A 461,373-nucleotide genomic window follows, 5' to 3' on the forward strand; every position below is an offset into this window, starting at 1 on the left:
GGGAGTTAGTAAATGAGCCAAAAACTGTGAAACCTTCTAGCACTGTAAAAGAAGATGAACAGACTAGCTCGCAAGGCAAAGCGTCTAGCCCTGCCTCAAAAGAAGAAAGCCAAGTAAAACCAAATACTCCTTCTGTGCATGAAGATACTTTAGCTCCTACAATCCCAAAACCCGTAGAGATGCCAACTCATAGCGTAGGCGAAGAACCAGCACCGACAGTAACCTTGCCAACTTTGGAAGTTCCAACAGAACCCCATTCAAGTGTGGGCGAAGCTCCAGCGCCAACGGTAGCTTTGCCGACTTTGGAAGTTCCGTCAGAACCTCACTCTAGCGTAGGAACGGAATCGGCACCAACGGTAGCCTTGCCAACCTTGGAAGTTCCGTCAGAACCTCATTCAAGTGTGGGAAGTGAACCTGTGCCGACGGTAGCTTTGCCGACTTTGGAAGTTCCGTCAGAACCCCATTCAAGTGTAGGAAGTGAACCAGCACCGACAGTAGATTTGCCAACTTTGGAAGTTCCAACCGAACCCCATTCAAGTGTGGGCGAATCTCCAGCGCCAACGGTAGCTTTGCCGACTTTGGAAGTTCCGTCAGAACCCCATTTAAGTGTAGGAAGTGAACCAGCACCGACAGTAGATTTGCCAACTTTGGAAGTTCCGTCCGACCCCCATTCAAGTGTGGGAAGTGAGCCAGTTCCGACAGTAGCTTTGCCAGCCATGGAATTCCCAGAAGAACCTCACTCAAGTGTAGGAAGTAAACCAGCACCGACAGTAGCTTTGCCAATTTTGGAAGTCCCAGAAGAACCTCATTCAAGTGTAGGCGAAGAAGCAGCCCCAACGGTAGACTTACCGACTTTGGAAGTCCCTGTGGAACCACATTCAAGTGTGGGAAGTGAACCAACACCGACAGTAGCTTTGCCAATTTTGGAAGTTCCGTCAGAACCTCACTCAAATGTAGGTAGCGAGCCCGCCCCAACGGTGGATTTACCAACTTTGGAAGTTCCAACCGAACCCCATTCAAGTGTGGGAAGTGAACCAGTACCGACAGTAACCTTGCCAATTTTGGAAGTTCCGTCAGAACCTCACTCCAGTGTAGGTAGCGAATCAGCCCCAACTGTGGACTTACCAACCTTGGAAGTTCCGTCCGACCCCCATTCAAGTGTGGGAAGTGATCCAGCTCCAACGGTATCTTTGCCAACTTTTGAAGTTTCCGAAGAACCTCACTCCAGTGTAGGTGACTCCCCAGCTCCAACGGTGGCTTTGCCAGCCTTGGAAGTCCCAGAAGAACCTCATACCAGTGTGGGTGACTCCCCAGCCCCAACGGTGGACTTGCCAACCTTAGAAGTTCATTCGAGTGTTGGTTCAGATCCAGCCCCAACAGTAGCTTTATCAAGCCTAGATCCAGCTACCATTCCAAACTATAGTGTTGGAGATGTTCCTCCACTAGTGGTTGAAAAGCCAGCGTTAAATCCGGATACTCTACCTCCAGTAGTGGATAAGTCAGCCTTGGAAATGGCTCAGAATCTCTTAGAAACTACCTTATCAAGTGAGCTAGATACAAAAGGCTATACCGCTGATAGCATCGAGAAATATGAGGAGGCAAAGACCCAAGCTATCAGCCTCAATCAAGAAGCAAAAGAAATTCTCTTGAATGAAGAAGTCGTTCAATCTCAGATTGATAAAGCCAAGGTACAAGTGGATTTGGCGTTCAAGCAGCTAGAGGATTCCAAGGAAGCTCTAGTAGTGGACAAATCGTCTCTTAGAAAAGCCAAAGAAGAGTTAGAGCATGCGATTACAGCAGTAGTCGATACAAAGACGAAAACAAAAGCCTCTGTACTTCGCTATGAAGAAGCTTTAGATGCAGCAAAAGCGGAGCAAGAAGTAGCAGATGGAGTCTTATCTAATCCTTACGCGACTGTCGCAGAAGTAACTCAAGAAACACCAAAGGTAAGCTTAGCACTCGCTAATCTTTTGGCTGCAAAAGCCGCTTTGGAAGATAAGCAAGTCTTGCCTGTGCCTGAGATTTCGATTAGCAGTGTCGTAGGTCATGCTGCTGAAAAAACGGTGACAGTGCAACCAATGATTGAGCAGGCAGTAGCTTACCAATCTGGAAAAGTTCAGCTCTATCATGGTGAAACCTTGATTGCTGAGAAAGCTCTCTCAGACTTAGATAATCCAGTTACGTTTGACCAACTTTCCCTCAATACTCCTTATCAGGTCATATTGACGATTCAGTATGATACTAAAGATGAAGAAGGAGTCAAGACACTTTCTTATGATTATAGAGAGCTTGTGACGTTGAAAGACGAGACTCCGATGAGTCTGGAGTTGCGTGACATCACCTCTGCTGAATTGTATGGTCGCAGGGAGAATGAGACAGCCTTTAGAAGTGCAGGACGTTTGGGAACACGTCGTTATGTGACCTTATCCGAAAGACCGAGTGATTTAAGTCAGTATTTTGTCAAGTTAAAATCTCAAAAACAACTCGAATGGTTATTGCCGATAGCCTCCATCACTGAAGAAACAAAAGATGGCAAAGCTGTCTATAAGATTACAGCTGATTTATCGGAATTAAAACAAGATACAGCAAATCATGGAAATCTTGAAGACGGATATAGTTTTTATGTACCAAAAGTAAATACCAGTCAGGCAAATGTTTACACTTCGTTTGCAGCTCTTAGAAAAGCTATACTGGCAAATCCATCTGGTCTCTTCACACTTGGAGCTGATATGACAGCTGATGAGATTGCTTTAGAAAATGGCGCTTCTAGCTATTTTACTGGTGAATTTTCAGGAACCTTGCAAGGAAAAGATGGTCATACCTATACGATCTATGACTTAAAAGCACCTTTATTTGAAACATTAAAAGGGGCGACGATTGACCATGTAGCACTCAAAGATGTAGCGATTCGCTCAAGTGCAGATATTGGCGCGCTAGCAAAAGAGGCAGTGAATGCAAGGGTTCAGCATGTGGCTGTAAAAGGAAATCTTGAAGCCAAGGAAAACGTCGGTGGCTTAGTATCAAAGGCTAGTCAGACAAACTTTACCCATGTTTCTTTTGTGGGTGGTATCACAGGAAAAGACAGTATTCGACAATCTCATAGCGGAGGGATTGTTGGTCAAATGACAGGGGGTCAGATTGATAGAGCTGTTGTGCATGCGGATATGACAGTCCACTCAGCCTTTCCAACGCTGAATAATAATGGCTTAGTTGTTGGTAAGACTGAAAATGCTGTTTCTCTCAAACATCTTTATGCCAAAGGTAGTTTGCTTGAGTTAAATCCTTTGACCAATAATCCTTTCATAGCTGGAGGCATTGTTGGATATTTGGACGGTAGCTTGAGTGATGCGATTAGCGCTGTTAAGGTTGATCGGGGAAATCCTGTCCATGGAGCGCAGTATTACAATGAAGCGACGATGACCAATATCTATCTCGTTGAAGGACAAACCAGTATTGCAGCCGATCGTGAAAAAGAGCAAACAGGAACACTTCTTGCCGAGGCAGATTTAGAAAAGAAATTATCTGATTTTGGCTTAGAGGTACCAGCTGAAAAGCAAACAATTGAAGCAGTGACGAATTTCTCTGTCCTACCACATGCACGAAAAGACCATAAGATAGCTTATGAAAATCTTGAAAAATTGCTTCCATTCTACAATAAAGAAGAGATTGTTCGCTATGGAAATCTAGTAGATGAAAAGGATAAGCTAGCAACAACAGAATTACTCAGTGTGACGCCTTTCAAAGTAAATGAGTTTCTAACGGAAAATCTCTCTCAACCAAGTGATGTCATAAAAATCTTGCTGATTTATAAGGACAAGACGAGTGAATACCGCAATGTGACCTTCCAAAAGACTGTGTCGAATGGCAATATTTTTGAGTATCAAGTAGAAGGAACAAATCTCGCCTACACCCCACGCTCTTATAAGATGGATGTGCAAGCGATTTTAGAGAAGGTTCTTCCAGAATTTAAGAAGGTGAGCGTATCAAGTGTGAAAGACTTGTATGAGATTTCAACCTTTGATACTCTGGGCTTAAATGAGACGATTCAAAAAGTTGTTGAGACGATTGAACCTGAGCTCAAGAAACTCTTAGCAACGAGTCTCCATGTAGGAGGCACTCAAGAATTGATTCACCAGCATATTGCCAATTATTTGTTAGAAAACAAGGAGAGAATTGTCCTTGGATTGGCTTATTTGAATCGTTGGTATCATATCCAGATCGATCAGACAAATGCGAAAGATTTGATGGTCTTCCACCGTGATTTCCTTAGTGGTGCTACGATTAGTAGCTTGGATAAGGTACTTGCGGTGACAGACAAGATTGGCTATCTGATGGGATTCCAAGTGGAAGAGACATATCAGAAAGTGTTGGCAGAAAAAGAAGAACCTAAGGATATTGTCTCTTATCTCAAAGCCTATCGCCAGATTCTTGCACCAAGTTTGAGTAATAACGATTGGCTCAGACAAACTTCAAAAGCCTATATTGTTGAAGAAAAATCACTCGCACAACCAGATGCGTCAGTTGATTTGTTTGATCGGTTGGATAAATTAGGCAATCAAGGCAAGCTCATTTTAGGGCTTTTGACCTTGCCGAATAAGGGAGTCTTTGTCATCTCCACATTGTCTTCTATTGCTCTTGGAATGTATGATCGTTACATGGATATGGGGCTTGAAAAGACGAATCCAGAGATGTTTAAAACAGAGATAGAGCGAGTGGAGCGAGACATTCAAGCGACAGCTGTGCGCCATCGTTCTTATTCTGACTTCTGGAGCCGTATGCTAGGTGCGGACAAAGAGCGTGTTCGCAAAGACATCTTTGTCTGGGACCAATATATGAAGCGTGGAAAGACATCGACTAATGAATGGTATGCGAGCTATGGTCCGAATTCGACTGACGCTATTCGAAACTTCTTTGGCTTACTTGGCTATTGGAAGTCTGGTTCAGGAGAAATTGACAATGCAGGAGCCTATACGATTGGTAGTGTGCCAACGATTTACAATGTTCAAGCTCGTATGCTAAGCGTTGATGGTGCAGCTACCTATACTCATGAGATGACCCATGCTCTGGATAGAAATAGCTATTTCTTAGGCTATGGTCGTAGAGAGCATTTAGCAGCAGAAGCCTATGCCTTAGGACTCTTACAGTCTGTTCACCATTCGGCAGATGCGGTGATTGGTTTTAACAACATGGGTCATCTGGACTACGGTCTTCACAATACCGAATCAGACCGCTTTAAGTCTGATAAAGATTTGCAAGACTATCTCCATCGCCAGCTCGATGTGGTTTATACCTTGAACTATCTGGAGGGTCAATCTGTCTTGAAATTGAGAAAAGATCAGCAGAAGATGATTCTTCATCAGCTAACGACGGACCAAAGTGATGATCGCTATGGACGTATCTATGCAGGAGCAATTTCCGATGAAGAGTGGCAGAAGATTCACTTAAAGACATTTACAGATTTGATTGATCATAATCTGCTTTCCAATCGTTTTGAGGATAGTTATGATGTCAATCTGATTAACAAGCAGTTGAGCAGAAATGGATACTTTGTCTTACCGCTCTTTAAGCCGATTTATGCAGCATCTGAAAATTTTGCCGGTGCTCCAAATCCAGTGCTCTTTAGAGAAATGGCATTCAACCTTTTAGCTGAAAAAGGCTACCGAGAAGGCTTCTTGCCGTATGTGACCAATCAGCTAAAAGCAGCATCTGAAGCAGCAGGTCACAAGGTCTTGACAGACCAATTTATCATCAACAAGATTTATCCAGATGGGCAATACCCTACAATCACAGATTTCAAGAAAGCGATGTATCAACAACGGATTGATCAATTAGGCAACTTGAAGTCGATCAGCTTTAGATATGATGGTAAATTCTATAAAGATGTGGATGTTGCTCGTTTGCAGCGGATGATGGATCAAGCCATGCAGGATGATCTTCAAAACTACAATTTCTATAATTCTTGGCAATCCTCTGTCAACAAGTTGAAAGATGCGATTTATAGAGCATATTTTGCAGATACACAAGAGTTTATGACATCCGTTTATAAGGATAATGCCTAGATAAGAAAACTACCTAGACTTGCAGGTCTAGGTAGTTTTTGTGTTAGATTGATGATTTATAAGACGTGATTCCGATAATCACATCGACTGCTTTTTCCATGGTTTCTAGGCTGACATACTCAAAACGTCCGTGCATATTTTCTCCTCCAGCAAAGATATTCGGAGTTGGAATTCCCATAAAGGAAATCTTAGAACCATCTGTCCCACCACGGATCGGCTCGATAATTGCTTGAATGTCAAGATTCTCCATGACTTCTTTAGCAATAGTAACAGGAGTCATGTCTTTTTCAATGACCTGTTTCATGTTGTAGTATTGGTCAGCAAGTGTCAGAATTACGCGCTCGGTGTCGAATGTCTGGTTCATATCTCGTGCGATTTTCTCCATAAGCGATTTGCGGTTTTCAAAGGCTTCTGTTTCAAAGTCACGGATGATGTAGCTAGCATGGGCTTCCTCCACAGAGCCATCTACTTTCATGAGATGGTAAAAGCCTTGATAGCCGTCTGTTTTTTCTGGACGGTCTTCTCTTGGCAGTTGAGCATGGAAATCCATGGCTAGCTGCAAGGCGTTAATCATTTGATTTTTAGCGGTTCCTGGGTGAACATTACGTCCTTTAAAGGTAATCTCAGCACTAGCAGCACTAAAGGTTTCGTATTGAAGCTCACCAAGAGGACCTCCGTCCACGGTATAGGCGAAATCCACAGCAAAATCTTCGGCGTTAAACTTATCTGCTCCGACCCCAATCTCTTCGTCTGGACCAAAGCCTACACGAATCTCGCAGTGCTTGATTTCTGGATGGGTATGGAGGTACTCGATAGCTGTCATAATTTCAGCGATTCCTGACTTATCATCTGCACCGAGCAGGGTCGTACCATCCGTTGTGATGAGGGTTTGACCTTTGTAGTTTGAGAGATTTGGAAAGTCTTTTGGACTCAAGTGATAACCAGATTCACCAAGAGGAATGTCTTTTCCATCATAGTTTTCGATGATTTGTGGATGAACGCCTTCTGCATTAAAATCAGCAGTGTCCATATGGGAGATGAAGCCGATTTTTCGGGTCAAGCTTGGATCATTGGCAGGGAGTGTCCCAATCGCAAAGCCGTTGGGGAGGTAATAGACATTTTCAAGCCCCACTCGTTTCATCTCAGGGATGAGGACGTTTTGGGCAAAATCCACTTGACTTTGCGTACTTGGAGTGGTAGTAGAGGTTTCATCAGAGCGAGTATTGACTTTTACATAAGTCAAAAAACGCTCGAGTAGGTTGGGATATTTCATGCGTTCTCCTTTAAAATATATTGTTTAATAGCAGTTGCAACACCATTTTCTTCGTTGCTGTCAGTCACAGCGTCAGCGATGGATTTAATCGTATCGCTGGCATTTCCCATAGCAACGCCGAGACCTGCAAATTCGAGCATTTCGATGTCATTATTGGCATCACCAATAGCCATGATATTTGCAGGATCAATGCCTAATGTAGCAGCGAGTCGAGCAAGAGCCGATGCTTTACTTGTACCTTTTGGCAGGGTTTCATAGATGACTGGCTGCGAACGCACGCCATTGAAACGCTGGCAGAGCTCTTCTGCGTAGTTTTCTTCAAACTGATCAAGGATGTCTTTTTCTGCTAAAAACATCCCTTGAAACATGGTGTGTTGGTGAGATATAGCCTCATCAAGGCTGATCTCTGTTGGTATCGTAAAGACAAGACTAGCGTCGTGGGTGACAATGTCGCTTGCAGGCTCATCCACAACAAAGTAATGCTCTTCATCAAATAAGGTAAACTGGACAGGGCTATCTTTAGCAATACCAGCTAGATAGCGAATGTCATCTTCATTGAGAGCTTGGTAATCCACGAGCCTCCAATCACTCGTCTCATGAGTCGAGCAGCCGTTGTTGACAATGACGTATTCATGCTTCGCATCAAGTCCTAGTTTCTCAAAATAAGGCTTGACCCCAATCAAGGGGCGACCGGTGCAGAGAACCAGCTTGACACCTTTGGCTAGGGCTTGGTGGATAGCGTCGATATTTTCTTGGGGAATTTCCTTAGCTTCGTTGAGCAAAGTCCCATCCATATCTAAGGCAATCAGTTGAATCATAGCGACCTCTTTTCTAAAAAGCAATTCTGCCCTCATTATAGCATAAATTGGGCTAAAATAGGGAAAAATCCTAACGTCATAACTAGAGGACGAAAATGCTTTTTTCAACCTAGCACAATCAGTGCTAGTTATGATATAATAAATAGAATACCCTAAAAGGATGAGAAAGATGAACGTAGAAGAATTAAAACAGCGTCAGGAGAAGATTCGCAACTTCTCGATTATTGCCCATATTGACCACGGGAAGTCCACCTTGGCAGACCGGATTTTGGAAAAGACAGAGACGGTGTCAAGTCGTGAAATGCAGGCTCAGTTGCTAGACAGCATGGACTTGGAGCGCGAGCGTGGGATTACCATTAAGCTCAACGCTATTGAATTGAACTATACGGCAAAAGATGGAGAAACCTATATTTTCCACCTGATTGACACGCCGGGGCACGTCGATTTTACCTATGAGGTATCACGGTCGCTTGCAGCCTGTGAAGGGGCGATTTTGGTTGTAGATGCTGCGCAGGGAATCGAAGCGCAGACCCTTGCCAATGTCTACCTTGCCCTCGATAATGATTTGGAAATCCTGCCGATTATCAATAAGATTGACCTGCCAGCAGCAGATCCAGAGCGGGTGCGTCAAGAAATCGAAGATGTGATTGGACTGGATGCTAGTGAAGCGGTGCCAACTTCTGCTAAGGCTGGAATCGGGATTGAAGAGATTTTAGAGCAAATCGTTGAAAAAGTTCCTGCCCCAGCAGGAGATGTGACAGCGCCGCTCAAGGCCTTGATTTTTGATTCGGTCTATGATTCCTATCGAGGGGTTATCTTGCAGGTGCGTGTCATGGATGGTATTGTGAGACCTGGCGATACGATTCAGATGATGAGTAATGGTAAGACATTTGACGTAACAGAAGTGGGAATTTTCACTCCGAAAGCTGTTGGTCGTGACTACCTAGCAACAGGTGACGTTGGCTACATTGCAGCCTCTATCAAGACCGTCCAAGATACCCGTGTCGGAGATACTGTAACCCTTGCGAATAACCCAGCAGATGCACCTCTATCTGGCTATAAACAAATGAATCCGATGGTCTTTGCAGGTCTTTATCCAATCGAGTCAAATAAGTACAACGACCTGCGTGAAGCTCTTGAAAAACTCCAGCTCAATGATGCCAGTCTTCAATTTGAGCCAGAAACCTCTCAGGCACTCGGTTTTGGTTTCCGTTGTGGATTTTTGGGACTCTTACACATGGATGTTATCCAAGAGCGTTTGGAGCGAGAGTTTAACATTGATCTGATCATGACAGCGCCTAGCGTTATCTATCAGGTCAATATGACAGACGGTGATGTCCTTGATGTGTCTAACCCATCTGAATTCCCCGACCCAACCAAGATTGATTCGATTGAAGAGCCTTATGTTAAGGCGCAAATAATGGTGCCGCAGGAGTTTGTTGGAGCCGTGATGGAATTGGCGCAACGCAAGCGTGGGGATTTTGTGACCATGGATTATATTGATGACAATCGCGTCAATGTCATTTATCAAATTCCGCTTGCCGAAATTGTCTTTGATTTCTTTGATAAGCTCAAATCCTCTACTCGTGGCTATGCTAGCTTTGACTATGAAATTTCTGAATACCGCAAGTCAAATCTTGTTAAGATGGATATTCTCTTGAATGGCGACAAGGTTGATGCTCTCAGCTTTATCGTTCATAAGGAATTCGCCTATGAACGTGGAAAATTGATTGTCGATAAACTGAAGAAAATTATCCCTCGTCAGCAATTTGAAGTGCCGATTCAAGCAGCAATTGGGCATAAGATTGTGGCGCGGACAGACATCAAAGCCCTTCGTAAAAACGTTCTAGCCAAATGTTACGGAGGAGACGTCTCACGGAAACGCAAACTCCTTGAAAAACAAAAAGCTGGTAAAAAACGCATGAAAGCAATCGGAAGCGTCGAAGTCCCACAAGAAGCTTTCCTTAGCGTCTTGAGCATGGACGAGGAATAGAACAGTCCGGGGGCCTGTTCTATCCCCAAGCGTCAGCGCCGGGTTTTGAGCGGTGTGCTATTTTATCCCGAGCTTGAAAACAAGATAGCGAGGTAAGTCTAGTGGACTGTTCTATCCCCAAGCGCCAGCGCAGGGTGTCCAAATGGTGTGCTATTTTATCCCCAAGCGCTAGCGCCGGGTGTTCAGATAATGGACTATTTTATCTCTGAACCAAGAAATAAGAGTGGGAAGATAGATTTAAGTGGATTTAAAGTCTGAGCCTAGAAGAAGGCAGAGAGCTGATTGTCCAACGATTTTTATTGAACTTGGCTTTGATTTGGACAACAATCCTTTCGGATTTGGGATCAGTTCTGAAATAGAGTTTGAAGAGAAAGAAGTGCGAAAAAGAGGTCTAGTTGCGATTAACGTCTGGCAAGACCTCTATTTGCGCTTGTGGATTTCACATCTTATCTTTAAAAGAGGGCTATAAGCGCCAAAGAAAGGCACGCAACAATCTGAAGTTTGTGATAGTAGTAAAAGGTCAATCATGGAAGAGCGATTTATAAGAACAAAGATTGGAGAAGTCTATACAACTTTTCGACAAGGAAATCCAACAATTCTTTTTTTGAGCGGTATGGGCTTTTTTTCGACAGCGGACAATTTTCGGCTAGTCATAGAGAAATTACCAGAAGAGATAGGAATTCTCACGATTGATTTACCGAATACTGGAAAAAGTAAGGTGCGAAATCAAGCAAATGACTCGATAAAAGATGTGATGACTAGCCTCTCTCAACTCATAAAAGACTATTCGATTGAAAATTATGGGATTTGTGCCCATAGTATCAGTGGAATTTTGGCCTTAAAATTATTTGAAAACGATTCTTCTTGTCGATTTTTTGTGGGGATTGAGCCAACAACAAGAGAGATTTTATATGGGAACTTATCCAAAAATCCTTATCCAGAATTTCAAGCTTTAGAGGAGCAGTTGAGTGCTTCTGAAAAAACGTTTGAAGATTATTTAAGGGAGCTTTCAGAGCTCTACTTCTCGCCACAGGATGCTCACCAACTCTGGCAAACCTATCATGAGGCACAGGACAAGCTTGCTTTAGCAGATCAAGCTCCTATTCAAGCCTTTATTTCTATTGAAGAGAAAGAGATTTCTACACAAATGCCATCAGATATTGCAGTTATTCTTTTTTGTCAAGAATTTCGTGTGGCTGAGTATGAGCGTTCTGAGTATGTTCATCCTGATTCAGACGTGACCATTGTAGCTGGTGGGGATTTTCATTATCTTCATTGGTCAGAAAGTGAAAAAATAGCAAACTACATCAAGAACTATATGGAGAAAAGTCATGATTCGACAAGCAAAAGAAAGTGATATTCCAGCGATTTTGGATTTGCTGGAGCAAGTTTTACAGGTTCATCATGCGGTGCGACCAGATTTATTTCAAGATTCTGGGCGTAAGTTTAATGAGCAGGATTTACAAGAGATGTTAGAAGATGAAGTGCGTCCGATTTTTGTCTATGAAGATGAAAATGGTCAGGTTTTAGGGCATTTATTTTGCCAATTAAAAAGAGTGGAATCGCCTGTTTTAGTGCCGATTAAAACACTTTTCATTGATGACTTATGTGTGTCTGAAGCTGCGCGTGGACAAAAAATTGGGCAACAACTTTATCAATTTGCAGAAAGATTTGCACGCAAGGAAAATTGCTACAATGTAACCCTAAGTGTTTGGAATGATAATGCTAGCGCCCTTCGTTTTTATGAGCATCTCGGTTTAAAGCCCCAAGACACGATTATGGAGAAGATTTTGTAAAAAGGAGGTCGTGTGATGAGTGATCAGGAACGGATTTTACAGCTATTTTTGAAATTACAGTCAGGCGCTGCTTTGTCAAAAAAGCAAGTGGCAGCGGAATTTGGCGTTAGTGAAAAGACGATTCAGCGGGATTTTTCCTTTCTCAGTGAGTTTTTACAAACCCAAGCTCTCGTAGCCGCAGAGCTAGTCTATAATCCCAAGGATCACACACGATATTTAAAAGGGCACTCTCGCTTTAATAAAAAAGATATTTTAATCATTTCAAAGATTTTACTTGAAAATCGAGCCTTGAATACAGCTGAAAATAAGGAATTATTACAGCGATTGCTCGATATGCTTCCGCGAGAGGAGAAGTCGGAAATTTCTGTGATTATCGGCAGTGAGTGGCTGAACTATGCACCCTTGACAGATCAACAAGACAGGATTGATAAGGTCTGGGAATTGTCAGAAATGATTCGCACGGAGCAAATGCTTGAGATTACCTACCGAGCACCTAATCGCACGGAGGATAAGTTGCATACGATTTTTCCACTCTCACTCTACTATGATTCTCACTATTTTTATATGGTAGCCTTTCACCTCAAGCACGAAAATTATGTGACCTTTAAGCTGGATCGGATCAAGACTTGGCAGGTGTCAACTGCTAAAAAGCCTTCCCTGTCTTATGGTAAGAAGTTTCGAGATGGAGACGTACGCAATCAGCGTGTGGACGCCTTTTTGGGAGATCCCATGAAGATTGAAATCCTGTTCTCCTATGATCCTGCGATTGTTTTAGACCAATTTCCGACAGCAAAGCTTCTTTCGATGGAAAATGGCAAAGCCAAGCTCTCCTTTACCAGTCAAGATACACCAGGCTTGAAGCGCTGGTTATTGAGCTGGGGATCGGCTTTGAGGGTTCTTTCACCTCATCGTTTGGTGGAAGACATTAAAGAATCCTTAGATGAGATGAAAAAATGTTACCAAAAAGACTAGCGTGGACAAATATTGTCCATGCTTTTTGCTATACTAATCTTATCAAAAAGAAAAGAGGTACTTATATGTCATATACGTTTGATACGTTTGTAGTTGGAGCTGAAAATATCTAGGCCCATGCCGCAGCTATTGCTGTTGTAGAAAATCTAGGTAGTGGTAGTCCTTATAATCCGCTCTACATTCATGGAGAGGCAGGAAGTAGGAAAACGCATTTGCTTTATGCGATAAAAGCTAAGATGGAGGAGTTGTATCCTCATCTTCATGTCTACTTAGTAGATGGGCAAGAATTTGTCAAGAAATCGCAATTAAGTGAATGGGAAGCACTAAGAGAATCTATTGACGTCCTGTTACTAGATGATGTGGAGGAAGCGTTGCAAGATGAGAAATCTTCGGTAGATTTGCTTCATCTTGTTCATTATTTATATAACAAAGAGAAACAAATGATTTTGACAAGCCAGTATGCCGCAAAGGAGCTAGATGCAGACGAGCGCTTGATGTCGCGATTTCAGTGGGGCTTGGAGCAGAGCATGGAGAGATTACAATTTTCACTTCTAACGAAGAAAGAAGAGAGAACAAAGGAAGAGAGACGAATGTTCCGCCCGAAAAAACTGTGAAAAATCGGAAAAGTTCGGTATAATAGGGTGAAAAAACAAATCAGAAGGTAAGGCTATGCCCCAAGCACAGATTGACATTGAACACTACAAACAACTAGCCCAGCAAAAGCAGGGAGAACACCGAAAATTTTTAGCAACACTTAAGAAAAAAGCTCCGAAGGACTTGGACAAGATTGTTCAGCAGGTGCATCAAGAAGTCTTTGAAGAGATTGACTGTACCGCCTGCGCTAATTGCTGCAAGACTCTGGGACCTCTATTTACCGAGGCAGATATTACCCGCATCGCCAAGCATTTTCGGATGAAATTGCCTGTTTTTGAAGACCTCTATCTCAAGGTCGATGAGGACGGCGATAAGGTCTTTCAAGCCATGCCCTGTCCCTTTCTAGGAGAGGATAATCTTTGCAGTATTTACGATGTCCGCCCCAAAGCCTGTCGTGAATTTCCCCACACCGACCGCAAGAAGATTTACCAAATCAACCACCTAACCATCAAAAATACCCTCACCTGCCCTGCCGCCTATCTCTTTGTCGAAAAGTTGAAGGAGCGGTTGGGATGATTATAGAGACGAAAAAGCGGATTCAGGCTGCCTTTATCAAGCTCTATCAAGAAGGCTACGCCCGCATGAGCATTACTAAGCTCTGTCAGCAAGTACCGATTGCACGGACAACTTTCTATGATTATTACGAGCATTTGGACCAAGTCTTAGAGGAGATTGAAAACGAGTTAATAGCTAGTATTTTAGCGTTAGGAGTAGTAAGACGAGAAGTTGATGAACCTTTTTCTGACCTATTTGATGCGGTTTTAGATTATATGAAAGAGCATGAAAGTGCCTTTACTGCTTTGATGATTGCAGAGCCAGATAGTCGCTTTCTTGCTAAATGGAAAACGGCCTTGAAAGTCCATTTAGATATGGAATTTCCACAAGGAAAGAAAGATGATAACAGGGAGCTTCGACTAGAAATGGTAGCTAGTGCGATTTTGGGTGGCTATCAGTATTTTTTAGAACAAAAATGTGTTGTCAATCATATAGAGTTACGTGCGAGTATGGTACAAGCGGTATCATTGCTTGATGATTTTCTCTAAGAGCCGACACTTTTTGAAAAATTGTAGTGGGTATGTTTCTGATTTTTTTCTATACTAGTTTCATCAAATTGATGAGGTGAAACAGATGTCAACAATAACTATCCATGTCATGCACACAGGTCAAGTCAGTGTCGCTCCAGATCTACCATTTGGAGGTAGTGAGACCAATATTCTTAAGGCTTCTGGTCTATTTACAAAAAAAGAAGATCGCTTATGGTTGCCCGTATCAACTTATTTGATTGAACATCCAAAGGGATTGGTCTTGGTAGATACAGGCTGGCACCGAGAGATGAGTCCAAATGGTGTATTTGATAAGGCAGCACAGGTGAAATCTTTAGGCTCCTCACTATTGTATCGTATTAACCAAGGAGTTCTTCCTCATGGACAAGCAGTAGATGAGCAGTTAGCTAGAATGGGAATTAAACCATCTGATTTAGACTATGTGTTGTTGACTCATTTGGATTGTGACCATGCTAATGGCTTATCCCAAGTAGCCGATGCCAAGAAGATTCTCGCGTCAAAGACGGAGCTAGAGTTCACGAAAAAAGGACTAATGAACCATATTCGCTACCAAGAGAAATGGTGGAAAGATGTGCCAGTGACTTTCTTTAATTGGAATGGAAGTGAAGGTCCTGTCGGTAAATCCTATGATGTATTTGGAGACGGAAGTTTGGTTTGTGTCAACATTCTAGGACATGCAGAAGGCATGTTTGCCGTAAAGGTTAGGAATGCAGAAGGAAAATTCGTCCTCTTATATGCAGACGGAGGTTATGCTAGCAAGTCTTGGCAGGAGATGATTTTGCCAGGGGTCGTTGATGATAAGACAGCTTTGATTCACTCTCTCGAGTGGATCCGTGAGCAAAGTCTTGACCCAAACTGCCTAATCTCCCTTGCCAATCACGATATAAATATTGAGCCACAGATGATTACCCTATAAGAAAAAGTCAGTCGTACTAAAGAAGTACGGCTGTTTTTTTGTATCTTCTCTTTTCCTCCAATATGCTATAATAAGCCTAGTACTTATTTAAGAAGATTATCGAGTGAACTACAAATTTCTATTATTCGAAATAAGTAGAAGTTAAGTGATAAAATTTAACGTATAAAAAGCCTTAAGTATAGTTGATAGGATATTGAAGAGGGGGAAGTGATTCAATAAGTTGTCATTTATAGTAGTGTATACAGAAAATTTGAGTTTCAGAAGGTGCTGAAATAGCTCAGTTTCTAAAAATGTTTATAGACTGTAGTGTCACTTTTTTAATAAATATACACTAAAGAAGTATATATGAGATAAAACTAACCAATAAATAAGATTTCTAAAATAGAAAATACTATCATTCAGGGAAGAGAAGGTAATCCAATCATTATACATTTGATTTGATAAGTAAGTGATACTATATTTATGAGTAGAGTGACAGGTAAAACTAATTTAGATTTCTTAGGAATAATGATGGTATAAAAGATTAAACTGTGTAATTGTAAGGCATAAGCTAGCCCAAATGGTAATAAAATTGATGTTGGTATCCACTGAAGAAAAATAAGTATTAAAGTGTTTAATATAAAATTCCCTAAAAATAGTTTAAGATATAAATTTTTATGTTGCATTGTTACCCCATTATGTATTGATAGTATTCAAGTAAGTAACCCATATAAATTATACCATAAAGTCGGTAGTAATGGAAAAGTTAGTTGTTTTCTATAGGCACAAAACTTCCTATAATTTTTCCCATAACAGTGGATATCATTATACTTTGCCAACCACAAAATGGAAATGGTTTTGGAAATATTCAATCCTTTATTTCTGTAATCAAAGAATTAGAAGAAGCTTATCGTAAATATGCCTTGAGTAGTCTTCTTAATAATGCGATTAAAGCAACAGAAGTAGCAGTGCTGTCATATTTATCTAAGCGATATTATGTAAATAGTGGTTGGAAGCAACGATTGGGATGTATTAGTCACTAATTCAGGATTTGACTTAAGTTTTGGGAATTATTTGCATACTCATTATAAAGAGTGGGTTAAGAAAGTATCTCCTTATATGGCTGGATCAGAAATTACTGATCAAGATGGAGGTATCATTGACCTCCCCCATTTAGCGGTAACTACATTGAGTTACTATAATTTCACGATTAACCTAGGTTCATGGAATGGTTGGGCAGGTGATTTAGCGAGTTCGATGGGGTCAGTTCAAAAAGTGTATAATGTGAATAAAAATAGTAACTTAGATGCAATTGCAAGGGCATTTGTTGGAGGTTCATTACCGACTAGTGATGTCCTCAAGGGAGTTACAATTCCAAATGGTATTGGGAATCCGTTTGGATATGCAGATATGTGTAGTGATGCTGATGCGATTGGATTGGCCATCATGATGAAGAAAGAAAAAGCTGGAAATAGCCGCTTGTCTACGACTATGTCTAAGTATTATAATGGACAAAGTAATAGTCGTTACAACAATTATCTATCAGATTTAGGTGTTAGCCGAAACTTGACTGCAATCGAAAATGCTATTGACAAAGTATTTAAGTCATTTCCTGTTAAGTTATACAATTTAACAAAACTAGAATCAGGTCAAGATGTTGATTCAGGAGTAAAAAAGGTAACTCAAAAAGCATTAGCTAATTATATTTATCAGACGACAAGATAAATGTATCTTCCAAAATGAGAGTAAGAAGAGTATTTTCACTTCAAATTTCTTACTGAAAATCTGTAATCATTAAGATTACTAACAAAAAAAGAATAATGATAGGTAGTTAAGTTTTAAAATCCTGTCATTGTTCTTTTTTTGTTTTCTTTTGATGCTATTTAAATGCTATTTTTATAGTTTTAGATAATAACAAAATGGTTAAATAATGGAATAGATAAAGGAGAGGGGAAATAACTAATAATAGGAGTTCTGCGTTGGATTGAAATATAAAATAGACCGATACCAGTAAGTTAACGAAATGAAGCGGTATAAAAACTCCTACCATAGCTACTAGAGAAAGTAAATCATTAATTTTTAATACCAATATAATCCATAGGATAAATGAACTCATGATAGAAGGAAGGATACTTAATGATACTTCCTTCATGATTGGCAATAAGATTAGACTAAATAATAGTATATTTGTCACAGTCAGGTATATGATATTTCGATTTTTTAGTGGTTCATATTTAATGACAATATAGTAACCGAAAAGACTAATCAGATTTATGAAATACTGAAAAAAGTAGAATACACTAAAAGGTTCTGTTTCAGATGTTGAAATATCCCATAGCCAATTTAGTAACGGCAGCGATAGGGCGGCTATAATAGTGACTATGCTAGTTTTAACAAATAATTTCATAAAAGTTCCTCAACGTTTGAGTAATTATTGTTAGCATTTTTGAAACTTGTTATTAATCTCATAATACCATAAATGAATTTACATATCAAAAATAAGTAACAGCTCAGTCAAAAAATATGACTAAGATTTTAGTGTATATTGGTGTCCGATGTATTTGTAGCTGTGCGTGATCTTAACCATTTTCACTTCAAATAAAAAGTAGTGATCACGCTTATATTGATACAATAGTAATTGGTGTCATTTTAAATAGAAAAAATAATATTAGAGTGTTTTTTCATTTGTTGATACCTCACTTTTATACTAGCATTATTCTTTCAAATATTTTTTATTTTAAGTATCAGTCAAAACTTGTCTGTAATTGAAAAAGCAGCTAATAGGGTATTTTCAGATTGATTTGGTTTTGCAAATCATCTTGCAAAGTCTGAAACAGATATAAAAACTGCTTCTGTAGTTCAAACAGCTACTAAAACAGCATTTACTACTTTGAAGAAATGTAAGATAGAAAATGGATAATTTATCTATACTTAGAGTCAATAAGCCAGTTAAACAGTTGTGTGTTTTCTTTGGTTAATGTGGTATAATGATAGGTAAATTAAATCATTACTCGTGGTGCTAGTTAATCTCGAAGTATCTCAGATTGTAAGCCAGTATAATTTGCTCCAGCCTTAACTGCAGACCTGCTAAACTTCTAGTCAGTGTGTGTTCTATATCAAAAAGACCGCAAAGCTCTGAGAAGCGAGTCTCAATGGTTCGTCTCATAGCCATCAATTTCCAATGATTATGTTGTTTAGCTCCTGCCATATTTTGGCGTAAGGGAGTCCATAGATGATAGCCTTTTTGGGTCAAATGATCTTTAAGTTCCTTACTAAGATAGCCTAAATCTGCCAAAATATAAGGTTGTCGGCAATTTTCTAGTAAGTCATCAACTGCCCTAATATCATGGACTGATGCAGGTGTCACAACATAATTCAGAATATAGCCTGATAAAGTTACCAGCATGTGTACTTTGAATCCATAGAACCACAGATGTTTGGAAGCATTGTAGCCAATATCTGCTAAGTCGTTAAAAATACGTGTTCTATAGTTACGGATAGGTTGGCAAAGTGGCAAGGGAAAGCTATCTATAATAACAATGGAACCAGGTGAGATTTGAGTATTCATTGCTTGTCTAATGACTTGAACTAACCAAATCAACTGTCTTGCTCGTCTATTAAAACGGCTTCGTTCAAGAAGATGACCACAAGGAAATAAGTAACAGAGACGGTAGAAATGACGTTGTGACTTAATCCCTAGTTCAGCTTGCAAGAGAAGTAAGACTAATAGAGATTGATCTGAAACCTTAGATAGACTGACATTATGACGATGTTTGAAAGATTTAGGACAATAATCCCTATACAGTTGATGGCAAATTTTTGATAATTGCTTCAAATTCCATTGTAAGTGATGAGATTTAGCGGTATACTGTAAGTGGCTCATTTGGACTACCTCCTGTTTGTTTCGGCACTTACAGTATAGTCCTTTTGGGCTTTTTATTGTAGTTTGAAATTAACTAGCACCACGAGTAATCATTATATTGTGCACATTCTTTGGAACTCTTGCCCCCTAGAAAGGAAAAATCATACATTGTATTACAAATTTCTATTATTCGACCTTGACCATACTTTGCTGGATTTTGCGGCGGGAGAAGAAGTGGCTCTGACACAGCTTTTGGAGGCCATGGGGGTTGAGGACAAGGCAGCCTTTAAGGACTATTACAAGCCCATGAATCAGACCATGTGGAAGGACTTGGAGCAGGGGAAAATCAGTAAGCTTGACCTCATCAATACGCGTTTTGCGCGTGCTTTTGCCCATTTTGGTCGCGAGGTGGACGGGAGTGAAATGGCGCTGCTTTACCAAGAGCACATCAGCCAGCAGGGGCAGGCATTTGATGGGGCTGTTGAGCTCTTGCAGCAATTAGTGAATCTAGGCTATGAGCTCTACGGTGCGACCAATGGTGTCACCTACATCCAGGAAAATCGGCTTGCGCATTCCCCTATTCAGCACTTTTTCAAGGAAATTTTCGTCTCTGAGCAAATGGAAACTCAAAAGCCCGAAGCTCTCTTTTATGAAAAAATAGCAGAGCAGATTCCAGGCTTTACCAAGGAAAGAGCGTTGATGATTGGGGACAGTTTGACGGCGGATGTAAAAGGGGGCAACAATGCAGGAATTGATACCGTCTGGTACAATCCATCTTTACTTGAAAATCACACCGATGCCCTGCCAACTTATGAAATAGAGAATTACCAAGACTTGCTCGATTTATTGCAGAAAAAAGAATTCTAGGAGAGAAAATATGGAAGATAAATCCCTACATGAAATTCGCGTCTTTGAAAATTTTGAAATGGTCTCATCTGAAAAAGGCCATGTAGTAGTGACGACCGAAGTGGTAGAAAAGTCCTTGAATTACTACGGCTTTGCCCACGGTGGTTACCTCTTTACCCTCTGTGACCAAATCAGTGGTTTAGTTGCGATTTCGACAGGGGCTGACGCCGTGACCCTTCAGTCCAGTATCAATTATCTCAAGTCAGGTAAGCTGGGGGATACCCTTGTCATTGATGGAAGATGTGTCCATGACGGCAGGACTACCAAGGTGGTTGATGTGACGGTGACCAACCAAAATCAGGAAGAAATTGTCAAAGCGACCTTCACCATGTTTGTCACAGGCGAGCACCAAGCATGAGAATGAAAGAATCCTTTTCTTATAGTTTTAAACTAAGTGCGAGATAGAAAAAGCCTATTACCCAAGCCTCTTCATTTATGATATGATAAAGATATTGCTGTTTATCCAATCGGACGGCTAAAGAGTATTGAAAGAGGAGATTTTATGGAAAATCATCATTTTGAAGAAGAAGGTCAATTTCAGCGGAAAATGACCAGTCGGCACCTGTTTATGCTTTCTTTGGGTGGCGTGATTGGGACGGGACTCTTTTTGAGTTCGGGTTATACGATTGCGCAGGCAGGTCCTTTGGGGGCAGTTATTTCTTATTTGATAGGGGCAGTGGTCGTCTATCTAGTCATGCTGTCTCTGGGAGAGCTGGCAGTAGCCATGCCAGTGACGGGTTCTTTTCATACTTACGCAACCAAGTTTATCAGCCCTGGAACAGGTTTTACCGTGGCTTGGCTCTATTGGATTTGCTGGGCTGTGGCCTTGGGGTCGGAGTTTTTAGGGGCTGGATTGTTAATGGGGCGATGGTTTCCAGATGTGCCGACTTGGGTCTTTTCGACGATTTTTGCGGTGATTATTTTTGGAATCAATGCCTTGAGTGTGCGTTCCTTTGCTGAGGCTGAGTCCTTTTTCTCAAGTATCAAGGTGATTGCCATTATTATTTTTATTCTGCTTGGATTTGGTGCAATGTTTGGCTTGGTTTCTTTTGAAGGGAAGCACGAGGCGATTTTCTTTCGACATTTATTTAGTAATGGTGCTTTTCCAAAGGGCATATCAGCCCTCCTTTCAGTGATGCTCGCGGTCAATTATGCCTTTTCAGGGACAGAATTGATTGGGATTGCAGCAGGAGAGACGGACAATCCCAAGGAAGCCGTACCGCAAGCTATTAAAACAACGATTGGGCGTTTGGTCGTCTTTTTCGTCTTGACCATTGTCGTCTTGGCTTCACTTCTTCCTATGGAGGAAGCGGGAGTATCGACTGCGCCTTTTGTCGATGTTTTTGATAAAATGGGTGTGCCTTTTGCAGCAGACATCATGAATTTTGTCATCTTAACGGCCATATTATCTGCTGGAAATTCAGGTCTCTATGCCTCTAGTCGAATGCTTTGGTCCTTGGCAAATGAAGGCATGCTATCTAAAAAAGTGGTTAAAATTAACGAACATGGTGTACCAATGCGGGCTTTGCTTTTGTCTATGTTAGGAGCAGTTTTGTCGCTATTTTCAAGCATTTATGCAGCAGATACGGTCTATCTCGCTCTTGTTTCTATCGCAGGTTTTGCTGTGGTAGTTGTCTGGCTCTCCATTCCTCTTGCCCAAATCAATTTCCGTAAAGTATGGCTTAAAGAGCATACGGTAGAGGAGCTATCCTACCGTACCCCTTGGACGCCTGTCCTACCTTGGGTGACGATTGTCTTGCTTGTCATTTCCATTATTGGAATTGCTTGGGATGAATCTCAGCGACCGGGTCTCTACTTTGGAATTCCCTTTATTTTAGTTTGCTACGGCTATCACTATCTTCGCTTTAAAAAATGGTAGGAGGACGTTATGGGAAAATTGAAAACTGCCCTTGAGGCGCGTGATTATCTGATTTTAGATGGAGCTTTAGGTACGGAGTTGGAAAGTCGGGGCTATGATGTGACAGGCAAGCTTTGGTCTGCCAAGTATTTGCTAAAGAATCCGCAGGTCATTAAGGATTTGCACGATACTTATCTGAAAGCAGGAGCGGATATTCTGACGACCTCGAGCTATCAAGCAACGGTACCTGGGTTAGTAGAAGTGGGACTTAGTGAACAAGAAGCACTAGCTACTATTGCATCTACGGTAGAATTGGCACGAGAAAGCCGGGAGAATTTTTGGAGAGGATTAAGTAAGGAGGAACAAGAGAATCGTCTTTATCCCTTGATTAGTGGCGATGTTGGACCTTACGCAGCTTATTTGGCAGACGGCTCAGAATATACAGGGGATTATCATCTAACAGTTGAAGAATACAAGAATTTTCACCGCCCGAGAATTCAACAATTGGTGGAAGCTGGGAGTGATTTCTTGGGGATTGAAACCATTCCGAATATGGGTGAAACCAAGGCCTTGTTGGATTTGTTGGCGACAGAGTTTCCAGACGTGGAAAGTTATATTTCCTTTGTGGCAACAGATGACAGTCATTTGGCAGACGGGACACCGATTGAAGAAGTAGGAAGTTTGTGCCAAGCGTGCCCACAAGTTGTAGCTGTGGGGATTAATTGTAGTGCCCCAGAGCTTTTTCCTAGCTTATTAGAGAAGCTAGCAACTACAACGAACAAACCGTTGATTGCCTATCCAAACTCGGGTGAGGTTTATGATGGAGTGACTCAAACCTGGCACCAAGCACCAGATCACTCACGAACACTTGCAGAAAATGCCAAAATTTGGCAGAATTTAGGTGCTAAAATCCTTGGCGGTTGCTGCCGAACCAGACCACGAGATATTGCGTATCTTGCAAAGGAATTGAAAAAATAAGAGCGTTTGTAGCGCTCTTTTTTGATAGGAAAGAAGGAGGGGCTATGTAACTATTTCATGTAAAAATTTATCAGAACATTCAGAAACTACTAGCATAGAAAAAGATCAATATGGTATAATAAATGAAAAAAGCGTGTGGTAGGATTATGGGAAATTTTTTTGATGATTTAGGAAAAGGCATTGGGGATTTAGGGAAAGGTATTGGAGACATTGCAAACAATGTGACTAAAGAAGCAGGTAAAGTCATAGATAATTCAGGAAAAGCTCTATCAGACATGACCCAACAAGCAGGAAAAGTAGTAGGAGATGTTGTATCTGAAGCAGGAAAAGTAGTAGGTGAAACGGTTGATGCAGCTACTAAAATAGTAGAGGATACTGGAAATCAGATTGGTAGAATGACAGGGGATCTTTTAGGTGGATCGCAACCTGCTATATCGGATAAAGATCAATGTAGCAAGGAAAAAGAAATTCAAGAAGAATTAGAAGGTCAAAATGTTGATATTTTAGAAGTTGATAAATCGGATTGGCCAATAGACTTGATAACGTTAGAAAAAGATGTGGATGAAAACGATGATTCAAAATATAAACGAAGATTTTCTTTTTCTTCTTTATCGAATATCAGTTTTTTAGCATTCTTTTATTTAATTACTTTTAGATTTGAAAATTTTCTTTCCTTATTTCAATATTATTTTTGGATGAAAAAACATCCAATTTCGAAGAATTATACAGGTGAGACAGTTGCCACTATTTTGAAGAAAATGGGAAATGATGTTTTTGATAGAAGTGGTTCTCAACTGCCTTATGGACGAATGAAGTGGTTTCTTCTATCTAATGAAAAATATGCTAATTTTATTGATGAGACCGATTTAGAATATTATGGTTAATTATAGAAGAGGAGGAATTTGTAGAATATGGTTGTCTTCTCAGTCAATATGGGATATATGAGAAATATCAGGATAAGAATTTAAAAGATGCAAAAGGGAAAGCAAAAGTATATTCTGTCTATCATTCCTTTAATGGTCTTTGGAAAGTAGCTTATAAAGAAGATAAAACTATAAAATTCTTTTACCCCAATGGTCGCATCTCTACTTTTATGGGTTTGAAAGATAAAGAAGAGTGGAAAAGTAGACAATTGATTTCATATCTGAATGATTTAATCTCGACAGGATTTACACAGAATCTTGAGGTTGAAGATTTGGCGACTATTTCAGATAAAAAATTTGAAATGTACATAGCAAAAAATAACTTTATTAAAGGATTAATTTATGGTACAACAACTGTCAATATTTCTAATGTAGAGCAACATGTTAAGTATATACAAATAAATCAAATGGCTACGGGAAGTATGGGACATGGACATGCAGCTGAATATGCTAATCATGTAAAAGATAAAATGTGTCATCCCTTTAAAAAGGTAGAGCTGGTGGGGCAAAATAATGCTAAAAATGGAGCAGACCGGATAGTTGGGAATCAATTAATCCAGACCAAGTATCACAATACAGCTTCTAGTACAGTCAATTCTGCTTTTGAACCTGCAAGTAAAGGTGGAATGTACCGCTATAAGGGGATGCAGCTAGAAGTTCCTCGAGATTAGTATCATGAAGCAATTTCAATCATGCGGAGAAGAATTAGTCAAGGAAAAGTAGAGGGAATTACCAATCCGAATGATGCGAAAAAAATCATCAGAAAAGGGAGTGTTACTTATAAGCAAGCTCACTTGATTGCTAGAGGAGGAAATCTTACTTCTATATCTTATGATGTATTAGATGGTAGCATTCAGTCATTGCCCGGTGCTGGAATTAGTTTTGTGATTGTTCTGGCACAGGCTAAATGGGCTGGTGCTAGTACAGAAGAAGCGGTAGGAGCGGCGTTTGAAGCCGGTTTTAAAACATTAGCTATTTCAACCATTGCTTATGCCTCTTCTCAACAAATAGCTAAGATTATGACAGCGCGTTTACGAACGCAGCTGGGCTCACAGACTCTTAATGCGACAACGGTAGCAGGAAAGGTTGCCCCTGTGATTTCATTGGGGGTCATGATTGGGCCAGATTTATTTGATGCAGTTAGTGGGCGAATTTCTAGTCAGCAATTGTTGAAAAATGTAGCAGTAGCAGGTGCTGGCGTAGCGGCAAGTGCGGCAGCAGGAGCGGCCGTCGGAACCATACTTGGCCCTGTGGGAAGTATTGCAGGGGCTGTTATTGGAGGCATTGGTGGAAGTGCTCTAGCAAAAGGTATTTTAGATCAGTTTATCATAGATGATCGTATTGAGATGTTTGCACAGTTAAAAGAAGAATATATCGAATTGGTTATGATTGTTGGTTTATCTTCTGACGAATTTTCAAAACTACAAGAAAAGATTTTTAATAAAGATTTGGAATCTCTTTTGAAAACTATGTTTAGTAGAAAAGAAAATAGCCGAGAATATGCTCGTCAATTTATAGAAGAGAGGCTACACGAAATGATGCAGAATCGTGCACAAATTTCTAATTCTGATGTCTTGGAAGCTGTAAAAATTTCAGAGTCTTTATTTGATGCGAGCCTCCAATCAGCCTAATCATTATAAAAACAGCTTAGAACCTCGATAGTTCTGGCACTTTGTCAACTGTAGTGGGTGAAGTATTACCCCATACGAGAGAGAATCAGGTTGGTTCTCTCTTTTTGTATGTTTAAAGCGATGAGAATTTTAGCTTTGAAGTTTTTAAAGTTTTTAAAACCAAAAGCTTGTCGTTTGATGTCTTTGATAAGTTTGTTAGTAGCTTCTAGCTTAGCGTTTGAATAAGGTAATTCAAGTGCATTGGTAATGTATTGTCTGTATTTGAGAAATGTTGTAAAGACTGTTTTGAAAGTAGGATTCACAGTAGGTAAAGAATCTTCTATCAGTCCGAAGAAAGCCTCGCTGTTCTTCTCTTGGAAATGGAACAACAAGAGCTGATACAGGTCATAATAGTATCTTAGTTCCTCTGATAAGTCTAAGGTCTTTCGAACTACTTCTCTAGGGGTTACTGTTTGTCTAAAGGTTCGAGAATAAAAGAGTTTGTCAGAGAGTTTTCGGCTGTCTTTTTGGAGGATTCTCCAATGATGTTTCATAGCTCGATAAGGAAGGGAGCCCTTGTCATAGTTCTTCATAATGGCAATCCGAGTGGACATCATAGCTCGGCTCAGGTGCTGCATAATATGGAAACGATCCAGGACAATCTTTGCTTTAGGGAATAAGAGGTTAATGATAGGAATGTAGTTTCCAGACATATCTACAGTTACGACTTTGACGTTTTCTCTGACCTCTCTCGTGTATTTGAAGAAGTAGTTTTTAATGGTTGTTTGACGATTATTCTCAAGAATAGTGATAATCTTTTTGGTTTGAAAATCCTGAGCGATAAAGGCAAGCTTTCCCTTATTTCGTGAGAATTCATCCCAAGAGAGGATTTTAGGTAATTGCGAGAACTGTGAAAAGGCAACAGTTTTCTGTACAAATTTTATGAAGTGTTTTTTTGCTTAATCGATGACTCGCTTAGTCATAGGCGTTTGGTAGTTGAGACTGCCATGAATGCGGTGGTGGTTCCACCAGTGAACGTAGTCTTTGGTTTTTAGAGTTAATTCTTCCAAGGAATGGAAGGTTTCTTGGTTAATAAACTCAAGTTTGAAAGAATGATAGGTACTCTCGGCTACGGCATTGTCATAGGGACAACCGGCTTGACTGAGTGAACGTGTGATACCAAAGGCTTCTAATATCTCATCAATCAGCTGATTATCAAACTCCTTCCCTCGATCAGAATGGAAGAGCTTGACCTTAGTCAGCGCATAAGGGATACTTTGAATAGCCTCTTTGACCAGCTCTGCAGTCTTGTTCCAACCAGCTGACAGTCCGATGATTTCGCGATTAAAGAGGTCAATGACCAAGCAGATATAAGCCCAACGCTTACCAACACGGACATAAGTTAAGTCCGTCACAAGAGCTTCCAGGGGCTTCTCTTGGTGAAACTGTCTGGCTAGGAGGTTTGGAATGGATGCCTCATTTTTCCCTTTAGCATGTGGTTTATAGGCAGCCTTCTGGTAAACAGAAACCAAATTCAGTCTCTTCATGATGCGAGAAATCCGACGACGAGACAAGTTGATACCTTGTACTTCTAGACATTTCTTGATTTTCCTAGCACCATATCTGGACTTGCTTTCGAGAAAAATGCGTTTGATTTTTTCTTCGAGACCAGCTCGGATATAGACTCCACAGCTTTGTAGTAATAGCTAGAACGCGGAATGTTCAAGCACCGACACATTGCTGAAATGCTGTAATTCTTCTTGTTCGCAGTGATTATTTGCCTTTTCGTGCCATAATCACTGCCGCTTGCTTTAAGATATCGACCTGCATTTCAAGCTCTTTATTTCGTTTTCTGAGTTCAATCAGCTCACGTTGCTCATCAGTTAGGTTATCAACAGTTTTGAAGGAACCGGTTGTTCTTGCCTGTTTAACCCATTTATCGAAGGTTGAGGGAGTTAGCTCATACTCTTTGATAAGCTCGCTTCGTTTCATACCTGCCTTGTGAAGATTAACGATTTGTTGTTTGAATTCATCTGTGAAGTAGCGACGTGTTTTTCTAGACATATTTTCCTCCTGGTTTTCTTTAGTATAGAACACTTTATAATTTCTGTCTAGTTTAGTGTAACCTATTCATGGGATTTAACTTTGTAAGCAGAAGTGATGGTGATATTTTTATCTTTTATTCCGATAAGATTTGTGGTATTATTAAGTCGTTCCATATGATTCTTTCTAATGAGTAGTTTGGTCGCTTTTCATTATAGATTATATGGGACTTTTTTTCTACACTGAAAAAGCTCTATAATCTCTTCAGTGGAAGTTACCCACTACAGAAATTATAGAGCCATAGTTCTAAGCTATTTTCTTATCTAAATGTCACACACACACCCTCTGGGACGGTAAAGTCATGAGAGAGTTCTGTGAGGCGCCCTGTTTCTTGATTGCGAGAAAAGACAGTCGCATTGTCCGAATCTTGATGGACAGCGATGAGGTGGTTTTGGTCTGGGCTAAGGTTGAAATCACGAGGATTTTTTCCATTGGTTGGAACGATTTCAAGTAAGGAAAGACTGCCATCTGCTAAAATCTCATAAACAGCAATGGAGTCATGACCGCGGTTGGAGCCGTAGAGGAATTTTCCGTCGTTGGACAGACGAATGGCTGCGGTGCCGTTAAAGTCTGTGTAGTCACTTGGAAGAGTAGAGATGGTTTGTATGTGCTCAAATTCTCCCAAGCCATCGTAAGCCAAGACCTCAATGGTTGAATTCAATTCACAGATCAAGTAGGCTACTTTATAGTGAGGATGAAAGACGAGATGTCGTGGTCCTGCCCCACTTTGGGAGGTATAGCGGGCTAATTCTGTCAGTTTCCCATTTTCGCTGACATCGTAGGTGATGACTTGGTCGCAACCCAAATCACAAGTGACAAGGTATTGATCCGGAGTGAGGTCGGTAAAGTGAACATGAGGGCTTGCTTGATTTTCATGAGGACCTGAGCCTGTGTGAGTTACAGAGTCTGCTAAGCTAAGAGAGCCATCCTCTGTGCGACGATAAACCAGTGCTTGTCCTTTGTGGTAATTCGCTCCATAGACGAGATTGCGTTTTTCATCCACTGCTACATAGCAAAGAGGAGCGCCTTCTGAGACGACATGATTGATGAGCTGTCCTGTTTGATCAAAGGCTGCAATGCCACCTTCTCCATCTTTTGCTCCGACACTATATAAGTGACCATCTTTATCAAAGGCGAGATAAGTTGGACTTGGCTCTTGGGCAAAGAGCTTTAGATTGGATAAGTTTCCTGTTTTGGGATCAAAATCAGCTTGGTAAATACCATCTGACGAGCGGCGAGTGTAGGTTCCGAAATAAATAGTTTGCATGTTCATTCACCTCAAAAATTAATTACTTTCATTATACCATAAAATAGGCTGATGATTTTGATTTAAAAAATACAAAAAACACAGATGAGAGATAGGGGGTATGTAGATGGCTTTGGTACAATAAACATAGAATATCATACCAAAGGAGTATATGCACATGAACATCAAACAATCATTACACGTTGTAACAATCTCAGCTTTGGCAGTTTGCCTCTTAGCAGGATGCGGGAGTAAGCAAAATTCCAATAAAAAAACAGACTTAGAAAATAAGGAGCTTAATCTGAAAGAGGAAGCTATCGACAAAAAAGTCAAGGAAGTAGATGGCAAGGAAGTAACGGAATACACCTTGTCAAACGGAGCAGTGGTTCAGGTGGATGGTGACCAAGATATCGAATCGAGCAATGATGAGGGAAACTAGAGCGAGGTTGCGAGCATGGTAAGAAATAAGCGATTGATGCGCAGAATTTTGCTAGCAGGAACTGCTGTTATTTTGGCAGGGGGTGGGGCAGCTTATCTATGGTTGCCTAGCCCAGATACGGAAATTATAGAAAATAGAATCCAGACTTTATCGGTCAAAGATGCGATTGACAAAAGTCGTAAAAGTCTTTTGACCCTATCAGGAGAAGTAGCTGCAAATAATAGCAGCAAGGTCAAAATTGACACCTCAAAAGGTGAAGTCAAAGAAGTATTTGTCAAAAATGGCGATACTGTGGAAGTAGGTCAGGCTCTCTTTTCCTATGCGACGTCTCAAGCTATTACAGCTCAATCTGCCCAGTATGATGTAGCTTCCAAACAGGCGAGTGTTTCTGCAGCTGAAAATACACTAGCTCTGAAATGGGAAAGCTATAACCGTAAGCTGGCACGTTTAAATGAGCTTCGTGCAAAGTCAGGAGAGGAAGCTGAAGGTTTGGCAGATCAAATTAAGTCTGCTGAAGATGAGGTAGGTCAAGCCCTTACCGATGCCAGAACAGCGGAAAATGAAGTACGTCTTGCACAAATCGAGGCAGAAAAGGCAGAAAATCTCGCTCAGGCTGAAGAGGAGCGTACCAAGTACGATACCGTCACAGCAGATACAGCTGGGGTTATTCAATCGATGAAAGAAGACTTGCCTAATCAATCTAAGGCAAAAAAAGATGAAGAAACTTTCTTTGAAATCATTGACCAATCTAAGATTTTGGTCAAGGGAAGTGTGAGCGAGTTTGATCGAGATAAGGTTCAAGTAGGTCAAAAAGTTGAAGTGGTTGATCGAAAAGACAGTAAGAAACGTTGGACAGGCACCATTACGCAAATTGGGAATTTGGCGCAAGAGGCAACCAATGGCAAGCAAGAAGAAAATCCGAATCAAGGAAAGTTCCCTTATCAAGTCGAATTAGATGCTAATAACGAGCCTCCCCTTATCGGCAGCCATGCTTATCTTCATATCCTAGGTGCTGGACAAGAGCCTGGGAAATTAACGCTGAAATCGAACTACTTATTTAAAAAAGATGGTAAAACTTACGTTTGGAAAGTAGAAGATAAAAAGATTAAGCAGCAAGAAGTAGGAGTTAAGGAAATCTCTAAAAATCTCTATGAAGTAGTATCTGGTCTAGTTCTTGATGACAGCCTTGCTATTCCAAAAGATGGCATGAAAGATGGAATGGAGGTGGGAGCGCGTGTTACACCTTAAAGACATTCGTAAATCTTATCAGCAAGGACAGCAGGAAGTTCCCATCCTAAAAGGCATTGACCTTCATGTAAAAGAAGGGGATTTTTTAGCCATCATGGGACCGTCAGGTTCTGGAAAATCCACTTTGATGAATATCATTGGCTGCCTTGATTTGGCGACAAGTGGTCGCTATGAAATTGAAGGTGTAGAGGTCGGTGACTTATCTGATGATGAATTATCTGATTTGCGCAATCAAAAGATTGGTTTTGTGTTTCAAAACTTTAATCTTTTGCCTAAGTTAACTGCCTGCCAAAATGTTGAATTACCCTTGACCTATCTAGGGGTGACTAAGAAAGAACGACGTAAGCGAGCTCTCGAAATGCTCGCTTTGGTAGGCTTAGAAGAGCGAAGTGAATTTAAACCAGCAGAATTGTCTGGTGGACAAAAGCAACGGGTGGCTATTGCTAGGGCTTTGGTCACCAATCCTAGCTTTATCTTAGGAGATGAGCCGACAGGGGCGCTAGATACCAAGACCAGTATTCAGATTATGGAGCTATTTCAGCGTTTTAATCAAGAAGGTAAGACGATTGTCATCATTACCCATGAACCTGAGGTAGCTGCGATGTGCCAACAGACCTTGGTCTTGCGTGATGGCTGTTTTAAAGGATAAGGAGGGAAGATGGAAGATATGATTGTCGCCCTTCAGTCTATTTTGGCGCATAAAATGCGTTCAATCTTGACCATGCTGGGCATTATTATCGGCATTAGTGCGATTATTGCCATTTTTTCCATTATTGAGGGCAATACAGAAAATACCAAACGTCAGCTGATTGGTGGCAGTAACAACACCATGACGGTTGTCTACAATAAAAAGAATGTCATCAATCCCGACCTTCCTGCTAAAAGTAAGGCACAGAAAGCTAGTTACCTGCCTTTTTTGGGTGAGGATGTATTAAAAGAGATTCAAGGTATCAAGGGCGTGAAGGACGCCATGGTGTCTTATCAGACTGAGGATAAACTCTACCATCTCAAACAGTCTTCAACCACTAAGATTGCTGCAGTATCAGAAAATGTTTTGCAGCTAAAGCAGTTAAAACTGATTCATCAAGAAAGTGACGCAAAAGAAGCTTTTAAAGAGGGGGAACAGATTGCTTTTTTAGAGAAAAGTCTTTATGAGAGCCTATTTCCAAAAGGAGATGGTTTAGGAGAGTATGTAGAAATCAAAGGCTATCCGTTTCGGGTTGCGGGGGTCTTTGAAGCAAGAGATCGCAAAAGTTTAAATGAAGGGGCAGAAAAGATTGCCTATCTCCCTTTGGGACAATGGCATCGCTTATCAGAAACCATCAATGCTGAGCCAGAAATTTTAGTTCAGACTGAAAAGGCAGATGCACTAAAGACCGTGGCGAATCGTGTGGCAGACTTTTTAAATGAGCAAGTACCTGCATCTGATTATATGTTTGGCGTTCTCAATCTCCGAGAATTTGAACGGCAGCTAGATGATCTCAATCGGTCTAATTTTGTCCTCTTAGCAGGGATTGCCAGTATTTCGCTTTTGGTGGGAGGAATCGGTGTGATGAACATCATGCTTGTGTCTGTTACCGAGCGGACTCGAGAAATTGGGGTCAAAAAGGCGCTAGGTGCGAGACGCCGATTGATTTTGAAACAATTTTTAATGGAATCCGTGATTTTGACCCTCTTGGGTGGATTGATTGGTGTCATCGTAGGTATTGTCGCGGGCTACGTTATTACCCAATCTTTAGAGTATCCTTATATCTTATCTCTGTTATCTGTTTGTATTAGTCTGGTATTTTGTTGTATAATAGGGATAGTATTTGGGTTGTTACCAGCCGTTAAGGCCTCAAAACTAAATCCGATTGAGGCACTACGTTTTGAATAGGAGTGAGTTATGTATAAGATTTTAGTGGTAGAAGATGATGCTACCATTAACCAAGTGATTTGCGAATTTTTAAAAGAACAAAACTATGATGTTGTGTCCGTATTAGACGGATCTGATGCGCTGAAATCCTTCCAAAAAGAAGTCTTTGATTTGATTATCTTGGATATCATGTTGCCGTCTGTGAGTGGTTTAGAGGTTTTAAAAGAGATTCGAAAGACGTCTCAAGTACCTGTCATGATGCTAACAGCCTTAGACGACGAATATACGCAGCTGATTAGTTTTAATCATTTGATTAGTGATTATGTGACAAAACCCTTTTCTCCTCTTATCTTGATGAAGCGGATTGAAAATATTCTCCGTAGAACGGTCACTTATTCAGAGATTGTCATTGGTGAGTTGCGAGTGTCAGTGGATGATTGTACTGTTTACTGGCGTGGTGAGAAGATGAGCCCAACCAAGAAAGAGTATGAAATTATTCAGGCTCTTGCTAAGCGAAAAGGGCATCTGGTGACGAGAGATCAGCTCATGAATGTCATTTGGGGATATAGCGAGCTAGATACACGAGTTTTGGATAATCATATCAAGAATATCCGCAAAAAAATCCCAGGAATTCCTTTAATCACCATTACAGGAATGGGATACCAACTTGGGGGCGATCAAGGTTGAAAATCGTAAGAAAGCATTTCCTTCTGACCAGTGGTCTGGTCTTTCTAGTCGTGACTGCTGTGCTATCCACTCTCTACTTCACCATGCCTTTGTATTACCAATCGGTGAAAAAAGATGAGGTCAGACGGGAGTTTAATCATGTGGAAAAGCACATCGAGGGCAAGACTCTTTCAGAGATGAAAAAGCTCCTCCAGTCCTATGACCAAAAGAACAGCCGCATGTGGTTTAGTTTGACAGATAATATCGGTCAGCTTCATTATCCACTACTAACACCTTCAAGTGATCAAGTGTCAGTAGAAGTGAGCACCTTTATTGATAATGGAACCGCTGAAAAAGAGCATCTCAAAAACACGGTACGAGATAAGGATGGAAATGCCTATACGCTTGAGGGAGAATACTCCCTACAACCTGTCTCTGACGCTAGTGAGGTCTTGCTAGATTTGTACCCTTATATGGTGTTCTTATCGCTTCTTTTAGGTATGCTCTTGTCTTATATTTATAGCCTTATCTCTACTAAGCGGATCAAGCAAATATCGAAAACCACACGGAAAATGGTCAGCCTCTCTCCAGATGTGGTGTGCGAGGTTAAGGGAAATGATGAGATTGCTGATTTAGCACAGGATGTCAATATTCTCTACGAGAGCCTTTTGACCAATATGGAGGCTTTGCGCTTAGAGAATGAAAAGGTGGCAGAAAGTGAGCGCAATAAGGTTGAATTTCTCCGTATGACCTCCCACGAACTAAAAACACCCATCGCAGGTATGATGGGTATGGTTGATGGCATGATTTACGGAGTGGGAGATTATAAGGATAGGGAAAAATACCTAAAGAAATGCCGTGAAATTTTAGAAGAACAATCTCAGCTTGTCCAGTCTATTCTAGCCATTTCTAAACTTGATATGGAAACTTTGGACGATATGAATCAGATCTTTTCTTTAAAAGACTTGCTGGAAGAGCAAATTCCTTTTTACCAAACGATGGCTGATCTGAAAGGATATAAGCTGACTGTCCATTTAGAAGAAGTGAGATTGAAAGGAAATCCTATGTATTTCTTAAAAGCTATGAAAAACTTGCTGGATAATGCCTTTCATTACACTAGGGAAAATGGAGAGATTCGCCTCATTTTGACCAAAAAAGAATGTTGCATTGAAAATGAAGCCGAAAGGGTTTTAACCAAGGAGCAGTTATCAAAGATTTTCCAACCTTTCTATCGACCAGATTATAGTCGTAATCGGAAAGACGGTGGTACAGGACTTGGTCTGTTTATCGTGCAACAAATCTTTGATAAGCACCAGCTGACCTATCATTTTAACGCCAAGGACGAGAAGTGGATGAGTTTTCGAATTTTTCTATAAGCCCCTTTGAATGAGGTTGGGACGAGAGTCTCTGACCTCTTTTTTAGTTTTATAGTCATTTAGTTTTTATTTATTACGTCGTTAGCTCGTCTTACTTCAAACAGTCTAGGAGACTATTGGAGGTTGGCAATAGGGATTACGTCATAATCTTCAGCTAACCTAAGTTCTGTCTGCGACTCGTTTCTTCGTACGAAATCAAAACTAAATAACTATAAGTGAGTAGCTGTTCATACCTAGGCTTAAAAATCTGAAATTGAAGACGATAAAATCGGATTTTTTCTAAATCACGATGTTATTCCACTTCCGTTTTTTAGAGCAATTTTTCCTAAAATATGATACAATAAAAAGAATGAACAGAAAGGAATATGCTATGGAACAGCAGAAAAAAGATTTTAGTTTATCCTGGTTTTTTCGGTGGTTTTTAGACAATAAAGCCATTACTATTTTTCTTGTAACCCTCTTGTTGGGATTGAATATCTATCTCCTCAGTAAGATTAGTTTCATTTTTGTGCCAGTGTTGGAATTTTTGGGTGTGATTATGTTACCCGTTATTCTATCAGGGCTTTTGTATTATTTGTTAAATCCGATTGTCGATTGGCTAGAATCGCATAAAATCAAGCGTCTATATGCAATTACCTTGGTCTTTATTATGATTGCTTTGCTCTTGGTTTGGGGTTTGGCTGTTGCGATTCCGAGTCTTCAGCAGCAGGTGGTGAGCTTTTCTAAAAATGTTCCCACTTATGTCAAACAGATTGATACCATGGTGAATGATTTGTTGGCAAATCGCATCTCAGATGATTTAAAACCGCAGCTAGAAGAGTTGACTTACAATCTCTCCTCACAAGTGACCAGCTGGGCTAGTAATTTTTCTGCTAAGGCTGTTAACTGGGCAAGTAGCTTTATCAGTGCAGCTTCTCAAATCATCGTAGCTCTCATCATTATGCCCTTCTTGCTCTTTTATCTCTTGCGTGATGGTAAGGGATTGAAAGGCTATGTGACTCAGTTTTTGCCGACTAAGTTTCGTGAGCCAGTAGGGCAAGTCCTCTCTGAGGTCAATACCCAGCTATCCAACTACGTCCGCGGGCAAGTGACTGTCGCGATTATCGTTGCAGCTATGTTTATCCTGTTCTTTAAAATCATCGGTCTGCGTTATGCTGTGACCTTAGGCGTGACAGCTGGGGTGTTAAATCTCGTGCCCTATTTAGGAAGTTTTCTTGCCATGCTTCCAGCTCTTGTTTTGGGCTTGATTGCAGGACCTGTCATGTTGATTAAGGTCATTGTTGTCTTTATTGTTGAGCAGACGATTGAAGGACGGTTCGTCTCACCACTTGTCCTAGGAAGCCAGCTCAATATCCATCCGATTAACATCCTTTTTGTCCTTTTAACAGCGGGTTCTATGTTTGGGATTTGGGGAGTGCTTTTGGGAATTCCGACGTATGCCTGTGCCAAGGTTGTGATTGCAGCTCTGTTCCATTGGTATAAGGAAGTCAGCGGGCTTTATGAAGAGGAGCAAGGAGAAGTCCATGAATAATAGTGAAAAAATGCTTGCTTCGCTCCACCAGCAGGATATGGAGCATGCGAGGAAATATTTTGAAAAAGCTTTGGTGTCAGATGATGTAGATGTCTTATTTGACCTCGCCCAGTATTTAGAAAGCATTGGCTTTTTCCCTCAGGCAAAACGTGCCTATGAAAAGGTTGTGGATGAATTTCCCCAAGCTTTTCTTGGGCTTTCGAACATTGCCAGTGAAGATGGTCAAATCGAAGAAGCCTTTGCCTATTTAGAGGAAATTCTGCCAGAGAGCAATTGGTATCCTACTAGCCTAGTAATGAAAGCTGATCTTTATCAAATGGAAGGCTTGCCAGATGTCGCACGTGAAAAGTTAGAAGAAGCCTACCAGTTAAGCGAAGATCCCTTGGTCTTATTTGGTCTTGCTGAAGTGGATATGGAGTTAGGAGAGTTTACGAAAGCTATCAAGGAATATGCGAGCTTGGATAACCGCGCCATCTATGAGCAAACAGGGATTTCAACCTATCAACGGATTGGCTTTTGTTATGCCCAGTTAGGAAAGCTAGAAGTAGCGATTGAATTTTTAGAAAAGGCGTTGGAGCTGGAATACGATGATCAGACAACCTTGGAATTGGCAATGATTTTGCTGGATCAAGGAGAAAGTCAGCGAGCCTTAATGTACTTTAAGCAATTAGACGCTCTTTCTCATGACTATGAAGGCTATGAGTACGGCTACGCATTGGCTCTTCATGCTGAGCATCAAACGAAAGAGGCGCTTGCCATTGCTAAACAAGGCTTGTCAAAAAATCCATTTGAAACCCGCTTGGCTCTCCTTGCTTCTCAGTATGCCTACGAATTGCACGACCAAGCAGGGGCAGAGAAGTATTTGCTAGAGGCATTGGAGGATGCGCTAGATCAAGAAGATTTGATCTTGAGACTGACCAATCTTTATCTGGAACAAGAGCGGTTTGAGGATGTCCTAGCCTTTGAGGGAGAAGAAGTAGATAGTCTTTTTACCAAGTGGAATCTTGCCCGTGCCTATAAAGCTTTAGAAAAAGAGGAAAAGGCGCTTGAACTTTACCGAGAGATTGCCCCAGATTTGCAAGAAAATCCTGAGTTTTTAGAAAGCTATGCATATCTGCTCAGAGAGTTAGGCTATCTAGCAGAAGCCAAGGAGCAGGCGCATCGCTATCTTACATTGGTGCCAGATGATTCAGCAATGGCAGATTTGTATCATTCCTTAGAAGATTAGAATACTTCGAGGATTCTCGGAGCAGTTTGCAGAAAAAGTCTTTTTAATGCCACCCTTTTTATGAGTTTTCGGACATCAGCGACTTCTCCGTTGGGCTAAAAACAAAGGAGCGAGGATAATCGATTTCTTCGCAATGACGACTTCTGTCTCACTCCCACTTTTAGCACGGCGGTGGGGTATTGTGCTCGCTAGGCTCGCAAATTTTCTAACCTTGAAACCACAGGAAATTAAACATACATGTAATATTTTTTCTGAATTTGAAGTTTGTCTTCAGTCTGAACTCCGAGGATTATCGGAGTTTTTTTATAGTTGTTTAGTTTTTATTTATTACGTCGTTACCTCGTCTTGCTCCAACAGTCTGGGAGACTGTTGGAGGTTGGAAATAGGGATTATGCCATAATTCTCAGTTCCCCCAGTTATGCTTGCGACTCGTTGCCTCGTATAAAATCAAAACTAAACAACTATATCAACTAAAAATATGATATACTAAAGAAAGATTAGATAGAAAAGAGTGGGGATATGGTGGAGCCAGTAAAATTATTTCAGTACAATACATTAGGAGCTCTAATGGCAGGGTTGTATGGAGGAACTTTGACCATTGGCGAATTGTTGCAGCATGGTGATTTGGGCTTGGGAACTTTGGACTCTATTGATGGTGAATTGATTGTCCTAGATGGTAAAGCCTATCAAGCCAAGGGTTCTGGCAATACGCCAGAAGTGATTGAGCTAGGGGATGATGTGATGGTGCCGTATGCAGCTGTGGTCCCTCATCAGGCAGAAGTGATTTTCCGTCAACGATTTGAGATGACCAGTCAGGAATTGCAAGAGCGTATCGAATCCTACTATGATGGTGAAAATCTATTTCGCTCGATTAAGATTCATGGAACATTTAAGCACATGCACGTTCGGATGATTCCTAAATCAACTACGGAACGCAAATTTGCCGAAGTTGCTATTCATCAGCCAGAATATCAAGTAGAGGATATTGTGGGAACCATTGTAGGCATTTGGACACCGGAAATCTTTCATGGGGTGAGCTTAGCAGGTTATCATTTGCACTTTATCTCTGATGATTTGACCTTTGGCGGTCATGTCATGAACTATATCATCGAAGAAGGGATTGTGGAGCTGGGAGCAGTGGATCAGCTGGATCAACGCTTTCCTGTCCAAGATCGCAAGTATCTCTTTGCAAAATTTAATGTCAATGAAGTCAAGGAAGACATGGAAAAATCAGAATAACACAAAATCCGAGGGTTATAGTCCTCGGATTTTAAAATTTTTAAAAAGAGTCATACTTAAAAGAGCTTGTCACTACTCTCCTTGCCAATTTTTTGACAAGTACCTAGCATAGCTAGAAATAGCAAAGTTAATCAAGAAATAAAGCCCTGCAATGAGAAAGTAGAGAGCAAAAACTTGCTCGGTCTCATAATAGCGCCCCATGAGAATCTGACCAGAGCCAAACAGCTCTTGAAGAGCGATGACTGAGTACAGCAAGCTCGTATCTTTAATCACTGTCACAAATTGGGAAATGATTGCAGGTAGCATTTTCTTGATAGCTTGGGGAAGGATGATGTAGATGAGGATTTGAAAAGAGGTAAATCCTTGAGACAAGCCAGCTTCTGTCTGTCCGTAAGGCACAGCATTTAAGCCGCCACGGATAATCTCTGCCAAGGCAGCACTGGTAAACACTGTAAAGCTGATGATACCTGCAGGCGTTGATTTGACTTGAAAGACTAGAAAAATCGTGAAAATCCAGAGAAGATTCGGCACATTTCTGACGAATTCGATGTAGATGGTTGCTAACCATGTTAGAAGGGGAAACTTGCTATTTCGCATGACTGCAAGAATAGTTCCAAACATGGTCGATAAAAGAATGGCAATCAAGGAGATGAACAAGGTCAGTTTAAGCCCTCCTAAGATAAATAGGAGATTATTGGGGGTAAAAATTGATAAAATCGTATCCATAAAGCCTCCTTATAAGCTGTACGTTGCCTTGTTTTTCTCTTCCATGTAACGACCAAAGCTCGCAACAGGAAAGCAAAGAGCAAAGTAGAGAATAGCAGCACCTATAAAGGCAGGAATATAATTGCCATTTAAAGCTGACCAAGACTTGGTTGTAAACATCAAATCTGCTCCTGAGATAATCGCAATGGTCGAAGTGTTTTTAATCAGATTCACCACCTGATTGGTCAATGGTGGCAAGATAATCCGAAAGGCTTGGGGGAGGATGATGTAGTACATGGTTTCTAGTCTGGTAAATCCCTGCGAGAGAGCTGCCTCGCTCTGACCAGTCGGAATGGACTCAATCCCTGCGCGAATCACTTCTGCAATGTAAGCTCCGTGATACAAGCCAACACAGATCACAGCTGTCCAGTAGGTATTTGGCATGAGTGTGTAATGGCTGATGAGTGGAAAGCCGTAAAAGATAATGACAAATTGTACTAAAAGTGGTGTATTTTGGTAATACTCCACATAGACTCGTGCTAAAATCTTCAACGCTTTATGTTTACTCGTGCTCCAAGTGGCAAAGAGGATGCCAACTAGCATGGCAAGGAGAAAGGCGCCAATCGAAATCAAGAGTGTAAATAGAAATCCGTTGAAAAATAGTGGAAATTCCTTCCAGTATTGTAGCCAGTTTGCGGTATCAAACATAGCAGCTCCTTTCTAATCTTTCGTTGCCTTTGATGGCTCGAGATGGTAGGTCTTGTATATCTTTTTGAGAGTTCCGTCCTTGCTCCATTTTTTGATAAGACTATCGACATAGTGGTTTAAATCTTCTTTTGATTTTTTACTCACGACTCCGTAATCGGCACTTTTAAATCCGTCTTGCAAGAGGGTATTGCTCCGATTGAGATAGCCAGAGAGGATGGATTTATCGACTGAAAAAGCATCAATTCGGTGGGCACGCAGAGCAAGTGATAACTCAGGATAGCTCCCCAATTCGACAAAGCGGAAATTCCAGCCGTGCTTTTTAGCAATCTCTGTCAATACCTTTCCTTGAATAGCGCCTTGGGCGACCCCGATGGTCTTTCCATTCAAATCGTGGATAGATGCGATTTGACTATCTTTGTTGACCAAAAAGCCAGAAGCATCCGTGTAGTAAGGGGTGGTAAAGTTAAAGAGTTTCTTGCGTTCGTCTGTAATGGTAAAGGTGGCAAGCACCAAATCAACTTGTTCATTATCAAGGAGAGGACCGCGTGTTTGGGCAGAAACGGGGACAAAGTTTACCTTGACCTTGAGATCGTCAGCGATTTTTCTCGCTAAATCCACTTCCAGGCCAGTATAGGTCTTGGTCTCAGGATCCAAAAAACCAAAGTTTGGCACATCTTGCTTGACACCGACATTTAGAACCCCACGTTTTTGGATTTCCTTTACGTGTTTGCCAAGTTCTTCTGCACCAGCTGTGGGAGTGAGAAGGGATATGAGCGTAAGCAAGATAGCGAGACATACTAAAGTAATTTTTTTCATAGCATTCTCCTATCCTTTGATGTGATCACTTTTGTGATGGATAATCTTGCTGAGGAATTGCTTGGCACGCTCATCCTTAGGATTGGCAAAGAAACCAGCTACATCGCGTGTGTCCTCTAAGACCTCGCCATCAGCCATGAAGATGATACGGTCAGCTACTTCTTGGGCAAAGCCCATTTCATGGGTGACGACAATCATGTTCATACCGTCCTTAGCCAGCTTTTGCATAACAGCTAAGACATCTCCGATGGTTTCAGGGTCAAGCGCTGAGGTCGGCTCATCAAAGAGCAGAAGATCAGGATGCATGGCAAGTCCACGAGCAATGGCAATCCGTTGTTTTTGCCCCCCAGAAAGCATGCTAGGGTAGGAGTCTTTCTTATCCCACATATTAACGAATTCCAGATATTTTTTGGCAGTAGCCTTGGCTTCCTCTGGAGAAATACCGAGAACTTTTGTAGGAGCTAAAGTAACATTTTCTAACACGGTTTTGTGGGGATAGAGGTTGAAATGCTGGAAAACCATCCCAACTTTCTTTCGAAGTTCTACCAAATCTTTACCAGAAGCCTTGGCAAGATCAGCTCCATTGACGATTAGACTGCCTTTGTCAATCCCTTCTAAGCCATTGATAGTCCGAATCAGTGTTGATTTTCCAGAGCCAGAAGGTCCTAGTAAAACAACGACTTCACCGCTTTCAAAGCTGAGATTGATATTGCGGAGTGCATGGTAGTCTCCATAGTATTTCTCGACATGGTTGAATTCAATTAAGCTCATAGCACCGCTCCTTTTATGTTATAAAATATAACATAAATATATCAGATTTTCTGACATCTGTCAATCTTTTTTTAAAAATTGATGACGATAGGGCTTGATTAGCGATTTTTTCAGATTTTTTGGTATAATAGGGAAGAAAAGAAGGTGAAAAAATGAAAAAAATATTAGTAGTAGATGATGAAAAGCCAATCTCAGATATTATCAAGTTCAACATGGTCAAGGAAGGCTATGAGGTCATTACGGCTTTTAATGGTCGTGAGGCTTTGGAGCTCTTTGAGGCAGAGCGTCCTGATATTTTGATTTTGGACTTGATGTTGCCAGAGATTGATGGTTTAGAAGTAGCAAAGACTATTCGCAAGACCAGCAATGTCCCGATTATCGTCTTATCTGCCAAAGATAGCGAGTTTGACAAGGTCATCGGTCTTGAGATTGGGGCAGATGATTATGTGACCAAGCCCTTTTCCAATCGTGAATTGCAGGCTCGTGTCAAGGCGATTTTGCGCCGTGCAGAACTAGCACCAGAAAATCAAGAAACCCAAGCGGAGCAGACAGAGATTAACATCGGCAAGCTCCAGATTTTAAAGGATGCCTTTGTGGCGAAAAAGCTAGGCAAGGAATTAGAATTGACCCATCGGGAGTTTGAACTCTTGCTTCACTTAGCAACCCACGTGGGACAAGTTATGACACGAGAGCACTTGCTTGAAACAGTGTGGGGGTATGATTACTTTGGCGATGTGCGGACGGTGGATGTGACCATCCGTCGCTTACGAGAAAAGATTGAGGATGTCCCAAGCCGACCAGAATACATTTTGACGCGTCGTGGTGTGGGCTATTACATGAGAAACAATGATTGAGACGATTAGAAGTTTTATCGTATCCAAGGACTTTATCTTTGTCCTTCTGATTATTGGCTTTATCTTGGTGATTGCACTATTGTCCTTGGAAAACCGTAGGGATAACCTACGCATTCGCGAACTCAACCAAAAGGTCAAGGATTTGATAGCGGGTGATTATTCCGAGGTGCTTGACATGCAGGGCGGTCCTGAGATTACCGATATCACAAATAGCTTAAATGACCTCTCTGAGGTCATTCGTTTGACGCAGGAAAATCTCGAGCAGGAAACCAAGCGTCTCCATAGTATCTTGGCCTACATGACAGACGGAGTGCTTGCGACCAATCGTCGTGGCAAGGTCATCATGATCAACGACATGGCGACTCGTCAGCTCGGTGTTAAAAGGGAAGATGCTGAAAGTCTTGATATTTTAGAGCTTTTGGGCATTGCTGAGGAGTATGAGCTCAGAGACTTGGTTTCCAAGGTTCCAGATGTTACCATTGACTCGCAGGATGAAAATGGGGAATACCTTAGCCTGCGTGTCCGTTTTGCTTTGATTCGCAGGGAGTCTGGCTTTATCTCAGGGTTAGTCGCGGTCTTGCATGATACCACAGAGCAAGAGAAAGAAGAGCGCGAGAGACGGCTCTTTGTTTCTAACGTCAGCCATGAGCTTAGAACTCCCTTGACCAGTGTTAAGTCCTATCTGGAGGCCTTAGACGAAGGAGCTTTGATGGAGCCCATAGCGCCTGATTTTATCAGAGTATCGCTTGATGAGACCAATCGCATGATGCGGATGATCTCAGATTTGCTCAATCTCTCTCGGATTGACAATGCGAAGACCCAGCTTGATATCGAGTTGACCAACTTTACCGCCTTTATCACCTTTATCCTCAATCGTTTTGACAAGATGAAGGGACAAGAGGAGCATAAAAAGTATGAATTGGTCCGCAATTATCCCATCAATTCTGTCTGGGTCGAGATTGATACGGACAAGATGACGCAGGTGATTGACAATCTCTTAAACAACGCCATCAAGTACTCGCCAGACGGTGGGAAAATCACCGTCAGCATGAAAACAACAGAAACCCAGATGATTGTGTCGATTTCGGATGAGGGTCTAGGGATTCCAAAGGCTGATTTGCCTAAGATTTTTGACCGTTTTTATCGAGTGGATAAGGCGAGAAGCCGTGAGCAAGGCGGGACTGGTCTTGGACTTGCCATTGCAAAGGAAATCATCAAGCAACACAATGGCTTTATCTGGGCCAAGAGCCAGTATGGGGAAGGTTCGACCTTTACCATTGTTTTGCCGTATGACAAGGATGCTGTGAAAGAAGATGTTTGGGATGAGGAAGAGATAGACGAATAGATGAGTAGTAAGGGATTTAAGTATAGTATTTTAGCGTCTGGCTCTAGTGGAAATTGCTTTTACTTAGAGACGGATCAGAAAAAGATTTTAGTCGATGCAGGGCTTTCAGGGAAGAAAATCACCAGTCTCTTGGGAGAGATTGGTCGTAAGCCAGAAGAACTGGATGCGATCTTGGTGACCCATGAGCATAAGGATCATATCCACGGAGTAGGAGTCTTAGCTCGCAAGTACAATCTTGACATCTACGCCAATGAAGAGACCTGGAAAGCTATGGACACAGCTCTAGGCAAGATCGATGTCAGTCAAAAGCATATCTTTGAGATGGGTGTGACCAAGACCTTTGGGGATTTGGATATTGAAAGTTTTGGGGTCAGCCATGATGCAGTGGCGCCCCAGTTTTATCGCTTTATGAAGGATGACAAGAGCTTTGTCATGCTGACGGATACGGGCTATGTGAGTGACCGCATGGCAGGGATTATCGAAAATGCAGATGGATACCTGATAGAGTCCAACCACGATATCGAGATTTTGCGCAGTGGTGCCTATCCATGGAGTTTGAAGCAGCGAATCCTGTCTGACAAGGGGCACTTGTCCAATGAAGACGGTGCCGAGACCATGATTCGAACGCTTGGTCACCGCACCAAGAAAATCTACCTCGGGCATCTCAGTAAGGAAAATAACATCAAGGAACTTGCCCACATGACCATGGTCAATCAGCTAGCACAGGCGGACTTGGGCGTTGGCGTGGACTTTCAGGTCTATGATACCTCGCCAGATACGGCGACACCACTAACGGATATCTGAGATGAGAAAAGATGAGATTTTAAAGGCTGCAGAAAGCTATGTCCAACTAGAAATGGGACAGGATAGGAGTGGTCATGATGATTGGCATGCCATGCGTGTCAGAAATACTGCGAAAAAACTAGCGGAGTTGGAAGGGGCAGATTCCTTTATTTGCGAATTAGCAGCCCTTCTTCATGATGTGGCGGATGAAAAATTCAACCCCTCTCAAGAGATGGGGCTGGAGAAAATTTCTCAGTGGATGATGGGGCAGGGAGTGACTGACAGTGATCGTTTGCATATTCTAGAGATTGTTGCAACCATGTCCTTTAAAGGTGGAAAAGGTGTTATTCCTGTCAGTTTAGAGGGAAAAATTGTTCAGGATGCTGATCGATTAGATGCTATTGGAGCGATTGGAATTGCACGTGTGATGTGTTATTCCGCTTATAGCGAGCGTCCAATTCATGATCCTTATCTCCTACCGCGCGATTCTATGACTGTGGAAGAATACCGAAATGGTCAATCTAGCGCCATTATGCATTTCTATGAAAAGCTTCTGCTATTAAAAGATCGTATGAATACAAAAGTAGCAAAAGAGCTGGCGCAAAGTCGTCATGAGTTTATGGAAATGTATTTGGAGCAGTTTTACCAAGAATGGGATGGAAAAGCTTGAAGGTCGGTGTCATAGGCAGAGTTATAGATAGAAAATCGGCTGTTTAGTCGATTTTTCAATCTAACGTTAGTCTAACATTGAAGTTTTTTCAAATATGTGTCATAATAGTAGTGACGGATTGTGAAAACGTTCTATCAAGACGCACAATCATCACTGAAAGGAGCCAATATGGAAAATTTAAAGCAGATGGCAGGCGTGAAAGCTGCTGAATATGTGACAGATGGCATGGTGGTTGGTCTGGGCACAGGTTCGACTGCTTATTATTTTGTAGAGGAAATTGGGCGTCGTGTGCGTGAGGAGGGCTTGTCAATCACGGCTGTAACAACGTCTAGTGTCACGACCCAGCAGGCAGAAAAACTGGGCATTCCTCTGAAGTCTATTGACCAGGTCGATACGGTCGATGTGACAGTAGATGGTGCAGATGAGGTTGATAAAGACTTTAACGGCATTAAAGGTGGGGGTGGTGCCCTTTTGATGGAAAAGGTCGTTGCAGTGCCTACCAAGCATTATATTTGGGTGGTAGATGAAAGCAAGTTAGTAGAGCACTTGGGGGCTTTTAAACTTCCAGTCGAAGTGGTGCAATACGGTGCAGAGCAAGTTTTTCGTCGCTTTGAAAAGGCAGGCTACCAGCCAAGTTTCCGTGAGACAGATGGCAAACGTTTTGTCACGGATATGCAAAATTTCATCATTGATCTTGATTTGAAAAAGATTGACAATCCTCTCGCCTTCGCAGAAACGCTTGATCGCACTGTTGGTGTGGTGGAGCATGGGCTCTTTAATGGCATGGTGCAGACTGTGATTGTAGCAGGGCAAAAAGGCTTAGAGATTTTAGAGAAATAGATTGGAGAAAAAATGGCAAAATTTAAACGCATGCACGTTGTTGTATTAGATTCAGTAGGGATTGGAGCTGCGCCTGATGCAGATCAGTTTTTCAATGCAGGTGAGCCAGATACGACGTCTGATACTTTGGGACATATCTCAGAAACAGCGGGCTTGACTGTGCCAAATATGGCGAAAATCGGTCTTGGAAATATCGAGCGCGATACACCGCTTAAAACCGTTGCTCTTGAAGAAAATCCAACAGGTTATGTGACAAAATTAGAAGAAGTATCACGTGGAAAAGACACCATGACTGGTCACTGGGAAATCATGGGACTCAACATCACAGACCCATTTGATACATTCTGGGACGGATTCCCAGAAGAGCTTCTCCAAAAAATCGAAGAATTTTCAGGACGCAAAATTATTCGTGAGGCCAACAAACCTTATTCAGGAACAGCAGTCATTGATGACTTTGGCCCACGCCAAATGGAAACAGGTGAGTTGATTGTCTATACTTCAGCCGACCCTGTTCTGCAAATTGCAGCCCACGAAGAGATTATCCCATTGGACGAACTCTACAAGATTTGTGAATACGCACGTTCGATTACCCTTGAGCGTCCATCTCTATTGGGTCGCATCATTGCGCGTCCTTATGTCGGAACACCGGGCAACTTCACGCGGACTGCCAATCGTCATGACTATGCTGTATCTCCATTTGCCCCAACCGTGCTGGATAACTTGAAAGCAGCAGGAATCGATACCTATGGTGTTGGAAAAATCAACGATATCTTCAACGGTGCAGGCATTTCTCACGATATGGGACACAACAAGTCCAACAATCACGGGGTTGACAATTTCATCAAGGTCTTGCAAAATGAGGACTTTACCGAAGGCTTGTCATTTACGAACCTCGTTGACTTTGATGCAGTCTATGGACACCGCCGTGATACAGAAGGCTACCGCGATTGCTTGGAAGAATTTGATGCACGTTTACCAGAAATCATCGAAAATCTTCGTGAAGATGACCTGCTCATGATTACAGCTGACCACGGAAACGACCCGACTTATGTCGGAACTGACCACACGCGTGAATATGTGCCATTGCTCATCTTTGGAAAATCACTCAAGGCAGCTGGTAATATTCCAGTTGGACACTTTGCGGACATCTCAGCAACCATTGCGGATAACTTTGGTGTTGAAAAGAGCCAGATTGGGGAAAGCTTCCTAGAACACTTGGTGTAAGATGAAAGAATATGAATCCAAATCAGCCCTCATAGTTGAAATAAAAAAGCGAGCAGCACTCTTTATCGGGGAATTTGCGACCATTTCTGAAGCGGACAAAGATTTGCTTCTTGACGGAGTGGATCGTAGTCCTGCCCAGATGATTGCCTATCAATTAGGCTGGCTGCAGTTGCTACAAAGCTGGGAAAGAGATGAGAAGGCAGGACTTCCTGTCGTAACCCCGCATAGAGACTTTAAGTGGAATCAGCTCAGCGGACTCTATCAGACCTTTTATGCAGCCTATGCAAGCAATTCTTTACAGGACTTGATTACGCAGTTTGAGAAAGAGCTTAGCTCTGTCTTAGAGCAGGTGGCTAGCTACACGGATGAGGAGCTATTTCAGCCGGAGAGTCGCAAATGGGCTAGTTCAACACCTAGTAAGTGGCCTGTTTGGAAATGGATTCATATCAATACTGTTGCACCATTTACCAACTTTCGAACGAAGATTCGCAAGTGGAAGAAAGTATATCTTACGCTTGAACAAGAAAAATAGGGTGGTTGTATGATTGAAAAAGTAGAACGCTTGATTGCGGAAATCAATCACATTCATCACCTGTACTCAAAGGATTATTTTGAAACAGGAAAGGTAGCAAAAGTCAATCTTTCTCATACTTTTGCTAAGGTACCGACCGAACACATCTTATCTTATCGCCTCAATTTGCATGAATCAATCAATGATTACTTGTACCGTGCCGATGTAAAGGATATTCATTATTACTACCGTGTAAAGACGGCAGAAAGCATTCTGTACAAGATTGATTCCTATAAAAAAAGAGATACCAAGTATCCCGTTAATAACATTTTAAATGATATTTTCGGCGCGCGAGTGATTCTTCAGTCTGAAGATATTTTTGATATTTTCGAGCGCTTGGATGATTGGAAAGCGACCTATGGACTGAAAAATTGGTATATCAGAGATAGGGATGGCTATGTCGGTATTCATATCTATTTTAAAAATCAGAGCAATTTTTACTATCCGTGGGAATTGCAGATTTGGGATGAGAAGGATGCAGAAACAAATATCGAAAGTCATAGGCTATATAAGCGTAGCTTTGTACACTAAAAGGAGAAAATTTAAATGTCACTAATGGAAAAAATCCAAGAAACAAAAGGTTTTTTGGAAGCAAAAGGTCTTACAGCTCCAGAATTTGGGTTGATTTTGGGGTCAGGTTTGGGTGAGTTAGCCGATGAGGTGGAAAATGCCATTGTCATCGACTATGCAGACATTCCAAACTGGGGTCAATCAACGGTTGTAGGTCATGCAGGAAAATTGGTCTACGGAGACTTGGCAGGCAAGAAAGTCTTGGCCCTTCAAGGACGTTTCCACTTTTATGAAGGAAATCCAATGGACGTGGTAACCTTCCCAGTTCGCGTCATGAAAGCACTTGGTTGCCATAGCATGATCGTAACCAATGCAGCAGGCGGAATTGGCTTTGGTCCAGGAACACTCATGATGATCAATGACCATATCAACATGATTGGCACCAATCCACTCATCGGTGAAAACTTGGACGAATTTGGCCCACGTTTCCCAGATATGTCAGATGCTTATAGCAAGGACTATCGTGCCAAAGCCAAAGAAATTGCAGACAGCATAGGTGTCAAGGTAGAAGAAGGGGTCTATCTTGGCGTGTCTGGTCCAACCTACGAAACACCGGCAGAAATCCGTGCCTACCAAACCATGGGAGCATCTGCAGTCGGTATGTCAACTGTGCCAGAAGTGATTGTAGCCGTACATTCAGGTATTAAGGTGCTAGGAATTTCAGCTATTACCAACTATGCAGCTGGTTTCCAAAGCTCACTCAACCATGAAGAAGTGGTCGAAGTGACAACACGGATTAAAGAAGATTTCAAAGGCTTGGTAAAAGCTATCTTAGCAGGATTATAAGAGGAGAAAAAAATGTCTATTCATATTGGAGCAAAGGTCGGCGAGATTGCTGACAAGATTTTATTGCCAGGAGATCCCTTGCGGGCAAAATTCATCGCAGAAAACTTTTTAGAAGATGCGGTCTTGTTCAACGAAATCCGTGGCATGTATGGCTACACTGGAACTTACAAAGGTGAGCGTGTCAGCGTTATGGGAACAGGTATGGGAATGCCGTCTATTTCGATTTATGCGCGTGAGTTAATTGTGGACTACGGTGTAAAACGCTTGATTCGTGTGGGGACAGCAGGTTCTCTGAATCCAGATGTCCATGTCCGTGAATTGGTCCTTGCGCAAGCGGCTGCGACCAACTCAAACATGATCCGCAACGATTTTCCAATGTATGATTTCCCACAAATCGCAAGCTTTAACTTGTTAGATAAGGCCTATCACATTGCGAAAGACTTAGGCATGACAACGCATGTCGGTTCTGTCTTGTCATCTGATGTCTTTTACTCAAACTTCTACGAGCAAAACCTAAAATTAGGAACTATGGGTGTTCACGCTGTTGAAATGGAAGCAGCGGCCCTTTACTATCTTGCTGCTCAGCACGGTGTAGAGGCGCTTGGAATCATGACGATTTCTGATAGCTTGGTCAACCCAGATGAAGATACGACAGCAGAAGAACGTCAAACAACCTTTACAGATATGATGAAAGTCGGTTTGGAAACTTTGATTGCAAAATAAAAGAATGATACTTCTCTCAGAGGGTGATAGCTCTCTGAGCTTTTTTTATGCAAGATAATATTGCTATCAAGCTTTTTTCTTGTATAAATGATAAAAAAGTGAAATTTTTATTCAAAATAAGCTTGACAATCTTTCAAAAAAATTGTAAGATTTTATGTATAAAAAAACAAGGGAAGGAATTTTTATAACAATAGATTAGTCGTAAGTTGTCAAAATGAAAATGCAAAACTTGACATTTTCAGAAAACAAGTGTATGATTATACAGGTAAAGAAAACAAAGGAGTATATTTATGAAGTTTAAAAAATTATTACTAACAGCAATGACGGCTGTAACAGCTTTTAGCATGGCTGCTTGTGGGTCTTCTACGAATGCAGGTGTAGATGCGATAAAATCCAAAGGAAAATTGGTCGTTGCGACCAGTCCAGACTATGCACCTTTTGAATTTCAAACCTTGGTGGATGGAAAAAATAAGGTTGTAGGGGCAGATATGGATTTGGCACAGGCCATCGCGGACGAACTTGGTGTGAAACTAGAGATTTCAACCATGAGTTTTGACAATGTCTTGACGAGTTTGCAAGCTGGAAAAGCAGATCTTGCTATTTCAGGTTTGGCTGTGACCGATGAGCGTAAAGCCGTTTTTGATTTTTCAGAATCTTATTATGATACAAAAATCAGCCTCTTGGTGCGCAAGGCAGATTTGGATAAGTATGCAAGTTTGGAAGCTTTTGACGGAGTCAGTGTAGCTGCTCAAAAAGGTTCTATTCCTGAGAGTATGGTGAAGGAGCAGTTGCCAAAAGCCAATCTCATTTCTCTCACCAATATGGGGGAAGCCATCAATGAATTGCAGGCAGGAAAAGTGGAAGCGGTGAATTTGGATGAGCCAGTAGCTCTCAGCTATGCAGCTCAAAACAAGGACTTGGCTGTGGCTAAGGTAGCGCTTAAAACAACAGGAGGTGACGCCAATGCTGTTGCCATGCCAAAAGGGAGCGATGAGCTAAAAGAGGTCGTCGATAAGGTTGTCAAGAAAGTGAAAGCAGAAGGCACTTACAAAACCTATCTTGAAAATGCTTCAAAACTCAGTGTTGCGGAGTAAACGATGATTACAGAGGACTGGAACTTAATTTCCAGTCCTCTTTTTTATGGTATAATAAAAGGAAAAGGAGGTCTTTTCATGCCAATTCCTAGTATTTCTCAGCCAGAGATGCTCTTTGTCTCAGATGGACTTCGTTTACGTGCCTATGATGGTCAATTGGATCTAGCCTATCCTTGGTACCAAGATACCGATATGGTGTATTTGCTAGATGCGGTTGGAAAACCTTATTCTCACAAGACGATTCAACAGATGTATGAGTTTCTCAGTCATCGAGGGGAAGTCTATTTCATTGAGGTGGATGAAGCTAAGAGTTGGAAAGCGATTGGTGATGTCGCTTTTTGGCAAGAGGATCTGCCGATTGTCATTGGTGAGAAGAGCTATCGTGGCTGTGGGATTGGACGAGCTGTGGTTAAGACTTTGATAGAGCGGGCTAGAGAGCTTGGGTTTGACTATTTGCGGGTGCAGGAGATTTATGAGTTTAATGTGGCTTCTAAAGCTCTATTTACTTCGTTAGGATTTCAGCAGCTATGTCAGACGGATAAAGGCTACTCTTACGAATTGCCCTTGATGATGGATATTAGATAACTACGTCCAAGTCAAGCAGTGGTTTAAAAAGGAGAATTTTTCTCCGTTGCCTATTCAGAAAAAGGATGAGGAGTATCTTTTGACTGATGGGGATAGGAGAGCTTCTGTGGTTTATCAAGCAGATTTTACTAAAATCCCTGTTTATCTGGATCAAGATAATCTACCTTGGGTTTTATACGACGCTTGTTTGGCAGAATGTATAGTTATTTAGTTTTGATTTATGACATCGTTAACTCGTCGTATCTAACCTAAGTTATGCCTGCGACTCGTTGCCTCGTACTAAATCAAAAATAAGCAACTATATAAATCAAAGAATTTGTTATATCTGTGATTTAGAGGAGCGAATCTTATCAAAAGAAGACTATGCTGTGAAATGGTTAGGACACTGTGAAAAATTATCAGAAATATTGGAGGGAGTAAGGAATGATATTTGAATTTTGTGCAGAAAATGGGACCTTGGTAGAGCGAGCTTTTCAGGCAGGAGCTCAGCGTGTAGAACTATGTGATAATTTAGCTGTGGGCGGTACAACACCGAGCATGGGGGTGATGAAAGAAACGCTTGCCTTAGCGAAAGACTATGAGGCAGCGGTTATGGTCATGATTCGTCCTAGAGGTGGAGATTTTGTCTATACCAAGGCTGAGCTAGCGATGATGCTGGAGGATATTCGCTGGGCTAAGGAAAGTGGGGCGCAGGGAGTTGTTTTCGGTGCATTGACAGAAGAAAATAAGCTTGATAAGTCCGCTCTTACAGAATTGATTGCAGCTTCTGCCGGCATGGAAATCGTCTTTCACATGGCTTTTGATTGTCTGTCAAAAGACCAGCAGCTCGTAGCTATGGATTGGTTAGAAAAGCAAGGAGTGACACGGATTTTGACTCATGGTGGTGCAGCAGGAACAGATATTTTGGACAATCTGGATTGGCTAAAAACGCTAATGATGTATAGCGATGGTCGGATTGAAATCTTACCTGGTGGTGGGATTTCGACAGAAAATCGTGAAAGGATTGCCGCAGCCTTGGGAGTTGATCAATTACATGGAACGAGGATTGTATGGTAGAGATGTTGGAGATTTTTAAAGGATATGAAGTTGATGAAAATCAGCTTGAGTTGTATGGCTTTCATAAGGAAAAAGACAGCTATACCTACGCACAAACTATCTTAGAAGGTGAGTTTTTAGTGAGGATTGGGATTAGTGGGAGAGACATTTCTCTTCAAGTGCTGGATAGCGAGACTCAGGAAATCTATGCCCCTTTTTGGGTAGAAAATGTCACAGGGACATTTGTAGGACAGGTACGGCAGGAAGTTGCGGAACTTTTGCTAGAGATTCGTGAAAGCTGCTTTCAGGCGAATCGTTTTCTGCATGCACAGACAGAGCGGATTTTAGAGAGGATTGCGGCAAGCTATCATGGTAAAATCGACTATCTATGGGAACGCTTGGGTCCACATACTGCCTATCCTGCGGGAGCTCTTCGTCATCAAAAGACCAAGAAATGGTATGGCATTGTGATGACGCTGGATTGGAAGAAATTCTATGCCAATAAGGAAGGAAAGATTGAAATCTTGACCCTCAAGCATGATGAGGTGGCGACACTTCTAAAAACAGAGGGGTATTATCCTGCTTACCACATGAATAAAAAATATTGGCTCAGTATTCCTTTAAATGATTCCATTTCGGACCAAGCTATTTTTGAGCTGATAGAGCGAAGCTATTCTTTAACACAATAAACGAGGCTGGAATCTAGTATCCAACCTCGTTTTTTCTATTTAAAATACTCTTGTAGATGCGGTAAAACCTGCCTTAAGTTTTCATAGCGAATCTTAGCATAGCGATAAGGACAATCCTGCAAATAGGCTTTTTCAAAGAAATCAAGTGCCAGTCCGCTGTGTTTAAGAGCGCTGATTGAGCGAGCGTTTGTAATCTCTAAAATCAATCCATCCCGAGTTTGGGTGTATAAGCAAGGCAGTGGAGTATTTGCGAGTAATTGCTTGGTCTGTTCTTGTGCTTTTTCCTGCTGGTTGAGGAGCGCGAGCCGATTTTTTTCAAACATGAGATTGTCAATGTAGAGTGCCAAAGCTTTTTGCATGATCAGATTGCTGTCATAGTCCACAGCACTTTTATAGGCTAAGAAAGTCTCTTTGAGCGCTGCAGGAAGCAGCAGGGCTGTAATCCGCAAGGCAGGAAACAGACTGGTCGAGAAAGACTTGATATAAATCACCTGCTCCTGCTCATCTAGGTAATGAAAGGTGAGTTCTCTTTTTGCATCAAAATCCGCCAAATAATCATCCTCTACGATATAGACATGATAGGTCTTTGCCAGCGCTAAAATAGCTTCTTTTTCCTTACGGCTGTAAGAATGCCCCAGAGGATAGTGAAAGCGAGGAATCGTGTAGAAAAACTTGATATGACCAGACTTGAAAATCTCTTCTAGTTCATCAAGGTCAATGCCAGCAGTTGTCCGCTCAATCGTGCGATAGGGTAAATGCTGGGATTTAATCAAGCTATTCATCCGATGATAGGTCGGTTGTTCCACAAGGATTTGGCTTTGCTGATTGGGGAAGTCTATTTGGGACAGGATATAGAGGGCTTGCTGGGTGCCAGAGGTGATGACGAATTCCTCTAAGCGTCCATAGATGGCAGAATCTAGCAAGAGTTGCTGGATAGACTCTCGGAGTTCTAGGAGCCCTTCTTGTTGAGGATAGTCGTTAAATAGATAGTGTTCTCGTCCAATCAAGGTTTCATTGACACAGAGTCTGAAATCTTCATAAGCCTGATTGTGGTCTTCTGTTACTTTTAGAGGGAGGTCATTCTTTTCTTCATCACGCTCAAGCACATAATAGCCACTATTTGGAATGGCATAGATCATGTGTAGATGCCGCAATTCAAGAAGAGCTCGCTGGGCGGTGTCCTTGCTACATTGAAAGAGCTGACTCAGCTTGCGGATAGAGGGCAATTTATCGCCTGTTTTAAGCTTGCCGTTTTCGACTTCTTGCTGGATGTAGTGAAGGATTGTTTTGTATTTACTTTCTTTCATAAAATCCGCCTATCCTTTTTTGTTCCTCCTCATTGTACTGTATGTTTCAAGATTTCTCAACTCTTGAAATAAGATTGCTGGGTAAGGCTTTTAAAGATTGGACGGCTCATCAAGCTAATCAGGAGGAGTTTTGCCAAATCTGGTAGGATAAAGGGCACAACACCTACGAGCCACGCTTTTTCAAAGGGCATACTAGCAAGGAAATGAAGTCCTAGAATACCTCCGAGAAAGACGAGGGTATCCCCAAGCAGATTTGCCATGAAAATAGAAAAAATAGAGCTTTTGGGCTGAGTGAGAGCGGAGGTGAGACTGACATAGGCAATATAGCCCCACAAGTAACCAGCACTCGGTCCGATGAGGGCTGAAAAACCGCCATGCCCTCCAGCAAATACAGGCAAACCGATCGCCCCGAGGAGCAGATAGAGCAGGACTGACAGGATGGCTTCTTTAGGCCAAAAAATCGTAGCAATCAAGCCAATCGCCATATTTTGTAAGGAAAAGGGAACGGGGCCAATGGCTAGCGTGATTTGGGCTAGGACAGAGATAAAGGCAGCGCCAAGTGCTGGTAAGGTCAGATAGGCATATTTTTTCAAATTGTAAACCAACTTTCTTTTTTATGGTAACTATTTTATCTCAAAAAGGAAAAAAGTCAAGTCTTATCTGTCTCATCGGAAAAAGAGGCCTGTTTCTTACAAAAATGTAAGAAATCCTCGTAAAATGAAAGCCAATGTTATGGCAAGTAAGACCTAACTCTTTTATACTAAAAGAAGCTGAAACGTTAGTCTCAGCTTCTTAGTAGAATTTTAGTTCTTCTTTTTATCGCATGGTGACGAATTCTTCTGAGCCTGTCGGGTGAATGGCTACGGTATTGTCAAAGTCCGCCTTCGTCGCACCCATTTTAATAGCCACAGCAAAACCTTGAATCATCTCATCCACTCCGTAGCCCAAGCCGTGAAGTCCGATAACCTTTTCATCAGGTCCTTGGGTAACGAGCTTAAAGCGTGCTTGTTGGCGATGGCTCGTTACGGCTGAGTACATGGAGGCAAAGCTAGAAGTATAGATACGGATATTTTCCTTGCCGTATTGGGTAATCGCTTCTTTTTCGGTCAGTCCTACGGTCCCAATAGCAGGGTGAGAAAAGACTACCGTTGGAATGTTGGTGTAATCCATTTTGGCATGGGGCTGGTGGTTAAAGAGGCGTTCAGCCAGTGTTCTGCCTGCCTTGATGGCAACAGGGGTCAATTCTTTTTCGCCTGTGACGTCTCCAAGAGCGTAAATTCCTTTGGTTGTCGTATTTTGATACTCATCGACCGCGATAAAGCCACGCTCGTTGAGACTAACACCAACGGCTGTTAAGTTGAGGTCAGCCACATTTGGTTTGCGTCCAGTTGCCCAGACGACTTTTTCAGCACTTGCATGACTTCCATCTTCGAAATGAATACGAATCTTTCCATCATCCATTTTCTCGAGCCGTTTGGGGACTTTATGGGTGTGGAGTTGGAGTCCGACTTTCGCCATTTCTTCGACCAAGCCATCTACGATGTAGTCATCAAAATTCCGAAGTGGCTTGTCACCACGGACAAATAAATCTGTTTTTACTCCAAGAGCATGGAGCACCCCTGCCAACTCAACAGCAATATAGCCTGCTCCTAAGATGGCAACGGATTGGGGAAGATTTTCCCATTCAAAGACGTGGTCAGATACCAAGCCTAAATCAGCTCCTTCAATGGCTGGAACAAAGGCGTGCCCACCTGTGGCAATGACGATATGTTTCGCAGAAATCAGCTCCCCACCCACTTCAACGGTGTGTGGATAGACAAAACGTGCTCGTCCACGGATCACTTCGACACCATTTTTATCAAAGGTATTTGTATAAGAATTGCGGGAGCGATCAATATAGGCTTCACGATTTTTGCGAAGAGTTGCAAAATCAAAGGATTGCTCGCTACTTGTAAATCCGTAGTCAGCTCCATATTTCTGAATGCTTTCAGCGATTTGAGCGCCGTACCACATGATTTTTTTAGGGACACAGCCGCGATTGACACAGGTACCCCCGAGCAGATCATCTTCAATTACAGCCACTTTTGCACCATAAAGACTGGCACGGTTAGCGGTCGCGATACCGCCGCTCCCTCCGCCAATGGTGATTAAATCATATTCTCTCATGGTTTTCTCCTTTAGTATCGTTGCTATCATTGTATCGCTTTTCTTGCATGAATGCAAAAATCCGCTACGTTGGAGTCATGTTCACAAGAAAAATGAGGAAAAGGCTTGATTTTTAAAATGTATTATTGTATTATATAGATAGTACAGATAAAGGAGTTGAGAAACCTAAAATTTTGTCGTTGAAAACGTTTATTTTATGATAAAATAAAACTAACTATTTTTCAGGAGGAAAAAGAATGAAAAAATTAAAGAAATGGCAGTTGTATAGCTTGATTGGAACTGCTTCAGCCATCGTGTTAGCAGCAGGAGGATTTCTCCTCTTTGGCGGAGGCGCAGGAGGTGGAGATGCGGTTGAAAATGCAACACCGATGGTTCAAAAGCCAAAGGAAGGCTCTGTTGCTTCATCTGTCCTTCTAGCAGGATCGGTCGCTGCTGAGCGTGAGCAATACGTTTATTTCGATGCGACCAAAGGAGATTTAGAGAGTATTTATGTGAGTGTGGGTGAGCAGGTAGGCGAAGGTCAAGCCTTGGTTCAGTACACCAGTGTGGATGCCCAAACAGCCTACGATGCCGCTGCTCGTGCGGTTAATAAAATCGACCGTCAAATCAATGACCTAAATACCTATGGAGTGACCGTTGATAAGACAGGGGATACTGAAGCTGATACAAATAGTGTCGCAACCGCTCAACGCTCTGTGGATTCTCAGTTGCGTGAACTCCAAGACAATCGCGCAGATGCCGTTGATAATCTCAATAAAGCCTTAACGGCTCTTAACAATACCACGGTTTTGAGTACTGGTGAAGGAACGGTTGTCGAGGTGAACCACGATGTATCCAAATCCAACACAGGCAGCAATCAAACTCTTGTGCATATTGTCAGCAACGGCAATCTTCAAGTCAAGGGTGAGTTGTCAGAGTTTAACCTTGCCAATATTAAAGTTGGTCAAGAAGTGACCATCACCTCAAAAGTTTACCCAGACAAGACTTGGACAGGAAAGATTAACTTTATCTCTGATTATCCAAAAGATAGCCAAGGAGCAGCTACTAACACAGGCGCTCAATCGGGTGCCAAATATCCATTTACCGTAGAAATCACAAGTGAAATCGGTGACTTGAAACAAGGATTCTCGGTCAATATGGAAGTGAAAAATGATAGCAAGGGCTTGCTCATTCCAGTAACGGCGATTTTAGCGGACGGGGATAAGAGCTATGTCTGGACGATTGATGACAAGGGTCTTGCAAAGAAAGTAAAAGTTACCCTTGGAAATGCTGATGCTGAAAATCAAGAAATCACATCTGGATTGACCAAAGAAAGCAAAGTCATCACCAACCCATCCGCGGATTTAGAAGAGGGTAAAGAGGTGAAACCTTATGACGAAGTTGATTAGTATTCAAAATATCAATAAAACCTATCGCAATGGGGACCAGGAATTAAGAGTTCTAAAAGACATCAATTTAGAAGTAGAAGAAGGCGAGTTTGTCGCGATTATGGGACCATCTGGATCGGGGAAATCTACGTTGATGAATATCATTGGGATGTTGGATAGACCGACTAGCGGTGAATACCACTTATCAGGAGATGAGGTCGCAAGTCTTGGTGAAAAAAGATTAGCCAAGGTCCGTAACCAGCAGATTGGCTTTGTCTTTCAGCAGTTTTTCCTCCTTTCAAAACTAAATGCTTTTCAAAATGTGGAATTGCCCTTGATTTATGCAGGGGTAGCTCCTTCAAAGCGTAAGAAATTGGCAGAGCGTTTTTTGGAGAAGGTCGAGTTGGCGGAGCGTATGCATCATTTGCCATCTGAGCTTTCCGGGGGGCAAAAGCAGAGGGTTGCCATTGCACGTGCCTTGGTGAATAATCCTTCTATTATCCTTGCAGATGAGCCCACAGGAGCCTTGGATACCAAGACAGGTGAGCAGATCATGGAGTTGTTGCTTGATCTAAATGCCGAAGGCAAAACCATTATCATGGTCACGCACGAGCCTGAAATCGCAGCCTATGCCAAACGACAAATCGTCATTCGAGATGGGGTAATCTCATCTGATAGTCGCGTGAAAGGAGGCACTTGATGCAAAATTTTAGATTTGCCCTTAGCTCGATTTTAGGGCACAAAATGCGCTCCTTTCTAACCATGCTTGGGATTATCATCGGGGTCATGTCCGTTGTGGTTATCGTGGCATTAGGAAGTGGGGTTGAGCGTGCCTTTACAGATATTGTCGGAGCTAACCGTCAAGATGTCAATCTTTTCTACTCTTTTACAAAAAGTAAGGATGGAAGTGGAATTCAAACAGTCGAGGAACTCCAATCTCAAATAGATGAAGGTTCTGGAGTTTATACTGAGCCTCCAAAAATTCAGGAAGTTTGGTTGGAGCAGCTGGTTCGAGAATTAGATGGCATTGATAAATATTATGCTACTAACAATTCAACGACAGCTGTCTCTTATGGCAGTAAAAAAGCTGAAAATATTCCGATTACCGGTGTCAATCGCTCTTATTTTCAAGCCAAGAACTATGAAGTTGTTGCAGGTCGTCTTTTGACCAATGCAGACTATCGCAGTTTTTCTCGAGCGATTTTGATTGATGGGAAACTAGCTGAAATCCTCTTCAATAGTCCAAAAGAAGCCTTGAATAAAATTGTCCGCTTGGGAGACAATGATTATCGAGTTATTGGAGTTTACCGTGATCCAGAGCTTGAAAAAATCAAGGCGGTAGCCCCATCAAATGGAAATATCGTCATGGCAAATACCCAGCTCGCAGCAGAGTTTGGGGGAGATGAGATTCAAAATGTGACGGTTCATACGAAAAATCTTGAGAATTCCTTGGAAGATGGGGCAGCAGCGGCTCGGCTATTGACCAAGCTATCAGGAGCAACAGATGGCGAATACCAGGTGCTCGATGTGGAAAGCCAGCTTGCGCAAGTCAAGGGACAAGTCGTGGTATTCCAATTGGTCTTTGGAGCTATTGCAGGGATTTCCCTTCTTGTCGGTGGTATTGGAGTCATGAATATCATGCTGGTATCGGTGACAGAGCGGACGCGCGAGATTGGTCTTCGAAAAGCGCTTGGAGCTACACGGAGCAACATCTTGACGCAGTTTGTCATTGAATCCATTGTCTTGACCTTGATTGGCGGCATGATTGGATTAGGTCTTGCCTATCTTATCGTTTTATCTATTGGGCATTCCTTAGATGCGCTATTTGCAGGACCACCAGTGATTACGATTTCATCAGCCGTGGGTAGTCTTTTATTCTCAGCGGTTGTGGGGATTGTATTTGGGATTTTACCGGCTAATAAAGCCTCAAAACTTGACCCAATCGAAGCACTGCGTTACGAATAACTTATACAATAAGAAAACCTTTGACGGATGTTAAGTCAAAGGTTTTTTCACTATTTGAGTCCCATGAGTTTTTTAACTTCTGGGATTTTTTGTAATTGTGGAACGAGAATCATCGTGACAACGACACGAAATGGAATCTCAAAGATTTTAAAAATCCGCCCTTGGGCAAAGAACTGCACCGAGATAGGAATGTTCTGATAGATTTGATTGAGAATGGGGGTGAGAAAGAAAGTTCCAATCCCCATGATGACTGTGGTTGCTAGAATGACATAGAGCCAATCTTTTTTATTTTTGCTATCAAGCTTTTTCCCATAATAGAAAGCCCCATATAAAAATCCTTGAATAGCTTCTAACACAGTGAACCAAATAATAAACGGATAGCCTGAGTTGAGAGCTGTCACCACATCATTGACCACAAAGACGATGAGGGAAATGATAGGACCAGCAATCGTACCAATCAAGGTATTAGCGATAAAAGAAAGGCTAACCTTGAGGACATTTGGAATAATCCAAAAAGAAAAGTATTGCCCCAAGATATAACGAATAGCGATTAACATCGCAAGGACAACAATGAGTTGAACCCCAAACTTAGGGGATTTTTTAGAAAGCATATCGTGCTCCTTTACAAATCGTGGAGCTGTCCTAAGACAGCGGATGCAATGGTTTACCGCGCTTTCGCTTCGTTGTATGGCAACATCCCATCCATACACACTTAACGCAAACCACCTACTCTGTTGCAGGATTTCCTGCTACTTTAGTGTACTAGAATTTTCTGAAAATGTAAATAGAAAAACCAGAGAAAATTCTCTGGTTTTGAGGCTTATTTCATAGTAGGGAAGAGAAGCACATCACGGATAGTTGTGGTGTCCGTGAGAAGCATGCAGAGGCGGTCGATTCCGATACCGAGTCCACCTGTTGGCGGCATACCGTATTCAAGTGCTTCTACGTAGTCGTAGTCGATACCAGTCGCTTCATCATCTCCCAATTCTTTAGCCTTGGCTTGCGCCTTGAAGCGTTCCAATTGGTCGATTGGGTCGTTCAACTCGGTGAAGGCATTTCCGTACTCTTTGGTCATGATAAAGAGCTCAAAGCGATCTGTAAAGCGAGGGTCTGTATCATTTTTCTTAGCAAGTGGGGATACAGCAACAGGATGACCGTAAACAAAGGTTGGTTGGATTAACGTATCTTCGACAAATTCTTCAAAGAAGGCGTTGATGATTTGACCAACTTCTGTATAGTGCTTTTCAACAGGGACTTTATGCTCGCTCGCAACAGCTTTTGCTTCTTCAAAGCTCATCTCTTGCCAGAAATCAACACCTGTTTGTTCCTTAATGGCATCAACCATGTGAACCCGTTTGAATGGCAGGTGGATATTGATTTCCGTTCCTTGATAAGTGACAGGTCCGTCTCCGACAACAGCTTTTGCGGTGTGTTGGATAATGCCTTCGGTCAAGTCCATGATGTCAAGGTAGTCTGCGTAGGCTTGGTAGACCTCAATCGATGTAAATTCTGGATTGTGAGTAGCATCCATTCCTTCATTACGGAAGATGCGTCCGATTTCATAAACACGTTCCATACCACCGACGATGAGGCGTTTCAAGTGCAATTCCGTTGCAATCCGCAAGACCATGTCGATGTTTTGGGCATTGTGGTGGGTGATAAATGGACGGGCAGCAGCACCACCCGCTTCATTGTGAAGGACAGGTGTTTCCACTTCCAAGAATCCAAGTCCGTCCAAGTAACGGCGGATTTCTGAGATGATTTTGCTGCGAGTGACAAAGCGCTCAAAGCTCTCACGGTTAGAAATCAAGTCCAAGTAGCGTTTACGGTAAATGGTTTCAGTATCTGTCAAGCCATGGAATTTTTCAGGGAGTGGACGAAGGGCTTTTGACAAGTGAGTCAATTTGCGGGCATGGATGGATAATTCTCCCATGTTGGTCCGCATGACATCTCCCTCAACCCCGATAAAGTCTCCGAGGTCAGCCTTGTTGAATAGTTCGTAGTTTTCTTCACCGACATCATCCTTGCGGACGTAGATTTGAATCTGACCTTCGCGGTCCTGGATGTGGGCAAAGCCAGCCTTTCCTTTTCCGCGCTTAGTCATCATCCGTCCTGCGATGACAGCAGTAGCGCCTAATTCAGCCAAGTCTTCCTTAGTCTTATCTTCGTATTGTGCTTTTAATTCTGCGGAATTTGCCGTGCGCTCAAAGCGTTTTCCGAATGGGTCAATCCCTTTTTCGCTAAGGGCAACCATTTTCTCACGGCGCACTAATTGCTGGTCATTTAATTCTTCAAAATGTTCATTTGACATAGTCGTTTCATTCCTCCAAAGGTTTTCCTTTCTATTTTACCATAAAAAATGAAGAAGTACAGCTAGAAAGCGATAAAAAATCTGGCTTGTGGTATAATAAGGATAGAAAAATGAGGTGATGTGATGAATCAAACGATTGATTATTTAAAAGAATTAACAGCAATTCCATCTCCGACTGGGTTTACCAAAGAGGTGGCGGATTATCTGATGAAGACCTTACAGGATTTGGGCTATGAGCCTACAAAGACCAATAAAGGTAGCGTGATAGTGACCCTCAAAGGGAAAAATGATGACAAGCAGCGTTTTGTGACCGCACATGTGGATACCTTGGGAGCTATTGTGCGTGCGATTAAGCCAGACGGGCGCTTGAAAATGGACAAAATCGGAGGCTTTCCTTGGAATATGATCGAGGGAGAAAACTGCCTTGTCCACGTAGCCAGTACAGGGAAGACCATCTCAGGGACGATTCTAGTCCATCAGACGAGCTGTCATGTCTATCGTGATGCGGGGACTGTGGAGCGAACGCAGGATAATATGGAAGTACGACTGGATGAGAAAGTCACATCAGCTGACGAAACACGAGCTTTAGGCATTGAGGTAGGGGATTTTATCTCTTTTGACCCTAGAACGACTGTGACAGAGACAGGCTTTATCAAATCTCGTTTCTTGGATGATAAGGTATCGGCGGCTATTTTGCTGAATCTTCTACGACGTTATCAAAAAGAGGAAGTGGAGCTTCCAGTGACGACCCATTTTGCCTTTAGCGTCTTTGAAGAAGTGGGACATGGAGCGAACTCCAGCATTAACGAGCAGGTAGTGGAGTATTTGGCAGTTGACATGGGCGCGATGGGAGATGACCAAGCGACAGATGAGTACACGGTGTCTATCTGTGTGAAGGATGCGTCTGGTCCCTATCATTATGAATTTCGTAAGCATTTGGTAGCTTTGGCAAAAGAGCAAGGAATTCCCTATAAATTAGACATTTATCCTTACTATGGAAGTGACGCGTCAGCAGCCATGCGAGCAGGAGCAGAGGTCAAGCACGCCCTTTTAGGCGCTGGTATTGAGTCTAGTCACTCGTATGAGCGGACCCATTTGGATTCTGTTATGGCGACTGAGAAAATGGTGGATAGCTACCTCCAAAGCGATTTGGTAGAGTAGATTGTAAAGGAAAATAAAAAAGGAATAAATAAGAATCATATTTTCTTACTTATTCCTTTTTATGGTTGTTTCGTTTTGATTTAGTACGAGTGAACAACGTATTACATTAAAACGAAATGACGATATTAGTCAATTTCATAGCCCATGAGCAGTCCGCCTTCTTCGGCATAAAAACTACATAAGCCAGATGTTGGGAGAATAGCGATTTGCGCTTGCGGGAATTTCTCTTTTATAGAATCTGAAAATTGCTGGCAGAATTTAAGATTATTGCGATGGGCAATGGTAATCTTGCCCCCTTTGTAGCCCGCTTTTAGGACCTCATCAACCGCAGCAGAGAGCGCTTTTTTACCGCCTCTTGCTTTTTGGAGGAGCTCAAGCTTCCCTTCCTTGCTGGCTTCTCCAACCATACGAATGTTGAGAAGACCTACGACGGTTCCGATGAGTTTACTCAATCGTCCATTTTTGACGAGATTATCTACCTTAGCAAGGACGAAAAGCAGCTTGGTTTTAGCTTGGTAAGAGCCAATAGCTTGAACAATTTCGTCGAAAGAGAGACCTTGTTCAATGAGGAAGTTGAGCTGCTCAACAATTAAATCAATTTCACCACCAACAGACAAGCTATCAATGACATGAATGTTGGCATTTGGGTGATCTTCCAGATAGATTTTTTTCGCCACTTGGGCGCTGTTATGGCTACCTGAAAGCGTTCCTGTAATGGTTACGACAAAGATATTATCAGCACCTTCATAAGCTTTCATGTAGTCATCTGGGCTAGGACAGGCAGATTTTGAAGCGGTAGATGTCGCATACATCTTTTCCATCATAGTATCTATATCCAAATCGCTATTATCGACAAATACTTCCTCACCAATCTGAATGGTCAAAGGGACACTTTCAAATTGTGTATCAATAGCCAATTTTTCAAGTGTTTGATAATCGCAGCCTGAGTCGGCAATAATTTTCCAAGTCATGGGTTCTCCTACGTTTGTCAACGGAACAACCATTGACAAAGGTTCTGTCTTTTTTTACAATTATATCATAAATATTGTGAATTTGAAATCCTTTACATTCAGTTGCGACAAGTAGAAAGAAAATGTTATGTCTGAACGAAGAATATCTGAAAAATCTCTGGCAAATTTGCGCAAGGCAAATGAAGAAGTCAACCATTTGACAAAGGAGGCTTTAGAAACGGCTTTTCTTCAATTATTGGAACAAAAGAAATTGGCTAAAATCACGATTTCAGAGCTTGTTGAGAGAGCCGGAGTGTCGAGAGCAGCGTTTTATCGCAATTATGGCTCTAAAGATGATTTACTAGAAAAAGTCTTTACCGAACGTGTGCGAAAGATTACCGAGCAATTAGGAAAGCTCAATCGGCGAGCGGATCTCTACCATATTTGGTTGCTATTATTAAAAGAGGCAAAGAAAGAATCTCGTTTGATTAGTTTGGCTGTGGATTATCAGCTGGAGAAGGTCTTGACCAGTGCTGTGTTTGATTTTTTAGAAAAACGAACCAGCTCAAAGAAATCAGCCTCTTCTTATATGAACTCTTTTTGGAGTTCAGCCATTGTTTCGGTCTTAATCAAGTGGATTTCTGATGGTATGAAGGTGCCTGCTGAAAAAGTAGCGGCTCTAGGCATGCCACTCTTGCCTCAAAAGGCGAAAAAGAAGTCTAAAGGAGGGAAAAAATGACAAAACGCTTAGCATGGGATGAATATTTTGCAGCGCAGGCGCTCTTGATTGCCAATCGTGCGACCTGTAAGCGTGCCAAGGTTGGTGCGGTTTTGGTCAAGGACAACAAAGTTGTAGCAACAGGCTACAACGGCTCTGTTTCAGGAACCGAGCATTGCTTGGATCAGGAATGTTTGGTCGTGGACGGACATTGCGTGCGCACCTTGCATGCGGAGGTCAACGCTATTTTACAAGGAGCAGAGCGAGGGATTCCTAGAGGATTTACAGCTTATGTGACACATTTTCCGTGTTTAAATTGCTCCAAGCAGCTCCTCCAAGTAGGTTGTAAGCGCGTGGTCTATATCAATGAATACCGCATGGATGACTATGCCCAGTATTTGTATCAAGAAAAAGGCTGTGAGCTCGTGCATTTGCCGATTGAAACTGTTAAAGAAGCGATTGCCCAGACGGATTTAATATAGGGGGGATAGAATGTCAGTATTAGATCAAGCCTGGCAGGCTTTTATAGACGGCAATATCCTTGAAGCAGAGCAACTTGTTTCTATGTTAAAAATGGATGATAGCAGTAGCCGCAGTTTAAAGGCTTATCTAGCCTTGGAAAAAGAGAATTACCAGCAAGCGATGGATTTATATGAGCAAAATCGCATGGAAGCTCTTTTTGTCAACAATCACGCAGATCTACATGTAGCGCTTCATCAACAAGCGATGGTGGCGCGTGAGATGGGCGAATGTGAACATGCTTTGGATTTGATAGCGCAAGAAGAGAAGATTATCCAGCAGCATTTTTCAGACGATGCGCTTCGCCTTTCGGTTAATGCTTATGAGCAAGGTTATCTTCGTATGAAATTAGGAAGAAGTTCAGAAGGTCTTGCTTATATGGAGCAAAGTTTAGGCTGGTCTTTGAAAACGGATGATTGGATAGCACAAGCCTGTGCTTACCGTGGTTTAGGTGAGATCTATCAGGTTTTGGGGAATATTGAAGAGAGTAAAGCGTCGTTTGAGAAGAGTTTGCTACTTTTTCGACAAGCAGGAGATGAGATTGGAGCAGAAGAAGTCGAAAAAATGCTTTCAAAAATCTGAAAGTTCTCATAAAATGTGATATAATAAAAAGCGTTATAAGTCCCGAAAAGGCGATTACTTGAGAAATTGGGTGGTCGGTGCTTTGTAACTTTTAACTCGGCAACAATGTCGGTAGCGAAGCTACTCGTCATTGTACGGCAGTCGCTATGGGGCGGTCTGCCTAGCCAACTTACTAGAATGGGAAAAGTCTTAATATCGAATCCTTTTCCCATTCGTTGTAACTGAACTAAGAAAAACGGATCCTTCGTCGCACCTTTTTCTATGGTTGTTAGGTCAACTAACTTCGTTAGTCTGATTTCCAACCTTCAAAGGTCTACTAGACCTTTGAAGCTAAGCGACTTACTAGCTTTCTCCAAGCGAACGATATTTTCGCTTGGAGAAACCGTCGTAACATACATAGTAGGGTTCTTAGCCAACTTACTAGAATGGGAAAGGTCTTAATATCGAATCCTTTTCCCATTCGTCGTAACTGAGCTAAGAAAAACGGCTCCTTCGTCGCACCTTTTTCTACGGTTGTGATGTCAACTAACTTCGTTACTCTTAGACTGAAGACAACCCTCAAATTCAGAAAAGTGCACATCGATATTTAAGTTTCTGTAGTTTTAAGGTTAGAAAATTTGCGAGCGTGGCGAGCACAATACCGCCACCACCGCCGTGCTAAAAGTGCCAGTAAATGTTAATACAATAACATTTACTGGCACTCGGAATCTTCGAGACCTTAGGCTCGAAGATTAATCATGGAATGCCGAAGGCAGTCGCTGATGTCCGAAAGCACATAAGGGTGGTGGCATTAAAAAGACTTTTTCTTCGTGACTGTGCTACGAAAACTGGTTTCTGCTAGGGGAGTTTGTAGGTTGTGGCGATAAGTGGTTGTTTTTCTAGTATCATTTTTATTTAAAGGGGGACATGAAGATGTCAGAACGTAAACTTTTCACTTCTGAGTCGGTATCTGAGGGGCATCCGGATAAGATTGCGGATCAGATTTCCGATGCGATTTTGGATGCGATTTTGGAGCAGGACAGTGAGGCCCATGTAGCGGCGGAAACGGCTGTCTATACTGGCTCTGTCCATGTGTTTGGGGAAATCTCAACAACGGCTTATGTGGATATTAACCGCGTGGTCCGGGATACGATTGCAGAGATTGGCTATACCAATACGGAATATGGCTTTTCAGCTGAAACGGTAGGGGTTCATCCGTCCTTGGTCGAGCAATCACCTGATATTGCTCAAGGGGTTAATGAAGCCTTAGAAGTCCGTGAAAATGGTGACCAAGACCCGCTCGATCAGATTGGAGCAGGTGACCAGGGGCTCATGTTTGGTTTTGCGGTAGATGAAACTCCTGAATTGATGCCGCTACCGATTTCACTCAGTCACCAATTGGTGAAGAAATTGGCGGATTTACGGAAATCGGGTAGCATTTCCTACCTTCGTCCAGATGCCAAAAGCCAAGTCACAGTTGAATATGATGAACAAGATCAACCCTTGCGCGTGGATACTGTCGTCATTTCAACCCAGCATGATCCAGAAGTGAGTCAGGAAACGATTCGCAAAGACGTCATCGAGCAAGTCATTCAAACGGTCATTCCAGCCCAGTATCTGGATGAGAAGACCAAGTATTTCATCAATCCGACTGGTCGCTTTGTCATCGGTGGACCGCAGGGAGATTCTGGTTTGACCGGTCGCAAAATCATTGTGGACACCTATGGTGGCTACTCTCGCCACGGTGGCGGTGCCTTTTCTGGAAAAGATGCGACCAAGGTTGACCGTTCGGCTTCCTATGCGGCGCGCTACATTGCCAAAAACATCGTTGCAGCAGGACTTGCCAAGAAAGCAGAAGTACAGTTAGCCTATGCGATTGGGGTGGCGCAACCGGTATCGGTGCGGATTGATACATTTGGTACGAGTACGGTGGCTGAAAGCCGTCTCGAAGCAGCTGTTCGGAAATTATTTGACCTTCGTCCAGCAGGCATTATCCAAATGCTTGATTTGAAACGGCCAATTTATCGCCAAACAGCGGCTTATGGTCATATGGGACGGACCGATATTGATTTGCCGTGGGAACGTTTGGACAAGGTAGAAGCATTGAAAAATCATGTATCTCAGTAAAATGAGATAGAGAAGCGCAGCTATTGTCTGGGCTTCTTTTTTTGTAGTTCGGGGATTGGAAATGGTTCTTTTAGAAAAATTATGGTATAATAAAAGCTGGTCTTTTGACGAATTTACCTGAAAGAGAAGAATATGAATAAGATTGTAATAAATGGTGGTCGCCCTTTGCGTGGAGAGGTGGCCATTAGTGGTGCCAAAAATAGCGTAGTAGCCTTGATTCCAGCGACGATTTTAGCCGATGATATTGTTATTTTAGACGGCGTTCCAGCCATTTCGGATGTAGATAGTTTGGTTGAAATCATGCAAGACATGGGAGCGAGTGTAGAGCGTTCAGGCGAAACCTTGACGATTGACCCTCGTGGGGTGAAAAATGTGCCTATGCCATACGGAAAAATCAATAGTTTGCGAGCTTCTTACTATTTCTACGGAAGTCTTCTTGGGCGTTATGGTGAAGCAACGGTTGGTTTACCTGGGGGCTGTGATTTGGGGCCTCGTCCCATTGATTTGCACTTGAAAGCCTTTAAGGCGATGGGAGCCGATATGTCTTATGAGGGCAATTCTATGCGCCTTGCGACAGGTGAACGGGACCTTATAGGGGCAAGTATCTATATGGATACAGTCAGCGTAGGTGCTACTATTAATACCATGCTTGCGGCGGTTAAGGCAAAAGGTCGGACTGTGATTGAAAATGCGGCTCGTGAACCTGAAATCATTGATGTAGCAACTCTTCTCAACAATATGGGTGCTCATATCCGTGGTGCAGGGACAGATATTATCACGATTGAAGGAGTGGAGACACTTCATGGCACTCGTCATCAAGTGATTCCTGACCGCATTGAGGCTGGGACCTATATTGCACTTGCTGCAGCAGTAGGTGAAGGCATCAAGATTACGAATGTCTTATACGAGCATTTAGAAGGATTTCTTGCTAAATTAGAAGAAATGGGTGTCCGCATGACGGTATCTGAGGACAGTGTTTACGTTGAAAAGCAAGATAATCTTCAAGCTATTACGATTAAAACAGCTCCTTATCCTGGCTTTGCGACCGATTTGCAGCAACCTGTGACACCCTTGCTGTTAAAAGCACAAGGACGCGGTCGCATTATGGATACCATCTATGAAAAACGGGTCAATCATGTGCCTGAGTTAGCAAATATGGGAGCCAATATTGAAACACAAGGTGGACAAATTATCTATACAGGTCCAAATCAGTTGCAGGGAGCACCAGTCAAAGCAACGGACTTGCGGGCAGGAGCGGCCCTAGTTATCGCAGGTTTGATGGCAAAAGGACAGACGGAAATTACCAATGTCGAATTTATCCTGCGTGGTTACTCTAATATTATTGAAAAATTAACCAGCTTAGGAGCTGACATTGCCTTGATTGAGGAGTAAAAGACACGATTCATAAGGGAAACAATATGAATATTTGGACCAAATTGGCAGCCTTTGCCTGTGTGGAGTGTGAGAGAACCTATCTGCGTCCTTTTCTGTATGATGATGCAGAAGCCTTTTTTGCCATTGCTAGCAATCCCCATAACCTCACCTTTATCTTTCCTAGTCAATCAAGCTTAGAAGAAAGCCAATTTACGCTCGCCAATTATTTTATGAAAGCTCCTTTGGGAGTTTGGGCGATTTGCGACCCTATTACGAATAAGATGATAGGAGCTATTAAATTTGAAAAGCTAGATGAGATAAAAAAAGAAGCTGAGTTAGGCTATTTTCTTAATCAAGCCTACTGGGGACAGGGATTAATGACCGAGGTTGTTAAAACCATAACGGACTTATCGATGATGGAATTCGGCTTGAAAAAGATCAGCATCATTACCCATTTAGAAAATATAGCTAGTCAAAAAGTAGCGCAAAAAGCAGGCTATCGCCTGTCAAGGCAGTTCAAAGGGAGTGATCGCTACACGCGTAAAATGCGGGATTATTTAGAGTTTTGCTACCAAAAAGGAGACGACCATGAGTAAGCACCAAGAGATTTTGGCTTATTTAGAGAGTTTGCCAATAGGCAAGCGAGTTAGTGTGCGTAGTGTGTCAAATTTCCTTGATGTGAGCGAAGGAACGGCTTATCGAGCGATTAAAGAAGCTGAAAATCGAGGTTTGGTAGAAACGAGACCTCGTAGTGGAACGGTTCGAATCAAATCTGCTAAGGTGAATATGGAGCATTTGACCTTTCAAGATATCGTTGAGATTACCGGCTCTCAGGTTTTGGCAGGTCAAGCAGGATTGCAAAAAGAGTTTAGCAAGTTTTCAATCGGTGCTATGACCGAGAAAAATCTCCTACGCTATCTGACTGCAGAAGGCTTGGTGATTGTCGGAGATAGGAGAGAAATTCAGCTGCTCGCTTTAAAGCACGAGAATGCGGTGCTCGTGACAGGTGGTTTGGAAGTAGATGAGGAAGTTCTTAGCTTGGCTGATCAATTAGCCATGCCTGTTCTTCGTAGTCACCATGACACCTATACCGTTGCGACCATTATCAATCGTGCGCTTTCCAATATTCAAATTAAAACCGATATTTTGACGGTTGAGCAGGTCTATCGTTCTGCCCATGATTATGGCTTTTTATACCAAGGAGACACGGTTCGTGATTATCTGGACTTGGTTCGGAAAAATCGCAATAGCCGTTTTCCTGTTCTCAATGATCAGCAAGTGGTGGTTGGGGTTGTCACCATGCGGGATGCAGGAGATAAATCCCCTCAAACACTGCTTTCAAAAGTCATGTCTAAAGACATTTACACGGTTAGTCTTAATACCAGTATTGCCAATGTCAGCCAGCGAATGATTGCAGAAGACTTTGAGATGGTTCCTGTCATTCGCCACAATCAAACCCTCATGGGAGTGATTACCAGACGAGATGTGATGGATAAGATGAACCGTGAGCAGGTGTCGAGCCTACCGACCTTTAGTGACCAATTAGCCCAAAAATTAAGCCAAGAAAAGGACGGCTACCAGCTGACCATTGAGCCGTCTATGTTGGAAAGTAATGGCGTCTTATCGCACGGTGTGTTGACAGAAATGCTCATGCTTGCGACTGGTCAACTACCAACATTAGGTCAGAGAAATCTAATGATTGAACAGCTGACCGTTTATTTTTTGCACGCTGTGCAGGTCGATGACACCTTATGGATTTGCCCAAAAGTGGTTCATGAGACTAGACGATCCGCCCTTATTGAATACCAAGTTTGTTTAGCAGAAACCCTTGTTGCAAAAGCAACGATTACCGTAAAAATTAACTAAGGAGAGAAGATGATTACTTTAAAATCACAACGAGAAATTGATGCTATGAAGCGAGCAGGTGATGTGCTTGCTAGCATTCATATTGGTCTTCGTGACCTGATTAAGCCAGGGCTTGATATGTGGGAAGTAGAAGAGTATGTTCGCAGACGCTGTAAGGAAGAAAATGTTTTGCCTTTACAAATTGGCGTTGATGGTCACTTGATGGACTATCCTTACGCAACTTGCTGCGGCTTGAATGATGAGGTGGCGCATGCCTTTCCACGTCATTATATCTTGAAAGAAGGAGATTTGCTCAAGGTCGATATGGTCTTGAGTGAACCGATTGACAAAGCTGTTTTGGATGTGTCGAAATTAGACTTCAACAATGTAGAGATGATGAAAAAACACACTGAATCTTATGCAGGTGGCGTAGCAGATTCTTGCTGGGCTTACGCTGTTGGTGAGGTGAGCCAAGAAGTCAAGGATCTTATGGACGTGACCAAGGAATGTCTCTACCGAGGTATTCAAGAAGCTCGTGTTGGTAACCGTATCGGAGATATTGGTGCTGCTATTCAAGAATACGCTGAAAGCAAGGGCTATGGTGTGGTTCGTGACTTGGTCGGACACGGTGTTGGACCAACCATGCATGAGGAGCCAATGGTGCCTCACTATGGTCGTGCAGGTCGAGGACTTCGCTTACGAGAAGGGATGGTCTTGACCATTGAGCCTATGATTAATACTGGCACATGGGAAATCGATACCGATGAAAAGACTGGCTGGGCACATAAAACGCTTGACGGTGGTTTGTCTTGCCAATACGAACACCAATTTGTCATCACAAAAGACGGACCAGTGATTTTGACCAGTCAAGGTGAAGAAGGAACTTATTAAAGGAGGCAAAAGTAGATAGGCGATCATTTTTGGGTCTATCTTCTTTTTGTATGAGGAGGTATGATGAAAAAGATTCGTCAATGGGTTGAGGACAATACCTTTATTCAGGCGTTTTTGACCTTTTATAGAAGCTCTGATAGCGATGTGACTAGTATTGCGGTTGCCTATTATTTTTTGATTTCCATTTTTCCGCTTCTGTTGATTGTGACTAATATCTTGCCTTATTTCCATATTCCGATGGAGGATTTTTTAGGGACTTTACAGCAGATTTTGCCAGATTCTATCTATGAGGTGGTAGCAAGTACGGTTAAAAAGGTCTTAACGCAGCCATCAAATAGTCTTTTGAGTTTCTCGGTGATTTCGGCTCTGTGGACCTTTTCTCAGTCCATGACCTTTTTACAAAAAGCCTTTAACAAGGCGTATGGAATCGTGAAAGGTCGAGGAATGGTCTGGCAACGCTTGTTGAGCGTCTTAGTCAGTATAGCTCTTCAAGTCTTATTGGTGTTATCTCTCGGATTAACACTGTTTGGGCGGATGCTATTGAATGTTGTTCATGGGATTTTTCCCTTTAATGACCAAATCTATCAAAGCCTGCAAAGTATGACCCAGCCGACCATGTATTTATTATTGTTTTTATCGCTCACCATGCTGTATTATTTTTTACCAGATGTTGCCATTCCAAAGATTCGCTATGTTTTGCCAGGAACCGTCTTTAGCATGACTATTCTCTTTGCGATTTTAAATCTATTTTCCACTTATTTGGAAAATTACATTAGTCACTTTTTAGATGTGCGTGTGGTGGGTTCTGTTTTGGTGATCGGTCTAATGGTCTGGTTTATCCTGTTGTCGAAAATCTTGATTTATGGGGCGATTTTAAATGCCAGTTACCAAAGCTGCAAGGAAGAAAACATCAAGGCTAAAGAAGTGGGCAAACACCGGCTTTTTGCAAAAGATGGAAAAGGAGAGTAAGATGGATTCCGTTGAAGAGTATTTAGCAGATTTACAGGATCACTTAGAGGGTCTTGAAACTGCGCAAGAAAGAGAAGCCTATATGATTGCTTGTATCAAAGAAATCGATGAGGTCAGAAATTTCCCGCTTTTAGCAGAAATATCTGAGTATATCGTGGCAGGCGAAAGCGTTGCAGAGCATTTTTCTCCTTCTTTAAAAATGAGCGCCCTGCATTGGTTGATCCATCAAATTGGTCGTGCCATAGAGCAGACCGAGGACCACGAAGGGGAAAAACGGATGCGCTTGTACTATCATATGTATGATTACATGTGGTATTTAAAGTGGGTGCTGCCGACTTTGCCGACCAGTCTTCCTTTGACTAGAGATGTGATTGAGCAGGCAAATCAGTTGATGCTTGAACAGTACCAAGAGCTGGATTTCAGTTTAGCCATGTATGATAAAACTCTTATGCTAGAGGCCATGGCAATGGGGGACAAGGTAGATGCAGCTAAGCATTATAGGGCTTGGCAGGAAGGTGCGTTTGAGCGAGATGCTATGAGTGACTGTGAAGCTTGTGAAGTCGCAGAGCAGGTCAATTATTTGAGCTTTGCAGGTAAGCATGAGAAAGCCCTACAAAAGGCTGAGCCTATTTTACAGGGGCAGCTCGAGTGTGCTGAGGTTCCACATACTATCTATGGCTCGGTCTTAAAAAGCCTGTATGCTCTAGGAAGACTAGATGCGGTAGAGGACTTGCTCCCAACAGCTATCCAAAGTATCGAAGAGGAGGCAAATCTCTTGTCTAATTTGACAGATATTATTGAGATTGCCCTGCGGATGGGAGATGAACTCTTGGCTCAGGAATTGATGGTAGCACACGAAGGTGAGATTTTGGCATTGGCACGCGACTTGACGACAATGAAGTATTTTATTGCGACTTCCCCATTAGGCGAAGAGTATCTTGAGCGTGCGAGAGAATGGGCAGCTTACTTTGATGAGCGCAATCAAAATCGTTATTATAGCGAGTATTTAGCTTCTTATCTAAAAGATGTCGAAGAATTTTAAAAAACCAAGTGAGTCATTTCACTTGGTTTTTTAAAATTTACGAGTCTTAAAGACAAATACTTTACTGAAAATATAGTTGAGGACGATGATGCTGACCTGGGCTATCAAGCTTTCGATAAAGTCAATCGCAGCTGGATCATCGTGGACAAATTGCCCGATGATATGCGGAAATTGCTTGATAAAAAGAAAGGTCATGCCTAAATCAAAGACAAAGGTCACGAGTCGTGCAGCACCAAATTTAACCAAGCGCATCAACCAACCTGATCTTGCCTGCTTAAAGACGAAGATGTCGTTGGTGATAAAGGCAAATAAAACAGCGGTGATATTTGCCACAGCAGTAGCAAGAAAGGAATCTTTACTAATCGTAAAGATGGTAAGGCGCGTGAGGAGGTAAACCAGTGTGCTTAGAACTCCAAAGAATAGATAGGACAAGATTTCATTGTCAAAAAAAGCTTTTATCAATTTTTTCATGTCTTTAAGTCTATCATATTTTTGAAAATTATGCTATACTAGAAAACGTTGTAAGGATAAAAGCTAGGAAATCTAGGCTTTTTTGTCTTTCACAACCCTTGGCACTTCCATCCTTTAGCCAAGCATATTACACGCGGTTTAGCCGCCAAAGGAGTTTAAATGAAGAAAAATACTGTTCGTGATATGGCACAGATTGCCATTGTTGCTGCGATTTATGTCGCTTTGACCTTAACCCCACCGTTGAATGCGATTAGCTATGGGGCTTATCAGTTTCGGATTTCTGAGATGATGAATTTTATGGCCTTTTATAAACCCAAGTATATCATTGGGGTGACTCTAGGCTGTATGATTGCTAATTTCTTTAGTTTTGGTCTGATTGATGTCTTTGTCGGAGGAGGCTCGACCTTGGTCTTTTTAGGTCTAGGTGTTTATTTCTTCCGCCAATATATGAATGAGCGCTTGTTTGGTGGAGTTTTCAATAAGGCTTTTGTCTATTTTGCAGTCTTTTTCTCCCTGTCTATGGTGACGATTGCAGCTGAGCTTACGATTGTGGCACAGGCACCATTTTGGTTGACATGGTTCACAACGGCTATCGGCGAATTTGCTTCGCTCCTTGTTGGAGGAGTTATCATGGATAAATTAGGGAAACGGATTGATTTAACCCTGTAAGTAATAGAAGTTGGGCGAGGCTCAACTTTTTTAGATAGTGGGGTGAGAAAGGTATAAGACACGACAAAGGGTTGCAGATAGAGTTGAAGTTCATCAAAGTGATTGAATGATGTCTTACTTTTTGTTCAATCCACTATCAATCATAAAAAATACTTGACTTGGAGTGCACTCCAAGTGTTATACTGGAACTATTCCAGCAAAGAAAGTGAGGAAATGTGATGAAAACAGCGATTTTTGAAAAGGCTGGTTCGATGATTATCGGTGAGGTGGATAAGCCTCAGATTCAGGAAAATGATGATGTGATTATCAAGATTGTGCGGGCTTGTGTCTGTGGATCAGACCTCTGGTCTTATTCGCACGGAGATGAGCGCGAAGCGCATTCGATGAACTCAGGGCACGAGGCACTGGGGATTGTCGAAGAAGTGGGAAGCGAGATTACCACAGTCAAGCCAGGTGATTTTGTCATTGTGCCATTTACCCATGGATGTGGGCATTGCGATGCCTGCCGTGCAGGATTTGACGGGACATGTGACAATCACCCAGCACCGACCAACTGGGGCGGTGGTTTCCAGTCTGAGTACTTGCGTTTCCACTATGGAAATTGGGCATTGATTAAGGTGCCAGGTCAGCCTTCTGACTACTCAGAAGGTATGCTCAAGTCTCTTTTGACTTTGGCAGATGTGATGCCGACAGGCTACCATGCAGCCCGTGTTGCAAATGTTCAGCGTGGTGACAAGGTCGTGGTCATTGGTGACGGTGCGGTTGGTCAATGTGCAGTCATAGCGGCTAAAATGATGGGAGCTTCTCAGATTGTCTTGATGAGCCGCCATGCTGATCGTCAGGCTATGGCTCTCGAATCTGGTGCGACAGCTGTGGTCGCAGAACGCGGTGAAGAAGGCATTGCCAAAGTTCGTGAGATTTTAGGTGGTGGGGCAGACGCAGCGCTTGAATGTGTGGGAACAGAAGCTGCAATCGAGCAAGCCTTGGGCGTTCTTCATAATGGCGGACGTGTCGGCTTTGTCGGAGTTCCGCATTACAATAGCCGTCCACTCGGATCAACCTTTGCCCAAAATATCTCTGTTGCAGGTGGCTCAGCCTCTGTGACAACCTATAACAAACAAGTCTTGCTCAAAGCTGTGCTTGATGGGGACATCAACCCAGGTCGTGTTTTTACCAAGACCTATGCACTAGAGGATGTCAACCAAGCTTATCAAGACATGGCAGATCGTAAAGAGATTAAATCGATGCTAATCGTTGCTGAAGATTAAGACGTTAAAGACCTTGTTCGTCATCGAGCAGGTCTTTTTTTGAATGGAGCAGGCGTTTTTACTCATGATTTTTGATTTTCCTAGACTCTAAATAAGTGGATTTATGGTAAAATAGGAAGTATGAAAGATAGAATCTTAGAGTTAGTTGAAACCTTAAATCGTTATGCAGAAGCGTACTACACAGCAGATAGCCCCTTGGTGTCTGATAGTGAGTATGACAAGCTGTACCATGAGTTGGTGAGTTTAGAAGAAGCCCACCCCGACTTAATCGCACCCAATAGTCCAACTCATCGGGTCGGCGGTAAGATTTTAGAGGGATTTGAAAAATACCAACACCAGTATCCGCTTTATAGTTTGCAGGATGCTTTTTCACGCGAAGATTTGGAGCAATTTGACAAGCGGATTCGCCGAGAATTTCCCCAAGTCTCTTATTTGTGTGAACTAAAAATAGATGGCTTGTCCATTTCTCTTATGTATGAAAATGGGGTCTTGGTGGCAGGAGCGACCAGAGGAGATGGCTCTGTGGGGGAAAATATCACGGAAAACCTCAAACGTGTCAAAGATATTCCTTTGACCTTGGAGCAGCCCTTGACCTTGACCGTGCGGGGGGAGTGTTATATGCCACGTACATCGTTTGAAGCGGTTAATCAAGCCAGACAGGAAAATGGCGAGCCAGAATTTGCCAATCCGAGAAATGCCGCAGCAGGAACGCTTCGTCAGCTAGATACCAGTGTGGTCGCAAAACGCAATCTTGCAACTTTTCTCTACCAAGAAGTGGAGAGCACAGGAGCAAGCACTCAGGAAGGAATTTTACAAACTCTTGTGGAGCATGGCTTTTCTGTTAATTCTCAATATGCCTTGGTTCAATCCGTCGATGAGATGTGGGCTTTTATCGAGAACATTCAAGAAGAACGAGAAAACTTGCCGTATGATATTGATGGCATTGTGATTAAGGTCAATGACTTGGCTATGCAAGAGGAGCTAGGTTATACCATTAAAGCGCCGAAATGGGCGATTGCCTATAAATTTCCAGCAGAAGAAAAGGAAGCTCAGCTCTTGTCAGTGGACTGGACTGTGGGGCGGACAGGTGTGGTGACGCCAACAGCCAATCTCACCCCAGTTCAGTTAGCAGGAACAACGGTCAGTCGGGCAACGCTCCACAATGTAGACTACATCGCAGAAAAAGACATTCGTAAAGAGGATACCCTGATTGTGTATAAGTCAGGTGATATCATTCCGAAAGTCTTGCGTGTGGTAGAAAGTAAGCGTATCTCAGAAGAGAAAATCTGGGTTCCAACTCAGTGTCCGAGCTGTGAGGGTGACTTGGTTCATTTTGAAGATGAGGTGGCGCTTCGGTGTATCAATCCTTTGTGTCCTGCACAAATGAAGGAAAAATTGATTCATTTTGCGACACGAGATGCTATGAATATCGTTGGTTTAGGACCAAATGTCATTGAAAAACTCTTTGCGAAAGATTTGATTCGTGATGTGGCAGATATTTATCGGCTGACAGTAGAGGATTTCCTAACCTTAGACAAGGTCAAGGAGAAATCAGCTGATAAGCTTTATCAAGCGATTCAAGCGTCCAAGTCCAATTCTGCTGAGCGACTTTTGTTTGGTTTAGGGATTCGTCATGTGGGAGCTAAGGCTAGTCAAGTGCTACTAGAGCATTTTCATAGTTTAGAGGCACTGATGGCGGCAGACAAGGAAGAAATCGCTGCTCTTGACAATCTCGGCATGGTGATTGCGGAAAGTTTGACGACCTATTTTGCCCAAGAAGGCACAAAGACTCTGTTTGCGGAATTAAAAGATGCAGGAGTGAATATCGAATATTTGGGTGAAAAAGTGGCTGAAAATGCGGCTTTATCAGGAATGACCATTGTTTTGACTGGAAAGCTAGAGCGTCTGACACGCTCAGAAGCTAAGAAAAAGCTGGAGAGTCTAGGGGCAAAAGTGACAGGATCGGTTTCTAAAAAGACCAGTCTTGTTGTCGCAGGGCTAGACGCTGGAAGTAAATTAACAAAAGCCAATGAACTAGGTATTGAAGTGCGTGATGAAGCCTGGTTAGAGAGCTTATAGAGGTTAGGATGGAAACAAGTAGAAAACGAGCACGGCTCATTTATAATCCGACGTCAGGTCAGGAGATTATTAAGAAAAATATAGCAGAAGTGCTGGATGTGTTAGAAGATGTGGGCTATGAAACCAGCGCTTATCAAACAACACCAGAGCCCTTGTCTGCCCAAAAAGAGGCAGAGCGAGCAGCTAGAGCAGGCTTTGATTTGATTATCGCAGCAGGGGGGGACGGCACGATTAACGAAGTGGTCAATGGAGTGGCTAGTTTGGAAAACCGACCTAAACTTGCTTTTATTCCGACTGGAACGACCAATGATTATGCGCGTGCCCTAAAAATCCCTATGGGAGATCCCGTTGCCGCAGCTCGAATCATTGAGAAAAACCAAACAATTAAGATGGATATTGGACGCGCTTATGGTGAAAAATACTTTATCAACATTGCCGCAGCAGGAACACTTACCGAGCTGACTTATAGCGTGCCAAGTGAGGTCAAATCACGTCTGGGTTATCTAGCCTATGTCGCAAAAGGTGCAGAAATGTTGCCCAAAACCAAGAGTCGTCCGGTGCGGATTGAACATGACCATGGTGTGTTTGAGGGCAATGTATCCCTAATCTTTGCCGGCTTGACCAATTCTATTGCAGGTTTTGAGCAGTTGGCACCCGATGCCAAGCTTGATGACGGGAATTTTACCCTAATTTTGGTCAAGACAGCCAAGGTCTTTGATATGTTGAGTCTCATGATTCAAGCCATGAATGGTGGTCAGCATGTCACAGATAGCAATGTCGAATACCTCAAAACGAGTAAATTAACTCTTGAGGTACTAGACCCTGATAATCCCTTTATGCTCAATCTTGATGGAGAATACGGCGGTGATACTCCAGTGACCTTGGAAGTGTTGAATAATCATTTGGAGTTCTTTGTCAATATGGATGAGATTAGCAATGACGCCTTGTCAGAAGAGGGGAGTGGCTAGATGTTTCAGTATCGTGTCTTACTCCACTATCATAGAAAGACTGGACAAGAGCTAGATCACCAAGTGTGGCAATGGATGACAGGAGAGCATGGTCAAGATGTCAGCTTTGAAGCAGCAGATGACTTTGGGGCGCGTGTACTGCTAAACTATACCAGTAACGAGCGTTTAGACTGGGCTTATGCCCTTATCAAGAGTCCTGATTGGGCGCAAAAGTCGGTGGATTACCAGATTCATCTCTTACCTGCTCACTTAGTGACCGAGGTTTGGGTGATTGAGGGGGATGATTGTCTCTATTATTCACGTCAAGCAGCTGAAACGAGTCCTTTTTATATGCATAGCAATCCTCATGCCTTTGATATGGCATTAGATAGTCAGGCTTTTGATCGCTATTGGGGGTATGATGGTTGGCTAGGTTGTGAAATAGATAATAATCAAACAACCTTTAAGGTCTGGGCACCGACAGCAAAAGCTGTTGAACTGTATCTCTATGAAACGGCGGAAAATAAAGCTCCTCTAAAGACTGTCTATTCCCTAAAACGAGGGCAGAACTATTCTTTAAACCATCAAGACAATACAATTGGTGTCTGGTCGCTAACTTTGCCAGAAGATTTGTCAGGTCATGCTTATCAGTATCAGCTAGATTTTGGACATAAAATGGAGTTGACACGAGATCCTTATAGCGTGGCGACCAGTCCAGATGGCAAGCGAACGGCTATCGTATCAAGAGCAGAATGTCAGCTAGAAAAGCAAGAAGATAGTACAGCGCCATGGCGCCTAGACAATCCTTGTCAAGCAGTCATTTATGAAATGCACATCAGAGATTTGACCAAGTCAGCTACGTCTGGTGTCAGTCCAGCTCTTCGTGGTACGTTTTTAGGGGCTTGTGAGAAAGGGACGACAAACCCTCGCGGGCAAGCAACGGCTTTTGACTATATTTGCTCTTTAGGGGTCAATGTCGTCCAGCTCCAGCCAGTATCAGACCGTCACAAGGATTATGACGAAAAGGGAAATGTCCTTTATAACTGGGGATATGACCCGCAAAATTACAATGCCCTAGAAAGCAGTTTTTCTAGTAATCCAAGTGATCCAGCCCAAGTCATTCGTGATTTTAAGACCATGGTGCAACGTTATCACGAGGCAGGGATTTCTGTGGTTTTGGATGTGGTCTATAACCATATCTATTCGACGTTTGACTCTCCTTTTCAAATGACAGTTCCAGATTATTACTACCGAATGAATCCGGATGGCTCTTTCCAAAATGGAACAGGTGTCGGTTCTGAGACGGCAAGTGAGCATGAGATGTTTCGAAAATATATGATTGATTCGCTGACCTACTGGGTGAGAGAGTTTGGCATAGATGGATTTCGTTTTGATCTCATGGGGATTCATGATGTAGCAACCATGAGGGCGATTCGTGAAGCCTTGGATGCTATTGACCCTCGGATTTTGATTTACGGTGAAGGCTGGGATATGGGCTTAGGCTTAGCAGCTGAAGACAAGGCAAAAAAAGACAATGCCTATCACTTGGCAGGTATTGGATTTTTCAATGATGATGAACGAGATGCCATCAAGGGGGCAGAAGTCTATGGTGGCTTGAAAGCAGGATTTGTCAGTGGTGAAGCTACAGAGGAAATTGTGGCTAAAAGCATTCTAGCTAGTCGAGAATTAGGAAGCTACCAAGTTCCTCAGCAAGTGCTGAACTATGTTGAAGCCCATGATAACTACAATCTCCATGATTTACTTGCTACTTTACATGGAAATGAAGATAAAGAAACACTCACCAAGCGAATTGAGCTTGCCACAGCCATGAATCTGCTGCTGCAAGGCATGTCCTTTATGGAGCTGGGGCAAGAATTTTCACGAACCAAGCTAGTTGCCACAGGACTACATGGGAAACTGACTCCTAGTGACAGAGAGCGGGCTATGAATAGCTATAATGCCCCTGATGAAGTCAACCAAGTCGATTGGGACTTGCTGAATCAGCATCAAGCAAGTATTGACTTTATCAAGCAAGTTATCGCTCTAAAGACCAAGGAGAGAGCCTTTTCTTATCAGACTTATGAGGATATTTATAACCATGTATTTGTCCACACAGCACAAGCAGGAAGTGGCTTGATTATCTTTGAAATCAAGGATGAAAAAACCTATCTCATCGTCTTTAACGCTAGTGGGGAAGATTTTATCTATGAAAATGCAGGAAATCTTAAAATCCTTATTACCAATAGTCGCAATGAAGAAGAGACAATTTTAGACAATCTAAGTGCGACTGTGTTTGAGATGAACTAAAAATTTTCTAGCTGTCAAGTTTTTTTCTTGACAGCTAGAAAAAGCTATGGTATCATAGATACTGTTGGCGAATGATTGTCGCCTCAAACATTAAAAAAGAAAAGAGATTTATCGAAAATGGCAGTAAAAATCCGTTTAACTCGTATGGGTTCTAAGAAGAAACCTTTCTACCGTATCAACGTAGCAGACTCACGTGCACCACGTGATGGACGTTTCATCGAAACAGTTGGAACTTACAACCCACTTGTTGCTGAAAACCAAGTAACATTGAAAGAAGACCGCGTTCTTGCATGGTTGGCAAACGGTGCGCAACCATCTGACACAGTTCGCAACATCCTTTCAAAAGCTGGAGTTATGAAAAAATTCCACGATTCAAAATTTTCTAAATAAGTCGTAGGTTGATAGATGGACACGATTGAAAATCTGATTATTGCAATAGTGAAACCTTTGATTTCACAACCAGAGTCTTTAACCATCAAAATTGAAGATACGCCAGAATTTTTGGAATATCATTTAGAGATGGACCCAAGTGATGTTGGGCGTGTAATCGGTCGCAAAGGTCGTACTATTTCTGCGATAAGAACGATTGTTTACTCTGTCCCAACTGAAGATAAAAAAGTGCGCATCGTTATTGATGAGCAGTAAGAAAGTCGCCTATGGGCGGCTTTTTGCTTACTTGAGAAAATCTTGAAAACATGATAAAATAAAGCATACTATACAGGTTTGGAGAGCACATGAATTATTTTAATGTTGGAAAAATCGTCAATACCCAAGGACTGCAAGGAGAGATGCGTGTCTTGTCTGTAACGGATTTTACGGAAGAACGATTTAAAAAAGGCAATCACCTAGTCTTGTTTGACAAAAAAGACCAGTTTGTCATGAATGTGGAGATTGCGAGCCATAGAAAGGCTAAAAACTTTGATATTATTAAGTTTAAGGGGATGTATCATATCAATGATATTGAAAAATACCGTGATTTTACCCTTAAGGTGGCAGAAGAAGACTTGTCAGATTTGGATGAGGGCGAATTTTACTACCATGAGATTATTGGATTAGAAGTCTATGAAGGGGATGAGTTTCTAGGGACTATCAAGGAGATTTTACAGCCAGGAGCCAATGATGTCTGGGTGGTTAAAAGAAAAGGCAAGCGTGATTTGCTCTTACCTTATATCCCCCCTGTGGTCCTTGATGTGGATGTGACAGAGGGTCGCGTCCAAGTAGAGATTCCAGAAGGGTTAGACGATGAAGATTGATATTTTGACCCTTTTTCCAGAAATGTTTGCGCCCTTGGAGCATTCGATTGTTGGGAAAGCTCGGGAAAAGGGCTTGCTAGATATTCAGTACCATAATTTTCGAGAAAATGCGGAAAAATCTCGCCATGTCGATGATGAGCCATATGGAGGTGGTCAAGGCATGTTACTGCGGGCACAGCCAATTTTTGATGCTTATGACCAGATTGAAAAGACAAATCCTCGTGTGATTTTGCTGGACCCTGCAGGCAAGCGCTTTGACCAAGCCTATGCTGAGGATTTGGCGAAAGAAGAGCATCTGATTTTCATCTGTGGTCATTATGAGGGCTATGACGAGCGGATTAAGACCTTGGTGACTGATGAGATCTCACTAGGTGATTATGTGCTGACAGGTGGTGAGCTTGCTGCTATGACCATGGTTGATGCGACTGTGCGTTTGATTCCAGAGGTGATTGGCAAAGAAGCCAGTCACACTGATGATAGCTTTTCATCCGGTTTATTGGAATACCCTCAATACACGCGCCCTTATGATTTTCGTGGCATGGTCGTACCAGATGTCCTCATGAGCGGTCATCATGAGAATATCCGCAAATGGCGTCTCTATGAAAGTCTCAAAAAAACCTATGAACGCAGACCAGACCTGCTTGCGACTTATGAGCTGTCTGATGAAGAGGCAAAAATGCTAGAAGAAATTAAACAACAGACGACGAAGTGAGAAAATGTTTTTCTCACTTTTTTCTATTTTTTCAAAAATTCCTTGACAGAAGAGTGAGAGAGTGTTATATTATTAACTAGTTAAGAAACTGGTTAAACAATTCTTTTTATTTTTGGATAGATTGTTAACTAGTTTATAATCGGTAAAGGAGTTTGTATGAAAAAGAAACAAATGGTCATGACTTTTTTAGTTTGTCTGTCAGCCTTTCTGTTGATTGGTTGTCAGAAAGCGTCTAGTCAGAAAGAGCAGGGGATGAAGATTGTCACTAGTTTTTACCCTATTTATTCCATGGTTAGGGAAATTGCTGGAGAAGTCAATGATGTGCGGATGATCCAATCCAGCAGTGGTATTCACTCTTTTGAACCTTCTGCGAATGATGTGGCAGCTATCTATGATGCGGATGTCTTTGTCTATCATTCGAGAACCCTAGAATCATGGGCAGGGGCTCTGGATCCAAATTTGCAGAAATCCAAGGTCAAGGTTATTGAAGCCTCGCAAGGGATGAGTTTGGATAAGGTAGCAGGTTTGGAAGATATGGAGGCAGGTGAAGGTGTGGATGAAAAGACCTTGTACGATCCTCATACTTGGCTTGATCCTGAAAAAGTAGCAGAAGAGGCGCAAATCATTGCGCGAGAATTGTCAAAAGTTGATCCAGACCACAAGGAACTGTATCAAAAAAAGGCAGATAAGCTCAGTCAGGATGCGCAAGGCTTGACCAGGAAATATCAGCCCTTGTTTGAAAACGTCTCTCAAAAGACCTTTGTCACACAACACACTGCCTTTTCCTACCTAGCCAAACGCTTTGGTTTGGAACAATTAGGGATTGCTGGGATTTCACCTGAACAGGAACCAAGTCCGCGGCAGTTGGCAGAGATTGAGGAGTTTGTCAAACGCTACAAGGTGAAAACGATTTTTGTCGAAAGTAACGCTTCGTCAAAAGTAGCTGAAACTTTGGTCAAATCAACAGGTGTTGATCTAAAAACCTTAAATCCCCTAGAAGCAGCTCCAGACAATGACAAATCCTACTTGGAAAACTTAGAAGAAAATTTAGCTATATTAGAAAAGGAATTGAGTAAATGAAAAAGAAACAGTATATCATCGGTAGTGTAGCAGTTCTTGCTTTGAGCCTGTGTAGCTATGAGCTGGGACGGCATCAAGCAAGTGAGACGAAAGACAGCAATCATATCGCCTATGTTGATCAGAAAGATAGCACAGAAAAAGGTGTCAAAAAAGCTGAAAATCTTACCCCTGAGCAAATCAATGCCAAGGAAAATATCAAGGCAGAGCAGATTGTTATCAAAATTACAGATCAAGGGTATGTGACTTCACATGGCGACCACTACCATTACTATAATGGGAAAGTTCCTTTTGATGCCATTATTAGCGAAGAGTTGATTATGAAAGATCCCTCCTATCAGTTGCAGGAGTCTGATATTGTCAATGAAGTCAAAGATGGGTACATTATAAAAGTAAATGGACAATACTATCTTTATCTGAAACATCCTGGTCAGACCACCAATGTTAGAACCAAGGAAGAAATCACCCGTCAGAGGGAAGAGCATATAGAGAGTAAGGCAGCTAGTGGTGGGGGAAGTCATCAAGCAGCGTCTCCTGCGCTCAAGGCTGCCAAAGCTCAGGGACGTTATACGACAGATGATGGCTATGTCTTTAATCCGACAGATGTCATTGAAGATACAGGTGATGCCTTTATTGTGCCCCATGGCAATCACTTCCATTACATTCCTAAGAGTGATTTGTCAGCGAGTGAGCTTCAAGCAGCGCAGAATTATTGGAATAGCAAAAAAGGTGGTGGCAGTGCGCCTTCCTATGCTCAATCAAATACTGCTACACAAGGTTCATCAACCTATATTCCTGAAAGTAGACAAGATGTATCACTCGGCACAACCATCCAGCCAGAGACAATTGGGCATAGACCAAGTTTGGGAGTGGCAACGACACCGAATGTCATTCCTCATGCCAGTCAAGAACGAAGTCTGTTCCAGCTCTTGCAAGAATTATACCGTACACCGCTCAGTGAGCGACATGTTGAGTCTGATGGTTTAGTATTTGACCCTGCACAAATTATTAGCCGAACCGACAAAGGGGTAGCTGTTCCGCATGGTGATCATTTCCATTTTATTCCCTATGTTCAGATGTCACCCCTTGAAGCAAAAATTGCGCGGATGATTGAGATTGGAAAAGCTGTTAAGCCAGATATGGAGAAACCAAAACCAGCTTTGCCAACCACACCAAGCGATAAGCCAACTCTTCCATCTGGACCAGCTACTCAACCAGAGGTAAAACCAGAGGTTGAAAAACCAAGTTTAGAACATCAGTCATCAGAGCCAACACAGCCTCAAGCAGAGAAGCGCCAGAAGAAAACCATGTATTCTGCAGAAAAACTAGCAGCTGCACGAGCGCAAGGGCGCTACACATCGGCTGAAGATGGGTATATCTTCAAGGCTGAGGATATTATCAGTGATGAGGGCGATACCTATCTCCTTTTCCGAGACAATTACACGCATTGGGTGTATAAGGGAGATCTTTCTAAGGTTGAGCAGGAAGAAGCAAGAGCTTTTTGTGAAAAAAAGGGCTTTAAAGCTCCGGCAGCAGATGATATTTCCTATTTTGATGCTAGCAAAGAAAGTGCAGAAGAGGTCTTTGAGCGGGTGACAGCGAAAAAAATCGTTCCATTTGAGCGCATTCCTTACAATCTAGGCTACGCTTCTAAGGTTCTCAATGGCAAGGTTATCATACCTCACCATGATCATTACCACAATATTGCGATTGCTTGGTTTAATGATCCTGAAGGATTTAAGGCACCAAGTGGTTATAGTTTGGCAGATTTGTTTGCAACGGTGAAATATTATCTTAGTCATCCAACCGAGCGTCCGTATTCCCAATACGGCTGGGGAGCTTTGGAAGAAAAAGATACAGAAGCGCCAAAAGAGAGTCAGCCAAGTGCACCAATTTCCCATCCAGAGCGCGAAGGCAAGCCAAATTCACAAATTGCTTATACGCCTGAGGAGATTGCAGCAGCTAAGGAGCAAGGTCGTTATACCACTTCAGATGGTTATATCTTTGATGCCAAGGATATTGTAGAAGATCTTGGAGATGGCTATCTTGTACCGCATATGAGCCATAGTCACTATATTCCAAAGGCAGATTTGTCTGAAAAAGAGCAAGAGGAAGCCCGTCGCTATGTGGCAGATGCAGGGCTAGCGAACAAGAAAGAAGAGGTAACTCCGCAAACAACAGGTGAAAAAGCCATTGATATCTACAATCGCGTGACGCCTGCGAAGTTGATACCAGTCGAAGCAATGCCGTATCATGCAGCCTATGTGGTTGATTTCAGAGATGGACAGATGATTATTCCACATCATGATCATTACCATAATATTCCTCTTGCTTGGTTTGACAAGGGAGATTTCGAGGCACCAGCAGGCTATACCTTGGAGCAATTCTTGGCAACGGTTAAATACTATGTCACACATCCAGAAGACCGTCCGACATCTGACGATGGATTTGGGATTTCAAGTGACCATGGCAAGGTGACAGAAGAAGAGAAACAATCCATACTAGAAAGCAAAGAAGAAGCTGAAACGACGGAAGAAGAAGTGGAGGAACTAGACGAAGAAGAACTCGCTCGGATCAAGCTAGCCAAAGAATTCGGAATGGAATTGAAGGATTTTGAGAAAAAATTAGTGACTCTAGCTTTTAAATATAAGATGAGTCTAGAAAACTTCAGCTACCATCCAGAAAATGGCACAGTTTCACTGACAGATAGTTCAGGTACAGTACGCGTGATTTCACTTTCAACCTTAGAAGAAGTGAATCACTAAGCCAAAAAGACGACAGAGAAAATTCTGTCGTCTTTTACGTTACTCTTTCTCTTGTTTAGGATGCCAAATCCACTGTATCCCATGCTTTTGCAGGAGTTCAAAGCTGGCGTCTGGTCCCATACTACCAGCTTGGTAGAAGTGAAGAGGAGCTTGGTCATTTGCCCAAGTCTCTTCGATTTGGTCAATCAATTCCCAGCTGGAACGGACTTCTTCCCAATGGCTGAAATTGGTAGAGTCATTGTTTAAAACATCGTAAATCAATTTTTCATAAGGATCAGGAGAGGCACCAGATGCAGTAGCATCAGTGTGGTAGTCCAGAGAATTTGCTGCTAGTTGGAAAGCTTCACCGACCTCTTTGCCGTTGATACTGAGGGAGAATCCTTCTGTTGGTTGGATGAAAATGGTCAAGACGTTTGGAGCAAGTGGTTGTCCAAAGATGGAGTCCATTTGTTTAAAGGTCACATTGACCAACGTTCCTTTTTCGCTCAAGCGTTTTCCAGTGCGGAAAAAGAAAGGAACATCTTTGAAACGTGGGCTATCAACGAAGAAAGTACCTGCTGCAAAGGTTTCTGTCGTAGAATCAGGAGCGACGTTTGGCTCGCTGCGGTAGGAGATATATTTCTTGCCATTTACAGTTCCAGACTTGTACTGACCGCGGATAAAGAGCTCTTTGAGTTCCTCTGTACTTGGTTTACGAAGTTGCTGGAAGACCTTGATTTTTTCCTTGCGAATATCGTCTTTGCTAAAGGTAGCAGGCTTATCCATAGCAAGAAGAGAAAGTAGTTGCAAGGTATGGTTTTGTACCATGTCACGCAACGCACCACCAGATGTGTCGTAGTAGCCCCCACGCTCTTCAACTCCTAATTTTTCAGCGAAGGTAATTTGTACATTGTCAATATAGTCGCGATTCCAGATGTTTTCAAACAGAAGATTGGCAAAGCGAAGAGCAAAGATACTTTGAATCATTTCTTTTCCAAGATAGTGGTCAATGCGGAAAATCTGCTCTTCATGAAAGGCAGCAAGAAGCTCCTCATTGAGCTTGCTAGCCGTTGCTAAGTCAGTCCCGAAAGGTTTTTCGACAATCAAACGCTCAAAACCTTTGCCATCTACGATATGTTCTGATTTGAGGTGTTTGGCAATGGTGCCGAAAAACTGAGGTGCCATAGAGAGGAAGAACAGCTTGTTATGCTCAGCTTGATAGGTTTCGTTGAGCTCTTCTTGGAGTTTTTTCAGTTTGATGTAGTGATCCGTGTCTGCCACATCATGGCTTTGATAGTAGAAGTGGCTGGCAAATTCTTGAGCCTCTTTGGGGCTATCTGCCAAGTCAGAGATGGATTCTACCACCACGGATTCAAAATATTCTTTACTCCAAGGGCGGCGAGCTGTACCAATCACCGCAAAATGCTTAGAGAGATTGCCAGATCTATAAAGGCGAAAGAGCGAGGGATAGAGCTTGCGTTGTGCCAAATCACCACTCGCACCGAAAATTGTTACGATAACTTTTGCTGACATGTCGGATACCTTTTTCTAATATTTGTTCTATTTTATCATAGATTATCGAAAATTTCTGCCTTTTTATCCGATGAAATAGAAAAACGATGGAATTGTTTGAACATTCCAATCGTCTTTTTTATTAAAACACACGATAGACATAGGGATTGTCAGGTTTATGAACCCTCTCAAAGCTTGTGATTGCAAGGCTTGGCAAACTTTGCCCTAATTGCTTGTGATAATGTAACTCGATTTTCCCCTTGGCATGAATCCATGTATTGTCAGGGAAATGCTCCTTATTTCCAGTGGTGAGAAGTCCATAGACTCCAGAATCGGCAATACAGTGGATGATTCCAAAGCGAAAGAGGAATTGTTTTTCGCTCTCACTCGGGTCATTATAGACAAATCCAGTGAATTCTAGGTCTTTGCCGACAAATTCCTCAGGATAGTCATAGATGACTTCCATGACTTCCATGTAATTTTCTGTTGTCACAGTTATGAGGTCTTTGTTGATATATTTTTTAGCAGCCGCCTTCATTTCTTTTTCGTAGGCACCTTTTGTAAAGTAGGAGCTGGTATCAGGTTTCAGGTATTGATTGGTTGTTCCCTCTTCGTCTTGGACGGTTTTGGAAGTGCCTTCTGCTAAGGGGAAATGAAAGCCTTTGGAAGAGACCGTTGTCGAATCGAGACTAACCGTCGGAAAGAATAGTCCGATAAAGAGAGGCAGGATCAGTAAGAAGATACTTGCGAATTTAGCGGATTTGCTTGTTAAATGGCTGTGAACCTGCATTTGCTTCATCCAGACAATCAGTTGTACCACAGCAAGGACAAAGGATAGTATCATCGAAATATAAGCTAAGTAGGAATAGTGCATGTTGATGTACTGGTTGAGCTTACCAGATAATTGCAAATACATGCTGAGTTCAAAATAGCCGGCTAAGATTAAAAATCGAATCATAGCATCACCCCCACTAAAAAGGCATAGAGGAGCACTGTTACACTGGTAATGCTCATAAATTGCCAAATGAAACGGTTGGTGAGATTGGATTTCATCATGAGAATATTTTTAATATCAAGCATTGGTCCAATAACGAGAAAGGCTAAAACAGGCGCTAAACCGAAACTCGAAAGAAGAGAGCTGCCGATAAAGGCGTCCGCCTCGCTACATAGAGATAGTAAAAATGCAAGGAGCATGAGTAGTACAATCGCAAAGAGGGGTGTTGCGCTGATAGAGGTCAAGATCCGTGTGGGTACATAGACCTGTACGATACTGGCAAACAAGCAACCAAAGACCAAATACCTGCCTGTATCAAAAAATTCATCAACGGCTTGAACAAAGACTTGAAAGAGCTTTTGAAAAGAGCTGAGTTGGGAAAAATCATGCTGATGAATAGGTTTTCTGCCATTTTTTTGAATGGACTGCGTGTCTAAAAAGCCATAGAAAATCCCCAATATCGTTGCTACAAGAATAGACCCTAAGGCTCGTAGAATCGCCATTCTAGGAGAATTTCCAAAGGCAGAAAAGGTCGCAAAGAGCACGATAGGGTTAATCACAGGAGCAGTCACTAGAAAAGGAACGGCTGTGTAGCTGGGTACTTTCTTATCCAAAAAGCGCGTGATGATTGGCACAATACCGCATTCGCAAGAAGGAAAGATAAAGCCAATGAAGGTTCCAAAGAAAATGCGTCCCCATTTATTTTTAGGGAGGCTCCGATAAACTCGATCAGGTGTCACATAGACTTCGATAAATCCTGAAATGATACTCCCAATCAGCACAAAAGGCAGAGCCTCAATCATAATAGATAAAAAAATCGCCCCTGCCTGCAAGATACTTTCGGGGAGATGTGAAAAGACACTCATGCCTTTTCATCTCCCTTACTTTTTTTCTCTGCTTGTTCCTTGTCATCTGGAAAGCTAACCTTGTCCAGATCAGGCAGCTTTGCAAACTCCTCAAACATCTTATCTAAATCATCTGTTTTGGTAAATTTAATAGCCATAAAAGCCTCCTTTTTATTTTCTATTATACTATCATTTTGGAAAATATGGGGAAATAAAGTGAAGTATGATATACTGGAGTCAAGAATTTATGGTGTGAAAGGGGAATAAGAGATGGTTGTAGTCATGCTAGTAGGATTTTTTGCGATAGGAACTTTTTTAGGTTCTATGATAGGCTTGCATGTGCTTTTTGTTTCTTTTAGTAGTTCCCTAAGAAAATTAAAGCCGAGATTGGACTGTTATCGACCGTGGGTCGTGCTGTTTTTAGGGTTGTCTGCTTTCTTGGCTTTTGCTGAGTTGTTTCTTATCACGACTAAATTGTTTCCAGTGTTATTGATAGGCTCGATAGGTTTGATAGGATTCCTCTTTTTTCCTGGCTTATTCCGACCTTAGGAGACAAGCATAAGAATATTTCCTTATTGATGGGTGGTACGACCGTGGGTATTCTTTGTATCTGTCTGATGTTTTGTAGTAGCTCAGCTGATTTGAGTACCATTGGGATTCTTCCTTTTTATCACTTGATGATTCTCTTTACTTTACTCGTGAATTATCTGATTCAGCTGATTTATCACCCTTCTCTTGCTTCAAAAGAGCAAATTGAGATAGATGGATGAATGTGTTATAATACTTCTTATGAATACAAATATTATTGAAATTGCACAGGAATTACATCTGAAAGAATCAAGCATTGAGCAGGTTCTGGAGCTAACAGCAGAGGGAAATACCATTCCTTTCATTGCTCGCTATCGGAAAGAGCGGACTGGGAATCTCGATGAGGTTGCGATTAAAGCGATTTTGGATTTAGACAAGTCTTTGACCAATTTAAAAGAGCGCAAAGAAACGGTTCTTGCTAAAATCGAAGAACAAGGCAAGCTCACAGATCAGCTAAAGCAAGCCATTCTTGAAGCGACAAAGCTAGCAGAAGTCGAAGAGCTTTATTTGCCCTTTAAAGAAAAGCGCAGAACTAAGGCTACGCTTGCGCGTGAGAATGGTCTGTTTCCTCTGGCTCGCTTGATTTTACAAGATGCCAAAGACTTGGAAACAGAAGCAGAAAATTTCACCAATGAACATTTTCCAACAAAGGAAGCGGCTTTATCAGGAGCGGTTGATATTTTGATTGAGGCGCTTTCAGATGATACCAAGCTCCGTGCTTGGACTTATCAGGAAATCCGAGAGCATTCGCGTCTCGTCTCAACGGTGAAAGATGAAACCTTGGACGAGAAGGGGACTTTTGAAATCTACTATGATTTTTCTGAAAAAATCCAGCGCCTACAAGGCTATCAGACCTTAGCGCTCAACCGTGGTGAAAAGTTAGATATTTTAAAAATCAATTTTGAGCACCAGTTTGATAAGATGAGTCGCTTTTTTGAACTACGTTTGCAACGCAAAAATGCCTATATTTCAGACGTGATCCATCAAGCCCTCAAAAAGAAAATTTTGCCAGCTATGGAGCGTCGGATTCGCACGGAATTGAGCGAGGTGGCAGAAGATGGTGCGATTGAGCTTTTTTCAGACAATCTCCGTCATCTACTCTTGATTGCTCCCTTGAAAGGTCGTGTAGTCTTGGGCTTTGACCCTGCCTTTCGGACAGGAGCGAAGCTCGCTGTGGTAGATGAGACTGGAAAAATGCTGACAACACAGGTCATCTACCCTGTCCATCCTGCAAAAGCCCATCAGATTGAGGCGGCAAAAAAAGACTTATCCCAACTCTTGACTCAGTATGGTGTAGAAATCATTGCGATTGGGAATGGAACGGCGAGCCGAGAAAGTGAAGCCTTTGTCGCTGAGGTCTTGAAAGACCATCCGACCGTCAGCTATGTCATTGTTAATGAAAGCGGAGCATCGGTTTATTCGGCGAGTGAATTAGCACGGCAGGAATTTCCAGATTTGACCGTAGAGAAACGCTCGGCTATCTCTATTGCTAGGCGTTTGCAAGACCCTCTAGCAGAATTGGTCAAAATCGATCCGAAGTCGATTGGAGTTGGGCAGTACCAGCACGATGTTAGTCAAAAGAAATTGTCTGAGAGTTTGGACTTTGTCGTGGATACCGTGGTGAATCAGGTTGGTGTTAATATCAATACCGCAAGCCCCGCCCTTTTGTCTCACGTGGCAGGATTAAACAAAACTATCTCTGAAAATATCGTCAAATATCGTGAACAAGAAGGTTTGATTCGCTCACGCGCAGAAATCCTCAAGGTTCCACGCTTAGGAGCCAAGGCTTTTGAGCAAGCTGCTGGTTTCTTGCGAATTCCTGAAAGTAGCAATATCTTGGACAATACAGGTGTGCATCCAGAGAGTTATAAAGCGGTGGGGCAATTATTTGAATTGCTAGGAATTAAAGAGCTAGATACGGCTGCTGAGGAGCAACTCAAGCAAGTGGATGTGGCAAGCGTGGCAGAGACGCTAGACATTGGACAAGCGACTTTGCGGGATATTTTAGAGGATTTACTCAAGCCTGGCCGAGATTTGCGAGATTCCTTTGACGCGCCTGTTCTTCGCCAAGATGTCTTAGAATTAAAAGACTTGGTGATTGGTCAGAAACTAGAGGGCGTTGTTCGCAATGTCGTGGACTTTGGAGCTTTTGTCGATATTGGCGTTCACCGAGATGGCTTGATTCATATCTCCAAAATGAGCAAGCAAAAGCCAAAACACCCAAGGCAGGTCGTTTCTGTTGGGGATATTGTGACCGTTTGGGTCGATAAGGTGGATGTCGAGCGTGAAAAGCTCAACCTATCTTTGGTGGCGCCTCGTGAAGCTGACTGAGTACGTCAAAAAAGTGTCGCAAGAAGACTTCGGTTGGGAATTTCGGCATACAGCCCATTGGAATGGGCGCTTGCGCTCAACTGGTGGTCGATTTTTCCCAAAAGATGGGCATCTGGACTTCAATCCCAAAATCTATGAAGAACACGGTTTAGAGATTTTTCGAAAAATTGTCCGTCACGAACTCTGCCATTATCATCTTTATTTTCAGAAAAAAGGCTATCGGCACAAGGACAAGGATTTTAAGGAATTACTGAAAGCCGTAGATGGTTTGCGCTATGCACCGAGTCTTGTCAGCACCGATTCTTACCACTATCAGTGTCAAAATTGTGGGCAAAATTATCCTAGAAAACGACGCATGGATCTCTCCAAATACCGCTGCGGTAAGTGTCGAGGTGTGCTAGAAGAAATATCCGCCTAAGGTCCGATGACGAGGATGTTCTCACATGGTAGAATAAATCTATCAAGAAGAGAAAGAGAAGTGAATCTTATGACAAAATTTTATAAACTCCGTAGAAATAAATCCATATCTGGGGTGCTAGCAGGGCTAGCCGATAAATATGACTTAGACTTGGGACTCATTCGGTTTTTATTCGTCCTCTTTACCGTTTTTAACTTCGGATTAGGTATTGTCATTTATATCATCCTTGCCAATGTCATGCCCTACAAAGAAGATGTCGAAGCAGAGATGTATGGAACAGGACCTAGAAAACGTAAAGAAGCTGAACCTATCAAGGAAGACGGCTGGTTTTGGTAAATATACTCATTTAGTTTTTGGGAAATAGGGATTATGAAATAATCCTCAACTAACCTAAGTTCTGCTTGTGTTGCACTAAATCAAAACGAAGCAGCTATAAAAAATTAAACATAGTAAAATCCCTCTTTAGCTTCGCTAGAGAGGGATTTGTCTTAGTCGAGTTTCATGGCTTGAATCTTGTCCGCGCTAGGTGTGACACGAAGTGTTTTCTGTCCTGTATAGGTTACAAAGCCAGGTTTGCCTCCTGTTGGTTTGTTGAGTTTCTTGGTTTCAATCATATCGACTTGGACAAGATTGGACAAGCGTGCTTTGGAGAAGTAAGCAGCGAGCTCAGCAGCGTCTGTTTTGACCTCATCTGTCGGGTGGAGATTGCCTGTAATCACGACATGACTTCCAGGGATGTCTTTGGCATGGAACCAAAGCTCGTCTTTTTTAGCCAGTTTAAAGGTCAATTCTTCATTTTGGAGATTATTTTTTCCAACGAGGATAATGGTCTTGCCATCGCTAGCCAGATATTTCTCAGGCTTCTTACGTTTATGGAGCTTGTCGCGTTGCCGTCTGCGGATAAATCCGGTCTGAATCAATTCCTCACGAATCTCCGCAATTTCAGAGAGACTGGCTTGTGAAAGGGCAGTTTCGACACTTTCCAGATATAAAATGGTGGATTTGGTCTCCTCAATCAAGCCAGTCAAATGCTTGACAGCTTCTTTTAATTTTTGGTAGCGCTTGAAATAACGTTGGGCATTTTGATTGGGGGTGAGAGCCTTGTCCAGTGCAATCGTAATCTTCTCTCCAGTGTAGTAATTATCTAGCTCGACCTGGTCTTTATCATTTGGCACTTGATGGAGGAAGGTGGTAAGGAGTTCTCCTTTTTGGCGAAATTCCTCAGCATTTTCTGTGGCAATGAGTTCTTCTTCTTGTTTGAGAAGCTTTTTGCGATTTTTTTCCAAATCGGTCTCCACACGGCGAATCAATTCGCTAGCCTGTTGATTGACACGGTCACGCTCTGCCTTATCCTTGTAAAAGGAATCAAGTATAGCAGAAAGAGTTGGAAATTCTTCCTTGCTATCTGAGAAAGGCACAGCTGAGAAGGATTTCTCTGTCAGATTCGCTTGCCTATCTTGAGCAAAGAAAGCTCGGAATTGCTTTAGAGTATTGGTCGTCAATCGTTGACTAAGCTCTGTTGCCGTATCACGTCCTAAGCCTTGAAAGAGCTGTTGGAGAGAACGAGGTTCTAAATTTTCTCTCTGGAGAATTTCAAAAAGTTTCTCATCAGCAATGGTAAAAGGATTAAGACTTTGTGTGCTTGGGGGTGCTAGATAGGTTGATCCAGGTAAAATGGTCCGATAGGAGTTTTGCGAAAAGCCGACATGTTTGATGGCTTCGATGATTTTGCCTGTCGCCTTATCTAGCAGGATAATATTGCTGTGTTTTCCCATAATTTCAATGCTGAGGGTCGCAGCGATGTCATCTCCGATTTCATTTTTATTGGATACGGAGATTTCCAAAATACGGTCATTATCAATTTGCTCAATCTTTTCAATCACCGCTCCCTGCAAATATTTGCGTAGAACCATGATAAAGGTGTTGGGAATGGCAGGATTTTCAAAACTTGTATCCGTCAACTGCACACGCCCGAAGACTGGATGGGCGGATAGCAGTAGTTTTTGATTTTTTCGATTGCTGCGAATTTGCAGGACAATTTCCTGCTCAAAAGGTTGATTGATTTTCTGAATGCGGCCAGACAGTAATTCTGCCTGCAATTCTTTTGTCATGTGGTGTAAAAAAAATCCGTCAAAAGACATAACACTCTCCTTGTACTATCATTAAAGAAAATTATATCAAAATTTATCCTCAAATTGGGTGTTGAACTATTGAGTCAGACAATGAAAGTAGAGTTTTCGGCTTATTTTATCCACCCGTGCAAAAAATTTTAAAATTTTTAGAAAAACTACTTGACAATTTAAAAAGAAACCTTTAAAATATAAGAAATTAGAAAAGTAGTAAAGAAATTGTTTCAAGAGAGCTTGTGGGTGGTGCAAACAAGTAGCAGTTATTTATGAAATTGGGCTAATGATACTGATGAATTTGAAACCATAAAAATTCGGTGCGCACACCTTACAGTGCAACTTGTTGGAAGACGAGGATGAGAGATGGGTAAAGACTACCCATAAGAGAGGTGGCACCGCGCTGTAAGCGCCCTCATGCAGATATTTTTCTGTGTGTGGGTGCTTTTTTGTATTCAAATTTCATCAAAAGAAGGGAGAAGTCATGATGAAACGATGGCGTATGAAGAGTGAAAAATGAAGCTGGGAAAAATTTTTAAAGGAGAAAAGATATGCAAAATAAACGTTTAATGGCCATTGTTGGTGCTCTAGTGATTTTAGTTGTCGGTGCGATTGCATTTTCTAGCTTGTCTAGCGAGAAGGGTAAAAAAGGTGAAAATAATGCGGAAGTCGCAAAAGTTGGGGTCTTGCAGTTCGTGACCCACGAAGCGCTTGATGAGATTTACCGCGGGATTCAAGACGGACTTGCAGAAGAAGGCTACAAAGGTGACAAGATTAAGATTGACTTTATGAACTCTGAGGGCGACCAAGGAAAAATTGCGACCATGAGTAAGCAACTAGTTTCAAATGGCAACCAAGTCTTGGTCGGTATCGCGACACCAGCGGCTCAAGGTCTTGCTACTGCGACGAGTGATCTGCCAGTTATCATGGGAGCAATTACGGATCCTGTCGGTGCTAAATTGGTTGCAAGCCTTGAAAAACCAGGCGCAAATGTGACAGGAGTTGCCTGCCCACAACCGATTGCCCAACAGCTTGACTTGATTAAGAAAATCACACCAACTGCAAAAAAAATCGGTGTTCTTTACTCAAGCAATGAAGACAATTCAAAATTGAATGTTGAAAAATTCACGGAATTGGCAGAAAAAGAAGGCTACACTGTACTTGCTTATCCAGTACCATCTAGCAACGAGATTGCCTCAACTATGGCAGTCATGACTAGCAAGGTCGATGCGATTTGGGTTCCACAAGACAACGCGATTGCATCAGCCTTTAAGACAGTTGTTGCAAGTAACAAAGAAGCCAAAGTGCCAATCTTCCCAAGTGCAGACACCATGGTTAAAGAAGGTGGTTTAGCATCTGTTGTCGTAAGCCAGTACGGTCTTGGCGTTTCAACAGGAAAAATGACAGCCAAGATTTTGAAGGGGGCAAAACCAGCTGACACACCAGTTGATGTGGTGGATCAAGGTGCACCAATCATTAACAAAAAAGTCGCAGCAGAATTGGGAATTAAGATTCCTGAAGAAGTTGAGAAATCTGCTGGTGAAATCGTAGAATAAGGGAAATAAAAAGGAGAGAAGAGAGTGGGAATCGGCTAATGCCAACGGATGGCTCACTCTTTTCTTACAATATAGGAAGAAAATATGGTTGTATCAATAGTATCACAGGGTCTGGTCTGGTCTATTTTAGGACTTGGCATTTACATGACCTTTAGGATTTTGAATTTTCCAGATATGACAGCAGAAGGAAGTTTTCCTCTGGGAGGTGCGGTTGCAGTCACCCTCATCAGTAGTGGTATCAATCCCTTCCTTGCGACCCTTATAGCAGTTCTAGCTGGCTGTCTAGCTGGTCTTGCAACAGGATTGCTCTACACCAAGGGGAAAATTCCGACGCTTCTTTCAGGAATTTTGGTCATGACTTCTTGTCATTCCATTATGCTGATGATTATGGGGCGTGCCAATCTCGGTCTTCTAGGTACAAAGCAGATTCAGGATTATTTGCCCTTTAGCAATGGGGTCAATAACCTGATTGCAGGCTTGATTTTTGTAGCCTTTGTGATTATAGCTCTGCTCTTTTTCCTTGATACTAAGCTGGGACAGGCCTATATCGCAACAGGGGATAATCCCGATATGGCAAGAAGTTTCGGTATTAATACGGATAGCATGGAGCTCATGGGCTTGGTCCTCTCAAACGGTGTCATTGCCCTAGCAGGGGCTCTGATTGCCCAACAAGAAGGCTATGCAGATGTCTCACGTGGTATCGGGGTTATCGTAGTTGGACTTGCCAGTCTCATCATCGGAGAAGTTCTTTTTAAGAGCCTAACCTTGGCAGAACGCTTGATGACCATTGTGATTGGAGCGATCGCCTATCAATTTCTTATCTGGGCGGTGATTGCACTTGGCTTTAATACCAGCTATCTCCGTATTTACAGTGCTGTGATTTTAGCCGTCTGCCTCATGATTCCAACCCTAAAAGCAAAATTCTTCAAAGGAGTGACCATTAGCAAATGACAGCAATTGTAGAATTAGAACATGCCACAAAGGTGGTCAATAATGGCTTTGGCGAAGAAAAAGTCATCTTAAATCAAGTTTCTCTTACCATTCATGAGCATGATTTTATCACGATTTTAGGGGGCAATGGTGCAGGAAAATCAACGCTGTTCAATGTGATTGCAGGAACCTTGCCTCTCACGAGCGGAACCATTCGTATCTTGGGAGAAGATGTGACTGCTCTTTCCCCTGAAAAACGTGCCAAATATCTAGCACGAGTCTTTCAAGATCCTAAAATGGGAACAGCCCCTCGGATGACCGTTGCAGAAAATCTCTTGATTGCCAAGTTCCGTGGAGAAGTACGGGGGCTTGTGCCTAGAAAACTCGCTAGTTACAAGGAAGAATTTCAAGCGACGATTGATCAGATTGGAAATGGTCTTGAGAAACATTTGGATACACCGATTGAGTTTCTCTCAGGTGGTCAACGTCAAGCTTTGAGCCTTCTGATGGCGACTTTGAAGCGGCCAGAATTGCTGCTCTTAGATGAGCATACAGCAGCTCTTGACCCTAAAACCAGTGTGGCGCTGATGGAATTGACCGACCGCTTTGTAACCAAGGACCAACTGACAGCCCTCATGATTACGCATCACATGGAAGATGCTCTCAAGTACGGCAATCGTCTTCTAGTCATGAAAGACGGTCAAATCATCAAGGACTTGAATAAGGATGAAAAGAAAGCCATGAAATTGGAAGATTATTATCGCTTATTTGAATAATACAAATTCCCCAGTTGAGAGACTGGGGAATTAATGTTTTAAACGATTTAGTTTTCATTTATTTTTACCTAACCTAAGTTCTGTCTGAGTCTCATTGCCTCGTATTAAATCAAAACGAAACAACCATAAAAAACTAAAGATAGGAAAGTAGTTGATGTGTTGATTTCCATCCTAGATTTTGATAAATTTCTGAAAAAATAGTATAATAGACTAGATATGCAAGAAATTGCAAAACTGTAATTCGACTTGGGCTTCCAAGGACCGTTAGTAAGAAATCATCACATGAAGGAGAAATCATGAACAACATTAAAATAGTTGCTTTGGGCGGCGTGCGTGAAAATGGAAAAAACCTCTATGTCGCTGAAGTGGACGATTCGATTTTTGTACTGGATGCGGGACTTAAGTATCCAGAAAATGAACAGCTAGGAGTCGATGTGGTTATTCCGACCATGGATTACCTATTTGACAATAAAGACCGGATTGCAGGTGTCTTTTTGACCCACGGTCATGCGGATGCGATTGGGGCTTTGCCGTATCTTTTAGCAGAGGCGAAGGTTCCCGTTTTCGGATCAGAATTGACGATTGAACTCGCAAAGCTTTTTGTCAAAGGAAATGATGCCGTTAAGAAATTCAATGATTTTCATGTCATTGATGAGAATACAGAGATTGACTTTGGCAGTACAGTGGTATCGTTCTTTCGAACGACCCACTCCATTCCTGAAAGTTTGGGTATCGTGCTAAAAACGTCAGAAGGAAATATCGTCTATACAGGGGATTTCCGTTTTGACCAAACTGCTAGTAGCTCTTATGCGACAGATTTTGGACGTTTGGGTGAGATTGGTCGTGAAGGCGTTCTTGCTCTCTTGAGTGATTCGGCAAATGCTGATAGCAATGTTCAGGTGGCAAGCGATAGCGAAGTTGGCAAGGAAATCACCGATACGATTTCAGATTGGGATGGACGTGTGATTGTGGCAGCGGTTGCGAGCAATCTTTCTCGGATTCAGCAGGTCTTTGATGCTGCCGCAGCAAGCGGTCGCAGGGTCGTTTTGACGGGATTTGATATTGAAAATATCGTGCGAACAGCCCTTCGCTTGAAGAAATTATCCCTAGCAGATGAGCGCATTCTTATCAAGCCAAAAGAAATGAGCCAATTCGAGGATCAGGAATTGATTATCCTTGAAACAGGACGAATGGGCGAGCCGATTAATGGACTTCGCAAGATGTCTATCGGGCGTCACCGTTATGTAGAGATTAAAGAGGGTGACCTTGTTTATATCGTGACTACACCATCGATTGCTAAAGAAGCAGTTGTGGCACGAGTGGAAAACATGATCTATCAAGCAGGTGGTGTGGTGAAACTCATTACGCAAAACTTGCGCGTGTCTGGTCATGCCAATGAACGAGACTTGCAGCTCATGCTTAATCTCTTGCAACCGAACTATCTCTTTCCTATCCAGGGGGAATACCGTGAGCTTGCGGCTCATGCCAAGGCAGCTATGGCGGTGGGCATGGATCCTGACCATATTTTATTGCCAAAACGAGGCAGTGTGATGGCCTATGAAAAAGGAGAGTTTGTCCCAGCAGGTAGTGTCCCAGCAGGTGATGTCTTGATTGATGGAAATGCGATTGGCGATGTGGGCAATATCGTTCTTCGTGACCGTAAGGTGTTGTCAGAAGACGGTATCTTTATCGTGGCGATTACGGTCAATCGTCGTGAGAAAAAGATTGTCTCTAAGGCTAAGGTTCATACTCGTGGATTTATCTATGTCAAGAAGAGCCGCGATATTCTAAGAGAAAGTGCAGATTTGATTAACAAAACTGTGGAAGATTACTTGTCGCAAGATAGCTTTGACTGGGGAGAATTGAAAGGCGCTGTGCGTGACAATCTCTCTAAATATCTCTTTGACCAAACCAAGCGTCGTCCAGCTATCCTACCAGTAGTGATGGAAGTCCGCTAGAGACTAGGAGCTAGTAAGGGAAAAGACTCATAAGGGAGTAAGAAAAGTATCTGCTTCATAAGCAGAAGCTTATCTTTCTCCTTTTTCTAAATAAGAAAGGAAGAACGATGGCTTTAATGAACATTACTTATTATTCACAAGTGATGGATTTGGATTTGTCGGTGCAAGTCCTCTACCCAGATAAGGGGCGAGTGGACAATCCAGATGATACGGATATTCCAGTTTTGTATCTATTGCATGGTATGGGTGGCAAGGATACGACTTGGCTGCGGTTGACTGCCCTAGAGCGCTTGGTGAGAAAGACCAATCTCATCGTCGTTATGCCTGATACTCACAATGGCTGGTATGTCAATACCCAGTACGGCTATCCTTATTTTGATGCCTTGGCAGTGGAATTGCCAGATGTTTTAAAACGCTTTTTCCCAAATATGACAGATAAACGTGATAAGACCTTTATCGCAGGCCTCTCGATGGGGGGCTATGGTGCTATGCGCTTGGCGTTGGGGACCAATCGTTTTTCTCACGTTGCTAGCCTATCAGGGGCGCTTAGCTTTAAAGACTTTGACCCAAGAAAAGAAAGTTTGGGCAATCCTGCCTATTGGACAGGCACCTTTGGAGACATCACAGACTGGGAAAGTCCAGAAAATCCGAATTCTCTTATCAATCTAGCAAAAACAGCCGACAAGGACACGAAGATGTATATCTGGTGTGGGGAGCAGGACTTTTTGCTCGCTGCTAATGATTTTGCAGCCCAATCTTTCAAAGACTTGGGCTATGAGGTGGATTATCAGACAGCCCCTGGTCGGCATGAGTGGTACTACTGGGATAAGCAGTTGGAAGAGGTATTGTCTTTTCTACCGATTGATTTTCAGCTAGAGGAGCGGTTGTCTTAAGTAAGCTAGAGGAGTTTGCAATGGAAGAATTGGTGAGCTATCGGCAGGAAAAATTAGCAGAAATACGAGCAATAGCAGAACAGTTAGAAGGTATCAAGGGAATATTCCTAGGAGGTTCCCTTGCCAATCAGACAGCGGATGCTTATTCTGATATTGATTTTCGGATTGTGGTAGATGATGTGATCAATCCCTCAGATGTGCTGGTTCATTGCTTTAAGGAATTGACAGACTGTTTATTTATGGAAGAACAGTATGCTCATTTTGCAGTGGTCCATTTTAGACAATTTGTGAAGTTGGATCTCTTTATTTATCAGAAAAAGCAGGTCCAACCCTCTTTATGGTTGAAAGATATAGCGATTCTCCGAGATGAAGGGGACTATTTACAGACCATAAAAGAAGCCTCCCAAGCCCTTGAATTCACGGTTGAGCAAGACCAATTAGATGAGTATCTTTCTAAGTATTATGCCTACTTACATGAATGGGTGAGGCGGACAAAACGAGCTGAGAAGACCTATGCCCTCCATTGCCTTTTAGGAATGCGCCACATTTTGGTAAGTCTTTCCTATCTCAATCAGTCGCTATTACCCAACAGTCTTGGAGATTGGAGTAAGTATGAGGGGCAAAAATCGCACCTTGATGCGGAAGTGGCTTCTCTTTGTAGCAAGTATCCAGTAGAAAATAGGGATATGGAAGCCCTGACGGAGGCCGTTAGACAAGAAGCGCTTTTGCTTGCAAAAACCTATCAGCTGGAGGTTGATCTAGACCAGTTTGAGGATGTTGTAAGACTCTACCGTAAGTATGGCTCCTAGTCTAGATCTGAAAATGATTGAGACAAAGTTAGTCCTTAGGACATTTGATGATAAACGAGAACGATGATTATATTACAAGGAAATAAGATTGAGCGCTCCTTTGCAGGGGAAGTGCTCTTTGAAAATATCAATTTGCAGGTGGACGAACGGGACCGGATTGCCCTTGTCGGGAAAAATGGTGCTGGTAAGTCGACCTTGCTCAAAATTTTGGTGGGTGAAGAAGCTGCGACCAGCGGAGAAATCAACCGTAAGAAGGATTTGTCCCTGTCTTATCTGGCGCAAAACAGCCGGTTTGAATCGGAAAATACCATTTATGAAGAGATGTTGCAGGTCTTCTCTAGTCTAAGCCAGACGGAAAAACGCTTGCGGGACATGGAATTGCAAATGGGTGAGCTGACTGGCTCAGCCTTAGACCAGCTGATTCAGACCTATGACAGTCTGTCAGAGGAATTCCGCCTAGCAGGCGGTTTCACCTACGAAGCAGATATCCGCGCTATTTTAAATGGCTTCAAGTTTGATGAGTCCATGTGGCAGATGAAGATTTCAGCCCTTTCAGGTGGGCAAAATACCCGACTGGCCTTGGCAAAGATGCTCCTTGAAAAGCCAGAATTACTAGTGCTGGACGAGCCGACCAACCACTTGGATATTGAAACTATTGCTTGGCTTGAAAACTACCTGGTGCATTATAAGGGAGCCCTCATCATTGTCAGCCATGACCGCTATTTCTTAGATAAGGTAGCGACTGTTACCCTTGATTTGACAGCGACTTCCTTGGATCGCTACGTAGGGAATTACTCGACCTTTGTGGAGCTAAAAGAGCAGAAGCTATTGACCGAATGGCAGAACTATGAAAAGCAGCAAAAGGAAATTGCCAAGCTAGAAGACTTTGTTCAAAAGAATATCGTCCGAGCTTCCACCACCAAGCGAGCTCAGGCAAGGCGCAAGCAGTTGGAGAAAATGGAGCGTCTGGATAAGCCGACCTTGGGGCAAAAGTCTGCCAATATGGCCTTTCATTCGGACAAGACATCTGGCAATATTGTCCTGACTGTTGAGCAGGCTGCGGTGGGCTACAATGGGGAGATTCTCTCTGAGCCCATTCACATTGATCAGAGAAAACTCGACGCCATTGCTATTGTAGGGCCAAACGGAATCGGAAAAACAACCCTCTTAAAATCCATCATCGGCCAGATTCCTTTTATCAAGGGAGAAGCGAAATTCGGTGCCAATGTTGAGGTGGGCTATTATGACCAGACCCAGTCTGCTCTGACTCCGTCTAATTCTGTACTAGAAGAACTATGGTCTGCCTTTCCAACGACCCCTGAAGTGGAGATTCGTAACCGTCTAGGAGCCTTTCTCTTCTCAGGTGATGATGTCAAAAAATCCATTGCCATGCTTTCTGGTGGGGAAAAAGCGCGGGTCTTGCTCGCTAAACTGTCCATGGAAAACAATAATTTTCTGATTTTGGACGAGCCGACCAACCACCTAGACATCGATAGCAAGGAAGTCTTGGAAAATGCCCTGATTCAGTATGACGGAACCCTCCTTTTTGTCAGCCACGACCGTTATTTCATCAATCGGGTGGCAACCAAGGTTCTTGAATTGTCAGAGACAGGCAGCACCCTCTACTTGGGCGATTACGATTATTATCTGGAGAAAAAAGCAGAGCAAGTCGCAAGCCTAGAAGAGCAGAAAGAAGCGGTCAGCACAATGACTTCTAGCGGTGCAACGGACTACCAAGCCCAGAAGGAAAATCAGAAAGAGCAACGTAAAATCGCTCGCAGGATTGAGCAAATTGAAGCAGAGATTGATCAGCTAGAGACACGTTCTGCTCAGCTACAAGCAGCCATGCTTGAGACCAATGACGTGGGCGAATTGACCGACCTCCAAAAAGAACTTGACCAGTTGTCGCACCAGCAGGAAGAGCTGATGCAGGAATGGGAAGAGCTTTCGGAACGTGTCTAGCTAGATGTACGCTTTCTTGATGAAGGCCTCAAGATATGCTACATAGGGGGCAGCCTTGTTATGGTCAAGTGAAATAGAGAATGAACACGCTAGGGGGACTGAAGTTGGAGAAAAGTATGGAACACTTAGGAGCTATATTTCGGAAATTTCGGCAAAACGGGCAATTTACGCTAGAAGAGGCAGCTGGAGAGGGAGTTTCGGTCTCTCAGCTTTCCCGCTTTGAGCGGGGGGAGTCCGATCTTGCCTTGGGAAAGTTTCTGCCTTTATTAGACAATATCCATATCACCATGGAAAATTTCATGGATGCTGTACGAGGTTTTCAAAAGTCAAATATCAGCCATTTTATGGCCAGTTGGGTGAAACTATACTATCAAAAGGATGTCGGGGCTCTTTGTGATTTGCAAAGAAAAGAGCGCGCACTCTATAAAGCCAATCCTGAACACTACTATCATCGCTTGAACATGGTCTTACTGCAAGGAGCGATTTGTCTCTTAGATGATAGCTTCAAGATGGAGCAATCTGATTTGGACTTGGTGGCTGACTATCTCTTTCAAGTGGAAGAGTGGTCTATGTATGAAATTATCCTCTTCATTAATCTCTGCACCTTTTACGATGTGGACTATGTCTACAAAATGGGACGAGAGATATTGGAGCGTGAGGACTTTTATAGACATATCGAAAAGCATAAATACCTTGTCATTATGGGAGCTTTAAATTTTTGGCAGCACGCCGCTGAACATCGTGATTTTGAAAAAGCACTCTACTTTGAGCAGCAAGTGTGCCACCTCTTGGCAGGGACTGATAGGATGTATGAGAAGACGATAGCCCTTTATGTTAGGGGCTTTACGGCTTATCAAAAAGGAGATGAGCAGACTGGGATTACCCAGATGAAACAGGCCATCTCGATTTTTGAGATGACAGATACACCGCACCAAGTCGCCTATTATCAAGAACATTTTGACCGCTTTGTAAAGATTTCAACCTAAGAACCTGTATTTACAGCTCAGCAACTTTACTCAAGGCTTATTGATGCTACTCATCGAGTCAGTATTCCTTCAAAAAAAGGCCTTGATAATCGGAACATAAGCCCCCGATTAGAAGACTTGGGTTATGAATACAGGTTTTATAGTCTTTTAGTTTTGATTTCGTACGAGGCAACGAGTCGCAAGCATAACTAAGTCTACTGAGGGTTATGCGTAGTCCTTACTTCCAACCTCCAACAGTCCACTGGACTGTTGGAGCAAGACGAGTTAACGATGTAATAGATTAAAACTAAATGAGTATAAATTCCCAAATATGCAAAAAACAAAAACCTCCTCAAGTCATTTGCTATAATGAAAAGCAAATCATTTGAGGAGGTTTTTTTATGAATTGGAAAGCTATTCAGCTCATCACCCGTGCAGGAATTAATAAAATTGGAAACATGCTTTATGACTATGGCAATAGCGTCTGGCTAGCTTCATTAGGTAAGCTAGGGGAGACTGTCTTGGGAGTGTATCAATTATCAGACCTGTTGACCTCTCTTTTCTTTAACCCCATCGGCGGGGTGATTTCAGACCGTTTTTCCCGTCGTAAAATCTTGATAACGACAGACATTGTGTGCGCTATTTTATGCCTTGGAGTTTCGTTTTTGAGGGAGCAAAGGCTACTCATTACGGGCTTGATTGTGGCAAACATTGTGCAGGCAATTGCCTTTGCTTTTTCACGACCCGCTAATAAATCCTATATCACGGAGATTGTGGCGAAAGAGGACATTGTGACCTATAATTCTCATCTAGAAATGGTCTTGAAAGTCATCAGCGTCTCTTCCCCTATTTTCTCCTTTATCGTGCTCCACTATGCTACTCTCCAAGTAACGCTCTTGGTGGATGCGGCAACCTTTCTCCTAGCAGCCTTACTGGTCTTTTTCCTGCCCAATCATGAGCCAGAAACGACAAGTAGCAGATTAACCGTAAAGAGTGTCCTCGAAGATATTCGCGCTGGCTTGACTTATATCCGTGGGCAAGGAGAGATTTTCTTGCTTTTACTGCTTGCTTCAGCTGTCAATTTTTTCTTTGCAGCCTTTAATTACCTGCTTCCTTTTGTGGACCGTCTTTATCAGCAAGCAGGGAGCTATGCGACAATCTTAACCATGGGAGCTCTTGGCTCGATTCTAGGCGCTATTTTTGCAAAGAAATGGACCGATTCCATGAAGGATCTATCCCTCATGCTTGCGATGACAGGTGTTGGTGTCTGTCTGATGGCTCTGCCTATCTTATCTCTAAAACTTGTGCCCCTTTCTTTTCTAGGAAATCTTATCTGCGAATTCTTTATGACCGTCTTTAACATTCACTTTTTCAGTCAGGTTCAGACCAAGGTTGAAAAAGAGTATTTGGGACGAGTCTTTAGCACCATTTTCACGCTAGCCATTCTCTTTATGCCAATCGCAACCTTTCTCATGACGGTGCTACCAAGTATCCATTTGGCAAGCTTTTTCATCATAGGGCTAGGAGTGATAGGTTTGTCAATCTGGTATTATCTCTACCATCCATTAAAGACAAAGTAGCTATTTACAAGTCTTCCTTACGAACTTCTATCAATCCTTGCTCATCTAGTTGGTAAATCTTATCGCAGACTTCTTTGAGAAAGACACGGTCGTGCGATACAGTGAGGATAGCGCTAGGGAAATCTGCAAAAAGCTTTCTGATTTGAGGCTGTGAGGTCGGTGAAAAATTCCGCGTAGGCTCATCCAGCAATAAAACAGGACAGGAATCCAAGACCATTTTTAGCAGGAGTAGCTTGCCTTGTTGCCCACCAGATAAAAAGGAAATGGGGTGGCGAGCTTCTTCTCGGCTAAATTGTAGGCTAGCTAAATGAGTGAGGACTCGCTCCTCTTCTTTTTTATCAGGAGAAGTGGTTAAAAATTGGAGCGGAGAAGCGCTCATATCTAGCAGGTCTTGGTAGTGCTGGGGCATGTAGCCAATCGGATAGTTGGCTTGCGCCTCTAAAAGAGCATGAATTTGCTTAAGGAGGCTTGATTTTCCAGCACCGTTTTGTCCGATAATGCCGATTTTTTCTTGGGCTAAAAAGCGGAAGTTCAAGTTGGGAACCAAGGTTTGGCGCTCTACACAGAGAGCAAAGTCAGCTAGCTCAATAACCGGTTTGTGGGCAGGAAGTGGCTCGATATTCTTAAAATACAAGCGAATGTTGTCTTCTTGGGTCGGTATTTCAGTCAGATGAGCAGCCTCTTTCTCATAGCGTTTTTCTTGAGCGAGCACGGCTTTCATCTTTTTAGCAGCCAGTCTCCCTGCGGTCGCATCATGGGTATTGCGGACGTTATGTTCGACACTTTGGTGAATTCGGTGGTGGCGATCCAATTTCTTTTGATGAGCCAGTCGTTCATTGCGTGCCTGTTTTAATTGACGGTCAAATTGGTCTGCTCGTTCTTGGGCGTAAGTCGTATAGCCTAGAGATTGGACAGTTGTCCGCGCTACTTGGCGTTTTTTGATACGTTCTAAATGAACGATTTTCGTGGCAGTTTTGCTCAGAAAGGCTTCATCGTGAGAAACAAAGATCACAGTTTTAGGCGTTTGTTGGATGAAATGTTCCAGCCACTTGAGAGTGGGCAAGTCCAAGTCATTGGACGGTTCGTCTAAAAAGAGAATATCTGTTTCCTTGGCTAGTTCCTTGATGAGCTGGATTTTTAATCTTTCTCCACCAGAGAGGGAAGAGAGCGGTTGAGAATCAGTAAAACGTTCGCTATCAAACTCTAATTCCTTAGCGTAGCGATAAAGTGCTGCGTAGTTAAGGTCAATCTCGCTGAGACCAAAGACATAGTCGTTGAGGGAGAGCCTTTCAAACTCCTGTGCTAACTGCTGAGGAATATAGCTGTATTGGGCAAAGTCCCGCTGTATCTGTCCCCTGCATTGAATATAGGAGCTGACCAGATCTTCTTTCATCATCCATTTGAGCAGACTGGATTTGCCATTGCCCTCCTCTCCAATCAGTGCAACCTTCTCTCCTTTATTGACGACAAGAGATAAATCAGAGACTAAGTCTGTCAAATCTTTTTCATGGGTCATAGTTAAATGTGTAATTTGTAACATAAATCCTCCTTATCAGCAAACAGTCCTACCTTAACCAGTAGGACTGTTTGCTTGTATCAGAGGACCTTGATGGTCTTTTTAGTGTGAATCTCGTTGTTATCTTTTCATTGATGACAGTGTTAACTCGTCTTGCTTCAACAGTCCAGTGGACTGTTAAAAGTTGGAAATTGGGATTATGAAACAATCCTCAGTTAACCTAAGTTCTGTCTGCGACTCGTTGCCTCGTACTAAATCAAAACTAAAAGACTATTATTGTTTTAGACATGTTGACAAGCAAATCGCTAAAAAGTCCACACAAAAAGGAGATACAAACAAGCTTTAGCCTACTGGTAAAGGATGATCTCACGCAAAAGAATGCAGAAGAACTGCTTCATTTACGCTTTCAAACTTTAACAAATAGACTTAGTTGTTCATTCTCCTCTTACCTCCGAGTGTTGTTAGCCTTACTGTATCATATCTAAAAAACGTTGTCAACTTATTTTTTCAAATTTTTGATGCCAAATAGCGAATCTTCTTGCGGGGCGATGGCTTGTTTCATCATGTTGTGATAGCCTGTGAGAGTTCCAATCATGGCCATCGGATAGCTCCATAAACTCGTCGTTTGATAGCTTTGTAGATTAGAAATATCCTCGGGAGAACTGGCTAGCTGAATGATTTTTTCAAAAATAAGAGAATAAGTTCCAAAGATAAGTAGGTAAACTCCTACTAAAAAGAAGAAAAGGTGCCAGATAGACCATTTCCAGCGTGGGTAGAAAAAGTAACCCAGCAGTGTCATCAAAAAGGTCAGCAGAAGTCCCCCTCCCAGCCAATAGAAAACCTCTTGCTTAACAGGGGAAAAAGTACGCCAACGGTAGAGTGCGATCGCGCTTGATAAATGATAGAAGAAAAAAATCTCTTCACCAGGGAAAAATCGTTTCCGCATAGCATTCCCTCCTTTCTTGCCTATATTATACAGCTCAATCAAGCACAAAGCAAGTAAAAATAGGTTCGTTTAACAGAATAATATGAAATGGTGTATAATGGACTAGGAGATGGGTGATGAGTTTGCGTTTTTTGATTCTTGGTCTTGTTTGCTTGGGATTCTTAGTACTAGCCTGTTGTCTGCATAATCGCCTGCTGAGATGGGTAGGAATAGGGATATTACTTGCTATCATTTTGCTAGGTAGTGCCCTCTTTATCTGGTTTGTTTTTTTGGTACCAGAAAATGGTTCCTAGTTTTAAAAGGCGCTTTCTGCTTGGTTTTTTCCTTGTGTTCTAAGTTTGATTTTGCTATACTAGATGAGTGAGGGCTTTTGCCTGAAAAATAGAAATGAAAAAGTGCTGTTTAGTGCTTTTTTCTTGTTATGATACTCTATAAAAATCAACATCTGATTAGCGTAGCTATCTTGTAGGTAGAACTGAATATCAGCAGAGGATTATTACATAATCCTTATCCTTATTTCCAACCTTGAACAGTCCACTGGACTGTTCAAGCAAACTGAGTTAACGATGGTCAACCTGATTTTTAGCGAGTATGAGAAGGAGGAGAGATGAACTATATTTGGTCTTATTTAAAGAAGTACCCCAAATGGTTATGGTTAGACTTATTGGGGGCTATCTTTTTTGTAGTTGTCAATCTTGGGCTGCCAACGGTTTTAGCTCGGATGATTGATGAGGGAATCAATCGTAGTGATAGTAGCCGTTTGTCTTATTGGGCGATGGTCATGCTAGTCGTGATTGTTCTTGGTACGTTTGGGCGTGTTATCTTGTCTTATGCAGCGAGTAAATTGACCACGAGCATGGTCCGTGATATGCGAAATGACCTCTATGGCAAGTTACAGGAATATTCGCATCATGAATATGAACAAATCGGGGTGTCATCCTTGGTGACACGGATGACCAGTGATGCCTTTGTCTTGATGCAATTTGCAGAACAAGTTTTAAAATTAGGTGTCATTACTCCCTTGATGATGTTCTCTAGTGTGATGATGATTTTCTTAACAAGTCCATCCATGGCTTGGATTGTCGCTTTTGCCATGCCATTTTTAGCCATGGTTGTCTGGTATGTGGCGGTCAAAACCCGTCCCTTATCTGAAAAGCAACAGAAAACACTGGATCAGATCAACCAGTACGCACGGGAAAATCTGACCGGTCTGCGGGTCATTCGTGCCTTTGCCAGAGAGGAATTTCAAGAAGACCGATTTGCGGAGCAAAACGATATCTATGCCCAAAATTCCAATCGTCTGTTTAAACTAACTGGTTTGACTGAGCCTTTGTTTGTTCAGATTATCATTGCCATGATTGTGGCGATTGTCTGGTTTGCCCTAGCGCCACTTGGTCGTGGGGATTTGCAGATTGGAGACTTGGTAGCCTTTATCGAGTATAGTTTCCATGCTCTCTTGTCCTTCTTGCTCTTGTCTAATCTGTTTACCATGTATCCTCGGACAGCGGTATCAAGCGAGCGCTTGAAGGAAGTCATGGATATGCCGATTTCGATTAACCCAAATGAAGACGGGATTACAGAAACGGAGACCAAGGGATATTTGGAGTTTGACAATGTGACTTTTGCCTATCCGGGAGAGACAGAAAGCCCAGTCTTGCACAATATTTCCTTTAAGGCAAAGCCGGGGGAAACCATTGCCTTTATCGGCTCAACCGGTTCTGGAAAGTCCTCCTTGGTGCAATTGATTCCGCGTTTCTATGATGTGACGCTTGGGAAAATTCTGGTTGACGGTGTTGATGTGCGTGCCTACAATCTCAAGGCACTTCGTCAGAAGATTGGTTTTATTCCGCAGAAGGCGCTACTCTTTACCGGAACGATTGCAGAAAATCTCCGCTACGGAAAAGAAGATGCCAGTCATGAGGAGTTGCATCAGGCAGCAGATGTAGCACAGGCACGCGAATTTATCGAGAGCAAGGAAGAGCAGTTTGAAACCCACTTAGCAGAAGGCGGAAGCAACCTATCTGGTGGGCAAAAGCAACGCTTGTCTATTGCTCGTGCGGTAGTCAAAGAACCCGATATTTATATCTTTGACGATTCCTTTTCAGCCTTGGACTATAAGACAGATGCTATCTTGCGCCGTCGTTTGAAAGAAGTGACAGAAAACGCAACGGTTCTCATTGTGGCGCAGCGCGTGGGAACCATTATGGACGCGGATCAGATTATCGTACTGGATAAGGGTGAAATCATCGGTCGCGGTACGCATGAAGAGCTCATGGAGAATAACGACATCTACCGCGAAATTGCGAACTCTCAGCTGAATAGCCAATCATTAACAGAAGAATAGGAGGAAACATGAAAAAACAATCTAGTTTTGCTCGTTTATGGAGCTATTTGAAAGTATATAAGCTGGCACTTTTTGCAGCCATTTTCCTCAAGATTCTTAGCGTTGTGATGAGCGTATTAGAGCCCTTTGTCTTGGGGCTTGCCATTACTGAATTGACCAAAAATCTTATGGAGATGGCAAGAGGCGTGGCAGGAGCAGGTATCAACGTGACCTATATTTTCTGGATTCTGCTACTCTATTTCATCCGCGCCCTCTTCTATGAAATCGGAGCCTACTATTCCAACTATTTCATGACCAATGCAGTTCAGCAGACGGTGGCGGATTTGCGGAATGATTTGAGTCGAAAGATCAATCGTATTGCGGTGTCTTACTTTGACAAGCAGCAGTTTGGGGACGTTCTAGGACGCTTTACCAGCGATGTGGAGACGGTGTCAAATGCCCTCCAGCAAAGTGTCCTTCAGTTGGTCAATGCGGTGTTTACCATTACTCTCGTAGTGGCTATGATGCTCTTTTTGAACCTCAAATTGGCCTTGATTGTCATGGTCAGCATTCCTCTGACTTACTTCGGTGCCCAGTTTATCCTCAAAAAATCGCAACCTTATTTCAAGGAGCAGGCCGCTATTCTAGGACGGCTCAATGGTTTTGTGCAGGAGAACCTATCTGGTTTCAATGTCCTCAAGCTCTATGGTCGTGAAGAAGCATCCACAGAGGATTTTCAAGAGATTACCAATACCTTGCAGAAGGCAGGTTTTAAGGCCAGCTTTATCTCTGGTTTGATGATGCCTGTCCTACATGTAATATCTGATTTGACTTATTTGATTGTTGCCGTTGTCGGTGGTTTGCAGGTTATTGCAGGACGCTTGACAATCGGAAATATGCAGGCCTTTGTCCAATATGTCTGGCAGGTCAGCCAGCCCATTCAGACTCTTACCCAGTTGGCGGGTCCTTTGCAGAGTGCTCAATCCTCACTCGAGCGGATTTTCCAAGTCCTAGATGAGCCGGATGAACCAATGGAAGTGACAGAGAAGCTCGAGCACGATTTGACAGGACAAGTCAGCTTCAAGCATGTCGATTTCCAATATGTAGAAAATAAACCCTTGATTCGAGACTTTAATTTGGAAGTTGAGCCAGGGGAGATGGTCGCAATCGTTGGTCCAACAGGAGCAGGAAAGACGACGTTAATCAATCTCTTGATGCGTTTCTATGATGTGACCAGTGGCGCCATTACCGTGGATGGACACGATATTCGCAATCTTTCCCGTCAGGAATACCGCCAGCAATTTGGGATGGTCTTGCAGGATGCTTGGCTCTATGAGGGAACGATTAAGGAAAATCTCCGTTTTGGGAATTTACAGGCGACAGATGAGGAAATCATTGCTGCAGCTAAGGCCGCAAATGTAGACCACTTTATCCGCACGCTTCCTGGTGGTTACAATATGGAGATGAACCAAGAATCGAGCAATATCTCGCTTGGTCAAAAGCAACTGCTTACCATAGCACGAGCGCTTCTAGCGGATCCTAAAATCCTGATTTTAGATGAGGCAACGAGTTCAGTTGATACCCGTCTAGAGCTTTTGATTCAAAAAGCCATGAAGAACTTGATGAAAGGTCGGACTAGCTTTGTCATCGCCCACCGCTTGTCAACCATTCAAGAAGCAGATAAGATTTTGGTCTTAAAAGACGGGCAAATCATCGAGCAGGGAAATCATGAAAGTCTCTTAGCCGATAAAGGTTTCTATTACGATCTCTACAATAGTCAGTTTTCAAAAAAGGATAAAGAAAGTGCTTAGAAATGAGCTTTCTTGTATGTGTGACAGATGTTTTAAGATAGATAAGCGTATAAAAAATAGACTAGGATTTATATCCTAGTCTATTTTTTCTTAGTCTATTTTTTCTTAGTCTAATTTCAAAGCATCTTGGTTGAATGGAATAGAAGAATCGTATGGATTGTGGCGAAGTTTGAAGTGTTTCACATCTTCGATTGTTTGTGTACCAGCAAGTTGCATGACCATCTTGAGTTCTTCGTTAATCTTTTCAAAGACTTGGCGAGTACCAACACTTCCACCTAGGGCAAGTCCGTAAACAACTGGACGACCAAGCGCGACAAGGTCTGCACCAGAAGCAAGGGCTTTAAAGACGTGTTGACCACGGCGAACACCTGAGTCAAAGACGATAGGAACACGTCTGTCAACAGCTTCAGCCACTTCTTGAAGAGAATCAAATGAAGCAGGACCACCGTCAAGCTGACGACCACCGTGGTTGGTTACCCAGATACCTGATGCACCAGCATTCAAAGCACGGAAGACATCTTCAGCACATTGAGGACCTTTAACATAAACTGGAAGACCAGAGTATTGAGCGATGTATTCCACATCTTTTGGTGAAAGGGCTTGTTTTGCTGAGCGGTAAACAAAGTCCATTGTTTTACCAGCACCATCTGGAAGGTATTCTTGAACGATTGGCATACCAACTGGGAAGACAAAGCCGTTACGTTTGTCAACTTCACGGTTTCCTCCGACAGTCGCATCAACGGTCAAGACAATAGCTTTTACACCTTGCTCTTTCACACGGTCCATGATATGGCGGTTGATACCATCATCTTTACTGTAATAGAATTGGAACCAGTGTGGAGAACCATCCAAGGCTTGAGCGATTTCTGGAATATCTGTTGTTGAATACGAGCTAGTAGTATAGATAGTTCCGAATTCACGAACACCTTTGGCACTAGCAACCTCACCTTGCTCATTAGCAAGTTTGTGAGCAGCAACAGGTGCCATGATGATTGGAGAAGTGAGTGTGTCTCCATCATAAACGATCTCAGTAGATGGATTTTCAACACCTTTCAAGCTATGAGGTACGATTAATTTGTGGTTAAAGGAACGAATGTTTTCATGTAAAGTAAAGGTATCTCCAGCACCACTTGCGATATATCCAAAAGCACCTTTTGGAACTACTTTTTGAGCCATTCTTTCTAGGTCAAAGACATTGACAAATTCAACTGGGCCTTCTGCGTTACTTGTTTTGAAATCCATGCGGTTTTCCTCTAAATCTAGCTAGATGTACTTTCTAATTAAAATCTATTTTCTGTTAGCGCTTACAGATGATAGTATATCATTTACTGAAAATCATGTCAATGAATTTGCACTCAGAATGTGAAAACTGCACAAGGAAGCTGTGAAATAGACATATAACTAAAACATGTATAAATTTGCACTGAATCTCAAGCATATATATTGACTTTTTTAGGGGGGGGGTATATAATATAAGTGTATATTTTTAGATGGTATAGTCTAATATACTCAATAAACCAACACAAGGAGAGGCTATAATGTTTTTCAAAAAGAAACAACGATTTTCAATTCGTAAATTTACGATTGGAACTTGTTCTGTTCTTTTAGGAACGGCCTTTGTAGCTAGCGTTGATTCTGCCATGGCAGATCAAGTAGAATCTACTATCGTAGATGTCACTGCTACAAAAACTGTCCCTGAACTTACACAAAAAACGGAAGGTACGGTATCTAAAGAAACAACCGTAGAACCAGTACCTTCTGTTGACTCACCAGTCGTAGAAGCTGAACCAGCTACCACTGCGCCTTCAGAGACTACATCAGTAGTAAATACTGAAGAAACTAGCACTAGAGAGAGCTCTACTGTGGAGAACTCTAAAGAAACTTCAACTCCTAAATCTGAACCTAAAGAATCAGTGGTGGCAACACCTGCTACTAAAGAAGAGGTTACAATTCAAGAAACAGGAGAAGTTGTTCTTGCTCCTAAACGGAATGTAGAAGCTGTCTATAAAGTTACTTATACAGATACAGATACGAATGAAGTCGTTTATTCAAATAACTACTCTGTTCTTGAAAAGACTAGTCTTCCAAAATCAGAACATGCAACGATTAATGTTTCTGTAAGAAATGAGATTGGTACAAATCCTGCCCTAGATGGTTGGAAACTAGCTGCTCATCAAGCGGCAGTTATGGAATTAGCTGTTGTGGAGCGTGGAGGACGCCAAAATCTTCTCAACTTTAATGTTGTAAAAGCTGAAACATCAGGGAGCGATCGTTCTTATACAGGTTTTCGTGCAACAGAATCTTCTACGGATTCAGATATCAATGTAGAAGCGGTTCGTAAGGACAATGAAGTTGTCATCACAGAAAATTACAGTGTAAGAGATCCAGAATCTGTTAAGTACAAAGACTCACAAGCAGGTCGCTACACTTATGCTAACTTAGAATATAAAAACAATCCTGACATTAAATACATTTTGTCGATTGATGAGGCAAAACCAGAAAGTGGCGATCGTCCTTCTTTGATTTATGTGACACCTATTGATGCAAATGGGATGCCATTAGCAGATTCATTTGTTGCAGATGTTAGCAAACCGGGCGATTCGCAACCTTTTAGCACGATTGATGCAGCAAATCCAACTATTACAGTTACAGAAACTGGACAAATTACGATTGCCCCTGTAAGAAATGGTGATACCAATAATATCGGAATTACAGAAAATCTCCTTGCTCCAGCTCGTATATCAGTAGTTTACCTAAATGAAGCTGTTTTGGGTGCTCCGACTTATACGGAACAAGTTACCAAGTATGTGGAGTACAAAACCAACAAACCATTACTTCCTGACTATGTACAGTCTGGCTGGGTTGGGTTTAACTATACAACAGAAGCATTTGATATTCCTGGCTACAAACTCGTATCAGCAAATGATAATAAGAGTGGGATTGTAACAACAAATCCGACTATCGTAGCAGGAGATACGACTTATTCACGCATTGTTGCTCCGCTAGCCGAAGGTCCGATGACGATTTATCGAAAAGTCGTGTATGATAATAATACAGGTCATGGAACGATGACGGTTTACGTGAGTCCTAAAAGTGCCAATAATCCAGATGATGCAGCGACTCTTCCAAGTGCAGAAGAATTCTTCACCAATATCGACAACTATACAACCTTTGATTATAAATACTACGGAGGAACGCATTACACGGCTAACGTAGATGCAGAGGCTGATAGAAGATATAAAGCAGACTCAAGTAAGACACTTGAGGAGTATAAAAAAGAGATTATGGCAGAGGATTCGTCATTTATCTCAACGGACCGTGATGCATTCTACCATGCACCTGTTGCAGAGAAAACTGGTTCTGAATTCAAAAAAGAGGGAGTTACTGATTATCTCTACTATGATACTGTAAACACTCGTCCATTTGAGTTTGTTGGAAATTCTACTGACCGTGCGGCTATCTATGAACCACTGTTTAACTCTCGTACTGGTATAACAGGTATTGCTACACTTCGTAATGGTTGGAGACAGTCAGATACAGTTATCTACGAGTATGCGAAGTTTGAAAAAGTTCAAGCAGAATACTATGTAGAAAATACAGACACGCACCTCTATCCTGATCCAGCAGATTATACAAAAGAAAATCCAGAGCCAAAATTGGTAAAAGAAGATATTGCTGGAGAAGCTTATACAGATACACCACCAAAAACCTTGTACGACAAAGATGGTATTGAATATACTCTCGTCGTTGATGAGCAAGGAAATCCAGTCTTGAAAGATGGTTCAGCTCCAAAAGACGGAACTATTGAAGATGGCGGTCAAATCATTCAGTATCAATATGCAGCGAAAAAAGGTGGCGAAGTTGCAGCTCAATATTATATTGAGGGAACAACAACTCGTCTCTATCCAGAAGATAATACAGATAAGACCGATACCGTTGTAAAAGAGCAAGATACACCAGTTGGAACGAAGTACGAAGATACACCTCCAACGACATTGAAAGATGACAAAGGTGTAGTTTATGAATTGGTTAAAAACCCTGATGGTACTCCAAAAATTAAAGAAGGATCAGCTCCAACGACAGGTACTGTTACAGAAAACAAACAAGTCATTCAATATGAATATGCTCCGAAAAAAGGTGGCGAGGTAGAAGTACACTATATTGACACCGAAGGAAATGTTCTCAAAGATTCTGCCCCAGTTCAGCCAGCGGACACACCAGTTGGAACAAGCTATGATGCTGAAAGTGGTGACAAGAAACCAAATACGATTAAGACAGAAGATGGTAAAACTTACAAATTAGTCGTAAACAAAGAAGATGAAGACTTTACAGTAGGTAAAGTTGCTAAAGACGGTCACCTTGCGACATCAGCAGATGGTACACAAGGAACTGACGAACCGACAGGACAAGTGGGTGAAGAGAAGAAAGTCGTTACCTATGTCTACGAAGAAGTCAAAGGTGATGTCGTTGTTCTTTACCGTATCAATGATGGAAAAGGTACACCACTTACAGGTACAGCGACTGGTTATAGTGATTCAACTAAAGACGGTACAGTGATTGGTAACGTCTCAACATCAGATACCCAAGATAAGGATGACGATACCGCTCGTTCAGAATGGGAAGGTGCTGTCTTTGACACGAAAGCAACCTCAACAGGTACAGCTTACGATACAACAGATAACAAACCAACAACAATCACAACAACGGACGGTAAAATTTATAAACTTGTCGAAGATAAAGTTGGTGGTCGAGAAACAGGTACCGTTTCTGAAGGAACAGCACGGATTGTTTATTACTACGAACTTCAAAAAGGTTCTGTTGATGTCACTTATGTAGATACAGATGGTAACCCAATTACCTTTGTCAAAGAAGATGGTACAGAAGTTGCTGGTCAACAAGATGTTGCTAAAGACCAAGATTCAGGAACAGACTATGCGACAAATACAGATGAACTTCGCCCAGAAACTCTGAAAACCAAAGATGGTAAGACATATAAATTAGTTCCAAAAGGAGCAGACTACCCAGTTGGTGAAGTAGATGAAAATGGTCATTTGACGACAAGTGCTTCAGTAGATGGTAAGGTCACTGATAAACAACAAACAGTTACTTATGTCTATGAAGAAGTCAAAGGTGATGTAGTCGTTCTTTACCGTGATGAAGATGGAAATCCAATCACAGGTACTGGAGATAATGGTCAGCAGATTGGAAATCTTTCAAATACAGAAACCGAAGAAAAACAAGCCATTGAAGGTGCAGCGATTGATACTGCAGCAACTTCGACAGGTCAAGCATATGACACTACTGACAAGCGTCCAAATACGATTACCACAGCAGATGGAAAAGTATATGAGCTAGTGCCAGAGAAGACCAGTGGTTCTGAAACAGGTGATATTGTCGAAGGTACTACAAAAGTAACTTATGTTTACAGACTAAAAGAAGTACCACCAAAAACACAATATGCAACCATTACTTACTATGATGTAACAGATGAAAATGATCCAAACAAGATCAACGAAGAAACTAAGAAACAATTGGATACAGTGGATCGTAAAGAGGGTCTTCCAGGAGAAGAGTCAGATTATAGTACAGAAACACGTATTCAAAATTACCTTGATAAAGGTTGGGAATTGGTTTCAGATGAAGTTCCAGCACCGATTATATTTGATGATCAAGATGACGCAGATAAAGAGAAGCCAACACAGCAATATGTTGTTAAGTTGAAACATAAGATCACACCAGTTGATCCAAATACTCCAAATCCACCAAAACCAGGTGAGCCAATCAATCCAAATGATCCACGTTCACCAGTATGGCCTCCAGAAGTAGCAGATCTTGTTCGTGAGAAGACACGTACAATCCGTTATCGCTATGCTGATAAGCCAGGGTTAGATCAGGAAGAAGTATTTGAAGAAGTGGTTCAAACAGTTCGCTTTACTCGTACAGTGACAGTTGACCATGTAACTGGTAAGGTAACTATTTCGGACTGGCAACCAGAAGTTTCTGAAGCTCCAGCTGTCAATTCTCCTGAAAAAGCAGGATATACATTTGATAAAAATGCTCCATTAGAAACAGCAACGATTGATAAAGATGGAAATATCTCTGGAATCAATGATCAGTTGATCCTCTACACCCCACAAGTGTACATTCCATATATTCCACAAGATCCTAAGAACCCGTTAGATCCAAACGATCCACATGATCCAACGATCCCAGAAACTGGTGAGAAGATTCCAGAAGTTCCTTATGATCAAACACCGGAAGATCCAACGGATGATCCACGCTTGCCAGATGTTCCAGACTACATTCCAGTAGATCCAAATGATCCAACGAAACCATTGCCGAAAGATCCAGATGGCAACCACATCCCACCAACGCCAACGGATCCTAAGAAACCAACACCAGTACCATATCTTCCAGCAGGAACAGTTACGGTTCACTACGTGGATGAAAAAGGGAATGTGCTTCAAGATCCAACAGTTGATACTGAGAAATCACTAGTTGGTACACCATACAATACCAATGAAAATGATAAAGAAATTCCTAAGGAAATCATTGGTAAAGATGGTAAGACCTACGTCCTTGTTGGCGTAGATCCAAAAGACAAGGATAAAGAAATTGGTACCGTTAAAAAAGGAAATATTGATGTCACTTACGTCTACAAGTTGAAAGAGGATACCCCTCCACCAACAGATACCCCACAAGTGTACATTCCATACATTCCACAAGATCCTAAGAACCCGTTAGATCCAAACGATCCACATGATCCAACGATCCCAGAAACTGGTGAGAAGATTCCAGAAGTTCCTTATGATCAAACACCGGAAGATCCAACGGATGATCCACGCTTGCCAGATGTTCCAGACTACATTCCAGTAGATCCAAATGATCCAACGAAACCATTGCCGAAAGATCCAGATGGCAACTACATCCCACCAACGCCAACGGATCCTAAGCAACCAACCCCAGTACCATATCTTCCAGCAGGAACAGTTACGGTTCACTACGTGGATGAAAAAGGGAATGTGCTTCAAGATCCAACAGTTGATACTGAGAAATCACTAGTTGGTACACCATACAATACCAATGAAAATGATAAAGAAATTCCTAAGGAAATCACTGGTAAAGATGGTAAGACGTACATCCTTGTTGGCGTAGATCCAAAAGACAAGGATAAAGAAATTGGTACCGTTAAAAAAGGAAATATTGATGTCACTTACGTCTACAAGTTGAAAGAGGATACCCCTCCACCAACAGATACCCCACAAGTGTACATTCCATATATTCCACAAGATCCTAAGAACCCGTTAGATCCAAACGATCCACATGATCCAACGATCCCAGAAACTGGTGAGAAGATTCCAGAAGTTCCTTACGATCAAACACCGGAAGATCCAAGCGATGATCCACGCTTGCCAGATATTGACGGCTACATTCCAGTAGATCCAAACGATCCAACGAAACCATTGCCGAAAGATCCAGATGGCAACTACATCCCACCAACGCCAACGGATCCTAAGCAACCAACCCCAGTACCATATCTTCCAGCAGGAACCGTTACCGTTCACTATGTGGATGAAAATGGAAATGTGATTCAAGATCCAACCGTGGATACTGAGAAATCACCAGTTGGTACACCATACAATACCAATGAAAATGATAAAGAAATTCCTAAAGAAATCACTGGTAAAGATGGTAAGACATATGTCCTTGTTGGCGTAGATCCAAAAGACAAGGATAAAGAAATTGGTACCGTTGAAAAAGGAAATATTGATGTCACTTACGTCTACAAGTTGAAAGAGGATACTCCTCCACCAACAGATACCCCACAAGTGTACATTCCATACATTCCACAAGATCCTAAGAATCCTCTAGATCCAAACGATCCACATGATCCAACGATCCCAGAAACTGGTGAGAAGATTCCAGAAGTTCCTTACGATCAAACACCGGAAGATCCAAGCGATGATCCACGCTTGCCAGATATTGACGGCTACATTCCAGTAGATCCAAACGATCCGACGAAACCATTGCCGAAAGATCCAGATGGCAACTACATCCCACCAACGCCAACGGATCCTAAGCAACCAACCCCAGTACCATATCTTCCAGCAGGAACCGTTACCGTTCACTATGTGGATGAAAATGGAAATGTTCTCCAAGATCCAACCGTGGATACTGAGAAATCACCAGTTGGTACACCATACAATACCAATGAAAATGATAAAGAAATTCCTAAAGAAATCACTGGTAAAGATGGTAAGATATATGTCCTTGTTGGCGTAGATCCAAAAGACAAGGATAAAGAAATTGGTACCGTTGAAAAAGGAAATATTGATGTCACTTACGTCTACAAGTTGAAAGAGGATACTCCTCCACCAACAGATACCCCACAAGTGTACATTCCATATATTCCACAAGATCCTAAGAATCCGCTAGATCCAAACGATCCACATGATCCAACGATTCCAGAAACTGGTGAGAAGATTCCAGAAGTTCCTTACGATCAAACACCGGAAGATCCAAGCGATGATCCACGCTTGCCAGATATTGACGGCTACATTCCAGTAGATCCAAACGATCCAACGAAACCATTGCCGAAAGATCCAGATGGCAACTACATCCCACCAACGCCAACGGATCCTAAGCAACCAACCCCAGTACCATATCTTCCAGCAGGAACCGTTACCGTTCACTATGTGGATGAAAATGGAAATGTGATTCAAGATCCAACCGTGGATACTGAGAAATCACCAGTTGGTACACCATACAATACCAATGAAAATGATAAAGAAATTCCTAAAGAAATCACTGGTAAAGATGGTAAGACATATGTCCTTGTTGGCGTAGATCCAAAAGACAAGGATAAAGAAATTGGTACCGTTGAAAAAGGAAATATTGATGTCACTTACGTCTACAAGTTGAAAGAGGATACCCCTCCACCAACAGATACCCCACAAGTGTACATTCCATACATTCCACAAGATCCTAAGAACCCGTTAGATCCAAACGATCCACATGATCCAACGATCCCAGAAACTGGTGAGAAGATTCCAGAAGTTCCTTATGATCAAACACCGGAAGATCCAAGCGATGATCCACGCTTGCCAGATGTTCCAGACTACATTCCAGTAGATCCAAGCGATCCAACGAAACCATTGCCGAAAGATCCAGATGGCAACTACATCCCACCAACGCCAACGGATCCTAAGCAACCAACACCAGTACCATATCTTCCAGCAGGAACAGTTACGGTTCACTACGTGGATGAAAAAGGGAATGTGCTTCAAGATCCAACAGTTGATACTGAGAAATCACTAGTTGGTACACCATACAATACCAATGAAAATGATAAAGAAATTCCTAAGGAAATCACTGGTAAAGATGGTAAGACGTACATCCTTGTTGGCGTAGATCCAAAAGACAAGGATAAAGAAATTGGTACCGTTAAAAAAGGAAATATTGATGTCACTTACGTCTACAAGTTGAAAGAGGATACCCCTCCACCAACAGATACCCCACAAGTGTACATTCCATACATTCCACAAGATCCTAAGAACCCGTTAGATCCAAACGATCCACATGATCCAACGATCCCAGAAACTGGTGAGAAGATTCCAGAAGTTCCTTATGATCAAACACCGGAAGATCCAAGCGATGATCCACGCTTGCCAGATGTTCCAGACTACATTCCAGTAGATCCAAGCGATCCAACGAAACCATTGCCGAAAGATCCAGATGGCAACTACATCCCACCAACGCCAACGGATCCTAAGCAACCAACACCAGTACCATATCTTCCAGCAGGAACAGTTACGGTTCACTACGTGGATGAAAAAGGGAATGTGCTTCAAGATCCAACAGTTGATACTGAGAAATCACTAGTTGGTACACCATACAATACCAATGAAAATGATAAAGAAATTCCTAAGGAAATCACTGGTAAAGATGGTAAGACCTACATCCTTGTTGGTGTCAAGGATGGTGACTCTGAAACTGGTAAAGTTACAAAAGGTAACACAGATGTTACTTATATCTATAAATTGAAAGTGACAGATGAGCCAACACCAAATCCAGATGGTGACAAACCAGGTGTTGAACTTCCAGGTAAACCAGGTAACCCTACTCCAGATATGCCAGGACAACCAGGTAAACCTGCTGAGCCAGCAATGCCAAATCAACCAACTAAGGAAACTGTACCAACGTACATGAAGAAAGGCGAAAGCTTACCAAATACAGGTGATGCAGCTAGCCAAAGCGGATTAGTGTACGGTGCAGCAGCTCTTGGATTGACAGCTCTTCTTGCAGCAATGAAGAAGAAATCAGAAAATGAAGAATAACCCTTTAAAGGTAATATTCGACTGAATCCTCTGATAGTATGCAAGGATGAAATAAAAAACCAGTATCTTCAGTAGAAGATGCTGGTTTTTTGGTATAGAAATGTTTAGGAAGATGTATTTTTCTTCTTTCGATGCCGAAATGTTAATGTCACCATTAGGTACCCCATAGCAACAAAAATCATGCTAAGAAAGAGCAGTTGTTCTCGAAAGAAGTAGAGCAAAGTGCTTCCTAGAATGAGATAAGCTCCGTACTCCAATTTCTCACGTTTGTTAATGAGAAATTCCTCTGCGTAGTAGGGGGTGAGGGCAAGAAGTGAGCTATAAAAGAGAATGATTCCTAGAAGGAAACAGGCAAAGCCAGATGCTCCGTGGTGAGTTGGCAACATCTCAAGTCCAACAGTGAAGAAGTTGAGACCGAGAATGAGAAAAGCATGGGCGTAAAAGAGCAGAGTAGTGTCCGCTACTTGATGATGGTTCATATTCAAATGGGTATGAGAAATATAGTACATAAATAGAAAAGCCATACCGACAAAGAAAAGCGCTCCTAGCAGCAGATGATTGCCTTGGAAGGTTTTTAAAATAGCAATGACTGCCTCACCAAAGGTAATAATGGTAATCAACTGCACCCGCTCGACAGCGTGAGGAAAATTAATCATGCTGTAATTTTTGAAGAATCCTTTAGGGCGAACGATAAAAGGTAGAACAAAAGGAATCAAAAAGAAAAGCAATGACCGCTCGTCATAGGTCCAAAAGTTAAAGAAAGTGGCGATGGTTATTGCTAGAAAAGAAAGAACGAGGATAGCTGTAAAGAAAATGGATTGCCGTATTTCCGTGCTAAAGCCCATCTTTTTGCCTCTCAGGAGATACTGAAGGAGGATAATCAGATAAGCCAGGAATAAAAAGAAATTAAAGGGCAGAGCGTGTGTTTTAAAGTCCATATTGACATGGAGTCCTAGTTGTCCAATGACAAACATGGAAGCGATAATGGTAAAAATGTCCAATACATCTCGCTCACCGAAACAGTTGAGATAAAAGGTTTCAGTGACCCAAAGGGATGAAATGATGATATTTCCAGTAATAAAGGCTAGAATAGAACGCAGAGATACTCCATCATGATGGAGCAGCCCTGTTAGACTAGATGTGGTAAAGACAAAGACTAAATCGTAAAATAATTCGTAGTTTGATACGCGTTTTGCGATAATGTTTGACATAAATCCTCCTTAACGATTAGAAAAAGAATGAACTAATCCAAGTGAAAATATTGAGTCCGATAATGACGGCATGCCATTTCCAGTACATGACAAAGAGTCCAACAGTTTCACGAATCCAAGCACTTGGCAGGTAGTAGAGAGCTGTTTTAGAACCTACGCTACGACCTTTCAATCCTAATTTTCGCATGTAAATCCCTGCTCGCAAGGAATGAAAACTATTGGTCACCACGAGAAAACGAGGCACGCTTTCTGAGACTTCTCCAATGAGATTTTGAGAAAAGGTCAGATTTTCAAGGGTGGTTGTAGATTGATTTTCAAGGAGCAGCTTTTCACTTGGTAATCCTTTAGCAAGCAAGTAGCGAGACATGGCTTCAGCTTCAGAGATGGCTTCGTCGCTCCCTTGCCCCCCAGAGACGATAATGGTAGGATGTTTGCCAAATTTTTCATAGTAAGAAAGTCCCTTGTCTAAGCGCTGGGCAAGGAGTGGTGGAACCTTGTCCCCTATCAGCCCAGACCCCAAGACAATGATATAGTCAGGCTGGTAGGTCAGTGGAAAAAGATTGTAAAAGAGTCCGTAGATGACGTAGGAGAGGTAGATAAAACTTCCGTAGATGAGCAAGTTGTCCAGTAATTCGGTTATTTTTCCAATGAAGGAATAACCGCTCAAGAAATGAAGACAAAGAGTGATGAGAATGGCTAAGCCGTAAAAAAGCGAGAGAAGGTTGGCTAGTCTGCGCCCCTCAAAGGTCATCATTTGTTTGCCGTTAAAGAGGAGATAGACGGTTGAGAGAACCACGCTCAGTGGAATGAGCAAAAGACCACCGATAAGGATGATAATAGCAGTTTGCTTGTCCCAAAGACTAAGCTGGACAACAAAGAATCCTGCGATGATACAAGAAAAGAGGATAAGGACAATCAAAAAGAGATAGGCATTGAAGAGACGCCTTGGCTCTATTAGAAATGAGATGAGAAATACCAAGGCTGGAATCAGCCAGACGAGATGGAGAATCATAAATGTATCCTTTCAATATATAGATACAAAATAGTATATCATAAAATCACTTCTGAAAAAATTCAGAAAGCAGGTGAAATTTTACTATTTGGATAAAATATGGTATAATAGAATCTCTCATGGGGTCGTTACGGATTCGACAGGCATTATGAGGCATGTTTTGCAACTCATCTAGCGGATGTAAAACGCCAGTTAAATATAACTGCAAAAAATAACACTTCTTACGCTTTAGCTGCCTAAACACCAGCGGGCGTGACCTGATTCGGATTGCTTGTGTCTGATGAACGGTCTTTATTTGTAGCAAGCTACGATCGCTCGTCGTCTAGCCGTGTGATAAGAGAAATATAGACTCGCAAAGCAAGGGCTTGAGTTATGTGTCATTGCTTTGTTAAATTAAGACATAACCTATGGTTGTAGATGAATATGTTAGCAGGTGTTTGGACGTGGGTTCGACTCCCACCGGCTCCATTGTATCGAAAAACGTTGAGAAATCAGCGTTTTTTCTTGTTATAGAAATCAAGATATCACAGACTCAGCAGAAAAAAACCAGACTTGTTTTCACAAAGTCTGGTGTGAGTATCCTTATCCATGCCCCTTGGCGGGGTGTTTTCCATTTGCGATGGCTTCTGCTTCGGACATTTGAACAACTCTATCAAATCGTGTATTTGAAGGCATGTTATCTAAACTATACCAATAGGCGTTTGAATTGCCGTTGCGCGCCACATAGACAATGCGTTGTTCTTGCTGAGCGGCTAGTTGGGCAGCACGTTCTGCTGCAACTTGGGCTTCTTGCTCTTGTCGTGCTTGTTCCTCGCGTTGTGCGATGGCTCCTTGAACGGCTTGCACTCGGTGTTGCAAGTCTGCTTTTTTAGGAGAATCTGGTAGTTTATCAATAGTACTTTGAGTTCCTTGGATATTTTCAGGCACTTGATTGGCTTCGAGATTTTGGACGGCTGCCTCTCCCTCGGCAATCAGACGTTCCTCCTCCGCTTTTTTAGCAGCTTCTTCTGCACGTTTTTTCTCTTCAGCGGCTTTTTTAGCCTCCTCTGCCTTCTTTTTTTCCTCTTCAGCGGCTTTTTTAGCCTCCTCTGCCTTCTTTTTTTCCTCTTCGGCTTTTTTAGCTTCTTCCGCTTTCTTCTTAGCTTCAGCAGCCTTTTTTGCTTCCTCTGCTTTCTTTTTTTCTTCTTCGGCAGCTTTTTTAGCTTCTTCCTCTTTCTTTTCTTCATTTTTATCTGAAGAAGGAGAAGTGGTGACAAGGCTAGAATCAGCTACTTGTGTTGTTGATGTGAGATACTTATTAGGATTGGTTGCAGTAGAATAGATACTAAATAAGGCTAGGGCTGAAAGACCGATGGAGATATTTCGTTTGAGTGTATCGGGTTTTTTCTTGGAAAAATACCAAACACCAATCGGGCTTAGTAAAACAACAAATGGGAACAAGACAAAGAGTAAAAAGCCTAAGCCTATTTTTTTAAGAAGAGATAGGTACCCTTTATTCATCATAAACCTCCAAAACATAGAGAATTCTACTATTAGTTTATCATATTTTTATGATAAATTTTCTTGAAATTGTTTTCTGAAATCTTATTTTCTTAAAAAATAACTCACGGTCTTGGCAAGAGCCTCAATCTATGATATAATAGAAAAAGTTTGAAATGGAAGATTACTCAAGAGGCTTAAGAGGCCGTGTTGGAAACGCGGTAGGCGTGTAACAGCGTGCGTGGGTTCGAATCCCATGTCTTCCGTAAAGATGAGAAAAGACTTGGCATGTTCCAAGTCTTTTTGTTTATGGTTTCTGCTTCTATTGTAAATTCACCTTGTTTTTCAAGATATAGTAAGTGCCAAAATAGTAGAGAAGTGAGAGGACAATGTCCTGCGTGATAGCGTAGCTAAGAAATCCATCTTCTCCAATGTTTAGAGTCGTGCTAATGGTTAACGAAAGAATAGAGATGATGATGGTAATCGCAAAGTAAGTTAAAAATCCAAAGGCGACACGGTTGTCATTAAAGAGTTGACCGATGGAAATAGCCAGGTAAATCAAGAGAATGCTTGAAATCGTTGAGAAGAAAAAGTACAGTAAGCCTTGTGTGATCCCAATCCAGTCAATAGTGTTAATCTTAAATAGACTCCAATCAATATGACCAGCTCCGACGATGAGGCTAATCAATAAGACACTGATGATCAAGGTCAAGGTACTAAGAATCGTCCAGAGAAAAGCACTTGTTAATTTAGAAAGAATAATCTCGTGCTTACTGACAGGAAGGGTCAAGGTTAGGTAGCCCTCACGATCATAGACACTGCGTTTAAAGCGACGAATAATCAGAAAGAGGGTCGAAATAGAAAGTGCTACCAGTAAGCTAAAGAAGGCAATGATAGTGACCATACTAAAGATTTCAAGGAAAATATTGCCGTTTGTTGAATGCGACGGATACTCAACAGTGTTGCCAGCAGTCTCGCTAAATAGAGCTGACCAAAAACCACCCGTTTCTAAACCACCACGAATCCACAAACCAATCACAACAGATAGTGCCATGATACCAGCATATAGTCCTAAGTACCATTTGTTCACTGTTTTCAATTCATATTTGACTAATTTCCAAAACATAGCTAATCTCCTTTTCTAGTTTTCTAGGCCTTAAATTCATTGCGGAAGAGCTGGTCGATAGACTCACCAGATTCGTAACGAATGTCATCGACATTCCCCTGACGGACAATCTTTCCGTTTTCAATGAAGATAATATCATCTAGTACAGGCTCAATATCTGAAATCAAATGGGTTGAGATGAGAACGGAAGCTGTTGGTGAGTAGTTGTTGATGATGGTGCGAAGGATATAGTCCCGTGCTGCAGGATCAACCCCACCAATCGGTTCATCAAGTACGTAGAGTTGAGCTTTGCGACTCATGACCAAAATCAACTGGACTTTTTCCTTGTTCCCCTTGGAGAGTTTTTTAAATTTAGCGTTCGTATCAATTTCTAAGTCTTCCAAGAGATGAAGAGCACGTTCCATATCAAAATCTTCATAGAAATCTTTGAAAAAAGCAAGAGCGTCTTTCACGCGCATATTTTCATTGAGATAGGTCGTATCGGGCAGATAGGAAACCAAAGACATGGTCTTAGGAGAGGGTTCCATGCCGTTGATGATAATGCTTCCTTCGCTTGGTTGGAGAAGTCCATTGATTAGTTTAATCAAGGTTGTTTTCCCTGAGCCGTTTGGACCGAGCAGTCCCACGATTTTTCCAGATTCGATTTCAAAGGAGACATGCTCCAGAGCTAGTGTATTGCCGTAGCGTTTTGATACGTTTTCAAATGTAAGAGTAACCATCCTAAACTCCTTTCAAGTATTGTTCCAAAGCGGTGGGTAGTTCTGATTTGTCATAGCCAAAATCTTCCATTTTAGAGACGAAATTTTTCAACTCTTCCTGTGAAAGTTTTTGCCGTGATTGTAAGATCAGGTCGTGATTGTCTGTGACAAAGCGTCCTGAAGTCCGTTGTGAATAGACAAATCCTTCTTTTTCTAAGTCGGACAAGGCGCGCTGAATCGTATTGGGGTTGACCCCAGCTTCTGCTGCCAATTCACGAACGGGAGGTAATTTTTCTCCGCTTTTTAGTTGTTTGGAGATAATTTGCAACTTAATCCGATTCATAATTTGCAAATAAATGGGGAAATTATTATCAAATGTCCATGCCATGGTGAACTCCTTTCTGTCATTGTTCTTTTGTACTAACTATATAATACAATAATACATAAGAGATGTCAAGGATTTTGTGGGAAAAAGTAGAAATTTTTCCCAAGCAGCTAGACAAAATTTTTAGTATAATAGAAGAAAAGTACAAAAAGGAGAGGAAGATGGTTGTGCAACTGGATACAAAGACGGTCTATTCCTTTATGGATAGTTTGATCACCATTCCTAAATATATCGAAAAAGCAAAGGATATGGGCTATCGTTATCTGGGAATGATGGACAAGGATAATCTGTATGGTGCTTATCAGTTCTTAGAAGTGGCTCAAGCAAATGGCATTAGACCTTTGATTGGTCTCGATGTGACTGTTATCTATGAAGGTACGCCACTTAATGTCCGATTACTAGCTCTCTCCACTCGTGGTTACCAACATCTCATGAAGATTTCGACCTTGAAAATGACTGGAAAAAAAGACTGGTCGGATATCGCTCATTTACTGGAGGATGTGGTGGTGATTGTTCCTGTGGGCGAAGGGATTGATGATTTGGATTTGGGAGTGGACTTCTATATCGGTGTTACTCCCAAAACACCTCAGCAGACTTTCCGTCGAAAAACATTGCCCCTAGCTACTGTACGATTTTTCGATACAGGAGATTTGGAAACCTTACAAATGCTGAGGGCTATTCGCGATAATGTGAGTCTTCGTGAGGCAGAATTGCCAAGACAGGATGAATTTTTCCTCTCTCCGCAGGATTTCTCCACTCTTTTTGAGGAGAATTTTCCAGAGAGCTTGACCAATCTTGAAGAGCTCATCAAAGATGTGTCTTATGAAATCAATCAGGATTTGAAATTACCCTGCTTTAATCCAGCAAGACCAGCTGTTGAGGAATTGCGAGAAAGGGCTGAAGCAGGTCTAATCAAGAAAGGCTTGGTGGATAGCGTCTATCAAGAGCGTTTAGAAGAAGAACTTTCTGTCATTCATAAGATGGGCTTTGATGACTATTTCTTGATTGTCTGGGATTTGTTGCGTTTCGGGCGCAGTCAGTCTTACTATATGGGGATGGGGCGTGGCTCTGCGGTTGGAAGTCTTGTAGCCTATGCGCTTGAGATTACAGGGATTGATCCTGTTAAAAATAATCTTCTTTTTGAGCGTTTTTTAAATTTGGAACGCTATACCATGCCTGATATTGATATTGATATTCCTGATGTCTATCGACTTGAGTTTATTCGCTATGTCAGAGATCGATATGGGACGATGCATGCGGCTCAGATTGTGACTTATTCGACCTTTGGAGCCAAGCAAGCGATTCGAGATGTGTTTAAGCGTTTTGGTGTTGCTGAGTATGAATTGACCAATATCACACGAAAGATTAGCTTTAAAGATACGTTAAGTTCGGCTTACGAGCGAAACATGTCCTTTCGTCAGCTGATTAATAGCAAGCTAGAGTACCAAAAAGCCTTTGCGATTGCAAAGAAAATCGAGGGAAATCCTCGTCAGACGTCGACCCATGCAGCAGGTGTGGTGATGAGTGATGATGAACTTACCGACTATATCCCTCTGAAATACGGGGAAGATATGTATATCACCCAGTACGATGCCCACGGTGTAGAAAGCAATGGTCTCTTGAAAATGGACTTTTTAGGACTGCGTAATTTGACATTTGTCCAACGGATGAAAGAGGCAGTCTTTGAGAAATATGGAAAAGACATTGTGATTGAAGAGATTGATTTAGAAGACAAGGAGACGCTTGCCTTGTTTGCTCGTGGTGAGACCAAGGGGATTTTCCAGTTTGAGCAGGCTGGTGCGATCAATCTTTTGCGGCGCGTGCATCCGGTACGCTTTGAGGAAGTGGTTGCTACAACCAGTTTAAATCGTCCAGGAGCGAGTGATTATATTGATAATTTTGTCAGACGCAAGCACGGTCAGGAAAGGGTAGAAGTACTTGATCCGAGTCTAACGGATATTCTAGCTCCTACATATGGCATTATGCTCTATCAAGAGCAGGTCATGCAGGTTGCTCAGCGTTTTGGTGGTTTTACACTTGGCAAAGCCGATATTTTACGACGAGCCATGGGGAAAAAAGACGCCAAAGAAATGCATAAGATGGAAGAGGACTTTGTCACTGGCGCTATGGCTCTAGGACATTCAGAGGAAAAAGCACGCCAAGTCTTTGCTATTATGGAGAAGTTTGCAGGCTATGGCTTTAACCGCAGTCACGCCTATGCTTATTCTGCACTAGCTTTTCAACTTGCTTACTTTAAAACGCATTACCCAGATGTCTTTTTTGATATTATGCTAAATTATTCCAGCAGCGATTATTTATCAGATGCGCTTCATTTCAACTTTGCAGTCGCTCCCTTGACCATCAACACCATTCCTTATAAGGATAAATTTCAAGAGCAAAAGATTTATCTGGGGCTAAAAAATATTAAGGGATTGCCACGAGATTTTGCTTATTGGGTGATTGAGAATCGTCCGTTTCAGAGCGTTGAGGACTTTATCCTCAGATTACCTAAGCAGTACCATAAAGCAGCCTTACTCACTCCCTTAATTCAGCTGGGTTTGTTTGATAGTTTTGAGAGCAATCGGCGGAAAATCATTGAAAATCTCCCCAATCTTTTTGTTTTTGCAGATGAACTGGGGTCTTTATTTGCTGACACGACTTACAGTTGGTTACAAGTCGAAGACTATACTCTAGCTGAGAAATTCGAGTTTGAGCAATTTATCATTGGTGTTGGTCTGAGTGCTCATCCCTTGACAGAGCTAGCTAAGAACGCTATTCGTCCTTTTGCGGCTATTTCTGATTTGATGGAAAATACTCGTGAGACGATTTTGGTGGAGGTCCAGTCTATCAAGGTTATTCGGACTAAGTCAGGGGAGAACATGGCATTTATGCAGGTATCAGACAGTAAGGAAAAGATAGAAGTGACTGTTTTTGCAGAAGCATTTCGACAATACCAGTCCATCCTTCATGAGAAAGGTTTCTACTACCTGACAGGTCGCGTGCAAGAGCGAGAAGGACGACTCCAGATGCTCCTTAATGAAGCAGAAGAAGCGACCAATGAACGATTTTGGATTCAGTTACTCGATCATGAGCATGATGTAGAAATCTCGAAACTCTTACATCAGTATAGAGGGGCTATCCCAGTTGTAATTCACTATGAAAATGAGAAGAAAACGGTTTTTGCACCTCAGTTTAAGGTCCAAAAATCAGCGGAATTACAACAAATGTTAGAAAAATTGACAATGAAAACGATTTATCGGTAAAAATTACAGAAAAAGCAAGAATTTTGTTTTTGAATGTGTTATAATAGCTAAGAATGTTAAAAAGAAAAAAGGAGCATAAACGAAATGAAACGTATTGCTGTTTTGACCAGTGGTGGTGACGCCCCTGGGATGAATGCTGCTATTCGTGCAGTAGTTCGTAAAGCAATTTCCGAAGGAATGGAAGTTTTTGGTATCTATGATGGCTATGCCGGGATGGTTGCAGGTGAAATCCACCCCCTAGATGCCTCTTCAGTTGGAGATATCATCTCTCGCGGAGGTACTTTCCTTCATTCAGCTCGTTATCCTGAGTTTGCCCAATTAGAAGGTCAGCTTAAAGGAATTGAGCAGTTGAAAAAGCATGGAATCGAAGGAGTTGTCGTGATCGGTGGTGATGGTTCTTACCACGGTGCGATGCGCTTGACAGAACATGGATTCCCAGCTGTTGGTGTTCCTGGAACCATTGATAATGATATCGTTGGAACAGATTTCACTATTGGTTTTGACACAGCTGTAACAACTGCTATGGATGCGATTGATAAGATTCGCGATACTTCATCTAGTCACCGCCGTACTTTTGTCATTGAAGTAATGGGGCGCAATGCTGGTGATATCGCTCTTTGGGCAGGGATTGCGACAGGAGCAGATGAAATCATCGTTCCTGAAGAAGGTTTCAAAATTGAAGAAATCGTTGAAAGCATCCGTCGTGGCTATGAGCTTGGTAAGAAACACAACATCATCGTTCTTGCAGAAGGTGTGATGCAAGCAGTTGAGTTTGCGAAATTGCTCAAAGAAGCAGGAGATGTGAGTGATCTTCGTGTGACTGACCTTGGACATATCCAACGTGGTGGTTCACCAACCGCGCGTGACCGTGTTCTTGCCTCTCGCATGGGTGCACATGCTGTAACCTTGCTTAAAGAAGGTCGCGGTGGTCTTGCCGTTGGTATCCGTAATGAGCAAATGGTTGAAAATCCAATTTTGGGAACAGCTGAGGAAGGGGCACTCTTTAGCTTGACAGATGAAGGCAAGATTATTGTGAACAATCCTCACAAAGCAGATCTTGAATTGGCAGAGCTTAACCGTAGCATTTCAAGCTAAGTATAAAAGAACTTATCGTATCAGTTTTAATAGTATAAAAGGAGTTTTAGAAACATGAACAAACGCGTAAAAATCGTTGCAACATTGGGTCCTGCGGTCGAAATCCGTGGCGGTAAAAAATTTGGAGATGATGGCTACTGGGGTGAAAAACTTGATGTAGAAGCATCTGCACAAAACATTGCGAAGTTGATCGAAGCTGGAGCAAACACTTTCCGTTTCAACTTCTCACACGGTGACCACGAAGAGCAAGGTGCTCGTATGGCAACTGTAAAACGCGCTGAAGAAATCGCTGGACAACGCGTTGGCTTCCTTTTGGATACAAAAGGTCCAGAAATCCGTACAGAGTTGTTTGAAGGCGATGCAAAAGAATACAGCTACACAACTGGTGAAAACATCCGTGTGGCAACTGCTCAAGGCATCCAATCAACTCGTGAAGTGATTGCTTTGAACGTTGCTGGTGGTCTTGACATCTTTGACGATGTAGCAGTTGGTCAACAAATCCTTGTCGATGACGGTAAACTTGGTCTTCGTGTTTTTGCAAAAGACGATGCAAAACGTGAATTTGAAGTAACAGTTGAAAACGACGGCGTTATTGCAAAACAAAAAGGTGTAAACATTCCAAATACAAAAATTCCTTTCCCAGCACTTGCTGAGCGTGATAACGCAGATATCCGCTTTGGTTTGGAACAAGGTATCAATTATATCGCCATTTCATTTGTTCGTACAGCAAAAGACGTGAACGAAGTTCGTGCAATCTGTGAAGAAACAGGAAATGGTCACGTTCAATTATTTGCAAAAATTGAAAACCAACAAGGGATTGACAACTTGGATGAAATCATCGAAGCAGCAGATGGTATCATGATTGCTCGTGGTGATATGGGTATCGAAGTACCATTTGAAATGGTTCCAGTTTACCAAAAAATGATCATCAAGAAAGTCAATGCAGCAGGTAAAGTAGTTATCACTGCTACAAACATGCTTGAAACTATGACTGAAAAACCACGTGCCACTCGTTCAGAAGTATCAGACGTCTTTAACGCTGTTATTGACGGAACAGATGCAACAATGCTTTCTGGTGAGTCTGCAAATGGTAAATACCCACTTGAGTCTGTAACAACAATGGCTACAATCGACAAAAACGCTCAAACTCTTTTGAACGAATACGGTCGATTGTCAACTGCTGAATTTGAACGTAACTCTAAGACTGAGGTTATGGCTTCAGCTGTTAAAGATGCAACAAACTCAATGGATATCAAATTGGTTGTAACGATTACAAAAACTGGTCACACAGCTCGCTTGATTTCGAAATACCGTCCAGATGCGGATATCTTGGCAGTAACATTTGATGAATTGACACAACGTTCATTGATGTTGAACTGGGGTGTCATTCCAGTGGTTACTGAAAAACCATCTTCAACAGATGATATGTTTGATCTTGCAGAGCGTATCGCAGTAGAACAAGGTTTGGTTGAATCAGGTGATAACATTGTTATCGTTGCTGGTGTGCCTCTTGGTGAAGCAAGCCGTACAAATACAATGCGTATCCGTACAGTACGTTAATCTATATAAAACTAGCGGAATTTCCGCTAGTTTTTTTTATGTACCTAGATTTCCGTTAAACAATTCTTGATTACAAGAGTAACTAAGAAAATAGAAATAGGATGATTTTTCTATTGACTACAAAAAGACTAGATATGTCCATTTTTTCAGAAAAACGAAACAATTTTAATGGAGGGGGGAGTTATCATTCTTATTTTTATAGAAATAAAGATACAAAAAATTGAAAAGTTAGTATCAGTATGATATTATAGAGGTAATAAAATAGTAAAGGGATGGTGCTGCCTATGGAAATAGTAAAGAAGAGCTACACATCATGATGAGTGGTATGGATAGGATGAGTCATAGATGATATACATATTTAATGAGCGTCTCACTTCCATAGCTAGTGGTGTAGAGTATGCAGAAGTGCAATTATTACAGATTCTACAAGAGTTAAACTTAGATTTTCGTATGGTTTTTACGGGATGGACGAAACCGTTTAGTCTGATGGATTATTCGGATAAGATGAACTATCCAAGAGAACATCTCATGTCGGTCTTTCATAGTTTTACGGACTTGCCTCTTTATCCTTCTAGCCTTTTACCAGAAGAAGTCCTCCCTTATTATCCAGGATTTGAGCTTGTTAAGCGTGAAAAAGAGCGGATTCTCTATCAGAGAGATGATTTAGAGCTGGTTTTTTACTTGGTGGGAGGTAAAGTCAGCGAGGCTGTCTCAGTAAGAAATAGGCGTGTCCTTCGTGTAGATTCTTATACGAAACAGTTATCTCATTCGGAATTTTATGATGACAAAGGGCAACTGGCTTCTATCGAATTTTATAATCAAGACGGTTCGTGTGCGTTGCGAGAAACTTTGAAAGAGTGGGATTCATCCTTTGAAATGGGAGAGCAACGCTGGGAGTCTAAGCACGAATTTATGAAGGAGTTTATGGAGCGTTTGCAGCTGACCAGCTCAGATATCATCATTATGGATCGTCCGACCTTTATTGATGCAGATGTTTTGCCTTTTAGGGGAGACGCGAAGGTTATTGCAATCATCCATGCCGAGCATTTTATGCGAGATGCTTATCCGGAGCGTTTGGTGTTTAATCCGCATTATCAGTACACTTTTACGAATCATCAGTTTGTGGATGTTTTTCGAGTGATGACACAGGCTCAAAAAGAACAGTTACAAGAGCACTTTGAGAGGTTAGGTATCCATAAGAATATTGTGGCTATTCCTCCGACATTTTTGGAGGAGGCTCCGAATCATCTAAAAGAAGAACTTGATTACCGTTTATTGACAGTCAGTCGTCTGGCTATTGAGAAACGATTGGATTTACTCATTTCAGCCATAGCCAAGGCCAGTCAGGAACTGCCTCAGCTCCATTTAGATATTTATGGCGGTGGCAATCCTTCGCCTTATGAGGAGTTGATTGATTCTTTGGGGATTGAGGATAAGATTTCTTTAAAAGGATATACCGAGAATATCCTAAAATACTATTCTCAATATGATGCCTATATCAGTACGTCGCCAAGTGAATCTTTTGGTCTATCCATATTTGAAGCATTGAGTCAAGGCTTGCCTTTTATCTTTCGGAATGTTCCGTATGGAAATCAAGAAGCTTGGAACGAGAACGGTCTATTGGTTGAAGGAGAGACAGACGAGGAGGTGATAGAAAACATGGCAAATGCGATTGTGCAATTCTATAAAGAAGATCATCATGCAGAGTACCGACGAAATAGCTTATTAAAAGCAAGAGAGTACGGCAAAGAAAATGTGAAACAAAAGTGGAAAGAACTTTTGGAAACAATCTAAAACGGGGTAAAAATAATGGAAAAAAAGAATAAATATAGTATCCGTAAGTTTAAAGTGGGAGTTGGCTCGGTTCTGATTGGTTTTGCTTTGGCAGGGGGTGTTATGACACCTGTCTATGCAGCTGAGACAGGTGATGCTTCTACTACAACGACAAAAGAAATACCCAATGATCATGATACCTATGAAACTGCAGCAGTGAAAGACTATCTGATTACTGAAAATGTGGATCAGGAATATGGTCAAGGTGATACATCAGAACCAAATGCTAATCGCCGTGTGACGATTGAAGTGGGTACTAAGCCAGTTGTTGAAGATAAGGTGGTAGATGGTAAGGATGTTACCGCTACGACAAACTACATGGTGCGTTATCCTCTGTTGAATGCAGAGACACCTTCTAATGCCAATAATGATGTTGTGGAGGCAACAGAAGCTGCCAAAACAGATAATTATAAAGAATTAGTCATTCCTTATGAAGAAGTGACAGTTAAAAATTATACAGGTCCACAAGATGCTCTTATTCTACAAGGATTTGGTGAAGAAGGAAAATTAGACCTAAATAAATTCCTGGAACCTATCAGCAATGATTGGAATAAAAATACCGTGGACACAAAGCGTGCGGTAGAGTTTCGTTTCACAGATGATGCTGGAAATACCACATACTTTAGGGTTTTTCCAGGAGCAGACGGTAGCATTCGTCCGGATGATCTGATCTATCGTGATGCAAGTAGCAATACCTTTACGGACACTATTGCTTTCCCAATTAATAGTGCTATTGGCAAAGCCTATACCAGTGTTCCAGGAACAACAGACTTTTGGGCGCATAGGAAACGTTTGGATAATGACTTGACAGTTGGTCTGTATAAGTATTTTACTAAAGTTTTGAATCCTTTAGAAAATCCAGACTTCCCAGAAGATCGTTCAATGGATAACCAATTGTACTTCTACAATGGTGAAAAAGGCAAGGATATGAAATTAGATGTTTCATATCGTTACTACTATTCCGCAGAGAAACCAAATTTCTCAAATGGGGCTCCAAATACAGGTGTTTGGGGAGGAGCAAACTACGATCCAAGTAAACCAAATATTTGGGAGACAATTGGTAGTATCACGCTTAAACCACATATCAAGTATCTAACGACAAATGGTCAGTATAGTTCTGAACCGACCCCTTATATCCCTATATCTTCTAAATACTGGTATCGTAATCTTTACTCCATCGATATTTCTTCTAAGACCAGAACTGAGGGTGAGTATACCATTAATACTACCTATAAGTATGATCCAGAGACGGGTGAAGTTTCTGTCTTAAACGAAGAAAAGATTAAGACATCAGAGTTACCAACGAATCCTAACACTACCATCTTTAATGCAGAGATGATTGGTCTGAGTCTTCCGAAGTTCAATCAGGCAGAAGGGGCAACTGAACCAGAAAAAGGTGGCATTTCGATTTCTGAAAATCCCTTGCTAAAACTTGTTTCAGATGCGAACTTCAATGTGAACAAGGCCTATCTTGTTGAGTTGTATAAGAAGATTTATGGAGCAAGTTCAGAGACAGATAAAGATCGGATTGCAGCAGCTCTTCTTACATACAGAGATCTAAATCTTGTTCGCCGTCCAGGTGATATGGATGATCCGACACATCTATATGGAAACAATAATCTTCCTTATCGTACGGACGTTCGCAATCAGATTCAAAGGGAGCTTGCTTCTTATCTAGAGAATGCACAGGCAGCTCGTTCAGCTGTCTTGGTACCTAATGTTAGAGTACGCCACTGGATTCGAAATAAATCTGATGATGGATCTACCTTGATTCGTGAAGAGGAAAAAGGACCAATTACTCGCCTGGATGAATACTATACAAAAGGTGCATCAGAGCTTCTTGAGCAAGGATATCGTTATATTCGTGCTGAGCATACAGATCAGCAGTATATCTACAAATTGAAACAAGAAAATCTCTATTTTGATGAGTGGGAAAAGATTCGTTTTAATAGAGTAAGATATGAGATTACTGCAACCGAAACGATGGGAACTGTTGCGCCACCATTCTTTGCTGCAAGTGGTTACCCAGGATCAGGCTTTACGGTTGATTATGGTTTCTTCCCATTTGTAGAAGCGGTGAGTGATGAGCGTGCAGAAGAAGTTCGTAATGATCCAAACAGCGAATACAGAGTGTACGATCGAGCTCGTCATGTGCGTACGATTGATGTCTATTATGATGAAGTACCAACAGTAACGAAGACAGAGGAAAAAGGTCAAGTTTTTGTTCACTATGTGGATGAAAATGGGAAGACCATTAAGGCTGACAAGGTTTATGATGAAGTTGTGGTCAATCATATCACGACAACAACCTATCCAAAACGAGAAAAAGAAGTTGTTACAACACCAACCAATGAACAATATGATGTAGAGCCGGATAAGGATGCTACGATTACCTTTGAAAACTTTGAGTACACGTTTAAAGAAGTGAAAGATAATGTAGCATTAAGTGATACAGTCCCAGTAGGTGAAACGCACATCACTTATATCTACAAGGTTGTTCCTCAGATAGAGGAAAAAGAAGTTGTTGGTAGTGTATCTGTCTCTTATCGTACCGTTGGTGGAACGCTGATTAAGCCTAAAGCATCAGTTATTGATGATACGGTTATCTTCAGAGAGAAAACCATCAAAACGCCGACTTCAACTTCAAAAGAAACAGAAAGAAACACTGTTTCGTACACCACTACTGCCAAAGATATGGAAGAAGTGGATGGTGTAACCTATCAATTAGTAGGTATTGCGCCAAATTCTGCCCCAGTGACTGGTACTGTTAAAGAAAATGAGCAAGAAGTTATTTATCTTTATGCACCAGTTCAAGAAGAAGTTATTAAGACAGAAACCAAAGGTAGCGTTATTGTTCGTTATGTAGATATGGATACTGATGTGGAAATCCATAATCGTGATACGGTTGTGACAGATGGTCTCGTAAGTACGGAGACGCGGACGATTAAACGCTATGCAGATAAAGATGGCTTGTTCCAAGTGCTTTCGGATGATACAGTAACCACGCCAACAGGAGCGACTTATGATAGTAGTTCTAAGAGATTGCCAACCATTGATGCAAATGGTGGAACTTACTACTTTGTTGAAGTTGATAAATCTGAAACAGGTGATCTTCAAGAAGGGCTAACGGTCATTACCTATAAATACCGTAAACCAAAAGTAGGTATGCAGGATGTGACAGGACAAGTAACCGTTCACTATGTTATTAGTGGTACAACAACTGTTCTGAAAGACCCTGTTGAAACCATGAAGAACACTGTTGTGAAGTCGACAACGACAACGACTCGTCCAGATGGCACTAGCACATCAACAGATGTGAACTATGAGGTAGCTTACAATACGGTACCACTAGCACCAGCTATCTTAACAAAAGATAATGTTGAGTATGCATTAGTTGTTGTTCCTAACAATAGCACAGGTACAGTTGTTGAAGGCAACACAGATGTAACTTATGAGTATCTTCCACGAATTGTGAATGAAAAACATGAGGAAGTGAAGGGTTCAGTTGTTGTTCATTATGTGGATGAAGCAGGAACACAACTCCAACCAAATAATAAGTTAGTGACAGACGTTGTGGTGAAAACGAAAGATACTACGATTTACCGTGACCAAGAAGAGCCAGTAGTGAAGGAGACCAACTATGATAGTCCTTACACAGCTCATCGTGAAGAAATATTGTCATACAACGGTAAGACCTATGAACTTGTTCGTGTATCAATGAGTAATACGGTTGGCGAGGTAGATGTCGTTCCATCGGATGCACACATCGGCGGTGAAACTGGATCGGTTGTTGAAGGTGTAACGGATGTGATTTATGTGTACCGTGAAAAACAACCAGAGCAACCTACACCGATTCCAGTCCCAGAATCTGAGAGCGCAAAAGCACCAGGTTCAGTTCTTGTCACATATGTAGATGAAACAGGTAAGGAAATCAAGGCTTCTGTCTATGATGAAAAGAATCAGCCAGCAGATAGTGATTATGATACAAAAGTAGATAATCGTCCAACAAAACTCCTTAGTGATTCTGGAGAAATCTATGAACTTGTTCCTGCAGGTACATATCAAGTAGGTACAGTTGACAATGACGGTCACTTAGTGGGAACGGACTCTGTTACTGGTATGATTGTAGCTGGTAAGACAATGATGGTCACTTATGTCTACAAGTTGAAGGTGGATACTCCTCCAACGACTGAAATTCCAGAGCAACCAGAATCAGGTGAGGGTGAATTGCCACCACAACCAGATGGTGAGAAACCAGGCAGCTATGTGCCATTCGTGCCAAATGACCCATCGAATCCAGATCCGAAAAATCCAAATCCAAACATGCACATTCCAGAAGTACCGTATGATGAAACTCCAGAGGATCCAAGTGATGATCCACGATTGCCAGATGTTCCAGGTTACATCCCAGTTGATCCGAACGATCCAACAAATCCACTGCCAGAAGATCCAAATGGAGGCTATGTTCCACCAACGCCAACGGATCCGAAGAATCCAACCGCGATTCCATATGTGCCAGCAGGTAGCGTTACCGTTCATTATGTGAATGAAGAAGGCGAAGTGATCAAACTTCCAACCATGGACACCGTGAAAGCCCCAGTTGGTGCTACCTACAACACCAACGAAGACGGTAAGGAAATCCCAACTGAGATTAAACTAGCTAAGGAAACTTACGTTCTAGTCGGTGTGAAAGATGGCGATAAGGAAACAGGAACGATTGTCAAAGGCAATATCGATGTGACCTATGTCTACAAGTTGAAAGTGGATACTCCTCCGACAACGGAAATTCCAGAGCAACCAGAATCAGGTGAGGGTGAATTGCCACCACAACCAGATGGTGAGAAACCAGGCAGCTATGTGCCATTCGTGCCAAATGACCCGTCAAATCCAGATCCGAAAAATCCAAATCCAAACGTGCACATTCCAGAAGTACCGTATGATGAAACTCCAGAGGATCCAAGTGATGATCCACGATTGCCAGATGTTCCGGGCTACATCCCAGTTGATCCGAACGATCCAACAAATCCACTGCCAGAAGATCCAAATGGAGGCTATGTTCCACCAACGCCAACGGATCCGAAGAATCCAACTGCCATTCCATATGTACCAGCAGGTAGCGTTACCGTTCACTATGTGAATGAAGAAGGCGAAGTGATCAAACTTCCAACCATGGACACCGTGAAAGCCCCAGTTGGTGCAAGCTACAACACCAACGAAGACGGTAAGGAAATCCCAACTGAGATTAAACTAGCTAAGGAAACTTACGTTCTAGTCGGTGTGAAAGATGGCGATAAGGAAACAGGAACGATTGTCAAAGGCAATATTGATGTTACTTATGTCTACAAGTTGAAGGTGGATACTCCTCCGACAACGGAAATTCCTGAGAAACCAGAATCAGGTGAGGGTGAATTGCCACCACAACCAGATGGTGAAAAACCAGGCAGCTACGTGCCATTCGTGCCAAATGATCCATCAAATCCAGATCCGAAAGATCCAAATCCAAACGTGCACATTCCAGAAGTGCCGTATGATGAGACTCCAACGGATCCAAGTGATGATCCACGCTTGCCAGATGTTCCAGGTTACATCCCAGTTGATCCGAGCGATCCAACGACTCCACTGCCAGAAGATCCAAACGGTGGCTACATTCCACCAACGCCAACGGATCCGAAGAATCCAACGGCTATTCCATATGTGCCAGCAGGTAGCGTTACAGTTCACTATGTGAATGAAGACGGCGAAGTCATCAAGCTTCCAACTATGGATACCGTGAAAGCCCCAGTTGGTGCAAGCTACAACACCAACGAAGACGGTAAGGAAATCCCAACTGAGATTAAACTAGCTAAGGAAACCTACGTTCTAGTCGGTGTGAAAGAGGGCGATAAGGAAACAGGAACCATTGTCAAAGGCAATATAGATGTGACCTATGTCTACAAATTGAAAGTGGATACTCCTCCGACAACGGAAATTCCTGAGAAACCAGAATCAGGTGAGGGTGAATTGCCACCACAACCAGATGGTGAGAAACCAGGTAGCTATGTGCCATTCGTACCGAAAGATCCATCAAATCCAGATCCGAAAGATCCAAATCCAAACGTGCATATTCCAGAAGTGCCGTATGATGAGACTCCGACAGATCCAAGTGATGATCCGCGCTTGCCAGATGTTCCAGGTTACATCCCAGTTGATCCGAACGATCCAACAAATCCACTGCCAGAAGATCCAAATGGAGGCTATGTTCCACCAACGCCAACGGATCCGAAGAATCCAACCGCGATTCCATATGTGCCAGCAGGTAGCGTTACCGTTCATTATGTGAATGAAGACGGCGAAGTCATCAAGCTTCCAACTATGGATACCGTGAAAGCCCCAGTGGGTGCTACCTACAACACCAACGAAGACGGTAAGGAAATCCCGACTGAGATTCAATGGGCTAAGGAAACTTACGTTCTAGTCGGTGTGAAAGAGGGCGATAAGGAAACAGGAACGATTGTCAAAGGCAATATCGATGTGACCTATGTCTACAAGTTGAAGGTGGATACTCCTCCGACAACGGAAATTCCTGAGAAACCAGAATCAGGTGAGGGTGAATTGCCACCACAACCAGATGGTGAGAAACCAGGTAGCTATGTGCCATTCGTACCGAAAGATCCATCAAATCCAGATCCGAAAGATCCAAATCCAAACGTGCATATTCCAGAAGTGCCGTATGATGAGACTCCGACAGATCCAAGTGATGATCCGCGCTTGCCAGATGTTCCAGGTTACATCCCAGTTGATCCGAACGATCCAACAAATCCACTGCCAGAAGATCCAAATGGAGGCTATGTTCCACCAACGCCAACGGATCCGAAGAATCCAACCGCGATTCCATATGTGCCAGCAGGTAGCGTTACCGTTCATTATGTGAATGAAGACGGCGAAGTCATCAAGCTTCCAACTATGGATACCGTGAAAGCCCCAGTGGGTGCTACCTACAACACCAACGAAGACGGTAAGGAAATCCCGACTGAGATTCAATGGGCTAAGGAAACTTACGTTCTAGTCGGTGTGAAAGAGGGCGATAAGGAAACAGGAACGATTGTCAAAGGCAATATCGATGTGACCTATGTCTACAAGTTGAAGGTGGATACTCCGCCAACGACACCAGAAATGCCAGAGCAACCGAATCCAAAACCGCAGCCTGAGCCGCAACCAATGCCAAATCCAAATGGCTCTGAGGAACCTCAACGTCCGCAAGAACCAATCATTCCGGATAAATCTATCCCAGGTCAGCCAAATAACTCAAGTGTTACCCCAACTCCAGTTGTGTCTAAAGGAGATGCAACTCCAGCAACACTAGAGAAGGGTGAAGCCCCAGTTTATATGGCAAAAGCTGAAAACTTGCCAAATACAGGTGATGCAGCTGATCAAAGCGGATTGGTTTACGGTGCAGCAGCACTTGGATTAACAGCGCTTCTTGCAGCTATGAAGAAAAAATCAGAGCAAGAAGACTAATAGTTGTAACATGGCTTTTGATCAGTACTGAAAGTCTATGTGTATATAGATTTCGTGAATATCTATCATCGTAGGACTTCAGTAGAAATGAAAAACCAGTATCTTCGAAAGAAGATGCTGGTTTTTTAGGTTTACGAATAAAGAGAAAATGAAGTTTGTAAACGCTAATAGAGATGGAAGAAATGTTTTATGCAATCTTGAATTTGATATGAAAAAATGATATACTTGGAAAGTAAGAATTTAGGTGTATGAGACTGAGAAATCGTATTTAGTGAAGATAGAATGATGAAAAATCCAAATGAGGGGGTGGCAGTGGTCACCCTTTATTTTTTGAAAGGTATTCACTGACTGTACGATACCGTCTCATGATGCTTACGAATGAGTAGAAAATTTGATACAATAATGATGGGAAGTAGAACTCAATCAAGATTTCGAAGAAATGGATATTGGAATTTTTGCTTTCTCACTTTTAGTATCAGGTATTAATGGTCTATGGGGCTATTATACCTTCAAGTTGACTAGCGTTCATCATTAAGAATTGTGAGAGGCTGAAAGTAGGGCTAAAAAAGAACAATTCGCTAAATTTTGACGAATGTTGATTGTTCACCCTTTTACAAGCTAGATACGGCTGTGTCAAATTATTAAATTTATACGACTGAATGAGAGCAGGGACTTTTATCCCATCATATAAGATAAAAAGATTTCAATCCCTTGATAGGAAAGGATATATACATAATGGCTACGATTCAATGGTTTCCAGGGCACATGTCCAAAGCGAGACGGCAGGTGCAGGAAAATCTAAAATTTGTTGATTTTGTGACGATTCTGGTGGATGCAAGGTTACCTTTGTCCAGCCAAAATCCTATGTTGACCAAGATTGTGGGGGACAAGCCCAAATTGCTCATTTTAAACAAGGCGGATTTGGCAGATCCTGCTGCGACCAAGGAATGGCGGGCTTATTTTGAGTCAAAAGGCATTCCGACTTTGATGGTCAATTCCAAGGAGCAGTCCACGGTCAAGAAAGTCACAGAAGCAGCGAAAAAACTAATGCGGGAGAAAATCGAGCGTCAAAGAGAGCGAGGGATTCACATTGAGACCCTGCGGACCATGATTATCGGTATTCCAAATGCTGGAAAATCAACTCTCATGAACCGCTTGGCAGGCAAGAAAATTGCCGTTGTGGGCAACAAACCAGGTGTCACCAAGGGGCAGCAATGGCTCAAATCCAACAAAGACTTGGAAATCTTGGATACCCCAGGGATTTTATGGCCAAAATTTGAAGATGAAGCAGTGGCGCTAAAACTGGCTCTGACAGGTGCGATTAAGGATAATCTCTTGCCCATGGATGAGGTGACGATTTTTGGGTTGAATTATTTCAAACATCACTACCCAGAGGCGTTGAAAGAGCGTTTCAAGCAGATAAATCTGGAAGATGAAGCGCCTGAAATCATCATGGATATGACCAGAAAGCTCGGTTTCCGTGAAGATTATGACCGTTTTTATAGCTTATTTGTCAAGGAAGTGCGAGACGGCAAGCTAGGTCTTTATACGCTGGATACAGTCGAGGAAGCAGATGGCAACGATTAAGGAAATCAAGGAGCTACTAGCGACCATTACTGATAAAAATGACCCTCGCTTAGAAGAGCTAGCTGAGGACGCACGAGCAGGAGTGCAAACCTTGCTTCAGAAAAAAATCAAGGATTTTGAAGCCCAAGAAGCAGAAGATGCACGCCTTGAGCAAATGCTGACCTATGAAAAAGCCCTGTATGAACAAGGCTTAGAGCTGATTGCAGGAATTGATGAGGTCGGGCGTGGTCCCTTGGCAGGTCCAGTGGTCGCTGCTGCGGTTATTCTACCCAAAGGCTGCAAAATTCGCTATTTAAACGACTCCAAGAAAATTCCCAAAGCCAAGCACCAAGCTATTTATAATGAAGTAATGGAGCGAGCTGTGGCAGTTGGTATTGGAATCAAGGACAGCCAAGTGATTGATGAGGTCAATATCTATGAGGCGACAAAACTCGCCATGTTAGACGCCGTAGAGTCCTTATCTGAAACACCGCAATACTTGCTGATTGATGCCATGACCTTGGATACGGCACTTCCTCAGACTTCCATTATCAAAGGCGATGCGAATAGCCTGTCTATTGCAGCAGCAAGCATTGTCGCCAAGGTCACACGGGATCAGATGATGGCAGCGTTTGATAAGGAGTATCAAGGTTATGATTTTGCAAACAATGCAGGCTATGGGACTGCCAAGCACTTGGAGGGTTTGCGAACAAAGGGGATCACACCGATTCACAGAAAGAGCTTTGAACCTATCAAATCCATGCTAGAATAGGAGAAAACGATGCTCATTGACAAAGTGCTCAATAACAATGTTATCATCTCTAAAGACCGAGATAAGGAATTTATCCTCATGGGGCGAGGTCTCGCCTTTGGCAAGAAAGCAGGTGATGAGATAGAGGACAGTTTGATTGAAAAACGCTATGTTCTCTCACACAATGACCAACGCTCCCTTCTAGCAGAGATTCCTGTGGAATTGCTGGAAATTGCCGACAAGGTCATTAGCTATGCACGAGCGACTATGACCAAGTCTCTCAATGACCATGCTTTTTTAGCCATGGCAGACCACATGCAAGGGGTAGCTTTGCGAGTCAAGGACGATATTTATCTGAAAAATTTTCTCATGTGGGATATCAAGCGCTTTTTTGGAGAAGAGTTCAAGGTCGGAAGCTTTGCCAATGAACTGCTCAGTAAGTACCTAGGCAAAGACTTGCCTGTCGATGAGGCAGGCTTTATGGCGCTGACTTTAGTCAATGCCGAGCTGGACCAAGGAGCATCAGCAGCTAGAGATTTAACCATGCTGATGGAAGAGATTTTGACTATTGTCAAATACAGCCTTGAGATTCCCTTGGATGAAAATGATATCTATGTCGCTCGGTTTATGACCCATTTGAAATTCTTCTGCGAGAGGATTTTGACCCATCAAGAAGTGAGAAGTTTAGAGGACAGTCAGATGTTTGAGATGATGAAGCAGACCTATCCGCAAGCTTATCAGACCACTCAGAAAATTGTGGCTTACTTAGACCAGCGACGAAACTACCAGACCTCAGAAGATGAGCAGCTCTACCTCACCATTCATCTCTCGAGGATAAGGAGAAAAGACGATGAAAACAGAACGTGAAAAGATGCTAGCAGGTGAGCTCTATGACGCAGGAGACACAGAGCTACGAGCCTTACGAGCAAAAGCTCGCGCCTATCGTATGGAGTTTAACCAGGAGCTAGACGGTAAAAAACGCAGCCAACTTCTCAAAGAATGGTTTGGCACAACAGGAGAAAACATCTACATGGAACCTGATTTTGCCTGTGATTACGGCTGTCATATCCATGTCGGTGAGAATTTCTATGCGAATTTTAACTGCACCTTTTTAGATGTATGTCCGATTCGTATCGGAGATCATGCCATGCTAGGCCCCAATGTTCAGCTTCTAACACCGCTTCATCCTCTGGATGCCAAAGAGCGAATTTCAGGGATGGAGTACGGCAAGCCCATTACCATTGGGGATCATTTTTGGGCTGGTGGCGGTGTCACGATTTTGCCTGGTGTGACCCTTGGAGATAATGTCGTCGTGGGTGCAGGAGCAGTAGTCACCAAGTCCTTTGGGGATAATGTTGTCTTAGCTGGTAATCCCGCACGAGTTGTTAAATATTTAAAATAACAAAAAAACGAATATTTTTATTGTTTAAACTATAAAAAATTCGCATAAATATCTAAAAATCTCCCAAATCAAGAATTTTATCCTATTTTTAGATTGAAATAATTGAAAAAACGAACGAAAAAGTGTACAATAACCTTTATCAATTATCATTTAGAAAAAGGAGTTTTAGATGGAGTTACTGGAGCAGAAGATCCTGACGGTTGGTCAGGTCGTGGGAGAGAACATTTTAAAGGTAGATTCCTTTTTGACCCACCAAGTCGATGTAGGCTTGATGAAAGAGATTGGAAATGTTTTTGCAAAACGTTTTGAAAATGCAGGAATTACCAAGATTGTCACTATTGAGGCGTCTGGCATTGCCCCAGCTCTCTACACAGCAGAAGCGATGGGCGTTCCCATGATTTTTGCTAAGAAGTCAAAAAATATCACGATGACAGAGGGCATTTTGACCGCAGAGGTCTATTCCTTCACCAAGCAAGTGACAAGTACAGTATCTATTGCACAGAAATTTTTGACCGAAGATGACAAGGTGCTCATCATTGATGACTTTTTGGCAAATGGTCAAGCAGCTAAGGGCTTGATTGAGATGATTGAGCAAGCAGGTGCGAAAGTAGAAGGCATTGGAATTGTCATTGAAAAGTCTTTCCAAGATGGCAGAAAGCTTCTTGAAGCTACGGGGCACACAGTGGTGTCGCTTGCGCGGATTGATCATTTTGAAAATGGCAGTCTTGTCTTTAAGGAGGCGGATGCATAATGATGAAGATGAATGAAGAAAAACACTCTCAAGCAGCTGTCTTAGGTCTCCAGCATTTGCTGGCTATGTATTCTGGCTCGATTTTAGTGCCTATTATGATTGCCAGTTCCTTGGGGTACACATCTGCACAATTAACCTATCTCATCTCCACTGATATTTTTATGTGTGGGTTAGCAACATTCTTGCAATTACAATTAAATAAATACTTTGGCGTGGGCTTGCCAGTTGTACTAGGTGTGGCCTTTCAATCCGTAGCACCTCTCATTGTGATTGGACAAAATCATGGGAGTGGCGCCATGTTTGGAGCCTTGATGGTGTCTGGGGTATTTGTATTCTTGATTTCTGGCGTTTTTTCAAAGATTGCCAATCTCTTTCCAGCGATTGTTACAGGCTCTGTCATCACAACGATTGGATTGACCCTGATTCCAGTTGCGATTGGAAATATGGGAAATAATGTAGAAAGTCCTACGGTTGAAAGCCTGATGTTGGCTAGTCTGACCGTCTGTATCATCCTTCTCATCAATATCTTTACCAAAGGATTTATCAAGTCGATTTCTATCTTGATTGGCTTGATTGGAGGAACGCTTGTAGCAGCTTTCATGGGCTTGGTAGATATGAGTCCTGTTGCTGCAGCACCTTTGGTGCACGTTCCTACACCCTTTTACTTTGGCATGCCGACTTTTGAATGGTCCTCAATCGTGATGATGTGTATCATCGCTATTGTATCCTTGGTGGAGTCAACAGGGGTTTACTTAGCTCTATCTGACATCACCAAGGATGAGTTGGATGCAAATCGCCTGCGCAATGGTTATCGGGCAGAAGGTTTGGCAGTCTTACTAGGAGGGATTTTCAACACCTTCCCTTATACAGGATTTTCACAAAATGTAGGCTTGGTAAAATTATCAGGCATCAAAACACGTTTGCCGATTTACTACGCAGCTGCTTTTCTGATTTTACTAGGACTCTTGCCCAAATTCGGAGCTTTGGCTCAAATCATTCCTGCGCCCGTCTTAGGAGGCGCCATGCTGGTCATGTTTGGAATGGTCGCAGTTCAAGGGATGCAAATTTTAGCCCGAGTTGATTTTGAACATAACGAGCACAATTTCTTAATCGCAGCGGTTTCTATCTCTACCGGTGTAGGGCTAAATGGAAGCAATCTTTTTATCAACCTACCAACGGCTTTCCAAATGTTTTTCTCAAATGGAATTGTCATGGCAAGTCTTGTTGCGATTGTGATGAATCTCTTGTTGAACCGCAAGAGATGAGAGATTGAAACTCGCAAACCAAATCATCAGTATGAGATCCCTAAACAAGCAAGTGGGGTGGAACTTTATCAGAGTGATGAAACTCTAAAAGTTCCACTCCTTTGTCTGTGAATGGAACTATATAGTTGTTTCGTTTTGATTTAGTATGAGGTAAGATGAGTTAACGACGGAATAAATGAAAATTAAATAACTATCATATAAACAATCATTTAGGAGGATTCATGTATCAAACACATACAACTAAAGAAAAGTTACGGCTTTTCTTTCAGATTTTTCTACCGCTTTTAATCTATCAATTTGCCAATTATTCGGCGGCTTTTGTCGATACAACCATGACAGGGCGGTACGATACGCTTCATCTCGCAGGTGTGTCCATGGCGACTAGCCTTTGGTCTCCATTTTTTACCTTGCTAACAGGCATTGTCTCTGCCTTGGTGCCGATTATCGGTCAGCACTTAGGCGAGGGCAAGAAAGATCGTATTCGCAATGATGTCTATCAGTTTATCTATCTGGCATTGGGGCTTTCTGTCTGTTTATTTTTACTGGTCTTTTTGGGAGCGCCATATGTCCTATCACGGCTCAGCTTAGAGCCTTTGGTGGCAAAGGTGGCTACTTCCTATCTTTTTTACCTCGCTTTGGGCATCATTCCGCTTTTACTCTTTAGCGTGATTCGCTCAGTCCTAGATGCGCTTGGCTTAACGAGGCTCTCCATGTACCTCATGCTCTTGCTACTCCCTTTAAATGCCAGCTTTAACTATGTTTTGATTTATGGCGTTTTAGGGCTTCCTGAGATGGGAGGGAGAGGAGCAGGGCTTGGGACGTCGCTTGCCTACTGGGTCTTGCTCATCTTAGCCTGCCTTGTCTTGTCCTTTCATCCCAAGGTACGAGACTATCAGTTTTGGAAATGGCAGCCATTAGACTTTGCAGTTTTAAAAGAGGGTTTAAAGCTAGGATTACCGATCGGTGGGACAGTATTTGCAGAAGTCGCGATTTTCTCAGCCGTGGGGCTGTTTATGTCCAAGTTTAACTCAGTCATCATTGCCAGCCACCAGTCAGCGATGAACTTTGCTACGCTCATGTATGCCTTTCCGATGAGTATCTCAACTTCAATGGCGATTTTAGTGTCCTATGAAGTAGGAGCCAAGCGCTTTGAGGATGTGCGCTCTTATTGCAGGATTGGGCGTGTGACGGCTGCCAGCTTTGCCTTGTTTACGCTGGGATTTTTATATCTATTTCGCTATCAAGTGGCAGATCTGTATGGACATGATGAGACCTTTATCCAGATGACGACGGTCTTTCTGACTTACAGCCTCTTTTTCCAGCTGGCAGATACCTTTGCGGCGCCTTTGCAGGGGATTTTACGGGGCTATAAGGATACGACCGTTCCCTTTTATATGGGCTTGATTAGCTATTGGGGTGTCGCTCTTCCAGTGGGGCTCTTGCTGGATATTACCACGACCATGGGACCTTATGGCTACTGGATCGGCTTGATTATGAGCTTAGTCGTGAGTGGTATTTTGTACCAATCAAGGCTGAGCTATATCACGAAAATCTTTAAAGACTAAGGATGTTATAGGTAGAAGAAAAATAGAAACAAGAAAATCCAGCTTAGACAAAAGCTGGATTTATTTCATCCTCATCTCCCCTTGAGGGAAGTAGGTCCCTTCTGGCATATCATTGATAATGACATGAACTGCTTCTTTTGGTGCACCGGTGTGTTTGACGATGCTTGCTGTAATCTCTTTTGCGAGTGCCTTTTTTTGATCTAGGCTTCGTCCTTCAAATAAATCAATGCGTACAAATGGCATAAGTTCCTCCTATCAAGTGTGATAATATTATTTTATCACAAATCTAGTTTAAAAGCAGGTCAGAATATGGTAAAATGGAAAGAAGAAAAAAATGGGAGTAGTGATTACCTGACAAGAGAAGATTATGGCTCAGTTATATTATAAATACGGCACGATGAATTCGGGCAAAACGATCGAGATTTTAAAAGTCGCCCACAATTACGAAGAGCAGGGCAAGGGTGTGGTTATTATGACCAGTGCCCTAGACACGAGAGACGGCTACGGCCTTGTGTCCAGTCGGATTGGGATGAAGAGGAAAGCACTAGCGATTGAGGATGAGACAGATATTTTTGGCTTTATCGAATCCCTATCCCCCAAGCCTTACTGTCTCTTGATTGATGAGGCTCAGTTTTTGAAACGCCACCATGTCTATGATTTGGCAAGGGTGGTCGATGAGCTGGATGTCCCTGTCATGGCTTTTGGTTTGAAAAATGACTTTCGCAATGAACTTTTTGAAGGTTCTAAGTATCTCTTGCTTTTAGCCGATAAGATTGACGAGATTAAGACCATTTGCCAATATTGCTCGAAAAAAGCGACCATGGTCTTGCGGACCAATCATGGTCAGCCAGTCTATGATGGTAAACAGATTCAAATCGGAGGAAATGAAACTTACACTTCCGTTTGTCGCAAGCACTATTTTAACCCAGAAATAAAAGGAGAATCAAACACACATGAACATTTATGATCAGCTTCAAACGGTGGAAGACCGCTATGAAGAATTAGGAGAATTACTCAGTGACCCTGCTGTGGTGAGTGATACCAAGCGTTTTATGGAGTTATCCAAGGAAGAAGCAGCCACTCGTGAGACGGTTGAAACCTACCGTGAATACAAAAAAGTACTGCAAAACATCACGGATGCTGAAGAGATGATTAAGGATGCGTCTGGTGATGCGGACTTGGAAGAGATGGCAAAAGAAGAGTTGAAAACGGCAAAGGCTGACAAAGAAAGCTACGAGGAGCGCTTGAAAATCTTGCTCTTGCCCAAAGACCCTAATGATGACAAGAACATCATCTTGGAAATCCGTGGGGCAGCTGGGGGTGATGAAGCAGCCCTCTTTGCAGGTGATTTATTAACCATGTATCAGAAATTTGCAGAGAGTCAAGGCTGGCGCTTTGAGGTCATGGAGGCTTCCTACAATGGTGTCGGAGGGATCAAAGAAGTGGTTGCCATGGTGTCTGGTCAATCCGTTTATTCGAAATTGAAATACGAATCAGGTGCTCACCGTGTGCAACGTGTGCCTGTGACTGAAAGCCAAGGGCGTGTGCATACCTCAACGGCGACAGTACTGATCATGCCAGAGATTGAAGAAGTCGAGTACGACATTGATCCAAAAGACTTGCGGGTGGACATCTACCATGCCTCTGGTGCAGGTGGTCAGAACGTCAATAAAGTTGCAACAGCCGTGCGGATTGTCCATCTTCCGACTAATATCAAGGTCGAGATGCAGGAAGAGCGGACGCAGCAGAAGAACCGTGAGAAAGCGATGAAGATTATTCGGGCGCGTGTGGCGGACCATTTTGCGCAGATTGCCCAAGATGAGCAGGATGCAGAGCGTAAGTCAACTATTGGTACGGGAGACCGTTCAGAGCGGATTCGGACCTATAACTTCCCGCAAAACCGTGTGACAGACCATCGCATCGGTTTGACACTTCAAAAGCTTGATACGATTTTATCTGGGAAATTAGACGAAGTGGTCGATGCCTTGGTGCTGTATGACCAAACACAAAAACTGGAAGAGTTGAATAAATAATGAAACTGGCTCAACTGTTAGAGGAACTGGAAGAGAAATTACTAGAAGTAGGAGAAGAGCCAGAAAGTTTGTCCTTTACTTATCGAACTTTGGAAGGCTTGACTTTTACAGACTTTGTCTTGCGATTACGTTTAGACGTCAACTCGCAGGAAGAAGAGAAGATTCGCGCGATTTTTGAGCAATTACAAACGCACAGACCTGCCCAGTATATCATTGGAAAAGCAGATTTTCACGGTCTATCCTTACAAGTCGATGAGCGCGTGCTGATTCCTCGTCCTGAGACTGAAGAGTTGGTTGACTTGATTCTAGCTGAAAATACGGAAGAAGATCTTAAGGTGCTGGATATTGGCACAGGGAGTGGCGCGATTGCGATTGCGATGGCTCATGGGAAACCAAGCTGGGAGGTCGTTGCCTCAGACATTTCCCTTGATGCGCTAGATTTGGCAAAAAGCAATGCTAAAGCGCATGAGCTGTCGATTTCTTTTCTTCACTCAGACTGTTTGGATGCGATTACAGGTAAGTATGATATTATCGTGTCCAATCCGCCTTATATCTCTCGAGACGACGAGGCAGAAGTGGGAAAAAATGTTTTAGCCTCAGAACCGCACCTAGCCTTGTTTGCTGACCATGATGGTTATGCCATTTACCAGCGCTTAGCCCAAGATACGAAAGAATACTTGACAGAACGAGGAAAAATTTACTTAGAAATTGGCTATAAGCAAGGGGAGCAAGTGAGACAGCTTTTTCAAGCAGTCTTCCCAGACAAGCGTGTTCGAGTCCTCAAAGACCAATTTGGACAAGATAGAATGGTGGTGGTAGATGATGGACAAGATCGCTAAGACCTTGGAAACAGGTGGAGCCGTGGTATTGCCGACGGAGACAGTTTATGGTTTGTTTGGACGAGCGTTAGACGAAGAAGCTGTCAAGCGTGTTTATCAGCTTAAGCAGCGGCCATTGGATAAAGCTATGAATTTGAATGTGGCGAGTTTAGCGGACATTCTAGCCTTTTCTCAGAATCAGCCAGCTTATCTCGATAAACTCTTCCAAGCTTTTTTACCGGGTCCCTTGACCATTATTTTACAAGCAAATGAACAAGTGCCGCACTGGGTGAATTCGGGCATGACAACTGTCGGTTTTCGAGTTCCAAGTCACCCAGTAACACTGGACTTCATAAAAACATTTGGGCCTTTGATTGGACCGTCTGCCAATATTTCTGGCAAGACCAGCGGTGTCTTGTTTGACCAGATTATGGCAGATTTTCATAGCGAGGTGATTGGAGTAAAAGATGATGCATTTCTGACTGGGCAAGATTCCACCATTTTGGACTTGTCAGGGGAAAAAGCCCAGATTTTACGCCAAGGCGCTATTACCAAGGAAGCATTGTTAAAAGCTGTACCTGAAATTCGTTTTTAGGAGAAACGATTTTCTTGCGATTTTGAAGGGCAGTCAATCCTTGATTGAGGATGTGTGAGGTGTGACATGATTGAACGAGAGCCAGAAGTGCCTATCCTGAAGCCAAAGGACATTTCCTTTTTGACTGAAACGGTTTTTGGTATTAAAGCAGAAGTAGAAGTGTGTGACTTAGCCTTCATTTTTTCGAGTACTCATCCAGGGCATTGGGGAAAAGCCGTAGAAGCCTATCGGAATGGTTTGGTTCAGCAATTTTTAGTGACAGGTTGACGGAGTAAGACGGCGCAAGCTCATCCTGATTGGCAGGGAGGAGATAGAAGTGAAGCAGAAGTCATTATTGAAAGTTTATTAGCTAGTGGAGTTCCAAAAGACGCCATCATACAAGAAGACAAATCAAGCAATTCCTTAGAAAATGTTCTATTTGCCAAGGAAATATTTGACTTTTCTAAGGTTCAAAAGATAATGGTTATTTGTAAAAGTCATGTGGCTGGCAGACAGCTTCGAACACTTGCCCAGCATATTCCAGATTCTATTGACCTCATTCCCTATACTTTTGATACAGCCTATAAAGGACAAGTCATTCGACGTTCGGACTGGATGAATTCTGATATCGGTCGACGACGGGTCTGGGGTGAATACCTGCGGATTTTGCACTATGGTCAGCTCGGCCATTTAAAAAGATTAGATCAAACATTATAAGGAGACACAAGATGATTTTTGATAAAGAAGATTACAAAGCTTACGATAAAGAACTATGGGATGCTATTTCCGCAGAAGAGAAACGCCAACAGCACAATATTGAGTTGATTGCCTCAGAAAACGTCGTGTCAAAAGCGGTTATGGCAGCACAAGGGTCTATCTTGACCAATAAATACGCAGAAGGCTACCCAGCTCGCCGTTACTACGGTGGTACGGAGTGCGTGGACGTCGTGGAAAGCCTTGCGATTGAGCGTGCAAAAGAAATCTTTGGTGCAAAATTTGCCAATGTCCAACCCCACTCTGGTAGCCAAGCTAACTGCGCAGCCTATATGGCCTTGATTGAGCCAGGCGATACCGTTATGGGAATGGACTTAGCAGCTGGTGGACACTTGACCCACGGGGCTGCTGTCAGCTTTTCTGGTCAGACCTACAATTTTGTCGCGTATAATGTTGATCAGGAATCAGGCTTGCTCGACTACGATGCCATTTTAGAACAAGCCAAAGAAGTGCAACCAAAACTCATCGTTGCAGGGGCTTCTGCCTATTCTCGCATTATTGATTTTGCTAAATTCCGTGAGATTGCAGATAGCGTTGGCGCAAAACTTATGGTCGATATGGCGCATATCGCTGGGCTTGTCGCAGCAGGTTTGCATCCAAATCCAGTACCGCATGCTCATATCACGACCACAACGACCCACAAGACCCTTCGTGGACCTCGTGGTGGCTTGATTTTGACCAATGATGAAGACTTGGCGAAGAAAATCAATTCTGCTATCTTCCCTGGTATCCAAGGTGGACCGCTTGAGCATGTCATTGCAGCAAAAGCAGTTGCTTTTAAAGAAGTTTTAGACCCTGCCTTTAAAGACTACGCTCAAAAAGTTATCGACAACAGCAAGGCGATGGCAGATGTCTTTCTAGCGCATGATAAATTCCGTGTCATTACAGGTGGAACAGACAATCACCTCTTCCTTGTCGATGTGACTCAGGTTGTTGAAAATGGGAAAGTAGCGCAAAATCTCTTGGATGAAGTCCATATCACCTTGAACAAAAACTCTATTCCATTTGAAACTTTGTCACCATTTAAGACAAGCGGTATCCGCATTGGTTCTGCAGCCATTACTGCCCGTGGATTTGGTGTGGAAGAAGCCCGTAAAGTGGCAGAATTAACGGTGAAAGCCTTAGAAAATGCGGACAATGAAGCAATTCTTGAGGAAGTACGTAAGGAAGTGCGTGCTCTTACAGATGCATTCCCGCTCTATGAGGCATAATCCCTATGGATTTGTATATTAAAAAGGCGATTATTCATCAATTTTCTCCAGAAGATACAGAATTAAACTTGGCAGATAAATATCTGAATATTACGCCCAAAATCGAAGAATACCTCCGCAAGAAGATTGAGCGGGTTTATTCTGACGAAGCTAAAACAGGTGTTTTCGAGGCTGAAAACATCTTTTTAGCCGATATTTCAGAAGATTTGCTGGAAACATCTGTGACCATTGCCAAGCGCTGGCAGGAAGAGTTTACTATTAGCGAAAATCAGAAAACCAATGATTTGATTTTTGTGCAGTTTGATAAGGAAGGCATTCAGCATTTTGCTTTCTTACGGATTTCTTTACGAGAAACCTTGACCCATCTAGGGGGTGAGGCTGATAATCCAATTAAGCTGACGCAGAACAATCTTCCAGGTTTTGGCTCTAGCCCTGATGAAGGTTTGGTGGTCAATTTAACCAGTCGAAAATACCACTTGATTGAAAAGCGAATCAAGTATAATGGGGCTTTTTTGAACTATTTCTCAGAAAATCTGCTGCAGGTCAATCCTAAAATATCTCCGCAAAAGTCAATCAAGGAAATTGAAAAAACAGCTCAGAAGATTGCTGAGAGTTTTCAAGCCGATGACTTTCAATTTCAATCTAAGGTCAAGTCTAGTATTTTTAAAAACTTGGAAGAAAATGATAGCTTATCGCCAGAGCAGTTGGCAAATGACCTTTTTGATGATAATTTGACTGCTCGCTTGCAGTTTGTGGACCGTGTCAAGGAGAGCATTCCAGAGCCGATTAGCTTTGAGGAGATTGATAGTAGTCGTCAGAAGAAAAAATTTGAAAATCAGAAACTGTCTTTGTCAAATGGGATTGAGCTGATTGTGCCAACCAATATTTACGAAGATGCAGAGTCTGTGGAATTTATCCAAAATGACAATGGAACCTACTCCATTTTGATCAAAAATATAGAAGATATCACAAGTAAGTAATGTTTAAATTGATAAGAAAAGTCGTGATGCTTCTCCTCGTCCTTTTTGTGGGCTATAAACTTTTAGAAACCCATAAAAATGTCAAACAGGTCATGACCTATCAGACCATGGTCCGAGAAGTGCTAGACGAACAAGATACAGCTGCAAATGAGGAGCTGGTACTGGCTATGATTTATACTGAAACCAAGGGGAAATCCCTTGATGTCATGCAGTCCAGCGAGAGTGCGACTGGAGAGAAAAATACCATTCGTGACAATAAAGAGAGTATTCAGCAAGGGGTGCAAACCTTGACGGATAATCTGATGGTAGCAGAAGAAAAGCAGGTGGATGTATGGACAGCTGTGCAAGCCTATAATTTTGGCTCTGCTTATATTGATTATATCGCTGAGCATGGGGGTGAGAACACCCTTGATTTGGCAAAAGAATATTCCAGAGAAGTTGTTGCACCAAGCCTTGGCAATGTCACTGGAAAAACCTATTTTTACGCCCATCCGATTGCTTTATTTCACGGTTCAGAACTGTATATCAACGGAGGGAATTATTACTATTCCCGTCAAGTCCGTTTTAATCTTTATTTGATTCGATTGCTGGGCTGGTTTTAGAGAAAAGGTAGGAAAGTAAGCATTATTTTCTTACCTTTTTCAGAATAAAGCCTCTTATAAACATAGAAAAGGAGAACATCATGCGATTTATTATGATTACCGGTGCGACAAGCGGGATTGGGAAAGCCATTGCTTACGCATTTGCCAAAAACGGAGATAACTTAGTTCTTACCGGACGAAGAGTGGAAAAACTGCAAGAAATTCAGGCAGATTTAGTCGAAAAGTATGGCATTGAGGTTTTCTATTACCCAATGGATGTGACGCAAGTAGAGCAAGTGACAGCCATTTGCGAGCGCATTTTAAAGGAAGTGCCACAGGTTGATGTGTTGGTCAATAATGCAGGCCTAGCACTAGGGCTTGAAAAGTTCCAAGATTATGACGTGGCGGATATGGTCACTATGCTGGATACCAATGTCAAGGGATTGCTTTATGTGACTCGTCAGATCTTGCCAAGTATGGTGGCTAATGATCACGGGCATGTTATCAATATTGGCTCTACTGCGGGGATTTATGCCTATGCAGGTGCGGCAGTTTATGCGGCGACCAAGTCAGCAGTCAAGGTCTTGAGTGATGGTATTCGCATTGATACCATTGATAAGAATATCAAGGTCACAACTATTCAGCCAGGAATTGTGGAGACGGATTTTAGTCAAGTTCGTTTTCACGGCGATAAAGATCGAGCAGCGAGCGTTTACCAAGGGATTGATGCCTTACAGGCAGAAGATATTGCTGAGAGTGTCTTATTTGTTGCCAATCAACCTCGCCATGTGCAGATTTCAGATATGACCATCATGGCGACGAAACAAGCCACAGGCTTTATGATTCATCGAGATGTCTAACTTCTCAGCTGATGAGACTTAAGTAGTTAGCAGAGTCACAGGTAGTGTGTGGCTTTGCTTTTTAGTTAATGGCACAGTCATTGACTTTTTATTACGTCGTGAACTCGTCTTGTCTGAGACTCGTTGCATTGTATTCAATCAAAAAGAAATAACTATCATAATGAAGCGCTGAGTGCTGTTGATTGTAAGCAACTCTAAAGCGTGCTATACTAGGAAGAGAAAGTGAGGTCTGTATGAGAGCTAGATATATCAGTATAGGAGTAGGAGCGGTGATACTGGCAAGTTTGGGCTGGTTCTTTTTCACTTCTAAAGAAGAGCTGCTAGATACCAAGACCTACATCCAATCAGAAACCCCTACTCTCTTTTTTCATGGCTATGGAAGTAGTGCCAATGCAGAAAAGCACATGACTCAATCGGCTCAAAAAGCGGGTGTTACAAAGACCATTATCCGAGCAACCGTGACGCCAGAAAGTGAAGTGCTACTGGATGGGGAGCTTCCAAAAGGCGCTATCAATCCTATCGTTGAAGTGAGCTACCAAGACAATCGGAATACTGATTACCAGCAAGATGCTCGCTATGCCAAGGCAGTGGTGAGTAAGTTGCAGCAAACGTATGGTTTTAAAGACATGAACATGGTCGGCCATTCCATGGGCAATATGTCGATTTTGTTTTATATGCTTGAGTATGGAAGTGATGAGCATTTGCCAAAGCTTCAAAAGCAGGTCAATATTGCCAACCATGTCAATGGCTTAGAAGGCAGAGACTTACCAGCTAATCCGACAGCTGACACAGAGACAGGACAGCCACAGGAAATGAGTGAGAGCTATCAGAAGTTGTTAGGACTAAAGGAAATTTTCCCTCAGAATCAGATTGAGATTCTCAATATCTATGGAGATTTGGGAGATGAGAGTGATGGCTCTGTTTTAAATAGCTCTTCTCGTAGTCTGAAATACCTAGTAGCGGAGCATGCTAAGTATTATGAGGAACAAAAAATCACAGGCAAATTAGCCCAGCATAGTCAACTTCATGAAAATCCAGAAGTGGATGCGCTCTTGATTGACTTTTTATGGCGAAAATAAGTGATAAGTTTTCTTTAAGTTTGGTATATTATAGTGGATTGACTGTAAAATGGGTGAAAAAGCTTGTTTGCAGTCAAGTTATTTTTGAAATGAAATGTGAATGAGGAAAAAAGATGAGATTAAAGAAAACAGTAGCCTTAGCAGGATTGCTTGGCTTGACTATGGTAAATCTGCCACTTGTATCCGCAGATACTAGTGTTCAAAAGGTTATTGATGAGGCCTATGTGCAGCCTGAGTATGTGCTGGGCTACTCTCTGGACGAAACGCAGCAAGGTCAAACCTTGGACTTACTGGGGTATAATAGTGAAAAGGACACCAAGGCACTAAAAACCATGACACCAGATATTTATGCTGGGATTATGAATGTGGCAAATGATCCGAGTTTACAGCTCTATTCATCGGTGAAAATCCAAAAATTAGGCAATAATAAGCCTTTGGAAGTCAAGATTGTAACCCCACAAAATATCACCAAGGTTACAGAAGATATGTACCGCAATGCGGCAGTAACCTTGGGTGTAGAGCATGCATCAATTACCGTAGCGGCACCTATTGCCGTGACAGGCGAAAGCGCGCTTGCAGGGATTTATTACTCTTTGGAGGATAATGGCGCGCAAGTGCCACAAGAAAATAAAGAATTGGCACAGGAAGAATTGTCCACCTTATCAAGCATCAATGCGGAAAATACAGGAAAAGAAGGCTATGATGAGGATAAGCTAAATGTCGCTCTAGCGGACATTAAATCCTCTGTCGCTAAGGCTAAGCAAGAAAATAGCAATTTGACTGAAGCTGATGTTCGCAAAATTGTCGAAGATACCTTGAAAAACTATGACCTTAGCAAGATTGTCACAGCCGATCAAATCAATCTTATTGTTAATTTTGCGGTCAATCTTTCAAACAGTGGAGTGATTACCAATAGTGATTTTATCAAGACGCTTGATAGCTTAAAAGACAGCATTGTCTCAAAAGCAGGTGATACCTTTAAAAATATTAATTTGAACTTTGATGCCAATCAAGCTTTAGAAGAGGGTGGCAATTTCCTAAGCAATATCTGGAATGCCATTGTTGATTTCTTTAAAGGATTGATTAGTGGCTAAGTAAAAGACTGAAAATCGAACGGAAGATTTTCAGTCTTTTTCTATCTTGAATTTAGAGAGTTCTAATGTTGCGATTGAGAGTCTCTCAGACGAATTTGACTTTCGTGTTTTAGATTTGAGTCACAAGTCCATCGGACTACTTCGCTTTCTCGTTTTTAGGCTCGGGTTGAAAAAGTCTCCCAGACTTCCTCGCTTTCTCGTTTTTGGGCTCGGGTTGAAAAAGTCCACAAGCTTTACTTTGTTTATGATTGAGTTTGTTACAATTCACCAGATAGCATAGTTTTACAGCTTGACGCAGTGGTTGAGTGGGCTCACATGCGCTGCTTTGATCAGCTTTGTCAGCCCTACTCAACTTTGCGGAGGTGGGCCGACAAAATCGAACTCCGTGGAGTTACCGATTTTTGGCCCACTCTCAATTCCCTACACTGTTGAATTTTTTCATGCCGTGTTTGAAGAGGGTGTAGTTAAGCGCAAAGATGATGAGGACGACGAGGGGGAGGAAGAGGCCGATTGTGCTAATCTTGAGGAAGTGTAGGGCTGGGAAGTAGGAGGTAAAGGCGTAGGGGAAGACAAAGGTCAGCAGGATTTGCATGGTGATGGGGTAAATCTTAATAGGGTATTGGGCCATTTGGTTGAGGGAGAAAATTCCCACGGTAATGGGGAAGGACTCGATAATCCAAAAGGCAAGTGCAGTCGGGCCTAGCTGGATAGCGGCATAGAGGAGACCGATACAGATACAGCTGAGGACAAATAAGGCGAGCTCACCAAGATTCCAATGGAGGTCTAGTAGCTGATAGGCCTTACTCGTTGCGATGATTCCGATGATGGTGGTGCCAACTCCCTGCAACTGAACCCGCTCAGCAATCAGTTGAAAGAGAGGATTGACAGGCATAATCATCAGGCGCTCAAACTCTCCGTCGCGGATATAGCGACTACCAAACATCCAAAGATTATCAAAGAAAATCAGATGCACCGACCGCCCAATGGTTGAAATTCCGTAGATAAAGAGCATTTGTCCGTATGAAAAACCTGCAATTTCCTTGATATTTCCAAAGAGGACATTGAGGAAAATGAGATAGACCATTTGTTCCATGAGAGAGGACAAAAGCCCGATAAAGAAGTCCATGCGGTAGGACATGGCGGCAATCAGAAAGGACTTGATATTGTAATAATAAAGTCTTGTATATCGTTTCATCCTATCTTACCCTCCAAAAATGACCAAGCGTTTCCGAGCTCTTTGCCAGAGGACATACATGAGCACAGCTAGAAAGGGCACCCAGATGAGTTGTACCCAAAAGAGACTGGTGTCTACTTCTTTTCCCAAAAGGATGTTGATGGGAAAATTGACCGCAAAGCTGTAGGGCAGAAAGCTGAGAACTTTCGCAATCGGTGCAGGATAGAAACTCAAGGGCAAGAGGACACCTGCTGACAGGTTGAAAAGTCCCTCCCGTAAGATAAAGAGTCCCCAGGTGTTGACCGTGTAAAAAGAGAGCAGTCCGAATCCCAAATCCATGAGCTGCACCATAAAGATACCGAGGATACTGGTTACTAGAAAGAGTCCCCATGTTTTTACATCAGGCAGGTAAAAATCAGAATTGACCAAGGGAACGACGATGAGGACCAGCAGGAATTTGACACTTTCAATGATTTTCAGTCCAAGGTCGCTGAAAAAGATTGCCGTAATGGGAGAATAGGGCTGGAGTAATTCCCCTGTAATCGTTCCTTTGACAATGGAGCTGCCTAGACTTTGTCCGATTCCAAAGCCATTTAAGCCATTCAAGAGATTGGCAAAGATGATATAGGTGGTAAAGGTGGCAAGAGTATAGCCCTTGACCTCGGATTGGGAAGCAAAAATCGTTTTCCAGACAAAGAGGGAAACGAGAATTTTCACCAGCATAGAGATGAGCGACGCCACAAAAAAGGACTTGTACTGCAGCTGCACAATGAGCATCTGCCGCGTCACGTGAAGATACTTAGTCATACAGTCCCTCCTCGTAAATGCGCTTGACAATCTGCTCAATCGTAATCTCTTTCATGGTCACATCGTTAATAGCATACTGTTCAAAGGCAAGCTGGATGATTTGGGCATTGCTGAGGTGTGCCGTCTGGTAATGAATCTCAAACTGATGTGAATCCAGCTGCACCCACTCCAAATGTGGTGCTGTGAGTGGCGCTTCGATAGCCGTATGTGTGGTAAAGGCGATAGTTTTGACCTTGGAGAAATTCTCTTTTAAGTGCGTCAGGCTTCCGTCATAGACTTTTTGCCCCTTATCAATAATCACAATCCGCTCGCAGAGGCTTTCGATGTCCTGCATATCATGGGAAGTGATGAGAAAGGTAGTTTGAAATTCCTGATTCATAGTGCGGATAAAGTCGCGAATCAGCTCCTTGACGCTGGCATCGAGCCCAATGGTCGGCTCATCCAAAAAGACCACAGCAGGTTGGTGGAGGAAAATAGCCGCAAATTCACACTTGACCCGCTGGCCAAGGGAGAGGTTACGAACGGGTTGGTTGAGAATATCTTTTAATTCCAAAAGTTCAGTCAGCCGCTTGAGGCGTTCTTGGTAAATGGCATCTGGGACATCGTAAATCTTGGCATGGAGAAAGAAGGATTCGATGACAGGAATATCCCATTTGAGGTGCGATTTTTGGCCGAATAAGACCCCAATCTGTCGATTGACCGCTATCCGAGCTTTGGACGGCTCCAGACCGTTGATTAAAACCTGCCCCTCGTCAGGATAGAGGACACCCGTCAGCATTTTAATAGTGGTTGATTTACCGCTTCCGTTCGAGCCGATGTAGCCGATGATTTCCCCTTTCTGCACCGAGAGGGAAATGTCCTTAACAGCTGGAATATAGCGCTTTTGGGGACGGAAAAAAGACTGAATCGCCCCTAGTAAACCAGCCTTCTTATCCACAATCGCGTAAGTTTTTGATAAATGATGTGCTTCAATCATGAGAACTCCTTGAGAGAAAACGTTTTCCTAGTTTAGTGCTAGTATAGCATAGATTGAAAAAAATGTCATAAATAAACAAATTGTGAAAATTTCACATGAAAAATAATCAAGAAAAGCCTATATACTGCATGAAAATTTCTTGATTTTTTCACTTTCAAGATAAAAAACTTGTAAACGCTGTCAGCTTGTGTTATAATGGACTTGTAAAATTAGATAAAAAAGGTAGGATTATTTACATGAGTAAAATCGTTGTGGTTGGTGCAAACCATGCAGGAACAGCCTGTATCAAAACAATGTTAGCAAATTATGGCAAAGACAATGAAATCGTTGTTTTTGACCAAAACTCAAACATTTCTTTCTTGGGATGTGGAATGGCGCTATGGATTGGTGAGCAAATCTCTGGACCAGAAGGTTTGTTCTACTCTGATAAAGAGCAGTTGGAAAGCATGGGCGCAAAAGTTTACATGAACTCACCAGTTGAGTCTGTTGACTATGATAAAAAAGAAGTACATGTCTTTTTAGAAGATGGTACGAAACATGTTGAATCTTATGAAAAATTGATTTTCGCAACGGGTTCACAACCAATCTTGCCACCAATCAAAGGTGCAGAAATCAAAGAAGGTTCACGTGAATTTGAAGCAACCCTTAAAAACCTTCAATTTGTTAAATTGTACCAAAACTCAGCAGATGTTATTGAAAAATTGAAAGATGAAAACATCAAACGTGTAGCCGTTGTTGGTGCAGGATACATCGGTGTTGAACTTGCTGAAGCCTTTCAACGTAAAGGAAAAGAAGTTATCTTGATTGACGTTGTGGACACTTGCTTGGCAGGTTACTATGACCGCGATTTGACAGACATGATGAGCAAAAACCTTGAAGACCACGGTATCAAGTTGGCATTTGGACAAACTGTTCAAGCCATCGAAGGTGACGGCAAGGTAGAGCGTATCGTAACCGATAAAGAAAGCTTTGACGTTGATATGGTTATCTTGGCAGTTGGTTTCCGTCCAAATACTGGTCTTGGAGATGGCAAAATTGAACTCTTCCGCAACGGTGCCTTCCTTGTTAACAAAAAACAAGAAACTAGCATGAAAGATGTTTATGCTATCGGTGACTGTGCAACTGTTTATGACAACTCAATCGAAGACACTAACTACATCGCCCTTGCAACAAACGCTGTTCGTTCAGGTATTGTCGCAGCTCACAACGTATGTGGAACAGAACTTGAGTCAATCGGTGTACAAGGTTCAAACGGTATTGCTATCTATGACCTTAAGATGGTTTCAACTGGTTTGACGCTTGAAAAAGCAAAACGTTTTGGCTACAACGCTGTTGTGACTGAATTTACAGACAACCAAAAACCAGAATTTATCGAACATGACAACTTCCCTGTAACACTTAAAATCGTTTACGATCAAGATACTCGTATCGTTCTTGGAGCACAAATGGCTTCTAAAGAAGACATGTCAATGGGGATCCACATGTTCTCACTTGCGATTCAAGAAAAAGTTACCATCGAACGCCTAGCGCTTCTTGATATCTTCTTCTTGCCACACTTCAACAAGCCATACAACTATATCACTATGGCAGCTTTGGGTGCAAAATAATTTAGAGATCAAAGGCTGGGGCAACCTAGCCTTTTTTGATGCGAAAGATTTCAAGAATGTATCACATTTCTACTCATAATTCAGCTAGTTTTAAGGAAACATAGGTACACTAAATAGTAAGAAAATCATCATGTAAATGTCATGGAAATAGTTAGATGTCCCAAATGACTTAGAATCATGATATAATAAAAGAAGAGAAAATCCTGAGGGCAATCATCCGATGGTGATAGGAGGAGACAAGTTTGAAAAAAAATAAAAGCTAATTGATTTATTGTTTATCCTAATTTTGGGCGCACTAAAAAGAGGTGTTGAAACCTGATTTTTGAGATTAAGCGACATTGAATCCGTGCTGTTGTGCAAAACGAACAGCGTCTTGAACAGACATCGTTTTATCAGGATTTCGTATTTCGGTCAGTCCTTGTAAAACAGGATTGTAGTCTTCTTGTTTCCGTAGCACTTGGTACACAGAAACCAGTAATCTGCGACAGATAGCGATGATAGCTTTTCTGTGCCCACGACGTTTCTTTAGCTTGAGATATTTGTTTCTGAATTCAGGATGTTTATCAGACCTAACAATAGCATTAGCAATTTGAACGAGAAAAGGTTTGAGGTATTGTCCACCTTTAGAAATACGAGTAGAATATTTCTTCCCCGCACTTTCATTGTTGGCAGGGACAAGTCCAGCCCAGGAACAGAGTTTTCCAGCAGAATCAAAGACAGTCATATCGTCCCCTATTTCAGAAATGATTCTGAGTGCAGAGAGTTTCTCTTTGAAACCAGGCACAGTTTGAATTAACTTGACCTGTTCTTGATATTCTTTTCCCAATTCCCGAATCATTGCTTCTAAGTCTTCTTTACAGATAGCTAGGGCATCATAGTGGGCTTTGATGACTCTGATTTTCTCAGCTTGTTCAGGTGTTAATTCGCCTTCCGTAGCGATTTCCAAGTCTTGCACTTTATCCTTCATTCTCTTGTGAACGAGTTGTTCAATGTTTGGTTTCTCTTCAGGATTGTCAAGGATGCTTGTAATAATAGCTTGAGCACTCTTTCCGAAGACATCGGAAACGACACTTGCAATTTGAAGATTAGACCAAGTTAGGCAGTTTTGGTAACGATTTTTCTCGCTAACTTGAAGTTGTGTTAATTTCATTCGATAGCGAAATAGGTCACGTAATTGTCTGATTTTGAGCGGGGGAATAAAGCTAGAAGCAACTAAATCATGCTTGAAGAGGTCGGCTATCCATTGCGCATCTTTCTTGTCGGTTTTCTTTCCTCGAATAGCTTTGACATATTTGGGATGAGCTAAGCAGACATTGGTCTGTTCTTCTAGGATATTGAAAACAGGAATCGAGTATTTACCAGTAGATTCCATACAGACATCGAAGCAGGAATAATATTCCAACCAATCACGTAGCTGAGTGAGTCCATTGGTAAAGGTGGAGAAGCGTTTACGATGGTACTCAGTAATTCCTTGACTATTGGTGATGGCAATAACTGCTACGACAAAAGTTTTATGCACATCAATTCCACAACAATTAGGATAAACGATTTTTAACATAGGAGGAAACTCCTTTCTCAAAAGTAGAGAAGCTCCTATCCCTTGACTGCTCTTCCCTTTCACAAACGAGTCGCTTATCCAAGTATAAGTTTACGTGCTCTTAGTCACAGTTAGTTGTGCTTGATAGGAAGAACCACACCTATAATTATTCGAGGTAGTAGCTGAACTACTCACTTACTCTCCTCCCCGTGATTTGTAGTAGTGATAGGGCTTCTCACTGTTATTATAGACAAAAATAAAGAGCGTAGCACTTTTTCATTCAGTGTTGTGCCTTGAGTGAAACGAAAGGAATGAATTATAATTATGATAAAAATTCTATTGGTAGAAGATGACCTTGGTCTATCTAATTCTGTATTTGACTTTTTAGACGATTTTGCAGATGTCATGCAGGTTTTTGATGGAGAAGAGGGCTTATATGAGGCTGAAAGTGGGGTCTATGACTTAATTTTATTAGACTTGATGTTGCCTGAAAAAGATGGTTTCCAAGTGTTAAAAGAATTACGTGAAAAAGGGGTGGCGACACCTGTTCTCATCATGACGGCAAAGGAAAGTCTAAATGACAAGGGACATGGATTTGAGTTAGGAGCAGATGATTATCTGACCAAACCTTTCTATCTTGAAGAGTTGAAAATGCGTATCCAAGCTCTCTTGAAACGCTCTGGAAAATTTAACGAAAATACCCTCTCTTATGGGGATGTCTCCATTAACCTTGCGACCAACACAACAACTGTCAAAGGAGTTGCGGTTGAACTGCTCGGAAAGGAATTTGATTTGCTCGTTTATTTCTTGCAAAATCAAAATGTTATTTTACCGAAAACGCAGATTTTTGACCGTTTATGGGGCTTTGATAGTGATACAACCATCTCTGTTGTTGAGGTGTATGTATCGAAAATTCGGAAGAAATTGAAAGGGACGGCTTTTGCGGACAATCTACATACACTTCGCAGTGTCGGATACATTTTAAAAGATGCTGAATAAAGTAAAAAAAACATGGTATTCCGATGATTTTACCTATTTCCTGAGAAATTTTGGGGTCTTTACCTTGATTTTCTCAGCCATGACCTTGATTATTCTACAAGTCATGCGCTCAAGTCTCTATGTATCCGTAGATAGCAAGATTACAGAGCTGAGCCAGCAGCCCATCTCAGTCATTAACTTAGCGGTTAAAAAAGCCAATAGCCTAGGCAATGAGACAGATTATAAAATGGATCTGCCAGATTCTCTCGATGTGAGTGCCAATACGGAAGTGATTTTATTCGACGAAGATTATAAAGCGATAACAACAGGGGATCACTTTCTAGGATTGAACAGTTTAGCATTTGATAAACGCCAGATGAACCGCATTCGTCAAGTGCATGTCAAAAATGGCTATGGGGGTGAAGAAACCTATCGGATGATGGTTTTTGATTGTCACCTTGATAACGATAATGAGGTTCTGCAAAAAATCAAGTATGCGGCGGTGTTTATCAATACCAGTCAGCTGGAGCAGGCGAGTCTCAGCCATGAGCAGCTGGTGGTGATGGTGATGGCTAGTTTTTGGCTTTTATCTGTAATTGCAAGTATCTACTTGGCGCGTGTGAGTGTCAAACCCTTGCTTGAAAGTATGCAAAAGCAAAAGTCCTTTGTTGAAAATGCCAGTCATGAATTGCGCACGCCACTAGCAGTGTTGCAAAATCGCTTGGAAACTTTGTTCAGAAAGCCAGAAGCAACCATCATGGATTCGAGCGAAAGCATTGCTTCAAGCCTTGAGGAAGTGAGAAATATGCGGATGCTGACGACTAATCTCCTCAATCTTGCACGGCGCGATGATGGGATTAAACCAGAAATTGGAGATGTCGATCAAAGTTTCTTTAACACGACCTTTACCAATTATGAGATGGTGGCAGCTGAAAATGGCAAGACCTTCCGTTTTCAAAATAAGATTTTCCGAGTGATTCGGACGGATAAAACGTTGTTAAAGCAGTTGATGACGATTTTGTTTGATAATGCGATTAAATATACAGATGATGATGGCGAGATTGAGCTGACCGTATCAGCCAATGACCGAACACTTTTCCTCACGGTTGCAGACAATGGATCAGGCATTCGGAATGAAGATAAGAAGAAAATCTTTGACCGTTTTTATCGGGTGGATAAGGCTAGAACACGCCAAAAAGGTGGATTTGGTCTAGGCTTGTCCCTAGCTAAACAGATTGTAGACGCCTTAAAAGGTACAATTACGGTAAAAGATAATAAACCTCGTGGAACGGTCTTTGAAGTGAAAATTGCCATTAAAACAGAGAATAAGAAGAAGCGATAATTTATTTTTAGTCCTTATGTATACTAGTATACATAAGGTTTGACATACTGTCAAACCTTACAAATAACAGTCTTTCTTTTAAAAATGCTGACGAAAACTATTATTTTAAAGGTTAAAAATAACTATATCATTGCGCAAACGATTGCGTATCAGTTGCTAGACTATTATTTGTAAGGAAAAAGCAGAGGTCTCCTTAAATTTATAAGAAGGAGGCCTTTTTGAATGGCTTCTGAACAGGATTCTTTACAGCAGAAGCTGGAGAGATTGTCTATTGCTTCCTCCAATATCAGAGAAAACAGTATCCGAGAAGATTTTCCAGAACTCTTGTCTATTTTATTACTGGATCAAACCAAGTCCAATAATCGTTTTAGAAAAAATATCATCTGGTCGACGGATGAATATCAGAAATATGGGGAAAAAGTCTACGCTCCGACAGCTGAAATTTTACCACATCTGATTACTGGATATATGGAAGAAGTCATCAAACCTCGTGCCTTAAAATCAGCCGATGAGCGCAAAGGGAGAACCAAAGCCAAGGCAGAAGTTTTCACGCCAACTTGGGTTGTCAAAAAACAAAATGATGAAGTGGACCAAGCCTTTCAAGAGGATGATTTAGAGACTTATGTAGGGCGGACATGGTTAGAGATCACCTGCGGAGAGGGTCCTTATATCGCTAGTCGCTATGATATGGAGACAGGTCTTGTCATTCCCCTAGAGGAGCGAGTTGGTTTTTTGGATCGGAAATTGTACCGAATCAACCAAGAGATTGATGATAAGGCGGAGTGGCAGGACTTGGTCGAAAAAGCCTATCAAGCCTGTTATGGCTTTGAGTGGAGCGGAGACTCTCTCTTTCTAGCAAGGGAAAATTTGCTTTACACCTATCGCGATTACTATGTAGAGAAATGGCAGGAACCCTTGATTTATCCACTTCTCAAAGAGATTGCTGGGATTATCAGCTACAATTTATTTCAAATGGACGGGCTGACCTATACCATTCCCCTTTCGGAGAAAAGGGAGAAAGTGACAGAAGTCCAATTATCCTTATTTGACGATGAAGTGGTAGAAGATAAGTGGAGCATCATCCCTGGTAAACGTGCCAAGGTGATGAATTGGAAAACTGGTAAAAAAGAATTTTTTGACAAAGGAGTTGGGAAATCATGAAACAGCCGACTGTGATTAAAACGACTAAAACCATCTATCCGCAGATTTATGCCTATACCTTACCGACTCTTCCTGAGGATATAGGTTGGATTAAGATTGGCTACACGGAGCGAAAAGATGTTCATCAGCGTATCAGAGAGCAGACCCATACTGCAGCTTTCAGGGTAGACCACCAGTTATTGTGGTCTGACGCTGCTAAGTTTAGCCAATCAGATGAGTGGTTCAAAGACAAGCAATTTCATGCCTACTTGAAAAAATTTAAGCATGTAGAGCAACGACCACATACAGAATGGTTCTACTACAATGGCAATCCTGAGCAGGCTCGAGCGGACTTTGAAGAGTTCAAAGAGCAGGATTTCTCCCAAGTCAAAGAAGAATTAAGCTATAAGCTTCGAGTAGAGCAAGAAGAGGCAGTCAAAGCGACCTTGGCTTATCAGCAGGGGCATCCAAATGGCGAATTTCTCTGGAATGCCAAACCGCGTTTTGGTAAGACCTTGACCACCTATGATTTAGCACGAAAAATGGATGCTCAAAATGTCCTTGTTGTGACCAATCGTCCCGCCATTGCTAATTCTTGGTTTGATGATTTTGAGAAATTTATCGCCTGGCAGACCGAGTATAAATTTGTTTCCACCTCTGACTCGCTAAAAGAGCGTCCTGTCTTGACTCGGGAAGAATTTCTAGCTCAGATGACAGACAACACTCGTCAGATTGCCTTTATCTCCTTGCAAGATTTAAAGGGGGCGATTTCCTTTGGTGGTGTCTATCCTAAGCTAGAATGGGTGAAAAAGCTCAACTGGGATTTACTCGTGATTGATGAAGCCCATGAAGGGGTGGACACCTTAAAAGCCGATGTGGCCTTTAACGAAATCTCGCGGCGCTTTACGCTCCATTTGTCTGGTACACCCTTTAAGGCGGTAGCGTCTGGGAAATTCTCTCGCGAACAGATTTTCAACTGGACCTATGCCGACGAGCAGGAAGCAAAGGTGAGCTGGTCAGATGTGAACCAGAACAATCCCTATGAAAAATTGCCACGTCTGAACCTCTTTTCCTATCAAATGGGGCAAATGATTGCAGACAAAGTCCAAGAGGGTGCCGTCATCGACGGAGAAAACAAGGACTATGCCTTTGACTTAAATGAATTTTTCGCAACGAAAGATACAGGCAGTTTCGTCTATGAAGCCGATGTCAAAAAGTGGTTGGATAGCCTAAGCCACAACGAGAAATATCCTTTTTCAACGCCAGAGCTTCGCGCGGAATTAAAGCACACCTTCTGGCTCTTAAACCGTGTATCGAGTGCCAAGGCTTTGGAAAAAATCTTGAAAAAACACCCTGTCTTTAAGGATTACGCCATTGTGGTTGCAGCAGGTGACGGCAAGACAGACGATGACCAAATGATCAATGAAAAGGCACTAGATCGTGTCAAAAAGGCGATTGCTGAAAATGATAAGACCATTACGCTCTCTGTTGGGCAACTCACAACAGGAATTACCATTCCCGAGTGGAGCGCCGTTCTCATGCTCTCCAACATGAAGTCGCCAAGTCTCTACATGCAGGCAGCCTTTCGCTCGCAAAACCCGTGGGAGTATGAAGTAGATGGTCAAGTCTACCAAAAAGAAAATGCCTACGTTTTTGACTTTGCTCCTGAGCGAACCCTCATTATCTATGATGAGTTTGCCAATAACTTGTCTCCTAAAACGCTAAATGGTGGTGGGACAACAGAGGATCGAAAAGAAAATATCCGTACCCTGCTCAATTTCCTCCCTGTCATTGCAGAAGACGAGACAGGAAAAATGGTCGCGCTGGATGTACAGCAGGTGCTCACAATTCCAAAAGCTATCAAGGCGCAAGAAGTCGTCAAACGTGGCTTTATGTCCAATCTCCTCTTCCAAAATATCTCAGGCATCTTTGCCTCGGCTGGTGCAAGGGAGATTCTCGAACAATTAAATAAGGCAGACAATGGAAAGTTAGGCACCAAGCAAGTGGATAAAACGATTGACACCAAAGGTGTTGCAGTCGATGAAGCGGGTGATGTGGTGATTGAGCCAGAGATTGTCATTAGTCAAAACAAAGCCAGCTTTGGTGAGAAAATCTATGCTGACATTAAGGAAACCAGCCTATCCTTGATTGCGGAAGAAGAGACAAATCTTGGACAAGAAATTACTAAGATTGTCACCCAAGCGACGCAGGACTCGGTCAAAGAATTGGCTAAGGAAAGCGGGATTTCTGGCAAGCAGGCTGAGCGCATCCTAAGCCAGCAAGTGACAGCTATCGGTCGAGAAGTAGAGTTGGTTGAGAAAAAAGCAGCAATCAAACAAGCCGAAGTCAAGCAAGAATTAGAGAAAAAAGTCGAGGCAGCAAGAGAAGATAAATTTGCCGTCGCTGAAGCCCAGCGTGCCTATGAAATAGAACGACAAAAGATTGAGGAAGCTAGACGAGCAGAATTGCTCAAGACCGTGCAGGAAAAGACCAAGGAAGTCACGCAGAAAACCACGGAAACAATCCTCCAACAATCAGAAGAAAAGAAAAAGCAGACAGTCGAAGACGATGTTCGTGCTCGATTGCGAGGCTTTTCTCGGACCATTCCGTCCTTCCTCATGGCTTACGGAGTCGCGGATACCTGCCTTGCTACCTTTGATCAGACCATTTCTGATACAGTATTTCTTGAGGTAACAGGGATTAGCCTTGAGCAGTTCCGTATGCTTCGTGATGAGTACCAGTTCTTTGATGAGACCGTTTTTGACGAGTCGGTTCAGGAATTCTTACGAACCAAGGAACGCCTTGCCAACTATTTCGATGAAGAGCAAGACGAGGATATTTTTGACTATATTCCTCCTCAAAAGACTAATCAAATCTTTACGCCAAAAAAAGTGGTGCAAATGATGATTGACCAGCTAGAGCAGGAAGATCCGAGCTGTTTTACAGATCCCAATAAGACCTTTGCAGACCTGTATGTTAAATCAGGCCTCTACCTAACAGAAATTGTCAAGCGCCTCTATAAAGGGCTTGAAGGGGTCATTCCAGATAAAGACGAACGGCTCAAGCATATCTTAGAAAATCAAATCTATGGCTTTGCACCGTCTGAAATTATCTACAATATCGCGAAAAACTTTATCTTTGGCTTCGATGAACGAGCAGAAACCATTGACTCGTCTCATATTGTCCATTTAGATACCACCCCGTATGCGCGTGGTGAGAGCGAAATGAGCTTTGAAGAGAAATGTGAAGAACTATTTGGAGGTCATACCCATGAAATTTGATGTTGTCGTAGGAAACCCACCGTATCAGGAGAATGACAATGGTAAAAGAGAGGACGGTTCAGCAAATGCTTCAGCCAGTCCTCTGTATGATAAGTTTTTCTATTTTGCTAGAAAGCATTCAAATAGATATGTTAATTTGATTTTCCCTGCTAGGTGGTTAACAGGTGCGGGAAAGGGACTAGGAAACTTTGCCAAAGATATGCTCAATGATAGTCATTTCTCTGCTGTCACTATACACCAAGACTCTAGTCAAGTATTTCAAAATACGGATATTAAAGGTGGAGTGATGAATTTTACCTATGATAAAGAGCATCATCAAGCTGCAAATATTACTGTAATTGAAAAAACTAGGGAGATACATCAATTTTCAAATTATCTCAATTCAGCAAATTCTGGGATTTTTATACCTTTTAAAGAATTGATTAATATTTTTACAAAGGTAAAAGAGAAAGAGGATTTAGAATCGAGAAATATTCAAAAAATCGTGTCCGTACTTAAGCCGTACGGCTTACGCACGGACTTTCTCAGAAATCCTTCAAAGTATAAACTTCCACCAATATTTGCTGAGAGAAGTAAGAGTAATGATATAGAAATTTTTGGCTTGTTAAATACCAATCGTGTCAGCCGCTTTGTTCCTAGAGATTATCCTATACCAACCGGACTTGATACGATAGAGACTTGGAAAGTCTTCGCCCCGTATGCTTATGGTTCAGGAACCTTTGGAGAAGTTGGTGCTACTTTATTACTTGGAAAACCATTGCAAATTTCAACTGAAACATTTTTACGTATCGGTAGCTTTAAAACGGAATTTGAAGCACAAGCTTTAATTAACTATTATAAAACAAAGTTCTTTAGAGCACTAATCGGTATTTTAAAAGTCACTCAGCATAGTACGACAACATACGGTTTTGTCCCTCTCCAAGATTTCACCCCAAACTCCGATATTGATTGGAGCAAGTCTATTGCGGAGATTGACCAACAACTCTACCGCAAGTACGGCTTGAACGAGCAGGAAATCGCCTTTATTGAAGAAAAGGTGAAAGAAATGGAGTAGGATATGGACAAATAGCCTACACTATGATTAGTTGAAAAGTGCTTGATAATCCTGAAAATAAGGTGTATAATGAGGGCATGGATGACTTATTAAAATCTAGTGGTTCTATAAGCAAGGCTCGTGGAGATATTGAAAAACAAAAAGATGAGTTCGCGATTCGTTATTATAATCAATTGAAGAACTCAAATAGAGTAGATATTGTTGAGAAAATGACTGAATCAAGTCAACTACCTTCAGAAACAGTAATATCCGCCTTGAAGCATGTACTAGATAATGAGTATTTATTATGGGATTTTGAAATGGTGGAGTTGAGAAATAGGAATTTCTATCCAGATTACGACATGGCTCAAAGTTTTCAACGCTTGTACTTAGGGACACCTAAGAGAAACGATATAGTAATGTTACAACATGAGAGCTTGGAATCCTACTATATGAATACGTTGAAGATGGATTATGATGATGCCCATAAGTTGGCAAATACACAATTTAACTACGAGGAGGCAGACAAGTATGACTAAAATTGATAAGCAGTTGATTACTCTTTATAAAGTAGAAGATACTAGTGATATTCGCCGTTATTCTGCTATTAGTGGCGATTGCATAGGTATTGCGACAATTGATAAAGATAGCCTAGAATATAGCTACGATGGCGATGATTTGGGTAAATTTACTACCTTTGTAAAAGATACGCTAACCAAAAGTATTGAATTGAAAAAGCAGTTACCCGAAAAAATTGTCTATGGATTTGGATAGAAGTAGGATAAAAATTTATCTGAAATTGGTGTCATAAAAATAAAAGAGTGAGGAAAATCAAGACTTCAAAATCACGATTTTCCTTACTCTTATTCTTTTATTCTCCCCTCCCCCAGATGCTAAGAGAAGTACCTTCGACCGGAAAGTCTCCCCAACCTTCCTCGTCGATGATGACAGGGTCAAGACAATGACCTAAATAATCTGTGAAGCGCTGATCTGCGTAGTTTTCTCCAACAAACATTCTCTTACTTGTAGCTGTATTGTTTGAGAGAATGACGGCAATAGGAGTGTCTGTCTCTTCATGTCCAAGACGTACCCAGCCGATACAGTTGGCATCATCAAAGTAATCAACTTGTTCACCGTAAGCTAAGTGCAAGCGAATATCCAGTAATTTATCTAAGATTTCTTTAAAATCCATTTGGGCAAATTCGCCTTGAATACCAAAGTAATCGCCGTAAAAGACGCAAGGAAGACCTTCTTCTCGTAGGAGAATGAGGGCATAAGCTAAGGGCTTGAACCATTCCTCTACCGTTGATTCGAGGGCTTGACCCCGTTGGGTATCATGATTATCGACGAAAGTGACGGCAGATTCAGGATGATTTTGGGCAAGGCTCCCTGTAAAAATCTCCCGCAAATCATAATCCGCTTGTTGCGTACTTGCTTCAAAGAAATTTTGGTGTAAGCGAACATCAACCAAATCAAAGCGATAATCAATGCTTTCGAGATAGGCGGTGTTTGTTTCCGCATCACTATTCCAAAATTCACCAAAAACATAGAAATTCTCACCGTGTTTTTCCATCATGTCTCGGATGAAATTGCCCATGAAAAAGCTGTCAATATGCTTAATCGCATCTAAGCGAAAACCAGCAATCCCAGTCGTTTCAATAAACCAATCTGCCCAATCATAGATATTTTGGATGACCTCAGGATGTTTAAAGTCAAGATCTGCGTACATGAGATAATCATAGTTCCCATTTTCATTATCGACCAGCTCATCATCTGCCCAGCCCTTGTTATCTCCTTGAATCAGATAAATGCCAGATTTTTGACGCTTGGCATCGTAGTCCGTTCCTGTGAAGTGGTACCAGTGCCATTCAAAGCTATTATAGGCTTTCTGTCTACCATCAAAGGTGAAATGCGTCCAACCGCGGATTTCAAAGGGTTCCTCAGACAGCTCAACCGTGCGGTCTAAAGGATCCACCTCAACTACCTTAAAACGTTCTGTATGATCTGCAGATGCCTTATGGTTTAAGACGAGGTCTGCCAAAGGTTCAATACCGCATGCTTTCAAGGTTTGGATGAGTGTTAGATAGTCTTCTTTTGTCCCATATTTCGTCCGTATGGTTCCTTTTTGGTCAAATTCTCCGAGGTCAAAGAGATCATAGACCCCATAGCCAACGTCATCGCTACTGGTTGCCTTAAAAGCAGGTGGGAGCCAGATTTTGCCAATACCTTTTTCAGCAAGGTGAGGGGCTAACTCTCTTAAGCGATTCCAGTGTTGACCATCGTTGGGTAAATACCATTCAAAGGCTTGGAGTAAGGTTTGATTTTTCATAGAAATTCCTCATATTGTTCAAGATAGGATTCATTTTATCAAAATATTAAGGATAGCGCAAACGTTTGCGTGCATTTTCTCTAAATTTTCTGAACACTTTCCATAAAGTTATTCAATTCTTTTTGATTGGAAATAATGGTCACCTTATTTGGATAGGTGTCGCAGACAAGACGATAGCGTTCTTTCGCAGCAGGCTTTCTCCCATCTTTTAAAATCCAACGAATGAACTCCCAGTCTAATTTTTCAGGACATTGAGGAGCCATATCTTCCCTTGTCTTTCCACGATAGAAAAGGTAACGCTTAAAAGCACGATAGAGAGAATTCAAAGGGGAAAAGTCCATAAAGATAATCTGGTCTGCCTCCTCCATTCTGCGTTCGTAGGAGCAAAAACTATAATTCCCATCAATAACCCAGCTGTCATGCTGGTCTAAAAAGTCTGCCACTAGCTTTTGCATGTCTTCATTTGAGCGTTCCTGCCATTGGGGTAAAAATCGTAGCGTATCTAAATGCAGGCAAGAAGTAGCGTAATGCTTTGCTAAGAATTTCGCCAGTGTTGATTTTCCAGAGCCAGAGTAGCCGATAATTGCAATTTTCATCCTAAAACCTCCTAATAAAAGCAAAATAAAAAAGCTCAAACGAGCTCTTTCATTTCACTATGCGGCTTATTTTGCAAGTTTAGCAGCAAGACGAGCTTTATCGCGGCCTGCTTTGTTCTTGTGAATCAAACCTTTAGTTTCTGCTTTATCGATAGCTGAGCTAGCAGCGCGGAACAATTCTTCAGATGGGTTTGCTTCAAATGCTTTGATTGCAGTACGCATAGCTGATTTTTGAGCTGAGTTTTTTTCGTTTTGTTTAACGTTTAATTCAGCGCGTTTGATAGCTGATTTAATATTTGCCAATGTTTTCACCTCCAATGCTATACTAACTATCTAATTATATCTGAAAAGTTTGATTTTGACAAGTCTTTTTATTTTTTTAAGTAAATTTCATCAATTTCGTGATTTTTTCCTTTATGTAAAATCATATCTGCACGATTTTTTGTGGGTTCGATATAATCCTTTAAATTCACCAGATTGATACTGGACCAAATCTGATGAGCAAAGTCGTTGACTTCTCTTTCCGTTTGCTGGGTAAAGCGGTAGTAGTAGTTCTTAGGGTCATCTTTTGCAAAGGTCAACATTTTTTTAAAGCGATCGAGATACCACATCTCGATATTGTCAACCTCTGCATCGACATAAATCGAAAAATCAAAGAAGTCTGTCATATAGAGCCGATCATTTTGTGGGTTTTGCAGGACGTTGATTCCTTCAACGATGACAAAATCAGCAGGATAGACCGTTTGTGTCTGATGAGGAACGATATTATAAATTTCATGCGAATAGACAGGAATTTGAGCTGGTTGCCCATTTTTTATCCGATCTAGAAAGTCAAGGAGTAACTCCATATCATAGCTTTCAGGAAAACCTTTGCGGTTTAAAATCTTGTCTTTGATTAAGACTTCATTTGGATAGAGAAATCCATCTGTCGTCACCAATTCCACACTGGCATCAGAGAAGGTCCTAGAGAGTAGGATTTGTAATAATCTGCTCGTTGTGGATTTGCCAACTGCAACACTACCTGAAACGCCGATAATAAAGGGCTGCTTTTTACTGGTTCGTTGTAAAAAAATGCTTTTTGAAAAAGCCAAATCTTCCTTCGCGCGTTTGTAAATCTGAATTAAATGCGTCAAGGGCAGATAAATATCCGTCACATCTTGTAAGCTGATGCGGTCATTAAAGCTTTTTATGGAATTTAATTCCTCTTCAGATAGAGGAGGATGAGAGGTGCGGTGCAGATTTTGCCAGCTTTCACGGGTAATTTTTTCAAAATGAATTAGTTCCTTATGCATATAAAACTCCTAGAATACTTAGTATATCATTTTTCTAGGGGACTTGTAAACGGTTTACAAAGAAAGTAAGAATATGGTAAAATAGAAGTATGAGTAAGATGTATTTTGCAGAAAATCCTGATGCGGCTCATGATGTCCATCGTTTGGATGTCACGCTTTTAGGACAGAAGATGAGTTTTTACACAGATGCAGGTGTTTTTAGTAAAAAGATGATTGACTACGGCAGTCAGGTATTACTGGGCTGTCTTGATTTTTCGAAAAAAGACACAGTTTTAGACGTTGGCTGTGGCTATGGTCCTTTGGGACTCAGTCTCGCAAAAGCTCAAGAAGTTGCTGTGACCATGGTTGATATTAACCAGCGAGCTTTGGATTTGGCTGTGAAAAATGCAGCAGAAAATAAGCTTCAAGCTACTATCTTTCAATCGAACCTCTATGAGCAAGTGACGGGAGAATTTGACCATATTATCAGCAATCCCCCGATTCGTGCAGGGAAAAAGGTCGTTCACCAAGTGATTACAGGGAGTTTAGAGCATTTGCGAAGTGGCGGAGACCTCACGATTGTCATTCAAAAGAAACAAGGGGCTCCAAGTGCCAAAGCTAAGATGGAAGAAGTCTTTGGAAATTGTGAAGTCGTGAAAAAAGACAAGGGCTACTATATTTTAAGGAGCGAAAAAGGATGAGAGCAGTAGATATTATTCAGAAAAAACGGGATGGCTTAGAATTATCATCCGAGGAAATCAAATGGTTGATTGATGGCTATGTGGCGGGGACAGTCCCTGACTATCAGATGGCTGCATTTGCGATGGCGATTTATTTCAAAGGCATGACAACGCGTGAAATCTCTGATTTAACCATGGCAATGGTGGCAACGGGTGAGCAGATTGATTTGTCTGCAATTTCTGGGATTAAGGTCGATAAGCACTCCACTGGTGGAGTAGGAGACAAAGTGACCTTGATTTTAGTTCCTTTGGTTGCAAGCTTCGGAGTTCCAGTGGCAAAAATGAGTGGTCGTGGTCTAGGTCATACTGGGGGGACACTTGATAAGCTTGAGTCTATTAAAGGTTATGAGATTGAACAAAGTCAAGAAAGCTTTATTCAGCAAGTACAAGACATCGGTCTTTCCGTCATTGGACAGTCTGATCAGCTTGTGAAAGCTGATAAATTGCTTTATGCACTTCGTGATGTGACCGCAACAGTAGACACCATTCCTTTGATTGCAAGTTCTGTAATGAGCAAAAAAATTGCAGCTGGAGCGGACGCGATTTTGTTAGATGTGACAGTCGGCGAAGGTGCCTTCATGAAAAATATCGAAGATGCACGCTTACTTGCAAGAACAATGGTTGATTTAGGGAAAGCTGTTGGACGTAAAACAGTGGCTGTTATTACGGATATGAGCCAGCCTTTAGGCACTAGCATTGGTAATCGTTTGGAAATTTTGGAAGCTTTGGATATTTTACAAGGCAAGGGGAGAGCGGATATTACTGAGTTTATCTGCGAATTAGCTCAAATTATGCTTGGTCTTACAAATGTTGAAAAAACAGTCGCAGAAGTCCGTGAGCACTTAGAAAATGGTGCAGCCTTGGCGAAATTTGAAGAAATGGTAGTAGCACAAGGCGGTGATTTGACAGACCTCTATCGAGACTCATCTGCAAGCTTTATCATAGAGGTGAAAGCAGAAGAATCTGGATATATCACGGAACTTCCTGCTATGGAATTTGGTCTATTTGCGATGCGATTAGGAGCAGGACGAGCTGTGAAGACGGATTCATTAGACTTTGAAACAGGAATTGTATTTGAAAAGAAAGTCGGAGAAGCCGTTCAAACAGGCGATATTCTAGCAAAAATCTATTCAAATGAAAAAAATTCACAAGAATTAGTTACAGAATTCAAAAAAAATGTTAAAATAAGTGATGAGCAGAAAAAAGTTCACGAGATTATCGAAGTAATCGCTTAATTTACAGGAGAACCGAAAATGAAATTAAATAAGTATATTGATCATACGCTTTTGAAGCCAGATGCTCAGCAAGAGCAGATTGAAAAGCTGATTGAAGAGGCGAAAGAGTATGATTTTGCAAGTGTCTGTGTCAATCCAACTTGGGTTGCTTTTGCGGCTGAAGGCTTAAAAGGTACAGATGTCAAAGTATGCACTGTCATTGGTTTTCCTTTGGGAGCAACGACTTCAGCCACCAAGGCTTTTGAAACAAAAGATGCCATTCAAAATGGCGCTGATGAGATTGATATGGTCATCAACGTAGGTGCTTTAAAATCACAAAATCTCGTCTTGGTAGAAGAAGACATTCGTGCAGTGGTAGAAGCGAGCGGTGATAAGCTTGTCAAAGTCATCATTGAGACTTGTCTCTTGACAGATGATGAAAAAGTCGTCGCTTGTCAGTTGGCAAAAGCAGCTGGTGCAGACTTCGTTAAGACATCCACAGGATTTTCTACGGGTGGTGCGGCAGTTGAAGATGTTGCATTGATGCGAAAGACTGTTGGAGAAGAGATGGGCGTGAAAGCATCAGGTGGTGCTCGCTCTTATGAAGACGCTAAGTCCTTTATCGAAGCTGGTGCCAATCGTATCGGAGCTTCTTCTGGAATTGCGATTATGAAAGGGGAGGTTGCAAGCAGTGACTACTAATTTCATCACATTAGCGGTTGAAAATAGCAAGCAGGCTTATGTACCTTATTCGCATTTTCCAGTCAGTGCAGTCTTAGTGGCTAAAAATGGGCAAGTCTTTACAGGTGTCAATATTGAAAATGCGAGCTTTGGATTGACGAACTGCGCAGAGCGAACAGCTATTTTCAAAGCTGTATCTGAAGGTGTCAGAGACTTTGAAGAACTCTATGTCTATGGAGAGACTAATCAACCTGTATCCCCATGTGGCGCTTGTCGCCAAGTGATGGCAGAATTTTTTAATCAGGATTTAAAGGTGACTTTAATCGCCAAAGATCAATCGACGGTCGAGATGACGGTCGGGGAATTACTTCCATATTCTTTTACTGACTTAGATTAGTCAGCAAAGAGGTCAAGAGACCAAACTCAAATCCGCAACACTGTTGCATATCTTATTTAGGAGGTTCAGAAATGAACAAGAAACAATGGTTAGGCCTAGGTCTAGTAACTGTTGCAGCACTTGGACTTGCTGCATGTGGAAATCGTGCTTCAAAAGGTGATAATGCAAATGCAAAAACAGACCTTAAAGCAGCAATCGTAACAGATACTGGTGGTGTAGATGACAAGTCATTTAACCAATCAGCTTGGGAAGGATTGCAAGAATGGGGTAAAGAAAATGGTCTTTCAAAAGACAATGGTTTCACTTACTTCCAATCAACAGATGAGTCTGAATATGCAAACAACCTTGAACAAGCAGCAACTAGCGATTACAAATTGGTATTTGGTATCGGATTTGCTCTTCGCGATGCAGTAGAAGCAGCAGCAAAAGACCATTCTGACATCAACTATGTTATCGTTGATGATGAAATCAAAGATCAAAAGAATGTGGCTTCAGCCCTCTTTGCGGATAACGAATCAGCTTACCTTGCAGGTGTAGCAGCAGCAAAAACAACAAAAACAAAACAAATCGGTTTTGTTGGAGGAATCGAAGGAGCTGTATTGACACGCTTTGAAAAAGGATTTGAAGCTGGTGTGAAATCAGTAGATCCATCTATCAAGATTGATGTGCAATATGCAGGTTCATTTGGAGACGCTGCAAAAGGTAAAACAATTGCAGCAGCACAATACGCAGCTGGTGCAGATATTGTCTACCAAGTAGCTGGTGGTACAGGTGCCGGTGTCTTCAACGAAGCTAAATCAATCAATGAAACAAAGAACGAAGACGAAAAAGTTTGGGTTCTTGGTGTTGACCGTGACCAAGAAGAAGAAGGAAAATACAAATCAAAAGATGGTAAAGACTCTAACTTCGTTCTTGCTTCTACTTTGAAAAAAGTTGGAGAAACTGTAAAAGATATGTCAACTAAAGCATCTAAAGGTGAATTCCCTGGCGGTAAAACAAGCACATACGGCTTGAAAGATGGTGGTGTTGATTTGACAACTAAAAATCTTTCTGACGATGCCAAAAAAGCTGTTGAAGATGCAAAAGCTAAAATTCTTGACGGAAGCATCAAAGTTCCAACAGAATAATCAAACACTAGGTTCCTAAATCTTCATATTTAGGAACAACTCCTACTAAAATTGCGGGGTGGGAAATGGACTATATCGTGGTTCTTTTTCCGCTCCTCTTTTTTAAGGCTGAGATATTTTATCTCAGTAGAGCTTGCTAAGAGTTTAGCAGGTTCTGCTGAAAATAAAATTAAATTTCTGAAAGGAAAGACGCTCATGGCACACAACAATGTCATTGAAATGCGTGAAATAACCAAGATTTTTGGTGAATTTGTCGCAAATGATAAAATCAACCTCAATCTTCGAAAAGGTGAAATTCACGCACTTTTAGGAGAAAATGGAGCAGGAAAATCAACGCTTATGAATATGCTGGCTGGTTTGCTTGAACCAACAAGTGGGCAAATTGTCGTTAATGGACAAGAAGTTCAACTTGACTCTCCCTCAAAAGCCGCCTCTCTGGGAATTGGAATGGTTCACCAACACTTTATGTTGGTAGAAGCTTTTACAGTTGCTGAAAACATCATTTTAGGAAGTGAAACGACCAAGCACGGAATTTTGGATTTAAAAACTGCGATCCAAGAAATCACCGAACTTTCTCATAAGTATGGTCTTGCAGTTGATCCGACTGCTAAAGTAGAAGACATCTCAGTCGGCGCTCAGCAACGGGTAGAGATTCTAAAAACCCTCTATCGTGGAGCAGATATTCTGATTTTTGATGAACCGACAGCAGTGTTAACCCCTTCAGAAATCGAAGAGTTGGAAAATATTATGAAAAATCTCGTCAAGGAAGGGAAATCTATTATTTTGATTACCCATAAATTGGATGAGATTCGAGCAGTGGCAGACCGTGTCACCGTTATTCGCCGAGGAAAGAGTATCCAGACAGTAGAAATCGCTGGTGCTACCAATAAAGACTTGGCAGAGATGATGGTGGGACGTTCCGTATCCTTTACGACAGAAAAAATACCTGCGAATCCGAAAGATGTCGTTCTTTCCATTAAAGATCTAGTCGTTCATGAAAATCGTGGTGTTCCTGCGGTTAAAAATCTATCCTTGGATGTTCGAGCAGGTGAGATTGTCGGAATTGCAGGGATTGATGGAAATGGTCAGAGTGAGCTTATTCAAGCCATTACAGGGCTTCGTAAGGTGAAATCTGGAAGCATTCAGATTAAGGGAGTAGAAGTGAACGCCTTTTCTCCGCGTAAAATCACAGAAATGCAAGTCAGTCATGTGCCAGAAGATCGTCATCGAGATGGTCTAGTCCTTGATATGATGATTTCTGAAAATATTGCCCTTCAGACTTACTACAAAGAACCCCTTAGTAAAAATGGTATTTTAAATTACAATACGATTACCTCTTATGCACGCAAACTGATGGATGAGTTCGATGTGCGGGCAGCAAGTGAGTTTGTCCCAGCGTCAGCCCTTTCAGGAGGAAACCAGCAAAAAGCTATTATTGCTCGTGAAATTGACCGAAATCCCGATCTTCTCATTGTCAGCCAACCAACACGTGGTTTGGATGTTGGTGCGATTGAGTATATCCATAAACGCTTGATTGAAGAGCGAGACAAAGGCAAGGCTGTCTTAGTTGTTAGCTTTGAATTAGACGAAATCCTTAACGTATCAGATAGAATTGCCGTTATTCATGACGGAAAAATTCAAGGAATTGTGAAGCCAGAAGATACTAACAAGCAAGAGCTTGGAATCTTGATGGCTGGTGGAGATATGAAGAAGGAGGATGGACATGTCTAAGAAAATGCAGCAAATTGCAGTCCCTTTGATTTCGGTTGTATTAGGGATTGTACTCGGAGCCATTGTCATGTGGATCTTTGGCTATGACGCACTATGGGGGTATGAGGAACTCTTTAAAACAGCTTTTGGCTCACTTCGTAGTCTAGGAGAAATTTCTCGTGCCATGGGGCCACTGATTCTAATCGCCCTTGGTTTTGCAGTAGCTAGTAAAGCAGGATTTTTTAACGTTGGTTTACCAGGACAAGCTTTGTCAGGTTGGATTATGAGTGCCTGGTTTGCACTTTCTTTCCCAGATTTGCCACGAATGGTTATGATTCCTATGACCATTATCATTGGAATGGTCTCTGGGGGAATCATTGGAGCAATCCCAGGGATTTTAAGAGCTTACCTAGGAACTAGTGAGGTCATTGTAACCATCATGATGAACTACATCGTGCTTTATGTGGGAAATGCTTTTATCCGTAGTTTTCCAAAGAGTGTGATGCAAAGTGTTGACTCTAGTATCAAGGTTGGAGCAAATGCGACCTATCAAACAGAGTGGCTCCGTGCATTGACCAATAATTCGCGGATGAATATCGGTATTTTCTTTGCGATTATCGCTGTGATTGCGATCTGGTTCATGCTAAAGAAAACAACCCTTGGTTTTGAGATTCGCTCAGTCGGTCTAAATCCAAATGCCAGCGAATATGCAGGAATGTCTTCTAAACGGACTATTATCCTTTCTATGATTATCTCAGGTGCTCTTGCAGGACTTGGAGGGGTAGTCGAAGGTCTAGGAACATTCCAGAATGTCTATGTCCAAGGAAGTTCCTTGAGCGTTGGATTTAACGGAATGGCGGTCAGCCTTCTTGCGACTAACTCGCCAGTGGGAATCCCATTTGCGGCCTTCTTATTTGGTGTCTTGCAAGTCGGAGCTCCAGGGATGAATACCGCAACTATTCCATCAGAATTGGTAAATATTGTGACAGCCTCTATTATTTTCTTTGTCAGCGTTCATTACATCATTGAACGATACATGAAGCCTAAAAAACACGCAAAAGGAGGAAAATAAAATGAGTTTTGTAACAATGTTAGGTTTGTTGGTTTCCTCTATGCTCATTTATGCAGCTCCGCTGATTTTTACTAGTATTGGTGGTGCGTATTCTGAGCACGCTGGAGTCGTTAATGTCGGTTTAGAAGGAATCATGGTTATGGGGGCTTTTTCAGGAGTTGTCTTTAACTTGACTTTCTATGAAACATTTGGAGCTTTGACGCCTTGGCTTTCCCTCTTTGTTGGAGGAATAGTTGGTTTAGTGTTCTCATTGATTCATGCTGTGGCTACGATTAACTTCCGTGCGGACCATGTCGTTAGTGGTACAGTGTTGAACCTCATGGCACCAGCCCTTGCTATCTTTTTAGTAAAAGCTCTTTATGGAAAAGGACAAACAGATAATATTCAAGTTTCTTTTGGTAAATTTGATTTCCCAATTTTGTCAAACATCCCAATCATTGGTGATATTTTCTTTAAAAACACGAGTCTTATGGGCTATGTAGCTATCGGATTTGCTTTTCTATCATGGTTTATCATGTTTAAGACCAAATTCGGATTGCGCTTACGTTCAGTTGGAGAACACCCACAAGCAGCAGATACGTTAGGAATCAATGTTTATCTCATGAAGTATTACGGAGTGATGATTTCTGGATTCCTAGGAGGGGTTGGAGGAGCGATTTATGCTCAATCTATCTCTGTTAACTTTGCAGCAACAACCATTATCGGACCTGGTTTTATCTCCCTTGCCGCTATGATTTTTGGGAAATGGAATCCAATCGGAGCCATGCTATCGAGTCTCTTCTTTGGTTTATCCCAAAGTTTGGCAGTTATCGGAAGCCAGTTGCCGTTCTTGTCACATGTGCCAGCAGTTTATTTGCAAATTGCGCCATACGTTTTGACAATCGTTGTCCTTGCTGCCTTCTTTGGAAAAGCAGTAGCGCCCAAAGCAGATGGAGTCAACTATATCAAATCCAAATAATAGTAAAGTTGAGAAGATTTTCTTCTCAACTTTTTTCTTATTTTACGAATAAGTAGGAAAGGAGGTAAACGTCCAATAACGAGGTATATTGAAAAGTTCCAAAGCCAAGCAAGACTTTGGAACTTTCATTTACAATTTTCCTGTATGTGTTTAGACCATGGTAAATAGACCTCTATCACTTCCTTTTTTGCGAGAGTTTCCTCGTTTGGAAGTTTTTCTAGAAGATAAGTGATATATTTCTCTGAATCAAGCCCATGTCGCTTAGCCGTTTCCAATAGGCTTAGAATGATAGCTGTTGACTTGGCTCCTTCGAAGCTTTGGCTAAATAACCAATTTTTACGTCCTATGACTAAGGATTTAATGGAGCGCTCAGCCATATTGTTAGATAAGACCAAGTTTCCATCCTCTAATACAGCCTTGAAAGTTGCTTCACACTTAAGACTATACTCAATGGCTTGACCGAGTTTCGAACCTGGCAAGACTGCTTGAGCACGACACCATTCAAAGAACTCATCCATCAGCGGGGCCAACTCTGTCTGCCGCTTTACCAAACGCTCCTCTGACCTGAGAGATTCCCAAGAAGCTTCCAAGGCAAACAGGTTATCACAGTAAGCTAACCCTTTCAGTCCCAGAGACTGCTTATCAGCTTGTTTAGGTGTCGCATCGAAGAATTTCCGTCTCACATGCGCCCAACAGCCCACCAACTTGGCATTCTCCAACTGTCTATAAGCCGACCACATGTCACAATGCACATAGCCACCATAGTCTCCTAGAAACTCTTTCACGACTAGCCCGCTCCGCCTCTTATCATGGTGGTAAAGCGTAATCCCTGTTTCCTCATGCTTGCCAGATAAGAAAGTCCAATAGTAGGTCAGCTGACTATCACTCTCCAAGACCTTGTAAGAAGTTTCATCCGCATGGAGAACAGATTGCTCCAACAATTTTTCACGAAGCAGATCATACAACGGCTCAAAATAATACTGACTAGATTTGATATGCCAATTCGCCATTTCTTTCCGTGTGATGGGTAAGCCAAGCTTGTTCCAATCGTCCTCCTGCCTCTGAATACAAGCTCCAATCTCCTTCAGCTCACCATGGCAATCTGGGCAAGTACAGGCAGCACCAGTTAACTCATGATGGACTTCCTCAGGTTCAAATTGACTGAGAATAGCTTTTCGAACGCCCTTTTTTTTCTTGCGTTTGTAGGTGATTTCTTCCGTTTCAACTGGGTAAGTCAGCGTCTTCTTCAGGCAATGCTTCCTCACCAAATAAGCTCATTTGACCGTCCATCTGAGGAGACTTTTCAGAAGATTTTCCATAGAGCTTTTGGGTTAAATACGCTACTTGTTCACGAAGGAGGGCAAGCTCATTAGACAGGCTTTCAATGGTTTTGGCTTGTGTTTCAATGATTTTTTCTAATGATGACATGATTTCCCTCTCATACTGTTTTCAACATTATACCTAAAGAAAAGCCATGATTTCAATAGAAATCACGACTTTTTGAAACTTTTATTTTGGGCCTTATAGAAAAGCCCTTCATAAGCCAATCCACCTGTTCAGCTGTCAAGGCTTCGACCTCATCACTATTTCTTGGCCAAGCTAGTTTACCGTTTTCAAAGCGTTTATAAAGTAACCAGAAGCCTTGACCGTCCCAGTAAAGCGCTTTGAACCGATCACGTTGACCACCGCAGAAGAGATAAACAGCCCCTGAAAAAGGATCTAATTCATGTTGGGATTTAACAAGATAGGCTAGGGAATCAATGCCCTGACGCATATCGGTTTTCCCACAGACAAGATAAACTTGCCCTAAGTCACTTAGTCGAATGGTCATTGTTCAGCACCTTATTCAAAATCGTTTCTATCATCTCTTGAGGGCATGAGCGGAACAAGCTTATTTCCGACTTTCCCACACGTATCTTCACCATCATTTCATTTCTACTCTTCTTGGGAAAACTGCGAGATTGGGGAAGTTCCAAAGGAACAATTGGTTGTGACATGATAATAGCCTCCTGTTTTAGTTGATACTAAGAGTATACAGGAGGATCGTGAATCAAAGAAGATACCTGATTATTGGGCGGTTACAAAGTATCTAATTGCTCTACTAGCCTTTCTTTGCTTCTTACCATCTGTTTCAGCTGGCACTTATCAAGACGAAGTAAGTTCCTATGAAGCGATCAGTCTTACGACTGTAAAAGATAAAATTAAGAAGAAAGAAGATTTCTATCTCTATATTGGACGCTCTGACTATGAAGGAGCGATTCGATTGCTTCCTAAGTTAAATCAAGCGAATCAAGGAAGACTACGCAAGATTTACTATCTCAACACATCAGGAATTGATAGCAAAGCTTATAAAACTTTTGCCAAGAAATACCAAATAAAATCACCTATCTATCTTGCTCATTTCGGACAAAGAAAGGAGTTGAGTCATTTATCAAATCTTGAAAACAGCACTGTTGAAATGATTCAAGAGTATTTAGGACAAGAGTAGTTGTAAAGAATGAAAAATTCTCAAAAATGTAAACACAAAACCTGTGCGGTAAGATTTGACAAAAGTTTTAGAACATGATACAATATAATGGATTTTAAACTTGAAGGGAGTGAAAAAATGTCAAAAACAGTAGTACGTAAAAATGAGTCTCTTGACGATGCTCTTCGTCGTTTCAAACGCGCTGTTACTAAAGCTGGTACTCTTCAAGAAACACGTAAACGTGAATTCTATGAAAAACCTTCTGTAAAACGTAAACGTAAATCAGAAGCAGCTCGTAAACGTAAAAAATTCTAATGAAGCGTGATTAGAGAGTAAAAGTAGGAATTTTCCTACTTTTTTCTATTTTAGTTTAAAAATATCAAAAAAATTGATTTAAACTCTTGCAATTCATCAGAAAGTATGCTAATATTATCTATGGTTTGAAAAAACTGCCTAAGACAGTAGGGGAGCTAGACTCATAAAGATCCTACCGAGGACAAAACGTATCAAAAAAGAAGCGTATTGTACTTTCGTGTCTAGGTTTGGGCGCGTTTTTCTTTTGAAAAATCCCAAGCAAAATAATTACGGAGGTGAAACACTAAATGAGTGAAGCAATTATTGCTAAAAAAGCGGAACTAGTTGACGTAGTAGCTGAGAAAATGAAAGCTGCTGCATCTATCGTCGTTGTTGACGCTCGTGGTTTGACAGTTGAGCAAGATACAGTTCTTCGTCGTGAGCTTCGTGGAAGCGAAGTTGAGTATAAAGTTATCAAAAACTCAATCTTACGTCGTGCAGCTGAAAAAGCTGGTCTTGAAGATCTATCATCTGTTTTTGTTGGACCATCTGCTGTGGCATTTTCTAACGAAGATGTTATCGCACCAGCGAAAATCTTGAACGACTTTTCTAAAAACGCAGAAGCACTTGAAATCAAAGGTGGTGCAATCGAAGGCGCTGTCGCATCAAAAGAAGAGATTCTTGCACTTGCAACTCTTCCAAACCGCGAAGGACTTCTTTCTATGCTCCTTTCTGTACTTCAAGCGCCAGTGCGCAACGTTGCTCTTGCAGTCAAAGCGGTTGCAGAAAGCAAAGAAGACGCAGCTTAATCTGCGCAGCGTAGCCTAGCTACAACAATCTATATTTATAAAAACATATTTGGAGGAAATAACAATGGCATTGAACATTGAAAACATTATTGCTGAAATTAAAGAAGCTTCAATCCTTGAGCTTAACGATCTTGTAAAAGCTATCGAAGAAGAATTTGGTGTAACTGCAGCTGCTCCTGTAGCTGTTGCTGCAGCTGGTGCTGCTGACGCTGGTGCTGCTAAAGATTCATTCGACGTTGAATTGACATCTGCTGGCGACAAAAAAGTTGGCGTTATCAAAGTTGTACGTGAAATCACAGGTCTTGGTCTTAAAGAAGCTAAAGAACTTGTTGACGGAGCACCTGCAATGGTTAAAGAAGGCGTTGCAACTGCAGAAGCTGAAGAAATCAAAGCTAAATTGGAAGAAGCTGGAGCTTCAGTTACTCTTAAATAATAGAGTATCGCAATTTCATTGCGGAAGCCTAGTAAATCAAGGTCTAAGCTTGTCTTAGGGCGATTAAAAAAAGAAGGCGGGATTTAATTTCCCGCCAACCCCCCGCCAGATATTATTTTGGCGGGGGATTTTTTATATATCGAATCTATTTTTCACGTCTAAGGACAACAATATCTTCAACAATCAGCTTTTAATGCAGTATAATTTCTCCATTATGTATTTTTTGTGAAGAAATAGGTAGGGCGTAGATACCAACATGATCATCTATTTGATAGATTGATTGGGCAGTACGCATCTTTTTACTGTATTGAACTTGTATGAGATTATCGCAATAATCTTGAACTATTAATTCAATCCAATCAGAATTGTATTTATGTTTTATAGAAACTATTTTTCCACGTATAAAAAATTTTGCATAAGATTTCTGATAGGCAAATCCGAAGTCTGTTTCATCTCTATTGAAATAGCTAGCTAATTCTGTTTTTTCATGTTTTATAAAATCAGCGGTAAAATATTTAATTTGTTGATTGGATGTTCTATTTTCGATATGACCAGCAACTGATACTGTCTGGCCTTTCTGAAGTTTAGTGTTGTTCTGATGATAATAAAATTTCAAATATGTATGTTTACGACCAGCTCCATTTCTAATAAATAAAATAAAGTAACATTCTCTTTTGTCGAAAGAAATGTCAACAATTTTTCCTCTTGATAAAATATTGTTAGAAAATTTGCGACCGGATTGTAGATGATTTTGATTCCTCATTATATATTACCTCCATTTCATCAATAATCTACATTCATAGTATGCCGCAAACTTAACATTAAAAAATTAAGCTATAAAATATAATTTGTAACGGTAACAGATAGACGCCAATGAGATAGATTTAAGACAGATACTGCCATAAGAGCGAGACGATTATAGGTAGTAGGCATTCCTGCTCCAACTGCTTTTTTATAATTTGCACCTCTCAACTTATAAGGCTCATCTCTTAAATCATAGATGAAAGCATTCCGTTGTTTCAGGAATTTTTTGTTTGATTCATTCCAAAGTTTTTGATGTCCAATTTCCCAAGAATTTATGAGTTTCTTCTGAAGGTTTTTAGCGTAGTTCTTGTCAGTCTGTATTTTCTGCAAGTAGTAGAAGTAACAGTCTCGCGCATGTTGTGCACGCATTCCGTGAAAATTGATAAGATTATTCATTTCTTCTTTAGAAAAAACATTCTCATCGTTAGCTATATTTTTAAATGTTTTAAGTACAAGTGGTACATCTTGTGGAAGAATAAGCTGTTCTTGATATTTTCCACCTTTACCTCTTTGTACGATGACATAATAGTTTCCAGAGGCATCTCGTTTCAAATCTTCTCCTTTTAAATCATAGAGTTCACTGCGACGGATACCGACTGCTTTTTGAAAAGCGATGACCCGAGAGAAGCGAGAGTCATTCTCTTGTCGCTTTCCTTGAGCGTTTTTCTCACGTTTTCGTCCACGTATAATTGTATCGCTAGTCCGCTTGTTTTTTCTTATTCTATTCATATTTATGTTAGTTGCTTTACAGACTGGTGCGAGGTAGGTATGAATTGTCGCTGCTGTGTACTGTTTGGGATCATTAGCTAAGTCATTATGATAGTCTTGAATGACTTGTTCTGTAATATCTTCTTTCTTCTTGATATTGTGTTCTTTAGCCCATTTGACAAATCTTGTGATTGAACGTTTATATGTTGTTCGTGTTCGATTGTTTTTTACCTCTTGAGTGGCTAAGATGAACAAATCGTGTTTTAGTGAATTTCTTTTTCTTGGCATTTTCTTACCCCTTTCTTTATCATTTCTTATTACTGTTAAAATGCCTCCCACTCTTTTTTAGATAGAGCTGAGTATGCTCTAAGATAACATCCGCTGAGACAGTTGGCGTTTTCAATGTCATTCAGTAATCACTGTTGTACATCTTTGATATTATCCTAATGCCGTTGTTACGGTTATTTTTTATGAACAAATTTCATAAAATTACCTCATTAAACATTTTTTTCTTTACTCTTTTGGCTACAAAATGGTTATTCTTTACTCATTTCATTCGTAGAATAACCATTTTGTTTCATCTTATTTACTTTCTTTTTCCCTGTCTATTAGCTTCAACGACACAAGCTAAAAGAACCAGTACCATCATCACTCCCATTTTTCACCGAGTCCGGTGTTGGATTGATAAAAAGATACCTTGCATATTAATTACCTCCATTTCTTCAATTCTTTCTATGAATAGTATGCCTAAAAAAAGAAAATATAAAAGTACAAGTATAACTAAAAAGAATTAAATAAGGTTAAAAATAATTTTTCATTTTACTTTTTCTGGCATACTGACTATTGAAAGATTTGATGAGCAATTAATGTGAGTCAAATTAGTAGAAGAGAAAGGAACAGAAGGTGATGTATGATGTTTGGTAAATAATCAAATAAGTTAAAAATAGTCTCTATTTTTTGATTTACTTTTTCTGGCATACTAATGATATATAAAAAGTCTAGTGGTAAAAAGTCAAGAAAAAGTTGAATAACTTTTAGTTAATTTTCTAGAAAAAAGGGTGCAGTAAAAACACCTAGTGAAAATCGCTTTTTTCACTAGCTTATCCAAGGACTTGTGCCGATAATCAATTATCTTCCATAAGCCTCCTTGGTGGCGTATAGAGTTGGCGGTTGCGTAGTAGCACATCCACCAGACGCACAAACTTTCTAGCAGTTAAGACGATGGCTCTTTTGTGTTGGTGTTTAGGCACTTCTTGATACTTCTTCTTGTAAAAGGCTTGATATTCGCTATCATGTCGTCTGACAGAGTTGGCGGCTTCAACTAAGTAATAACGGAGATAGCGGTTGCCTCGTTTCACAAGGTCAGTATTTGGAGAATGAGCGTTCCCAGATTGATTCTGTTTCCAGTTCAATCCCGCATATTTAGCGACTTGAGGATGGTCTTTAAAGCGTTCAATCTGTCCAATCTCAGCGATAATCCCTGCAGCGTAGACTTTCCCGACACCAGGTATAGAGGTTAGACATTGATATTCAGGAATGACCTCTACCATATCCTCGATAGCTTTATCAATATCCTTAATCATCTTCTCAAGATGTCGCATTTCTCTAGCTAATAATCCAAGCACCACATTGACGGAATCCTGTTGGAGTTTAGAGAGTCGATAAGACCCACGAATAGCAGCTTGAATGGCTTTCGCTAATTTCTCAGGCGCTTTAAATCGGCCTCTTCCCATTTTTTGGATGAAGTCAGCCAAGTCATTGAGTGGAATATTAGCCAAGTCATCAAGAGTATAGTCTTCCGTCATCAAAGAGATGACAGTGCTAGACCAGAGATTGGTAGTTAGCTCTTCATTCTTGATTTCAGTTGATAAGGTATTGCACTTATAATAAATATTTTCAATAAAGTGCTGTTTGGTTCTTGTTAGCTGTTCAATGAGTTGAAGTCTCGTTCTAGTCAGATGTTGGAGGGCAAGGTATTTCTCTTCTTTGAGAAAGGCAGGGGAAAAGCGCTCAATCCGAAAATAATCAGCGATGTAGAAGGCATCAATGGTATCATTTTTGCTTTCTTCAAAGGCTTCGCGATATTTCTTAATCTTATTGGGCTGTTCCACCATCACTTCAACGTTAAGAGCCTTCAATTGACTATCTTCATGAAAGAACATAGCAGGGTGAAAGCTATAGAGACTAGTTGCTTCCATGCCGATGACGATTCGTTCAAAGATATGGATTTCATGAAGCTGAAGGATCTTTTCCTTAATTTCAGAAGCACCAGCTAGGTCATTAGAAAGAGAAGCTGTAAAGGGAGTTGTTGTATCACTGAGCATGATACAGACATCAAGTTTGGTAGAGCTAACATCTAAACCGACAAAACATTTCATTTGGAAGGTCTCCTTTCATATGGATTTGGAAAATTTCTTGACTACTGTAAGGTTCCCCAGAAACACCTTGAACCAACAGCCTCGCATAATAGAATTCACATCACTAGCTCACCTGCCGCCTGTACGCTACTAAGTACAGAAGTGAGACTAGTGGAAACAGCTAGTGTGTTGGAAGTAGGGACAAGGCTTGGGTAACAGACTTTCTTCGGAAGTCTAAGCAACAAGGAGGAGAAGAAACAACCATGAGTCCATTCCATGACTCTATTGTTCTGGAAAACCTTGCAATAGTCAAGTTAAAAATTGTTAAAACTTGGGATTAAAAATCCCCATAAACTTATTTTACGAGGAGGAGAATTATGCTTCAATGTGAAAAAGAACTTTTACACTTTCTTATTAGAGTTATCGCAGAATCTGAAATTCGGGCAGGTTATTACAACAATGATTTCATCACAGAGCGTTATACAACTGATGATTATTATGAATATAGTTTACTAAACGATGGGTCGGATATAGTCATTCGTTTTTATCATGATAGTGATGACAGAAATGAAGAGTTTGTCATTACGTTTGCTTTATACGATGATATGCATGAACCAGTTTTGGTTAAATTTCCTTTTTTAGATGGAGAGAATGATATTACTGACTATAAAGAAGTAATAGAAGTTATCATTCATCGTTACATTGTAGAAAATTGGCATGATACTATGGAAGAAATTAGCGAAGTTGGAATTAGTGCCTTTGTTCGAAATAATAGCAGCAAATTACTTATTGAGTCTTAATATGACAAAAGCAGCACCCTGTTGGTAGCTGCTATTTTTTTATAAAAAAATTATTTTAAAGTTCGAACAAGCGTATTGATAGCTTGAATAATCTCTTTTCGCTTATGTTTAGGTAAGTCATTCATTAAAAGAATCAAATCTTCAATATCACTATCTGGAGTGAATTCTATATCAAAAAATGTAGTAATATCTACTTCTAGTGCCTCCATAACTTTTGATAAAGTTGAGAGTGTGATATTATTTGGCTTATTTTCTAGTTTGTAGATATAGTTGTAGCCGAGGCTAGCTTTTTCTTCTAGCTCCATCTGTGTCATCCCTTTTTGGATTCGTAGTAGGCGTATTCGTTTGGAGATGTATTCTTGTAGTTTGTTATCCATGATTGTACCTCTACAATCTATCATACATATAATATTTGATAAAACAAACCATCATAAAAAACTGTTCTTTTCTCAAACAGTTGCAAAAAACTGTTTTTATTGATAAAATAGCTTTAAAAAATAGTTCTTGGAGTATTTTATGGTCAAAAACAAAACTATTCACACACATGGCTCTATCCGTAAGTTGAAGGCTTATGGAGCAGTCGGAGTTCTTGCCATTGGGATGATGGCAACGGTTGGAACTGTTCAAGTCAAGGCAGATGAAGCGGGAAACACTTCTGCCCTTGTTGCCCCTACAACGAATGAAGTGACAGCAACTCAGGTTGATCAGGCAAAAGAACAAGTCGTTGCTGCTGAACAAACCCTTAATCAAGCACAAAGCAACCTTGCTACGGCAGAGCAAGCAGTTCCTGCTCTGGAAGCTCAGTACAACACGGCAACTCAAGCAGTGGAAACGAAACAAGCTGAAGTAGAAAGTGCTCAAAACGAAGTCAATCAGACTCCTGTCGCTGAGGCAGAAAAACAAGTCGAAACAACAACCCAAACAGTTGCGACTAAAGAAGATACAATCAAAGAAAATCAAACGGCAGTCAGCACCCTTGAAAATGAAGTGGCAGTCTCTACCACAGCTGTGACAAATGCAGAAAAGCAAGTAACAAACGCCGAACAAGCAAAGGCGCAAGCCGATAAACAACTGGCTCAAGATGTGGCAGATGAAAAAGCGGCACAAGCTCAAGTCGCAGCTAGCCAAGCAGAAGTGACGAAATCAACCGCTACTGTCGCAACGAAAGAACGAAAAGTAGCACAAGCCACTCAAGAAGTCACTGCAAAAGAAGCAGAAGCCCAAACTGCTGAAACCAAACTAGCAGAAGCAAAAGCGGCAGATGCCAAACGCCAACAAGCGATTGATGTAGCCCAAAGTCAAGTCACAAACAGCCAAACGCAAGTAACCAATGCTGAGAATCAGCTCAAGACTGCAAATAGCAACTTGACCACTGTTCAAAATGCCATTGCAACGGCTCAAGCAGAAGTGGACAAGGCAAACTTGGCACTAGGTTCTATCTACACTATCAAGCTCACAGATACTTACAAGAACTTGCTTGAAAAATTCTATGAAGCACGTTATGTCACAAAAGACACTAACGAGATGAACCGTATCTGGAAAGAGTTGGAAACTGAAAGTCATCGTTTGCTTCTTGGAGATGAAGAATCTAAAAAGGAATACAGAAAATTCCAAGCTGCTCTTCGAGCTGTGGATGCAAATAATCGGGTAGTCATCCAAGGGAATAAAGGAGGTTTAAATGACTTAACTGATGCAGATCGCTTGGAGCTGGCTCAGTTTGCTCAAATCACCATCAATGATATGCGCTCACAAATGGGTATTACGTCAAAAGCCCTCATCTCAACAGGCTCCATGAAGATTGCGGATATGGTCGCAAAAGAATACCTAGCAGATGATTGGGATTCTGAAAAAGGGCATGACATTCAGGGCATCATCCGAGTAAAAGATCGTACAGGTCAAAAATTGGACGAAGATTTTTCTCCTGAAGCACATCGTTTTTCTAAAGATTATACGATGGCATCTTTAAAGAGCCAAGTAGCTAGTTTTATCTTCCAAATGATGTTCTATGACTACTCTTCCTCTCAGCACTTCGGGCATGCTATTTCTCTCTTGAACTTAGACTCTAAATTCCGGGATGCTCGTAAAGGGGACCAATACTTTGGCTTGTCTGGTTACACAGGCTCTAAAAACTCTGGCTACCTCTTGGAATTCACAGATGGTCCTGCTAAACCAGAATACGCAGGCACGCCAATCGCGAACCCAATCTCTAAGGAAGCCTTGCAAGAAGCGGTTCGTACAGCAGAAGGGAAATTGACTACGGTACAAAGCAAGCTAGCGCCTGCAGAGGCACTTGTCGCAACTGCTCAAAGTAAATTGCAATCTGCTCAATCTGACCTTCGTACAGCAGAACGCACCCTTGCAAATGCTAAAGCAGTCCCTGTTCAAACTCCAAAAGCCCAAGTAGCTCTTGATACCGCAAAGGCGAATCTTATAACTGCTCAAGCAGCCTTGACAACCGCTCAAGGAGAACTTGCCACTGCTAAAACTGACTTAGCGAAGAAACAAACAGCGTTGACAGAAGCTCAGAAAGCTCTTACTTTGGCAAAAGCGGATGTAGCGACTAGCCGAGCAAATGTGGAGAACAAGAGCCATGCCCTTACTACGGCGCAAGCGACTCTTTCTTCTGCCCAAAAGACAATGGCAGACAAAAAAGCAGCTCTTGCCGACAAACAGGCTGCCCTTACAACGACTCAAAGAGAATTGGCGAAAGCGCAAGATGCCTTGAAAGCTGCACAAGCAACTCTTGCAACAGCGAAAAGCAATGCCCAAAAACTAGCCAACCTTAAAGTGGAACTAGAGGCTCTTCAAAAAGAAGCAGAAACAGCGAAACAAGCATTGGATGCTGCTAAGGGACAAGTGGCTACTCTCACCAAAGAAAAGAACACAGCCCAAAGCAACTACGACAAGGCGGTTAACAACCTAAAAGTCCTAGAAGCTCAGTACAAGGCTTATCAAGACTACCTTGCAGCTAAAGCAGAAGCGGACCGCTTGGAACAAGAACGTTTAGAGGCTGAACGCAAAGCAGAAGAAGCTCGTCAAAAAGCCGAACAAGATGCCAAAGCTAAAGAAGAGGCAGAACGTCTCGCTGCAGAAGCAAAAGCCAAGGCGGAAGCAGAACGCCTAGCACGAGAACAGGCTGAAAAAGCTCGTATCGAGGCTGAGAAAAAAGCGAAGGAAGAAGCGGATCGTCTTGAAGCCGAGCGACTTGCTAAAGAATTGGCAGAGAAAGAGGCAGCCGCTAAAGCGGAAGCGGAACGGATTGCTAAAGAGCAGGCCGAAAAAGAAGCTGCTGCAAAAGCAGAAGCGGAACGTTTAGCACGTGAGAAAGCGGAACAAGAAGCAAAAGCCAAAGCCGAGGCAGAGCGTTTGGAGAAAGAACGTAAAGAAGCAGAGGAAAAGGCAAAAGCTGAAAAAGACGCAGCAGAAAAAGCCCGCTTAGAAGCAGAAGCTAAGGCCAAGGCTGAAGAAGAGGCGAAAGCGAAAGCAGAAGCAGAACGCTTAGCCCGTGAAAAGGAAGAAGCGGAAAAACTAGCCAAAGAACAAGCAGAAAAAGAAAAGGCGGAACAAGAGGCGAATAAAGATAAAGACAAGGAAACTCCTAGTCAACCAGAAGTGAAACCGGACACTCCAAAAGACCCAGTGACTCCTGCTCCAGAAACCAAGCCAGAACCTACTAAACCAGAGGTGCCGACAAAACCAGCTGAACCGGTTGAAAAACCAACCCATAGTGTTGGAGCCCCTGCCTTCCGCGAGGATCTTCCAACCTTTGACCTATCTACCTTAGTGAAGAACGAGGAAGAGACTGAAAAGGAGAAAGAAGGCAAAGAACCAACAGTTCCTGTCGAAACTCCAGCAGCAACACCGAAACCTACCCCTGTACCAGTACTAGCAGGTCATGTAGGGACTAGTTATGGGGTTGGCAGTAGGGTACAAACTCCGTCTTATTCTCGCACAGAAAAATATAGAGAGTTGCCAAAAACAGGTGCAAGAGAAAGTCTAGCTTTGATGGCGCTTGGAACAGTTCTATCAAGTTTAGGACTTGTTGTGAAAAGAAAATATAAATAAAATACTTTAAGATTTGACATACTTAAATGATCGGTAAAAGCTAACATAAGACAAGGAATAGTCATGGATTTTTTAACTCAATTTAAGGAAAAAGCTGTCCAAGTTGGAGGCTTTATGAAAGAAACGACTCAAACAGTGATTTCTGAGCAGCAGAAAAATTCTGAGATAAACCGTAAGAAAAAAGAAATTGCTCAGTTACAAGAGAAGATTGATGATTTGTATCGTCTGATTGGTATTCAATATATTCAAAATTTTTATGATGAATCTTCTGAAGAAACAGTTTTTAGAGATGAATTAGAGCGTATTAAAGATTTTTATCATAAACAATTGCAGCTACAAAGGGAAATTGATTTAGATTTTAGTGATAGTAGAGAATGTCAGTGCGGTGAACAGGTTTCTTTGTTGCATTTATTTTGCCCTTACTGTGGGAAAACATTGAAAAAGGACATGTGATATGGATAAGTATGTATTACAGAAAAAATGTTTTTCTTGTTTTAAAGATATTGGTATTGGCTGGACTTTTTGTGCAAATTGTGGCGAAATGGTTAATAACACTGGTTCTAAGATCACTTTATCTGCCTCAATTAATGATTTATTTGATCATGAGGATGTGCAAACAAAGCCCACATTTCAATCAAAATCAAGTATCTTTAATAAATTTACCGAGAAGGTCAAAACAACCGTTTCTCATCAACTAGATAAGGGAGACGAAGTTTTAGTTTCAAATATTTCTCCATTCATGTTCATTCTATCGAAAAATGGAGTGGAGACACAAAAAATTGACGATATCTTTTTGTCGGATAGGAAAGGTACGATCGGAAAAGATCTTAGAGGATATTACTATTGTAATATTCATCACCCCGTGACCATTAATGCAACAGTATTACCACAAGGGGAAAAGCATTATTTTGTAAATGGCGACCATTTGAAAATTGTAGACACTATTTACATCTTCAGTATAATGAATCAAGAGAAAGTCGAGTGGCAAATAGTTGATATGACTAGTGATTTAGCTCAAGAGTTAATTCCCGAACAGATTGATATTGATGAAAAAGGGAATATTTTTGTGATGCCAACTGCTTTGGATCAGGTAACTATCAATAAAGTATCTAGGAACGAAAAAACTAGATTGAAACCTGATGATTTATTATCTTATAATCATAGACTATTTTTACTTATGGAAGATAAATTGATTTTTCAAGCTCCTCTGAAAGATAGTGAAACAGAGACTATCATGGAAAATGTCTATGCGCAGGGTATTGATAGCCATTTAGACGTTCATATAAGAGAACGTAGAGCGGGTACTAAGCTCTTGCTATCAGATATTCAGTTTTCAGTATCACCTGGAGAAATGGTTTTAATCCTAGGTGGTTCTGGAGCAGGAAAAACTACACTAATTAATGCGATTATGGGTAGTGAAAAAGCAGATGCCACTATTTTATTAGGAAATAAGAATATCTATAATGATTTTGAGCAAGTGAAGCGAATGATTGCTAATGTACCTCAATTTAGCCTACATCGAGAAAAAGATACAGTTTACATGACCATTAAGAATGCTGCTGAGATGAAACTCATTAGAGATTTTGTTAGAGATGATGTACTGCTAAAAGAAAAGATTGATTCTGTTTTAGACACGGTTAGTCTATCTAAAAAGAGAGACAGCCTCGTGTCGGAATTGAGTGGTGGGGAGAAGAAAAGGCTTAGTATTGCGACAGAATATATTTCAGATCCACTTGTTTTTATACTAGACGAGCCAGATTCTGGAGTAGATGGTAGCAATGCTCGTTCTATTATGTCTAGTCTTCGAAATATTGCTAATCAAGGTAAAATCATTTTAGTCATTTCTCATAATCCAGATCGAACACCTTCGGATTTTGATAAAGTTGTAGTTCTAGCTAAAAGTGAGCAGGAATCCTGTGGGAAACTGGCTTTTTATGGTTCAGTCGAAGATACGCTTGCCTTTTTTGAAACAGATCAGTTAGAGTTGGTTGTTGCAGAAATAGAGAGAAGACCTGATTACTATATAAATAAGTATGCTGATTTTCTTTCAAAATAGTAAAGGAGATATTTATGAACTATGCATCACATAGAGAGCAAATTTTAGTTTATTTAGGAAAATTTAAGAGAGGATTCGTTCATACAAAAGGATGGACAACTTTTATCAGTGCTTTAGTAATTTCTTTAATTGCGTGTCTTGTATCAGGTGAAGAGGGATTTTCACGAGGGATTATATCATCTAAGATTGATCAGACATCCTTTATTGTTACTTGTGCTTGTATTTGGATAGGTTTATTTAATTCTATTACCTTAATTTGTCAAGAGCGTGATATTGTTAAGCACGAATATCGGAGTGGAATGAAACTATCTGCGTATATTGCCGCACATATGATTTTTCAAGCTTTGATTGTTTTGGTTGAGGCTTTAATAGTTACAGGAATTATTCTTTTGTTCTATAAATCAGATATTGATTCTCTTGAAAGATTTGGTAGTTTTGTTATTTTTAGATATGTTGCTTATTTTTTGACTATTTTTTTAACGATTTATGCAGCGGATGCTTTAGGGCTTTTATTGTCTTCGATTGTTAAAAATATAGAGCAAGCTATGGTAATCATGCCGTTCACACTTCTTTTACAATTTCTATTTTCAGGTCAGATTGAATTAGAAGGGCTACTAGCAGTATTAACGAATGCAACAATCAGCCGTTTTAGTTTAGATGGTTTACTGTATCTAGCTAGTTCTAAAAATAAGTTGGAAACAGATTTTGTAGGAATAGCTGGTGGAGATCCATATCCAATTTTCTTTTGCTGCCTAGTTCTAATCATTTTTTCAGTCGGTTTTTCATATCTCTCAATGAAACGTTTGAAATCTGTTGAACATGATACACGTGATTAAAGAATAGGATAAGAATAGGTGAAAATTTTTAAAGTCAATTGATATTCAACATGTTTGATAGTTTGAATGAAAGATTGAAGCACGATAAATTTAACTAATTAATTTGACAAACTATAAAGATTGATATAAAATATAATCACAAGCACTCCTTTTGCTCCCTGTTTCATAGCAACTGGAGTCATTTTTTTATAGAAGGAAGATAAAAATGTCATCATCAGATAGGCGTGTGCAATTATCTAAGGATTTGAATGGAGAAATGAAAGCATTTTTCCCTCTCGATTCCTTGATTACACATTTATCAGAAAAATTAGCAATGAGCGAAAAGGAAATTGAGTTGGCTCAGGATTTTCTACGTTGCTATAATTATTACTCCTTTTCTGTATTTGTGAAGCAAGTACCGAATAACATATTAGCAGGCAAGTTTCAAGCAGCAGTTACCTTATATGAATTTAATGAATGGTTGTCTCATTCTCTTTTTAATTTTTCTGGAAGATTAGAGCAGTTCATAAAAGCAACTTTTATTGAGTCACTGTGTGGTCAATATACCGGAGACTATCAAAAAGGAGAATGTTATTTGGATGAATCTATTTATGAAACAGAAGCATTGTATCAAGAATTTATTGAAATCATAGAAAAACATTTGTCTGAAAACCAAAGTCTTTCCATTCAACATCATATTTCTAATAAAAATTCGAAATTCCCTATTTGGGTTTTGTTTCAAGAAATGACTTTTGGAGAGACAACTCGTTTCATCAGTTCTTTAAAGAAGGATTTTCGAGAACAATGGATAGAGTCTGCTTTCCTTTCTAAAAATATTATCAATCCCAAAATTCACGGAGAGGAGATTAAGAGTAAGTTATTTGGCTGGGTATCTGCTGTTTGGTATATGAGAAATAGAACTGCTCATCATTTACGTCTTTATGGACAAAATTTTACAGTAGCCACACCAAGTTTCTTTTCAAGTGATTTAAGGAAAATAAATAGAAATGCTATGGTTAAAAAGCAGAAAACCCATAATAAAGATTTATTTGCTTATCTATTAGCAATGAAAAATTTGATTCAGTATCATTCTGCTATTTTTATTCAAGATTGGAATCATTTTTTGATAACATTAGAGGCTAATATGATAGGAAATCCTGCTATCATATTGGCTAGTAAAATTGGTTTTCCAAGTAATTGGAAACAAGTTTTATGGATTGATGAGTAGCAGATAGCAAAATAATAGTAGAAAGCAAGAGCTGTTAAAGTAGCTCTTGCTTTTTTATGACAAACGAAGTTTTAAATTTTATTTTTCTGGCATACTTCATTTGTAATAATCAGTTTCTAAAAAAGCCATTAACAAATATGTTAATGACTTTTTTTGATGTCTTTTTAGAAATTTGATGATTGCAAATTTATTAATCAAGAAAGATATTGTTATGAATCAAGCCAGAAAAAATATTCAAAAAAAGAATTCAGAAATAGTAGCAATACTTAATGCTCCTACTCTAAATGAGTTAGTTAGTATTAAAGCAAGTCAAGCCCCAAATAGAATAAATCCGTTACTAAACGATGAAGCTACTTTTGAACTTAAAACAGGATTATTATTCGTTGAAAATTATTTGAATCAGCATTGTTTCAAAGTTTGTGTAATGAAAATGCTCGACTTTTTGACGATTAAATTAGCAGAAAAGAATCAATATAAAGTTAGTGAAAAAAAAAAGATAAATCCAAACATTCAATTTTCAATAGAAGAATATGCAATTCTTTTAGGAAAGGTAAATCCTCGAAGCGCCTCTACAAAGAAAAATGTTCGAAGAGTTATTAATCAAACGTTAGATATAATTTATAATTTCTCTTTGGAAACTGAGGAAAAAAGAGGTGCTGAGATAGTTCGTTTTAAAAAGATGCGAATCTGTCAAAGTTATGAATGTGAAAATAGTGTATTTACGTTTACATTTACAGAAATATTTGCAAGATATTTATTGAGCGCTTACATTATGCAGTATCCAATTTCACTATTGAAGTTAGATGAACGTAACAGTAATGCTTATGTTATCGGCCGAAAACTAGCCTTACATCAAAGTATATCTAATAATATAAAAAAAGGAACACATAAAATTATTAGCGTTGAAAGTTTGTTGAACATAGCGCCCGATATTCCTAATATTGAAACCGTTAGAATAGGAAACGGAGCGTGGACGGAAAGAATTGCAGATAAGTTAGAAAAAGTACTAGATCTTTTAGTGGAACATAAGATTATTGAAAAGTGGAATTATTGTAATTCAAAAGGTTTAGAACTATCTGATGAACAGCTTGACAATTTTGGAAGTTATCACATATTTAAAGAGTCAAAGATTAAGTTTTCATTGTATGGGTTGGCTAGCTTTGATTAGTAGTGGGGTATATTTAGTTAGGAAATGGGGTAACTGTGATGAGGTATAGGGGTAACTTTAATGAGGTAAAAAAATTTTTAATGCTTGTTGCAGCTGCATTTATAGGCACTCAAAAATTTCAATACTAATAATATTATTAATGACCATTGCCACCAAATTTGAAAATTTGGTGACATGCTAAAATATATCCTGTAAAATAAAAAGCCGGTTTTTATTTTACAGGGAAGGAGCAATTGGATGGTTATTGATCAAATAAAAGATAAACTCGTAAACTATGTAGAAGGATTAACAGAGCATAGTTTTAAGGGGAATAGAAAAGGGTATACTTGCCCTTCATGTGGCAGTGGTACTGGAAAGAATAAGACTGGTGCCTTCGCGATACAGAACGATGGTAGACGATGGAAATGTTTTTCATGTGGTAATAGCGGAGATATCTTTGACTTGATTGGACTGGTAGAAGGACTTGATGATTTTCCAAGCAGGTTGAAACGTGCAAGTGAACTTTTTAATATAGATATTTCTGAACATGATTCGAATCAATTTATAAAAAAAGAAAGAGGTAAAGTAATGAATGAGAAAGTGTTAATGAAAGAAAATGAACAAGTTGATTATACAAAATTTTATAAAGAAGCACATAGTCGTATTTCAGAAACAGATTATGCAAAAAAACGTGGATTGAGTGATGAGATATTGAACAAGTTTTTGATTGGCTATGATTCAAATTGGAAACATCCGAATGTGAAAAAAGAAGTATCTGGAAGCCCGCGTTTGATAATACCGACAAGTAAAACAAGTTACTTTGCACGAGATGTTCGAAATGTAATACCGGAATTTCAACAACCTTATATAAAAAGTAAGGTGGGTGGTAACAATTTATTTAATGTTAAAGTATTGAATCAACAGCTTGAACAACCGATTTTTGTTGTCGAAGGAGAGATAGATGCTCTTAGCATAATGGAAGTAGGTGGAGTAGCTGTAGCTTTAGGAAGCACTAGCAATGTAAACAAATTCATGGATGCAGTAACGAAAGTAAAACTTCAACGTCCACTAATTCTAGCGCTTGATAATGATGTTAAAGGACGAGAAACAACTGAAATATTGGCAAAACATTTGACAGAAAAAAATATTAGTTTTATTGTTGCAAATCTTATGACACAAGATATAAAAGATCCGAATGAGATGCTTGTAAAAAATAGAGAACTGTTTACAACATTTGTTATAGAAGCAATAAACAGTGCAAAAACTGAGAAAGAGAAGTATCTTGATTTAGCAACAAAGCATTTTATTCAAGATTTTATGGACGGTGTTGCAGAGAGTACAAATACACCATTTATTCCTACAGGATTTGATGAAATTGATAATTTACTAGATGGAGGATTATACGAAGGCTTGTATGTCGTTGGTGCGATTTCGTCACTTGGAAAGACTACACTCGTAACTCAAATAGCGGATCAAATAGCAGAGCAGGGCTACGATGTCTTAATTTTTAGTCTTGAAATGGCTCGTAGCGAAATTATGGCTAAAAGTATCAGTCGTCATACTGTAAAAGAAATACTTAATGTTGGAGGCGATATGAGAAACGCTAAGACTGTTAGAGGTATCACAGTAGGAAGCAAGTATGCCAATTATAGCAAGATAGAACGTGAACTGATTAGTTCTGCTGTTGGAAAATATGGTGATTATGCGAAGCATCTTTTTATTATTGAAGGTATTGGTAACATAGGTGTTAATGAAATTAGAGATACTGTTACTAAACACTACAATTTCACTGGAAATAGGCCAATTGTCATAGTTGACTATTTGCAAATCCTTGCTCCATTGAATGAAAGAGCCACCGATAAGCAAAATACGGATAGAGCTGTATTAGAATTAAAACGAATCAGTCGAGACTTTAAAATACCTCTAATTGCCATTTCGAGTTTTAATCGTGAAAATTATACAAGTCCTGTAAGTATGCAGTCGTTTAAGGAAAGTGGAGCTATTGAATATTCCAGTGATGTTTTAATGGGATTGCAATTTAAAGGAGTAGGAGAATCAAGCTTTGATGTTAATGATGCAAAGGCGCAACATCCTCGGGAAATAGAAGTAGTTGTTCTAAAAAATCGCAATGGACGAACAGGAACCAAGATGGAACTTGAATTTTATTCTATGTTCAACTATTTTCATGAAAGGAGAGCGCGATGAATTTTGATTTTTCGAAACTTGAAGCTTTGTCAGAAACTAAAAAAGCTAGCAAGCGTAGTGAAGCTCAATTAGATTCTAAATTTACAGTTGAAAGTAGTTTATTCGATTTACAACATGATGCAGATATAAGAAAGATTCAACTAGAGAGGGCTTTGAAAATAAATCGAGAGTATTTGAAAAATAAAGTTGATAGTGCTTCCCACATTGCTGAAATTATAAAAGGTCTGCAAGAAGGTATCAGCATTTATCATTTATTTTTGAAAGCCATGTCATCACTTTCAATACTTACTAATGATAGTAATTTATATGAACAGACTAGATCTACATTGATGACAGTTCATGGATTTGGCCTTAAGTTAGATGATGCTAAAGAATTAGAATATGACGAAGTATTAGAACGCTTGAGAAAACTAAAACTAGCATATTCAAAAGAAGTAAATTTAAAAGATAGAATGAGAATTGAAAATGCTATTAAAAGACATGAAATGATGTTGAAACATTTATCGGAATAAGGAGGTAAGTATGAAGACAGTTAGACATCAAAATTTAATGGATATTGGATTTCCTGAACATACTGCACGTGATATTATTAAACAAGCTAAAGCGATTGCTGTCCAAGAATTTAAAGATGCTAGAGCTTTTTCGGATAATATGATACAATTAAATAAATCGCCTTTTGAGAATGTAAGATTAGATCTTGCTCCTAGATATATAGTGGAGAAATTACTTGGTTTTGAGTTGCTTTCAACTAGAGAGGAACAAGAAAATGAGTAAAAAATATAGAGGTATAAGACGAAATAATCAGGGAAAGATCTTTTATGAGATTGAAGTTGGAACAGATCCCAAAACGGGAAAACGTATTCGAAAAAAATCGTATAAGGACCAATTTGGCAATGATTTCAAGACTGAAAAACAAGCATTTGATGAAGCTTGTCGCATTCGCACAGAAATAAATATATCAAAGTACAGTCAGTCTAATGATGACTATGAAGATAAAAATATCACGTTCAGGCAATTTATGGAAGAGGTATATTTACCATATTATAAAAAGTCAGTACAAATGGTGACATATCGAACTGCTACACCACAATATCAAACATTTATTGATAGATTTGGTAGCAAGAAATTGTCAGAAATAACTGTCCGTGATTGTGAACGGTATCGTCTTGAATTAATTGACAGATATTCTCCTAATTATGCCAAAGGTCTATGGTGTAAATTTAAGCAGTGCTTACGCTATGCAGAAAGATTGGAGTATATTGATAAAGTTCCTTGTGAAAATTTGGATAATCCTAGAGGAGAGAGACCAGAAACGACATTTTGGCGACTAGATGAATTGCAGAAGGTATTAGATACTTTTGATTTATCGAATTATGAAGAACGTCAATACTATACAGCAACGTGGCTATATTTCATGACGGGAATGCGTGTTTCAGAAGGTCTAAGTCTCCAGTGGTCTGACATTGATTTCGATAAACAAATTATTCATATTTGTTCAACTCTTGAGTATAAGGGGAATGGACAATATGTAAGAAAAGAGCAAACCAAGACTCGTGCAGGTATGCGGTTCATTGAAATTGATGATGAAACAATTAAGGTTTTGAAAAGTTGGAGATCAGTTCAAGTATATAGCTCTGATGATGATTATGTACTTGCTAGATTTTCTAGTCCAATGGATAAAAGCACATTAAGTCGCATGTTGAAGCGTCATGCACTTAAAGCAAATGTACCCATTATTACTGGTAAAGGTTTAAGACATAGTCACGATTCGTTTATGATAAATGTTCTGAAAAAAGATGTTTTATATGTATCCGCTCGATCAGGTCGTACAGATAAGGCAACTACATTGAACACATATTCTCACTTATATGATCGTGAAAGAGTTAGTGGTGGAAAAGAAATCACAAAGGTATTGCAGGATGTCGGACTACTAGCAACTTCCCGCCAATTCCCCGCCAACGAAAATGCATCTATGTAAAACGTTGGTACTAAAGCAATTATAGACATAGCGCAATTCTTACTCTTAAATAATCAATTATTGATTACTTAGAATTGAAATCCTAAATTTATAGTCTTTTCGTTTAGTTAAGGTGATTATAAAATCGGAAACTTTCATTTAAGGCACTCCCACAGAATACTGTGGGGGTGTTTATTATACCTTCAAGCTAGTTTTTCTGGAAGTGAAAGATACGAAAACTATCAGCTAAGCTGATGGCTATTAGAGAGCTTCTAACTGTCATTTATTTGAAAGAATAAGGAAATAAAGAAGTTTCTCTATTAAGTTCAATCAAGTTTCATAGTCACGCTTAAAACCGCTACTGTAAGCAGTAGCGGTTTTTTGGTCTTTCTACGAATAAAGTAGTAAGGAGGTTTTTATGTATAGTATTTCATTAAAAGAAGACTCTATTTTGCCGCGAGAGCGTCTGGTCGAGCAGGGGCCAGAAGCATTGAACAATCAAGAATTATTAGCTATTTTGTTGCGAACAGGGAATCGAAAAGAAACAGTTTTTCAAATTTCCCAACAATTACTGACTCGTTTATCTAGTTTAGCAGATTTGCGTATGATGAGCCTACAAGAGCTCAAAAACATCCCTGGGATTGGTCCTATTAAGGCCATTGAATTGCAGGCTATGATGGAGCTAGGACGGCGGATTTGCAAGGCAGAGATGATTGAGAAGGAGCAGATTGTTAGTAGTAAAGCCCTAGCTTTGAAAATGCAGCAGGAGTTGGGCTATAAAAAGCAAGAACATCTGGTTGCCTTATATCTGAATCCTCAAAATCGAATTATTCATCAACAGACGATTTTTATCGGGAGTGCGACACGGAGTTTGGCAGAGCCAAGAGAAATTCTTCACTATGCCATTAAGCACATGGCAACCTCTGTCATCCTGGTTCACAATCATCCTTCTGGCTCTGTAAAGCCTAGTCAAAATGATAATGATGTAACAAGACATGTCAAAAAAGCCTGCGACATGATGGGGATTATATTACTAGATCACCTCATTGTCGCAGACAAATTGTATTATAGTTATCGAGAAGAGACGGATTTGCTCTAAAGATGATTTACGATGTAATCAAATAGGGCTAATTCTTTTGGACGATTGTCAAACAGAAATTCAGGATGCCACTGGACGCCTAGAAAGGCTGTGCCATCTGTGGTCGTGACAGCTTCGATAATTTCATCTTTTGGATCATAGGCAATGACCTTGAGGTTGGGCGCTAAGTCCTTGATACTCTGGTGATGGAAAGAATTGATGTGAGAAATTTCACCGTAAATATCTCGCAAAATATTGTCAGGTTTAGTAGCTAGGCGCTGTGTGGTGTATTCTGCAGAAGTATCTTGCCAATGATCTTCAATGTCTTGATGAAGAGTGCCACCCATCGCCACATTAAAGAGCTGAGTACCACGACAGACCGTAAAGATGGGCTTTTCTTGCTTAAGAGCTTCTTTTATCAATGCTAATTCAAAGATATCACGGGCAAGCAGGTAATCATCACTTTCGATGGTCTGTGTTTCGCCGTAGAATTCTGGTCGAACATTTTGTCCGCCTGTGAGGATAAGTTTATCAATCATACTCACATATTCCTCAGCCATATCTTCATCTCCAATAGGGAGAATAATGGGCACGCCTCCAACTTTTCGGACTCCTTCGACAAAGCCTTTAGCTGTGTAGCTCATCATTGCAAATTCATCGTCAGGATTGGGACGTTCATTGCCAGTAATTCCGATAATTGGTTTTCGCATGTGGATTGTATCTCTTTTCTAATCCTCTTTCTTCATAAAATAGAGGAGGGTTTGTAATTCGCTGGTCAAATCGACATATTGAACTACGATGTCTTTTGGTACTTGCAGGTTGACAGGAGAAAAGCTGAGAATGCCTTTAATGCCTGAATCGACCAAAATCGTTGCGACTTCTTGAGCCTTGACACTAGGCACTGTAAGAATAGCAGTTCGTACGTCTGTTTGGCTTAATTTTTCTTTGATTTGGGAAATGCCGTAAATCGGAATTCCATCTGGTGTGGTTGTTCCAACTTCTGGGTGGTCATCGGTGTCAAAAGCGATGACGATTTTCATTTTATTGCGCTCATGAAAGCGGTAGTGGAGCAGGGCATGCCCCATATTTCCGATTCCGACCAGCATGACATTGGTGACAGAGTTATCATTTAAGAGGTCGGCGAAAAAATTCATCAGTTTTTTGACATCATATCCAAAGCCACGGCGTCCTAATTCGCCAAAATAGGAAAAATCACGGCGCACAGTAGCAGAGTCAATTCCGATGGCATCCGCGATTTGTTTGGAATTGGCCTTTTCGATTTTTTCAGCATTAAAACGCTTAAAAATACGGTAATAAAGCGATAGACGTTTGGCTGTTGCACGAGGAATGGTTGTGTTCTTTTCGGATTTCATAGTGATCCCTCCAAATTCTTCTGATTCTATTGTATAGAAAGTTTGTGAAAAATGCAACTATAATCAAAAAATTGTGAAAAATTCGCAAGCAAAAAAGAATGAAAAAATGGGAGTGGGGCTCAATCGTGATTTCAAAGAAATCGATTTTCCTCACTCCCTTGTTTCTAATCTCTAGCTAAACGAATCCAGTGGATTAGTTTACTCCTACCTCCGCAAGGTTGACTAGGTTTGTAGAATATTAATTTATCAACATTCTACAAATCAGACAAGACTTCGTCAAACTGTCAAATCTATAAAATGTAATGAGGTTGGACCATCTGTCCCATTCTCATTTTTGACTTTGTTTTTGAAAAGCAAGCATACTGTGGTAAAGCTCACTGATACGTCCTTGAAAAGGAATGGTTTCCCCATTTTCTGTGACAGAAAGGACTTGATAGTAGTCTGGAATTGTCACACAGCCCGACAAGGCAAGGAGAAAGGCGTCCATGTTTTCATACTGAACCGTGCGTTTCTCTTGGTAGGCATCAAGGTAGGTCAGGTTAATCATAGCAGTAATCTCCTTTCTTAATTCTCTGTTTTGGTGAAGATTCCGCGCTCAATCAAGCTGTCCATTAAGAAAAAGAATTTTGTCTGGATGATGTGGTGTTTATCTGACTTGAAGATATTCACCAAGCGAAGACCAGATTTATCCGTGATATTGATTTTGACACCTGAGAGGTCTTTATTGATAATAATCTTCAATAAAAATCCTTCTCCGCTGTTTGGAACTTCTTCTAGTAAGCGACTTAATTCATAGTTGCCGACTTTTGTTTCTGTAAAAGTTGTGTCTTTTAGTGTATATTTTTTGACATTGTCACCCAAGTGATAGGTACATGGGCAATCGTTAAGGCGAATAGTCGTTTCAAATGCCATGATGTTCTCCTAAAATTGTTTTTAAAGTATTCGTCAGTGTTGCAATTTCTTGGCTGGTTGTTTGTTCAGAAAGACTGATACGGATAGATTCTACTAGTCGTGGGGAGTCAGAACCGTACAAGGCAGCTAGCACATGACTGGGTTCGCTGACTCCTGCCGTACAAGCAGAGCCAGTTGAAACTGCAATTCCTGCTAAATCGAGTCGTAACAGTAGCATGTCTTTGTTTTGATTGGGAAAGCCGATATTGATGACATAGGGAAGATTTTCACCACTCTCATTCAGATAGAAATCTATACCTGCTAGCTCGTCCAAGAGTTGTTTCTTAAGTTGGGAAACATAATCTAAATTTTTTTGAACATGCTCTAACCCTTCCTGCAAGGCAGTAGCCATTCCAGCAATAGCGGCAAGGTTTTCAGTTCCAGCCCGTCTTTTTTCTTCTTGACTGCCACCATGGAGCAATTTTTGAAAGGCTAGGGGTTTGGCATAAAGGAAACCTATGCCCTTGGGTCCATGAAATTTATGGGCTGAAGCACTGAGAAAGTCTATTCCTAGTTGCTCTGGGTAAATGGGTAATTTCCCAACTGCTTGGACAGCATCTACATGAAAGGCTGCTTGGTGATTTTTGAGTAATGCTCCAATCTCTGAAATAGGAAGTAGAAGTCCAGTCTCGTTATTAGCATACATAGTGGATACTAATATAGTATCTTCTCGCAGTGCCTCTTTGATTTGTTGGAGAGTATTTCCTTTTTTGGGAGTTATATAGGTCACTTCAAAGCCAAACTCATCTGTTAGGTATTCCAAGGTTTCAAGTACGGAATGGTGCTCAATAGCTGTGCTGATAATGTGCTTGCCTTGGTCTTTGTGAGCCAGTGCATAGCCTTTTAATACAGTGTTATTGCTCTCTGTCCCACCAGAAGTAAAAAAGATATGCTGGGGTTTAGTTTCTAAAAGGTCGGCAATAACTTGCCGACTTTCTCGTAATTGTTTATTTGCAGCTCGTCCCAAATGATGGGTACTAGAAGGATTGCCGAAGGTGGTATTCATCACTTCCAACATGGCAGCAATCGCTCTTTTTGACATTGGAGTCGTAGCTGCATTATCCAAATAAATCACAAATCTTATCCTTTTTTATAAGCAAAGAGTGGGCTGACTGGTTTTCTTTCATGAATACGAATAATGGCATCAGCAATCAGCTCGCTGGCAGTGATATAGGCAATATTTTTTGGTGTCTGCTGCTTCGTCTTCACAGAGTCTGTCACAAGAATTTCCTTGATAGGGGCTTGATCGAGCAAATCAGCTGCTCCATCGACAAAAAGTCCATGGCTAGAGACAGCGTAGATCTCTGTTGCCCCTTCTTCAGCAACAATTTTTGCAGCTTCTGAGAAGGTTTTTCCTGTATTTAAAATATCATCGATCAAGATAGCCTTTTTACCAGCGACTTCACCGATAATATAGCCCTCATCACGATGGGCATCATCTTGAGCATAATCAATAATCGCAATAGGAGCATCTAGCAACTCAGCAAGGCTACGAGCCCGTTTGACACCAGAGTTCTTAGGGCTGACCACGACGACATCCTCACCCATCAAGCCTTTTTCGCAGTAGTGTTTGGCAAAAAGAGGGACAGTAAAGAGGTTATCAACAGGAATGTCAAAGAAGCCTTGCACTTGAACGGCATGCAAATCAAGCGATAGGACACGGTCCACGCCAGCTTCCACCAACATATTTGCCACTAATTTTGCAGTGATAGGCTCGCGTTGGCGGGCAATGCGGTCTTGGCGAGCATAACCAAAATAAGGCATGACAACATTGACAGAATTAGCACTGGCACGTTTGCAGGCATCCACCATAATCAACAGTTCCATCAAGTGATTGTTAACTGGGTAGCTCGTTGATTGGATAATGAAAACATCGTATCCTCGGACACTTTCTTCGATGTTTACTTGAATTTCTCCGTCAGAGAATTGACGGGAGGATAGTTTACTCAAAGGAACACCAGCAGCTGTTGCGATTTTTTCAGCAATATCTGGATTCGAGTTGAGTGAAAATAATTTCATAGGTGCTTTAACAGGCATTACATCAACCATAGGTATCTAAAAACTCCTTTTTGTTTCTGTATTTCATTCTATCAAAAAATGGAAAAAATTTCAGCTATTTAGCTAATTTTTGCGCAAATCGTGCAATCTTAGAAGGTGCTTTTTGATAGGAAATTCCGTGTTTCTTGAGAAAAGCAATGAAATCCTCTTCTCCTTTTTTAGCATCTAAGACTTCCATTTCGAGTTCATAGTCGGTCGTGCCAAGATATTGGCTTTCATCAAGAGCTAATAAACCGATAGGGAATTGGATTTCACGGCGAAGAGTTGTTAAATCTCCTAAAATATCAAGAGAAGAAAGGGCGATATTTTCTTTTTTAAGGATCTTTTTTATCTCGCCTTCTGGGAGCGAAAACTGCTTGAGAAGAGCATTTGCTTTTTCCAAGCTTAAATCTTGATTATACTCCATATTGCCAATCTCTTTTGGAATTTTTAGGGTTAGTTCTGCCTGATCTTCATAAGTGCGGATGCGTAGCGCCATTTTGTGATCGCGCAGTGTAAAGTCCTTGCTATCAATGTAGTAGTTGGTCTGTTTGATGCGAGGAGCATGGGCAAAGATAGGCAAAAGCTCTTCAAATGAGGCTTTTGAGAGCAGGGTTTTAAATTCAATTTCTAAATGATTCATTTTCATGTCCTTTTCTTTTTTTTGAAAGCGATTTATGATATAATATATTTTATACGAAAAGAAATGATTTAGCAAGGTGAGTGTATGGAGATAGAATGGGAAGAATTTTTAGACCCTTATATTCAAGCAGTGGGAGAATTAAAGGTTAAATTGCGAGGTATTCGCAAGCAATATCGCAAGCAAAATCGCCATTCGCCGATTGAGTTTGTTACTGGGCGTGTCAAGCCTGTCGAGAGCATCAAAGAAAAGATGGCTCTTCGTGGGATTAAAGAGCAAAATTTGGCTCAGGATATGCAAGATATTGCAGGCTTACGGATTATGGTTCAGTTTGTTGATGACGTGGAAGAAGTGCTTTCTGTATTGCGTAAGCGTAAGGATATGACCATTGTCCAAGAAAGAGACTACATCCATAATCAGAAATCCAGTGGCTATCGGAGTTACCATGTGATTGTCAATTATCCTGTTGATACCATTAGTGGCAATAAGTCTATCTTGGCAGAAATCCAAATTCGAACCCTGTCCATGAATTTTTGGGCAACGATTGAGCATTCGCTCAACTATAAATACAAGGGAGAATTTCCAGAAGAAATCAAAAAACGTCTGGAAATTACAGCAAAAATCGCCTATCAGCTAGATGAGGAGATGGGAAAAATTCGAGATGATATTCAAGAAGCGCAAGCGCTTTTTGACCCCATTCATCGAAAACTAAATGATGGTGTAGGAAATAGTGACGATACAGATGAAGAATACAGATAAACGAATTGGTATTATCAGCAATCGGAAACGACAAAGTCAAGAAGTTTACCACGCGCTGAAATACAAACTTAGAAAAAATAATTTTATTTTAAATGATAAAAATCCAGATATTGTGATTTCTATTGGCGGAGATGGCATGTTGCTGTCTGCCTTTCACAAGTATGAGAATCAGCTAGATAGAGTGCGCTTTGTAGGACTTCATACAGGACATCTAGGCTTTTATACGGATTATCGAGATTTTGAGTTGGACAAATTGATTGAAAATCTCAAGCTAGATGCAGGAGCGAAAGTGTCCTATCCAATTTTGAATGTTAAAATTCATCACGGAGATGGTGAGGTGACTGTGAAGCGAGCCTTAAATGAAGCTACGATTAAACGATCTGGACGGACCATGGTTGCAGATGTGGTCATCAACCAAGTCCATTTTGAACGTTTCCGTGGGGATGGGATTTCCGTATCAACACCGACAGGAAGCACGGCTTATAATAAGTCCTTGGGTGGTGCCGTTCTTCATCCGACCATTGAAGCTCTGCAAGTTGCTGAGGTGGCTAGTCTTAATAATCGTGTCTTTCGCACGCTTGGCTCTTCTATCATTGTTCCGAAAAAAGATAAGATTGAGATTATTCCTGCTTGGAGTGACCGACATTCTCTTTCCATTGATAACCAACATTTTTTATATAATAACCTCTCGAAAATCGAGTATCAGATTGATCATCATAAGATCAATTTCTTGGCAACACCGAGCCATACTAGCTTTTGGAATCGGGTCAAGGATGCCTTTATTGGAGAAGTGGAAGAATGAGGTTTGAATTTGTCGCAGACGAGCATGTAAAAATCAAAAACTTTCTCAAAAAACATGAAGTTTCTAAAAGTCTACTCGCGAAAATAAAATTTCGCGGGGGTGATATAAAGGTTAATGGAATAAAGCAAAATGCGACCTATCTCTTAGATATTGGAGATGTCGTCACGATTGATATTCCAAAAGAGGAAGGTTTTGAGACTTTGCAGGCTGTGAGAAAAGACTTGGAGGTGGTCTATGAAGATGATCATTTCTTGATTCTTGATAAGCCAGCAGGAGTTGCCAGTATTCCGAGTGTCAATCATTCTAATACTATGGCGAATTATGTCAAGGCTTACTACATCCATCAAGAGTATGAAAATCAACAGGTGCATATTGTCACGCGCTTGGATAAAGATACGAGTGGCTTAATGTTGTTTGCAAAACATGGTTATGCCCATGCGAGATTAGACAAGCAGTTGCAGAAAAAGACAATCGAGAAACGCTATTTTGCTCTGATTAAGGGCGAAGGGACTTTAGAAGAGCAAGGAGAGATCATTGCTCCTATTGCTAGAGATGAAAATAGCATTATTACAAGGCGAGTCGCAAAGGGCGGTAAGTATGCTCATACGAGCTATCAAGTCGTGGCTCGCTATGGAGATATTTATTTGGTGGATATCCAGCTTCATACGGGGCGCACACACCAGATTCGAGTTCATTTTTCGCATATTGGTTTTCCACTTTTGGGGGATGATTTGTATGGTGGGAGTTTGACGGATGGGATTGAACGTCAAGCGCTCCATTGCCATTCCTTGAAATTTTATCATCCCTTTAGGGAAGAAGTCCTTACATTAGAAAGTCCTCTTCCTAATGATTTTCAAGCGCTCATTCATCACTTAGAGAAATAAAGGAGTTTCGGATGAAAATTTTTGATGATTTAAAAGCAAATTTGGTTGGAAAAAATGCACGTGTGGTCTTGCCAGAAGGAGAAGAACCACGGATTTTACAAGCGACAAAACGCTTAGTCAATGAGACAGAAGTTGTACCAGTCTTGCTTGGAAATCCAGATAAAATTCGGATTTATTTGGAAATTGAAGGTGTCACAGAAGGCTATGAGGTCATTGACCCAGCTAACTATCCTGACTTTGAAGCTATGGTCGTATCTCTCGTTGAACGTCGGGCAGGTAAAATCACAGAAGACGCAGCTCGTAGCTTGCTTCAAGAGGATTTGAACTATTTTGGAGTTATGTTGGTCTATATGGGTTTGGTTGACGGTATGGTGTCAGGTGCCATTCACTCGACTGCGGCAACGGTTCGTCCAGCTCTGCAAATCATTAAAACACAGCCGGGGATTTCACGAACTTCAGGTGCCTTTTTAATGGTACGTGGAGATGAACGCTATATCTTTAGCGATTGTGCCATCAATATCGAGCCTGATGCAGAAACCTTAGCAGAGATTGCTATCAATTCAGCAGATACTGCCAAAATGTTTGGCATTGATCCCAAAATTGCCATGCTTAGCTATTCAACAAAAGGAAGCGGATTTGGAGATCGTGTTGATAAGGTGGTTAAGGCAACCAATATTGCTCAAGAACTGCGCCCTGATTTAGCCATTGATGGAGAGTTGCAGTTTGATGCTGCGTTTGTACCAGAAACGGCAGCTCTGAAAGCACCAGGTAGCAAGGTAGCTGGTCAAGCGACTGTCTTTGTATTTCCAGGAATTCAATCTGGAAATATCGGCTACAAACTAGCGGAGCGCTTGGGAGGATTTGCAGCAGTAGGTCCAGTTCTTCAAGGGTTAAACAAGCCTGTCAATGATTTATCACGAGGCTGTAATGCTGATGATGTGTATAAATTGACTCTCATCACAGCAAGTCAGGCAATGAATCAAAACTAGAAATGAGTTGACGCAAGTCAACTTTTTTCTTTACCTAGCTATTTGTGATATACTAGGGATATGATTGATTTAAAAGACTATGGCATTGATATGTGGGATGAGGACAAAATTGCCTCGTTTAGAGAGAAATTGCTAAGCTGGTACGATGATAATAAGCGAGATTTGCCTTGGAGACAGTCAAGAAATCCTTATCACATATGGGTATCTGAAATCATGCTCCAACAGACGCGCGTGGATACAGTCATTCCATATTATGAGCGATTTTTGAGCTGGTTTCCAGAGATTAAGGATTTAGCAGAAGCACCTGAAGAAAAACTTCTCAAGGCATGGGAAGGTTTGGGCTATTATTCTCGTGTGCGCAATATGCAGGCAGCCGCCCAGCAGATGATGGAGACCTTTGATGGGCAGTTCCCATCGACTTATGACGGGATTGCAAGTCTCAAAGGAATTGGACCTTATACGGCTGGGGCTATTGCGAGCATTGCCTTTGAGTTACCTGAGCCAGCTGTGGATGGCAATGTTATGCGAGTTATGGCTCGTTTATTTGAAGTGGATTACGATATTGGTAATCCTAGCAACCGCAAGATTTTCCAAGTAATTATGGAGCATTTGATTGATCCAAAGCGTCCAGGGGATTTCAACCAAGCCTTGATGGATTTGGGATCTAGTATCGAGTCTCCTGTCAATCCTAGAACCGAAGAAAGTCCTGTTAAGGAATTCAGTGCCGCTTACTTGCATGGAACCATGGACAAATATCCGATTAAAGCCCCTAAGAAAAAGCCTGTTCCCATTTATCTCAAAGGATTTATCCTTGAAAATGACGAAGGGAAGTTTCTCCTAGAAAAAAATGAAAATGATGGACTTTTATCTGGATTTTGGCATTTTCCACTGATTGAAAGTGATAGTAGTAGTAAGGAGCAGCTGTCCTTATTTGAAGAAAGTAGTAGCAAAGAGGGACCGTCGGCTATTGAGCGTTTTGAGCAAGATTATGAGATGGAGGTGAGCTGGCAGGAGATAGCCTTTTCACAAGTCCAGCATGTCTTTAGCCATCGAAAGTGGCATATCGATCTGCTTTATGGCAGGGTTAGCGGAACTCCAGCTCTCGTAGGTAAAACTCGTTGGGTCGCACCAGAGGAATTTGCAGCCTATCCCTTTGCCAAGCCGCAGAAAAAAATGTGGGATGCTTTTTTGAAAGGAAAATAAGAAAGAAGCCTAGTTATGACATAGGCTTTTTTTGTTGTATAAAAAATTCTATTTTTGAGCAATTTTTACGAATAGATAAATAAGAGCGATACTCCTCAAGTTTGAGACAAGAATCTTATGATTGCTCTATATCATACAGCAGAGAGGTGATGCTTCACAATATGAAGAAGTTCTGAATAGCAGCTCTAAACAATGCTTAAACTATAAAATATCTTTAATAGTAGTTTATAAAGATATTATGTGAAGAGATAAAAATAGAAGGAAGAAAGACTATGGAAATTACAAATTTTTTCATTTATAAATTAAAAAGATCAGGCTTGTCTAATCAAGAAGTCATTAACGTTTTAGAATATGTAGAGATTCAAGAAAAAGAAGTCAGTCTTCGCAATATGGCAGTAGCATCAAAATCTCGCAATCCTGCTCTGTTCATAGAGCGCTATAAAAATCAAAATGATGAATTGTTAAAAGAAGAATTTGAAAAATTTCCGTCATTTTCAATTATGGATGATGTCTATCCATGGGAGTTGAGTGAGATTTACAATCCGCCAGTTTTGCTGTTTTATCAAGGAAATTTAGACCTCTTGTCTTTCCCTCGATTAGCGGTTGTAGGCAGCCGTGATTGCAGTAAAAATGGTGCTCAAGCAGTGAAAAAAGTGATTTCAGAATTAGAAAATGAAGTAGTGATTGTCAGTGGTCTTGCAAAAGGCATTGATACTGCTGCTCACATGTCAGTTCTTCAAAATGGCGGACGCACCATTGCTGTGATTGGGACAGGGCTTGATGTATTTTATCCCAAAGCTAATAAAAAATTACAGGAATACATTGGGAAAAATCACCTAGTTCTTACAGAGTACGGTCCAGGTGAACAACCACTGAAATTCCACTTTCCAGAGCGAAATCGGATTATCGCAGGTTTGAGCTGTGCAGTAGTAGTCGCAGAGGCTAAAATGCGCTCAGGTAGCTTGATTACCTGCGAGCGTGCTATGGAAGAAGGACGTGATGTCTTTGCTATTCCAGGATCAATTATTGATGGGAAAAGTGATGGTTGCCATCATTTGATTCAAGAGGGTGCAAAGTGCATCACATCAGGCGCAGACGTCCTTTTAGAGTTTCAATATTAAATGAAGTTCTCCTATAAGAAAACTTGGCAGTTGACATCCTTTAAAAAATAGTTTACACTCAATGAAGTTTAATGAACGTTAGAGGATCATAGTTTGGTAACAAAAACAAAGAAAAAAACCGCAACCAAGAAAAATTTGGTCATTGTGGAGTCGCCTGCCAAGGCAAAAACCATTGAAAAATATTTAGGACGTAATTATAAAGTATTAGCCAGCGTCGGACATATCCGTGATTTGAAAAAATCAACCATGTCCATTGATTTTGAGAATAATTATGAGCCACAATATATCAATATCCGTGGAAAAGGTCCCTTGATTAATGATTTGAAAAAAGAAGCCAAAAAAGCTAAGCAAGTCTTTCTCGCAAGTGACCCGGACCGTGAGGGAGAAGCTATTTCATGGCATTTGGCTCATATCTTGGACTTGGAAAAGGATGCGAAAAATCGAGTCGTTTTTAATGAAATTACCAAGGACGCCGTAAAAAATGCCTTTAAAGAACCACGTCAAATCAATATGGATTTGGTAGATGCCCAGCAGGCAAGACGGGTACTTGACCGTATTGTGGGTTATTCGATTTCTCCTATTTTATGGAAAAAAGTCAAAAAAGGTCTTTCAGCCGGACGGGTACAGTCTGTTGCCCTTAAATTGATTATCGACCGTGAGCATGAAATCAATGCCTTTCAGCCAGAAGAATACTGGACAATTGATGGAGTTTTCAAAAAAGGTAATAAGCAATTTCAGGCGAGTTTTTATGGCATGAATGGCAAAAAGATGAAATTATCAACCAATGAGGAAGTCAAGGAAGTCTTATCTCATCTCAAAGGTGATGATTTCATGGTTGAGGAGGTCAACAAAAAGGAACGCAAGCGCAATGCCCCGCTCCCTTATACAACATCCTCCATGCAACAAGATGCGGCTAATAAAATCAATTTCCGAACACGTAAGACCATGATGGTTGCCCAGCAACTCTATGAGGGAATCAATATTGGTTCTGGTGTGCAAGGTTTGATTACCTATATGCGTACCGACTCAACTCGGATTAGCCCTGTGGCGACTAATGAAGCAGCAGGATTTATCACCGAAAAATTTGGAGAAAAATACTCCAAACACGGTAGCAAGGTAAAAAACGCTTCTGGAGCCCAAGACGCCCATGAAGCCATCCGTCCATCAAGTGTGTATCATACACCTGAGAGTATCGCTAAATATTTAGATAAGGATCAGTTAAAACTCTATACGCTTATTTGGAACCGTTTTGTCGCTAGTCAAATGACGGCAGCTGTGTTTGACACCATGAGTGTGAAATTAGCTCAAAATGGGGTACAATTTACGGCAAATGGAAGCCAAGTGAAGTTTGATGGCTATCTTGCGATTTATAACGACTCCGATAAAAATAAAATGCTTCCTGACATGGAAAAAGGTGATACAGTAAAACGTGTCAATACCAAGCCTGAGCAGCATTTCACTCAACCGCCTGCACGCTATTCTGAGGCGACTCTCATCAAAACATTGGAAGAAAATGGAGTTGGACGTCCATCCACCTATGCACCGACCATTGAAACCATCCAAAAACGCTACTATGTCAAATTGGCTGCCAAGCGCTTTGAGCCAACAGAATTGGGGGAAATTGTCAATAGCTTGATTGTCGAATTTTTCCCAGACATTGTCAATGTGACCTTTACCGCTGAGATGGAAAAGAAACTGGATGATGTCGAGATTGGAAAAGAAGAGTGGCAAAAGGTCATTGATGCCTTCTACCAACCTTTTGAAAAAGAGGTCAAAAAAGCAGAAGATGAGATGGAGAAAATCCAGATTAAGGATGAGCCAGCTGGCTTTGACTGTGAAGTTTGTGGCAGCCCTATGGTCATCAAACTAGGGCGCTATGGTAAATTTTACGCTTGTAGCAATTTCCCAGATTGTCGTCATACCCAAGCGATTGTCAAAGAAATTGGTGTCAGCTGTCCAGCTTGCCAACAAGGTCAAATCATTGAGCGTAAAACTAAGCGAAATCGTATATTCTATGGCTGCAATCGCTATCCAGACTGTGAATTTACCTCATGGGATAAACCAGTAGGACGAGAATGTCCCAAATCTGGTCACTACCTCATCGAAAAGAAAGTTCGTGGTGGTGGGAAGCAGGTCGTTTGTAGCGATGAAAAATGTGATTACCAAGAAGAAAAAATCAAGTAACATAATTTTAATTCTGTCACCTATATTGCAAATATGGGTGATATTTTTTCCTTTAGAACTAATTTTTGATATACTAGAGGAGAACCAAATTAGAAAGAGTGATGAGGTACATTGATGTCCCAATCTTATATTACTGTCATTGGAGCTGGTTTGGCTGGCTCTGAGGCAGCTTATCAAATTGCCAAACAAGGTATTCCGGTAAAACTATATGAAATGCGTGGAGTGAAAGCGACACCACAGCACAAAACAGAGAATTTTGCAGAGTTGGTCTGCTCCAACTCCCTACGCGGAGATAGTCTAACAAACGCAGTAGGGCTTTTAAAGGAAGAAATGCGCCGTTTGGACTCTGTTATTATGAAAGCAGCAGAAAGCACGCGTGTTCCTGCTGGAGGTGCCTTGGCTGTTGACCGTGAAGGCTTTTCACAGATGGTGACCGAAGAGCTTTCTAACCATCCTTTGATTGAAGTCATTCGTGAGGAGATAACAGACCTGCCAACTGACGGAATTACCGTCGTTGCGACAGGTCCTCTGACAAGCGATGCCTTGGCAGAAAAAATCCATGAATTCAATGGTGGAGCTGGTTTTTACTTCTATGATGCGGCTGCGCCGATTGTGGATGTCAACACCATCGATATGAGCAAGGTCTATCTCAAATCCCGTTACGACAAGGGAGAAGCTGCCTATCTCAACGCACCGATGACCAAGGAGCAATTCATGGCCTTTCATGATGCCTTGGTCAATGCCGAAGAAGCACCACTCAATTCCTTTGAAAAGGAAAAATATTTTGAAGGCTGTATGCCGATTGAGGTCATGGCAAAACGTGGTGTGAAAACCATGCTTTACGGTCCGATGAAGCCAGTTGGCTTGGAATATCCAGAGGATTATACAGGCCCTCGTGACGGTGAATACAAGACTCCTTATGCGGTTGTCCAACTCCGTCAAGACAATGCAGCTGGTAGTCTCTACAATATCGTAGGCTTCCAAACTCATCTTAAATGGGGAGAGCAAAAGCGGGTCTTCCAAATGATTCCAGGGCTGGGAAATGCTGAATTTGTCCGTTATGGGGTCATGCACCGCAATTCCTACATGGATTCGCCAAATCTCTTGACACAGACCTTTCGTTCTAAGAAAAATCCGCAGCTCTTCTTTGCCGGTCAGATGACAGGGGTTGAGGGCTATGTGGAGTCTGCGGCGTCTGGCCTTGTAGCTGGTATCAACGCAGCTCGCTTGTTCAAGGGAGAAGAAGAAATCATCTTCCCTGAGACAACAGCAATCGGAAGTCTACCGCACTATGTCACCCATGCCGACAGCAAGCATTTCCAGCCGATGAATGTCAACTTTGGGATTATCAAGGAGCTGGAAGGACCTCGCATTCGCGATAAAAAAGAGCGCTATGAAAAAATCGCAGAACGTTCTTTGGCAGATTTGAGTCATACCTTGGAACAATTAAACTAAGAGAAAAAAGTTAGGGAAACCTAGCTTTTTCTTTCAGCAAAATCGCCAAAACATGATATAGTAAATAAAAAGAGATAGGAGAAGATTACTATGGAAAAGCAAGAGCACAAATCTCTCAACTATACATGGATCAATTCTTCTATGATTAGTTTGTTTCAATATCTCTTTTCCATTTTGGTCATTTTGGTTCATAGTGGGCGTTTGGTAGAAAATGAAATGCTGCATTTTACGTTTAAGAGTATCTTTGCCAGAATGGCAGTGCCTTTTTTCATGATTGGCAGCAGCTTTTTCATCAGAGGATATTTGACAGTCCATCATCGTGTAGGAGTTTACATCCGTCATTTATTGAGAACCTATCTTTTCTGGAGTGTCATCTATCTTCCCTATGCTTGGTATTATCTGCACAGTTTATCCTTACCTTTTCAACATCCTTTGATGTATCTTGTGGCTCTAGTTTTAGCTCTTGTTTATATAGGTATGTGTTACTAGCTATGGTATATTCCTGCCTTTTTATTGGGAGTTTGGTTGGTCAATCAACTCTTGCGATTTTTGGGTAAGAAAAAGGCAGTATCAGTCATTATACTTTGTTATCTCTTTGGGAGTATCGAGACTTACTCGGCTTATTTGGTAGGAACTCCACTTTTTGAGATGTATCAAGCCTATGCTCGTATCTTTATTACCAGTCGGAATGGGATTTTCTACGCCCCTCTCTTTATCTTTTTAGGCTATTTGTTGTATGACAATTTTCAAGCTGATTTCTTTAAAAAACAGTATAGCTGGAAGTTGCTGGGCTGTTTTGGGATTTTAGGATTGGAGCATATCCTTGTCTTTTTGCGGCAAGGTTTGGATAAAAATTTCTTTTTGGGATTGGCACCCTTTGTTGTTTTTCTCTTTAATGCTGTTATTCGGACGTCCCTATTTTCTGAGAAGAATTTTTCAAAATTACGAAAACTTAGTATGCTCTACTTTTCTATTCACCCGATATTTATCGAATGGACTGCATTTGTTGTGAGAAATACCTATCTCAGTCCAGCTACGAAAGGAAAGTTGCTGTTCTTTATTAGCTTTTTGGGCACTCATCTTGTTTCAGAAGTGATTTTAGCCATTAGAAACTGGCGGATTCGGCATGCGAATCGAGTTTCGTAAACTCCTTGTCATAGACAATGGATTTTTTTGTTCGTCTTTTCCGAATTATTTTAAAAAATAACTAAATTTTCTGAATATTTCCGCAAAAGTATGCTATACTAGGGATACTAGAAATAGAAGAGAGAATCCTATGAACAAGTCTTATTTTTATCTTGATATGAAAACGCACGAATTAGAGGTTCCATACAGCAAAAAGAAGCGCCGTATTCGTGTATTATTGCCCAAGAACTATGAAAATGATACAGAGCAATCCTACCCAGTTGTTTATTTTCACGATGGGCAAAACGTGCTTTATAGCAAGGAATCCTTTAGTGGTCATTCTTGGAAGGTGATTCCTGCCATCAAACGCAATCCTGATCTTGCTAAGATGATTGTTGTGGCGATTGATAATGACGGTTTTCAACGGATGAATGAGTATTCCGCGTGGAAATACAAGGAAATCAATATCCCAGGAGTCCAGTTTGGCGGACAAGGGACAGAATATGCTGAGTTTGTCATGGACGTGGTCAAGCCTTTCATAGACCAGAAATATCGCACCAAGTCGGATAAGGCTCACACAGCTATGATTGGCTCTTCTTTGGGCGGAAATATCACCCAGTTTATGGGGATTGAATACCAAGAAAGGATTGGTTGTTTAGGTGTCTTTTCATCGGCTAACTGGCTTCATCAAGAGGCATTCAATCGTTACATTGAAAAGAAAAATTTAGATAGTAGCCAGCGAGTTTATATCTATGTAGGCACAGAAGAAGCTGATGATACGGACAAGACGCTTATGGCAGGAAATATCAAACAGGCTTATATTGATTCCTCATTGACCTATTATGAGCAGTTGATTCGAGGAGGCATTCCTTTGGACAATTTGCTCCTTCGGATCAAATCAGGAGCTGAGCACAATGAACTAGCTTGGTCTGAGCAAATGGTCGAATGTTTTCAATTTTTTAGTGAGAAATGGTAGAAAAAGGAGAGAAACATATGCAAGTAGAATATCTTAGTCACTGGAGTGGTCATCTAAATCGTGAAATGAAGCTCAACCACTATGGACATGCAGGGATTCCTGTCGTTGTCTTTGCCTCATCAGGAGGCAGTCACAATGAATATGCAGATTTTGGCATGATTGAGGCTTGTCGAGACTTTATCGAAAGAGGGAAGATTCAATTTTTCACACTGAGCAGTGTGGATTCTGAAAGTTGGCTAGCAGACTTTAAAGCGCCGCATGACCGTGCTATGATGCACCAAGCGTATGACCGCTATGTGATTGAGGAGGCGATTCCTTTTATCAAACACCACACAGGTTGGTTCGATCCGATGATGACGACTGGTTGCTCAATGGGGGCTTACCACGCGCTGAATTTCTTTTTGAATCATCCGGATGTGTTTAACAAGGTGATTGCCCTAAGTGGCGTTTATGACGCACGTTTCTTTGTTGGTGAATACGGTACAGATGAAGCGATTTATCAAAATTCTCCGTCTGACTTTATTTGGAATCAAAATGACGGCTGGTTTATCGACCGCTATCGCCAAGCAGATATTATCATATGTACAGGACTAGGGGCTTGGGAGCACGATGGTCTGCCATCTTTTTACACCCTAAAAGAGGCTTTTGATCACAAAAATATCCCAGCTTGGTTTGCCGAGTGGGGACATGATGTAGCCCATGATTGGGAGTGGTGGCGCAAGCAGATGCCGTATTTCCTCAATGAATTAAATCTGTAAAGGAGGATTCCTATGAATTATATTGTTATTTCACCTTATTATCCGCAGAATTTCCAACAGTTCACTATTGAGCTTCATCAGCAAGGAATCAAGGTTTTAGGGATTGGACAAGAACCGTATGAGCAGTTAGATGAGCCTTTAAAGCAAGCTTTAAGTGAGTATTTCCGTGTTGATAATCTGGAAAATGTTGATGAAGTCAAGCGTGCGGTAGCCTTTTTATTCTATAAACATGGAGCTATTGACCGCATTGAATCCCACAATGAATACTGGCTGGAGCTAGATGCAGCATTACGCACGCAATTCAATGTTTTTGGGGCAAAGACAGAAGATTTGGTAAAAACCAAGTTTAAATCTGAAATGAAAAAATACTTCCAAAAAGCAGGAGTTCCAGTAGTACCTGGTAAGGTCATTAAACAACTGGCAGATATTGACCAAGCAGTCAAGACGATTGGTCTACCTATGATTGCAAAGCCTGATAATGGCGTGGGAGCAGCAGCGACCTATAAATTAGAAACTGCAGCGGATGTAGAACGGTTTAAGACTGAGTGGGATCAAACGACTGTTTACTTTTTTGAACAATTTGTCACTTCTAGCGAAATCTGTACCTTTGATGGTTTGACGGATAAGGACGGAAACATTGTCTTTTCTACGACGTTTGACTATGCCCATACACCGCTTGATTTGATGATTCATAAGATGGACAATTCTTACTATGTATTGAAAGACATGGATCCAAAGCTACGCAAATATGGGGAAAGCATTGTCAAAGAATTTGGCATGAAAGAGCGGTTTTTCCATATCGAGTTTTTCCGTGATGGAGATGATTACATCGCTATTGAGTACAATAATCGTCCAGCTGGAGGCTTTACGATTGATGTTTATAATTATGCTCACTCGATGGATCTCTACAAGAACTACGCGTCCTTGGTTGCAGGGCATGGTTTTGAGGAGTCTAAGTTTGAACCCCTTTATTGCCTTGCAGTGTCTCGAAGAGATCAGAAAGATTATCGCTATTCTGAGGAGGAAATTCTTCATAAATACCAAACTCAGCTCAAGACTGTTAAGCGCATGCCACGCGCCTTTGCAGAATTACAAGGAGATAGCCTGTATATGCTCACAACTGACAATCGTAAAGAACTAGAACAGATGATTGCTGACTTTGGTGCTGTTCAATAAAAAAAGAGAGCTTGCTCTCTTTTTTTATTTGTCAAAAGAAATTGTTCATTTTTCACAATTTCTTTTGACAAGGCTTTCATAAAGGGATATAATGAAAGAGAGTATATAAATATATAATCGTAGAAAGGTTGTGGTATCATGACACTTGATAAAGCTCTATTACTAGAGGTGTTCCGTAAAATGGAAGAAATCCGTCGGATGGATTTAAAAATTGCGCAACTCGTGAAGAAAGGAAAGGTTCCTGGGATGACGCACTTCTCTGTCGGAGAAGAAGCAGCAAACGTTGGAGCCATGCTGGCTCTTGATAAAGATGATTTGATTACCTCAAATCACCGCGGGCACGGGCAAGCCATTGCTAAAGGAATTAACTTAAATGAGATGATGGCAGAAATCCTCGGCAAATACACCGGAACTTGTAAAGGTAAGGGTGGTTCTATGCATATTGCAGACCTAGATGCTGGTAATCTAGGTGCCAATGGTATTGTAGGAGGGGGCATGGGGATTGCTGTTGGCGCAGCATTGAGCCAGCAGATGCATAAAACCGGTCGTATCGTTGTATGTTTCTTTGGAGATGGAGCGACAAATGAGGGGGTGTTCCATGAAGCAGTCAATATGGCTTCTATCTGGAATTTACCAGTCATTTTTTATTGCATTAACAATGGTTATGGTATTTCTGCGGATATTAAAAAGATGACCAATGTCAAACATATCCATGAGCGGAGCGCTGCGTATGGGATCCCTGGGATGTTTATCCCAGATGGCAATAATGTTCTTGACGTCTATGAAGAATTTAAAAAAGCAGTGGAGCATGTGCGTAGCGGCAAAGGACCTGTCTTGATTGAAAGCGTGACCTATCGTTGGCTAGGGCATTCGTCTTCTGACCCTGGCAAATACCGTACGCGCGAAGAAGTAGAAGAATGGAAGAAAAAAGACCCGATTGAACAACTTAGAAACCATCTAATAGAAAATAACCTAGCCACAGCTGAGGAGTTAGAAGTGATTCAAGCAGATGTTAAAGAAACAATCGAAGCGTCTGTCGTCTTTGCAGAAGAGAGTCCATTCCCACCACTAGCATCTGCTTTTGAAGATATTTACGCAGACTAAGAGAGGAGAAAGATAGATATGGAAACAAAAGTAATGTCATTCCGCGATACCATTATCCTTGCAATGTCTGAGGAAATGCGTCGTGATGAGAATGTCCTATTAATGGGAGAAGATGTCGGTATCTTTGGAGGAGATTTTGGAACATCCGTTGGAATGTTGGAAGAGTTTGGTCCAGAACGTGTTAGGGATTGTCCGATTTCTGAGGCAGCTATTTCAGGAGCCGCAGCAGGAGCTGCTATGACAGGGCTTCGTCCGATTGTAGATATGACCTTTATGGACTTCTCTGTCATTGCCATGGATGCGATTGTCAATCAAGCAGCGAAAACGCGCTATATGTTTGGCGGAAAAGGGCAGGTGCCGATGACGGTGCGCTGTGCAGCAGGAAATGGTGTCGGATCAGCTGCTCAGCATTCGCAGTCCTTGGAAAGCTGGTTTACGCACATTCCAGGATTGAAGGTGGTAGCTCCAGGAACACCAGCTGATATGAAAGGTTTGCTGAAAGCTTCGATTCGAGATAACAATCCGGTCATTATCTTAGAATATAAGTCTGAGTTCAATCAAAAAGGAGAAGTCCCTGTGGATCCTGACTATGTTATTCCGCTTGGTGTAGGGGAAATCAAAAAAGAAGGAACAGATATCACAGTCGTTACGTACGGAAAAATGTTGCGCCGTGTCATGCAAGCAGCAGAAGAATTAGCAACAGAAGGAATTTCTGTTGAAGTCGTTGACCCTAGAACTCTGGTACCTTTGGACAAGGACATCATCATCAATTCTGTGAAAAAGACAGGTAAGGTCGTTTTGGTAAATGATGCGCATAAGGCGAGCGGCTACATTGGTGAGATTTCAGCTATTATCTCTGAGTCAGAAGCCTTTGATTATTTAGATGCTCCTATTCGTCGTTGTGCAGGTGAAGATGTGCCAATGCCGTATGCACAAAATCTCGAAAATGCAATGATACCAACCGTTGAAAGTATCAAGGATGCAATTCGCAAAACCTACCATAAAGAATAGCAATATTATTTTACATAACTAATATTATGCAAAATAATACCTATTTATACGAAGCACAATCATGAAAGAGGAGTCTCCATGACAGATGATAAGTTAAGAGCGACCCCTGCCGCTAGAAAATTAGCAGATGAGCTAAAGCTCAATCTCTACGACATTTCTGGAACAGGCGCAAAGGGGCGCGTGCATAAAGAAGATGTAGAAAATTATAAGGAAACCAATCGTGTGAAAATTTCTCCTTTGGCGAAGAAAATTGCAGAAGAACACAATATTGCGTGGCAAGAAATTCACGGAACAGGTGTCCGTGGCAAGATCATGAAAAAAGATGTCTTAGCTCTCTTGCCTGAAAATGTTGAAAGTGATACGATTAAATCACCTGCTCATATTGAAAAAGTGGAAGAGCTACCATCTAATCAAACAGCTTTTGGTGAAATCGAGCGTATTCCAATGTCACCAATGCGTAAGGTCATTGCTCAACGGATGGTCGAAAGTTATCTCAAAGCTCCTGTTTTTGCCTTGAATTACGAGGTGGATATGACCAATCTCATTGCTCTTCGTAAGCAAGTCATTGAGCCTATCTTAGCCAAAACAGGTAATAAAGTAACCTTTACGGATTTGATTGGTTTAGCGGTGGTGAAAAATCTGATGAAACTAGAACATCGCTTTATCAACGCTAGTCTCAATCCTGAGGGAACAGAAATTACGGTTCATCATTATGTGAACTTAGGCATTGCAGTTGGATTAGATGAGGGATTGCTCGTGCCTGTCGTGAAAAATGCAGAAAAAATGACACTATCAGAATTTGTCTCCGCATCTAAAGAGCTGATTAAGGCTACACAGGCAGGAAAACTAAAACCTGACCAAATGTCAGGGTCAACCTTCTCGATTTCAAATCTAGGAATGTTTGGGATTGATTCTTTCAATCCGATTATCAACCAACCGAACTCTGCCATCCTTGGCGTGGCTGCTACTCAAGAAAAAGCAGTGGTTGTTGATGGAGAAATTGTGATCCGTCCAATCATGAAATTGACCTTGACGATTGATCATCGAGTAGTTGATGGAATGAACGGGGCGAAGTTTATGGTAGATCTCAAACATACCCTAGAAAATCCTATGGAATTGCTTGTATAATAGACGAGAGAAAGAGATAAAGGAGAAGACATGGCTTTAGAAGTAATTATGCCCAAAGCAGGGGTTGATATGACCGAAGGACAGATTGTCCAATGGAATAAAAAAGTAGGAGAATTTGTCAAAGAAGGAGAAATTCTTTTAGAAATTATGACCGATAAGGTCAGCATGGAGCTAGAAGCAGAAGAAGATGGCTATCTGATTGCGATTTTAAAAGGAGATGGTGAAACAGTTCCTGTTACAGAAGTCATTGGGTATCTAGGAGCAGAGGGCGAGTCTATTCCATTGGCTTCAGGAGCGCCTGATGCAGCACCAGCTAATGAAGTGGGAACTGGTGAAGCAATGCTAGAAGATAAGAGTGATGATGCCTATGATATTGTAGTCATTGGTGGTGGTCCTGCTGGTTATGTGTCTGCTATTAAAGCAGCGCAATTAGGCGGAAAAGTTGCTTTAGTTGAGAAATCTGAGCTTGGTGGAACTTGTTTGAACCGTGGTTGTATCCCAACTAAGACTTATCTCCATAATGCAGAAATCATTGAAAATATCGGGTATGCAGCACATCGTGGTATTATCATTGAAAATCCTGCCTTTAGCATTGATATGGATAAGGTTCTTGAGACGAAAAATAAAGTAGTCCAAACCCTTGTTGGTGGAGTAGCTGGACTCTTGCGGAGCTATGGCGTAGATGTTTATAAAGGCGTAGGAACGATTACTAAAGACAAGAATGTTTTGGTTAATGGTGAAGAAGTACTAGAAACCAAGAAAATCATCCTAGCAGGCGGCTCAAAAGTCAGCAAAATCAATGTTCCTGGAATGGAATCATCCTTGGTCATGACCAGCGATGATATTTTAGAGATGAATGAAGTCCCAGAAAATCTTGTCATCATCGGTGGTGGGGTTGTCGGTATTGAACTTGGACAAGCCTTTATGACCTTTGGAAGTAAGGTGACGGTTATTGAAATGATGGACCGCATTGTACCAGCGATGGATAAGGAAGTCTCTAAAAACCTCCGTCTCATTTTGGAACTAAAAGGCATGACGATTTTGACAGAGACTAAGTTACAAGAAATCATCGAAGAAAATGGTCAATTACGGATTAAAGTTGAAGGCAAGGACGATATTATAGCCGATAAAGCCTTGCTATCTATCGGACGTGTACCAGATCTTGAAGGGATTGGTGATATTGAGTTTGAGATGGATCGTGGACGAATCAAAGTCAATGAATACATGGAAACATCCGTTTCTGGTATCTATGCACCGGGAGATATTAACGGTACCAAGATGTTGGCTCATGCTGCCTTTCGCATGGGAGAGGTAGCAGCTGAAAATGCCTTAAAAGGCAATCATGCTATTGCAAAATTGAACTTAACCCCTGCTGCAATTTATACCTTGCCAGAAGTCGCAGCTGTCGGTTTGACTGAAGAGCAAGCTCGTGAAAAATATGATGTAGCAATCGGAAAATTCAACTTTGCTGCAAATGGACGTGCCATTGCTTCTGACGCTGCACAAGGATTTGTCAAAGTTATCGCAGATAAGAAATACGGTGAAGTCCTAGGAGTACATATCATTGGACCATCAGCAGCTGAGTTGATTAACGAAGCGTCTTCTATTATTGAGATGGAAATTACGGTCGAAGAAATGCTCAAGACCATTCACGGACATCCAACCTATTCAGAAGTGATGTACGAAGCCTTTGCAGATGTATTAGGCTTAGCTGTACATTCTCCAAAGAAAAAGTAAAAAACATGTGCAAATGATGGGAGTGGGATTCAATCGTGATTTCGAAGAAATTGATTTTGTTAACTTCGCTTTCCAATTTTTAGGCTCAGGTATCAATAGTCACTTCCTTGGCTATTGATATGCGCCAAACTGTTAGAATTATAAAATGTAACGAGGTTGGATATTTTTATCCCACTCTCCATTTGTCATCGACTATCTCAATCTGGAGGATTTATGAAATACATTATCAATCATAGCAATGATACGGCTTACAATATTGCCTTAGAAGAATATGCTTTTAAGCAGTTGTTAGACGAAGACATGATTTTCCTACTGTGGATTAACAAACCATCCATCATCGTAGGACGTCATCAAAATACCATCGAAGAAATCAACCGTGATTTTGTGCGGGAAAATGGTATTGAAGTGGTTCGCCGGATTAGCGGCGGTGGCGCTGTTTATCATGATTACAATAATCTAAATTACACCATTATTTCTAAGGAAAGTGAAGACCGTGCCTTTGATTTTAAGAGTTTTTCCATTCCTGTGATTAAAACCTTGGAATCTCTTGGTGTGAAAGCTGAATTTACTGGTCGAAATGACTTGGAAATTGATGGTAAAAAATTCTGTGGCAACGCTCAAGCTTATATCAACGGACGTATCATGCACCATGGTTGTCTCTTATTTGATGTGGATTTGTCAGTCTTATCCAAGGCACTTAAGGTTTCAAAAGATAAAATTGAGTCGAAAGGTGTAAAATCCGTTCGAGCGCGTGTGACGAATATTATTGATGAATTGCCTGAAAAGATCACTGTCGAAGCCTTCCGTGATCTACTTTTAGATTACATGAAAAAAGAATATCCAGACATGACCGAGTATATTTTTTCAGAAGAAGAGATTGCAGCGATTGAAAAGACCAAGGCGGAAAAATTCGGAAATTGGGACTGGAATTATGGGAAATCGCCAGACTATAATATCAAGAGAGGTACGAAATTCCAAAGTGGAAAAGTGGAAGTTTATGCCAACGTCGTGCAATCCCGCATTGAAAACCTAAAAATTTACGGAGATTTCTTTGGAATTGAAGATGTAGCTGCGGTTGAAGAGGTTGTCAAAGGAATTCCTTATGAGCGCGAGAGCGTTTTAGAAGCTTTAGAGACGCTTGATATTAGTCGTTACTTTGCAGGTATTAGTCGAGAAGAGATTGCAGAAGCGATTGTGGGGTGATACTATGAGCATTACAGTATTGATTACCTATAAGGGAAAGGGTGTGGCAGCCCAGCAATTTGCTAGAGAAATGGAACAAACAGGTATCGCAGAACGTATTCGTCAAGAAGTCGGAAATTTGCGCTATGAATATTTTCGACCTTTTGATGATGAGGAAAGTATCCTGCTGGTCGATAGTTGGGAAAATCAAGAAGCCTTAGACCTCCATCATGCTTCTCCTATGATGGGAGATATTATACGTTTGCGGGAAAAGTATGACTTACATATGGCAGTGGAACGTTATTACTCAGAAGATGTTCCCGAACAAGATTTGATCTTTATTCGTAAGGAGAAAAAATGATGTCATTTCAAAAGGTAGCTGACTTACTTCAGCAGCTGGATCGCTCTATTTGGATACAGACTTTAGAAAAAACCATGTATCTTTACTGGACAAAGAAAGTTTATCAGGAAAATCAGTCGTTTTGGTAGGATTGGCTACCTTAATTTTTTCCATTTGGAATGGCACTGGTCGCATTTTTAAGAGATTTTCCACTATAAAATTTAGAATAGTTTTCTAGTGATGAGTCATCGCTTATCTCAGCAACAGCTTTTTCAGCTAGCAAATAGCATTCCTGTCTCGATCGGTCTTCACCAATTAGCTTGATTGGTTCAGGCAGCTATTCTGCTTGAATTAATCAAGCCTATGTGTGGAATGTTGCTTTTCTTCACCATCATTTGATAGAAGCATTAGGAAAACGCTTTATTTTGTGCTATACTAAGAGCAAAGAATAAGGAGGCAGATATGTCACATCATGTTTTACAAAATGGGTCGGATATTCGAGGGATTGCGATTGAAACGGACGAATACGCTGTGAATCTAACAGAAGAAGCAGTTCGGAAGATAGCAAGAGGTGTCATCCATTGGCTATGCCAAGATGAGCAATTCTCTAAAATCTATCAAGCAGGACAGCTAAAAATCGGAATTGGACGAGATAGTCGTCTCAGTGGTCCGAGTTTAGTTGCCGCTTTTTCGCAAGAAGCAACTCGATTTGGGGCTCAAGTCTTGGATTTTGGATTAGCCACAACCCCTGCCCTCTTTATGAGTACGCAGTACCCAGAGTTTGCTTGTCATGCTGGTATTATGGTGACTGCTAGTCACTTGCCTTACTATTTTAATGGCATTAAGATTTTTAGCCAAAAAGGTGGCGCTGAACACGAAGATATTGCTTTCATCCTTGAGAACAGTGAGGAATTACCAGTAGAAAGTAAGGGGACTGTGACTCCAGCTGATTTGATGAACCCTTATGCTGAGGACTTGGTGGAAAAAATTCGTAATGCCAATAACGGAGAGCAAGAACCTTTGAAAGGCTTGCATATCTTGGTCGATGCTGGAAATGGAGCAGGTGGTTTCTTTGCTGAAAAAGTCTTAGAACCTCTAGGTGCTAAGACGGCAGGTTCTCAATTTTTAGATCCTGACGGGACTTTTCCAAACCATATCCCAAATCCTGATAATAAAGAAGCCATGGCAAGTATTCAGGAAGCAGTATTGCGCCACAACGCAGATTTGGGAATTATCTTTGATACCGATGTCGATCGTGCAGCTCTCGTGACCAAGTCAGGAGAGATTCTCAATAGGAATAATCTAATTGCCGTTCTCAGTCAAATCATTCTGCAAGAACACCCAGGAACGAGCATTGTGACCAATTCGCCGACTTCTGAACATTTAAAACGCTTTATTGAAGAGCTGGGTGGTAAGCAGATTCGGTATATTTCAGGCTATCGCAATGTCATCAATAAGGCCATCGCCACTAATGAAGAAGGTATAGATTGTCAGTTAGCCATTGAGACATCCGGTCATGCTGCCTTTAAGGAAAATTACTTTCTTGATGATGGCACCTATGCAGCGGCGAAGATTCTCATGCTTTTACCTCACTTACAATCAGACGGAAAGAGCTTAGATGATTTGATTGCAACTTTAAAACAGCCAGTTGAAACGCAGGAAGTTCGCTTTAAGTTGGAAACAGATAATTTTCGTGCCCTTGGTGAACAAGCGATTGCAGATTTGCGAGAGCAAAAGATAGATGGCTTTGTCTTTAATCCTGAAAATGAAGAAGGGGTGCGGTTTGATGTTAGCTCTCCATACGGCTCTGGCTGGTTCTTACTACGCATGAGTCTTCATGAACCTCTGCTAGTTTTACAAGTTGAGAATGACGAACTAGGTCATATTCCAGCTATTTTAAAAGAAATAAGTCACTGTTTGAAAGTCTATCCAGCTATCAATCAAGCACAATTACAGGCTATTATTCAATCATAAAATCAAAAAAGTAAGGTCTCAAACCTTACTTTTCAATCTTTTCTTGGCTTAAAAATGCAATAATCTGCTGAATGATTTCATCTTGTTGCTCAGAAGCAGAAATAACTGGCGTTCCGTCTTTTTGTTGCTGACCATAAAGACCAAATCCGCTATGATTTCCTCCCTCAATGGTCACATAGTGAGTATCTGCTGGTAGTCGCTTTTAGCCTCTTCGTATTTGTCCCATTTTAAAATCTTGTCTTTAGAGGCAGTCAGTGAGAGTACAGGAAGATTGCTATTTGCTAGATTAATGCTATCAGATGGATAGGCAGCTAGCAAAATCAATCCATCAACTTCAGGCAGTTCAGTATTCATGCTAGCCACAACCCCACCCAGGGAATGCCCACCAATAGAGACATGCTTCAAGCCGTAACGTTTGATGACTTTCTTGGCTTTACCTGTTGAGAGAATGGGTAGATTAAGCGTGGAGTTAAGGAGATAGACAGTGTACCCTTTCTCAGCAAGCACAACTCCGAGTTTGGCATAGCTTTTAGCTTCAACCAAGCCACCACCATAGAGAAGAACCGTTCCTTTTTCATCTTTGGCTTTGAAAATCATTGTACCATTTTCAATCCTAGCTTGCTTGACATAACTGAGAGCTTCAGATGTAGGCTGATAGGTCCTACTATGGATAGCAATTCCTCCGATAAAGCTAGATGCCAGTAGCAGTAGAAGGATTATTTTGAGAATTTTTTTCAGTCATTTCATACCTGTTTTTTCTAAAATGGGTTAATAGTGGTCTTTACAAGAATAAATGTAAATAGTCGTATCGTCAACACTATAAATAATTCGATGTTCATCTGAAATCCGTCTAGACCATTTACCAGTTAGGTCATATTTTAACGGTTCAGGTTTTCCAATACCTGAAAATGGATGACGATCAATTTCTTTGATGAGTCGATTGATTTTCTTAATCGTTGTTTTATTTCCTTGATCGTACCAATACATGTAGTCATTCCATGCATCATCTGACCAAGCCTTAATCATTATCTTCTACCTCAAGAAGTTCATGTGTGTGAAAGTTTCTAGTCTTGAACTGCTCATCGCCACGCTTGATTTTATCCATCAAGTAGCTATTTGACATAATACGAAATGTCTCTTGCATATTGTCATAATCTCTCTTAGAAAGGACTACAATGGTGTCTTCCACATCACGCGAGGTTACAATGAGCGCCTCAGCATCTTCATTCACCTGCTTCATGTAATGCTTCAGATTTTGTCTGAAATTTGAGTAAGCTACCGCTTCCATGGAATCATCTCCTTTTGTTTACTTGTACAATAAATTGTACCTCAAAAACATAGAAAAAGCAAGAATTTGTACAAGATATTGTCAAAAAAACGAAAACAAACAGCACAGAACTTCGTTAGAAATCCTGTGCTGTTTGTCTTATTTGGGATATTAAATCTTTTTATTCCCACTCGCTAATTGTCATATATTGATTGACTAGAATTGTTGATTTAATAGCGTTTGATAATACAATCTATTGTTTTAATTTAGTATAATTTGATTATTTTGTTGTTAAATTGTTGTTACTTCTGATGAATATAGTAAAGAAGTTCGTCAACTATTGTTTCGAGAATTTTTTCTTGATTTTTATTGAGATTATGCTGTTCTATCAATTCTGTTTGAAGTTCTGATAGAGTTTTTTTATCTTGTATACATTGTATCCATAGGGAGTGCTTAAAAATGTCTAGTTCGTTAGGAGAAAAACTTTCTATTTTGCTTAGCTTTATATCTCGTAAAGGCATGTAATCAATCAGCGCAAATTTAGTTTGTCCTAGTAGCTCATCAGTGGTAATATTAAATATTTTAGCTAATTTAATTATGTTATCAAGACTAGGTTCATTTTTTCCTGTTTCCCAATCACTATAGGAATTTTGCTTTATGCCAATTTGTTCTGCTAACTCTTTCTGAGTTAGTTTATTTTTTTTTCTAAGAGTTTTCAATTTATCAGTAAAAAATGTCATAATGTATCTCCAATCGTAAAAAACGATATTTTGTTGACAAATATCGTGAAACGCGTTAAAATAGTTGTATCGTATATAACGATATTCAAATTATACCAAACTATTCAACTGTTTGGCAAGTAGAAATGAGGTAACAGCCTATGATTGTATAAAAAAGTCTTTGAAAAGCAGAACTTCTCAAAGACTTACCAAAATAACTAACTTGATTATACCATATTTTAGAGAAAAGAGAAAAGGAGATGGAATGTTATAAAGATTTAAGAGATATTGCAAAAGCTACAGGAAAATCATACAGTTCGGTTAAAAAGTGGCGTTTAAAGGTTGAGGAACTAGCTGGCTATAAGTTTAAAATGACTAGAATGCGAGTGAGCCGTAGACGTGTACAAGATGTCTATCAGTTCACCGAAGAAGAGTTTGAGAAGTTTGTCAGATTGTCTAAAAGGATTGATGAGACAAATAACTTGGCGCAGTCTGTAGTGGAAATTTGGGGTGATTTAAAGGCTCGTAGAGAGCGTAAACTGTATCAAGATGTTGCTGATACAAAAGTTACCCTAAACAAGCTAGTAAAAGCTCACAACTCCAAAAATTTAATAATAACAGCCCTTCAAAATAGGGTAGAGAAACTAGAAGAAAGACTGGAAGTGCTGGAAGAAAATCAGTCTAAAGGCTTCTTCTCACGAAATAAAAAGAAAGAAAAAAGAGGTATTTAAGTTTGAAAAAAAATAAAAGCTAATTGATTTATTGTTTATCCTAATTTTGGGCGCACTAAAAAGAGGTGTTGAAACCTGATTTTTGAGATTAAGCGACATTGAATCCGTGCTGTTGTGCAAAACGAACAGCGTCTTGAACAGACATCGTTTTATCAGGATTTCGTATTTCGGTCAGTCCTTGTAAAACAGGATTGTAGTCTTCTTGTTTCCGTAGCACTTGGTACACAGAAACCAGTAATCTGCGACAGATAGCGATGATAGCTTTTCTGTGCCCACGACGTTTCTTTAGCTTGAGATATTTGTTTCTGAATTCAGGATGTTTATCAGACCTAACAATAGCATTAGCAATTTGAACGAGAAAAGGTTTGAGGTATTGTCCACCTTTAGAAATACGAGTAGAATATTTCTTCCCCGCACTTTCATTGTTGGCAGGGACAAGTCCAGCCCAGGAACAGAGTTTTCCAGCAGAATCAAAGACAGTCATATCGTCCCCTATTTCAGAAATGATTCTGAGTGCAGAGAGTTCCTCTTTGAAACCAGGCACAGTTTGAATTAACTTGACCTGTTCTTGATATTCTTTTCCCAATTCCCGAATCATTGCTTCTAAGTCTTCTTTACAGATAGCTAGGGCATCATAGTGGGCTTTGATGACTCTGATTTTCTCAGCTTGTTCAGGTGTTAATTCGCCTTCCGTAGCGATTTCCAAGTCTTGCACTTTATCCTTCATTCTCTTGTGAACGAGTTGTTCAATGTTTGGTTTCTCTTCAGGATTGTCAAGGATGCTTGTAATAATAGCTTGAGCACTCTTTCCGAAGACATCGGAAACGACACTTGCAATTTGAAGATTAGACCAAGTTAGGCAGTTTTGGTAACGATTTTTCTCGCTAACTTGAAGTTGTGTTAATTTCATTCGATAGCGAAATAGGTCACGTAATTGTCTGATTTTGAGCGGGGGAATAAAGCTAGAAGCAACTAAATCATGCTTGAAGAGGTCGGCTATCCATTGCGCATCTTTCTTGTCGGTTTTCTTTCCTCGAATAGCTTTGACATATTTGGGATGAGCTAAGCAGACATTGGTCTGTTCTTCTAGGATATTGAAAACAGGAATCGAGTATTTACCAGTAGATTCCATACAGACATCGAAGCAGGAATAATATTCCAACCAATCACGTAGCTGAGTGAGTCCATTGGTAAAGGTGGAGAAGCGTTTACGATGGTACTCAGTAATTCCTTGACTATTGGTGATGGCAATAACTGCTACGACAAAAGTTTTATGCACATCAATTCCACAACAATTAGGATAAACGATTTTTAACATAGGAGGAAACTCCTTTCTCAAAAGTAGAGAAGCTCCTATCCCTTGACTGCTCTTCCCTTTCACAAACGAGTCGCTTATCCAAGTATAAGTTTACGTGCTCTTAGTCACAGTTAGTTGTGCTTGATAGGAAGAACCACACCTATAATTATTCGAGGTAGTAGCTGAACTACTCACTTACTCTCCTCCCCGTGATTTGTAGTAGTGATAGGGCTTCTCACTGTTATTATAGACAAAAATAAAGAGCGTAGCACTTTTTCATTCAGTGTTGTGCCTTGAGTGAAACGAAAGGAATGAATTATAATTATGGCACAACCAACATGGAATCGTACACTATCAGAAGTATTACAACAAAATACGGTTCGGAAAACATTTACCAGTGAAAAGACAGGAAATGAATACGAAACTGATGTAATTGAAAAACTTGAAGTTGTCTCTACAGGTAGCGTAGAGGAAGTAGACGGCAAGTATAGTTATTCTGTAGTTGATACAGTTCATCAGCTAGAATACACTATCAAGACACAGAACGAAATTGAGGTATTCTTTGGAGCAGAACTTATCTTTAGTAATGTGACAGGTGGTATGACCAATAATGGTCGCGGTTGGTATAAAGCTGACAGTGTATCTTTGAAGAAGGAAACTCGTTGATTTATAGTGAAAACATAGCTTTTGGTGAGATGTAGCCCGCACCTTCGTTGTCGGGCGGAACGCCCCCGTCAGCGAAGGTGCGGTGCAACTACTAGCTCTCCAAAACCAAGCTATGTTTTCACTAAAGGAGTTTTCATAAGTTTTCATAATTTCGTTATTTCGATTTTAAAAGTTTACATAAATTTTGTCAAAAGTTTTTTTAGCGTTTCTATATATCCATAATGCCAAAACCTATGCGCGCGCCATTCTAGGACTTGACGATAGAATGGTGCAAAACCATTGACACCATTGGGTTTAAGACGGTTAGTCGCCCCTCAAAACGGGGCATTAAAAACCCTAAAAATGGTGAAAAAGGTTGGATATATTCTTGGATATATAGTGGATATATAGAAAGAAAAACGCTTCTATATATCCAAAAAGTGCCAAAATTTTGTGAAAAAAGTTTGAAAACAAAGCGAAAACACTGTTTTATTAGAGAGGAGAAAGATGAGTAGAAAACGAATTAGAAACAGACGATTTCTTTTTGAGCAACAGTTGAAATCGAACTATTGGAATTGGTCTCCCGAGGAGAAAAAGTTGCTTGATAATTGGCAAGAAAATAAGGATAAGATATTTAGACATATCTTTGATTGTATCCGCCATTTAGTAGAAGAAGATGAATTTGTGGAGTTTGCAATAGTTATCCATGATAAAGATGTATCGTATGGTACGAAACTAGTTGAACCGCATGTGCATGGCTATATTGATTTTCCAAAATTGGTTGACTTATCAAAGGTAGCTGGTGCATTAGGCTTGGAACGTGAACGCATTGAAACTCCTAAATCGAAGGGGGGGCGTAAATATACACGTATCAACGCTTTAGCTTATCTTATTCATGCCAAAGATAAAGATAAATACCAATATCCTGCAAGTGATGTAGAAACGTTTGATACGCTTGATTATGAAAGCTTTATCAACCAAAACAAGGAAGATTTTGAAAAATACTCTGCTACTAAAAAGCGTGAAAAATCAGATGAAAGCCTTGATTTAGTTTATGATAAAATTGTCCGTGGAGAATTGACTGAAGACGATATTTTAGATGATGAGAATTTAAGGTATTTATGGTCGCATAACCAACAAAAATTTGATGAAGCCTTTAAGGCTTACGGTAAAATTGCCTCTCGATTAACCTTAAAAGCTATCGAAAGAGGAGAGTTCCAACCAACTATCTTGTATATCCATGGTCACTCTGGTGTAGGTAAAACTAGTTTGGCAAATGAACTAATTACTAGAATTAGTGCGAAAGCAAAAAAAGTTGGCTATAACTGGAATAGATATGATGCGGGTACAAAAAATATTTTTGATGAATATTTTGGCGAAGAGATTATTTTACTTGATGATCCACGTTATGATAGTTTGTTACCGTCCGACTGGTTAAAATTACTTGACCCGCTCAATAAGTCGCATTTGTCAGCACGATATAAAAATAAATTAGTTATTGGTCGTATCATAGTCATTACAAACTATATGAGTTTGGGAGACTTTTTCGGACAAATACCTAAAGAAGATTTAAATCAATATTTGAGAAGATTTCATAATGTAATAGAGATTACAAAGTTAGGCTATGATAGGCAATATGAATTATCAGAAATACGGGAATTGTCTGTTCCAAATTCGACAGGATATAAAATTTTAAATTTTGGAGAGTTTGAAGTATTATCTAGTCAAAGTAAAGATGTATTTTTAGACGATGTTTTAGAACAGTATATCTATCCTAGGATTTTGCCAAAGAAAGTGAAAGATGTGACAGATGACTAGGAAGATAACTCTATTTATAAAATAAAAAAAAGATGCGTGAAAAACTAATCACACATCAAAATTCAAAACAATTAAATTATAACACGAAGGGAAAAGAAAAGCTATGTTTGTGGTCAAAAAAGATTTAATGAAACTCGGTTTTAGTTCTTGGCAAGCTATGATGTTGGTCAAACAAGCAAAGGCAAAATTAGCTAGTCAAGGTCTAACATGGTATGAAAGTAAGGGATTGGGTCGAGTACCTTTGGAAACAGTTGAGGAAATTTTGGGTGTAAAAATTGATGAAGAAACTTTAAAAGATACGGAAGTAGAAAAGCATGCCTAGACTTCCGAATATCTATTCAATGCAAAATGGAACGTTCAGAGCCTCTGTATCGCTTGGATTTGACCGTATAACAGGCAAAAGGATACAGAAGTTAAACGGCTTCAAAACGCAGAAAGAGGCGCAAGAATGGCGTTTACGTATGCTTGCTGATTTTGGGAAAGGTGCATTATCATCTAATAGCTCAATGACTTTTAAAAAGTTTTTAGAGGATTATTTTATTCCAGATTACCAAAGTCAGGTCAGACAACGAACTTTTGACATGACACGGTCAAAATTTAAAAGACTAGCCTACTTTGAAAATATGAAATTGTCGGATATCCTTGCTCCTCATGTAAAGCAATGGCAAAACGCTATGTTTGTTGAGGGGTTATCAAATAACTATATCCGATCCGTTCATCAAATTTTGCAACAGGTATTTGATTTAGCGGTTCGATTGGATATGCTAGCAAGTAATGTAGCCAAGCAAGTCGGCAATGTTAAGAAAGAGCGACCAAAAGTTGATTTTTGGACAGTTGAGGAGTTTCAACGATTTATTAGTACATTTGATAAGTCTAATATCTATGACTTACTCTATTTTACTACATTTTGGTTTTTCTTTATGACAGGGGTTCGTACAAGTGAGTTGCAGGCTCTTGAGTGGTCAAAGATTGATTTTGATAATGGCACAGTTTTGATAGATTGCTCAATGTATTATAAAAATCAAAAAGAGTGGTATATTACAGACACAAAATCAAGTTCAGGTATCAGGCTTTTATATCTTGATGAAGATACTTTAAAGCATTTGAAACATTGGAAACAAGCTCAATCTCAAATGGGAGAATGTAGACTTGTATTCTCACTAGCAGATAGTCCGCTGGTAAAATCGACGTTATAGTCGTTTAGTCTATAAACAGTATTTTAGACTTTCATAGATAGACTTGCCAGCTCTAAGTAGCTCCCGAACCTTATGTTTGAGATTCGCCCAATAGTGTTCAATTGGATTGAGTTCGGGCGAATAAGGAGGTAATGGAAAAAAATAATGTCCTTTGTCTATGGCGAGTTTATCTAACCTGGCTTTGGGGTGAAAGCTAGCATTGTCCATCACAATCAGATGGGGCTCTGACAAAGAAGGCAAGAGTTGCTTGTCAAACCACTTAGTAAAAAAGTCACTTGTCATGCTTTCTTTGTAAATCATAGGCGCAACAATATCCTGACCAACCAGCCCTGCAACGACAGATGTACGTTCAAAACGACGACCACTTATCTTGTCATAGACCTTCACGCCTCTAGGTGCTCGACCTCGCTTTCGGTAAAGATAGGTATCAATCCCTGTTTCATCAATATAGACAATAGGGATGGTATCAAAGCAGGATAAAACCTCATGATACCGTCTCACTTCCTCCTTATTTTGTTCGATGTAGGTCGTCGTCTTTTTTTAAAGTGATACCGAGTTGCTTGAGAGCTGCCCAAACAGAGGAGATACGGCAGTTAAAGTGTTCTGCTATTTCCCGCAAAAAAGCATCCGGGTGTTGCTCTACATATGCTTCTAATTGATCTAAGGGAATTTTTCGAGACTTGGCAACTCGTGCTTTCCGCTCTAGGTGTCCTTGTTCTGCAAGCTGTTTTTCCCACACATACAACGTATTGGTACTAATACCAAAAACTGCACATGCTTCTTTTTTGGTGTGACCAGCAGTAACGTAGTCTATTACTCGTTTTCTAAAATTCAATTCGTAAGCCATAAACTTATTATAACACATACTGTTTATAAACTAAAGGAGTATAAAACGTGTATTACAAGTGCATAGTGATTTTGTTGGTATAAAAACTATTCGTATCCACGATTTAAGGCACTCACACGCTAGTTTTATGTTGTCGCTTGGTATGAATGACCTTGAAATGCAAAACCGTCTAGGACACGCAGATATTAAGACTACACTAGGGACATACTCTCATTTGCGACCAAATGCCATGAAAGAAGTTGCTAAACGCATGACAGGCCAAGTAGTAGTTACTGAAAACAATGTTAGAAAAAGCAAATTTAGCGGCAATCAACACACTATAAAATTTGACAAGTAACTAATTTTATGTGATAATGATTATGCAAGAACTGTAACGAAGTCTTGGCAAAAACAAAAATACCAGAGCTCCACCTCTGGTATTTTCTTTTGTCCAATATGCAAGTTACCGAACTCAGGTTATTTGTCTTTGTCGCCTTTTTCTATCCACTTTCTGACTATCCACTCAGAAATGACATTACCTGTGATTGTGACAAGTAAAGGTGCTAGAATAACTGTAACGAAGATTAGCAAAAACTCACCTCCAAACTAAGTTCGTTAGTGGAGTTGCGACAAACATTATTATATCATAAACCTTAGCTATTAACACTCCTTTTTGAAGTTTGACTAGCGTAGTCTGTTAAACGAAAAAAGGAGTCCTCAACGTAGTTGATAAAGATTAATCTATTTTTTGTTGTTAAATTGTTGCTAAGGTTAAAATAAAAGCCCATAAAACGTTCATTTCATAGGCTTTTAATAACAATAAACTCTATTCCCACTCAACAGTTGCTGGTGGTTTACTTGTGATATCGTAGACGATGCGGTTGACGTGGTCCACTTCGTTGACGATACGGACTGAGATTTTTTGGAGAACATCCCATGGGATTTTAGCGAAGTCTGCAGTCATGCCGTCAATAGAAGTGATAGCACGGATAGCAATAGTGTAGTCGTAAGTACGACCATCTCCCATAACACCGACAGATCGCACGCCAGTATTTACTGTAAAGTACTGCCAGATGTCACGATCAAGACCTGCTTTTGCGATTTCTTCACGGAGAATAGCATCAGACTCACGGACGGTTTCGAGTTTTTCTTCGGTGATTTCCCCCATGACACGAATGGCAAGTCCTGGACCTGGGAATGGTTGGCGCCAGACGATTTCATCAGGCATGCCAAGCTCCGTTCCCAAAGCACGAACCTCGTCCTTGTAAAGAGTATTGAGCGGTTCAATCAATTTGAACTGCATGTCTTCTGGTAGTCCACCCACATTGTGGTGTGATTTAATGGTTTGGGCAGTATCAGTTCCTGATTCGATAACGTCTGTATAAAGCGTTCCTTGGGCAAGGAATGCAACGTCAGTTAGCTTACTTGCTTCATCATCAAAGACATAGACAAATTCATTTCCGATGATTTTACGTTTTTGCTCAGGGTCAGACACACCTGCTAATTTATCAAGGAAACGTTTAGCAGCATCGGCTTTGACAATGTTCAAGCCAAATTTACCACCTAGCATGTTCATCACTTGATCAGCTTCGCCTTTACGAAGAAGACCGTGATCTACGAAGATACAGATGAGTTGTTCACCGATTGCTTTTTGAAGAAGGACACCAACAACAGATGAGTCAACGCCACCAGAAAGACCAAGAAGGACTTTCTTATCACCCACAGTTTCACGGATTTTCGCAATCTGCATGTCAATGAAGTTGTCCATAGACCAGTCACCTTTGGCACCACAGATGTTGATTGCAAAGTTACGTAAGATATCATTTCCATAAACGGAATGACGAACTTCCGGGTGGAATTGGATACCATAAATCTTCTTGTCTGGATTTTCAATAGCTGCATAAGGGCAATCTGCTGAGGTTCCTGTACGGACAAAGTTGTCAGGAATTTCTGTTACAGCATCACCATGACTCATCAAGACAAGCTGCTCATCAGGCGTCCCTGCAAAAAGAGAAGAAGGAGTATGGGTCAGTTCAGACTGACCGTACTCACGATTTCCCGCATCACCTGCAGGAACAACCTTACCACCTAGTTTGTGGGTAATCAGCTGCATTCCGTAGCAAATTCCCAAAATTGGAATGCCTAATTCAAAAATTTCTGGGTCAATATCAAAAGATCCGTCCTCGTAAACAGAGTTTGGTCCACCTGAGAGAATAATTCCGACAGGATTGATATCACGGACTTCAGCCGCTGAAATCTTGTGGCTCTTGAGCTCAGAAAATACTCCAATCTCACGAATGCGGCGTGAAATCAGCTGATTGTATTGGCTACCGTAGTCTAAAACGATGATTTTTTCAACGTCTTGCAATTCAGTTGTTGTCATCTTTTCCCTTTCTGAAAGTAAATATCTTTTCCCTATTCTAACACAAAAGCTGTTGATTTCCAACTGAAATCACCAAATAATATTTGACCTCTTTCCTTTTTTATCATACAATGAACATAGAAAGAAATTCGTTAGAAAAAGAGGTTTCTATGCAGCCAGCCTATATTCAAATCCATGATCAGATCAAAAAAGACATTGATGAGGAGGTCTGGAAAGTTGGAAAGCGTTTACCAAGCGAGAGAGATTTAGCCGAGCATTTTGGTGTCAGTCGTATGACTCTTCGTCAAGCTGTTTCGCTCCTTGTCGAAGAAGGGGTTTTGGAGCGTCGTGTCGGTAGCGGAACTTTTGTAGCTAGCACACGGGTTCAGGAAAAAATGCGAGGAACAACTAGCTTCACCGAAATCATCAAATCCCAAGGAAAAACTCCCTCTAGCGACTTGATTTCCTATCGAAAAACGATTCCCAGCCAGGAAGAAGTGGAGAAGTTAGGTATTTCTCGTGAGGATACGATTATCCGTATGGAGAGGGTGCGCTATGCAGATCAGATTCCAGTTGTTTATGAGGTGGCGAGCATTCCAGAGAAATTTATCAAAAATTTCAAAAAAGAAGAAATCACCAGCCATTTCTTTCAAACTCTTCAAGAACACGGCTATAAGATTGGCAAATCCCAACAGACTATTTATGCTCGTTTAGCCAAGGAAAAGATTGCCCAGTATTTGCATATCAAGCCCAAGCAGGCTATTTTAGGATTGACACAAATTTCATATTTTGAAGATGGTACTGCCTTTGAATATGTGAAAAGTCAGTATGTCGGAGAGCGATTTGAATTTTATTTGGAAAATAATTAGTTTGCATAATTTTTGTTATGTAAACTTTTTTGTTTCTAAAAATAGCTATACAGCTTTATCCTGTCAAAAAAATTTGGTATAATAGAGACTATGGAAATTGAAAAAACAAATCGGATGAATGCCCTTTTTGAATTTTATGCGGCACTCTTGACCGATAAACAGATGAATTATATCGAGCTGTACTACGCTGATGATTACAGTTTAGCTGAGATTGCGGAGGAATTTCAGGTCAGCCGTCAGGCGGTCTATGACAATATCAAGCGGACTGAGAAGATTTTAGAAGATTATGAGAAGAAATTGCACATGTATTCGGATTACATTGTTCGCAGTCAGATTTTCGATCAAATCTTAGAACGCTATCCAGCAGATGACTTTTTACAAGAGCAAATCAGCATACTCAGTAGCATTGATAATAGAGAATAAAAGGAGAAATTATGGCTTTTGAAAGCTTAACCGAACGTTTACAGAATGTCTTTAAAAACTTACGTCGCAAGGGCAAAATCAGCGAGAGCGATGTCCAAGAGGCAACCAAGGAAATCCGCTTAGCCCTACTTGAAGCAGACGTTGCACTACCAGTCGTCAAGGACTTTATCAAGAAGATCCGCGAGCGTGCAGTTGGTCATGAAGTAATTGAGACCTTGAATCCTGCCCAACAAATCATCAAGATTGTCGATGAAGAGTTGACTGCGATTTTGGGGTCTGATACGGCAGAAATCATCAAGTCTCCCAAAATTCCGACGATTATCATGATGGTCGGTCTGCAAGGGGCTGGTAAAACCACCTTTGCAGGAAAATTGGCAAACAAGCTCAAAAAAGAGGAAGAGGCCCGTCCTTTACTGATTGCGGCAGATATCTACCGTCCAGCAGCGATTGATCAGTTGAAAACCTTGGGGCAACAGATTGACGTGCCTGTCTTTGAATTGGGAACAGGGGTTCCAGCAGTTGAGATTGTCAAGCAGGGGCTAGAAGTTGCCAAACAACACAATAATGACTATGTTTTGATTGATACGGCGGGTCGTTTGCAGATTGACGAAGTGCTGATGAATGAATTACGTGACGTCAAGGCACTTGCTCAGCCAAATGAAATCTTACTCGTAGTTGACGCCATGATTGGTCAGGAAGCAGCTAACGTTGCCCGTGAATTTAACAACCAGTTGGAAGTAACGGGTGTCATCTTGACCAAGATTGACGGGGATACCCGTGGTGGTGCGGCGCTCTCTGTCCGTCAGATTACAGGCAAGCCAATCAAGTTCACAGGTACTGGTGAGAAGATTACGGACATCGAAACCTTCCACCCAGATCGCATGTCTAGCCGTATTCTCGGTATGGGGGACATGCTGACCTTGATTGAGAAGGCTTCTCAAGAATACGATGAGAAGAAGTCGCTTGAACTCGCTGAAAAAATGCGGGAAAATACCTTTGATTTCAATGATTTCATTTCACAGTTAGACCAAGTCCAAAACATGGGACCAATGGAAGATTTGCTTAAGATGATTCCAGGTATGGCAGGCAATCCTGCCCTTGCCAATCTCAAGGTGGACGAGCGTGAAATTGCTCGCAAACGGGCGATTGTATCATCTATGACACCAGCTGAACGTGCAAATCCTGACTTGCTCACGCCAAGCCGTCGCCGTCGTATTGCCAATGGTTCTGGAAACACTTTTGTCGAAGTCAACAAATTCATCAAGGACTTTAACCAAGCTAAAGCAATGATGCAAGGTGTCATGTCTGGTGATATGAACAAGATGATGAAGCAAATGGGGATTAACCCTAACAATCTTCCGAAAAATCTCCCAAACAATATGGACATGTCTGCCCTTGAAGGCATGATGGGTCAAGGTGGAATGCCTGATTTGTCAGCATTAGGAGGCGCTGGTATGCCAGATATGAGCCAGATGTTCGGCGGAGGCCTCAAAGGTAAAATCGGTAAATTTGCCATGGAACAATCCATGAAACGCATGGCCAATAAAATGAAAAAAGCGAAAAAGAAGAGAAAATAGGAATGTTAACAGCAGAATAGGGTCTAAACCATTTGATTTGCTAATACTGAAATAGAAATCATCCATCAGTGTATTATAATAAACTTAAGTGTGAAAAACGTTCTAAAGAACCGTGTTCACAGTTATAAAGGACGAAGGCGTAAACGAGAACATTTTGTTCTATTCAAAAAATTATAAAGCAGGTCTAAAATTTAGATCTGCTTTAAATTGAATTCATAGCACTGGGAGCCCGGGTTCCCCAAAAAAGCTTTAGGTTTCAAAGTAAAAACTAAATATTTCTAAACATTTGCCCTAACATAGTCCAACCCCTTGATAATACTGGAATAGAAGCATAAAGTACATTGAATCAAAAATGTACTTTATTTTTGTTTTGTACATTATTTTAGACCTTAGTAAGGTACATATTGAGAGTAAGTGGTTACAATTTATATAGAAATTCAATTGTACAAATTTAAGTAAAAATAGAGGAGAAATAGTAGGAGTAAATGTACATTTTTGGAAACTAATGATATGTAGATTGAGTGTAATAGTAGTTATAAAGTATTTGTTACTTCTGAAGCAATGTATATGATAGTTTTTGAAGCTATAGAAGAATACTCTAAATTTGTGAATGAAATTGATGCCAAAGAAAGAGATGAATCTATACAGATATACACTGCATTGAAGTATATTCACGGTAGAGGGCTTCAACAATTTTTAGAGATTATCACATTAATGAAAAATGGTTTCTCTGATGGTTCTTATGCTAGATGGCGTTCACTTTATGAATTAAATATTATTGCATCATTTATATCTAAATACGGTGAAAAAGTTGCTGAGTCCTATATTTCATCTCGAAACACTGAAGATCGCTATGAGTGGGCAAGGGCATGTGGTGAATTTAGGTCCAAGAAGAAATTTATACGCTTTGAAGATACAAAGAATAAAGCTGGTTTTCCGTCAAATTTGTGGCAATACGAATATCAACTTGCTAATGAAGTTATTCATCCTTCATCTCAAGGCACATTTAATAGAATCGGAACAACTGGTAATGAGGAAGTAATTACTATCGGGCGCACTGATTTTGGATTAACTATTCTGGGGGAACATTCAGCTATTACTTTAGCACAGCTTACTGGTCAATTTTTAACAATATATCCATCTGGTGATGCTCTGTTAGCAGCTAACATGATAAATAAATGGGTTGATCTAGTAAGGGAATATTATTTCAAAACGCATGATTATAATTTTCCTGATGAATCTAAATTGTGGGAAGAATACAGATGATTGATAGTATACTAGTATACAAGAATATTTTTTGATAAATTCAAGGGCTATAAAAGATCAAATTATGAAGATAGACTCAATATTGTAAAATAATTATTCTCTATTTTATGTTATAATAGCTTAGTTGTACTAAAATTAAATTAAACACTTGACAAAGGAGAAAAGCATGGTACAATCCATTAGCACAGCACATGCTGATTATATAATCGGACATGTTTTTTGTTAAATATTAAAAGAGGCTTTTCAATTTTTTACGACCAACCTAAATTATTTATGTTTTCTATAATTTCTAGGTCTCATGATAAAATATTTTGAAATTATTGATAAAATCAGTAAAACGTTCTATTCTTCCAGTCCCCAAAATGGTGAATTTAATTATCCTAAAGGATTAAAGTCTATAAGTAGGGATATCTCTGATTACAGAAATAGAAATTCGAATAGAGATTATAACTATCTAGATATTTGCCCTGAGAAAGACAGACTTGCTATATTAGTTTAAAATGTGATAATTAGGCGAAAATTTTAATTTAGCAATAATTACAATAATATGTTAAAAATGGGAAGTCTATTCTGTATAGAAAAATTGTAGCTATTTTTATCGAAAATAGAAGGTTATAGCGTTTGGACTGGGTATGGGTATGGATATGGATAGCTAGTCATTATTGATGACGAACACATATAGATAATATTGTTCCCTATATCAATGATAAAAATACAGCAAGCTAGAATTTAGCTGTAAATGTTAATAAAATTCTTGTGTACTTAAATCCTGTTGCGAGTCTTATATCATAATTATGTCTTTGGAAAAGTTGAATAATTCAATAAAAACTGGAGTACTTTGATGATGGAAAAAATAAATGAAAAAAGTATAGTAAATAAGTGTCAAATTTTTACCCCTAAAAACTATGTTAAGGAGCTATTAGATTCAATTGGCTATTATAAAAACATAATAAATAAAACAATATTAGAAAATTCTTGTGGTGATGGGAATATACTCGTTGAAATAGTTAAAAGGTATATTAAAGAAGCAGTAGAACTTAATTATTCTAATAGTGAAATAAAAAATAGTTTAGAGAATAATATTTATGGATTTGAAATTGACAAAAAGCAATTTGAAAAGTGTATTTATAACTTAAACTTAATTACGAAAAAAAAAGGAATACAGAATATTAAATGGAAAATTTATAATGCAGACTATTTAAAAAGTGAAATAAATGTACAATTTGATTTTATAGTAGGCAATCCTCCGTATATATCTTATAGTGATTTATCTCAAGAGGAAAGAACATTTATTAAGAAAACTTATGAAACATGTCGGCAGGGAAAATTTGATTATTGTTATGCATTTATAGAACATAGTATAAAGATGTTATCAAATACAGGTAGGATGTCGTATTTAATACCGAGTAGTGTATTTAAAACTGTTTTTGGGAATAAGATTAGAAAATTTATGAACCAGTACGTTGTTGAAATAAAAGATTATACAAAAGAAAAAATATTTGATAATGCATTGGTAAAGTCAGCAATTATAATTGTTGATAAAAATTATAGCAGCGAAGAAATTCGATATATAGACATGAGTAGTGATAGTAGGTTATGTATTAGTAAAAAAGCAATGAAGGAAAAATGGATTTTCTCTAATGAACTTAATGCGGGAGATAAGAGATTTGGTGACTATTTCAAAGTATCTCACGTAGTAGCAACCTTATTGAATAAAGCATATATAATCAGTGAAAATATGTATGATGAAATAGAGGGCTATTATAAAGTTGGGAATTTCATAATTGAAAAGGATACAGTTAAGCCAACTGCAACACCAAGAACCATGAGATATGGCAAAATCGAAAAGATTATTTTTCCATATAAATACATAGATAATCAATTGATAAAATATGAAGAAAAAGAATTTGAAAGCTTATATCCTGGAACTTTCGCATATTTAAATATGTTTAAAGAGTTGTTAGAAAAAAGGAAATCAGACAGCAATTCAAAGTGGTTTGAATATGGAAGATCACAAGCACTTTCAGGAATTAAATGTAAAAAGTTACTTATATCTACAATTGTCACTGATAAGGTTTATGTATATAGCTTAACAGAAGAATATGTTCCATATGGAGGGATGTACATTTCTATAAATCAAGAAAATAAAGAATATAATTTGAATTTTGCTAAAAAAATCCTGGAAAGTAAAAAATTTATGGATTATGTAAAAAAAATAGGAATAAATATTAATGGTAATTCATTAAGAATCACATCAAAGGATATAGAAAATTTTTATTTTTAGTGGAGTAAGTTTGAAAAAAAATAAAAGCTAATTGATTTATTGTTTATCCTAATTTTGGGCGCACTAAAAAGAGGTGTTGAAACCTGATTTTTGAGATTAAGCGACATTGAATCCGTGCTGTTGTGCAAAACGAACAGCGTCTTGAACAGACATCGTTTTATCAGGATTTCGTATTTCGGTCAGTCCTTGTAAAACAGGATTGTAGTCTTCTTGTTTCCGTAGCACTTGGTACACAGAAACCAGTAATCTGCGACAGATAGCGATGATAGCTTTTCTGTGCCCACGACGTTTCTTTAGCTTGAGATATTTGTTTCTGAATTCAGGATGTTTATCAGACCTAACAATAGCATTAGCAATTTGAACGAGAAAAGGTTTGAGGTATTGTCCACCTTTAGAAATACGAGTAGAATATTTCTTCCCCGCACTTTCATTGTTGGCAGGGACAAGTCCAGCCCAGGAACAGAGTTTTCCAGCAGAATCAAAGACAGTCATATCGTCCCCTATTTCAGAAATGATTCTGAGTGCAGAGAGTTCCTCTTTGAAACCAGGCACAGTTTGAATTAACTTGACCTGTTCTTGATATTCTTTTCCCAATTCCCGAATCATTGCTTCTAAGTCTTCTTTACAGATAGCTAGGGCATCATAGTGGGCTTTGATGACTCTGATTTTCTCAGCTTGTTCAGGTGTTAATTCGCCTTCCGTAGCGATTTCCAAGTCTTGCACTTTATCCTTCATTCTCTTGTGAACGAGTTGTTCAATGTTTGGTTTCTCTTCAGGATTGTCAAGGATGCTTGTAATAATAGCTTGAGCACTCTTTCCGAAGACATCGGAAACGACACTTGCAATTTGAAGATTAGACCAAGTTAGGCAGTTTTGGTAACGATTTTTCTCGCTAACTTGAAGTTGTGTTAATTTCATTCGATAGCGAAATAGGTCACGTAATTGTCTGATTTTGAGCGGGGGAATAAAGCTAGAAGCAACTAAATCATGCTTGAAGAGGTCGGCTATCCATTGCGCATCTTTCTTGTCGGTTTTCTTTCCTCGAATAGCTTTGACATATTTGGGATGAGCTAAGCAGACATTGGTCTGTTCTTCTAGGATATTGAAAACAGGAATCGAGTATTTACCAGTAGATTCCATACAGACATCGAAGCAGGAATAATATTCCAACCAATCACGTAGCTGAGTGAGTCCATTGGTAAAGGTGGAGAAGCGTTTACGATGGTACTCAGTAATTCCTTGACTATTGGTGATGGCAATAACTGCTACGACAAAAGTTTTATGCACATCAATTCCACAACAATTAGGATAAACGATTTTTAACATAGGAGGAAACTCCTTTCTCAAAAGTAGAGAAGCTCCTATCCCTTGACTGCTCTTCCCTTTCACAAACGAGTCGCTTATCCAAGTATAAGTTTACGTGCTCTTAGTCACAGTTAGTTGTGCTTGATAGGAAGAACCACACCTATAATTATTCGAGGTAGTAGCTGAACTACTCACTTACTCTCCTCCCCGTGATTTGTAGTAGTGATAGGGCTTCTCACTGTTATTATAGACAAAAATAAAGAGCGTAGCACTTTTTCATTCAGTGTTGTGCCTTGAGTGAAACGAAAGGAATGAATTATAATTATGGAGAAGCTTAAATATATTATTGAAGACAGTACAATCGCAGAGCTTTTAGGGGTTCAAAACTTTTCCACCGATGAAGCAGCTGTATTGGAATTAGTGAAAAATGCATACGATGCTAATGCTTTGAATGTGACATTGGAGTTCAGAGATAAAACATTAAAAATATCAGATGATGGTGACGGTATGACTTTAAATGATATAAAAGACCATTGGATGCATATAGGAAAAAGTAACAAAGGTTATGATTTTATCGATTCAAATAATAATGTAAGAGTTCAGGCTGGTTCAAAAGGAGTAGGACGGTTTGCCTTATCAAGATTAGGGAAGAGTATAACGTTATATAGTAAAAAAGATCAAGAAGATGGTTTAGTTTGGGAAACAGATTGGAATGAATCGACATTAGATTTGGACTATAGTATAAAATGTAAGGGGACTTGTATTCTGATAAACAGTCTTAGAGAAAAATGGACGATCAACAGGATTAAAAAATTAAATACATACCTTGAAAAAACATATAACGATAGGGCTATGAAGATTCGAATTATAGCTAATGAATATGATGAACTTGTAAATTTGCATTTCCCAAAGCCTGAACCAGGTAAAAACTGTAGATCGCATATTATGTTGCAATATAATGGTAAAGAATTATCTGTATCAGTTTTTTCAAATGAATTTGCTGATGAAGCAAAAAAGTATTGTTCCAATATAGACTTAAATTTTCATAATAACAAAGTGAATATTATTAATGAATTTGGTGGAGATGGATTTGAAGATATAAAGGGAAATGATTTGATTTATTTATTGAAGAAACTTGGTAAATTTTCTGCAAATCTATTTTTTAATCTGAATGTAACAAATTATGATAAAGAAAAATTTTTATATAAGTATCTAAGTACTCCTGAAAGTATTGAAAGTGGAGTGATATTATATAGAAATGCTTTTAGTATATCTTCATTTGAAGGAGAAAAAGATTGGTTAGGGTTAGGGAAAAGATCGAGAAAATCACCAGCAGCAGCATCTCATCCAACAGGATCTTGGAGAGTAAGAGAAAATCAATTATCAGGGTATATATTAATTGATAAGCAAGAAAATGAAGTATTGCAAGATCTTATGAATAGACAGGGAATAGATGAGAATATATACTATCGTTTATTTGTTCAAATCATATTAGTAGGAATAAAGGAGTTTGAAAGATATAGACAAGGCATAGTTCGAGAAATAAATAAAAAAAACAAAACTGAAGAAGTACCTATAGAAAAAATATCTGATAAAATTGTAAAAAATCCAAAAAACTTAGACAGGTTAAATGCTAATGATAAAAAGAAACTTGTTGATGAAATTAGATTGTTTAAACAAGATAGTAAGAAATTTGAGAAAGAAAAATCAGATGTAGAAGCAAGATATAAATATGATGTTAGAATTCTAAATACTTTAGCTACATCAGGACTAAAAGCTACCTCTGTAGCACATGAGATAAATAATGATAGAAATCAAATGGAACCATCATATAATTATATTGTTGAAGCTTTAAAAAAATATAATGTATGGGAGATTATTAATAGAGCAGAGAATAGAAAAATTGCATGTGAAGATATACCTAACCTATTAAAAAGTAATCATGAAGCGGTTAAAAAAATACTTAGATTTATTGATGCTATTTTGGAAAAGGTAGAGAAAAAACAGTTTTTCGCAGAATATTTAAACGTAAAAGAAATTATAGATCAAATATCAGAAAACTGGGAAAAAGACTATGCCTGGCTTAAGATAGATACAGATATAGATGATGAAGTAAAATTTAAGATATCAAAAGATACATTCTATACTATATTCGATAATTTAATATTAAATAGTGTTCAACAAAATAGCCAAATTAATGAATTAAGAATTAAAATTTCAGTAAGCAGGAATAATGAAAAACTGAAAATATCATATTCAGATAACGGAAAAGGTCTTTCAAAGAAATATTTAGATAATCCTAGGATTATTTTAGAGCCACATGAAACAAATCGAGCAAATGGGCATGGTCTTGGAATGTGGATAATTAGCAATACGATTAATTTACAAAAAGGCGAAATACTTGAAATCTTTGGTAAAAATGGTTTTGAATTTATTTTTGAAATGGAGGAAACTATTTAAAATGGAACAAATAGTTATGCTTTATGTAGATGATAAAATTGATTTATATGTCTCACAGTATCTAAGCTCATATTCAAGAGATAATCCCCATTACGAATATTTTGAACTTAGATTTGAAAGTGAAGATTCTTATGAGACTCTGCTTGAAGCGGAAGTGGTTCAAAAAGCAGATATATTATTTTTAGATTCAATGCTCTTTGAAAATCAAAATGTAGGCAATAACAAAATTTCTGGTGAAGAATTAGGATTTATAATTAAGAAAATTTTCCCTTTTAAGGAAATAATAGTTATTACCCAATTTCAAGAAAAAATGGAATATAGTACTTTAAAAAAATATAATTCGAATACATATGCTTGTGATTCAAATTCATTTTTTAAAAACAATTGGGAAAAAGAAATAGTTAATGCTACAGAACATATTGTTTTGAATAGAAATATTTTTAAAAATATTTCTTCGAAAAAATACGTTGAAAAATATCTATTTGAAAATATAGAAAATTCGATAAATGGAATATCTAATTATGATAATTTAACAAAGGCAGATATAAATAATCTTATTAACACTTTTGAAGAAATGAGAAAATTATATGAAGGATGATTATAGAAATACAAGATATTGCGTTTCTAATAATAATATTGTTTCTGATAAAAACGCTTTAGAAAATAAAATAAAAAGTGAACATCGTAGAGCTAAAATAATATATAATCAAATAAATAAAAAAGACAGCGAATATAATAAGATATTTAGGAATATATATAATAACAAATGTGCTTATTGTGGTATTACAACAGATGTGATAAGTTCTGAATTATTTGAAATAGATCATTTTGTTTGTGAAGCATCATTTAATGGAGATTCTATAAACGCTGGTAAAATAAATAATTTGGTTCTTGCATGTAAAAAATGTAACAGGGCAAAGAAAGATTTTATATGGGATAAAGGATACTCTTCGAAATTTAATACTGATGATAAAAGTATAACAAAACTATTTTATAGAGATAAAGACTACTACATCAGAATAGAGAAAAAATTTACTACCGATACTACTATTTGTAACTTCCATAGAAAATTGAAATTGTATGAAGAAATTAGAAGATTGGATTTCTTACTCATGAATATGCATGGGTTCTATAACAAATATTTTACTAATATTAATTCTGACAAAATATCAAAATGCATAGTTCTTTTACAACAAAAAAGAAATAAGCTGTAATATATATCTGTAATGGATAATTTGTTGTACCACATACGAGATAGGATCAATTACATATTTTTAATTGTTTGTTCTGATCCAAAAATATGAGGTTAAAATGCGTAAAAATTGTTTTTAAGAAAAATTATTTTTGATATAATCAAATTGAAGGTAATTTAAAGGAGGAAATAAAATGAAAGTATACACTATTGAACAAGTTTCAGATTGGTTTTTATTTCAATCAAGCATGACACCCAAGAAACTTCAAAAATTATCTTATTATTTTGAGGCTTGGGGAAATGCTCTATTCAATATTTCTTTGATCTATGATACTAAGTTTGAAGCATGGGTGCACGGTCCTGTTTCTCCAGAGTTGTATCAGAAGTATAGGGACTATGGATGGAATGAAATCGAGAAATTAGATAAGAATACTGACTCAGAATTTGAAGAAAAATCATTATTTCTTTTACAATCTGTTTGGGAAACCTATGGTGATAAATCTGCAAATGAATTGGAAGCTCTTACACATGGTGAAATGCCTTGGATAAAAGCAAGAGGGAGTCTTGCAGATAATGATTCTTGTAATACTGTAATCAGCGAAAAGGACATGAGAGAGTTCTACCTGTCTATCTACTCAGGTGATTAGAAAAGAGATAGAATGGGAAAAAATTTAACAAAAGTGACCTCTGTAAAAAGTCAACCTAATAGGTTAACCGATAGAAACTCTGCAGTGAGTCAACCTAACAAATTAACTGATGATAAAAATACTAATAAAGAATTCAAAATTTCTATTTGTGAGCAGTTAGATAATGGATATTCTTTTAAAAATTTGACAAAAGAATCATTAAAAAATTTACACACATTTATTGATGAAACAGTTGGAAAAAATCTGACCATCTCTAAAACTGAAAAGTTATATTTGAGAACAAAAGGAGAAGTAAAACAGACAATAGCAGGGAGAGAAGTCATACATTTTGGGAAAGATATGAAAGCTTTTCGAATCTTCGGCTACTACAATAACGACGGTTATTTTAATATTACACGAATCGATTTTAAACATAACACCAATAAAAGTAGCTAAGTATTTAAAACGCGGTATATTATGAGTAAAGTCATACTAGAAAGCATCTAAATAATTACTAAAATGGCAAACAGGAGATATAAAAGGTTTCCTATAGAAGTATTGGAAAATCTAATGAAGAACTCAATAATTTAGACCATTGTCAATTATAGTGAGTCATTAACAAACTCATAGGTACGCGGCTATGTTTTTAGTAACTATTTTGGACAAAGAGCGTTACAAATATTCTTTTGGTAGGAGTTGGAGTGGTAAATGATTTAAGAATACAGAATTGTATCTCCCTAAAACATCACTTAGAGAAATAGATTGGGTTTCCATATAAGAATATGAAAAACTTCTACATCCCGGCAATTTAATATAATAATATAAAAAGATGATTTCCGTTTGGAAGTCGCCTTTTTATATTAGACTTGTTCGGAAACTATCCTATTTCATAATTAATAATCCCACAAATCAGCTCAGCTCTTAGTTCAAAACGTTTCCTACGATTCCGATAAGGCAGAGCCATGATTTGAAAGGTTTTAAATTTGGCGTTAAAATGTTCAACTGCAATACGTATTGTTGCCATTTCTCGATTTAATTGTTTATCTTCCTCTGTTAAGGGGTGATGTTTAGAACGTTTAGCAGGAATAAAGCTATTCTCGTGAAAATTTAGAATACCTAAATAGCCTAAATCTACAAAAACAAGGGTACTTTTCGGTAAGCTATCACCAATACTTGCCTTAAATAGATTAAAGTCATGCGTATGACCATCTGCGAACGCTAAATGACAAACACGATGAGTTGCTAAATCAAGCATAATCTGTGTCTTTATCGTATGTCTTTTCTTTTTACCAGAATAATTCCTGCTTTGGTTTTTTTAGGACGTTGAATAGGGCTTTCAGTGACATCAATGGCAACTGCGGCACTTGGTGCTTCCAAATTGTCTAAGTCAAAAAGACCTGAAGAGCCAAGTGTATCCTCTACCCATGTGATTGTTTCACTGACAGTTGTTACACCTATCCCAAAATCAAAAGCTAATAATCGCTGTGTAGGATAATAACGCAAGTAGCGCAATGTCAGGATGAGTTGCTCTTCCATGCTTAAAAGGCGCGGGCGGCCTCCCTTTCGGTGTTGCTCTTGATAGGCTGTTTTTAGGCACGTAACCATTCGCTGAAAGGTTTCTTTTTTCACTCCTATTAACAATTTGAAGTTTTCTGAGTTTAACTTTAACGCTTTGCCGTATGCTGTTTCCATACTTTTAGTATACCATTAATAGTAGTTTTCGAACAAGTCTATTATCGAACATGCTACATATTGTGGTCAGTGCGAACTGATATATAATTCCCCAAATTTATAAAGCTTGTAAATCCACTTAAACTATTGAAATTAGTTCTCTATTTTAACAATTTCTTCAAACAGTCGAAGATATTGTTTTTGCTTTTCTTGTGGCATCATTTGCAATCGATTATGGAATTTCTCGAACAAGGGATCTGAAATTGTTGTATGTTCTTGATTACTTTGAAAAAAGCTACTCATAGTGAGTCCAAAGGCCTCTACAATTTTTTCAAGTGTGTTGACCTTGATATTTGACCGCTCCCCTCGCTCAATTTTTGCGATAGATGAGACATCCATGCCAGCCGTTTCCGCTAATTGTTCCTGAGTAAGATTAAATTCTTTTCGTAAAGTTTGAATCCTTTTTGCGACATATTGATCTAGAGCCATAAGCTGTCCTCCTATTATTAAAGAATATAGGTTTTAAAGGACAGTTTAAAGGTACAAAAAGGACTTTTTGTCTATCCTTTTAAGGATAGATTGTGTTATAATGGTTGTGTAGTTTTTTAAGTGATTAAAAACGATCAGAAAATTACACAAATGAGGTACACACATATGTCAACACACACAAACAAAACTATTCACACACATGGATCTATTCGTAAGCTGAAAGCTTATGGGGCGGTCGGAGTTCTTGCCATTGGGATGATGGCAACGGTTGGGACTGTTCAAGTCAAGGCAGATGAAGCAGGAAACGCTCCTGCCCTTGTTGCTACCACAACGAATGAAGTGACAGAGGCTCAGGTTGATCAGGCGAAAGAGCAAGTCGTTGCTGCTGAACAAACCCTTAATCAAGCACAAAGTAACCTTGCAACAGCAGAACAAGCCGTCCCTGCAGTGGAAGCTCAGTACAACACGGCAGCCCAAGCAGTGGAAACGAAACAAGCTGAAGTAAAAAGTGCTCAAAACGAAGTCAATCAGACGCCTGTCGCTGAGGCAGAAAAGCAAGTTGAAACTACCAGTCAAACGGTTTCAACTAAAGAAGGCGAAATCAAAGAAAATCAAACAGCAGTCAGCACCCTTGAAAATGAAGTAGCTGCCTCTACCACAGCTGTGACAAATGCAGAAAAGCAAGTAACAAACGCCGAACAAGCTAAAGTGCAAGCTGATAAACAACTGGCTCAAGATGTGGCAGATGAAAAAGCGGCACAAGCTCAAGTCGCAACTAGCCAAGCAGAAGTGACTACGGCAACCGCTACTGTCGCAACGAAAGAACAAAAAGTGGCAACAGCCACTCAAGATGTCACCGCAAAAGGAGCAGAAGTCAAAACTGCTGAAACCAAACTAGCCGAAGCAAAAGCAGCAGATGCCAAACGCCAACAAGCCATTGATGTAGTGCAAAACCAAGTCACCACTAGCCAAACACAAGTAACCAATGCTGAAAATCAGCTCAAAACGGCAAATAGCAACTTGACCACTGTTCAAAATGCCATTGCAACGGCTCAAGCAGATGTGGACAAGGCAAACTTGGCACTTGGTTCTATCTTTACGGTGCAGTTGTCTGACACCTATAAGGAAAATCTTACTAAGTTCTACGAAGCTCGCTATGTGACCAAGGACACTACCGAGATGAATCGTATTTGGAAGGTACTTGAGGCTGAGTCAGACCGTTTATTAGAAGAAAGCATCAATGGAAAATACTTACGTCATCTACGCGATTCTCTTAATGCTATCGAATCAAATCAACGAGTAGTCATTTCTAAGACAGCAAGTGGTTTGAATAGCTTGACGGAAGCAGACCGATTAGAGTTAGCTCAATTTGCTCAAGTTATGATTAATGATGCACGATCACAAGTGGGGATTACGTCAAAAGCTCTCATCTCAACAGGATCTATGAAAATTGCAGATATGGTCGCAAAAGAATACCTAGCAGATAACTGGGATTCTGAAAAAGGGCATGACATTCAGGGGCTTATTCGAGTAAAAGATCGGACAGGTCAAAAATTAGATGAGGACTTCTCACGTCAACCGCATACTTATTCAACCACTGATTACACAATGACTTCTTTGAAAGTTCAAGTGGCTTCATTTTTAGAAGGAATGTTGCTAGATGACTATTCTTCATCTCAGCACTTTGGACATGCCATTTCCCTCTTGAATTTGGATTCTAAGTTCCGTGATGCTCGTAAAGGGGACCAATACTTTGGCTTATCTGGCTACACAGGCTCTAAAAACTCTGGCTACCTCTTGGAGTTCACAGATGGTCCTGCTAAACCAGAATATGCTGGCACTCCAATCGCAAACCCAATTTCTAAAGAAGCCTTGCAAGAAGCGGTTCGCACAGCAGAAGGAAAATTGGCTACGGCACAAAGCAAGCTAGCGCCTGCTGAGGCACTTGTCGCAACTGCTCAAAGTAAATTGCAATCTGCTCAATCTGACCTTCGCACAGCAGAACGCACCCTTGCAAACGCTAAGGCAGTCCCTGTTCAAACTCCAAAAGCCCAAGCAACTCTTGATACCGCAAAGGCGAATCTTGCAAGTGCTGAAGCTACATTGACAACTGCTCAAACAGAACTTGCCACTGCTAAGGCTGACTTGACGAAAAAACAAGCAGCTCTTAATGAGGCTCAAAAGGCTCTTACCTTAGCACAAGCGGATGTGGCGACTAGCCAAGCAAATGTGGAGAGCAAGACCCAAGCCCTTACTACGGCGCAGGCACCCCTTGCTTCTGCCCAAAAGACAATGGCAGACAAGAAAGCAGCTCTTTCTGAGAAACAGACTGCTCTTACAACGGCTCAAAGAGAGTTGGCGAAAGCGCAAGATGCCTTGAAGGCTGCGAAAAACAATCTTGCAACAGCGAAAAGCAATGCCCAAAAACTAGCCAACCTTAAAGTGGAACTAGAGGCTCTTCAAAAAGAAGCAGAAACAGCGAAACAAACCTTGGATGCCGCTAAGGCACAAGTGGCTACTCTCACCAAAGAAAAGAACACAGCCCAAAGCAACTACGACAAGGCGGTCAACAACCTAAAAGTCCTAGAAGCTCAGTACAAGGCTTATCAAGACTACCTTGCAGCTAAAGCAGAAGCGGACCGCTTGGAACAAGAACGTTTAGAAGCTGAACGCAAAGCAGAAGAAGCTCGTCAAAAAGCCGAACAAGATGCCAAAGCTAAAGAAGAGGCAGAGCGTCTCGCCGCAGAAGCAAAAGCCAAGGCGGAAGCAGAACGCCTAGCACGAGAACAGGCTGAAAAAGCTCGTATCGAGGCTGAGAAAAAAGCGAAGGAAGAAGCGGATCGTCTTGAAGCAGAGCGCCTTGCTAAAGAATTGGCAGAGAAAGAAGCTGCCGCTAAAGCGGAAGCAGAACGGATTGCTAAAGATCAGGCCGAAAAAGAAGCTGCTGCAAAAGCAGAAGCGGAACGTTTAGCACGTGAGAAAGCGGAACAAGAAGCAAAAGCCAAAGCCGAGGCAGAGCGTTTGGAGAAAGAACGTAAAGAAGCAGAGGAAAAGGCAAAAGCTGAAAAAGACGCGGCAGAAAAAGCCCGCTTAGAAGCAGAAGCTAAGGCCAAGGCTGAAGAAGAGGCGAAAGCGAAAGCAGAAGCCGAACGCTTAGCCCGTGAAAAGGAAGAAGCGGAAAAATTAGCCAAAGAACAAGCAGAAAAAGAAAAGGCGGAACAAGAGGCGAATAAAGACAAGGAGAGGGAAACTCCTAGTCAGCCAGAAGTGAAGTCAGAAACTCCAAAAGAGCCAGTGACTCCTGCTCCAGAAACCAAGCCAGAACCTGCTAAACCAGAAGGTCCAACGGAACCAGCTGAACCAGCTAAAAAACCAACCCATAGTGTCGGTGCCCCTGCCTTCCGCGAGGACCTTCCAGTCTTTGACTTATCTACCTTGGTGAAAGACGAAGAAAAGACTGAGAAGGAAGAAGAAGGCAAAGAACCAACAATTCCTGTCGAAACTCCAGCAGAAACACTGAAACCCACTCCTGTACCAGTACCAGCGGAGTATGTGCTTAGCGATGTGGATGGAGATAGAGTACAAACTTCGTCTTATTCTCGCAAAGAAAAATATAAAAGATTACCCAAAACAAGTGCAAGAGAAAGTCTAGCTTTGATGGCGCTTGGAACAATTGTATCAAGTTTAGGACTTGCTATGAAAAGAAAAACTAACCGATAAGGAGAAATTGTGGAAATAAGATAGATGTCAGAAATGACATTTTAACAAAAATATGATATAATACAAAAAAAGTAAAAATAACTAAAGTAACAGAAATAAAGTAAAAGAGAAAAGTAAAAAACAATAAGGGAGGCTAAAACCAACTATAAATTGGTTTTAGTCAGACCTATGAAGTCGATTTTACTACTAGCTCATGCAGCTACTCGTTTATCAGAATTTGAGAGGTGTTACTTTTGTTATTCGATAAATTTATAATACAACAACGATCAATGAATGAACTCATCGATGTTTTCTTTTTGCAGTATTCTGCAATTGAAAATGATGATACTGATTTGGTCGTTTTTTTGCGTTCATTTTCTTCTAACAGGGGGTGTTATGAAGTTCGTTTGCTATAAGCATTCCCTGATTTTAGGCGATAATCGGATTGTTACAAAACAATTTATCGCTCTAAAGCAAGAAGATAGCAGTTTAAAATTTACCAATTTCCATCGTTATGTGAAATCCGCTTCCAAGATAAAATCAATCTCGGATGATGGAAACAAACGGTTCTCCTATGTGATTAAGTTTCTAAATTATATCTTTGCTAAGTGTGGCATTAAGAACCTAGACCAACTAACCCTTGAAATGGTTAAAGACTTTCTCATGCATTATGGACTAGGGACCTTACCCGGTGATACAAAGCATCGCAAGAAAAGCACTGTTGAGATTTGCGTGAATGCAGTTCTTGACTTCTTAACGCTTTACCTCGATGAACGAAAGGGCAAAGCATTACTGACCTCTAAAGAGCTCTATACAAGTACCTCCTTCACCAATAAAAGAGGGAGGTTAATTAAGCGTAAAGAGCCTAGGTTTGAAGTGTTTTATGACGATAGCCATACCGAGCAGATGATATTTCGTGACATGCCGAATGCTGCTTTTGAAATGCTTTTTGCTCACATAGCTAAACAGCACAAAGATTTACTCATGGTAGTGGCATTAGGAGCTTTTGTTGGTTTACGCCCCTCTGAAGCCTGTAATGTGAGAAGAGAAGATAGTCCGCTCGGTCCGGGTATTCTCTTTCACCAGAGTTATGGTGAGACCTTTAAGATAGAGATTGACTTGAGAAAGGAAATACCTTTGAGAAGCGATTTAAAGCCCACAGGACGGATTAAGAAAGAGAGAATGCAGTCTGTACCATTTATCTTCCTTGAGGTCTTTCTTGATACCTATAACGACTATATGGAATATATGGAGGGAAAGAAGTACGAGAAGGATTATGGGCCATTAAATTTGAACAAACAAGGTAAGGCATTAACATATGATGTCTATTATCAACGTTTTCGCCGCATTATCCGAGAGGAGATGATACCACTGTATCTTAGATCAGATGATGCAGAAGTTGTCTTTTTTGGTCAACTATTACAGGAGCATAATATCTCCCCTCATATTTTTAGACACTGGTACACCACACAGTTAGTTTTATCAGGCGTTAATGAGATTAGCGAACTCATGTCAGCTAGAGGAGATAAGTCACCAGAAAGTGCTTGGGTGTATCTTCAAAACAAAGGTGAGATCGCCAAACAGTATGGTCAGGTTAACAATGGGGTGTTTGATTATCTTAATTGGCAAGCTAGTGAATTATTTAGTTCAGCGAAAGGAGAATGAATTTGCCTTATTTAATTAAGGATTGTCTAGAAAAGACCTTGAAACAATTAGAGAAAAATACACCTAAAATTAGGGATAAAGTGAGTCATTTTTTACTAAATAACAACTGGTTCGGAATCGATATAAATACTGATACTTTTACTGTCTCGGAAGAAGATGCCATTTTTCTGTCAGATCAGATAAAATGCTACTTGGCAGGTCCTACAGGTTTAGAATCCATTACAGAAATCTTCGAGCAAAAATTTCCTAGCACTTATAAATATTTTCAACATTTTGCAGATAGGAGGAATATTGACAAATCTAGCCAGTTTTATTTACAAGACTTCTTAGCATACTATTTAGAAAAAGACTTATTTCTATACAGTGATAACGAACTAGAAAAGTTAGTAGAGCAAGCAACTGAAGGTTTGACTAAAATACAAGGTCAGATATTAATATCATTTTTTGATTGGTTGCTTGTTACTAGAAAGACACGCTATCGTAGATCGTATGAGATGACTCAGCGCTACACACTTAAAGATAAGAATGCTGCCTATGAGTTGAATGATTACCTAGAGCTAATGTACTACCTTTTTAACGACAACTATATTGTCAAAAATAATATGCTTTATCAAGCAGCTTGTTCAAAAGATTATGCAGATACATGGCTCTATTTAGCTTTACATTTCATCTGTGCTCTCAGAACAACAGATTTAGAAAGACTAGGACATCCACAGCTTCCTCAGGAACCTAAAGCAGTATTATCAGCTATTAAAGATGGAACTTGGCAAAGTAGCGAAGCTAGATTTATCCTTCTTAGTATGACGACTAGATTAAGCTATCTAAATATGACACCAAATAAAACCAAGAGGACAAATGATGTTAGTCAACTTAAGTTTCATGTTCCAGAAAGTTGTCAAGTCCTTATTGGAACACTATTTGCGATTTGTGAGGCTCATTATCAGATAAGAAATGGAAGTGGAAACAAACCTTTAATTCGTAAGATTGCTGATTATGAGCGAATTAATCGCTTTATGGGAGAGGAGATTGGCAGTTTCTTTTTGGAAAGAGATTTTAGCAGTCGTTCAGCAAATAAGTCTTACTTACAAGCTGTAGCTATGTTGTCAGATGATATTTTAGAGGAAAAATCTGAACTGAATATCAAGGGTTATTTTCTTGCAGCATTGGCAAGAAGTCATAAAGGTTCCTATGATGAGTTCGCTCAAACAACCACAGCTTATCTCAAAGATGCTCAATTAGGTCAGTTAAAACCTGAAATGGTAGCTAAGGAATTATTTGAACGTGGCGTATTATCAATGGTGCCTTCTATGTTACTCACGATAGTGACTAGAGGAAAATATAAGGAGCTCAGTCCTAGCCAACAAACCCAGATGATTAAAGAATTAGACTTAACTCCTGCGGAAATTGAAAAGACTTTAGAATTGACTGTTAGAGCAGATAGTCGCTCAAAAAAAGCACTGCAAATAGTAGTAGAAGAAGATCTTCAGCCTAACCAGATCCTAACTGTCTGTCATCGCATTGGTAATGGTGAGGCTTTCTCCAAGCAAGTGGAGAGCATGTGTCTATTATCTGCCTTAGGAAAACTATGCCCTTATGATGACCGGCAACATTGTGTTGGATGTCAATATGAACTTCAAACTAAGTCAACCTTCTTATTACTTATCGGAGAGTTTAATCGGTTAAATAGGCGTTATAGTAAGGTGAAAAATGATTTAGAACGTGGCAAAATTAGAAGCATTTTAGAGCAACAGATAAAACCTTGTTTAACAGAGATGTAGCAGGCTCTTTCTGATCAATATGGGGAGGAAGCACTGCATGATTATGAAGAAATTATTAAGGAGTTAGTCAATTGAACAATCAAGTTAAGTTATTCCGTACAGTTCATCATGCCATAGAGTTTGACTACGCCATGATAGATTATGCTTCGGAGTGTTTTGAAGACTATGTAGAAAAGGGAATTATTCTCACACAAGATTTTGATTCACACAAGTGGCAAATGACAAATGAATATGCCAATATTAGTTTTCTATTTAATATCAATACCTTTCAATATAATCGCTATTATGAACCATTATTTAGAGTATCCTACGCTGAATTTGTAGACTACTTAAAGAGTTTTATAGTTTTATCAATGGATAAGCATGTTTTGCCATCGCTACAACAATTCTTACGCGATATAAAACGTCTTGTCAAAGAGACTAAGCAGAATATATTGGAGGATGTTACTAGTATCAAAATTTCCTCACCGACATTATGTATAGATTTTTTCTCTAGCTTACCATGTTATGAAGATATTTTACTGAATCAGCTAATGGAAAAATTAGATAATATGATTACCACTCAATACGCCTTTAAACCAAAGCAACAACGACAACTTGCTCAATTTCAGTCCTATTTTACGTTTAATGATATCCTAGTCGATTACTGGTCTAAAGAATTATCAGAGGAGGAGCGACTCTTTTACTATCCTCTCTATCTTTGGTGGCAAATTACAGCAGTGCTACCTCTTAGACCAAGAGAATTTCTCTTAACGCCTCAAGACTGTCTATCTGAGAACGATGGCAAGTTTTTCTTAACACTGAGACGAAATAATTTGAAAGGGAAAGGTAAAAGCGTATCTCATAAGATTTCAGAAGACTACTATCAAACAACTTATGAAATCCCTCAGAAACTAGCGAACTCAATTCAAGAATATTTGAGTTTGACTAAGGATCAAGTTGCTACAGAATTATGTACCTTATTTGCGTTAGATTCCCACTATAAAAAATGGAATAGAAGTGCGGGTTCAAATAATCGATTCTTAACTTATACTAATCTTAATACAATATTGAAGTATTTCTTTAAAGAAATTATCTCAGAAAGATATGGCTACATGGTGCATTATATCAACTCGCCAATCCGCTTGAAAGAGAATGAAATTAACTATATCCATATCGGGGATACTAGGCACATTGCTATGATCAATCTAATCGCAGAGGGGAGTAGCCCAGTGACTGCTATGCTTCTAGCAGGGCATGATAACGTAGCAACATCATCTCATTATTTCTCTAATCTCAGTCAATTTATTGAATGTCGTAGTTATCAGATGTACCGTAAGTTGACTGGTTCGCAGACAACCTATGAAATCAGTAAATCTCAACCTAGATATACCATTGGAAAAAATTTTGTTCAACTTGATAATAAAGGGAGGTGTTATTCTCCGAGGTATGCAACAGGTGATTTTTCGGATTGTTTGAAAGTTATCAGCTCCCATGCTGAACTCGGAGCTTGTACCAGTTGTCCATTTTACCGTAAGTTGGGAAAAGATTATTTCTCTATGGATAACTCTTATAAGAAATCAATAGATGAAGAAGCTTTAATCGTAGATCAGGCGATTAAACAAGTTAGAGAAGGTAAAGGTCATATAGAAGAGATTGGTGAGGCCTTATTAAAATTAAAAACAGTTAGTCATTCTTATCAGGAATACTTGATAGCCAAACAACTTAGAACTACGGAGGAAACAGATGGCTAGGCAGAAATATATTTCAGATGAAGATTTAATCAATTTATTTGAGCAATATCTAATCTCTCACTGTTCAAACGATCCAAATTTAGTCAAGATTTCACAATTTGGAAATTTTGTTAGGAAAAAAGGATATCCAAATGTGGCTGATACAACTATCAGAAGAAACACAGTCTTTAGACAAACTCTTGAATTTCATAAACAGGAGTTCGAAGATGACGATTATCAAACTATTATTACTTATAAAACACTGGATGTCGAGAATTTCCTAGCTATAAATCGCACTCCAGTAGCTTTAAAATCTGCACTCGTAGAGTTGAATCAGTACTACAAAAAGATAGTAGATTATGCGACTAGTTTTAAGCAAGAAGCAGACAGGCTTAGAGCAGAAGTTAAAATTTTAGAAGCTAAGAATGAAACATTAAGTAAAAAACTAAAGGATGATAGGGATTTAGAGCATGAGAACAAGAAACTACGTTCTATTGTTAAAACAAGCATCTACCCCGAAATAGCCAATGAACTGCTAAAAGCTGAAGGCTTACTAAAATCCGATAATCAGATAATAACGGATGAGTATTTATCTAACCATATTATTACAGCTGATTCGGAAATAAATTTCCATGATTCAACTGAACAAAAAGATATGGGCGAACAAAATAAGATTATCAGTATCAAGAATATGCTGGATAGCAAGACAAAATATTAGGAGAATGACTAATGATATATGTAGTTCAAGAAATCCCTAAATTGTTGAAATATTGGGATTTTGAATATAATGATTATTTAAACATTGAAACTGCTAAGGTAAATAGTAGAATTCAAGCTCACTGGCGATGTCCTTCTTGTCTTTATGGTTGGGAGGATTCAATTGTTAAAACGTATAATCGAAGCGCTAAGAACGATAATTTTTGTCCCTGTTGTAGTTTAGGAGAATTGCTAGTCAAAGAAAAGAATAGTATTTTTGCTGTTTATCCGAGTATTATTCAATATCTTAATTTTCACTATGAGAATCAAGAAACTATTGATGAACTACTTAAATCTGAAAAATTCAATTCAAAACGCGTCTTTCATTTCAAATGTCCAACATGTCATATAGGATGGAGAGGTACAGCGATTAATTATAGATTGTTCCAATCTGAAAATCAAGAATTATTTCATATCAATTGTAATGAGTGGGCTTCTCGTTTTTATTATTATGAAGTTTATCCAAATCTCAAAAAAATTTATAAGCAAGAATCTAATAAAATTGATTTCAATGGTTTAAAACTCAGTGATAATGTAACGATACCTTATTATTGGGAATGTGATAACTGTCACTATGAATTTAAAATATCAATCGATACTCTGTTTAGCAGAATTAAGAATAAAGGGTCTTATTGTACGGAATGCAAAAACTCTTTTGACAAACTACTGGATATAAATTTAATGGAAGCTCCATTGTCTTTCCTAAATCCTAAAGATCTAATAGAATGGGCAGATAACAACATTTTTTCAACAAATCAAGTTGATTCTCTGTCGAATATTGCAGTAAATTGGAAATGTTCTATTTGTCACGGAGAATACACTTGCTCAGTCATAGATAAAAATAAGCAATCTTGTCCTTATTGCAATGATAAAGAGATGTTAAGAGGGTTCAACACATTAGAAATAACCCATTCTTATTTACAAAAGTTTTGGAATCCTAATAATCATAAAATTTTAAGTGACTTTTGGAAAAAATCACATGAGGTTATCATGTGGACTTGTCCTTGTTGTCAGATTGATTTTCAGTGTAGTCCTAACGAAATGGTTTCTCGAACGGATTTAGAGAACCAAAACTTTCAAACATGCCCTAATATGTGTGATTGGGGTGGAGAAGTTTTTAACAATGATATATTACGTGATTATCCAATTTTAAAAGCCGAGTGGAGTCCTAAAAACAAAATTCCTATTCACTTTGCACTAACTCATATTGAAACAAAAAAATATTGGTGGAATTGCTCTACCTGTAATGGAGAATATCAATGTTCAATACCTATACGGAAAGAACTAGCGATTTCCTGTCCATACTGTAATCATGAAAAACCATTGAAAGGATTTAATACTCTATTAGATCTATATCCAGATCTAGCAAACATGTGGAGCTCTAAAAACAGTGTAACATTAGAGAAAATTCTACCAAATGAAGCAGAAAAAAGACAAAGTATTTGGCATTGTAACAATTGTCAACTAGACTTCCAAGAACACTTTAATATAGTATTATACTTGTATCTGAAAGATGGGGAAGCGATTGATAACATTTGTCCCTATTGTACCAAACGCCTCCCAAATCCTAAAACAGGAAGTTTAAATATCATAAAACCTTATCTTGTAGATGAATGGATAAGTGAACTAAACGGGGATATTTCAAAAGAATTTCCAGATTCTAAAAAATATATAAAATGGAAATGCAGAAGATGTCATGGAGAATTTTGGGCTTCGATCAATAGTCGTAAAGAAAACGACAAACTTTGTCCTTATTGTGAGGGGATAAAGTTACTATCTGGTTTTAATAGTCTAGATGCTATACGACCTGAATTATTGGGAGAATGGAGTCCTGAAAACACCTTCACAATGAAAGAGGTGATGCCATCATCATTAAGGATGGCTACTTGGAATTGTAAAGACTGTCATGGAAAATATATAGTTTCTATAAGAGAAAGGGTTCAAGAAGATTTTCAATGCCCTTATTGTTCAGGTAAAATAATTCTACCTGGGTTCAACTCGTTTGCTGCCAAATATCCTGAATATTTGCTGGAATGGGACTACCTAAATAACATGTTATTAGCTAATCCTGATGAAATAAGTGAAAAAAGCAATATTAAAGTCTGGTGGTTGTGTAAGAATGATTTAGAGCATCGTTACCAAATGTCAGTCAGTAGAAAAATAAAATATGATAAAAGAAAAAAAGAGACTTGCATAATCTGCAAAGGTCTCAGGAGAAAAAGGGAACATTTTGTTCCATATGAGATAATTTAAAGTAAGTCTGCGAGGACTTACTTTTTTGAGTTATTAAAAAGCTAAGCTCTGAAAACATTTCAAATGTACGCTTTTTTTAAAAATACTTTTTTGGTTTTTAGTAAGATAAAGTACATATTTTAGAATTTTAAGAATTTAGTTTTCACTAGAATAAAGTACATAATTTTTCGAAAAAAAGTTTTTAGTTATTAGCGCATTTCCGGTTATAAAGTGACTTTGAATAACATACATCTTTCCGAAAAACTATAATTTTCTTGAAATATATCTATACTTGTGCTATACTATAAATAAGAACAAATTGGGAGAATATCATGCGTCGTGAATTATTACTGGAAAAAATTGAACAACTAAAGGAGGTCATGCCCTGGTATGTCCTTGACTACTACCAATCCAAGCTGGCTGTTCCTTACAGTTTTACCACCTTGTACGAATACCTAAAAGAATACCGTCGATTTTTTGAATGGCTGATGGATGCTGATTTGGTATCTGTCGCAAACATTTCAGAGATTTCTTTGGATACCTTGGAACATTTGACCAAGAAAGACATGGAATCGTTTATCTTGTATTTACGGGAAAGACCCTTGCTGAATGCCAATACGACTCAAAATGGGGTGTCGCAAACAACCATTAACCGTACCTTATCTGCCCTTTCTAGTCTCTATAAATACCTAACTGAGGAAGTTGAAAATGAGCAAGGCGAGCCGTATTTTTACCGCAATGTCATGAAAAAAGTTTCTACTAGGAAGAAAAAAGAGACCCTTGCTGCCAGGGCCGAAAATATCAAGCAAAAGCTCTTTTTAGGGGATGAAACCATGGAATTTTTGGACTATGTGGACACCCAGTACCAAGTCAAATTATCCAAACGTGCCCTCTCTTCTTTCCAGAAAAATAAGGAACGAGATTTGGCTATCTTGGCACTTCTTCTTGCCTCTGGTGTGCGATTGTCCGAGGCGGTCAATCTCAATCTCTCTGATGTCAATCTAAACATGATGATCATCGAAGTTACTCGAAAAGGTGGCAAACGGGATTCGGTCAACGTAGCAGGCTTCGCCAAGCCCTATTTAGAGAATTACCTCGCCATTCGCAAACAACGCTACAAGGCTGAAAAGACTGACATCGCCTTCTTTTTATCTGAATACCGTGGTCTACCTAATCGTATGGATGCCTCTAGCATTGAGAAAATGGTCGCCAAATATTCTGCTGATTTCAAGATTCGAGTCACCCCTCACAAGCTGCGACATACGCTGGCTACTCGTCTCTATGATGCAACCAAGTCACAGGTTTTGGTCAGTCACCAGCTGGGGCATGCTAATACTCAGGTCACAGACCTCTATACCCATATTGTCAATGATGAGCAAAAAAATGCCTTGGATCAATTATAGTATTTTACAAAAATTAAATTATGTAATAAAAAAGAAGTTTCTATTTATTGATTAGCTTTGAAAAAATCGCTCATCAGTTGGATAACTTCTTGACTTTCTTCCCATTTAGGCTCTTTTATGGCAAATACATGGTCTAGTTTATGTTCATCTCCTTTCGCATAATTTTTCAAATCATGTTTGACCTTATTTGTCTCTAATAGAGCATTCAATTTCATAGTCTCATCTTGAATCATATCCTCATCACCTGTTACCAGATAAACTGGTGGTAACGTTGTTTTTGAGACCAAACTTGAAGGATCAAGTAAGTAAGAATAATATGCCTTGTCTTTGTCTGATTTATCTGTTACAAGTGGAGTAATGAAATCCATAAAATCATGACGATTGGTTTCAAGCATAATAGAAATCAAGCTCATTGCTTTGAAATCAATACCTGTACCAGCCATTCCAAAATCAGCTTGCAATTCTGGGCTTGCATTGATTGAGGCAACAAAAAGTGATAGCAAGGCACCGGCTGAATCGCCTGTTAGATAAGTAGTCTTAAGATTTAAACCAAGTTCTTTTTGGTGCGTAGCAATATAGCGCAGCGCATTCATGCAGTCATCAATTTGATGCCAGAGGGTTGTATCTGGTAAACGTCTGTAACTAATACTCACAACTGTATAACCTTTACGCGCCCACTCAAAACCATAATCACGATTCACTTCTTTGTAAGATGCAAATAAGCCTCCGCCATGGATATTCACAATAACAGGAGTTGTAGTATCTGCATTTTCAGGGCGATAGATATCAAATAGATGCCCTCGGTCTCCGTCCTCTAAGTAGGGAACATCTGTTTCAACTTTCAGTCCTGTCGTATCAGCCGGTGTATTTAGTTGCTTTCTTTCTGCGCTTTCAAATACCCACCTAAAGGGAACTAAGCGTAGTCGCGGAACATTCCAAACCACTGCTATTGCTGCAATTAGAACCACGATTCCTGTCACAAGCCATTTCAAAAACGGCTTACGCTTTTTATTTTTCATTCTTTTCTACCTCTCTTTTATGGACTTGACAACTGTTATTTTCTTATTGTAAAGTAATGAAGAAAAAAGTTCAATATTTGACCACATGGACTTAACAAAAAGGAGCAATCTGTTACATGAACCAACATCAATTAGAAATCTTACAAAAAAATAATCAGCAATCACGACAAGCAACCAGAGAAGCACTAACAACCGCCCTTCTTCTTCTCCTTCAGGAAAAAGAGTACTTAAACATCAGTATTACTGAATTGTGCCAAAAAGCAGGTGTATCACGGACAGCTTTTTATAGGAATTACAAGAGCAAAGATGAAGTACTGGACGACAAGATTATGGACTACGCCTACAAACTACGGCAAAATATAGATGAAGATTTGTACCAAAGCTGGCTCAACACCTTTCAATTTGTGGAAAGACATAAGACTGATTTTGAAGTGGTGATTAAGGCAGGACTAGAATATAAAATTTTACTAGCTTTAAGTGTCCACCTACCAACAGACCCTGAGCTACGAACCCTGCAATCAATCTGGGATACAGTTGCCTATGTATTAATGATTGAATGGGTCATTCATCAAACGCCAAAAACTGCAAAAGACATGGCAAATCTAGCCTATCAAGAAACCAAACAACTGCGTAGGTATTGGGGAGAAAAAGAGACATAGACTACCAAGAAAAATGACTAAAAGACAGATTAGAATCTGTCTTTTAGTCATTTTTCTGCTGTTCTTCTTGTTCTCGAATTTCCTTGATAATACTGCCCATTTTGATAAAATCATCATTGTAATAACGATATAAGCGAGCAGCGCCATCTCCGATATAGCTGATTGGGGAGAATTCTTGGCTTTTGAAGGCATTGTCTTTATCAATCAAGCTCTCTTCTACGACACGGCGTGTGACACGACCAATGACGTTGGTCAGTGCTCCGCACTCTACCATTTCAATCACTTCACACTCAATTGATACAGGGCAAGCGTCAACGAGCGGAGCATCAACGGTCTCTCCGATTGTATAAGACAAGCCGGTAATGGCAAATTTATCTTTGCGACTGTTAAAGCCTGCGATTTCTGCTTCTTTGGTCAATTCCTGTGTGGGGATATTGACGGTAAATTGTCCGTGTTTTTTGATTTCTGTGATGGCATTTCCCTTGGTTCTCATAGCGACGACCATCATACTTCCCAAGGAATAGGCAGAGCTGGAGGTGGAGATATTGTAGCCGTGAACATCATCCTTATAGCCTAGAAAAAAGACTGGAAAGCCAAAGTAGAGTTTGCGTGTTTCAAATGTTTTTTTCATTGGTTGCTCCTTCAGGTGTTTGTTGAATACTTGCCATCATCTTGCGAATGCGGCATTTGGGGTGTTTGGGATTTTGACTTTTGGTCAAGAGATTTTGTGTGGCAGGATGGTTGACTTCGATAGGATCGCTAAAGTCTGTAATTTCATCGACAATCTTGCCGTCAAACATGACTAAAATGCGGTGACAGAGTGCATAACAAAGGTTAAAATCATGCGAGATAAAGATATAGGTCTGCTGGTGCTTGACTTTTAATTGGTGCAATAATCTGAGCAGTTGCCCTTGGATGAGCGGATCAAGTCCACTGAGCGCTTCGTCAAAGATAATCACATCTGGCTTTAAGAGAAGAGCTCGAGCGATACAAATTCGTTGTAGTTGCCCACCGCTTAACTGACGAGGTGTTTTGGTCAGATAGCTCTCGTCTAACCCTACTTCTTTTAGAATTGAGACGACTTCTTCCAAGCTAACTGTATTTTGGGTAGCTTCTGTCAAAATATCTCGCACGCTAAACAAGGGATTGACCGCATGGAGAGCGTCTTGAAAGACCAAGAGAATCCGAGCGCCGTCTTTACTACGATACGGTTTGCCCTCAAGCAAAATTTCACCCTGACTGGGCTCCTCTAAACCAACCAAGAGCTTGGCTAGAGTGCTTTTTCCAGTCCCGCTTTCGCCCATGATTCCTAGAATCTCACCTTGTTTGACAGAAAAATGGCAGTCTTCTAGGACATCTTTTGTATCAAAGTGCTTAAATACATGCTTACATTCAATCTTCATAGGTCACCAACCGTTCATATGGATTTCCCAAGACGAGCTCTTGGGTGTAGGGGTGCTGAGGATGAGAGAGGAGGTCTTCTACGGCTCCTCTTTCTACGATTTCTCCCTTATAGACGACCAAGATCTGACCGCCCAGTTGTCGAGCTAATTCGTAATCGTGTGTCACAGTAATCAAGGTTTTTCCTTTTTCTTGTAGGGTCTGTAAAATCTTGAGAACATTTTCCCGATTATAGGGATCTAGGGCAGACGTCGGCTCATCTAGCAAAATCGTTTCGGAATCAAGGCTTAATAGAATAGCCAGCATGACCCGCTGCAACATTCCACCACTGAGCTCAAATGGGTAACTCTCTAAGAGCTTGTCAATATGCCCCAATCTCACGGATTTCATGGTTTCACGCGCCTTTTCCAGACATTCCTCCTTGGTCCATGGATAGTGGCTTTGCAGAGTTTCGATGACATGGACCTTGATTTTTTGAAAGGCGTTGAACATAGCCATGGGATTTTGCATCATATAGGCAAGTTCTTTTCCTCGGAGCTGCTGCCAGTCTTTTGCTGTACAATGCCGTAAATCTTTCCCCTTATAGGTGATACTTCCAGTAACTTGGCTTTCTTTGGGAATTTGTCCCATGATGAGCTTGGTTAGAAGGGTCTTGCCTGAGCCACTTTCTCCGATAATGATAAGAGATTGCCCTTCAGGGAGCGAAACATGAATATCCTTTAGCAAGACTTGGTCTTGTAATTGCACGGATAAATTCTGAATACTTAAGGTTTCCATGGTCTCTTCCAACCTTTCTCTTCAACATATTCCCCTGCAAGATTAAAGGAGATGACGGTGCAGAAAATTGCTAAGCCTGGTGACATCATCATCCAAATAGCTGTCCGAAAATATGGTCTGGCATCGTGCAACATCATGCCCCACTCAGCGATATTGGGCTGGACTCCGATTCCTAGAAAGGAGAAGCCAGAAATCATCAAGATAATATTGCCGATATTCATCAGAGCAATGACTAAAATTGGCTTGTAAATAAAGGGGAAAATGTGGTATTTCAAGATATGAAAAGCAGACATGCCCATAGTTTTTGCTGCAATGACGTAGGATTCCTGCTTAGCACTTTTGACAAGATTTGTCACGAGTCGAGCATAGAAAATCCACTCGACAATCACGATGGCTAAAATCATGTTGGTCAAACCTTGACCGAGAATCCCCACGGTTGCAAGCGATAAGAGAAAGCTCGGAAATGCTGAGATGACATTGGCAAACCAAAGAAACGTTCTCTCTGCTCGTCCTTGATACCAGCCGACTAGAAGCCCTACGCCCACTCCTATCACGACTTCTAAGACGGTGATGGTCAAGGAAAGAAAAAGAGAAAAGCGAGCGCCAGAGATGAGACGCGAGAGAATGTCACGTCCAAGCTGGTCTGTTCCAAGCAGATGAGTCGCATTTGGGGATGCTAGTTTATTGGCCACATCAACATACTGGGGATCAAAGGGAACGAGAACAGGAGCTAAAATCGCACAAATCAGCAGGATTGTTAGAATACAGCTAGCTACTAAAAATCGTTTGGTCATGCGGACTCCTTTCCTGCTTTTCGTACACGAGGGTCAATCCAGCCAGTCAAGTATTGATTGAGGAGATTATTGATGAGAAATAGACTCCCAAACAAGAGCATGCAGGCTTGAATGACAGGGATGTCCACTGCTTGTAGGGCATGGACAAAGACACTTCCAATTCCGTTCCAAGCAAAGACTTCCTCTATGATGAGAGAGCCTGTCAATAGGTAGATACAGGTCAGGCTCAGACCTGTTGCTAAGGCAGGCAGAGCATTTGGTAGCAAGTGATGTTTGATAATAAAGGAGCGTTTAACGCCGCGTAGCACAGCATTTTCCACGTGGACACTCCTCATCTGCTCACTAATAGCCTTTCGCACGAGAGCGGTGTATTGCCCAATCAAGGATAGACTCAAGGTCAAACTGGGCAAAAAGACACTGCTCAATCCTGCTTTTCCTGATACGGGAACCCATTTTAAATGGACCGCAAAAAAGAGAATTAAGAGATAGCCCAGCCAAAAGGTTGGCATGGAGACGCTAGCAAAGGAGAGAAATTGCACCACGCGATCCAGCAAAGAATCCTTGTGAAGACCACTGATAATCCCTAAGGGCAGAGAAATCACAACAATCAAGAAAAAGGACACAGCTCCTAGATAGAGCGTGGAGACAAAAGCGTTTGTAACAAGAGGAAACACTGGTACTTTCCAAAGATAGGAAACGTCAAAATCTCCTACGAGAGCCTTTTGCATCCAAATCCAGTACTGCTCCAGCCAGGACTTGTCTAAACCTAGGTACTCATTGGCTTGTTTAAGGGCTTCTGGTGTGATGGCAATACGTGAAATGCGCAGGTAGTTTTCGGCAGGATTTTCTGAGGAGAATTTGGTCAGTAGAAAGGTCAGCATCGAAATCATCAACAGTTCACTGACGAATGAAAGAATTTTTTTAAGCATGTCAACTCCTTCTTCACATAGGTTGAAAAAAGGAAGTTAGGAATCCTCCCAACTCCTTTTTCAAATGATTTAGAGTGGATTGAGAAAGGCATAGGTCAAAGCACGGAGCTTGCAGATAAAACTTTAGTCCATCAAAGCGATTTAACAATGTCCTGACCTTTCTTCAATTCACTAGATACTCATCAACCATCACATCTAATCTTGGCTGAATATCAGCTCTAGCTGCGTTTTTATTGCTTAGTCAGATGTTGATGGTTAGAGCATTAGTTAGCCTTGCTGATGAATCGAACAGGGAAGGCATTTTCTTCTGGTGCAAAGCGTACGCCTTCCAACTCTCCTGTGCGGTAAACAGACACAACAGATTGGTAAGTGATTGGGATATAAAGCGCTTCTTCATGGAGCATGCTCAAAGCTTTTTTGTATCCTGCATCGACTTTTTCCTCGTCTGCTTCAGCCAAAGTCGTTTTGATGACTTGATCAAGTTCTGGTTTGATAGCAAGTGATTCAAGAGAGATATTTTCTGGATGACCGTGTGCTGCTTTTGCAGTGAGGGCTGTCATCCAAGCATGTGGATCCCATGGCGCGCCCCATGAGTAGGTCAACATCATGTCAAAATTACCAGTCTTAGCATTTGCCCAGTAATCGTCTTCTTCCATGGCTTTTAATTGCACGTCAACGCCAAGTTTTTTCCATTCGCCTTGGAAGTATTCGCCCAAGTCTTTGTCAGTTGCTTTAGTAGAAATGTATGGCATGTGAACGGTTAATTTTTGTCCGTCTTTTTCACGAATGCCGTCTGCTCCTTTTTTCCAACCTGCTTCATCTAGCATTTTTTCTGCTGTTTCAAGGTTGTATTCGTAAGGTGTCAAGCCTGCATCAGCGTGTGGGGTAGATTTGGAGAAAATGGTATCTGCTGGTGTTTCAGTCCCACGGAATAAGTCTTCTGCGATAGATTTCTTGTTCATAGCATGGTTCATAGCAATCCGAACAGCCTTATCTTTGAAGATTGGCTGAGAGGCATTAAGAAGCAACAAGCGAGTGGACATAGGTTGAGAAACATCTGTTGTGTAGGTCTTGTCCTTTGCATATTGGGCAAAGGTATCAAGACCAATCAAGCCGTTACCATATAGAAGATCAAGATTGCCAGCATCAAACTCTAAAGCGCGTGTTTGCGCATCTGGGATAATTTTGACCGTTACTTCTTTGAGTTTTGGTTTTTCACCCCAGTAGTTTTCATTGCGGGAAAAGGTAATGTATTCGTTGGCTTTTTTATCTTTGACCACCCATTGACCTGTTCCAATAGGAGCTGCTACGTTGTCCTTAGTCGTATCATCCCCTTTAGGGAAACCAGCATCACCTAAGAAACGAATCGGACGAATCATAGCCAAATCGTACAAGGTTGCACTATAAGGCTGTTTGAGCTTGATTTCAAAAGTATGGTCATCAACAACCTTGTAAGCATCCAACTGTTCTGTAAAGTTAAACCAAGTGTGGTTGCCTTTATTTTCTTCTGAGAAAATGGTGTCAAAGTTGCGTTTGACGTTTTGAGCGGTAAAGCTGGAGCCGTCTGAGAATTTCGCATCGCGAAGCTTGAAGGTATAAGTCTTGCCATCTTCGCTAAGTTTCCAAGATTCTGCAAGCATAGGCTCAATCACGCCATTATCTCCATAGCGGACTAAGCCTTCATAGACCATATCTTGGATGACAAATTGGTCAGGATTGTAGCGGTGAGGATTGACATCCCCAAAGTCTTCTCCCCAAGCAAGAGTAAGGCTATCCTTGCTGCTGGCTGATGGAGCAGCTGCATTTTTCCCTGACTGGCAAGCCACGAGAACCACAGCACATAGAGCTGTGAATAGGAGCAATAATTTCTTTTTCATGTTTTTTCTTTCTAAATATTTAGTAGTTATCTTCTAAATAATCGCGAAGCTCTTCAACAAAAGAGCTTGGAAGTTGCAGATGATCTTGCAAGTCATCTGTGTAGCGCACAATGATATCTTCTTCTCTTTGTTCCACCACTTTTTGAGTCCAGTCAGGATCTAGCAACAGCGCCTTTCCTAGGGCAAACAAGGGAATGCCTGCTGCTAGGACCTGGTTAGCATCCTTACCTGTCTGAATACCTCCAACGCCTATCAAAGGAACACGTTGGTCAATTTTCTTCAAAATCTGATGGACAATAGGCTCACCCTCTTTAGGATTGCGAATCGACGATTGAAAGACTTGATTGACCGACATATGAAGATAATCAACATCTAGGCGAATGAGTTGCTCTAAGAGCTGTAAGGTGTCATAGAGCTGGATACCTGGCTCTTCGATCTCTTCAGGTGAGAAACGATAACCGATGAGAAAAAGTCGATTGGCTTTCTCCTTTACCAAAGCCTTGGCTTTTTTGAGTAAGGTTTTGGCAAACCGCATGCGGTTATTGAGCGTTCCGCCCCACTTGTCCCGACGTCTGTTGGAGTGAGGGGAGAGAAATTGCTGGATCAGATAGGTGTTGGCTCCGTGGAGCTCAACGCCGTCAAATCCTGCTTTGATGGCTCGTCCAATCGCTGCAAGAAAATCATTCATGACCTGATCGACTTCTTCGTAGCTCAGCGCGCGTGGGGTATCTACATAGCCGTGCAAGGCCTTAACAGCACTTGGTGCTACTGGTTGCTGTTCGATCACATCTGGCAGAACCATACGACCTCCGTGATAAAGCTGAAGGACTGCAAGGCTTCCCTTTGCTTGAATAGCTGTTGCTAAGCGGCTTAAGCCTTCTATTTTATCATCTTCTGCCACGCTAAAGCTGTCCGCAAAAGCCTGTCCTTGGGGATGCACATAGGCACTACCTGTGATAATCATCCCTACCCCTTCTGCACGACGCGCATAGTAGTCAATATCTGCCTGCGATACATAACCGCCAGGCTCACAACAACTGATGGTCATAGGGGCTAAAATCACACGATTGCGGGTCCGTAAACCATTCTTAAAGACAAATCGTTCTTGAATAGCTGTTTCCATTAAGATTCCTCCTTTCTATTTAAAATAGAGATGTGCCATTCAGATGAATGGCGATTGTCAAAACAAGTGACTGTTCCTTGGGGGAAATCAAGGTCCCAAAAGACAGCTTGTGGATCAATCAAACGCTGATAAATCAAGCGTAGAACGCCCAAATGAGCGACAATCGCAATGCTGTCCGTTCTATGACGATGAACCAAGTCATCTGTCACTTGCCAAACACGTTGTTGAAAGTGTGAAAACTTTTCCGCCTGAGAAGGCGTCACATCAAAGGGAGCCTTTAGCCAAGCCTGCCATTCTGTGGGAAATTTCGCTTCAATCTCATCTGCCATCAAGCCCTCCCATTTGCCAAAACCTTTTTCATTAAGTTCTGGAAGGCTCAGGCTGTTAGAGCCAAATACGATGTCAGCGGTTTCTTTTGCTCGTCGTAAGGAACTGGTATAAATCTGGCAAAGAGGAATTCCCTCCATAATAGCTCGCAGCTGCAGGGCTTGTTGCTTGCCTTTAGCATTGATGGAAACATCGCTGCTACCGTAAAAGCACCTTCGTTTATTGTAATCGGTTTCACCGTGTCGCATGAGAAAAATCTTCATAGCATGAGTCCTAGGAGTAATAAAATATGCGAAATTTCGACAAAGGCACCCAAGGTATCCCCCGTATGCCCATCGATTTCGCCATAGACAAATTGACGATAGAGCAGAGCGCCACCAAAGACCAAGGCATAGCCAAGGAGACCTTTTAGCCCAAAGCCAAATCCTAAAACAAGAATGGGCAGGATTTGAGCAAGAGCGATTTGCACAATCGTAACTCCTTCAAAGAATTGCCCAGAACCACCGGCTGCACGCGCATACTTCATTTGATAGAGCTGTAAAGCAAGACCGGCTTTCCCAATCATGGTGAGGCTTGCAACAATCAACCACTTGGGCTCAGGCAGATAGGAAAAAGAAATCACCATCAATCCATAATAGAGAATAAGGGCTAAAACGCCATTACTCCCAATGCGACTGTCTTTCATAATCTCAAGCATACGCTCTTTATTGCGAGAGGAGAACAAGCCATCTGCCATGTCTGCTAGACCGTCCAAGTGAAATCCTCCTGTCAGTAAAACGTCAAATAAAAGGGTCAAAACCCAAGCCACCATATCTGGTAAAACCAGCTGAACCAGATAGAAAAAGAGAGCAGAAAGCGAGCCAAGTAAAAGCCCAAACAAGCTAATAATCGGAATGCCCTTTCGCACATAAACCAAATCTACTTCCTTGTTGATGGCAATGCGGCTGAAAAATTGGGTATAGATAATCAGGGATTGAATCATTTTAATCGTTGTGAGAGTCCACAGATGACAAGATAGACCTCACTTGCCTCCTTTGCCAATGTTTGATTGATTGTACCAAGAACATCTCTGAAATAGCGTCCGAGCTTGGTTTCTGGTACAATCCCAAGCCCAATTTCATTGGTTACGACGTAGAGAGTCATGTCTTTCTTTGATACAACCTCTAAAATAGCTGCCCATTCCTCAGTTATTTTCTGTGTGACGAGAGCTTGCTCCTCTTTGGTGAGAAAATGCTCGTCATCCATCAGGATTTTTTCTGGGAAGTCGTGTTCAATCATGTCAAACAAGACATTGGTCGTGAGCATCGTAGCGCAGTCCAGCAGATAATAGTCATAATCCTGCTGAGCTAGCCATTCACCAATCTGAGCGTACTGCTCGTGGGTATCCCAAGCCTTGGGTCTGCGTTCTTGATGCAGACGCACCCGCTCCTGCCACTCGTCATCTCTATGCTTACTGATACCTGTGGCAATATAGCAGACCCTTTCCTTCTCCCAAATTCTCTCCTCGGTGAAGCGAGATTTGCCACTGCGTGCGCCACCTGTCACTAAAATGAGCTTACCCATAAATCTCTCCAAATACTTCTTCAAAGGCTGAAAGTGTCACTTCAATATCCTCCTTGGTATGAGCAGTGGACATGAAGTTTGACTCATATTGTGAAGGTGCTAGGTAGATTCCTTTAGCAAGCAAGGCTTTGTGTACTCGTGCAAAGAGCTCTTGATCACTGTTTTTGGAATCTTCAAAATTTCGGACTGGATGTGGGTTAAAGAAGAAGCCAAACATGGTGCCGCAATGAACGACTTGAAGCGGGACTTGATAGCGCTTAGCCAAATCTTTTAGACCATGGCAGAGCTGATCTACACGCTCCTCCATTTGTTTGAAAAGCTCAAGTGTCAAGCCTTTGACCGTTTCATAACCTGCTGTCATAGCGATTGGATTGCCCGATAAAGTCCCTGCTTGGTAAATAGCTCCAAGAGGTGCCACGGCATCCATATATTCTTTTTTCCCGCCAAATACGGCAACAGGAAATCCACCGCCAACGACTTTCCCAAGACAAAGCAAATCAGGCTCTACTTGATACAATCCCGTAGCCCCTGTATAACTCGCTCGAAATCCTGTCATGACCTCATCCATGATAAAGAGTGCTCCGTATTGCTGAGTCAAATCGCGAATGAGTTGGATAAAGTCTTTATCTGCTGGGATAAGCCCCATATTTCCTGCAACGCCTTCAATGATAACGCCTGCAATCTCCGCTCCTTGCTGCTCAAAACACTCTCGGAGGGCGTCTTTATCATTGTAGGGAAGTGTTAAGGTATCTTGTGCTGTTGCTGCTGGGACACCAGGAGAGTTGGGCAGACCAAACGTTGCTACACCAGAGCCTGCCTGCACTAAAAAGGCATCGCTATGACCGTGGTAGCAGCCGATGAATTTAACAATCTTATCTCGCTTGGTTACACCTCTAGCGACTCGAATGGCACTCATGGTTGCTTCTGTTCCAGAGCTGACCATCCGCAAACGTTCTAAGTAAGGCACTCGTTCTTGTAGAAGTTTTCCTAAGCGTGTCTCTAAAGGACTAGGAGCTCCGTAACTTGTCCCTTTTTCCACGGCTTCTTTGACCGCTTCAATGACCTCATCCTTGGCATGCCCCAAAATCATCGGTCCCCAAGACAAGACATAATCAATATAGCGGTTGCCATCGACATCGTAAAGATAAGCTCCCTTAGCCTTGTCAATAAAAATAGGACTTCCCCCCACTGCCTTAAAGGCACGAACAGGGCTATTGACTCCACCAGGGAAAATGCTTTGCGCCTCTTCAAAGGCCTGTTTTGATGCTTCAATACTCATACTAGACTCCTTTTTTTGATAGGTATAAAGCTAAATCCTTGGCAAAATAGGTAATGATGATGTCCGCTCCTGCACGTTTCATACCAAGCAGTGTTTCCAACATCACTCTTTCCTCATCAATCCAGCCATTTTGCCCTGCCGCCTTAATCATGGCATATTCGCCACTGACATTGTAGGCTACTAACGGCAGGTTGCTCTGATTTTTCACATCACGCAGAATATCTAAAAAAGCAAGAGCTGGTTTGACCATGAGAAAATCTGCCCCTTCTGCTTCGTCGCTTCTCGCTTCTCTGAGCGCTTCTAGACGATTTGCTGGATCCATCTGATAGGTTTTGCGATCTCCAAAGGCTGGAGCACTTTCTCCTGCATCTCGAAAAGGACCGTAAAAACTAGAGGCAAATTTAATCGCATAAGACATAATGGCAATGTCTTCAAAACCAGCTTTATCAAGTCCCTGACGAATGGCATAAACATAACCATCCATGGCATTAGACGGAGCAATAATATCCGCCCCTGCACGCGCTTGGCTAACAGCCACTTCCACCAAACGCTCCAAGGACGCATCGTTTAACACATGCTCTCCCTCTAAAATCCCACAGTGTCCATGGCTGGTAAATTCGCACAAACAAGTATCTGCCACAAGGAGCACTTCTGGGTAATGGTCTTTTATCAAGCGAATGGCTTGCTGGACAATGCCGTTTTCATCTGATGCTTGCGAGCCAATCTCATCTTTATGAGCAGGAATTCCAAAAATGATAAAGGCTTGAATCCCCAATTTTACACATTCCTCAACTTCTGATAGTAAATTTAGCAAGGAAAATTGGAAAACGCCTGGCATGGAAGCTACTTCTTGTTTTTCTTCCAAACCTTCCTTGACAAATAAGGGCTGAATCACATCATGGACAGAAAGCTGTGTTTCTCTCACCATGTCTCGCATAGCAGCTGTCCTTCTCAATCTCCGATGTCTAGTAAATGGTGTCATTTTTTCTTCTTTCCTATAATATATAATGCAGTAAGCTACTGCTAAAGCCCAAGTGCAAGACTTGGAATAAATACTTTAAAAAAAAAGGGGGGGGCTCTGATAAGTTACACTTAAAAATCTTGAATTTTTATTTTTCTAGTAAATTTTCATTTCCAATAGGTGATCTACATATACCAAAATTAATGTTCTCAATTTTAGAGATTTCGTTCTTTATAAAGGGGAGTGGTGATTTTTCAAATAGTTTATCAATTTGGCATTTTAAGAAATGATCGCACTGAGCACTTTCATTTGCTCGTAATGAATCAAACCAGTGTTTAACTTCATTTGGATATAGATTTCCTGCAATTGAAGATAAACTATTATATCCCAATCTGATTTTCTGTTCTAGGTCTTTTTCCCCACCAGCAAAATAATGAAGTGGTCTATCAATTACTTCGTTTAACTTTAAAACTTTTTTGGGATCCCCAGCTTCTTTCACTCCTACTACTAACTGATTACTAATTAAATCAATACATGACTTAATTGATAGATCAAAACCAGTTCTCAAAGGATTATTATAGATAATCGCTGGCTTGTTAGCTGCTTCAATGATTGCAGATGTGTAGGACAACGCTTCTTTTTGAGTTGGCAATACATAGGGAGAATAGCCAATCAAAATAGCTGATATTTGAGGTATCTTATTTATTTTCATAGCAAGCTCTCGCGCCTCAATTTGTCTAATACTAGATACACCAAATATTAATTGAAAATCAGAGTCAACTTTTAAAGATGGTAAGTAATCAATCAACTCAAGTTTTTCGTTTAAACTTAATGAATGCTGCTCACCTGTCGAACCACAAATTAACACAGATTTTATCCCAAGCTTGTTTAAATACTCAATATGGGCAAATGTTGCTTCAATATTCAAATCTTCATTTTTATGAAAAGCTGTAGGTACAGCGATATGATAGTCATTTAAGGGTGTCATTTTTTCTTCCTTTCTCATCAATAATCGTCTGAACCATCTTTTCAATCGATGGAGTTTCTGGCATGAGGTTCACGACAAACCCATCTCTTTCAACAGCTTCTTGCGTACTGGTTCCGATAACGGAAATCTCATGACCTCTTGGAAGTATCTTACAAATCTCATAAAAGCTCTGCCAAGCTGATGGGCTAGCAAACGTCCAAAGGATTTCTTTCTCTCCTAAAAATGCTTGAATCCCTCCCTGCCCCAAACGATAATGCTGGGTATCATAGAGTGGAAAAGCCAATACGTCATGACCTCCATTTTTCAAGGATTCCGCCAGGATTGGATTGGACAAACTGCTTTGTGGTAGTAAAATTCGCTGCTTGGAAAATCCCAATGCTAGCCACTCTTTGGCAAAATCTTTGGCATACTGGTACTTAGATTCGAAATCCACCGTGTAGCCCAAGGTCGCAATTACTCGACTGGTCTGATGGCCAATCGTTGCAATCTTAGGAAGTGGTGATTGTAGATAGGGAGCTAGAAATTCTGCCGCCACAGCACTGGTGAAAAAGACCCAATCCATCTCTGGCATGCTTTCGACCACCTCTGTTGGCATAGGATTTGCCTGACAGTGAATTAAGGGGATGTGGTAAACAGTAAGCCCAGCTTCTTCTAGCTTTTCTTGCAAATGCCGATCCAGCGGATGTTCTCTAGTAAAGATAACTGCTTTTGTCATGAGATTCCCCATGCTCCTTGGGCGGCTAGTTTTTCAACAACTTCTTTAGCAAGATTTGTAGGATCATCTCCAACCACGCTAGCGTAAAGACATTTTCCTTCTTTTGTCGCAAGCATGGCATCTAACTGATAGTCAGTTTCGGGCTTTTGGGCATAGGCGGCAATCGGGAAGGTACAGTCCGCATTCATCAAAGCAAGGACTTCTCGCTCAATCGTCACGCAGGCAGCTGTTTTCTCATCATGGATACTCTGTAAAATCTCTAATAGTTTCTCATCCCCTTTTCGGCATTCAATGGCTAAAGCGCCTTGGGAAATAGCTGGTAAACAAGTCTCTAAGCTTAGCGGTTCAATGTTTAATTCGTCTTTATCTAACCACCCCATGCGAGACAAGCCTGCCATCGCAAGGACAATCGCATCGTACTCTCCATCTTGAACCTTTTGAATCCGTGTATCAATATTGCCACGAAGTTCACAAATGGTCAAATCTGGGCGGATTTTCAATAACTGAACCTTGCGGCGCAGACTGCTAGTTCCTACACGAGCACCTTTGGGGAGAGTTGCCAAACTTTGATTCTCTTGATGAAAAATCAAGCAATCACGAACATCTTCGCGAACAGGAATAGCCCCTAGCTGACAGCCTTCAACCAAAAGTGCTGGCATATCTTTTAAACTATGAATGGCGATATCAATCTCTTTTGCAAGAAGTGCCCGCTCAATTTCCTTGACAAAAACTCCCTTACCACCGATTTCTTGCAAGCTAACTGTGCTCAGTCTATCTCCTTTTGTCTGATAAGGGACCAATTCAAACACGACTTCGGGGTGTTGTTTTTGAATCAGAGCGAGGACTTGTTTGGTCTGGGTCTGAGCTAATTTACTTTTTCTCGTTCCAACTTTAATCGTGGTCATCTTCCATTCCTTTCTTTCCTTGCTGGAGACCGAAAATCTTACAAATCAAGGCAATGTCATAATGAGAATTCTCTCCAATAGACATCTCTTTGAGTTGGAGAATCGGCTCTTTTAAAATCTGATTGACAACACTTTTCATGTGCTTAGAAATCTGCTTTTCTTCCCGAGCAGTCATGTTAGGCAATTTTCGCTTTAAACTCTCTAGCGAGCTAGCCTGTGCTTCTAAGGCACGCTCTCTCAACTCACGAATCAAGGGAACAATCCCTAATTGCTTTTTCCATTCGTCAAATTTAAGGAGTTCAACTTCGACTTCTTTTGCGATTTTCGCAGCAATATCTTCTCGCTCTGCTCGGTAAATTTCTAATTGATTGGTCAAGTTTTCAATGGTGTAGAGCTCTATATCACTACTTGGGTGAATAGTCCGTGGTAAGCAGAGGTCAAATGCAATGACACCTTGTTTTAGCATAGAGGGAAATAAGATATACTCCCCTGTTTTGACAGCTGAAAAGATGACGTCCGCTTTCTTTGCGACTTCTTCCAACTCTTCCCAGCCATGGGCAGACACACGCTCATCTTCTAAAAATGGCTGTGCTTTTTCCACTGTTCGATTGAGAAGGAAGATGGAGGAGAAGGGCTTTTGTAAGACGTATTTGGTCACTAATTGTCCGATTTCTCCCAAGCCGATAACGGCAATGCTTTTATGCTCATAGTCAAAATCAAGCCGATCAAGCTGCTGCATAGCTGTTAAGCTAATGGAAATTGGACGCGCGTTAATGCGGTATTCTTCATGCATCCGCTTTGCAAAGGTCAACACTTGACGAGACACTTCATTTAAAATAATCCCAGTCGTTCCTGCCTCTTTTGCCGTTTGAAAGGCTTGCTTAAGTTGCCCTAAAATCTGAGTTTCTCCTAAAATCTTAGACTCTAGTCCAATGGAGACCCGAAAGAGATGATGCAAGACCTCATCAGCTTCTTTAAATACCAAATACGGCTCAATGTCTTCTGCTCTTACTCCAAAGCAATCTGCCAAAAAGTGCTTGGCATAATAGCGCCCTGTGTGTAATTGATCGACCACCAAGTAGAGCTCTGTCCGATTACAGGTTGAAACAATGACATCTTCTAAGACACTTTTCTCTCGGTAAAGACGCTTTAAGGACTCTTCGATATGCTCGTCTGAAAAATGCAGTTTTTCAAGCACAGACAAAGGGGTTTCCTTATGGGTCAATCCCACATACAATAAATACATACAACAATCCTCTTCTTATCTTTCCACCATAAGGCATTGACTTACAACGGATTATAAATCTTCCAAGATGGTTTCTAATTTTTTTCGAATTTCTTTGGATCGTGCAGGCGATAAGCCATTGGTTGAAATCATGACAGAAAAATCTTTGGCACGCGCGATAGCAACATTGTAGAAATCCGAAAAATGCTTATCACCGGTATTATTGACGAGCTGGCTCGGATGAGCATCGTTCATGACTTGCCGATTAACCAATTCAACATCTGTACAGGCAAAAACCAGCTTGGCACCGTCTAAATCCCCTGTTTGATAGGAACGATTCACCCAATGAATAGAAGCAACATCAATATTCTCATGTAAGGTTGGGCTAATAACGGTTACTCTAGCCCCTGCAGCTAGCAAGGTTTTAATCTTTCTTGACGCCACAAGACCGCCGCCGATAACCACCACTGGCTTGTCTTCTATGTTAATCATGACTGGATACATAGCATTCTCCTATTTTTTACTGCGAAAGATCTTTCTACTGCGTTTATAAACGGTATCTGGCACACCGAGACGATCATTGACCAAGCGTGCAAGAACAAAGAAATAATCCGATAGGCGATTGATGTATGTTAAACCAACTGGATTGACTGCCTCATCCGCTTCAATCACAGCGACCATCTTGCGCTCAAGGCGTCTGGTCATGGTTCGTGCCATATGAAAGGAACTAGCAATCTTGTGCCCACCTGGAATGATGAAATATTCTAGTTTTGGTGGAATGTCCATGTAAGCATCAAGCTTTTCTTCCAGCCAGCTTACATCTTTTTCCGTTTGCTTATAAGGACGCAATTCTCGAGGTGCTGCCAAGTCACTTCCACAGTCAAATAGCTGCTGCTGGATTTCTTCACATTCTAAGCGCAAATCATCTAAAGCTTCAATCTCTGCCATTTCAGACACAATCCGTCCCAAAAGAGAACAAACTTCATCCATAGTTCCATAGGCTTCCACTCGAACGTGGGTTTTTGATACCCGATCGCCACCATACAAGCGCGTGTAGCCTGTATCTCCATACTTTGTATAAATCTTCATCTTTTTACTCTTCTTTATTGACAATGCGATAAATGGCGTCCATATCTAAGGATTGGCGCAAAATATCGGCTAGCTTATCGTATTCTTTATCTTTAAATTCTTGTAAGGTCACTACCTTATCCTGAATAGGCGAAAGTCCTTTTGCCTCTCGAATACTGTTTAGATACTGTCTCGTCCAATCAAGGTTGTCAAAGACACCATGCAGATAAGTGCCTTGTACTTGACCGTTATGTCCAATCGCGCCATCTGAACGCTCTGTATCCTCACCATTTTGAACAATGATGGTCGAAAATGGCTGAACGCCCTCTGCAATCGTGGTTTCTCCCATGTGAATCTCGTAGCCTTCTAACTCATGCCCTTCATGGTTTGCTTTGACTTGGGTCGTACGTTTGACAGCCTTAAAGGTCGTTTCTGCATCAAGTAAGCCCAAACCTGCAATTTCTTCAATGCTTGACTCGACATGCAAGGGATCGGACATCTTCTTACCCAAAAGTTGGTAACCGCCGCAAATGCCAAAGATATGCACCCCCTGCTCCAAGCAATGGAGAATTTCTCGCTCCAAACCAGACTCACGCAGATAATCCATATCTTCAATCGTATTTTTACTACCTGGTAAAATCAGCAAATCAGGAAGACCAATAGCATCTCCTGGCATGACATAGCGAACAGATACATCCGGCTGGATTTCTAGGCTGTGAAAATCTGTGAAGTTTGACATGCGTTTGAGCCCGATAATCGCCACATCCAATTCCTTTTTCGTATCGAAACGACGGCTTTTTTGCACCAAGGCGACACTATCTTCGCTATCAATATCAAGACTCGCATACGGTACCACCCCAAGCACAGGAATCTGAGTTAGCTCTTCAATCATATCAATCCCTGATTGGAGCAATGCCACATCACCACGGAATTTATTGATCACAACACCTTTGACACGCGCCCGATCTTCCTTAGGCATTAGCTCAATCGTGCCATAAATCGAAGCAAAAACACCGCCCTTGTCAATATCAGCAACTAGAATCACTGGCGCATCCACTAAGCTCGCCATCCCCATATTGACAATATCATGGCTATTGAGATTGATTTCTGCTGGACTTCCTGCGCCTTCTAAGACAATGACGTCATTTTCAGAGCCTAATTCTTCATAGACTTCCTTGATTTTTGGAAGTAATTGCTGCTTGAATTCGTGGTATTCCACAGCATCCATATCACACAGGACATTGCCCATAAAGACAACTTGTGATTTTCGATCAGACGTAGGTTTCAAAAGGACAGGATTCATCCGCACATCTGGATCCACGCCAGCAGCTTCAGCCTGCACGACCTGTGCCCGCCCCATTTCATCTCCTTTTTTAGTGATAAAGGAGTTCAGTGCCATATTTTGTGACTTAAACGGTACAACCTTTAGACCGTCTTGTTTAAAGATTCGGCAAAGACCTGCTACGATAATGCTTTTTCCAGCATCTGAGGCAGTTCCCTGCACCATGATTGATTTTACCATCTCGCATCCCCTTTCAATTGTTTAAAAAAATCCATTTCATCAAGAGCCAAAGGCGCTTTGATAGCTTGATGAAGTTTGACAATCCACGGAGCTTCTAAGCCAGCTTGCTCCAGCAATTCCACTTCTTGAAATAACTGAAATTTATCGCCTTCTGCTAGCAATTTTCCCTTATGAAGCAAGTAAGAATAATCACAGCAATCATACATCAAGTCCATATCGTGGCTGGTCAAGATGATATTGGTTCCAGAAGCGACTAATTTTTTCATGGATTCTGCCATTTTCCTACGTCCCTTGGGATCAAGACCTGCAGTCGGCTCATCTAAAAGCAGGTATTTGGGTTGCAAGGCAAGCATACCAGCGATGGCGACCCGTTTCTTTTGCCCATAGCTCAGATATTGAATCGGTTTATCCGCTAAATGCTCGATATCCATCATCTCTAAAGCCTGTGACACACGCTCATCTATCTCACTAGGTGTGTAATCCAAGTTTTCCAAGGCAAGACCGATATCGTCCTTGACAATGGTATAAAAGAGTTGTTGCTCAGGATTTTGAAAGACCATGTTGACATCTTGACGGTACTGGTAAAGCGCCTTTTTAGTCATGGAAACTGGCGAGCCTTGGTAGAGGACTTCTCCAGCTTGTGGTGTGAGTAGCCCTGTGATGATTTTCATCGTGGTTGATTTGCCAGAGCCATTTGCTCCTAAAATCCCCGTGATTTTTCCTTCTTGAAAGCTCATGGAGATATGCTCCAACGTAGGACACTTACGGTCGTATGAAAAAGAAATCTCTTTTAATTGTAACATCTTCTTCTCCTCTTGTCTCATTCTCTCTGATAACCGTCAAATTTGAGGGTCAATACCTCATTTAGCCGCTCATTATCATCCAATAACTTGGTAAACAAGGTGTGAGCTAGCATGCCCCAAGCCTTGTAATTTTTTCGTTTTTTGTAAAAGGCAAATTTCAAATCCAAGGTATCACGAATCGTCAGAAATTCATACATGACAAGGAAAATAAAGCGATACATGAGCACAACAATTTCCAAAAGAAACAGAGGGACATGGATTTTCTTAAATAATTGAACCATTTGAATAAATGGTACAGTAAGTGCAAAAAAGTAGGTAGCTACTAAGGAACAATAGATTCTAAGCAAGATAAAAGAAGCCTCTTCTAAACTTTGCCCATTGATTCCTAAGTATCCGTTCAAAAAAGGAATAGCTATTAGAAATGAAGCACTGTCTTTGTGATAGGTAATGACGAAGGTCAATAAACTGATAAGGATAAAAATACTTGCATGGATATACCACTTGAGATAAGCTCCCAAGGACATCCGTGCCACATAGCAAGTCAAGGGAATCACACTAACAAGTAAGAAAACTTGCAAGGGGACAATTCCTGAAAAGCTAATGATGAGGAGAACGATATAAAAGAGAAATTTATAGTCTGCTTTTATGTCCTTCCACCGATTTTGGTAGGCATATTTATCAATTACAAACATTTATTGACCTCCCAACCTATACCTAAACAAACTGAATAACGTTTAATGCTTCAATTCTTTTTTTCCTTTGTTATAGCCGATGACGTAAAAAATGATTCCTGCTCCAATGCTTCCTTGGAGGGTGAACAAGAGACTCTCCACTTCTGAGCCAGCTGGTTCAAAGATTGGAGAAAACCACGGTTCATAATCTTCTTGAATAGATGTAATCGCAGTCTCTGCTGCATCATCGGTTCCACTATATTCCACCCCTTTTGGGGCAAAGAAGAAGGCTGACAAAATAACGGCAACTGCTGCTAAAAGCAAGAGTAAATTTTTATGAGATTTCATGCGAATAGTCCTTCCTTTTCTTTAATAGTATCAGAGATGAGGTTAAAGAGAATCACTGTAAGCAAGCCCTCTACGATTGCAATCGGTACTTGTGTGGTTAAAAAGACACCCATGAATTTCAAAGCTGAGCCGATAAATCCTGCGGACGGATCTGGAAAGACAAGTCCAAGCTGGATAGAGGTTGTCGCATAGGTCGCAAGATCCGCAACAACCGCACAGAGAAAGAGAGCCACACGACGAGATACTTTCATAGAAAGTGCTAGCTTATAGACGAAATAACCGACAAATGGTCCCACAACTGCCATTGAAAAGGCATTGGCACCAAGAGTTGTCAAACCACCATGTGCAAGGAGCAAAGCTTGGAAGAGCAGACAGATGGTTCCTAAAACACTGACCACAAACGGTCCAAACATGGCTGTTCCAATTCCGACACCTGTTGGGTGAGAGCTAGAACCTGTCACAGATGGAATTTTCAAGGCTGATAGGATAAAGATAAAGGCACCTGAGAGAGCTAGCATGGTTTTTGAATTGGGATTTTTAGCCACAATTCTCTTAATATTTAAGACCCCCATGATAAAGAAAGGAAGAAAGAGGGCAAACCAAATCAAACACCAGATAGGAGGGAGATACCCTTCCATGATGTGCATAGCCTCAGCAGGGCGAGGACATAAGAGATATAACACTGCAAATAGCACAATGGCTAATTTCTTATTATAGTTTTTCATAGATTTTCTCCATTCGCAAGTAGCGATAGGCTAGTTTACAAGATGTTCTTTTTGACAATCATAGTTGTAAAATAGCTGAGTTTGCTTTCGACATCAAGGTCTGCTACTCCTCGCATGATGATTTGCTTGTCAGAAGAAGCATGACTGACTAAGAAAGTATTGTTGACTAATTGGTGCTTGTGAAGCAAAGGCAAAACGACATCTAGGTGATTGGCGACCTTCATCAAGACGACCGTATCATGGAGTGTAAGAGCAGCATCCATGGTTTTCACATCTGTCGTCGCAGGAACGACCGCAAAAGATTCCTCATCCATGGTCAAGGGCTGACCAAGTTCAGATGCCATACTAGTAAAAGAAGTAATTCCTGGAATGGTTTGTGTTTCAATCTCATCTTTTAAAATATCCAATAAATAGCTGTATGTACTATATACCATTGGATCTCCTAAGGTGATGAACCCTACATTTTTACCAGCTTTTACATCCTCGATAATCTCTTTTGAGATGGCTTCCCACTGCTCTTTTTTCTCCTCTAGCGAGGCAATCATAGGAAAATGCCGCTGCTTAATCTCCAAATGCTCATTGAGATAAGGATCTGCAATAGACAGTGCCAAACTCTTGGTGCGTTTTTTTGCCTCCGGTGTATAGATGATGTCTAAATCATTGAGGAGACGGCTGGCTTTGACCGTCACCAATTCGCTATCTCCCGGACCAATTCCGATTCCATAAAATTTTGCCATTTCTCACTCCTATTCTATAATGGTTTTCAAATGCTTGATATACAGCGCTTGAATGTCTGGATATTCTCCCAAGCCGACTAAATGCGTATGGACCTCGTAGCCTCGTGAGCTAAAGTAGGTATTCCACGAATCTTCCTCATCTGAGGTCATGTCATTGGTCGCATGGTCTCCCGCTACCAGCATAAAAGGTGCGAGATGAATGGTTTTGACCTCTTCTTTCCGCAATTCCTCTTCAATAAGAGAAACTGGCGGATAACTCTCCACACAGCCAATGCGAACGGAAGTGCCTTTTAGCATGTGATCCATCGCTGCATACGCCGTAAAAGCATAGTGTTGACTGCCGTGCCCCATGAGGACTGTTGCTGCATCTGGTCCGAAATGACCGTACTTTTCTAGCAAAATAGCTTTTACTGCCTCGTAATCTTCTTCACTGGTTAAAAGAGGCTTGGCAATGCGAAGACTTGAGAATTTTTCAGTAAAATGGCTTGCTTGTCTTACAATCTTTTCATACTCTCCACCCAAAATCACATGAAGTGGTTGGATATAGACTTCTTGAATACCTGCTTCGTAAAGCTCCTCCAAGACTTCTGCCACCGTTGGAATGTCTAAGCCTTCGTTCTTCTTAATCCGTCGAATGACCACGTTTGAGGTGAAGGCACGATGAACGGTAAAATCTGGAAAAGCTGCTTGAATAGCCTCTTCACAGGCTTCAATCGTTTTTTTCCGAGTCTCAGGATAGGTCGTTCCAAAGCTGACGACTAAAATGGCTTTTGTCATAGAACCTCCTTACCCTAAAACAGCTTGGCATTTGTCACAAATAGAAGCAATGGTCGCCTCATCTGTTTCGATAATCGCTGTAAAGCCAGCATTTTCAAGCACTTCGCGCGTGCTTGCTCCCATGACAATGATTGGGGTTGCTCCCCAGTCTTGGTCTAATTCCTTGCTCAAAGCGACAAAGTTCATGGCTGCGACAGAGTTTGGTAAACAGATTGCTTCAACGCCTTCTAAACCTTGTAAAGATACTGGACTATCAAAACCAACTTGATGGGTTTCTAAGATTGGGAAGTCATAGTAGCTTGCAAGCTCGTCTTTCTTATGGCTTGGAGCTAGAACGTACCAATTTCCAGACTCTTCTTTCATCGCTGCAACCAACTGTTCATCAGAGATTTGAGTGCCTTTTTGATGCAGGAAGATACCCGTTTGTTCCAAGCCTTTTGCTGTGTGCATACCAATCGCTGCAATCTTGATAGAAGCAAGCTCTCGCACGTCAATGCCGTGCTCACGAAGGTTTGATAGAAAGAGTGGCCAGCTCTGTATATCTGCTACTAAAAGCCCATCCACTTGCGCCATATCTGGCAAGTCTAGTGGTAATTTCTCCACTTGATTGCGGGCAGGGAAAGTCACAAGAGTGGCGCCAGCATCCTTCAGCAAGCGTGGCAATTTTCCTGTTGGAGAATCTTGAATCAAGACCTTGCGACCAAACAAAGGTAGTTGTTCATGGAAGTTTAGTTCTTTACGAAAAGCTACTACATCTCCTACCACGATAATGCTTGGGGCTTTAAACTGGTGTTCTTCAACCAAGCCTACGATTGTCTCCAAAGTACCGTCAATCGAGCGTTGCTGCGGATGAGTTCCCCATTCCACGATAGCCACAGGTGTATCTTTGTCAAATCCGCGTGTTGCTAGCTCATGTGTAATGGTGGTTAGATTTTTCATCCCCATCAAAAAGACCAAGGTTCCCTTGAGCTGTGAGATTGCTTCCCAGTTCAAGGATTCTGTTTCGTCCTTTAGATGACCTGTAAAGACATGGAAGCTTGTTGCTACATCACGATACGTCATAGGTACACCAGCATAGGTCAAGCCAGCGATGGCTGAGGTAATGCCAGGGACGACTTCAAAGGCAACGCCTGCCTTGACCAAGGCTGTCGCTTCTTCACCACCTCGACCAAAAACATAAGGATCACCGCTCTTCAATCGCACCACGCGCTTACCTTCTTTTGCTTTGTTGATCAAAATCGTTTCGATTTCTTCTTGCCGAACGCAAGGCATGCCAGGCTGTTTGCCGACATCAATCTTTTCGCAGTCTGCCTTTACAGCTTGAAGTAGCTCTTTATTGACCAAGCGGTCAAAGACAAGGACATCTGCTTCCTTAAGTTTTCGGAGTCCTTTTAGGGTCAGCAATTCATAATCGCCCGGACCTGCTCCTAATAATGTTACTAAACCAGTCATTGGTTCTCCTTTCTCTTGTCCTATTGTTGTGTCAAATAGGCTCTTAATTCCTCTACCGTTGATACCATTTGTGGATAGTCTATTAAAGGACGGGAAATGATGATACAATCAATTCCCAGCTCCAAGCATCCGTCAATCTTTTCACGAATGCCACCGACACTCCCGCTTTCCTTGGACACAAAGACATCTGCTTTTGAGCGAGCAATCAGCTCTTTATTGCATTCCTTTGAAAAAGGTGCCTTAATCGCATCAATCTGATCTGCCACCATGCCCAAAGCCTCACACGCCAGCAAAACTTCAGAAGTCGGCAAGACCCTTGCCACCACGCGTCTATCTGGCAAGCCATGGATAAAGAGCGGCAGAGTCTTACTACCAGTCCCTAGATAAATGGTTTGATAGCCCTTATCACGAATGACCTCAATCGCCTCTTCTGTCGAATGTACCACGATACTACCTGACAAATCAAGCGTCGCAGAACGTTCAAATCGAAGATAAGAAATCCCTGCTAACTCAGCTGCACGAATGGCTTCTTTTGAGACAATATCTGCAAAAGGATGGGTAGCATCAATGATTTCATCCACATGATTGTCCTTGATAAACGCCACCATATCCTCTGCCGTCAGCCGCCCTTGAATCACAGGTTGACCAAATTTTGACGCCAAGTGCTTGCCGTAATCGGTCACAACCGAGCTAGTCACAGAGACATTCATCTCATTTAGCAATTCCAAGATAGCTGTACTATCAGAGGTCCCCCCTAGTAATAACTTCATCATAGGGTATAGCCTCGAGGAGTGATCATACGGTCATTTTTCACATAGGTTTCTTTATTTCCAATGATGACAATGGTTGTCATGTCCACCAGTGACTCATCCAAATCTTTAATTGTTGTTAGCACGTATTCTTCTTTTTTACGACCAATGTCTTTTCCAATCCCAACAATGGTATCTTCTGATTTGTACTGAGAAATAATCGAGAGGGCTTTTGACAAGTGATCTGGACGCCCCTTGCTTCTTGGATTGTACAAGCAAATGACAAAATCACCTTGTGCTGCGGCATGAAGTCGTTTTTCGATAACAGACATCGGTGTCATCAAATCGCTCAAGCTGATATGGCAGAAGTCATTCATCAAAGGAGCACCCATCACAGCAGCAGCTCCTAGACTTGCTGTAATTCCTGGAACAACCTTGACTTCAAGATCTGAATTGTCCCCAATCAGCTCCAAAATCAAGCCAGCCATCCCGTACACACCAGCATCACCACTAGAGACTACACCGACATTTTTACCGGTCTCAATCGCCAAATCAATGGCTTTTTGGCAACGGTCAATTTCTTGGCGCATACCTGTTGCGACGTGTTCCTTGTCTTTGACAAGGTCACGAATCAAGCGCATATAGGTTGAATAACCGACGATAATCTCACAATCTGCAATCGCATCAAGCGCTTCACGAGACATCAATTCTTCTTTACCAGGTCCTAATCCAATTACATATAACATCATTTTCTCCTTTGTTGTTTCTTTTTATCTAGTCACAATAGCTTTTGCCAAAGCATAGGTGCATCCATCTTTTGCAAATCGTTCGGTCAACACCTGACCGTTACTTGCCACATCCGCACTAGCAAGGGCGACGCTTCCGACACCAACTGTCTTCTTGACAAATGCGGACTGCGGATATTTATCTGCCACCACGGCTAATTCTTCCTTGGTATAGGTTTCAAATGGGCAGTGTAGAGCCTTTGCTAAATCTAAAATGGCTTCTTCATTTTTTTTGACATCAATGCTGACAATCTTTGCAATTTCACGAGGATCTATCTTTTCCTGTTGACAAAAGAGCTCAAATCCTTCGCGAAAAACCTGCGAATCAACATTTTTCCTAGCACCTACACCTAAAATATAAGGTTTTGGATAAATCACAGCTAGGTTCTCTCTTTCTATCGTCTGAGGTTCTGTGGTTAAGAAGATAACTGGAACATCACGTTTCAGCATCTCCTCCAGCTCTGTCTGATCAATCACTGTAAGCCCCCGTAGGTCTTTCACCCAGTCCTTTTCTTGGTAGAAATACACGCGTTCTTTTCGCCCGAGGTAGCTATTAAAAGGCTTGATAAGGGGGCGTAGCTCTGAACGCCAGCCATTGACAGACTTGGCTAAGGTATCAAGAGCCGCCACATTTTGAACATCAGTTGCGGTGGTAATGACAGGATTTGCACCGAGAAGCTCTGCGATATAAAGCGTCAGCTCATTTGCTCCACCTAAATGCCCGCTTAAGAGACTGATGACATTCGTTGCCTTTTCATCCATGACAATCACAGCTGGGTCCGCCGCCTTATCCATGACCACAGGCGCAATCGAGCGCACCACGATTCCTGTCGCCATAATGCAAATCAGCACATCCACTTCTGTAAATAACTTGGCTATCGCTCTCACAGGACTGCCTTCTAAAGCCTGCACTCTGTCATCTGCTAGCTTTGGCATAGTGTAGACTTGACTGGGCTTTTCTAACTTTTCTTGAAGATCAAGTGCCGTCCTCTTTCCTGTCTCAGTCAGAGCAACGATAGCGTAAGGAAGCGCTTTCTTATTTGGCATGACTGCTCTTTCCATGGCGGAATTCATGCTCAAACTCTTCGTGGTAGAGTTTAGAATAGTAAAATTTCTGTCCCAAGAAATCTCCTACCAAGATAAGAGCTGTCTTCGTAATACCTGCTTCATTGACACGCTCCGCAATGGTTTCCAACGTTCCAAAGACTTTCTTTTCTTCTGGCCAAGTAGCCTTGTAAATGACTGCGACAGGAGTCGTTGCAGGATAGCCCCCTTCGACCAATTCTTCGACGACTTTTTCAATCCCTTGGATAGACAGGAAGATAGCCATAGAGGTGCGATGTTGAGCATAGCTTCTGAGAGATTCGCGGTCTGGTACAGGGGTCCGTCCTGCCATCCGTGTAATAATCACACTTTGAGACACTTCAGGAACTGTGTATTCTGTACCGATGCTGGAAGCTGCACCTAAGAATGAACTGACACCTGGCGTGCAATCAAACTCAATGCCACGTTTTTTCATTTCCTCAGTCTGCTCACGAATAGAGCCGTAAATCGAGAAGTCTCCTGTCTGCAAGCGGACAACATCCTTACCTGCTCTTACCCCTGCTTCCATGACATCAATAATTTCCATCAAGTGCATGCTAGCACTATCATGGATTTCTGCTCCTTCTTTACAATACTTGAGAAGCTCAGGATTGACCAAAGAACCTGCATAGATGACTACATCTGCTTGGGATAGCTGTTTGTAGCCCTTTAGTGTAATCAAATCAACGTCCCCTGGACCTGCTCCGACAAAATGTACTTTTGACATAATTATAATTCATTCCTTTCGTTTCACTCAAGGCACAACACTGAATGAAAAAGTGCTACGCTCTTTATTTTTGTCTATAATAACAGTGAGAAGCCCTATCACTACTACAAATCACGGGGAGGAGAGTAAGTGAGTAGTTCAGCTACTACCTCGAATAATTATAGGTGTGGTTCTTCCTATCAAGCACAACTAACTGTGACTAAGAGCACGTAAACTTATACTTGGATAAGCGACTCGTTTGTGAAAGGGAAGAGCAGTCAAGGGATAGGAGCTTCTCTACTTTTGAGAAAGGAGTTTCCTCCTATGTTAAAAATCGTTTATCCTAATTGTTGTGGAATTGATGTGCATAAAACTTTTGTCGTAGCAGTTATTGCCATCACCAATAGTCAAGGAATTACTGAGTACCATCGTAAACGCTTCTCCACCTTTACCAATGGACTCACTCAGCTACGTGATTGGTTGGAATATTATTCCTGCTTCGATGTCTGTATGGAATCTACTGGTAAATACTCGATTCCTGTTTTCAATATCCTAGAAGAACAGACCAATGTCTGCTTAGCTCATCCCAAATATGTCAAAGCTATTCGAGGAAAGAAAACCGACAAGAAAGATGCGCAATGGATAGCCGACCTCTTCAAGCATGATTTAGTTGCTTCTAGCTTTATTCCCCCGCTCAAAATCAGACAATTACGTGACCTATTTCGCTATCGAATGAAATTAACACAACTTCAAGTTAGCGAGAAAAATCGTTACCAAAACTGCCTAACTTGGTCTAATCTTCAAATTGCAAGTGTCGTTTCCGATGTCTTCGGAAAGAGTGCTCAAGCTATTATTACAAGCATCCTTGACAATCCTGAAGAGAAACCAAACATTGAACAACTCGTTCACAAGAGAATGAAGGATAAAGTGCAAGACTTGGAAATCGCTACGGAAGGCGAATTAACACCTGAACAAGCTGAGAAAATCAGAGTCATCAAAGCCCACTATGATGCCCTAGCTATCTGTAAAGAAGACTTAGAAGCAATGATTCGGGAATTGGGAAAAGAATATCAAGAACAGGTCAAGTTAATTCAAACTGTGCCTGGTTTCAAAGAGAAACTCTCTGCACTCAGAATCATTTCTGAAATAGGGGACGATATGACTGTCTTTGATTCTGCTGGAAAACTCTGTTCCTGGGCTGGACTTGTCCCTGCCAACAATGAAAGTGCGGGGAAGAAATATTCTACTCGTATTTCTAAAGGTGGACAATACCTCAAACCTTTTCTCGTTCAAATTGCTAATGCTATTGTTAGGTCTGATAAACATCCTGAATTCAGAAACAAATATCTCAAGCTAAAGAAACGTCGTGGGCACAGAAAAGCTATCATCGCTATCTGTCGCAGATTACTGGTTTCTGTGTACCAAGTGCTACGGAAACAAGAAGACTACAATCCTGTTTTACAAGGACTGACCGAAATACGAAATCCTGATAAAACGATGTCTGTTCAAGACGCTGTTCGTTTTGCACAACAGCACGAATTCAATGTCGCTTAATCTCAAAAATCAGGTTTCAACACCTCTTTTTAGTGCGCCCAAAATTAGGATAAACAATAAATCAATTAGCTTTTATTTTTTTTTCAAACTTTCTCCTTATTCTTTTTCTGCTTTTTGACAAGACACGATAATTGTTGGATTTTGCGGTTTAAAGTAATGCCCCTTGCCAAGCGTTGTAAAGCGACTCGCTTGGATAGAGACCACTTCCACCTCTTCCCAATTCATTTCTTCAGCAATTTGAGCGGCTTCTAGTGCATTTTCTAGCAAAATGAAGTTCAAGACCAAGCGACCTCCTGGCTCTAATAGCTCATCGCACCAGTCAAAAATTTCCTGCATATTGCCACCAGTACCACCGACAAAAATCGCATCAAACGAGCCTTCAAGCTCAATCGGTGCTAACCCCTCATGAAGCGTGACATTGTGACACTGAAAATGTTCAATGTTTTGACGTGTCAGCGCAACGGCATCAGGATTTCGCTCCACAGCAACCACTTCTAGGTCTGGGTAGGTATGAGCTGCCTGAATGGTCACACTGCCTGTCCCAGAGCCGACATCAAGCATCCGTTTCGCACGGTGCAGTTGCAGTTTATCAAGGCTAATCGCCCGAATTTCTTCCTTGGTCATCGGAACCTTTGTCCGAATAAATTCACTATCTCTCATCCATTACCACCACAACATTCATTTGATAGTCACGATCCTCTACGTCTTTTGCAGGAAGAATCGTGATGGTTTCATCTTCATAACTTAGATTTTCGCCAATAATAATCGTTTTCTTTAAACCACGTTTGAGTGCTTCTTGGGCAATCTGATAAGGACCTACCTTGGCATCTGTCACCATAAAGACCTTCTCCAAGCTCATGATCAAATCAAAATTTGGAACCTTGGCATGGCTACTGGTCAGATAAGCGTCGTTCATAGGTAGAAACACACGACTAGCCAAGTACTGCATAGCACTGATTCCTGAAAAGATAGCTACCCGCCCTGGGAATTTCTCAGACATCCATTTGCCCAGTCCATAAATCAAGGGGTCTCCAGAGACTAAATAGATAATCTCATCGTCTTCGTTGTAAGAGCGAATCAAAGCTTCCAACTCACCTAATTTTTTAGGCGGTACCACTCCTTTATGGGCATAGATTTCTGGTAAAATCTCCAGATGACGTTCACTTCCCAAGATATAATCCGCCTTTTCAAATAAGACTTCATGCCCTAGCATGCCGTACTTGGGATCACCCGGACCAATTCCAATGACTGTTATCACATCCATTCCTCCTTGATTGTTTCGATTGATTTTGTTGAAGCAAGATAGCCTTCTTCTGAGCCAAACAAGACCACATCAATCACGACTTCTGGTTTGCGGTATTTGAGCAAGCGCTCACTCCGCCTTTTGATTTTGTCGGCAAGGATTTGATAAACGGCTTCATAGCCATATTCCTTAATGGCCTCGCCAGCCGACTCGGTGGTCAAACAGCCATCGACCTTTTGGAGCAAATCCATCGGCGCTCCCATGAGAGCGAGATTTGCAATCAGCGTCTCCATTCTAGCGTCGGCATCTTTACTATGGGTCGAGAAAATACCCGCAGCCACCTTGACTAATTTTCCCATGTGCCCCACCATCAAGACCTTGGTAAAGCCGATTCGCTGCACTTCCTTGAGGACATGTCCGACAAAATTACTCATATTGACAATGCGTGATTTGTCAATCCCCAGAACATTGGTGGTGAAATCCTCACCATAGTTTCCTGGAGCAAGGACGACCGAACGGTGCCCTTTATTATAGAGCTGGGTTAATTCAACCGTAATCGCAGCCTTCCAACTATCTTCAGACATAGGATTGACAATCCCTGTCGTCCCTAAAATCGAAATGCCACCTAAAATCCCCAAGCGAGAGTTATAGGTCAATTTCGCACGTTCTTCCCCCTCAGGAACAGAAATAATCACTCGTGCTCCACAATCCGGTCCAATCATCTCACGCACATATTTCTCAATCATACGCCGAGGAGTTGGGTTAATCGCCGCCATACCAACAGGATTGGCCAAGCCTTTTTCAGTCACACGACCGACTCCAACCCCACCATCAATCTCAATCTCAGTCTGATCAGGTAGCAAGGTCACTGTGGAGTAAATCAGCAAACCATGAGTCGCATCCGCATCATCTCCTCCGTCTTTTTCAACTGCAGCTGACGCTGTTTGCTCTTCAAAGGACGGATCTTGAATGGTCATGGTTACTTCGACCCCATTAGCCGTATGGACGGTGATTTTCTCTTCGATTTCTTGGTTTAAAATCATGCTCACAGCTGCTACTGTTGCTGCCGTGGCACAGGTCCCTGTGGTATAGCCGCGTTTGAGCTTTTTCCCATCCACATAGACATATTCATCCATTGTCTCAGCTCCTCTCCATGCTTATTGCTTGCCAAATGCAGTACAGCGACGATAGTCTTCTGTTTCATCTCCTAGTTGGTATAAAATCGCATTGACAATCGCTGCTGCAATCGTACTACCACCCTTTCGTCCCAAAGCCGAAATAGCAGGCAGAGAGCTTTCATGGAGCTGTAATTTTGACTCCGCTGCACCAACAAAGCCAACAGGCACGCCGACCACCGCATCTGGATTGAGCTCTCCTGCTTCTACCATATCTAGCACTTTAAAGATGGATGTCGGAGCGTTGCCAAAGACAAATAATTTTGGACCTTCGACCTTTGCTGCATATTCCACTGCAGCCATAGAGCGCGTAATGCCCTTTTCCTTTGCTTCCTTGAAAACCTCAGGTTCATTGACCAAACAACGATAAGCAACGCCACGTTTTTCAAGCAATTTTTTATTGAAACCACCCAAAACCATGGTTGTATCCGTGAAAATCGTGCCTTTATTGGTCAAAACATGGATAATCTTTTGAATTACATCGTTTGAAAACTTGATATTATACAAATAATCAAAATCTGCACTCGCAAAGACCACTCGTTTTAACACCGCTTCTTCAAACGGATCTGTAAAGACAATGTCGGGATGTTCTTGGTCGATGATTTCTTGAATCTTACGAAAACTGGCTTCTTCGATTTTGTGAGCTTCTTTGAGATAAGACATTCCTACTCTCCTTCTTTTTTCGTTGTTGGGGTCGAATAGCGAACATAATCGTCGGTAATGACTTCCCTCATTTGATAAATAATGGCATTGATAATAGCAACCACAATCGTGCTACCGCCTTTTCGACCAACCGTTGCAATGGCAGAAAGCTTAGACTCTAAAAGGGCTTCCTTACATTCTTCAACATTGATAAAGCCAACAGGAACACCAATGACGGCATCTACTTCGATAAGACCTTGCTCCACAAGATCGAGCAGATGAAAGACCGCAGTCGGCGCACCGCCAAAGGCAAATACTTTAGGTCCTTCAATCTTTGCCGCATACTCTACCGCAGCCATGGCGCGCGTGATTTGTTTCTCTCGAGCTAGTGCAATGACTTCTTCATTGTTAATCAAGCAATCATATCGAACCCCCATTTGGTCCAAAACACGCTTGTTAATCCCATTTAACGAAATCGAAGAATCCAGTAAAATCGTGCCTTTTTGTTTCAAGACATCAATGATTTTATCATTCACATCACGGGTAAAGCGCAGATTATAGAGATAATCAAAATCTCCCGATGTATGAATACACCGTTTGATAATCGACTCTTCCATCTCTGTTTGAAATTGATAGCCACTATGCTCTTCGTCGATGACGGATTGAATGATTTTAAAGCTCGTCTCCTCAATAGATGACGGATTTTGAATATATGACATAATAAAACTCCTATAAAATTGTTAGACTAATAGTCACTAAGAGACCAATCAGAAGCACAATCGTTGTACTCATGTAAAGCAGGGATACAGTAGTCAAAATATCGTCTGCCTCTACTTCTCGAATCGCATCTCCAATCGTTGGTTTTTCGATGATTTCACCATGATAGACATGCGTCCCTCCAAGCTGAATGCCTAAGCTGCCTGCCACAACGGCTTCTGAAAAAGCGCTGTTTGGACTGGCATGCTGGTAGCGATCTCGAAAGCCGATCTGACAAGCTTCCTTAGCTCTTAATTGCAGGATATGACTTGCCACCATAAGCGCTAGCCAAGTCACTCGAGCTGGGATAAGGTTGGCTAGATCATCTATCTTAGCTGATACATACCCAATCGCTCTGTATTTTTCAGTCTTGTAGCCCACCATCGAATCCAAGGTATTGATCGCCTTGTAGCCAATCGCAAAAACTGGCCCTCCAAGAAAGAGACAGAGTAGGGGACCAATCACCCCATCGCTGGTATTTTCTGCAACCGTTTCAATGGTCGCCTTGGTAATCTCTTCCCTTGAAAGCCGGGAGGTATCTCGTCCGACAATCATGCTGACCTGATACCTAGCTTCCTCAAGGGTACCTGTTTTTACTGTATGATAGACCTTGATGGCTTCAACTGCTAGACTTCTTGTCGCAAGACAGGCATAAGCTAGATATGTATAGACCACCCAGTACACAATCGTATGAAGCAGACTAGCTCCCCAAAGAACAAGATAGGCAAGAGCAACAGATAAACCAACGGTGCTAATCCAAAGAATAGCTCCAAATACATGCGGTTGTATGGGGCGCTTTTGAAATAATTTCAAGCACCAAGTGATGAAATTTCCCATCCACTTCACAGGATGTGGCCAAGAATAGGGATCCCCAATCACCCAATCCAAACATACTGCAAGAATAATACTAATGATGCTCATCATGTCGTGCCTCACAAATGTAGTCTAGCCAGTGATGAAGCAGGGCTTCTTTTTGATAGAAATGAACATGGAGATAGCTGGCAAAAGTTCTGCCCTTTTGGTAGCCACCTTGCCACTGGGCCACCACTTCTCCATCTCGTGATTTTTCCAAATCAAGTACGGTTTCTTCCTTCGTCTCAAATACAGAATGGTGAAACTCATGCCCACGAACCTTGGTACCAGAAGGACCAAATAAGCTATCTACCTTTGTTGTCGCTTCACAGTACCCAAATCGTTTGAGGCGAGGAGTCATCACACTTGTTCCGTCAAATATCCCCACCATTTCATAGGTCTCGCCCTCAATTTCTAAAGCACGGCCGAGATACATCAGTCCTCCGCACTCCGCATAAATAGGGCGATTATCCTCATGCGCTTTTAAAACCGACGCTCGAAACGAAGCATTTGCCATCAATTCTTTTGCATAAATCTCTGGGAATCCACCGCCGAAATAATAGGCATCCGCTTCTGGTAATTCCTTATCTTTTAGCGGACTAAAGGGAATCAAAGTCACGCCCAAGTCCGTCAAAAAGTCGAGATTGTCTTCGTAGTAAAAATGAAAGGCATCATCCATGGCGTAGGCTAAGCGTAAAGGTGCATAGTTTTTGACTTGGAAAGGATTACCCATTTCCTGCTCTGCTTTTTCTACTTTTTCAAGAAGACGCTCTAAATCAACGGATTCCTGCGCTAGTTTGCCTAAAATATCAAACGTTTTTTCCAGATTTTCCATCTCCACATCGGGAATCAAGCCTAAATGGCGAGAGGGGAGTTCTACTTCGGTATTTTTTGGGAAATAGCCTAAAACCTCTATATCTGTATAACGTTCAATCGCTCCCTTGATTAACTCGTAATGATTTTTAGAAGCTACACGATTGATAATCACCCCTGCAATCGTGACATCAGGATCAAAGGTTGAAAAACCATGAACCATCGCAGCTGCTGAGGTCGAAGTCGCTTTTCCATCAATGATGAGAACCACAGGAATCCCTAATTTCTTAGCAATCGCAGCCGATGAAGCGCAGTCCTTATCTGTTCCAAGACCGTCAAAAAGCCCCATCACTCCTTCCACAACAGCCACATCTGCGTCCCTGTGCCATTTGTAATAGGACCAAGCTAAGGACTCTGTATCTGGAATCATAAAGCTGTCTAAATTTCTGGAAGTTCGCTTGGTAATCCGACTATGATAAGCCGTATCAATATAATCCGGCCCCACCTTGTAAGGCTGAACCTTGTAACCCATATTTGCCAAGCCTTTTAATACACCGAGTGTCACTGTTGTCTTACCAACACCGCTTGAGACACCTGCTAGCATAAATTCCTTCATGAGTCTCTCCTTGTCAATATAAAAAGGTGCTACAAAAAATATTGGAATATTTCTTGTAGCACCGTTGCTCTCTATTGTAATAAACACATCGTCGTGTCGGAAATCGCTTTCCTATGTTATGTTAAAATAAGTTTACTAAAAAATGAAAAGAATGTCAAGCCTTTATTGAAAACATTTTCAAAAAAGCTATCACTTTTCACATTTCACCTAAAAAAGAGGCTAAGAATACTAGATTCTCGCCCCCTGGTAGTTAGTTTGATAGGAAACTGTATTTTCTGAACGTGCTTATTGATTTTGCCAATCTGCTGGATAAGTCACATAAATAAAGCGTGCTTTTCCTTTAACAGAGAACTTAATATCACTTCCTTTTGGAATGAAGAGAATTTCTCCAGGACCAGCAGAGAGGACTTCATCACCGACTACGATATCTAATTGACCATCAATGACATAGTCAATTTCATCGTAATCAAGATGCCATGGGAAAGTTGTATCTTCCATAGTCATGAGTCCCAAGCCAAGACGTGGACTTTCTTCTAAGCTAAGAAGATCGCGCGTATAGACCTTATCTGTTGGATTGCCAGTATCTAGACGGTCCTCAGGACGAACATCCAAACTTGGAAGTGCGATAGAAGCTACACCTGATTTGCCGACTTGTTTCGCTCCTTTTTTCGCAAGCAATTCTTCTAGTAAAATTTTACGAACCAATGCTTCTAGTTCTGTACGATTTACATCTGCCATTATTTATTCCTCCCTGTCCTTTAGGCTTCTTTTTTTGTTAATACAAAGGCGAGCAAGACAGCTGTAATTCCACCTACTAATTTACCAACCATCATCGGTACAATCATTTCTGGATTTTGACCAGCAGTGAAGCCAAGGTGGTCACCGATCACAAATGATGCAGATACTGCAAAGGCAACGTTGATGATTTTACCGCGTTTGTCCATGTCTTTCAACATTTGGAACATAGCGATATTGTTGGCAAGAGAAGCTACAAGACCTGCTGCCCCTACTTCATTCATACCAAGTGATTTACCGATAGCTGACAATGGTTTGTTGGCAACCTTGGTAAAGACAGCTACAAGCCCGAAAGCTCCTGCAAGGGTAACAGCGATTGAGCCTACAACTTCAAACGCTTCTTTCAAAGTGTCTGCTCCTGATGGGTAGAGATTAAGCAACCATTCATTACCAGTCAAGAGTTGAGCAGCTCCAAAAGCAAGACCAAGCGTTGCAATCACAACGATGATTTGTCCAAAAACTTCAAATCCTTTGATCATGCCATTTGGTGCAAGCACCAAACCTAGGAAAATAAGCGCTGATACGATGATAATTGGAATCAAGTTGACCAATAAAGTGCCAAATGCTAAACCAGGAACCAAGATCCCCCCTAGTAAGCAACCGATTGGAACCGTTACAAGACCGTACAAAATCCCGCGGGCAAGCAAAGGACGATCTTCTTTTTCGATAATTCCCAAAGCGACTGGAATGGTAAATACAATAGTTGGACCCATCATTGACCCTAATACATAGGCCGCAAAGTTCCCAACTGCTTGGTTTTCAGCCAAGCTAAGGGCAAGAGGTGCACCTCCCATATCATTTGCAATGAAGGTCGTTGCAAAGATAGATGGGTCAGCCCCCACTAAACCATACAAGGGAACAATGATTGGTTTTAACACATCTGCAAGGAGCGGCGCTACAACCATAATCCCTGCCATGGAAAGCGCCAACGCTCCCATAGCCATAATCCCTTCTTCAAACTTTTCACTTAGTCCTAATTTCCCACCGATACACTTATCTACTGCACCGACAATCATAAATAGGACCATGATGTAAATGATAATTTCATTTATACTCATAATCGTTATATCTCCTGATAGTTTTACTCGTCTGGATACTCCACTTTGTCAATAATCGCAACAACGACCATATCCACTGGAACATCCTCTTTTGTGAGACTTACGCGTGCAGAACTGCCAGTTGTAACCATGACCAGATCTCCCTCTCCAGCCCCGATACAATCTGCAACAATAACTAGAGCAGGATCTGTTTGATGTTCATTTAGCTGTCTTTCGACTACTAAAAATTTCAAACCATTCAATTTTTCATCTTTCCTAGTAGCCCATAGACTTCCTTTTACTGTTCCAACAAACATATCCTGACTCCTTTATTTTACAATTCTAATTTTATGACGTTTCAAATAATCTTTTGCGAGTGCTGTGACAATCATTCCTTTTTCGATAACAAAGGAATCTCCCTCACCCAAGCCCATCGCCTTGAGTTTTGCTTCAGTGACAAGATTGGTTTTTGAGTGCTGAGATTGATTAATTCCTGTTTTCTCTGGCTGCTGAGGAAGAAACTCCTCTTTTTCAGCCACACAAGCACCTAATAGGCTCAATAATTGATTTTCTCGATAAAATTGAACACCGTATTTCTCTAATTTTGTTTTTTGCTCTACTAATTCACGATACAAACGTGAGCGTGCGGAGTGTTTGTATTGTTCAACATTAAACGTTTCAAAAGAAACATACACAGGTTTGCCATCTAACAAGCTCGTCAAGATATTTGACTCTACTTCATTAGCAGGACAGAGCGATGCAATTCTCAAAAAAGCATCCAAAGCTAAACAATCAACCACGACGACATCTGCACATTCAGCGTGTTTCACAAGGCGATAGCCTTTCTCGACTAATAGAGCATCTGTCCGATCTTTTCCAACCAAATAAACAGATGTTTCATTAGGCCCATCTTGGAGGTTTTCTAACAAACGGTCTGTAATCAGCTGGACAAGTTTGTCTAAATTTTCCATGTTTATAGCCTCTCTAGGTCCTATTTCTTCTTAATAATGTGACCACGCATACCTTTTTTGAAACCACAAGCATTGGCTTCATCATAGTCAATGTGCATATAAGTTGCAAATTTAGGGCTGACACGAATGACGACATCATCAAAAATCAAGGGACGTTCGCCTTCGACTTTGACTTGAACGATTTCGTGGTTTTCAACACCAGCACGAGCTGCATCTTCTGGTGTCATGTGAACATGACGTTTGGCTACAATCAAGCCCTTATCAAGCGATACAACCTTATTGCCATTTGCAAGGATAACACCTGGTGTGCCCTCGATATCACCACTTTCGCGAATCGGTGCTTTCGTACCTAACTGCAGGCAATCCGTCAGAGAAACCTCCACTTGAGACTCACCACGGACAGGTCCTAAAATAACAACGTTATGGAAAGAACCTTTTGGTCCTAGCACTGTCAAACGTTCTTGGCAGGCATATTGCCCTGGTTGGGACAAATCTTTTGCTTTTGTTAATTGGTAACCAACTCCAAACAAAGCATCTAAATCTTTTTGGCTCAAATGGACATGACGCCCACTGGCTTCCACTTCAAAACTTCCTTTGGAATCTAATTCATCCTGAATTTTTTCAATAATTTTATCAACTAATTGATCTAATGACATTTCAGACATCCTTTCTCTTTATTCACTAGCTATCAGCCATAATAAAACCTCAATGGATTTTAATAATTGAGAAACCTTGCCAGCAAATACATCTCTGTCACTATCAGATACATGTTCGATTTCTTTGCGCAAGAGACTGGTTTCAAGATAGGCTTCATAACCTACCAAACGCCAAAGCGGTTCTTGATAATTCATCATGACCGTTTGTTGGTCTAATTGCTTGCTAACACGAATCGCCTGTAATTCTGTATGTGACGGCAATGTGGTGTGATAGTCTGAAATATCATCTAAAATATGATGTCCCACTATTTTCTCAAGAATGGACAACAATAGCCCTACTTGCTCACACTTTTCATCCTGGAACGCCAAATGCAATTCTCTTTGGCTCTTTAAAAAATAGCTATATAATTTGGTTAATCTAAACAGTAGCGGATACACAACAGAGTCTTCAATATTGGTAATAGGCTCTTTGCTTATTTCATATTGTGATACAGATGCTCTCCCTTTTTGCTGATTAGAATTAACCACCTTGATATGATGGTCATTTAGAAAACCTCTGGCTGCCGGAGTCAACTTTTCATGTTTGGCTAATTCAAAGACACCATTTTCCAAGATGCCAGATTCCCTAAACAACTTTCTAATCTTTGCTTCTGTAAGAACTGACATGTATTCACATCCTTCTACCGATCTTGTTATCATAAGCTATCTACTCACGCATGGACTAGATAGCTTATGGGTAACATCAATCAAACTGAAATTTTATTTTGGTAAAATAACTTCAACTTCTGCGTGTGGACGTGGAATGACATGAACAGAAATTAACTCACCTACGTTTTCTGCTGCTGCTGCTCCTGCGTCTGTCGCTGCTTTTACCGCACCAACATCTCCACGAACCATAACCGTTACAAGTCCTGCTCCTACTTGTTCTTTACCAATCAAAGTAACGTTTGCTGCTTTTACCATCGCATCTGCTGCTTCGATTGCGCCTACAAGTCCTTTTGTTTCTACCATTCCTAGTGCATTTGCATTTGCCATCTTGTTTTTCCTCCGATAATGTTTGATTTCTTATTCTTATTTATTTTTATGGTGAGTTGCTTATTCGTTGCTGCTATTTGCAGGTAGAATCACTTCAACTTCAGCATGTGGACGTGGGATGACATGAACAGAGATCAATTCACCTACGTTTTCTGCCGCTGCTGCTCCTGCATCTGTCGCTGCTTTTACCGCACCAACATCTCCACGAACCATAACCGTTACAAGTCCTGCTCCTACTTGTTCTTTACCAATCAGCGTAACGTTTGCTGCTTTTACCATTGCATCTGCTGCTTCGATTGCGCCTACAAGTCCTTTTGTTTCTACCATTCCTAGTGCATTTGCATTTGCCATCTTGTTTTTCCTCCGATACTATGTTATTTATCTAATTTTGAAAGTACACGTTGTACGAGAAGTTCCACCAATTTATCTTCATCTACTGAGGTTGGGAGTTCTTCTTTGACAGTTCCTGCCATATTTTCTGCTTGACGTAGGTCAGACAATTCTGTCGTTCCATAAGCCACACGACGAATATTAAAGAGATTACGTGGGCTTACATTGTCAGATGTTGCGCTGCCCCCCACTGCTCCACAACCAAGTGTAAAGGCAGGGAATAAGCCAGTTGTTGCTCCAACGCCACCTAAAGCTGCTGGTGTGTTAACGAGCAAGCGAGAAACTGGTTTTTTAAGCGCAAATTCACGAATAATGCTTTCATCTTTGGTATGGATAGCCATGGTGTGACCTACCCCTTCATGATGAAGAATCTTCATGCTAAGCTTGCAAGCTTCTTCCCAGTCTTTGACAGTGTAGAATCCCAAGACTGGAGCTAGTTTTTCCATTGAATATGGATGTTGTTTGCCGACACCAGTCTCCTCAGCGATAAGAACACGAGCATCTTCTGGAACAGAGATTCCAGCTAGTTTTCCGATAACTTGAGGAGATTTTCCGACCATCTTCGGATTCATCGCACCACTTGGAAGAATGATGAAGGCACCCAATTTCTTAGCATCTTCAGCTGGAACAAAGTAAGCACCTTGTTTCTTGAATTCTGCAACAACTGTTGCTTTCATGTCTTCTTCAACGATGATGGATTGTTCTGATGCACAGATAACCCCATTATCAAAGGTCTTAGAATCCAAGATTTGACGAACAGCTTTTGGCACATCTGCTGTACGTTCGATGAAGGCTGGTCCATTTCCAGGTCCTACCCCAATAGCTGGAGTTCCTGATGAATAAGCCGCTTTCACCATAGCAGTTCCACCAGTTGCCAAGATCAAGTTTGTATCCTTGTGTTTCATCAATTCGTTTGTCGCTTGGATAGATACACGATGAATCACACCAACAGCACCGTCTGGGCAACCCGCACTTTTCGCTGCACGATTAATCACTTCCACTGTCGCCTCAATACTCTTAAGAGCATTTGGATGTGGAGAAAAGACGATACTATTTCCTGCTTTCAAAGCAATCAAGGCTTTGTAGATAACCGTTGATGTTGGGTTTGTAGATGGAATCAATCCAGCAATCACCCCGACTGGTACAGCTACTTCTGTTACTTTATTTTCTTTATCGTCTGACAAGATACCGACTGTACGCATATCCTTGATTTCTTCAAGAATACCTTTGGAAGCAAGAGCGTTTTTCAACACCTTATCTTCCCAGCGACCAAAGCCCGTTTCTTCTGCCGCCATCTTAGCCAAACGTTCACGCTCATCATAACAAGCTTTCGCCACGACTTTTACAATCGTATCAATTTGTTCTTGACTCATTTGAGCCAATTCTTCTTGTGCACGTTTTGCTTCACGAATCAAGTTGCGCACTTCTTGGATTGAAACTAAATCCTTATCTTCTAAAAACATTCACGATTACTCCTTTCTTGTGATTTTCATCAAAGCTTCAATCAACAAGCGCTTATTCGCAAATTTAATCTCTTTCTTTGATAAATCAATATCTTTTTCACGGTAGGCAATGCTCCGTAATTTGACAACTTTTAATTTTCCTAATTCTTCGCGAGAAAACTTAAGTACTTGTCTGCTTTCTTGAGCAACTACAACTTCTTCTTCTATCACAGGAGCGATTTCTACATTTTCTGTTTCCACCACTTCAACTGTTTCTAAAATTGGACTTTCTTCTACTACATGTGGGATTTCTACTAGCGCTTCATCTGGCTGAGAGACCGTAGCTTCTTTCTTTTCGTTTCGTTTAGTCTCAAAAAGAATACGCGTCTGGTCATCCAAGCGAGGAATGACATGGCTAGCTAAATAATATGGCTTATCGTGGACTGCATCAACTGCTGCATCAACTGCTGCCTTAACAGCACTCACATCACCTACTAATTGAACAGTATTTAACCCTGCCTTAACAGTTTCAATATTAAGCAATGACACATTGGCTGCTTTTACTGCTGCATCTGCGGCAACCACAGCACCTAGATAACCTTTTACTTCAATTAAACCGAGTGCTCTTTTTGTCATCTAATCAACCCCTAATGTTTAATAGCTTTTTGGATCGTTTGCCACTGCTACGACTGTTTTCGCAAAAGCATCACATGCTGCACGGCAAGCTGATTGAGAACCAACGAGCAAGCCTCCTGCAAAGTTTGTTTCACTTGGTGGACCATAGAAGGCACCGATTTGGACATCTGCTGCTTTAAGAGCCGCATCTAAACCAACCATAGCTTCTGCTGGAGGAGCGATTAAGTAAGCAATCGCTGTTCCTTCTGTTGAGTTTGCCCCTTCTGAAAGGTAAGTTCCTGCACGAGACACACAGTGTGCAAAGTATGGCACGCTGTTGTCATCGTTAGCACTGTAAAAGCTTGCGCCGTTTTCAATTTCATAAACGGCAACATCAAGACCGCTACGAACTTCTTCTGGATTTGGACCCGCGATAATACCGATAACTTCACCCGCAAGTTTTGTAGAGGCATTTCCTGCTCCCGCATACATACTGCGTGCATACACAACTTCTACATCTGCTGCTTTGGTTGCCTCATCTAGGGCTACATAGGTTACATCATCACAGTCAGAAGTGACAATTCCAAGACTTCTGTGATGTGGTTTCAACTCAAGTGACGCTGCAAGTCCAGCATCTACATTTGAAATGACTAAAGCACTTAATACGCTTGCGCCTAAACGTTCATTTTTCAAAACAATGTCCTCCTAAAAATTATTTCAAGTCAACCCCAGATTTCTTGTTATCAAGGATTTTCTTAATGATTTCTGCTACATAAGCTCCAGCTTCAACGGCTGGTGTTCCACCTTTATGGATATTGGATAAAACCGTACGTTTTGCTTCTGGCATTCCAACGGTTGGTTTGTATGCCAAGTAAGCACTCATAGATTCTGCAGTTACAAGTCCTGGACGTTCACCGACTAGCATACAGACAACTTCTGCACCTGTTAATTCAGCGATTTGGTCCATAGCAGCAACCCGAGCGTGTTTGATAAAGAGCACTTCATTATAGTCTAAACCAAACATCTTCAAACCTTGTTTAAGGGCTGGTAAGAAGTCTTTAACATTTGCTTCAATCGCAGAAGAGCTAAGACCATCTCCGACAACGATTTGTACTTTTGCATTGTGCACACAGTTGTCTTTGATAAATTGTTGTTGCTCTTCTGAGAAGATACGACCAAGGTCTGGACGTGTCAAGTATTCGTCTTTTGAAGATGCCATTGTTTGAACAGGTACAAAGCCCATTTCTTTGACAAAGTCTTCTGATACATATGAGAAGACTGCATCCTGCGCTGCCGCATGGTCTGCTCTAAAGCGTAAGACTGACTGTGTCATATAACGGTTTCCTGCTCTCCACAAACCAAGACGTGCTGGCGTAAATTTCTTGATTTTACGATAAGCTTCTTCGTTAATGGCATTTGGTACTAAGAATTGTTCCTGAATATCTACTTCTGTGATATCTGGAATCATGCCGTCTTCAATGACTGTCGCTTCACTTTTCGGCAATCCTTTTGTTTCTACTTCAGCAGGTTTATCTTCTGTGACTGCTGCTGGAGCAGTGGTCACTTCCTTTGTATCCATCTCACTCAAGAGTGAGCGAATCATTTCTTTTAATTGCAATTCATCCACAATGATTTCCTCCCAACTAATTTGATTTCATGAAGACAGAACCATCTCCACCGATTGCAGTTAGATGTCCGTTTTCCATCAAGCCCATTTTTTCCATCCATTCTTCAAATTCTTTGATTGGACGTTTTCCTAATAGGTCACGCATGGTTGCTGTTTCATGGTATCCTGTTGTTTGATAGTTCAACATGATATCATCTCCGTGAGGGATTGCCATGATGTAGTTAACCCCAGCAGCACCGAGCAATACCAACAAGTTTTCTGCGTCGTTTTGGTCTGCTTTCATGTGGTTGGTGTAGCAAATGTCACATCCCATAGAAATACCCGTCAATTTACCCATGAAGTGGTCTTCAAGACCTGCACGGATAACTTGTTTAGAATCATACAAATACTCAGGTCCGATGAATCCTACTACCGTATTGACCAAGAATGGATCAAAGCGTTTAGCAAATCCGTAACAACGAGCTTCCATAGTTACTTGGTCAGCGTCATAGTGCGCATCAGATGACAATTCAGAACCTTGACCTGTTTCAAAGTACATGACGTTTGGTCCAGCAGCAGAACCTACTTTAAGAGCGGTATCACGAGCTTCTTGAATGGTTGCTGCACTAAATCCAAATGCTTCATTTCCTTTTTCAGAACCAGCGATTGACTGGAAGACAAGTCCAGTAGGAGCGCCTTGGTTCATAGCCTCAATCTGAGTAGTAACGTGAGCTAACACACAGTGTTGTGTTGGAATCTTGTATTCTTCGATAAAATCGTTAAATTTGTGAAGGACACGTTTGGTACTTTCAACAGAGTCATCAACCGGATTCAATCCAAGAAGCGCATCTCCACATCCATAAGCAAACCCTTCCATTGTGGACGCCATGATACCGTCTGGATCATCTGTTGTATGGTTTGGTTGCAAGCGAGATGAGAAAGTTCCTGGTACACCAATAGTTGTATTGGCTTTCTTAGTGATGACAATTTTTTGAGCACCGACAATCAAGTCTAAGTTGGTCATGAGTTTTGCAACCGCTGCTACCATCTCAGAAGTCAAGCCACGTGACAACCATTGAATATCAACGTTTGTCGTGTTGTTGTCCAAAATCCATTCACGCAATTCTTGCACAGTCCAGTTTTTGATTTTCTCATAAGTACGCAAGTTCACATCATCAATGATGATTCGTGTCACTTCGTCTTCTTCATAAGGAACTACTGGATTGTTGAACAAATCAGATAGTTTCAACTGTGCCAAAACAACTTTAGCCGCTACACGTTCTTCAGCAGAACCAGCAGCAACACCTGCTAATTGGTCACCTGATTTGTACTCATTAGCTTTAGCCAGCACTTCTTTTACTGACTTGAATTCGTAAACTCTACCAAATAATTTTGTTTTCAAAATCATTTACTATTTCCTCCTTTTTTATACCTTAGTTAAATACCAATGTTTTCACAACAACTGGTAAGACCGATCCTTCAATAACAGGATTTCCAATATCAATGTAATCTCCATTTTGAACATCGACCGAATCAATGCAGACAAACGGATAACCCTTAGGGAGCTGTGCGTAGAGACATTGACCAAGAACCTTAGCCATGTCCTCTCGAACAACCACCAATAATGGAATCTTCTTGTCAATACTTTCTTTCATCCCACCGATAATGGCCTCTGTATAATCCACCACGCGAGCGAAACTAGGACTCTTTTCTCCGTTGATTGCTAGGGCGATTTGTTGCACTTCATTTTCTAAAGTAAACCAACCGACCTTGTCCTTGATAATCTCTCTCATAGTGTCCTTGTCTTCTTTTTCATCACTAGAAGCAAGTTTTAGAACAGGGACATTTTTGATAGGTAAGACATCCGAGATATAGGTAATGGTACTTCCACTTACATCCGTCGTATGGCTACCAGCGCCCACAACAGTTGCGCGAATCGTTTCTGCTGCTTTAATCACTCGTTTTTGATCAAAGATTTTCGACCGACGAAGTGCACGTCCAAGCAGAATACCAATATCACCGTATTGAAATTCATTGACTGGTGTCGAATCGATAATAGCATCTGCTACCCCACCAGAGAAGGAAACGCATTTAATCTCATAATTCAATTTCAAACCATGATTGGTCTGAAGCATTTCATAGTAAGGACTGTGGTTGTCAATACCGACAGATTGTTCTAGCACCTCTACGAGAATCTGAATGAGAGCATCCAAGTGTTCTCGATGAACCACTTCCCCTTCGTGTAATTTCCACTGTTTCTCAGCGATAATCTCTTTTAGCTTAGGAGCAATGTAGATAATGCGGTTTGTTTCAGGATTGAGCTTAATTAAGCGTCCTCCAATGTCAAAACATCCCGTATCAATCAAATCTCCCTCACGGAAAACCACTAAGTTCGATGTGCCACCTCCGATGTCAATATTGGCTACTGAAGTGTGATGTTCTTGAGAGTATTGGTGACTGCAAGCCCCTTTTCCTGCTATGATGCTTTCTAAATCAGGTCCAGCGGTTGCAACGACAAAGTCGCCAGCATACCCACTCAAAGCCTGTAAAACATGACTAGCATTTTCCTTCCGAGCTGTTTCTCCCGTGATAATCACGGCTCCCATTTGAATATCTTTTTTCTCAATACCAGCCTTTTTATACTCTGTCATGACAAAGTCCTTAATCTTATCCACCTCAATCAAGAGCTGGTCAGAAATCGGTGTAAAGATAATATCACTCTTATAAAGAACTTTCTTATCTGTAATACACACCCGAGGAATGGTAAAAAGAGAAGAGATATTTTCGATGGTCAACTCGGATAAAACGAGCTGTGTAGTTGCAGTCCCAAGGTCAAGCCCTACACTTAAAATCTTATCCGACATGCTACGAACCTCCAAAAAAAGACGCTCAAAGAAGTACAAATAAACAAGTGTTTACTCATACTCTTCAAGCGTCATTGCTTTTAAGACCGACATCATTGTTAGTCTATTTTATTATACTTAAATTTAATGATTGTCCTGGTACCTCGACGGCTCGATCGGACAGATAGCTTACCAGACAATTTACTTTTTACAAATCGCTCTACAATCATCAAACCGAGATGATCATCAAAGGAACGATTGACGTCGTAACCGCTTCCATTGTCAGTTACTCGTACTTCTATTATATCATCTTTCAATGTAATTTGCAAATGAATTTTCGGTTTTTTTTGTTCTATTGTTTCAAAAGCATGATCGTAGCTGTTTTGAAGCAATTCATTGACCACTAGAGCAAGAGCCGTTGCTCGATTACTATCGAGATAAATCGTCGAATCTAAGTTGTAAGTCAAGGCAATATCCATTCGTCCACTGAAACAACGCTGCACATTGGTCAAAACTCCTTCTAGCAACTTCTCAATGGATACCTCATCATTTTTTTGAGAGGACAAAAGCTCATGCGTCATCGAAATAGACAGGACACGATTCACACTATCTGATAAGTTTTTCTTAACATCCTTATCCTGGCTACGCTGCGACTGCAAGCGTAAGAGTGAAACAACCGTTTGTAGATTATTTTTCACTCGATGGTTTAACTCGCGCATGGCTGTTTCTTCTAGTAAAAGCATGGACTCTAACTTTTTAGTCTCGCTAATGTCCTTGTACATCATAATAAACAACTGCTTATCACGATCCACATACTGCTTTACCCGAAAATAGCTAGAACCATACTGCACCTCTGACAAGGCTGAATAAGCCTTTTGCAACCCTCTGGTTTCTTTACAAATATCTTTGAAGCAAATATTTCCTAAGACCAAATTATCATAATGCATTCCTTCTAGGGAATCCATATAGGCAAATTTGGTCCGATAGACTGCCGCTGCTTGCGGATTGAAATAAATCAAGATCCCTGTCTTATCAAACACCAAAACAGCATCATCCATATATTTTAGAAGGGAAAATTCTTCAGATTCTGTATTGGCACAGACATCATTGATCTCGTCATTGCCAAGCTCTGTCGTTTGTAAGGAGAAATGAGTTGGGAAATCAGGAGAAATATCCCTCTCCAAAATCAAGGTTGCAATCACTCGCCCTTCTCGCATAATCGGCAGAACCGTCTGCTGAATAGGCACCCCTTCCTGAGATAGGGCTGATAAGCCAATAGAAGGAGCTCCCGTATGCAAAGTTCGAATAACACCTGGCTCATTTTGCAAATAAGCAAGGCTTCCCACCACGGTCTTCTCATAGAGACTTCCCTTGGTTTGGGGTTTCTTGTGAAAAATGACTGTTGCATGCTCTGAAAAGACATTTTGAACATCAATAAAGACATCCTCACTGGCATAATCTGATGTTTTCATCAGTAAATCTGCCTGCTCAATCAAGGTTGCAATGTCTTCTTGACTGAGATTGGTTTGTTCTTCACATAACTTTTTGATTTTTTCTCTATATTTCATCATGCAGAACCAATAATCGTGCAATTTCAACCATTGGAACGCGTTTTTGCATACTAATCGTACGAATTCGTTTAAAGGCTTCAGGTTCTGACAAATGATCACGGACCATAAGCAGCCCTTTGGCTTTTTCAATGACAATCCGATCATCTATTTTTTTAGATAATTTAATCATCTCATTCGACATTTGTTGCAACTGGCGTCCCTTTTCAATGCAAACTTCCACCATTGGAATCAAGGATTTAGCATCCAAAGGCTTGACAAGATAAGCACTTGCGCCATAATGTTTTGCTTTTTGAACGTAGCTCTCATCATCATACGCTGATAAGAGGATTACCCCGTAAGCCAAGGCGTCATCGAGTATTTTTTTCGTAGCTGTTAGACCATCCAATAACGGCATCTTAATATCCATAATCACGAGATCAGAACGATATTTTTGACAAAGTTCAATCGCTTCAAATCCGTCAGTCGCTTCTGCAACCACTTCATAATCTGCTTCTTCCAAAATCCGTCTGATGTCAAGCGTTACGATTGGATCATCATCAGCAATGAGTATTCTACCTTTCATACTTCCCCTTATCAGTTTCTTTTTATGTTCGTGTTACAACGGTACTTGAAAAGCCTAGTATCTCTTCCAAGCCTTGTAAAACGGCAACCAGCGCTGCTTCAACAGATGAAACATCCCCAGTCATCACAACAGAGCCACTAAAACGATCCACAAAACCAACTTGGACATCTGCTGCCTTGGTTGCAATATCAACAGCAATAATCGCTGCTTCACTTGGTGTGATGGTTAAAATCCCAATCGCACCCTTATTTTCGACAATCAAACCAAGCTTTTCAAAAATGACATCGTCTGGATTTGCGATGAGATGTGCAAGGGTGACTTGTTTCCCCGGCACATACTCTTGTATCATTCTTTGTTTTTCTTCCACCATATCTACCCTTCTTCACCTACATAGAAGATACATAGACTCTATGTATTATATACTAAATTTATTAAATTAGCAATTTCACTTAGAAAGCATTTTCTAAAATTTTAAGCACTTCCAATTCAGTTGGGACTCTTGGGTTTGTAGCTGTGCATTTATCATTCAGGGCAGCTGCGGCGATTTCTTCCTTGTACTGGGTAAAATCATCTGATGTAATACCGTATTCTCGAAGTGAGATTGGCATTTCTAATTGCTTTTGCAATTTCTTCACTGCTTCGACCAATTGGCGAACACCCAAGGCTGGATTTGCTGCACTATATCCCAATAATTTAGCAATATCTTGGTAACGAGTTGCCGTTTCTTTATGGATAGGCTGCTTACCTCGATTGATAACATTGGCATTGTATTGGATAATGTGTGGCATGAGAATGCTGTTTAAGCGACCATGCGGAATATGGAATTTCGCACCAGCGGCATGAGCAATTCCGTGGTTAAGACCTAGCGAAGCTGTGTTAAAAGCCATTCCTGCAAGGGTTGAGGCAACGTGCATTTTTTCACGTGCTTCCACATCTTGACCATTCTTATACGCTTTTGGCAAATATTCAAAGACGAGCTTAATCGCCTTTTCAGCCAAGGCATCTGAAAAATCCGTCGCATTTGTGGATACATAGGCTTCAAATGCGTGTGTCAATACGTCCATTCCTGTATCAGCTGTGATATTGGCTGGTAAAGACAAGACTAGATCTGCATCTAGCACCGCCACATCTGGCAAGATTTCCCGAGAAACCAAAGGGTATTTAGTCCCTTTTTCTGCATCTGTGATGATTGAGAAGTCGGTCACCTCAGAGCCAGTTCCACTGGTTGTTGGAATAGCAATCAAAATGGCTTGAGAGAAAATACCCTGTTTCTTGGCAAAATAATACATGGCTTTTGCAGCATCAATAGCAGAACCACCACCAATAGACAAGACAATACTAATTGGACGACCACCTGCTGATTGAATTCCCGCAACAACGGTTTCAATCGGTGGATCAGGCACGATGTCTGTAAAGACAACCACATCATTACTCGCATCGAGATAAGCTAGAATATCATCTAGCTGCCCAGATGTTTTCAAAAATGGATCAGCCACGACCAACACATGTTCGTCCTTGTATGTACTTAATTGTTTCAAAGCACCCTTGCCTATGCACAATTCAGTTTTATAAAAGATTTTATACATCTATTCTCCTTTCTTTTTCTATAAATAAATCTGCAAAACGAAAAACGGACTACATGAAAAACCACTACTCCTCTACACACGTCATAGTCGTCTCATATAGCCACATTGCTTCGTTATAAACAGTACCTCTTTGTACCATAGTTGAATTATAGCACAAAAGCGCTTTCAAATCAATGAAAATGGTCAATTTTATTTCAAAAATTATTTTCTAGCAGTATTTTTAGCCTATTTGATGCATATTGCTTGTCAAAGGTATAAAAAGGTGTTACAATAAAGATGCTAGGAAATTAATTTTAGTACTTTTAGGAATATGGAAGTTTGGTGAAAATCCAACGCGGTCCCGCCACTGTGATAAGCCTAAGCTTTAAGTCAGGTCTTTATTCTTAAATTTTAGTAGATTTCACGCCTCGATGTAAGGTGATGATGTCATTGTGGAATCAGCATTGATTGCAGCATTTCCATTATTGGCTCTACGTTAGTACGCTAATTTTCTAAAGATAAGCTGTGCTTGTCTTTCTGCAACGAAGCAGAGCCGATAATCTAGGAAAGCTGCTGCTAACCAACGATGCTTAGCAATATTCTACACTGTCGTAAGGACGCTTTCTTTTATTGAATATTCCCCCATCTTTTAGAAGATGGGATTTTTTATAGTTGTTGTAAGACACTAGCAAAGCTCTTCAAATTGGAAAAACGCATAAAATCAGTTTATCAAAATCCTGATTTTATGCGTTTTTCAATGAAATCTTTGGATTTATTTTAGTTTAAAAGTTAGTTTTTTAAACATGTTAATTTTTGTAATCCTGGTTAAAATTTCCCATTTTGATTTGCCCAAGTATCTTTTTTCGGAATAGCTGTCACAATATCCCAATGCTCCTTGATTTTCCCATTTTCCACTCGGAAAAGATCGTAATAGGCAGCATCTTCTCCCATCAAAGTTCCTTGACTAGCAACCAAAACAAAATTCCCTTGTCCAAGAACCATTTTAATTTCAGAATAATTCATATCAAAACCACTATCTTTTAAAGCTTTAAAGCCTTCAATAGTTGTTTTGACTCCATCACCCGTTTGAGGATTGTGTTGGATATAGTCATCGCCATCAAAATAGTTACTTGCTTTATCTAAATCTTTATTTACTAAAATATCTGTAACAAAGTTGCGAACTAGGGTTTTATTTTCATCTGTTTTATCAGTATCTTGTACCTTTGTATCACCATCAAGCAAGGTATGGCCGCTTGGATTCTTTTCGCCTAGATTCTGCAAATTATCCCAATGTTCAACAATTTTTCCATCGTCAAAACGGAAAATATCAAATCCTGCTTGCTCCGCTCCTCCAGCAATTTGGTACTTAGAATGTAAGACTACAAAATTTTCATCTTCAAAACTACGAACAACTTCAACCTTGGTTCCCGCATCCGCCAGCTGACCAATCGAATTCAGAACTACGTCACGACCATCTGGAACACTCAAGTTATGTTGGATATAATTTTTTTCGTTTACATATTCAGTAATTGCAGTTTTATCACCTGTCTCAAAAGATTTGATGACTGAAATAGCCTTATCAATATTTGACATCTTCTTAGCTTCTTGGCTAGTAGCAACCTGTTCTTGCTTGTTAGCATTTTCATTTGTAGCATTACTACATGCCTGTAAAAACAAACCTGATACAGTTACCATTGTCAGCACTATTGCTTTTTTATTCATATTTACCTCTGTCTTCCAAACTTTATCTGACGCCACCCAGTGATCCTGAGATGACTTTTAATATTATATATTCCATAGATATAAATTACAAATACTTTTTTTCTATATTTTATATACCTAAAAAGCATATCTTAGCTGCTTAAATGTTTTATAGTTTTCGTAAGATATAGCTGTTTCGTTTTAATTTAAGATATAGGCAGAGCTTAGGTTAGGCAAGACAAATTAACGTTAAACTAAATGACTATATCAACAAAAAGCAGTAAATCCATCAAGGACTCTACTGCTTTTTTGTTTCGTATCTTAATCTCGTTTACTTGCCCATCTTTCGACATCTGCTTTTGTGATATTATGAAAGACTTTGACACCCCGTTCATAGGCAACATCAGATTGATTTTTCCTAAAGTTTAGGACACGCGCCAAGGCAAAGAAATAATCGGACAAACGATTGACAAAGACCAAGACTTCGTTATTGATTTCTGTTGTCCACATAGTCGCCACAATATGACGTTCAGCTCGACGTGCAATGGTCCGTGCCACATGAATCATCGACGCAATTTCATCTCCCCCTGGTAAAATAAAGGTTTCCAAAGCTGGCGGAATATCTGCATAGGTATCAATGCGCTCTTCAATCCATTCGACCAACTGTTTATCGACTTTATAAGGATAAACTCCATGTGGGGTCGATAAGTCTGACCCACAGTCAAATAGATAGTGTTGTAATTGCAAGAGTTCATCTCTCAACTCATCAGAATCCGTCATTTTACTAATCGTCAGACCAATCCATGAATTTAACTCATCAATAGTCCCATAAGCATTGACACGCTCGGCGTCTTTAGCGACACTTTGACCACCCACTAGCTTCGTTAGGCCTTTGTCACCTGTTTTTGTATATAACTGCATATTGTACCTCCTTATTCTGTATTTCGAATATCAATGTAATCTTTTTTATCTAACTGTCCTTCTGCAAAGGTTGGCATATGTTCTATCGTGTAGCAGGCATTTTCCATAAGAAAGAAAGCCAACGGACAGCCAGAACCTTCTCCCAAACGCATATCCATAGCGAGCATAGGCTCAAGCCCCAACTCCTCACATACCAAGGCATAGCCTGGCTCCGTTGAAATATGAGAAGGAAAGCAATAATCCAAGACTACTGGTGCTAAGCGAGCTGCAATCAAGAGAGCCGCAATCGAAATCAATCCATCAATAACACAGGGGAATTGATACTCAGCACAAGCCAGATAGGTACCAACCATCCCTAGCAAATCAAGCCCCCCTAGCTTTGTAGCCATATCAAAAACATCTCTATAAGGAGCATGGCGCTTTAGGCATTGCTCAATAACCGCTGTTTTATGCGCTTTCATATCTTGAGTCAAGCCTGCGCCATATCCTGTCACTTGACTGGCTTTCAGCCCTAAAATCGCTGCAATGACAGCGGCAGATGTCGTGGTATTACCAATCCCCATCTCACCCGTACCAAAGAGAGTATAGCCTTTCTTAATCAGCTCAACTGTCTGTTTATAGCCGAGTAAAATAGCTTCTCTTCCCTCTTCTTTTATTAAAGCGGGTTCATAGAGCATATTACGCGTTCCATGGCGAATCTTATCCTGTGAATGCTCTCCTAAGTCCTTTTTACAGCCAATATCCACTAAGTGAACACTCGAGCCCACATGCTGAGAAATGGCACAAAGCCCTGTCTTACCTTTTAGAATATTTTGCGCCACGATAAAGGTCGTCTCTTGTGGATTAGAGGAAATCCCTTCTGCAACAATGCCATTATCAGCCACATAGACCATGACGACTTTTTTTGCAAGATCTATCTTTCCTTCAAACATGGCATACAAACGTGCATAGATGGTTTCCATTTTTCCCAAAGCACCCAAGGGCTTGGCTAGCTGGTCACAAAATGCTTTTCCTTCAGCTATTTTTTCACGACTCAAGGGCTGGAGTCTCTCGATTATTTGTTCTACTGTTTCCAAATCTAGCTTCACTCCTTTCGCTCTCGTAATCCTTCAAAAATAACTGGCGATAATCGTCTGATTTGATAGTAATTAGCAAGTGGATGTTGGGCTAATTCCTCTTCCAAGGCTTGAACGGTCTCTTTCTTAGCCTCTCTCAGTAAAATCCCTAAAACAGTGCCACTGTGGGCTACGTTGACACCGATTGCTCCGTTCTTGTTAGCAATAGCAATAATCTCCTCTAAATAGGGCTTCATCAGGCGTTTTTGGTTCAAGCGTGCACTGAGTGTTGCAACTTGACCTAACTGGTTTAGACTCTTCTCCTTGCAGGCTTCTACAAATCGTGTAAATACCTGCTCAGACTCTGCTACTGAATAATCCTTTGTCTCGGTCATTCGAGGAAGAGCTAGGGTATCAATCGTCGCTTTCGGCTCTAGGATATAAACCCATAAATCCGGTTTCCAGCTGGTCTGAAAGACTACTTCTCCTGTCAAGGGATTTAAAACTGTCCAATCCTCAAAAGCCACTGAATCGCTAGGCTCAATACTACTGCACATCTCAGTCAACTCTTCATTTGACAGGTTCCTACCTTGGAGCAAACTCAAGAGTTTTAATCCTACAAGGATATCCGCCGTACTGCTCGAGCAGCCTTTTCCAATAGGCAAGTCCGTGTGATAAGCAAAAGCAAGATGTTTCATATCTGCTAATCTCTGCATAGCCATCTTCATTTTCTGCCCAAGAACGCTCGAACCATCGCCATCCTCTACTAAACTGAGGTAGCTTTTTTCCGCGATACCGTAAGACAACAGATACTCTTGCTTACCCACCACACACTGAAATAACTCCCCGCAAGAACCTGGACAGGATACACTGAGCTTAGTCATACACACACTCATTTTCTAAGACAGCTTGCAAAGCCGCCAATAGTCGCTCGTTTTCCTCTCGGCTTCGGATGGCAACTCGATAATGTCGATTTGACAAATGATGATAATTGCTACACGAGCGGATAAACATCTTATGCTTGCGCAATTCCTCCCGCAAATCAAGCTCTCCCAAATACTCAAAGAAAATATAATTCACACTCGGTGGCACAACTCGTAAACGAGAAAAGCGCGACAAGTTCGTAAAGAGATAGTTCTTTTCCTGCTCTAGCCAATCTCTGGTTTTCTCTTGATAGGCTGTATCGGCTACAATCACAGGCACGGCTGTATCGGCTAAGGTATTGACCGTCCATGGAGCACGGCTTTCCTGAATGTCTGATAAGCAACTCGGATGATAGCTCACAGCATAGCCCAAGCGCAATCCTGGAATCGCATAAAACTTTGTCAAGGACCGCACCACGATGACATTGGGAAATGCTGCCAAATACGGAATAAAACTATCTCTATCATCTCTCAAAAAGTCCATAAAGGCTTCATCAATGATACAGAAAATCCCTTTTTCTGCCAACACAGCAGCAACTTCTTTCAGTGCTTGACTGCTTTGCAAGGTCCCTGTGGGATTATTGGGATTGCAAATTAAGACCACATCTCCACTTGACAAATCACGCGCAGCTGCAAGTAAGGCTTCACTATCCCAACCATAATCAGGAGCAGACAATACACACTCTCTCATGATGGATCCGACCTGTAAGAAGGCTTTTTCATACTCCATAAAGGTGGGGCTGAGCGTTAAGACTTTTTTGGGACGAAAATAGCGAGCTAATTCATAGAAGAGTTCGACTGCTCCATTTGAAAGAGCGATATTTTCTAAACCACAATGATGGTGCTCAGACAGAGCTAGGCGAGCCTTTTGGTAATGAATATCAGGATAATGAACCAACTGCTCCATAGCAGTCACTAAAGCTGTTTTCAGATTTTCAGATAGACCCAAAGGATTGATATTGGCACTAAAATCAATACACTCTTCTAAGGGGTAGCCCATTTTCTCTGCCAAGGCAGCAGCATTTCCTCCGTGCTCTACTCTCATACGTCCATCCTTTCTGTTCTTTATCTCTAGTATATCATTATTTAAACCATTTCAGACAGTTAAATTTAATCTTCCTGCAAATATTCTTCCAAGGCTTCAATTCCTTGATTTTCAACAGCAGAAATCTCAAATATTTTGATAGCTCCTGCTTGCTTGAGCTGCTTTCTGGCATTTTCAATCTTACTTTGATCTTTAGCCATATCTATTTTTGTAATCACACCGATAACTGGTTTGGTAAAGAGAGAAGAAAATCCTTGGGGGAAGGTCTGCATCGCATCTGCAACCGATACCAATAAGCCAATCACATCCGCTTCAGCAGCAGTGACCGTCAAAGCATTATAGTACCTGCGATGTTGCAAAAATTCTCCTGGTGTGTCAATGATGGCATCATAAAATTGAATGGCTTGAGTTTTATAGTAATCAAGTTCCAATCCCTTTAGACGCTGGGTTAGAGTTGTTTTTCCTACCCCGACAGAGCCAACAAACATGATTTTCTTCATCTGAGCCTCCCTTATTCTTTCATCAGTTTTGCATCTTTTTTATCGAGTTTAATCGTTTCGCGTTGTGGCAGTAGCACACCTTTATTTTCATCACGTCCTTGCAAGAAGTATTTCTCATCTTCTTTGCCGTAAGTATCTACTGCTTCTTTGGCAAGGAGTCCAACACCCTTGCTTGGATCTCTCAAAAGATTAAAGATCAAGCCCACTTGCAATTTAGGGAAATCTTTCAGCATAGCGTAGTCTCCATTACTATCGCCTCCAATCATGATAGGCTCTGCCCCCTCATAATTCACGGCAATCAAATCTTTGATCGTCTTGGTTTTGCCTTCCCCTTGTGTTTGTGCATACGAAGTGTCAAATTTAGACTGGATCACTCCTTGCTCATCTTTTACGAGACGCATCGCAAAGACATGATCTTTTGGAATATTATAACCATATTTGCTATTGGTTGCATACGGTACAATGACATCATAATAAGACGCAGAGCAGATATAGACATCAATCCCATTATCCATCATCGCTTTGTAAAGATTTTGCATTTCTTTTACAGAACGCACACCGCGTTTGAAGGTGACGCTGACTTGACCGGCTTCTCCTTTCAGTGTGCTTGGGCTTTCCCATGTCTCAGACACTAAGTCGTCTTTCAAAGCATAATCAATGGATTTTTCAGACAAGGCTTCCACCTCTTCTGAGGTCATCCCTGCGTACATATAAGTCACCCAAGGATAGCTGATGTCAGAGCTAAAAGTGCCTCCTACCGCTTCGTACAAATAGCGAAGTTTAGCACTGAAGTCCTTGAATTCATCCATTTTCTTGACTTCTTCTAAAGACTTGTCTCCATTCATCTCGCTGTATTCGTTATACAAAACAGTGTAATCTGACAGCAAATCGGTTGCGATTTTATTGATATTGACCGCCTGTCCGTCTTTATTGTTAAATTCTTCCTTGAAGTCATCCTCTGGCAAGGTCTCACGGACTGCCGCATCAAACTGCTCAGGAGTCATTTTGAAGGCAAGATTGGCGATTTGATAGGTAAAAGTAGCCTCACCAATGTCATTGATGACGGTTGTATTATCCCAGTCAAAGACGGCGTATGGCTTTTGGTTCTCCTTATAGTCCTTGCTCATCTTTCCATTTTCTTCGATAAGTTTGACTAAGCGTGTATGAAGGCTGCCCTCCCAATTACCTTTTGCCAAGACCTTGTCATTCATGGTCGTCTCCATTTTCGTATCAGACATCTTTGTCTCCGTCTCTTTTTGAGCCTGACAAGCTCCTAACAATAGCACAGCTCCGCAGAGCAATACAATCCCTTTTTTCCGCATGGAAAAAAACCTCCTTGATAAAATTTATATGGTAAAATACAAAAAAATGGCATAGTCATCCTGTTTGATCGTGAAACTCTCGCTTCTTTGCGAACAAAACAGGCGCCTTTGCCATTTTTTGATATTAACACTATAAGTATAACCTAGATACGGGATATAGTCAACTATAAATCGCTTTCAAAGTCTCTATCAACCTTTAGAAAATCTAGCATTATCAAGGCTTTTTGGTGTGTTTTAAGGTTTTAAAAATTTTTCTTGAGATTTGAGATAAAAGCACAATGCTCCTATTAAATTGGCTTGATTGTGAAACTGACAGGCTTCGATAGGAAGATCAAGCTCTAAAATTGGCAAAGCTTTATCAGCTAATAATCGCTGGTATTCAGCCTTCACTGTATCAATCAAGATTGCCTGCTGACTAATGCCGCCACCAATCACGACCTTATCTAGCTGAAAGAGGGCAAATAAATTTAAAATGAGATTCGCAATTTCTTGGCAATACGCCTGAAAGGTCTGCATCAAGTTCTCGTCTGCTCCCTCTTTTAAGCGGTTGAACACTTCAATTCCGTCTTCTTGACCAAGCCCCAGTTCTTGACTGGCTTGCTTGACAAACTGAACGGCTGAACCACGATTTTCTACTAAACTTTGTAATCCTTGTAAATGCAGCCCTAAAATCTGCCCTACTTGCTGAAAAGGCTTTTCCTTTTGCTCCCAAACTTGACGAAGAGAATGGCGCAAAAAGACTGGCGATTGGAGCTGAGACCATGTGAGCAATTCCCCCCTAGACACCATGCTCAAGCCCACACCTGTCCCTAAGACAAGGGCAGCTCCACATTTGCTGTCTCGCAAATGACCTAGCTGAGCTTCTGCCAATCCTGCTGCATCAGCATCGTTTAAGACAGTCACTTCAACTCCTGATTTTTCCTTTAAATACTGGGCTAGAGGAAACGTTTTGAGATACGGAATTAAGCCACCTTGAAAGACATAACCTGTCTGACTATCAATGGTACCAGGGCAGGAAATTGCAAGACCTGAAATAAGGCTCTGGTATTGCTTTATCAAGTTTTCAAGTGTTGCTAGAAACTCTGGCATAGTTGCTGGCGTAGGGACTTTGCTCAAGTCTCTTAGCTCCATTTCTTCCGTCATCAGCCCATATTTGATATAGGTTCCTCCAATATCAATCGTTAGATACTGATTCATCTTTTACCCTTTCTTCTCCATCATGCCAGCCTGTAATTGATACATTTTATGATACGTACCTGCTTTTTCTAGCAACTCCTCATGCGTGCCGCTTTCGATAATCTTGCCCTTATCAAGGACATAGATGCAGTTGGCATCCTGAATGGTCGATAAACGGTGAGCAATGGCAATGGTTGTACGTCCTTGACGCATTTTTTCAAGGGAATGCTGGACAATCTGCTCGGTTTCAGAGTCAATATTTGCCGTTGCTTCATCCAAAATCAAAATCTTAGGCTGGCTCGCGACTGTCCGTGCAAAGGCAAGCAACTGCCGTTGACCAGTTGAAAAGCTACTACCACGCTCAGATACAGGAGCTTGATACCCCTTAGGTAATTTCTGAATGAATTGGTCTGCGTCAACAAATTCTGCAGCAGCCCGCACTTCTTCGTCTGAAATGTCTTGGTACATCTTGATATTGGATTCAATCGTGCCGTGATATAAGAAAGGATCTTGTAAGACAAGCCCGATATTCTTGCGCAATTCTGCTTGTGAAAACTGACGAATGTCCTGTCCGTCAATCAAGACCTGACCCGATTCGAATTCATAAAAGCGCATCAAGACATTGATAATCGAAGACTTACCAGAGCCTGTCGCTCCGACAAAGGCAATGGTTTCGCCCTGCTTGACTTGAAAAGAAATACCGTCCAAAATCCGCCGTTTTCCATCATAAGAGAAAGACACGTCACGAAATTCGATAATGCCTTCTTCAATTGTCGCAGTACTGTTTCCCTGACTCGGTTCAAAACCAGTCTCATCAATCAAGTCAAAAACTCGACCAGCAGATACCATTGAAGTTTGCAAGGTCGAAAAGTTTTGGGTTACTTCAATCAAGGGATCAAACAGGCGATTGACATATTGGATAAAGGCATACATAAGCCCTGCTGAAATGCCAACATCAAGACCACGGAAGCCAAAATAAGCCATTAACAGCGCATAGGCAAGGAGTTTTAGAAGCGACATAGCAGGTCGCAAGAACAGGCTGTCAAGAGCCATCGAGCGATTGGCATAAGCCACATGCTCTCGATTGATTTCCTCAAATTCCGCCTTCAAGCGCTCTTCCTGACTGAAAGCCTGAATAATCCGAATCCCCTCGATACTCTCAGACAGTTTACTATTGATATCGCTCAAGAGACTTCTGGTCTTAGCGATAACAGTAACCGATTTTTTGCGGTAGAGATTGACCAAGATAAAGATAACTGGGAGCAAAAGCGCCACCAAAGCAGTCAAGCGGACATCCAACATCAGCATGGTATAAAGAGTCACACTGAAAATAAAGACGGCTGAGATAAAGCTGGATAAAATCCCTGAAAACATTTCAGAGATGGCCTCGGTATCATTGGTAATCCTAGAGACAATCGAACCTGAAGGTGTCCGATCAAAATAGGACATGCCCAAACGCTCCATATTGGCAAAAGCGTCTCTGCGAATGTCACGCACAATGCTGTAAGAAACCCTTGCAAAAAAGAGATTTCCAAAATACTGAATCAGTGTCTGTACGACATACATCAGATAATAGCCAACCAAAATCATGACCGCCGTCTGATTGACATGACTCAAATAATGGTCGATAAAATGAGAGGCAATCAGGGGAATGATATTTTTCACAACGGTTGTTAATAAGAGCAGGCCAAGGGCAAGTGCCGTCAACCATTTATAGGGCTTTAAATAGGTCAGCAAACGTTTAAAAACAGCCCATTGATTAGCTTTCTTCATTTGGCACCTCCTCCATTTCTAGCTGTTGGGAAGCGTAGGTCTCCGCATACCAGCCACCTTGCGCAAGCAATTCCTCATGACGGCCACGCTCGATGATTTTCCCGTCCTGCATCACCAAGATTAAGTCTGCATGGACAACTGCTGACAAGCGGTGGGCCGCAATAATCGTAGTCTTAGCTTGCCGTGTTTCTTTGAGATTTTCGATAATGGCATGCTCCGTTTTCGCATCGACCGCCGACAAGGAGTCGTCTAAGATTAGAATCTCAGGATTTAAAATCATGGCACGACTCATTGCAATCCGCTGCTTTTGACCGCCTGACAAGGATACCCCTTTTTCGCCAATTAGCGTATCAAAGCCCTCTGGCATGGCTACGATGTCTTCATAGACATAAGAAAGTTTCGTCGCCTCTTCGACCTGTTCTCGTGATAAATTAGGATTTCCAAAACGGACATTTTCCAAAATCGTGGTTGCAAATAAGAATTGATCCTGCGGTACATAGCCGATTAGTTTGCGCAAATCGCTCAAGCGATAGTCTCGAATATCATGCCCATTGAGCGTAATGCTCCCAGCTGTCACATCGTGCTCTCGCAATAACAGTTTCATCAAACTGGTCTTTCCAGAACCAGTCTGCCCAACCAAGCCCAAGGTCTGACCTTTCTCTAAAGCAAAGTGAATAGCTGATAAAGTTTCAGACTCTTCGTAGCTGAAGCTCTCCACATCATAGACTAAGCGACCATTTACAACTGTCTCAACAGGATGTTCTGGCTCTTTAATATCTTCTTTCTGTGCTAACAGCGTATGAATCCGGTCATAGGACACACTTCCACGCTGAGCAATGTTAAATAAGAAACCAATCGCCATCAAAGGCCAAACCAGCATATCAAGATAGGTCACAAAGGTCACTAGATCCCCAATGGTCACCTGGCCTCGGGCAATCATCATAGCACCAACCGCTAAGGTCAAGACATACGAGCCTCCAATAAAGAGCAAAACAAGTGGATCAAACATGACATCATAGGTCATGGTTCGCATATTTTTCACAAAAGCCATCTCATTGACCTCTTGAAAAGAAGCAATTTCCTCTTCTTGGTAGCCAAAGGACTTGGTCACCTTGATCCCTGCCACACTCTCTTGCACCTTATTGTTCAATTCTGAAAAGGCAGCTTGAGAACCCTTGGTTGCCTCATGAGTTTTCCGCCCTAGCTTACTGGTAGCAAGCGCCATAAATGGCAGGGGAATCACCGCAATCAAGGTCATTTGCCAAGAAATAGTGAAAAACATGGTGATCAGAGTCACCAAAGCCGTAATGGAAGCATCCACTGCCGACATAACACCGCCACCTGCCAAACGAGTTAAAGAGTTGATATCATTGGTCGCATGCGCCATTAAGTCTCCCGTCCGGTATTTCTGATAAAAAGACGGAGACATTTTTGTAAAATGCTCAAACAAACGATAGCGAATGATTTGCCCCAAACGGTAAGAAGTCCCTAAAATATACATCCGCCAAATATAACGTAACCCATACATGGCAAATGCAGCAAGAATCAAATAAAAGAGCTGCAAAAGCAGATCTCCCTTCGTCAAATCACCACGCGTAATAGCATCAATGACAGACCCCATAATTTTCGGTGGAATCAAATTTAAAACAGCGACCAAGCTCAAGGAAGCAATTCCGATGAGATAGCGCCGTTTTTCCTCCTTAAAAAACCACCAGAGATTTTTAATAATCGACATGAATTTTCTTTCTATTGCTCTGATTTTTTAAGCATACTTTTTCTATTATATCATAAATTGTAAGAGAAGATTCATACTAAGATTTTCCAAAAATAGAACAGAGAAGAAATGCTGGCTCTTCTCTGTTAATTTTTCAATAAATGGACGTCAGAAATCTCAATCATCATTTAAAGCAGCAAATTGGGGCGCTAACTCTCCCAATCTGTCTCGCCTAGCGGTCTGTTTTTTCATCGTCCTACTCCTCGTCTAATTGTGCATATTCTTCATCACTCACAGCCTCGTAAAATTCACTTTTTCCTGCAGTGATAACGATGTGTTCAAACCAGCTATCCTTTGTCGCTCCGTGCCAGTGTTTGACACCCTTATCCGTCACAATAACATCTCCTGCTGTCAGACGACGAGCGGATTTTCCCTCTTCTTGGTACCACCCCTCACCCCCTGTCACTAAAAGAATCTGATAACCATCTACATGGACATGCCAGTGGTTGCGGCAACTCGGCTCAAACGTCACATTTGCAACGGCCACTTGTCCATCTGGTGCTTGAGCCAGTATGTCTAAGTAGGACTGACCTGTAAAGACAGCTTGGTAGGCTTCGTTTTTATCCCCCATTTTAAAGGGACTTTCTTGTCTCAACATTGCTAAATCTGCCATCTCTATTCTCCTTTTTTAAACAAGTTTCCCTCCATCTCCACCATGACTTTCTCATAGTTAGCAATCTTATAGTCCAGTCGGCTGATAGCTGCTAATAGCTCATCCGCCTTTTTCTGCAATTTTTCGCGTTCCTCCATTAAAATCGAACGACGCTCTGCAAGATGTTGCTCTTCTCCATCCTGACACAAGCTAATATAGTCAATCAGGCTCTCAACCGACACCCCTGCACTCCTAAAACATCGAACAAATTCGAGCGCCGCCAAATCTCGTTCGCTAAAATCACGAATGCCAGCACTATTTCTCTGAACCTTTGGAATCAAGCCAATCCGCTCATAATACCGAATCGTATCGCTTGACAAACCGGATAATTCACTGGCTTTTTTGATATTCATCTAACCACCTCTTTTCTTTACTTAGTATATACCTTGGAGTAGACTCTAAGTCAAGTATTTTCAAAAAAAGAGACTGAGCACTATGTTCTCAGTCTCTAATCGATTAACGAATTTGTTCAAAATGAAGATGAACAGCAATGTGCTCACCATAGCCACTGCGCTCTAAATCGCGCTGCAAACGGTAAGAAATATAATGCTCTGCAATGGTGATGTAGCCAGCACCCAATAAGCGGTGTTCTACCATAGATTGAATCATGCTAATGGTGGCACGTTCTACCTTGGCATCTTCCAAATCCAAGACAACTTTTTTTGTGACTTGAGCTAGGTTTTGACGCAAATCATCTGTCAGGACATAGACGGTTTGCGCTGCCTTTAAAATCGCTTGATAAATCTTATCTGGGTTAAATTCAGTAATTTGCCCATCTCGTTTAATCACTTGCATGGTCTTCCTCTTTTCTATCAGTCATTTCAACCTATTATACCATACTTAGCGTTATTTTTCCATTGCTGCAATAACAGCTTTCGCTTCTTCTTCTGTACAAGCAACCAGTGGCAAGCGCAGTGGTCCTACCTCAAATCCTTGGTGATTGAGGACTGCTTTTAACGGTGCTGGGCTAGTTGTTGAAAAGAGCGCATCTACTTTTGGCAATAATTTGCGTTGAATGTTAGCTGCTTCTGCCACATCTCCCTTGTCCAACGCCTCAAACATAGCATGGAAATCATCCCCGTTTGTGTGAGCTGCTACACTAATCACCCCTTGAGCTCCAAGTGCTTTAGCGTGGAAAGCCTCGCCATCTTCTCCTGTATAGACCAGAAAATCTTCTGGCGCATTTTCTACCAGATTCGAAATGGTGGCTACACCTGTACAATCCTTAATCGCAATGATGTTGGGATGCTCAGCCAAACGGAGAGACGTTTCCACCGTCAAACCAGCCACGGTGCGCCCAGGTACATTGTAGACCATAATCGGTAGACTGCTAGCATCAGCAATCGCCTTGTAATGCTGATAAAGCCCTTCTTGCGTTGGCTTATTGTAATAAGGTGTGACTGCAAGCCCAGCTGCAAATCCGCCAAAGGCTGCTACCTCACGCGCAAATTCAATCGAATCTCTTGTATCATTCGTTCCAATACCTGCGATCAAAGGCACACGACCAGCGACGATGCGTTGCACTTCTGCAAAGAGTTCCAACTCTTCCTCGTGGGTGAGTGTTGGACTTTCTCCCGTTGTCCCTGCCAAAATCAAACCTTCTGTATGGTGGGCAAGGAGGTGTTCAATCAACTTAGGCAATGCCTTAAAGTTGATACTTCCGTCTTCATGAAAAGGCGTAACGAGCGCCGTAATAATGCGTGCTTTTCTCAATTCTTCTAGTGACATTGTTTCCTCCTAAGTGATGATATTGTCATGTAATTTGCTTATTTTAATTCAAAAACGACTTCTTGCGTCGGACGAACCAAACCACGTTCGTGCAGGGTTTCAGCGATTTGAACAGAGTTCCAAGCTGCACCTTTCAAGAGATTGTCTGATACAACCCACATGTGAATCCCTTTTTCAGCATCCAAGTCGCGACGAATCCGACCGACAAAGGTTTCACGCTTGCCCACCGCATTGATAGCTTGTGGGTAGATTTGGTGCGCCACATCGTCTTCCAAGACAGCGCCTGGGAAGGCTGCGATTGCGGCTTTTACTTCATCAATCGGTGCTACTTCTTTGGTTTCAATATAGACAGATTCTGAATGAGCTGACAAGACCGGAATGCGGACGCAGGTCGCAGAAACAGCGATACTGTCGTCTTCCATGATTTTCTTGGTTTCCTTAGTCATTTTCATCTCTTCATAGGTGTAATCATTGTCCGTAAAGACATCGATCTGTGGCAGCGCGTTAAAGCCGATTGGATAATGCTTCTTGTCACCACCAGACGGTAGGATATTCGCTTCTACATCTTTTGGTGCTACACCGTCATTTAAGACCGCACGCAGTTGCGCTTGGGTTTCCAAAATCGCACCCATACCTGCTCCAGAAACAGCCTGATAGGTTGATACAATCACACGGTCCAAGCCCCATTTTTGACGAATAGGCTCTAGGGCAATCATCATCTGAATGGTTGAACAGTTTGGACAGGCGATAATTCCCTTGTGAGCATCAAGCGCATGCGCATTGACTTCAGGCACGACAAGTGGCACATCAGGATTTTGACGGAAATAAGACGTATTATCAACGACAACCGCTCCTGCCTTGACCGCATACGGCGCATACTTAGCAGAAGTTGATCCACCTGCTGAAAAGAGCGCAATATCGACACCTTCAAAAGCATCTTCTGTCGTTTCTTCAATGGTTACATCTTGTCCCTTGAACTGCAAGACCTTGCCTGCTGAACGAGCAGATGCCAAATAACGAACCTTATCAATCGGCAAAGTTGACTCTTCCAACATCTGAATCATTTGCGCCCCAACGGCACCAGTTGCACCAACAACAGCTACTGTATATCCCATAATTTACCTCTTTTTTGAATTTTCTAAAAATTTGTATATGCTTGTTATTATACACTTTTTTTGAGTAAATGAAAAGATATTGATTGAAAAATATTTGAAAAAATTCCATTCCTTTATCGAGCCTCAGCCAAGGCTAAACTATCATGCAATCCGAAAACAGAATTACCTATGATATTCAGAACTAAATCGGCTACACTTTTTCTTGATACATATTGACTGTAAAATGGCTCAAAGCATCCTGTTACAACATGGTCAAGATGATGCTTATCATGTAGGCAGGGAATGTGAATGATCATGTAGTCAAGTCCAGAATTTACGACCAGCTGTTCTGACTGACAAAGTTCTTCAAATACATCATCAATCGCTTCTTGGTTAGCCAGTCCAAATTCGCCTTCTACTTCATGATAAATCCCCATAGCATTGGACGACAACAGATGTCTAACTTGATATCTCTTCATAGAAGAAATGACAATCGATGTCACCCTACTATCTGGTGTAATATCAACCGGTGCTACATAAACAATAGCTTCTCCTTTCATCGCTTGATCCATCACTCTAGCATCCTCTATGCCACCTTCAAGTAAGGTTACACAACTGTGATTTGCCCATTTTGCTAGTCGTTTACTCTTTCTCAAGACCAGAGTCATATGAACATCCTCAAATCTCGGCTGAGATAATAGTTCTTTTGTGACGATTTGTGCAATACGGCTATACACGTATAGTTGTTTAGTTTTGATTTAGTACGAGGCAATGAGTCACAAGTATAACTGGATTTAGATAAGACGAGGTAATGACGTAATAAATGAAAACTAAACAACCATAAGATGATCTATTCTAACACTTAGAACATACTCTAAGTCAAGTAAGAAGGACAACAAAAAATCCTCCTTTCAAATCATGAAAAGAGGACGTTTGTTATAACCCATTATAGGATTTCACCATTTGAGGCAATGACTTCCTTGTACCAATAAAAACTGTCTTTCGGCGTGCGATTAAAAGTGCCATTCCCTGCATCGTCCTTATCGACATAGATAAATCCATAGCGCTTGCGCATTTCACCAGTACCTGCTGAAACTAAGTCAATACAGCCCCACGTCGTATAGGCAATTAAATCCACACCGTTTGCAATGGCTTCAGCCATAGCCTTGATATGCTCCCTGTGGTAATCAATTCGGTAGGTATCGTGGATAGCTCCATCTTCTTCGACCGTATCAAAGGCACCCAAGCCATTTTCTACTACCATCATTGGAATCTCATAGCGGTCATACATTTTTTCCAAATAATACTGCAAGCCCATTGGGTCATGAGCCCAACCCCAATCCGAATAGGTTAGGTAAGGATTTTTAGCACCCATTGAGAAATTCCCTGACACTTTATCCTCAACCTGATGTGTCGTCACAATAGAAGACATGTAGTAAGAGAAGGTGTACATATCAATCGTACCATCCAGCAAATCCTGCTTGTCTTGCTCAGTAATCTCTAGCTCTACACCTCGTTCTTTCCATAGACGCTTAGCATAGCTACCATAGCGACCTTTAGCCTGCACATCACTACAATAGAAAATATTTTGTTCCCACTTGTGCTGATTTTCTAAAATATCTTTCGGATCACACGTTCCAGGGTAGAACGTAATCCCGCAAATCATATTGCCAAATTTAAAATCAGGATTGATGCCATGTCCAATTTTTATCGCACGGGCAGAGGCAACAAATTGATGGTGCAAATGTTGGTAGGCATCTTGATAATCTTGATTGCTTGCTTTCTCTCCAAACATATCAAGAAACATAACGGTATTGTTGATTTCATTAAAGGTTAGCCAGTATTTGACCAAATCCTTATATTCCTTGAAAATCGTCTCTGCATATCTGACATAAAAATCAATCAACTTGCGGTTAGTCCAGCCGCCATAACGCTCTTCTAGAGCAAGTGGGGTATCAAAATGCCAAATAGAGACCAAAGGCTCAATGCCGTACTTGTGGCATTCCTCAAAAACAGAGCGGTAAAAATCAAGACCAGCTTGGTTTGGCTCTGTATCGTCACCATTTGGGAAAATCCGTGCCCACGAAATAGACAACCGGAACACACTATACCCCATTTCTGCAAAAAGCTTAATATCTTCCTTATAGCGGTGATAAAAATCCACCGCCTCATGGTTCGGATAATATTCGTCCTCTAAAATGGCAAAGCGCGCACCTTCTGGCAATTTTGCTGTGTGTCCCATAGAGGAGAGTTTGCCAGGATTTCCATCTTTATCAATATAAGTCGCATAACGAGGTTTATCAACCGAGCCACCTGTGGTCACATCTGTCTGAACTAAGCCACGACCATCTACATTATAAGCACCCTCAGCTTGATTGGCAGCAATCGCGCCACCCCATAAAAATCCATCTGGAAATCGTTTTGTCATTCTAGTCTCCAATTCTATTTATTTTACTGTACGTAGCAAGTCATCTCCTGCCTCTACTGCATACTTTTCTGTCGCAAGAATATCTGTAAATTGCTGTGTATTTGTGACAATGACAGGTGTGATGATTGGAAGATTTGCATCTTTAATCATATTGATGTCAAATTCAATCAATTTTTGACCAACGTCCACACTATCTCCTACCTGAACAAATGACTTAAATCCTTTACCTGCAAGTGATACTGTATCCATTCCAATATGGATGAGGATTTCTGCACCATTTTCTGTCACAAGTCCAATTGCATGATTTGTTGGGAATATCAAGGAAACCGTTGCTTTAACAGGGGATAGTACCAAACCATCCACAGGATCAATCGCTACACCTTTTCCCATCGCACCTGATGCAAAAACGGGATCAGGAACATCTTCTAAACGCACAACTTTTCCAAACAATGGACTAGCAATCTCTTCGCCTTTAATATCTTTTGAGAGTTCCTCTGTTTCTGAACTTGTATCTTGAACTCTGTTTTTATCATTATCATACAGATTTGGCACTGGCACTATCATTTGAGCAACAAAGGAAACCACAATCGCTACAATTGTAAATCCTACCACAATCCACATTGGAGTTAGTCCTGTCTCAGGTCCTACATATGCAGGATATTGAAAAATACCAAAGGAACCAACAGAATAAGCTGTAATCTTAAAGGCAGCAAGACCTGCTCCTATTATACCAGAAATCACGCATGAAATATAAAATGGTGTTTTCATTGGCAGAGTAATTCCATAAATAGCTGGCTCAGTGACTCCAAAAATAGAGGAAATCAAGGCTGGTATGGTTAGACTTTTTACCTTATCTTCTTTTGTTTTCAAATAAATAGCAGCTAAAACACCTGTTTGTGTAAAGTTTGGCAACATAGCTCCCATCAAAATAGCTGTTGATCCTGTTTGTGAAAATTGAAGAATCGCTAAGGGAACAATAGCCCAGTGGAGCCCAAACATCACCATCACTTGCCAGAATGCTCCTAGCAATAAACCATATAGCACAGGGCTAAAATTCATCACCATTGTAAAAATATTAGACAGAACATCCGATACCGCATTAGCAACTGGACCAACTACTAAAAATGTCAATGGCACTGTAACGACAATCGTCACAAATGGTACGATAAATAATTTTACCACATCTGGAGTCATTTTTTTCACAAATTTCTCAATGTGAGAAGCCACCCAAATCGCTAAAATAGCTGGCATAACCGTCTGCAAATAACTTCCTGCTGAAGGTAGTTCAAAAGGAACGCCAAAAACATGTGCTAGATTTCCTTCTTTCAATACAGCCAATGTTTGTGGCAAGGTCGGATATACAAGCGCTGCTACAATTGCAATGGCAGAGAATTCACTCATTTTAAATTTTCGAGCAGAAGTCACTGCAATGATGATCGGTAAAAACTGAAAAAATCCATCTCCTGCAGCATTTAAAATAGCATACAAAGCGTTATTATCTGCAGATAGTCCAAAGACAGACATAATGCTCACAAGACCTTTAATGATTCCTGTTGCCGCTAAAGGACCTAAGAAAGGTTGAAAAATTCCTGAAATTAAATCAACAAAACGATCAAACAAACTTCCTTTTGTAGCCTCATCGCCTTCGTCTAAATCTAATTCTCCAATTCCCTTAACTCCTTCTTGTAAAACCGCTCCATAGACATCTGGTACATGATTTCCAATCACGACTTGATACTGCCCTCCAGCTTCTACCACTGTGACAATTCCTTCACGCTTTTTGAGATAATCAGTATCTGCTTTGCCTACATCCTTTAATAAGAATCGAAGACGTGTCACACAATGTCGAAGATTGATAACATTGTCTTTTCCTCCGACGTGCTCAATAATATCTTTTGCTAATTCTGAATAATCTTTCACCATTATCATTTTCCTCTTGTTCCTTGATTTATTTGTGTTGTCTATATCTAATCTCCATTAGGGTGGATAAACTCGTTTTTTAATTATCCTATTCTTTTGCATTGTGCATACCTTTCTGATCCTTTTATCTTTATTCTGTTGCAGATATCTCTTTCACCATCTTTTGTCTCATAAAGACCATCACTGCTCCCATTAAAAGAAGAGCAATAGAGCCTAAAATGCTATACTCAGTTCCACCGCCTTGGGCAATGAAGAGACCGTTAACAGAAGTTCCAATAGTAACTCCTAAATTGGCAGAAGCTAAAAATAGACCATTGGCAAAATCAGGGGCATCCGCTCCAACTTTCGCAATCATATATTGATTGGCATTTCCTTCCAAGCCTGCAACAATCCCAAATAGAAGTAGAATCGGAATAACCAAGATTGCTTGCTGTCCAAAGATAAAAAGCAAGATAAACAAAGCGATTAAAGTCATTGGTAAGGATTTTAAAATCAAATCCGCTCTTTTCCCTAACCATTGACCTGCTAAGCCATTTCCAACAATATTCATCACCCCAATCACTAGAAGGAGTGTACTGATGGTACTAATCTCAAAGTGACTCACACTATCTAAAAAATCAGATAAATAGCTGTTAAATCCAAACACAGCACCATTTAAAAGTAAAACACTCAGAATTGAAATCCAAACAACAGGGCGTTTTAAAATGCTGAGTTGTTTCCCGTAAGAAAGTCCTTTTGTAACAGGCATAGAAGGCACAAGAAAGAAAGTTCCCACGAAAACGAGCACATTGATAATGGCAAAGAAGGCCATCGCAGCACCTAAGGAAAAGTGACTGGCAAGGAAATTAGACACCGGAATCCCCAGCAAGGAACCAGCTGACACACCGATAAAGACACGCGCTACTGCTTTTTCTGCGTCTTTTTCTGCTACTGAACTTGCTGCAACACTCATAGCCATAGAAACATAAACCGGATGAAAAACTGCTGGAATCATGCGCAACAGAACTAATACCCAAAAATTCGGAGCTATGATAGAGAAAACCGTTGTTAAAGCAAAGGTCCCCGTAGCTAGTAACATGACTGTTTTACGATTGACTTTTGAAAAAAGCAGGGGCATAGTTGGACCAGAGATCGCTACTACCAAGGCAAAACTACTCACTAATAATCCTGCCTGTGACAAAGAAACATGGTAATCCTTTGCGATATGAGGCAAAATCCCCATAACTCCCATTTCCGTATTTAAAATACCAAACACACCAATCGTTAACAATAAAATAAGTGATTTCGCTGATGTTTTCATTTTCTTCCTTTCTCTTCCTTCATAAATGTGACATTATTTGCGTGCTTTAATGCTTCAGCTAGACCGCTACTATCTAGGATCGATCCCAAATCTGTATAAGAATAAGAAGACACAAAATCTTCATAAAATAGCACCAAACCATCTCCTTGCCATAACTTCACATCTCCAGCATGAATATTCCCTGCCTGTTTATCCTGAGAAGTAAAGTTTTCTCCCAAAGGGGCGTAAACTTCATTGCCATTGACATGTTTCATCTCCACTGTTAATGGCAGTAAAGCTTCAAATTCACGAGCTGCTTTGCTATCATTTAATGCAAGTTCAAATCTTTGTTGGTTAATACTCACTAAAATCATATGACCTTCTCCTTTTATTGTCGTTTTTGAAGATTGCTTACTGAATCGTCCTAGGAGAACAAGGAGCGCTATGAGGCACATCAATCCTAGAACTCCATATGTTCTTTTGTCCATTTTGTCTCTCCATTCTTCTACATTTAATCTATCACAGTTCATTATCTATATCAAATACCTATATTTTATAAAACAAATGCTTAAAAGGCATATTTAGCTTTCTTTTTTCCATTCTTTGTGCTAGAGTAGTAAATGAGATTATCCAAGCGAGGAAATGATGAATATTCGTGTACTTCAATACTTTGTGACAATTGTCCAGACCAAAAGCATTTCTAATGCAGCTCATACTCTTCACATCACACAACCAACCTTATCACGACAAATCCAAGAATTGGAAGAGGAACTTGGCACTATTCTCTTTCATCGAAGCAATCGTGAGATCAAATTAACCGATGATGGGCAATATCTCTACAATCGAGCGATTGAAATTTTATCCCTCGTCGAAAAAACAGAAAACAATATCAAGGGAGCTAAAGATTTCTCTGGAGATATTTATATCGGAGCAGCTGAGACCCAATCTTTTGATCTTGTGGCGCGTGCGATTCAGCAGATGACAAAGACATATCCGCATGTAAAAATCCATTTGCGCAGTGGCAATTCTGATGATATTTTAGAATACCTCAACCAAGGGGTCTATGATCTAGGCTTGATTATTGGACCTTACGACCAGAAAAAATATGACGCTATTGATCTACCCAATCGAGACCAATGGGGAGTTTTAGTCCCCAAAGACCACCCTTTAACGAAACTTACGAACCCCAGTCTAGCCGACGCACTAAACTTTCCTCTCATCGTATCAGCTCAGACCACCATTGATTACAGCATTTTTGCTGGACTGGGCGATTACACAATAGTCGCTACCTATAACCTGCTCTATAATGCCTCGACCTTAGTAAAAGAGGGCGTGGGAATCGCTCTTGCTCTTGACGGCATCATTGAAACCAATTTTGAACATAGTTCTCTTGCTTTTATACCCTTACAACTAGCTACTCAAGACACTCTTCAACTCATTTGGAAAAAAAGAAGCAATCAGTCCAATGTTGTCAAAAAATTTCTCCAAATCGTAGAAGAAATATTGCAACTACAAAATAAAAAGGAAGTGAGACAGAAACCATGATTTCGCTGAAATCGACTTTCCTCACTCCTTTATTTCTAAGTTCGATCTAAATTAATCTACTGTTCATTAAAACCAGAGACAAGACTGCGTCAAATAGTTAATAAGAGGTAGGAACTTTTGTCCCAACCTACCATACTATAGTTGTTTAGTTTTTATTTAATACGAGGCAACGAGTCGCAGGCATAACTTAGGTTCAGCAAGACGAGATAACGACGTAATAAATGAAAACTAAATGACTATACTCCCTGAGATGGTAACACATCTCAGTTTTTTGTATGGCGAATTGTCAAATTAAGTGCACATTTATCCCATAAAAAATTTCATAAGGTGTTTTCCAGTTTAGACATTTTCGTGGTCTGTTGTTTAATTTATCTTCCCATTCCTGAATGATCAAGTGTTCTACCTCTGTTAAGTCACTTCCTTTTGGAAAATACTCTCGCAATAAGCCATTTGTATTCTCGTTTGTTCCTCGTTGCCAAGGAGCATGAGGATCAGGAAAATAGACTTCGACATTTAGTTTCTCGGTGAGTTCAGGATGTCCTGAGAATTCCTTACCTCTATCAGGAGTCACTGTTTCTTTTGGTAGGGACTCTAACATATTTACCATGGCTTCTATAACCAATTTACTTTTCTTGACAGCTACTTTCTGAATTTTGAGGAAGCGGGAATGCCTATCAGTGAGTGTTACTAGGCAAGCTTTTCCAGTCTTTCCAGCAACAGTATCGGCTTCCCAATCACCTATTCTCGAGCGTTCATTGGCTGCTGTTGGCCTCTCATGAATGGTATGAGAAATAGGAATTTTTCCTCGCTTTTCCACATGGGATTGTGTATGGCGTGTTTTACCATGGTGACGAAGTTTGCGAACAACCCCACGAGCACCATGTGAAAGAGGCGTGTCGTCAAAGTGACCGCGATAGATAGCTCTATAAATGGTTTGATAACTAATGACGGGTCTTTCTCGTTCTAAACGTAATCGTCCCTCAATTTCTTCTGGCGACCATTGACACTCAAGAAAAAGATGCTTGACGGTCTGACTGAGTTCAGTGTCTATTTCTAATTTCCTTTTTCGCCCACAATGCGATTTAGCGAGATGATAAGCTGTTTGTGCCCTACTAGGCGAATAGTTGCCTTGTTTTGAATGACGTTTTAATTCACGACTAATACTTGAGGGGTGCCGATGTAATAGTCGTGCTATTTGAGAAAAGGTCATCACTTTAGTACGATAAATCAGAATACTTTCTCGTTCATCTATGGTAAAATGATGGTAGCTCATAAGATTTCCTTTCGTAAGATGTTTGTTCAGTTTTATTTTACTAGAAAAAATCTTATGAGTTTTTATTGTGCACTTATATTGTAAATTCAAGATCAAAAAAAGACCAAGATTTCTCTTGGTCTAAGGGCACTTTCGTGTGATAAGCAGGTTCACACAACTTATCAAGGTCCGCTCCTGCGTTTTGACCTCCCTAGCGTGAAAGTGGCTACTGCCACATTCGGCTCATCGCATAATTCTATTATAGCAGATTTCTTGGTAAATGCAAATTCTGAACATTTGGGGGTTGTATCGAGATTTTTGAGAATTGAAAATTCCACCTACCTTTACTCCAACAAACTTTTTTGTAGCCAGACAATATCGTGCCACTTTGAAAATTTGTAGCCTACCTTTTTAAAATGCGCCACTTGCTCATAGCCACGTTTTTCATGAAAAGCGATACTGGCATCATTGGGCAGAGAAATGCAAGCAACAAAATTCTTAAAGCCACGCTTGATAAGCTCTTCTTCTAAGGCATCGTATAGCGCACTTCCGATGTGTAAGCCACGTTTTGTTTCATCGATATAGATGGTTAATTCTGCGGTCCAATCATAAGCAGCTTTATCATAGTAAGTAGAAGCATAGGCATAGCCCACAACTTTTCCTTCGTATTCCGCCACCAAGAAAGGATGACGTTGTTGGATAGTGGCTATTTTTTTTGCAAAATCCTCTCTACTGGGTACTTTTAAATCAAATGTAATAGCTGTTTTCAACACATAGGGTTCATAAATAGCACGAATGGCAACAGCGTCAGCTACCTGTGCAGCACGAATTGAAATCATCATTTTCCTTTCTTTTTAAACCAATCAAATAGACTTGTCGTTTCTGAGTTCTGCCACCAATCCTGATACACCTCAAAAACCTGCTCCACACTACCAAATTGGTCCACCAAGTCACAGACCGTCAAAAAGGCATGCACATAAAAGGTGTAGAGATAGGCCAGATTACCGTCTTTGTAAGTCTCTTCTGAAAACTTCTCAACATGAAAGCCGCCAAAAATAGGATTAAAAAAATCGACTTGTGTTTGTAATAAAGTACGTATCTCTAGGAGTTCCTCATCTGTGAGAATATAGCGATACGATAAGTATTCGCACATGCCTTCTTCAAACCATAAATCATCCCTAGCTTCGCCATACTCCGAACCAAACAAGTCGCTGTCATGGGTTATTTCATGTAAGAAAATCTGCGTCATCTGATAGTCTGGTAAATTTCTATAATAGTCTACTAAAGACTGAGGCATTTCATAGGGAGCAAAAGCCTTTGATAATAAATCTTCCCACTCTTTTTTATCTGGACACATGATAATGCGTGTGCCATTGTTATAGGCAGGCAAGTCGTGATTTCCAAAGATGTGACTTGCAAAAGAGGCTTTGGTCCAAACCACAAAGTCTGCTGGCTCTTTTAAGGCAAAATGGATTGCCAAATACTCCCTATAAAGCGCACCTTGCTTGAACAATTCATCCGTTACAGGCTGGATATGAAGCCTATCGTTGTCTGCTTCATAGGCATAGATTTGTCTCATTTCTCCAGCAACTCCCGGTCGTAAATGGTGTAGTCACAACGATAAATAATCAAACGCTTCCCATCAATCAAAAGTTCTGAGGTCTTTGGCGCATCTGACGCGTACAAGGATACCTTGTTGCCTGCATAAGTCGCAAGCGGGGTGCCGTTTTGTGAGCGAATGAGAATGACTTTTTCTTTTCCTGTAAAGTCATTTTTAAACTTGGACACCATGCGATTCAATATCGGAACAGCTGCTTGCTGATCATCTGCGGTCGCCGTTTTCTGATATTTTAAGAAAATATCTTCCAGTCCGTCTTCTGCTGCAATCAAGGAGGAGCCAACATGGTCAATTTCGTACTTGCCCAAGGTGATTTTCAACACCGCACTATCTCCCTTGGAGTTCCCCTCGCTGTCTACTGAATCAAAGTCTTCATTGCGCGAAATAGACAGCGATTTTCCAGACATTTCATCAATCAACTGAGAATTTTCATCATAGGTGCGCAGGTTCATCTCAAGCCCAATCCATTCAGCCTCGGTATTTTTCCACCAATTCTGAATTGACTGACATCCTGACAAGATAGTCACAGACAAGCCTAGCACTAGAGCCATTTTCAAGAATTTCTTTTTCAAACTTTTTCTTCCTCTCTGTATTTTTTTTGAAAAAACTAATATCCCTAACATGAGGCATTGAATGCCTAATCCTAGTAGCGTAACCAGATATAAAGGAGAGTAGGTTACAAATATAGCTATGATATGGAAAATCAAGGCAAATCGCAATCCCCACTTACTGTAAGATAGAATAGTGAACAGCAAAGTCGCCATTCCTAGGACTAATACTGCCAATTGGGGCATTAAGAAAATGAGCAAAAAAACACTCCATCTCCTATCGATACATCCCACTCCCAGCATTTCCTTGGAAAAAAAGAAACAGAGCAAACAAGTGTAGCACATCTAACATAAGAGCGATGATCATTCGTCGCTTCCGTTTTTCTTCCTGTTCAACTGTCATGTTCTTCCTCCTTAGTCTATCATATTATACCAAAAAACTGGAGAAAATCCCCAGTTTTAATGTGTGACAAATATTAGAAGAGTCCAATGGCTGTACCGTCTTCTGCTACATCCATGTTGAGGGCGGCAGGTAGTTTAGGTAGTCCTGGCATGGTCATGACATCACCAGTTAGGGCTACGATGAAGCCTGCACCAAGTTTTGGTACAAATTCACGCACGGTGATGTCAAAGTTTTCAGGCGCCCCAAGGGCTGTTGGTTCATCTGAAAAACTGTATTGAGTTTTGGCCATACATACTGGCAATTTGTCCCAACCGTGTTTAGCAAATTCTGCCAACTGAGTGCGGGATTTCTTTTCAAAAACCACACCTGTTCCACCGTAAATCTCGGTCACAATCTTGGACACCTTGGTCTCCAAGCTATCCTCTGCCTGATAAAGACGTTTATATTCCGCAGGATTTGTGGCAATGGTTTCGACAAGGGTTTGAGCCAGCTCTAGGCCTCCTTCTGCCCCATTCGCCCAGACGCTGGCCAGCTCGACTGGCACACCAATTTCTGCGCAGAGTTCTTTTAAGGCTGCGATTTCTTCTGGGGTATCTGAGATAAATTCATTAATGGCAACAACTGCTGGAATACCGTATTTTTTCACATTTTCAACATGGCGTTTAAGATTGGCAAAGCCCTTTCGCACCGCTTCTACATTTTCTTCTGAGAGACTATCTTTTTCAACACCACCGTGCATTTTAAGAGCACGTAGGGTTGCGACAATTACCACAGCATCAGGCGCTTTTGGTAGATTTGGTGTTTTGATGTCGAGGAATTTTTCCGCACCAAGGTCTGCCCCAAATCCTGCTTCAGTCACTACGTAATCTGCCAGACGAAGGGCAGTCGAGGTCGCTAAAACAGAGTTACAGCCATGCGCGATATTGGCAAATGGACCACCGTGCACAAAAGCAGGTGTGCCGTAAATGGTCTGTACAAGATTTGGTTTTAGGGCTTCTTTCAAGAGAAGAGTCAGCGCCCCTTCTACCGCTAAATCTCTGACATAGACAGGACTACGGTCAAAGCGATAGCCAATCACGATACTTGCCAAACGCTCTTTCAAGTCATTCAAGTCCGTTGCAAGGCACAAAATGGCCATGATTTCAGAAGCAACCGTAATATCAAAACCATCCTCACGAGGAATCCCATTCAAGGGACCTCCCAAACCAACGGTCACCTTACGTAACGCACGGTCATTCAGGTCCACCACGCGTTTCCAGATAATACGGCGTTGATCAATACCCAAGCTATTTCCTTGGTGAATATGATTATCAATCAGGGCAGACAGGGCATTGTTCGCCGTTGTGATGGCGTGCATATCCCCTGTAAAATGGAGATTAATGTCCTCCATCGGTAAGACCTGAGCGTAGCCACCACCCGCAGCACCGCCTTTAATCCCCATAACAGGACCGAGTGACGGTTCCCGCAGAGCAATCATGGTTTTCTTGCCAATGTTCGAGAGGGCATCTGCTAGACCAATGGTCACCGTTGACTTACCCTCACCAGCAGGCGTTGGATTAATTGCCGTTACCAAAATCAGCTTCCCCAAGTCATTTTCCTTGACCGCTTCAATCTTATCAAAGGACAATTTCGCCTTGTATTTTCCATATAATTCCAAATCATCGTAGGCAATGTCTACTTTTTCAACCACATCTACAATCGGCTGTAACTCCACACTTTGTGCAATTTCGATATCTGTTTTCATAGCGACTCCTTTTGATTTCCTCTTTTCATTATAGCAAAAATGTCGTAAATGTATATCGTTTCTCTATATTTTTCTTTAAAAGTTCGGTATTTGCTTTTCTTCTGCTTTTGGTTGCCTTTTCATTTACGAATATACAAGTTTTTGATACAATAAAAGATATGAAAATTTTGATCACATCTGGAGGAACCTCTGAAAAGATTGACCGCGTTCGCTCCATTACGAATCATTCCACAGGTCGGCTGGGAGCTACTTTGGCTCACTATTTCGCTGAAAAAGGAGACGAAGTGACCTTGGTTACGACTGAAAAAGCGGTAAAACCAGCTGCTAAGCCAAACTTAACCATTACCTTAGTCGAAACTGTAAATAGTCTATTAGAAACACTGGAACCACTGGTGAAAACACACGATGTTCTCATCCACGCCATGGCTGTATCTGATTATACACCTGTTTATATGGCTGATTTTGACCAAGTCGCACAAGTTGAGAATTTACAAGTCTTTTTAGAGCAAGAAAATAGTGAATCAAAGATTTCTTCTCACTCAGATTACCAAGTTCTCTTTCTCAAAAAAACACCGAAAATCATTCGTCATATCAAACTTTGGAATCCTAAGATTACTCTCATCGGCTTTAAACTATTAGTGGATGTTCCGCAGAAAGAGCTGCTTGATGTAGCTAGTCAGAGCCTTGAGACCAACCAAGCAGATATGATTGTGGCAAATGATTTGACAGAAATCACCAAGCATCATCACCGCGCTTACTTGGTCGAAACAGAGAAAGTTACTTCCGTTGAAACCAAGGAAGAAATTGCTCACCAACTCTACACCTATCTCCATAGAAAGGACGAACGATGACACGCATTACTCTTGCTGTGACCGGCAGTATCTCAGCCTATAAAGCTGCAGATTTAACGAGCCAGCTCACCAAAGCTGGCTATGATGTGACAATCCTAATGACGGAAGCTGCTACACAGTTTATCACCCCCTTGGCCCTGCAAGTTCTCTCGAAAAACATCGTTCATACTGACGTGATGACAGAGCCTTTGCCAAACAAGGTCAATCATATCGAGCTAGCCAAGCAAACAGATCTCTTTCTTGTAGCTCCAGCAACAGCAAACACCATTGCCAAATTAGCGCACGGCTTAGCAGACAATATCGTGACTGCTGTTGCCCTTGCTCTTCCTAGTCATACACCAAGATTACTCGCCCCAGCTATGAATACCGTCATGTATGAAAACCCTCTAACCCAAGCGAATCTTCATAGCTTAGAGAGTGTAGGCTATCGCTTTATAGAACCTCGTGAAACCTTACTTGCCTGTGGAGATTACGGCAAAGGAGCCCTTGCTGAACTCCCACTCATCCTTGAAACTGTAAAGGAAATAATCCATGAAAAGACAATCTAACCTTGCTTCTATTGCTATCTTTTTTGCTGTGATGTTAGTTCTTCACCTGATGAGCTCCGTCATTTTCAATGTCCTACCTGTTCCCATCAAACCAACCATCATCCATATTCCTGTGATCATCGCAAGTATCCTGTATGGACCACGTGTGGGTGCTATTTTAGGCTTTCTCATGGGAATGATTAGTCTAATGACCAATACAGTGGTACTGCTTCCAACCAGCTATCTCTTTAGCCCCTTTGTGCCAAATGGCAATCTCTTTTCAGCCATTATCGCACTAGTCCCACGAATCTTGATTGGCATTACCCCTTATTACACCTATAAATTCCTCAAAAATAAACTAGGATTAGCTCTAGCTGGAGGTATCGGCTCACTGACCAATACGATATTTGTCTTAAGCGGAATTTTCTTTCTCTTTTCAAATGTTTACAAAGGCAACATCCAATTACTCCTTGCATCTGTCATTTCCACCAACTCCATCGCTGAGGTGATTCTTTCTATTTTACTGACAGTAACCATCGTTCCTCGCTTGAAAAAAATACAAAAATAATCACGTGAAAACGTGATTTTTCTTTGCAAACATGATATAATGAAAGCGATTAAAAGTATAAAGGAGATTGTTTATGTCTTACCAAGAAAATTTTCAAACATGGCTGGATTATGCTGAACTCCCAGCCTACTTGCGGGACGAATTAGTCGCAATGGATGAAAAAACAAAAGAAGATGCTTTTTATACCAACCTTGAATTTGGAACGGCTGGTATGCGTGGTTTGATTGGTGCAGGAACGAATCGTATCAATATTTATGTCGTTCGTCAAGCAACCGAAGGTTTGGCACGCTTGATTGATGAAAAAGGTGAAGAAGCAAAAAAACGTGGGGTAGCCATTGCCTATGATTCTCGTCATTTCTCACCTGAATTTGCTTTTGAAGCTGCTTCTGTCCTTGCTAAACACGGCATTCAATCCTATGTATTTGAAAGTCTTCGTCCGACACCTGAACTCTCCTTTGCTGTCCGTCATCTAGGTACTTTTGCCGGCATTATGATTACAGCTAGTCACAATCCAGCACCATTTAACGGCTATAAAGTCTATGGAGAAGACGGTGGACAAATGCCGCCACACGATGCAGATGCACTGACAGACTATATCCGTACGATTGACAATCCATTTGCGATTGAAGTTGCAGATGTCGAAGCTGAAAAAGCGAGCGGTTTGATTCAAGTCATTGGTGAGGCGATTGATGCTGAATACCTCAAAGAAGTCAAATCTGTCAACATCAATCCAGACTTGATTGCAAAATACGGAAAAGACATGAAGATCGTCTATACTCCGCTCCACGGTACTGGTGAAATGCTGGCACGTCGTGCCCTTGCCCAAGCAGGATTTGATTCTGTCCAAGTGGTGGAAAGCCAAGCAGTTGCCGATCCAAACTTCTCTACTGTTTCCTCACCAAATCCTGAAAGCCAAGCAGCCTTTGCACTTGCAGAAGAATTAGGTCATAAAGTTGGTGCCGATGTCCTCATCGCAACAGACCCAGACGCTGACCGCGTTGGTGTAGAGGTCTTGCAAAAAGACGGAAGCTACCGTAATCTCTCTGGAAACCAAATCGGTGCTATCATTGCTAAATACATCCTTGAAGCCCATAAAACAGCTGGCACTCTTCCAGCTAACGCTGCCCTTGCAAAATCAATCGTATCCACTGACTTGGTAGCCAAAATTGCTGAAAGCTACGGCGCAACTATGTTCAATGTCTTGACAGGCTTTAAATTTATCGCCGAAAAAATTCAAGAATTTGAAGAACAACACAATCACACGTACCTATTTGGCTTTGAAGAAAGCTTTGGCTACCTCATCAAACCATTCGTTCGTGACAAAGATGCTATTCAAGCTGTCTTAATGGTTGCAGAAATCGCTGCCTACTATCGCTCTCGTGGATTGACACTAGCCGATGGTATCGAAGAAATCTACCAAGAATATGGCTATTTTGCAGAAAAAACACTCTCTGTGACCCTCTCTGGTGTTGATGGAGCAGAGCAAATCAAAGCCATCATGGAAAAATTCCGCAAGGAACAACCAGCTACTTTCAACAATACAGCTATCCAAATCACAGAAGATTTCAAAGCGCAAACCTCAACTGACCACGAAGGGAATGTGACTGCTCTTTGCACACCACCAAGTGATGTATTGAAGTACACTCTCGCAGATGGATCATGGATCGCCGTTCGTCCGTCAGGAACAGAACCAAAAATCAAATTCTATATTGCTGTTGTAGGATCTTCAAACGAAGATGCCGATGCAAAAATTGCTGCTATCGAATCCGAAATTACAACATTTATCAAATAAGAAAAAGGGGACTGGACGTAACGCCCAGCTCCCTTTTCATCCTATTTAGAAATGAGGAAATTATGCATTTTAATCCTACTATTGAAAACTTAGAACAAAAAAACGTTGCCGATATTCGTAAAAAACTCGCTAATGGCGAAACTGCTACTTTCTTTCTCGGAAGAAATACCTGCCCATACTGCCATCGCTTTGCGCACACCTTGGCAGAAGTTATAGAAGAGACGAAAGAGACTGTTTATTTCATCGCCAGTGATCATGTAGAAGACTGGCATGAATTACAAGACTTCCGACGGGAATTCAACATTCCAACTGTCCCTGCCTTTATTCATATTGAAAACGGACAACTTCAGGTCCGTTGCGACTCCTCCATGACAGCAGAAGAAATTAAACAATTTGCCCATTTCTAGCCATTCAGGCGTCGTTAACTCGTCTTACCTAACGCCTGCGACTCGTTGCATCATACTCAATCAAAACAAAACACGCTAGAATCCTCACCACCAGCCACTAAGCTGCTGGTGTTCTTCTCATGAAAAACTAACTTGAAACGATAGAAAAATGGTAGTGGGATTCAATCATGATGTCGAAGAAATCGATTTTATCACCCTCATTTTCCAATTTTTAGACCCAGATATAAACAATCTTCTCCTGAATGTCTTCACTTTCTCGTTTCTGAATTCAGGTATGAACAGTCCACTCGATTATTCATATTCCTCAAGATTGACGTGGCACAACTACTGCGTCAAACTGTTAGATCTATAAAACATAATGAGGTCGGAACTATTGTTCCAACCTCATTTGTTATTCATAAAACTAACGAATTCCCAAAGCAATCCGAGCATATCGACTCATTTTTTCAACCGTCCAAGCAGGGTACCAAACCAGCTTCACATCGACTTTTGTAACTTCAGGAACATACTTCATCGCATCATAAATCTGATCCGTCAATAAATCTGCCAAAGGACAGCCCATTGTCGTCAAGGTCATATCGATCTCTGTATGCCCCGTTTCCCCATCAAAACGAATCTCATAAATCAATCCAAGATTGACAATATCAATCCCCAACTCAGGGTCAATGACTTCTTCTAAAGCATGGAAAATCCGCTCTTGAATTTCTTTTACCTGTTCTTCTGTATAAGCCATGAATCATCTTCTCCTATCATTGATTTGATTTGTTTGCGCTTTTTATAGACTTTTAGTGCTGATTTGCTTTTCTAGCAGGCATTAGAAAGACTTAACAAAATCTACTAGAATTGCCTATTCTCGAATTTCTGGTGGACATTAAAAATCTATGCAGGAAGAAACCGTTTTTCGATTGCTAAGCAAACGTTAAAACGATTTCCTAAACCAGCCTGCTCTCTTATTTTCTAGCGGACCTTAGCCAAAGCCACTGAACTGAGCTACTTTTGTATATTTAGGTAAGCGTCTGATACTGCCTATCCTTACATTGCCCATTCCCTTATTTTCTGACGGACATTAAAAAGTCCACTGGATTTGCCCACTTTCTAATTTTTAGGCGAGAGTTAGAAAAATCCCCCTGACTAGCCCACTCTCGTGTTTTTGAGTGGGCGTTAAAACGGTTCCCCGAACCGTTTTAATCCTCTATAAAGTCACGCAATGGTTTGCTGCGGCTTGGGTGGCGTAACTTGCGGAGGGCTTTGGCTTCGATTTGACGAATCCGTTCACGTGTCACATTAAAGACTTTACCAACATCTTCCAAGGTCCGCATTTTTCCATCATCTAGTCCAAAACGCAAGCGTAAGACATTTTCTTCGCGGTCTGTAAGGGTATCGAGTACCTCATCTAGCTGCTCACGAAGAACGATACGAGTCGTGTAATCTACTGGATTTTCAATCACTTCATCTTCGATGAAATCTCCTAGATGGCTATCGTCTTCCTCACCGATCGGCGTTTCTAATGATACTGGCTCCTGAGCAATCTTCAAGATTTCACGAACCTTATCTGGCGTCATATCCATGCGCTCTGCGATTTGTTCTGGTGTTGGATCCTGCCCCAATTCCTGCAATAAGTTCCGTTGTTCACGAACCAATTTATTGATGGTTTCAACCATGTGAACAGGGATTCGAATAGTACGAGCTTGGTCTGCAATCGCCCGCGTAATAGCTTGACGAATCCACCACGTAGCATAGGTAGAAAATTTGAATCCTTTTGAATAGTCAAATTTATCAACGGCTTTCATCAAGCCCATATTTCCTTCTTGAATTAAATCCAAGAACTGCATGCCACGACCCACATAGCGTTTAGCAATAGATACCACCAAACGAAGGTTAGCTTCTGCTAAGCGTTGTTTGGCTTCCAAGTCTCCTTGCTCCACCAATAGCGCCAATTCTTGCTCTTCTTCATTGGTCAAGAGAGGAACAACACCGATTTCTTTCAAATACATCCGAACAGGGTCGTTGACTTTAGCTGATGTGCTACCAAGCAACTCCTCATCGCTCAATTCTGGCTCTTCTTCCTCAGTCTGAAGGGCACGCGCACTCGGATTTCCTTCCTTATCTGTAATAGCAATCCCTGCATCTTGAATTCGTTGTAAGAGATCTTCGATACCATCAGCATCTAAGGTGAAAGGAATGACCAGCTGATCATTGATTTCATCGTCCGTTGCTGTTCCTGCCTTCTTATGGTTGCGGATAAATTCTGCAACTTGGACATCAAATGTGGTTACTTCTTTTTGTTTTGTAGTCATACCTACTCCATTCTTCTTTTTTGTGCAATCAATCGTTCTAATTCTTCCAAAGCTAGATCTGCATTTCCACTATGAGAAGCCTCACGAATGGTCTTGCTAATCATCTGGCTTTCTTTTCTGAGCAATTCCTTATCCCGTACCGTCTCGATTTCTGCTAGTTCATGTTCTCCGACATCTTGGGGCAAATTCTCCTCTAAAACGCGGTACCACGCCTGCTGAACAGTTTCTTCTTGTAGAGATAAATCCTGAGGAGTCACTTCACCATTTGTCTTTAATAAACGGTACAAAACCTCAAATTCCGGAGTTGCAAACTGAAAGTCCTCTCGTAAGCGATACTCATTTAAAATCAAAGGATGCTCCACCATTCGTTGCAACAGGTGACTCTCTGCTCTTATCAAGCGAGAAGTCTGCTTACTCACTGGTAACGTAAGGACAGTGCTCGGTCGGCCATGAGATGTTGCCTCTTGCGTCTGCCTCGCTAAAATCCGCACCTGATTAACCGCTTGCTCCACCTGCTGATAATCAAAATCAGGCAACAAGTCTGCCAACTTATAAATATAGGAATTTTGTGCTGTGATGGAGGTCACTTGGGCAATCAGGGGAGCCATTTGATCAACAAAGGCGATCTGTGCCTGTAAATTTTCAATGTTATCAGGCTTGAGATGCTGAATTAAGAACTCTATCTTACTTATTCGTGTTTTCGTCAGTAAATCCTGCAAATCTTCCAAAGAATTTTTTTGAATAAATTCATCAGGATCCATTTGATCAGGAATGGTGACAATCTCTACTGTCATACCATCCAACTCTGCCAATGCTTTTTCCGTTGCTGCTTGACCTGCCTTGTCTCCATCGTAAGTCAAAACAACTTTTTTGGTAAAGCGACTTAGGTGATTGACATGCTCACGCGTTAAGGCAGTTCCCATAGAAGCAACAGCATTTTCAATCCCTGCTCGATAAGCCGCAATCACATCCATGAAGCCTTCCATGAGATAGACTTCGTGCTGTTTTTTCATGACAGCCTTGGCCTTGTCCAAATGATACAGCTCATAGCTTTTATTAAAAATAGGGGTGCTACGGCTGTTTTTGTACTTTGCAATCTTGGCATCTGCATCATGTTCCTGCCAAATCCGTCCAGAAAAGGCAATGACGCGCCCACTATCATCCAGCAAGGGAAACATAATCCGATCTTGAAAAGCGTCAAAGACCATGTTGTTATCCGCAATATTAAACAGCCCCGAGTCCATCAAGGTTGCCTCGCTAAACTTCTCTACCACACTTTGATAAAGATAGGAATTCCCCTTAGGAGCTAGTCCAATCTGAAAATGCTGAATCACATCGTCCGTCAATCCCCGCTGATGCAGATAACTTTTTGCTGCCTCACCCATGGTAGTCGTCATCAACACCGCATGATAAAACTTTGCAGCCTCCGTATGGATATCATATAGTTCCTGATGAGGATGTTTTCGAGGAGTATGCTCTCGACTCTCCACCGCTAGCTGGATTCCCACTCGCTCTGCCAAAACTGCTACCGCATCCATAAAGGTAATGCCACGATAGTCTTCTAAAAATTTAAAGACGTCTCCTGACTTCCCACAACCAAAACAATGATAAAACTGCTTATCTTCAACAACGTTAAAAGACGGCGTTTTTTCTCCATGAAAAGGACAAAGTCCCAAAAAGTTACGTCCTGCCTTGGTCAAAGCAACGACTTCTCCTATGACTTCGACGATATTGACACTATTTTTTATCTCAGCAACAATTTCTTTGCTAACCATAGACAATACCTCCATCTTATCATAGAACATTACTTTCTATTCTACCGTAATTTTGTGAAAAAGTAAAATATTCAACACAGGAAAAAACAAATTGGTTGAAAAAATTTTTAAAGTACGCTAGAATAGACTCATAACTTTTTATTATGAAAGGAAAAGAAAATGTTAAAAGATTTGAAAGATTTTCTTCTTCGTGGAAACGTTGTTGATTTGGCAGTCGGTGTAATCATCGCAGGTGCTTTTGGAGCTATCATTACTTCATTGGTTGAAGATGTTATCACTCCTCTTTTCTTGAACCCAGCTTTGAAAGCTGCTGGTGCAGAAAAGATTGCTGAATTGAGCTGGAATGGTGTAGCTTACGGAAACTTCCTAAGCGCTATCATCAACTTTGTGATTGTAGGTACTGTTCTTTTCTTCATCATTAAAGGAATGGAAAAAGCACAATCACTTGCGAAGAAACAAGAAGAAGCTATCGAAGAAGTTGCTGCTCCAACTGAGCTAGAAGTTCTTCAAGATATCAAAGCTTTGCTTGAGAAAAAATAATCAAAAAAATCAGTCGATTTACGGCTGATTTTTTCTATATTTTATTCTAGGAAAAAGGGAGTGAAACACCCCCCCCCTTTTTTTTTATCTTTAATCGACACTTGCTAAAATAGCTTTAGCAACAGCTTCTTTTTCACGTTCAAGAAGTTCCACACGGGCAGTGATTTCCTTGATTCCCATACTAATGCTACGGCTAATCGCCAAGTCATTCAACTGAGGTTCAAAGAAGGCTTTATACTCTTTTAGACGCTCTTGCGTTTTAAAGATAGCTCCTGGGTAGACGACAAAGTGATCAAAGCTCATATCGCCTCCTAGAGCTGCTTTAATCCAATCCCAGTTTTCACGCGCCCAAAGCCATACAAAGGCTTGAGTGAAATCTTGGCGTAAGAATGCAGCATACCAAGAAGCCAAGTCCTGTGGTTTTACCACAAATTTATCCTGCCATTTGCTGAGAATATGCGCTACTGTATCTTCTTGCTTCGTTCTTGAAAGGGCATTTGCTAGCTCTCTTTGGAAGACACTGTCATTACTCTTGACATACAAGTCAAGATACTTATCAACCAATTCTCTGCTTTCATGGTGTTTCATTTGATTGTTTAGTACATATAAGCGAATGGCTGCTGGTAATGTTTCCAAATCATCTTCGTACGCTCTAAAGAGTTGGCTAGCTTTTGCAACAGCATCTGCTTCATTTGCTTGAATCATGCTGCTAAGAGTAAGTTGACGAACCAGTTCGTCCTCATCTTTTTCACCAGCTACTTTTTCAAAGCCTAAGCGGTCATAATTGTGCTGATTGAGGGCAATCGTCAAGGCATTCAAGGCTTCTTCTACATCTGTATCTGCATCCACAAACCGTCTCAAACCAGCCAAAGCCATAAAGACAGCATTGACCACCATATAAGCTTCGTCTGTCGCTAACTGCTGAATGACTGGAACCAACTCAGCCATAGAAATGCGACCACTTTCTGCCAAGAGGTAACGGTCTTGAACGACTTGCAATTTACTTGTAGCATCCAAGCTTGCTAAATTTTTCAAAAGATCTTCCAACAGTTTTCCTTGGTAATCAATGATATAGTGGGCTGTATTTTCCGTATTCAACCGAAGGGCACCTTCGTTTTGAGTTGCTAATTGGCTGTAATTTGGAATGCGGATACTCTCTTCTGTCAAGGTATCTGGTAAGCCTTTCCAGTTGCTATTAAGCGGTACTTGCCACAAACGACCTTTTTCTTCATTTTCACCAATGAAGAATTGTTTTTGTGAAATAATCAAATCATCTTCTTCCACAGACAAGCTCACCACTGGATAACCTGGTTGCTCTAGCCAAGCATTCATAAAGCTAGCTACATCACGACCTGAAGCTTCCGTAAGGGCATTCCAAAGGTCTTCTCCTACGGTATTGCCATACTGGTGTTTCTTAAAGTAGGCATTAAGTCCTTTTGCAAAGGCAGCATCTCCTAGCCAGCGACGAAGCATATGCATGAGACGGCTTCCTTTCGCATAAACAATCGCACCGTCAAAGAGAGTGTTAATTTCATCTGGATGAGTGACTTCTACATGGACAGATTGCACGCCATCAGTAGCATCACGCTTAAGGGCAGCACCAACGCCACCAGTTTGGAAATCTTCAAAAATCTTCCAGCTTGGCTCCAAAGCATCGACACAGACATACTCCATCATATTTGCAAAACTTTCATTCAGCCAGAGGTCATCCCACCATTTCATAGTTACAAGATTTCCAAACCACTGGTGAGCGACTTCGTGGGCAATCACTAGTGCAACTTGCTGACGACTCATAGCGCTAGAATTCTCATCAGCCAAGAGATAGACTTCACGATAGGTAATCAAGCCCCAGTTTTCCATGGCACCTGCAGAAAAGTCAGGTAAAGCTACATGAAGTGATTGAGGAATTGGGTAGGCAACACCAAAATAATCCTCGTAAAACTCAATCGAACGCTTAGCAATATCAAGAGCAAAGTTCAATTTATTGAGCGGTTGTGCCTTGGTTGCATAGACTCCTACCAAGGTTCCATTCTTAGTCGTTGTTGTAATTCCTTGCAAATCACCAGCCGCAAAAGCTAGAAGGTAAGATGACATGCGTGGTGTAGTCGCAAAGGTCCAAATCCCTGTTTCTTTGCGTTTTTCGATATCGATTTCTGGCATATTAGACAGGGCGATTTCACCATCTTCTTGGTCAAATTTCAAGGCTAAGTCAAAAGTAGCTTTCGCTTCTGGCTCATCCACACATGGAAAGGCTTCACGGGCAAAATGACTCTCAAACTGTGTTGATAGGACTTCTTGTCGCTTTCCATCTACTGTGTAATAAGATGGATAAATCCCTGTCATATTATCCGTGATATTTCCTGAAAAGAGAACATCAAAACTCACTTGAGCTGTTTGATCTAGTTGGATAGAGACAGATTCATGCTCCTTATCCACTTCAAAAGAAAGTTCTTTTTCTCCCAAACGAACTGCTTGAATCGTCAAATCTTTCTGATGGAGGGAAATAGTGGTCGCCTTAGCCTCACCTGTGATGGTCACACGACCTGTAAAAGTCTTGTCTTTGCGACTCAAATCCAAAAACAAGTCATAATGCTCTGGTACAAAGGTGTCAATAAAATGTTCAACTGCTTGCATAGCGTCTCCTTTAATCCATGGCAATCCTCTTGTAAAAAAGGTTTGCCATAATAATCATTTATTCTATTGTAGCACAATTCTTACATATAGACACAATTTTTCCATCTTTTCTGATATTTTATGATAGAATAAAAGAAGTTATTTTTGAAGGAGTTGCTATGTCTGAAGTATTTGATATTACCATTATTGGCGGTGGACCAACAGGTCTCTTTGCTGCCTTTTATGCCCACATGAGAGGAGCCAAGGTCAAATTGATTGACTCACTGCCACAGCTAGGCGGGCAACCGGCTATTCTCTATCCAGAAAAGAAGATTCAGGATGTGCCTGGTTTCACCAATTTAACGGGAGAAGAATTGACCACACGCTTAATTGATCAGCTCACTAGCTTTGAAACCAGCATTCATCTCAATGAAACCCTCCTTGATATTGAAAAGACAGAAGAACATTTCATCCTAACAACCTCTAAAGGCACGCACTTGAGTAAAGCCGTCGTAATTGCCATGGGTGGGGGTGCATTTAAACCACGTCCACTCGAGCTAGACGGCGTGGAGGATTTTGACAATATCCACTACCATGTCTCTAATCTACACCAGTATGCAGGACAAAATGTCGTTATTTTAGGGGGTGGAGACTCTGCGGTGGATTGGGCATTGGCTTTTGAAAAGCTTTCTCCAACCACTATCGTACATAGACGAGATAATTTCCGTGCCTTAGAGCATAGTGTTGACGCTCTTAAAAACTCTAGTGTCAACGTTAAAACCCCCTTTGTTCCAAGTAAATTGATTTGTGATGGCAAACGGCTGACCCATTTAGAAATTACCAAAGTAAAATCAGAAGAAACTGAACTTCTGCCACTCGACCAACTATTTGTTAACTATGGATTTAAGTCCTCTGTTGGAAATCTCAAGCAATGGGGCTTAGAACTTGATCGTCATAAAATCAAGGTTAATAGCAAACAAGAAACCTCGATTCCTGGTATTTACGCTGCGGGTGATTGTTGTAGTTACGAGGGAAAAATCGACTTGATTGTCACAGGCCTAGGAGAAGCTCCTACTGCCATTAACAATGCCATAAATTACATTTATCCCGACCAAAAAGTTCAACCAAAACATTCAACCAGTTTATAAGGGCGAATTGTCAAATTAAGTGCACATTTATCCCATAAAAAATTTCATAAGGTGTTTTCCAGTTTAGACATTTTCGTGGTCTGTTGTTTAATTTATCTTCCCATTCCTGAATGATCAAGTGTTCTACCTCTGTTAAGTCACTTCCTTTTGGAAAATACTCTCGCAATAAGCCATTTGTATTCTCGTTTGTTCCTCGTTGCCAAGGAGCATGAGGATCAGGAAAATAGACTTCGACATTTAGTTTCTCGGTGAGTTCAGGATGTCCTGAGAATTCCTTACCTCTATCAGGAGTCACTGTTTCTTTTGGTAGGGACTATAACATATTTACCATGGCTTCTATAACCAATTTACTTTTCTTGACAGCTACTTTCTGAATTTTGAGGAAGCGGGAATGCCTATCAGTGAGTGTTACTAGGCAAGCTTTTCCAGTCTTTCCAGCAACAGTATCGGCTTCCCAATCACCTATTCTCGAGCGTTCATTGGCTGCTGTTGGCCTCTCATGAATGGTATGAGAAATAGGAATTTTTCCTCGCTTTTCCACATGGGATTGTGTATGGCGTGTTTTACCATGGTGACGAAGTTTGCGAACAACCCCACGAGCACCATGTGAAAGAGGCGTGTCGTCAAAGTGACCGCGATAGATAGCTCTATAAATGGTTTGATAACTAATGACGGGTCTTTCTCGTTCTAAACGTAATCGCCCCTCAATTTCTTCTGGCGACCATTGACACTCAAGAAAAAGATGCTTGACGGTCTGACTGAGTTCAGTGTCTATTTCTAATTTCCTTTTTCGCCCACAATGCGATTTAGCGAGATGATAGGCTGTTTGTGCCCTACTAGGCGAATAGTTGCCTTGTTTTGAATGACGTTTTAATTCACGGCTAATACTTGAGGGGTGCCGATGTAATAGTCGTGCTATTTGAGAAAAGGTCATCCCTTTAGTACGATAAATCAGAATACTTTCTCGTTCATCTATGGTAAAATGATGGTAGCTCATAAGATTTCCTTTCGTAAGATGTTTGTTCAGTTTTATTTTACTAGAAAAAATCTTATGAGTTTTTATTGTGCACTTATATTGTAAATTCAAGAGACAAAAAACGCCCAAAGATTGGAAAAGTGATATAAAAGCAAAATACTCCTAATTCTATTATAGTAGAATTAGGAGTATTTTCTTATAAACAACTACTGACTACATCTATAAAACGGAAATGAGGTTGGAACTTTTGTTCCAACCTCGAGAAATTGTTTAAATAGCTTCTGTCATAAAGCTACGACTTTCAAGTACTTTTAGCATGGCTTCTGCAGTATCCATTGCTGTAAAGAGTGGAATCCCATGCTCAACAGCTGCTCGACGAATGGCAACACCATCACGTCCTGCTGTACGCTTGGTTCCAACTGTATTGATAATGGCCTGAATCTTGCCTTGACGGACAAGGGCTGGGATATCTTGATGATCACTATCACCAATTTTTTCAACGATCTGGACACGTACACCGTTTTCTGCAAAATAAGCTGCTGTTCCAGATGTTGCAAGTATTCCGTAACCAATATTTGCAAAGCGTTTAGCAAGCTCAAGGGCTTCTTGTTTGTTATCGTCTGCAATGGTAAAGACAACTGTTCCAAAGGTCGGCAAATGCAGGTAACTCGCTTCAAAAGCTTTATAAAGGGCTTTTTCAAGGGTTGTATCTGTTCCCATGACTTCACCGGTTGACTTCATTTCTGGACCTAAAAGGCTATCAACTTTTGCTAGTTTTGTGAAAGAAAAGACTGGTGCTTTGATATGAACGCGCGTGCTTTCTGGGTAAAGACCATCCTCGTAACCAATCTCTGCTAAGCTTTCACCCAAAATCAAACGTGTTGCGACCTGCGCCATCGGAATATCTGTTACTTTTGATAAGAATGGGACCGTCCGACTCGCACGCGGATTGACTTCGATGACATAGACCATCTCATCCTTGATGACAAACTGAATATTCATCATGCCTACACAGTTGAGCCCAACTGCTAATTTTTTCGTATAATCAGCAATGGTTTCTTGAACTTTTTTGGACAAGGTTTGCGGTGGATAAACAGCCATAGAGTCACCTGAGTGGACACCTGCCCGCTCGATATGTTCCATGATACCAGGGATGAGAACTTCCTTGCCATCTGAAATCGCATCTACTTCGCACTCTTGACCAACAATGTAGGAATCCACCAATACAGGATGATCTGGACTGGCTTTGACAGCTGTCTGCATATAAGAACGCAAATCTTCTTCATTTTCAACGATTTCCATAGCACGTCCTCCTAACACATAGGAAGGGCGTACAAGGACAGGAAAACCAATCGCGCGTGCCGCTGCAATCGCTTCTTCCTCATTTGTTGCAGTTTGTCCTGGAGGTTGAGGAATGCCCAGAGCTTTCAAGGCTTGTTCAAAGAGATCGCGGTCTTCTGCCCGATCCAAATCTGCTACCTGTGTTCCCAAAATAGTCACGCCTGCTTTTGCCAAAGGCTCCGCAAGGTTAATAGCTGTCTGCCCACCAAACTGCACGATAACACCTTTTGGTTGCTCCAAATCAATTACATGAAGGACATCTTCTACTGTCAATGGCTCAAAATAAAGCTTATCAGATACTGAAAAATCTGTTGAAACAGTCTCTGGATTGCTATTCATGATAATCGCTTCATAGCCTGCCGCTTGAATCGCCTTGACTGAATGCACGGTAGCATAGTCAAATTCGACCCCTTGACCGATTCGAATCGGACCAGAACCGAGAACCAAAACAGACTCCTTGTCTGATGGTAACGATTCATTTTCAAAACCATAGGTCGAGTAAAAATAGGGGGTGCTGGATTCAAACTCAGCCGCACAAGTATCCACCATTTTGTAAACGGGGATAATCTTATTTTCTAAGCGAAGTTTGCGAATATCGTTAGCCTTTCGTCCCCATAGCTCAGCAATTTTTTGATCTGCAAAACCATTTTGCTTGGCACGTTTGAGAACTCCAATATCTCCTTGGTTGGCAGCTAATTCCTGCTCCAACTCGACAATATGAAGAAGCTTGTCTAAGAAGAAAACATCAATTTTGGTCAATTCTGCCAATTCTTCAATGCTATATCCACGGCGAATCGCTTCAGACACATAAAAGAGACGATCATCTTGCGGTTTGACGACTTTTTCCATGAGAGCATCATCAGAAACCTGAGTTAGTTCTGGGATTTCATTGTGGTAGACCCCAATTTCAAGAGAACGACAGGCTTTTAGGAGACTTTCTTCAATATTGCGCCCAATAGCCATAACTTCCCCTGTCGCCTTCATCTGTGTTCCCAAACGACGCTCCCCATATTCAAATTTGTCAAATGGGAATCGAGGAATTTTGGCAACTACATAATCAAGCGCTGGTTCAAACATGGCATAGGTTGATCCTGTCACAGGATTTTTCACCTCATCCAAAGTCAAGCCCACTGCAATCTTAGCCGCTAATTTTGCAATCGGATAGCCCGTTGCTTTTGAGGCAAGAGCAGACGAGCGAGACACACGAGGATTGACCTCAATGACATAATACCTAAAACTATGCGGATCAAGAGCTAGCTGGACATTACAGCCCCCCTCAATCTTAAGTGCACGGATAATCTTCAAACTCGCATCTCGCAGCATTTGATTTTCATAGTCTGATAAAGTCTGCGTCGGTGCAAATACAATCGAATCTCCTGTATGCACACCCACAGGGTCAAAATTTTCCATGTTACACACAACAAGGGCATTATCTGCACTATCGCGCATGACTTCGTACTCAATTTCCTTAAAACCTGCAATCGATCGCTCAATCAAACACTGGGTTACTGGAGAGAGTTTCAAGCCATTTTCTGCAATCTCACGAAGTTCTTCCTCACCCGCACACATACCGCCACCTGTGCCTCCAAGGGTAAATGCAGGACGAACGATGACAGGATAGCCAATCCTATTTGCAAAGGCAACCGCTTCTTCAACGGTAGTCACAATCTCAGACTCTGGAATAGGTTGCCCTAGTTCTTCCATTAACTGCTTGAACAAATCCCTATCCTCTGCCTGATCAATCGCAGATAACTTGGTTCCTAAAAGCTCGACACCTAATTCATCTAGGATTCCTGCCTTAGAGAGTTCCATGGCCATATTCAGCCCTGTCTGCCCACCTAGAGTTGGTAAAAGAGCGTCAGGTCTTTCTTTACGTAAAATCCGTGTCACAAACTCAAGCGTAATCGGCTCGATATAGACCTTGTCTGCAATCTCCTTATCCGTCATAATGGTCGCGGGATTAGAGTTTACCAAAACAACACTGTATCCCTCTTCTTTCAGCGCTAAACAAGCCTGAGTCCCTGCATAATCAAACTCCGCCGCCTGACCAATCACAATCGGCCCAGACCCAATCACCATGATTTTTTGAATATCCCTACGTTTTGGCATAATTAAGATATAAAGGGCGTATAACGAACGCAGTCAAAATAGGAGTTTTTCCGCTGAACCAAAGGTTCTAGGAAAAACTATCTTTTTGACCAAGTTCGTAGCCCGTATTCAGTTTCCTAAATACGAAACCCTTTGCGTCTCCTTTCTATTCATCTGCTCTTCAAGAAGCTATTGACGATCACTCTTTTACAAACGTTCAGCTCCAGCTTTAAATCCATCCATCAACTCCATAAATTCGTCAAACAGATAGCTAGCATCGTGCGGTCCTGGTGCTGCATCTGGATGGTATTGTACGGAAAAAGCTGGGTGATACTTATGACGAACTCCTTCAACTGAGCGGTCATTAATTTCCTCATGCGTGATGAGCAAATCTTCTGGAAAATCCTCACGACTCACGGCATAGCCATGGTTTTGACTGGTAAAATCCACTCGCCCTGTCGCAATCTCACGCACGGCATGATTGAAACCACGGTGTCCAAACTTCATCTTGTAGGTCTTAGCACCGTTAGCCTTACTAAAGAGCTGATGGCCCATACAAATCCCAAAAATCGGAATCTTACCTTGAACACCACGAATCATCTCTAGCGCTTCTGGCACATCATCTGGATCTCCAGGACCGTTTGACAGCATGACGCCGTCTGGATTTAGATGAATAATTTCCTCAGCTGTCGTATTGTAAGGCACCACGGTCACATTGCAGTTGCGCTTGGCTAGCTCTCTTAAAATCGAATGTTTTAATCCAAAATCAACCAAGACAACATTGCGACCAGTTCCTGGTGCTGGATAAGCTGTCTTTGTAGAGACCTGCTTGATATTATCAGTTGGCAGGACCGTTGCTTTTAGCTGATCTTGCAAATGCTCAAGAGAATCTCCAACATTTGCCAAGGTTGCCTTCATGGTTCCATGCTGACGGATAATCTTGGTCAGAGCTCGTGTATCAATCCCTGCAATTCCTGGAATATGCTTGGATTTTAAAAACTCATCTAGGGTCATTTGATTGCGCCAGTTGCTCGCTCGTCTCGCCCATTCATAGACCACCACTCCCTTGCAGGTCGGACTAATCGACTCATAGTCGTCACGATTGACTCCGTAATTTCCCACTAAAGGATAGGTAAAGGTCAAAATCTGTCCATTATAAGACTGGTCGGTAATGGACTCTTGGTAGCCTGTCATCCCTGTGTTAAAGACAATCTCTCCTGTCACATCTATGTCTGCACCAAAAGCCTCTCCCTCAAAAATGGTCCCATCTTCTAAAATTAACAGACGTTTTGCCATAACGCTCGATTCTCCTTCTTTTCCTTGATTAGCGATTTTCTTGTCGCCCTTTCAATACCGCTTCTATGATTGCCATGCGGACAAAGATACCATTGGTCATTTGTTGCACAATTCGTGATTTTGGTGACTCGACCAATTCATCCGCAATCTCTACGCCACGATTGACAGGCGCTGGATGCATGATAATCGCATGGTCTTGTAAGCGCGCGTACCGCTCTTGATTTAATCCATGTGCCTTATGATAGTTGTTGATAGAAAAGGCTGAATATTCATCATGTCGTTCATGCTGCACCCGTAGAAACATCATGACATCCACTTGATCAATCACCTCATCAATCGTCACAAAACTTCCATAGTCCGCAAATTCAGCTGTTCGCCATTCGTCTGGTCCTGCAAAATACAACTCTGCACCAAGGCGTTTCAAAATCATCATATTTGATTTTGCGACACGGGAATGCTTCAAATCTCCAGCAATCGCAATTTTCAAGCCATCAAAATGACCGAATTCTTCATAAATAGTCATCAAGTCCAACAGACTTTGGCTCGGATGTTGTCCTGAACCATCTCCACCATTAACGATAGAAGTCGTAATAGTAGGACTTTCAATCAGTTCCTTGTAATAATCGACCTCTGGGTGACGAATGACACAAACATCCACCCCCAGTGCCGATAAGGTTAAAATCGTATCATACAAGGTCTCGCCCTTATTGACAGAGCTTGTCTTGCTATCAAAATCCAATAAATCAAGCCCCAACTTCAACTCGGCTACTTCAAAAGCCTTGTGGGTTCTAGTAGAAGATTCAAAGAAGAGGTTGCTGACAATATGCTGGTCTTCATAAGAAACCTTGCTACCATTTTTAAACTCAATCCCTCGTTTAATGAGAGCTAGGACTTCTTCATTGGTGAGCAATTCCATAGAAACAAGATGTTTAAGTGCGATTTGATTGGTTGACATGACATTCTCCTTTAACATTTTACTGAGCTATTGGCTCGATGGTTACCGTTTATCAGATGATGACTATTATTTCTTTGGTTCTGGCAAGATGAGGTAGAGGACAATTCCTAGGATGGTTGATAATGCCACTCCTGAGATTTGTAGTCCTGATAATTGAAGGGTCAATCCTCCGATACCAGATACCAAGATGACACTGGCAATCAAAAGATTCTTCTTATTGTCCATATCTGTTTGCTTTTCAATCAAAATCTTCAACCCACTCGATGCGATAACTCCAAAGAGAGCGATTGAAATACCACCGAGTACTGGACTTGGGATTGACTGAAGAAGGGCAGATACTTTTCCAACAAAACTCATCACAATCGCAAGAACTGCAGCTCCTGCAATCACATACACACTGTAAATTTTATTAAGAGCCATTACTCCGATGTTTTCACCGTAACTAGTCACCGGCGGAGCTCCGACAAAACCAGCAATCACTTGCGCAAGCCCGTCTCCAAGAAGCGTCTTATCAAGTCCTGGTTCTTTAAAGAAGTCTTTTCCTGTCAAGCTATTTAAGACCATCACATGACCAAAGTGCTCCGTCATCGTCACAAAGGCAATTGGTGCCATGGTCAAAATCGCACTTGGATACAATTTAATACCATAATCAAGGAAAGGAAGATTCATTGGCGGAAAGCTAATCCATGATGCTTTTGCCACACCTGCAAAGGAGATAATTTCCTGACCTGTCACTGCTCCTAAAAGAAGGGCAAAGACATAACCAATGATGAGACCCAGCAAGATTGGAATCACACCGATGATTTTCTTACCGTAGATATTGAGGAGGATAACCGCAAACAAGGTCACCATCCCAATCGCAAAATTGGTCAAGCTGTATTCCCCATTTTTCATCATTACATCATTGACCGCTGTTCCTGCAAGACTAAGACCAATGACCATGATGATAGGACCTACAACCACAGGAGGCAAGATCTTATCAATCCAACCATTACCAGCCACTCGTACAATCATGGCTACGATGAAATACACCAAACCACCTGTAATGGCACCTTGGGCTACCGCAGCAATCCCATCGGTTTTCATCAAGAGTTGCATAGCAGCAATGTAGGCAAAGCTTGACCCCATGTAAGCTGGCACTTTAAATTTGGTCACAGACAAGTGAGCGAGCGTTCCAAGACCACTCGATAAGAGAGCCACCGCAGGGTCAATCCCTACTAGAATCGGTACTAACACAGTCGCCCCAAACATGGCAAACAAATGTTGGAAGGACAATCCTAAGAGTAGTCCTGGTTTTGGCATATCCTGCACATCATATTTCATTTCTTGATTCATCTTCTTATTTTTCCTCCGTAATCAAGACGCGATCTTGTCCGTCTTCCTCTTGCATTTCCACAATAATCTCTTCTCTTTGGCTAGTTGGGATATTTTTCCCGACATAGTCTGGACGAATCGGTAACTCCCGATGCCCACGATCGACTAAAACAGCTAAGCTCACACGCGCAGGGCGTCCTAAGCTGACAAGATTGTCAATGGCTGCACGAATGGTCCGCCCAGTATAGAGGACATCATCCACCAAAATTACTTCTTTATCCGTAATATCAACGGGCATGCAAGTCGTATCTTCCTCTACCTTCTTATCATCACGGAAAGGCTTTGTATCTAACTCTCCCATTGGAACCTCTATGTTCTCCAGCTGCTCTAGGCGCTCTTTTATGCGTCTCGCAATATAGACACCTCTTGTCTTAATCCCCGCTAGGACAATCTTGTCCAAATCCTTGTTGCGCTCGATGATTTCATAGGTCATGCGGGTAATGGCACGCTTCATGGTCAAATCATCAACAACTTCTTTTGTTTTCATCACAAACCTCCTATAAGTATAATAAAAAAGTCTCCTTTGACAAGGAGACTCCAGAAAATTTGGGTATAGCAAGACCCGCAGGTCACACTCTACCCATTCTATCAACCGTTTCTCCTTGCCTGCCTCTCTGGACAGAATTAAAGGAATCTTCAATTTTTTCTATTATATCACAAACTTTTCTCATTTTCAAGAAAAAACAATCATTTTTTCACAAAAGATGAGAAAGATTTGATACCAACTAAAACAAATCCTGCAGCTAAATAGGCAAGAAAGATGGTCACAATCCAACGAAAGACATAGAGGCTTCCGTATTTGGGAATATTCAAAAAGAAATAAGCAAAGGGGCTATCCACTGCACCTGGGATTGGGAGTTTCAAGACCAAGCCATTGAGAAGTGCAAAGACCATATAAAGAAGGGGGATACTTGTCCAAAGCAAGGGATCAAACCACCGATAGACTCGTCCTTTGTCAAAGACAAGAGTATCCGCAAAAAAACATAATGGCACAATATAGTGACAGAGGAAATTCTCCAAACGGTAAAAATCAGTCGCTAAAGGCGCCAACATAAAATGGTAAATAACACAGGTAATCATGATACACATGGTCACGCCACCCTTGATTCTCAAGACCTTGTCCGTCTTCCAAGCCGTATTTGAACGCGGCATTAAATAGAGTAGATAAGCGGTAAATGCTGTTACAATGATGTTTGATAAGACCGTATAGTACATGAGCATACCCAATCCACCGTGACGCGTAATTTCCAGATAAACACCTGTAAATCCTAGAATGAAGAGGATAATTCGGCTATAAAAAATGAGATTTCGTTTCATCTTAGATTTTCTTGACAAATTCTGATTTGAGTTTCATGGCACCAAAACCGTCAATTTTACAGTCGATATTGTGGTCTCCCTCGACAAGACGGATATTTTTCACGCGCGTTCCTTGCTTGATGTCTTTTGGTGCTCCCTTGACTTTCAAGTCTTTAATCACGGTTACCGTGTCACCATCTGCCAAGCGATTGCCATTTGAGTCTAGTACAACAAGTCCTTCTTCTACGACTTCTTCTGGGTTCCATTCATAGGCACATTCTGGACAGACCAAGAGCGTTCCATCTTCATAGACGTATTCTGAGTTACATTTTGGGCAATTTGGTAAAGTATTCATATTATTCTCCTTTTTCTTTGTTTAGTATATCGTATTTTTCAAATTTTGACAAATCAGCCTATTGTGACTATTTTTTGCCGAGTTCTTGAGTGCGCGCGTATGCCTTACTTACAGCTTCAATAACAGAGCCTCTAAATCCTGTCTTTTCAAGACTAGCAACACCTGCGATGGTTGATCCACCTGGGCTACACACTTGATCTTTTAAGACAGCGGGGTGTTCTTTGGTTTCAAGAACCATTTTACCTGCACCAAGCACTGTCTGTGCTGCCATTTTAAGCGCCACATCTCGAAGCAAGCCTTGCTCTACTCCAGCATCACTCAAGGCTTCAATAAAAGGATAGACAAAGGCAGGACCGCAACCTGCAAGCGCCGTCGCTGCATCTAATTGCTTTTCATCAAGCAAGATGAACTCAGCGCTACCTGTTAATAGCTCGCTAAAGAGTTGCTGATCACTTTCTGATACTCCTAATCCAAGTGCATAGCTAATAACTCCTGCACCTACCGCCACTGGGGTATTCGGCATCATACGAATAAAGCGGTGCTGACTCGGAACCATCTTCTCCAACTGAGCAAGGGAGAGTCCTGCTGCCATACTGATGAAAAGGACAGATGAGCGCTTCTCTAAAATAGCTCTATGCTGTGTCAATAATGCCTCAAACTGAGCAGGTTTAACGCCTAGAAAAATTACCTCTGCCTGCGCAAACACCTCTTCATTTGTGGCAATCTGCCCACCAATTTCTTGGGAGATAGCGATTGCTTTTTCAGGACTCCGATTGGCTAATAAAAGATTTTCCCCATGACTTTTTGCAATCAAGCGGGCTAAGAGTCCTCCCATATTTCCCAATCCAATACATCCAATTCTTGTCATCTTACACCCTCACTTGTCCGTTTCCTGCTACGATGTATTTGTAAGTCGTCATTTCTTTTAAGCCCATCGGACCTCTAGCATGCAATTTTTGAGTGGAAATCCCCATCTCACATCCCAGACCAAACTCCCCACCGTCTGTAAAACGAGTCGAAGCATTGACATACACGGCTGCACTATCTACCTGCTCCGTGAAATAAGCTGCAGCTTTTTCATCATCTGTGATGATTGCATCTGAATGATGGGTACTGTGTGCCTCAATATGATCAACAGCCTCTTCTAAAGATGACACCACCTTAACAGCAAGGACATAATCCGAAAATTCTGTGTCAAAATCTGCATCCCCTGCTAATTGTCCTACCATCAAATGACTGGCTTTTTCATCGAGACGAAATGCCACCGTTGTAAGACCTAGCTGCTCACGTTCTCTGACCAAAACTTCTTCCAAGCGAGGAAGGAATTCTGCTGCAATGGCCTCATGAACCAAGCACACTTCCATAGCGTTGCAGACTGATGGTCGGCTAGTTTTAGCATTTTTAATAATCGAAAGTGCCATATCTTGATTTGCCGCTTGGTCAACATAGACATGGACAATCCCTGTTCCTGTCTCAATCACAGGTACAATGGCATTTTCAACCACAGCCTGAATCAAACCAGCTCCGCCCCGTGGAATCAAGAGATCCAAATAGCCTTTTGCCTTCATCATCTCATAGCTACTCGTACGGCTCGTATCACTAATCAACTGCAAGCAGTCAGGAGAAATACTTGTCTGAGCAATTCCCTCTTTTAGAGCAGCCACAATCGCTGCTGCTGTCTGATAGGCTTCTTTTCCACTGCGTAAAACCACCGCATTTCCACTCTTTAAGGCAAGCGCTGCCGCATCAGAGGTCACATTTGGACGACTTTCGTAGATAATCCCTACAACCCCTAAAGCCACACGTTTTTTGACCACTTGAAGTCCATTGGGTAAAGTAGTCTCTTCCATGACTTCTCCAATCGGGTCTGGCAACACAGCCACATCACGGATTCCTTTTGCCATAGCAAGAATCCTCTCTTCATCTAGGAACAAGCGATCCAGCATCACATCTGAAATCTTACCCTTTGCTGCTTCCATATCCATTTGATTGGCATGTAAGATAGCTTTTGTATGCGCCACTAATTGAGTCGCCATGGCTTCAAGCGCTGCATTTTTCTCAGTCGTTGTTGCAGTATTGATCGATTTTTTCACACGATTAACAGTCTCTAATAATTCTTGTGTACTTGTCATACGCATTCCTTTCTCTTTATCCTTAATTTTCCGTCACCCAAAAGATACATTTCTAAAATTCTGAAAATAAGAGCTCTAGCTCTGGTGTCAAAGAAATCCAATCATCACGATGGATGACCACTCCTTTGGGTTTGCTCGCTTTTAGCAAATCTTTCAAAGCCGAATGCCCAAACAAGACTCGTCCCTTACCTAGTGCTTGCTCTGTCTCCTCATCGTAAACACTGACAATATCATGATAGGAAAAGGCTCCCTCCATTCTCGTAATCCCTGAAATTAAGAGACTTCTGCCATCTTGACTTAAGGCCTTGCTCGCTCCTTTATCGACCCAGATACTGCCTTTACTGCTAGCATAAAAAGCCAACCATTGCTTTTGCGTCCGCATATTCCTATCCTGAGCAGCAAAGAAGGTGCCGTCAGCTTGTCTTTCTGCTGCTTCAAGTAAGGGCTCTTCTTTTAAGGAAGAGCAAATATAAACAGGCACACCTGCCATGGTTGCAATAGTTGCTGCCTTGATTTTGGTCAGCATACCACCTGTGCCATTGCTTGAGCCTGCACCACCAGCCATCTCGATCAAATCCGTCGAAATAGTCTCAATCTGATCCAACCGTTTGGCAGCTGGATTTTTGGTAGGATTGTCCGTATAAAGACCATCAACATCTGTCAAAAGCACCAGCAAATCTGCCTGCACCATGGCTGCCACTTGAGCGCTTAGGGTATCGTTATCTCCTACCTTTAACTCAGCAATCGAAACCGTATCATTTTCATTGATAATAGGAATGGCACCACGATTCAGTAAAACAGACATGGCTTGGTGGGCATTTTGATAGCGTCGTTTATCCGCAAAATCATCCTGTGTCAAGAGAATCTGCGCTGAAACAATCTGTTTCAGGAGAAGATTCGCCGTATATTCCTCTAGCAATAATCCCTGTCCAACAGCTGCAGAAGCCTGCTTGTCTGCTACCTTGGTCGGGCGTTTTTTAAAGCCTAAAGAAGAAAAACCAGCTGCAATCGCTCCAGAGGACACCAAAATCAACTCATGCCCTGCTTCATGGAGCATAGCTAGTTGTTGCGTGATTTTTTTGACCTTAGCTCGTGACAGACTCCCATCAGACTCCGTCAAAGAACTCGTCCCAACCTTAAAAACAATCCGTTTGTACTTCATGATGTGCTACTCTTTCTACCGCCAGTATTCACCAGCGTTTATACTGATTGATTATACCACAAAAGCTGGAAAATCCAAAACTAAGAAGATACAAAAAAAGAGTAGGATTCAATCGAGATTTCGTAGAACTCGATTCTCCTCACTCCTTTAGTTCTAAGTACATGCTTAACTAATCGACTAGATGATTCTCCTCTCATATCCGCAAGATTGACATAGTTTGTATCAAACTGCTAAATCTATAAAACATAATGAGGTTGGGTACTCATATCCCAACCTCCTAGATTCCTATTACCGTTCATACCAATACTCAGAAGCCTCAATCTCTACCTCACGAGGATTGAAAACAGGATCTTTTCCAGCTTTGAGCTGTGTTTCATAGTCTTTTAACAAGGTAAAGACCAAGGGTGACAATAGGAGAATCGCTAGGATATTTCCCCAAACTGTAAAGCCAATCGCCAAATCTCCCAAAGCCCAGACAAATTCACTCGAGGCAATGCCCGAGTAAAAGAGCCCTGTAATCATTAACACTTGCAACACCAAGATATGAATCGGCTTTGTCTTCTCTTTAAGCAAATACACTAGATTGGTATGCGCTATATAATAATAACTCATCAAGGTCGTAAAGGCAAAGAAAACCAAGGCAATAGCTACAAAGATACTTCCAAATCTGCCCATTAGACTTGTCAGTGCTGTCTGTGTATAGAGCGCACCTGCACTTTCAGCTGTGATATTCAGCAGATTCTCTACAATCGGCTGCTTTGCTGCATCATAGACATTATAAGAACCTGTCAAGAGAATCATCAAGGCTGTCGCCGTACAGACAAACCAGGTATCAATATAGACTGAAAACGCTTGAACTAATCCTTGTTTGACAGGATGAGAGACTTGAGCAGAAGCTGCTGCAGCCACTTGAGAACCTTGACCCGCTTCATTTGAGTAGACACCTCGTCTCACACCATACATAATCGCAGAACCCGTAATTCCTGCAAATAAGGGTTCCCAACCAAAGGCACTCGCAAAAATCAGCTGAAATGTTGGCAATACACGGTCAAAATCCAAGACAATGACAATGAGAGCCATTAAGATATAAGCACCTGCCATAAAAGGTACTACATACTCAGCAATCTTTGCAATCCGTGAAATCCCTCCAATGATAATGACAAATAGAGCAAGACTGACTACAATACTGGTCCAAAGAGGTGGAATATCCAAGGCATTTTTCATCGCCGAACTAATTCCATTGGTCTGAACTCCTGACATCAAAAAGGCAAAGGAGAACATCATAATAAAAGCCATAATGGTCGCAAAGGTCTTGTTTTTCAAACCTTTTTCAATGTAATAGGCTGGACCACCGATGAAATGCCCTTCCTCTTTTTGCTTAAAGAGCTGCCCCAAAGTAGTCTCAACAAAAGCAGAGCCTGAGCCAATAAAGGCAATCAACCACATCCAAAAAATACTTCCTGGACCGCCCAAGGCAATAGCAGTTGCTACACCTGTGATATTTCCTGTCCCTACACGACCTGATAAAGCCACTGTTAAAGCTTGAAAGGAGGAAATCCCTTCTTCTCCATCATCTTCTGATTTTTCAAACATACAGCGAATCATTTCTTTCATCATCCGCACTTGGACAAATCTCGTCCGAAAAGTAAAATAAGTTCCCGCTGCAATCAATACCCCTAATAGCAGAGGACTCCAAATAAAGTCTGTCAAACTCGTAATTACTGACACTTCATCTCTCCATTTCTATTTATTTCTTAGTTTTTCTAAGGTTTCTTGGAAAATCGTTGGCACTTCTGCTGAAAATTCCAAAGCTTCTCCTGTCTTAGGATGGCTAAAGCCTAGCGTTCTAGCATGCAAGAATTGCCCGTGCCCCTTCAAGGTTTTCCGAGGTCCATAGACCTCATCTCCTGCAACAGGATGACCGATATAAGCCATATGCACACGAATTTGGTGCGTTCTACCTGTCTCTAGCTGCAACTCGACTAGGCTATAATCACCAAAGCGTTCCAAGACCTGAAAACGTGTCACTGCGGGCTTTCCCTTAGCTGTTACGGCTTGTTTTTTACGGTCCTTGTCACTACGACCAATCGGCGCTTCAATCACCCCTCGATCTTTAGGAAGATTTCCATGCACAATCGCCCAATACTTCCGCAGTGATTTTTTGGCTTTTAATTCTTCTGCCAAGGCAAGGTGAGCCTCATCATTTTTTGCAATCATCAAAAGTCCAGAAGTGTCTTTATCAATCCGATGCACAATCCCCGGACGCAAGACACCGTTAATCCCTGACAAGTCCTTCATATGGTACAAGAGAGCATTAACCAAGGTTCCTGATGTATGACCGGCACTTGGATGCACCACCATGCCTTGCGGTTTATTGACCACAGCAACATCTGCATCTTGATAAACAATCTCAAGCGGTAACTCCTCTGCTACATACTCGACCACCTCTGGCTCAGGTAACTGATAAGTAATGATATCGCCTTCTTGCACGGCATATTTTGCCTTCTTTGCCTGACCATTGACCAAAATCTGACCGCTTTTAATCTGTTCATTGGCTAGACTACGGGATAAAGGTGTCAAATCTGCTACTGCCTTATCTAGCCTAGCTCCTCCAATTTCAACTTTAATGTCCATTTTTTTCTTCCTTCATCATAACCAAACATAAGATAAGCACCCCAAAGGTGAGATACACATCTGCCACATTGAAAATCGCAAAGTTCACAATATCAAATTGGAACATATCCACGACAAATCCTTGCCGGATTCGGTCGATAAAATTTCCCACACCTCCTGCGATAATCAAGGCTAAACCCGCAATCAGCCAAAGAGAATCTTGCAGGCGTTTTACTAAGTACCAAATGGCTCCACTCATGACAAGAATGGTCATCACCGTAAAGAACCACTGCTGATTTTCTAAAATGGAAAAAGCAGCCCCCGTATTGCGCAGGTAGGTCAAGCTCATAATGGAGGGAAGAAAAGCTTTCACCCCCCCTAAGGGAATGGTCTCAACAACCAAAGCCTTCACCCACTGATCCAAACCAATCAAGAGAAGAATCACAGCTGGCACACCAATCATTCGTTTCATGCTTTACCTCGTTTTTCAAAATACCGCTCCATGACTGCCACAAAAGCCTTGCCCACAGGAGACAACTCCATGCCTTCTCGCTTGACATAGACCAAATGGTTATCCAAGGCATCCTTGACAGGAATCACCGTAATACCATTGACACTGTCACTATCTAAAAAACCTGACCCTGTCGCATAGGCATCTGTTCGCTCCAAAATCCCATTTAAGGTCGCACGGTCTGTCACATTAAACATCAGAGAACTATCACTCGTATCAACTAGATTCTCAGAATAATAGAGATATTCGTCTTTTTCCTGTGTGAATCTCACTGTCGGTAAACCAATCAAATCCTCCATGACCAGCTCTTCTTTTTGGGTCAAAGGATGATTTTCCCTCAGATAGATGTGGGTTTGAAAAGGGAGCAATTCCATCACCTCAAGACCTAGCTTATCGATCTTTTGCATAATGCCTTTGCGATTTTGATTATCGAGATAAATAATCCCAATCTCACTGTGACCTTGCGCCACCTCATCTAAAATCTGAACTGTGGTAGATTCAAACATCCGAAAGTTCTTATCCTGAGGATAAGTTTCAGCAAACTCAACCATCAAAGGGGGGAGAAAGTCGTAGTGCTGACTGGCAATTGAAAACTCCGAGCGTTCGTCTTCGGGATTGACATATTGATTTTGGAAAATATCAAATTTTTTGACCAACTCCTGCGCTTTTTCGTAAAATTCCATCCCGCGTCGAGTCAAAACAGTCCCACTACTCGTCCGATTAAAAATCTGAAACCCCAGCTCCTGTTCCAAATCACGCACCGAAATGGACAAACTTGGCTGACTCACATACATCTTCTCAGCCGCCTCACGAAAAGTTCCGCTATTTGCAATCGCCACAACATAGCGTAATTGTTGAATATTCATATCTCTTCCTTTTTTTGTATATTGTTAAATTATACCATAAGTTTGAGTATTACAAAAGGGCGGGAGGTGTTCCTAATCATTACGAACATCCCCCGCTCTATTTTATCCCTTTTTCAAATACACCACCTCTGTCACATCTCTAAAGCCGAGAGAGCGATAGAGATTAGCCGCGTGGATATTTTCTTTTTCAACGACAATTTGAAAGTCTCTTTCATTTTGAGTCAATAATTGATTGATGGCAGATTTCATCAGGTATTTTCCGAATCCTTGCCCTTGATGGTTTGGTGCAACAGCTAAGCCAAAAATATGGTTATAATCGCTCGTCTGATCAATAGTGACCGAAGCAATGACATGACCAGATTTTTTCAACACATAAAGAGAAGTCCCTTCTCCTTCAAAACTAGTGAGAGCATATTGCAAGCTGTATTCAAAATCATTTTCAAAAGCTGCTGTCTGAAGTTTCGCAATTTCTTCAATATCATCTCTATCTGCTAGACTGACTTCACAGTTATCACGACTAGCTAGCTCATAAGGTTTTCTCGCACGCCTCAGCCAAAGCTCCGAATCCTCTTCTTCAACTAGATGAAACGCATCTAATAGCCACGGATTTTTCTCCATAAACATTCGCTCTGTCTCATACGAAATCCCTGACAGATGATATGCTTTGACAATTTGGGCAAGTTCTTCCTCCAAAGCCCTAGCAATTCCTTGTTTGCGAATAAATGGTAAAACAAATAGCGACACACTGACATCGTCCAACTCGTCTGCATAGATATATAAACATCCTACTAACTGTTCTTTCTCATAAGCCAGCAATAAACAAGGCATATCTTGATCAACATTGTAATCATTTGCCAAATAAGGAATACTAGCTGTTCCATCATAGTCATGACAGGCTTGTAGCAAGTCTAAAACCTCTGCTTTTTCCTTGTTTGATAATGTCGTTCTTTTTTGGATGAACATATGATCCTCCTTTTGTAAAAAAAGAACTTACCAAACGGCAAGTTCTCACGTAATTATTTAGCGATAGGGTAAACAGATACTTGTTTCTTATCGCGACCTTTACGTTCAAAGCGTACTACGCCTTCAACTTTAGCGAACAATGTATCGTCGCCTCCACGTCCTACGTTCACACCTGGGTAGATGTGTGTTCCGCGTTGACGGTAAAGGATTGATCCACCTGATACAGTTTGTCCATCAGCTGCTTTAGCTCCAAGACGTTTTGCTTGTGAATCACGTCCGTTTGACGTAGAACCTCCACCTTTTTTGTGGGCGAATAGTTGCAAGTTAGCAAGATTCATTTTCAACATAATGTTTTCCTCCGTGTTAGTTTTCTGTGATAACTCTTGTTTGGACGAACTCAGAAGAGTCCTCCGATAAAGTTGCTAATCCCAAGAAAAATGATTCAAAGAATAATTGCGTCATTTCCCTTTGGTGACTCGGTAGATCATCAGGAATCTCAATTCGTAGAAATCCACCTTCATCTTCGTTTAATTCAAAGTTTAGTTCGTAGCCTGCAAATTTCTCAATCGTATTGATAAAGTTTATGGCAAGCGTAGAAACTGATGCACACACGACATCAAAGCCGTATTCGCCACTTGCGGCGTGCCCAGTAATTTCTGCACTCCTCAGCTCGCCATCTTCGGCTCTCTCAAAGACTGCTTGTATCATGTGTTCACCTCAAAAATTAAGCGTTGATTGCGTTGATAACAACTTTTGTATATGGTTGACGGTGACCTTGTTTGCGGTGGCTACCTTTTTTAGGTTTGTATTTGAAAGTAACAACTTTCTTTTGTTTTCCTTGTTTTTCAACAGTTCCAACAACAGTAGCTCCTGCAACAAGTGGAGTTCCGACAACAGTGTTTTCACCACCAACAAGAACAACTTCGTTAAATGTAACTTCTTGACCTGCTTCAACGTTCAATTTTTCAACGTAGATAGCTTGACCAACTTCAACTTTAACTTGTTTTCCGCCAGTTTTAATGATTGCGTATGTGCTCATTATGCACCTCCTATGATTTTTCTGGGTTTCCCCGATTTTTTGTGAAGACTCGCCTAGCATCGTGGGACGAACCTCTTAAACGATGATCGAGCGGTTGCACAGGCTGTGCATAGTCAACGTTTTTATTCTAGCATGCTTTTGATAATTTTACAAGTATCTGCTTCTATTTTTTTAAACTTTTTAACAAACAAAGTTTTCGCATGTAAAGACCGTCCACTCTATTAAAAGCTCTCAAAATTTACACCCTTATTTTTCCATTATTTTTGTTAAATACTGATCAATGGCATCAAGAGCTTCTAAGCTTTCCGTCTCATTTAGGATATGAGTTGCATGCTCAATCACTTTCAGCTCTGCATGGGGAAAATCACTCACAGTTCGCTCCGCATAACTTAAAGGAATAATCTCATCTTGACTTCCTTGAATCACCAAGACATCTGCCTTGACTTTTTTCATCTCCTGGTAAATATCCATATCCAGCAATTTTTCAAAATAGACTTTGCCAAGATTTGTTCCTCTGTGATTATACACTTCAGGGATACTTTCCTTCGTTTGAAAAAGTTCTTTTGCGTCATCAAAGAGGACAAAGGCTCCATTAACTGTCACCAAACCTCTTACTTGAGGGTTCTCGCTAGCAACAAGAGTGGACACCACCCCACCTTGGCTATATCCCATTAGGATGAGGTTCTCATCATCAACATAAGATTCTTGACTAAATTGTTCCAATACAGCCTGCAAATCAGCTTGCTCAGTAAATACAGACATCTCCAGCATACTACCACCACTGCGGCTATTTCGACTACCACCGACAAAATCAAAGGCATACACCAAATAGCCTTTATGTGCCAATAGTTCTGCGTAAGGTTCGACGAATTCCAAAGTATTGCCAAATCCATGAGAGAGGATAATGAGTGGCAGTTGCTTGCTTTGATAGCCTTCAGGAGCAAATAATTTTCCGTAAATTTGGTACGAATCACGCGCAACTGTCTTTTCTTCTTCAACGATTTGAAGGCTTGGTGTAACTGGTGTTTTGGCCTCACGACTGCTTGACGAAGTGCTTATGGATGAAGAATCTGAGCTTACCTGACTGATAGTCGCTTCTTTCTCGACTTTCTGAGCAGTCAACTGCACATAAAAGAGTGTCCCAATCAAGAGAAAAAACATAGGGAGAAAGGTAAAAAGAAGTTTCCGTTTCATGATTCTCCCCTTACAACAAATCGTTAATTAGTTCATCAACTTCGTCTTGTTCGACTTGTGGGGTAATTTCAGTCACCATGATACCACGAACAGCACGCTCGACAAGACCTTCTATATCCAAGCGGCTTTCGTACTGCTCGACATTTTTAATCTTAGGATTGGTTTTAGGACGGTCTGGCGCAAAGATGGTACAGCAATCTTCAAAAGGTTGAATTGAAATCTCAAAGGTATCAATTTTCTCAGCAATATCAATGATTTCTAGCTTGTCCATGGTCACGACAGGGCGAATCACAGGTGTGTTGGTCACAGCGTTAATGGCCTGCATGCTCTCCAAGGTCTGGCTCGCAACCTGGCCTAGACTTTCACCGTTGATGATAACAAGACCTGCTCGTTCTTCACGAATGCGGTCCGTTATCCGCATCATGAAACGGCGGGTCAGAGTCATGAGATAGGCTTCAGGCGCCTTGGCCTTGATTTCTTCTTGAATTTCAGTAAATGGGACTTCGATAAACTGGATATTGCCACCGAACTTGGTCAATTTCCGAGTCAAATCCTGTGCCTTTTTGAGCGCACCAGGGCTGGTGTAGGGAGGGCTAGCAAAATGCACTGCTTCAATGTCTACACCACGTTTAAGAGCAAGGTAGCCTGCAACAGGTGAATCAATCCCACCAGATAGCATGAGCATGCCCTTGCCAGATGTTCCGACAGGTAGTCCACCTGCTCCACGAATCGTTTCGTAGGAAATATAGGCTGCTTCTGCTCGAATTTCCACCCGCAATTCAATATCAGGAGCCTTCATCTTGACCTGCACGTTTGGAATAGCCTCAAAAACGGCATTTCCCAAGGTTTGGTTAAGCTCACGGCTATCGAGTTCAAAGCTGTGATCGCTGCGCTTGCTAGACACCTTGAAGGTCATGCCTTCTTGGTAGATGTCCGTCATGATTTCTTGTACTGCTGCAATCAAGGCTGGGACAGATTTCTCAATCTTATAAGACGGAGAAAAGTTTTGAATTCCAAAAATCTGCTTGAGGCTTTCAGAAACTGGCTTATAATCAGTCCCATGAAGATAGACATGGGCCCGATCACGGTCTGCCATGACTTTCACCGCTGGATAAATGGACAAGACGTCTTGAATGTTGTTTCTAAGTTTATTGATAAAGCGCATGCGGTTCTTGCCTTTAGTCGACAATTCTCCGTAGCGAATCATAATTTCTGAATACTGCATGTGTTCTCTTTCTATCTTATTTTTTGGGTTTGTTCATAAATGACCTTAAAAGTTGTCAATACCTGCTCGATTTGGCTCATGTCGTTTTCCAAGTCCAAACTCATACGAACAGCCGTTGTGGCGATTTGGGGCTGAACGCCCATGGATAAGAGGGTTCCAGCTGGTTTTCCTGCCTTGGATGAGCAGGCTGAGGTCGTTGAGACATAGATATCATACTCCTCAAAGGCATGAACTAAGACTTCTCCTCGTACACCTTTTAAGCCAAAGGTTACAATGTGTGGTGCAAACTGATCTTGACCTGAGAAAATGCTGATGTCTTTGTAAGCACTCAATCTTTGGAGCAAAATCTGCTTCATCTGGCTGGTTTTCTTAGCAAACTCTTTTTGGCGCTCCATTGCCATGCGAAGGGCTTTCGCTGTCGCTGCAATTCCTGCTAGATTTTCAGTTGTGGACCGTTTATCTGCTTCCTGACCGCCACCTGTTAGAAGCGGTGTAATTTTCTTACCATTTTTGATATAGGTAAAGCCGACACCGCGAACGCCGTGGAATTTATGACTAGAAAAGGTCGCAAAATCCACACGGTCAGTTAGGTAGTCTGCGGTTGGAATTTTTGCTAAGGCCTGAACCCCGTCCACATGAAAGGAAATGGTTGGCTTGTCTTTTAGCAAGTCTGAAATGGCTTGGATGGGCTGAATAGAGCCAATCTCGTTATTGACCGCCATGACAGAGACCAAAATCGTATCAGGTCGCAGTAAAGCTGCTAATTGTTCAACATTGACAAAACCTTCCTTATCAACTGGTGCAAAATCAACCTCAAACCCTTGAGTTTTCAAGCAAAGTGCTGATTCCTTGACCGCAGGGTGCTCAATACTTGATACGATGATGTGCTTCCCAAATTGTGCCTTTTCAAAGGCAACACCCTTGATGACCCAGTTGTCTCCTTCTGTCCCACCAGAGGTGAAAAAAATCTCCTGAGGCAGAGCGCCTAGTAGCTCTGCTATTTGCTTTCTAGAAGCCTGCAGGATACGGGTCGCTTGACTGCCCAAATGATGCAAACTGGACGGATTGCCCCAAATCTTGGTCGCAACCTCTGTATAAGTCGCAAGGGCTTCAGGATACGGGCGGGTCGTTGCCGCATTATCTAAATAAATCATTCTCTATCCTCTTTTCATTTAAGCTCCATTATAGCAAAAAACGAAAAGAGTTGCTACTCAACGCTATGGATAAGTTTCATCTTTTGCGTGATGATTTAAGACATTTTTAACCAAAGAAGGTATAATAGAAAGGAAAGGAGATTAGGATTTACATGGATAATTATTCTCGTAAACAAAAGAAAACGGAAACCAAAATTTTGCCCAAAAAGCAACATATAGAAAAGGGTTTTACCACTCTACAAAAAACGATTGCACTTATCGGTAGTATTCTAAGTTTGATTACAGCTTCTATTACTATCCATAATGCTTTTAATAAAGACAAAGAAAAAGATACCAGCTCTTCGGAGCCTAAGGTTGAGCAGCAAACCGTCATCCGTGAGATTGAAAAAGAAATCCCAGTGAGCAATACAGAGACCACAACTCAAGAGACAGCCACCTCCTCATCTGATGAGAGTTCAGCTGAGACGGAAACCAGCAGTCCTTTTAGCTCTAGCGAGACTCCTGCTTCCTCAAGCTCTGACACTACTGTCGCATCTTCGGAAACAACTCCAAGCACCAGCAACTAAGGTGCTGTTAGCATAGCTATTGCCCTAGTCTTTGAGGCTTAGACTTAAGAAATTGGACAAGATGAATGAGCTAATAGATGAAACCTAAATGACTCTATATAAAAAATAAGAGGTTGGAACATTGTTCCAGCCTCTCTTTTATTTGCTCATTATTTCTACTGATTAGTGGGCATCGCCATTCCAAATCGAATTTTTCACAATGACGTAGTCTACATGTTTCAAGCTCGAGATGTCTTTACCACCTGCGTAGGAAATTGAACTTTGAAGATCTTGCTCCATTTCAATCAAGGTATCTTTTAGATGCCCCTTGGCTGGGAGCAGGATTTTCTTGCCTTCTACGTTTTTATAAGCGCCTTTTTGGTATTCAGAAGCAGAGCCGTAGTATTCTTTATATTGCTCGCCATCTACTTCAACCGTTTTTCCGGGGCTTTCAATGTGTCCTGCAAAGAGTGAGCCAATCATAACCATGCTTGCTCCAAAGCGAATAGACTTGGCAATATCACCGTGGGTACGAATACCACCATCTGCGATAATCGGTTTACGCGCAGCTTTAGCACACCAACGAAGCGCAGCCAACTGCCAACCGCCTGTACCAAAACCTGTTTTAACCTTGGTGATACAGACCTTACCTGGTCCAATGCCGACCTTAGTCGCATCTGCTCCTGCATTTTCCAATTCACGAACCGCCTCAGGTGTTCCCACATTTCCTGCAATGACAAAGGTATCTGGCAATTCTTTTTTGATATGCTGAATCATTTGAATCACGCTATCGGCATGACCATGAGCGATGTCAATCGTGATATATTCAGGTGCGTCCTCTTTCAACTGGGTGACAAAGTCATACTCGTAGTCTTTTACCCCAACTGAGATAGAAGCAATCAAGCCCTTCTCATGCATACGCTTAATAAAAGGAAGCCGACCTGCTTCGTCAAAACGATGCATGATGTAAAAATAGCCATCTTTTGCTAATTGCTCTGCTACATCCTCATCAATAATGGTTTGCATGTTAGCTGGCACAACAGGCAGTTTAAAGGTATGTTTGCCCAAAGTTACTTGCGTATCCGCTTCTGAACGGCTCTTAATGATACATTTATTTGGGATCAATTGAATGTCTTCATAGTCAAAAATAGGGAATTCGTTAAGCATTTCAGCTCTCCTTTGATTAAAATGACCTACCTATGCTATTTTGCATCGCTACGCCTTCCTTGACGTTTCCTTAAGAATTATAACACAAAGTCCAGTTTTTGTAAAATTATACCATTATTTTTAAAATAAAGTTCGGAAAAAATGAAAAGGTTGGAGCAAATGTTTCGACCTCGTTATATTTTTTAGTTCTAACAGTTTGACGCAGTCTTGTCTGGTTTGTAAAACATTGATAAACCAACGTTCTATATAGAAGAAGCTAGCGAATTGCTCTTCGCTAGCCCTATTTCCAACCTTTCACAATTCTCAATTGTGAAAGAGCGTCAACTTGCGGGATATTCACAGTCCAGTGGACTGTGAATACCTGAGCCTAAAAATTGGAAAGCGAAGACTACAAAATCGATTTCTTCGAAATTGCGATTTTTGTCCCACTCCCTACAATAACAAGTCTTTGACAGATCCAATCTGGGATTTTGGAATGACTAAGCAAATCATATCTCCTAGGTATAGATGGGTGCTACCGTTCACCGTCTGGGATTTTCCTTGGTGAATTTGCATGGTGATTAACACATCACTCGGCAAATCCAACTCATGCACTTGTTTGCCTGCAATCTTTTCAGAAACAGGAATTTCAATCAAGGTCGTCTCTCCACTTTCTTCCATATCCTCTGGTAGCATTTTCTCAAGCATAGCTTCATAAATCGGTGTCCCTTTTAACACATCCATGACAATATAAGCAACTAAGGTTACCAAACCAAGGGGCATCAAATTTCGAATATCGCCGACCATTTCTGTCACCAAAATCATGGCTGTCAAAGGCGCTTTTGAAATCGCACCAAAATAGCCACTCATGCCTAAAATGATAAAAATTGGGATTTGTTCTTGAGAAATGAAGCCAAAGAGCGCAAATCCTTGCCCGACAATAGCTCCTAGGAGCGACCCCAGAGTCAACATGGGCAGGAAAATTCCTCCTGGAAAGCCACTTCCGTAGCTGATCATACTCCATATAAAACGAACCACAAAATAGATGAGCAAGGTTATTAGCAAGTAAGATTGATCTGTCAAGGATAAAATCAACTCATGCCCACCTCCTAAAAGCTCCGGCGCTAGATAGCCAATCGGCACAATAGCAAGGCAAGCAAGAAGAGGATAGCTATTTGAAGAAAGATGGAAAACCTTTCCGAGCCATGCATACCAATCTCCTATTTGAAGGATAACTTTATGATAGAAAAATCCTGCCAAACCAAGGAAAAGTCCAAAGCCGATAAGAAGCCAATATTTCCCCAAAGCTAAGGCTGGCAAGTCATCTGGCATCTCTAACACTGGATCCAAGCCAAACATCCAAAGAGAAACGACATTTGCCGTCAAACTAGCCGCCAAGGTCGAAACCCAGAAGAATCGTGAAAAATGATGGTAGATTTCTTCAACGACAAAAAGAAGTCCTGCAATCGGTGCATTAAAGGCGGCAGAAAGTCCAGCTGCTGCTCCACTTGCAATCAACGAGCGCTCCTCAACAGGGCTAAGTCCAAGCTGTTTTGCCACGCCTTTTCCAGTCATAGCACCAAGCTGAATACTAGGTCCTTCTCTTCCTAGCATCAGACCACTCCCAATCGCTAGCATGCCTAGAAGGTATTTTTTCCAGAGAATGCTCCACCATGATGAGGACATGAGTCCTTTTAACTCCGCCTCAATCTGCGGAATTCCTGAGCCTTTGATTTGCTTTTCATTCTCGAGCAAATACTTCGCAATCAGACAAATCAAGAGGTAAAAAGCCACAATAACAATAAGCCATAGAGAATTGCTCCCGCTCTTTTGATACAGCTCTTTTACTTGATGAAAAATCAGCCCAATCCCTAAGCGAAAAGTAGAAACCACACCTCCAACTACTAAACCAACCAATATTCCCCTAACAACTTGCAATAAAATTGAACTGGATAAAAAGGCAAATTCCCTCCGACTGACAGACTCTCCTTGTTTCATAGCACACTCCTCATATTTTCTAGTTCTATTTTAGCATAAAGAGAATCACTTTTCGAGTAAAAAAAGAAAGAGGTCAGGGACTTTTGTCCCAACCTCTTTACATTTCAACAATTTTTCCTGTTTCAAAGTAAACAACCCATTCACAGATGTTTTTCGCATAATCCCCAATGCGTTCCAAATAAGAAATGACTTCAAAATAATCACGACCAGTCACAACAAGTTCTGGATTAGCCTTGATTTCTTCGGTGGCTAGATCTCTTATTGTATCAAAGTAAGCATTGATTTTTTCATCCATCACAGCTACTTCATAAGCTTGGTCCGCATTGCCATTTAAGTAAAGATTGAGTGTTTCTTCAACAAAATTTTTGACTTCGCGTCCCATCTTGCTGATCTCTTCTTCTACTGACTTAATGCGCATTTCACCCTTCATTCGGATGGTTGCTTTGGCGATAGACACGGCATGATCTCCCATGCGCTCTAAATCGCTGCTGGCTTTCAAGATGGTAATCACCGTCCGCAAATCTTGTGAGACTGGCTGTTGTAAAGCAATGATTTCTAGTGATTTTTTCTCCAGTTTCATCTCGTATTCATTGACATCAGTATCATCAGCGATGACTTCCTGCGCCAATTCGCGGTCATGCGAGACAAAGGCACGCACGGTGCGATTGATTTGTGAGAGAACTTCATTTCCCATCGCGTAGAATTGGTTATCTAGCTTTTCTAGTTCTTCTTCAAATTGTGTTCGTAACATAATGGTAGTTCCTTTTATCCAAATTTTCCTGTGATGTATTCTTCTGTTTCCTTGTGGCGAGGATTGAGGAAGACTTCTTTCGTGCTATTGTACTCAATCAAATTGCCTCCTAGGAAAAAGCCTGTTCGGTCAGAAATCCGTGAAGCTTGCTGCATAGAGCGCGTCACCAAGACCATCGTGTACTTGTCCTTTAAGCCATATAAGGTTTCTTCAATCTTTCCTGCTGAAATTGGATCCAGCGCTGATGTTGGCTCATCTAATAAAATGATTTTAGGACTGGTCGCAAGAACCCGTGCCACACAAACCCGCTGCTGCTGACCTCCTGACAAACCAATGGCTGAATCATGCAAGCGATCCTTCACCTCATCCCAAATGGACGCCCCAATCAAGGACGTTTCAACCGCTTCATCTAAAATCTGCTTGTCTTTCACCCCATTGATCCGCAAGCCATAGACGACATTTTCGTAGATAGTCATTGGGAAAGGATTGGGCTGTTGGAAAACCATGCCAATTTCCTTACGCAAATCCACCGTATCCGTCCGTGGACTGTAAATATTGTGTCCATTGTAGTCAATCGCTCCAGTCAAGGTCACTTCAGGATTCAAATCTCCCATACGGTTAATCGACCGCAATAGTGTTGATTTTCCAGAACCTGACGGACCAATTAGAGCCGTGATTTCATTCGGATAAAAATCAATGGAAACATTGTTTAAAGCCTTTTTCTTATTGTAATAAACAGACAAGTCTTTGACTTGTAAAATCGGTGCTGTCATCAAAGTTCCTTTCTATCCAAAATGTCCTGACACATAGTCGTTGGTTGATTGTAGTTTGGCATTTTGGAAGATATTAGCTGTCTTATCATACTCAATCAAATCTCCCAAGTAGAAGAAGGCTGTATAGTCGCTCGCACGAGCTGCTTGTTGCATATTGTGGGTCACGATGATAATGGTGTAGTTCTTCTTCAACTCAAACATGGTTTCTTCCAGCTGCATGGTCGCAATTGGATCCAACGCTGAAGCTGGCTCATCCATAAGCAAAATCTCAGGTTTGACTGAAATAGCACGGGCGATACACAAGCGTTGCTGCTGCCCACCTGATAAGGTCAGAGCAGACTTGTGAAGATCGTCTTTGACCTGATCCCAGAGGGCTGCTTGCTTGAGGGATGTTTCGACAATCTCATCGAGCACTTTTTTATCCTTGACCCCTGCACGTTCATGGGCAAAAGTGATATTGCGGTAGATGGACTTCGCAAAGGGATTGGGACGTTGAAAGACCATGCCGATGTGCTTGCGCATCTCATAGACATTGATTTCAGGTCGGTTGACATCCACTCCTTCATAGAGAATTTCCCCAGTCACCTTGGCAATGTCAATCGTGTCATTCATGCGGTTCAAACTCCGCAGATAGGTTGACTTCCCAGATCCTGAAGGCCCAATCAAGGCTGTAATTTTATTTTTTTCAAACTGCATATCAACGCCCTTAATGGATTCTTTCGCGCCATAGTAGACATGCAAATCTTTTGTTTCTAGGGCGATTTTCTCCTGAGGAAAGGTGATGATATGCTTTTCATTCCAATTATATTCTGCCATTTTTTCTCCTCTAGTTTAGGCTGCAGATGTTAATTTCGCATGCAATTTCTTACCGATATAGCGTGCAGACACGTTGAAAATCAAGATGAAAATCAAGAGAATAGCTGCACTACCAGCAGAAACCTGAGTCGCGTCTGGAATGGTTCCTTCGCTGTTGACCTTCCAGATATGGACTGCAAGTGTTTCTGACTGACGGAAAATCGAAATCGGGCTGGTCACGCTCAGCGGATTCCAGTTAGACCAGTCAAGAGCTGGCGCAGATTGACCCGCTGTATAGATGAGCGCTGCTGCTTCCCCGAAAATACGACCAGAAGCAAGAACAATCCCTGTCACAATCCCTGGAAGGGCTTCGGGGATGACCACATGAAAGACTGTTTCCCAACGAGAAATGCCAAGAGCAAGTCCTGCCTCACGCTGGGTATGGTGAACATGGCGCAGACTATCTTCAACATTACGAGTCATTTGTGGCAAGTTAAAGACCGTTAAGGCTAAGGCACCTGATAGGATTGAAAATCCATACTGGAACTGCACAACGAAAATCAAATAGCCAAACAAACCAACAACGACAGACGGCAAGGAAGACAAAATCTCAATACAGGTCCGCACAAAGTTCGTCAAACGACCTTTTTTAGCATACTCCGCCAGATAAATCCCTGCTCCCATTGAAAGAGGGACAGAAATCAAGAGCGTAATGACAAGTAGGAAAAAGGAATTATAAAGCTGAATCCCAATCCCTCCGCCTGCCTGATAGGAAGACGATTTGCCAGTCAAGAATGACCAGCTGACATGCGGTAGACCGCGCAATAAGATATAGAGAATGAGGGAAGTCAAGATTGCAACAATGATACCTGCAATGGAATACAAGATTCCAGTCGCCAATTTATCCACTTTTTTAGCGTGCATAGTTTCTCTTCCTTTCTCTTGTAATAAATTTCATAATCAAGTTAAAGACTAGGCTCATCAACAATAGGACGAGGGCTAGTGACCAAAGGACATTGTTTTGCACCGTACCCATAACGGTATTTCCGATTCCCATAGTCAGGACAGATGTCAGGGTCGCGGCTGGGGTAGTTAGAGAAGTTGGTACAACAGCTGAATTACCCACGACCATTTGAATAGCAAGGGCTTCACCGAAGGCCCGCGCCATTCCAAAGACCACTGCTGTAAAAATACCTGACTTAGCAGCATGGAGCGTTACGCGCCAAATGGTTTGCCAACGAGTAGCTCCCATAGCAAGGCTAGCTTCTCGGTAATGACGAGGGACAGCCCGCAAGCTATCGACTGTCATAAAGGTCACAGTCGGCAAAATCATGACAAAGAGGACAAAGACCCCTGACAGAATCCCAAACCCTGTACCACCAACGATGGAGCGAACAAAAGGTACCACGACCTGTAAACCGATAAAGCCGTACACAACAGACGGAATACCAACCAAAAGCTCAATAACTGGTTGCAGGATTTTTGCCCCATACTTAGGCGATACTTCTGTCATAAAGACCGCTGCACCAATTGCAAACGGTGTTGCAATAAGGGCAGATAAAATGGTCACGATGAAGGATCCTGCAATCATCGGAAAGGCACCGAAGGACTTAATGGCTGGTTTCCAAGTAGTTCCAAATAAGAATTCAAAGATATTGACGCCATTCACAAAGAATGTGGACAAGCCACGTTGGGCGACAAAGAGCAAAATCATGGCCACGATGAAGACAATCAAGGCCAAGCAGAGAAAGGTGATGCTCTTTCCAAATTTCTCTAGACGAGAATTTTTGGACGGAGAGAGCAATTCTTTTGCAAGTTGTTCATTTTTCATGCTTACTTTTTCTCCTTCACTGTACCGTCTGCAGTCTTTGTGACCTTCATGTCATTAACTGAGATGTATCCCATATCAACGACAACCCCTTTTTGGACTTTCTCAGACATGACATAGTCTAAGAACTCTTTTTCAAGTCCTGCTGCCTCACCCATAGTGTACATATGCTCGTAAGACCAAATCGGCCAGTCATTGGTCACGACATTGTCCACGGTTGGCTCAAATCCATTGAGCTGAAGCTTTTTGACTGAATCATCAACGTAAGAAAAGGCAAGGTAGGAAATGGCACCTGGTGTCTGAGAGACAATGGACTTGACCATTCCGTTTGAATCCTGCTCCAAGCTTTGAGCCGCTTCTTCCCCTTTCATGACCACCGTATCAAAGGTAGCCCTGGAACCAGAGCCCACTGCACGGTTGATAATGGAAATTTCTAAATCTTTTCCACCTAGTTCTTTCCAGTTGGTAATATCTCCTGTAAAAATCTTTTTCAGATCTTCTAGGCTAATATTTTTGACATCGACTTCTTTATTGACGATGACTGCGATACCTGCTACGGCAACTTGGTAATCGACCAATTTGTCCGCTTCAATCCCAGATTTTTCTTCGGCAAAGACGTCGCTATTTCCAATCTGAACAGCTCCTGACTGAACTTGTGAAAGTCCTGTACCAGATCCGCCTCCTTGGACATTGATGGTCTTGCCTTGGTTTTCAATCCCAAATTCATCCGCTGCTGCTTCGACTAAGGGTTGAAGGGCTGTTGAGCCAACTGCTGTGATGGATTCACCACGGTCAATCCATGAAGCACAGGCAGATAAACTCACCCCCATTGCTGCAATGAGCATGGAATGAAGGATTTTGTGTTGTTTTTTCACTCTGTATCTCCTTTAGAATCAGTGGGAGATGCTCCTTAAAAGCACCCCTAATCTCACTATATCATAAGTCAGAATTTTTGAAAAGATTTTTCTTCGAAAGAGCTTGAAAAATCAAGGATTCATCTCAAACGAGCATTTTTAAATCTATAATAACATACTCTGTTACAGTATCTTTTATGGCTTAAGACGAAAACGCAATCCTTTTGGAAAATAGTTTTTCAAAATTCCCTGCGTCACTTTTGCAAATCCCAAACCATTGCCTTTTGCTAAAACTTGATACCAGCCATTTGGTAAGCTCTTGTCCACATCAACTGTCTCTCCTGCAACATACTGGTAAAATTGCTCGTTTGTAAGAGAAAGACTGTCTTTCACTTCACTTGGCTTCAAAGCCAATCCCAAGGCAAAACTTGGTTCAAAACGCTTTTTCTTAAACGTTCCTAAATGCAGACCATTTCGCGCTATTTTTAGCTTGGATACATCAGGCAAACCATTTGGCAGTAAGTAGAGATGGTCACCAAAGGTCTGTAATTCCCCATCTAGTGCTGTTTTGAGGTGTTTTTGGGCAAATTCCTGCCACAAATTCTTTTGCTCAGCTGTCAAACTCGACTTGCTTTTCTTGATTTTCTTAGCTTTTCCTTGTCCTTTAAATCGTAATTTTGCAACAAACTGCCCTTCCCCTTTAAAATGATGCGGATACATACGCGCAGTCTCAGGATAATCAATCCCTGCAACCATCCCATTTATAGGAGTAATACTTTCCAAGAAGCACTCATACTCTTGCAAAAGCCAAGTGACGATTTCTTCATTTTCCTCTGGCGCCCATGTGCAGGTTGAATAAATCAAAACACCATCTGGAGCTAACATCCGAACCGCATCTTGCAAAATCTCTCGTTGCACGCGCGCGCACTCGCTAGGATAGTTTTCTGTCCAATACTCCATAGCTGCAGGATCTTTACGAAACATGCCCTCTCCAGAGCAGGGAGCATCAAGCACAATCATATCAAAATAGCCATCAAAAACTTTCGCTAATCGATCAGCAGATTCATTGGTGACCAACACATTTCTTGCTCCAAATCGTTCGATATTTTCCACCAAAATCTTTGCACGTTTACTGTTAATTTCATTGGAGACAAGAAGTCCCTCATTTTCCAAATAAGAGAGTAAATGGGTCGATTTTCCGCCTGGTGCTGCTGCTAAATCTAAAACTTTCATACCAGGTGTAGGCGAAGCTACTTGTCCCACGACTTGGGCTGCTGGCTCTTGGGAGTAAACGAGACCTGTCACATGCTCTGGCGATTTCCCATCGACCTTGCCATAGTAAGACCAAGGCATAGACGCAATCGGATGGTCAAAGGAATGCTGCACTTCTTTTAAAGGATTGGTCCGAAATCCAGCCACAGGATCTTCCTCAAAGCTCATAAAAAAAGAGCTAGCCTCCTCTCCCAAAAGTTGCTCATATTTTTCTTGAAATCCTTTTGGAAATTCCATCTAGCTCTCTCCTTTTTTCATGATATAAGGCGCAATCTCTGCCCATTTTTCTGTTGGAACAATAACAATATCCTGTCGTGTCTGAAAATCCGGAACTTCTCCGTCAATCGTCATAACTTGATAACCCAACTTAGGCGCTAAAATACTAGCTGCCGCATAATCCCAAGGATAAATCGAGGACACATAAAGAAGTAGGCGACCGGATAGGACTCGCGCAAAGCTAATCCCAGCACTACCATAGAGTCTTGCCCCTAAAGAGTTATGTACCAAGGGCAAAATATCAACCGTCTCACTCTTAAAAAGACCTGCACTAATGGCTACTAAAGAGTGCTGCAAGTTTTTTTCTTGATAGGGTACTAAAGGCTTATCATTACAATAGACAGAAAACTGCCCACCGCCAACATAAAGCTCATCTTTCATGACATCATAAATCAGTCCAAACTGCCCCTGGCCATTTTCAAAATAAGCCAGCATAATGGCAAAATCTGTCTTTTGGGCAATGAAATTATTGGTCCCATCAATCGGGTCAATAACCCAAACATGACCATCCTCAATCGAATGACGAAGACCGTTTTCTTCTGCCAAGATATGATCTGTCGGATAGGCCTCTACAATCTTTTGCACCAGCTGGTCTTGTACAGCTTCATCTAACTGTGTCACTAAATCTGTCGGAGTTGATTTGGTTTCAATCACGACTGGCTCATCCATATGCTTGCGGATATAGCTGGCTGCTTCATAGACAATAGCTTTTGCAAATGCTAATTTAGTTTCCAAGAGAAATCATTCCTTTCCCCTGTTTTTTTGCCGCCTCAACCGCACGGTAAAGCGAGTAGCCGCTGACTGTTTCAAATTCACGCCCAATTCGCTTTTCCTCGCCCTTACTTGGAACGACGATTTTAAAAGCTTTATAGGCGGATAATAATGCCTCCACAGCTACTTTTCCTTCATAGGCTTTTTCAACCTGATTAAAAAAAGAAAGCACTGAAGCAAGCTCTTCAGTGCTCCACGATAGATCTAGTGGGTATTGATAGTTCTTATTCATTTCCTTATTCAATCTCTGCTCGTAGGGTTGCATCACGCAATTCCTGCTGGCGATAGCCGCGCGGCAAGAATGCCCGAATCTCATCTTCATTAAAACCGATTTGCATCCGCTTGCCATCCAGAATAATTGGACGTCGCAAAAGACTTGGATTTTCTCCATTCAAGCGAATCAATTCGGATATAGACATATTTTCAACATCTACATTTAATTTTTGAAAAATCTTGGAACGAGTTGAAATGATGTCATCTGTGCCATTTTCTGTCAAAGACAGGATATGCTGAAGTTCCTCCCTTGATAAAGGGCTCGTCATGATATTGTGCTCCTGAAAAGGAACATCATGATTGAGTAACCAAGCTCTGGCTTTACGACAGCTCGTACAACTCGGTGATAAAAATAATGTAATCATGTATTTCTCTTCTTCATCTATTTATACCTATTCTTATTATACCAAATTATTAAGCATCCGACTAGGTATTTTCAAGTTTTTTTCGCATGATTATCCATTTTATTCAACAGACCAATTTCTTGCTGCTTCTTCATCCTGCTTTAATTGGACCATCAGATTTTTCAAACTTGAAAATTTAACCATGTCTCGCAAGCGGTCCAACCAATAAACCGTCACCTTATCACCGTACATATTGCCAGAAAAATCAAACAAGTGAACTTCAAGGCGCAATTCTTCTCCATTAAAGGTTACATTTTTCCCAATGCTAGCCATACCACGATAGACTTCTCCCTGATAGGCTACATCAACCACATAGACACCGTCTTGCGGCAGAACTACCCGATCAAGCGTAGCAAGATTGGCTGTTGGATAGCCCAAGGTCCGACCTCTGGCATCGCCATGGACAACCAAACCTTGAGTCGTCAAAGCTCGTCCTAATAAAGTATGTGCTAATTTGACATCGCCTTTTGCAATCGCAGCTTTAATCCGTGTCGAACTCACCTTTTCACCGTCAATATCTACGGATGGGACAATCACAATTTCTGCATTTGTATAAGTCTGTAAATCGCGCGCAGACTTCTTATCACTGCCAAAGTGATAATCAAAACCTGCCACAATAACCTTAGCTTTCAAAGCCTTGATATATTGCTTGACAAACTCCTGCCCTGTATGACTGGCAAAACGACTGCTAAAATCAATCAAATAAAGTCTATTCACTCCTAGCTGCTCAAAGGCTTCTTTACGCTCTATTGGATTGGTCAAATGAGCCAACAAATCCTCTTGATAGCGGACAAAAGGAATCTTAGGAGATTCTGGAAATGTCAGCACTGCCACCTCTAAATCCCGCTCTTTTGCAATGTTACTTGCCACCTCAAATAGGGCTTGATGCCCCTTATGCAGACCATCAAAATAGCCCAAGACAAGGACTGTCTCAGAAATTTGTTGAATCTCATCTTGATTCGTGATGTATATCGTTTTCATTCTTCTATTTTATCATAAAATCTCACAGAAAGACCTTTTTAGGCTTGTAAACTGCCTCTCGTCTCTCCAATATAGCCACTAATATTCCATCATAAAATCCTGCTAGCTCATCATTCTCAGCAGATAAAACAACAAAGCGTCCAAAGCGGACTTCCTCTACCTGCTCGCTTTCAAGCTCTACGACGTTCAAATCGCCAATGCCAAGCTCCAAAGGTTGCAAGAAAGACCAGTCATTCTCTGCTACTTTCTTTTCAATCTCTGCTAAGGTTAAACTATCTGCTAAATCCATCCCTGATGAAGACGTTCGTGTGAGCGCAGACATGTGACTGGCAAAGCCTAGCTTTTCTCCCAAATCTACCAATAAGGTGCGGATATAAGTTCCCTTACTACAAATCACCCGAAATCTAAAAGACAGCAATCCATCTTGAAAAACGGGCGAACTAATCCTCTCAAACTTGTAAATCATCACCTGACGCTCTGGACGTTCAACTGCCTCCCCAGCTCGTGCATACTCATACAGCTTTCGACCATTGACCTTCACTGCAGAATACATAGGAGGAATTTGCGTGATATTTCCGACAAACTCCTCCATCGCTTGATCAATCACTTCCTCTGAAATGGCTTCTCGTAAGCGGGTTTCTTTCACCACCTCGCCACTAGCATCCTCAGTTGTCGTTGAAAAGCCAAGCGTGATTTCACCCTCATAGGTCTTCCCCTCATCTTGCATGTACTCCACCAAGCGCGTCGCTTTTCCAACTGCAATCGGCAAGACGCCAACCACATCAGGATCTAGCGTGCCACCGTGACCAATTTTCTTGGTATGCAAAATCTTACGCAGTTTAAACACGGCATCGTGCGAAGTCATACCTGCTTCTTTTTTTAAGTTAATGATTCCATTCATATCTCGCTCCAGTTTATGTCTCTTTTAGGGCAGCAAATTTTTCTTTCATCGTAGGATTCTTACGCGTTAATTTTTTGACGGATACATCTTCGAGTTTATTATTCGCCAAGCGCAGTTGATTTTCACTGGTCGTAAGCGCTGCCTTGACAGCCTCCATACGTTTAATAGCCTTATCAATCTCATCAATCGCCTTTTGGAAATTGGTACTTGCTGACTGGTAATTTTTAGCAAAAGCATTCTTAAAGGTTTCCAAATCCTCTTCAAAATGAGTAATATCAATATTTTGCTCACGAACCAAGGCCAATTCCTGCTTGTAAGTCAAAGCATTCATCGCTGCATTGCGTAACAGCGTAATCATGGGCAAGAAAAATTGAGGGCGAATGACATACATTTTTTCATAAGCATACGACACATCAACAATCCCCGAATTATACAGTTCACTATCTGACTCGAGTAAGGTCACCAAAATCGCATACTCACAAGATTTTTCCCGCCGATCCTTGTCCAACTCTTTAAAGAAATGCTCATTCTTTTTCTTAGTTGCTGTCTCATCGCCTTCGTTTTTCATCTCAAACATAATGGAGAGGATTTCAACACCGTTTTCATCATATTCACGATAAATATAATCTCCCTTGCTCCCTGTTCTAGCATCATTATCTTTGGAAAATTCAGCACGAGGAAACATCGCCATCCGATGCTTGTTAAACTCATACTCACAGTGCTGCTCTAAACTCTCTCCAATCATTTTAGTCGATTGTTTAGCTTTGAAATCTTTGTAAAATTCAATCGTTTCCTCTTTTTGGCGCAATTCAATTTCATAGCGTTCTTTGAGGGAATTTTGAGCTAATTCTGCCTCTTTTTCTTGCAGGAGAAGCTGCGTTTTTGCCTCATCACGCTCTTTTTCAAGCACATGTACTTGCTCTTTCAAACGACCTTCTTGCTCCAATTCCAAACGCGAAAGAGTGAATTGTAAGTCTTTTACCTCCTGCTCTTTTTGGGTCAAGACTTGGGTAAAATCCTTCTCCAAATTTCCTTTTAAAACATCTTTTTCAAGCTCAAATTGGTCAATTTGATGTCTCAGTTGCGTGATTTCTTGCTCTTTGAGCGCCAAGGCTTCCTGCTTTTCTTGCTTCAGTTGTTGCTCAGTTAGCAAGCGCTCTTGTGCTAAACGCTCATGGATTTCTTTCGAAAATTCTTCCGTTCTCACCTGCGCTAAAAGCTGGCTATACTGGGTTTCATTTACCGTAAAAGCTGTCCCACAATGGGGACATTTGATTTCATTCATGGCAATCCTTTCTGATAGAAGAAAGGGCTGGGACCCTGTCCTAACCCTCTTCCTGTTTTTCTTACATTTTTGACAAAATAGCATCCCAAGCATCGTCTAAGCCTGTCTTATCGACGGATGAAAAGACGATAAAGTCATCTCCCTTGTCAAAATCCAATTTCTTCTTAATCGCAGCTTCATGCTTGTTCCATTTGCCACGCGGAATCTTATCTGCCTTAGTCGCAACCACGATGACAGGAATCTCATAGTATTTCAAAAAGTCATACATCTGCACATCATCACTGCTAGGATCATGCCGCAAATCAACAAGACTGACCACTGCTCGCAAATTTTCTCGGCTGGTCAAATACTCTTCAATCATCTTGCCCCATTTAGCCCGCTCAGACTTAGAAACCTTAGCATAGCCATAGCCAGGCACATCGACAAAGCGTAGTTTGTCATCAATGTTAAAGAAATTCAGAAGCTGCGTTTTCCCAGGCTTTCCTGAGGTTCGAGCTAAATTTTTTCGATTCAAAAGAGTATTGATAAAGCTTGATTTTCCGACATTGGAGCGCCCTGCTAGAGCAATCTCTGGAATCTCATCCTGTGGATAGTGGGATTTATTCGCTGCACTCAGTAAAATCTCGGCATTATGTGTATTGATTTCCATACTCACCTCTTAAGCCGTCTCTAAAATCGGCTTGCCCTTGCCTTCAACAGCTTCCTTGGTAATGCGGACTAGCTTCACATTTTCTTGGCTCGGTACTTCAAACATGACGTCTAGCATGGTTTCTTCGATAATCGAGCGAAGACCACGCGCCCCTGTTTTTTGTTCCAAGGCTTTCTGTGCAATCTCACGAAGCGCTTCCTCATCAAACTCCAACTGCACATCATCAAAAGAAAGAAGGGCTTGGTATTGTTTGACCAAGGCATTTTTTGGCTCGCTTAAAATCCGCACCAAATCTTCCACTGTCAGCTGCTCAAGAGCTGCAAAGACAGGCAAGCGTCCGATTAACTCAGGGATAATTCCAAATTTTTGCACGTCTTCAGCAATGATTTCCTGCATGTAGGAACCATTTTCATCAATGGCGCGATTATTTTGTCCAAATCCGATGACTTTCTCACCCAAGCGTTGTTTCACGATTTCTTCGATACCATCAAATGCACCGCCTACAATAAAGAGAATATTTTTCGTATCCACTTGGATCATTTCTTGTTGCGGATGTTTGCGACCACCTTGTGGAGGGACGCTCGCAACCGTTCCCTCAATAATTTTTAAGAGAGCCTGCTGAACCCCTTCACCAGAGACATCACGAGTGATAGAGACATTTTCGCTTTTTTTCGCGATTTTATCAATTTCATCAACATAGATAATCCCACGCTCTGCACGCTCAATGTTGAAATCTGCTGCTTGCAAGAGTTTCAAGAGGATATTTTCCACGTCCTCTCCTACATAACCAGCTTCTGTCAAAGCCGTTGCATCTGCAATCGCAAAAGGAACATTCAAGCTCTTTGCTAAGGTTTGCGCCAAGAAAGTCTTTCCTGAACCTGTTGGGCCAATCATGAGGATATTTGATTTTTGCAAATCCACTTCCTCTTCGCTGTCACGATTATCATGGAAGTTAATGCGTTTGTAGTGATTGTAAACAGCCACAGCCAAGGCACGTTTAGCACGGTCCTGTCCGATGACATAGTTGTTTAAAATATTCAAGAGTTCTTGTGGTTTTGGTACCACAGACAAGTCTGCTAATACTTCTTCTGCTAGCTCTTCTCGGATAATTTCTTGGGCTAACTCGACACATTCGTTACAGATAAAGGCATTGTTTCCTGCGATAATTTTAGGAACTTCTTCCTGACTTTTTCCGCAAAATGAGCAATAAACCATCATCTCTTGTTTCCTATTTGTAGGCATTGTTTACTCCTATTTCTCGTAATTTTTTAAAACTTTTTCATTAAAATAAGGTCATATAAAAGGCGTGGATACTATTGACAAGATTGGTAAAGGCGTTGAGCCAAAAGAGGACTGCTAAACCGTACCGTCGTTTCTTTTGGGCTTGTAGCGCCGTCAACACACAAATCCCACACAAAACAGCTGTAAAAAATCCAAAAATACTGCGTTCCATTACAGCTCCTTTCTGCGCCAGCGTCTAATAGTGAAATCATAGGCATTTGCTTCATTCTTGGGATAAAAATGATTCTCCACCTCTTCAAAAGAGCTCCAATCAAAAGAGATCGGAAAGTAAGTATCCCCTTCAAAATGCTCATGAATCTCTGTTACGACTAACTCATCTAAGACAGACTCAAAGGCGGTAAAGATCTGAGCTCCTCCAATCACATATAAGGAATAGTCTTCTTTTTCATACCAATCAAGGACTTCTTCTACCGAATGAAAAATGAGAGCTCGCTTATCCTCTACCTTATAAGTATCGTCTGTCGTTAAAATCAAGCTCACACGCTGGGGCAGAATTCTCCTCTTCATACCATCAAAGGTCACACGCCCCATGAGGATTGCTTGATGTAGAGTTGTTTCCTTAAAATGCTGTAAATCAGCTGGTAAATACCAGGGGAGGGTTTGATTTTTTCCAATCAATCCTGCTTCATCCTGCGCCCAAATGGCAACGATTTTCTTTGTCATACTTCCACCTTTATATTGCTAGTCTTATTTTACCAAAAAAGTGAAAAAAAGGCACTTGTAAACTACGAGTGTCTTTTCATTTTTTACTGCCATCTTTGATTACGATAAAACGCTTCCCCTCTTTTTCTCTTGTCGTCCAATACACACTCAAAAGTAGCCACAAGGCTACATAGGCTAAATGAATAGAAAAGTAATGCAAAACAAGATTCAGAACTGCTACTATAAGGACCAAAGTCGCTAAACCTTTCGTATGAGGTCCTTGAAAGAAACACAGAAAACGATAAAGCCCCAGTAAGCATAAAGAGAAGCCACCAACAAAAATCACGATAACAATCGGCAGAAGAAGCCCATAGTATCGATTGAGAAAAAATATCATCTCTAAATAATCTTGAGGATTATCGTACAAGATCAGGATCGACCAAATGGCAAAGGTTGTTAGTATAAGATAAAACAAACCAAAGGCTGCACCGAGTCTTCCTAACCATTTCTGTGATGTCTCAGTTTTTCCTGCATAGAAACCGAGTTGCCTACATAAGCCCCAAAAGGGAATAAACACCAACCAAGATTGCTTGAGCTGAAGCGTACGATTCCCTACATAAATCAGACAGGAAAGAAAAACGAAAAATGCAATCTTGACCATGGCTAGCTCCTTTGAGGCTTAAATGGCTAAATCAAATTTTAGCTGCGGTTTGACAGGTTCATAATCCACTAACTCAAAATCTTCTGGCTTGATGTCATAGAAATTTGTTCCATCTGGAACATTTAAGATCAACCGTGGCTGACAATCACTAGGCGTACGGCGTAGGAGTTCTTTTGCCTGCTCAAATTGATTATCGTAGATGTGGAGGTTGTTGATGAAATAAAAGAACTTCCCAACCTTCCAGCCGAAGTGCTTGGCAATCATCATTTGAAGCGCCACATACTGCATGGCATTGATGTGATGAGCCACCAGCATGTCATTACTACGCTGGGTCAGAGTCGCATCAAGGTAGATATCGCCGTCCACGCGCCGCACATCAAACATGGTCTGAAAGGCACAGGGCAAGAGACCATCTGTCTCTTCAAATGCCTCATAGTCCCAGAGTGAGATGATATTGCGACGGTTCCAAGGATTTTGCTCCAATTGTTTCAAAATCTTATCCATAATCTGGTGCTTCTTGACAACAGCCCCATAGCGCTCACCAATGGTGCCAGTCTCGCCCACTTCCCAGTCGTTCCAGTAGGTCACGCCATACTTGTCATTTAAGACGCTAAGATCGTTGGTCTGGTCTTGGTAAATCCAGCAAACTTCTTTAATGGCTGACTTGATGGGAATGGGACGCAGGGTGGTAATTGGAAACTCGCCCTTTGATAAATCATACTCGGCAAAAGAGCCGGTGATGTACTTGGAATTTGCGACATTTCCGTCTTTGTAGCGAGGACGCGCATTTTCTGAAAAAACACCCTCGTCCATAATTTTTTGAATATTCTCTTTAAAAATAGTATCTGCTTTAGTCATGAATCTAGTATATCACTTCTCTAGCATTTTGTCCTTTTTCTAGTGTTTCAGAAGATAGGCTATTGATACAACTGCCTCGTATAATTTCACCATGTCTTGGATATAATCAGACCATGGCTTGATAAAACGAAACTTTTCTCAAACTATGAAACCATCGATGAAAAATCTTATGTTTCGAGAGTTGGGAAGCATAAAAAAGACGGTAGCGATACCGTCAATAGTGAGTTTATTCAGTTCGACAAACTGGGATTTAGTTATTTCTTCTTTTTGGATTTTGGTGCAGGTAACTAATCATACATTACATTGACTAAGCCAGTTAAAAACTCTTTGTTATCTACATCATCTACCAATAACATTTCCTTTGCCCCATCATACAGCAATTCATATTTTGTATTTTCCATATATTCCATAGCAGATTTAACAGACTTCACTAAAAATCTATCATCATAAATTCCACCTATGATTTTCCCGCGATAATAAATGATATATTCACCCATCATTGCTCTATATGACATTTCTTCCAACTCGGACAATTGTTCTAAAATGAAATCTAAATATTCTTTACTTGAAGCCATACCTTCACCTCGACAAATTTTCATTTATATTATTACCATTCGTCTATAAAGAACAAAAAAGACACATCACTTAAAATGAAGCTAAGTATATACCTGCTTTCTACCTTAAGGAAACGAAATATACCCCTTCTATCATTAATATCATCATATCTATGATGACATCTAGGATACAATGAAACTTTATCTCCGATTTATGATACTTTTCTATCAATCCTCAAAACATTACTAAAAAATACTACATTATGACCGTCTTGATGCATTGTGTTGAGTTATGTAAGATATTCCATGTTACTCATTGTTTTTATAAATCTTTTCCCATCGTCATTTTGGAACATATATGAAACTCCACCAGAGAAACCAAATAATTCAAAATTATTCAATGTCTCTACCTCAAGTCCCAAAAACATTGTATTAAAAACAGATAATAAATCTCCATGCGAAACTATAATGATATTCTCTTCTTCATTATTCATAATTTCATCAAAAAAAGGTTTTAGCCTACTCCATTCCTCTCTGCGACTTTCTGCATCTGAAAAGCACTTATCATCTATATATCTTTCATGTTGCTCTAAATTTGCTTTTAACCAATTGACTGATTTTCCACAACACTTTCCAAGATTTCTTTCTCTTAATTCTTGTCTTAAAATGGGTACTATATCTAAATGTTCACCAATAATTTCAGCTGTTTGTTTTGCTCTTAAAAGATCTGATGAATATAAGACGAAATTTCGATCTCCTAATTCTTCTTTTAGTTTTAGAGCAATATTCTCTGCTTGTTTTCTGCCTAATTCTGAAAGTTCCCAATCTGTCCATGAACCAACCATTCCATTGGTATGATGGACGGACTCCGTATGTTGAATAGTAATTATTTTTTTCATATCATTCTCCTCTAAAACAAGACCAAATTTTTTTATATGTTGGCAATAATCCAATATCACTATTGAAAAATCAATAAAAAAGCATACTTCAGATAAGTAAGCCTACATAAAAGAGATAGTCACATCATTCTTTTAAGAACGACTGCTCCTATCTCACATTTCTTTCCTAGCTTTTTATCAAAGTCTTATTTCAACACAAGCGAGGCAGCACCAATCACTCCTGCGTCATTTCCTAAATCCGCCAAAGCTAGTTTTGTTGATTTAGCGATTTGTGGGAAGGCATGAGTATTAAAGACTTCTTGAAGCCCTGCTAGCAAGAAATCACCTGCTGCTGATACCCCACCACCAATAACGATGGTTGATGGGTTCAAGATGTTGGCGATATTGGCACAAGCAATTCCCAAATAACGAGAGAAATTCTTGTAGACAATCATCCCTAGCTCATCACCTTCTTTGGCATGGTCAAAGACAACTTTTGCCGTCACTTCTTGTCCGTCATCAATCAAGGCTTTCAAATCCGCATCGCCTGCGTATGCTTCAGCATAGCGACGTGTCAAATTGACAATTCCTGTGGCAGAAGCAACGGTTTCTAGGCAGCCTTTCTTCCCGCAAGTACACTCAATGGGTTGTTCAAAATCAACAACGATATGTCCTAGCTCTCCTGCTCCTCCAGCAATACCGTGAAGGAGATTACCATCTGCAATCACACCGCCACCAACACCTGTTCCTAGAGTTACAAAGACCACGTCTGGATGATTGCCCCCTGCACCTACCCATTGCTCACCAAGGGCTGCTACGTTGGCATCATTGTCAATGAAAAATGGAATCCCAAGTGCTGATTCAATTTGTTTTTTGACAGCTTGTTCTGACTTCCAGTTTAGGTTGTAAGCTCCTACGACAGTTCCTTCATGACGATTGACCACACCAGGTGACCCCATTCCGATACCAAGGAAATTCTCTGCTGAAAGTCCTAGTAACTCCATTTGATGCTTGATAGAGGCAATCATATCTGGAACGATGTGACTTCCTTCATCCAAGATATTGGTCGCAATAGACCATTTGTGCTGAATTTCACCTGCTGGCGTCAAAATCGCAAATTTAATGGATGTCCCTCCAAGGTCAATTCCAATAATCTTTTTATCCATAGTTGTCTCCTTTTTTCCTAATACTTTTATTATATCAGTTATGCAAAGGTTTGCAAAGAAAAAACTAGCAGATCTTGCTAGTTTTTTGATTTTTAATCCGCCAATTCACTCAAGTATTCATAGCGTTCATATTTGAGGAGCAAAGCTTCATTTTTTTCATCTAATTCTTTTTGGAGAACAGATAATTTGGAGAAATCAGAACCGTGTTCTTGCATATCCTGTTCAATCTGAGAAATACTTGTTTCTAACGATTCAATGTCTGATTCGATAATCTCCCATTCCTGCCGTTCAAAATAGGTCATTCGTTTCTTTTCTTCACGGACTTTAACTGGCTTTTCTTTGCTGGCTTTTTCCTTTTGCTTGCTGATTTCTAGCTCAAACGCCTTTTCGTCCAAATAGTCTGTGTAATTCCCAAAGAAAGTCCTAATCTGCCCATCTTCAAAAGCAAGGATTTTATCTGCCACCTTGTCAAGGAAATAACGGTCGTGACTGACCGTAATGACTGGTCCAGTAAAACTCTGCAAGAAATGCTCCAATACTGTCAAGGTCGCAATGTCCAAATCATTCGTCGGCTCGTCTAAGAGGAGAACATTTGGTTTTTCCAAGAGAAGCTTCAAAAGATAAAGACGCTTTTTCTCACCGCCAGATAACTTTTCAATGACTGTACCATGCATGGAACGTGGGAAGAGAAATTGCTCCAGTAACTCTGCAATGCTGCTCGTACCATTAGTCGTCTTGACTTCTTCTGCCACTTCTTGGAGATAATTGATGACCCGTTTGGATGGGTCTAACCCTTCCACTTTTTGGGAGAAATAACCTACACGAACAGTTTCTCCGATGATGAGATGTCCTGCTTGTGGCTCTAAGCTACCTGCAATCAAATTCAGCAAAGTGGATTTTCCAACACCATTATCACCGACAATCCCGATACGATCCTTAGCCTGAATGAGCAAACTAAACTTCTCTAAAAGCTGCTTATCATCATAGCCAAAGCTCACCTCTTGAAACTCAATCACTTTCTTTCCGATACGGCTGGTTTCAAAGTTCATCTCCAACTGACTTGTCACATCTTTCTGAGCTACCTCTTTTTTCAGATGATGAAAACGATTGACACGCGCCTCTTGCTTAGTAGCTCTGGCTTGAGGCTGTCTGCGCATCCACTCTAACTCTTGCTTATACAGCTTTTCCTTTTTATGAAGAAGCGCTGCATCTCGCTCATCTTGCTCCGCCTTGATTCGGACATAATCTTGGTAATTTCCTTGATATTCGATGAGCTTAGCACGATCCAATTCAAAAATGCGAGTCGAAATCTGGTCCAAAAAATAGCGATCATGGGTGATAAAGAGGACACTTTTCTTGGTATTTTTGAGGAAATTCGTCAGCCATTCGATACTGGCAATATCCAGATGGTTGGTCGGCTCATCTAGCAGTAGCAAGTCTGCATCTCCGAGCAAGACCTGTGCCAACTGCACTCGCCTGCGCAATCCACCCGATAGATTGCCGACCTTCGCTGTCAAATCCTGAATTCCTAGCTGGCTTAAGACGGTCTTGACTTGATGTTCAATCGTCCAAGCATCAAGTGAATCCATCTCCGCCATGACTTTTTCCAACCGCGCTTGACTCTCCTCGTCATAATTTGCCAACAGCAACTCATACTCACGAATCAAGATCATTTCTCGTAGTTGAGACGATAAAACCGTATCTAAAACAGTCTTTTCATCCTCAAAAGACGGCTCCTGTGTGAGATATGCAATTTTATAATCTTGCTTGGCTGAAAAAGGGGAACGGTCCCCATCAAACCCACTCACACCTGACAAAACGTCTAAAAGTGTTGTCTTGCCTGTTCCGTTTACACCAATCAGCCCAATGCGATCTCCCTCATGGATAATAAAGGAAATATTCTGGAATACGGTCTTATCACCTACTGATTTGGTCAAGCCCTCCACTAAAAAATCACTCATATCCTTGCTCCTTTATAAACATCATGATGGCTTCTTTGTCATTTTCTAGCTGACCTTCGACAATGGCTTTCTCCACTTGATGTAAAACTTGACCAAGTCTTGGTCCTGCTTGAAAACCGTATTCTGTCATTAAAATCCGCCCATTGACCACTATTTCTTGCTTGTCATGAATCGTAAGACTTTCGTGTATATCTTTAATCGCTTGATGATGGACTGGCAAATGCTTCATCTCACGCAAATCCTCCGCCTGCATCATCAAATCCAAATCAAAGCGGTAACAATCCCATTTGCAAAGCATGCCTGTCTCACGCAAACGATAAATCTCGATTAGTTGCTCTACTTTTTTCTGAAAATCATTGGAAGTTTTCCATTTTTTCAAAAAGGGACGAGCTTGTGGCAAGTCTAAGGCTAAAATCAAGGCTGCCCACGCCTGCTCAGACGATGAAAACTGGGCAGTTTTTTCTAGGCTAGACAGTAAATGTTCCAAAGCTCGATCTGCCTGTGCCATTTCTGGTAGGTACAAATAAGCTCGACTCACTAAAAAACTAGATAAGCCTTTACGCCAGTAAGGCGCTAATAACAATTTATCAAACTCAATAAAAACTCGCTCAACAGAAATTTTCGTTAACAAAGGAGCACAGTCTTCCATGGCTTCTCTAGTTTCTGCTTCAATGTCAAATCCTAAACTGGCTTGAAAGCGAAACCCACGCATAATACGCAGGGCATCTTCATTGAAACGCTCACTGGCAACTCCTACTGCTCGCAGCAATTTATTATCTAAATCATTGAGGCCATGAAACAAGTCAACAACCGATCCTGTTTCATCAAGAGCAAATGCATTGACCGTAAAATCACGACGCTTTAAGTCTTCTTCGAGCGAACGAACAAAGGTGACATGGCTCGGACGCCTGTAATCGACATAGACATCCTCGGTCCGAAAAGTGGTCACTTCATATTCGCTCCCCCCGTCAAGGACCAAGACCGTTCCGTGCTCAATTCCGATATCCACGGTCCGCTCAAAAATACTCTTAGTTTCCTGCGGATAGCTAGAAGTTGCAATATCTACATCGTGAATCGGACGCTCTAAAAGCGCATCTCTGACCGACCCACCGACGAAATAGGCTTCATAGCCTGCTTGTTTTATTTTTTCTAAAATTGGCAAAGCCTTCTGAAATTCAGAAGGCAAATGACGTAATCTCATAATAAATGTTCCAATCCATAGACCAATTGGTCACGTTTTACGACTTCTTTAATGGCCAAGTTAACCCCTGTCATAAAGGATGTACGATCATAAGAATCATGACGCAAGGTCAAACCCTCGCCTTGGCTACCAAAAATCACCTCTTGATGGGCTACAAGTCCTGGCAAGCGAACACTGTGAATCCGCATGCCATCAAAATCTGCCCCACGCGCACCCACGATACTTTCTTCCTCATCCACTGCTCCTTGTGATTGAGAAGGACGTACCTGACTGATCAATTCAGCTGTTTTGACAGCCGTTCCACTCGGTGCATCTTTTTTCTGATCATGGTGAAGCTCAATGATTTCGACATTTGGGAAATACTTGGCTGCTTGCGCAGCAAATTGCATGAGAAGAACAGCTCCCAAGGCAAAGTTCGGCGCAATCAAGCCACCCAAACCTTTTTCGGCAGAATAACGTTTCAAGTCTTCAATTTCTTTAGAAGTAAATCCTGTTGTTCCCACAACTGGTCGAAAATCATGCTCTAAGGCAAATCGTGTATGTTTATAAGCAACTTTTGGCGTGGTAAAATCAACCCACACATCTGCTGAAATCTGTGCTAGATCTTCTTTGCGATTAAAGACGGGAACACCAGCAACATCTGCCTCTTCTGCAAAAGGATCAAGCAAGCCAACCAATTCCAAATCAGCATCTTCTGTAACCATTTTATAGGCAGCTTGCCCCATTTTCCCTTTAAAGCCAGCAATAATGACTTTGATACTCATACTCTCTCCTTAGATAATCGGAATATAGCCTAAAGCTACACTGCCTTCGCCCAAATGTGTTCCAATGACACTTCCAAAAGTCGCAATAGGAATATCTCCTGTCACACCTTGCTCTTGCAAGAGCCCGCGAAGGTTCTCTGCCTTGTCAAGAGCATTGGCATGGATGACGATGACCTGATAGCGTCCTCCTGCTGTATTTTCCTTGACAATCTCAATCAAACGCTTAGTCGCCTTTTTCTCTGTCCTTACCTTTTCAAAGACTTCAATAACCCCTTCTTCGTTAAAATAAAGAATCGGTTTAATGCTAAGAAGGGTGCCAAGTACTGCTGCACCATTGGACAGACGACCACCTTTTACCAAATGATTCAAATCATCCACCATGATAAAGGCACTGGTCTCTTTAATTTGCTGCTTGACTTGTGCTAGAATCGTGTCAAAATCAAGACCTACAGCTGCACTATCAAGAGCTGTTTTGATCATAATACCAAGAGGTGCACTCGTGATTTTCGAATCTGGAAAAACAACCGTAAGGTTTGAAAATTCGTCTTTTAGATATTGGATATTTTGGTAAAATCCTGAAATTCCGCTGGATAAAAAGAGACCCAAAGCATGCGTATAGCCCTCTTTTTCACACTGAGCTAAAATCTCTTCTAAGCGAGCAACACTTGGTTGGCTAGTTTTCGGAAGGCTACTTGCCTGCGCCATTTTTTCATAAAACTCACTGGCTGTTAGATTTTTGCCTTCTACATACTCTGCTCCATCAATACTGACGGGAATATCAAGGATATATAAATCGCTGTTTTTTACAACTTCGGCGTCTAAAAATGCGGATGAATCCGTAATGACGGCTAATTTCATGAATTAAAACTCCAAATTGATTCCTGGTAAATCGAGGGCGATTTCGGTAACTTCGTAGGTCAACCGATTTAGCATAGAAAGACTTGGTTGTGCAAGTGTTTCTACCTCTTCTTTATTGAATTCGCTAGGCTCATTCACAATACGTCCAAGGACATGATTGACCTGCGAAATGGTTCCACTAATAACAAAAGCATCAAAAACAATCATAAAACTCAAAATCACAACGATAGATGTTTGATTGCTTTCCTTATTTCTCTCTAACAGTTGGAAATTCACATCTACTTTCGTTTCAGGGGTTCCATTCTCATGTTCCCACTCAAAATTACGAGCATCATAGTGATATTGACTAACGAATTCTTTTTCGCGTTTTAGTTCCATGTCTGTGTTCTCCTAAAAATATACGTTGCTACTATTATAGCATATTTTTTTCACTCTTGCCATGTTTCAGATAGAGCTACCATCAAGTTTTACTTTTTCTCAATCGGTGCAACACTGGCAAGGAGTTTTTGAGACCAATGTCTGGGAAGTTGATTTTAAGCTCTTGCGTGGCTCCTGTTCCAGATACCTCTAAGACGACTCCTTCGCCCCACTTCTTGTGAAGAGCGATGTCTCCAACCTGCCAATTTTCAGCTTTTTGTGTGCTGGCTTGATTCATTCCAGCGATTTGCACACCTACTTTTCGGCTTTGAAGAGCTTCTTGTAGGCTCATTCCCTTGCCAAACTGAATGGATTTTCCGCTGCTATAAGTCGCTTTAAAGGCTGTATTGGCTGGGCGAGCAAGACCTTGATAATCCAACAAATCCGAACTAATTTCGTTGAGGAAACGACTCGGACGATTGTAGTTGGTTCGTCCAAACAAGAGTCGTGAATTAGCATTGGTCACATACAATTCCTCTTCTGCCCGTGTAATTCCTACATAAGCTAAACGACGCTCTTCTTCTAATTCGTCCTCATCTTCTGCCGCTCGACTAAGTGGAAAGACGTTTTCTTCCATCCCAATCAAAAAGACAACTGGAAATTCCAACCCCTTTGCCGCATGAAGTGTCATGAGCGTAACTTCTGAAGTCTCAGTCATTCCTCCATCGTCGGTATCTGCAATCAATGCCAAGTCAATCAGAAAACGACTCAAGCGTTCAAGACCTGTTTCTCCTTCTTCTCCTTGATTTTGCTCATCAAAATTCTTGGTCACAGAAAGAAATTCTCGGATATTTTCCAAACGTGCTTGGCTCTCTAGGGTATTTTGACTCGAAAGTGCCAGCGAATAGCCGCTCTTATCCAGTACCAACTCCACCAAATCTGTAATGGTCAAATGCTCCATTTGATCTCTTGCATGGAGCAAAAGATTAGCAAAATCCCAAATAGCTTGAGCAGCCTTGCCTTTTATCCCAGAATTCATCACATCACTAGCTGCATCTAGCAAAGAAACACCCCTACTTTGGGCAAAAATTCTCAATTTTTCAACTGTTCCAGGTCCGATGCCTCGTTTTGGTTCATTGACCACGCGCTCAAAACTGAGATTGTCACTTGGATTGGCAATCAAGTTCAGATACGCAATGACATCACGGATTTCCTTACGGCTATAAAACTTCGTTCCCCCCACCATGGTATAGGGAATATTTGATTTGAGAAGAGCTTCCTCAATCGTCCGCGACTGGGCATTGGTACGGTACAGCACAGCGAAATCTTTGAAGGGTTTATTCTTGGTACGATGCCATTCTTCGATACTTTTGGCAATAAACACCGCTTCGTCCTGCTCGTCATTAGCTCGATAATAACGAATCTTCTCTCCTTCTTGATTCTGCGTCCAAAGATTTTTCGGACGACGATTTTTATTGTGTTGAATCACTTCATTGGCTGCTTGCAATATGTTCTTGGTAGAACGGTAATTTTCCTCAAGAAGAACAACCTTACTTTCTGGATAGTCCTTTTCAAAATCAAGGATATTTTGCATATCTGCCCCACGCCAGCCATAGATAGACTGGTCTGCATCCCCAACAACGCAGATATTTTTAAAGCGACTAGCCAAGAGACGCACTAGCTGATACTGGGCATGGTTGGTATCTTGGTACTCATCAACATGGATATACTGATAGCGCTGTTGGTAATGAAGCAGAACCTCTGGATTTTTATCAAACAGACGCAAGGTCAGCATGATCAAATCATCAAAGTCAACCGCTTCAGACTGCCGCAGCTCTTTTTGATACTCAGTGTAACACTTGGCAACGATATCTGTATAGAGATCGCCTGCCTGAGCAGCATACGCTACGTCGTCAATCAAGTCATTTTTAGCATTGGAAATGGTGCCCAAAATCGCACGTTCATTCCACTTTTTCGGATCCAAATTGAGATTTTTCAAAATCCGCTTCATCAAGGTTCGCTGCTCCCCCGGATCCACAATGGTAAAATTGCGATTATAGCCAATATGATCCGCATCACGGCGCAAAATCCGCACACACATGGAGTGGAAAGTCGCAATCAAGCAATCCTGAGTTTCAGGATTGAGTGCATACGCCCGCTCTTTCATCTCACGAGCTGCCTTGTTGGTAAAGGTAATGGCTAAAATATTCCAAGGATTGACCATTTTCTCATCAATCAAATAAGCAATTCGATGCGTCAAAACTCGGGTCTTTCCTGAACCAGCTCCTGCCATAATGAGAAGCGGTCCTTCCGTCGTTTGAACCGCCTCTGCTTGTCGATTATTCATTCCATTCAATAAAGGATTCATCTTCTCTCCTCGTCTTCTCTCAATTTCTCTATTATATCAAAAATCAAAGAAAATGAAAAAGATGACATAGCTATTTGCCACCCATCATTGAAAAAATCCCCTAAAAACGCTATAATAGACTTTCTGAAAGGAGGTCAAATGAACCAACAAACCACCAATCTCAAGCTAGCCGAGCGAGGGGCGATTCTTGCTATTATCACCTATTTACTCCTCTCCACGGCAAAAATCATCGCTGGAAATCTCCTTGAGTCGTCAAGTTTGACCGCCGATGGCTTTAACAACGTTTCTGACATTGTCGCAAATATCGCTGTCCTCATCGGACTTCGCATGGCTCGAAAACCTGCCGACCATGACCATAAATTTGGGCACTGGAAAATGGAAGATTTAGCAAGCCTCATTACCTCCTTTATCATGTTTTTTGTCGGTTTTGATGTCTTGGTTGAAACCGTTCGAAAAATCATTGACAAGGAAGAATCGGTCATCGACCCTCTCGGTGCCTGTGTCGGTTTGCTATCAGCTCTTGTGATGTTTGGGGTTTACCTCTACAATAAGCAGCTGGCTAAGCGGACACACTCAAAAGCTTTAGAAGCCGCAGCCAAGGACAATCTCTCAGACGTTGTAACCTCTCTTGGTACCAGCCTTGCCATTATTGCCAGCTCTCTTCAGTTTCCAATCGTGGATAAACTGGTTGCCATTATCATCACCTTTTTCATCCTCAAGACTGCCTATGAGATTTTCATAGAGAGCTCGTTTAGTCTATCAGATGGCTTTGACCAACATCTTCTCAAGGATTATGAAGCTGCTATTCTTGAAATCCCTAAAATTTCCAAAGTCAAATCCCAAAGAGGGCGAACCTATGGGAGCAATATTTACCTAGACTTGATTTTAGAGATGAATCCTGACTTATCTGTCTACGAAAGTCATGCCATTGCAGACCAAGTCGAACTCATGCTTCAAGAGCGTTTCGGTGTCTTTGATATCGACATCCATATCGAACCCGCTCCCATACCTGATGATGAAGTCCCTCAAAATGTAAGCAAAAAACTCTTTCTCAGAGAACAACTCATTGAACAAGGGATGGAGTTAGAAACTCTTTTAGCGCCTGACTTTATCTCCGTCGAGCACAATGGAAGAGAGCTAGACAAACAAGTTTTCCAAGTAGAAAAAGGAAAACCCTGTCCCATCCATGACTTTGAATTAACCTCCATCAGCCAAAAAACCAAGCTCGTTCGCTACGAAATCAACGGAATTTTACATACCAGTATCTGGCGACGCCACGAAACATGGCAGCTTGTCTTTCATCAACAAACACCCAAACAAGAGAAATAATAAAAAAGTTGGACCTATATCCAACTTTTTTATTGTTTCACATCATCCGTTGCTACATCATCGCCAAACCATTTCTTAGAAATCTCTTGGAATGTTCCATCTTTGTAAAGTTCTTTGAAGGCTTTGTTAATGTTCTCTACCAAGGTCTTGTCTGACTTCCGCGCACCAACCGCAAAGTTCTCCCCTTGATAATCCACTGGGATAACATTGTAATCTCCTAAAATCCCTTGATCTTGTAGATAGTAATTGGCATAGACACGGTCAATTAAAAGACCATCAATCCGACTGTTCTGCAAATCAATCAAAGCTTCATTAAAGCTTTCGTATTGCGTTGCAGTTTGATCTTTCACCAAGTCTTTTAAAACTGCTGGCTTTTCCTCAAAGACTTGATAGCCAGATGAACCTGCCTGCGCTCCAAGAATCTTACCTTTCATATCAGCGCTAGATGCGATATTGGATGATTTCTTAGTGACCAAGACTTGTTCATTTTCCATATATGGAAGAGTGAATAGTACACTTTCTTCTCTTTCTTTGGTCTTAGAATAGCCATTCCAAATCAAGTCAATCGTGCCATTTTTCAATTCCGTTTCTTTCAAGTCCCAATTAATGGGTTGCCAGTTAACCTCGATACCGTATTTTTTGAAAACAGCGGTTGCTAAGTCAATATCAAAACCAACATCTTTCCCAGACTTGTCTTGAAATCCCATTGGAACAAAGGTATTATCAAATCCAATCGTGATTTTCTTACTAGATTCATACGTCTGCCATTGATCACTATTGGTATCTTTACTCGTAGAAGCTTTCCCACAAGCCACCAAGACAATACTTAAGGCAAGTGCTATGGTAGCCCCAACTATTCCCTTTAATTTCATACTATTCTCCTTGATCCTTAGACAAGCTCAACTTGAGGATTTTCTGCGGTTAGATAGATCATCTCTGTTTCCACTCCAAAGTAAGCTTCGACTTGTTTTTGAAGCTCTTCTAATCCTTGATGCATGCGCTCTGCCTGATGCACATTGATACTTTCAATAACAAGAATCGCATCTGTCGTTTCTTCTGTTAGCATGGTGCGCTCTGCTTCCCGCCAGTTAAAGCAACGACATACCGCACCTGCATCATCCACATAGCAGATTTCATCAGCTAGAGCTGGAGCGTCACTTTCAGCCCCCAGTGGAAAGAAAGATTCTCCACCTTTAGCTTTTCCAAGCTGCAAATCTCCCTCAATCTTTGCTAAATCCTCACCCCCACACGGCACACCATAAGCCAGTGACACACTGTTGTAGATATCTACCAAAGGATTGATTGGAGAGAAAGTCCGTCCTTGACTCACACGTTTGAGCAGAGCTTCGATGGAAGAGCGAGCCCCTTTTTTCGTTTTAAATGTACTAAAGGCTTCACGCCATTCCTTAATGACTTCGTTTTGTGTAAAAGGTTCTTCTTGAATAAACTGCTCAGCTTTTTTAGCGGCTGCTTGAAGCATCTCCGCAAAAAAAGGATCTTTTTCTTCATCTACTTGATTATTCAATCCTTTTGCAACCAATAAACCAATCTCTGCTTTTGGAAATAATTCCCAAAATTCATCACGAACAATCACTTTCATTTTTCTACCTCCTTAGGATTTACATGTAAAATTTCATCGGCAATATTTTCTGCAAACTGTAAGTCATGAGTCACCACAATCTGCGTAATGCCTAATTCTCGATTTTGGAGAATCAATTTCTCCACTTCTAAGCGCAACTCAGGGTCTAATGCTGATGTCGGCTCGTCATAGCCAATAATTTCTGGCTCAATCATCATAGCCCGTGCCAAGGCAACTCGCTGTTTTTGCCCCCCTGAAAGCGAATAAGGATAGGCTTTTGTATGAGCTCCCAAGCCCAAACGCTCTAATAGAGCAACTGCTTTCTTTTCAGCCTCATCTTTTGCCACATTCATGGTCTGAATCGGTGACAAGGTCAAATTATCCAAGACATTCAAATGCGGAAAGAGTTGAAAATCCTGAAATACAAATCCCAGAAGATTTCTCTTTTCTAGCTCGTCTAGCGACAAACTCTCACCATTATAAATAATCTCACCACTATCAATGGTCTCAAGTCCTGCAAGCATCCGTAACAGTGTGGTTTTTCCTCCACCAGAAGGTCCTACAATAGCTAGAATTTTCTTTTCAGGAATGACAAGGTTCAAGTCTTTCATAACCACCTTGTCTCCAAATCGTTTGCTTATGTTTCGTAATTCTAACATCTTATCACCTACTTATAATATGCATATTTCTTTTCAACTTGCTTTGCAATAATCGTCACTAAGCCAATCAAAAGCAGATAAATAGCTCCTGCGATAAACATAGGTGCCAAACTCGCATCACGATTAGCTGCCGTCCGACTTGCCAAAATCAAATCTGATACGCCCAAGGCATAGACCAAAGATGTATCTTTTACCAAGGTCATAACTTCGTTAAAGACACTTGGCAAAACAACCTTGATGACTTGTGGCAAGACGATAAATCGAATAGTCTGAAATGGCGTGAATTTCAAGACTTTAGCCGCCTCATACTGCCCCTTAGGAATAGATAAAATCCCCCCACGGAAAATCTCTGCATAATAAGCTGCATAATTCAGAGTAAAGGCGATAATCGCAGCCGGCAAACGATCAAACCGAATCCCAACACTTGGCAGTACATAATAAATAAAAATCAGTTGCAAAAGCAAGGGAGTCCCTCGCATAATCCAAATATAGATGTTAATCAGCCAATGGAGAGGTTTGAAATGGACTTGCATCAAAAAGGCAATCAGAATTCCTAGCGGAATCGAAAGCACAAGAACCATGGCGAACACCTGTAAGGTAATCGTCGCCCCATTTAATAAACTCGGTAACACTTCAAAAATATAAGTCATAAACCACCTCCTTATTGGATACATTTTTCTATTATACCAAAAATTCTAATTTTTTCAATAGAAAAAACTACTATTTTGCATAAATATCCCCAAATACAAACAAGAATGATCCTAGTGATTTTTTCTGATTTTATAAATCTAGCAAGTATCTCTATCTCTCAATATTTATTGATAAATATAAGCAATTTCTCTTTTAAATAGAATAAAAAGACAAGATTTTTCATCTTGTCTTGATAAATCCAAATTCTTGCAACGGCAATAGTCTGAAAGTAATGACACCCTTAATTTGCTGTTTCTCAATCAAACCAAACTCACGACTGTCCTTCATATTGGTCCGATCATCATTCAAAATCAAATACATCCCAGCAGGAATGGTAGCTGAGTCGGATTGCGTTAAGGTTTGAATGGTAAAATCATGGGTAAAATAATCCCCTGTGGTTGGCTTAGCTAGGTAATTATCCTTGTCTTTGGTCAAGTACCCTTCTTCTTTGATTTTGTTATTCAAATAAAGAACATCGTCCATATAGACCACCGAATCATCTTCCATGGCAATGACACGACCCACATAGTCATTTCCATCCACTTCATATAACACCAAGTCTTCTCGCTTGATTTTATGAATTTTATTCGCCAAAACGGTATCATTTTTACGAATGTAGCGATTCGCATCCTGCTCTTTGACACCATAGGGTTCAAAGACAAATATGCGCAAGGCAACTAAGCCAAAAATGGCTAGAATCATCACAATCACATTTCGAATTAAATCTCTCTTAACCATACTCTCCCTCCATTTTATTACCATTATAGCATATTTTCAGAAAATTTGAAAGGTTGAGCGATTCAGAAAACCTCTCCTTCATAAAAAAGAGAGGAAAAATTTATTTCCGATACATCTTGACCTGTAAATAGAGGTCATTGTAAAGACCGAGCCATTTTTGTCCGAGTGATTCGTACACTTCTAAGTGTTTCATCGTCTCTTCACTTGGGTAGAAGGCTTCATCATTTTGAACTTCTTCTGGTAGAAGGACTTTAGCAGCAGTGTTCGGTGTGGAATAGCCCACATAGAGGGCATTTTTATAAGCGGATTCTGGTCGTAGCATAAAATTGATAAATTGATACGCCGCTTCCTTGTTTTTCACCGTTTTGGGAATGACCATATTGTCAAACCAAAGGTTGCTAGCCTCACTTGGCACCACATAGCGTAGGTCTTCATTACCATCCAGCATCTGTCTGGCTTCTCCTGAGAAGCTCACCCCAATTGCCGCATTATTTTGAATCATATATTGCTTCATTTCATCTGCGACAATGGCCTTGATATTGGGTGTCAAGCGGTACAATTTGTCCACCGCCTCTTGCAATTGTTCTTCATTTTTGCTGTTTAAACTATATCCTAAGGAATTAAGACCAAAGCCCATGACCTCACGCGCCCCATCAATCAGCATAATATCATTTTTATATTCTGCTCGCCATAGATCATCCCAATGCTCAGGAGCTTCCGTCACCAACTTGCTATTATAGACAATACCTAAAGTCCCCCAGAAATAGGGAATAGAGTATTGGTTGTCTTTATCAAAGGGCTGATTCAAAAAGCGCTCACCAATGTTCTCCAAACCTTTGATTTTACTATGATCAAGCGGTACAAGGAGATTTTCTGATTTCATCTTAGCAATCATGTATTCGCTAGGAATAGCGATATCATAAGTTGTGCCACCCTGCTTGATTTTGGTATACATAGATTCATTGGAATCAAAGGTCTCATACTGCACCTGAATCCCTGTTTCCTTCGTAAATTCCTCTAGCAATTCTGGGTCGATATAATCTCCCCAGTTATAGATAACTAATTTATCACTGTCACTCTTTGTCGTTTGGCTTTGGATATGGGTGCTAATTCCCCACAAAAGTAGGATAATGGCAAGAATTCCAAGAAAGAATGAATACAATTTTTTCATAGTTTCTCCTCCTTCTCTCTGGAGATAAAGTAGTAGCCAATCACCAAGAGGATACTAAAGAGAAAGACCAAGGCAGAAAGGGCATTGATGTCCAAGGAAATCCCTTGACGAGCCCGAGAGTAAATTTCAACAGACAGCGTTGAAAAGCCATTTCCTGTCACAAAGAAGGTTACGGCAAAATCATCTAAAGAATAGGTAAAAGCCATAAAGTAACCCGCAATGATGGCAGGCGTCAGATAAGGGAGCATAATTTCTTTCAACACTTGAAAAGAACTAGCTCCCAAATCATAGGCTGCATGAATCATATCGTCATTCATCTCTTTCAAGCGAGGCAAGACCATCAAGACCACAATCGGAATCGAAAAGGCAATGTGGCTCGCCAAAACAGACACAAATCCAAGCTGGAATTTAAGCGTCGTAAAGAGAATAAGAAAGCTCGCCCCAATCATGACATCAGGTGCTACCATCAAGATATTATTGACCGATAAAAAGGCTTCTTGATACTTCTTACGCGCCTGATAGATATGAATAGCCCCAAAGGTACCAATGATTGTTGCAATCAAGGCGGATAAAAAGGCTAAAAAGAAGGTTTGTGCCAAAATCAACATCAATCTACTATCGCTAAACATAGCCTCAAAATGCACAAGCGTAAAGCCAGTAAAAGTGGTCATGTCATCTCCTGCGTTAAAGGCATAGCCAATTAGATAAAAAATCGGCAGATAAAGGACGAGAAAGACCAGACCTAAATAGGTTGCTGCAAGTTTTTTCATCATTCTCTCCTTTCCTTCGTCAGCCACATGACTGCCATCATAGCAAGAATTAAAATAACGGCAATCGTTGAGCCCATGCCTAGATTTTGCGTTGTTAAGAAATGCTGCTCAATCGCTGTCCCTAGTGTAATCACTCGATTTCCCCCAATCAAACGGGTCAACATAAAGAGACTCAAACTGGGGATAAAGACAGACTGAACGCCACTTCTCACCCCATTCATGGACAAGGGGAAGACCACACGTCGAAAGGTTTCCCAGCTATTTGCCCCAAGGTCATAGCTAGCATTGATCAGATTAGGGTCTAAGTCATCCAGAACATTAAAAATTGGCAAAATCATAAAAGGTAGCTCGATGTAGCTAGCAACAAAGATAAATGAGAAATCCGTAAAAAGAATTTGTTGCTGCCCAAGACCAAGAAAACTCAAGAATTGATTGACAGAACCATCTTGCCCAAAAATTCCGATAAAGGCATAAGCTTTGAGCAAAAGATTGACCCAGGTAGGTAAGATAATCAACATCAGCCACAGTTGCTTGTGCTTGAGTTTGGTTAGAAAATAAGCTGTTGGATAGCTGATAAAAAGGGTCACTAAGGTGATAATTCCTGCATAAAAGACCGAATTAAAGCTCATTTTGAGATAGGTCAAATTCTGCGATGTAAAATAAGTTTTGTAATTCTCAAGCGTCACTTGCCCTTCGATATTAAAGAAAGACTGCCAAATAATCATCACGACTGGCGCTAATACAAAGAGAAAAATCCACAGAAAATAGGGGATACTAAACCATTTAGAGGTTGCTTTCTTCATCTCTTTCCTCCTCAATGGCATTGATCAAACCGTCTTCGACTTCTTCGATTTCTACATACTCTTCAATCCGAGCGTCGAATTCTTCTTCCGTTTCATTTAGCCTCATGACATGGATATCTTCAGGTTCAAAGTCTAAGCCAATCACTTCACCAACAATGGCTTTTCGAGTGGAATGAATCATCCATTCATTGCCCAATTCATCATAGGCGATAATCTCATAGTGGACCCCACGAAAGAGCTGGGTATCGACTTTTACCTGCAATTTCCCTTCTTCTGGCAGGGTAATTTGAAGATCCTCAGGACGAATGACAATCTCAACAGGCTCATTAGGGCGCATACCACCGTCCACTGATTCAAAGCGTTTGCCGTTGAATTCCACCAAATAGTCTTCAATCATACGACCAGAGATAATGTTTGATTCTCCAATAAAGGTCGCAACAAAATGGTTAATCGGCTCATCATAAATATCCACCGGTGTACCAGATTGGACAATCTCGCCATCATTCATGACAAAGATCCAATCACTCATCGCTAGAGCCTCTTCTTGGTCGTGGGTGACAAAGACAAAGGTAATACCAAGGCGTTGTTGCAATTCTCGTAACTCATACTGCATGTCAGTCCGCAGTTTCAAATCAAGAGCTGATAAAGGCTCATCCAGCAAAACCACACGCGGTTGATTGATAATGGCACGAGCAATCGCCACCCGCTGACGCTGACCACCAGATAATTTGCGAATAGAACGACGCTCAAAGCCTTCTAACTGCACCATTTTCAAGACTTCTGCCACGCGGCGCTCAATCTCTGCCTTTTCTACTCTTCGCAACCGCAAAGGAAAAGCAACATTTTCAAAAACATTCATGTGTGGAAACAGGGCATAGGATTGAAAAACTGTATGCACATCGCGTTTATTCGTCGGAATATCGTTAATCCGTACACCATCTAGCAAAATATCTCCTGTCGTTGCGTCCAAGAGTCCTGCAATGATATTTAAAATCGTTGATTTTCCTGACCCAGAAGCCCCTAAAAGAGTATAAAATTTCCCTTCTTCAAGTTCAAAGTTTATATCCTTTAAAACGACTGTTCCACTATCTTCAAAGACCTTTGACACGTTTTTGAATTCAATAATTGGTTTTTTCAATTCTCATAAATTCCTTCTTTTTCTTCCAACAAAACACTAGACTTTTCTCAAAAGACTAGGACAGATTGGCTCTGTCAGGCCACACCTACCTCTTTGAGGGGATGTTTCACCCTCCATAACTGTTGACTATCGATAGGCTTTCACCCCCTTTCCGTCTCTATTGACAAATTTATAAGTTTTCGCCAATAAGCCGCACTTCACGCTCCAAGGTAATTCCTGACTGCTTCTCAACCTCAGCGATGACATGCTCAATCAAAGCCTCGTAATCAGCGGCAGATCCATCTGCTACATTGACCATAAAACCAGCATGCTTAGTGGATACCTCAACTCCACCAATCCGATGACCTTTCAGCCCCGCTTCACTGATCAACTGACCTGCAAAATTTCCAACTGGACGCTTAAAGACCGAGCCACAAGACGGATACTCCAAAGGCTGTTTTAACTCTCTCAAATGCGTCAAGCGTGCCATTTCTTGCTGAATCGTGCTATGAACACCAGGTCTGAGTGCGAATTTCGCTGAAATGACGATATCGCCAGTCGCCTGAATGGCAGAATGACGATAGCCAAAGGTCATCTCTTTTCCTGTCAAGGTCTTAATCTCACCTTCTTGCGTCAAGACCTTACAAGATGTCAAAATATGGGCAATCTCACCACCGTAAGCCCCTGCATTCATAAAGACAGCCCCACCGATACTTCCTGGAATACCACAGGCAAATTCAAAGCCAGTCAAGCTATGGCGAAGGGCTACTTGCGTCGCTGCAATCAACTTAGCTCCCGCCTCTGCTTCAATCGTGTAGCCATTCACTGTCATACTATTTAACTTGTCAAACATGATGACAAAACCACGAATACCACCGTCTCTCACGATGATATTACTGGCATTGCCGAGCACCGTCCATGGAATCTCCGCTTGATTAGCAAAACGAACCACACGCGCCAATTCATAACGATTGCGAGGAAACACTATATAATCTGCCACTCCTCCCACTTTTGTATAGGTGTATTCTTTCAAAGGTTCTTGATAACGAATATCAATGCCTTCTAATGCTTGTTGAATCATCTCATTTACCATTTCATTACTCTTTTCTGTTCAAAATACACTCCATTATACCATGTTTTCCCTCCATTTTCGATAAAAAGATGATTTCTTTAGAAAATAACTGAATCAAAAAAGAGGGAGAACCCCTCTTTTATCCTTTGATAGTTGTTTCGTTTTCATGTAGTACGAGTTAACGACATACATGAAAACGAAATGATTATAATCTTTGTTTCATTCTTTTTAAGTACAGCCATTGTCCTATGATAAAGATAGCAATCGCTAGCCAAATCAAGACAAAACCTGGTAACTGCTCATGGTCAATGGATTCTCCAAATACCGTCAATGCTAACATCAGCTGAATCGTTGGATTGAGGTACTGTAAAAAGCTAATTTGACTCAGCGGTGCTCGCTTCAACGCTTCTGCAAATAATAAGAGTGGAATAGCTGTCACAAGACCAGACAACATGAGCATGAGATTTTCACTCACTATATAGTCTGCCATACTCGTCTTTGCAAAAAATAATAAGTAAACAGTCGCAAAAGGTAACACCACTGCACTCTCTATCAGCATACACACATCGCTAGATAAACTCACTTCTTTTTTCAAAAGCCCATACATGGCAAAACTCACAGATAAAATCAAGGACACGATGGGCAAATAACCTGTTTGAAATAACAATACCAGAATGCCTAAGCCAGCTAATAGAATCGCAAAAATGGTCACTCCTTGCAATCGTTCCTTTAACACTAAAAGTGACAGCAAGATAGACACCAAGGGCATGAGGTAATAACCAAGACTAGCTTCTGTTGCCTGAGCATGACTGACCGCAAAGATATACACGAGCCAGTTAAGGGCGATAAAGAAACTAGCTCCTAACATACGCCACCTAAGTTGCTGCTGCTTGATACAAGTCACCAATTCCTTACAAAAACGCTGACTTTGTTTTGTAAAGAGCATATAACAAATCATAGTCAAACAAGTCCAGACAATCCGATAGCTGAACACAGCATAGCTATCAATCCCACCCAGCAATTTCCAAAAGAGGGATAAAAATCCCCAAAGCAGATAGGATAACAAGCCTAACCCTAGCCCGATTCCTTCTTTAGTCAACACGGACGCCCTCTTCATCTACACAGAGGTCAAAGACTTCTCCGTCTAAATGTAGATCTATTATCTCCTGCTTAATAGCAGCCACTTTTTCTTCAGGTGCTAAAATCATGATCGTTGGTCCTGCTCCCGACAAATAAGTCGCATAGGCACCGTGCTCTTGTCCGATTTGCTTGATTGAGGCAAATTCAGCGACTAAAGATTGACGAAAACGCTCATGAAAAAGATCCGATTGAATGGCTTGTCCTGCCGTTTTCAAATCACCTTTTAAAAGAGCTGCAATCGCAACATTAGCAATACTGCTAGCTGCCACTGCTTCTTTATAGGATAGATTTTCTGGCAATACACCACGACTATCCTTGGTTTTTAGCTCATAAGCAGGCACAAAGGCTAGTAAATGACAGGCTGGAAAATCAGCACAGACAGCACTCACCTGTCCGTCCTGGTAACTAGCCACCACAAGATTGCCAAAAATCGCTGGTGCGACATTATCTGGATGTCCTTCCAACTCCGTTGCGATCTGCAACTTTTCATGATCTGTTAAGTCAAGCTCAGCTAATTGATTGGCCAATTCAATCCCTGCTACAATGACTGAGCTAGAAGAGCCAAGTCCACGCGCCAAGGGAATATCACTAATCATCTTAACATGATGAGGAACTAGATTGGGAGCGACTTTGCGAGCGATTTTTACCAACAGATTTTTCTCATCATGAGGAATCTGCTCTCCTAATTCATGCTCAATATTCCAAGTATCACTTTTTTCAATGACCTCAATCGTCAAATATTTACTAACGGCAAGACCAACTGAATCAAAACCCGGTCCGATGTTAGCACTGGTTGCTGGTACTGTAATTTTCATCTTACTCTCCCAATACTTTAAAGGTATTCAACAATTGGAACTCTTTCGCTTTCTCCAATTCTGCTACAAGATTCTCTAGCTGTGTCTTACTGACCGCATGCGTAATAATTACAACACGCGCCAAATCACCGTCTGTTCCATGCTGGAGGATTTGCTTAAAGGATACGTCTTGGGCATTGAAAATTTCTGCCAAGCGAAGGACTTGCCCTTTCTTATCAGGTGCCAAGATAGAAAAATAATAGTGGTGTTTCACATCTTCTGGTTTTGCAAGAACGACAGGACGACTAAATTCATTAAAGGCTTTACCAATCGTTCCTTCTTTCATTCGTCGTACGATACGGACCAGATCTGCTACTACGCTAGTCGCTGTTGGTTTTTGCCCTGCACCTGGACCATAATACATAGACTCACCAATTCCGATCGACTCTACAAAGACAGCATTCATGACACCATTGACAGAAGCTAAGGGGTGAGCTTTAGGCAAGAAAGTTGGTGTTACTTCTGCTGCAATTCCTGATACTGTTTCCTCAATGGAGCCGACTAATTTGACTACATAACCCAATTCTTGCGCCACGGCAACATCTTCTGGCGTGATACTACGAATCCCTTTATGGGCGATATCGTCAAAATTTACCGCCATACCAAGGGCAAATTGGCTAAGAAGAACCATTTTATAGGCAGCGTCAATTCCATCTACGTCATTTGTCGGATCGCTCTCAGCAAAGCCAAGACGCTGAGCCTCTGCTAGCGCATCCTCATACGACCAGCCTTCTTCCACCATCTTGGTCATCATAAAGTTAGACGTACCATTCACCACACCGAGAACACGCGTCACCTTGTCTGACGCTAGAGAATTGACCAAGGTCCGCAAAATCGGAATCCCACCTGCCACAGCTGCTTCATAGTAGAGCGCCACATGATTCTCTTTTGCAATCGCCGTTAATTCTTGCCCATGAACAGCAAGCAAATCTTTATTAGCCGTAACAACGTGCTTTTTCGCTTCTAACGCACGCGTGATAAAGGTCTTAGCCGGCTCAATCCGTCCCATCAACTCCACAACAATGGCAATCGTCTCATCTGTTAAAATCTCATCAATATTGGTCACAAAATGATAGGCATGCCCTGCTGCAAGTAAGCGCTCTTTTTCAGCATCATCTCTGACTAAGACCTTTTCAATCTCAATTTCCTGATGGGCTGCTTGCTCAATCTTTTCCTTGTTTTCCTTGAGTAGAAAAGGCACACCACTCGCTACTGTTCCAAATCCTAATAAAGCAATCTTTACTGACATAGTTCACTCCAAATTTTTGTTTATTTCTCTCATTGTATCATAAAATTGCTTACTCGGCTATTGACTTCGCTTAGATTATCAGAATTTTCTGCACTGCTTTTCACTTCTGCAAACGCTTGAAAAAGAAAGAGAGCAGTTATATAATAAATAAAAAAGGAGGAAATCTATGACTCATCATTACGATAATCGAACCATTCGCACCCGCATTGAAAAACGTCGCAAAAAACGAATCTTTTTCGTCATCCTATCTCTAACCCTCTTAGGACTGGGCTTTGCCTTTACTTGGTGGATATTCTCACAACACCAAACCTCAACATCTCAACCACAAACAGACAAGCAAACACAGACAGTCAAGGATTCCTCGTCAACCAAACCAAAACAAGAAGATATAAGCAATTCTACAATCACTTGGGTCAAGCAAACAGAACCCGTCAAAATTCCTATTCTCATGTACCATGCCATTCATGTCATGGATCCATCGGAAGCTCCGAATGCCAATCTCATTGTTGCTCCCGATATCTTTGAAAGCCATTTAGCAGCCCTAAAAGAGGCAGGCTATTATAGCCTTAACCCTGCTGAAGCCTACAAAGTATTGACTGAAAATGTCCTTCCCAAAGACAAAAAAGTCGTTTGGCTAACCTTTGACGATAGCCTCAGAGATTTTTATACCAACGCCTTTCCCCTCCTTGAGCAATACCAAATGAAAGCAACCAACAATGTCATCACAAGCTTTGTCGAAAATGGACGCGAAGATATGCTGACACTAAATCAAATAGCAGAAATGAAAGACAAAGGCATGTCTTTTGAAGATCATACAGTCAATCACCCAGATCTCGCTGTATCAAGCCCTGATACACAAGAAAGCGAATTAAAGATTTCTAAAGATTATTTAGACCAGAACTTAAACCAACAGACGACAACTGTCGCCTATCCGTCTGGACGATACACGGAAACGACTATGAGCATTGCCGAAAAACTCGGCTATAAAATGGGACTAACCACTAACAATGGTCTTGCTTCACTAAGCGATGGGCTCCTTTCACTTAATCGTGTCCGCATCATGCCAACTACCACAGCAGAGGATTTACTACAAGAAATTGCAACGCCTTAGTCTAAATCACAAAAAGTCTTAAAATCAATCGATTTTAAGACTTTTTTATATGTTAAAATTGCATTTGGTTATAAGACTGGCTAAAGGCGTCTAAGATATCATCTGGCGCATCTTTATAAGCCATTTCTTTTTCAAATTTTCCTTTGACAATAATCCGTTGCGTCGCATCGGCATCCTCACAAGTCACCAAGGTTACTTCGGTCACGCCTTCTTGATCATCGATTACTTCGACATGCTCTGGTGTTACGACTTCTACCTTCGTAATGCTATAAACATAAACCTTATCCTTATCTGTTAGATAAATCTTCATGCCTTCCTTAGCATTGTCTAGCGGAGAAAAAAGAACATCACTCGCACCGGCGACTCCAAAGATATGGTGACTAGCCAAGGCATAATTGCCTTTCCCCATCTCCTGCGTTTCTTTCATGGTGCCGGCACCGTAGGAAATCGCTACATTATCCAAGCCTTTGAAAATCGGAAGATTGATTTTCAACTCAGGAATAGCAATTCCTCCAATAACTGGAAGCTGTTGCGCTTCCCATTGAGCCTTTAAAATCGATTCCGTCGAAATTGATTTTACCTGAGAAAAATCAAAGGTCTGCTCACTCTTTTTATTTTCTTCAATTTGCTCTTTGGATACCTTACTCACTTGATATTGATTGGTATTCCAAGCAATAATCATATTCCGAATGGAAGAGTTAAAAATCAAGGCAAGAGAGAGAATAAACAACAATGTAATCCCAATATTGAACAGTAGATTCTTTTTTCTATTTTTAGCTTTTTTCGTTGCCATCTGGTTTTATTCCTCAGTTTCTTCTATTACTTCTTTTTCTTCGGCTTTAACACTTGTGAAAGTCACAATCTGTGCATCTTCATCCAAGCGCATCACCTTGACTCCTACGGTTGCACGTCCTGTTTGCGAAATATTTGCCACACTGGTCCGAATCATGACACCTGTATTGGTAATGACCATCAAATCCTCACTACCATCTACGGTCATAAGCCCTGCTAAAGCACCGTTTTTATCGGTGATATTGGCTGTTTTCATCCCTTTACCACCACGGCCTTTTGTAGCATATTCACTCGCTAATGTGCGTTTTCCATATCCTTTTTCTGTAATAATCAAAACTTCATCTGTATCCTTGATAGCGCTTGAGCCGACCACTTGGTCCCCCTCACGCAAATCAACACCACGAACTCCAGCAGCGGTCCGACCCATATTTCGAACCTTGTCTTCCTTGAAACGAATAGCATAACCGAGCTTGGTTCCAATGATGACATCGGTCTGTCCATCTGTCAAGAAAACATTGATCAATTCATCTTCATCTCGTAGATTTAAGGCTTTTAGACCATTCTGACGAATATTGCTAAATTCTTTCACACTGGTCCGCTTCACAATCCCATGACGTGTCGTAAAGAAGAGATAAGAATCATCACTTCTGTCCTTTTCGACATTGATAATGGTTTGAATCGACTCCCCTTCGTCTAATTTCAAAAGATTAACAATCGGTAATCCCTTAGCAGTACGACCATATTCTGGAATTTCGTAACCTTTCAGTCGGTAAACGCGACCTGTATTGGTGAAGAAAAGTAGGTAATCATGGGTACTGGTAGAAACCAATTCTCGCACAAAATCGTCGTCCTTCACACCTGTTCCTTGGACACCGCGACCACCACGTTTTTGCGCTGTGAACTCACCTTGGTCCAAACGCTTGATATAACCTTTATTTGACAAGGTGATTAGAACATTAGTCTCCTCAATCAAGTCTTCATCTTCCAAAGAGAGCACTTCACCAATCATCAATTCTGTCCGACGCTTGTCTGCAAACTTACGTTTAACCTCATCCAACTCTTCCTTGATAATCGCAACAACACGCTCTGATTTCGCCAAAATATCTGCTAAATCGGCAATCAAGGCTAATAAATCATCGTATTCTGACTGAATCTTGTCACGCTCCAAGCCTGTCAAACGACGCAAACGCATGTCTAAAATGGCTTGACTTTGACGTTCTGACAACTTAAAGCGAGACATCAACTCCGCCTGAGCCTCAGCATCCGTGTTGCTATTTCGAATGATGCGAATGACTTCGTCAATATGATCCAGTGCAATCAGCAAACCTTCCAAAATATGAGCGCGTGCTTCTGCCTTTTCCTTGTCAAAAATCGTTCTACGCGTCACGACTTCCTTTTGGTGCTCAATATAAGCATCTAAAATCTGACGCAAGGAGAGAATCTTTGGCACACCATTTTGAATAGCTAGCATATTAAAGCTAAAATTGGTCTGCATTTGAGTCAATTTAAAGAGATTATTCAAAATGACACTGGCTGAAGCATCTCGCTTCACCTCAATCACAAAGCGAACTCCTTCACGGTTGGACTCATCTCGGACTGCCGTAATCCCCTCAATTCGCTTTTCTTGTACCAAGCGGACAATGTGCTCCTGCACCTTGCTCTTATTGACCATATAGGGGAATTCTGTCACGACAATGCGCTCACGCCCAGTTTTGGTTTCTTCGATTTCTGTTTTTGACCGAAGAACGATAGAACCTTTTCCTGTCTCATAAGCTCGGTGAATACCGGATTTCCCCATGACCATAGCCCCTGTCGGAAAATCTGGACCAGGTAAAACTTCCATAATGTCACGTGTCGTCACATCTGGATTGTCCATGACCAACTTCACCGCATCAATGGTCTCTCCCAAATTATGCGGAGGAATATTGGTCGCCATTCCGACCGCAATCCCTGTCGCACCATTGACCAATAGATTTGGAAAACGAGCAGGCAAAATCTCTGGCTCACGCTCACTAGCATCGTAGTTGTCCGTGAAATCAACTGTATTTTTATTGATATCACGGAGCATCTCAAGAGCAATCTTGCTCATCCGAGCTTCCGTGTAACGCTGAGCCGCTGCTCCATCTCCGTCCATAGAACCAAAGTTTCCATGACCATCTACGAGCATATAGCGATAGCTCCACCACTGAGCCATTCGCACCATCGCCTCATAAATCGAGGAATCTCCGTGTGGGTGATACTTACCCATGACATCCCCCGTGATACGAGCAGACTTCTTATGTGGCTTATCAGGAGTCACCCCAAGCTCATTCATCCCATATAAAATGCGCCGATGAACGGGCTTTAGCCCATCTCGCACATCAGGAAGAGCACGAGCCACGATAACGCTCATGGCGTAATCGATAAAACTCGTCTTCATCTCACTGGTGAGATTTACATTTACTAAATTTTTATCTTGCATGCATCTGTCTCTTTCAACAATATTCTTTACCATTATACCACAAAAGAGAATATTTTTCAGTAATAGCACTATAAATTAAAAACGTTTACATCTTCAAAATCCACAGAATACTCGTGACAAAGCCTATCAAAAGTGATAGAATGATTGAGTATGGGAATTCAATTCCCTAAAAAAATAAAGGAGATGTTTAGCTAAATGACTCTTACTAAACAACACAAAAAAGTTATCCTTGTTGGTGACGGTGCCGTAGGTTCTTCTTACGCATTTGCCCTTGTCAACCAAGGAATCGCTCAAGAATTGGGAATCATCGAAATCCCAGCTTTGTTTGATAAAGCTGTCGGAGATGCAGAAGACCTTTCACACGCTTTGGCCTTCACTTCCCCTAAAAAAATCTATGCAGCTTCATACGCTGACTGTGCAGACGCTGACCTTGTTGTCATCACTGCAGGTGCTCCACAAAAACCAGGTGAAACTCGCCTTGACCTTGTAGGTAAAAACCTTGCCATCAACAAATCAATCGTTACACAAGTTGTTGAATCTGGCTTTAACGGAATCTTCCTTGTTGCTGCAAACCCAGTTGATGTCTTGACTTATTCAACATGGAAATTCTCTGGTTTCCCTAAAGAGCGCGTTATCGGTTCAGGTACATCACTTGACTCAGCTCGTTTCCGTCAAGCACTTGCTGAAAAAATCGGAATCGACGCACGTTCAGTACACGCCTACATCATGGGTGAACACGGAGATTCAGAGTTTGCTGTATGGTCACATGCCAACGTTGCTGGTGTGAAATTGTATGACTGGTTGCAATCAAACCGCGACATCGATGAGCAAGGCTTGGTTGACTTGTTTGTATCTGTTCGTGACGCTGCTTACTCTATCATCAACAAAAAAGGTGCGACTTACTACGGTATTGCCGTTGCCCTTGCTCGTATCACAAAAGCAATCTTGGATGATGAAAATGCAGTATTGCCACTTTCTGTCTTCCAAGAAGGTCAATACGAAGGTGTTGAAGATGTCTTCATCGGACAACCAGCAATCATCGGTGCACACGGTATCGTTCGTCCAGTAAACATTCCATTGAACGATGCAGAAACTCAAAAAATGCAAGCATCTGCTGCTGAATTGAAAGCCATCATTGATGAAGCTTTCTCAAAAGAAGAATTCGCATCAGCAGTTAAAAACTAATCCATAAAAAAGAGGCTGGGAAAAATTTCCTGACCTCTTTTGTTTTATAGTTTGAACAGTTTGTTGCAGTCTTGTCTGCTTTGTAGAACATTGATTTAGCAATATTCTATCAGAAGGAGCTAGCGAATTGCTCTTTGCTAGCCCTATTTCCAACCTTTTACAATTCTCAATTGTGAAAGCCAGTCAACTTGCGGGTGAGAGTAAACGAATCCAGTGGATTCGTTTAGCTAGAGATTAGAAACAAAGGAGTGAGGAGAATCGCTTTCTTCGAAATCACGATTTTTGTCTCACTCCCTTTTTTATATTTAGCAACACAAATCGTTAGTATAGTTGCTTAGTTTTGATATAGTACGAAGCAACGAATCACAGCAGCACTTAGGTTAATCAAGACGAGTTAAGGACACAATAAATCAAAACTAAATGACTATAATAGAGGGTTAACTAGCTCACTCAAATGATGAATAGGCCTATCACTGCACATCTCTAGCTTTTAGCAACAATGCGGACCAATTCCTTGTACCATATGTATCGTTTTCATGCCAACTCTCTTAGCAGGAAGAATATCATTGTCCATACGGTCTCCAATATAGACACAACGACTAGCAGGACTCCCTGCCTTTACCAGTGCATATTCAAAAATAGCTCTATTAGGTTTTTTATAACCTACATCTTCTGAGCCCACAATGATGTCAAAAAATGATGAATTCCAAATACTTCTAGGCGCTCCTCTAAGCCACGACCTTGATTAGCAATAACACCCAAACGATAGAACTGACTTAGATAGTCTAGTGTTGATAGGACATCAGGATAAAGCCTTTCTCCCTCATGATTCCATAGAGGACGCATACTAGCTTGCAAACCATACCAAGACTAAGCATTTCTAATCGGATCTTCTCCTTTTCCTGCTACTTCTTTCATCTTTTCATAAAAAGCTGACGCAGTCACACTTCTTTCCCATGAGTAGTTAATGAAGCTGCGCACTCTCTCGCAAATCGTTGGTAGGACACTATTTCGTCCACCAGGGTTGATCCCACATCAAAAAATATCCAATCTATCATACTCATTCCCCATCTATAAACAAAAAAGATGAGATTTCTCCCATCTTTTGATATTATTTAGCCAATTTAGCTTTTGCTGCGTCTGCAAGTGCTGTGAAAGCAGCTGCATCGTTAACAGCAAGATCAGCCAACATTTTACGGTTTACTTCGATTTCAGCCAATTTCAAACCATGCATCAATTGTGAGTATGAAAGACCATTCATACGAGCAGCCGCATTGATACGAGTGATCCACAATTTGCGGAAGTCACGTTTTTTCTGACGACGGTCACGGTATGCATAGTAGTAAGAGTTCATGACTTGTTCTTTTGCAGTACGGAACAAGATGTGTTTTGCACCATAGTAACCTTTAGCTAATTTTAAAATACGTTTACGACGTTTGCGTGATACAACGCCACCTTTAACACGTGCCATTTATATTTCCTCCAATAATTCCTAGAATATGTACTACAATTGCCTTATTTAAGACCTGTAAGCATTGCTTTGATACGTTTGAAATCTCCAGCAGATACCATAGCTGCTTTACGAAGATGACGACGTTGTTTCTTAGTTTTTCCGTGGAAACGGTGAGAAGTGTAAGCACGGAAACGTTTTAAGCCACCAGAACCTGTACGTTTGAAACGTTTAGCTGATGCGCGGTGTGTTTTTTGTTTTGGCATGATATATTCTCCTTTTTCTAACTTTCTGACCTTATTTTTTGTCAGGGATTGGGGCTAGTTGCATGAACATTTGACGTCCATCCATCTTCGCTCTTTGCTCAATAATTGCCACATCTTGTGTCGCTTGCGCAAAGTCTGCCAAGACCTTAGCTCCAATTTCTTTGTGGGTAATCATCCGCCCTTTAAAGCGAATAGATACCTTAACTTTGTTTCCTTTTTCAAGGAATTTACGTGCATTGCGAAGCTTAGTCTCAAAGTCCCCCTTATCAATCGTTGGACTGAGACGGACTTCTTTAACGGTGACAACACTTTGTTTTTTGCGCTGTTCTTTTTGCTTTTTCTGATACTCAAATTTGAACTTGCCATAGTCCATAATTTTAGCAACAGGTGGTTTGGCTTGAGGTTGAATCAATACTAAATCGACATTTGCTTGATCAGCTAAGCTCTGTGCTTCTGCCAATGGTTTAATGCCTAATTGTTCACCTTCAAGACCAATCAAGCGAACTTCACGCACACGAATTTCATCATTGATGAATAAGTCTTGTTTTGCTATGGTTTTCACCTCTTTTTTATTTTTAGAGAAAAACAAGAACGGACTTGCAACGCAAATCCGTTCTACATGATTTATTTCATCACTGAAACTTAACCTGTAGAGCCAGACAACGTTAGTCGCAAGGCGAGAAGCTCTCACTTCTGCTTTTCTCAACTCTATTATTTTATCAAGTTTCTGATAAATTGTCAAGGATTTTTTTCGCTTTTTTCGAAATAAAATCCACAACCGCTGGAATATCCACACCAGTCGTATCAAAATGAATTGCATCCTCAGCTGGCTTCAAAGGAGAAACAGATCGATGACTATCTTTATAATCTCTTTCTGCAATCTCTTTTTCCAAAGTTGCTAGATCTGTTTCAATGCCTTTTTGGATATTTTCTTTGTAACGACGCTCTGCACGTTCTTTCACAGATGCCACCAAGAATATCTTTAATTCTGCTTGAGGTAGAACCACTGTCCCAATATCACGACCATCCATGACGATGCCACCTTGAGCCGCAATGGAACGCTGCAAAGTAACAAGACGTTCTCGAATTGCCTCTTGAGCTGCCACAGCAGACACTGCATTGGTCACATCATTTTCTCGAATAGCGTGGGTCACATCCACATCCCCTACAAAGACAAGCTGCTCCCCGTTTTCATCGCGACCAAAACCAATCGGATGAGCATCTAGTAACATCAAGATAGATTCTGTATCTTCTAAAGCTAAACCATTTTGGAGAGCCAAGTAAGTCGCTGCTCGGTACATAGCACCTGTGTCTAAATAGGTATAACCAAAATCTTTGGCGATAATCTTAGCCACTGTACTCTTGCCACTCGATGCTGGACCATCAATAGCAATTTGAATTTGTTTCATACACTTACTCCTACTGAATCTTTACCACATCACCAGGATTTGCATACCAAGCCCCCGTTGACATGTGTGATGGATTAAGGCGTTCCAAATCAGCAATCGAAATGCCTGCACGCGCAGCAATAGAAGCTTCCCCTTCGCCTGCTTGAACGACAATCGTCCCTTCAGTCTGAGTTTGAGGTGTTTCTTCCTCAGGCTGCTCTTCACCTTCTACTGGCTCTGAAGAGGAAGCGACCGTTTCTGTTGTTGCTCCTGCATTAGCAGTTGTGCTAAAGAAACCATTCATATTGGTTTGTTTATTGCTGCCACCTGTTGATAGATAGACAAGTACAGCAACCATGATAATCACAATGATACAAAAAATAGTGGCTAAAATTGTCAGTAAACGAGTCGCTAACACGCTCGTTGATTTATTAGATCTTTTCAATTCTTCTTCTCCGTTTTCATAAATATTTTCTTCCCAACCTTCTTTTTCCATGACTTCCTCCTTGTATTTTTTTAAAAATCTTATTACAATATGTATATGAAAATAAAACTAATTCCTGAGCGGTGCATAGCCTGCGGGCTTTGCCAAACGTATTCTGACATCTTTGATTACCATGACAATGGTATTGTCAAATTCTACCAAGAAGAGGACTTATTGGAAAAAGAAGTCACTCCTGATGACGGCATTCTTACAGCTGTAAGAGAGTGTCCCACCGGCGCTCTCAAAAAAGGCTAATCTTTCTGACCACTTGCGTAGTAGGCTTCAAAGTAATCCAAATGGGTCAAATGGTCCATCAGCTCGACTTCTCCCTTGAACTGCTCATGTAAGGCAAGAGCATTGACAAAATATTTCTTTGGCCACTTTCTCATGCAGAAAGTCCGGCCTTTTTCTTTGCCTTCAAAAAATAAGGTGATGGAGGTCTTTGTAACCTCAACCTTCGTGATACTGGAAATAGCTACTTTCTTCGGTGTAAAAGGATTTGCTGTCACAATTCCCAACATTCCATCCTCATAAATCGTAAAATAACGATGAACTCCTAGTCCCAAGAGAAGCATGAAAAGAAAGAAAGACGATAGAACAACCGTCGGAATTCTCGAACTTTCATACATCAGAGACAGACCTACAAAGATTGGAATCAACGATAAAGACCAATATACAATTAAAATGGCTACATCTGGCTGCCAATGATACCGCAACTGTCCAAAAATCTTTATCATAGCACACCTCCTCTTATATAGTTTACCATAAAATGACAAAAAATAGAATAGACGAGCTATTCTATTTTGTAAATTTCATATACCTATTGAGGAATTTCAAAAAATTCCTTTGAAAGATAGCCTTTCCCCGCCACCAAATCATATTGAATCAATTTTAAATCCTCAGCAATTTCTTTCCCCTCTTTATCCAACTCTTTCTTATCTACACTTGCCTTGTGCAACACTTCAGTTAATAAAGCATAATAGGGTGATACTTTAGAATTTGTTTGTTCTAACATTAAAGCTGTAAAATCACTTGAATTTACAAGTGGATAATCTAGTTTGGGAGTTTCAAAATTACTCCAAATAAAATAATCTGTCAAATACTGACTATCTGGATTTTTTGAAAAAGCCGACTGCGGATATATACCTGGCAAATGATCACCATAAAATACAACTGTAATTTTTTTATCTATTTTTGACAATTCATCTAAAAATTGTTTCGTAGCTTGATCAGTTTGATAAAGTAAGCGAGAATAGCTCAAAAGATTACTAGATTCAACCTCTGTGAAATTCTCTCCCGTAACCACTAAATCCTCGGGCTCATAATAATACCATGGGCTATGATTTTGCATGGTTAAGACGGAAAAGAATTGATTCTTCTTGGTGGATAGTTCACTTAAAACTTTCTCATATGTAGACTCATCACTTGGATAAGTTCCCACATTAACAATATCCCTATCTTTCGCATTCTCTTCTAAAAAGATTTGTGTATCAAACCCTAATTGTGAGTACATTGCTCTTCGAGAATAATTATTGCCACTAGCTAAATGTATGACAACTCTATCTTCAAAACTGTTACTAATGCTAGGAAATACGGTCAAATTCGGCGCCAATTCTGAATTCATAATGGAAACATAGGGACTCAAATTATATTTTGGTAATCCCGTTAAAGTTTGGAATTCCATATTAGCTGTGGCGCCACCATACCCATCTGCTTTCATCAAACCACTCGTACGCTCTTTTAGCAACTGAGAAATATTTGGTATGATTTCTTTTTGACTTTGAACACCTTCCAATCTTCTTGGATCGGAAAAACTTTCGCTCAAAATATAAATAACTGTTTGATCAGAAATAGCAGATTTTCTGTTCTCATTCATTGATTTTGCTAGATTCTGATATTTTTCGCTCAATTCTTCTATTGCTCCTTTAGAATAATGAGCAGGTAATTCCATATTTTCGCGTGTCAATTGTTTCAGCCAAATATAACTCAAAGATTGAAAGCGCGAATTAGCTGATAATCCAAAATAAATTTCGAGCCAATGAAGATTTTCCAGATTATTTATGGACGAAATAATCGGAATACTTCTCTTTTGATTCGCTGTTTTTGAATTGGCAACTACATTTGTTATACTCATAAAAAAGCTTAATACCAGTAAAATAATTACCGTTTGATGTAAACGATGCTGGAATAATTTATTGGAGAAGACATGAAATCGATGAGAAAAGAAGATAATAGCAATAACAACTAACACTACAATAGTTATCGTAAATCCAATGTGTATATTTGCAAAACGAGCAACCGTGCCAATTTCTTTCCACCAAGATAAATCTGCTGGCAAAAACGGTTCATGCCTTAAGTCAAATTTCAGGCTATTTACAATCGTAACAATTATTCCTAAAGCAACATTTACAATGGTACCTAGAATATATTGATTACTAATTCCATAAACACCAATAAATAGAACGCTCAATACCATAATTTGAAAGAAAGTCGCACCTGAGGCTAAATACGTCCCAAACCAATCTCCTTTATCGGTTATCCCTGCTTGAATCGTATAATTAAAAATTCCAGCTAATAAAATACTAGTTGTTACAGATAAAGAAAAGTTTCCTCTTCTCTGTTTAAATGCCTTACAACTTTGAATAAAAAAATAAGTAAAAATGGAAGTTAAAATATAGGCTATCAAACTATAAAAGACTAAATGTTCTTGATTTAAACTTCCATTTTCATGGTAAATTTTAAGATAGGTATTTTGCTCAATCACTAATCTCATTTGACTACCTGTCATAATAAAATAAGTGAATAGCTGACTTAAGAATACATCATACGTTCTATTTCTTACCGCAAAATAAATTTTTTCTCTATATTCTTGAAAGATTTTATACCCCAAGCAAAGACTCAAAAAGATTCCTGTGAATAAGAGACCATTATTTTGCATAAAATGGTTTTTATTGAATTCCTCCCAATGAAATGCTTCTACATTTAAGTTAAAAGTCATTTTCATCCAATAATCAAAGACTAAATAACAGATATATAAGAGTCCTGTGTGAATAATCGTCCCAATTTTTATTGAAGGATACAATTCACGAGCAATCACTAGAAATAAAATTCCAATGATGCTAATAAAAGGATTAAATAATTCTAATTTCGTTCCAAAAACGATATTCAAATCATGAAAAATGAGACTATAAAAGCCTAAATAAATCATAAAATGAATCCATTTATTTTTTATTAACATATAAACACCATTTTTGATTATATTTGAGTATATAGACCAATACTAATTGTAAAGATATTCAAATAAATCATAGAATATTGTAAAAAAGTAAGGAATGCATCTGATTGTTGCATCGAAAACTTTTGAGGTTTCAAGGTTTGTTGAATCCAATTTCCTAACAAGATAGGGACCATTAAAATCATAAAGTAATAATAGCGCCCTTGAACTCCCCCTACTGATATATTTCCTGGACTATAAACTCTCGGATCACCTGTAATTGCATAGATAATTAGAAATGTAACAGCTAGTAGTGTAAAAATACTCCAAATAATAAAGTTTTTGCTTAGTTTAAACGAAGTCTGCAAAACGATTATAGTCGCCAAGCTAAATACCAATAAAGTCGTAATTGCAATTAGAATGTCTGATTGATGTGAAACATAATGCAGCGGGCGAATCATATAGTTATCTACAATAACTGCAGGCATGCTAAGCATGGTTCTAATAATTGGCAAGGGATGTTTAACAAAATACAATAACCCTGGACTACTTCCAGTAACAGGATTAGCAGATGAAAATAAAGGAATAATTCCTGAATAAAGTAAAGCGAACAAGAAGTTCAGAATAAATATACAGAAAGAAAAATATCTTGTTTTCTTTGAATCATAATATTTATTTGGCAATGCAGCAATCAAGCTCCCTACCAAAACTAAAGGAAACTTAGAAAAAATAAATAAAGTAGTAAATCCTTGATAAAGTAGAGATACTTTCCTAGTAATAATCGTTTTACCTGATAAAATATTAGTCAATAAAGCAATTACTAATAAAGAAGCTCCATAATAAAGATAATCATAATGATAATTCGATACTATATACATAGTAGAAGGCAGAGTACCCATCAGATAAATCATTTCTTGATAGGCTTTGCTCAGCTTAATTGCTGCATAGACTAGACCAGCAAATGCTAATACATGGAAAATACGACCCAAATAATAAGAAATATAAACCTTACTAGATAACAGTCGACCTACATTCCAACCGATAGATCCAGGTAAGAAAGCTGGATTATCAAATCCCTTAATCTGTCCTTTGATACTACTCTTTTTATGCTCTACATGATACCAATAGTCATCTCCTTGATAATTCGGTTGATTTCGAATCCCATCATGGAGAAAAACAGATTCGTAGTCTTCCAACTTTTCATCTGAATACTTAAAGAAGAAGCTATCTGATAAGCCAATCGCATTGGCCAAATGAGACTCTTCATCTAAACCATACTGAACTGGTTTAATCAATGCAATAGAAGTTCCTAAAAATAGAATTAAGAAAAAGGCATTTCTAGCTAATTTACTATTGTCCGTAAAATTTGTAACAATTAAAGTAGCAACAACTCCTATAATCACTTCCCAAAATTTTATATCAAATTTAAAATCAAACAAAATAGGAAGAGCCAACTGTGCAAAAACTACAATAACGACTCCTAATCCTATGCTAATAATTTTTTTAAGGCTTGCCTCCATTTCCCTATCCCTCTATATTTCCTTTACTCTTCTCTAACGAATATTGACTATTATCCGCAGATAAATCCACGTTATTGGCTAAGCGAATCCCCCTCCATTTTTCCAAATGAAATAAGGGATTCACAACTAACCAATACAATTTTCGTTTCCATGAAAAATCTCGATCTCTGCAAATTCGTACAGAATCCTTCAAACTATCTTTAAATACTGTCACCCATACAGTCACTAAAGAGATCCGATTCGTTGTACCACTATTTACGCGAATATTGTATGTTTCATCAAAAATTCTTTTTTTATAATCTGACAAAAGAACATCATTAGAATGTTCTACAATCGCTTTAGCGTTATAAACTTTAATGTAGCCTGCATCTACAATATCTTTTCCATACTCGTAATCTTCAGAATAAGCTACCTGACGATAACCAATCTGATTAACCAAAAATTCACGAGGAGCAGCTGAGCACACATCGCTATAAAAAGACTCTTTGGTATATGTTCCTTTTAATGCCTCATCCGATCGTGTCCAAAAAGTTAGAGCATCTTCAACTCCCTGCTCACGAAATACTGCTTCAATATCATATTTCATCGCTGGAAAACAGCTTAAACGAGGTTTCTGACGTGCGACAACTCCTGCTATATTAGGATTTAACGCAAAGGGAGCAACCATCTCGTTCAACCAATTTTCATTATAAGGAACTGCATCTTGGCTCAAATAAACCATGATTTCTCCCGAAGAAATTTCTGCTGCCATTTGGCGCGTTCCTCCGTGAGAATAGTCTTCTTTTGCAATTCTCTTTAGTTGAAGATTGCCATATTTCTCAGCAAATCGCTCAATGATTTGCACAGAGTTATCTCGAGAACCTGAATCTGTGATCAATACATCCCAGTCAAAATCTGTTTTTTGTCGATAGAGTGCTTCTAAAGTCTCTTCTAAATGATCATGTTCTCCATTATACACAGGAATAAAGACAGTCGCTTTATTTTCTTTACCCATGAGTCACCTCACGCAAAATAATCTCTTCTACTTTCTTATAACTCTCTTCCCATGATGTACCTTGATATTTCTGACTCATTGCTTCAGCATGTTCATTGATATTATCCATTTCTACTACTTGACACAACTTAGCAGCTAAGTCAACAGGATAGGCTTCTGCATAGACAATATCTGTATTTTCAACTAATACCTTCGTATTATTATCTCCTGTATTCATGACTGGTACACAGCCTGCTACTAAGAGTTCAAGTGGAAGAAGAGAAACATTTGTCAGAGAAAGAACTAAGCAAGCAACACTTTCATGATAAATTTCTGCTAATTCTTGTTTATTTAAGATACCTCTATCGGTAAATTCAAATGGAATATCATAATTTGACATGTCTTGTCCAAAAAACTCAATCTCATATTCTGGATGTTTTTCCTTGAAGATTTTCAAAGCCATGACACCCAACTCGAATCCACGACGCTCTGTATGAGCACGAGCATAAAAGGAGATTTTTTTCTTTTTGAACATTTTAGCTTTAGGCTTATACACATCAATATCTGCCCCAAAGTTAAAATAATCTGCTTCCATCCCATATTCTTTGACCCTATCAGGGAGCCAGGCTCCAGCTGTAATGCCATAAAATCCAAATTTGTAAGTAGCTTCTGCTAATTTATAACGAGAACCAACTCCATAAAATATTGGCTCAAAATCTTGAACAAAATAAAATTTATGTAAGTTTTCACCAGTCAAATTAAACACAGCATAGGCCGTTTCCCAACTAGTCGCAAAGACAACATCCTCATCTTGAAAATCTTCCAATTCCTTAACTGGAACATTTAGTTTGTAAGAACGTTCAAAAATATCTTGAGCTTCTTTTGCAGATTGAGGAATCGTATTATTCCTATACACATAAAAAGTCAACCGATGTCCCTGAGATTGTAGATATTGTACAAATCGTGAAATAGTCGTATGACCTCCTCCACCTGGTCCAACAGGAGGGGTCACCCAGGCTATATTCAATCGTTTTTTGTCTAATTTTTCTGGTTTCACATAAGGATGATGAATGTAATCTGCCCTCATTAAATCTTCAAATTGAGGCATAACAGGAATTTCTGACATATTGATTTTTGGTGGCGTAGTTCCTACAACTTGCCCACCATTCTTTAACTTATGACAGATTTTTCTCAAGGTCGCTCTAGTACCTTCATTTTTATACGTTGATAGTATTCTATTCATGTTTATTCGTTTCCTTGTCCTTTATTGAAAAGTTCATGCACTTCATTATTTTCTTCACTTTCTTCCATTTCAAAGATAGAGTGTAAAATCTTGACGCTTTTAACAATGCCAATTCTTTTTCTATTGCGCGATATTTATCCGTTACTATATCTAGTTCATCTGTCCTAGAACGAAGAAAATCCTTTGTTATGCCTAGTTCATCTTCAAGATAATACACTTGATTCCAAAGATTTACTGTATCATTATCTAAACGAACAACAATATCCTTTATAAAGATATTCATGGCTAGTAGATAGGTGATATAGTATGAATCAAAAACTATATCAATTTCCCCATTATCCTCTATATTTTGTAAAATTGAAGGCACAACATATTGAAGAGAGAATTGTTTCTGAAATTTTTCTAAATTCTTTTCTTGAAATTCCTTCGCTTCAGAAAAATGCTTGAGAATATCTTCCGCAATTTCTTTGCTTGTACGTTTTTGTGTTTCAAATCCTCTACCCGAAAAATTGTGATACTCTGCTATTTCAAAATTTTCGTCTGTAAGAAAACCCGGACCAGCAAAATGATCGTACACATAAATCGGTTTTCCCATCACTAGACAATAAGGAATATTCTTACCAATACCAATCACACAATCATATTTAGTTAATAAATCTGGACTAACCAATTCATACTTATCTGTCCACACACCATAATAATCCACCTCAACTTGAAACTCTTTTAATTCATCTTCTAATTCTTTGATTTCTTGAGGGGGGTGATTTGAAATCACTAAAATCTTTTTCAAGTTCGAGTGTGTATGTCTATATTTTTCTTGTATATAGTTAGGAGGAACAGGATTTTGATAGAATTGTAAATTAGGAATTTCTCCGAAAAATCGATGAAGATTATCATCAACAATCTCTTGTGACACAGCTAACGTCGTAGAAGAAATCTTTTCTTCTAATTGATATACAAACGGTTGTTCCAAAACATGTTCTGGTAAGGCAGCCATATGGAAAAATAAAAATTTGGGGGTCTTTACACGTTTTTGTCCCAAATTTTTGATAATAGTAATTGGAAGGATATTCTGTGCAGACCAAATATAATCATAAGAAGTTAAATCAAATGGATAGAAATTATCTGTAATCACAGGAATATTTCTCTGTTCAAACTCTGTTTTCATCGGATCTTTGACAAAAAAAGTGAACACTTCAACTTCTGCACCATTATCTTTAAAAAACGATGCGAGTTCCAATATGTTAATCTCTGCTCCACCAAAACCTCGTAACCAAATATGAGTGATTAAAATTTTCTTGTTCTGAAACATCTTGTACCTCTTGATTATATTAGCTTCACATCTGCTTTCGGTTTCCAATAAATGTTATTCCCCGCTTTTCCTCTATTAATCAATTCAAAATCCGAAATACCGCTAAACATTGCGTACTCTTTCGAACGATCACGAGATTTCACACCAAATTCTGTTAAAAACTTTCCATTCGGAAAAATATTTTGGATTTCAAATGTCAAATGTGCTCGTTGGTCCACCACACTGATTTCTCCATCTACTTCTTCATCCGAAACCCATCGATAAAGCAATTCACCGTTATCTTTATGAATTGTAAATGTTAGTACAGGATCAATAATTTTATGCTCAAAATATATATCAAAATCAAACAGCAGTGTCTCGTCCTTCTGATTTCTGAAATCTGCCTCTACTGAGATTCCATGTATATCAAGTTGTTGTGTACTTTCCGTCTCCACTCCAATACCGTTTAGTACCTTATAAATACGAGAAATTTCCATCGGAGTTCCAATTTCCGTCCGATGACCTTTATCGATCAACATAGCTTTATTGCAAAATCGCTGCACCTGCTCCATAGAATGAGTCACTAAAATGACAGTCTTTTTCTCACGTTTTAATTGTGCAAAATAATCAAAACACTTTCTCTGGAAAGCTTCATCTCCAACTGCTAATACCTCATCCAAAATAAGAATATCACCTTGGGCCTTGATGGCAATTGAAAAAGCTAAACGCACTTGCATTCCACTAGAGTAATTCTTCAATTTTTGATCCATAAATTCTTCTAGCTCTGCAAATTCTACAATATCATCATACATGGCTGCGATTTCTTCCCTAGAAAATCCAAGAAGTGCACCATTCAAATAAACATTTTCACGTCCTGTCAATTCTGGATTAAATCCTACTCCAAGCTCAATAAAAGGAACCAAGGTCCCATTTACAGTCACTTTTCCAGACTCAGGTGTATAGATTTGAGAAATAACCTTTAGAAGCGTTGATTTTCCAGATCCGTTTCGTCCAATAATTCCAAAAAAATCGCCTTTTTCAACTTCAAAAGAAACATCCTCTAAGACATGTTGCTCTTTATAGCCTTTGACTCCTCTAAAGTAATTCACCAAACTCGTACGCAAACTTTGAGTAGACTCTGTTGGTAAACGGAAAGACTTACTCACATGTTCGACTTTTAAAGCAATTTGTTTTTCTGTCATTATAAAATCTCCGCAAATTTCTTAGATTTTCGTTTAAAAAGAACATATCCAAATACAAAGACTGAAATAGATAGCACATAAGGAATGACTAAAAAGATTTTATTTTCAAAGATATCCCATGAAATAGTCGCTCCAGAATAGACAATAAAATGTCTTAACTCTTGAATAATCTGGGCTAACGGATTCATCATCATCAATTTTGCAATCGTCATATGCCCCCGTTGGATAATATAAGTAAGGGAGTAAATAATCGGTGTCGAATACATCCCTGCTTGCAAAATAACTTCCCAGATCGGTCCAATATCACGATACTTCACAAAAAATGTTGCTAGAATAAATGCAATTCCCGTAGCAAATAAGGACAATTCCAAAAAGAGAGGAATAATCACCAATACTTGGAAGGTTGGCACTACTCCATTGATTAAGGCAAACACAAATACAACCAATAAGTTGATTGAGTAATTAATGGCAGCGTTGACAATGGAAGAGAAGACAATAATCTCTTTTGGAAAATTAATCTTTCTCAGTAAGTCACCGCGAGAGGCAATTGATAACATCCCCATATTTGTCGCTTCTGTAAAAAAGTTCCACGTCACCATCCCCAATAGCAAACTAACAGCGTAATGAGGCGTTCCATCATCAAAGCGCAGAAAGCGTACAAATACAAGATACATAATGGTAAAGAGCAAAAGGGGTTTTAAAATCGACCATAAATGACCAATTAAACTTCCTTGATAACGAAGCTTGAAATCCGTTTTAACCATTTCTTTTAATAAAATCATATTTTTTTTATGAAACAAATTCATCATTTACTCCTTATAGGCAAATTTTGTCAGAATTAAGCTAGTAAAGACTAGGGTATGAAAGCCCTTGTTTTTTCGATAACCGTAGGTGCGAATACGCTTGAGACGTTCCACAAAGGGCACTTCCATAATGGTCACAAAGTTCTCGACCAACTCCCTATCCTTGGTAGTTAGAGGAAGCGCCAAGAGATTTTTCGCCTGCCGTTGACTATCCTGAATCAATTTCCAGTATTTGGCAAATAGCACATGGGGGCGAACCCAGTTCTGCATGCGTTTTTTAAGCGTGCGCGCTCCTAAAACATTGGATTCGTGCTGACGATAAAGCTCTGTCGGCTCATCGATATAGACGAGATTGCCAAGACTTGACGCGACAAGCGCCAAATACCAATCGTGCATGAGCAAGTCATATTTTTCTTGACCCGTCCAAAGTTCAGCCAAGGCATGATTGATCATGGCTACACCACCTGTGACTGTATTTTCCGTCAACTCCTGTACTAATTGAGTATTAGCATGGTCTGACTGAGTACGGATCATACTTTCAGATATGACTGTCAAATCTTGTCCCACCACTTTCAAGTCGGTGTAGACGAGTAAGGGCTTCTCTTTCGGATATACTTTTGCTGCAGCAAGCTGGATTGCTAATTTCTTCTCTAGCCAAACATCATCCTGGTCACTAAAGAAATAATAATCTGCAACTTCATGTTGCAAAAGGGCATGAAAACTTCCAATCACTCCGAGATTTGTCGTATCTTCAGGATTGATGAAACGAATCCGCTCATCTTTTTGGCAATAATCTGTGATGATTTTCCGTGTCTCATCGCTTGATCCATCATCGCGAATCAGCAAAGTCCAATCACGAAAGGTTTGCTGACAAATACTATCAAGCTGCTCCTTTAAAAATCGCTCACCATTATAGGTGGACATCAAAATATTGACTTTCATTGTAAAAATAAGTCCTCGTATTGCCCAACAATCCTATCCCATGTGTAGGTTTGTTGGATATGTTTTTTAGCACATTGCCCTATCTCTGTAAAATCCTGCTTCTCGTCTACTTTATCAATCAAGCCAGCCAAATCCTGCTCTTTTTTGCTCCAATAATAAGCGGTATCTTCTGCCACATAGCGGTTGAAATTAACATCTAGTACCAAGTTCATATCTGTCTGCGCCAAAGCTTCAAGAAGACTAGGATTCGTGCCTCCAACCTCATGCCCATGAAGATAAGCAAAAGCATGATTGCGTAAGTATTTCAACAATTCTTGATCATAGACTGTTCCGACAAACTTCACTCGACTATCCTTATCAAAACCTGTCTGTTGACGGAGCGTTTCAAAATAAGGATTTCCCTCGTGATTGCAGACAATGATTAAATCTCTCTCGGTTGATGACTTCATGAATTCCCGTAAAATCTGCTCATAGTTATTTTCAGGAACAAAGCGCCCTACGATAAGATAGTACCCTTTTTCTTGACTATTCCATTTCTTGAAAAATGCTCGTACGCTCGGATGATTTTTGTCAAGTGTTGAAAGGTTTGTATCAGTCCCATAAGCAATAAACTGGGTAGGTGCCCAAGGATAACATTCCTTGATATAATCCTCAATTCCGATATTATCGGAAATCACCAAATCAGCATGCTTAGTCATCATTTTCTCAGAATATTTCAGATAAGCTTGAACTGGACGTGACCATTTACTTCGTTTCCACTCTAGCCCATCAGGATTGATAAAGAGTTTACCACCTACCGCATGAATTTTCTTCGCAAAAGAAGCGATAAAAGCACCAATGGTATTTCCTAGGATATAAAAAATCGGATGCTCAATCTTCTCCTTTTTAATCAAGGAGAGTGCATAGCGAATCGCCATCATATCATAAGCAATCACGCGCGCAGGTCCAAGCTTAGGAGGATTGATCGTAAAACAATCCGCACCCTTATAAGTCGTATGCTGTTCTGCACTCTCATCACTCAAGCACGCCACATGATACTGGATATTTGGAGATGCCTGATGAGTGACTAATTTTTCTACAAAGGTTTCAAAACCACCATATTTTGCTGGAAGTCCACGACTTCCAATCACAAAAACATGTTTCATTCTCTTCCTCGATTCAAGATTTTACAATCCATTCTATTATACCACTTTATCCAGTATTTGCCTAATAAAACTAGAAAGAGCCAGCGAAAGCTAGCTCTTAATTCTTATTTTTTCTCTTGGCGGTAAAATTCCTTCAAAGCATCTTGCCAGGTCGGAATGACAAAACCTGTTTCTTTTGCCTTTTGCAAGCTCATCGTTGAGTTAAATGGGCGTTTTGCTTTAGCTGGGAATTGGCTTGAATCAACTGGCAATACCTTGGTATCGGTATCTTTCAAAATCTCTGTCGCAAAGTCGAACCAAGTGGTGTCTTCTTTAGCATCGTTTGATAAATGATAGTAGCCAAATGCCTGCTTGGTATCGACTAGGTGAACCATAAATTCTGCCAAGGTACGTGTCCAAGTAGGACGGCCATGCTGGTCATTGACAACGGTCAAGGTGTCACGAGTTTGGGCAAGATTTTGCATGGTAAAGACGAAGTTTTTCCCATAGTTTCCAAATACCCAAGCCGTACGGACTGTATAGAACTTGCTAGCATATTTCTCAACTGCTTCTTCACCCAAGCGCTTGGTGCGACCGTATTCAGATTGAGGATCTGGCTGGTCATCAACCTGCCATTCTTGACCGACTGGCAAATCTCCGTTAAAGACGTAGTCTGTCGAGATGTAGACTAGGGTTGCGCCGTACTGCTCAGCAGCTTTTGCGATATTTTCAGAACCTGTCACGTTAATGGCATAGTTCAATTCTTTTCCTTCATCTTCTGCCATATCCACGGCTGTATAAGCTGCGCAGTGATAAACGACACTCGGCTTTACTTCCTCAAAAAATGCTGCTACTTTTTCAGCATTGGTAATATCCATTTCTGCCACATCTGCTGCGACATACTCGACACCACGCTCATCCAAAAGATGACGTAACTCTGTTCCTAATTGACCATTACTACCTGTAATTAAAATCATGTTGTACTCCCTTTAAGCTACTTTTTATTTTTACAATACATTACTGAAAACAATTTCATTAAATGAAAAATTTCAAAACAACGGAAAATAATTAGTATTCCTTTTATATTCCACCTCTCATCAGCAACTTTCTTAGATAAAGGTGATAAATTTGAATATAAATCATTTTCCCTTATCCAATGATTTATTTTTCTATATTGTTCAAGAAAATCAGTAGGCGCTGATTCTCGTCCACCGTCTAGTAGCCAATAAACAGTAAATTTACGAATGAAAAATTTCAGTAAGTCTATTTCATAAAATTGTTTCGGGATACGTTTCTTAATTTCATCTAAAAAAGAACAGATATCTAATTCCTTAGAAAAACCTTTATTGAGGGTGTTTGAGGCACTCTGTTCATTATCAAGCCAATAATAGCCTATATAGGGAATTGAGAGAATTTTTTTTGTTCTTGAATAGATATCTAGGTTAAATAAAACATCTTCTCCTAATGAAAAATCAGGAAATACAATAGATTCCTCATCTAAGAACTGTTTTCTAAATATTCTCCCCCACGGTACAATTACTTTATACTTAGACCAAGGTCCACCTTGTAATTTTTGAGAAAACAAAATATCCCCTTGACTATTTACTCTATGGCACCCACTGATTACTACATCCATCTTATGATTATATGCAGGAAGAAGTAAATTTTCTATATAATCTTTTGCAACATAATCATCACTATCTACAAATGTAATATATTCACCTTCTGCAACAGATAGCCCTAAATTTCTAGCAGATGCTACACCACTATTCTCTTGAGTCAATACTTTTACTATATCCGGATAATTTTGTGCATACCTATTTAGAATATCTAAGGATTTATCCTTAGACCCGTCATTAACCGCAATAATTTCTATATTTTTATATGTTTGCTGTAACAAAGATTCAAAACAAACTTTAAGGTACCGTTCAGCGTTATATACTGGAATAATAATACTTACTTTCTGATTCATTCACTCATTTGCTCCTTTCGTGTAATAAAAATATAAATAGCAATCAAAGATAGTAACCAAGAAATCATTGACAATAGAAAACTATAGGAAGCTCCTAAAATACCATAAATAGATACTAGAGAATCAGAAATTAACGCTGAAACAACAAAAGCAAAAATATGAGCTAATACTAGCCAATGCTGTTTCCTTAATACAGTTATAATATTATCAAATACAGATGAAAATGAACTAAATACTCCGCCAATCATTAATATCATAAAAGCTTGTTGATAGGCTTGTAATTTCGTTCCATATACAAAACCTAAAACAGGAATTCCTAAAAAATAACTCATCACTAAAATAAAAATAGAAAAAATTCCTAATACTGCAAAAATACGATTTTTTAAAGAATTGTAAGCAATCATATTTCTCTTACTATAGTGTAGTGCCATTTCTGTGATCAAAGGACGTAAAAACAACATCGTCAAGTTCAGTACAAACACAGGCATAAATAAAATATTAAATAATTTTTGACTACCTTCTGCTACCTGTCCCGTCTCCAATAACTTATCCAAAGAATATTTAGGTTGATTATATATGTATACTAATAAAAAACCATTTAAAAATAAAGGGATATTTTCTTGTAATAAATCTTTTACTCTACTAAGTGACTGACCTTTTATACAAATAGTTTCAAAGAATCTGATTTTTAGAAGATCAAATGACAAAATGCAAGTAATTGATACTATACATACTATTACTAGAGATAGTATGAGATTCCTTGTCATATAAGTTACTAGGGTAAAAGACAGAAAAATCATAGCATTTCTATACACCAAAGACTTAGAAGCGATATCCAATCTTTGCTTTTGTTGAAATAACCCCTGAAATACATCAGATAAAGCATCGGTTAGTCGATAGAGACAAATTATTAGGATAATTACAGCTTTATACCCCTCATATCCTTTAATCCAAATATAGATACATACCGCTATGGCCATCCCTAAACAACTTAAAAGTCTAGCAACAAAATACTCATTAAATGTATATTTAGGTTGCATATCCGTTGATTGGAAATTCCGAACCTGAAACAATCCTATCACAACGAATAAATTCCCAATAGCATAAGCAATGCTAAAGATATCTGCTTCAAAATCAGTCAAGGTTCGCGATACAACCAATAATAGTAAAACAGAAATCGCAGCGGTCGATAGACTACCTAGAATATTCCACAGAAATATCTTTTGAGGAGACGGAGTAGTTTCACTCATCATGAGATTGCAACTCCTTATCTATCAATGCTATTTTTTGACTAAGTTGTTTAATTTTATGGGCATGACTTGACACAATATTTGTTAAGGAAAAGATAATTCCCAAACTCAAGCACAATCCTACAAAAAACAGAAGATTTGTCGGTGAGTAAATCCCAACCAAAGCAGATATATAATCTAAAATCTGAGGAAACCAAACTAAGAATAATAAGGCAAGCGATAAAAGAAACCAAGATAAGGCATAGCGGATATTTAATTGGTGTTTCCTAATAAGCTGTAACATCCACATCAAAAAAAGAACAATAATCACAGATATGAACATACGCGCTGTAAGACTAAGCATGCTCTCTCCCCCTTAATTTTACAATCAAAATAGCTAGACTAACCTTAAACATGTAGTAAATAGATTTTCTCAATGAAATAGAAGAGACTCCTCCTTGCCTTTCTTTCATAATCACAGGAATTTCTTTAATCATATAATGATTATGCAGGACATCTACCACCGTCTCTGGTTCTGGATAATCTTGAGGATAATTTATTGCAAATTTTTCAATGAGGGCTCTATTGACCATTCTCAATCCAGATGTAGCATCTGTAATCGTTTTCCCTGTCAATAATTTGATAAGCCTTGTAAAATACCGAATACCGATTCGTCTTGCAAACGATGATTGGAAACCTTCATTTTTGATAAAACGAGAACCGATTACCATATCCACTTGCTCTTCTTTTAATACACTTGCCATTTCTTCTAAAAAAGCAGGATCGTGCTGACCATCCCCATCTACCTGTACTGCAATATCATATTGATATTTTTTAGCATATAGATAGCCAGTCTGCACTGCACCGCCGATCCCTAGGTTAATGGGAAGGTCAACTACATTATAACCATTTTTCTTACAAACTTCTAATGTATTATCTGTTGAGCAGTCATTGATAATCACATAATCAAAATGTGGTGCTTTTTCTTTGATTGCTTGAATCGTATTTTCAATGTTACTACTTTCATTATAAGCTGGTATAATAATCAACTTCTTCACGTTCGTTCATTTCTCCAATACTGTTATTGACTGTTGGTATGCTGACTTTTTTCATAAAATTTCATTAGAAAAGATGCGATAAAGCTAGGCCACATCAACTGATACATATACATATCTTCTTTACTGCGTGTATTATCTGAAATCGTCGCAGTAGTTTCAGAATCTCCATGAATACGATGATACATCAGCTTTTCCGGAATATAAACAAAGCGACCTTGATAGTGCTCATTGATATCATACCAAGCATACCAATCCAAAGATGTCTTCAAATCTTCACGGAAAGAAAATCCTGATAATTTGGCGCGATTGTAACTAACAGCCGGACAACAAATCGGATTTCCAAGAGCCAATACTCTCTTCTTCCAAAATTTAGAGCTTGGAAAGAGAGACATTGTGCGTAACATCCATGTCTTAATTTTTAAATTGCGATTAGGAGGTACGACTTGTTGATCACGATATTCTGCATAGTCTGAAAAAACAATCGTTGCATCTTTATATTGACGGAATTTTTCTATGATGGACTTTGTATATTCATGCTCATATAGATCATCTTGATGGGCAATGGTTACATACGGCGTGCTCACAAATGACATGGCTTGATTCCAATCACGACCAATACCGCCTCCTTGTCCTGTTTTAAGCAATAATCCATACTTCTGACAAACTTCTTCAACATAAGAATTTGTTTTATGGATATAGACAAAAATTTCTGATGGTACTGTTTGATGAATCAACGATTGGATACACTCTTCTAAAAACGGACTTTCTCCATAAGCTGACACCACAAACGTGTGTTCTAACATCTTCTTCTACCTTTCTTGTTGACTACTCTCTTTAACAATATAAATCGGACGTTTCTTGGTTTCCATAAAGATTTTTCCGATATATTTCCCAAGAATACCGATGCTCAACAGCTGGAATCCTCCTAAAAAGAGAATAATAGACACCATAGATGGCCAACCGGAAGTCGGATCGCCAAAAATCAAGGTTCTGACAATGACAATCCCCATCAAGATAAATGCTAAGAAACAAGCAGTCATCCCTGCAACAAAGGCAATGGTCAACGGAGCATCGGAAAAGTTAACGATT

428 protein-coding genes, 1 tRNA gene, 1 other RNA gene, 10 pseudogenes, 3 riboswitches and 4 other annotated features (2 of these 447 running past the window's edge) are annotated in these 461,373 nt (G+C 40.9%); of the genes and pseudogenes, 197 read left to right on the forward strand and 243 right to left on the reverse strand.

Annotation, left to right across the window (positions count from 1 at the left end):
• Positions 1-6,059, forward strand: the 3' portion of a protein-coding gene (locus AB1I63_01615) for a ZmpA/ZmpB/ZmpC family metallo-endopeptidase (protein MEW4353587.1). 610 nt of this gene lie to the left of the window's left edge; the window shows 6,059 of its 6,669 coding nt (coding positions 611-6,669); its start codon lies beyond the left edge, outside the window; it ends in the stop codon at positions 6,057-6,059.
• 43 nt (positions 6,060-6,102) lie between these two features.
• On the opposite strand, the gene pepT is transcribed toward AB1I63_01615, so the two are convergent.
• Together pepT and AB1I63_01625 are read right to left on the reverse strand one after the other, a co-directional pair.
• A complete protein-coding gene (gene pepT, locus AB1I63_01620; GenBank protein MEW4353588.1) occupies positions 6,103-7,332 on the reverse strand; it encodes a peptidase T in 1,230 nt (409 codons plus the stop codon).
• Positions 7,329-8,150 carry a Cof-type HAD-IIB family hydrolase gene (locus tag AB1I63_01625; protein MEW4353589.1) on the reverse strand — a complete coding sequence of 274 codons (822 nt, stop codon included), beginning with the start codon at positions 8,148-8,150 and terminating at the stop codon, positions 7,329-7,331. The genes pepT and AB1I63_01625 overlap by 4 nt, the downstream gene beginning before the upstream one ends.
• A gap of 169 nt (positions 8,151-8,319) precedes the next feature.
• On the opposite strand from AB1I63_01625, the gene lepA reads away from it, so the two are divergent.
• The 10 genes and pseudogenes from lepA to AB1I63_01675 all read left to right on the forward strand — a co-directional run bounded on the left by lepA (position 8,320) and on the right by AB1I63_01675 (position 17,249).
• A complete protein-coding gene (lepA, locus tag AB1I63_01630; GenBank protein ID MEW4353590.1) occupies positions 8,320-10,143 on the forward strand; it encodes a translation elongation factor 4 in 1,824 nt (607 codons plus the stop codon).
• A 526-nt stretch (positions 10,144-10,669) separates the two neighbouring features.
• The gene (locus AB1I63_01635) at positions 10,670-11,500 is read left to right on the forward strand and encodes an alpha/beta hydrolase (protein MEW4353591.1); all 831 of its coding nucleotides are present in this window, start codon (positions 10,670-10,672) and stop codon (positions 11,498-11,500) included.
• Positions 11,475-11,939, forward strand: a complete 465-nt coding sequence (locus AB1I63_01640) for a GNAT family N-acetyltransferase (GenBank protein MEW4353592.1) — start codon at positions 11,475-11,477, stop codon at positions 11,937-11,939. Before AB1I63_01635 ends, AB1I63_01640 begins: the two co-directional genes overlap by 26 nt.
• 15 nt (positions 11,940-11,954) lie before the next feature.
• On the forward strand, positions 11,955-12,911 hold the full coding sequence (locus tag AB1I63_01645; GenBank protein ID MEW4353593.1) for a WYL domain-containing transcriptional regulator: 957 nt from the start codon (positions 11,955-11,957) through the stop codon (positions 12,909-12,911).
• Positions 12,912-13,036: 125 nt separating this feature from the next.
• Positions 13,037-13,525 (forward strand): annotated as a pseudogene (locus tag AB1I63_01650) (DnaA/Hda family protein).
• Between the two features lie 55 nt (positions 13,526-13,580).
• Positions 13,581-14,081, forward strand: coding sequence for a YkgJ family cysteine cluster protein (locus AB1I63_01655; protein ID MEW4353594.1), 501 nt, complete (start codon positions 13,581-13,583; stop codon positions 14,079-14,081).
• Positions 14,078-14,608, forward strand: a complete 531-nt coding sequence (locus AB1I63_01660) for a TetR/AcrR family transcriptional regulator (GenBank protein MEW4353595.1) — start codon at positions 14,078-14,080, stop codon at positions 14,606-14,608. The genes AB1I63_01655 and AB1I63_01660 overlap by 4 nt, the downstream gene beginning before the upstream one ends.
• An 85-nt stretch (positions 14,609-14,693) precedes the next feature.
• Positions 14,694-15,545, forward strand: a complete 852-nt coding sequence (locus tag AB1I63_01665; GenBank protein ID MEW4353596.1) for an N-acyl homoserine lactonase family protein — start codon at positions 14,694-14,696, stop codon at positions 15,543-15,545.
• A gap of 749 nt (positions 15,546-16,294) precedes the next feature.
• Positions 16,295-16,567, forward strand: coding sequence for a hypothetical protein (locus AB1I63_01670; protein ID MEW4353597.1), 273 nt, complete (start codon positions 16,295-16,297; stop codon positions 16,565-16,567).
• Positions 16,568-16,643: 76 nt separating this feature from the next.
• Complete coding sequence (locus AB1I63_01675) at positions 16,644-17,249, forward strand: hypothetical protein (protein ID MEW4353598.1); 606 nt, start codon at positions 16,644-16,646, stop codon at positions 17,247-17,249.
• Between the two features lie 1,294 nt (positions 17,250-18,543).
• Here AB1I63_01675 and AB1I63_01680 read toward each other — a convergent pair.
• Positions 18,544-19,407 carry an IS982 family transposase gene (locus tag AB1I63_01680; protein MEW4353599.1) on the reverse strand — a complete coding sequence of 288 codons (864 nt, stop codon included), beginning with the start codon at positions 19,405-19,407 and terminating at the stop codon, positions 18,544-18,546.
• Positions 19,408-19,554: 147 nt separating this feature from the next.
• On the opposite strand from AB1I63_01680, the gene AB1I63_01685 reads away from it, so the two are divergent.
• The 7 genes from AB1I63_01685 to AB1I63_01715 all read left to right on the forward strand — a co-directional run bounded on the left by AB1I63_01685 (position 19,555) and on the right by AB1I63_01715 (position 25,682).
• Positions 19,555-20,253, forward strand: a complete 699-nt coding sequence (locus AB1I63_01685; protein MEW4353600.1) for a YjjG family noncanonical pyrimidine nucleotidase — start codon at positions 19,555-19,557, stop codon at positions 20,251-20,253.
• A 10-nt stretch (positions 20,254-20,263) separates the two neighbouring features.
• On the forward strand, positions 20,264-20,650 hold the full coding sequence (locus tag AB1I63_01690) for a PaaI family thioesterase (protein MEW4353601.1): 387 nt from the start codon (positions 20,264-20,266) through the stop codon (positions 20,648-20,650).
• 144 nt (positions 20,651-20,794) lie between these two features.
• Positions 20,795-22,171 (forward strand): amino acid permease, encoded by a 1,377-nt coding sequence (locus AB1I63_01695; GenBank protein ID MEW4353602.1) that lies wholly within the window; start codon positions 20,795-20,797, stop codon positions 22,169-22,171.
• 9 nt (positions 22,172-22,180) lie between these two features.
• Positions 22,181-23,128: a homocysteine S-methyltransferase gene (gene mmuM / locus AB1I63_01700; protein MEW4353603.1), complete on the forward strand. Its 948-nt coding sequence runs from the start codon at positions 22,181-22,183 to the stop codon at positions 23,126-23,128.
• Positions 23,129-23,250: 122 nt separating this feature from the next.
• Entirely contained in the window at positions 23,251-24,012 is a 762-nt protein-coding gene (locus AB1I63_01705) for a hypothetical protein (GenBank protein ID MEW4353604.1), read from the forward strand.
• Positions 24,013-24,221: 209 nt separating this feature from the next.
• Positions 24,222-24,722, forward strand: a complete 501-nt coding sequence (locus AB1I63_01710; GenBank protein ID MEW4353605.1) for a hypothetical protein — start codon at positions 24,222-24,224, stop codon at positions 24,720-24,722.
• Between the two features lie 21 nt (positions 24,723-24,743).
• On the forward strand, positions 24,744-25,682 hold the full coding sequence (locus tag AB1I63_01715; GenBank protein MEW4353606.1) for a hypothetical protein: 939 nt from the start codon (positions 24,744-24,746) through the stop codon (positions 25,680-25,682).
• 65 nt (positions 25,683-25,747) lie between these two features.
• On the opposite strand, the pseudogene AB1I63_01720 reads toward AB1I63_01715, so the two are convergent.
• The 3 genes and pseudogenes from AB1I63_01720 to AB1I63_01730 form a co-directional block, all read right to left on the reverse strand.
• Positions 25,748-26,569 (reverse strand): annotated as a pseudogene (locus AB1I63_01720) (ISL3 family transposase).
• Positions 26,570-26,620: 51 nt separating this feature from the next.
• Positions 26,621-27,725, reverse strand: a pseudogene (locus AB1I63_01725) (IS3 family transposase).
• A gap of 298 nt (positions 27,726-28,023) precedes the next feature.
• Entirely contained in the window at positions 28,024-29,037 is a 1,014-nt protein-coding gene (locus tag AB1I63_01730) for a lactonase family protein (protein MEW4353607.1), read from the reverse strand.
• A gap of 151 nt (positions 29,038-29,188) precedes the next feature.
• Here AB1I63_01730 and AB1I63_01735 point away from each other — a divergent pair, with 151 nt between their 5' ends.
• The 9 genes from AB1I63_01735 to budA all read left to right on the forward strand — a co-directional run bounded on the left by AB1I63_01735 (position 29,189) and on the right by budA (position 38,592).
• Positions 29,189-29,449: a hypothetical protein gene (locus AB1I63_01735; GenBank protein ID MEW4353608.1), complete on the forward strand. Its 261-nt coding sequence runs from the start codon at positions 29,189-29,191 to the stop codon at positions 29,447-29,449.
• 15 nt (positions 29,450-29,464) lie between these two features.
• Entirely contained in the window at positions 29,465-30,697 is a 1,233-nt protein-coding gene (locus AB1I63_01740) for an efflux RND transporter periplasmic adaptor subunit (protein ID MEW4353609.1), read from the forward strand.
• Complete coding sequence (locus AB1I63_01745) at positions 30,663-31,346, forward strand: ABC transporter ATP-binding protein (GenBank protein MEW4353610.1); 684 nt, start codon at positions 30,663-30,665, stop codon at positions 31,344-31,346. The genes AB1I63_01740 and AB1I63_01745 overlap by 35 nt, the downstream gene beginning before the upstream one ends.
• A gap of 9 nt (positions 31,347-31,355) precedes the next feature.
• Positions 31,356-32,573 carry an ABC transporter permease gene (locus AB1I63_01750; GenBank protein MEW4353611.1) on the forward strand — a complete coding sequence of 406 codons (1,218 nt, stop codon included), beginning with the start codon at positions 31,356-31,358 and terminating at the stop codon, positions 32,571-32,573.
• Positions 32,574-32,582: 9 nt separating this feature from the next.
• Positions 32,583-33,239 carry a response regulator transcription factor gene (locus AB1I63_01755; GenBank protein ID MEW4353612.1) on the forward strand — a complete coding sequence of 219 codons (657 nt, stop codon included), beginning with the start codon at positions 32,583-32,585 and terminating at the stop codon, positions 33,237-33,239.
• Positions 33,236-34,594 (forward strand): HAMP domain-containing sensor histidine kinase, encoded by a 1,359-nt coding sequence (locus AB1I63_01760; GenBank protein MEW4353613.1) that lies wholly within the window; start codon positions 33,236-33,238, stop codon positions 34,592-34,594. Before AB1I63_01755 ends, AB1I63_01760 begins: the two co-directional genes overlap by 4 nt.
• A gap of 370 nt (positions 34,595-34,964) precedes the next feature.
• Positions 34,965-36,125 (forward strand): AI-2E family transporter, encoded by a 1,161-nt coding sequence (locus AB1I63_01765; protein ID MEW4353614.1) that lies wholly within the window; start codon positions 34,965-34,967, stop codon positions 36,123-36,125.
• Entirely contained in the window at positions 36,118-37,353 is a 1,236-nt protein-coding gene (locus AB1I63_01770) for a tetratricopeptide repeat protein (GenBank protein MEW4353615.1), read from the forward strand. The genes AB1I63_01765 and AB1I63_01770 overlap by 8 nt, the downstream gene beginning before the upstream one ends.
• Positions 37,354-37,872: 519 nt before the next feature.
• Positions 37,873-38,592 (forward strand): acetolactate decarboxylase, encoded by a 720-nt coding sequence (gene budA, locus AB1I63_01775; protein MEW4353616.1) that lies wholly within the window; start codon positions 37,873-37,875, stop codon positions 38,590-38,592.
• Between the two features lie 72 nt (positions 38,593-38,664).
• Here budA and AB1I63_01780 read toward each other — a convergent pair whose 3' ends face one another.
• The 4 genes from AB1I63_01780 to AB1I63_01795 are packed head-to-tail and all read right to left on the reverse strand — an operon-like array spanning position 38,665 to position 41,592.
• Complete coding sequence (locus tag AB1I63_01780) at positions 38,665-39,318, reverse strand: amino acid ABC transporter permease (GenBank protein ID MEW4353617.1); 654 nt, start codon at positions 39,316-39,318, stop codon at positions 38,665-38,667.
• Between the two features lie 9 nt (positions 39,319-39,327).
• Positions 39,328-40,005: an amino acid ABC transporter permease gene (locus AB1I63_01785; GenBank protein MEW4353618.1), complete on the reverse strand. Its 678-nt coding sequence runs from the start codon at positions 40,003-40,005 to the stop codon at positions 39,328-39,330.
• Positions 40,006-40,017: 12 nt separating this feature from the next.
• Positions 40,018-40,821 carry a transporter substrate-binding domain-containing protein gene (locus AB1I63_01790; GenBank protein MEW4353619.1) on the reverse strand — a complete coding sequence of 268 codons (804 nt, stop codon included), beginning with the start codon at positions 40,819-40,821 and terminating at the stop codon, positions 40,018-40,020.
• Between the two features lie 9 nt (positions 40,822-40,830).
• Complete coding sequence (locus AB1I63_01795) at positions 40,831-41,592, reverse strand: amino acid ABC transporter ATP-binding protein (GenBank protein MEW4353620.1); 762 nt, start codon at positions 41,590-41,592, stop codon at positions 40,831-40,833.
• Positions 41,593-41,744: 152 nt separating this feature from the next.
• Here AB1I63_01795 and yycF point away from each other — a divergent pair, with 152 nt between their 5' ends.
• The 14 genes from yycF to AB1I63_01865 all read left to right on the forward strand — a co-directional run bounded on the left by yycF (position 41,745) and on the right by AB1I63_01865 (position 53,361).
• On the forward strand, positions 41,745-42,446 hold the full coding sequence (gene yycF, locus AB1I63_01800) for a response regulator YycF (protein ID MEW4353621.1): 702 nt from the start codon (positions 41,745-41,747) through the stop codon (positions 42,444-42,446).
• Positions 42,439-43,791: a cell wall metabolism sensor histidine kinase VicK gene (gene vicK / locus AB1I63_01805; GenBank protein MEW4353622.1), complete on the forward strand. Its 1,353-nt coding sequence runs from the start codon at positions 42,439-42,441 to the stop codon at positions 43,789-43,791. Before yycF ends, vicK begins: the two co-directional genes overlap by 8 nt.
• Positions 43,792-44,595, forward strand: coding sequence for an MBL fold metallo-hydrolase (locus AB1I63_01810; protein MEW4353623.1), 804 nt, complete (start codon positions 43,792-43,794; stop codon positions 44,593-44,595).
• A gap of 1 nt (position 44,596) precedes the next feature.
• A complete protein-coding gene (locus AB1I63_01815; GenBank protein ID MEW4353624.1) occupies positions 44,597-45,244 on the forward strand; it encodes an HD domain-containing protein in 648 nt (215 codons plus the stop codon).
• Positions 45,245-45,412: 168 nt separating this feature from the next.
• On the forward strand, positions 45,413-46,084 hold the full coding sequence (gene rpiA, locus AB1I63_01820) for a ribose-5-phosphate isomerase RpiA (GenBank protein MEW4353625.1): 672 nt from the start codon (positions 45,413-45,415) through the stop codon (positions 46,082-46,084).
• 12 nt (positions 46,085-46,096) lie between these two features.
• Positions 46,097-47,308 carry a phosphopentomutase gene (locus tag AB1I63_01825; protein ID MEW4353626.1) on the forward strand — a complete coding sequence of 404 codons (1,212 nt, stop codon included), beginning with the start codon at positions 46,097-46,099 and terminating at the stop codon, positions 47,306-47,308.
• 1 nt (position 47,309) lies between these two features.
• Entirely contained in the window at positions 47,310-47,840 is a 531-nt protein-coding gene (locus AB1I63_01830) for a ClbS/DfsB family four-helix bundle protein (protein MEW4353627.1), read from the forward strand.
• A 9-nt stretch (positions 47,841-47,849) separates the two neighbouring features.
• Positions 47,850-48,410 (forward strand): GTP pyrophosphokinase, encoded by a 561-nt coding sequence (locus AB1I63_01835; GenBank protein MEW4353628.1) that lies wholly within the window; start codon positions 47,850-47,852, stop codon positions 48,408-48,410.
• Positions 48,411-48,425: 15 nt separating this feature from the next.
• On the forward strand, positions 48,426-49,235 hold the full coding sequence (locus AB1I63_01840) for a purine-nucleoside phosphorylase (protein ID MEW4353629.1): 810 nt from the start codon (positions 48,426-48,428) through the stop codon (positions 49,233-49,235).
• Positions 49,236-49,247: 12 nt separating this feature from the next.
• The gene (deoD, locus tag AB1I63_01845; GenBank protein MEW4353630.1) at positions 49,248-49,958 is read left to right on the forward strand and encodes a purine-nucleoside phosphorylase; all 711 of its coding nucleotides are present in this window, start codon (positions 49,248-49,250) and stop codon (positions 49,956-49,958) included.
• 290 nt (positions 49,959-50,248) lie between these two features.
• Entirely contained in the window at positions 50,249-51,052 is an 804-nt protein-coding gene (locus tag AB1I63_01850) for a transporter substrate-binding domain-containing protein (protein ID MEW4353631.1), read from the forward strand.
• 78 nt (positions 51,053-51,130) lie between these two features.
• Positions 51,131-51,637, forward strand: coding sequence for a GNAT family N-acetyltransferase (locus tag AB1I63_01855; GenBank protein ID MEW4353632.1), 507 nt, complete (start codon positions 51,131-51,133; stop codon positions 51,635-51,637).
• 423 nt (positions 51,638-52,060) lie between these two features.
• Entirely contained in the window at positions 52,061-52,693 is a 633-nt protein-coding gene (locus AB1I63_01860; GenBank protein MEW4353633.1) for a copper homeostasis protein CutC, read from the forward strand.
• The gene (locus AB1I63_01865) at positions 52,687-53,361 is read left to right on the forward strand and encodes an MmcQ/YjbR family DNA-binding protein (protein ID MEW4353634.1); all 675 of its coding nucleotides are present in this window, start codon (positions 52,687-52,689) and stop codon (positions 53,359-53,361) included. The genes AB1I63_01860 and AB1I63_01865 overlap by 7 nt, the downstream gene beginning before the upstream one ends.
• Positions 53,362-53,396: 35 nt before the next feature.
• Here the strand turns inward: AB1I63_01865 and AB1I63_01870 are convergent, their stop codons facing one another.
• From AB1I63_01870 to gorA, 3 genes are all read right to left on the reverse strand, one after another.
• Positions 53,397-54,668: a PLP-dependent aminotransferase family protein gene (locus AB1I63_01870; protein ID MEW4353635.1), complete on the reverse strand. Its 1,272-nt coding sequence runs from the start codon at positions 54,666-54,668 to the stop codon at positions 53,397-53,399.
• A gap of 56 nt (positions 54,669-54,724) precedes the next feature.
• On the reverse strand, positions 54,725-55,261 hold the full coding sequence (locus AB1I63_01875; GenBank protein ID MEW4353636.1) for a biotin transporter BioY: 537 nt from the start codon (positions 55,259-55,261) through the stop codon (positions 54,725-54,727).
• Between the two features lie 223 nt (positions 55,262-55,484).
• A complete protein-coding gene (gene gorA, locus AB1I63_01880; protein MEW4353637.1) occupies positions 55,485-56,834 on the reverse strand; it encodes a glutathione-disulfide reductase in 1,350 nt (449 codons plus the stop codon).
• Positions 56,835-57,070: 236 nt separating this feature from the next.
• On the opposite strand from gorA, the gene AB1I63_01885 reads away from it, so the two are divergent.
• Genes AB1I63_01885 through AB1I63_01895 form a run of 3 tightly spaced genes read left to right on the forward strand, consistent with a single transcriptional unit; the run spans position 57,071 to position 60,166 of the window.
• On the forward strand, positions 57,071-58,222 hold the full coding sequence (locus tag AB1I63_01885; protein MEW4353638.1) for an efflux RND transporter periplasmic adaptor subunit: 1,152 nt from the start codon (positions 57,071-57,073) through the stop codon (positions 58,220-58,222).
• Positions 58,206-58,901, forward strand: a complete 696-nt coding sequence (locus AB1I63_01890; GenBank protein MEW4353639.1) for an ABC transporter ATP-binding protein — start codon at positions 58,206-58,208, stop codon at positions 58,899-58,901. Before AB1I63_01885 ends, AB1I63_01890 begins: the two co-directional genes overlap by 17 nt.
• Positions 58,901-60,166, forward strand: a complete 1,266-nt coding sequence (locus tag AB1I63_01895) for an ABC transporter permease (GenBank protein MEW4353640.1) — start codon at positions 58,901-58,903, stop codon at positions 60,164-60,166. Before AB1I63_01890 ends, AB1I63_01895 begins: the two co-directional genes overlap by 1 nt.
• Positions 60,167-60,216: 50 nt before the next feature.
• Here the strand turns inward: AB1I63_01895 and AB1I63_01900 are convergent, their stop codons facing one another.
• Both AB1I63_01900 and lysS read right to left on the reverse strand, forming a co-directional pair.
• On the reverse strand, positions 60,217-60,777 hold the full coding sequence (locus tag AB1I63_01900) for a folate family ECF transporter S component (GenBank protein MEW4353641.1): 561 nt from the start codon (positions 60,775-60,777) through the stop codon (positions 60,217-60,219).
• 35 nt (positions 60,778-60,812) lie between these two features.
• Positions 60,813-60,902, reverse strand: a riboswitch (THF riboswitch).
• A gap of 84 nt (positions 60,903-60,986) precedes the next feature.
• Positions 60,987-62,477, reverse strand: a complete 1,491-nt coding sequence (gene lysS, locus AB1I63_01905; protein ID MEW4353642.1) for a lysine--tRNA ligase — start codon at positions 62,475-62,477, stop codon at positions 60,987-60,989.
• A 123-nt stretch (positions 62,478-62,600) separates the two neighbouring features.
• Here lysS and AB1I63_01910 point away from each other — a divergent pair, with 123 nt between their 5' ends.
• Positions 62,601-63,638: a M42 family metallopeptidase gene (locus AB1I63_01910; GenBank protein ID MEW4353643.1), complete on the forward strand. Its 1,038-nt coding sequence runs from the start codon at positions 62,601-62,603 to the stop codon at positions 63,636-63,638.
• 125 nt (positions 63,639-63,763) lie between these two features.
• On the opposite strand, the gene AB1I63_01915 is transcribed toward AB1I63_01910, so the two are convergent.
• Positions 63,764-64,609 carry a DegV family protein gene (locus tag AB1I63_01915; protein ID MEW4353644.1) on the reverse strand — a complete coding sequence of 282 codons (846 nt, stop codon included), beginning with the start codon at positions 64,607-64,609 and terminating at the stop codon, positions 63,764-63,766.
• Positions 64,610-64,736: 127 nt separating this feature from the next.
• Here AB1I63_01915 and AB1I63_01920 point away from each other — a divergent pair, with 127 nt between their 5' ends.
• The 10 genes from AB1I63_01920 (at position 64,737) to AB1I63_01965 (ending at position 74,634) form a co-directional block, all read left to right on the forward strand.
• On the forward strand, positions 64,737-65,327 hold the full coding sequence (locus AB1I63_01920; protein MEW4353645.1) for a TetR/AcrR family transcriptional regulator: 591 nt from the start codon (positions 64,737-64,739) through the stop codon (positions 65,325-65,327).
• On the forward strand, positions 65,324-65,788 hold the full coding sequence (locus tag AB1I63_01925; GenBank protein MEW4353646.1) for a cytidine/deoxycytidylate deaminase family protein: 465 nt from the start codon (positions 65,324-65,326) through the stop codon (positions 65,786-65,788). The genes AB1I63_01920 and AB1I63_01925 overlap by 4 nt, the downstream gene beginning before the upstream one ends.
• Before the next feature lie 10 nt (positions 65,789-65,798).
• Complete coding sequence (locus tag AB1I63_01930) at positions 65,799-66,407, forward strand: hypothetical protein (GenBank protein MEW4353647.1); 609 nt, start codon at positions 65,799-65,801, stop codon at positions 66,405-66,407.
• A 912-nt stretch (positions 66,408-67,319) separates the two neighbouring features.
• The gene (metK, locus tag AB1I63_01935; protein ID MEW4353648.1) at positions 67,320-68,513 is read left to right on the forward strand and encodes a methionine adenosyltransferase; all 1,194 of its coding nucleotides are present in this window, start codon (positions 67,320-67,322) and stop codon (positions 68,511-68,513) included.
• 132 nt (positions 68,514-68,645) lie between these two features.
• The gene (locus AB1I63_01940; protein ID MEW4353649.1) at positions 68,646-69,905 is read left to right on the forward strand and encodes a UDP-N-acetylglucosamine 1-carboxyvinyltransferase; all 1,260 of its coding nucleotides are present in this window, start codon (positions 68,646-68,648) and stop codon (positions 69,903-69,905) included.
• 26 nt (positions 69,906-69,931) lie between these two features.
• Positions 69,932-70,483: a GNAT family N-acetyltransferase gene (locus AB1I63_01945; GenBank protein ID MEW4353650.1), complete on the forward strand. Its 552-nt coding sequence runs from the start codon at positions 69,932-69,934 to the stop codon at positions 70,481-70,483.
• Entirely contained in the window at positions 70,476-71,753 is a 1,278-nt protein-coding gene (gene spxR, locus AB1I63_01950; protein MEW4353651.1) for a CBS-HotDog domain-containing transcription factor SpxR, read from the forward strand. Before AB1I63_01945 ends, spxR begins: the two co-directional genes overlap by 8 nt.
• A gap of 9 nt (positions 71,754-71,762) precedes the next feature.
• Positions 71,763-72,623 carry a methionyl aminopeptidase gene (locus AB1I63_01955; GenBank protein ID MEW4353652.1) on the forward strand — a complete coding sequence of 287 codons (861 nt, stop codon included), beginning with the start codon at positions 71,763-71,765 and terminating at the stop codon, positions 72,621-72,623.
• Positions 72,624-72,686: 63 nt separating this feature from the next.
• Positions 72,687-73,592 (forward strand): YihY/virulence factor BrkB family protein, encoded by a 906-nt coding sequence (locus tag AB1I63_01960; GenBank protein MEW4353653.1) that lies wholly within the window; start codon positions 72,687-72,689, stop codon positions 73,590-73,592.
• 1 nt (position 73,593) lies between these two features.
• Positions 73,594-74,634 (forward strand): hypothetical protein, encoded by a 1,041-nt coding sequence (locus AB1I63_01965; GenBank protein ID MEW4353654.1) that lies wholly within the window; start codon positions 73,594-73,596, stop codon positions 74,632-74,634.
• A 30-nt stretch (positions 74,635-74,664) separates the two neighbouring features.
• Here the strand turns inward: AB1I63_01965 and AB1I63_01970 are convergent, their stop codons facing one another.
• Positions 74,665-75,105 (reverse strand): GtrA family protein, encoded by a 441-nt coding sequence (locus AB1I63_01970; protein ID MEW4353655.1) that lies wholly within the window; start codon positions 75,103-75,105, stop codon positions 74,665-74,667.
• A gap of 29 nt (positions 75,106-75,134) precedes the next feature.
• Positions 75,135-75,267: riboswitch (PreQ1 riboswitch) on the forward strand.
• Here AB1I63_01970 and AB1I63_01975 point away from each other — a divergent pair.
• The 11 genes from AB1I63_01975 (at position 75,265) to AB1I63_02025 (ending at position 88,182) form a co-directional block, all read left to right on the forward strand.
• Entirely contained in the window at positions 75,265-75,774 is a 510-nt protein-coding gene (locus AB1I63_01975; GenBank protein ID MEW4353656.1) for a QueT transporter family protein, read from the forward strand. Its footprint overlaps the riboswitch before it by 3 nt.
• Before the next feature lie 218 nt (positions 75,775-75,992).
• Positions 75,993-77,042, forward strand: a complete 1,050-nt coding sequence (locus AB1I63_01980) for an alcohol dehydrogenase catalytic domain-containing protein (GenBank protein ID MEW4353657.1) — start codon at positions 75,993-75,995, stop codon at positions 77,040-77,042.
• A gap of 120 nt (positions 77,043-77,162) precedes the next feature.
• Positions 77,163-79,121, forward strand: coding sequence for an NAD-dependent DNA ligase LigA (ligA, locus tag AB1I63_01985; protein ID MEW4353658.1), 1,959 nt, complete (start codon positions 77,163-77,165; stop codon positions 79,119-79,121).
• Between the two features lie 8 nt (positions 79,122-79,129).
• Positions 79,130-80,089, forward strand: coding sequence for a diacylglycerol kinase family lipid kinase (locus AB1I63_01990; protein MEW4353659.1), 960 nt, complete (start codon positions 79,130-79,132; stop codon positions 80,087-80,089).
• Positions 80,090-82,375, forward strand: a complete 2,286-nt coding sequence (gene pulA, locus AB1I63_01995; protein ID MEW4353660.1) for a type I pullulanase — start codon at positions 80,090-80,092, stop codon at positions 82,373-82,375. It abuts the gene before it with no gap.
• Between the two features lie 117 nt (positions 82,376-82,492).
• Entirely contained in the window at positions 82,493-82,765 is a 273-nt protein-coding gene (rpsP, locus tag AB1I63_02000; protein MEW4353661.1) for a 30S ribosomal protein S16, read from the forward strand.
• A gap of 15 nt (positions 82,766-82,780) precedes the next feature.
• On the forward strand, positions 82,781-83,020 hold the full coding sequence (locus AB1I63_02005; protein ID MEW4353662.1) for a KH domain-containing protein: 240 nt from the start codon (positions 82,781-82,783) through the stop codon (positions 83,018-83,020).
• Between the two features lie 89 nt (positions 83,021-83,109).
• Complete coding sequence (rimM, locus tag AB1I63_02010; GenBank protein ID MEW4353663.1) at positions 83,110-83,628, forward strand: ribosome maturation factor RimM; 519 nt, start codon at positions 83,110-83,112, stop codon at positions 83,626-83,628.
• Entirely contained in the window at positions 83,618-84,340 is a 723-nt protein-coding gene (gene trmD / locus AB1I63_02015; GenBank protein ID MEW4353664.1) for a tRNA (guanosine(37)-N1)-methyltransferase TrmD, read from the forward strand. The genes rimM and trmD overlap by 11 nt, the downstream gene beginning before the upstream one ends.
• A 156-nt stretch (positions 84,341-84,496) precedes the next feature.
• A complete protein-coding gene (locus AB1I63_02020; protein ID MEW4353665.1) occupies positions 84,497-85,420 on the forward strand; it encodes a zinc ABC transporter substrate-binding protein in 924 nt (307 codons plus the stop codon).
• Positions 85,417-88,182 (forward strand): pneumococcal-type histidine triad protein, encoded by a 2,766-nt coding sequence (locus tag AB1I63_02025; protein MEW4353666.1) that lies wholly within the window; start codon positions 85,417-85,419, stop codon positions 88,180-88,182. Before AB1I63_02020 ends, AB1I63_02025 begins: the two co-directional genes overlap by 4 nt.
• A 39-nt stretch (positions 88,183-88,221) precedes the next feature.
• On the opposite strand, the gene zwf is transcribed toward AB1I63_02025, so the two are convergent.
• From zwf to AB1I63_02045, 4 genes are all read right to left on the reverse strand, one after another.
• Complete coding sequence (zwf, locus tag AB1I63_02030; protein MEW4353667.1) at positions 88,222-89,694, reverse strand: glucose-6-phosphate dehydrogenase; 1,473 nt, start codon at positions 89,692-89,694, stop codon at positions 88,222-88,224.
• 121 nt (positions 89,695-89,815) lie between these two features.
• On the reverse strand, positions 89,816-90,631 hold the full coding sequence (locus AB1I63_02035) for a TIGR03943 family protein (protein ID MEW4353668.1): 816 nt from the start codon (positions 90,629-90,631) through the stop codon (positions 89,816-89,818).
• The gene (locus tag AB1I63_02040; protein ID MEW4353669.1) at positions 90,628-91,533 is read right to left on the reverse strand and encodes a permease; all 906 of its coding nucleotides are present in this window, start codon (positions 91,531-91,533) and stop codon (positions 90,628-90,630) included. The genes AB1I63_02035 and AB1I63_02040 overlap by 4 nt, the downstream gene beginning before the upstream one ends.
• Positions 91,530-91,670, reverse strand: a complete 141-nt coding sequence (locus AB1I63_02045) for an SPJ_0845 family protein (protein ID MEW4353670.1) — start codon at positions 91,668-91,670, stop codon at positions 91,530-91,532. Before AB1I63_02045 ends, AB1I63_02040 begins: the two co-directional genes overlap by 4 nt.
• A gap of 631 nt (positions 91,671-92,301) precedes the next feature.
• On the opposite strand from AB1I63_02045, the gene AB1I63_02050 reads away from it, so the two are divergent.
• The 3 genes from AB1I63_02050 to AB1I63_02060 all read left to right on the forward strand — a co-directional run bounded on the left by AB1I63_02050 (position 92,302) and on the right by AB1I63_02060 (position 95,185).
• Positions 92,302-94,431, forward strand: coding sequence for a Tex family protein (locus AB1I63_02050; GenBank protein ID MEW4353671.1), 2,130 nt, complete (start codon positions 92,302-92,304; stop codon positions 94,429-94,431).
• Entirely contained in the window at positions 94,418-94,849 is a 432-nt protein-coding gene (locus AB1I63_02055) for a SprT family protein (GenBank protein MEW4353672.1), read from the forward strand. Before AB1I63_02050 ends, AB1I63_02055 begins: the two co-directional genes overlap by 14 nt.
• 69 nt (positions 94,850-94,918) lie before the next feature.
• On the forward strand, positions 94,919-95,185 hold the full coding sequence (locus AB1I63_02060) for a PspC domain-containing protein (protein ID MEW4353673.1): 267 nt from the start codon (positions 94,919-94,921) through the stop codon (positions 95,183-95,185).
• A gap of 152 nt (positions 95,186-95,337) precedes the next feature.
• Here AB1I63_02060 and AB1I63_02065 read toward each other — a convergent pair whose 3' ends face one another.
• The gene (locus tag AB1I63_02065) at positions 95,338-96,990 is read right to left on the reverse strand and encodes an NFACT RNA binding domain-containing protein (GenBank protein MEW4353674.1); all 1,653 of its coding nucleotides are present in this window, start codon (positions 96,988-96,990) and stop codon (positions 95,338-95,340) included.
• 173 nt (positions 96,991-97,163) lie between these two features.
• Positions 97,164-97,392, forward strand: a binding site (T-box leader).
• A 131-nt stretch (positions 97,393-97,523) separates the two neighbouring features.
• On the opposite strand from AB1I63_02065, the gene trpX reads away from it, so the two are divergent.
• The 9 genes from trpX to AB1I63_02110 all read left to right on the forward strand — a co-directional run bounded on the left by trpX (position 97,524) and on the right by AB1I63_02110 (position 108,401).
• Positions 97,524-98,528, forward strand: coding sequence for a tryptophan ABC transporter substrate-binding protein (gene trpX / locus AB1I63_02070; GenBank protein ID MEW4353675.1), 1,005 nt, complete (start codon positions 97,524-97,526; stop codon positions 98,526-98,528).
• An 84-nt stretch (positions 98,529-98,612) separates the two neighbouring features.
• Complete coding sequence (locus AB1I63_02075) at positions 98,613-99,479, forward strand: ABC transporter permease (GenBank protein MEW4353676.1); 867 nt, start codon at positions 98,613-98,615, stop codon at positions 99,477-99,479.
• A complete protein-coding gene (locus AB1I63_02080; GenBank protein ID MEW4353677.1) occupies positions 99,476-100,234 on the forward strand; it encodes an ABC transporter ATP-binding protein in 759 nt (252 codons plus the stop codon). Before AB1I63_02075 ends, AB1I63_02080 begins: the two co-directional genes overlap by 4 nt.
• 296 nt (positions 100,235-100,530) lie before the next feature.
• Positions 100,531-102,192 carry a ribonuclease J gene (locus AB1I63_02085; protein ID MEW4353678.1) on the forward strand — a complete coding sequence of 554 codons (1,662 nt, stop codon included), beginning with the start codon at positions 100,531-100,533 and terminating at the stop codon, positions 102,190-102,192.
• A 107-nt stretch (positions 102,193-102,299) separates the two neighbouring features.
• Complete coding sequence (locus AB1I63_02090) at positions 102,300-103,085, forward strand: alpha/beta hydrolase family protein (GenBank protein ID MEW4353679.1); 786 nt, start codon at positions 102,300-102,302, stop codon at positions 103,083-103,085.
• 20 nt (positions 103,086-103,105) lie between these two features.
• A complete protein-coding gene (locus AB1I63_02095) occupies positions 103,106-103,894 on the forward strand; it encodes a nucleotidyltransferase domain-containing protein (protein ID MEW4353680.1) in 789 nt (262 codons plus the stop codon).
• 63 nt (positions 103,895-103,957) lie between these two features.
• Positions 103,958-105,856, forward strand: a complete 1,899-nt coding sequence (locus AB1I63_02100) for an ABC-F family ATP-binding cassette domain-containing protein (GenBank protein ID MEW4353681.1) — start codon at positions 103,958-103,960, stop codon at positions 105,854-105,856.
• A 116-nt stretch (positions 105,857-105,972) separates the two neighbouring features.
• The gene (locus AB1I63_02105) at positions 105,973-106,842 is read left to right on the forward strand and encodes a MutR family transcriptional regulator (protein ID MEW4353682.1); all 870 of its coding nucleotides are present in this window, start codon (positions 105,973-105,975) and stop codon (positions 106,840-106,842) included.
• A 380-nt stretch (positions 106,843-107,222) separates the two neighbouring features.
• Positions 107,223-108,401: an MFS transporter gene (locus AB1I63_02110; protein MEW4353683.1), complete on the forward strand. Its 1,179-nt coding sequence runs from the start codon at positions 107,223-107,225 to the stop codon at positions 108,399-108,401.
• A 4-nt stretch (positions 108,402-108,405) separates the two neighbouring features.
• On the opposite strand, the gene AB1I63_02115 is transcribed toward AB1I63_02110, so the two are convergent.
• Together AB1I63_02115 and AB1I63_02120 are read right to left on the reverse strand one after the other, a co-directional pair.
• Positions 108,406-109,941 (reverse strand): ATP-binding cassette domain-containing protein, encoded by a 1,536-nt coding sequence (locus AB1I63_02115; protein MEW4353684.1) that lies wholly within the window; start codon positions 109,939-109,941, stop codon positions 108,406-108,408.
• A 475-nt stretch (positions 109,942-110,416) separates the two neighbouring features.
• The gene (locus AB1I63_02120) at positions 110,417-110,863 is read right to left on the reverse strand and encodes a hypothetical protein (protein ID MEW4353685.1); all 447 of its coding nucleotides are present in this window, start codon (positions 110,861-110,863) and stop codon (positions 110,417-110,419) included.
• 607 nt (positions 110,864-111,470) lie between these two features.
• Between AB1I63_02120 and AB1I63_02125 the strand changes: the two genes are divergently transcribed.
• The gene (locus tag AB1I63_02125; GenBank protein MEW4353686.1) at positions 111,471-113,207 is read left to right on the forward strand and encodes an ABC transporter ATP-binding protein; all 1,737 of its coding nucleotides are present in this window, start codon (positions 111,471-111,473) and stop codon (positions 113,205-113,207) included.
• 8 nt (positions 113,208-113,215) lie between these two features.
• Positions 113,216-114,997 carry an ABC transporter ATP-binding protein gene (locus AB1I63_02130; GenBank protein ID MEW4353687.1) on the forward strand — a complete coding sequence of 594 codons (1,782 nt, stop codon included), beginning with the start codon at positions 113,216-113,218 and terminating at the stop codon, positions 114,995-114,997.
• Positions 114,998-115,102: 105 nt separating this feature from the next.
• On the opposite strand, the gene lctO is transcribed toward AB1I63_02130, so the two are convergent.
• Positions 115,103-116,239, reverse strand: coding sequence for an L-lactate oxidase (gene lctO, locus AB1I63_02135; GenBank protein MEW4353688.1), 1,137 nt, complete (start codon positions 116,237-116,239; stop codon positions 115,103-115,105).
• A 296-nt stretch (positions 116,240-116,535) separates the two neighbouring features.
• Here lctO and AB1I63_02140 point away from each other — a divergent pair, with 296 nt between their 5' ends.
• Complete coding sequence (locus AB1I63_02140) at positions 116,536-125,334, forward strand: MucBP domain-containing protein (GenBank protein MEW4353689.1); 8,799 nt, start codon at positions 116,536-116,538, stop codon at positions 125,332-125,334.
• Between the two features lie 104 nt (positions 125,335-125,438).
• Here the strand turns inward: AB1I63_02140 and AB1I63_02145 are convergent, their stop codons facing one another.
• A complete protein-coding gene (locus tag AB1I63_02145; protein MEW4353690.1) occupies positions 125,439-126,545 on the reverse strand; it encodes a low temperature requirement protein A in 1,107 nt (368 codons plus the stop codon).
• A 16-nt stretch (positions 126,546-126,561) separates the two neighbouring features.
• A complete protein-coding gene (locus tag AB1I63_02150) occupies positions 126,562-127,557 on the reverse strand; it encodes a YdcF family protein (GenBank protein ID MEW4353691.1) in 996 nt (331 codons plus the stop codon).
• Between the two features lie 121 nt (positions 127,558-127,678).
• Between AB1I63_02150 and ssrA the strand changes: the two genes are divergently transcribed.
• Positions 127,679-128,028: a transfer-messenger RNA gene (gene ssrA / locus AB1I63_02155) on the forward strand.
• Positions 128,029-128,139: 111 nt separating this feature from the next.
• On the opposite strand, the gene AB1I63_02160 is transcribed toward ssrA, so the two are convergent.
• A complete protein-coding gene (locus AB1I63_02160) occupies positions 128,140-129,060 on the reverse strand; it encodes a calcium-binding protein (protein ID MEW4353692.1) in 921 nt (306 codons plus the stop codon).
• Positions 129,061-129,214: 154 nt separating this feature from the next.
• Between AB1I63_02160 and AB1I63_02165 the strand changes: the two genes are divergently transcribed.
• Positions 129,215-129,302: transfer RNA gene (locus tag AB1I63_02165), tRNA-Ser, on the forward strand.
• 56 nt (positions 129,303-129,358) lie between these two features.
• Here the strand turns inward: AB1I63_02165 and AB1I63_02170 are convergent.
• From AB1I63_02170 to AB1I63_02180, 3 genes are read right to left on the reverse strand one after another with little or no spacing between them, the layout of a single operon-like run.
• Entirely contained in the window at positions 129,359-130,162 is an 804-nt protein-coding gene (locus AB1I63_02170) for an ABC transporter ATP-binding protein (GenBank protein ID MEW4353693.1), read from the reverse strand.
• Between the two features lie 23 nt (positions 130,163-130,185).
• Positions 130,186-130,881, reverse strand: a complete 696-nt coding sequence (locus AB1I63_02175; protein MEW4353694.1) for an ABC transporter ATP-binding protein — start codon at positions 130,879-130,881, stop codon at positions 130,186-130,188.
• 1 nt (position 130,882) lies between these two features.
• Positions 130,883-131,248, reverse strand: a complete 366-nt coding sequence (locus AB1I63_02180) for a GntR family transcriptional regulator (GenBank protein MEW4353695.1) — start codon at positions 131,246-131,248, stop codon at positions 130,883-130,885.
• Positions 131,249-131,406: 158 nt separating this feature from the next.
• On the opposite strand from AB1I63_02180, the gene AB1I63_02185 reads away from it, so the two are divergent.
• The 12 genes from AB1I63_02185 to AB1I63_02240 all read left to right on the forward strand — a co-directional run bounded on the left by AB1I63_02185 (position 131,407) and on the right by AB1I63_02240 (position 153,793).
• On the forward strand, positions 131,407-134,508 hold the full coding sequence (locus AB1I63_02185; GenBank protein ID MEW4353696.1) for a DNA polymerase III subunit alpha: 3,102 nt from the start codon (positions 131,407-131,409) through the stop codon (positions 134,506-134,508).
• 84 nt (positions 134,509-134,592) lie between these two features.
• Positions 134,593-135,603: a 6-phosphofructokinase gene (pfkA, locus tag AB1I63_02190; GenBank protein MEW4353697.1), complete on the forward strand. Its 1,011-nt coding sequence runs from the start codon at positions 134,593-134,595 to the stop codon at positions 135,601-135,603.
• Positions 135,604-135,657: 54 nt separating this feature from the next.
• Positions 135,658-137,163, forward strand: a complete 1,506-nt coding sequence (gene pyk / locus AB1I63_02195; GenBank protein MEW4353698.1) for a pyruvate kinase — start codon at positions 135,658-135,660, stop codon at positions 137,161-137,163.
• Between the two features lie 345 nt (positions 137,164-137,508).
• Complete coding sequence (locus tag AB1I63_02200) at positions 137,509-138,957, forward strand: glycosyltransferase (GenBank protein ID MEW4353699.1); 1,449 nt, start codon at positions 137,509-137,511, stop codon at positions 138,955-138,957.
• A gap of 15 nt (positions 138,958-138,972) precedes the next feature.
• The gene (locus tag AB1I63_02205) at positions 138,973-146,493 is read left to right on the forward strand and encodes a MucBP domain-containing protein (GenBank protein ID MEW4353700.1); all 7,521 of its coding nucleotides are present in this window, start codon (positions 138,973-138,975) and stop codon (positions 146,491-146,493) included.
• Between the two features lie 735 nt (positions 146,494-147,228).
• Positions 147,229-148,080 carry a ribosome biogenesis GTPase YlqF gene (gene ylqF, locus AB1I63_02210; protein MEW4353701.1) on the forward strand — a complete coding sequence of 284 codons (852 nt, stop codon included), beginning with the start codon at positions 147,229-147,231 and terminating at the stop codon, positions 148,078-148,080.
• On the forward strand, positions 148,067-148,831 hold the full coding sequence (locus AB1I63_02215) for a ribonuclease HII (GenBank protein MEW4353702.1): 765 nt from the start codon (positions 148,067-148,069) through the stop codon (positions 148,829-148,831). The genes ylqF and AB1I63_02215 overlap by 14 nt, the downstream gene beginning before the upstream one ends.
• 9 nt (positions 148,832-148,840) lie before the next feature.
• A complete protein-coding gene (locus AB1I63_02220; GenBank protein MEW4353703.1) occupies positions 148,841-149,677 on the forward strand; it encodes a PRD domain-containing protein in 837 nt (278 codons plus the stop codon).
• Positions 149,661-150,212, forward strand: coding sequence for a sugar O-acetyltransferase (locus tag AB1I63_02225; GenBank protein ID MEW4353704.1), 552 nt, complete (start codon positions 149,661-149,663; stop codon positions 150,210-150,212). Before AB1I63_02220 ends, AB1I63_02225 begins: the two co-directional genes overlap by 17 nt.
• A 169-nt stretch (positions 150,213-150,381) precedes the next feature.
• On the forward strand, positions 150,382-150,963 hold the full coding sequence (locus tag AB1I63_02230; protein ID MEW4353705.1) for a xanthine phosphoribosyltransferase: 582 nt from the start codon (positions 150,382-150,384) through the stop codon (positions 150,961-150,963).
• A gap of 2 nt (positions 150,964-150,965) precedes the next feature.
• Entirely contained in the window at positions 150,966-152,228 is a 1,263-nt protein-coding gene (locus AB1I63_02235) for a nucleobase:cation symporter-2 family protein (GenBank protein ID MEW4353706.1), read from the forward strand.
• A gap of 221 nt (positions 152,229-152,449) precedes the next feature.
• Positions 152,450-153,793, forward strand: a complete 1,344-nt coding sequence (locus tag AB1I63_02240) for an MATE family efflux transporter (GenBank protein ID MEW4353707.1) — start codon at positions 152,450-152,452, stop codon at positions 153,791-153,793.
• 60 nt (positions 153,794-153,853) lie between these two features.
• Here AB1I63_02240 and AB1I63_02245 read toward each other — a convergent pair whose 3' ends face one another.
• Positions 153,854-154,036 (reverse strand): 4-oxalocrotonate tautomerase, encoded by a 183-nt coding sequence (locus AB1I63_02245; GenBank protein MEW4353708.1) that lies wholly within the window; start codon positions 154,034-154,036, stop codon positions 153,854-153,856.
• A 124-nt stretch (positions 154,037-154,160) separates the two neighbouring features.
• Here AB1I63_02245 and AB1I63_02250 point away from each other — a divergent pair, with 124 nt between their 5' ends.
• From AB1I63_02250 to AB1I63_02300, 11 genes and pseudogenes are all read left to right on the forward strand, one after another.
• Positions 154,161-154,760, forward strand: coding sequence for a thymidine kinase (locus AB1I63_02250; protein MEW4353709.1), 600 nt, complete (start codon positions 154,161-154,163; stop codon positions 154,758-154,760).
• Complete coding sequence (gene prfA / locus AB1I63_02255; protein MEW4353710.1) at positions 154,747-155,826, forward strand: peptide chain release factor 1; 1,080 nt, start codon at positions 154,747-154,749, stop codon at positions 155,824-155,826. Before AB1I63_02250 ends, prfA begins: the two co-directional genes overlap by 14 nt.
• Positions 155,826-156,665 (forward strand): peptide chain release factor N(5)-glutamine methyltransferase, encoded by an 840-nt coding sequence (gene prmC, locus AB1I63_02260; protein MEW4353711.1) that lies wholly within the window; start codon positions 155,826-155,828, stop codon positions 156,663-156,665. Before prfA ends, prmC begins: the two co-directional genes overlap by 1 nt.
• Positions 156,649-157,239, forward strand: coding sequence for an L-threonylcarbamoyladenylate synthase (locus AB1I63_02265; protein MEW4353712.1), 591 nt, complete (start codon positions 156,649-156,651; stop codon positions 157,237-157,239). Before prmC ends, AB1I63_02265 begins: the two co-directional genes overlap by 17 nt.
• Positions 157,240-157,305: 66 nt before the next feature.
• Positions 157,306-157,935: pseudogene (locus tag AB1I63_02270) on the forward strand (YdcF family protein).
• An 11-nt stretch (positions 157,936-157,946) separates the two neighbouring features.
• Positions 157,947-159,203 (forward strand): serine hydroxymethyltransferase, encoded by a 1,257-nt coding sequence (gene glyA / locus AB1I63_02275; protein ID MEW4353713.1) that lies wholly within the window; start codon positions 157,947-157,949, stop codon positions 159,201-159,203.
• Positions 159,204-159,208: 5 nt separating this feature from the next.
• Positions 159,209-160,183 (forward strand): nucleoid-associated protein, encoded by a 975-nt coding sequence (locus AB1I63_02280; protein MEW4353714.1) that lies wholly within the window; start codon positions 159,209-159,211, stop codon positions 160,181-160,183.
• Positions 160,183-160,785 carry a lysozyme family protein gene (locus AB1I63_02285; protein ID MEW4353715.1) on the forward strand — a complete coding sequence of 201 codons (603 nt, stop codon included), beginning with the start codon at positions 160,183-160,185 and terminating at the stop codon, positions 160,783-160,785. The genes AB1I63_02280 and AB1I63_02285 overlap by 1 nt, the downstream gene beginning before the upstream one ends.
• A gap of 77 nt (positions 160,786-160,862) precedes the next feature.
• The gene (locus AB1I63_02290; protein MEW4353716.1) at positions 160,863-161,624 is read left to right on the forward strand and encodes an SDR family NAD(P)-dependent oxidoreductase; all 762 of its coding nucleotides are present in this window, start codon (positions 160,863-160,865) and stop codon (positions 161,622-161,624) included.
• 233 nt (positions 161,625-161,857) lie between these two features.
• The gene (locus tag AB1I63_02295) at positions 161,858-162,703 is read left to right on the forward strand and encodes an alpha/beta hydrolase (protein ID MEW4353717.1); all 846 of its coding nucleotides are present in this window, start codon (positions 161,858-161,860) and stop codon (positions 162,701-162,703) included.
• Positions 162,704-162,816: 113 nt separating this feature from the next.
• Positions 162,817-163,797, forward strand: a complete 981-nt coding sequence (locus AB1I63_02300) for a DUF1002 domain-containing protein (protein ID MEW4353718.1) — start codon at positions 162,817-162,819, stop codon at positions 163,795-163,797.
• A gap of 412 nt (positions 163,798-164,209) precedes the next feature.
• Here the strand turns inward: AB1I63_02300 and AB1I63_02305 are convergent, their stop codons facing one another.
• From AB1I63_02305 to AB1I63_02315, 3 genes are read right to left on the reverse strand one after another with little or no spacing between them, the layout of a single operon-like run.
• Positions 164,210-164,992 carry an ABC-2 family transporter protein gene (locus AB1I63_02305; GenBank protein MEW4353719.1) on the reverse strand — a complete coding sequence of 261 codons (783 nt, stop codon included), beginning with the start codon at positions 164,990-164,992 and terminating at the stop codon, positions 164,210-164,212.
• A gap of 6 nt (positions 164,993-164,998) precedes the next feature.
• Complete coding sequence (locus AB1I63_02310) at positions 164,999-165,778, reverse strand: ABC-2 family transporter protein (GenBank protein MEW4353720.1); 780 nt, start codon at positions 165,776-165,778, stop codon at positions 164,999-165,001.
• A complete protein-coding gene (locus AB1I63_02315) occupies positions 165,771-166,754 on the reverse strand; it encodes an ATP-binding cassette domain-containing protein (protein MEW4353721.1) in 984 nt (327 codons plus the stop codon). Before AB1I63_02315 ends, AB1I63_02310 begins: the two co-directional genes overlap by 8 nt.
• 236 nt (positions 166,755-166,990) lie before the next feature.
• Between AB1I63_02315 and nox the strand changes: the two genes are divergently transcribed.
• Complete coding sequence (gene nox / locus AB1I63_02320; protein MEW4353722.1) at positions 166,991-168,361, forward strand: H2O-forming NADH oxidase; 1,371 nt, start codon at positions 166,991-166,993, stop codon at positions 168,359-168,361.
• 328 nt (positions 168,362-168,689) lie between these two features.
• Here nox and AB1I63_02325 read toward each other — a convergent pair whose 3' ends face one another.
• Positions 168,690-169,919: an IS110 family transposase gene (locus AB1I63_02325; protein ID MEW4353723.1), complete on the reverse strand. Its 1,230-nt coding sequence runs from the start codon at positions 169,917-169,919 to the stop codon at positions 168,690-168,692.
• Between the two features lie 303 nt (positions 169,920-170,222).
• Here AB1I63_02325 and AB1I63_02330 point away from each other — a divergent pair, with 303 nt between their 5' ends.
• The 7 genes from AB1I63_02330 to AB1I63_02360 all read left to right on the forward strand — a co-directional run bounded on the left by AB1I63_02330 (position 170,223) and on the right by AB1I63_02360 (position 178,446).
• On the forward strand, positions 170,223-170,897 hold the full coding sequence (locus AB1I63_02330) for a response regulator transcription factor (protein MEW4353724.1): 675 nt from the start codon (positions 170,223-170,225) through the stop codon (positions 170,895-170,897).
• Complete coding sequence (locus AB1I63_02335; GenBank protein MEW4353725.1) at positions 170,887-172,218, forward strand: HAMP domain-containing sensor histidine kinase; 1,332 nt, start codon at positions 170,887-170,889, stop codon at positions 172,216-172,218. Before AB1I63_02330 ends, AB1I63_02335 begins: the two co-directional genes overlap by 11 nt.
• A 222-nt stretch (positions 172,219-172,440) precedes the next feature.
• Entirely contained in the window at positions 172,441-173,379 is a 939-nt protein-coding gene (locus AB1I63_02340; protein MEW4353726.1) for a restriction endonuclease, read from the forward strand.
• Positions 173,376-176,639: a DEAD/DEAH box helicase family protein gene (locus AB1I63_02345; GenBank protein MEW4353727.1), complete on the forward strand. Its 3,264-nt coding sequence runs from the start codon at positions 173,376-173,378 to the stop codon at positions 176,637-176,639. Before AB1I63_02340 ends, AB1I63_02345 begins: the two co-directional genes overlap by 4 nt.
• The gene (locus AB1I63_02350) at positions 176,629-177,693 is read left to right on the forward strand and encodes an Eco57I restriction-modification methylase domain-containing protein (GenBank protein MEW4353728.1); all 1,065 of its coding nucleotides are present in this window, start codon (positions 176,629-176,631) and stop codon (positions 177,691-177,693) included. Before AB1I63_02345 ends, AB1I63_02350 begins: the two co-directional genes overlap by 11 nt.
• Before the next feature lie 77 nt (positions 177,694-177,770).
• Positions 177,771-178,211 carry a hypothetical protein gene (locus AB1I63_02355; protein MEW4353729.1) on the forward strand — a complete coding sequence of 147 codons (441 nt, stop codon included), beginning with the start codon at positions 177,771-177,773 and terminating at the stop codon, positions 178,209-178,211.
• The gene (locus tag AB1I63_02360) at positions 178,204-178,446 is read left to right on the forward strand and encodes a hypothetical protein (protein MEW4353730.1); all 243 of its coding nucleotides are present in this window, start codon (positions 178,204-178,206) and stop codon (positions 178,444-178,446) included. Before AB1I63_02355 ends, AB1I63_02360 begins: the two co-directional genes overlap by 8 nt.
• Before the next feature lie 97 nt (positions 178,447-178,543).
• Here the strand turns inward: AB1I63_02360 and AB1I63_02365 are convergent, their stop codons facing one another.
• The 4 genes from AB1I63_02365 to coaA all read right to left on the reverse strand — a co-directional run bounded on the left by AB1I63_02365 (position 178,544) and on the right by coaA (position 181,889).
• Positions 178,544-180,001 carry an alpha-amylase gene (locus AB1I63_02365; GenBank protein ID MEW4353731.1) on the reverse strand — a complete coding sequence of 486 codons (1,458 nt, stop codon included), beginning with the start codon at positions 179,999-180,001 and terminating at the stop codon, positions 178,544-178,546.
• 80 nt (positions 180,002-180,081) lie between these two features.
• A complete protein-coding gene (locus tag AB1I63_02370; protein MEW4353732.1) occupies positions 180,082-180,597 on the reverse strand; it encodes a DNA topology modulation protein in 516 nt (171 codons plus the stop codon).
• A gap of 66 nt (positions 180,598-180,663) precedes the next feature.
• Entirely contained in the window at positions 180,664-180,915 is a 252-nt protein-coding gene (rpsT, locus tag AB1I63_02375; protein MEW4353733.1) for a 30S ribosomal protein S20, read from the reverse strand.
• A gap of 53 nt (positions 180,916-180,968) precedes the next feature.
• Entirely contained in the window at positions 180,969-181,889 is a 921-nt protein-coding gene (gene coaA, locus AB1I63_02380; protein ID MEW4353734.1) for a type I pantothenate kinase, read from the reverse strand.
• A gap of 89 nt (positions 181,890-181,978) precedes the next feature.
• On the opposite strand from coaA, the gene AB1I63_02385 reads away from it, so the two are divergent.
• The 8 genes from AB1I63_02385 (at position 181,979) to AB1I63_02420 (ending at position 189,767) form a co-directional block, all read left to right on the forward strand.
• Positions 181,979-182,569 (forward strand): class I SAM-dependent methyltransferase, encoded by a 591-nt coding sequence (locus AB1I63_02385; protein ID MEW4353735.1) that lies wholly within the window; start codon positions 181,979-181,981, stop codon positions 182,567-182,569.
• Positions 182,566-183,843 (forward strand): pyrimidine-nucleoside phosphorylase, encoded by a 1,278-nt coding sequence (locus AB1I63_02390; GenBank protein ID MEW4353736.1) that lies wholly within the window; start codon positions 182,566-182,568, stop codon positions 183,841-183,843. Before AB1I63_02385 ends, AB1I63_02390 begins: the two co-directional genes overlap by 4 nt.
• 18 nt (positions 183,844-183,861) lie before the next feature.
• Positions 183,862-184,524: a deoxyribose-phosphate aldolase gene (gene deoC / locus AB1I63_02395; protein ID MEW4353737.1), complete on the forward strand. Its 663-nt coding sequence runs from the start codon at positions 183,862-183,864 to the stop codon at positions 184,522-184,524.
• Positions 184,514-184,900 (forward strand): cytidine deaminase, encoded by a 387-nt coding sequence (locus tag AB1I63_02400; GenBank protein MEW4353738.1) that lies wholly within the window; start codon positions 184,514-184,516, stop codon positions 184,898-184,900. Before deoC ends, AB1I63_02400 begins: the two co-directional genes overlap by 11 nt.
• 71 nt (positions 184,901-184,971) lie before the next feature.
• Positions 184,972-186,027, forward strand: coding sequence for a BMP family protein (locus tag AB1I63_02405; protein MEW4353739.1), 1,056 nt, complete (start codon positions 184,972-184,974; stop codon positions 186,025-186,027).
• Positions 186,028-186,222: 195 nt separating this feature from the next.
• On the forward strand, positions 186,223-187,758 hold the full coding sequence (locus AB1I63_02410; GenBank protein ID MEW4353740.1) for an ABC transporter ATP-binding protein: 1,536 nt from the start codon (positions 186,223-186,225) through the stop codon (positions 187,756-187,758).
• The gene (locus AB1I63_02415) at positions 187,751-188,809 is read left to right on the forward strand and encodes an ABC transporter permease (GenBank protein MEW4353741.1); all 1,059 of its coding nucleotides are present in this window, start codon (positions 187,751-187,753) and stop codon (positions 188,807-188,809) included. The genes AB1I63_02410 and AB1I63_02415 overlap by 8 nt, the downstream gene beginning before the upstream one ends.
• 1 nt (position 188,810) lies before the next feature.
• Positions 188,811-189,767, forward strand: a complete 957-nt coding sequence (locus AB1I63_02420) for an ABC transporter permease (GenBank protein ID MEW4353742.1) — start codon at positions 188,811-188,813, stop codon at positions 189,765-189,767.
• Positions 189,768-189,892: 125 nt separating this feature from the next.
• Here the strand turns inward: AB1I63_02420 and AB1I63_02425 are convergent, their stop codons facing one another.
• From AB1I63_02425 to AB1I63_02440, 4 genes are read right to left on the reverse strand one after another with little or no spacing between them, the layout of a single operon-like run.
• Positions 189,893-191,005 (reverse strand): IS66 family transposase, encoded by a 1,113-nt coding sequence (locus AB1I63_02425; protein ID MEW4353743.1) that lies wholly within the window; start codon positions 191,003-191,005, stop codon positions 189,893-189,895.
• Positions 190,989-191,195 (reverse strand): transposase, encoded by a 207-nt coding sequence (locus AB1I63_02430; protein ID MEW4353744.1) that lies wholly within the window; start codon positions 191,193-191,195, stop codon positions 190,989-190,991. Before AB1I63_02430 ends, AB1I63_02425 begins: the two co-directional genes overlap by 17 nt.
• Before the next feature lie 52 nt (positions 191,196-191,247).
• Complete coding sequence (tnpB, locus tag AB1I63_02435; GenBank protein ID MEW4353745.1) at positions 191,248-191,598, reverse strand: IS66 family insertion sequence element accessory protein TnpB; 351 nt, start codon at positions 191,596-191,598, stop codon at positions 191,248-191,250.
• Complete coding sequence (locus tag AB1I63_02440) at positions 191,579-191,764, reverse strand: hypothetical protein (GenBank protein ID MEW4353746.1); 186 nt, start codon at positions 191,762-191,764, stop codon at positions 191,579-191,581. The genes tnpB and AB1I63_02440 overlap by 20 nt, the downstream gene beginning before the upstream one ends.
• A 266-nt stretch (positions 191,765-192,030) precedes the next feature.
• On the opposite strand from AB1I63_02440, the gene AB1I63_02445 reads away from it, so the two are divergent.
• From AB1I63_02445 to rplL, 4 genes are all read left to right on the forward strand, one after another.
• Entirely contained in the window at positions 192,031-192,255 is a 225-nt protein-coding gene (locus AB1I63_02445) for a hypothetical protein (protein ID MEW4353747.1), read from the forward strand.
• Between the two features lie 117 nt (positions 192,256-192,372).
• A complete protein-coding gene (gene rpsU, locus AB1I63_02450) occupies positions 192,373-192,549 on the forward strand; it encodes a 30S ribosomal protein S21 (protein MEW4353748.1) in 177 nt (58 codons plus the stop codon).
• A gap of 119 nt (positions 192,550-192,668) precedes the next feature.
• Positions 192,669-192,801, forward strand: a sequence feature (ribosomal protein L10 leader region).
• Between the two features lie 35 nt (positions 192,802-192,836).
• The gene (gene rplJ / locus AB1I63_02455) at positions 192,837-193,337 is read left to right on the forward strand and encodes a 50S ribosomal protein L10 (GenBank protein MEW4353749.1); all 501 of its coding nucleotides are present in this window, start codon (positions 192,837-192,839) and stop codon (positions 193,335-193,337) included.
• 64 nt (positions 193,338-193,401) lie between these two features.
• Entirely contained in the window at positions 193,402-193,770 is a 369-nt protein-coding gene (gene rplL / locus AB1I63_02460; GenBank protein ID MEW4353750.1) for a 50S ribosomal protein L7/L12, read from the forward strand.
• 190 nt (positions 193,771-193,960) lie between these two features.
• Here the strand turns inward: rplL and AB1I63_02465 are convergent, their stop codons facing one another.
• The 3 genes from AB1I63_02465 to AB1I63_02475 all read right to left on the reverse strand — a co-directional run bounded on the left by AB1I63_02465 (position 193,961) and on the right by AB1I63_02475 (position 197,660).
• Complete coding sequence (locus AB1I63_02465) at positions 193,961-194,533, reverse strand: hypothetical protein (protein MEW4353751.1); 573 nt, start codon at positions 194,531-194,533, stop codon at positions 193,961-193,963.
• 71 nt (positions 194,534-194,604) lie between these two features.
• Positions 194,605-195,570: a phage integrase N-terminal SAM-like domain-containing protein gene (locus AB1I63_02470; protein MEW4353752.1), complete on the reverse strand. Its 966-nt coding sequence runs from the start codon at positions 195,568-195,570 to the stop codon at positions 194,605-194,607.
• An 836-nt stretch (positions 195,571-196,406) separates the two neighbouring features.
• Complete coding sequence (locus AB1I63_02475; protein MEW4353753.1) at positions 196,407-197,660, reverse strand: IS110 family transposase; 1,254 nt, start codon at positions 197,658-197,660, stop codon at positions 196,407-196,409.
• 356 nt (positions 197,661-198,016) lie between these two features.
• On the opposite strand from AB1I63_02475, the gene AB1I63_02480 reads away from it, so the two are divergent.
• The gene (locus tag AB1I63_02480) at positions 198,017-198,439 is read left to right on the forward strand and encodes a hypothetical protein (protein MEW4353754.1); all 423 of its coding nucleotides are present in this window, start codon (positions 198,017-198,019) and stop codon (positions 198,437-198,439) included.
• 50 nt (positions 198,440-198,489) lie between these two features.
• On the opposite strand, the gene AB1I63_02485 is transcribed toward AB1I63_02480, so the two are convergent.
• The gene (locus AB1I63_02485) at positions 198,490-198,816 is read right to left on the reverse strand and encodes a helix-turn-helix transcriptional regulator (protein ID MEW4353755.1); all 327 of its coding nucleotides are present in this window, start codon (positions 198,814-198,816) and stop codon (positions 198,490-198,492) included.
• Positions 198,817-198,955: 139 nt separating this feature from the next.
• Here AB1I63_02485 and AB1I63_02490 point away from each other — a divergent pair, with 139 nt between their 5' ends.
• The 11 genes from AB1I63_02490 to radC all read left to right on the forward strand — a co-directional run bounded on the left by AB1I63_02490 (position 198,956) and on the right by radC (position 213,011).
• Positions 198,956-202,504 carry an SEC10/PgrA surface exclusion domain-containing protein gene (locus AB1I63_02490; GenBank protein ID MEW4353756.1) on the forward strand — a complete coding sequence of 1,183 codons (3,549 nt, stop codon included), beginning with the start codon at positions 198,956-198,958 and terminating at the stop codon, positions 202,502-202,504.
• 63 nt (positions 202,505-202,567) lie between these two features.
• Positions 202,568-202,957 carry a zinc ribbon domain-containing protein gene (locus tag AB1I63_02495; GenBank protein MEW4353757.1) on the forward strand — a complete coding sequence of 130 codons (390 nt, stop codon included), beginning with the start codon at positions 202,568-202,570 and terminating at the stop codon, positions 202,955-202,957.
• Between the two features lies 1 nt (position 202,958).
• The gene (locus AB1I63_02500) at positions 202,959-204,560 is read left to right on the forward strand and encodes an ABC transporter ATP-binding protein (GenBank protein MEW4353758.1); all 1,602 of its coding nucleotides are present in this window, start codon (positions 202,959-202,961) and stop codon (positions 204,558-204,560) included.
• Positions 204,561-204,574: 14 nt separating this feature from the next.
• Positions 204,575-205,396: an ABC transporter permease gene (locus AB1I63_02505; GenBank protein ID MEW4353759.1), complete on the forward strand. Its 822-nt coding sequence runs from the start codon at positions 204,575-204,577 to the stop codon at positions 205,394-205,396.
• 205 nt (positions 205,397-205,601) lie between these two features.
• On the forward strand, positions 205,602-206,603 hold the full coding sequence (locus AB1I63_02510) for an Abi family protein (protein ID MEW4353760.1): 1,002 nt from the start codon (positions 205,602-205,604) through the stop codon (positions 206,601-206,603).
• A gap of 211 nt (positions 206,604-206,814) precedes the next feature.
• Complete coding sequence (locus tag AB1I63_02515; protein MEW4353761.1) at positions 206,815-207,771, forward strand: hypothetical protein; 957 nt, start codon at positions 206,815-206,817, stop codon at positions 207,769-207,771.
• A gap of 237 nt (positions 207,772-208,008) precedes the next feature.
• Positions 208,009-209,955, forward strand: coding sequence for a DnaB-like helicase C-terminal domain-containing protein (locus AB1I63_02520; GenBank protein ID MEW4353762.1), 1,947 nt, complete (start codon positions 208,009-208,011; stop codon positions 209,953-209,955).
• Positions 209,952-210,467 (forward strand): hypothetical protein, encoded by a 516-nt coding sequence (locus AB1I63_02525; GenBank protein ID MEW4353763.1) that lies wholly within the window; start codon positions 209,952-209,954, stop codon positions 210,465-210,467. Before AB1I63_02520 ends, AB1I63_02525 begins: the two co-directional genes overlap by 4 nt.
• Positions 210,468-210,477: 10 nt before the next feature.
• The gene (locus tag AB1I63_02530) at positions 210,478-210,729 is read left to right on the forward strand and encodes a DUF3173 family protein (GenBank protein ID MEW4353764.1); all 252 of its coding nucleotides are present in this window, start codon (positions 210,478-210,480) and stop codon (positions 210,727-210,729) included.
• Positions 210,722-211,933, forward strand: coding sequence for a tyrosine-type recombinase/integrase (locus tag AB1I63_02535; protein ID MEW4353765.1), 1,212 nt, complete (start codon positions 210,722-210,724; stop codon positions 211,931-211,933). Before AB1I63_02530 ends, AB1I63_02535 begins: the two co-directional genes overlap by 8 nt.
• 397 nt (positions 211,934-212,330) lie before the next feature.
• A complete protein-coding gene (radC, locus tag AB1I63_02540) occupies positions 212,331-213,011 on the forward strand; it encodes a DNA repair protein RadC (protein MEW4353766.1) in 681 nt (226 codons plus the stop codon).
• Here the strand turns inward: radC and AB1I63_02545 are convergent.
• The 7 genes from AB1I63_02545 to AB1I63_02575 form a co-directional block, all read right to left on the reverse strand.
• On the reverse strand, positions 213,008-213,700 hold the full coding sequence (locus AB1I63_02545) for a gamma-glutamyl-gamma-aminobutyrate hydrolase family protein (GenBank protein ID MEW4353767.1): 693 nt from the start codon (positions 213,698-213,700) through the stop codon (positions 213,008-213,010). The genes radC and AB1I63_02545 overlap by 4 nt on opposite strands.
• Before the next feature lie 18 nt (positions 213,701-213,718).
• Entirely contained in the window at positions 213,719-214,363 is a 645-nt protein-coding gene (locus AB1I63_02550; GenBank protein ID MEW4353768.1) for a redox-sensing transcriptional repressor Rex, read from the reverse strand.
• A gap of 328 nt (positions 214,364-214,691) precedes the next feature.
• Positions 214,692-214,910, reverse strand: coding sequence for a DUF4649 family protein (locus AB1I63_02555; GenBank protein ID MEW4353769.1), 219 nt, complete (start codon positions 214,908-214,910; stop codon positions 214,692-214,694).
• A gap of 17 nt (positions 214,911-214,927) precedes the next feature.
• Positions 214,928-215,275, reverse strand: a complete 348-nt coding sequence (locus tag AB1I63_02560; protein ID MEW4353770.1) for a DUF1831 domain-containing protein — start codon at positions 215,273-215,275, stop codon at positions 214,928-214,930.
• Positions 215,265-216,389, reverse strand: coding sequence for a cysteine desulfurase family protein (locus AB1I63_02565; GenBank protein ID MEW4353771.1), 1,125 nt, complete (start codon positions 216,387-216,389; stop codon positions 215,265-215,267). The genes AB1I63_02560 and AB1I63_02565 overlap by 11 nt, the downstream gene beginning before the upstream one ends.
• A 5-nt stretch (positions 216,390-216,394) precedes the next feature.
• The gene (locus AB1I63_02570; protein MEW4353772.1) at positions 216,395-217,363 is read right to left on the reverse strand and encodes a ribose-phosphate diphosphokinase; all 969 of its coding nucleotides are present in this window, start codon (positions 217,361-217,363) and stop codon (positions 216,395-216,397) included.
• Between the two features lie 64 nt (positions 217,364-217,427).
• Positions 217,428-217,994: a CYTH domain-containing protein gene (locus AB1I63_02575; protein MEW4353773.1), complete on the reverse strand. Its 567-nt coding sequence runs from the start codon at positions 217,992-217,994 to the stop codon at positions 217,428-217,430.
• Between the two features lie 84 nt (positions 217,995-218,078).
• Between AB1I63_02575 and AB1I63_02580 the strand changes: the two genes are divergently transcribed.
• The 21 genes from AB1I63_02580 to AB1I63_02680 all read left to right on the forward strand — a co-directional run bounded on the left by AB1I63_02580 (position 218,079) and on the right by AB1I63_02680 (position 239,899).
• Positions 218,079-218,750, forward strand: coding sequence for a GTP pyrophosphokinase family protein (locus AB1I63_02580; GenBank protein ID MEW4353774.1), 672 nt, complete (start codon positions 218,079-218,081; stop codon positions 218,748-218,750).
• Positions 218,734-219,552 carry an NAD kinase gene (locus AB1I63_02585; GenBank protein ID MEW4353775.1) on the forward strand — a complete coding sequence of 273 codons (819 nt, stop codon included), beginning with the start codon at positions 218,734-218,736 and terminating at the stop codon, positions 219,550-219,552. Before AB1I63_02580 ends, AB1I63_02585 begins: the two co-directional genes overlap by 17 nt.
• Positions 219,549-220,436, forward strand: a complete 888-nt coding sequence (locus AB1I63_02590; protein MEW4353776.1) for an RluA family pseudouridine synthase — start codon at positions 219,549-219,551, stop codon at positions 220,434-220,436. The genes AB1I63_02585 and AB1I63_02590 overlap by 4 nt, the downstream gene beginning before the upstream one ends.
• Positions 220,437-220,447: 11 nt before the next feature.
• Positions 220,448-221,425, forward strand: a complete 978-nt coding sequence (gene pta, locus AB1I63_02595) for a phosphate acetyltransferase (GenBank protein MEW4353777.1) — start codon at positions 220,448-220,450, stop codon at positions 221,423-221,425.
• A 60-nt stretch (positions 221,426-221,485) separates the two neighbouring features.
• Entirely contained in the window at positions 221,486-222,628 is a 1,143-nt protein-coding gene (gene mutY / locus AB1I63_02600; protein ID MEW4353778.1) for an A/G-specific adenine glycosylase, read from the forward strand.
• Positions 222,629-222,900: 272 nt separating this feature from the next.
• Positions 222,901-223,749 (forward strand): DNA-processing protein DprA, encoded by an 849-nt coding sequence (gene dprA / locus AB1I63_02605; GenBank protein ID MEW4353779.1) that lies wholly within the window; start codon positions 222,901-222,903, stop codon positions 223,747-223,749.
• Positions 223,750-223,842: 93 nt separating this feature from the next.
• Positions 223,843-225,933 (forward strand): type I DNA topoisomerase, encoded by a 2,091-nt coding sequence (topA, locus tag AB1I63_02610; GenBank protein ID MEW4353780.1) that lies wholly within the window; start codon positions 223,843-223,845, stop codon positions 225,931-225,933.
• A 114-nt stretch (positions 225,934-226,047) separates the two neighbouring features.
• Complete coding sequence (trmFO, locus tag AB1I63_02615) at positions 226,048-227,388, forward strand: methylenetetrahydrofolate--tRNA-(uracil(54)-C(5))-methyltransferase (FADH(2)-oxidizing) TrmFO (GenBank protein MEW4353781.1); 1,341 nt, start codon at positions 226,048-226,050, stop codon at positions 227,386-227,388.
• A 90-nt stretch (positions 227,389-227,478) separates the two neighbouring features.
• Positions 227,479-227,877: a hypothetical protein gene (locus tag AB1I63_02620; protein ID MEW4353782.1), complete on the forward strand. Its 399-nt coding sequence runs from the start codon at positions 227,479-227,481 to the stop codon at positions 227,875-227,877.
• A 36-nt stretch (positions 227,878-227,913) separates the two neighbouring features.
• Positions 227,914-228,534, forward strand: coding sequence for a hypothetical protein (locus AB1I63_02625; GenBank protein MEW4353783.1), 621 nt, complete (start codon positions 227,914-227,916; stop codon positions 228,532-228,534).
• Between the two features lie 130 nt (positions 228,535-228,664).
• Entirely contained in the window at positions 228,665-229,489 is an 825-nt protein-coding gene (locus tag AB1I63_02630) for an alpha/beta hydrolase (protein MEW4353784.1), read from the forward strand.
• A gap of 17 nt (positions 229,490-229,506) precedes the next feature.
• Positions 229,507-230,247, forward strand: a complete 741-nt coding sequence (locus AB1I63_02635) for an alpha/beta hydrolase-fold protein (protein MEW4353785.1) — start codon at positions 229,507-229,509, stop codon at positions 230,245-230,247.
• Between the two features lie 12 nt (positions 230,248-230,259).
• Complete coding sequence (locus AB1I63_02640) at positions 230,260-231,423, forward strand: ATP-grasp domain-containing protein (protein ID MEW4353786.1); 1,164 nt, start codon at positions 230,260-230,262, stop codon at positions 231,421-231,423.
• Positions 231,424-231,558: 135 nt separating this feature from the next.
• On the forward strand, positions 231,559-232,527 hold the full coding sequence (locus tag AB1I63_02645; protein MEW4353787.1) for a thiamine pyrophosphate-dependent dehydrogenase E1 component subunit alpha: 969 nt from the start codon (positions 231,559-231,561) through the stop codon (positions 232,525-232,527).
• Positions 232,528-232,545: 18 nt separating this feature from the next.
• Entirely contained in the window at positions 232,546-233,538 is a 993-nt protein-coding gene (locus AB1I63_02650) for an alpha-ketoacid dehydrogenase subunit beta (GenBank protein ID MEW4353788.1), read from the forward strand.
• Positions 233,539-233,616: 78 nt separating this feature from the next.
• On the forward strand, positions 233,617-234,666 hold the full coding sequence (locus tag AB1I63_02655; GenBank protein MEW4353789.1) for a dihydrolipoamide acetyltransferase: 1,050 nt from the start codon (positions 233,617-233,619) through the stop codon (positions 234,664-234,666).
• A gap of 30 nt (positions 234,667-234,696) precedes the next feature.
• Positions 234,697-236,403: a dihydrolipoyl dehydrogenase gene (gene lpdA / locus AB1I63_02660; protein MEW4353790.1), complete on the forward strand. Its 1,707-nt coding sequence runs from the start codon at positions 234,697-234,699 to the stop codon at positions 236,401-236,403.
• Between the two features lie 213 nt (positions 236,404-236,616).
• Positions 236,617-237,606, forward strand: coding sequence for a lipoate--protein ligase (locus tag AB1I63_02665; GenBank protein MEW4353791.1), 990 nt, complete (start codon positions 236,617-236,619; stop codon positions 237,604-237,606).
• Between the two features lie 4 nt (positions 237,607-237,610).
• The gene (locus AB1I63_02670) at positions 237,611-237,946 is read left to right on the forward strand and encodes a putative quinol monooxygenase (GenBank protein MEW4353792.1); all 336 of its coding nucleotides are present in this window, start codon (positions 237,611-237,613) and stop codon (positions 237,944-237,946) included.
• Positions 237,943-238,074: a hypothetical protein gene (locus AB1I63_02675; GenBank protein MEW4353793.1), complete on the forward strand. Its 132-nt coding sequence runs from the start codon at positions 237,943-237,945 to the stop codon at positions 238,072-238,074. The genes AB1I63_02670 and AB1I63_02675 overlap by 4 nt, the downstream gene beginning before the upstream one ends.
• A 313-nt stretch (positions 238,075-238,387) precedes the next feature.
• Positions 238,388-239,899, forward strand: a complete 1,512-nt coding sequence (locus tag AB1I63_02680) for a phosphomannomutase/phosphoglucomutase (protein ID MEW4353794.1) — start codon at positions 238,388-238,390, stop codon at positions 239,897-239,899.
• Positions 239,900-239,924: 25 nt separating this feature from the next.
• Here the strand turns inward: AB1I63_02680 and AB1I63_02685 are convergent.
• The 4 genes and pseudogenes from AB1I63_02685 to AB1I63_02700 form a co-directional block, all read right to left on the reverse strand.
• Positions 239,925-240,496, reverse strand: a pseudogene (locus AB1I63_02685) (alpha/beta hydrolase).
• A 171-nt stretch (positions 240,497-240,667) separates the two neighbouring features.
• The gene (locus tag AB1I63_02690; GenBank protein ID MEW4353795.1) at positions 240,668-240,925 is read right to left on the reverse strand and encodes a Txe/YoeB family addiction module toxin; all 258 of its coding nucleotides are present in this window, start codon (positions 240,923-240,925) and stop codon (positions 240,668-240,670) included.
• Positions 240,918-241,187 carry a type II toxin-antitoxin system Phd/YefM family antitoxin gene (locus AB1I63_02695; protein MEW4353796.1) on the reverse strand — a complete coding sequence of 90 codons (270 nt, stop codon included), beginning with the start codon at positions 241,185-241,187 and terminating at the stop codon, positions 240,918-240,920. Before AB1I63_02695 ends, AB1I63_02690 begins: the two co-directional genes overlap by 8 nt.
• A gap of 281 nt (positions 241,188-241,468) precedes the next feature.
• Positions 241,469-241,906 (reverse strand): helix-turn-helix transcriptional regulator, encoded by a 438-nt coding sequence (locus AB1I63_02700; protein MEW4353797.1) that lies wholly within the window; start codon positions 241,904-241,906, stop codon positions 241,469-241,471.
• A gap of 239 nt (positions 241,907-242,145) precedes the next feature.
• Here AB1I63_02700 and AB1I63_02705 point away from each other — a divergent pair, with 239 nt between their 5' ends.
• On the forward strand, positions 242,146-242,616 hold the full coding sequence (locus AB1I63_02705) for a hypothetical protein (protein ID MEW4353798.1): 471 nt from the start codon (positions 242,146-242,148) through the stop codon (positions 242,614-242,616).
• A gap of 88 nt (positions 242,617-242,704) precedes the next feature.
• Here AB1I63_02705 and AB1I63_02710 read toward each other — a convergent pair whose 3' ends face one another.
• Positions 242,705-243,934, reverse strand: coding sequence for an IS110 family transposase (locus AB1I63_02710; GenBank protein ID MEW4353799.1), 1,230 nt, complete (start codon positions 243,932-243,934; stop codon positions 242,705-242,707).
• Between the two features lie 303 nt (positions 243,935-244,237).
• On the opposite strand from AB1I63_02710, the gene AB1I63_02715 reads away from it, so the two are divergent.
• The 4 genes from AB1I63_02715 to AB1I63_02730 all read left to right on the forward strand — a co-directional run bounded on the left by AB1I63_02715 (position 244,238) and on the right by AB1I63_02730 (position 247,572).
• Positions 244,238-244,579 (forward strand): hypothetical protein, encoded by a 342-nt coding sequence (locus tag AB1I63_02715; protein ID MEW4353800.1) that lies wholly within the window; start codon positions 244,238-244,240, stop codon positions 244,577-244,579.
• A 486-nt stretch (positions 244,580-245,065) separates the two neighbouring features.
• A complete protein-coding gene (locus AB1I63_02720; GenBank protein ID MEW4353801.1) occupies positions 245,066-246,376 on the forward strand; it encodes a Rep family protein in 1,311 nt (436 codons plus the stop codon).
• A gap of 103 nt (positions 246,377-246,479) precedes the next feature.
• Positions 246,480-246,698 (forward strand): DUF3173 family protein, encoded by a 219-nt coding sequence (locus tag AB1I63_02725; protein ID MEW4353802.1) that lies wholly within the window; start codon positions 246,480-246,482, stop codon positions 246,696-246,698.
• The gene (locus AB1I63_02730; GenBank protein ID MEW4353803.1) at positions 246,691-247,572 is read left to right on the forward strand and encodes an Arm DNA-binding domain-containing protein; all 882 of its coding nucleotides are present in this window, start codon (positions 246,691-246,693) and stop codon (positions 247,570-247,572) included. The genes AB1I63_02725 and AB1I63_02730 overlap by 8 nt, the downstream gene beginning before the upstream one ends.
• 9 nt (positions 247,573-247,581) lie before the next feature.
• Here the strand turns inward: AB1I63_02730 and AB1I63_02735 are convergent, their stop codons facing one another.
• Positions 247,582-248,073, reverse strand: coding sequence for a transposase (locus tag AB1I63_02735; protein MEW4353804.1), 492 nt, complete (start codon positions 248,071-248,073; stop codon positions 247,582-247,584).
• A 7-nt stretch (positions 248,074-248,080) separates the two neighbouring features.
• Positions 248,081-248,419: an IS630 transposase-related protein gene (locus AB1I63_02740; protein ID MEW4353805.1), complete on the reverse strand. Its 339-nt coding sequence runs from the start codon at positions 248,417-248,419 to the stop codon at positions 248,081-248,083.
• A gap of 37 nt (positions 248,420-248,456) precedes the next feature.
• Between AB1I63_02740 and AB1I63_02745 the strand changes: the two are divergent.
• Positions 248,457-248,756: pseudogene (locus tag AB1I63_02745) on the forward strand (tyrosine-type recombinase/integrase).
• Positions 248,757-249,224: 468 nt separating this feature from the next.
• Here the strand turns inward: AB1I63_02745 and guaA are convergent.
• Positions 249,225-250,781: a glutamine-hydrolyzing GMP synthase gene (gene guaA, locus AB1I63_02750; protein MEW4353806.1), complete on the reverse strand. Its 1,557-nt coding sequence runs from the start codon at positions 250,779-250,781 to the stop codon at positions 249,225-249,227.
• Between the two features lie 149 nt (positions 250,782-250,930).
• Here guaA and AB1I63_02755 point away from each other — a divergent pair, with 149 nt between their 5' ends.
• The 5 genes from AB1I63_02755 (at position 250,931) to AB1I63_02775 (ending at position 257,179) form a co-directional block, all read left to right on the forward strand.
• A complete protein-coding gene (locus tag AB1I63_02755) occupies positions 250,931-251,629 on the forward strand; it encodes a GntR family transcriptional regulator (GenBank protein MEW4353807.1) in 699 nt (232 codons plus the stop codon).
• 90 nt (positions 251,630-251,719) lie between these two features.
• A complete protein-coding gene (locus AB1I63_02760) occupies positions 251,720-252,052 on the forward strand; it encodes a putative DNA-binding protein (GenBank protein ID MEW4353808.1) in 333 nt (110 codons plus the stop codon).
• Between the two features lie 11 nt (positions 252,053-252,063).
• Positions 252,064-253,629, forward strand: coding sequence for a signal recognition particle protein (gene ffh, locus AB1I63_02765; protein ID MEW4353809.1), 1,566 nt, complete (start codon positions 252,064-252,066; stop codon positions 253,627-253,629).
• A gap of 567 nt (positions 253,630-254,196) precedes the next feature.
• Positions 254,197-254,895: a DUF5677 domain-containing protein gene (locus AB1I63_02770; protein ID MEW4353810.1), complete on the forward strand. Its 699-nt coding sequence runs from the start codon at positions 254,197-254,199 to the stop codon at positions 254,893-254,895.
• Positions 254,896-255,736: 841 nt separating this feature from the next.
• A complete protein-coding gene (locus tag AB1I63_02775; GenBank protein ID MEW4353811.1) occupies positions 255,737-257,179 on the forward strand; it encodes an Eco57I restriction-modification methylase domain-containing protein in 1,443 nt (480 codons plus the stop codon).
• Positions 257,180-257,275: 96 nt separating this feature from the next.
• On the opposite strand, the gene AB1I63_02780 is transcribed toward AB1I63_02775, so the two are convergent.
• On the reverse strand, positions 257,276-258,505 hold the full coding sequence (locus tag AB1I63_02780) for an IS110 family transposase (protein ID MEW4353812.1): 1,230 nt from the start codon (positions 258,503-258,505) through the stop codon (positions 257,276-257,278).
• A 303-nt stretch (positions 258,506-258,808) separates the two neighbouring features.
• Between AB1I63_02780 and AB1I63_02785 the strand changes: the two genes are divergently transcribed.
• From AB1I63_02785 to AB1I63_02805, 5 genes are all read left to right on the forward strand, one after another.
• Positions 258,809-260,944 (forward strand): sensor histidine kinase, encoded by a 2,136-nt coding sequence (locus AB1I63_02785; protein ID MEW4353813.1) that lies wholly within the window; start codon positions 258,809-258,811, stop codon positions 260,942-260,944.
• A 1-nt stretch (position 260,945) separates the two neighbouring features.
• The gene (locus AB1I63_02790) at positions 260,946-261,542 is read left to right on the forward strand and encodes a hypothetical protein (protein MEW4353814.1); all 597 of its coding nucleotides are present in this window, start codon (positions 260,946-260,948) and stop codon (positions 261,540-261,542) included.
• Positions 261,532-262,158, forward strand: coding sequence for an HNH endonuclease (locus AB1I63_02795; protein ID MEW4353815.1), 627 nt, complete (start codon positions 261,532-261,534; stop codon positions 262,156-262,158). The genes AB1I63_02790 and AB1I63_02795 overlap by 11 nt, the downstream gene beginning before the upstream one ends.
• A gap of 172 nt (positions 262,159-262,330) precedes the next feature.
• Positions 262,331-262,783, forward strand: a complete 453-nt coding sequence (locus AB1I63_02800) for a type II toxin-antitoxin system antitoxin SocA domain-containing protein (GenBank protein ID MEW4353816.1) — start codon at positions 262,331-262,333, stop codon at positions 262,781-262,783.
• A gap of 12 nt (positions 262,784-262,795) precedes the next feature.
• Positions 262,796-263,218: an MAG6450 family protein gene (locus tag AB1I63_02805; protein ID MEW4353817.1), complete on the forward strand. Its 423-nt coding sequence runs from the start codon at positions 262,796-262,798 to the stop codon at positions 263,216-263,218.
• 421 nt (positions 263,219-263,639) lie between these two features.
• On the opposite strand, the pseudogene AB1I63_02810 reads toward AB1I63_02805, so the two are convergent.
• Positions 263,640-264,454 (reverse strand): annotated as a pseudogene (locus AB1I63_02810) (IS5 family transposase).
• A gap of 132 nt (positions 264,455-264,586) precedes the next feature.
• A complete protein-coding gene (locus AB1I63_02815) occupies positions 264,587-264,922 on the reverse strand; it encodes a helix-turn-helix transcriptional regulator (GenBank protein MEW4353818.1) in 336 nt (111 codons plus the stop codon).
• Between the two features lie 165 nt (positions 264,923-265,087).
• Between AB1I63_02815 and AB1I63_02820 the strand changes: the two genes are divergently transcribed.
• The 7 genes and pseudogenes from AB1I63_02820 (at position 265,088) to xerS (ending at position 278,167) form a co-directional block, all read left to right on the forward strand.
• Complete coding sequence (locus AB1I63_02820) at positions 265,088-268,642, forward strand: SEC10/PgrA surface exclusion domain-containing protein (GenBank protein ID MEW4353819.1); 3,555 nt, start codon at positions 265,088-265,090, stop codon at positions 268,640-268,642.
• A gap of 375 nt (positions 268,643-269,017) precedes the next feature.
• The gene (locus AB1I63_02825) at positions 269,018-270,286 is read left to right on the forward strand and encodes a site-specific integrase (protein ID MEW4353820.1); all 1,269 of its coding nucleotides are present in this window, start codon (positions 269,018-269,020) and stop codon (positions 270,284-270,286) included.
• Between the two features lie 2 nt (positions 270,287-270,288).
• Positions 270,289-272,139, forward strand: a pseudogene (locus AB1I63_02830) (hypothetical protein).
• Positions 272,136-273,797, forward strand: a complete 1,662-nt coding sequence (locus AB1I63_02835; protein MEW4353821.1) for a hypothetical protein — start codon at positions 272,136-272,138, stop codon at positions 273,795-273,797. Before AB1I63_02830 ends, AB1I63_02835 begins: the two are co-directional and overlap by 4 nt.
• Complete coding sequence (locus AB1I63_02840; GenBank protein MEW4353822.1) at positions 273,790-274,494, forward strand: hypothetical protein; 705 nt, start codon at positions 273,790-273,792, stop codon at positions 274,492-274,494. The genes AB1I63_02835 and AB1I63_02840 overlap by 8 nt, the downstream gene beginning before the upstream one ends.
• An 11-nt stretch (positions 274,495-274,505) precedes the next feature.
• A complete protein-coding gene (locus tag AB1I63_02845) occupies positions 274,506-276,785 on the forward strand; it encodes a zinc-ribbon domain-containing protein (GenBank protein ID MEW4353823.1) in 2,280 nt (759 codons plus the stop codon).
• Between the two features lie 311 nt (positions 276,786-277,096).
• Complete coding sequence (gene xerS, locus AB1I63_02850; protein ID MEW4353824.1) at positions 277,097-278,167, forward strand: tyrosine recombinase XerS; 1,071 nt, start codon at positions 277,097-277,099, stop codon at positions 278,165-278,167.
• A 44-nt stretch (positions 278,168-278,211) separates the two neighbouring features.
• On the opposite strand, the gene AB1I63_02855 is transcribed toward xerS, so the two are convergent.
• Positions 278,212-279,186, reverse strand: coding sequence for an alpha/beta hydrolase (locus AB1I63_02855; GenBank protein ID MEW4353825.1), 975 nt, complete (start codon positions 279,184-279,186; stop codon positions 278,212-278,214).
• Positions 279,187-279,302: 116 nt separating this feature from the next.
• Between AB1I63_02855 and AB1I63_02860 the strand changes: the two genes are divergently transcribed.
• Positions 279,303-279,845 (forward strand): TetR/AcrR family transcriptional regulator, encoded by a 543-nt coding sequence (locus tag AB1I63_02860; protein MEW4353826.1) that lies wholly within the window; start codon positions 279,303-279,305, stop codon positions 279,843-279,845.
• 43 nt (positions 279,846-279,888) lie between these two features.
• On the opposite strand, the gene AB1I63_02865 is transcribed toward AB1I63_02860, so the two are convergent.
• The 30 genes from AB1I63_02865 to AB1I63_03010 form a co-directional block, all read right to left on the reverse strand.
• The gene (locus AB1I63_02865; protein MEW4353827.1) at positions 279,889-280,476 is read right to left on the reverse strand and encodes a flavin reductase family protein; all 588 of its coding nucleotides are present in this window, start codon (positions 280,474-280,476) and stop codon (positions 279,889-279,891) included.
• Positions 280,460-281,248: a dipeptide/oligopeptide/nickel ABC transporter ATP-binding protein gene (locus AB1I63_02870; protein ID MEW4353828.1), complete on the reverse strand. Its 789-nt coding sequence runs from the start codon at positions 281,246-281,248 to the stop codon at positions 280,460-280,462. The genes AB1I63_02865 and AB1I63_02870 overlap by 17 nt, the downstream gene beginning before the upstream one ends.
• Complete coding sequence (locus AB1I63_02875) at positions 281,238-282,023, reverse strand: ABC transporter ATP-binding protein (GenBank protein MEW4353829.1); 786 nt, start codon at positions 282,021-282,023, stop codon at positions 281,238-281,240. Before AB1I63_02875 ends, AB1I63_02870 begins: the two co-directional genes overlap by 11 nt.
• Complete coding sequence (locus AB1I63_02880) at positions 282,011-282,817, reverse strand: ABC transporter permease (protein ID MEW4353830.1); 807 nt, start codon at positions 282,815-282,817, stop codon at positions 282,011-282,013. The genes AB1I63_02875 and AB1I63_02880 overlap by 13 nt, the downstream gene beginning before the upstream one ends.
• Positions 282,814-283,746 (reverse strand): ABC transporter permease, encoded by a 933-nt coding sequence (locus tag AB1I63_02885; protein MEW4353831.1) that lies wholly within the window; start codon positions 283,744-283,746, stop codon positions 282,814-282,816. Before AB1I63_02885 ends, AB1I63_02880 begins: the two co-directional genes overlap by 4 nt.
• Before the next feature lie 263 nt (positions 283,747-284,009).
• On the reverse strand, positions 284,010-285,623 hold the full coding sequence (gene nikA / locus AB1I63_02890; protein ID MEW4353832.1) for a nickel ABC transporter substrate-binding protein: 1,614 nt from the start codon (positions 285,621-285,623) through the stop codon (positions 284,010-284,012).
• Between the two features lie 19 nt (positions 285,624-285,642).
• Positions 285,643-286,746 carry an NADH-dependent flavin oxidoreductase gene (locus AB1I63_02895; GenBank protein ID MEW4353833.1) on the reverse strand — a complete coding sequence of 368 codons (1,104 nt, stop codon included), beginning with the start codon at positions 286,744-286,746 and terminating at the stop codon, positions 285,643-285,645.
• Positions 286,746-287,336, reverse strand: a complete 591-nt coding sequence (locus tag AB1I63_02900; GenBank protein MEW4353834.1) for a histidine phosphatase family protein — start codon at positions 287,334-287,336, stop codon at positions 286,746-286,748. The genes AB1I63_02895 and AB1I63_02900 overlap by 1 nt, the downstream gene beginning before the upstream one ends.
• Positions 287,333-288,055 (reverse strand): adenosylcobinamide-GDP ribazoletransferase, encoded by a 723-nt coding sequence (gene cobS, locus AB1I63_02905; GenBank protein MEW4353835.1) that lies wholly within the window; start codon positions 288,053-288,055, stop codon positions 287,333-287,335. The genes AB1I63_02900 and cobS overlap by 4 nt, the downstream gene beginning before the upstream one ends.
• Positions 288,052-288,636, reverse strand: a complete 585-nt coding sequence (gene cobU, locus AB1I63_02910) for a bifunctional adenosylcobinamide kinase/adenosylcobinamide-phosphate guanylyltransferase (protein MEW4353836.1) — start codon at positions 288,634-288,636, stop codon at positions 288,052-288,054. Before cobU ends, cobS begins: the two co-directional genes overlap by 4 nt.
• On the reverse strand, positions 288,629-289,915 hold the full coding sequence (gene hemL, locus AB1I63_02915) for a glutamate-1-semialdehyde 2,1-aminomutase (protein ID MEW4353837.1): 1,287 nt from the start codon (positions 289,913-289,915) through the stop codon (positions 288,629-288,631). The genes cobU and hemL overlap by 8 nt, the downstream gene beginning before the upstream one ends.
• A 1-nt stretch (position 289,916) precedes the next feature.
• Positions 289,917-290,897, reverse strand: a complete 981-nt coding sequence (gene hemB, locus AB1I63_02920; protein ID MEW4353838.1) for a porphobilinogen synthase — start codon at positions 290,895-290,897, stop codon at positions 289,917-289,919.
• 127 nt (positions 290,898-291,024) lie between these two features.
• On the reverse strand, positions 291,025-291,864 hold the full coding sequence (locus AB1I63_02925) for a dihydrodipicolinate synthase family protein (protein ID MEW4353839.1): 840 nt from the start codon (positions 291,862-291,864) through the stop codon (positions 291,025-291,027).
• Positions 291,848-292,579 carry a uroporphyrinogen-III synthase gene (locus AB1I63_02930; protein MEW4353840.1) on the reverse strand — a complete coding sequence of 244 codons (732 nt, stop codon included), beginning with the start codon at positions 292,577-292,579 and terminating at the stop codon, positions 291,848-291,850. Before AB1I63_02930 ends, AB1I63_02925 begins: the two co-directional genes overlap by 17 nt.
• Positions 292,576-293,484 (reverse strand): hydroxymethylbilane synthase, encoded by a 909-nt coding sequence (gene hemC / locus AB1I63_02935; GenBank protein MEW4353841.1) that lies wholly within the window; start codon positions 293,482-293,484, stop codon positions 292,576-292,578. The genes AB1I63_02930 and hemC overlap by 4 nt, the downstream gene beginning before the upstream one ends.
• Positions 293,471-294,730, reverse strand: coding sequence for a glutamyl-tRNA reductase (hemA, locus tag AB1I63_02940; GenBank protein MEW4353842.1), 1,260 nt, complete (start codon positions 294,728-294,730; stop codon positions 293,471-293,473). Before hemA ends, hemC begins: the two co-directional genes overlap by 14 nt.
• A 51-nt stretch (positions 294,731-294,781) precedes the next feature.
• Positions 294,782-295,213, reverse strand: a complete 432-nt coding sequence (locus AB1I63_02945) for a bifunctional precorrin-2 dehydrogenase/sirohydrochlorin ferrochelatase (protein MEW4353843.1) — start codon at positions 295,211-295,213, stop codon at positions 294,782-294,784.
• Positions 295,214-295,222: 9 nt separating this feature from the next.
• Complete coding sequence (locus tag AB1I63_02950) at positions 295,223-295,798, reverse strand: cob(I)yrinic acid a,c-diamide adenosyltransferase (protein MEW4353844.1); 576 nt, start codon at positions 295,796-295,798, stop codon at positions 295,223-295,225.
• A gap of 4 nt (positions 295,799-295,802) precedes the next feature.
• Positions 295,803-297,299 (reverse strand): cobyric acid synthase, encoded by a 1,497-nt coding sequence (locus AB1I63_02955; protein ID MEW4353845.1) that lies wholly within the window; start codon positions 297,297-297,299, stop codon positions 295,803-295,805.
• Positions 297,293-298,102, reverse strand: coding sequence for an ATP-binding cassette domain-containing protein (locus tag AB1I63_02960; protein ID MEW4353846.1), 810 nt, complete (start codon positions 298,100-298,102; stop codon positions 297,293-297,295). The genes AB1I63_02955 and AB1I63_02960 overlap by 7 nt, the downstream gene beginning before the upstream one ends.
• A 17-nt stretch (positions 298,103-298,119) precedes the next feature.
• Complete coding sequence (locus tag AB1I63_02965; GenBank protein ID MEW4353847.1) at positions 298,120-298,794, reverse strand: CbiQ family ECF transporter T component; 675 nt, start codon at positions 298,792-298,794, stop codon at positions 298,120-298,122.
• Between the two features lie 42 nt (positions 298,795-298,836).
• Positions 298,837-299,121, reverse strand: a complete 285-nt coding sequence (locus tag AB1I63_02970; protein MEW4353848.1) for an energy-coupling factor ABC transporter substrate-binding protein — start codon at positions 299,119-299,121, stop codon at positions 298,837-298,839.
• Positions 299,118-299,768, reverse strand: coding sequence for an energy-coupling factor ABC transporter permease (locus AB1I63_02975; protein ID MEW4353849.1), 651 nt, complete (start codon positions 299,766-299,768; stop codon positions 299,118-299,120). Before AB1I63_02975 ends, AB1I63_02970 begins: the two co-directional genes overlap by 4 nt.
• Before the next feature lie 113 nt (positions 299,769-299,881).
• Positions 299,882-300,583, reverse strand: a complete 702-nt coding sequence (locus tag AB1I63_02980) for a cobalt-factor II C(20)-methyltransferase (GenBank protein ID MEW4353850.1) — start codon at positions 300,581-300,583, stop codon at positions 299,882-299,884.
• Between the two features lie 9 nt (positions 300,584-300,592).
• Entirely contained in the window at positions 300,593-301,360 is a 768-nt protein-coding gene (locus AB1I63_02985) for a sirohydrochlorin cobaltochelatase (protein ID MEW4353851.1), read from the reverse strand.
• A gap of 9 nt (positions 301,361-301,369) precedes the next feature.
• Positions 301,370-302,812 (reverse strand): uroporphyrinogen-III C-methyltransferase, encoded by a 1,443-nt coding sequence (cobA, locus tag AB1I63_02990; GenBank protein ID MEW4353852.1) that lies wholly within the window; start codon positions 302,810-302,812, stop codon positions 301,370-301,372.
• Positions 302,813-302,832: 20 nt separating this feature from the next.
• On the reverse strand, positions 302,833-303,585 hold the full coding sequence (gene cobK / locus AB1I63_02995; GenBank protein ID MEW4353853.1) for a precorrin-6A reductase: 753 nt from the start codon (positions 303,583-303,585) through the stop codon (positions 302,833-302,835).
• A complete protein-coding gene (gene cobJ, locus AB1I63_03000) occupies positions 303,582-304,307 on the reverse strand; it encodes a precorrin-3B C(17)-methyltransferase (GenBank protein MEW4353854.1) in 726 nt (241 codons plus the stop codon). The genes cobK and cobJ overlap by 4 nt, the downstream gene beginning before the upstream one ends.
• Positions 304,308-304,331: 24 nt before the next feature.
• A complete protein-coding gene (locus AB1I63_03005) occupies positions 304,332-305,393 on the reverse strand; it encodes a cobalt-precorrin 5A hydrolase (protein ID MEW4353855.1) in 1,062 nt (353 codons plus the stop codon).
• The gene (locus AB1I63_03010) at positions 305,383-306,156 is read right to left on the reverse strand and encodes a cobalt-precorrin-4 methyltransferase (GenBank protein ID MEW4353856.1); all 774 of its coding nucleotides are present in this window, start codon (positions 306,154-306,156) and stop codon (positions 305,383-305,385) included. The genes AB1I63_03005 and AB1I63_03010 overlap by 11 nt, the downstream gene beginning before the upstream one ends.
• A gap of 303 nt (positions 306,157-306,459) precedes the next feature.
• Between AB1I63_03010 and AB1I63_03015 the strand changes: the two genes are divergently transcribed.
• The gene (locus AB1I63_03015) at positions 306,460-307,689 is read left to right on the forward strand and encodes an IS110 family transposase (GenBank protein MEW4353857.1); all 1,230 of its coding nucleotides are present in this window, start codon (positions 306,460-306,462) and stop codon (positions 307,687-307,689) included.
• Between the two features lie 96 nt (positions 307,690-307,785).
• Here AB1I63_03015 and AB1I63_03020 read toward each other — a convergent pair whose 3' ends face one another.
• The 45 genes from AB1I63_03020 to AB1I63_03240 all read right to left on the reverse strand — a co-directional run bounded on the left by AB1I63_03020 (position 307,786) and on the right by AB1I63_03240 (position 350,539).
• Positions 307,786-308,349: a decarboxylating cobalt-precorrin-6B (C(15))-methyltransferase gene (locus tag AB1I63_03020; protein MEW4353858.1), complete on the reverse strand. Its 564-nt coding sequence runs from the start codon at positions 308,347-308,349 to the stop codon at positions 307,786-307,788.
• Positions 308,339-308,953: a cobalt-precorrin-7 (C(5))-methyltransferase gene (locus AB1I63_03025; GenBank protein ID MEW4353859.1), complete on the reverse strand. Its 615-nt coding sequence runs from the start codon at positions 308,951-308,953 to the stop codon at positions 308,339-308,341. Before AB1I63_03025 ends, AB1I63_03020 begins: the two co-directional genes overlap by 11 nt.
• Complete coding sequence (cbiD, locus tag AB1I63_03030) at positions 308,944-310,068, reverse strand: cobalt-precorrin-5B (C(1))-methyltransferase CbiD (GenBank protein MEW4353860.1); 1,125 nt, start codon at positions 310,066-310,068, stop codon at positions 308,944-308,946. Before cbiD ends, AB1I63_03025 begins: the two co-directional genes overlap by 10 nt.
• Before the next feature lie 21 nt (positions 310,069-310,089).
• Positions 310,090-310,770, reverse strand: coding sequence for a cobalt-precorrin-8 methylmutase (locus AB1I63_03035; protein ID MEW4353861.1), 681 nt, complete (start codon positions 310,768-310,770; stop codon positions 310,090-310,092).
• A gap of 2 nt (positions 310,771-310,772) precedes the next feature.
• The gene (locus tag AB1I63_03040; protein MEW4353862.1) at positions 310,773-311,468 is read right to left on the reverse strand and encodes a cobalt-precorrin-8 methylmutase; all 696 of its coding nucleotides are present in this window, start codon (positions 311,466-311,468) and stop codon (positions 310,773-310,775) included.
• Between the two features lie 10 nt (positions 311,469-311,478).
• The gene (gene cbiB / locus AB1I63_03045) at positions 311,479-312,426 is read right to left on the reverse strand and encodes an adenosylcobinamide-phosphate synthase CbiB (protein ID MEW4353863.1); all 948 of its coding nucleotides are present in this window, start codon (positions 312,424-312,426) and stop codon (positions 311,479-311,481) included.
• Positions 312,413-313,786 carry a cobyrinate a,c-diamide synthase gene (locus AB1I63_03050; protein ID MEW4353864.1) on the reverse strand — a complete coding sequence of 458 codons (1,374 nt, stop codon included), beginning with the start codon at positions 313,784-313,786 and terminating at the stop codon, positions 312,413-312,415. Before AB1I63_03050 ends, cbiB begins: the two co-directional genes overlap by 14 nt.
• Before the next feature lie 285 nt (positions 313,787-314,071).
• The gene (locus AB1I63_03055) at positions 314,072-314,524 is read right to left on the reverse strand and encodes a cupin domain-containing protein (protein MEW4353865.1); all 453 of its coding nucleotides are present in this window, start codon (positions 314,522-314,524) and stop codon (positions 314,072-314,074) included.
• A gap of 20 nt (positions 314,525-314,544) precedes the next feature.
• Positions 314,545-315,639: an ethanolamine utilization protein EutH gene (locus tag AB1I63_03060; GenBank protein ID MEW4353866.1), complete on the reverse strand. Its 1,095-nt coding sequence runs from the start codon at positions 315,637-315,639 to the stop codon at positions 314,545-314,547.
• 23 nt (positions 315,640-315,662) lie between these two features.
• Positions 315,663-315,935 carry a EutN/CcmL family microcompartment protein gene (locus AB1I63_03065; protein MEW4353867.1) on the reverse strand — a complete coding sequence of 91 codons (273 nt, stop codon included), beginning with the start codon at positions 315,933-315,935 and terminating at the stop codon, positions 315,663-315,665.
• Positions 315,936-315,947: 12 nt separating this feature from the next.
• Positions 315,948-316,589 carry an ethanolamine utilization protein gene (locus tag AB1I63_03070; protein MEW4353868.1) on the reverse strand — a complete coding sequence of 214 codons (642 nt, stop codon included), beginning with the start codon at positions 316,587-316,589 and terminating at the stop codon, positions 315,948-315,950.
• A gap of 20 nt (positions 316,590-316,609) precedes the next feature.
• On the reverse strand, positions 316,610-317,245 hold the full coding sequence (eutD, locus tag AB1I63_03075; GenBank protein ID MEW4353869.1) for an ethanolamine utilization phosphate acetyltransferase EutD: 636 nt from the start codon (positions 317,243-317,245) through the stop codon (positions 316,610-316,612).
• A gap of 18 nt (positions 317,246-317,263) precedes the next feature.
• Positions 317,264-317,911 carry a hypothetical protein gene (locus AB1I63_03080; GenBank protein MEW4353870.1) on the reverse strand — a complete coding sequence of 216 codons (648 nt, stop codon included), beginning with the start codon at positions 317,909-317,911 and terminating at the stop codon, positions 317,264-317,266.
• 93 nt (positions 317,912-318,004) lie between these two features.
• Positions 318,005-318,280 (reverse strand): propanediol utilization microcompartment protein PduA, encoded by a 276-nt coding sequence (pduA, locus tag AB1I63_03085; protein ID MEW4353871.1) that lies wholly within the window; start codon positions 318,278-318,280, stop codon positions 318,005-318,007.
• Positions 318,281-318,340: 60 nt separating this feature from the next.
• Entirely contained in the window at positions 318,341-318,631 is a 291-nt protein-coding gene (locus tag AB1I63_03090) for a BMC domain-containing protein (GenBank protein ID MEW4353872.1), read from the reverse strand.
• A gap of 23 nt (positions 318,632-318,654) precedes the next feature.
• Entirely contained in the window at positions 318,655-320,133 is a 1,479-nt protein-coding gene (locus AB1I63_03095) for an acetaldehyde dehydrogenase (acetylating) (protein MEW4353873.1), read from the reverse strand.
• Between the two features lie 6 nt (positions 320,134-320,139).
• Positions 320,140-320,748 carry a BMC domain-containing protein gene (locus AB1I63_03100; GenBank protein MEW4353874.1) on the reverse strand — a complete coding sequence of 203 codons (609 nt, stop codon included), beginning with the start codon at positions 320,746-320,748 and terminating at the stop codon, positions 320,140-320,142.
• An 18-nt stretch (positions 320,749-320,766) separates the two neighbouring features.
• Positions 320,767-321,420 carry an ethanolamine utilization microcompartment protein EutL gene (gene eutL, locus AB1I63_03105; protein ID MEW4353875.1) on the reverse strand — a complete coding sequence of 218 codons (654 nt, stop codon included), beginning with the start codon at positions 321,418-321,420 and terminating at the stop codon, positions 320,767-320,769.
• A 19-nt stretch (positions 321,421-321,439) separates the two neighbouring features.
• The gene (gene eutC, locus AB1I63_03110; protein ID MEW4353876.1) at positions 321,440-322,354 is read right to left on the reverse strand and encodes an ethanolamine ammonia-lyase subunit EutC; all 915 of its coding nucleotides are present in this window, start codon (positions 322,352-322,354) and stop codon (positions 321,440-321,442) included.
• Positions 322,355-322,370: 16 nt separating this feature from the next.
• On the reverse strand, positions 322,371-323,741 hold the full coding sequence (locus tag AB1I63_03115; GenBank protein MEW4353877.1) for an ethanolamine ammonia-lyase subunit EutB: 1,371 nt from the start codon (positions 323,739-323,741) through the stop codon (positions 322,371-322,373).
• A gap of 25 nt (positions 323,742-323,766) precedes the next feature.
• Entirely contained in the window at positions 323,767-325,197 is a 1,431-nt protein-coding gene (gene eutA, locus AB1I63_03120; GenBank protein ID MEW4353878.1) for an ethanolamine ammonia-lyase reactivating factor EutA, read from the reverse strand.
• A gap of 98 nt (positions 325,198-325,295) precedes the next feature.
• Complete coding sequence (locus AB1I63_03125) at positions 325,296-326,747, reverse strand: sensor histidine kinase (GenBank protein MEW4353879.1); 1,452 nt, start codon at positions 326,745-326,747, stop codon at positions 325,296-325,298.
• Positions 326,734-327,309 (reverse strand): response regulator, encoded by a 576-nt coding sequence (locus tag AB1I63_03130; GenBank protein ID MEW4353880.1) that lies wholly within the window; start codon positions 327,307-327,309, stop codon positions 326,734-326,736. The genes AB1I63_03125 and AB1I63_03130 overlap by 14 nt, the downstream gene beginning before the upstream one ends.
• Positions 327,310-327,331: 22 nt before the next feature.
• Complete coding sequence (locus tag AB1I63_03135; protein MEW4353881.1) at positions 327,332-327,676, reverse strand: BMC domain-containing protein; 345 nt, start codon at positions 327,674-327,676, stop codon at positions 327,332-327,334.
• A gap of 82 nt (positions 327,677-327,758) precedes the next feature.
• Positions 327,759-328,895: a 1-propanol dehydrogenase PduQ gene (locus tag AB1I63_03140; GenBank protein ID MEW4353882.1), complete on the reverse strand. Its 1,137-nt coding sequence runs from the start codon at positions 328,893-328,895 to the stop codon at positions 327,759-327,761.
• Positions 328,896-329,180: 285 nt separating this feature from the next.
• Positions 329,181-329,327: riboswitch (adenosylcobalamin (AdoCbl) riboswitch) on the forward strand.
• 372 nt (positions 329,328-329,699) lie between these two features.
• Positions 329,700-330,596 (reverse strand): nuclear transport factor 2 family protein, encoded by an 897-nt coding sequence (locus AB1I63_03145; GenBank protein ID MEW4353883.1) that lies wholly within the window; start codon positions 330,594-330,596, stop codon positions 329,700-329,702.
• 300 nt (positions 330,597-330,896) lie between these two features.
• Complete coding sequence (locus AB1I63_03150; protein MEW4353884.1) at positions 330,897-331,496, reverse strand: cob(I)yrinic acid a,c-diamide adenosyltransferase; 600 nt, start codon at positions 331,494-331,496, stop codon at positions 330,897-330,899.
• A gap of 11 nt (positions 331,497-331,507) precedes the next feature.
• Positions 331,508-332,572 carry a nicotinate-nucleotide--dimethylbenzimidazole phosphoribosyltransferase gene (cobT, locus tag AB1I63_03155; protein MEW4353885.1) on the reverse strand — a complete coding sequence of 355 codons (1,065 nt, stop codon included), beginning with the start codon at positions 332,570-332,572 and terminating at the stop codon, positions 331,508-331,510.
• An 8-nt stretch (positions 332,573-332,580) separates the two neighbouring features.
• Positions 332,581-333,435, reverse strand: coding sequence for a kinase (locus AB1I63_03160; protein ID MEW4353886.1), 855 nt, complete (start codon positions 333,433-333,435; stop codon positions 332,581-332,583).
• Entirely contained in the window at positions 333,428-334,519 is a 1,092-nt protein-coding gene (cobD, locus tag AB1I63_03165; GenBank protein MEW4353887.1) for a threonine-phosphate decarboxylase CobD, read from the reverse strand. Before cobD ends, AB1I63_03160 begins: the two co-directional genes overlap by 8 nt.
• A gap of 65 nt (positions 334,520-334,584) precedes the next feature.
• The gene (locus AB1I63_03170; protein ID MEW4353888.1) at positions 334,585-335,019 is read right to left on the reverse strand and encodes a EutP/PduV family microcompartment system protein; all 435 of its coding nucleotides are present in this window, start codon (positions 335,017-335,019) and stop codon (positions 334,585-334,587) included.
• Between the two features lie 11 nt (positions 335,020-335,030).
• Entirely contained in the window at positions 335,031-336,341 is a 1,311-nt protein-coding gene (locus tag AB1I63_03175; GenBank protein MEW4353889.1) for a haloacid dehalogenase-like hydrolase, read from the reverse strand.
• A 234-nt stretch (positions 336,342-336,575) separates the two neighbouring features.
• Positions 336,576-337,538, reverse strand: coding sequence for an ROK family protein (locus AB1I63_03180; protein MEW4353890.1), 963 nt, complete (start codon positions 337,536-337,538; stop codon positions 336,576-336,578).
• Between the two features lie 3 nt (positions 337,539-337,541).
• A complete protein-coding gene (locus tag AB1I63_03185; GenBank protein ID MEW4353891.1) occupies positions 337,542-339,290 on the reverse strand; it encodes an ABC transporter ATP-binding protein in 1,749 nt (582 codons plus the stop codon).
• Positions 339,277-341,025: an ABC transporter transmembrane domain-containing protein gene (locus AB1I63_03190; protein ID MEW4353892.1), complete on the reverse strand. Its 1,749-nt coding sequence runs from the start codon at positions 341,023-341,025 to the stop codon at positions 339,277-339,279. The genes AB1I63_03185 and AB1I63_03190 overlap by 14 nt, the downstream gene beginning before the upstream one ends.
• A 235-nt stretch (positions 341,026-341,260) precedes the next feature.
• Positions 341,261-341,677, reverse strand: a complete 417-nt coding sequence (locus AB1I63_03195; GenBank protein MEW4353893.1) for a cupin domain-containing protein — start codon at positions 341,675-341,677, stop codon at positions 341,261-341,263.
• A 2-nt stretch (positions 341,678-341,679) separates the two neighbouring features.
• A complete protein-coding gene (gene nmlR, locus AB1I63_03200) occupies positions 341,680-342,069 on the reverse strand; it encodes a stress response transcriptional regulator NmlR (GenBank protein MEW4353894.1) in 390 nt (129 codons plus the stop codon).
• Positions 342,070-342,172: 103 nt separating this feature from the next.
• Positions 342,173-342,511, reverse strand: coding sequence for an ATP cone domain-containing protein (locus AB1I63_03205; protein ID MEW4353895.1), 339 nt, complete (start codon positions 342,509-342,511; stop codon positions 342,173-342,175).
• A gap of 51 nt (positions 342,512-342,562) precedes the next feature.
• On the reverse strand, positions 342,563-343,444 hold the full coding sequence (gene dapA / locus AB1I63_03210; protein MEW4353896.1) for a 4-hydroxy-tetrahydrodipicolinate synthase: 882 nt from the start codon (positions 343,442-343,444) through the stop codon (positions 342,563-342,565).
• 38 nt (positions 343,445-343,482) lie between these two features.
• A complete protein-coding gene (locus AB1I63_03215; GenBank protein MEW4353897.1) occupies positions 343,483-344,559 on the reverse strand; it encodes an aspartate-semialdehyde dehydrogenase in 1,077 nt (358 codons plus the stop codon).
• Between the two features lie 113 nt (positions 344,560-344,672).
• Positions 344,673-345,275: an NAD(P)H-binding protein gene (locus AB1I63_03220; protein ID MEW4353898.1), complete on the reverse strand. Its 603-nt coding sequence runs from the start codon at positions 345,273-345,275 to the stop codon at positions 344,673-344,675.
• A gap of 209 nt (positions 345,276-345,484) precedes the next feature.
• Entirely contained in the window at positions 345,485-346,966 is a 1,482-nt protein-coding gene (locus AB1I63_03225) for a family 1 glycosylhydrolase (protein ID MEW4353899.1), read from the reverse strand.
• 18 nt (positions 346,967-346,984) lie between these two features.
• Positions 346,985-348,889, reverse strand: coding sequence for a beta-glucoside-specific PTS transporter subunit IIABC (locus tag AB1I63_03230; protein MEW4353900.1), 1,905 nt, complete (start codon positions 348,887-348,889; stop codon positions 346,985-346,987).
• A 127-nt stretch (positions 348,890-349,016) separates the two neighbouring features.
• Positions 349,017-350,186, reverse strand: coding sequence for an MFS transporter (locus AB1I63_03235; protein MEW4353901.1), 1,170 nt, complete (start codon positions 350,184-350,186; stop codon positions 349,017-349,019).
• A complete protein-coding gene (locus AB1I63_03240) occupies positions 350,183-350,539 on the reverse strand; it encodes a cyclophilin-like fold protein (GenBank protein MEW4353902.1) in 357 nt (118 codons plus the stop codon). The genes AB1I63_03235 and AB1I63_03240 overlap by 4 nt, the downstream gene beginning before the upstream one ends.
• A gap of 271 nt (positions 350,540-350,810) precedes the next feature.
• Here AB1I63_03240 and AB1I63_03245 point away from each other — a divergent pair, with 271 nt between their 5' ends.
• Positions 350,811-351,710, forward strand: a complete 900-nt coding sequence (locus AB1I63_03245; GenBank protein MEW4353903.1) for a LysR family transcriptional regulator — start codon at positions 350,811-350,813, stop codon at positions 351,708-351,710.
• Between the two features lie 286 nt (positions 351,711-351,996).
• Here AB1I63_03245 and AB1I63_03250 read toward each other — a convergent pair whose 3' ends face one another.
• The 6 genes from AB1I63_03250 to AB1I63_03275 all read right to left on the reverse strand — a co-directional run bounded on the left by AB1I63_03250 (position 351,997) and on the right by AB1I63_03275 (position 357,275).
• Positions 351,997-352,983, reverse strand: coding sequence for an IS30 family transposase (locus AB1I63_03250; protein ID MEW4353904.1), 987 nt, complete (start codon positions 352,981-352,983; stop codon positions 351,997-351,999).
• 323 nt (positions 352,984-353,306) lie between these two features.
• Positions 353,307-353,801 carry an N-acetyltransferase family protein gene (locus tag AB1I63_03255; GenBank protein MEW4353905.1) on the reverse strand — a complete coding sequence of 165 codons (495 nt, stop codon included), beginning with the start codon at positions 353,799-353,801 and terminating at the stop codon, positions 353,307-353,309.
• A complete protein-coding gene (locus tag AB1I63_03260; protein ID MEW4353906.1) occupies positions 353,801-354,541 on the reverse strand; it encodes a hypothetical protein in 741 nt (246 codons plus the stop codon). The genes AB1I63_03255 and AB1I63_03260 overlap by 1 nt, the downstream gene beginning before the upstream one ends.
• Entirely contained in the window at positions 354,538-355,203 is a 666-nt protein-coding gene (locus AB1I63_03265) for a DUF5052 family protein (GenBank protein ID MEW4353907.1), read from the reverse strand. The genes AB1I63_03260 and AB1I63_03265 overlap by 4 nt, the downstream gene beginning before the upstream one ends.
• Positions 355,204-355,405: 202 nt before the next feature.
• Positions 355,406-355,531 (reverse strand): hypothetical protein, encoded by a 126-nt coding sequence (locus tag AB1I63_03270; GenBank protein ID MEW4353908.1) that lies wholly within the window; start codon positions 355,529-355,531, stop codon positions 355,406-355,408.
• A 73-nt stretch (positions 355,532-355,604) separates the two neighbouring features.
• A complete protein-coding gene (locus AB1I63_03275) occupies positions 355,605-357,275 on the reverse strand; it encodes a formate--tetrahydrofolate ligase (GenBank protein MEW4353909.1) in 1,671 nt (556 codons plus the stop codon).
• Positions 357,276-357,433: 158 nt separating this feature from the next.
• On the opposite strand from AB1I63_03275, the gene AB1I63_03280 reads away from it, so the two are divergent.
• From AB1I63_03280 to AB1I63_03300, 5 genes are all read left to right on the forward strand, one after another.
• Positions 357,434-358,126, forward strand: coding sequence for a phosphopantothenate--cysteine ligase (locus tag AB1I63_03280; protein ID MEW4353910.1), 693 nt, complete (start codon positions 357,434-357,436; stop codon positions 358,124-358,126).
• The gene (gene coaC / locus AB1I63_03285; protein MEW4353911.1) at positions 358,123-358,674 is read left to right on the forward strand and encodes a phosphopantothenoylcysteine decarboxylase; all 552 of its coding nucleotides are present in this window, start codon (positions 358,123-358,125) and stop codon (positions 358,672-358,674) included. Before AB1I63_03280 ends, coaC begins: the two co-directional genes overlap by 4 nt.
• Positions 358,658-359,221: an ECF transporter S component gene (locus tag AB1I63_03290; GenBank protein ID MEW4353912.1), complete on the forward strand. Its 564-nt coding sequence runs from the start codon at positions 358,658-358,660 to the stop codon at positions 359,219-359,221. The genes coaC and AB1I63_03290 overlap by 17 nt, the downstream gene beginning before the upstream one ends.
• A 73-nt stretch (positions 359,222-359,294) precedes the next feature.
• Positions 359,295-361,013 carry a phospho-sugar mutase gene (locus AB1I63_03295; protein ID MEW4353913.1) on the forward strand — a complete coding sequence of 573 codons (1,719 nt, stop codon included), beginning with the start codon at positions 359,295-359,297 and terminating at the stop codon, positions 361,011-361,013.
• Between the two features lie 62 nt (positions 361,014-361,075).
• Positions 361,076-361,420 (forward strand): thioredoxin domain-containing protein, encoded by a 345-nt coding sequence (locus AB1I63_03300; GenBank protein MEW4353914.1) that lies wholly within the window; start codon positions 361,076-361,078, stop codon positions 361,418-361,420.
• A gap of 403 nt (positions 361,421-361,823) precedes the next feature.
• Here AB1I63_03300 and AB1I63_03305 read toward each other — a convergent pair whose 3' ends face one another.
• The 3 genes from AB1I63_03305 to dnaG all read right to left on the reverse strand — a co-directional run bounded on the left by AB1I63_03305 (position 361,824) and on the right by dnaG (position 365,492).
• On the reverse strand, positions 361,824-362,153 hold the full coding sequence (locus AB1I63_03305) for a metal-sulfur cluster assembly factor (protein ID MEW4353915.1): 330 nt from the start codon (positions 362,151-362,153) through the stop codon (positions 361,824-361,826).
• A 451-nt stretch (positions 362,154-362,604) separates the two neighbouring features.
• Entirely contained in the window at positions 362,605-363,717 is a 1,113-nt protein-coding gene (rpoD, locus tag AB1I63_03310; GenBank protein ID MEW4353916.1) for an RNA polymerase sigma factor RpoD, read from the reverse strand.
• Positions 363,718-363,719: 2 nt separating this feature from the next.
• Positions 363,720-365,492: a DNA primase gene (dnaG, locus tag AB1I63_03315; protein ID MEW4353917.1), complete on the reverse strand. Its 1,773-nt coding sequence runs from the start codon at positions 365,490-365,492 to the stop codon at positions 363,720-363,722.
• Positions 365,493-365,651: 159 nt separating this feature from the next.
• Between dnaG and mscL the strand changes: the two genes are divergently transcribed.
• On the forward strand, positions 365,652-366,032 hold the full coding sequence (gene mscL, locus AB1I63_03320) for a large conductance mechanosensitive channel protein MscL (GenBank protein ID MEW4353918.1): 381 nt from the start codon (positions 365,652-365,654) through the stop codon (positions 366,030-366,032).
• A gap of 90 nt (positions 366,033-366,122) precedes the next feature.
• Here the strand turns inward: mscL and AB1I63_03325 are convergent, their stop codons facing one another.
• The gene (locus tag AB1I63_03325) at positions 366,123-368,666 is read right to left on the reverse strand and encodes a M1 family metallopeptidase (GenBank protein MEW4353919.1); all 2,544 of its coding nucleotides are present in this window, start codon (positions 368,664-368,666) and stop codon (positions 366,123-366,125) included.
• 158 nt (positions 368,667-368,824) lie between these two features.
• On the opposite strand from AB1I63_03325, the gene AB1I63_03330 reads away from it, so the two are divergent.
• Positions 368,825-369,793: an NAD(P)/FAD-dependent oxidoreductase gene (locus AB1I63_03330; protein MEW4353920.1), complete on the forward strand. Its 969-nt coding sequence runs from the start codon at positions 368,825-368,827 to the stop codon at positions 369,791-369,793.
• Positions 369,794-369,803: 10 nt separating this feature from the next.
• Here AB1I63_03330 and AB1I63_03335 read toward each other — a convergent pair.
• From AB1I63_03335 to AB1I63_03440, 22 genes and pseudogenes are all read right to left on the reverse strand, one after another.
• Positions 369,804-370,790, reverse strand: a pseudogene (locus tag AB1I63_03335) (IS30 family transposase).
• A gap of 249 nt (positions 370,791-371,039) precedes the next feature.
• Positions 371,040-374,219: a carbamoyl-phosphate synthase large subunit gene (carB, locus tag AB1I63_03340; protein MEW4353921.1), complete on the reverse strand. Its 3,180-nt coding sequence runs from the start codon at positions 374,217-374,219 to the stop codon at positions 371,040-371,042.
• A gap of 186 nt (positions 374,220-374,405) precedes the next feature.
• A complete protein-coding gene (locus tag AB1I63_03345; protein ID MEW4353922.1) occupies positions 374,406-375,494 on the reverse strand; it encodes a carbamoyl phosphate synthase small subunit in 1,089 nt (362 codons plus the stop codon).
• Between the two features lie 28 nt (positions 375,495-375,522).
• Entirely contained in the window at positions 375,523-376,449 is a 927-nt protein-coding gene (locus AB1I63_03350) for an aspartate carbamoyltransferase catalytic subunit (protein ID MEW4353923.1), read from the reverse strand.
• A gap of 66 nt (positions 376,450-376,515) precedes the next feature.
• Positions 376,516-377,784, reverse strand: a complete 1,269-nt coding sequence (locus tag AB1I63_03355; protein MEW4353924.1) for a solute carrier family 23 protein — start codon at positions 377,782-377,784, stop codon at positions 376,516-376,518.
• A gap of 4 nt (positions 377,785-377,788) precedes the next feature.
• Entirely contained in the window at positions 377,789-378,310 is a 522-nt protein-coding gene (pyrR, locus tag AB1I63_03360; protein ID MEW4353925.1) for a bifunctional pyr operon transcriptional regulator/uracil phosphoribosyltransferase PyrR, read from the reverse strand.
• Positions 378,311-378,510: 200 nt separating this feature from the next.
• The gene (locus AB1I63_03365) at positions 378,511-379,140 is read right to left on the reverse strand and encodes a Pr6Pr family membrane protein (GenBank protein ID MEW4353926.1); all 630 of its coding nucleotides are present in this window, start codon (positions 379,138-379,140) and stop codon (positions 378,511-378,513) included.
• Position 379,141: 1 nt separating this feature from the next.
• Entirely contained in the window at positions 379,142-379,474 is a 333-nt protein-coding gene (locus AB1I63_03370) for a zinc ribbon domain-containing protein YjdM (protein ID MEW4353927.1), read from the reverse strand.
• 67 nt (positions 379,475-379,541) lie between these two features.
• A complete protein-coding gene (gene proC, locus AB1I63_03375; GenBank protein ID MEW4353928.1) occupies positions 379,542-380,342 on the reverse strand; it encodes a pyrroline-5-carboxylate reductase in 801 nt (266 codons plus the stop codon).
• 1 nt (position 380,343) lies between these two features.
• Complete coding sequence (locus AB1I63_03380) at positions 380,344-381,606, reverse strand: glutamate-5-semialdehyde dehydrogenase (GenBank protein MEW4353929.1); 1,263 nt, start codon at positions 381,604-381,606, stop codon at positions 380,344-380,346.
• A 52-nt stretch (positions 381,607-381,658) separates the two neighbouring features.
• Complete coding sequence (gene proB, locus AB1I63_03385; GenBank protein ID MEW4353930.1) at positions 381,659-382,768, reverse strand: glutamate 5-kinase; 1,110 nt, start codon at positions 382,766-382,768, stop codon at positions 381,659-381,661.
• Between the two features lie 288 nt (positions 382,769-383,056).
• The gene (locus tag AB1I63_03390; protein ID MEW4353931.1) at positions 383,057-384,496 is read right to left on the reverse strand and encodes an alanine/glycine:cation symporter family protein; all 1,440 of its coding nucleotides are present in this window, start codon (positions 384,494-384,496) and stop codon (positions 383,057-383,059) included.
• 15 nt (positions 384,497-384,511) lie between these two features.
• Complete coding sequence (locus tag AB1I63_03395; protein MEW4353932.1) at positions 384,512-385,402, reverse strand: RluA family pseudouridine synthase; 891 nt, start codon at positions 385,400-385,402, stop codon at positions 384,512-384,514.
• Positions 385,392-385,853, reverse strand: coding sequence for a signal peptidase II (gene lspA, locus AB1I63_03400; protein ID MEW4353933.1), 462 nt, complete (start codon positions 385,851-385,853; stop codon positions 385,392-385,394). The genes AB1I63_03395 and lspA overlap by 11 nt, the downstream gene beginning before the upstream one ends.
• Complete coding sequence (locus AB1I63_03405) at positions 385,850-386,758, reverse strand: LysR family transcriptional regulator (protein MEW4353934.1); 909 nt, start codon at positions 386,756-386,758, stop codon at positions 385,850-385,852. Before AB1I63_03405 ends, lspA begins: the two co-directional genes overlap by 4 nt.
• Before the next feature lie 102 nt (positions 386,759-386,860).
• Positions 386,861-387,721, reverse strand: a complete 861-nt coding sequence (locus AB1I63_03410) for a GNAT family N-acetyltransferase (protein MEW4353935.1) — start codon at positions 387,719-387,721, stop codon at positions 386,861-386,863.
• Positions 387,722-387,774: 53 nt separating this feature from the next.
• Positions 387,775-388,068: a 50S ribosomal protein L27 gene (gene rpmA / locus AB1I63_03415; protein MEW4353936.1), complete on the reverse strand. Its 294-nt coding sequence runs from the start codon at positions 388,066-388,068 to the stop codon at positions 387,775-387,777.
• Between the two features lie 16 nt (positions 388,069-388,084).
• Positions 388,085-388,429 (reverse strand): ribosomal-processing cysteine protease Prp, encoded by a 345-nt coding sequence (locus tag AB1I63_03420; protein MEW4353937.1) that lies wholly within the window; start codon positions 388,427-388,429, stop codon positions 388,085-388,087.
• 16 nt (positions 388,430-388,445) lie between these two features.
• Positions 388,446-388,760, reverse strand: coding sequence for a 50S ribosomal protein L21 (gene rplU, locus AB1I63_03425; GenBank protein MEW4353938.1), 315 nt, complete (start codon positions 388,758-388,760; stop codon positions 388,446-388,448).
• Positions 388,761-388,795: 35 nt separating this feature from the next.
• Positions 388,796-388,866: a sequence feature (ribosomal protein L21 leader region), on the reverse strand.
• A 140-nt stretch (positions 388,867-389,006) separates the two neighbouring features.
• Complete coding sequence (locus AB1I63_03430) at positions 389,007-389,954, reverse strand: alpha/beta fold hydrolase (GenBank protein ID MEW4353939.1); 948 nt, start codon at positions 389,952-389,954, stop codon at positions 389,007-389,009.
• Between the two features lie 10 nt (positions 389,955-389,964).
• A complete protein-coding gene (gene thiI / locus AB1I63_03435; protein MEW4353940.1) occupies positions 389,965-391,179 on the reverse strand; it encodes a tRNA uracil 4-sulfurtransferase ThiI in 1,215 nt (404 codons plus the stop codon).
• Positions 391,180-391,190: 11 nt separating this feature from the next.
• The gene (locus AB1I63_03440; protein MEW4353941.1) at positions 391,191-392,333 is read right to left on the reverse strand and encodes a cysteine desulfurase family protein; all 1,143 of its coding nucleotides are present in this window, start codon (positions 392,331-392,333) and stop codon (positions 391,191-391,193) included.
• A gap of 152 nt (positions 392,334-392,485) precedes the next feature.
• Between AB1I63_03440 and AB1I63_03445 the strand changes: the two genes are divergently transcribed.
• Positions 392,486-392,899, forward strand: coding sequence for a DUF6556 family protein (locus AB1I63_03445; GenBank protein MEW4353942.1), 414 nt, complete (start codon positions 392,486-392,488; stop codon positions 392,897-392,899).
• A 162-nt stretch (positions 392,900-393,061) separates the two neighbouring features.
• Here the strand turns inward: AB1I63_03445 and guaC are convergent, their stop codons facing one another.
• The 30 genes and pseudogenes from guaC to pcrA all read right to left on the reverse strand — a co-directional run bounded on the left by guaC (position 393,062) and on the right by pcrA (position 421,405).
• Entirely contained in the window at positions 393,062-394,045 is a 984-nt protein-coding gene (gene guaC, locus AB1I63_03450; protein MEW4353943.1) for a GMP reductase, read from the reverse strand.
• 432 nt (positions 394,046-394,477) lie between these two features.
• Entirely contained in the window at positions 394,478-396,022 is a 1,545-nt protein-coding gene (locus tag AB1I63_03455) for a chloride channel protein (GenBank protein MEW4353944.1), read from the reverse strand.
• 97 nt (positions 396,023-396,119) lie between these two features.
• The gene (gene phoU / locus AB1I63_03460) at positions 396,120-396,773 is read right to left on the reverse strand and encodes a phosphate signaling complex protein PhoU (GenBank protein MEW4353945.1); all 654 of its coding nucleotides are present in this window, start codon (positions 396,771-396,773) and stop codon (positions 396,120-396,122) included.
• Positions 396,774-396,787: 14 nt separating this feature from the next.
• On the reverse strand, positions 396,788-397,546 hold the full coding sequence (gene pstB / locus AB1I63_03465; GenBank protein MEW4353946.1) for a phosphate ABC transporter ATP-binding protein PstB: 759 nt from the start codon (positions 397,544-397,546) through the stop codon (positions 396,788-396,790).
• 12 nt (positions 397,547-397,558) lie between these two features.
• Complete coding sequence (gene pstB / locus AB1I63_03470) at positions 397,559-398,362, reverse strand: phosphate ABC transporter ATP-binding protein PstB (GenBank protein ID MEW4353947.1); 804 nt, start codon at positions 398,360-398,362, stop codon at positions 397,559-397,561.
• Positions 398,363-398,377: 15 nt separating this feature from the next.
• Entirely contained in the window at positions 398,378-399,265 is an 888-nt protein-coding gene (pstA, locus tag AB1I63_03475; protein ID MEW4353948.1) for a phosphate ABC transporter permease PstA, read from the reverse strand.
• Positions 399,255-400,172 (reverse strand): phosphate ABC transporter permease subunit PstC, encoded by a 918-nt coding sequence (gene pstC, locus AB1I63_03480; GenBank protein ID MEW4353949.1) that lies wholly within the window; start codon positions 400,170-400,172, stop codon positions 399,255-399,257. The genes pstA and pstC overlap by 11 nt, the downstream gene beginning before the upstream one ends.
• Before the next feature lie 2 nt (positions 400,173-400,174).
• Positions 400,175-401,014 carry a phosphate ABC transporter substrate-binding protein PstS family protein gene (locus AB1I63_03485; protein MEW4353950.1) on the reverse strand — a complete coding sequence of 280 codons (840 nt, stop codon included), beginning with the start codon at positions 401,012-401,014 and terminating at the stop codon, positions 400,175-400,177.
• A 204-nt stretch (positions 401,015-401,218) separates the two neighbouring features.
• Positions 401,219-402,532, reverse strand: a complete 1,314-nt coding sequence (locus tag AB1I63_03490) for an RsmF rRNA methyltransferase first C-terminal domain-containing protein (protein MEW4353951.1) — start codon at positions 402,530-402,532, stop codon at positions 401,219-401,221.
• Positions 402,533-403,306 (reverse strand): inositol monophosphatase family protein, encoded by a 774-nt coding sequence (locus AB1I63_03495; GenBank protein MEW4353952.1) that lies wholly within the window; start codon positions 403,304-403,306, stop codon positions 402,533-402,535.
• The gene (locus tag AB1I63_03500) at positions 403,296-403,574 is read right to left on the reverse strand and encodes a UPF0223 family protein (GenBank protein MEW4353953.1); all 279 of its coding nucleotides are present in this window, start codon (positions 403,572-403,574) and stop codon (positions 403,296-403,298) included. The genes AB1I63_03495 and AB1I63_03500 overlap by 11 nt, the downstream gene beginning before the upstream one ends.
• A gap of 4 nt (positions 403,575-403,578) precedes the next feature.
• Positions 403,579-403,980, reverse strand: a complete 402-nt coding sequence (locus tag AB1I63_03505) for a Spx/MgsR family RNA polymerase-binding regulatory protein (GenBank protein MEW4353954.1) — start codon at positions 403,978-403,980, stop codon at positions 403,579-403,581.
• Between the two features lie 99 nt (positions 403,981-404,079).
• Positions 404,080-405,000, reverse strand: coding sequence for a bifunctional riboflavin kinase/FAD synthetase (locus AB1I63_03510; GenBank protein ID MEW4353955.1), 921 nt, complete (start codon positions 404,998-405,000; stop codon positions 404,080-404,082).
• Between the two features lie 22 nt (positions 405,001-405,022).
• Complete coding sequence (gene truB / locus AB1I63_03515; GenBank protein MEW4353956.1) at positions 405,023-405,901, reverse strand: tRNA pseudouridine(55) synthase TruB; 879 nt, start codon at positions 405,899-405,901, stop codon at positions 405,023-405,025.
• A 13-nt stretch (positions 405,902-405,914) separates the two neighbouring features.
• Positions 405,915-407,186 carry a DUF2130 domain-containing protein gene (locus tag AB1I63_03520; protein MEW4353957.1) on the reverse strand — a complete coding sequence of 424 codons (1,272 nt, stop codon included), beginning with the start codon at positions 407,184-407,186 and terminating at the stop codon, positions 405,915-405,917.
• A 61-nt stretch (positions 407,187-407,247) separates the two neighbouring features.
• Positions 407,248-407,835 (reverse strand): ribosome biogenesis GTP-binding protein YihA/YsxC, encoded by a 588-nt coding sequence (gene yihA / locus AB1I63_03525; protein ID MEW4353958.1) that lies wholly within the window; start codon positions 407,833-407,835, stop codon positions 407,248-407,250.
• 9 nt (positions 407,836-407,844) lie between these two features.
• Positions 407,845-409,077 carry an ATP-dependent Clp protease ATP-binding subunit ClpX gene (gene clpX, locus AB1I63_03530; GenBank protein ID MEW4353959.1) on the reverse strand — a complete coding sequence of 411 codons (1,233 nt, stop codon included), beginning with the start codon at positions 409,075-409,077 and terminating at the stop codon, positions 407,845-407,847.
• 40 nt (positions 409,078-409,117) lie between these two features.
• Entirely contained in the window at positions 409,118-409,288 is a 171-nt protein-coding gene (locus AB1I63_03535; GenBank protein MEW4353960.1) for a hypothetical protein, read from the reverse strand.
• Positions 409,288-409,800: a dihydrofolate reductase gene (locus AB1I63_03540; GenBank protein ID MEW4353961.1), complete on the reverse strand. Its 513-nt coding sequence runs from the start codon at positions 409,798-409,800 to the stop codon at positions 409,288-409,290. The genes AB1I63_03535 and AB1I63_03540 overlap by 1 nt, the downstream gene beginning before the upstream one ends.
• A 76-nt stretch (positions 409,801-409,876) precedes the next feature.
• Entirely contained in the window at positions 409,877-410,440 is a 564-nt protein-coding gene (locus tag AB1I63_03545) for a hypothetical protein (protein MEW4353962.1), read from the reverse strand.
• 18 nt (positions 410,441-410,458) lie between these two features.
• Positions 410,459-411,298, reverse strand: coding sequence for a thymidylate synthase (locus tag AB1I63_03550; protein ID MEW4353963.1), 840 nt, complete (start codon positions 411,296-411,298; stop codon positions 410,459-410,461).
• A 287-nt stretch (positions 411,299-411,585) separates the two neighbouring features.
• Positions 411,586-411,873, reverse strand: coding sequence for a TfoX/Sxy family protein (locus AB1I63_03555; GenBank protein MEW4353964.1), 288 nt, complete (start codon positions 411,871-411,873; stop codon positions 411,586-411,588).
• Positions 411,874-412,142: 269 nt separating this feature from the next.
• Positions 412,143-412,751 (reverse strand): histidine phosphatase family protein, encoded by a 609-nt coding sequence (locus AB1I63_03560; protein ID MEW4353965.1) that lies wholly within the window; start codon positions 412,749-412,751, stop codon positions 412,143-412,145.
• A 185-nt stretch (positions 412,752-412,936) separates the two neighbouring features.
• The gene (locus AB1I63_03565) at positions 412,937-413,896 is read right to left on the reverse strand and encodes an ROK family glucokinase (GenBank protein MEW4353966.1); all 960 of its coding nucleotides are present in this window, start codon (positions 413,894-413,896) and stop codon (positions 412,937-412,939) included.
• Positions 413,897-413,988: 92 nt separating this feature from the next.
• Complete coding sequence (locus AB1I63_03570) at positions 413,989-415,857, reverse strand: ABC-F family ATP-binding cassette domain-containing protein (GenBank protein MEW4353967.1); 1,869 nt, start codon at positions 415,855-415,857, stop codon at positions 413,989-413,991.
• On the reverse strand, positions 415,850-417,058 hold the full coding sequence (locus AB1I63_03575; protein ID MEW4353968.1) for a CCA tRNA nucleotidyltransferase: 1,209 nt from the start codon (positions 417,056-417,058) through the stop codon (positions 415,850-415,852). Before AB1I63_03575 ends, AB1I63_03570 begins: the two co-directional genes overlap by 8 nt.
• Entirely contained in the window at positions 417,055-417,822 is a 768-nt protein-coding gene (dapB, locus tag AB1I63_03580) for a 4-hydroxy-tetrahydrodipicolinate reductase (protein ID MEW4353969.1), read from the reverse strand. Before dapB ends, AB1I63_03575 begins: the two co-directional genes overlap by 4 nt.
• Before the next feature lie 9 nt (positions 417,823-417,831).
• A complete protein-coding gene (locus tag AB1I63_03585) occupies positions 417,832-418,680 on the reverse strand; it encodes a DegV family protein (GenBank protein MEW4353970.1) in 849 nt (282 codons plus the stop codon).
• Between the two features lie 3 nt (positions 418,681-418,683).
• Positions 418,684-419,058, reverse strand: a complete 375-nt coding sequence (locus tag AB1I63_03590) for a DUF1149 family protein (protein MEW4353971.1) — start codon at positions 419,056-419,058, stop codon at positions 418,684-418,686.
• A gap of 89 nt (positions 419,059-419,147) precedes the next feature.
• A pseudogene (pcrA, locus tag AB1I63_03595) lies at positions 419,148-421,405 on the reverse strand (DNA helicase PcrA).
• Positions 421,406-421,543: 138 nt separating this feature from the next.
• Here pcrA and AB1I63_03600 point away from each other — a divergent pair.
• Complete coding sequence (locus tag AB1I63_03600; protein MEW4353972.1) at positions 421,544-422,734, forward strand: cation diffusion facilitator family transporter; 1,191 nt, start codon at positions 421,544-421,546, stop codon at positions 422,732-422,734.
• 29 nt (positions 422,735-422,763) lie between these two features.
• Here AB1I63_03600 and AB1I63_03605 read toward each other — a convergent pair whose 3' ends face one another.
• From AB1I63_03605 to AB1I63_03665, 13 genes are all read right to left on the reverse strand, one after another.
• The gene (locus tag AB1I63_03605; protein ID MEW4353973.1) at positions 422,764-423,606 is read right to left on the reverse strand and encodes an amino acid ABC transporter substrate-binding protein; all 843 of its coding nucleotides are present in this window, start codon (positions 423,604-423,606) and stop codon (positions 422,764-422,766) included.
• Positions 423,607-423,623: 17 nt separating this feature from the next.
• Positions 423,624-424,334, reverse strand: a complete 711-nt coding sequence (locus AB1I63_03610; GenBank protein ID MEW4353974.1) for a phenylalanine--tRNA ligase beta subunit-related protein — start codon at positions 424,332-424,334, stop codon at positions 423,624-423,626.
• Entirely contained in the window at positions 424,331-424,972 is a 642-nt protein-coding gene (locus AB1I63_03615; protein ID MEW4353975.1) for an amino acid ABC transporter ATP-binding protein, read from the reverse strand. The genes AB1I63_03610 and AB1I63_03615 overlap by 4 nt, the downstream gene beginning before the upstream one ends.
• A gap of 8 nt (positions 424,973-424,980) precedes the next feature.
• Positions 424,981-425,622: an amino acid ABC transporter permease gene (locus AB1I63_03620; protein MEW4353976.1), complete on the reverse strand. Its 642-nt coding sequence runs from the start codon at positions 425,620-425,622 to the stop codon at positions 424,981-424,983.
• A 220-nt stretch (positions 425,623-425,842) separates the two neighbouring features.
• Positions 425,843-426,400 carry a signal peptidase I gene (gene lepB / locus AB1I63_03625; protein ID MEW4353977.1) on the reverse strand — a complete coding sequence of 186 codons (558 nt, stop codon included), beginning with the start codon at positions 426,398-426,400 and terminating at the stop codon, positions 425,843-425,845.
• Positions 426,401-426,500: 100 nt separating this feature from the next.
• Positions 426,501-427,571 (reverse strand): ABC transporter substrate-binding protein, encoded by a 1,071-nt coding sequence (locus tag AB1I63_03630; protein MEW4353978.1) that lies wholly within the window; start codon positions 427,569-427,571, stop codon positions 426,501-426,503.
• On the reverse strand, positions 427,568-428,341 hold the full coding sequence (locus AB1I63_03635) for an ABC transporter permease (GenBank protein MEW4353979.1): 774 nt from the start codon (positions 428,339-428,341) through the stop codon (positions 427,568-427,570). The genes AB1I63_03630 and AB1I63_03635 overlap by 4 nt, the downstream gene beginning before the upstream one ends.
• Positions 428,341-429,144, reverse strand: a complete 804-nt coding sequence (locus AB1I63_03640; GenBank protein MEW4353980.1) for an ABC transporter permease — start codon at positions 429,142-429,144, stop codon at positions 428,341-428,343. Before AB1I63_03640 ends, AB1I63_03635 begins: the two co-directional genes overlap by 1 nt.
• A complete protein-coding gene (locus AB1I63_03645) occupies positions 429,125-430,282 on the reverse strand; it encodes an ABC transporter ATP-binding protein (GenBank protein ID MEW4353981.1) in 1,158 nt (385 codons plus the stop codon). Before AB1I63_03645 ends, AB1I63_03640 begins: the two co-directional genes overlap by 20 nt.
• Before the next feature lie 169 nt (positions 430,283-430,451).
• A complete protein-coding gene (gene murB, locus AB1I63_03650; GenBank protein ID MEW4353982.1) occupies positions 430,452-431,354 on the reverse strand; it encodes a UDP-N-acetylmuramate dehydrogenase in 903 nt (300 codons plus the stop codon).
• Positions 431,355-431,538: 184 nt separating this feature from the next.
• Positions 431,539-432,432 carry an EamA family transporter RarD gene (gene rarD, locus AB1I63_03655; GenBank protein ID MEW4353983.1) on the reverse strand — a complete coding sequence of 298 codons (894 nt, stop codon included), beginning with the start codon at positions 432,430-432,432 and terminating at the stop codon, positions 431,539-431,541.
• A complete protein-coding gene (gene thrB / locus AB1I63_03660; protein ID MEW4353984.1) occupies positions 432,425-433,288 on the reverse strand; it encodes a homoserine kinase in 864 nt (287 codons plus the stop codon). The genes rarD and thrB overlap by 8 nt, the downstream gene beginning before the upstream one ends.
• 1 nt (position 433,289) lies before the next feature.
• The gene (locus AB1I63_03665) at positions 433,290-434,576 is read right to left on the reverse strand and encodes a homoserine dehydrogenase (protein ID MEW4353985.1); all 1,287 of its coding nucleotides are present in this window, start codon (positions 434,574-434,576) and stop codon (positions 433,290-433,292) included.
• A gap of 166 nt (positions 434,577-434,742) precedes the next feature.
• Between AB1I63_03665 and AB1I63_03670 the strand changes: the two genes are divergently transcribed.
• Complete coding sequence (locus AB1I63_03670; protein ID MEW4353986.1) at positions 434,743-435,687, forward strand: polysaccharide deacetylase family protein; 945 nt, start codon at positions 434,743-434,745, stop codon at positions 435,685-435,687.
• Positions 435,688-435,739: 52 nt separating this feature from the next.
• Here AB1I63_03670 and AB1I63_03675 read toward each other — a convergent pair whose 3' ends face one another.
• Both AB1I63_03675 and gyrA read right to left on the reverse strand, forming a co-directional pair.
• The gene (locus AB1I63_03675) at positions 435,740-436,480 is read right to left on the reverse strand and encodes a class A sortase (GenBank protein ID MEW4353987.1); all 741 of its coding nucleotides are present in this window, start codon (positions 436,478-436,480) and stop codon (positions 435,740-435,742) included.
• Positions 436,481-436,486: 6 nt separating this feature from the next.
• Complete coding sequence (gene gyrA, locus AB1I63_03680) at positions 436,487-438,940, reverse strand: DNA gyrase subunit A (protein MEW4353988.1); 2,454 nt, start codon at positions 438,938-438,940, stop codon at positions 436,487-436,489.
• Between the two features lie 195 nt (positions 438,941-439,135).
• Here gyrA and AB1I63_03685 point away from each other — a divergent pair, with 195 nt between their 5' ends.
• The gene (locus tag AB1I63_03685) at positions 439,136-440,125 is read left to right on the forward strand and encodes an L-lactate dehydrogenase (GenBank protein ID MEW4353989.1); all 990 of its coding nucleotides are present in this window, start codon (positions 439,136-439,138) and stop codon (positions 440,123-440,125) included.
• 490 nt (positions 440,126-440,615) lie between these two features.
• Here the strand turns inward: AB1I63_03685 and AB1I63_03690 are convergent, their stop codons facing one another.
• The 7 genes from AB1I63_03690 to AB1I63_03720 all read right to left on the reverse strand — a co-directional run bounded on the left by AB1I63_03690 (position 440,616) and on the right by AB1I63_03720 (position 443,725).
• Positions 440,616-440,807 carry an HAD family hydrolase gene (locus AB1I63_03690; protein ID MEW4353990.1) on the reverse strand — a complete coding sequence of 64 codons (192 nt, stop codon included), beginning with the start codon at positions 440,805-440,807 and terminating at the stop codon, positions 440,616-440,618.
• The gene (locus AB1I63_03695; protein ID MEW4353991.1) at positions 440,789-440,971 is read right to left on the reverse strand and encodes a hypothetical protein; all 183 of its coding nucleotides are present in this window, start codon (positions 440,969-440,971) and stop codon (positions 440,789-440,791) included. The genes AB1I63_03690 and AB1I63_03695 overlap by 19 nt, the downstream gene beginning before the upstream one ends.
• 265 nt (positions 440,972-441,236) lie before the next feature.
• Positions 441,237-441,596 (reverse strand): 50S ribosomal protein L20, encoded by a 360-nt coding sequence (gene rplT, locus AB1I63_03700; protein MEW4353992.1) that lies wholly within the window; start codon positions 441,594-441,596, stop codon positions 441,237-441,239.
• 44 nt (positions 441,597-441,640) lie between these two features.
• On the reverse strand, positions 441,641-441,841 hold the full coding sequence (rpmI, locus tag AB1I63_03705; protein ID MEW4353993.1) for a 50S ribosomal protein L35: 201 nt from the start codon (positions 441,839-441,841) through the stop codon (positions 441,641-441,643).
• A gap of 31 nt (positions 441,842-441,872) precedes the next feature.
• Positions 441,873-442,403 (reverse strand): translation initiation factor IF-3, encoded by a 531-nt coding sequence (gene infC / locus AB1I63_03710; protein ID MEW4353994.1) that lies wholly within the window; start codon positions 442,401-442,403, stop codon positions 441,873-441,875.
• Positions 442,404-442,418: 15 nt separating this feature from the next.
• Positions 442,419-442,546 (reverse strand) — a sequence feature (ribosomal protein L20 leader region).
• 14 nt (positions 442,547-442,560) lie between these two features.
• Entirely contained in the window at positions 442,561-443,250 is a 690-nt protein-coding gene (cmk, locus tag AB1I63_03715) for a (d)CMP kinase (protein MEW4353995.1), read from the reverse strand.
• Positions 443,251-443,260: 10 nt separating this feature from the next.
• Complete coding sequence (locus AB1I63_03720; protein ID MEW4353996.1) at positions 443,261-443,725, reverse strand: SAG1386/EF1546 family surface-associated protein; 465 nt, start codon at positions 443,723-443,725, stop codon at positions 443,261-443,263.
• Positions 443,726-443,764: 39 nt separating this feature from the next.
• On the opposite strand from AB1I63_03720, the gene AB1I63_03725 reads away from it, so the two are divergent.
• Positions 443,765-443,968 carry a ferredoxin gene (locus AB1I63_03725; GenBank protein MEW4353997.1) on the forward strand — a complete coding sequence of 68 codons (204 nt, stop codon included), beginning with the start codon at positions 443,765-443,767 and terminating at the stop codon, positions 443,966-443,968.
• Here the strand turns inward: AB1I63_03725 and AB1I63_03730 are convergent.
• The 17 genes from AB1I63_03730 to AB1I63_03810 all read right to left on the reverse strand — a co-directional run.
• Positions 443,965-444,450 (reverse strand): EbsA family protein, encoded by a 486-nt coding sequence (locus AB1I63_03730; GenBank protein MEW4353998.1) that lies wholly within the window; start codon positions 444,448-444,450, stop codon positions 443,965-443,967. The two genes, AB1I63_03725 and AB1I63_03730, sit on opposite strands and share 4 nt — an antisense overlap.
• Positions 444,451-444,533: 83 nt before the next feature.
• A complete protein-coding gene (locus tag AB1I63_03735) occupies positions 444,534-446,921 on the reverse strand; it encodes an LTA synthase family protein (GenBank protein MEW4353999.1) in 2,388 nt (795 codons plus the stop codon).
• Between the two features lie 47 nt (positions 446,922-446,968).
• A complete protein-coding gene (locus tag AB1I63_03740; GenBank protein ID MEW4354000.1) occupies positions 446,969-448,447 on the reverse strand; it encodes a DUF2142 domain-containing protein in 1,479 nt (492 codons plus the stop codon).
• Between the two features lie 4 nt (positions 448,448-448,451).
• A complete protein-coding gene (locus AB1I63_03745) occupies positions 448,452-449,441 on the reverse strand; it encodes a glycosyltransferase family 2 protein (protein ID MEW4354001.1) in 990 nt (329 codons plus the stop codon).
• Complete coding sequence (locus tag AB1I63_03750) at positions 449,434-450,663, reverse strand: glycosyltransferase family 1 protein (protein ID MEW4354002.1); 1,230 nt, start codon at positions 450,661-450,663, stop codon at positions 449,434-449,436. The genes AB1I63_03745 and AB1I63_03750 overlap by 8 nt, the downstream gene beginning before the upstream one ends.
• Positions 450,656-451,975, reverse strand: a complete 1,320-nt coding sequence (locus AB1I63_03755; protein ID MEW4354003.1) for a glycosyltransferase — start codon at positions 451,973-451,975, stop codon at positions 450,656-450,658. The genes AB1I63_03750 and AB1I63_03755 overlap by 8 nt, the downstream gene beginning before the upstream one ends.
• A gap of 14 nt (positions 451,976-451,989) precedes the next feature.
• A complete protein-coding gene (locus tag AB1I63_03760) occupies positions 451,990-453,156 on the reverse strand; it encodes an ABC transporter ATP-binding protein (protein ID MEW4354004.1) in 1,167 nt (388 codons plus the stop codon).
• Positions 453,156-453,962 carry an ABC transporter permease gene (locus AB1I63_03765; protein ID MEW4354005.1) on the reverse strand — a complete coding sequence of 269 codons (807 nt, stop codon included), beginning with the start codon at positions 453,960-453,962 and terminating at the stop codon, positions 453,156-453,158. Before AB1I63_03765 ends, AB1I63_03760 begins: the two co-directional genes overlap by 1 nt.
• A gap of 3 nt (positions 453,963-453,965) precedes the next feature.
• A complete protein-coding gene (locus AB1I63_03770) occupies positions 453,966-454,901 on the reverse strand; it encodes a glycosyltransferase family 2 protein (protein MEW4354006.1) in 936 nt (311 codons plus the stop codon).
• Complete coding sequence (gene cps2T / locus AB1I63_03775; protein ID MEW4354007.1) at positions 454,898-456,046, reverse strand: beta 1-4 rhamnosyltransferase Cps2T; 1,149 nt, start codon at positions 456,044-456,046, stop codon at positions 454,898-454,900. The genes AB1I63_03770 and cps2T overlap by 4 nt, the downstream gene beginning before the upstream one ends.
• Positions 456,047-456,150: 104 nt before the next feature.
• Complete coding sequence (gene rfbD, locus AB1I63_03780) at positions 456,151-457,002, reverse strand: dTDP-4-dehydrorhamnose reductase (GenBank protein MEW4354008.1); 852 nt, start codon at positions 457,000-457,002, stop codon at positions 456,151-456,153.
• A gap of 17 nt (positions 457,003-457,019) precedes the next feature.
• A complete protein-coding gene (locus tag AB1I63_03785) occupies positions 457,020-457,997 on the reverse strand; it encodes a glycosyltransferase (GenBank protein ID MEW4354009.1) in 978 nt (325 codons plus the stop codon).
• Positions 457,994-459,250 carry a lipopolysaccharide biosynthesis protein gene (locus AB1I63_03790; GenBank protein ID MEW4354010.1) on the reverse strand — a complete coding sequence of 419 codons (1,257 nt, stop codon included), beginning with the start codon at positions 459,248-459,250 and terminating at the stop codon, positions 457,994-457,996. The genes AB1I63_03785 and AB1I63_03790 overlap by 4 nt, the downstream gene beginning before the upstream one ends.
• Complete coding sequence (locus tag AB1I63_03795; protein ID MEW4354011.1) at positions 459,240-459,590, reverse strand: DUF2304 domain-containing protein; 351 nt, start codon at positions 459,588-459,590, stop codon at positions 459,240-459,242. The genes AB1I63_03790 and AB1I63_03795 overlap by 11 nt, the downstream gene beginning before the upstream one ends.
• Positions 459,583-460,284, reverse strand: a complete 702-nt coding sequence (locus tag AB1I63_03800; protein MEW4354012.1) for a glycosyltransferase family 2 protein — start codon at positions 460,282-460,284, stop codon at positions 459,583-459,585. The genes AB1I63_03795 and AB1I63_03800 overlap by 8 nt, the downstream gene beginning before the upstream one ends.
• A 23-nt stretch (positions 460,285-460,307) precedes the next feature.
• Positions 460,308-461,087 (reverse strand): glycosyltransferase, encoded by a 780-nt coding sequence (locus tag AB1I63_03805; protein ID MEW4354013.1) that lies wholly within the window; start codon positions 461,085-461,087, stop codon positions 460,308-460,310.
• A 6-nt stretch (positions 461,088-461,093) separates the two neighbouring features.
• On the reverse strand, positions 461,094-461,373 hold the 3' end of the coding sequence (locus AB1I63_03810) for a glycosyltransferase family 2 protein (protein ID MEW4354014.1). It continues 653 nt past the right edge of the window; 280 of the gene's 933 nt are visible here — the last part of the coding sequence; its start codon lies beyond the right edge, outside the window; it ends in the stop codon at positions 461,094-461,096.

It is taken from the genome of Streptococcus pneumoniae (assembly GCA_040719455.1).
Taxonomy (GTDB): Bacteria; Bacillota; Bacilli; order Lactobacillales; family Streptococcaceae; genus Streptococcus; species Streptococcus pneumoniae_G.

Excerpts from the sequence above, each read along its gene's own strand:
- AB1I63_01840 (MEW4353629.1), top strand. The coding sequence starts at position 48,426 with ATGTCACTAATGGAAAAAATCCAAGAAACAAAAGGTTTTTTGGAAGCA.
- ylqF (MEW4353701.1), top strand. The coding sequence starts at position 147,229 with ATGGCTACGATTCAATGGTTTCCAGGGCACATGTCCAAAGCGAGACGG.
- AB1I63_02885 (MEW4353831.1), bottom strand. The coding sequence starts at position 283,746 with ATGCTTAAAAAAATTCTTTCATTCGTCAGTGAACTGTTGATGATTTCG.
- AB1I63_02560 (MEW4353770.1), bottom strand. The coding sequence starts at position 215,275 with ATGGCATTTGAAACGACTATTCGCCTTAACGATTGCCCATGTACCTAT.
- AB1I63_02730 (MEW4353803.1), top strand. The coding sequence starts at position 246,691 with ATGCCTAGACTTCCGAATATCTATTCAATGCAAAATGGAACGTTCAGA.
- AB1I63_03790 (MEW4354010.1), bottom strand. The coding sequence starts at position 459,250 with ATGATGAGTGAAACTACTCCGTCTCCTCAAAAGATATTTCTGTGGAAT.
- AB1I63_02555 (MEW4353769.1), bottom strand. The coding sequence starts at position 214,910 with ATGATTAACCTGACCTACCTTGATGCCTACCAAGAGAAACGCACGGTT.
- rplU (MEW4353938.1), bottom strand. The coding sequence starts at position 388,760 with ATGAGCACATACGCAATCATTAAAACTGGCGGAAAACAAGTTAAAGTT.
- nikA (MEW4353832.1), bottom strand. The coding sequence starts at position 285,623 with ATGAAAAAGAAATTATTGCTCCTATTCACAGCTCTATGTGCTGTGGTT.
- AB1I63_03805 (MEW4354013.1), bottom strand. The coding sequence starts at position 461,087 with ATGTTAGAACACACGTTTGTGGTGTCAGCTTATGGAGAAAGTCCGTTT.
- AB1I63_03275 (MEW4353909.1), bottom strand. The coding sequence starts at position 357,275 with ATGAAAACAGATATCGAAATTGCACAAAGTGTGGAGTTACAGCCGATT.
- lctO (MEW4353688.1), bottom strand. The coding sequence starts at position 116,239 with ATGGATTTCAAAACAAGTAACGCAGAAGGCCCAGTTGAATTTGTCAAT.
- lepA (MEW4353590.1), top strand. The coding sequence starts at position 8,320 with ATGAACGTAGAAGAATTAAAACAGCGTCAGGAGAAGATTCGCAACTTC.
- AB1I63_01890 (MEW4353639.1), top strand. The coding sequence starts at position 58,206 with ATGACGAAGTTGATTAGTATTCAAAATATCAATAAAACCTATCGCAAT.
- rpsP (MEW4353661.1), top strand. The coding sequence starts at position 82,493 with ATGGCAGTAAAAATCCGTTTAACTCGTATGGGTTCTAAGAAGAAACCT.
- AB1I63_02140 (MEW4353689.1), top strand. The coding sequence starts at position 116,536 with ATGTTTTTCAAAAAGAAACAACGATTTTCAATTCGTAAATTTACGATT.
- AB1I63_01730 (MEW4353607.1), bottom strand. The coding sequence starts at position 29,037 with ATGAACATGCAAACTATTTATTTCGGAACCTACACTCGCCGCTCGTCA.
- AB1I63_03685 (MEW4353989.1), top strand. The coding sequence starts at position 439,136 with ATGACTCTTACTAAACAACACAAAAAAGTTATCCTTGTTGGTGACGGT.
- AB1I63_02635 (MEW4353785.1), top strand. The coding sequence starts at position 229,507 with ATGCAAGTAGAATATCTTAGTCACTGGAGTGGTCATCTAAATCGTGAA.
- AB1I63_03010 (MEW4353856.1), bottom strand. The coding sequence starts at position 306,156 with ATGTCAAAAGTACATTTTGTCGGAGCAGGTCCAGGGGACGTTGATTTG.
- AB1I63_02305 (MEW4353719.1), bottom strand. The coding sequence starts at position 164,992 with ATGAAACGATATACAAGACTTTATTATTACAATATCAAGTCCTTTCTG.
- AB1I63_02345 (MEW4353727.1), top strand. The coding sequence starts at position 173,376 with ATGAAACAGCCGACTGTGATTAAAACGACTAAAACCATCTATCCGCAG.
- AB1I63_03410 (MEW4353935.1), bottom strand. The coding sequence starts at position 387,721 with ATGTTCATCCAAAAAAGAACGACATTATCAAACAAGGAAAAAGCAGAG.
- AB1I63_03605 (MEW4353973.1), bottom strand. The coding sequence starts at position 423,606 with ATGAAATTAAAGGGAATAGTTGGGGCTACCATAGCACTTGCCTTAAGT.
- cobU (MEW4353836.1), bottom strand. The coding sequence starts at position 288,636 with ATGGGTAAGCTCATTTTAGTGACAGGTGGCGCACGCAGTGGCAAATCT.
- yycF (MEW4353621.1), top strand. The coding sequence starts at position 41,745 with ATGAAAAAAATATTAGTAGTAGATGATGAAAAGCCAATCTCAGATATT.
- AB1I63_03540 (MEW4353961.1), bottom strand. The coding sequence starts at position 409,800 with ATGACAAAGAAAATCGTTGCCATTTGGGCGCAGGATGAAGCAGGATTG.
- AB1I63_02310 (MEW4353720.1), bottom strand. The coding sequence starts at position 165,778 with ATGACTAAGTATCTTCACGTGACGCGGCAGATGCTCATTGTGCAGCTG.
- AB1I63_03040 (MEW4353862.1), bottom strand. The coding sequence starts at position 311,468 with ATGTCATATATTCAAAATCCGTCATCTATTGAGGAGACGAGCTTTAAA.
- AB1I63_03610 (MEW4353974.1), bottom strand. The coding sequence starts at position 424,334 with ATGAAAGTGATTGTTCGTGATGAATTTTGGGAATTATTTCCAAAAGCA.
- hemL (MEW4353837.1), bottom strand. The coding sequence starts at position 289,915 with ATGAGTATTGAAGCATCAAAACAGGCCTTTGAAGAGGCGCAAAGCATT.
- cmk (MEW4353995.1), bottom strand. The coding sequence starts at position 443,250 with ATGAAACAAATTCAAATTGCTATTGATGGTCCAGCATCGAGTGGCAAG.
- AB1I63_03070 (MEW4353868.1), bottom strand. The coding sequence starts at position 316,589 with ATGGAAAATTTAGACAAACTTGTCCAGCTGATTACAGACCGTTTGTTA.
- AB1I63_01665 (MEW4353596.1), top strand. The coding sequence starts at position 14,694 with ATGTCAACAATAACTATCCATGTCATGCACACAGGTCAAGTCAGTGTC.
- AB1I63_02280 (MEW4353714.1), top strand. The coding sequence starts at position 159,209 with ATGGATTTGTATATTAAAAAGGCGATTATTCATCAATTTTCTCCAGAA.
- AB1I63_02350 (MEW4353728.1), top strand. The coding sequence starts at position 176,629 with ATGAAATTTGATGTTGTCGTAGGAAACCCACCGTATCAGGAGAATGAC.
- AB1I63_03250 (MEW4353904.1), bottom strand. The coding sequence starts at position 352,983 with ATGAGCTACCATCATTTTACCATAGATGAACGAGAAAGTATTCTGATT.
- proC (MEW4353928.1), bottom strand. The coding sequence starts at position 380,342 with ATGACAAGAATTGGATGTATTGGATTGGGAAATATGGGAGGACTCTTA.
- AB1I63_03445 (MEW4353942.1), top strand. The coding sequence starts at position 392,486 with ATGGATAATTATTCTCGTAAACAAAAGAAAACGGAAACCAAAATTTTG.
- pstA (MEW4353948.1), bottom strand. The coding sequence starts at position 399,265 with ATGCACGCTAAAAAAGTGGATAAATTGGCGACTGGAATCTTGTATTCC.
- AB1I63_03765 (MEW4354005.1), bottom strand. The coding sequence starts at position 453,962 with ATGAATTTGTTTCATAAAAAAAATATGATTTTATTAAAAGAAATGGTT.
- AB1I63_02370 (MEW4353732.1), bottom strand. The coding sequence starts at position 180,597 with ATGAAAATTGCAATTATCGGCTACTCTGGCTCTGGAAAATCAACACTG.
- AB1I63_01830 (MEW4353627.1), top strand. The coding sequence starts at position 47,310 with ATGAAAGAATATGAATCCAAATCAGCCCTCATAGTTGAAATAAAAAAG.
- AB1I63_01895 (MEW4353640.1), top strand. The coding sequence starts at position 58,901 with ATGCAAAATTTTAGATTTGCCCTTAGCTCGATTTTAGGGCACAAAATG.
- AB1I63_03150 (MEW4353884.1), bottom strand. The coding sequence starts at position 331,496 with ATGCAGTTATATACAAAAACAGGTGACAAAGGCCTAACGAAGCTAGTG.
- AB1I63_03370 (MEW4353927.1), bottom strand. The coding sequence starts at position 379,474 with ATGAATACTTTACCAAATTGCCCAAAATGTAACTCAGAATACGTCTAT.
- rplJ (MEW4353749.1), top strand. The coding sequence starts at position 192,837 with ATGAGTGAAGCAATTATTGCTAAAAAAGCGGAACTAGTTGACGTAGTA.
- AB1I63_03290 (MEW4353912.1), top strand. The coding sequence starts at position 358,658 with ATGAAAAGACAATCTAACCTTGCTTCTATTGCTATCTTTTTTGCTGTG.
- AB1I63_01660 (MEW4353595.1), top strand. The coding sequence starts at position 14,078 with ATGATTATAGAGACGAAAAAGCGGATTCAGGCTGCCTTTATCAAGCTC.
- AB1I63_02720 (MEW4353801.1), top strand. The coding sequence starts at position 245,066 with ATGAGTAGAAAACGAATTAGAAACAGACGATTTCTTTTTGAGCAACAG.
- AB1I63_01810 (MEW4353623.1), top strand. The coding sequence starts at position 43,792 with ATGAGTAGTAAGGGATTTAAGTATAGTATTTTAGCGTCTGGCTCTAGT.
- mscL (MEW4353918.1), top strand. The coding sequence starts at position 365,652 with ATGTTAAAAGATTTGAAAGATTTTCTTCTTCGTGGAAACGTTGTTGAT.
- pta (MEW4353777.1), top strand. The coding sequence starts at position 220,448 with ATGAAAATTTTTGATGATTTAAAAGCAAATTTGGTTGGAAAAAATGCA.
- AB1I63_02515 (MEW4353761.1), top strand. The coding sequence starts at position 206,815 with ATGAATCAAGCCAGAAAAAATATTCAAAAAAAGAATTCAGAAATAGTA.
- rplT (MEW4353992.1), bottom strand. The coding sequence starts at position 441,596 with ATGGCACGTGTTAAAGGTGGCGTTGTATCACGCAAACGTCGTAAACGT.
- pyk (MEW4353698.1), top strand. The coding sequence starts at position 135,658 with ATGAACAAACGCGTAAAAATCGTTGCAACATTGGGTCCTGCGGTCGAA.
- AB1I63_02530 (MEW4353764.1), top strand. The coding sequence starts at position 210,478 with ATGAAGACAGTTAGACATCAAAATTTAATGGATATTGGATTTCCTGAA.
- AB1I63_03100 (MEW4353874.1), bottom strand. The coding sequence starts at position 320,748 with ATGACAAAAAGAGCACTCGGTTTAATTGAAGTAAAAGGTTATCTAGGT.
- AB1I63_03205 (MEW4353895.1), bottom strand. The coding sequence starts at position 342,511 with ATGCAAGTGATTAAACGAGATGGGCAAATTACTGAATTTAACCCAGAT.
- rpoD (MEW4353916.1), bottom strand. The coding sequence starts at position 363,717 with ATGACTACAAAACAAAAAGAAGTAACCACATTTGATGTCCAAGTTGCA.
- AB1I63_02215 (MEW4353702.1), top strand. The coding sequence starts at position 148,067 with ATGGCAACGATTAAGGAAATCAAGGAGCTACTAGCGACCATTACTGAT.
- AB1I63_02840 (MEW4353822.1), top strand. The coding sequence starts at position 273,790 with ATGGCTAGGCAGAAATATATTTCAGATGAAGATTTAATCAATTTATTT.
- AB1I63_02185 (MEW4353696.1), top strand. The coding sequence starts at position 131,407 with ATGGTTGTGCAACTGGATACAAAGACGGTCTATTCCTTTATGGATAGT.
- AB1I63_02725 (MEW4353802.1), top strand. The coding sequence starts at position 246,480 with ATGTTTGTGGTCAAAAAAGATTTAATGAAACTCGGTTTTAGTTCTTGG.
- AB1I63_03485 (MEW4353950.1), bottom strand. The coding sequence starts at position 401,014 with ATGCTCATTGCAGCAATGGGGGTGAGTTTATCTGCCTGTGCTTCATGG.
- dapA (MEW4353896.1), bottom strand. The coding sequence starts at position 343,444 with ATGTCACTAGAAGAATTGAGAAAAGCACGCATTATTACGGCGCTCGTT.
- pstB (MEW4353946.1), bottom strand. The coding sequence starts at position 397,546 with ATGACAGCACCGATTTTACAAGTCAAAGACTTGTCTGTTTATTACAAT.
- AB1I63_03015 (MEW4353857.1), top strand. The coding sequence starts at position 306,460 with ATGTTAAAAATCGTTTATCCTAATTGTTGTGGAATTGATGTGCATAAA.
- proB (MEW4353930.1), bottom strand. The coding sequence starts at position 382,768 with ATGAAGTACAAACGGATTGTTTTTAAGGTTGGGACGAGTTCTTTGACG.
- lpdA (MEW4353790.1), top strand. The coding sequence starts at position 234,697 with ATGGCTTTAGAAGTAATTATGCCCAAAGCAGGGGTTGATATGACCGAA.
- rpsU (MEW4353748.1), top strand. The coding sequence starts at position 192,373 with ATGTCAAAAACAGTAGTACGTAAAAATGAGTCTCTTGACGATGCTCTT.
- AB1I63_02900 (MEW4353834.1), bottom strand. The coding sequence starts at position 287,336 with ATGAAGATTTTTCTCATGCGACACGGTGAAACCGATTACAATAAACGA.
- AB1I63_02180 (MEW4353695.1), bottom strand. The coding sequence starts at position 131,248 with ATGGCATGGACATTTGATAATAATTTCCCCATTTATTTGCAAATTATG.
- AB1I63_02115 (MEW4353684.1), bottom strand. The coding sequence starts at position 109,941 with ATGTTACAAATTACACATTTAACTATGACCCATGAAAAAGATTTGACA.
- AB1I63_03355 (MEW4353924.1), bottom strand. The coding sequence starts at position 377,784 with ATGAATCAAGAAATGAAATATGATGTGCAGGATATGCCAAAACCAGGA.
- AB1I63_03725 (MEW4353997.1), top strand. The coding sequence starts at position 443,765 with ATGTATATGAAAATAAAACTAATTCCTGAGCGGTGCATAGCCTGCGGG.
- AB1I63_01860 (MEW4353633.1), top strand. The coding sequence starts at position 52,061 with ATGATATTTGAATTTTGTGCAGAAAATGGGACCTTGGTAGAGCGAGCT.
- AB1I63_01740 (MEW4353609.1), top strand. The coding sequence starts at position 29,465 with ATGGTAAGAAATAAGCGATTGATGCGCAGAATTTTGCTAGCAGGAACT.
- AB1I63_03510 (MEW4353955.1), bottom strand. The coding sequence starts at position 405,000 with ATGAAAACGATATACATCACGAATCAAGATGAGATTCAACAAATTTCT.
- truB (MEW4353956.1), bottom strand. The coding sequence starts at position 405,901 with ATGAATGGAATCATTAACTTAAAAAAAGAAGCAGGTATGACTTCGCAC.
- cps2T (MEW4354007.1), bottom strand. The coding sequence starts at position 456,046 with ATGAAACATGTTTTTGTGATTGGAAGTCGTGGACTTCCAGCAAAATAT.
- AB1I63_01795 (MEW4353620.1), bottom strand. The coding sequence starts at position 41,592 with ATGAGCTTAATTGAATTCAACCATGTCGAGAAATACTATGGAGACTAC.
- eutA (MEW4353878.1), bottom strand. The coding sequence starts at position 325,197 with ATGTCGGATAAGATTTTAAGTGTAGGGCTTGACCTTGGGACTGCAACT.
- AB1I63_02505 (MEW4353759.1), top strand. The coding sequence starts at position 204,575 with ATGAACTATGCATCACATAGAGAGCAAATTTTAGTTTATTTAGGAAAA.
- rimM (MEW4353663.1), top strand. The coding sequence starts at position 83,110 with ATGAATTATTTTAATGTTGGAAAAATCGTCAATACCCAAGGACTGCAA.
- AB1I63_03585 (MEW4353970.1), bottom strand. The coding sequence starts at position 418,680 with ATGAAATTAGCCGTCATTACGGATTCATCCGCATTTTTAGACGCCGAA.
- AB1I63_01970 (MEW4353655.1), bottom strand. The coding sequence starts at position 75,105 with ATGAAAAAATTGATAAAAGCTTTTTTTGACAATGAAATCTTGTCCTAT.
- trmFO (MEW4353781.1), top strand. The coding sequence starts at position 226,048 with ATGTCCCAATCTTATATTACTGTCATTGGAGCTGGTTTGGCTGGCTCT.
- AB1I63_02120 (MEW4353685.1), bottom strand. The coding sequence starts at position 110,863 with ATGCGGAAACGATTTTTCCCTGGTGAAGAGATTTTTTTCTTCTATCAT.
- AB1I63_03295 (MEW4353913.1), top strand. The coding sequence starts at position 359,295 with ATGTCTTACCAAGAAAATTTTCAAACATGGCTGGATTATGCTGAACTC.
- AB1I63_02860 (MEW4353826.1), top strand. The coding sequence starts at position 279,303 with ATGAACCAACATCAATTAGAAATCTTACAAAAAAATAATCAGCAATCA.
- AB1I63_02470 (MEW4353752.1), bottom strand. The coding sequence starts at position 195,570 with ATGCCAAGAAAAAGAAATTCACTAAAACACGATTTGTTCATCTTAGCC.
- AB1I63_02825 (MEW4353820.1), top strand. The coding sequence starts at position 269,018 with ATGAAGTTCGTTTGCTATAAGCATTCCCTGATTTTAGGCGATAATCGG.
- hemB (MEW4353838.1), bottom strand. The coding sequence starts at position 290,897 with ATGACACCATTTACTAGACATCGGAGATTGAGAAGGACAGCTGCTATG.
- nox (MEW4353722.1), top strand. The coding sequence starts at position 166,991 with ATGAGTAAAATCGTTGTGGTTGGTGCAAACCATGCAGGAACAGCCTGT.
- AB1I63_02770 (MEW4353810.1), top strand. The coding sequence starts at position 254,197 with ATGATAGTTTTTGAAGCTATAGAAGAATACTCTAAATTTGTGAATGAA.
- AB1I63_01930 (MEW4353647.1), top strand. The coding sequence starts at position 65,799 with ATGTCAGTATTAGATCAAGCCTGGCAGGCTTTTATAGACGGCAATATC.
- AB1I63_02325 (MEW4353723.1), bottom strand. The coding sequence starts at position 169,919 with ATGTTAAAAATCGTTTATCCTAATTGTTGTGGAATTGATGTGCATAAA.
- AB1I63_03280 (MEW4353910.1), top strand. The coding sequence starts at position 357,434 with ATGAAAATTTTGATCACATCTGGAGGAACCTCTGAAAAGATTGACCGC.
- AB1I63_03455 (MEW4353944.1), bottom strand. The coding sequence starts at position 396,022 with ATGAAACAAGGAGAGTCTGTCAGTCGGAGGGAATTTGCCTTTTTATCC.
- AB1I63_01785 (MEW4353618.1), bottom strand. The coding sequence starts at position 40,005 with ATGTTTGATACCGCAAACTGGCTACAATACTGGAAGGAATTTCCACTA.
- AB1I63_01870 (MEW4353635.1), bottom strand. The coding sequence starts at position 54,668 with ATGAAAGAAAGTAAATACAAAACAATCCTTCACTACATCCAGCAAGAA.
- carB (MEW4353921.1), bottom strand. The coding sequence starts at position 374,219 with ATGCCAAAACGTAGGGATATTCAAAAAATCATGGTGATTGGGTCTGGG.
- AB1I63_03215 (MEW4353897.1), bottom strand. The coding sequence starts at position 344,559 with ATGGGATATACAGTAGCTGTTGTTGGTGCAACTGGTGCCGTTGGGGCG.
- AB1I63_03055 (MEW4353865.1), bottom strand. The coding sequence starts at position 314,524 with ATGGCAGATGTAAATCGTACAGAACTAGAAGCATTGGTTCGTAAAATT.
- AB1I63_03755 (MEW4354003.1), bottom strand. The coding sequence starts at position 451,975 with ATGTTTCAGAACAAGAAAATTTTAATCACTCATATTTGGTTACGAGGT.
- AB1I63_02780 (MEW4353812.1), bottom strand. The coding sequence starts at position 258,505 with ATGTTAAAAATCGTTTATCCTAATTGTTGTGGAATTGATGTGCATAAA.
- lepB (MEW4353977.1), bottom strand. The coding sequence starts at position 426,400 with ATGGTTAAGAGAGATTTAATTCGAAATGTGATTGTGATGATTCTAGCC.
- hemA (MEW4353842.1), bottom strand. The coding sequence starts at position 294,730 with ATGTATTTATTGTATGTGGGATTGACCCATAAGGAAACCCCTTTGTCT.
- AB1I63_01765 (MEW4353614.1), top strand. The coding sequence starts at position 34,965 with ATGGAACAGCAGAAAAAAGATTTTAGTTTATCCTGGTTTTTTCGGTGG.
- AB1I63_02570 (MEW4353772.1), bottom strand. The coding sequence starts at position 217,363 with ATGGTTGATGTAATGCCTGTTAAAGCACCTATGAAATTATTTTCACTC.
- thrB (MEW4353984.1), bottom strand. The coding sequence starts at position 433,288 with ATGAAAATTACAGTACCAGCAACCAGTGCTAACATCGGACCGGGTTTT.
- AB1I63_02295 (MEW4353717.1), top strand. The coding sequence starts at position 161,858 with ATGAGAGCTAGATATATCAGTATAGGAGTAGGAGCGGTGATACTGGCA.
- AB1I63_02225 (MEW4353704.1), top strand. The coding sequence starts at position 149,661 with ATGAAAACAGAACGTGAAAAGATGCTAGCAGGTGAGCTCTATGACGCA.
- AB1I63_01750 (MEW4353611.1), top strand. The coding sequence starts at position 31,356 with ATGGAAGATATGATTGTCGCCCTTCAGTCTATTTTGGCGCATAAAATG.
- AB1I63_02360 (MEW4353730.1), top strand. The coding sequence starts at position 178,204 with ATGACTAAAATTGATAAGCAGTTGATTACTCTTTATAAAGTAGAAGAT.
- thiI (MEW4353940.1), bottom strand. The coding sequence starts at position 391,179 with ATGCAGTATTCAGAAATTATGATTCGCTACGGAGAATTGTCGACTAAA.
- spxR (MEW4353651.1), top strand. The coding sequence starts at position 70,476 with ATGAGTAAGCACCAAGAGATTTTGGCTTATTTAGAGAGTTTGCCAATA.
- AB1I63_02520 (MEW4353762.1), top strand. The coding sequence starts at position 208,009 with ATGGTTATTGATCAAATAAAAGATAAACTCGTAAACTATGTAGAAGGA.
- AB1I63_03600 (MEW4353972.1), top strand. The coding sequence starts at position 421,544 with ATGAACCAACAAACCACCAATCTCAAGCTAGCCGAGCGAGGGGCGATT.
- AB1I63_02945 (MEW4353843.1), bottom strand. The coding sequence starts at position 295,213 with ATGTATCCAGTCATGATTAACATAGAAGACAAGCCAGTGGTGGTTATC.
- AB1I63_02545 (MEW4353767.1), bottom strand. The coding sequence starts at position 213,700 with ATGCGAAAACCAATTATCGGAATTACTGGCAATGAACGTCCCAATCCT.
- AB1I63_03675 (MEW4353987.1), bottom strand. The coding sequence starts at position 436,480 with ATGGCAACGAAAAAAGCTAAAAATAGAAAAAAGAATCTACTGTTCAAT.
- AB1I63_03745 (MEW4354001.1), bottom strand. The coding sequence starts at position 449,441 with ATGGGTAAAGAAAATAAAGCGACTGTCTTTATTCCTGTGTATAATGGA.
- AB1I63_03300 (MEW4353914.1), top strand. The coding sequence starts at position 361,076 with ATGCATTTTAATCCTACTATTGAAAACTTAGAACAAAAAAACGTTGCC.
- AB1I63_03190 (MEW4353892.1), bottom strand. The coding sequence starts at position 341,025 with ATGTCGATTATTAAAAATCTCTGGTGGTTTTTTAAGGAGGAAAAACGG.
- AB1I63_02200 (MEW4353699.1), top strand. The coding sequence starts at position 137,509 with ATGATATACATATTTAATGAGCGTCTCACTTCCATAGCTAGTGGTGTA.
- pduA (MEW4353871.1), bottom strand. The coding sequence starts at position 318,280 with ATGGCAAATGCAAATGCACTAGGAATGGTAGAAACAAAAGGACTTGTA.
- AB1I63_01980 (MEW4353657.1), top strand. The coding sequence starts at position 75,993 with ATGAAAACAGCGATTTTTGAAAAGGCTGGTTCGATGATTATCGGTGAG.
- AB1I63_02020 (MEW4353665.1), top strand. The coding sequence starts at position 84,497 with ATGAAAAAGAAACAAATGGTCATGACTTTTTTAGTTTGTCTGTCAGCC.
- lysS (MEW4353642.1), bottom strand. The coding sequence starts at position 62,477 with ATGTCAAATGAACATTTTGAAGAATTAAATGACCAGCAATTAGTGCGC.
- AB1I63_03760 (MEW4354004.1), bottom strand. The coding sequence starts at position 453,156 with ATGACAGAAAAACAAATTGCTTTAAAAGTCGAACATGTGAGTAAGTCT.
- AB1I63_02415 (MEW4353741.1), top strand. The coding sequence starts at position 187,751 with ATGTCTAAGAAAATGCAGCAAATTGCAGTCCCTTTGATTTCGGTTGTA.
- AB1I63_03305 (MEW4353915.1), bottom strand. The coding sequence starts at position 362,153 with ATGGCTTATACAGAAGAACAGGTAAAAGAAATTCAAGAGCGGATTTTC.
- lspA (MEW4353933.1), bottom strand. The coding sequence starts at position 385,853 with ATGAAACGAATGATTGGTGTGCCAGCTGTGATTCTTCTCTTGATTGGT.
- AB1I63_03235 (MEW4353901.1), bottom strand. The coding sequence starts at position 350,186 with ATGAAAACATCAGCGAAATCACTTATTTTATTGTTAACGATTGGTGTG.
- AB1I63_02525 (MEW4353763.1), top strand. The coding sequence starts at position 209,952 with ATGAATTTTGATTTTTCGAAACTTGAAGCTTTGTCAGAAACTAAAAAA.
- AB1I63_02755 (MEW4353807.1), top strand. The coding sequence starts at position 250,931 with ATGCAGCCAGCCTATATTCAAATCCATGATCAGATCAAAAAAGACATT.
- AB1I63_01945 (MEW4353650.1), top strand. The coding sequence starts at position 69,932 with ATGAATATTTGGACCAAATTGGCAGCCTTTGCCTGTGTGGAGTGTGAG.
- AB1I63_01910 (MEW4353643.1), top strand. The coding sequence starts at position 62,601 with ATGAATCAAACGATTGATTATTTAAAAGAATTAACAGCAATTCCATCT.
- pepT (MEW4353588.1), bottom strand. The coding sequence starts at position 7,332 with ATGAAATATCCCAACCTACTCGAGCGTTTTTTGACTTATGTAAAAGTC.
- AB1I63_02740 (MEW4353805.1), bottom strand. The coding sequence starts at position 248,419 with ATGGCTTACGAATTGAATTTTAGAAAACGAGTAATAGACTACGTTACT.
- AB1I63_03590 (MEW4353971.1), bottom strand. The coding sequence starts at position 419,058 with ATGGAACTAAAACGCGAAAAAGAATTCGTTAGTCAATATCACTATGAT.
- zwf (MEW4353667.1), bottom strand. The coding sequence starts at position 89,694 with ATGTCAGCAAAAGTTATCGTAACAATTTTCGGTGCGAGTGGTGATTTG.
- AB1I63_03020 (MEW4353858.1), bottom strand. The coding sequence starts at position 308,349 with ATGAGAGATAGTGAATTTATTCGGACAAAGGTTCCGATGACCAAGGAA.
- AB1I63_03140 (MEW4353882.1), bottom strand. The coding sequence starts at position 328,895 with ATGTATAAAATCTTTTATAAAACTGAATTGTGCATAGGCAAGGGTGCT.
- AB1I63_02060 (MEW4353673.1), top strand. The coding sequence starts at position 94,919 with ATGACAAAATTTTATAAACTCCGTAGAAATAAATCCATATCTGGGGTG.
- AB1I63_02245 (MEW4353708.1), bottom strand. The coding sequence starts at position 154,036 with ATGCCATTTGTACGCATTGATTTATTTGAAGGACGAAGCCTAGATCAA.
- AB1I63_02795 (MEW4353815.1), top strand. The coding sequence starts at position 261,532 with ATGAAGGATGATTATAGAAATACAAGATATTGCGTTTCTAATAATAAT.
- cobS (MEW4353835.1), bottom strand. The coding sequence starts at position 288,055 with ATGATTCAATCCCTGATTATCTATACCCAATTTTTCAGCCGCATTGCC.
- AB1I63_02490 (MEW4353756.1), top strand. The coding sequence starts at position 198,956 with ATGGTCAAAAACAAAACTATTCACACACATGGCTCTATCCGTAAGTTG.
- AB1I63_03720 (MEW4353996.1), bottom strand. The coding sequence starts at position 443,725 with ATGGAAAAAGAAGGTTGGGAAGAAAATATTTATGAAAACGGAGAAGAA.
- cobK (MEW4353853.1), bottom strand. The coding sequence starts at position 303,585 with ATGATGAAGTTATTACTAGGGGGGACCTCTGATAGTACAGCTATCTTG.
- AB1I63_03665 (MEW4353985.1), bottom strand. The coding sequence starts at position 434,576 with ATGTCAGTAAAGATTGCTTTATTAGGATTTGGAACAGTAGCGAGTGGT.
- AB1I63_03670 (MEW4353986.1), top strand. The coding sequence starts at position 434,743 with ATGACTCATCATTACGATAATCGAACCATTCGCACCCGCATTGAAAAA.
- AB1I63_02145 (MEW4353690.1), bottom strand. The coding sequence starts at position 126,545 with ATGTCAAACATTATCGCAAAACGCGTATCAAACTACGAATTATTTTAC.
- AB1I63_02110 (MEW4353683.1), top strand. The coding sequence starts at position 107,223 with ATGAATTGGAAAGCTATTCAGCTCATCACCCGTGCAGGAATTAATAAA.
- AB1I63_03695 (MEW4353991.1), bottom strand. The coding sequence starts at position 440,971 with ATGCGTCCTCTATGGAATCATGAGGGAGAAAGGCTTTATCCTGATGTC.
- AB1I63_03195 (MEW4353893.1), bottom strand. The coding sequence starts at position 341,677 with ATGGCAGATTTAGCAATGTTGAGACAAGAAAGTCCCTTTAAAATGGGG.
- AB1I63_02040 (MEW4353669.1), bottom strand. The coding sequence starts at position 91,533 with ATGAGTGTCTTTTCACATCTCCCCGAAAGTATCTTGCAGGCAGGGGCG.
- AB1I63_03770 (MEW4354006.1), bottom strand. The coding sequence starts at position 454,901 with ATGAAAGTCAATATTTTGATGTCCACCTATAATGGTGAGCGATTTTTA.
- AB1I63_02585 (MEW4353775.1), top strand. The coding sequence starts at position 218,734 with ATGAAGAATACAGATAAACGAATTGGTATTATCAGCAATCGGAAACGA.
- AB1I63_02130 (MEW4353687.1), top strand. The coding sequence starts at position 113,216 with ATGAAAAAACAATCTAGTTTTGCTCGTTTATGGAGCTATTTGAAAGTA.
- AB1I63_02930 (MEW4353840.1), bottom strand. The coding sequence starts at position 292,579 with ATGACAAAAGCAGTTATCTTTACTAGAGAACATCCGCTGGATCGGCAT.
- AB1I63_02630 (MEW4353784.1), top strand. The coding sequence starts at position 228,665 with ATGAACAAGTCTTATTTTTATCTTGATATGAAAACGCACGAATTAGAG.
- cbiD (MEW4353860.1), bottom strand. The coding sequence starts at position 310,068 with ATGGATGAATATGTCTATGTGGATGGGAAAAAGCTCAAACGCGGCTAT.
- AB1I63_02335 (MEW4353725.1), top strand. The coding sequence starts at position 170,887 with ATGCTGAATAAAGTAAAAAAAACATGGTATTCCGATGATTTTACCTAT.
- AB1I63_03505 (MEW4353954.1), bottom strand. The coding sequence starts at position 403,980 with ATGATTACATTATTTTTATCACCGAGTTGTACGAGCTGTCGTAAAGCC.
- AB1I63_02535 (MEW4353765.1), top strand. The coding sequence starts at position 210,722 with ATGAGTAAAAAATATAGAGGTATAAGACGAAATAATCAGGGAAAGATC.
- AB1I63_03255 (MEW4353905.1), bottom strand. The coding sequence starts at position 353,801 with ATGATTTCAATTCGTGCTGCACAGGTAGCTGACGCTGTTGCCATTCGT.
- AB1I63_03380 (MEW4353929.1), bottom strand. The coding sequence starts at position 381,606 with ATGACAAGTACACAAGAATTATTAGAGACTGTTAATCGTGTGAAAAAA.
- AB1I63_02715 (MEW4353800.1), top strand. The coding sequence starts at position 244,238 with ATGGCACAACCAACATGGAATCGTACACTATCAGAAGTATTACAACAA.
- AB1I63_03535 (MEW4353960.1), bottom strand. The coding sequence starts at position 409,288 with ATGGAACGCAGTATTTTTGGATTTTTTACAGCTGTTTTGTGTGGGATT.
- AB1I63_02405 (MEW4353739.1), top strand. The coding sequence starts at position 184,972 with ATGAACAAGAAACAATGGTTAGGCCTAGGTCTAGTAACTGTTGCAGCA.
- AB1I63_02640 (MEW4353786.1), top strand. The coding sequence starts at position 230,260 with ATGAATTATATTGTTATTTCACCTTATTATCCGCAGAATTTCCAACAG.
- AB1I63_02250 (MEW4353709.1), top strand. The coding sequence starts at position 154,161 with ATGGCTCAGTTATATTATAAATACGGCACGATGAATTCGGGCAAAACG.
- AB1I63_02650 (MEW4353788.1), top strand. The coding sequence starts at position 232,546 with ATGGAAACAAAAGTAATGTCATTCCGCGATACCATTATCCTTGCAATG.
- AB1I63_03050 (MEW4353864.1), bottom strand. The coding sequence starts at position 313,786 with ATGAAGGAATTTATGCTAGCAGGTGTCTCAAGCGGTGTTGGTAAGACA.
- AB1I63_01975 (MEW4353656.1), top strand. The coding sequence starts at position 75,265 with ATGAAGAAAAATACTGTTCGTGATATGGCACAGATTGCCATTGTTGCT.
- AB1I63_02620 (MEW4353782.1), top strand. The coding sequence starts at position 227,479 with ATGGAAAAGCAAGAGCACAAATCTCTCAACTATACATGGATCAATTCT.
- AB1I63_03640 (MEW4353980.1), bottom strand. The coding sequence starts at position 429,144 with ATGAAGAAAGCAACCTCTAAATGGTTTAGTATCCCCTATTTTCTGTGG.
- AB1I63_02085 (MEW4353678.1), top strand. The coding sequence starts at position 100,531 with ATGAACAACATTAAAATAGTTGCTTTGGGCGGCGTGCGTGAAAATGGA.
- AB1I63_03115 (MEW4353877.1), bottom strand. The coding sequence starts at position 323,741 with ATGATTTTGAAAACAAAATTATTTGGTAGAGTTTACGAATTCAAGTCA.
- pyrR (MEW4353925.1), bottom strand. The coding sequence starts at position 378,310 with ATGAAAACAAAAGAAGTTGTTGATGATTTGACCATGAAGCGTGCCATT.
- AB1I63_02855 (MEW4353825.1), bottom strand. The coding sequence starts at position 279,186 with ATGAAAAATAAAAAGCGTAAGCCGTTTTTGAAATGGCTTGTGACAGGA.
- cobA (MEW4353852.1), bottom strand. The coding sequence starts at position 302,812 with ATGACTGGTTTAGTAACATTATTAGGAGCAGGTCCGGGCGATTATGAA.
- AB1I63_02475 (MEW4353753.1), bottom strand. The coding sequence starts at position 197,660 with ATGAAATGTTTTGTCGGTTTAGATGTTAGCTCTACCAAACTTGATGTC.
- clpX (MEW4353959.1), bottom strand. The coding sequence starts at position 409,077 with ATGCCTACAAATAGGAAACAAGAGATGATGGTTTATTGCTCATTTTGC.
- deoC (MEW4353737.1), top strand. The coding sequence starts at position 183,862 with ATGAAATTAAATAAGTATATTGATCATACGCTTTTGAAGCCAGATGCT.
- dnaG (MEW4353917.1), bottom strand. The coding sequence starts at position 365,492 with ATGGTTAGCAAAGAAATTGTTGCTGAGATAAAAAATAGTGTCAATATC.
- AB1I63_02895 (MEW4353833.1), bottom strand. The coding sequence starts at position 286,746 with ATGGAAACAGCTATTCAAGAACGATTTGTCTTTAAGAATGGTTTACGG.
- AB1I63_03245 (MEW4353903.1), top strand. The coding sequence starts at position 350,811 with ATGAATATTCGTGTACTTCAATACTTTGTGACAATTGTCCAGACCAAA.
- AB1I63_01715 (MEW4353606.1), top strand. The coding sequence starts at position 24,744 with ATGCGGAGAAGAATTAGTCAAGGAAAAGTAGAGGGAATTACCAATCCG.
- AB1I63_02125 (MEW4353686.1), top strand. The coding sequence starts at position 111,471 with ATGAACTATATTTGGTCTTATTTAAAGAAGTACCCCAAATGGTTATGG.
- AB1I63_01965 (MEW4353654.1), top strand. The coding sequence starts at position 73,594 with ATGGATTCCGTTGAAGAGTATTTAGCAGATTTACAGGATCACTTAGAG.
- rfbD (MEW4354008.1), bottom strand. The coding sequence starts at position 457,002 with ATGATTTTAATTACAGGTAGTAATGGTCAATTAGGAACAGAGTTACGT.
- rpmI (MEW4353993.1), bottom strand. The coding sequence starts at position 441,841 with ATGCCAAAACAAAAAACACACCGCGCATCAGCTAAACGTTTCAAACGT.
- AB1I63_02510 (MEW4353760.1), top strand. The coding sequence starts at position 205,602 with ATGTCATCATCAGATAGGCGTGTGCAATTATCTAAGGATTTGAATGGA.
- AB1I63_03225 (MEW4353899.1), bottom strand. The coding sequence starts at position 346,966 with ATGACAAAACGATTTCCAGATGGATTTTTATGGGGTGGCGCGATTGCT.
- AB1I63_03430 (MEW4353939.1), bottom strand. The coding sequence starts at position 389,954 with ATGAAACGGAAACTTCTTTTTACCTTTCTCCCTATGTTTTTTCTCTTG.
- cbiB (MEW4353863.1), bottom strand. The coding sequence starts at position 312,426 with ATGAGCATCATTAGTATTATTCTTGCAGTATGTTTGGATTGGGTGATT.
- hemC (MEW4353841.1), bottom strand. The coding sequence starts at position 293,484 with ATGACCACGATTAAAGTTGGAACGAGAAAAAGTAAATTAGCTCAGACC.
- AB1I63_01835 (MEW4353628.1), top strand. The coding sequence starts at position 47,850 with ATGATTGAAAAAGTAGAACGCTTGATTGCGGAAATCAATCACATTCAT.
- AB1I63_02965 (MEW4353847.1), bottom strand. The coding sequence starts at position 298,794 with ATGTTTGTAATTGATAAATATGCCTACCAAAATCGGTGGAAGGACATA.
- AB1I63_02875 (MEW4353829.1), bottom strand. The coding sequence starts at position 282,023 with ATGGAAACCTTAAGTATTCAGAATTTATCCGTGCAATTACAAGACCAA.
- dprA (MEW4353779.1), top strand. The coding sequence starts at position 222,901 with ATGGAAATTACAAATTTTTTCATTTATAAATTAAAAAGATCAGGCTTG.
- AB1I63_01690 (MEW4353601.1), top strand. The coding sequence starts at position 20,264 with ATGGAAGATAAATCCCTACATGAAATTCGCGTCTTTGAAAATTTTGAA.
- AB1I63_02700 (MEW4353797.1), bottom strand. The coding sequence starts at position 241,906 with ATGACATTTTTTACTGATAAATTGAAAACTCTTAGAAAAAAAAATAAA.
- AB1I63_02815 (MEW4353818.1), bottom strand. The coding sequence starts at position 264,922 with ATGGCTCTAGATCAATATGTCGCAAAAAGGATTCAAACTTTACGAAAA.
- AB1I63_03555 (MEW4353964.1), bottom strand. The coding sequence starts at position 411,873 with ATGGCTTCAAGTAAAGAATATTTAGATTTCATTTTAGAACAATTGTCC.
- AB1I63_02775 (MEW4353811.1), top strand. The coding sequence starts at position 255,737 with ATGATGGAAAAAATAAATGAAAAAAGTATAGTAAATAAGTGTCAAATT.
- AB1I63_03035 (MEW4353861.1), bottom strand. The coding sequence starts at position 310,770 with ATGTCTTATCTCAAAGAAGCTCACAAAATCGAAGAAGCCAGTTTTCGT.
- AB1I63_03330 (MEW4353920.1), top strand. The coding sequence starts at position 368,825 with ATGTCTGAAGTATTTGATATTACCATTATTGGCGGTGGACCAACAGGT.
- AB1I63_02820 (MEW4353819.1), top strand. The coding sequence starts at position 265,088 with ATGTCAACACACACAAACAAAACTATTCACACACATGGATCTATTCGT.
- AB1I63_02365 (MEW4353731.1), bottom strand. The coding sequence starts at position 180,001 with ATGAAAAATCAAACCTTACTCCAAGCCTTTGAATGGTATTTACCCAAC.
- AB1I63_03145 (MEW4353883.1), bottom strand. The coding sequence starts at position 330,596 with ATGAATAAAAAAGCAATAGTGCTGACAATGGTAACTGTATCAGGTTTG.
- AB1I63_02865 (MEW4353827.1), bottom strand. The coding sequence starts at position 280,476 with ATGAAAAAAACATTTGAAACACGCAAACTCTACTTTGGCTTTCCAGTC.
- ffh (MEW4353809.1), top strand. The coding sequence starts at position 252,064 with ATGGCTTTTGAAAGCTTAACCGAACGTTTACAGAATGTCTTTAAAAAC.
- dapB (MEW4353969.1), bottom strand. The coding sequence starts at position 417,822 with ATGAGTATCAAAGTCATTATTGCTGGCTTTAAAGGGAAAATGGGGCAA.
- AB1I63_02005 (MEW4353662.1), top strand. The coding sequence starts at position 82,781 with ATGGACACGATTGAAAATCTGATTATTGCAATAGTGAAACCTTTGATT.
- AB1I63_02960 (MEW4353846.1), bottom strand. The coding sequence starts at position 298,102 with ATGTTACAATTAAAAGAGATTTCTTTTTCATACGACCGTAAGTGTCCT.
- AB1I63_01885 (MEW4353638.1), top strand. The coding sequence starts at position 57,071 with ATGAAAAAATTAAAGAAATGGCAGTTGTATAGCTTGATTGGAACTGCT.
- pstB (MEW4353947.1), bottom strand. The coding sequence starts at position 398,362 with ATGGCAGAATATAATTGGAATGAAAAGCATATCATCACCTTTCCTCAG.
- gyrA (MEW4353988.1), bottom strand. The coding sequence starts at position 438,940 with ATGCAAGATAAAAATTTAGTAAATGTAAATCTCACCAGTGAGATGAAG.
- AB1I63_02230 (MEW4353705.1), top strand. The coding sequence starts at position 150,382 with ATGGAGTTACTGGAGCAGAAGATCCTGACGGTTGGTCAGGTCGTGGGA.
- AB1I63_02785 (MEW4353813.1), top strand. The coding sequence starts at position 258,809 with ATGGAGAAGCTTAAATATATTATTGAAGACAGTACAATCGCAGAGCTT.
- AB1I63_01925 (MEW4353646.1), top strand. The coding sequence starts at position 65,324 with ATGACAAAACGCTTAGCATGGGATGAATATTTTGCAGCGCAGGCGCTC.
- AB1I63_02665 (MEW4353791.1), top strand. The coding sequence starts at position 236,617 with ATGAAATACATTATCAATCATAGCAATGATACGGCTTACAATATTGCC.
- pulA (MEW4353660.1), top strand. The coding sequence starts at position 80,090 with ATGTTTCAGTATCGTGTCTTACTCCACTATCATAGAAAGACTGGACAA.
- AB1I63_01635 (MEW4353591.1), top strand. The coding sequence starts at position 10,670 with ATGGAAGAGCGATTTATAAGAACAAAGATTGGAGAAGTCTATACAACT.
- AB1I63_01815 (MEW4353624.1), top strand. The coding sequence starts at position 44,597 with ATGAGAAAAGATGAGATTTTAAAGGCTGCAGAAAGCTATGTCCAACTA.
- glyA (MEW4353713.1), top strand. The coding sequence starts at position 157,947 with ATGATTTTTGATAAAGAAGATTACAAAGCTTACGATAAAGAACTATGG.
- mmuM (MEW4353603.1), top strand. The coding sequence starts at position 22,181 with ATGGGAAAATTGAAAACTGCCCTTGAGGCGCGTGATTATCTGATTTTA.
- AB1I63_01710 (MEW4353605.1), top strand. The coding sequence starts at position 24,222 with ATGGGTTTGAAAGATAAAGAAGAGTGGAAAAGTAGACAATTGATTTCA.
- AB1I63_02100 (MEW4353681.1), top strand. The coding sequence starts at position 103,958 with ATGATTATATTACAAGGAAATAAGATTGAGCGCTCCTTTGCAGGGGAA.
- coaA (MEW4353734.1), bottom strand. The coding sequence starts at position 181,889 with ATGCATAAGGAACTAATTCATTTTGAAAAAATTACCCGTGAAAGCTGG.
- mutY (MEW4353778.1), top strand. The coding sequence starts at position 221,486 with ATGATTGATTTAAAAGACTATGGCATTGATATGTGGGATGAGGACAAA.
- rpiA (MEW4353625.1), top strand. The coding sequence starts at position 45,413 with ATGGAAAATTTAAAGCAGATGGCAGGCGTGAAAGCTGCTGAATATGTG.
- AB1I63_02240 (MEW4353707.1), top strand. The coding sequence starts at position 152,450 with ATGTATCAAACACATACAACTAAAGAAAAGTTACGGCTTTTCTTTCAG.
- deoD (MEW4353630.1), top strand. The coding sequence starts at position 49,248 with ATGTCTATTCATATTGGAGCAAAGGTCGGCGAGATTGCTGACAAGATT.
- AB1I63_02420 (MEW4353742.1), top strand. The coding sequence starts at position 188,811 with ATGAGTTTTGTAACAATGTTAGGTTTGTTGGTTTCCTCTATGCTCATT.
- AB1I63_03420 (MEW4353937.1), bottom strand. The coding sequence starts at position 388,429 with ATGATACAAGCAGTCTTTGAGAGAGCCGAAGATGGCGAGCTGAGGAGT.
- AB1I63_02205 (MEW4353700.1), top strand. The coding sequence starts at position 138,973 with ATGGAAAAAAAGAATAAATATAGTATCCGTAAGTTTAAAGTGGGAGTT.
- AB1I63_03080 (MEW4353870.1), bottom strand. The coding sequence starts at position 317,911 with ATGTCAGTTCTTACAGAAGCAAAGATTAGAAAGTTGTTTAGGGAATCT.
- AB1I63_03060 (MEW4353866.1), bottom strand. The coding sequence starts at position 315,639 with ATGAGTATAAATGAAATTATCATTTACATCATGGTCCTATTTATGATT.
- AB1I63_02760 (MEW4353808.1), top strand. The coding sequence starts at position 251,720 with ATGGAAATTGAAAAAACAAATCGGATGAATGCCCTTTTTGAATTTTAT.
- AB1I63_03345 (MEW4353922.1), bottom strand. The coding sequence starts at position 375,494 with ATGGCAAAACGTCTGTTAATTTTAGAAGATGGGACCATTTTTGAGGGA.
- AB1I63_03570 (MEW4353967.1), bottom strand. The coding sequence starts at position 415,857 with ATGAGTGATTTTTTAGTGGAGGGCTTGACCAAATCAGTAGGTGATAAG.
- AB1I63_03170 (MEW4353888.1), bottom strand. The coding sequence starts at position 335,019 with ATGAAGAAAATCATGTTTGTTGGCTCTGTCGGGGTAGGAAAAACAACT.
- AB1I63_01705 (MEW4353604.1), top strand. The coding sequence starts at position 23,251 with ATGAAAAAAGCGTGTGGTAGGATTATGGGAAATTTTTTTGATGATTTA.
- AB1I63_03095 (MEW4353873.1), bottom strand. The coding sequence starts at position 320,133 with ATGTTTTTAGAAGATAAGGATTTAGTTTCAATCCAAGAAGTGCGCAAC.
- AB1I63_02065 (MEW4353674.1), bottom strand. The coding sequence starts at position 96,990 with ATGTCTTTTGACGGATTTTTTTTACACCACATGACAAAAGAATTGCAG.
- AB1I63_03440 (MEW4353941.1), bottom strand. The coding sequence starts at position 392,333 with ATGATTTATTTAGATAATGCGGCAACGACCCGCCCGTATCCTGAAGCC.
- AB1I63_02690 (MEW4353795.1), bottom strand. The coding sequence starts at position 240,925 with ATGATTAAGGCTTGGTCAGATGATGCATGGAATGACTACATGTATTGG.
- AB1I63_02440 (MEW4353746.1), bottom strand. The coding sequence starts at position 191,764 with ATGTCACAACCAATTGTTCCTTTGGAACTTCCCCAATCTCGCAGTTTT.
- AB1I63_03735 (MEW4353999.1), bottom strand. The coding sequence starts at position 446,921 with ATGATTTATTTAGGCTTTTATAGTCTCATTTTTCATGATTTGAATATC.
- AB1I63_02790 (MEW4353814.1), top strand. The coding sequence starts at position 260,946 with ATGGAACAAATAGTTATGCTTTATGTAGATGATAAAATTGATTTATAT.
- AB1I63_01855 (MEW4353632.1), top strand. The coding sequence starts at position 51,131 with ATGCCAATTCCTAGTATTTCTCAGCCAGAGATGCTCTTTGTCTCAGAT.
- tnpB (MEW4353745.1), bottom strand. The coding sequence starts at position 191,598 with ATGACCATTCGACTAAGTGACTTAGGGCAAGTTTATCTTGTCTGTGGG.
- AB1I63_02870 (MEW4353828.1), bottom strand. The coding sequence starts at position 281,248 with ATGAAGATTGAATGTAAGCATGTATTTAAGCACTTTGATACAAAAGAT.
- AB1I63_01900 (MEW4353641.1), bottom strand. The coding sequence starts at position 60,777 with ATGCTTTCTAAAAAATCCCCTAAGTTTGGGGTTCAACTCATTGTTGTC.
- pstC (MEW4353949.1), bottom strand. The coding sequence starts at position 400,172 with ATGAAAAATGAACAACTTGCAAAAGAATTGCTCTCTCCGTCCAAAAAT.
- AB1I63_03520 (MEW4353957.1), bottom strand. The coding sequence starts at position 407,186 with ATGAATGAAATCAAATGTCCCCATTGTGGGACAGCTTTTACGGTAAAT.
- AB1I63_02670 (MEW4353792.1), top strand. The coding sequence starts at position 237,611 with ATGAGCATTACAGTATTGATTACCTATAAGGGAAAGGGTGTGGCAGCC.
- AB1I63_03575 (MEW4353968.1), bottom strand. The coding sequence starts at position 417,058 with ATGAGATTACGTCATTTGCCTTCTGAATTTCAGAAGGCTTTGCCAATT.
- AB1I63_01680 (MEW4353599.1), bottom strand. The coding sequence starts at position 19,407 with ATGAGCCACTTACAGTATACCGCTAAATCTCATCACTTACAATGGAAT.
- AB1I63_02050 (MEW4353671.1), top strand. The coding sequence starts at position 92,302 with ATGAATACAAATATTATTGAAATTGCACAGGAATTACATCTGAAAGAA.
- AB1I63_02035 (MEW4353668.1), bottom strand. The coding sequence starts at position 90,631 with ATGATTCGATTTTTAATCTTAGCCGGCTATTTTGAACTCAGCATGTAT.
- AB1I63_02950 (MEW4353844.1), bottom strand. The coding sequence starts at position 295,798 with ATGAAGATTTATACAAAGTATGGAGATACAGGCTACACGCGCTTGTAT.
- AB1I63_02845 (MEW4353823.1), top strand. The coding sequence starts at position 274,506 with ATGATATATGTAGTTCAAGAAATCCCTAAATTGTTGAAATATTGGGAT.
- metK (MEW4353648.1), top strand. The coding sequence starts at position 67,320 with ATGTCAGAACGTAAACTTTTCACTTCTGAGTCGGTATCTGAGGGGCAT.
- AB1I63_03635 (MEW4353979.1), bottom strand. The coding sequence starts at position 428,341 with ATGAAAAAACTTGCAGCAACCTATTTAGGTCTGGTCTTTCTCGTCCTT.
- guaA (MEW4353806.1), bottom strand. The coding sequence starts at position 250,781 with ATGACAACAACTGAATTGCAAGACGTTGAAAAAATCATCGTTTTAGAC.
- AB1I63_02075 (MEW4353676.1), top strand. The coding sequence starts at position 98,613 with ATGGTTGTATCAATAGTATCACAGGGTCTGGTCTGGTCTATTTTAGGA.
- yihA (MEW4353958.1), bottom strand. The coding sequence starts at position 407,835 with ATGGAAATCAATACACATAATGCCGAGATTTTACTGAGTGCAGCGAAT.
- nmlR (MEW4353894.1), bottom strand. The coding sequence starts at position 342,069 with ATGAATATCAAAAAAGCCAGTGAATTATCCGGTTTGTCAAGCGATACG.
- AB1I63_03730 (MEW4353998.1), bottom strand. The coding sequence starts at position 444,450 with ATGATAAAGATTTTTGGACAGTTGCGGTATCATTGGCAGCCAGATGTA.
- xerS (MEW4353824.1), top strand. The coding sequence starts at position 277,097 with ATGCGTCGTGAATTATTACTGGAAAAAATTGAACAACTAAAGGAGGTC.
- prmC (MEW4353711.1), top strand. The coding sequence starts at position 155,826 with ATGAAACTGGCTCAACTGTTAGAGGAACTGGAAGAGAAATTACTAGAA.
- AB1I63_02385 (MEW4353735.1), top strand. The coding sequence starts at position 181,979 with ATGAGTAAGATGTATTTTGCAGAAAATCCTGATGCGGCTCATGATGTC.
- AB1I63_03565 (MEW4353966.1), bottom strand. The coding sequence starts at position 413,896 with ATGGATAAAAAGATTATTGGAATTGACCTTGGAGGGACATCCATTAAA.
- AB1I63_03550 (MEW4353963.1), bottom strand. The coding sequence starts at position 411,298 with ATGACTAAAGCAGATACTATTTTTAAAGAGAATATTCAAAAAATTATG.
- AB1I63_03260 (MEW4353906.1), bottom strand. The coding sequence starts at position 354,541 with ATGAGACAAATCTATGCCTATGAAGCAGACAACGATAGGCTTCATATC.
- AB1I63_01990 (MEW4353659.1), top strand. The coding sequence starts at position 79,130 with ATGGAAACAAGTAGAAAACGAGCACGGCTCATTTATAATCCGACGTCA.
- AB1I63_01770 (MEW4353615.1), top strand. The coding sequence starts at position 36,118 with ATGAATAATAGTGAAAAAATGCTTGCTTCGCTCCACCAGCAGGATATG.
- AB1I63_02980 (MEW4353850.1), bottom strand. The coding sequence starts at position 300,583 with ATGGCAAAATTTTATGGAATCGGAATTGGTCCGGGAGATAGCGAATTG.
- AB1I63_02410 (MEW4353740.1), top strand. The coding sequence starts at position 186,223 with ATGGCACACAACAATGTCATTGAAATGCGTGAAATAACCAAGATTTTT.
- AB1I63_03795 (MEW4354011.1), bottom strand. The coding sequence starts at position 459,590 with ATGCTTAGTCTTACAGCGCGTATGTTCATATCTGTGATTATTGTTCTT.
- AB1I63_03350 (MEW4353923.1), bottom strand. The coding sequence starts at position 376,449 with ATGTCAACCAATCAAATCGCACTTAAACATCTTGTTTCTATGGAATTG.
- AB1I63_01825 (MEW4353626.1), top strand. The coding sequence starts at position 46,097 with ATGGCAAAATTTAAACGCATGCACGTTGTTGTATTAGATTCAGTAGGG.
- AB1I63_02495 (MEW4353757.1), top strand. The coding sequence starts at position 202,568 with ATGGATTTTTTAACTCAATTTAAGGAAAAAGCTGTCCAAGTTGGAGGC.
- ligA (MEW4353658.1), top strand. The coding sequence starts at position 77,163 with ATGAAAGATAGAATCTTAGAGTTAGTTGAAACCTTAAATCGTTATGCA.
- AB1I63_02170 (MEW4353693.1), bottom strand. The coding sequence starts at position 130,162 with ATGTTTTGGAAATTAGTCAAATATGAATTGAAAACAGTGAACAAATGG.
- AB1I63_03090 (MEW4353872.1), bottom strand. The coding sequence starts at position 318,631 with ATGGCAAATGCAAATGCACTAGGAATGGTAGAAACAAAAGGACTTGTA.
- AB1I63_01790 (MEW4353619.1), bottom strand. The coding sequence starts at position 40,821 with ATGAAAAAAATTACTTTAGTATGTCTCGCTATCTTGCTTACGCTCATA.
- AB1I63_02105 (MEW4353682.1), top strand. The coding sequence starts at position 105,973 with ATGGAACACTTAGGAGCTATATTTCGGAAATTTCGGCAAAACGGGCAA.
- AB1I63_03025 (MEW4353859.1), bottom strand. The coding sequence starts at position 308,953 with ATGGATGTGATAACAGTCATTGGAATTGGTCCGGGTGATCCCAAGTAC.
- AB1I63_02315 (MEW4353721.1), bottom strand. The coding sequence starts at position 166,754 with ATGATTGAAGCACATCATTTATCAAAAACTTACGCGATTGTGGATAAG.
- AB1I63_02095 (MEW4353680.1), top strand. The coding sequence starts at position 103,106 with ATGGAAGAATTGGTGAGCTATCGGCAGGAAAAATTAGCAGAAATACGA.
- AB1I63_01960 (MEW4353653.1), top strand. The coding sequence starts at position 72,687 with ATGAAAAAGATTCGTCAATGGGTTGAGGACAATACCTTTATTCAGGCG.
- AB1I63_02655 (MEW4353789.1), top strand. The coding sequence starts at position 233,617 with ATGACAGATGATAAGTTAAGAGCGACCCCTGCCGCTAGAAAATTAGCA.
- AB1I63_02955 (MEW4353845.1), bottom strand. The coding sequence starts at position 297,299 with ATGGTAAAATCAATCATGGTGCAGGGAACTGCCTCAGATGCTGGAAAA.
- trpX (MEW4353675.1), top strand. The coding sequence starts at position 97,524 with ATGCAAAATAAACGTTTAATGGCCATTGTTGGTGCTCTAGTGATTTTA.
- AB1I63_03270 (MEW4353908.1), bottom strand. The coding sequence starts at position 355,531 with ATGACAGTTGAACAGGAAGAAAAACGGAAGCGACGAATGATCATCGCT.
- AB1I63_02150 (MEW4353691.1), bottom strand. The coding sequence starts at position 127,557 with ATGATTCTCCATCTCGTCTGGCTGATTCCAGCCTTGGTATTTCTCATC.
- trmD (MEW4353664.1), top strand. The coding sequence starts at position 83,618 with ATGAAGATTGATATTTTGACCCTTTTTCCAGAAATGTTTGCGCCCTTG.
- AB1I63_02175 (MEW4353694.1), bottom strand. The coding sequence starts at position 130,881 with ATGGTTACTCTTACATTTGAAAACGTATCAAAACGCTACGGCAATACA.
- coaC (MEW4353911.1), top strand. The coding sequence starts at position 358,123 with ATGACACGCATTACTCTTGCTGTGACCGGCAGTATCTCAGCCTATAAA.
- AB1I63_02045 (MEW4353670.1), bottom strand. The coding sequence starts at position 91,670 with ATGGCTATTAAATTTACCAAAACAGATGATTTAGATAAGATGTTTGAG.
- AB1I63_03240 (MEW4353902.1), bottom strand. The coding sequence starts at position 350,539 with ATGATTTTAGTGAGTATTAACCAACAAAGATTTGAACTTGCATTAAAT.
- AB1I63_03125 (MEW4353879.1), bottom strand. The coding sequence starts at position 326,747 with ATGATGAAATATAGAGAAAAAATCAAAAAGTTATGTGAAGAACAAACC.
- AB1I63_02160 (MEW4353692.1), bottom strand. The coding sequence starts at position 129,060 with ATGATGAATAAAGGGTACCTATCTCTTCTTAAAAAAATAGGCTTAGGC.
- AB1I63_03740 (MEW4354000.1), bottom strand. The coding sequence starts at position 448,447 with ATGGAGGCAAGCCTTAAAAAAATTATTAGCATAGGATTAGGAGTCGTT.
- guaC (MEW4353943.1), bottom strand. The coding sequence starts at position 394,045 with ATGCTTAACGAATTCCCTATTTTTGACTATGAAGACATTCAATTGATC.
- AB1I63_02970 (MEW4353848.1), bottom strand. The coding sequence starts at position 299,121 with ATGAAATCTCATAAAAATTTACTCTTGCTTTTAGCAGCAGTTGCCGTT.
- prfA (MEW4353710.1), top strand. The coding sequence starts at position 154,747 with ATGAACATTTATGATCAGCTTCAAACGGTGGAAGACCGCTATGAAGAA.
- AB1I63_01640 (MEW4353592.1), top strand. The coding sequence starts at position 11,475 with ATGATTCGACAAGCAAAAGAAAGTGATATTCCAGCGATTTTGGATTTG.
- budA (MEW4353616.1), top strand. The coding sequence starts at position 37,873 with ATGGTGGAGCCAGTAAAATTATTTCAGTACAATACATTAGGAGCTCTA.
- rpmA (MEW4353936.1), bottom strand. The coding sequence starts at position 388,068 with ATGTTGAAAATGAATCTTGCTAACTTGCAACTATTCGCCCACAAAAAA.
- AB1I63_01915 (MEW4353644.1), bottom strand. The coding sequence starts at position 64,609 with ATGACTTGGAAAATTATTGCCGACTCAGGCTGCGATTATCAAACACTT.
- AB1I63_03490 (MEW4353951.1), bottom strand. The coding sequence starts at position 402,532 with ATGGAATTTCCAAAAGGATTTCAAGAAAAATATGAGCAACTTTTGGGA.
- AB1I63_01755 (MEW4353612.1), top strand. The coding sequence starts at position 32,583 with ATGTATAAGATTTTAGTGGTAGAAGATGATGCTACCATTAACCAAGTG.
- AB1I63_02675 (MEW4353793.1), top strand. The coding sequence starts at position 237,943 with ATGATGTCATTTCAAAAGGTAGCTGACTTACTTCAGCAGCTGGATCGC.
- AB1I63_03065 (MEW4353867.1), bottom strand. The coding sequence starts at position 315,935 with ATGTTTGTTGGAACAGTAAAAGGAAGTCTATGGGCTACTAGGAAAGAT.
- vicK (MEW4353622.1), top strand. The coding sequence starts at position 42,439 with ATGATTGAGACGATTAGAAGTTTTATCGTATCCAAGGACTTTATCTTT.
- AB1I63_01675 (MEW4353598.1), top strand. The coding sequence starts at position 16,644 with ATGGCTGGATCAGAAATTACTGATCAAGATGGAGGTATCATTGACCTC.
- AB1I63_03265 (MEW4353907.1), bottom strand. The coding sequence starts at position 355,203 with ATGTTAGGGATATTAGTTTTTTCAAAAAAAATACAGAGAGGAAGAAAA.
- murB (MEW4353982.1), bottom strand. The coding sequence starts at position 431,354 with ATGGTAAATGAGATGATTCAACAAGCATTAGAAGGCATTGATATTCGT.
- AB1I63_02925 (MEW4353839.1), bottom strand. The coding sequence starts at position 291,864 with ATGACACCCTTAAATGACTATCATATCGCTGTACCTACAGCTTTTCAT.
- AB1I63_02500 (MEW4353758.1), top strand. The coding sequence starts at position 202,959 with ATGGATAAGTATGTATTACAGAAAAAATGTTTTTCTTGTTTTAAAGAT.
- AB1I63_02550 (MEW4353768.1), bottom strand. The coding sequence starts at position 214,363 with ATGAAATCCGAAAAGAACACAACCATTCCTCGTGCAACAGCCAAACGT.
- AB1I63_02680 (MEW4353794.1), top strand. The coding sequence starts at position 238,388 with ATGTCACATCATGTTTTACAAAATGGGTCGGATATTCGAGGGATTGCG.
- AB1I63_02025 (MEW4353666.1), top strand. The coding sequence starts at position 85,417 with ATGAAAAAGAAACAGTATATCATCGGTAGTGTAGCAGTTCTTGCTTTG.
- AB1I63_03005 (MEW4353855.1), bottom strand. The coding sequence starts at position 305,393 with ATGCCAAATAAGAAAGCGCTTCCTTACGCTATCGTTGCTCTGACTGAG.
- AB1I63_02985 (MEW4353851.1), bottom strand. The coding sequence starts at position 301,360 with ATGACAAAAGCCATTTTAGTCGTCAGCTTTGGAACGACCTATCCTGAG.
- AB1I63_01655 (MEW4353594.1), top strand. The coding sequence starts at position 13,581 with ATGCCCCAAGCACAGATTGACATTGAACACTACAAACAACTAGCCCAG.
- AB1I63_02390 (MEW4353736.1), top strand. The coding sequence starts at position 182,566 with ATGAGAGCAGTAGATATTATTCAGAAAAAACGGGATGGCTTAGAATTA.
- AB1I63_01850 (MEW4353631.1), top strand. The coding sequence starts at position 50,249 with ATGAAGTTTAAAAAATTATTACTAACAGCAATGACGGCTGTAACAGCT.
- AB1I63_03560 (MEW4353965.1), bottom strand. The coding sequence starts at position 412,751 with ATGAAAAAAATAATTACTATTCAACATACGGAGTCCGTCCATCATACC.
- AB1I63_03365 (MEW4353926.1), bottom strand. The coding sequence starts at position 379,140 with ATGAAACGAAATCTCATTTTTTATAGCCGAATTATCCTCTTCATTCTA.
- cobD (MEW4353887.1), bottom strand. The coding sequence starts at position 334,519 with ATGAGAGTAGAGCACGGAGGAAATGCTGCTGCCTTGGCAGAGAAAATG.
- AB1I63_02975 (MEW4353849.1), bottom strand. The coding sequence starts at position 299,768 with ATGCACATCATGGAAGGGTATCTCCCTCCTATCTGGTGTTTGATTTGG.
- AB1I63_01865 (MEW4353634.1), top strand. The coding sequence starts at position 52,687 with ATGGTAGAGATGTTGGAGATTTTTAAAGGATATGAAGTTGATGAAAAT.
- AB1I63_03405 (MEW4353934.1), bottom strand. The coding sequence starts at position 386,758 with ATGAATATTCAACAATTACGCTATGTTGTGGCGATTGCAAATAGCGGA.
- AB1I63_02580 (MEW4353774.1), top strand. The coding sequence starts at position 218,079 with ATGGAGATAGAATGGGAAGAATTTTTAGACCCTTATATTCAAGCAGTG.
- AB1I63_02430 (MEW4353744.1), bottom strand. The coding sequence starts at position 191,195 with ATGTCATCATTAGAAAAAATCATTGAAACACAAGCCAAAACCATTGAA.
- AB1I63_03130 (MEW4353880.1), bottom strand. The coding sequence starts at position 327,309 with ATGAAAGGTAGAATACTCATTGCTGATGATGATCCAATCGTAACGCTT.
- AB1I63_02235 (MEW4353706.1), top strand. The coding sequence starts at position 150,966 with ATGAAGATGAATGAAGAAAAACACTCTCAAGCAGCTGTCTTAGGTCTC.
- AB1I63_03175 (MEW4353889.1), bottom strand. The coding sequence starts at position 336,341 with ATGCGGAAAAAAGGGATTGTATTGCTCTGCGGAGCTGTGCTATTGTTA.
- AB1I63_01645 (MEW4353593.1), top strand. The coding sequence starts at position 11,955 with ATGAGTGATCAGGAACGGATTTTACAGCTATTTTTGAAATTACAGTCA.
- AB1I63_03230 (MEW4353900.1), bottom strand. The coding sequence starts at position 348,889 with ATGGTGAAAGATTATTCAGAATTAGCAAAAGATATTATTGAGCACGTC.
- AB1I63_03630 (MEW4353978.1), bottom strand. The coding sequence starts at position 427,571 with ATGAAAAAATTGTATTCATTCTTTCTTGGAATTCTTGCCATTATCCTA.
- AB1I63_01780 (MEW4353617.1), bottom strand. The coding sequence starts at position 39,318 with ATGGATACGATTTTATCAATTTTTACCCCCAATAATCTCCTATTTATC.
- AB1I63_03395 (MEW4353932.1), bottom strand. The coding sequence starts at position 385,402 with ATGGACATTAAAGTTGAAATTGGAGGAGCTAGGCTAGATAAGGCAGTA.
- eutD (MEW4353869.1), bottom strand. The coding sequence starts at position 317,245 with ATGTCATTAGATCAATTAGTTGATAAAATTATTGAAAAAATTCAGGAT.
- AB1I63_02080 (MEW4353677.1), top strand. The coding sequence starts at position 99,476 with ATGACAGCAATTGTAGAATTAGAACATGCCACAAAGGTGGTCAATAAT.
- gorA (MEW4353637.1), bottom strand. The coding sequence starts at position 56,834 with ATGAGAGAATATGATTTAATCACCATTGGCGGAGGGAGCGGCGGTATC.
- AB1I63_02330 (MEW4353724.1), top strand. The coding sequence starts at position 170,223 with ATGATAAAAATTCTATTGGTAGAAGATGACCTTGGTCTATCTAATTCT.
- AB1I63_02705 (MEW4353798.1), top strand. The coding sequence starts at position 242,146 with ATGGAATGTTATAAAGATTTAAGAGATATTGCAAAAGCTACAGGAAAA.
- AB1I63_01625 (MEW4353589.1), bottom strand. The coding sequence starts at position 8,150 with ATGATTCAACTGATTGCCTTAGATATGGATGGGACTTTGCTCAACGAA.
- AB1I63_01735 (MEW4353608.1), top strand. The coding sequence starts at position 29,189 with ATGAACATCAAACAATCATTACACGTTGTAACAATCTCAGCTTTGGCA.
- AB1I63_02485 (MEW4353755.1), bottom strand. The coding sequence starts at position 198,816 with ATGGATAACAAACTACAAGAATACATCTCCAAACGAATACGCCTACTA.
- AB1I63_02800 (MEW4353816.1), top strand. The coding sequence starts at position 262,331 with ATGAAAGTATACACTATTGAACAAGTTTCAGATTGGTTTTTATTTCAA.
- AB1I63_01695 (MEW4353602.1), top strand. The coding sequence starts at position 20,795 with ATGGAAAATCATCATTTTGAAGAAGAAGGTCAATTTCAGCGGAAAATG.
- rplL (MEW4353750.1), top strand. The coding sequence starts at position 193,402 with ATGGCATTGAACATTGAAAACATTATTGCTGAAATTAAAGAAGCTTCA.
- AB1I63_03750 (MEW4354002.1), bottom strand. The coding sequence starts at position 450,663 with ATGAATAGAATACTATCAACGTATAAAAATGAAGGTACTAGAGCGACC.
- AB1I63_02575 (MEW4353773.1), bottom strand. The coding sequence starts at position 217,994 with ATGAATCATTTAGAAATTGAATTTAAAACCCTGCTCTCAAAAGCCTCA.
- AB1I63_03620 (MEW4353976.1), bottom strand. The coding sequence starts at position 425,622 with ATGACTTATATTTTTGAAGTGTTACCGAGTTTATTAAATGGGGCGACG.
- AB1I63_03785 (MEW4354009.1), bottom strand. The coding sequence starts at position 457,997 with ATGAATCAGAAAGTAAGTATTATTATTCCAGTATATAACGCTGAACGG.
- AB1I63_02480 (MEW4353754.1), top strand. The coding sequence starts at position 198,017 with ATGCTTCAATGTGAAAAAGAACTTTTACACTTTCTTATTAGAGTTATC.
- AB1I63_02805 (MEW4353817.1), top strand. The coding sequence starts at position 262,796 with ATGGGAAAAAATTTAACAAAAGTGACCTCTGTAAAAAGTCAACCTAAT.
- AB1I63_03325 (MEW4353919.1), bottom strand. The coding sequence starts at position 368,666 with ATGCAAGCAGTTGAACATTTTATTGACACCTTTGTACCAGAGCATTAT.
- AB1I63_03615 (MEW4353975.1), bottom strand. The coding sequence starts at position 424,972 with ATGTTAGAATTACGAAACATAAGCAAACGATTTGGAGACAAGGTGGTT.
- AB1I63_02590 (MEW4353776.1), top strand. The coding sequence starts at position 219,549 with ATGAGGTTTGAATTTGTCGCAGACGAGCATGTAAAAATCAAAAACTTT.
- AB1I63_01955 (MEW4353652.1), top strand. The coding sequence starts at position 71,763 with ATGATTACTTTAAAATCACAACGAGAAATTGATGCTATGAAGCGAGCA.
- AB1I63_03500 (MEW4353953.1), bottom strand. The coding sequence starts at position 403,574 with ATGAATAAGAACTATCAATACCCACTAGATCTATCGTGGAGCACTGAA.
- AB1I63_01745 (MEW4353610.1), top strand. The coding sequence starts at position 30,663 with ATGGAATGGAGGTGGGAGCGCGTGTTACACCTTAAAGACATTCGTAAA.
- AB1I63_02710 (MEW4353799.1), bottom strand. The coding sequence starts at position 243,934 with ATGTTAAAAATCGTTTATCCTAATTGTTGTGGAATTGATGTGCATAAA.
- AB1I63_02465 (MEW4353751.1), bottom strand. The coding sequence starts at position 194,533 with ATGAGGAATCAAAATCATCTACAATCCGGTCGCAAATTTTCTAACAAT.
- AB1I63_02285 (MEW4353715.1), top strand. The coding sequence starts at position 160,183 with ATGTTTAAATTGATAAGAAAAGTCGTGATGCTTCTCCTCGTCCTTTTT.
- AB1I63_03545 (MEW4353962.1), bottom strand. The coding sequence starts at position 410,440 with ATGGTCAAGATTGCATTTTTCGTTTTTCTTTCCTGTCTGATTTATGTA.
- AB1I63_02090 (MEW4353679.1), top strand. The coding sequence starts at position 102,300 with ATGGCTTTAATGAACATTACTTATTATTCACAAGTGATGGATTTGGAT.
- pfkA (MEW4353697.1), top strand. The coding sequence starts at position 134,593 with ATGAAACGTATTGCTGTTTTGACCAGTGGTGGTGACGCCCCTGGGATG.
- AB1I63_02695 (MEW4353796.1), bottom strand. The coding sequence starts at position 241,187 with ATGGAAGCGGTAGCTTACTCAAATTTCAGACAAAATCTGAAGCATTAC.
- cobJ (MEW4353854.1), bottom strand. The coding sequence starts at position 304,307 with ATGTTATATGTAATTGGATTAGGACCTGGTAAAGAAGAATTGATGTCT.
- phoU (MEW4353945.1), bottom strand. The coding sequence starts at position 396,773 with ATGTTACGAACACAATTTGAAGAAGAACTAGAAAAGCTAGATAACCAA.
- AB1I63_01940 (MEW4353649.1), top strand. The coding sequence starts at position 68,646 with ATGAATAAGATTGTAATAAATGGTGGTCGCCCTTTGCGTGGAGAGGTG.
- AB1I63_03185 (MEW4353891.1), bottom strand. The coding sequence starts at position 339,290 with ATGAAGAAAGCTAATCAATGGGCTGTTTTTAAACGTTTGCTGACCTAT.
- AB1I63_02355 (MEW4353729.1), top strand. The coding sequence starts at position 177,771 with ATGGATGACTTATTAAAATCTAGTGGTTCTATAAGCAAGGCTCGTGGA.
- AB1I63_02220 (MEW4353703.1), top strand. The coding sequence starts at position 148,841 with ATGCTCATTGACAAAGTGCTCAATAACAATGTTATCATCTCTAAAGAC.
- AB1I63_03180 (MEW4353890.1), bottom strand. The coding sequence starts at position 337,538 with ATGAATCAGTATCTAACGATTGATATTGGAGGAACCTATATCAAATAT.
- radC (MEW4353766.1), top strand. The coding sequence starts at position 212,331 with ATGTATAGTATTTCATTAAAAGAAGACTCTATTTTGCCGCGAGAGCGT.
- AB1I63_02265 (MEW4353712.1), top strand. The coding sequence starts at position 156,649 with ATGGACAAGATCGCTAAGACCTTGGAAACAGGTGGAGCCGTGGTATTG.
- AB1I63_02880 (MEW4353830.1), bottom strand. The coding sequence starts at position 282,817 with ATGACCAAACGATTTTTAGTAGCTAGCTGTATTCTAACAATCCTGCTG.
- AB1I63_01920 (MEW4353645.1), top strand. The coding sequence starts at position 64,737 with ATGTCTGAACGAAGAATATCTGAAAAATCTCTGGCAAATTTGCGCAAG.
- AB1I63_02340 (MEW4353726.1), top strand. The coding sequence starts at position 172,441 with ATGGCTTCTGAACAGGATTCTTTACAGCAGAAGCTGGAGAGATTGTCT.
- AB1I63_02300 (MEW4353718.1), top strand. The coding sequence starts at position 162,817 with ATGAGATTAAAGAAAACAGTAGCCTTAGCAGGATTGCTTGGCTTGACT.
- AB1I63_03160 (MEW4353886.1), bottom strand. The coding sequence starts at position 333,435 with ATGACTAAGCTCAGTGTATCCTGTCCAGGTTCTTGCGGGGAGTTATTT.